Annotated in this window: 385 protein-coding genes, 1 tRNA gene and 10 pseudogenes (2 of these 396 only partly in view); 181 read left to right on the forward strand and 215 right to left on the reverse strand. The window is 71.5% G+C overall.

Annotation, left to right across the window (positions count from 1 at the left end; translation table 11 throughout):
• The 4 genes from D7193_RS11420 to D7193_RS11435 form a co-directional block, all read right to left on the reverse strand.
• Positions 1 to 660: the beginning of a tannase/feruloyl esterase family alpha/beta hydrolase gene (locus D7193_RS11420; RefSeq protein WP_120780337.1), read on the reverse strand. It extends 942 nt beyond the left edge of the window; only the first 660 of its 1,602 coding nucleotides appear in the window; the start codon lies at positions 658 to 660; its stop codon lies off the left edge, out of view.
• Positions 661 to 950: 290 nt separating this feature from the next.
• The gene (locus D7193_RS11425) at positions 951 to 3,674 is read right to left on the reverse strand and encodes a helix-turn-helix transcriptional regulator (RefSeq protein ID WP_241563027.1); all 2,724 of its coding nucleotides are present in this window, start codon (positions 3,672 to 3,674) and stop codon (positions 951 to 953) included.
• Between the two features lie 157 nt (positions 3,675 to 3,831).
• Positions 3,832 to 4,098 carry a hypothetical protein gene (locus D7193_RS34170; RefSeq protein WP_120779488.1) on the reverse strand — a complete coding sequence of 89 codons (267 nt, stop codon included), beginning with the start codon at positions 4,096 to 4,098 and terminating at the stop codon, positions 3,832 to 3,834.
• Between the two features lie 278 nt (positions 4,099 to 4,376).
• Complete coding sequence (locus tag D7193_RS11435) at positions 4,377 to 4,826, reverse strand: SRPBCC family protein (protein ID WP_120779489.1); 450 nt, start codon at positions 4,824 to 4,826, stop codon at positions 4,377 to 4,379.
• 128 nt (positions 4,827 to 4,954) lie between these two features.
• Here D7193_RS11435 and D7193_RS11440 point away from each other — a divergent pair, with 128 nt between their 5' ends.
• Positions 4,955 to 5,395, forward strand: coding sequence for a hypothetical protein (locus tag D7193_RS11440; RefSeq protein ID WP_147434366.1), 441 nt, complete (start codon positions 4,955 to 4,957; stop codon positions 5,393 to 5,395).
• Here D7193_RS11440 and D7193_RS11445 read toward each other — a convergent pair.
• Positions 5,392 to 5,838 (reverse strand): VOC family protein, encoded by a 447-nt coding sequence (locus tag D7193_RS11445; protein WP_120779491.1) that lies wholly within the window; start codon positions 5,836 to 5,838, stop codon positions 5,392 to 5,394. The two genes, D7193_RS11440 and D7193_RS11445, sit on opposite strands and share 4 nt — an antisense overlap.
• Here D7193_RS11445 and D7193_RS11450 point away from each other — a divergent pair.
• Positions 5,837 to 6,760 carry an FAD-dependent oxidoreductase gene (locus D7193_RS11450; protein WP_120779492.1) on the forward strand — a complete coding sequence of 308 codons (924 nt, stop codon included), beginning with the start codon at positions 5,837 to 5,839 and terminating at the stop codon, positions 6,758 to 6,760. The genes D7193_RS11445 and D7193_RS11450 overlap by 2 nt on opposite strands.
• Positions 6,761 to 7,012: 252 nt before the next feature.
• On the opposite strand, the gene D7193_RS11455 is transcribed toward D7193_RS11450, so the two are convergent.
• The gene (locus tag D7193_RS11455; RefSeq protein WP_120779493.1) at positions 7,013 to 7,678 is read right to left on the reverse strand and encodes a 2'-5' RNA ligase family protein; all 666 of its coding nucleotides are present in this window, start codon (positions 7,676 to 7,678) and stop codon (positions 7,013 to 7,015) included.
• On the reverse strand, positions 7,675 to 9,021 hold the full coding sequence (locus tag D7193_RS11460; RefSeq protein ID WP_120779494.1) for a helix-turn-helix domain-containing protein: 1,347 nt from the start codon (positions 9,019 to 9,021) through the stop codon (positions 7,675 to 7,677). Before D7193_RS11460 ends, D7193_RS11455 begins: the two co-directional genes overlap by 4 nt.
• Positions 9,022 to 9,466: 445 nt before the next feature.
• Between D7193_RS11460 and D7193_RS11465 the strand changes: the two genes are divergently transcribed.
• The 4 genes from D7193_RS11465 to D7193_RS11480 are packed head-to-tail and all read left to right on the forward strand — an operon-like array spanning position 9,467 to position 13,249.
• Positions 9,467 to 10,873 (forward strand): APC family permease, encoded by a 1,407-nt coding sequence (locus D7193_RS11465; RefSeq protein WP_120779495.1) that lies wholly within the window; start codon positions 9,467 to 9,469, stop codon positions 10,871 to 10,873.
• Positions 10,870 to 11,883 (forward strand): acetamidase/formamidase family protein, encoded by a 1,014-nt coding sequence (locus D7193_RS11470; protein WP_120779496.1) that lies wholly within the window; start codon positions 10,870 to 10,872, stop codon positions 11,881 to 11,883. Before D7193_RS11465 ends, D7193_RS11470 begins: the two co-directional genes overlap by 4 nt.
• A gap of 9 nt (positions 11,884 to 11,892) precedes the next feature.
• Positions 11,893 to 12,567, forward strand: coding sequence for a GOLPH3/VPS74 family protein (locus tag D7193_RS11475; protein ID WP_120779497.1), 675 nt, complete (start codon positions 11,893 to 11,895; stop codon positions 12,565 to 12,567).
• A 25-nt stretch (positions 12,568 to 12,592) separates the two neighbouring features.
• Positions 12,593 to 13,249: a GNAT family N-acetyltransferase gene (locus D7193_RS11480; protein ID WP_120779498.1), complete on the forward strand. Its 657-nt coding sequence runs from the start codon at positions 12,593 to 12,595 to the stop codon at positions 13,247 to 13,249.
• A gap of 749 nt (positions 13,250 to 13,998) precedes the next feature.
• Here the strand turns inward: D7193_RS11480 and D7193_RS34710 are convergent.
• Positions 13,999 to 14,307 (reverse strand): hypothetical protein, encoded by a 309-nt coding sequence (locus D7193_RS34710; RefSeq protein WP_120779499.1) that lies wholly within the window; start codon positions 14,305 to 14,307, stop codon positions 13,999 to 14,001.
• Entirely contained in the window at positions 14,304 to 14,483 is a 180-nt protein-coding gene (locus tag D7193_RS11495; protein ID WP_120779500.1) for a hypothetical protein, read from the reverse strand. The genes D7193_RS34710 and D7193_RS11495 overlap by 4 nt, the downstream gene beginning before the upstream one ends.
• A gap of 326 nt (positions 14,484 to 14,809) precedes the next feature.
• Here D7193_RS11495 and D7193_RS11505 point away from each other — a divergent pair, with 326 nt between their 5' ends.
• Positions 14,810 to 15,211: a GntR family transcriptional regulator gene (locus tag D7193_RS11505; RefSeq protein WP_120779502.1), complete on the forward strand. Its 402-nt coding sequence runs from the start codon at positions 14,810 to 14,812 to the stop codon at positions 15,209 to 15,211.
• A 148-nt stretch (positions 15,212 to 15,359) separates the two neighbouring features.
• Here the strand turns inward: D7193_RS11505 and D7193_RS11510 are convergent, their stop codons facing one another.
• From D7193_RS11510 to D7193_RS34830, 5 genes are all read right to left on the reverse strand, one after another.
• Complete coding sequence (locus tag D7193_RS11510; RefSeq protein ID WP_147434367.1) at positions 15,360 to 16,226, reverse strand: hypothetical protein; 867 nt, start codon at positions 16,224 to 16,226, stop codon at positions 15,360 to 15,362.
• A 439-nt stretch (positions 16,227 to 16,665) separates the two neighbouring features.
• Complete coding sequence (locus D7193_RS33410; RefSeq protein WP_158674796.1) at positions 16,666 to 16,839, reverse strand: hypothetical protein; 174 nt, start codon at positions 16,837 to 16,839, stop codon at positions 16,666 to 16,668.
• 191 nt (positions 16,840 to 17,030) lie between these two features.
• Positions 17,031 to 18,422, reverse strand: a complete 1,392-nt coding sequence (locus tag D7193_RS11515) for an AlbA family DNA-binding domain-containing protein (RefSeq protein WP_120779504.1) — start codon at positions 18,420 to 18,422, stop codon at positions 17,031 to 17,033.
• Positions 18,423 to 19,086: 664 nt separating this feature from the next.
• On the reverse strand, positions 19,087 to 19,878 hold the full coding sequence (locus D7193_RS11525; RefSeq protein ID WP_120779505.1) for a hypothetical protein: 792 nt from the start codon (positions 19,876 to 19,878) through the stop codon (positions 19,087 to 19,089).
• 505 nt (positions 19,879 to 20,383) lie between these two features.
• A complete protein-coding gene (locus D7193_RS34830) occupies positions 20,384 to 21,316 on the reverse strand; it encodes an HNH endonuclease (protein WP_120779506.1) in 933 nt (310 codons plus the stop codon).
• Between the two features lie 556 nt (positions 21,317 to 21,872).
• Between D7193_RS34830 and D7193_RS11535 the strand changes: the two genes are divergently transcribed.
• Both D7193_RS11535 and D7193_RS33210 read left to right on the forward strand, forming a co-directional pair.
• A complete protein-coding gene (locus D7193_RS11535) occupies positions 21,873 to 22,331 on the forward strand; it encodes a hypothetical protein (protein ID WP_206611886.1) in 459 nt (152 codons plus the stop codon).
• Positions 22,332 to 22,555: 224 nt separating this feature from the next.
• Positions 22,556 to 24,007, forward strand: a complete 1,452-nt coding sequence (locus D7193_RS33210; protein ID WP_147434368.1) for a hypothetical protein — start codon at positions 22,556 to 22,558, stop codon at positions 24,005 to 24,007.
• Positions 24,008 to 24,199: 192 nt separating this feature from the next.
• On the opposite strand, the gene D7193_RS33215 is transcribed toward D7193_RS33210, so the two are convergent.
• The 4 genes from D7193_RS33215 to D7193_RS11550 form a co-directional block, all read right to left on the reverse strand.
• Positions 24,200 to 25,468, reverse strand: a complete 1,269-nt coding sequence (locus tag D7193_RS33215; RefSeq protein ID WP_147434369.1) for a HEPN/Toprim-associated domain-containing protein — start codon at positions 25,466 to 25,468, stop codon at positions 24,200 to 24,202.
• 76 nt (positions 25,469 to 25,544) lie between these two features.
• Complete coding sequence (locus tag D7193_RS11545; RefSeq protein ID WP_147434370.1) at positions 25,545 to 26,780, reverse strand: toprim domain-containing protein; 1,236 nt, start codon at positions 26,778 to 26,780, stop codon at positions 25,545 to 25,547.
• Between the two features lie 140 nt (positions 26,781 to 26,920).
• On the reverse strand, positions 26,921 to 27,064 hold the full coding sequence (locus tag D7193_RS33420; protein ID WP_158674798.1) for a hypothetical protein: 144 nt from the start codon (positions 27,062 to 27,064) through the stop codon (positions 26,921 to 26,923).
• 386 nt (positions 27,065 to 27,450) lie between these two features.
• Complete coding sequence (locus D7193_RS11550) at positions 27,451 to 28,395, reverse strand: helix-turn-helix transcriptional regulator (RefSeq protein ID WP_120779509.1); 945 nt, start codon at positions 28,393 to 28,395, stop codon at positions 27,451 to 27,453.
• Between the two features lie 104 nt (positions 28,396 to 28,499).
• On the opposite strand from D7193_RS11550, the gene D7193_RS11555 reads away from it, so the two are divergent.
• The 3 genes from D7193_RS11555 (at position 28,500) to D7193_RS11565 (ending at position 31,259) form a co-directional block, all read left to right on the forward strand.
• On the forward strand, positions 28,500 to 29,333 hold the full coding sequence (locus tag D7193_RS11555) for an NAD(P)H-binding protein (RefSeq protein ID WP_120779510.1): 834 nt from the start codon (positions 28,500 to 28,502) through the stop codon (positions 29,331 to 29,333).
• A gap of 24 nt (positions 29,334 to 29,357) precedes the next feature.
• Positions 29,358 to 29,993 carry a hypothetical protein gene (locus D7193_RS11560; RefSeq protein WP_120779511.1) on the forward strand — a complete coding sequence of 212 codons (636 nt, stop codon included), beginning with the start codon at positions 29,358 to 29,360 and terminating at the stop codon, positions 29,991 to 29,993.
• Between the two features lie 120 nt (positions 29,994 to 30,113).
• Positions 30,114 to 31,259, forward strand: a complete 1,146-nt coding sequence (locus D7193_RS11565) for an epoxide hydrolase family protein (RefSeq protein ID WP_120779512.1) — start codon at positions 30,114 to 30,116, stop codon at positions 31,257 to 31,259.
• Positions 31,260 to 31,660: 401 nt separating this feature from the next.
• Here the strand turns inward: D7193_RS11565 and D7193_RS11570 are convergent.
• Positions 31,661 to 31,750: pseudogene (locus tag D7193_RS11570) on the reverse strand (transposase); the annotation flags it as partial.
• A 201-nt stretch (positions 31,751 to 31,951) separates the two neighbouring features.
• Between D7193_RS11570 and D7193_RS11575 the strand changes: the two are divergent.
• Together D7193_RS11575 and D7193_RS34175 are read left to right on the forward strand one after the other, a co-directional pair.
• Positions 31,952 to 33,124, forward strand: a complete 1,173-nt coding sequence (locus D7193_RS11575) for an MFS transporter (protein ID WP_241562941.1) — start codon at positions 31,952 to 31,954, stop codon at positions 33,122 to 33,124.
• Positions 33,081 to 33,392: pseudogene (locus D7193_RS34175) on the forward strand (hypothetical protein); the annotation flags it as partial. The gene D7193_RS11575 and the pseudogene D7193_RS34175, both read left to right, overlap by 44 nt.
• A 30-nt stretch (positions 33,393 to 33,422) precedes the next feature.
• Here the strand turns inward: D7193_RS34175 and D7193_RS11585 are convergent.
• Complete coding sequence (locus D7193_RS11585) at positions 33,423 to 34,298, reverse strand: TrmH family RNA methyltransferase (RefSeq protein WP_241563034.1); 876 nt, start codon at positions 34,296 to 34,298, stop codon at positions 33,423 to 33,425.
• A 2-nt stretch (positions 34,299 to 34,300) separates the two neighbouring features.
• A complete protein-coding gene (locus D7193_RS11590; RefSeq protein ID WP_120779514.1) occupies positions 34,301 to 35,101 on the reverse strand; it encodes a phytanoyl-CoA dioxygenase family protein in 801 nt (266 codons plus the stop codon).
• A 154-nt stretch (positions 35,102 to 35,255) separates the two neighbouring features.
• Here D7193_RS11590 and D7193_RS11595 point away from each other — a divergent pair, with 154 nt between their 5' ends.
• Entirely contained in the window at positions 35,256 to 35,750 is a 495-nt protein-coding gene (locus D7193_RS11595) for a GyrI-like domain-containing protein (protein ID WP_241562942.1), read from the forward strand.
• 39 nt (positions 35,751 to 35,789) lie between these two features.
• Here the strand turns inward: D7193_RS11595 and D7193_RS11600 are convergent, their stop codons facing one another.
• Positions 35,790 to 35,960 (reverse strand): hypothetical protein, encoded by a 171-nt coding sequence (locus D7193_RS11600; protein ID WP_206611887.1) that lies wholly within the window; start codon positions 35,958 to 35,960, stop codon positions 35,790 to 35,792.
• A gap of 562 nt (positions 35,961 to 36,522) precedes the next feature.
• On the opposite strand from D7193_RS11600, the gene D7193_RS11605 reads away from it, so the two are divergent.
• Positions 36,523 to 37,530 carry a hypothetical protein gene (locus D7193_RS11605; RefSeq protein ID WP_120779516.1) on the forward strand — a complete coding sequence of 336 codons (1,008 nt, stop codon included), beginning with the start codon at positions 36,523 to 36,525 and terminating at the stop codon, positions 37,528 to 37,530.
• Positions 37,531 to 37,662: 132 nt separating this feature from the next.
• Here D7193_RS11605 and D7193_RS11610 read toward each other — a convergent pair whose 3' ends face one another.
• From D7193_RS11610 to D7193_RS33685, 8 genes are all read right to left on the reverse strand, one after another.
• Positions 37,663 to 38,325 carry an FAD-dependent oxidoreductase gene (locus D7193_RS11610; RefSeq protein WP_277749903.1) on the reverse strand — a complete coding sequence of 221 codons (663 nt, stop codon included), beginning with the start codon at positions 38,323 to 38,325 and terminating at the stop codon, positions 37,663 to 37,665.
• A gap of 237 nt (positions 38,326 to 38,562) precedes the next feature.
• Complete coding sequence (locus D7193_RS11615) at positions 38,563 to 39,819, reverse strand: MFS transporter (RefSeq protein ID WP_120779517.1); 1,257 nt, start codon at positions 39,817 to 39,819, stop codon at positions 38,563 to 38,565.
• Positions 39,819 to 41,234 carry an FAD-dependent oxidoreductase gene (locus tag D7193_RS11620; protein ID WP_120779518.1) on the reverse strand — a complete coding sequence of 472 codons (1,416 nt, stop codon included), beginning with the start codon at positions 41,232 to 41,234 and terminating at the stop codon, positions 39,819 to 39,821. The genes D7193_RS11615 and D7193_RS11620 overlap by 1 nt, the downstream gene beginning before the upstream one ends.
• 76 nt (positions 41,235 to 41,310) lie before the next feature.
• Positions 41,311 to 41,808, reverse strand: coding sequence for a GNAT family N-acetyltransferase (locus D7193_RS11625; protein WP_120779519.1), 498 nt, complete (start codon positions 41,806 to 41,808; stop codon positions 41,311 to 41,313).
• Positions 41,808 to 42,137, reverse strand: a complete 330-nt coding sequence (locus D7193_RS11630) for an ArsR/SmtB family transcription factor (protein ID WP_120780343.1) — start codon at positions 42,135 to 42,137, stop codon at positions 41,808 to 41,810. Before D7193_RS11630 ends, D7193_RS11625 begins: the two co-directional genes overlap by 1 nt.
• An 8-nt stretch (positions 42,138 to 42,145) precedes the next feature.
• Positions 42,146 to 43,390, reverse strand: coding sequence for a M28 family metallopeptidase (locus tag D7193_RS11635; protein ID WP_174242610.1), 1,245 nt, complete (start codon positions 43,388 to 43,390; stop codon positions 42,146 to 42,148).
• Entirely contained in the window at positions 43,387 to 43,635 is a 249-nt protein-coding gene (locus D7193_RS11640; protein WP_120779520.1) for a hypothetical protein, read from the reverse strand. Before D7193_RS11640 ends, D7193_RS11635 begins: the two co-directional genes overlap by 4 nt.
• Before the next feature lie 14 nt (positions 43,636 to 43,649).
• Positions 43,650 to 43,799 carry a hypothetical protein gene (locus D7193_RS33685; RefSeq protein WP_174242611.1) on the reverse strand — a complete coding sequence of 50 codons (150 nt, stop codon included), beginning with the start codon at positions 43,797 to 43,799 and terminating at the stop codon, positions 43,650 to 43,652.
• A gap of 92 nt (positions 43,800 to 43,891) precedes the next feature.
• On the opposite strand from D7193_RS33685, the gene D7193_RS11645 reads away from it, so the two are divergent.
• Positions 43,892 to 44,275, forward strand: a complete 384-nt coding sequence (locus tag D7193_RS11645; RefSeq protein ID WP_120779521.1) for an ArsR/SmtB family transcription factor — start codon at positions 43,892 to 43,894, stop codon at positions 44,273 to 44,275.
• A 19-nt stretch (positions 44,276 to 44,294) separates the two neighbouring features.
• Here the strand turns inward: D7193_RS11645 and D7193_RS11650 are convergent, their stop codons facing one another.
• Entirely contained in the window at positions 44,295 to 45,452 is a 1,158-nt protein-coding gene (locus D7193_RS11650; protein WP_120779522.1) for a flavin-containing monooxygenase, read from the reverse strand.
• A 62-nt stretch (positions 45,453 to 45,514) separates the two neighbouring features.
• On the opposite strand from D7193_RS11650, the gene D7193_RS11655 reads away from it, so the two are divergent.
• The 7 genes and pseudogenes from D7193_RS11655 (at position 45,515) to D7193_RS11685 (ending at position 49,526) form a co-directional block, all read left to right on the forward strand.
• On the forward strand, positions 45,515 to 45,847 hold the full coding sequence (locus D7193_RS11655) for an ArsR/SmtB family transcription factor (protein WP_120780345.1): 333 nt from the start codon (positions 45,515 to 45,517) through the stop codon (positions 45,845 to 45,847).
• 89 nt (positions 45,848 to 45,936) lie between these two features.
• Positions 45,937 to 46,623 (forward strand): arsenate reductase/protein-tyrosine-phosphatase family protein, encoded by a 687-nt coding sequence (locus tag D7193_RS11660; protein ID WP_120779523.1) that lies wholly within the window; start codon positions 45,937 to 45,939, stop codon positions 46,621 to 46,623.
• Complete coding sequence (locus D7193_RS34580) at positions 46,620 to 47,276, forward strand: arsenate reductase ArsC (protein WP_120779524.1); 657 nt, start codon at positions 46,620 to 46,622, stop codon at positions 47,274 to 47,276. The genes D7193_RS11660 and D7193_RS34580 overlap by 4 nt, the downstream gene beginning before the upstream one ends.
• 50 nt (positions 47,277 to 47,326) lie before the next feature.
• On the forward strand, positions 47,327 to 48,070 hold the full coding sequence (locus D7193_RS11670) for an aquaporin (protein ID WP_120779525.1): 744 nt from the start codon (positions 47,327 to 47,329) through the stop codon (positions 48,068 to 48,070).
• Between the two features lie 175 nt (positions 48,071 to 48,245).
• Positions 48,246 to 48,653, forward strand: a complete 408-nt coding sequence (locus tag D7193_RS11675) for an arsenate reductase ArsC (protein WP_120779526.1) — start codon at positions 48,246 to 48,248, stop codon at positions 48,651 to 48,653.
• A 68-nt stretch (positions 48,654 to 48,721) separates the two neighbouring features.
• Positions 48,722 to 48,888, forward strand: a pseudogene (locus D7193_RS11680) (FAD-binding protein); the annotation flags it as partial.
• Between the two features lie 335 nt (positions 48,889 to 49,223).
• Complete coding sequence (locus D7193_RS11685; RefSeq protein WP_187356258.1) at positions 49,224 to 49,526, forward strand: hypothetical protein; 303 nt, start codon at positions 49,224 to 49,226, stop codon at positions 49,524 to 49,526.
• Between the two features lie 215 nt (positions 49,527 to 49,741).
• Here D7193_RS11685 and mqo read toward each other — a convergent pair whose 3' ends face one another.
• Positions 49,742 to 51,232 carry a malate dehydrogenase (quinone) gene (gene mqo, locus D7193_RS11690; protein WP_206611888.1) on the reverse strand — a complete coding sequence of 497 codons (1,491 nt, stop codon included), beginning with the start codon at positions 51,230 to 51,232 and terminating at the stop codon, positions 49,742 to 49,744.
• A 437-nt stretch (positions 51,233 to 51,669) separates the two neighbouring features.
• Here mqo and D7193_RS11695 point away from each other — a divergent pair, with 437 nt between their 5' ends.
• Positions 51,670 to 52,569: a hypothetical protein gene (locus D7193_RS11695; protein WP_120779527.1), complete on the forward strand. Its 900-nt coding sequence runs from the start codon at positions 51,670 to 51,672 to the stop codon at positions 52,567 to 52,569.
• A 54-nt stretch (positions 52,570 to 52,623) separates the two neighbouring features.
• Here the strand turns inward: D7193_RS11695 and D7193_RS11700 are convergent, their stop codons facing one another.
• Together D7193_RS11700 and D7193_RS11705 are read right to left on the reverse strand one after the other, a co-directional pair.
• A complete protein-coding gene (locus tag D7193_RS11700; RefSeq protein ID WP_241562943.1) occupies positions 52,624 to 52,887 on the reverse strand; it encodes a hypothetical protein in 264 nt (87 codons plus the stop codon).
• 353 nt (positions 52,888 to 53,240) lie between these two features.
• The gene (locus D7193_RS11705) at positions 53,241 to 53,645 is read right to left on the reverse strand and encodes a nuclear transport factor 2 family protein (RefSeq protein WP_120779528.1); all 405 of its coding nucleotides are present in this window, start codon (positions 53,643 to 53,645) and stop codon (positions 53,241 to 53,243) included.
• On the opposite strand from D7193_RS11705, the gene D7193_RS11710 reads away from it, so the two are divergent.
• The 5 genes from D7193_RS11710 to D7193_RS11730 all read left to right on the forward strand — a co-directional run bounded on the left by D7193_RS11710 (position 53,644) and on the right by D7193_RS11730 (position 61,655).
• Positions 53,644 to 54,249 (forward strand): TetR/AcrR family transcriptional regulator, encoded by a 606-nt coding sequence (locus tag D7193_RS11710; RefSeq protein ID WP_241562944.1) that lies wholly within the window; start codon positions 53,644 to 53,646, stop codon positions 54,247 to 54,249. The genes D7193_RS11705 and D7193_RS11710 overlap by 2 nt on opposite strands.
• 732 nt (positions 54,250 to 54,981) lie before the next feature.
• A complete protein-coding gene (locus tag D7193_RS11715) occupies positions 54,982 to 55,419 on the forward strand; it encodes a hypothetical protein (protein WP_120779529.1) in 438 nt (145 codons plus the stop codon).
• A gap of 241 nt (positions 55,420 to 55,660) precedes the next feature.
• Complete coding sequence (locus tag D7193_RS11720) at positions 55,661 to 56,479, forward strand: hypothetical protein (protein WP_120779530.1); 819 nt, start codon at positions 55,661 to 55,663, stop codon at positions 56,477 to 56,479.
• An 825-nt stretch (positions 56,480 to 57,304) separates the two neighbouring features.
• The gene (locus D7193_RS11725; protein WP_147434371.1) at positions 57,305 to 58,969 is read left to right on the forward strand and encodes an SWIM zinc finger family protein; all 1,665 of its coding nucleotides are present in this window, start codon (positions 57,305 to 57,307) and stop codon (positions 58,967 to 58,969) included.
• The gene (locus D7193_RS11730) at positions 58,962 to 61,655 is read left to right on the forward strand and encodes a DUF6493 family protein (protein WP_158674799.1); all 2,694 of its coding nucleotides are present in this window, start codon (positions 58,962 to 58,964) and stop codon (positions 61,653 to 61,655) included. Before D7193_RS11725 ends, D7193_RS11730 begins: the two co-directional genes overlap by 8 nt.
• A 491-nt stretch (positions 61,656 to 62,146) precedes the next feature.
• Here D7193_RS11730 and D7193_RS11740 read toward each other — a convergent pair whose 3' ends face one another.
• The 4 genes from D7193_RS11740 to D7193_RS11755 all read right to left on the reverse strand — a co-directional run bounded on the left by D7193_RS11740 (position 62,147) and on the right by D7193_RS11755 (position 71,876).
• Positions 62,147 to 62,755 carry a hypothetical protein gene (locus tag D7193_RS11740; protein ID WP_120779534.1) on the reverse strand — a complete coding sequence of 203 codons (609 nt, stop codon included), beginning with the start codon at positions 62,753 to 62,755 and terminating at the stop codon, positions 62,147 to 62,149.
• A gap of 29 nt (positions 62,756 to 62,784) precedes the next feature.
• Positions 62,785 to 66,303, reverse strand: coding sequence for a S8 family peptidase (locus D7193_RS11745; RefSeq protein WP_206611889.1), 3,519 nt, complete (start codon positions 66,301 to 66,303; stop codon positions 62,785 to 62,787).
• A 626-nt stretch (positions 66,304 to 66,929) separates the two neighbouring features.
• Entirely contained in the window at positions 66,930 to 69,857 is a 2,928-nt protein-coding gene (locus D7193_RS11750) for a helix-turn-helix transcriptional regulator (RefSeq protein WP_120779536.1), read from the reverse strand.
• 1,308 nt (positions 69,858 to 71,165) lie between these two features.
• Complete coding sequence (locus D7193_RS11755; protein WP_120779537.1) at positions 71,166 to 71,876, reverse strand: SDR family oxidoreductase; 711 nt, start codon at positions 71,874 to 71,876, stop codon at positions 71,166 to 71,168.
• Positions 71,877 to 71,934: 58 nt separating this feature from the next.
• Here D7193_RS11755 and D7193_RS11760 point away from each other — a divergent pair, with 58 nt between their 5' ends.
• Entirely contained in the window at positions 71,935 to 72,297 is a 363-nt protein-coding gene (locus D7193_RS11760) for a MerR family transcriptional regulator (RefSeq protein WP_120779538.1), read from the forward strand.
• A gap of 260 nt (positions 72,298 to 72,557) precedes the next feature.
• Positions 72,558 to 73,193, forward strand: coding sequence for a hypothetical protein (locus D7193_RS11765; RefSeq protein WP_120779539.1), 636 nt, complete (start codon positions 72,558 to 72,560; stop codon positions 73,191 to 73,193).
• Positions 73,194 to 73,575: 382 nt separating this feature from the next.
• On the opposite strand, the gene D7193_RS11770 is transcribed toward D7193_RS11765, so the two are convergent.
• Positions 73,576 to 74,319 carry a TetR/AcrR family transcriptional regulator gene (locus D7193_RS11770; protein WP_120779540.1) on the reverse strand — a complete coding sequence of 248 codons (744 nt, stop codon included), beginning with the start codon at positions 74,317 to 74,319 and terminating at the stop codon, positions 73,576 to 73,578.
• Positions 74,320 to 74,399: 80 nt separating this feature from the next.
• Here D7193_RS11770 and D7193_RS11775 point away from each other — a divergent pair, with 80 nt between their 5' ends.
• The 7 genes and pseudogenes from D7193_RS11775 to D7193_RS11805 all read left to right on the forward strand — a co-directional run.
• A complete protein-coding gene (locus D7193_RS11775; protein ID WP_206611890.1) occupies positions 74,400 to 75,914 on the forward strand; it encodes an MFS transporter in 1,515 nt (504 codons plus the stop codon).
• Positions 75,907 to 76,509, forward strand: coding sequence for an NADPH-dependent FMN reductase (locus D7193_RS11780; RefSeq protein ID WP_120779541.1), 603 nt, complete (start codon positions 75,907 to 75,909; stop codon positions 76,507 to 76,509). The genes D7193_RS11775 and D7193_RS11780 overlap by 8 nt, the downstream gene beginning before the upstream one ends.
• Positions 76,510 to 76,521: 12 nt before the next feature.
• Positions 76,522 to 77,271 carry an SDR family oxidoreductase gene (locus D7193_RS11785; RefSeq protein WP_120779542.1) on the forward strand — a complete coding sequence of 250 codons (750 nt, stop codon included), beginning with the start codon at positions 76,522 to 76,524 and terminating at the stop codon, positions 77,269 to 77,271.
• Positions 77,272 to 77,668: 397 nt separating this feature from the next.
• Positions 77,669 to 77,983: pseudogene (locus D7193_RS11790) on the forward strand (helix-turn-helix domain-containing protein); the annotation flags it as partial.
• Between the two features lie 336 nt (positions 77,984 to 78,319).
• Entirely contained in the window at positions 78,320 to 78,661 is a 342-nt protein-coding gene (locus tag D7193_RS11795; RefSeq protein ID WP_120779543.1) for a hypothetical protein, read from the forward strand.
• Positions 78,662 to 79,265: 604 nt separating this feature from the next.
• Positions 79,266 to 79,814, forward strand: a complete 549-nt coding sequence (locus tag D7193_RS11800; protein ID WP_147434372.1) for a hypothetical protein — start codon at positions 79,266 to 79,268, stop codon at positions 79,812 to 79,814.
• A gap of 24 nt (positions 79,815 to 79,838) precedes the next feature.
• A pseudogene (locus D7193_RS11805) lies at positions 79,839 to 80,009 on the forward strand (FtsW/RodA/SpoVE family cell cycle protein); the annotation flags it as partial.
• 1 nt (position 80,010) lies between these two features.
• On the opposite strand, the pseudogene D7193_RS34835 reads toward D7193_RS11805, so the two are convergent.
• Together D7193_RS34835 and D7193_RS33425 are read right to left on the reverse strand one after the other, a co-directional pair.
• Positions 80,011 to 80,176, reverse strand: a pseudogene (locus D7193_RS34835) (penicillin-binding transpeptidase domain-containing protein); the annotation flags it as partial.
• A gap of 58 nt (positions 80,177 to 80,234) precedes the next feature.
• Entirely contained in the window at positions 80,235 to 80,381 is a 147-nt protein-coding gene (locus D7193_RS33425) for a hypothetical protein (RefSeq protein ID WP_158674801.1), read from the reverse strand.
• A gap of 262 nt (positions 80,382 to 80,643) precedes the next feature.
• Between D7193_RS33425 and D7193_RS11810 the strand changes: the two genes are divergently transcribed.
• Both D7193_RS11810 and D7193_RS11815 read left to right on the forward strand, forming a co-directional pair.
• The gene (locus D7193_RS11810) at positions 80,644 to 81,909 is read left to right on the forward strand and encodes a DUF11 domain-containing protein (protein WP_120779545.1); all 1,266 of its coding nucleotides are present in this window, start codon (positions 80,644 to 80,646) and stop codon (positions 81,907 to 81,909) included.
• A gap of 520 nt (positions 81,910 to 82,429) precedes the next feature.
• Positions 82,430 to 83,368: an LPXTG cell wall anchor domain-containing protein gene (locus D7193_RS11815; protein WP_120779546.1), complete on the forward strand. Its 939-nt coding sequence runs from the start codon at positions 82,430 to 82,432 to the stop codon at positions 83,366 to 83,368.
• 325 nt (positions 83,369 to 83,693) lie between these two features.
• Here D7193_RS11815 and D7193_RS11820 read toward each other — a convergent pair whose 3' ends face one another.
• From D7193_RS11820 to D7193_RS34840, 6 genes and pseudogenes are all read right to left on the reverse strand, one after another.
• Entirely contained in the window at positions 83,694 to 84,506 is an 813-nt protein-coding gene (locus D7193_RS11820) for a BPL-N domain-containing protein (protein ID WP_120779547.1), read from the reverse strand.
• A 16-nt stretch (positions 84,507 to 84,522) separates the two neighbouring features.
• The gene (locus D7193_RS11825; protein WP_120779548.1) at positions 84,523 to 85,911 is read right to left on the reverse strand and encodes a heparan-alpha-glucosaminide N-acetyltransferase domain-containing protein; all 1,389 of its coding nucleotides are present in this window, start codon (positions 85,909 to 85,911) and stop codon (positions 84,523 to 84,525) included.
• Positions 85,908 to 86,666: a BPL-N domain-containing protein gene (locus tag D7193_RS11830; RefSeq protein ID WP_120780349.1), complete on the reverse strand. Its 759-nt coding sequence runs from the start codon at positions 86,664 to 86,666 to the stop codon at positions 85,908 to 85,910. The genes D7193_RS11825 and D7193_RS11830 overlap by 4 nt, the downstream gene beginning before the upstream one ends.
• Positions 86,666 to 87,475 carry a dimethylarginine dimethylaminohydrolase family protein gene (locus tag D7193_RS11835; protein ID WP_120779549.1) on the reverse strand — a complete coding sequence of 270 codons (810 nt, stop codon included), beginning with the start codon at positions 87,473 to 87,475 and terminating at the stop codon, positions 86,666 to 86,668. Before D7193_RS11835 ends, D7193_RS11830 begins: the two co-directional genes overlap by 1 nt.
• An 83-nt stretch (positions 87,476 to 87,558) precedes the next feature.
• Positions 87,559 to 91,578 (reverse strand): Pls/PosA family non-ribosomal peptide synthetase, encoded by a 4,020-nt coding sequence (locus tag D7193_RS11840; RefSeq protein ID WP_120779550.1) that lies wholly within the window; start codon positions 91,576 to 91,578, stop codon positions 87,559 to 87,561.
• 424 nt (positions 91,579 to 92,002) lie between these two features.
• A pseudogene (locus D7193_RS34840) lies at positions 92,003 to 92,233 on the reverse strand (hypothetical protein); the annotation flags it as partial.
• 471 nt (positions 92,234 to 92,704) lie between these two features.
• Between D7193_RS34840 and D7193_RS11850 the strand changes: the two are divergent.
• On the forward strand, positions 92,705 to 92,932 hold the full coding sequence (locus D7193_RS11850; RefSeq protein ID WP_120779551.1) for a winged helix-turn-helix domain-containing protein: 228 nt from the start codon (positions 92,705 to 92,707) through the stop codon (positions 92,930 to 92,932).
• A 1,016-nt stretch (positions 92,933 to 93,948) separates the two neighbouring features.
• Here D7193_RS11850 and D7193_RS11860 read toward each other — a convergent pair.
• Positions 93,949 to 94,572 (reverse strand): winged helix-turn-helix domain-containing protein, encoded by a 624-nt coding sequence (locus D7193_RS11860; RefSeq protein WP_241562945.1) that lies wholly within the window; start codon positions 94,570 to 94,572, stop codon positions 93,949 to 93,951.
• A 702-nt stretch (positions 94,573 to 95,274) separates the two neighbouring features.
• On the reverse strand, positions 95,275 to 95,424 hold the full coding sequence (locus D7193_RS33430) for a hypothetical protein (RefSeq protein ID WP_158674802.1): 150 nt from the start codon (positions 95,422 to 95,424) through the stop codon (positions 95,275 to 95,277).
• A gap of 477 nt (positions 95,425 to 95,901) precedes the next feature.
• On the opposite strand from D7193_RS33430, the gene D7193_RS11865 reads away from it, so the two are divergent.
• The 3 genes from D7193_RS11865 to D7193_RS33225 all read left to right on the forward strand — a co-directional run bounded on the left by D7193_RS11865 (position 95,902) and on the right by D7193_RS33225 (position 100,909).
• Positions 95,902 to 99,879: a carboxypeptidase regulatory-like domain-containing protein gene (locus D7193_RS11865; RefSeq protein WP_120779553.1), complete on the forward strand. Its 3,978-nt coding sequence runs from the start codon at positions 95,902 to 95,904 to the stop codon at positions 99,877 to 99,879.
• Positions 99,880 to 100,033: 154 nt separating this feature from the next.
• Entirely contained in the window at positions 100,034 to 100,213 is a 180-nt protein-coding gene (locus tag D7193_RS33220) for a hypothetical protein (protein WP_147434373.1), read from the forward strand.
• Positions 100,214 to 100,606: 393 nt separating this feature from the next.
• Positions 100,607 to 100,909 carry a hypothetical protein gene (locus D7193_RS33225; RefSeq protein WP_147434374.1) on the forward strand — a complete coding sequence of 101 codons (303 nt, stop codon included), beginning with the start codon at positions 100,607 to 100,609 and terminating at the stop codon, positions 100,907 to 100,909.
• A gap of 144 nt (positions 100,910 to 101,053) precedes the next feature.
• Here the strand turns inward: D7193_RS33225 and D7193_RS34845 are convergent, their stop codons facing one another.
• Positions 101,054 to 101,386 (reverse strand): peptide-methionine (S)-S-oxide reductase, encoded by a 333-nt coding sequence (locus tag D7193_RS34845; protein WP_479680915.1) that lies wholly within the window; start codon positions 101,384 to 101,386, stop codon positions 101,054 to 101,056.
• On the opposite strand from D7193_RS34845, the gene D7193_RS11875 reads away from it, so the two are divergent.
• Positions 101,282 to 101,512 carry a peptide-methionine (S)-S-oxide reductase gene (locus D7193_RS11875; protein WP_120779554.1) on the forward strand — a complete coding sequence of 77 codons (231 nt, stop codon included), beginning with the start codon at positions 101,282 to 101,284 and terminating at the stop codon, positions 101,510 to 101,512. The two genes, D7193_RS34845 and D7193_RS11875, sit on opposite strands and share 105 nt — an antisense overlap.
• A 55-nt stretch (positions 101,513 to 101,567) precedes the next feature.
• On the opposite strand, the gene msrB is transcribed toward D7193_RS11875, so the two are convergent.
• A complete protein-coding gene (msrB, locus tag D7193_RS11880; RefSeq protein ID WP_241562946.1) occupies positions 101,568 to 102,173 on the reverse strand; it encodes a peptide-methionine (R)-S-oxide reductase MsrB in 606 nt (201 codons plus the stop codon).
• A gap of 525 nt (positions 102,174 to 102,698) precedes the next feature.
• Here msrB and D7193_RS11885 point away from each other — a divergent pair.
• From D7193_RS11885 to D7193_RS11910, 6 genes are all read left to right on the forward strand, one after another.
• Positions 102,699 to 106,463, forward strand: coding sequence for an LGFP repeat-containing protein (locus D7193_RS11885; RefSeq protein ID WP_147434375.1), 3,765 nt, complete (start codon positions 102,699 to 102,701; stop codon positions 106,461 to 106,463).
• Between the two features lie 607 nt (positions 106,464 to 107,070).
• Positions 107,071 to 107,997 carry a cellulose binding domain-containing protein gene (locus D7193_RS34185; RefSeq protein WP_241562947.1) on the forward strand — a complete coding sequence of 309 codons (927 nt, stop codon included), beginning with the start codon at positions 107,071 to 107,073 and terminating at the stop codon, positions 107,995 to 107,997.
• Between the two features lie 466 nt (positions 107,998 to 108,463).
• On the forward strand, positions 108,464 to 109,099 hold the full coding sequence (locus tag D7193_RS11895) for an RNA polymerase sigma factor (protein WP_120779557.1): 636 nt from the start codon (positions 108,464 to 108,466) through the stop codon (positions 109,097 to 109,099).
• A gap of 16 nt (positions 109,100 to 109,115) precedes the next feature.
• On the forward strand, positions 109,116 to 110,357 hold the full coding sequence (locus D7193_RS34190) for a hypothetical protein (protein WP_241562948.1): 1,242 nt from the start codon (positions 109,116 to 109,118) through the stop codon (positions 110,355 to 110,357).
• Positions 110,358 to 110,427: 70 nt separating this feature from the next.
• The gene (locus D7193_RS11905; protein ID WP_158674803.1) at positions 110,428 to 111,663 is read left to right on the forward strand and encodes a HEAT repeat domain-containing protein; all 1,236 of its coding nucleotides are present in this window, start codon (positions 110,428 to 110,430) and stop codon (positions 111,661 to 111,663) included.
• A gap of 367 nt (positions 111,664 to 112,030) precedes the next feature.
• A complete protein-coding gene (locus D7193_RS11910; RefSeq protein ID WP_120779559.1) occupies positions 112,031 to 112,672 on the forward strand; it encodes a hypothetical protein in 642 nt (213 codons plus the stop codon).
• 141 nt (positions 112,673 to 112,813) lie between these two features.
• Here the strand turns inward: D7193_RS11910 and D7193_RS11915 are convergent, their stop codons facing one another.
• Entirely contained in the window at positions 112,814 to 113,533 is a 720-nt protein-coding gene (locus tag D7193_RS11915; RefSeq protein ID WP_120779560.1) for an SDR family NAD(P)-dependent oxidoreductase, read from the reverse strand.
• Between the two features lie 558 nt (positions 113,534 to 114,091).
• Here D7193_RS11915 and D7193_RS11920 point away from each other — a divergent pair.
• The 5 genes from D7193_RS11920 (at position 114,092) to D7193_RS11935 (ending at position 116,016) form a co-directional block, all read left to right on the forward strand.
• Entirely contained in the window at positions 114,092 to 114,457 is a 366-nt protein-coding gene (locus D7193_RS11920) for a pilin (RefSeq protein WP_446686247.1), read from the forward strand.
• A 1-nt stretch (position 114,458) separates the two neighbouring features.
• On the forward strand, positions 114,459 to 115,055 hold the full coding sequence (locus tag D7193_RS33855; RefSeq protein WP_241562949.1) for a hypothetical protein: 597 nt from the start codon (positions 114,459 to 114,461) through the stop codon (positions 115,053 to 115,055).
• The gene (locus D7193_RS33860; RefSeq protein ID WP_241562950.1) at positions 114,992 to 115,264 is read left to right on the forward strand and encodes a DsbA family oxidoreductase; all 273 of its coding nucleotides are present in this window, start codon (positions 114,992 to 114,994) and stop codon (positions 115,262 to 115,264) included. The genes D7193_RS33855 and D7193_RS33860 overlap by 64 nt, the downstream gene beginning before the upstream one ends.
• 148 nt (positions 115,265 to 115,412) lie before the next feature.
• A complete protein-coding gene (locus tag D7193_RS11930) occupies positions 115,413 to 115,718 on the forward strand; it encodes a cysteine hydrolase family protein (protein ID WP_120779561.1) in 306 nt (101 codons plus the stop codon).
• On the forward strand, positions 115,693 to 116,016 hold the full coding sequence (locus D7193_RS11935; RefSeq protein WP_120779562.1) for an isochorismatase family protein: 324 nt from the start codon (positions 115,693 to 115,695) through the stop codon (positions 116,014 to 116,016). The genes D7193_RS11930 and D7193_RS11935 overlap by 26 nt, the downstream gene beginning before the upstream one ends.
• Positions 116,017 to 116,643: 627 nt before the next feature.
• On the opposite strand, the gene D7193_RS11940 is transcribed toward D7193_RS11935, so the two are convergent.
• The 6 genes from D7193_RS11940 to D7193_RS11965 all read right to left on the reverse strand — a co-directional run bounded on the left by D7193_RS11940 (position 116,644) and on the right by D7193_RS11965 (position 124,508).
• Positions 116,644 to 117,060 (reverse strand): ribosomal maturation YjgA family protein, encoded by a 417-nt coding sequence (locus D7193_RS11940; RefSeq protein ID WP_120780352.1) that lies wholly within the window; start codon positions 117,058 to 117,060, stop codon positions 116,644 to 116,646.
• Positions 117,061 to 117,632: 572 nt separating this feature from the next.
• A complete protein-coding gene (locus D7193_RS11945; RefSeq protein WP_120779563.1) occupies positions 117,633 to 118,472 on the reverse strand; it encodes an SMP-30/gluconolactonase/LRE family protein in 840 nt (279 codons plus the stop codon).
• Complete coding sequence (locus D7193_RS11950; RefSeq protein ID WP_120779564.1) at positions 118,463 to 119,185, reverse strand: SDR family NAD(P)-dependent oxidoreductase; 723 nt, start codon at positions 119,183 to 119,185, stop codon at positions 118,463 to 118,465. The genes D7193_RS11945 and D7193_RS11950 overlap by 10 nt, the downstream gene beginning before the upstream one ends.
• The gene (locus D7193_RS11955; RefSeq protein ID WP_120779565.1) at positions 119,182 to 120,078 is read right to left on the reverse strand and encodes a dihydrodipicolinate synthase family protein; all 897 of its coding nucleotides are present in this window, start codon (positions 120,076 to 120,078) and stop codon (positions 119,182 to 119,184) included. Before D7193_RS11955 ends, D7193_RS11950 begins: the two co-directional genes overlap by 4 nt.
• On the reverse strand, positions 120,079 to 121,239 hold the full coding sequence (locus D7193_RS11960; RefSeq protein ID WP_174242612.1) for a mandelate racemase/muconate lactonizing enzyme family protein: 1,161 nt from the start codon (positions 121,237 to 121,239) through the stop codon (positions 120,079 to 120,081).
• Positions 121,239 to 124,508 carry a YyaL domain-containing protein gene (locus tag D7193_RS11965; protein ID WP_206611891.1) on the reverse strand — a complete coding sequence of 1,090 codons (3,270 nt, stop codon included), beginning with the start codon at positions 124,506 to 124,508 and terminating at the stop codon, positions 121,239 to 121,241. Before D7193_RS11965 ends, D7193_RS11960 begins: the two co-directional genes overlap by 1 nt.
• Before the next feature lie 113 nt (positions 124,509 to 124,621).
• Here D7193_RS11965 and D7193_RS11970 point away from each other — a divergent pair, with 113 nt between their 5' ends.
• From D7193_RS11970 to D7193_RS11995, 6 genes are read left to right on the forward strand one after another with little or no spacing between them, the layout of a single operon-like run.
• Complete coding sequence (locus tag D7193_RS11970; RefSeq protein WP_241562951.1) at positions 124,622 to 125,428, forward strand: IclR family transcriptional regulator; 807 nt, start codon at positions 124,622 to 124,624, stop codon at positions 125,426 to 125,428.
• Positions 125,425 to 126,372, forward strand: coding sequence for a carbohydrate ABC transporter permease (locus D7193_RS11975; protein ID WP_120779568.1), 948 nt, complete (start codon positions 125,425 to 125,427; stop codon positions 126,370 to 126,372). The genes D7193_RS11970 and D7193_RS11975 overlap by 4 nt, the downstream gene beginning before the upstream one ends.
• Positions 126,369 to 127,214: a carbohydrate ABC transporter permease gene (locus D7193_RS11980; protein WP_241562952.1), complete on the forward strand. Its 846-nt coding sequence runs from the start codon at positions 126,369 to 126,371 to the stop codon at positions 127,212 to 127,214. Before D7193_RS11975 ends, D7193_RS11980 begins: the two co-directional genes overlap by 4 nt.
• Positions 127,215 to 127,239: 25 nt before the next feature.
• Complete coding sequence (locus D7193_RS11985; protein ID WP_206611892.1) at positions 127,240 to 128,523, forward strand: extracellular solute-binding protein; 1,284 nt, start codon at positions 127,240 to 127,242, stop codon at positions 128,521 to 128,523.
• Positions 128,520 to 129,482: a glycoside hydrolase family 88 protein gene (locus D7193_RS11990; RefSeq protein ID WP_120779569.1), complete on the forward strand. Its 963-nt coding sequence runs from the start codon at positions 128,520 to 128,522 to the stop codon at positions 129,480 to 129,482. Before D7193_RS11985 ends, D7193_RS11990 begins: the two co-directional genes overlap by 4 nt.
• Positions 129,479 to 130,666, forward strand: a complete 1,188-nt coding sequence (locus D7193_RS11995; protein ID WP_120779570.1) for a mandelate racemase/muconate lactonizing enzyme family protein — start codon at positions 129,479 to 129,481, stop codon at positions 130,664 to 130,666. Before D7193_RS11990 ends, D7193_RS11995 begins: the two co-directional genes overlap by 4 nt.
• A gap of 27 nt (positions 130,667 to 130,693) precedes the next feature.
• Here D7193_RS11995 and D7193_RS12000 read toward each other — a convergent pair whose 3' ends face one another.
• From D7193_RS12000 to D7193_RS12015, 4 genes are all read right to left on the reverse strand, one after another.
• Positions 130,694 to 131,515, reverse strand: a complete 822-nt coding sequence (locus D7193_RS12000) for an IclR family transcriptional regulator (RefSeq protein WP_120779571.1) — start codon at positions 131,513 to 131,515, stop codon at positions 130,694 to 130,696.
• A 144-nt stretch (positions 131,516 to 131,659) separates the two neighbouring features.
• Complete coding sequence (locus tag D7193_RS12005; RefSeq protein ID WP_120779572.1) at positions 131,660 to 134,503, reverse strand: hypothetical protein; 2,844 nt, start codon at positions 134,501 to 134,503, stop codon at positions 131,660 to 131,662.
• Between the two features lie 72 nt (positions 134,504 to 134,575).
• The gene (locus D7193_RS12010; RefSeq protein WP_120779573.1) at positions 134,576 to 137,707 is read right to left on the reverse strand and encodes a golvesin C-terminal-like domain-containing protein; all 3,132 of its coding nucleotides are present in this window, start codon (positions 137,705 to 137,707) and stop codon (positions 134,576 to 134,578) included.
• 17 nt (positions 137,708 to 137,724) lie between these two features.
• Positions 137,725 to 140,856 (reverse strand): golvesin C-terminal-like domain-containing protein, encoded by a 3,132-nt coding sequence (locus D7193_RS12015; protein WP_206611893.1) that lies wholly within the window; start codon positions 140,854 to 140,856, stop codon positions 137,725 to 137,727.
• Between the two features lie 988 nt (positions 140,857 to 141,844).
• Here D7193_RS12015 and D7193_RS12020 point away from each other — a divergent pair.
• On the forward strand, positions 141,845 to 142,405 hold the full coding sequence (locus tag D7193_RS12020) for a DUF3592 domain-containing protein (RefSeq protein ID WP_158674804.1): 561 nt from the start codon (positions 141,845 to 141,847) through the stop codon (positions 142,403 to 142,405).
• A 514-nt stretch (positions 142,406 to 142,919) separates the two neighbouring features.
• Here the strand turns inward: D7193_RS12020 and D7193_RS12025 are convergent.
• Both D7193_RS12025 and D7193_RS12030 read right to left on the reverse strand, forming a co-directional pair.
• Positions 142,920 to 144,101 carry a low temperature requirement protein A gene (locus D7193_RS12025; RefSeq protein WP_241562953.1) on the reverse strand — a complete coding sequence of 394 codons (1,182 nt, stop codon included), beginning with the start codon at positions 144,099 to 144,101 and terminating at the stop codon, positions 142,920 to 142,922.
• A gap of 663 nt (positions 144,102 to 144,764) precedes the next feature.
• Complete coding sequence (locus D7193_RS12030) at positions 144,765 to 146,105, reverse strand: low temperature requirement protein A (RefSeq protein WP_147434377.1); 1,341 nt, start codon at positions 146,103 to 146,105, stop codon at positions 144,765 to 144,767.
• A gap of 742 nt (positions 146,106 to 146,847) precedes the next feature.
• On the opposite strand from D7193_RS12030, the gene D7193_RS12035 reads away from it, so the two are divergent.
• The 4 genes from D7193_RS12035 to D7193_RS12055 all read left to right on the forward strand — a co-directional run bounded on the left by D7193_RS12035 (position 146,848) and on the right by D7193_RS12055 (position 153,256).
• Positions 146,848 to 149,730 (forward strand): hypothetical protein, encoded by a 2,883-nt coding sequence (locus D7193_RS12035; RefSeq protein WP_120779577.1) that lies wholly within the window; start codon positions 146,848 to 146,850, stop codon positions 149,728 to 149,730.
• Positions 149,731 to 149,734: 4 nt separating this feature from the next.
• Positions 149,735 to 151,714, forward strand: a complete 1,980-nt coding sequence (locus D7193_RS12040; RefSeq protein WP_120779578.1) for a pre-toxin TG domain-containing protein — start codon at positions 149,735 to 149,737, stop codon at positions 151,712 to 151,714.
• Positions 151,715 to 152,033: 319 nt separating this feature from the next.
• Positions 152,034 to 152,666, forward strand: coding sequence for a hypothetical protein (locus D7193_RS12050; RefSeq protein ID WP_120779580.1), 633 nt, complete (start codon positions 152,034 to 152,036; stop codon positions 152,664 to 152,666).
• A 320-nt stretch (positions 152,667 to 152,986) separates the two neighbouring features.
• Positions 152,987 to 153,256, forward strand: coding sequence for a hypothetical protein (locus D7193_RS12055; RefSeq protein ID WP_120779581.1), 270 nt, complete (start codon positions 152,987 to 152,989; stop codon positions 153,254 to 153,256).
• A 3-nt stretch (positions 153,257 to 153,259) separates the two neighbouring features.
• Here D7193_RS12055 and D7193_RS12060 read toward each other — a convergent pair.
• The 3 genes and pseudogenes from D7193_RS12060 to D7193_RS12070 all read right to left on the reverse strand — a co-directional run.
• Positions 153,260 to 154,038 (reverse strand): annotated as a pseudogene (locus tag D7193_RS12060) (IS630 family transposase); the annotation flags it as partial.
• Between the two features lie 36 nt (positions 154,039 to 154,074).
• Complete coding sequence (locus D7193_RS12065; RefSeq protein ID WP_120779582.1) at positions 154,075 to 154,968, reverse strand: NAD(P)-dependent oxidoreductase; 894 nt, start codon at positions 154,966 to 154,968, stop codon at positions 154,075 to 154,077.
• Positions 154,965 to 155,834, reverse strand: coding sequence for an NAD(P)-dependent oxidoreductase (locus D7193_RS12070; protein WP_120779583.1), 870 nt, complete (start codon positions 155,832 to 155,834; stop codon positions 154,965 to 154,967). The genes D7193_RS12065 and D7193_RS12070 overlap by 4 nt, the downstream gene beginning before the upstream one ends.
• 141 nt (positions 155,835 to 155,975) lie before the next feature.
• Between D7193_RS12070 and D7193_RS12075 the strand changes: the two genes are divergently transcribed.
• Positions 155,976 to 156,335 carry a winged helix-turn-helix transcriptional regulator gene (locus D7193_RS12075; protein ID WP_120780356.1) on the forward strand — a complete coding sequence of 120 codons (360 nt, stop codon included), beginning with the start codon at positions 155,976 to 155,978 and terminating at the stop codon, positions 156,333 to 156,335.
• 22 nt (positions 156,336 to 156,357) lie between these two features.
• Here D7193_RS12075 and D7193_RS12080 read toward each other — a convergent pair whose 3' ends face one another.
• Positions 156,358 to 156,564, reverse strand: coding sequence for an MGH1-like glycoside hydrolase domain-containing protein (locus D7193_RS12080; protein ID WP_241562954.1), 207 nt, complete (start codon positions 156,562 to 156,564; stop codon positions 156,358 to 156,360).
• Between the two features lie 153 nt (positions 156,565 to 156,717).
• Between D7193_RS12080 and D7193_RS12085 the strand changes: the two genes are divergently transcribed.
• On the forward strand, positions 156,718 to 157,272 hold the full coding sequence (locus D7193_RS12085; RefSeq protein ID WP_120779584.1) for a hypothetical protein: 555 nt from the start codon (positions 156,718 to 156,720) through the stop codon (positions 157,270 to 157,272).
• A 97-nt stretch (positions 157,273 to 157,369) separates the two neighbouring features.
• Here the strand turns inward: D7193_RS12085 and D7193_RS33435 are convergent, their stop codons facing one another.
• On the reverse strand, positions 157,370 to 157,540 hold the full coding sequence (locus tag D7193_RS33435; protein ID WP_158674805.1) for a hypothetical protein: 171 nt from the start codon (positions 157,538 to 157,540) through the stop codon (positions 157,370 to 157,372).
• 281 nt (positions 157,541 to 157,821) lie between these two features.
• Here D7193_RS33435 and D7193_RS12090 point away from each other — a divergent pair, with 281 nt between their 5' ends.
• On the forward strand, positions 157,822 to 159,309 hold the full coding sequence (locus D7193_RS12090; RefSeq protein WP_120779585.1) for an alkaline phosphatase family protein: 1,488 nt from the start codon (positions 157,822 to 157,824) through the stop codon (positions 159,307 to 159,309).
• Between the two features lie 2,501 nt (positions 159,310 to 161,810).
• Positions 161,811 to 165,446 carry an Ig-like domain-containing protein gene (locus D7193_RS12100; protein ID WP_241562956.1) on the forward strand — a complete coding sequence of 1,212 codons (3,636 nt, stop codon included), beginning with the start codon at positions 161,811 to 161,813 and terminating at the stop codon, positions 165,444 to 165,446.
• A 113-nt stretch (positions 165,447 to 165,559) separates the two neighbouring features.
• On the opposite strand, the gene D7193_RS12105 is transcribed toward D7193_RS12100, so the two are convergent.
• Positions 165,560 to 165,724 carry a hypothetical protein gene (locus D7193_RS12105; protein ID WP_206611894.1) on the reverse strand — a complete coding sequence of 55 codons (165 nt, stop codon included), beginning with the start codon at positions 165,722 to 165,724 and terminating at the stop codon, positions 165,560 to 165,562.
• A gap of 884 nt (positions 165,725 to 166,608) precedes the next feature.
• Between D7193_RS12105 and D7193_RS12110 the strand changes: the two genes are divergently transcribed.
• Both D7193_RS12110 and D7193_RS12115 read left to right on the forward strand, forming a co-directional pair.
• Complete coding sequence (locus D7193_RS12110) at positions 166,609 to 167,307, forward strand: hypothetical protein (protein ID WP_120779588.1); 699 nt, start codon at positions 166,609 to 166,611, stop codon at positions 167,305 to 167,307.
• Between the two features lie 229 nt (positions 167,308 to 167,536).
• Positions 167,537 to 170,254, forward strand: a complete 2,718-nt coding sequence (locus tag D7193_RS12115; RefSeq protein WP_120779589.1) for an NACHT domain-containing protein — start codon at positions 167,537 to 167,539, stop codon at positions 170,252 to 170,254.
• Between the two features lie 621 nt (positions 170,255 to 170,875).
• Here D7193_RS12115 and D7193_RS12125 read toward each other — a convergent pair.
• Positions 170,876 to 170,959, reverse strand: a tRNA-Leu gene (locus D7193_RS12125).
• A 221-nt stretch (positions 170,960 to 171,180) separates the two neighbouring features.
• Between D7193_RS12125 and D7193_RS34955 the strand changes: the two are divergent.
• From D7193_RS34955 to eda, 8 genes and pseudogenes are all read left to right on the forward strand, one after another.
• Positions 171,181 to 171,657 (forward strand): annotated as a pseudogene (locus tag D7193_RS34955) (tetratricopeptide repeat protein); the annotation flags it as partial.
• A 2,893-nt stretch (positions 171,658 to 174,550) separates the two neighbouring features.
• Positions 174,551 to 177,121, forward strand: coding sequence for a fibronectin type III domain-containing protein (locus tag D7193_RS12135; RefSeq protein WP_377456357.1), 2,571 nt, complete (start codon positions 174,551 to 174,553; stop codon positions 177,119 to 177,121).
• A 28-nt stretch (positions 177,122 to 177,149) separates the two neighbouring features.
• Positions 177,150 to 178,145, forward strand: coding sequence for an AAA family ATPase (locus D7193_RS12140; RefSeq protein WP_120779592.1), 996 nt, complete (start codon positions 177,150 to 177,152; stop codon positions 178,143 to 178,145).
• 14 nt (positions 178,146 to 178,159) lie between these two features.
• Positions 178,160 to 179,419 carry a DUF58 domain-containing protein gene (locus D7193_RS12145; protein WP_120780357.1) on the forward strand — a complete coding sequence of 420 codons (1,260 nt, stop codon included), beginning with the start codon at positions 178,160 to 178,162 and terminating at the stop codon, positions 179,417 to 179,419.
• The gene (locus D7193_RS12150; RefSeq protein ID WP_377456325.1) at positions 179,395 to 181,914 is read left to right on the forward strand and encodes a transglutaminase TgpA family protein; all 2,520 of its coding nucleotides are present in this window, start codon (positions 179,395 to 179,397) and stop codon (positions 181,912 to 181,914) included. Before D7193_RS12145 ends, D7193_RS12150 begins: the two co-directional genes overlap by 25 nt.
• A gap of 30 nt (positions 181,915 to 181,944) precedes the next feature.
• Entirely contained in the window at positions 181,945 to 182,496 is a 552-nt protein-coding gene (locus tag D7193_RS12155; RefSeq protein ID WP_120779593.1) for a YciI family protein, read from the forward strand.
• Between the two features lie 178 nt (positions 182,497 to 182,674).
• On the forward strand, positions 182,675 to 183,142 hold the full coding sequence (locus D7193_RS12160; RefSeq protein WP_120779594.1) for a 2,4'-dihydroxyacetophenone dioxygenase family protein: 468 nt from the start codon (positions 182,675 to 182,677) through the stop codon (positions 183,140 to 183,142).
• 5 nt (positions 183,143 to 183,147) lie between these two features.
• Entirely contained in the window at positions 183,148 to 183,816 is a 669-nt protein-coding gene (eda, locus tag D7193_RS12165) for a bifunctional 4-hydroxy-2-oxoglutarate aldolase/2-dehydro-3-deoxy-phosphogluconate aldolase (protein ID WP_120779595.1), read from the forward strand.
• Positions 183,817 to 183,908: 92 nt separating this feature from the next.
• Here the strand turns inward: eda and D7193_RS12170 are convergent, their stop codons facing one another.
• The 8 genes from D7193_RS12170 to D7193_RS12205 form a co-directional block, all read right to left on the reverse strand.
• Positions 183,909 to 184,271 (reverse strand): hypothetical protein, encoded by a 363-nt coding sequence (locus D7193_RS12170; RefSeq protein WP_120779596.1) that lies wholly within the window; start codon positions 184,269 to 184,271, stop codon positions 183,909 to 183,911.
• Positions 184,243 to 185,040, reverse strand: coding sequence for an ABC transporter ATP-binding protein (locus D7193_RS12175; protein WP_120779597.1), 798 nt, complete (start codon positions 185,038 to 185,040; stop codon positions 184,243 to 184,245). Before D7193_RS12175 ends, D7193_RS12170 begins: the two co-directional genes overlap by 29 nt.
• Complete coding sequence (locus D7193_RS12180; protein ID WP_206611895.1) at positions 185,037 to 185,876, reverse strand: ABC transporter permease; 840 nt, start codon at positions 185,874 to 185,876, stop codon at positions 185,037 to 185,039. The genes D7193_RS12175 and D7193_RS12180 overlap by 4 nt, the downstream gene beginning before the upstream one ends.
• Positions 185,877 to 186,638, reverse strand: coding sequence for an ABC transporter permease (locus tag D7193_RS12185; RefSeq protein ID WP_206611896.1), 762 nt, complete (start codon positions 186,636 to 186,638; stop codon positions 185,877 to 185,879).
• Between the two features lie 77 nt (positions 186,639 to 186,715).
• Positions 186,716 to 187,828: an ABC transporter substrate-binding protein gene (locus D7193_RS12190; RefSeq protein WP_120779599.1), complete on the reverse strand. Its 1,113-nt coding sequence runs from the start codon at positions 187,826 to 187,828 to the stop codon at positions 186,716 to 186,718.
• Positions 187,829 to 187,835: 7 nt separating this feature from the next.
• A complete protein-coding gene (locus D7193_RS12195; protein WP_120779600.1) occupies positions 187,836 to 188,807 on the reverse strand; it encodes a sugar kinase in 972 nt (323 codons plus the stop codon).
• Positions 188,808 to 188,816: 9 nt separating this feature from the next.
• Positions 188,817 to 189,470 carry an RraA family protein gene (locus tag D7193_RS12200; protein WP_206611897.1) on the reverse strand — a complete coding sequence of 218 codons (654 nt, stop codon included), beginning with the start codon at positions 189,468 to 189,470 and terminating at the stop codon, positions 188,817 to 188,819.
• Positions 189,471 to 189,501: 31 nt separating this feature from the next.
• On the reverse strand, positions 189,502 to 190,275 hold the full coding sequence (locus D7193_RS12205) for an SDR family oxidoreductase (RefSeq protein ID WP_277749904.1): 774 nt from the start codon (positions 190,273 to 190,275) through the stop codon (positions 189,502 to 189,504).
• Between the two features lie 754 nt (positions 190,276 to 191,029).
• Between D7193_RS12205 and D7193_RS12210 the strand changes: the two genes are divergently transcribed.
• Positions 191,030 to 192,388 (forward strand): mandelate racemase/muconate lactonizing enzyme family protein, encoded by a 1,359-nt coding sequence (locus D7193_RS12210; RefSeq protein WP_206611898.1) that lies wholly within the window; start codon positions 191,030 to 191,032, stop codon positions 192,386 to 192,388.
• A gap of 130 nt (positions 192,389 to 192,518) precedes the next feature.
• Here the strand turns inward: D7193_RS12210 and D7193_RS12215 are convergent, their stop codons facing one another.
• Together D7193_RS12215 and D7193_RS12220 are read right to left on the reverse strand one after the other, a co-directional pair.
• Positions 192,519 to 194,159, reverse strand: coding sequence for an Hsp60 family chaperonin (locus D7193_RS12215; RefSeq protein ID WP_120779603.1), 1,641 nt, complete (start codon positions 194,157 to 194,159; stop codon positions 192,519 to 192,521).
• Between the two features lie 70 nt (positions 194,160 to 194,229).
• Entirely contained in the window at positions 194,230 to 195,696 is a 1,467-nt protein-coding gene (locus tag D7193_RS12220) for a mannonate dehydratase (RefSeq protein WP_120779604.1), read from the reverse strand.
• Between the two features lie 560 nt (positions 195,697 to 196,256).
• Here D7193_RS12220 and D7193_RS12225 point away from each other — a divergent pair.
• A complete protein-coding gene (locus D7193_RS12225) occupies positions 196,257 to 197,237 on the forward strand; it encodes a LysR family transcriptional regulator (protein ID WP_120779605.1) in 981 nt (326 codons plus the stop codon).
• 21 nt (positions 197,238 to 197,258) lie between these two features.
• On the opposite strand, the gene D7193_RS12230 is transcribed toward D7193_RS12225, so the two are convergent.
• Both D7193_RS12230 and D7193_RS12235 read right to left on the reverse strand, forming a co-directional pair.
• A complete protein-coding gene (locus D7193_RS12230) occupies positions 197,259 to 198,050 on the reverse strand; it encodes an SDR family oxidoreductase (protein ID WP_120779606.1) in 792 nt (263 codons plus the stop codon).
• A 1-nt stretch (position 198,051) separates the two neighbouring features.
• Positions 198,052 to 199,032 (reverse strand): LLM class F420-dependent oxidoreductase, encoded by a 981-nt coding sequence (locus D7193_RS12235; RefSeq protein WP_120779607.1) that lies wholly within the window; start codon positions 199,030 to 199,032, stop codon positions 198,052 to 198,054.
• Positions 199,033 to 199,274: 242 nt separating this feature from the next.
• Between D7193_RS12235 and D7193_RS12240 the strand changes: the two genes are divergently transcribed.
• A complete protein-coding gene (locus D7193_RS12240) occupies positions 199,275 to 200,489 on the forward strand; it encodes a low temperature requirement protein A (RefSeq protein ID WP_120779608.1) in 1,215 nt (404 codons plus the stop codon).
• Positions 200,490 to 200,539: 50 nt separating this feature from the next.
• Positions 200,540 to 201,403, forward strand: a complete 864-nt coding sequence (locus D7193_RS12245; protein WP_120779609.1) for a DUF1028 domain-containing protein — start codon at positions 200,540 to 200,542, stop codon at positions 201,401 to 201,403.
• A gap of 28 nt (positions 201,404 to 201,431) precedes the next feature.
• On the opposite strand, the gene D7193_RS12250 is transcribed toward D7193_RS12245, so the two are convergent.
• On the reverse strand, positions 201,432 to 202,361 hold the full coding sequence (locus D7193_RS12250; RefSeq protein ID WP_120779610.1) for an NADP-dependent oxidoreductase: 930 nt from the start codon (positions 202,359 to 202,361) through the stop codon (positions 201,432 to 201,434).
• A gap of 51 nt (positions 202,362 to 202,412) precedes the next feature.
• Here D7193_RS12250 and D7193_RS12255 point away from each other — a divergent pair, with 51 nt between their 5' ends.
• A complete protein-coding gene (locus D7193_RS12255) occupies positions 202,413 to 203,042 on the forward strand; it encodes a TetR/AcrR family transcriptional regulator (RefSeq protein WP_120779611.1) in 630 nt (209 codons plus the stop codon).
• 21 nt (positions 203,043 to 203,063) lie between these two features.
• Here D7193_RS12255 and D7193_RS12260 read toward each other — a convergent pair whose 3' ends face one another.
• Entirely contained in the window at positions 203,064 to 203,732 is a 669-nt protein-coding gene (locus D7193_RS12260; RefSeq protein WP_241562958.1) for a maleylpyruvate isomerase N-terminal domain-containing protein, read from the reverse strand.
• A 132-nt stretch (positions 203,733 to 203,864) separates the two neighbouring features.
• On the opposite strand from D7193_RS12260, the gene D7193_RS12265 reads away from it, so the two are divergent.
• The gene (locus D7193_RS12265) at positions 203,865 to 204,317 is read left to right on the forward strand and encodes a YbhB/YbcL family Raf kinase inhibitor-like protein (RefSeq protein ID WP_120779613.1); all 453 of its coding nucleotides are present in this window, start codon (positions 203,865 to 203,867) and stop codon (positions 204,315 to 204,317) included.
• A gap of 14 nt (positions 204,318 to 204,331) precedes the next feature.
• Here D7193_RS12265 and D7193_RS12270 read toward each other — a convergent pair whose 3' ends face one another.
• Positions 204,332 to 205,213: a phosphatase PAP2 family protein gene (locus D7193_RS12270; protein ID WP_120779614.1), complete on the reverse strand. Its 882-nt coding sequence runs from the start codon at positions 205,211 to 205,213 to the stop codon at positions 204,332 to 204,334.
• 92 nt (positions 205,214 to 205,305) lie between these two features.
• On the opposite strand from D7193_RS12270, the gene D7193_RS12275 reads away from it, so the two are divergent.
• Positions 205,306 to 206,016 carry a DUF3159 domain-containing protein gene (locus tag D7193_RS12275; protein ID WP_241562959.1) on the forward strand — a complete coding sequence of 237 codons (711 nt, stop codon included), beginning with the start codon at positions 205,306 to 205,308 and terminating at the stop codon, positions 206,014 to 206,016.
• A gap of 259 nt (positions 206,017 to 206,275) precedes the next feature.
• Here D7193_RS12275 and D7193_RS12280 read toward each other — a convergent pair whose 3' ends face one another.
• Positions 206,276 to 209,167: a glycoside hydrolase family 48 protein gene (locus tag D7193_RS12280; protein WP_174242629.1), complete on the reverse strand. Its 2,892-nt coding sequence runs from the start codon at positions 209,165 to 209,167 to the stop codon at positions 206,276 to 206,278.
• Between the two features lie 848 nt (positions 209,168 to 210,015).
• Between D7193_RS12280 and D7193_RS12285 the strand changes: the two genes are divergently transcribed.
• Complete coding sequence (locus D7193_RS12285) at positions 210,016 to 211,359, forward strand: GH1 family beta-glucosidase (protein ID WP_120779616.1); 1,344 nt, start codon at positions 210,016 to 210,018, stop codon at positions 211,357 to 211,359.
• A gap of 121 nt (positions 211,360 to 211,480) precedes the next feature.
• On the opposite strand, the gene D7193_RS12290 is transcribed toward D7193_RS12285, so the two are convergent.
• The 3 genes from D7193_RS12290 to D7193_RS12300 all read right to left on the reverse strand — a co-directional run bounded on the left by D7193_RS12290 (position 211,481) and on the right by D7193_RS12300 (position 215,894).
• On the reverse strand, positions 211,481 to 211,903 hold the full coding sequence (locus D7193_RS12290; protein ID WP_120779617.1) for a roadblock/LC7 domain-containing protein: 423 nt from the start codon (positions 211,901 to 211,903) through the stop codon (positions 211,481 to 211,483).
• On the reverse strand, positions 211,900 to 214,383 hold the full coding sequence (locus D7193_RS12295; RefSeq protein ID WP_241562960.1) for a sensor histidine kinase: 2,484 nt from the start codon (positions 214,381 to 214,383) through the stop codon (positions 211,900 to 211,902). The genes D7193_RS12290 and D7193_RS12295 overlap by 4 nt, the downstream gene beginning before the upstream one ends.
• A gap of 98 nt (positions 214,384 to 214,481) precedes the next feature.
• Positions 214,482 to 215,894 carry a gluconokinase gene (locus tag D7193_RS12300; RefSeq protein WP_120779619.1) on the reverse strand — a complete coding sequence of 471 codons (1,413 nt, stop codon included), beginning with the start codon at positions 215,892 to 215,894 and terminating at the stop codon, positions 214,482 to 214,484.
• 252 nt (positions 215,895 to 216,146) lie between these two features.
• On the opposite strand from D7193_RS12300, the gene D7193_RS12305 reads away from it, so the two are divergent.
• Positions 216,147 to 218,084 (forward strand): chorismate-binding protein, encoded by a 1,938-nt coding sequence (locus D7193_RS12305; RefSeq protein WP_120779620.1) that lies wholly within the window; start codon positions 216,147 to 216,149, stop codon positions 218,082 to 218,084.
• Positions 218,085 to 218,142: 58 nt separating this feature from the next.
• Here the strand turns inward: D7193_RS12305 and wrbA are convergent, their stop codons facing one another.
• Positions 218,143 to 218,760: an NAD(P)H:quinone oxidoreductase gene (wrbA, locus tag D7193_RS12310; protein WP_120779621.1), complete on the reverse strand. Its 618-nt coding sequence runs from the start codon at positions 218,758 to 218,760 to the stop codon at positions 218,143 to 218,145.
• 120 nt (positions 218,761 to 218,880) lie between these two features.
• On the opposite strand from wrbA, the gene D7193_RS12315 reads away from it, so the two are divergent.
• A complete protein-coding gene (locus tag D7193_RS12315) occupies positions 218,881 to 219,369 on the forward strand; it encodes a GNAT family N-acetyltransferase (protein ID WP_120779622.1) in 489 nt (162 codons plus the stop codon).
• A 110-nt stretch (positions 219,370 to 219,479) separates the two neighbouring features.
• Here D7193_RS12315 and D7193_RS12320 read toward each other — a convergent pair whose 3' ends face one another.
• Complete coding sequence (locus D7193_RS12320) at positions 219,480 to 219,866, reverse strand: hypothetical protein (protein ID WP_120779623.1); 387 nt, start codon at positions 219,864 to 219,866, stop codon at positions 219,480 to 219,482.
• A 125-nt stretch (positions 219,867 to 219,991) separates the two neighbouring features.
• On the opposite strand from D7193_RS12320, the gene D7193_RS12325 reads away from it, so the two are divergent.
• Entirely contained in the window at positions 219,992 to 221,092 is a 1,101-nt protein-coding gene (locus D7193_RS12325; RefSeq protein WP_120779624.1) for a winged helix DNA-binding domain-containing protein, read from the forward strand.
• Between the two features lie 69 nt (positions 221,093 to 221,161).
• On the opposite strand, the gene D7193_RS12330 is transcribed toward D7193_RS12325, so the two are convergent.
• From D7193_RS12330 to D7193_RS12345, 4 genes are read right to left on the reverse strand one after another with little or no spacing between them, the layout of a single operon-like run.
• A complete protein-coding gene (locus tag D7193_RS12330; protein ID WP_120779625.1) occupies positions 221,162 to 222,370 on the reverse strand; it encodes an ABC transporter ATP-binding protein in 1,209 nt (402 codons plus the stop codon).
• A 38-nt stretch (positions 222,371 to 222,408) separates the two neighbouring features.
• Entirely contained in the window at positions 222,409 to 223,245 is an 837-nt protein-coding gene (locus D7193_RS12335; RefSeq protein ID WP_120779626.1) for a carbohydrate ABC transporter permease, read from the reverse strand.
• Position 223,246: 1 nt separating this feature from the next.
• A complete protein-coding gene (locus D7193_RS12340) occupies positions 223,247 to 224,239 on the reverse strand; it encodes a carbohydrate ABC transporter permease (RefSeq protein WP_120779627.1) in 993 nt (330 codons plus the stop codon).
• Positions 224,236 to 225,522 (reverse strand): ABC transporter substrate-binding protein, encoded by a 1,287-nt coding sequence (locus tag D7193_RS12345; RefSeq protein ID WP_120779628.1) that lies wholly within the window; start codon positions 225,520 to 225,522, stop codon positions 224,236 to 224,238. The genes D7193_RS12340 and D7193_RS12345 overlap by 4 nt, the downstream gene beginning before the upstream one ends.
• A gap of 370 nt (positions 225,523 to 225,892) precedes the next feature.
• On the opposite strand from D7193_RS12345, the gene D7193_RS12350 reads away from it, so the two are divergent.
• The 3 genes from D7193_RS12350 to D7193_RS12360 all read left to right on the forward strand — a co-directional run bounded on the left by D7193_RS12350 (position 225,893) and on the right by D7193_RS12360 (position 227,538).
• On the forward strand, positions 225,893 to 226,597 hold the full coding sequence (locus D7193_RS12350; RefSeq protein WP_120779629.1) for a VOC family protein: 705 nt from the start codon (positions 225,893 to 225,895) through the stop codon (positions 226,595 to 226,597).
• Between the two features lie 186 nt (positions 226,598 to 226,783).
• Positions 226,784 to 227,215 (forward strand): RusA family crossover junction endodeoxyribonuclease, encoded by a 432-nt coding sequence (locus D7193_RS12355; RefSeq protein ID WP_120779630.1) that lies wholly within the window; start codon positions 226,784 to 226,786, stop codon positions 227,213 to 227,215.
• A 47-nt stretch (positions 227,216 to 227,262) separates the two neighbouring features.
• Positions 227,263 to 227,538: a hypothetical protein gene (locus D7193_RS12360; protein ID WP_120779631.1), complete on the forward strand. Its 276-nt coding sequence runs from the start codon at positions 227,263 to 227,265 to the stop codon at positions 227,536 to 227,538.
• Positions 227,539 to 227,861: 323 nt separating this feature from the next.
• On the opposite strand, the gene D7193_RS12365 is transcribed toward D7193_RS12360, so the two are convergent.
• The 3 genes from D7193_RS12365 to D7193_RS12375 all read right to left on the reverse strand — a co-directional run bounded on the left by D7193_RS12365 (position 227,862) and on the right by D7193_RS12375 (position 232,458).
• The gene (locus D7193_RS12365) at positions 227,862 to 228,614 is read right to left on the reverse strand and encodes a DUF4184 family protein (protein WP_120779632.1); all 753 of its coding nucleotides are present in this window, start codon (positions 228,612 to 228,614) and stop codon (positions 227,862 to 227,864) included.
• A gap of 73 nt (positions 228,615 to 228,687) precedes the next feature.
• Positions 228,688 to 229,398, reverse strand: coding sequence for an HAD family hydrolase (locus tag D7193_RS12370; RefSeq protein ID WP_120779633.1), 711 nt, complete (start codon positions 229,396 to 229,398; stop codon positions 228,688 to 228,690).
• A gap of 351 nt (positions 229,399 to 229,749) precedes the next feature.
• Positions 229,750 to 232,458, reverse strand: coding sequence for an MGH1-like glycoside hydrolase domain-containing protein (locus tag D7193_RS12375; protein ID WP_120779634.1), 2,709 nt, complete (start codon positions 232,456 to 232,458; stop codon positions 229,750 to 229,752).
• Between the two features lie 42 nt (positions 232,459 to 232,500).
• On the opposite strand from D7193_RS12375, the gene D7193_RS12380 reads away from it, so the two are divergent.
• The 18 genes and pseudogenes from D7193_RS12380 to D7193_RS12460 all read left to right on the forward strand — a co-directional run bounded on the left by D7193_RS12380 (position 232,501) and on the right by D7193_RS12460 (position 254,183).
• On the forward strand, positions 232,501 to 234,444 hold the full coding sequence (locus tag D7193_RS12380) for an amylo-alpha-1,6-glucosidase (protein ID WP_120779635.1): 1,944 nt from the start codon (positions 232,501 to 232,503) through the stop codon (positions 234,442 to 234,444).
• 139 nt (positions 234,445 to 234,583) lie between these two features.
• Complete coding sequence (locus D7193_RS12385; protein ID WP_120779636.1) at positions 234,584 to 235,897, forward strand: glycosyltransferase family 4 protein; 1,314 nt, start codon at positions 234,584 to 234,586, stop codon at positions 235,895 to 235,897.
• A 134-nt stretch (positions 235,898 to 236,031) separates the two neighbouring features.
• A pseudogene (locus D7193_RS34200) lies at positions 236,032 to 236,776 on the forward strand (serine/threonine-protein kinase); the annotation flags it as partial.
• A gap of 625 nt (positions 236,777 to 237,401) precedes the next feature.
• Complete coding sequence (locus D7193_RS34205) at positions 237,402 to 237,659, forward strand: hypothetical protein (RefSeq protein ID WP_241562961.1); 258 nt, start codon at positions 237,402 to 237,404, stop codon at positions 237,657 to 237,659.
• A 134-nt stretch (positions 237,660 to 237,793) separates the two neighbouring features.
• Positions 237,794 to 239,389 carry a serine/threonine-protein kinase gene (locus D7193_RS12395; protein ID WP_241563093.1) on the forward strand — a complete coding sequence of 532 codons (1,596 nt, stop codon included), beginning with the start codon at positions 237,794 to 237,796 and terminating at the stop codon, positions 239,387 to 239,389.
• Positions 239,390 to 239,493: 104 nt separating this feature from the next.
• The gene (locus D7193_RS12400; protein WP_120779638.1) at positions 239,494 to 240,303 is read left to right on the forward strand and encodes a metal-dependent hydrolase; all 810 of its coding nucleotides are present in this window, start codon (positions 239,494 to 239,496) and stop codon (positions 240,301 to 240,303) included.
• A gap of 20 nt (positions 240,304 to 240,323) precedes the next feature.
• The gene (locus tag D7193_RS12405; RefSeq protein WP_120779639.1) at positions 240,324 to 241,211 is read left to right on the forward strand and encodes an amidohydrolase family protein; all 888 of its coding nucleotides are present in this window, start codon (positions 240,324 to 240,326) and stop codon (positions 241,209 to 241,211) included.
• Positions 241,212 to 241,478: 267 nt separating this feature from the next.
• Positions 241,479 to 242,546: a LacI family DNA-binding transcriptional regulator gene (locus D7193_RS12410; protein ID WP_241563102.1), complete on the forward strand. Its 1,068-nt coding sequence runs from the start codon at positions 241,479 to 241,481 to the stop codon at positions 242,544 to 242,546.
• Between the two features lie 80 nt (positions 242,547 to 242,626).
• Positions 242,627 to 243,931, forward strand: coding sequence for an ABC transporter substrate-binding protein (locus tag D7193_RS12415; RefSeq protein ID WP_120779641.1), 1,305 nt, complete (start codon positions 242,627 to 242,629; stop codon positions 243,929 to 243,931).
• A gap of 64 nt (positions 243,932 to 243,995) precedes the next feature.
• Positions 243,996 to 244,964 (forward strand): carbohydrate ABC transporter permease, encoded by a 969-nt coding sequence (locus D7193_RS12420; RefSeq protein ID WP_120779642.1) that lies wholly within the window; start codon positions 243,996 to 243,998, stop codon positions 244,962 to 244,964.
• Position 244,965: 1 nt separating this feature from the next.
• The gene (locus tag D7193_RS12425; protein WP_120779643.1) at positions 244,966 to 245,859 is read left to right on the forward strand and encodes a carbohydrate ABC transporter permease; all 894 of its coding nucleotides are present in this window, start codon (positions 244,966 to 244,968) and stop codon (positions 245,857 to 245,859) included.
• Entirely contained in the window at positions 245,856 to 248,087 is a 2,232-nt protein-coding gene (gene yicI / locus D7193_RS12430) for an alpha-xylosidase (protein ID WP_120779644.1), read from the forward strand. The genes D7193_RS12425 and yicI overlap by 4 nt, the downstream gene beginning before the upstream one ends.
• Entirely contained in the window at positions 248,084 to 249,493 is a 1,410-nt protein-coding gene (locus D7193_RS12435; RefSeq protein ID WP_120779645.1) for a GH1 family beta-glucosidase, read from the forward strand. The genes yicI and D7193_RS12435 overlap by 4 nt, the downstream gene beginning before the upstream one ends.
• Positions 249,494 to 249,621: 128 nt before the next feature.
• The gene (locus D7193_RS12440) at positions 249,622 to 250,200 is read left to right on the forward strand and encodes a PadR family transcriptional regulator (RefSeq protein ID WP_120779646.1); all 579 of its coding nucleotides are present in this window, start codon (positions 249,622 to 249,624) and stop codon (positions 250,198 to 250,200) included.
• Positions 250,197 to 250,940 carry an ABC transporter ATP-binding protein gene (locus tag D7193_RS12445; protein WP_206611899.1) on the forward strand — a complete coding sequence of 248 codons (744 nt, stop codon included), beginning with the start codon at positions 250,197 to 250,199 and terminating at the stop codon, positions 250,938 to 250,940. Before D7193_RS12440 ends, D7193_RS12445 begins: the two co-directional genes overlap by 4 nt.
• Before the next feature lies 1 nt (position 250,941).
• Complete coding sequence (locus D7193_RS12450; RefSeq protein WP_120779647.1) at positions 250,942 to 252,720, forward strand: ABC transporter permease; 1,779 nt, start codon at positions 250,942 to 250,944, stop codon at positions 252,718 to 252,720.
• Between the two features lie 105 nt (positions 252,721 to 252,825).
• Positions 252,826 to 253,530: a hypothetical protein gene (locus D7193_RS12455; RefSeq protein ID WP_120779648.1), complete on the forward strand. Its 705-nt coding sequence runs from the start codon at positions 252,826 to 252,828 to the stop codon at positions 253,528 to 253,530.
• 140 nt (positions 253,531 to 253,670) lie between these two features.
• Positions 253,671 to 254,183: an SRPBCC family protein gene (locus D7193_RS12460; RefSeq protein ID WP_206611900.1), complete on the forward strand. Its 513-nt coding sequence runs from the start codon at positions 253,671 to 253,673 to the stop codon at positions 254,181 to 254,183.
• 7 nt (positions 254,184 to 254,190) lie between these two features.
• On the opposite strand, the gene D7193_RS12465 is transcribed toward D7193_RS12460, so the two are convergent.
• Positions 254,191 to 254,685 (reverse strand): hypothetical protein, encoded by a 495-nt coding sequence (locus tag D7193_RS12465; protein WP_120779650.1) that lies wholly within the window; start codon positions 254,683 to 254,685, stop codon positions 254,191 to 254,193.
• Between the two features lie 144 nt (positions 254,686 to 254,829).
• Positions 254,830 to 256,062: an FAD-binding oxidoreductase gene (locus D7193_RS12470; RefSeq protein WP_158674806.1), complete on the reverse strand. Its 1,233-nt coding sequence runs from the start codon at positions 256,060 to 256,062 to the stop codon at positions 254,830 to 254,832.
• Between the two features lie 106 nt (positions 256,063 to 256,168).
• On the opposite strand from D7193_RS12470, the gene D7193_RS12475 reads away from it, so the two are divergent.
• A complete protein-coding gene (locus D7193_RS12475) occupies positions 256,169 to 256,447 on the forward strand; it encodes an STAS domain-containing protein (protein WP_206611901.1) in 279 nt (92 codons plus the stop codon).
• Between the two features lie 17 nt (positions 256,448 to 256,464).
• On the opposite strand, the gene D7193_RS12480 is transcribed toward D7193_RS12475, so the two are convergent.
• Positions 256,465 to 257,442, reverse strand: a complete 978-nt coding sequence (locus tag D7193_RS12480) for a sigma-70 family RNA polymerase sigma factor (RefSeq protein WP_241562962.1) — start codon at positions 257,440 to 257,442, stop codon at positions 256,465 to 256,467.
• Between the two features lie 114 nt (positions 257,443 to 257,556).
• On the opposite strand from D7193_RS12480, the gene D7193_RS12485 reads away from it, so the two are divergent.
• Positions 257,557 to 258,378: an alpha/beta fold hydrolase gene (locus D7193_RS12485; protein WP_120779654.1), complete on the forward strand. Its 822-nt coding sequence runs from the start codon at positions 257,557 to 257,559 to the stop codon at positions 258,376 to 258,378.
• Between the two features lie 140 nt (positions 258,379 to 258,518).
• Here the strand turns inward: D7193_RS12485 and D7193_RS12490 are convergent, their stop codons facing one another.
• The 7 genes from D7193_RS12490 to D7193_RS12520 form a co-directional block, all read right to left on the reverse strand.
• Positions 258,519 to 259,112 (reverse strand): nucleotidyltransferase family protein, encoded by a 594-nt coding sequence (locus D7193_RS12490; RefSeq protein ID WP_120779655.1) that lies wholly within the window; start codon positions 259,110 to 259,112, stop codon positions 258,519 to 258,521.
• A 231-nt stretch (positions 259,113 to 259,343) separates the two neighbouring features.
• Positions 259,344 to 261,056 (reverse strand): bifunctional 3'-5' exonuclease/DNA polymerase, encoded by a 1,713-nt coding sequence (locus tag D7193_RS12495; protein WP_120780363.1) that lies wholly within the window; start codon positions 261,054 to 261,056, stop codon positions 259,344 to 259,346.
• Between the two features lie 106 nt (positions 261,057 to 261,162).
• Positions 261,163 to 262,092 (reverse strand): carbohydrate ABC transporter permease, encoded by a 930-nt coding sequence (locus D7193_RS12500; protein ID WP_120779656.1) that lies wholly within the window; start codon positions 262,090 to 262,092, stop codon positions 261,163 to 261,165.
• Positions 262,093 to 262,105: 13 nt separating this feature from the next.
• Positions 262,106 to 263,017 (reverse strand): carbohydrate ABC transporter permease, encoded by a 912-nt coding sequence (locus D7193_RS12505; RefSeq protein WP_120779657.1) that lies wholly within the window; start codon positions 263,015 to 263,017, stop codon positions 262,106 to 262,108.
• 33 nt (positions 263,018 to 263,050) lie between these two features.
• Complete coding sequence (gene ngcE / locus D7193_RS12510; RefSeq protein ID WP_120779658.1) at positions 263,051 to 264,484, reverse strand: N-acetylglucosamine/diacetylchitobiose ABC transporter substrate-binding protein; 1,434 nt, start codon at positions 264,482 to 264,484, stop codon at positions 263,051 to 263,053.
• 26 nt (positions 264,485 to 264,510) lie between these two features.
• Entirely contained in the window at positions 264,511 to 265,260 is a 750-nt protein-coding gene (locus D7193_RS12515; RefSeq protein WP_120779659.1) for a sugar isomerase domain-containing protein, read from the reverse strand.
• Positions 265,257 to 266,219 carry a MurR/RpiR family transcriptional regulator gene (locus D7193_RS12520; protein WP_120779660.1) on the reverse strand — a complete coding sequence of 321 codons (963 nt, stop codon included), beginning with the start codon at positions 266,217 to 266,219 and terminating at the stop codon, positions 265,257 to 265,259. The genes D7193_RS12515 and D7193_RS12520 overlap by 4 nt, the downstream gene beginning before the upstream one ends.
• Before the next feature lie 189 nt (positions 266,220 to 266,408).
• On the opposite strand from D7193_RS12520, the gene D7193_RS12525 reads away from it, so the two are divergent.
• Positions 266,409 to 267,398 carry an N-acetylglucosamine kinase gene (locus D7193_RS12525; protein WP_120779661.1) on the forward strand — a complete coding sequence of 330 codons (990 nt, stop codon included), beginning with the start codon at positions 266,409 to 266,411 and terminating at the stop codon, positions 267,396 to 267,398.
• A gap of 269 nt (positions 267,399 to 267,667) precedes the next feature.
• On the opposite strand, the gene D7193_RS12530 is transcribed toward D7193_RS12525, so the two are convergent.
• From D7193_RS12530 to D7193_RS12575, 10 genes are all read right to left on the reverse strand, one after another.
• Positions 267,668 to 268,102, reverse strand: a complete 435-nt coding sequence (locus D7193_RS12530) for an SRPBCC family protein (RefSeq protein WP_120779662.1) — start codon at positions 268,100 to 268,102, stop codon at positions 267,668 to 267,670.
• A complete protein-coding gene (locus D7193_RS12535) occupies positions 268,095 to 268,415 on the reverse strand; it encodes an ArsR/SmtB family transcription factor (protein WP_120779663.1) in 321 nt (106 codons plus the stop codon). The genes D7193_RS12530 and D7193_RS12535 overlap by 8 nt, the downstream gene beginning before the upstream one ends.
• The gene (locus D7193_RS12540) at positions 268,408 to 268,782 is read right to left on the reverse strand and encodes a glyoxalase superfamily protein (RefSeq protein WP_120779664.1); all 375 of its coding nucleotides are present in this window, start codon (positions 268,780 to 268,782) and stop codon (positions 268,408 to 268,410) included. The genes D7193_RS12535 and D7193_RS12540 overlap by 8 nt, the downstream gene beginning before the upstream one ends.
• Before the next feature lie 42 nt (positions 268,783 to 268,824).
• Positions 268,825 to 269,733: a carbohydrate ABC transporter permease gene (locus D7193_RS12545; protein ID WP_120779665.1), complete on the reverse strand. Its 909-nt coding sequence runs from the start codon at positions 269,731 to 269,733 to the stop codon at positions 268,825 to 268,827.
• Positions 269,730 to 270,638, reverse strand: a complete 909-nt coding sequence (locus D7193_RS12550; RefSeq protein ID WP_120779666.1) for a carbohydrate ABC transporter permease — start codon at positions 270,636 to 270,638, stop codon at positions 269,730 to 269,732. The genes D7193_RS12545 and D7193_RS12550 overlap by 4 nt, the downstream gene beginning before the upstream one ends.
• A 71-nt stretch (positions 270,639 to 270,709) precedes the next feature.
• Positions 270,710 to 272,125, reverse strand: coding sequence for an N-acetylglucosamine/diacetylchitobiose ABC transporter substrate-binding protein (ngcE, locus tag D7193_RS12555; protein ID WP_120779667.1), 1,416 nt, complete (start codon positions 272,123 to 272,125; stop codon positions 270,710 to 270,712).
• 248 nt (positions 272,126 to 272,373) lie between these two features.
• Positions 272,374 to 273,867, reverse strand: a complete 1,494-nt coding sequence (locus D7193_RS12560) for a CoA-acylating methylmalonate-semialdehyde dehydrogenase (protein WP_120779668.1) — start codon at positions 273,865 to 273,867, stop codon at positions 272,374 to 272,376.
• The gene (locus tag D7193_RS12565) at positions 273,864 to 275,162 is read right to left on the reverse strand and encodes an aspartate aminotransferase family protein (protein WP_120779669.1); all 1,299 of its coding nucleotides are present in this window, start codon (positions 275,160 to 275,162) and stop codon (positions 273,864 to 273,866) included. The genes D7193_RS12560 and D7193_RS12565 overlap by 4 nt, the downstream gene beginning before the upstream one ends.
• 101 nt (positions 275,163 to 275,263) lie before the next feature.
• Entirely contained in the window at positions 275,264 to 276,154 is an 891-nt protein-coding gene (locus D7193_RS12570) for a hypothetical protein (RefSeq protein ID WP_120779670.1), read from the reverse strand.
• A gap of 21 nt (positions 276,155 to 276,175) precedes the next feature.
• Positions 276,176 to 277,045, reverse strand: a complete 870-nt coding sequence (locus D7193_RS12575; protein WP_120779671.1) for a hypothetical protein — start codon at positions 277,043 to 277,045, stop codon at positions 276,176 to 276,178.
• 189 nt (positions 277,046 to 277,234) lie between these two features.
• On the opposite strand from D7193_RS12575, the gene D7193_RS12580 reads away from it, so the two are divergent.
• A complete protein-coding gene (locus D7193_RS12580; RefSeq protein WP_241562963.1) occupies positions 277,235 to 278,278 on the forward strand; it encodes a hypothetical protein in 1,044 nt (347 codons plus the stop codon).
• Positions 278,279 to 278,294: 16 nt separating this feature from the next.
• Here D7193_RS12580 and D7193_RS12585 read toward each other — a convergent pair whose 3' ends face one another.
• The gene (locus D7193_RS12585; RefSeq protein ID WP_120779672.1) at positions 278,295 to 278,660 is read right to left on the reverse strand and encodes a hypothetical protein; all 366 of its coding nucleotides are present in this window, start codon (positions 278,658 to 278,660) and stop codon (positions 278,295 to 278,297) included.
• An 84-nt stretch (positions 278,661 to 278,744) separates the two neighbouring features.
• Complete coding sequence (gene murD / locus D7193_RS12590; protein ID WP_120779673.1) at positions 278,745 to 280,091, reverse strand: UDP-N-acetylmuramoyl-L-alanine--D-glutamate ligase; 1,347 nt, start codon at positions 280,089 to 280,091, stop codon at positions 278,745 to 278,747.
• A 104-nt stretch (positions 280,092 to 280,195) separates the two neighbouring features.
• On the opposite strand from murD, the gene D7193_RS12595 reads away from it, so the two are divergent.
• Positions 280,196 to 281,548 carry a MurL-like N-terminal domain-containing gene (locus D7193_RS12595; protein WP_120779674.1) on the forward strand — a complete coding sequence of 451 codons (1,353 nt, stop codon included), beginning with the start codon at positions 280,196 to 280,198 and terminating at the stop codon, positions 281,546 to 281,548.
• Between the two features lie 142 nt (positions 281,549 to 281,690).
• On the opposite strand, the gene D7193_RS12600 is transcribed toward D7193_RS12595, so the two are convergent.
• Positions 281,691 to 283,571 carry a PucR family transcriptional regulator gene (locus D7193_RS12600; RefSeq protein ID WP_446686230.1) on the reverse strand — a complete coding sequence of 627 codons (1,881 nt, stop codon included), beginning with the start codon at positions 283,569 to 283,571 and terminating at the stop codon, positions 281,691 to 281,693.
• 115 nt (positions 283,572 to 283,686) lie between these two features.
• On the reverse strand, positions 283,687 to 284,496 hold the full coding sequence (locus tag D7193_RS12605; protein WP_120779676.1) for a TrmH family RNA methyltransferase: 810 nt from the start codon (positions 284,494 to 284,496) through the stop codon (positions 283,687 to 283,689).
• Between the two features lie 210 nt (positions 284,497 to 284,706).
• On the opposite strand from D7193_RS12605, the gene D7193_RS12610 reads away from it, so the two are divergent.
• A complete protein-coding gene (locus D7193_RS12610) occupies positions 284,707 to 286,077 on the forward strand; it encodes a glycoside hydrolase family 10 protein (RefSeq protein ID WP_120779677.1) in 1,371 nt (456 codons plus the stop codon).
• Positions 286,078 to 286,652: 575 nt separating this feature from the next.
• On the opposite strand, the gene D7193_RS12620 is transcribed toward D7193_RS12610, so the two are convergent.
• From D7193_RS12620 to D7193_RS12635, 4 genes are all read right to left on the reverse strand, one after another.
• Positions 286,653 to 288,863: a transglycosylase domain-containing protein gene (locus D7193_RS12620; protein WP_120779679.1), complete on the reverse strand. Its 2,211-nt coding sequence runs from the start codon at positions 288,861 to 288,863 to the stop codon at positions 286,653 to 286,655.
• 124 nt (positions 288,864 to 288,987) lie between these two features.
• Positions 288,988 to 289,779 carry a hypothetical protein gene (locus tag D7193_RS12625; protein WP_120779680.1) on the reverse strand — a complete coding sequence of 264 codons (792 nt, stop codon included), beginning with the start codon at positions 289,777 to 289,779 and terminating at the stop codon, positions 288,988 to 288,990.
• 222 nt (positions 289,780 to 290,001) lie between these two features.
• Entirely contained in the window at positions 290,002 to 291,105 is a 1,104-nt protein-coding gene (locus tag D7193_RS12630; protein WP_120780365.1) for an SPFH domain-containing protein, read from the reverse strand.
• A gap of 5 nt (positions 291,106 to 291,110) precedes the next feature.
• Positions 291,111 to 291,584 (reverse strand): NfeD family protein, encoded by a 474-nt coding sequence (locus tag D7193_RS12635; protein ID WP_120779681.1) that lies wholly within the window; start codon positions 291,582 to 291,584, stop codon positions 291,111 to 291,113.
• Between the two features lie 119 nt (positions 291,585 to 291,703).
• On the opposite strand from D7193_RS12635, the gene D7193_RS12640 reads away from it, so the two are divergent.
• Positions 291,704 to 293,011 (forward strand): serine hydrolase domain-containing protein, encoded by a 1,308-nt coding sequence (locus D7193_RS12640; RefSeq protein ID WP_120779682.1) that lies wholly within the window; start codon positions 291,704 to 291,706, stop codon positions 293,009 to 293,011.
• Positions 293,012 to 293,028: 17 nt separating this feature from the next.
• Here the strand turns inward: D7193_RS12640 and D7193_RS12645 are convergent, their stop codons facing one another.
• The gene (locus D7193_RS12645; protein ID WP_120780366.1) at positions 293,029 to 293,841 is read right to left on the reverse strand and encodes a DUF3097 domain-containing protein; all 813 of its coding nucleotides are present in this window, start codon (positions 293,839 to 293,841) and stop codon (positions 293,029 to 293,031) included.
• Positions 293,842 to 294,098: 257 nt separating this feature from the next.
• Between D7193_RS12645 and D7193_RS12650 the strand changes: the two genes are divergently transcribed.
• Complete coding sequence (locus tag D7193_RS12650; RefSeq protein WP_120780367.1) at positions 294,099 to 294,893, forward strand: hypothetical protein; 795 nt, start codon at positions 294,099 to 294,101, stop codon at positions 294,891 to 294,893.
• 45 nt (positions 294,894 to 294,938) lie between these two features.
• Here D7193_RS12650 and D7193_RS12655 read toward each other — a convergent pair whose 3' ends face one another.
• From D7193_RS12655 to fabG, 4 genes are all read right to left on the reverse strand, one after another.
• Positions 294,939 to 295,802 (reverse strand): HAD-IIA family hydrolase, encoded by an 864-nt coding sequence (locus D7193_RS12655; protein ID WP_174242613.1) that lies wholly within the window; start codon positions 295,800 to 295,802, stop codon positions 294,939 to 294,941.
• Complete coding sequence (locus D7193_RS12660) at positions 295,754 to 296,785, reverse strand: ferrochelatase (RefSeq protein ID WP_120779683.1); 1,032 nt, start codon at positions 296,783 to 296,785, stop codon at positions 295,754 to 295,756. Before D7193_RS12660 ends, D7193_RS12655 begins: the two co-directional genes overlap by 49 nt.
• Before the next feature lie 97 nt (positions 296,786 to 296,882).
• Positions 296,883 to 297,650, reverse strand: coding sequence for an enoyl-ACP reductase FabI (gene fabI / locus D7193_RS12665; protein WP_120779684.1), 768 nt, complete (start codon positions 297,648 to 297,650; stop codon positions 296,883 to 296,885).
• Positions 297,651 to 297,680: 30 nt separating this feature from the next.
• Positions 297,681 to 298,385, reverse strand: coding sequence for a beta-ketoacyl-ACP reductase (gene fabG / locus D7193_RS12670; RefSeq protein ID WP_120779685.1), 705 nt, complete (start codon positions 298,383 to 298,385; stop codon positions 297,681 to 297,683).
• A 149-nt stretch (positions 298,386 to 298,534) separates the two neighbouring features.
• Here fabG and D7193_RS12675 point away from each other — a divergent pair, with 149 nt between their 5' ends.
• The 4 genes from D7193_RS12675 to D7193_RS12690 all read left to right on the forward strand — a co-directional run bounded on the left by D7193_RS12675 (position 298,535) and on the right by D7193_RS12690 (position 302,624).
• Complete coding sequence (locus D7193_RS12675; protein WP_120779686.1) at positions 298,535 to 299,761, forward strand: sensor histidine kinase; 1,227 nt, start codon at positions 298,535 to 298,537, stop codon at positions 299,759 to 299,761.
• Entirely contained in the window at positions 299,758 to 300,420 is a 663-nt protein-coding gene (locus D7193_RS12680) for a response regulator (protein WP_120779687.1), read from the forward strand. The genes D7193_RS12675 and D7193_RS12680 overlap by 4 nt, the downstream gene beginning before the upstream one ends.
• 96 nt (positions 300,421 to 300,516) lie before the next feature.
• On the forward strand, positions 300,517 to 301,434 hold the full coding sequence (locus D7193_RS12685; protein WP_120779688.1) for an alpha/beta hydrolase: 918 nt from the start codon (positions 300,517 to 300,519) through the stop codon (positions 301,432 to 301,434).
• Positions 301,431 to 302,624, forward strand: coding sequence for an acyltransferase family protein (locus tag D7193_RS12690; protein WP_120779689.1), 1,194 nt, complete (start codon positions 301,431 to 301,433; stop codon positions 302,622 to 302,624). The genes D7193_RS12685 and D7193_RS12690 overlap by 4 nt, the downstream gene beginning before the upstream one ends.
• A 350-nt stretch (positions 302,625 to 302,974) precedes the next feature.
• On the opposite strand, the gene D7193_RS12695 is transcribed toward D7193_RS12690, so the two are convergent.
• Genes D7193_RS12695 through D7193_RS12705 form a run of 3 tightly spaced genes read right to left on the reverse strand, consistent with a single transcriptional unit; the run spans position 302,975 to position 306,005 of the window.
• Positions 302,975 to 303,925 (reverse strand): VWA domain-containing protein, encoded by a 951-nt coding sequence (locus D7193_RS12695; protein WP_120779690.1) that lies wholly within the window; start codon positions 303,923 to 303,925, stop codon positions 302,975 to 302,977.
• Positions 303,922 to 304,920, reverse strand: coding sequence for a DUF58 domain-containing protein (locus D7193_RS12700; protein ID WP_120779691.1), 999 nt, complete (start codon positions 304,918 to 304,920; stop codon positions 303,922 to 303,924). Before D7193_RS12700 ends, D7193_RS12695 begins: the two co-directional genes overlap by 4 nt.
• Positions 304,899 to 306,005 carry an AAA family ATPase gene (locus D7193_RS12705; RefSeq protein WP_120779692.1) on the reverse strand — a complete coding sequence of 369 codons (1,107 nt, stop codon included), beginning with the start codon at positions 306,003 to 306,005 and terminating at the stop codon, positions 304,899 to 304,901. Before D7193_RS12705 ends, D7193_RS12700 begins: the two co-directional genes overlap by 22 nt.
• A gap of 240 nt (positions 306,006 to 306,245) precedes the next feature.
• Between D7193_RS12705 and D7193_RS12715 the strand changes: the two genes are divergently transcribed.
• Genes D7193_RS12715 through D7193_RS12725 form a run of 3 tightly spaced genes read left to right on the forward strand, consistent with a single transcriptional unit; the run spans position 306,246 to position 308,785 of the window.
• Positions 306,246 to 306,476 (forward strand): hypothetical protein, encoded by a 231-nt coding sequence (locus D7193_RS12715; protein ID WP_120779693.1) that lies wholly within the window; start codon positions 306,246 to 306,248, stop codon positions 306,474 to 306,476.
• Between the two features lie 22 nt (positions 306,477 to 306,498).
• A complete protein-coding gene (locus tag D7193_RS12720; RefSeq protein ID WP_120779694.1) occupies positions 306,499 to 307,107 on the forward strand; it encodes a PH domain-containing protein in 609 nt (202 codons plus the stop codon).
• A gap of 37 nt (positions 307,108 to 307,144) precedes the next feature.
• Complete coding sequence (locus D7193_RS12725) at positions 307,145 to 308,785, forward strand: PH domain-containing protein (protein WP_377456313.1); 1,641 nt, start codon at positions 307,145 to 307,147, stop codon at positions 308,783 to 308,785.
• 128 nt (positions 308,786 to 308,913) lie between these two features.
• On the opposite strand, the gene D7193_RS12730 is transcribed toward D7193_RS12725, so the two are convergent.
• Positions 308,914 to 309,945, reverse strand: a complete 1,032-nt coding sequence (locus D7193_RS12730; RefSeq protein ID WP_120779695.1) for a phosphatase PAP2 family protein — start codon at positions 309,943 to 309,945, stop codon at positions 308,914 to 308,916.
• A 210-nt stretch (positions 309,946 to 310,155) separates the two neighbouring features.
• Here D7193_RS12730 and D7193_RS12735 point away from each other — a divergent pair, with 210 nt between their 5' ends.
• The 3 genes from D7193_RS12735 to D7193_RS12745 are packed head-to-tail and all read left to right on the forward strand — an operon-like array spanning position 310,156 to position 313,048.
• A complete protein-coding gene (locus D7193_RS12735) occupies positions 310,156 to 311,760 on the forward strand; it encodes a Na+/H+ antiporter (protein ID WP_241562964.1) in 1,605 nt (534 codons plus the stop codon).
• 56 nt (positions 311,761 to 311,816) lie between these two features.
• Entirely contained in the window at positions 311,817 to 312,221 is a 405-nt protein-coding gene (locus tag D7193_RS12740) for a thioesterase family protein (protein WP_120779696.1), read from the forward strand.
• Positions 312,218 to 313,048, forward strand: a complete 831-nt coding sequence (locus D7193_RS12745) for an MBL fold metallo-hydrolase (RefSeq protein WP_120779697.1) — start codon at positions 312,218 to 312,220, stop codon at positions 313,046 to 313,048. Before D7193_RS12740 ends, D7193_RS12745 begins: the two co-directional genes overlap by 4 nt.
• 23 nt (positions 313,049 to 313,071) lie before the next feature.
• Here D7193_RS12745 and D7193_RS12750 read toward each other — a convergent pair whose 3' ends face one another.
• Positions 313,072 to 313,518, reverse strand: a complete 447-nt coding sequence (locus tag D7193_RS12750) for a MarR family winged helix-turn-helix transcriptional regulator (protein WP_120780371.1) — start codon at positions 313,516 to 313,518, stop codon at positions 313,072 to 313,074.
• An 81-nt stretch (positions 313,519 to 313,599) separates the two neighbouring features.
• Here D7193_RS12750 and D7193_RS12755 point away from each other — a divergent pair, with 81 nt between their 5' ends.
• On the forward strand, positions 313,600 to 314,844 hold the full coding sequence (locus D7193_RS12755; RefSeq protein ID WP_377456310.1) for a multidrug effflux MFS transporter: 1,245 nt from the start codon (positions 313,600 to 313,602) through the stop codon (positions 314,842 to 314,844).
• 139 nt (positions 314,845 to 314,983) lie between these two features.
• Here the strand turns inward: D7193_RS12755 and D7193_RS12760 are convergent, their stop codons facing one another.
• Complete coding sequence (locus D7193_RS12760; protein ID WP_120779699.1) at positions 314,984 to 315,919, reverse strand: carbohydrate kinase family protein; 936 nt, start codon at positions 315,917 to 315,919, stop codon at positions 314,984 to 314,986.
• 95 nt (positions 315,920 to 316,014) lie between these two features.
• On the opposite strand from D7193_RS12760, the gene D7193_RS12765 reads away from it, so the two are divergent.
• The gene (locus D7193_RS12765; RefSeq protein WP_120779700.1) at positions 316,015 to 316,404 is read left to right on the forward strand and encodes a nuclear transport factor 2 family protein; all 390 of its coding nucleotides are present in this window, start codon (positions 316,015 to 316,017) and stop codon (positions 316,402 to 316,404) included.
• 40 nt (positions 316,405 to 316,444) lie between these two features.
• On the opposite strand, the gene D7193_RS12770 is transcribed toward D7193_RS12765, so the two are convergent.
• Complete coding sequence (locus D7193_RS12770; protein WP_241562965.1) at positions 316,445 to 317,650, reverse strand: XdhC family protein; 1,206 nt, start codon at positions 317,648 to 317,650, stop codon at positions 316,445 to 316,447.
• A gap of 169 nt (positions 317,651 to 317,819) precedes the next feature.
• Between D7193_RS12770 and D7193_RS12775 the strand changes: the two genes are divergently transcribed.
• From D7193_RS12775 to D7193_RS12810, 8 genes are all read left to right on the forward strand, one after another.
• Positions 317,820 to 318,260 carry a (2Fe-2S)-binding protein gene (locus D7193_RS12775; protein WP_241563104.1) on the forward strand — a complete coding sequence of 147 codons (441 nt, stop codon included), beginning with the start codon at positions 317,820 to 317,822 and terminating at the stop codon, positions 318,258 to 318,260.
• Entirely contained in the window at positions 318,247 to 319,242 is a 996-nt protein-coding gene (locus D7193_RS12780) for an FAD binding domain-containing protein (RefSeq protein ID WP_120779702.1), read from the forward strand. Before D7193_RS12775 ends, D7193_RS12780 begins: the two co-directional genes overlap by 14 nt.
• The gene (locus tag D7193_RS12785) at positions 319,239 to 321,476 is read left to right on the forward strand and encodes a xanthine dehydrogenase family protein molybdopterin-binding subunit (RefSeq protein ID WP_120779703.1); all 2,238 of its coding nucleotides are present in this window, start codon (positions 319,239 to 319,241) and stop codon (positions 321,474 to 321,476) included. Before D7193_RS12780 ends, D7193_RS12785 begins: the two co-directional genes overlap by 4 nt.
• 133 nt (positions 321,477 to 321,609) lie before the next feature.
• On the forward strand, positions 321,610 to 322,143 hold the full coding sequence (locus D7193_RS12790) for a ribbon-helix-helix protein, CopG family (RefSeq protein ID WP_120779704.1): 534 nt from the start codon (positions 321,610 to 321,612) through the stop codon (positions 322,141 to 322,143).
• An 80-nt stretch (positions 322,144 to 322,223) separates the two neighbouring features.
• Positions 322,224 to 323,066 (forward strand): DUF4097 family beta strand repeat-containing protein, encoded by an 843-nt coding sequence (locus tag D7193_RS12795; RefSeq protein ID WP_120779705.1) that lies wholly within the window; start codon positions 322,224 to 322,226, stop codon positions 323,064 to 323,066.
• An 18-nt stretch (positions 323,067 to 323,084) separates the two neighbouring features.
• Entirely contained in the window at positions 323,085 to 324,044 is a 960-nt protein-coding gene (locus D7193_RS12800) for an ATP-binding cassette domain-containing protein (RefSeq protein WP_120779706.1), read from the forward strand.
• Positions 324,041 to 324,874 carry an ABC transporter permease gene (locus tag D7193_RS12805; RefSeq protein ID WP_120779707.1) on the forward strand — a complete coding sequence of 278 codons (834 nt, stop codon included), beginning with the start codon at positions 324,041 to 324,043 and terminating at the stop codon, positions 324,872 to 324,874. The genes D7193_RS12800 and D7193_RS12805 overlap by 4 nt, the downstream gene beginning before the upstream one ends.
• 324 nt (positions 324,875 to 325,198) lie before the next feature.
• Positions 325,199 to 326,275 (forward strand): lytic polysaccharide monooxygenase auxiliary activity family 9 protein, encoded by a 1,077-nt coding sequence (locus D7193_RS12810; protein WP_120779708.1) that lies wholly within the window; start codon positions 325,199 to 325,201, stop codon positions 326,273 to 326,275.
• Between the two features lie 141 nt (positions 326,276 to 326,416).
• Here the strand turns inward: D7193_RS12810 and asnB are convergent, their stop codons facing one another.
• Positions 326,417 to 328,378: an asparagine synthase (glutamine-hydrolyzing) gene (gene asnB / locus D7193_RS12815; RefSeq protein WP_120779709.1), complete on the reverse strand. Its 1,962-nt coding sequence runs from the start codon at positions 328,376 to 328,378 to the stop codon at positions 326,417 to 326,419.
• A 134-nt stretch (positions 328,379 to 328,512) separates the two neighbouring features.
• Between asnB and D7193_RS12820 the strand changes: the two genes are divergently transcribed.
• The 3 genes from D7193_RS12820 to D7193_RS12830 all read left to right on the forward strand — a co-directional run bounded on the left by D7193_RS12820 (position 328,513) and on the right by D7193_RS12830 (position 333,981).
• Positions 328,513 to 329,994, forward strand: a complete 1,482-nt coding sequence (locus D7193_RS12820) for an aminopeptidase P family protein (protein ID WP_120779710.1) — start codon at positions 328,513 to 328,515, stop codon at positions 329,992 to 329,994.
• A gap of 294 nt (positions 329,995 to 330,288) precedes the next feature.
• Positions 330,289 to 332,049 carry a right-handed parallel beta-helix repeat-containing protein gene (locus D7193_RS12825; protein WP_120779711.1) on the forward strand — a complete coding sequence of 587 codons (1,761 nt, stop codon included), beginning with the start codon at positions 330,289 to 330,291 and terminating at the stop codon, positions 332,047 to 332,049.
• A 312-nt stretch (positions 332,050 to 332,361) separates the two neighbouring features.
• Positions 332,362 to 333,981, forward strand: a complete 1,620-nt coding sequence (locus D7193_RS12830; RefSeq protein ID WP_120779712.1) for a right-handed parallel beta-helix repeat-containing protein — start codon at positions 332,362 to 332,364, stop codon at positions 333,979 to 333,981.
• A gap of 102 nt (positions 333,982 to 334,083) precedes the next feature.
• Here the strand turns inward: D7193_RS12830 and pulA are convergent, their stop codons facing one another.
• The 5 genes from pulA to D7193_RS12855 all read right to left on the reverse strand — a co-directional run bounded on the left by pulA (position 334,084) and on the right by D7193_RS12855 (position 342,389).
• Positions 334,084 to 339,588: a pullulanase-type alpha-1,6-glucosidase gene (pulA, locus tag D7193_RS12835; RefSeq protein ID WP_120779713.1), complete on the reverse strand. Its 5,505-nt coding sequence runs from the start codon at positions 339,586 to 339,588 to the stop codon at positions 334,084 to 334,086.
• Positions 339,589 to 339,724: 136 nt separating this feature from the next.
• Complete coding sequence (locus D7193_RS12840) at positions 339,725 to 340,372, reverse strand: cellulose binding domain-containing protein (RefSeq protein WP_241562966.1); 648 nt, start codon at positions 340,370 to 340,372, stop codon at positions 339,725 to 339,727.
• A gap of 102 nt (positions 340,373 to 340,474) precedes the next feature.
• A complete protein-coding gene (locus tag D7193_RS12845; RefSeq protein ID WP_120779714.1) occupies positions 340,475 to 341,098 on the reverse strand; it encodes a hypothetical protein in 624 nt (207 codons plus the stop codon).
• Positions 341,099 to 341,284: 186 nt separating this feature from the next.
• On the reverse strand, positions 341,285 to 341,674 hold the full coding sequence (locus D7193_RS12850; RefSeq protein WP_120779715.1) for a hypothetical protein: 390 nt from the start codon (positions 341,672 to 341,674) through the stop codon (positions 341,285 to 341,287).
• Positions 341,675 to 341,711: 37 nt separating this feature from the next.
• Positions 341,712 to 342,389 (reverse strand): hypothetical protein, encoded by a 678-nt coding sequence (locus tag D7193_RS12855; RefSeq protein ID WP_120779716.1) that lies wholly within the window; start codon positions 342,387 to 342,389, stop codon positions 341,712 to 341,714.
• A 19-nt stretch (positions 342,390 to 342,408) separates the two neighbouring features.
• Between D7193_RS12855 and D7193_RS33690 the strand changes: the two genes are divergently transcribed.
• On the forward strand, positions 342,409 to 342,573 hold the full coding sequence (locus D7193_RS33690; protein WP_174242608.1) for a hypothetical protein: 165 nt from the start codon (positions 342,409 to 342,411) through the stop codon (positions 342,571 to 342,573).
• Between the two features lie 7 nt (positions 342,574 to 342,580).
• On the opposite strand, the gene D7193_RS12860 is transcribed toward D7193_RS33690, so the two are convergent.
• Together D7193_RS12860 and D7193_RS12865 are read right to left on the reverse strand one after the other, a co-directional pair.
• Positions 342,581 to 344,251, reverse strand: coding sequence for a right-handed parallel beta-helix repeat-containing protein (locus D7193_RS12860; RefSeq protein WP_120779717.1), 1,671 nt, complete (start codon positions 344,249 to 344,251; stop codon positions 342,581 to 342,583).
• A 223-nt stretch (positions 344,252 to 344,474) separates the two neighbouring features.
• A complete protein-coding gene (locus D7193_RS12865; RefSeq protein WP_120780374.1) occupies positions 344,475 to 344,855 on the reverse strand; it encodes an ArsC/Spx/MgsR family protein in 381 nt (126 codons plus the stop codon).
• Positions 344,856 to 346,173: 1,318 nt separating this feature from the next.
• Here D7193_RS12865 and D7193_RS12870 point away from each other — a divergent pair.
• The gene (locus D7193_RS12870; RefSeq protein ID WP_120779718.1) at positions 346,174 to 346,824 is read left to right on the forward strand and encodes a C39 family peptidase; all 651 of its coding nucleotides are present in this window, start codon (positions 346,174 to 346,176) and stop codon (positions 346,822 to 346,824) included.
• A 113-nt stretch (positions 346,825 to 346,937) separates the two neighbouring features.
• On the opposite strand, the gene D7193_RS12875 is transcribed toward D7193_RS12870, so the two are convergent.
• Together D7193_RS12875 and D7193_RS12880 are read right to left on the reverse strand one after the other, a co-directional pair.
• Positions 346,938 to 347,588: a DedA family protein gene (locus D7193_RS12875; RefSeq protein WP_120779719.1), complete on the reverse strand. Its 651-nt coding sequence runs from the start codon at positions 347,586 to 347,588 to the stop codon at positions 346,938 to 346,940.
• A gap of 162 nt (positions 347,589 to 347,750) precedes the next feature.
• The gene (locus D7193_RS12880) at positions 347,751 to 348,107 is read right to left on the reverse strand and encodes a VOC family protein (protein WP_120779720.1); all 357 of its coding nucleotides are present in this window, start codon (positions 348,105 to 348,107) and stop codon (positions 347,751 to 347,753) included.
• Between the two features lie 158 nt (positions 348,108 to 348,265).
• Here D7193_RS12880 and D7193_RS12885 point away from each other — a divergent pair, with 158 nt between their 5' ends.
• Entirely contained in the window at positions 348,266 to 351,121 is a 2,856-nt protein-coding gene (locus tag D7193_RS12885) for an aconitate hydratase (protein ID WP_120779721.1), read from the forward strand.
• A 102-nt stretch (positions 351,122 to 351,223) separates the two neighbouring features.
• Here D7193_RS12885 and D7193_RS12890 read toward each other — a convergent pair whose 3' ends face one another.
• From D7193_RS12890 to D7193_RS12920, 7 genes are all read right to left on the reverse strand, one after another.
• Positions 351,224 to 351,826 carry a GTP-binding protein gene (locus D7193_RS12890; RefSeq protein WP_120779722.1) on the reverse strand — a complete coding sequence of 201 codons (603 nt, stop codon included), beginning with the start codon at positions 351,824 to 351,826 and terminating at the stop codon, positions 351,224 to 351,226.
• On the reverse strand, positions 351,807 to 352,193 hold the full coding sequence (locus D7193_RS12895) for a DUF742 domain-containing protein (RefSeq protein WP_120779723.1): 387 nt from the start codon (positions 352,191 to 352,193) through the stop codon (positions 351,807 to 351,809). Before D7193_RS12895 ends, D7193_RS12890 begins: the two co-directional genes overlap by 20 nt.
• Before the next feature lie 5 nt (positions 352,194 to 352,198).
• Positions 352,199 to 352,621 (reverse strand): roadblock/LC7 domain-containing protein, encoded by a 423-nt coding sequence (locus D7193_RS12900; protein WP_120683266.1) that lies wholly within the window; start codon positions 352,619 to 352,621, stop codon positions 352,199 to 352,201.
• 91 nt (positions 352,622 to 352,712) lie between these two features.
• Positions 352,713 to 355,295, reverse strand: a complete 2,583-nt coding sequence (locus D7193_RS12905; protein ID WP_120779724.1) for a sensor histidine kinase — start codon at positions 355,293 to 355,295, stop codon at positions 352,713 to 352,715.
• A gap of 142 nt (positions 355,296 to 355,437) precedes the next feature.
• Complete coding sequence (locus D7193_RS12910) at positions 355,438 to 357,066, reverse strand: prenyltransferase/squalene oxidase repeat-containing protein (RefSeq protein WP_120779725.1); 1,629 nt, start codon at positions 357,064 to 357,066, stop codon at positions 355,438 to 355,440.
• Positions 357,063 to 357,947: a terpene synthase family protein gene (locus D7193_RS12915; RefSeq protein ID WP_241562967.1), complete on the reverse strand. Its 885-nt coding sequence runs from the start codon at positions 357,945 to 357,947 to the stop codon at positions 357,063 to 357,065. Before D7193_RS12915 ends, D7193_RS12910 begins: the two co-directional genes overlap by 4 nt.
• A 9-nt stretch (positions 357,948 to 357,956) precedes the next feature.
• Positions 357,957 to 359,273 carry a cytochrome P450 gene (locus tag D7193_RS12920; protein WP_120779727.1) on the reverse strand — a complete coding sequence of 439 codons (1,317 nt, stop codon included), beginning with the start codon at positions 359,271 to 359,273 and terminating at the stop codon, positions 357,957 to 357,959.
• Positions 359,274 to 359,762: 489 nt separating this feature from the next.
• Between D7193_RS12920 and D7193_RS12925 the strand changes: the two genes are divergently transcribed.
• Positions 359,763 to 360,017, forward strand: a complete 255-nt coding sequence (locus D7193_RS12925) for a DUF2630 family protein (protein WP_174242614.1) — start codon at positions 359,763 to 359,765, stop codon at positions 360,015 to 360,017.
• A gap of 43 nt (positions 360,018 to 360,060) precedes the next feature.
• Here the strand turns inward: D7193_RS12925 and D7193_RS12930 are convergent, their stop codons facing one another.
• From D7193_RS12930 to D7193_RS12940, 3 genes are all read right to left on the reverse strand, one after another.
• Positions 360,061 to 360,996: a serine protein kinase RIO gene (locus D7193_RS12930; protein ID WP_120779729.1), complete on the reverse strand. Its 936-nt coding sequence runs from the start codon at positions 360,994 to 360,996 to the stop codon at positions 360,061 to 360,063.
• A gap of 180 nt (positions 360,997 to 361,176) precedes the next feature.
• Positions 361,177 to 361,821 carry an HAD family hydrolase gene (locus D7193_RS12935; RefSeq protein WP_120779730.1) on the reverse strand — a complete coding sequence of 215 codons (645 nt, stop codon included), beginning with the start codon at positions 361,819 to 361,821 and terminating at the stop codon, positions 361,177 to 361,179.
• 55 nt (positions 361,822 to 361,876) lie between these two features.
• Complete coding sequence (locus D7193_RS12940; protein WP_241562968.1) at positions 361,877 to 362,740, reverse strand: carbon-nitrogen hydrolase family protein; 864 nt, start codon at positions 362,738 to 362,740, stop codon at positions 361,877 to 361,879.
• Between the two features lie 99 nt (positions 362,741 to 362,839).
• Here D7193_RS12940 and D7193_RS12945 point away from each other — a divergent pair, with 99 nt between their 5' ends.
• From D7193_RS12945 to mug, 6 genes are all read left to right on the forward strand, one after another.
• Complete coding sequence (locus tag D7193_RS12945; RefSeq protein ID WP_076467611.1) at positions 362,840 to 363,412, forward strand: TetR/AcrR family transcriptional regulator; 573 nt, start codon at positions 362,840 to 362,842, stop codon at positions 363,410 to 363,412.
• Positions 363,413 to 363,551: 139 nt separating this feature from the next.
• Positions 363,552 to 364,445, forward strand: a complete 894-nt coding sequence (locus D7193_RS12950; RefSeq protein WP_120779731.1) for a TIGR04222 domain-containing membrane protein — start codon at positions 363,552 to 363,554, stop codon at positions 364,443 to 364,445.
• Positions 364,442 to 365,269, forward strand: coding sequence for an MbnB/TglH/ChrH family RiPP precursor modification enzyme (locus D7193_RS12955; protein ID WP_120780376.1), 828 nt, complete (start codon positions 364,442 to 364,444; stop codon positions 365,267 to 365,269). Before D7193_RS12950 ends, D7193_RS12955 begins: the two co-directional genes overlap by 4 nt.
• 146 nt (positions 365,270 to 365,415) lie before the next feature.
• Positions 365,416 to 365,892, forward strand: coding sequence for an SCO6045 C-terminal-like domain-containing protein (locus tag D7193_RS12960; protein ID WP_120780377.1), 477 nt, complete (start codon positions 365,416 to 365,418; stop codon positions 365,890 to 365,892).
• Between the two features lie 85 nt (positions 365,893 to 365,977).
• Positions 365,978 to 366,739, forward strand: a complete 762-nt coding sequence (locus tag D7193_RS12965) for an SDR family oxidoreductase (RefSeq protein ID WP_120779732.1) — start codon at positions 365,978 to 365,980, stop codon at positions 366,737 to 366,739.
• Positions 366,736 to 367,413, forward strand: coding sequence for a G/U mismatch-specific DNA glycosylase (gene mug, locus D7193_RS12970; protein ID WP_120779733.1), 678 nt, complete (start codon positions 366,736 to 366,738; stop codon positions 367,411 to 367,413). The genes D7193_RS12965 and mug overlap by 4 nt, the downstream gene beginning before the upstream one ends.
• A gap of 47 nt (positions 367,414 to 367,460) precedes the next feature.
• Here mug and D7193_RS12975 read toward each other — a convergent pair whose 3' ends face one another.
• The 3 genes from D7193_RS12975 to D7193_RS12985 form a co-directional block, all read right to left on the reverse strand.
• Positions 367,461 to 369,449, reverse strand: coding sequence for an ABC transporter ATP-binding protein (locus tag D7193_RS12975; protein ID WP_174242615.1), 1,989 nt, complete (start codon positions 369,447 to 369,449; stop codon positions 367,461 to 367,463).
• A 98-nt stretch (positions 369,450 to 369,547) separates the two neighbouring features.
• A complete protein-coding gene (locus tag D7193_RS12980; RefSeq protein WP_120779734.1) occupies positions 369,548 to 370,315 on the reverse strand; it encodes an enoyl-CoA hydratase/isomerase family protein in 768 nt (255 codons plus the stop codon).
• Between the two features lie 43 nt (positions 370,316 to 370,358).
• The gene (locus D7193_RS12985; RefSeq protein WP_007462679.1) at positions 370,359 to 370,586 is read right to left on the reverse strand and encodes a helix-turn-helix domain-containing protein; all 228 of its coding nucleotides are present in this window, start codon (positions 370,584 to 370,586) and stop codon (positions 370,359 to 370,361) included.
• 199 nt (positions 370,587 to 370,785) lie between these two features.
• Here D7193_RS12985 and D7193_RS12990 point away from each other — a divergent pair, with 199 nt between their 5' ends.
• Positions 370,786 to 371,385 (forward strand): cadmium resistance transporter, encoded by a 600-nt coding sequence (locus D7193_RS12990; protein WP_120779735.1) that lies wholly within the window; start codon positions 370,786 to 370,788, stop codon positions 371,383 to 371,385.
• Between the two features lie 162 nt (positions 371,386 to 371,547).
• Here the strand turns inward: D7193_RS12990 and D7193_RS12995 are convergent, their stop codons facing one another.
• Complete coding sequence (locus D7193_RS12995) at positions 371,548 to 373,152, reverse strand: ABC-F family ATP-binding cassette domain-containing protein (protein ID WP_120779736.1); 1,605 nt, start codon at positions 373,150 to 373,152, stop codon at positions 371,548 to 371,550.
• Between the two features lie 241 nt (positions 373,153 to 373,393).
• Here D7193_RS12995 and ypfJ point away from each other — a divergent pair, with 241 nt between their 5' ends.
• Positions 373,394 to 374,308, forward strand: coding sequence for a KPN_02809 family neutral zinc metallopeptidase (gene ypfJ, locus D7193_RS13000; protein ID WP_120779737.1), 915 nt, complete (start codon positions 373,394 to 373,396; stop codon positions 374,306 to 374,308).
• A 136-nt stretch (positions 374,309 to 374,444) separates the two neighbouring features.
• Here the strand turns inward: ypfJ and D7193_RS13005 are convergent, their stop codons facing one another.
• The 3 genes from D7193_RS13005 to D7193_RS13015 all read right to left on the reverse strand — a co-directional run bounded on the left by D7193_RS13005 (position 374,445) and on the right by D7193_RS13015 (position 379,712).
• Positions 374,445 to 375,101, reverse strand: a complete 657-nt coding sequence (locus tag D7193_RS13005) for an acVLRF1 family peptidyl-tRNA hydrolase (protein ID WP_120779738.1) — start codon at positions 375,099 to 375,101, stop codon at positions 374,445 to 374,447.
• Positions 375,102 to 375,197: 96 nt separating this feature from the next.
• Entirely contained in the window at positions 375,198 to 378,905 is a 3,708-nt protein-coding gene (locus D7193_RS13010; RefSeq protein WP_241562970.1) for a reprolysin-like metallopeptidase, read from the reverse strand.
• A gap of 183 nt (positions 378,906 to 379,088) precedes the next feature.
• Positions 379,089 to 379,712 (reverse strand): LysE family transporter, encoded by a 624-nt coding sequence (locus D7193_RS13015; RefSeq protein ID WP_120779739.1) that lies wholly within the window; start codon positions 379,710 to 379,712, stop codon positions 379,089 to 379,091.
• Between the two features lie 244 nt (positions 379,713 to 379,956).
• Between D7193_RS13015 and D7193_RS13020 the strand changes: the two genes are divergently transcribed.
• Positions 379,957 to 380,688 (forward strand): VOC family protein, encoded by a 732-nt coding sequence (locus D7193_RS13020; RefSeq protein ID WP_120779740.1) that lies wholly within the window; start codon positions 379,957 to 379,959, stop codon positions 380,686 to 380,688.
• Between the two features lie 93 nt (positions 380,689 to 380,781).
• Here the strand turns inward: D7193_RS13020 and D7193_RS13025 are convergent, their stop codons facing one another.
• The 8 genes from D7193_RS13025 to D7193_RS13060 are packed head-to-tail and all read right to left on the reverse strand — an operon-like array spanning position 380,782 to position 387,446.
• Positions 380,782 to 381,153 carry a metal-sulfur cluster assembly factor gene (locus D7193_RS13025; RefSeq protein ID WP_120779741.1) on the reverse strand — a complete coding sequence of 124 codons (372 nt, stop codon included), beginning with the start codon at positions 381,151 to 381,153 and terminating at the stop codon, positions 380,782 to 380,784.
• Complete coding sequence (gene sufU / locus D7193_RS13030) at positions 381,150 to 381,623, reverse strand: Fe-S cluster assembly sulfur transfer protein SufU (protein ID WP_120779742.1); 474 nt, start codon at positions 381,621 to 381,623, stop codon at positions 381,150 to 381,152. Before sufU ends, D7193_RS13025 begins: the two co-directional genes overlap by 4 nt.
• The gene (locus D7193_RS13035) at positions 381,623 to 382,927 is read right to left on the reverse strand and encodes a cysteine desulfurase (RefSeq protein WP_120779743.1); all 1,305 of its coding nucleotides are present in this window, start codon (positions 382,925 to 382,927) and stop codon (positions 381,623 to 381,625) included. Before D7193_RS13035 ends, sufU begins: the two co-directional genes overlap by 1 nt.
• 27 nt (positions 382,928 to 382,954) lie before the next feature.
• On the reverse strand, positions 382,955 to 383,728 hold the full coding sequence (sufC, locus tag D7193_RS13040; RefSeq protein WP_120779744.1) for a Fe-S cluster assembly ATPase SufC: 774 nt from the start codon (positions 383,726 to 383,728) through the stop codon (positions 382,955 to 382,957).
• Positions 383,728 to 384,054, reverse strand: a complete 327-nt coding sequence (locus D7193_RS13045) for a non-heme iron oxygenase ferredoxin subunit (RefSeq protein WP_120779745.1) — start codon at positions 384,052 to 384,054, stop codon at positions 383,728 to 383,730. Before D7193_RS13045 ends, sufC begins: the two co-directional genes overlap by 1 nt.
• Positions 384,054 to 385,196 (reverse strand): Fe-S cluster assembly protein SufD, encoded by a 1,143-nt coding sequence (gene sufD, locus D7193_RS13050; RefSeq protein ID WP_120779746.1) that lies wholly within the window; start codon positions 385,194 to 385,196, stop codon positions 384,054 to 384,056. The genes D7193_RS13045 and sufD overlap by 1 nt, the downstream gene beginning before the upstream one ends.
• Positions 385,197 to 385,251: 55 nt before the next feature.
• Positions 385,252 to 386,682: a Fe-S cluster assembly protein SufB gene (gene sufB, locus D7193_RS13055; protein ID WP_120779747.1), complete on the reverse strand. Its 1,431-nt coding sequence runs from the start codon at positions 386,680 to 386,682 to the stop codon at positions 385,252 to 385,254.
• Positions 386,679 to 387,446 (reverse strand): helix-turn-helix transcriptional regulator, encoded by a 768-nt coding sequence (locus tag D7193_RS13060; RefSeq protein WP_120779748.1) that lies wholly within the window; start codon positions 387,444 to 387,446, stop codon positions 386,679 to 386,681. Before D7193_RS13060 ends, sufB begins: the two co-directional genes overlap by 4 nt.
• Before the next feature lie 98 nt (positions 387,447 to 387,544).
• On the opposite strand from D7193_RS13060, the gene D7193_RS13065 reads away from it, so the two are divergent.
• The gene (locus D7193_RS13065; protein ID WP_174242616.1) at positions 387,545 to 388,510 is read left to right on the forward strand and encodes a COX15/CtaA family protein; all 966 of its coding nucleotides are present in this window, start codon (positions 387,545 to 387,547) and stop codon (positions 388,508 to 388,510) included.
• Positions 388,511 to 388,804: 294 nt separating this feature from the next.
• On the opposite strand, the gene D7193_RS13070 is transcribed toward D7193_RS13065, so the two are convergent.
• The 3 genes from D7193_RS13070 to D7193_RS13080 all read right to left on the reverse strand — a co-directional run bounded on the left by D7193_RS13070 (position 388,805) and on the right by D7193_RS13080 (position 391,391).
• On the reverse strand, positions 388,805 to 389,722 hold the full coding sequence (locus tag D7193_RS13070; RefSeq protein ID WP_120779750.1) for an ATP-grasp domain-containing protein: 918 nt from the start codon (positions 389,720 to 389,722) through the stop codon (positions 388,805 to 388,807).
• An 8-nt stretch (positions 389,723 to 389,730) separates the two neighbouring features.
• The gene (locus D7193_RS13075; protein ID WP_120779751.1) at positions 389,731 to 390,060 is read right to left on the reverse strand and encodes a hypothetical protein; all 330 of its coding nucleotides are present in this window, start codon (positions 390,058 to 390,060) and stop codon (positions 389,731 to 389,733) included.
• Between the two features lie 371 nt (positions 390,061 to 390,431).
• A complete protein-coding gene (locus tag D7193_RS13080; RefSeq protein ID WP_120779752.1) occupies positions 390,432 to 391,391 on the reverse strand; it encodes a heme o synthase in 960 nt (319 codons plus the stop codon).
• A gap of 264 nt (positions 391,392 to 391,655) precedes the next feature.
• Between D7193_RS13080 and tkt the strand changes: the two genes are divergently transcribed.
• From tkt to pgl, 6 genes are all read left to right on the forward strand, one after another.
• Positions 391,656 to 393,791, forward strand: coding sequence for a transketolase (tkt, locus tag D7193_RS13085; protein WP_120779753.1), 2,136 nt, complete (start codon positions 391,656 to 391,658; stop codon positions 393,789 to 393,791).
• 16 nt (positions 393,792 to 393,807) lie between these two features.
• On the forward strand, positions 393,808 to 394,986 hold the full coding sequence (gene tal / locus D7193_RS13090) for a transaldolase (protein ID WP_120780380.1): 1,179 nt from the start codon (positions 393,808 to 393,810) through the stop codon (positions 394,984 to 394,986).
• On the forward strand, positions 394,983 to 396,632 hold the full coding sequence (locus D7193_RS13095) for a glucose-6-phosphate isomerase (protein ID WP_120779754.1): 1,650 nt from the start codon (positions 394,983 to 394,985) through the stop codon (positions 396,630 to 396,632). The genes tal and D7193_RS13095 overlap by 4 nt, the downstream gene beginning before the upstream one ends.
• A gap of 2 nt (positions 396,633 to 396,634) precedes the next feature.
• On the forward strand, positions 396,635 to 398,185 hold the full coding sequence (zwf, locus tag D7193_RS13100; RefSeq protein ID WP_120779755.1) for a glucose-6-phosphate dehydrogenase: 1,551 nt from the start codon (positions 396,635 to 396,637) through the stop codon (positions 398,183 to 398,185).
• Positions 398,182 to 399,198 (forward strand): glucose-6-phosphate dehydrogenase assembly protein OpcA, encoded by a 1,017-nt coding sequence (locus D7193_RS13105; RefSeq protein WP_120779756.1) that lies wholly within the window; start codon positions 398,182 to 398,184, stop codon positions 399,196 to 399,198. Before zwf ends, D7193_RS13105 begins: the two co-directional genes overlap by 4 nt.
• Before the next feature lie 67 nt (positions 399,199 to 399,265).
• Positions 399,266 to 400,036 (forward strand): 6-phosphogluconolactonase, encoded by a 771-nt coding sequence (gene pgl, locus D7193_RS13110; protein WP_120779757.1) that lies wholly within the window; start codon positions 399,266 to 399,268, stop codon positions 400,034 to 400,036.
• A 72-nt stretch (positions 400,037 to 400,108) separates the two neighbouring features.
• Here the strand turns inward: pgl and D7193_RS13115 are convergent, their stop codons facing one another.
• The 8 genes from D7193_RS13115 to rapZ form a co-directional block, all read right to left on the reverse strand.
• Positions 400,109 to 400,450, reverse strand: a complete 342-nt coding sequence (locus D7193_RS13115; RefSeq protein WP_120779758.1) for an RNA polymerase-binding protein RbpA — start codon at positions 400,448 to 400,450, stop codon at positions 400,109 to 400,111.
• A gap of 131 nt (positions 400,451 to 400,581) precedes the next feature.
• The gene (secG, locus tag D7193_RS13120; RefSeq protein ID WP_120780381.1) at positions 400,582 to 400,839 is read right to left on the reverse strand and encodes a preprotein translocase subunit SecG; all 258 of its coding nucleotides are present in this window, start codon (positions 400,837 to 400,839) and stop codon (positions 400,582 to 400,584) included.
• 98 nt (positions 400,840 to 400,937) lie between these two features.
• Positions 400,938 to 401,729 carry a triose-phosphate isomerase gene (tpiA, locus tag D7193_RS13125; protein WP_120779759.1) on the reverse strand — a complete coding sequence of 264 codons (792 nt, stop codon included), beginning with the start codon at positions 401,727 to 401,729 and terminating at the stop codon, positions 400,938 to 400,940.
• Entirely contained in the window at positions 401,729 to 402,928 is a 1,200-nt protein-coding gene (locus D7193_RS13130; protein WP_120779760.1) for a phosphoglycerate kinase, read from the reverse strand. Before D7193_RS13130 ends, tpiA begins: the two co-directional genes overlap by 1 nt.
• A 48-nt stretch (positions 402,929 to 402,976) precedes the next feature.
• Positions 402,977 to 403,981: a type I glyceraldehyde-3-phosphate dehydrogenase gene (gene gap, locus D7193_RS13135; protein ID WP_120779761.1), complete on the reverse strand. Its 1,005-nt coding sequence runs from the start codon at positions 403,979 to 403,981 to the stop codon at positions 402,977 to 402,979.
• Between the two features lie 329 nt (positions 403,982 to 404,310).
• Positions 404,311 to 405,291, reverse strand: a complete 981-nt coding sequence (gene whiA / locus D7193_RS13140; RefSeq protein ID WP_067304387.1) for a DNA-binding protein WhiA — start codon at positions 405,289 to 405,291, stop codon at positions 404,311 to 404,313.
• Between the two features lie 54 nt (positions 405,292 to 405,345).
• Entirely contained in the window at positions 405,346 to 406,455 is a 1,110-nt protein-coding gene (locus D7193_RS13145; RefSeq protein ID WP_120779762.1) for a gluconeogenesis factor YvcK family protein, read from the reverse strand.
• Positions 406,452 to 407,333: an RNase adapter RapZ gene (gene rapZ, locus D7193_RS13150; protein WP_120780382.1), complete on the reverse strand. Its 882-nt coding sequence runs from the start codon at positions 407,331 to 407,333 to the stop codon at positions 406,452 to 406,454. Before rapZ ends, D7193_RS13145 begins: the two co-directional genes overlap by 4 nt.
• Positions 407,334 to 407,545: 212 nt before the next feature.
• Between rapZ and recQ the strand changes: the two genes are divergently transcribed.
• Complete coding sequence (gene recQ, locus D7193_RS13155; RefSeq protein ID WP_120780383.1) at positions 407,546 to 409,384, forward strand: DNA helicase RecQ; 1,839 nt, start codon at positions 407,546 to 407,548, stop codon at positions 409,382 to 409,384.
• Positions 409,385 to 409,563: 179 nt separating this feature from the next.
• On the opposite strand, the gene uvrC is transcribed toward recQ, so the two are convergent.
• The 4 genes from uvrC to rsgA form a co-directional block, all read right to left on the reverse strand.
• Positions 409,564 to 411,540 (reverse strand): excinuclease ABC subunit UvrC, encoded by a 1,977-nt coding sequence (gene uvrC / locus D7193_RS13160; RefSeq protein ID WP_120779763.1) that lies wholly within the window; start codon positions 411,538 to 411,540, stop codon positions 409,564 to 409,566.
• Between the two features lie 184 nt (positions 411,541 to 411,724).
• Complete coding sequence (locus D7193_RS13165) at positions 411,725 to 412,213, reverse strand: Rieske (2Fe-2S) protein (protein ID WP_120779764.1); 489 nt, start codon at positions 412,211 to 412,213, stop codon at positions 411,725 to 411,727.
• Positions 412,214 to 412,490: 277 nt separating this feature from the next.
• A complete protein-coding gene (uvrA, locus tag D7193_RS13170) occupies positions 412,491 to 415,433 on the reverse strand; it encodes an excinuclease ABC subunit UvrA (RefSeq protein ID WP_120779765.1) in 2,943 nt (980 codons plus the stop codon).
• A 270-nt stretch (positions 415,434 to 415,703) separates the two neighbouring features.
• Positions 415,704 to 416,783: a ribosome small subunit-dependent GTPase A gene (rsgA, locus tag D7193_RS13175; RefSeq protein ID WP_120779766.1), complete on the reverse strand. Its 1,080-nt coding sequence runs from the start codon at positions 416,781 to 416,783 to the stop codon at positions 415,704 to 415,706.
• Between the two features lie 174 nt (positions 416,784 to 416,957).
• On the opposite strand from rsgA, the gene D7193_RS13180 reads away from it, so the two are divergent.
• Positions 416,958 to 417,674, forward strand: a complete 717-nt coding sequence (locus tag D7193_RS13180) for a maleylpyruvate isomerase family mycothiol-dependent enzyme (RefSeq protein ID WP_120779767.1) — start codon at positions 416,958 to 416,960, stop codon at positions 417,672 to 417,674.
• Positions 417,675 to 417,681: 7 nt separating this feature from the next.
• Entirely contained in the window at positions 417,682 to 418,335 is a 654-nt protein-coding gene (locus D7193_RS13185) for an MBL fold metallo-hydrolase (protein WP_120779768.1), read from the forward strand.
• Between the two features lie 116 nt (positions 418,336 to 418,451).
• On the opposite strand, the gene D7193_RS13190 is transcribed toward D7193_RS13185, so the two are convergent.
• Both D7193_RS13190 and D7193_RS13195 read right to left on the reverse strand, forming a co-directional pair.
• On the reverse strand, positions 418,452 to 419,069 hold the full coding sequence (locus D7193_RS13190; RefSeq protein ID WP_120779769.1) for a DedA family protein: 618 nt from the start codon (positions 419,067 to 419,069) through the stop codon (positions 418,452 to 418,454).
• A 97-nt stretch (positions 419,070 to 419,166) separates the two neighbouring features.
• Entirely contained in the window at positions 419,167 to 419,859 is a 693-nt protein-coding gene (locus D7193_RS13195) for a class I SAM-dependent methyltransferase (protein ID WP_120779770.1), read from the reverse strand.
• Positions 419,860 to 420,030: 171 nt separating this feature from the next.
• Here D7193_RS13195 and D7193_RS13200 point away from each other — a divergent pair, with 171 nt between their 5' ends.
• Positions 420,031 to 420,234, forward strand: a complete 204-nt coding sequence (locus D7193_RS13200; RefSeq protein WP_076467683.1) for a cold-shock protein — start codon at positions 420,031 to 420,033, stop codon at positions 420,232 to 420,234.
• 47 nt (positions 420,235 to 420,281) lie between these two features.
• Here D7193_RS13200 and D7193_RS13205 read toward each other — a convergent pair whose 3' ends face one another.
• The 5 genes from D7193_RS13205 to D7193_RS13225 all read right to left on the reverse strand — a co-directional run bounded on the left by D7193_RS13205 (position 420,282) and on the right by D7193_RS13225 (position 425,654).
• Entirely contained in the window at positions 420,282 to 421,574 is a 1,293-nt protein-coding gene (locus tag D7193_RS13205) for an MFS transporter (RefSeq protein ID WP_241562971.1), read from the reverse strand.
• Positions 421,575 to 421,603: 29 nt separating this feature from the next.
• Complete coding sequence (locus D7193_RS13210; RefSeq protein WP_120779772.1) at positions 421,604 to 422,179, reverse strand: ArsR/SmtB family transcription factor; 576 nt, start codon at positions 422,177 to 422,179, stop codon at positions 421,604 to 421,606.
• A gap of 108 nt (positions 422,180 to 422,287) precedes the next feature.
• Complete coding sequence (locus tag D7193_RS13215) at positions 422,288 to 423,169, reverse strand: hypothetical protein (protein WP_120779773.1); 882 nt, start codon at positions 423,167 to 423,169, stop codon at positions 422,288 to 422,290.
• 161 nt (positions 423,170 to 423,330) lie between these two features.
• Positions 423,331 to 425,118, reverse strand: coding sequence for a CocE/NonD family hydrolase (locus D7193_RS13220; RefSeq protein WP_120779774.1), 1,788 nt, complete (start codon positions 425,116 to 425,118; stop codon positions 423,331 to 423,333).
• Positions 425,119 to 425,120: 2 nt separating this feature from the next.
• The gene (locus D7193_RS13225; RefSeq protein WP_120780384.1) at positions 425,121 to 425,654 is read right to left on the reverse strand and encodes a MarR family winged helix-turn-helix transcriptional regulator; all 534 of its coding nucleotides are present in this window, start codon (positions 425,652 to 425,654) and stop codon (positions 425,121 to 425,123) included.
• Between the two features lie 138 nt (positions 425,655 to 425,792).
• On the opposite strand from D7193_RS13225, the gene D7193_RS13230 reads away from it, so the two are divergent.
• Positions 425,793 to 427,931: an MMPL family transporter gene (locus D7193_RS13230; RefSeq protein WP_120779775.1), complete on the forward strand. Its 2,139-nt coding sequence runs from the start codon at positions 425,793 to 425,795 to the stop codon at positions 427,929 to 427,931.
• Between the two features lie 86 nt (positions 427,932 to 428,017).
• Here D7193_RS13230 and D7193_RS13235 read toward each other — a convergent pair whose 3' ends face one another.
• Both D7193_RS13235 and D7193_RS13240 read right to left on the reverse strand, forming a co-directional pair.
• A complete protein-coding gene (locus tag D7193_RS13235) occupies positions 428,018 to 428,896 on the reverse strand; it encodes a transglycosylase SLT domain-containing protein (protein ID WP_120779776.1) in 879 nt (292 codons plus the stop codon).
• A gap of 31 nt (positions 428,897 to 428,927) precedes the next feature.
• Positions 428,928 to 430,385, reverse strand: a complete 1,458-nt coding sequence (locus D7193_RS13240) for a DedA family protein (RefSeq protein WP_120779777.1) — start codon at positions 430,383 to 430,385, stop codon at positions 428,928 to 428,930.
• A 136-nt stretch (positions 430,386 to 430,521) separates the two neighbouring features.
• Here D7193_RS13240 and typA point away from each other — a divergent pair, with 136 nt between their 5' ends.
• The gene (gene typA, locus D7193_RS13245; protein ID WP_120779778.1) at positions 430,522 to 432,390 is read left to right on the forward strand and encodes a translational GTPase TypA; all 1,869 of its coding nucleotides are present in this window, start codon (positions 430,522 to 430,524) and stop codon (positions 432,388 to 432,390) included.
• A 210-nt stretch (positions 432,391 to 432,600) separates the two neighbouring features.
• Here typA and D7193_RS13250 read toward each other — a convergent pair whose 3' ends face one another.
• Positions 432,601 to 433,269, reverse strand: coding sequence for a class I SAM-dependent methyltransferase (locus D7193_RS13250; protein WP_120779779.1), 669 nt, complete (start codon positions 433,267 to 433,269; stop codon positions 432,601 to 432,603).
• 71 nt (positions 433,270 to 433,340) lie between these two features.
• On the opposite strand from D7193_RS13250, the gene D7193_RS13255 reads away from it, so the two are divergent.
• Positions 433,341 to 434,195, forward strand: coding sequence for a serine hydrolase (locus tag D7193_RS13255; protein WP_120779780.1), 855 nt, complete (start codon positions 433,341 to 433,343; stop codon positions 434,193 to 434,195).
• A 40-nt stretch (positions 434,196 to 434,235) separates the two neighbouring features.
• Here the strand turns inward: D7193_RS13255 and D7193_RS13260 are convergent, their stop codons facing one another.
• Positions 434,236 to 435,177, reverse strand: a complete 942-nt coding sequence (locus tag D7193_RS13260) for an NAD-dependent epimerase/dehydratase family protein (RefSeq protein WP_120779781.1) — start codon at positions 435,175 to 435,177, stop codon at positions 434,236 to 434,238.
• A gap of 103 nt (positions 435,178 to 435,280) precedes the next feature.
• On the opposite strand from D7193_RS13260, the gene D7193_RS13265 reads away from it, so the two are divergent.
• Complete coding sequence (locus tag D7193_RS13265) at positions 435,281 to 435,988, forward strand: TetR/AcrR family transcriptional regulator (protein ID WP_120779782.1); 708 nt, start codon at positions 435,281 to 435,283, stop codon at positions 435,986 to 435,988.
• 100 nt (positions 435,989 to 436,088) lie between these two features.
• The gene (locus D7193_RS13270; RefSeq protein WP_120779783.1) at positions 436,089 to 436,793 is read left to right on the forward strand and encodes a lysoplasmalogenase; all 705 of its coding nucleotides are present in this window, start codon (positions 436,089 to 436,091) and stop codon (positions 436,791 to 436,793) included.
• On the opposite strand, the gene D7193_RS13275 is transcribed toward D7193_RS13270, so the two are convergent.
• The gene (locus D7193_RS13275) at positions 436,759 to 437,553 is read right to left on the reverse strand and encodes a tyrosine-protein phosphatase (protein ID WP_120779784.1); all 795 of its coding nucleotides are present in this window, start codon (positions 437,551 to 437,553) and stop codon (positions 436,759 to 436,761) included. The two genes, D7193_RS13270 and D7193_RS13275, sit on opposite strands and share 35 nt — an antisense overlap.
• Before the next feature lie 45 nt (positions 437,554 to 437,598).
• Here D7193_RS13275 and D7193_RS13280 point away from each other — a divergent pair, with 45 nt between their 5' ends.
• The gene (locus D7193_RS13280; RefSeq protein ID WP_120779785.1) at positions 437,599 to 438,672 is read left to right on the forward strand and encodes a mandelate racemase/muconate lactonizing enzyme family protein; all 1,074 of its coding nucleotides are present in this window, start codon (positions 437,599 to 437,601) and stop codon (positions 438,670 to 438,672) included.
• Positions 438,673 to 438,755: 83 nt separating this feature from the next.
• On the forward strand, positions 438,756 to 439,682 hold the full coding sequence (locus tag D7193_RS13285; protein ID WP_120779786.1) for a C40 family peptidase: 927 nt from the start codon (positions 438,756 to 438,758) through the stop codon (positions 439,680 to 439,682).
• Between the two features lie 63 nt (positions 439,683 to 439,745).
• On the opposite strand, the gene D7193_RS13290 is transcribed toward D7193_RS13285, so the two are convergent.
• From D7193_RS13290 to pnuC, 3 genes are all read right to left on the reverse strand, one after another.
• Positions 439,746 to 440,744 carry a TerC family protein gene (locus D7193_RS13290; RefSeq protein ID WP_120779787.1) on the reverse strand — a complete coding sequence of 333 codons (999 nt, stop codon included), beginning with the start codon at positions 440,742 to 440,744 and terminating at the stop codon, positions 439,746 to 439,748.
• A 279-nt stretch (positions 440,745 to 441,023) separates the two neighbouring features.
• Entirely contained in the window at positions 441,024 to 442,148 is a 1,125-nt protein-coding gene (locus tag D7193_RS13295; RefSeq protein WP_241562972.1) for an AAA family ATPase, read from the reverse strand.
• The gene (gene pnuC, locus D7193_RS13300; protein ID WP_120779788.1) at positions 442,145 to 442,819 is read right to left on the reverse strand and encodes a nicotinamide riboside transporter PnuC; all 675 of its coding nucleotides are present in this window, start codon (positions 442,817 to 442,819) and stop codon (positions 442,145 to 442,147) included. The genes D7193_RS13295 and pnuC overlap by 4 nt, the downstream gene beginning before the upstream one ends.
• A gap of 96 nt (positions 442,820 to 442,915) precedes the next feature.
• On the opposite strand from pnuC, the gene D7193_RS13305 reads away from it, so the two are divergent.
• Positions 442,916 to 443,209, forward strand: a complete 294-nt coding sequence (locus D7193_RS13305; protein WP_120779789.1) for an antibiotic biosynthesis monooxygenase family protein — start codon at positions 442,916 to 442,918, stop codon at positions 443,207 to 443,209.
• Between the two features lie 213 nt (positions 443,210 to 443,422).
• Here the strand turns inward: D7193_RS13305 and D7193_RS13310 are convergent, their stop codons facing one another.
• The 4 genes from D7193_RS13310 to uvrB all read right to left on the reverse strand — a co-directional run bounded on the left by D7193_RS13310 (position 443,423) and on the right by uvrB (position 448,191).
• Positions 443,423 to 444,280 (reverse strand): helix-turn-helix domain-containing protein, encoded by an 858-nt coding sequence (locus D7193_RS13310; RefSeq protein ID WP_120779790.1) that lies wholly within the window; start codon positions 444,278 to 444,280, stop codon positions 443,423 to 443,425.
• A gap of 336 nt (positions 444,281 to 444,616) precedes the next feature.
• Positions 444,617 to 444,985, reverse strand: a complete 369-nt coding sequence (locus D7193_RS13315) for a VOC family protein (RefSeq protein WP_120779791.1) — start codon at positions 444,983 to 444,985, stop codon at positions 444,617 to 444,619.
• A gap of 79 nt (positions 444,986 to 445,064) precedes the next feature.
• Positions 445,065 to 446,072 carry a helix-turn-helix domain-containing protein gene (locus D7193_RS33440; protein WP_120779792.1) on the reverse strand — a complete coding sequence of 336 codons (1,008 nt, stop codon included), beginning with the start codon at positions 446,070 to 446,072 and terminating at the stop codon, positions 445,065 to 445,067.
• A 7-nt stretch (positions 446,073 to 446,079) separates the two neighbouring features.
• A complete protein-coding gene (gene uvrB, locus D7193_RS13325; RefSeq protein ID WP_120779793.1) occupies positions 446,080 to 448,191 on the reverse strand; it encodes an excinuclease ABC subunit UvrB in 2,112 nt (703 codons plus the stop codon).
• 438 nt (positions 448,192 to 448,629) lie between these two features.
• Between uvrB and D7193_RS13330 the strand changes: the two genes are divergently transcribed.
• Complete coding sequence (locus D7193_RS13330) at positions 448,630 to 450,015, forward strand: hypothetical protein (RefSeq protein WP_187356253.1); 1,386 nt, start codon at positions 448,630 to 448,632, stop codon at positions 450,013 to 450,015.
• Between the two features lie 171 nt (positions 450,016 to 450,186).
• Here the strand turns inward: D7193_RS13330 and coaE are convergent, their stop codons facing one another.
• Together coaE and rpsA are read right to left on the reverse strand one after the other, a co-directional pair.
• Positions 450,187 to 451,368 carry a dephospho-CoA kinase gene (coaE, locus tag D7193_RS13335; protein ID WP_120779794.1) on the reverse strand — a complete coding sequence of 394 codons (1,182 nt, stop codon included), beginning with the start codon at positions 451,366 to 451,368 and terminating at the stop codon, positions 450,187 to 450,189.
• Between the two features lie 931 nt (positions 451,369 to 452,299).
• Positions 452,300 to 453,787, reverse strand: a complete 1,488-nt coding sequence (rpsA, locus tag D7193_RS13340) for a 30S ribosomal protein S1 (RefSeq protein WP_120779795.1) — start codon at positions 453,785 to 453,787, stop codon at positions 452,300 to 452,302.
• A gap of 378 nt (positions 453,788 to 454,165) precedes the next feature.
• Between rpsA and D7193_RS13345 the strand changes: the two genes are divergently transcribed.
• The 3 genes from D7193_RS13345 to D7193_RS13355 all read left to right on the forward strand — a co-directional run bounded on the left by D7193_RS13345 (position 454,166) and on the right by D7193_RS13355 (position 455,701).
• The gene (locus tag D7193_RS13345; RefSeq protein ID WP_120779796.1) at positions 454,166 to 454,969 is read left to right on the forward strand and encodes a class I SAM-dependent methyltransferase; all 804 of its coding nucleotides are present in this window, start codon (positions 454,166 to 454,168) and stop codon (positions 454,967 to 454,969) included.
• Between the two features lie 83 nt (positions 454,970 to 455,052).
• Positions 455,053 to 455,274, forward strand: coding sequence for a hypervirulence associated TUDOR domain-containing protein (locus D7193_RS13350; protein ID WP_120779797.1), 222 nt, complete (start codon positions 455,053 to 455,055; stop codon positions 455,272 to 455,274).
• Complete coding sequence (locus D7193_RS13355) at positions 455,261 to 455,701, forward strand: DUF3140 domain-containing protein (RefSeq protein WP_120779798.1); 441 nt, start codon at positions 455,261 to 455,263, stop codon at positions 455,699 to 455,701. Before D7193_RS13350 ends, D7193_RS13355 begins: the two co-directional genes overlap by 14 nt.
• Positions 455,702 to 455,719: 18 nt before the next feature.
• Here the strand turns inward: D7193_RS13355 and polA are convergent, their stop codons facing one another.
• The 5 genes from polA to D7193_RS13380 form a co-directional block, all read right to left on the reverse strand.
• Positions 455,720 to 458,419 carry a DNA polymerase I gene (gene polA / locus D7193_RS13360; protein ID WP_120779799.1) on the reverse strand — a complete coding sequence of 900 codons (2,700 nt, stop codon included), beginning with the start codon at positions 458,417 to 458,419 and terminating at the stop codon, positions 455,720 to 455,722.
• Between the two features lie 110 nt (positions 458,420 to 458,529).
• Positions 458,530 to 459,243 (reverse strand): ABC transporter ATP-binding protein, encoded by a 714-nt coding sequence (locus tag D7193_RS13365; RefSeq protein ID WP_120779800.1) that lies wholly within the window; start codon positions 459,241 to 459,243, stop codon positions 458,530 to 458,532.
• Entirely contained in the window at positions 459,230 to 460,171 is a 942-nt protein-coding gene (locus D7193_RS13370; protein WP_241562973.1) for an ABC transporter ATP-binding protein, read from the reverse strand. Before D7193_RS13370 ends, D7193_RS13365 begins: the two co-directional genes overlap by 14 nt.
• Positions 460,164 to 461,321: a branched-chain amino acid ABC transporter permease gene (locus D7193_RS13375; RefSeq protein WP_120779801.1), complete on the reverse strand. Its 1,158-nt coding sequence runs from the start codon at positions 461,319 to 461,321 to the stop codon at positions 460,164 to 460,166. Before D7193_RS13375 ends, D7193_RS13370 begins: the two co-directional genes overlap by 8 nt.
• Positions 461,318 to 461,373, reverse strand: the end of a protein-coding gene (locus tag D7193_RS13380; protein ID WP_120779802.1) for a branched-chain amino acid ABC transporter permease. Its footprint extends 928 nt past the window's final position; the window shows 56 of its 984 coding nt (coding positions 929–984); its start codon lies beyond the right edge, outside the window; its stop codon occupies positions 461,318 to 461,320. The genes D7193_RS13375 and D7193_RS13380 overlap by 4 nt, the downstream gene beginning before the upstream one ends.

Here is a 461,373-nt window from a genome sequence, read left to right on the forward strand (position 1 = left end):
CTTGTAACCCTGCCGGCCGCCAGTGGAGCAGCCGTTCCAGTACGAATACGTCACCGGGCTGCCGTAGAACTGCTTGGCAACGTCCTTGCCAATAACGGCCATGTCGTGCAGCGAGCGGGAAGCGAAGTTCTCCAACAGCGGGGAGTTGACCTTGCCGGCCGGGGTGATGGCCCAGCCGCTGACGTCGATCGGGTTCGTGCCGACACCGGCGTCGGTGGCCGCAGCGACGTAGCCGGCCTTCACCGCGGCGACCAGCGGGGAGCCGAAGTCGCCGGCGAGGTAGGCGCTGCCCCCGGTGGCCTGGAACCGCCCGGTCCACCTCTCCGGGTCCCGGGGCAGCGAGACCTTGATGTTGACGTGGTCGTTCGCTCCCGGGTGGGTCACCGTGACCGTGATGTCACACCAGGCCGGCACGTCGGTGAGGGTCTCCTTGATGGGGTGCAGCGGCGGAGCGGCGGGGAACGTGACAGTTCCGCCGGCGTTGGCGACCGCCTTCACCGCCTCCACTGTGGTACCGGAGGGCGCGGAGACGGGAACGGCGGCACAGGTCGTGGCGGCTACCTGGCCGCTGTCGCGGGTGACAGCGTTGGCGGCCATCGGCACCAGCGCCGCTGACAGCGGCACTGCCGCCGCCATCAGCAAGATCAGTCGTTGTTTCATGCCCATCACCCTCGCCTGGGACACACGGGCGCCGCCCCAGGGAAACACCCTGGGGTGAACCCTGGCCGGGGTACGGCGGCGGAAACCTCAAATGCGCCTGGTCACAACCGTGAAGCGCCCAGCACATCGATGGTTCGCCGTCGGCGTTGTCGTCGGAGTCGTCGTGGGTCGTCATCGAGCAGAGCGAGCCCGACCAGGGCTTCGTGGTTGGCCTCGCCGGAGGTCAGCTCCCCCGGGCGGTGAACAACCCAGTGTCCGGCTCGATCGACACCCTGGCGCTGGCCTGGGGGTCACCGGTCGCGCAGCGCGGAGGCCAGCTCGCGGCGCGAGCTGATGCCCAGCTTGGTGAAGACCTTGCGCAAGTGCCATTCGACGGTACGCGGACTGAGGAACAACACAGCGCCGATCTCCGGATTGGTACGCCCCGCCACGGCCAGCCGCGCGACGTGCGCCTCCTGCGAGGTGAGCTCCTCACGTACACCCAGGGTCCGCTTGCGTACCGTCTCGCCAGTGGCGGCGAGCTCTCGCCCGGCGCGCTCGGCGAAGCCTTCGGCACCCATCACGGTGAACGCCTCATGCGCGGCGCGCAGCTGGTCCCGCGCGTCGCCCCGCCGGTTCTCGCGGCGCAGCCACTCGCCGTAGAGCAGGCGAGCGCGCGCCAGTTGCAGGCCGAACCGAGTCGCGGTGAACTGCTCGATCGCCTCTCGGTAGTACTCCTCGACCGGCCCGGCTGGGCCGGCGAGCGCGTCCGCGAGGGCCTGGGCGCCACGCGCCCAGCTCGTGTCGACGACACGCGTCCGGGCGGCGAGGCGGTCACGTGCCTCGGCCGCGACGGTGTGCGCCCCGGCGTGTGCGGCAGCTTCGACCAGCTCCCCGAGCGTCCACTGCAGGACGGCGAGGTCTTCGTATCGGGCAGCCTCGAGGGCTGCCTCCAGCGCGGCCGGGTACTGGCCGAGTCCGTTGAACAGCACCGCTCTGCTGTAGCCGGCGACGGCGAGCAACCACCCCAGGCCACCCGCCTCGGCATTCCTGACCAAAGCGTCGTTGAGTTCCAGCGCCGGCCCCTCACGCCCGCGATGCGCGGCCAGGATGACCGCGACGGCCGGATACGGGGGCGAGCCGGTGGCGTTCCCGAGGGCCTCGGCCTCGTCGAGCAGGTCCGACGCGTCGGCGAAGCGGCCGGCGTAGATCAGCGCGGTGGCGCGGAAGGTCAGCGCAGACGGCAGGAGGGACAGCGCGCCGGTCTCGCGGGCGTAGCCGACGGCCTGTTCGGTCGTGGTGAGAAATGCGACGTCGTCCCACACCTCGTGCACGACCACCCCGCGCAGCCAGGCCAGGTCTGGATCGTTGTCCGCGGTGGCCGCAGCCAGGGCACGGGTGAACAGCGGCACCGCCGCGGCGTGCCCCTCCAGGCTCCACGCCGTCAGACCTTCGAGGAGCAGACCGGCCGGCTCCCCGCCCGCGGGAACTCCGCGGGCGGCCTCGGCCGCCCGGCACAGGTCGGCGCCGCCCAGCCGCCCCGCGTGCACGGCCGCGCCGATCGCCGCCAGGTAGGTCTCCCGGGCTGCGGCGGGATCCAGCACCTCCAGCCGGCGTGCGGCCGCCAGCAGCGGCGGCTGAGCTGCCCGTCCGGCGTTGAGCGCAAACGCGACCTTGGCGCGTAGCCGTTCCACTCCGGCCTGCTGCAGCGGGTCGAGCGGACCGAGTTCGGCGGCGGCCAACAAGTCCGGCACCTCGGCGAGGGCTCCGGCGGCGAACCGGGCCACCGCGGCAGCCAGGATGCGCCCGGCGCGCTTCGCCGAATCGGGGGTGAGTTCTGCTGCGCGCTCGAGGAAGGCTGCGGCGGCCGCCCGGCCGCCGCGGGCCATTGCCCGGTCGGCCGACTGCTCCAGTTCAGCGGCGACCTCTTCGTCCGGTCCCAGCGAGGCGTGCGCCCGATGCCAAGCACGTCGGTCGGGGTCCTGCTGGGGGTCGGTCACCTCGGCGAGCGTCCGGTGCACCACGCGCAGTTCGGTCGGCCCGGCGGAACGCCGGCTGGCCGAGCGGACCAGCGGGTGCCGAAACCGCACCCGGGTCCCAATCTCGATCAGGCCCGCGGCCTCCGCGGGCGCCGCGGCGTCCATCCCGATACCCAGCCGCTCGAGCGCCCGCAACAGCAGCGGCACGTCGCCGACCGGTTCAACGGCGGCGGTGAGCAGTAGCGTGCGGGTATCCGCTGGCAACGCGGCAATGCGCCGCTGGAAGCCCTCCTCGACCCGGCTCACCAGCGGCGTCGCACTCGGCCCGCCGAACCCGAACGCCAGTTCCGCCGGCGTGAAACCACGCGGCAGCTCGAGCAGGGCGAGCGGATTGCCGCGGGTCTCGGCGACGATCCGGTCACGTACGCGGGCATCGACCGGCCCGGGCAGCACAGAGTCCAGCAGCGCCCGCGCGTCCGCGTCCGGCAACCCCTCCACACGCAGCTCCGGCAGCCCATCGAGGATCCGTTCCTCACCCGGGCTGCGCGCGCCGAAGACCAGCGCGACCGACTCGGCATCCAGCCGCCGGGCGACGAAGGTGAGGATCACCTCCGACATCCGGTCCATCCACTGCACGTCGTCCACGACACAGACAAGCGGCCGCTCCGACGCGGCCTCGGCGAACAGCCCGAGCACGGCAAGCCCGGTGACCAGGCCCTCCGGTGGGTTGCCGGGGCTGAGCCCGAAGGCAGTGGCGAGCGCGTCACGCTGCGGCTCAGGCAGCCGGTCGAGATAGCCCAGCAGCGGCGCGCACAGTTGCTGCAGGCCGGAGTATGCGATCTCGGACTCCGCCTCCACCCCCGCCGCCCGAACCACCCGGCCGGTCGGCGCCGCCTCGGTCAGATAGTCCAGCAGGGCCGTCTTGCCGGCACCGGCCTCGCCGCGCAGCACCAGCACTCGGCTCTGCCCCGCGCGGACGTCACGCACCAGCCGGTCGAGCGCCTCCTGCTCCCGTCGCCGCCCCCGCAGCGCAGAAGTCTCAGTGTTGATGGGCACGTCGCCCAAAATTACAGCGCTCCTGACCCCAACGAGTCGACAAGTGTGCCAGATCTCGTGACGTGCCGGAAACTCCGTGCCGGCGTGAATGAGACCATGATCGGCCCTCGCCAACCCGGCCATCATCGCTGCTCAGAGCAGTTAGCAAACCTCCTTTTCAGGTACGAGACGCACCGAACGGGTCCCTCGCACCGCCACCGCGAGGGACCCTTTCCGAGGTCAGACGTCCAGTCCAGCCGCCATGGCCAGATAGGTGGCGTATCGACGCCTCGATACCGAGCGCGTTGAACAGGTAGAGCCAAATCTCACTGCGGGTGGAGAATGCCGGGATGGCGTGCCGCAGCCGGCGGACCGACACCTCGCCGACGATCGCGATGGTGGCTGCCTGCAGGAAGTCGGCGACAACGGTTCCGGTGATGGTCACACCGACCAGCCTGCCGCGAACGGCTCGGGCGAGTCCGTGTACGGCGGCCCGCTGAACGCGCTGGCCTGGCCGGCCGGCGTAGCCGTCACCGAGGGAGACCCCTGCGCGCCGGCAAGGCGGTGCTGTCCGGCTCTCTGGGGCCCGCAGTTCTCGGTCGAGCTCGCACGTACACGTCGAGATCCCTGCACTCGGCGAGGTGGATGCGACGTTCAGCCATTCCTGGAAGAACATGGCGGTCCCGGAACATTGTCTGGGGCCGGCGCATTGTTCGCCTTGGCTCAGGCGACCTTGTTGCGCTGTTCGACCACCTTGACCGTGTTGGCCAGGGCCTTGGCCAGTGCTCCCTTGGCGACGCTGCCGAGGAGCAGCCCGGTGAGCTTGCCCTTGGCGTTCTTGCCCTCGCGCACGACGACGGCATCGATGGTGGTGGTGCCGTCGGGGTTGGGGGTGATGGTGTAGGTGTGGCCGGAGGCGCCGCCCCAGAGGTTGGAGTCAATGGTCTTCATGACGACACGGTGGGGGTCGGACCAGTCGTAGCTCAGGCGTTCCCAGGCGGCGTTGGTGCCTTCGGTGACGTCGGCGTACGTCGGTCCCTGCGAGTGGACTTTCAGCAGGTCGTCGGAGGTGGCGCTGAACAGTTGAGCGCGGCCCGGGCCGAAGTCGGTGAGTGCGGCGAGGAACTGCTCGGGGGTGGCAGTGGTCGTCTCGTGGAGGTGGATGGTAGCCATTGTCGGGCTCCTTGCTCGGTTTTCTCTTGGCTGTCGTCAGACTTCCCGAACCAGGCCGGGTCGAGCCGGTAGAGCACCCTGGTACGAGCCCCAGGGCCGCGAGCCGCTCACGGTTGCGCTGCCCAATGATGATCGCCGCCCTGCACGGCGGGCACACCGGCCGCTACTTCGACGTCGACGGCTACGGGTCAGGCTCGATTCTCGACCTTGCCTCCTCCAGGGGCTACCCCGTGGCGAGCTCCGCCCGGTTAGGGTTCGGCGACAGCTTCGCTCTGCCGCCGGCGGAGAACGCGTTCGCCCGGCACGCCGTGCTGCTCGCCGCCGCGATCGGGCAGGCGCGGCAGGTGGGCACCGACCGTGTCGTCGCAGCTCAAGCCGAAGACGTGGTCTTCTCGGTCGCCCGCTCGATCGGCGGCATGATTTCGATGATCGCTATGTTCCTCGCGACCGCGTACCGCGGTTGCGAGGAACCGGCCCCCGCGGAGATCGCGGCCACCGAACGCGACCCTCAGGAGCGAGGCGTCGGCCGACTGGTCGCCGCTTGTCCGATGACGGCCGCCGGCTACTAGCGGCCGGGCAAACGCACGGTGACCTCCTGGAGCAGCCAGCCGTTGCCGTCCGGGTCGGTGAACGACGCGTAGCTGCCGTAGGACTGCCGCTCCGGCTCCGCGCCGAGCTGGCGACCGCTGGTGTCCAGGCCGCGCAGTCCGTGCCAGAGCTCGCCGACCTTGACGCCGCGACCGAGCAGTTCCTCCCGGGCGGCCTCGATGTCGCTGACGATCAGCATCAGATCCTGCGACGAGCCGGGCGCCGCCGCGGTCAGGCCCACCCCGAACTGGATCGAGGCCGGCGAGCCGGGTGGGGTGAACTGCACGATCCGAAGGTTGTCGTTGATCGGGAAGTCGGCGTCCAGGCGCCAGCCGAGGCTCTCATAGAAGGTTTTCGCCCGGTCAACGTCGGACACGGGCAGGACAGTGACCTCGAAACGGAACTTGATCGAAGAGTCGCTCATGTCCACCACACTGACCGCCCGCGGACGCCGATTGCCCCAGGGTAAAACCCTGGTGTGGTCCCTGGACCGGGACCTGACCGGGACCGACGCGAGGTTACGGCGGCGGTGTGCGGGGAAGGGATCCCGTGCGGCCGGGACCGGCACCCGTGGGCGGACCGGGGTGATACCCAGCGGCGATTGGCGAGCATCCGGACCAGCATTCAGCCATGCGAAATTTGACGTAGTTGTGGTCGGTGCGGGTCCCGGTGGCGAGGTGGCCGCGGGGCGTCTGGCTCAGGCTGGTCTGGACGTGGCGATCGTCGAGGCGGAGAAAGTCGGCGGCGAGTGCTCGTTCTACGCGTGCATTCCCGCCATGGCGATGCTGCGCCCTGGCTCGCTGCTGGCCGAGGTACGCCGGGTGCCCGGCGCCGCCGAGGCGGTGACGGGACCGTTGGACGTTCCGACGGTGCTGGCACGGCGCGATGAACTGACCGGGCACCAGGAAGACGCGGGGCAGGTGCCATGGCTGACCGAGCGCGGGATCACGCTGGTGCGTGGCTGGGGCCGGCTGGCCGGCGAGAAGGGTGTGGCGGTTGGTGACGCGATTCTCGAGGCGCGTCAGGCGGTGATCCTTGCCGGCGGCACCAGGGCCGCGCTGCCGGACATCGACGGTCTGGCCGACGCGCGCCCGTGGACCAACCGCGAGGCGACAACCGCGCCGGCCGCGCCGAAGTCGCTGGTCGTGATCGGCGGCGGGGTCCGCGAGCAGCTCCGCGCGTCGCTCGCCGAGCAGGGGGTGGACATCCGCAAAGGGCAGAGCGCCACTGCTGTCCGCCGCCAGGGCGACTCGGTGATCGTCACGTTGAGCGACCGCAGCACACAATCATGCGATTCGTGGGCCAAACCCCACAGGTTCTTCTGCCCGCGCGGGCCGGTCTTGTAGTCGGCGGGTAACCGTCCATGGGGCGGGCCGCGACGGCGAACGCCCCCGCGTGCGAGGGGCAGAACCTCGCGATTCGGGTTCCGCCCCCGATATTCACGCAGCGGAGCCAGGCTGACCCACCTACCCTTCGCACACGCGCGTATTCCGGGATCCCATCGGCGGGCCGGTCGGTTTAGGCGGGGCCGACGTTGCGACCTCCTCGTCACACGCGCAGCTATCTCAGCGGAGTACCTCGACGTTGACGGGTTGGGCTCATTCGCCCAGCCGCACGGTCGCCACCGTCGCCCATCGATAGGTGCGACCTTCGCGGCGTAGCGCGATCAGCGGCACCTCGCTGATCCTCACCTGCGCCACTGGCAGGTGGCGAAGTTTCGCCAGTTGGGCACGTATCGGCTCCGTGGGCACTGGTGCACCGCTGTAGGCGAGGGTGACGTGTGGGCGGAAATTATCAGCGGGTTCCGGCGCCGAGGCCCACACTGTCGCGATGGCGCTGCGGATCGTGGCGCGAAGGGCTTCGACGCGGTCCCAGGGTCGGACGAGCAGGCCGATTCCCTCGGCGTCCGGATCGACGGGTCCGAGGGACAGTTCGAGCGGTGGCATGCCTGCGCATCGTCGCCGGGCTTCGGCGACGATCGCGTTAATGTCGTCGTCGCTGACCTCGTCAGTGAAGCCGAGTCCCTGCATTGTGAGGTGCAGGCCGTCGAGCGGAACCAGGTCTAGTCCAGGCATCGCTAGCTGGCTTTGTAGTTGTGTCGTGAGATTGTGAAGTTCGGGCTGGTGTTCGAAGGTGAGGTGCCAGGTATAGAACTGGCGGCCGGCTCGCCAGCCAGGGCGCCAGTACCAGTGTTCGGTGAGCTCGGGTAACTCCTGGTAGGCGGCCCAGCGCTGCTGCAAACTGGCAAGTTCCCGGCTAGTCATGACGGGGATGGTAGAACCGATCGTCCCGTGGTGCCGATCTGTGCACGTTCGGCGAGCAGTTCGGCGAGCTGCCGTAGCCGCGGCTGGTGGGCGAACGGCTGGGCGGTGGCGAGGAACCGTCGGGCGCGCTGATGCACTGACTCGTACCGCTGGTCCGCGGTGAGGGCAAGTGCCTCCATGGCAAGGGCGGCGGCCTGTTCGGGTTCGCCAGCGTGCAGCTGGGCGGTGGCCAGATCGAGGCGGCTCAGTGCTTGCGGGCCGGCCAGCCCTGCCTTGTCAAAGGCGGCGATGGCAACGGCAAGGTAGTCAGTTACTTCCGTCTTGTGACCGATGGCCAGGTAGGCGGTTGCTGCGTTGGCCGCTGTTCGGGCATGGCAATACGGGCCGAAGGTGAGGCTCTCGCTGACCTGCGCGTCGGACGGCTGTTCGGCAACGAGCGTGAATGCTCGGTCGACGGCGCTGTCGACGCCGTACCGGTCGCCGAGCCGGGCGAGGGCTCTTGCTTGTCCGTTGATCGTGAGGCGAAGACGATGCGGGCTGTTGCCCGCGCGACGTAGGCCATCCTGGGCGAAGGCCAATGCATCGTGATACTCGCCGGCGTAGAAGGCAACGAGGCTCTGCGTCGCCCGCGCCCAGGCCTGCACGTCTGGCCGTTGCGCGGCATCAGCAAGGTCGAAGGCTTCGGCGGCGTAAGCGTGTGCGACGGCGAACGCGCCAAGGTCCAGCGCAAGCGCGCCGAGGAGTCCGGACAGGTGAGCGGCAGCAACATACAGGCGGGCCCGTTGCGGTGGGTGCTGTCGACCTGCCATGAGTTCGTCGACATAGGCCCGTAGCGGCCGCATTCGAGCCATGAGGACGGCCGGAATTAGACGTTCGTTGTCCGTGATGGCCTGACACACCTCGTGCTCCAGGTATGCCAGGCGCGCGTCGTCATCCGTTGAGGATTTCAGTACCAGTCGGCGCGCGGCGATGGCTTCCTCGCGTTCCCAGAGAGCAGAGCCGCCATCCGAGTCGGGAACGGGAGCTGTGGCCTGGAAGACAACGGCTGGTAGATGGGTCCCGTTCGGTTCTTGTTTCAATGACGAGCGACGCCGCCAGCGCAGCTCGGCGACACGGTCGTATTCGCCGACGAGCAGGCCCCCGGTGTGCAGCACTGCGTCGCAGCGCGACCAGAACGCGCGATCGGGGTACTGGTGGCCGGTTTCGGTATTTGCTACGGAGCTGCGCCCGTACTGAATGAGCCGGGCGAGGCTGTGCTGGGTGTGACCAGCGGCCATGCGCAGTTGGGCGAGCCGACGGCCGAGCGCACGGCGTGCAGTCTCGATCTCGTCGTTTTCGGCCATCGCTGCCAACTCCCGTCCTGTAGACGCTCCCGTGGGCGCAAGCCCCGGCTGCCATCCACGGTAACGGCACATTGGACACGATCACCGTACGCCTTCGTCGTGGTTGTCGATAGAAGCTGTCGGCGGATCCCGACATTTGACCGACATTCACATCACGATGGCCTGGAGGGGCCGCGTGCCCGGGCCGTGTATGACGGGCAAGAGCACCCGCCATCTGTGCAAAATCAGCGGCCTTTCTCGATCTTGGCCACACCATCCAAGGCCTTACACGTGCCGCAGCGAGCGCTCCGTGTCGGCCTGTTGTCACTATCACGCCGGTCTACTTACCGACATCAGGGTCGATCGCATTGAGTGCGGTGGTGCCGGCTGGCGTCGCCCAGACCAATAGCAGCCGGTGTTGTGGCTTCTTTAAGTGCCGAGTATCAGCTTCCCGAGAGGTGTATTTATGTACGACCACGAGCTGTCGCGCTATGGCTACCAGCAGGAGCTGAGCCGGCAGCTGAGATTCCGGGACCTAGTGGCCTATGGGCTGGTGTACATGGTGCCGATCGCGCCGATGGCGATCTTCGGCAGCGTGTACGGGGGCTCGGGCGGGATGGTGGCTCTGGCGTACGTGATCGGTGTGGTGGCGTTGGTGTTCACGGCGTTCTCGTATGCGCAGATGGTGCGGGCGTTTCCCATGAGCGGCAGCGTCTACAACTACGCGGGTCGGGGGATCAGCCCGCCGGTCGGGTTCCTAGCCGGGTGGGTGATCCTGCTCGACTACGTGCTGGTGCCGGGGTTGCTGTATCTGGTGGCGTCGGTGGCGATGCACGCGACCGTGCCGGCGGTGCCGGTGTGGGCGTGGCTGCTCGGGTTCGTCGTGGTCAACACGCTGGTGAACTCGGTCGGGATCCGCATGACCGCGATGGTCACCCGCGTGATGCTGATCGGCGAGCTGCTCGTCCTGGCGGTCTTCCTCGCCGTCGCCGGCTGGGCGCTCGCGTCGGGCAAGGGCCGGTTCAGTTGGGAGGCGTTCTACAACCCGGACACCTTCACCTGGTCGGTGGTGGCGGGAGCGGTGTGCATCGCCGTGCTCAGCTTCCTGGGTTTCGATGGCATCAGCATGCTCGCCGAGGAGGCCAAGGGCGGCTCCCGGCAGATCGGCCGCGCCATGGCCGCCGTGCTGGTCCTGGCGGGGGTGTTGTTCATCGGGCAGACGTGGCTGGCCGCGATGCTCGTCCCAAACCACAACACCCTCCTGGCTGACGGGGATCCGAACGGCACCGCCTTCTATGACGCCGCGCAGGTCGCCGGCGGGGGCTGGTTGGCGACGGTGTGCGCGGTGGCGACGGCGATCGCGTGGGGGCTGCCGAACTCGATGGTCGCCCAGGTCGCCACCAGCCGGTTGCTGTATGCGATGGCCCGGGACCGGCAGCTCCCCCGTTTCTTGGCGAGGGTGTCGGTGCGCCGGAGTGTGCCGGTCAACGCGACCCTGCTGACCGGGGCGGTGTCCCTCGCGCTGGGTCTGTACATGGCGACCCGGGCGGATGGGATCACCGTGTTGTCGTCGCTGATCAACTTCGGGGCGATGGTCGCGTTCCTCGTCCTGCACGTCACGGTGGTGGTGCATCACCTGATCCGCCGCCGTAGTCGGAACTGGTGGGCGCATCTGGTGATGCCCGCGGTCGGGTTCGCGATCCTCGCCTACGTCGTGGTCAACGCCAACATCGCCGCGCAACGAGTCGGTCTGGCCTGGCTCGGGCTCGGCGTCCTGGTCCTCGCCAGCCTGTACGCCGCCGGCCGCCGTCCTACCCTGTCGGGGTTCGCGCCCGCGCAGCCGCAGCGGCGGCGTGACATGGAGCGGGTGTGACCGGCATGGAGAAAATCGTGTACCGGCCGGCGCGGGACGAGTTCGCGTACACCTTCGGTGGGCGGATGCCGGTCGCCCATGTGCGCTCCGGTGAACTGCTGCAGGTGGTCACCGAGGACTGTTTCGGCGGCCTCGTCCGCGGGCCGGCGGACCTGCCGTCGCAGGTGTGCCGCATGCCCTACCTCAACCCCGTCTCGGGGCCGTTCTTCGTCGAAGACGCCGAACCCGGTGACACCCTCGCCGTGCACGTCATCTCGATCGAGCCCCGCCGGGACTGGGGTGTCTCAGCCACGTTCCCGCACTTCGGCGCCCTCACCTCCACCGCGCACACCGCCACCCTGCAACCACCGCTTCAGGAGCGGGTGTGGGTGTACGAGGTCGACAAGACCGCTGGGACCGTCCGCTACCGGGCCACCGCCGGCGACCACAGCGTGGACCTGCCGCTGGAGCCGATGATCGGCACCATCGGCGTCGCGCCGGGCGGGTTCGAGGCCCGCTCCACGATCGTCCCCGACACCCACGGCGGCAACATCGACACCCCGCACCTACGCGCCGGCGCCACCCTCTACCTCGGCGTGAACATGCACGGCGCGATGCTCGCCCTCGGTGACGGGCACGCCCGCCAAGGCGAGGGCGAAGCGTGCGGTGTCGGCGTGGAGATCGCCACCACCACGACCCTCGCCGTCGAGGTCATCAAGGGTGTGCCCACGGTGTGGCCGCGGCTCGAAACCGACCACGCCATCATGTCGATCGGCGCTGCGCGTCCCCTCGAGGACGCCTACCGCATCGCCCACCGCGACCTGGTCGCCTGGACCGCCGCCCTCACCGGCCTCGACGAGCTGGACGCCTACCAGCTCGTCTCCCAAGCCGCTCGGGCGCCGATCGGCAACGTCTGCAACCCCAACTACACGATCGCCGCCGCGGTCGACAAGCAGTTCCTCCCCTCCCCCACCACCCCGTACCGCGGCATCCACGACCGGCTGCGGCAGCTCGCCACCGACCACCGGTAGGAGGCGGACGTGACCTCGATACCCCGGCTGCCCCTGCGCGACGAACTGTTCCTCCTCGGCCACGACGACGACACCGGCCAACCGCACCTGCACCAGCAGGCGCTGGCCGCCGGCCTGGCCGGCGCCGTCCTCATCGACCTGTTCCTCACCGGCCGGATCACCATCACCCCACATGACGGACCGATCGGCGAGCAACGACTCCGCCTGCACCACGACCATCCGGTCGGCGACCTCATCACCGACAGCGCCCTCACGGCGATCCGCACCACCCGCACAGCCCTCACCGTGCGGACGTGGCTACGCGGCTTCTCCACCGACCTGCACGAACGCACCCGGGCAGGGCTCGTCGCCGCCGGAATCCTGCGGCACACCACCCGCCGACGCCTCGGCGGGCTCGTCCGCACCGAGGCCTACCTCCCCGCCGACACGAAATGGCCAGTAGTCGCCCGCGCCCGGGTGCGCTACCTCGCCACCGGCCGCGAAGACCCCGACAACCACACCGCCGCGCTCGCCGGACTCGTCGCAGTACTCGGCCTCACCCCGTACCTCTACCTCGACGACGACACCACCGCACTCACCGCCCACCTGCGGGCCGTCGCCGGGCAGCACTACCCGCCGGTGCGGGCCATCACCACCGCCGTCGACGCCGCCCTCGGCGACCTCGCCACCGCCACCTACCGCTAACCCCGCTACAGGAGACCCACCCGACATGGACGCTGTTCCGCGTATCCGCGCCGCCCACTGGACCGACAAAGAGCCCGTCGCCGCACTCATCGCCGACGCCCTGCACACCCACCCCGTCGCCGCCTGGCTCGTCCCCGAACCGGCACCGCGGCGCCGCATCCTCACCGACGTCCTGGCCATCTGGATCGAGCACGCCATGTTCTTCGGCGACATCTACCTCACCGACGACCACACCGCCGCCGCAGTCGGCTTCCACCGCTACCGGCCCATCCCCCTACCCGCGAACTACGGCATCCGGCTCCCCGACGCCGCCGGCGAACACGCCGGCCGCTTCGTCCTCCTCGACCACCTGATGTCGGCGCAGCAACCGACCGAGCCGCACTACCACCTAGCGTTCCTCGCCGTCGCACCCACCGCCCAGGGCACCGGTCGGGGCACCGCACTGCTCGAGCACCACCGCAGCCGCGTCGACCGCATCGGACTCCCCTCCTACGCCACGCCTGTCAGCGACGCCACCACCCTCTACCGTCGCTACGGCTACACTCCCCGCCGCACCGTCACCCTGCCCGGCGGGCCCACAATCCACCCGATGCGCCGCAACCTCCCACCGGGCAGCGGCACATGGCCGCTCAACGCCTCCAATATCGACAGCCCAGGGCACTCACAAGACCGCGTCATCTGACCTACCACCCGTGCCCTACTCATGATGCTGGAGGTGCCGTAGCCCCATCCACGCTCAGCTCCCGCCAACGGCCGCCCCCACTCGCTAGCAGCCGCTGAATCATCGCCCGCGCCTCCGCCTCGGTCTCGAACTCCCACCGCAGCACCTGACCCGTCTCGGAGTCACCGGCCCGCGCGACGACCCGCCAACGGCTTTCATGCGTCAGCCATACGTCCCGGCGGGTAAGCCGCCCCCACACCCCGTTCCACCAGCGCCCTCTCATTTCGGCCACCACGGCATCGTACGCATGTTCGAAAGAAAGTGATCGAATCGCCGAAGACGGCTTCGGCGGACTTAGGCAGGTGCGGCGAGGGTCCGGATTCTGCAACACCCGGCCGAGTCGTCCGGTTGCGATCAACCCAACGATTCCGCCGCCAATTCACGCAGGCGTCGACTTCACAGCGTCCAAAGTAGCCATCTAGTCTGCTTCGCCCGCGGTCGGTGAACAGCAACGGGTCGCGGCGGAGCCTTCAGCCGCAGCGGGTGGCCCAGGCGGCCCTGAACCCCACACGGTCGGGGTCCGACGCGGGGTCTATCTGCTCCCAGACTGCTCCCGAGGTAACGGGCACCAATAGGAAAGCCCATTACCGACATTCTCGGCAACGGGCTTTCGACCTGCATATATAGGTTGTGGGCGATACTGGGATCGAACCAGTGACCTCTTCGGTGTGAACTCTCGGCGAGCCGGTCGGATCGGGCTTGATGCGAGGTCAAACGGCCTGCTGACGCGCTTCTCGGCTCGGTTCGGCTGGCATGGTTGCTGTACTTCGCTGCTGTACTGCTGGCATGGGCTGGTCGGCCGCCCTGGTCCAGCCGAGGAAGCGGCGGTGCAGCACGCCGGCCGGTGTCCAGGGCATGTCCTCGGTGGCTTGGACGAGGTAGGAGCCGAGGTAGAGGGCCGGCGACACCGGGGCGTCGGCATACTCGGCCCGCAGCTCCCGCTTCCGCGTCGGGCAGGGCCAGGGTAGGTCGCAGCCTCCGCAGCTCCAGATCGGCATGACCGGGCCATGGGTGGTCACCGCACACCCTCCAGGAACCGAGTAGTGATCGTCCGAGCCTGCCGGCTGGTCGCCCAATCCACCTGCCAGCACGGGTACGGCGCCAGCCGCGACCACCACACCCGGCAGCCGACGCACATGCCGTCGATCCCTCGGACGTGCACCGCGAGGATCGCCTGGTCCTGCCCGCTACTCACTGCTCACCCTCCTGCGGCCAGTGGCCACGATTGATCGGAATCCGGTGCCGGGTGCGACACGGCAGCTCGGCACCGCAGCGGCAGACCCGCCGCCACCGCCGCCAGCACCACACCGGCCGATGCCGCCTCGCGAGAGTCATCGCTGCGGCGAGCAGGTATTCCTCGTACGAGACACGCCGCACCGGACCTCCAATCGGGCCTCGTCGACGGCACGGCGGCCGGGCCTTCGCTGGTCATCCGACCGCCGCACCTGCCCAGCCACCGTACATACGTAGGACTGTAGATACAATAACCTGTAGAACTGTTGGACACGTAGCGTCACATTCGTGATCGACCCCAGCGCGGATCGTGCAGTGTTTCGGCAGCTCGCCGACCTACTGCGTGACCGGATCACGTCCGGCGACCTCGCGCCCGGCGCGTCGCTGCCCAGCGAGCTGCGACTGGCTCAGGAGTATGGGCTGAGCCGGACAAGCGTCCGGCAGGCCATCTCCCTCCTCCGGTCGGAAGGGCTCGTGATCGTCCAACCCCCGCGCGGCACCTTCGTCCGTAGCATCGAACCGACCGAGACGGTGACCTTACACAAGGGCGACACCGCCTCAGCCCGGATGCCCACACCTGCCGAGCGCAAGGAGCTGGACATCGGCGAAGGGATCCCCGTCCTGGTGGTCTTCCGCGCCGACGGCTCCCGCGAGGTGTATCCCGCCGACCGCATCCGCGTCGGCCGCTGATCTACGCATTACGAGTCAGCCGCTCGGCGCTGGTCCACCGCCTGGTCCTCCTGCCCAACCGGGTGTCCCGGTCCGTCATCGTCCGCCGACGATCGCTGGTTTGGCTGCTCGGCCCCATCAACCAATCGACCTCCCTGTCTTCACCTGATCACTGCCTCCGGTCGGTCAGAAGCTTGATCAGTCGATCGCCCCGTTCGATAAGTTGATCCACCGCATGCAGCGTGCGTCGGAGTTCACGCAGATTGCCCAGCGCACATTCGGGTGCGCCATGCGCGATCACCGGCCGGGTGTCCATATCCGCGTCACCTGGCTCCGATACGTCTGAGGTCCAGTACGGCGACGTTGGAAACGGCTCCTCGACCTCGTCCAGGCCCTGCAACAGATCGTCGAGATCGTTCATCGCGTCAACCAGCAACCGGGCGGCCGAAGTCAACTCCGGATCATCGACCGCCAGACGCGGGAGCAGGACATTTGCTATCCGACGCTGCAAGGCCCTCCGCTCCGTGTCTAGTCCTGCCGGCCACAGCTGCAACCAGACCCCGAGGACATCACCCAAGGCTTCGTCGCAGCCGTCCGGCAACTCCCATCGAGCGTCCGCGGTGCCGCGTACCTCACCCGGCTGCGCCTCGTCCTGGAGGTGCAGAGCTTCCCAGACACTCTCGGCCCTTGTGATCACAGCTTCTGGATCTAGGACGCCATTGGGGTGATCGTCGAATCGACGCATGCACAGAAGTAGTTCACGGAGATCGGACCACTTCTGGCCGATGGCTTGCGCGAGTTCGGCCGCGACACTGGTCCACCGTTGCTGGCGTCGCCGGGACAACAGCCGGTCGACGACGCCGTACACGACGAAGATCTCCGCTGGTACGAGAGCGGCCCCGGCCACGATGTTGGCAGTCACCGGCATCTGCTCGGCGAAGGTGGGCTTGATCCAGTCGAGCAGACACCCCATGGCGAGGGCCGCCGCAGCGCCCGTCCCGGCCAGCAAGGTCGTCCACGAGGGGCGCCATGACACGCCGACAGGGTACGAGGCCAGCGCCACGCATCGCACCACGCCCGGTACCGACGACTCGCTTACAAGTTCTGGGCGCTCTGTCCGGCCCGGTCCGCGCACGTCTCTGACGTCGGGCGTTGATCCGCCGCGGGCTGGCTTCGGCTCGCGCTGTTCGGCCCCGTTGCTGTCACCGTTGCTGTCGACAGCAGCAGGGCTGACTGCTTCGGTGTGAACGCCGTCGCGGTGCATCGTCTGTTGCCGTCGGCCGTCATTCCATGCCGACCAGCTCGGCCGCCGCACCACCTGCTGCCGTCAGTTGTCGTCCGCACGTGGCACGTTCGATGCCTCGACGCTGCTTTCGGTGCCGGGTTCGGCCAACACTGTCATTGCGGTTGCCACCGAGAAGTAAGAAGCGGCCCGCCGGGCAACTTCTCGGTGGGCCGCTGTGAGCGTCGTGCGGTTAGCGTAGCCGCCTTGCGGGCCCCGACTTGGCCTGCTGCTCCTGCAAGATCCGCTCCATAATCGCATCAATGCCCGGTGCCACCTGGTTCAGGGCCTCGTGCCAGCGCCTGTGCTTGGCTATGCTGAGCACTGCGGCACCACACTGCCCGCACTCGTCCAGTTCATCCGTCATGGGTTCCACGCTAACGGCGGCCTGCGACACTACCCGCCCCCGCTAGTTGCGACGAGCTTGACGAGCTGACCGTGGTGGTCGAGGTCCCCTCGGCCGACGGGATCCGCGAGCCGTTCACGCTGACCGGCGTGGCCGACCTGTTCAAGCAGGCCAAGTAGCCAGCGTCGTGGTTCCCGTGAGGCCTGGGCCGACTAGATCTTCTCGTCGGTCACCTCAATGCCGTACGCCTCGGCCCAGGCCACGATCTCGGAATTCCTGCTGCTGGACCAGTACTGCCGGCGAATCCGGCCGTCGCGCGACAGCTGACCCATCTCGGGTACGCCGAAGGCCTGGCCCAGCTCGTCGAGCAGCAGCGCCGCGGCTTCGATGAGGGCCGGGCCCGGCTGCGCGAGGTCGTCAACGGAGGCCGCGGCTTCCGCTGGAGCGGCCGTGACCTGGTACTGCTCGCCGGTGCGGGACTCCCCCATCCCGTAGAATTTGGTGTGCCCGATGGTGGTCGGCCAGTGCTTCCCGACCGGGAACACCTGGGCCCGGATCAGAGCGGTTCCGCCGGCCGCCGCGCGATCACGTGCGTGACGTCCGAGCTGCCGGAGTCCGGAGACGATCGCCGAGCTGATCGCCTCGTCGGGGAGGACCTGGTACCTCGTCAAGAGGTCCCCCGGCGCAGGCCTTTCTTCGTCACGCCTGCGGTTCAGGTTCGGGACCGCGATCGAGAAGACTCCGGAGCCGTCCGTGTGCAGCTCCATCGAGATGAACCGGGAGTGCGCCTCGTAGTTGCTCGTACCGTCGGCAAGCAGCCGCCGGCGCCCGACACGAGTGCGGTTGATCCCCACGCCCTCGTTGGTCACCGTCGGCCACCCCGTCCTGACCTCCACCTCCCAGGCCCTGAAGGCGTCCTGTGTGAGAGCCATCTCGCCGGGCAGGTCCGGCACCAGTGACACGACGACCCAGGGGTACTCGTCGTCCGTGGACAGCCGGTCGATCGCCTCGCGCTCGATCTGCTCGATCCGCTCGCCCTGGCGCTGCGCGCTGGCGAACCGGTTGCGGTAGGCGGTGGCCACCTCCGGCTCGGAAAGGTACCGAGTCGAGGCGCCGTTGCGCACGGGGAAGCGCATGCCCTTGCCCTCGTTGATCAGCACCGCGTGCGGGGCACTGGGGCTACGGGGCACCACCACGACGATGAAGCCGAGCTGGGCGCCGCCCTGGCCAGTGGTGGCCCCAGGATCGGGCACGGTGATGATGTCGATCGCCGGCATCGGCGCGACGCGCTGCGCGACGATCTGGCGCATCCTGGTCACCTCTGCGTCGGAGATCTCGACGCCCGGTGCCTTCGTCGCGCACGCCTGGTCGTCCTCCTCGACCCCGAGGACGATCACCCCTCCCCCCGTGTTGGCCAGGGCAGCGACGTCGCCGGCGAGGGCCCGCTTGTCCTCGTCCTTTCCGCCGTACAGCGCCTGCTTGAAGTCTAGGTCGAAGGCCTCCTGCGCGCCTGCGGTGACCAGACCGTGGATGTGGCGCGCAGCGAGGGTGTCGAGGGTGGTCCCGAAGAGGGCGTCCAGGCGGCGAGATTGAAAGGCAGCCATGCGAGCTCCTGCCGTGGAGAGAAGTTGGGAACAACGGCTATTCTGCCGAGCCTCCGACGCAGGTGTCGTCAGCTAGTTCGACGACCAGGCGCTGGGTGTTCGGGTAAGCCTGGTAGGGGGCGTCGAGGCTGGCGCCGCCACGTCGGCTCCCTCATCCAAGCCTGCGCCGCCCCCGCCGCCCAGCCGCTACCCGACCCGCCCGCACCCCGGCAGATGTACGAGGCCAGGCTCCGCGCCACCCATCACCAACGCGACCGCCGCACGAGCAAGTAGGAAAGCCCAACCCCAACCAACAAGATCGAACAGTTCACCCTGCACCGGCAATCTTGAGGATGCAAGCACGAGGGCTGGGCGAGTCACACCGGCCACAGCCACCAGAGCGGCGCTCGCCGGGACGTCCTCAACCCGTTCGAAGCCCGACTGCGCATGTGGATGCCCTACCGCTACAGCCGCAACAACCGCGACTGGATCCACGACACCCTCGGCGCCCGCATCCAGCGTCAGACGTTGAAGCGGAACTCAGAGCCAGAACGTCTTCAGCAGCGGGCAGAGGGCTCGACACCTGCTCATGGGCGGTCCCAGCCTGCCACAGCTCGCCACTGGTTGACGACGTTTCACGGCGTCTTGTGCCCCCTCTGTGCCCCGAGGCCTCCGTCGAGGCACACTACGTCCCACTTCGGCGCGAGCGCTCGTCGTACAAACGCCGGCCGGCGTTGGTCATGTCAAGGGCGAGTCGCACGGCAAATGACAGGGTCTCCACGTTTGCTGTTATGCGCATACCCACCAGACCGGCTGGAGCACCCGGAACCTCCTCCCGGCTGACGACATTGAGTGTCGCCCAGAGATCTCCGTGGGCGATCGCGCTGCACATGCGCCACGTGAACTGCACCGGCACACTACCGGCCGGGCTGGTGTCGCCAGCAACCTTGACGATCTCCGCATAGCTCAGTCGTTGAACGGCGGCCTTCGGGTTGACGCTTCGCTGCCGCGCGATCTCGCGGAGTTCTTCCACCCGCTCCTCTTCGGACCTCGGGCCCGGCGCATCGCTGAGCAGCCTACGGGCTGCCTCGCCGCCCCGGATGTCGAGTGCCGCAAGTCGCAGACGCCGAAGGATCCGTTCAGTCCGGTCTTCGGGAGCAAGTAGCCACACTGCCGCGCAGGCGTTCTCCAGGGCCGCACGAGCGAGGGAGTAAGGGGCATACATGTGCATCGTGTGCGCGTCCCTCAGCAGCGCGCGCAAGCAGTTCAGGTGATCAACGGCGTGTGACAGGGCGTGCCAGGCGGCATGGCTTATCCGGTGTGGATGCGTCTCCTTGTCGTCGCGACTCAGCGCGCTGCGCTCCTGTGGGCGATCGTATGGTCCGCTGGGATCCATGCGCTTGAGCCAAGGCTCGATCCGATCGAGGTGACGAAACATCTCCTCGAACAGCAGCCGCTCCGCTTCCTCTGTCGTCACAAAGCACGACGGTAGGGCGACGGAGTCGCATCGGGAAACCCGAATAGCCGGAGCGGCGACACTACGACACAGCGCCAGCTCGCCCGCGTACGACCGGCGGCCCTTCAGGCCTGCGAGGGCTTGGGCCTGGCCCTTGTTGACCCCGATGGCTCCGGCCGCCTCGACCCCTCGCTTGTAAGTTCCGGGCGCGTCGTCCGACGGGGTCCATCCGCGTCTGCGACCTCGGGAGACTGTCCGCGCCCGACCGCCGGCGGCTGCCCTCGTCCGGGATCGTTGCTGTCACCGTAGCTGTCGACAGCCGTTGCCTGACTCCCACACTGCCAGGGGTCTCCCGGATCGCCCTGGCGTGCGCTCGTCGTGACCCGCGGCCAGGAGGGCACCTCCCCGCCAGTCCCTGTAGATTTCTCTCTGCGACTCATCGACCTGGCACGGATCTGGCACGTTGCGCCTCCTGAGTGTCTCGTAGGTCCAAGCCGACCACACCCTGAACTTCCGAGGACAGGAGTCAGGGCTGATGCGCGTCGTTTGCGTTCTTGCGTGAGACGTTGCAGGTGAGATGCGCCAGACGGAGATTCGACCGCTCATCCGTCCCGCCATTCGACACATGGACCACGTGATCGACCGAGCCCGCCCACCGATGCGGCCAGTACAGCGAAGGATCTACTGGCAGCTCACACAACCAACACTTCCAGCCATCCTGACCCCCGAGCTTCTCAACCCAACTCCGCTTATTGACGCTGCCCGCGATGCGACCACTGGGTTTGCAACGCTTGCCGCAGTACTTGCGAACGGCGCTGCCTCCGGGGTCAAACTCCTTGCCACACGTAACGCACGACCGCATGCCGAACTGGTATTGCGGCTGCCGCACTCGCGGCCGGTTTTTCGAGATCAGCGGATCCCCGTACCGCCACCAGCGGTAGTAGTGCCGGGAGCAAAGCCCGCGGCCGTTGGTGACCTCGTCGCACCCCTCGATCGTGCACTTTCGCACCGACTGAGGCGGCTCGAACTCGGCGTCGCCGAAACGTCTCCAGCGCTGGTAATGGGCTCCGCACAGGCCTCGCGAGTGGGCTCCCTCCACGCAGCCGTCGACCGAGCATGTCGCGCGAGGAGGCAGATGAGCCCGACTGCGGGCATAGTGCTTGGCACACAAACCGCGACCATGTACAGGACTCGCGCAACCTTCTGCCGTACATTCGCTGGGCTTGCGAGGAAGTAGAGGGGCACCGCGCCGCTCCGCGTAATAGTGGCGACGGCATAGGTCCTTCGCGAGGCTCTTGTCGCCACAGTCGGCAACGCGACACACGATGGACTGCTCCCGCTTGCCCGGCACCAACGGATCGCCATGTACCTTGTATCGCGAATAGTGCATCTCGCACCATCCGCGTTTCCGTGAGGGCTTGGAGCAACCGTCGATGCTGCAACTTCGACCTACTGTCATCCTGCAGCGCCCCCAAAGACCGTCGTCGCGCCTCCCGCTGGCGTTTAGTGTAAGCGCGGACTATTTCCGTGGGTGCTGCTGGTCGTCGTCGGTCATCCCTGGTCGGCGGTTGACGACCCAGCAGACCCGCCGCTTGTAAGGCGCGTCCGGCGATGGTCGCCGCGTCCACCACCGTTCGGGGCATCCGGGGGCTTCCTCCGATCCGTCCGCTGATGTTCGCCGCTGATCGGCTCGGTTGATGTCACCTGCGGATGTCACGCACGGGCCGAGCCCACACCGCCAGGAACCGGCACATGCCGAGATCACCACCGGCCGACCGGTCCGCTGATGTACGGGGCGGTCCGGCCGGGTAGAGCCTCTTGGCTACTCGCATGGCTACTAGGTCGGCTGCGCCGCAATGCACAGGGACTCGGGACCGCAACACCTTCGAGGGCTTGCGCCGAGTCTCGGCCGCCGGCAAGATTCACACACCGAGACCTAGCCGGAGGACACGGCAACACAGCTCCGACGCAACCCGGGGCTTGCTCGTATGCGTACTTCGGTGCAGCATCCCGACATGCCCGACCCCTTCGGCTACATCGCCGACCTCGCACCTTGGTCCCCGTGGATGCCCTTCGCACAGCCGATCCAGCAAGCACCACGCTTGCCCGGCGTGTACCTTGCGCGCCAGACGGCAAACGGACCGCTGGTCTATGTCGGGATGGCAGGCGAGCGGCGGGGCCGAGGTATTAAGGGCCGCCTCACGGTCTACTACCGGGGCAAGGCGGCCGTCAGTGGACTCGGCGAGGCAGCCCTCGATCGCGCCCTTGCTGACTTGCAGTGGCTACGGCAGCGGGTGGCCGAGGTAGAGGCGGGACAGGCGCGTCGGGCGGCGTCGTGGGCTCAAGAGGCTATCCACCACGCAGACCTCCACATCAGCTGGGCAACGACGGCTGACAGAGAATCCGCCGTCGCTCTCGAACGCCGAGCGCTTGCAACTCTCGTCGACGCCTCTCTCTGGAACCGCGACCGGTGACTCACGACTCACGCAGGCTGCGTGTCGCGGTGATGGCACCGATGGTACGTCCGGCTTTGGTGCTCTATCGCGGCGCGCCAGTGGCACGAGCCGATGCGATGGCTAGACAGCAGCGCCTAAGCTGGGTCGGCACTAGCCCGCGCCGATGTGGCATCGCCCCTAGGACAGCCGGCACGTTGGCGTCTCTACTAGAAAGATCGGGGATCGTAGTGGACGGTGCAGGCATGAAGCCGTTTTTCTTGTTCATCGGCACGACGTTGTCCGAATCGTCCACGAGTCAACTCAAGGCTGCCGGTATTCCATACCGACAGAAGATGCTTGAGTCTGGGCCAGACAACTGGCGAGAGATTATTAGGATTCTCGAGCTACCTAATCTGGCCGGCGTGGTAATGAAGCTGACGAACCCAGTTTATAGGTTGTTGGCAAGACCGGACCGACGGGATCTGGCGGAACAGGTCCTAATGGCCACGGCGCGCGTCCGGCATATCACTTTTGTGCATGAGTCGACGCTCGAAGCGGAGATGCGATCTCGTAACCCCGAGGGAAATGACCAGGAGCCGGAGTCCGCAGAGAGCCCAGAGCCTCCACCTTGGCATGCCTTGGAGCCAGATGACCCATGGCGCTCGGTTGACGACTCGCTGGACGGAGAAAATGGGTCTTTCGCGTACCACCCGGGCCGCTTTACGTTCGAACTTCCACAGCCTGAGACGCTGATATTCGTAGGTGACCTCATCAGGAAGTGCGCCCTGAACCTTGTTCCTTACAAGAGGAACGCTGAACTCTCCGTTATGGCGCGAAGCTTCATCGATCAGGCCGATAAGCACCTCCTCTTTCGCGTCTACATTCCCGAGGGGAGGCTCTGGGCGAATGAATCCGACAAGCTCTTTTCTCTTTTCCGGGACTGGTTAACTCGCGTGAAGCGTCAACGAGTGCGACAGGACGGTTACAGCACAGGCCATGGTCGCGTGTACGAGTTCTACGCAGAGAGTCCGGGAGTCTGGTCGACCCTGGGACAGGAATTCTCTGAGTTCTCAAGTTTTTTGTCCCTCTGTGCTCAGGAACCCGAAGCAGCGACCAGGGCTCTCGAAGCGAGGCATATCGATAGTCGATCTGTCGTGCAAATTGTTGAGCGGTACAGCAAAGAGGCGAGACGGCTCCGAGTCGACATTAAGCACGACTTGGAATCCAAGGTGTTGTCGATACGGCATCAGCTTGAGTCGGAACTATTGGATGCTGGGGTGTCCGAGGAGGATATAGGTAGACTCGCCAACGCCGTCGTGCCTCGATTTGACGGTTTGTCGTCCGCCATCAATTCCGCTCTTGGCGGCGAGTCCACTATGGGTAGACCGGAAGTCGTAAATGTAAATGTCAGCCAGCAAGTCATCGGCACGGTAAATGGCCTTGCCGTGCAGCACTTCCAGGGAACCTCGAAGTTTGGAACCGAGGCCAAGGAAATTCTTGCGCTTATCGAGGCTCATGCGGGGTCCCGCACGGAGGAGTTGGTGTCATCTCTGCATGAGTTGGAAGACGATGACGCCAGAGCCGAGGACAGGCTGACCGCCAAACAGCGGCTGAAGAATTTTCTGTATTATGTTGGTGGTCAAGCAGGGAACCTCGGGACGAGCCTCCTACAGAAGTACCTGGAACTCCGGCTCGGGCTTGGCGGTGGCAGTTGACGTGTCAGCCGACGCCACTTACCGCTTAATCGTATCAATGGTGCAGTCCCAACGTATGGCACAGGCTGGCGTCGATCATGATTTATGCCGAACATTCGGCGCCCTCGGAAACTCGCACGGCTAACCGGCCCGTCCTTAGCATCAAGCCTGACCATATCCCGGGCCTGGCCCCTCGTGGATTGACGAAAGCGTTTAGGAGGCGCTGTGAGCAGCAGCGACCAAGGTATCGGCAACCCGACGAATCCCCTCCCAGCCCGCAACGTCGCTTGGCCGCGCCCTCGCTAGCGCTTCTTCGATGTTCTTCTGAACTATTGCCTTATTCGTCAACTCCCCCTGATAATCCTGTACCTTTGGATTGAATGAACTCCAGCGCACTGGTATCGGGGCCCCGTGGAGATCCTTCAAGCAGTCCCTTCCGAAGTAAAATTCAATCGAGCATGCTCGACCGTTCAAGTCATCAAACCGGCCGCCAGACGGCCCAAGGGTTGGGTATGAGCGAACATATTCGAGGTCAGGCAACCTGCACACTTGGAACCGTGTGGGCAGGCCTAGCCTAATCAGCTCGGTTTCCGCCATACGTCCCGCAGCGTCGTTATCGAGAAGAGCGACGACACGATTCATAACACCAGCGGCAGCGAAGCTTTTCATATTGTGAACGACACGATCCGTTCCGCCGGCCATATTGGTCGAGTCGAAATCTAAGAACCGGAAGTAGCCAGCGACGTCCGGGCGGACGAGCTGTAGCGCGCGTAGGAGAACCCGAGCATCGAATCGGCCTTCTGTTACTACAATTATCGAACCACTGCTGGCAGTTTCCTCTGCAAGCTCCTGCAATGCTGTCGATGTAATCGATTCATTCCGAGTGAAGTAGCCGGCTCCCAGCAGGTCGTGCAGGTCCAGGCGTAGGACCTTGTTTGCGTTCTGCCCGTCGAGCAGAAGCGAGAGCAGCATTCTCTGGTCGTCATACAAATCGAAGAAGATGTCGATTTCTTGGAGAGCTGCCTTCTGTAACCTCGATAGGCCATTTCCGCGGCCGTTCAACTCCTCAACGCACGCGCCCAGGCCAATCCTTAGCGTCTCCTGACACGATGCCTCGAACTTTTCGACTGCCCCGCCTCTCCCGATGCTTACGAGTTTGTCGACGCCGTCATCCCTGCGGAACTCTTCCAAGCTCTCCACAAGTCGCCGCTCGCATTTCGCGACGGTGAAGCCCATCAAATCCAATCTTCTCCGGACAACACCAACCCGCGCTTTATACCCGAAGAATCCCGAGGTGTCAGATGGCGGCTCTACGAGCAGGTCCCGTTCTGATTCACGGTCATCACCCTCAAGCCACGCGGCCCACCTTGAGTGCACGTACTTGTCGGGTTCCTGAAATAGCGTCAGAAGCTTGATCGGGAGCTCGTTCTTGCCTAGCATCATCAAGTCGCCTGATAGGTATAGGCGCCAGCGATCACCCACGACTTACTCCACATGTACGGATCGTTTGCCGTTGCCTCTTGCTAGCGGCAATCAACCGGGGTTGCGAATTAGCAGATCACCTTCTGCCGGCGACTGCGCAAAGCTGCTGTATGACGAAATCCGCAAGGACTGCCAGACTCGTCCAGTCATCAGCCGGCTCCAAGGCGCCCGATCGTGCACGCTTAAGCTTCTTCTCAAATCTTGATTGAATTCCGGCCTTCTCAACGACGGATCCCTGATAGACACCCAGTCGACGATTGTGCCCGGTCCACTCGACTGGAAACAATTCACCGTCATCCTGCATAAGACAATCCATGCCAAGGAAATGCTCAATTGACAGCGCCCGTCCGTTGATATCCACTCGCGCCGGGCCGGTCGGACCGACCGTGGGGTAGGCACGCGCGAATTCCATCGCGGGATAGACCGCATACCCAATATTATTTGGCAACTTGTCCTTGCCGAGAAGATCTACTGCCTCCACCCCGGCTGCATCATTATCGAACAATCCTACAACTGTGTTCGGGATCTCCAACTGCGCAAGGGTCCTCAGTGTGCGACGCAACCCCCCAGCGCCACCTTCCGCCCCTTGCGAGAAGTCAGCTATGGACAGGCAATCCATGTACTCAGGACGCTGGATTTCGAATGCCGCTCTGATTGCTTTGCAATCGAATGAACCTTCAACCAACACGATAGGCTTAGTGTTTTTCCATGCAAGCGCGCTGCGATAGCGGTCGAGAGAGGGCGCGAGCGGAAAATGATCCTCTTGCCACTCGACCTCGCCCGGAGTCAGGTCAAATAGCGCCTGTTGAAGGACGGAGACGTAGACCGGTTCGGACGGTCCAAACATCATCAGAGCGGTCCTGATTACAGTGGACTCACGAGGATAAGCCTCGTACTCGTCGACCCAATAGAGGACGAGATCGCGAGCCAATCGGGCCGACTCACTCGACCAGGCCGGCCACTGAAACCCCTTGCCTGTCTTCAGCACCTTTTTGAGATAGCGCGCAGACTCCTTGGCGGTGTAATTCTCCTCTGGATCATCCCATTCCGTCAGACCGCGGCTTAGGTCACGGACCCACTCCGTCCCGTAGGCAAGGAAGTCGCTGATGAACGACTGCTCCGTGAACCCGAGCATGTCCATTCGTTTCAAAAGAGTCGACCGCGAGAGCGGGATCCTTCTGCGGCTGGTTGGCCAGAGGTTATCTGACTCCCAAGCCTGCGAAAAGATAAGGAGCAGGGTGACGAGATCGGAAACGGGTAGATCGATTGAGGCTTCACGCTCGGCGCTGTGCAAGCTTGCGATCGGACTCACGACAACGCCTCTCCCTAGTACAGGAGCCGAGTATCGCCGAGATTACGCTCAGGCTCAACGGCGTTGCCGTCCCGGCCAGCGGCAGTTCGGCTGTGGCGCTCCCGACCTGCTCCCACGACCCGGCTGTCCACCGGGCGCCCTTACCCGAGGTCGACAGCCGGCGTGCCGCGCAGGTCGGCCGCGGCCTGGGCCAGCGCGGTCCGGGCGGCGAACAGTTCCCGCTGCAACGCCGCCAGCTCGGCGCGGGTGAACCTGCCGGTGTCGGGCTCGCCCTCGGTGGTCACGCCCCCGCGCGGCCGCCAGCGCCGACTCGCCGACGTACCCGGCGTTGACAGTTGTCGGCGCCGGCTGCGCGGCCGCGTCGGCCAGCTCCGTGTACTCGTCGGTGAAACGCACGTCGGTGCGGTGGTCCCGGCCGGGAGACCCGTACCGGCGAGACCGTCCTGTCACCCGCGGGATTGTGCCCGGCCGCCCCGCCTCGCCGAGCGGCGGCCCGGACTGTCCATCCCGACTAGGCCGTGCTCCCGCTCGATGACCCGTACCGCCGCCATGGTGCGCGGGTAGTCCGGGCTGTCGCGCCAGACCTCGCCATAGGCGTTTGCCCGACCCTGGGGTTGCCTCGGTCATGGCGTGTGGTCCGTGGTTGGTGCGGCATCGTTGATCAACCCGGTTAGTCCTCGGAGCTGGCGCGGGTGAGCCGTTGAGCGAGCGCGCGGATGTGGTCCTTGAGTTCGGGTGGGTCGAGGACTTGGAAGTCGATGCCCTTAAGAGCCACGAAGACGGCGATGCTGTCGAGCGAGTCGCCGCCGGCGTAGAAGAGGCAGCTGTCGGCGTCGCGGGGTTCGAGCCGGCCGGCGGTGGGTGAGGTGTGTTCGGCGACGGCGTCGAGTGGTGCGTGGAACAGGATGGTCGCCCGGTGCCGGTATGGGGCGGCGGTGAGCGCGTTGGAGACGTACGCGTGCACGCCCTCGGCGGGTTCGGGCCGGGGTGTGAAGCGCGGGCCGGGCTGGGGGGCGCGGTCGATGCGGTCGACGCGGAAGGTGCGCCAGTCGTCGCGGTCGAGGTCGAAGGCGAGCAGGTACCAGCGCCGGCCGGTGTGGACGAGGCGGTAGGGCTCGGCGCGGCGGGTGTGTTGCTGGTAGCCGAAGCGGATGCCTTCGTGGGCGCGGCAGGCGGCGGCCAACGTGGTGAGGAGCTCGGGGTTCACGGTGGGGCCGGGGCCGGTCAGCGGCAGGATGGCCGACTGCATCGCGCCGACGCGGTGGCGTAGCCGGGACGGCAGGACCTGTTCGAGCTTGGTGAGGGCGCGCAGCGAGGTCTCCTCGATCCCGGTGACTGTGCCGGTGGCGGCGGCGCGCAGACCGACGGCCACGGCGACGGCCTCGTCGTCGTCGAGTAGCAGGGGTGGGAGCGCGGCGCCGACGCCGAGCCGGTAGCCGCCGGTGGTGCCGGTGGCGGACTCGACGGGATAGCCGAGGTCGCGGAGCCGGTCGACGTCACGGCGCACGGTCCGGGTGGTCACGCCGAGGCGCTCGGCCAACTCGGCGCCGGGCCAGTCGCGGCGGGACTGCAACAGCGACAGCAGCCGCAGCAACCGTGCCGAGGTCTCGAGCATTCGCGTCCAATCTCCGCCAACTTGAGGACCGAGCCTGTCCTCAACGATCTCTAGGGTCACTCGTACGGGGCTCACCCCGGTACCGCGAAGCCAAAGGAGAACCCATGATCCTCGTCACCGGCGCCACCGGAAACGTCGGCGGCCACGTCCTCGCCCTGCTGGTCGCCAGCGGCCACGACGTGCGCGCCCTGAGCCGGTCCCCGCAGGCGGCCGCGTGGCCGGCCGAGGTCGGCGTCGTCGCCGGCGACCTGGCCGACCCCGCCGCGCTGGCCGCCGCCCTGGCCGGCGTGGAGTCGGTCTTCCTGTTCGCGGTGCCGGGCAGCGGGCCCGCCTTCGTCGCCGCCGCCCAGCGGGCCGGGATCCGCCGGGTCGTGCTGCTGTCCTCGGGCGCAGTCGACGACGAGGCGGAGGTCCAGGACGGGCCGATCGCCGCCTATCACGCCGAGATCGAGCAGGCGCTGCGCGGCTCCGGCCTGGCGTGGACGTTCCTGCGCCCGGACGTGTTCGCCGCGAACACCCTGATGTGGGCCGGGCAGACGAAGGCCGGCGACGTGATCCGCGGGGCCTACGCCGAGGCGGCGTCCGCGCCGGTGCACGAGGCGGACGTCGCCGCGGTCGCGGTGGCCGCCCTCACCGAGGACGGACACTCCGGCCAGGTCTACCGGCTGACCGGGCCCGAGTCGCTCACGCACGCGGAGCAGGCCGCCATCCTCGGCCGGGCGTTCGGCCGGCCGATCCGCTACGAGGAACTGCCCGCCGAGACGGTACGCCAGATGATGAGCGCCCACGTGCCGGCCCCGATCCTGGACGACATCCTGGCCACCTGGGCCGCCGCCGTTGGCCGTACCGCTGCCACCACCGCCGACGTCGAGAAGCTGACCGGTCGTCCCGCGCGCAGCTACCACGACTGGGCCCTCGACCACGCCGCCGCGTTCTGACCAGTGTTGAGGAGTAGTCGAGCCGTGACCCGCGTCTACCTGGAGAAGGGCCGAACGAAGATCGTCGCTTGCGCGCTGGACTGGCCCGGCTGGGCGCGCATCGGCACCACCGAGGACCGCGCCGTGGCCGCGCTGACCGCCTACGCCGACCGGTACCGGCTCATCACCGCCGATGCCGGGCTGACCTTCGACCCCGGCCCGGTCGAGATCGTCGACACGGTGACCGGCGTCAACACTACCGACTGGGGCGCGCCCGGCGTGCCTGTCGCCGAGGACAGTCGGCCCTACAGCGCCGCGGCGGCGCGCCGTAGCGCCGCGATCCTGCGGGCCGCGTGGCGAGCCCTCGACGAACTCGCCCAGACCGCACCGCCGACCCTGCGTAAGGGTCCTCGCGGCGGCGGACGCGACCGGGACGAGATCGTCACCCACGTCGTCGACAACGATCGCGCGTACGCCCGCAAGATCGGCATCCGGCACCGGCCGTTCACGCCCCAGGACCGCATCGCCCTGACCGCGCTTCGCACCGCGATCCTCGACGTCCTGGGCAACCCGGCCGACGGTGCGCCGCTCACTGGCGGCGGCTGGCCGCCGGCCTACGCCGCCCGCCGCTTCGCCTGGCACACCCTCGACCACGTGTGGGAGATCCAGGACAAGTCTTGAACACGCGCCGCGAACGAGCCTGCCATGCAGCATGGCGGGCTCGTTTCCGTTGTGCGATCACACAACAAGGCGGAAGCGTTGAGGACCGAACCTGTCCGCAGTGTGCGGCAGGCTGGACCCATGACGGCGATCAGCGAGTTCCGTATCGACATTCCCCAGACTGACCTCGACGACCTGCGCGAGCGTCTCACCCGCACCCGGTGGGGCGGGCAGCTGCCGGGCGCGGCGTGGGAGCGCGGCGTGCCAGTCGGCTATCTGCGGGAACTGGCCGAGCACTGGGCCACCACATACGACTGGCGCACCCACGAGGCGGAGCTCAACGTCCACCCGCAGTACGTCACCGACATCGACGGGCAGCAGTTGCACTTCGTCCACGTGAAAGCTGCCGAACCCGGCGCATTGCCGCTGCTGCTGGCACACGGGTGGCCAGGCTCGATCGTGGAGTTCCTCGACGTCATCGGCCCGCTGACCGACCCACGGGCACACGGCGGCGATCCGGCCGACGCGTTCGATGTGGTGATCCCGTCGCTGCCCGGATTCGGGTTCTCCGGACCGCTGTCCGGGCCGGGCTGGGACAGCCGGCGGATCGCGACCGCGTTCGCCGAACTGATGCACCGCCTCGGCTACCAGCGGTACGGCGCGCAGGGCGGCGACTTCGGCGCGTTCGTGGCACCGGACCTCGGCCGGGTCGATCCGCAGCACGTGGTCGGCGTGCACGTCAACGCCGCCACGATGGGCTTCATCCCGTTCGGTGAGCTCAGCGAGGCCGAGCTGGCCGAGCTCACCGACGCGGAACGGGCGCGCGTGGCGCGGATGAAGGCGTTCCTGGGTGAGGGCAACGGGTACTTCCAGATCCAGGCGACCCGTCCGCAGACCCTGGCGTACGCACTGCTCGACTCGCCGGTCGGGCAACTGGCCTGGATCGTCGAAAAGTTCAAGGAATGGACCCACGGCGACCTGCCCGAGGAGTCGGTCGACCGGGACCGGATGCTCACCAACGTCATGCTCTACTGGCTGACCGGCACGGCCGGCTCCGCAGCGAACCTCTACTACGAGAGCATGCACACCCGCAACTGGCCCACACCGAGCGAGGTACCCACCGGCGTCGCCGTGTTCGCCGAAGACATCGCTATCCGCCGGTACGCGGAGCGCGGCAACACCATCGTGCACTGGTCGGAGTTCGACCGAGGCGGACACTTCGCCGCCATGGAGGCACCCGACCTGCTCGCGCAGGACATGCGCACCTTCTTCCGCCGCTTCCGCTGACCCCCGGGGTGCGTGCGGACGCGCCCAACAGCCAACCAGCGAAATCAACGGCAACGCTGGTCAGAACCATCTGGAGTTCAGCCCCAGCGAACGCTACGGGCGGGCCAACGGCCGGCTCGGCGTGACGTCCCGGCCAGGAAGCCTTCCACTGGACGGCAGCACCGTTGCCACTCAGAGAAGGACCGCCTACGAAGAACAAGATCACGGTGCGCTCGGCCCAACATGCCCTGCTCGTCGGTGCCATCTCGGACAGCGCCCACGACGCATCCGAAAAGTAGGTCGGGACTCCGAAGCGTTCGAGCGGACAGGACTGGTGGCCCCATCCTGGCGTACCTGGCAGCAGGTCATGTCCCTGGCATCGGGGCAGGCGCGGGTGCTGGCCGACGAGGCGGATGATCGCCGGCCGGCCGGTTGGGGAAGATCCCGACGAGGTCGGTGCGGCGGCGGATCTCATTGTTCAGCCGTTCCTGCGGGTTGTTCGACCAGATCTGGCGCGTGGGCCGCGTGCGGGCCAACAACAGTGGCGCGCAGCGGGCACAGGCGGTCACGAGGCGGAATCAGTGGCTGCGTCTCGGGCAGTCACTATGTCGTCCCAATCCCGCCAGACCACCGGGGCCGGCTCTTCCTACGGTCGTCGGGTGAATACTCATCCTGCCGACGCAGCCCGGACCCCTCCTCGCATCAGCGGCCTCGTGGTGCTGTTCATGTCGATCGCGGCGGCCCTGGGGACATCGACCATCTATCCGATGCAGCCAGCAATAGCTCAGGTGGCGGACTCGTTAGGCTCGCCGGTCGCTGCTCTCGGGGTCGCGCTCGCCTGCGGACCGACCGGGTACCTGGTCGGCCTCTGCCTGCTCGTCCCGCTCGTTGACCGATACCCGCCTGGGCGGGTCCTCGCAGCCCAGTTCGGGGTTATGGCAGCAGCGCTCGCGGCGAGCGCCGCCGTGGGCGGCGTGCTGGCGCTGGGCGCGGCGATCGGTGTGGTCGGTGCCTGTTCGGCGGTGGGCGCCGGCCTCAGCTCCGTCGCCGGCCGTTTGGCTCCGCCGCATCGGCGCGCGACGGTTCTGGGGTTCGTGACCGCTGGCATCTCCGCTGGAATCCTCGCAGGCCGGATCGTTGGCGGATGGCTCGCGGATGAGATCGGCTGGCGTCAGATGCTCCTGGTCTTCGCCGCCGCCTCGGCGCTCGTCGCTGTGTGGTGCCTGACGGCGCTCCCCGCCGTGCGCGGCACAGCGGCCGGCGACTACCTCTCCAGCTTGCGTTCCCTTCCCAGGCTGTTCGTCCGGCACGCGACACTCCGGGTTGCCGCGCTCCGCGGCGCCCTGTGGTTCTTCGCCTTCTGCGCGGTGTGGGCCGGGCTCGCCGTAGCTCTCTCACAACCCCCGTACACGTACCCGGCCGAGCGGATCGGCCTGTATGCCCTGGCCGGACTTGCGGGCATTCCCGCCACTCAGGTCGCGGGCGCCTGGACAGACCGCGTAGGTGCCCGTCGCGTCATCCTCGCGGGCCTGGTGTCGGCTGGGCTGGCCGCGGCCGTCATGGGCTTCAGCCTCGCGAACACCGTCGTGGCCCTGATCTGCTTGGCCCTCTTCGACGCCGGCCTGTTCGCCGCTCAGGTGGCCAACCAAAGCACGGTCCTCGCCATCGATCCTGCAGCACCGGCACGGTGCAACAGTGCGTACATGTCGGTGTACTTCGTCGGAGGAAGCCTCGGGACCGCCTTCGGCGCTGGCTCAGTCGAATGGTTCGGCTGGCCGGCCACCGCGGTGATTACCCTGGCAGCGATCTCGGTTGCCGGGACGATCACGGCGTTCACGCGTCATGCGTCCACGGGCCTGGTCCCGGTCGGCCAGCAGGCGAGATGACGATGGGCACACCGACCTGAGCCAGGACAATCACCGGTACCTGCTGCCCACAAGACGACAAGCAGCACCGCAGCGTCCACTCGCCTGCGAGTCCGTGAGCCATGGCCGGTTGGCCCGACTGACCGTCGTGGTCACCGCAGCGGTGTGTGCCGTGGTGGCCGGCTACCGCTCGTACGCCGGGATCGCCGAATGGGTCGCCGACGTGCCGGCCACGACGGCTGTCGCTCTGGGCATGACTCCCGACCGGCGCCCATCGGAGGCGATGATCCGTCGACTGCTGCAGGCCATGGACCCGCAGCTACTGTCCACGGCCATCGGTGTCTGGCTCGCCAGCCGGGCCACCGCCACCACCTCGACGACCGGCCAGGCTGCTGCTCCGCTGGCGTGCCGACTCGTAGAGCACTACGGTCGCGGCGGCCGCCGCGTTCAGGGAGCTGGCGGCCCCGGACATCGGGATCCGGACGAGCTGGTCGCAGGACTCCCGCCAGCCGACGCTGAGACCGGTGGTCTCGTTGCCGATCAGGAGCAGCGTGGGCTGCGTGAGGTCGTATTCGGCGGCATCCAGCGCGCCGTGCTCGTCGGCCCCCACGACGCCGATGCCGATGCCGTTGGCGCGAAGGTCAGCGACCCAGGACAGCACGGCCTGGGGTGAGGGCGTCCGGACCACGGGCAGAGCGAACAGCGAGCCGGTGCTCGCCCGCACCACCTTCGGGTCGTACACGTCGGCGGCATGGCCTGTGACGATCACGCCGGACGCGCCGAAGGCGTCCGCGGACCGGATGAGGGTCCCGATGTTGCCGGGGCTGGTGGGCCGGTCGAACACAACGGTGAGCATGGTCGGCCCGGCCGGGATGCGGCGCAGGTCGTCCTCCGGCAGCCCGACCACGGCCAGCAGCTCCGGAACCGCGTCCGCCTTGCCTCCCAGCTCGTGCATCAGTTCACGGGAGACGGCGAACTTCTCGGCCCGGGCCGTGTCCAGGGCCTCACGTGCCCAGCCGGACAGCTGAACGTCGGTGTCGTAGAGCAGCTCCCGGATCTGCCAGCCGTGTTCGATGGCCATGGCGATCGGGCGTACGCCCTGCACGAAGAACTCGCCGCGGCGCTGGCGCTTGGTCCGATTCCGCAGCAGAGCCTCCCACTGCTGGAATCGCGCGTTGCGGCCACTCACCCGCACCTTCACCGCCTTCCTCGCACGTCGGGGCCAGGGGTGTCCTGCCCGAGTCCTCGGCGGATCGCGATTTCCACGGGCGAGTACGCGCCGTCGGCCCGTTCCAGCTCGTACGGCGCGGCCGGCATCAGCGGCGGCTGGGCCATGAAGCGCGGCCGCGTCCCGTGATGCGGTTGCGCCGCGTGCACCAGGAACGGATGGCACAGGAAGACATCGCCCGGGGACCCGGTGGCCAGGGCGAGTGGCCGGTGATCGGACGCCGCCACCAACTCGGGCGCTAGGTCCAGCCCGCTCGCCCCGTCCTCCCCGTACTTCTCCAGCACCTGCGGCACGTCGAGGTGTGAGCCGACGCGGATCCGGGTCGGGGCGTCCTCCTCGCCGACCTCGCTGAACAGGAACAGCATCAGCAGCGCCCGGCCCCGGGAGTACAGATTCGTGAAGTACCAGGTCGCACCCTCCGGCAGGTAGCTGCCCTCGATGTGCCAGCCCGCGTCGTTCGGCTCCTCCCGGTGCGGGAAGCGCAACGGGAACGTGCCCAGCGAGTAGCGCGGCTCCCAGCGTCCCGCGCCGACGAGCATGTCGTACGCGTGATGGAGGAACGGGGAGTTGGGTGCGGCGGCGAACGGCCCCTGCGCCATGCCGGGCACCCAGTGCACGGGCTGCGTCCACGTGGCGGGGTCGTCCGGGTCGCAGCCCGTCTCCCGCCACAGCAGCCGCGCGCAATCCGCGGCCACGCGCGGTGCGACGGCACCCGCCAACTTCACGAAGCCGTCGCGAACGAACCGGGATACCAGGGTCGTGTCATCCATGGCCCCATCCTGCGGCGACACCGATCCCGATCGCCCGACACTTTCCGCGCCGCTTCTGTCGGGTGTGCCGCAACAGCGCTCGGGCACGATACGCAGGCACTGTCGCACCGCAGCACAGCTCAGGTTCCGCCCAACTGTCGAAGGGAGCGAACCCATGGAGACGCGCATCGTCGACCGTCCCGCGTTCCGGCTCGTGGGGCACGCTGCCCGGGTTCCGCTCATCTACCGAGGCGTCAACCCGTACATCCAGCGGCACATCGCCGCGCTGCCGGCGGAGGAGCACCTGCGGTTGAAGGCGCTCGGCGACACCGACCCAAGCGGGCTGCTCGCCGTCTGTGACGACGTCGACGCGGACTACGACGAGGGCAGCGAGCTGACCTACCTGCACGGGGTCGCCGTGTCCCCGCGTACGCCGATCCCGGACGACCTCGACGTCATCGAGGTCCCGGCCGGTCGATGGGTGGTCATCCGGGCGGCGGGTCCGCATCCGCAGACCCTGCAGAAGACCTGGGCCACGGCCGCCGCCGAGTGGTTTCCCTTCCACCCGTGGCGGCTGCGGCCGGGCCCGGAGATCGTCGCGGTGCCCGAGCCGACGAACGACCTCAACGACGCGACCCGTGAACTCTGGCTGCCCGTCGAGCCGGCGTAGCGAATCGGTGAACATTCGGCCGGCACTGCAGGTCACCGGTCAGTCGGCCTCGACCGGTGCCTCGCCGAAGACGGCGAAGCTGACGACCCAGTAGGCAACGTAGAGGCCGAGCAGCACGTCTCCGTGCCAGCGCCGCAGCCGGCCGGTGGAGAGCAAGCATGCTGCGAGGGCGGTCATGCCGACGAGCACCGGCAGGTGCCAGGAGAGCACCTCGTCGTCGACGACGACGCTGCCACCGGCGAGCAGGGCCCCGGCAAAGTCGTCAGGTGATGCCGAGTAGGGCCAGCGGGCGGGTGCTGTCGCGGGCGTGACAGGTAGTGCAACCAGAAGGCGGGGTATCCCACCACGCCATCTGCCGCATACACGGTTGCATCGCACTCGGTGGCGTAATCAAGCGGGGCCATGGTGGTATAGCCGGGGATCGTGAACGCGGACCCGATGGTCAACTCCATGGCCCGCATTCAACACGAGACCAGAACGAGATGATCTCCACGCCGCGTTCCCCGATTTTGCCAACGACTCTGAGCGATGGCTCGTCCGTCAGCGTGGCCGGCCGGCGCGGCCCGCTTTGCGGGCCGCCTTGATCTAATAGAGCGGGAACTCGGCAGCGCAGACGGCCCGAGGGCCTGTCCTCCGTCGACTGACGCGCGACACTCGTCCGCCAACTGGTCTGCGACACCTCCGCGCGCTGGTCGCGGCAGATCCGGATAGCCTGTCGAGGCTTAGCCGACTCCACGGGCCTCGTCATACCCAACCCCTAAGATCATCGGCCATGACTCGCACCACGCCGCCGCGACCGGTTGACATCACGGAACTCTTCCCGGAGTTGAGCGAGCACTCGACAACAGCGACGCGGCTTCATCCCCGGCCCGGTGGGCCGACGAACGCCGAAAGCTCAATCGGCGGCCCCCTGCTCTGGCCGGCCGATGAGGCGTGGCCGGCGTGCAGCGACGGCGATGCTCACCACGTCTTCCAGCTCGAAACACCGGCGACCATCCGCCGTCGCCGGGAGATCTACGCGGCGGCAGAGGCGCGAGCAGCGACAACCGGCGCCAGTTACCACCTGACCGATGATGAGCGGGCGGAGCTGCCGGACTCCGATTTCTCCGAGCCGCACGACCTGGTGAACCAGCCGATCCCGTTGGTCCCCGTGGCGCAGCTCTACCGCCGGGACATTCCCGACTTTGTCGGCCCGGACGCCGCCGACCTGTTGCAGGTGTTGTGGTGCCCGCTGGATCACCCGGAGGAGGGCTATAACCCGCGGGTACGGCTGTATTGGCGGCGTAGCAGCGACGTCACCCAGCCCATGGATGCGGCTCCTGAACCGCCGGTCGTCAGCGACTCCTACCTACCGACGCCCTGCGTGGTACATCCAGAACAGATTCGCGAGTACCAGTACGGTGGGCTGCTGCCCGAGGAACTGGACGCCCAGATCACCGAATGGGAGGAGGATGCCGACGATGATGACGAAACCGAGGACGGGCTCAGCTATCAGTTCGACTTGTCGCTGGCGCCAGGCTGGAAGGTGGGCGGCTTCGCGAACTGGTCGCTGACCGATCCGCATCCGATGGACTGCGCCGAATGTGGCACCGCGATGACGCTGTTGTTTACTGCCGACTCCAGCGAGTGGCACGGAGCGGGCGGCAGTTGGCGGCCGATGGAAGATCCGACGGAGGCTTCGTCCAACCCCGCCGACATTTCGATCGGCCGGGGCTACGCCTTGTACGTCTTTCGTTGCCCGGCTTCCTTTGATCACCCTCCTGCCACCGCCATGCAGTGACTCCCCTGAACATCGGGATCCGGAACGACGCACTACTTTCGGCATGAGCGGACGCCGCCGGACTATGAACCCCGACCCGCGGGTGCTGAGCTTTTGGGCCCGCCGAAGAGGTCACGGCCCAGGAAGCCCTGGTCAAAGGATTGCCGGTGGGATTCGAGTCTCAGCTGCCGGAATACCTACGACGTCGAAGCACAGGCCATTGCCGATGAGCGCCGACTGTTCGCCGCAAAGGTACGGCAGTGAAGGGCTCTGCCCGATTTCCGCACTGCGCGGCACGGGCGGCGGCGGCTTCGTCGGCACCGGAGGCACGGCGACCCCGTCCCGTATCGACGGGTGCTGACGCCCGAAGCCGATCCCGGCGAACCGCCGCACCGCGCTCTGCGCACCGTCGCAACCCACCACGTACCTCGCTGACATCCGCTCAACGTGGCCGTCGCGATCGCGCAGCGTCCCGACGACAGCCTGATCGGTACGGTCCAGGCCGACCAGTTCGACACCGCGTTCGACACTCACCCCGAGCGTGGCAAGGTACTCGCCGAGCAGCCGCTCGGTCTCCGCCTGCGACAGAAACAACAGATACGGGTACGAGGTGTCGCACAGGCCCAGATCGAACAGGCGCACCGGACGCTGCCGCCGTCCCGCGTGAACGATCAGCCGGACCGCTGGGTTGCCTGCCGCCACCATCTTGTCGGCCAAGCCGAATCCGGCGAGGACCTCCAAGGTGCGGGACTGGACCGCGAGCGCTCGCGACTCGTGCACCCGGTCGGTTGCCCGGTCGACCAGCCACACCTTCACGCCGTGCCGGGGCGAGCTGTCCGGCCGTGGTGAGGCCGGTCGGCCCCGCGCCGACCACCAGCACGTCGGTTTCCGAGCCCGCGGCGCCGGTCATCGGCAGCTCCCTGGTTCAGGTTTGGGACGCAGCGCGTGTCGGGGTCAGGGTAGCGCCAGGCGTGTTGTGGCGGGGCGAACCTCAGCTGCCCGGAGCGGGGGCTGCTCGTGATCGAGGTGGGACACTGCAGGCTATTGGGGCGGTCAGCTGGGTTTGCCGTCGTGCTCGTCCCGGCCACTCTTGCTCCCCATAGAGCGCATTCCGATGGCGGCCAGAAGGCATGCGCTGGTGACCGCGGCGAGTAGTAGGTGGTAGCCGCCGTGCGATAGGAGCGTGGCGGCAAGCAGGGGTGCAACGGCTTTGGCGGTGGTGACGGGGGCGGTGAGTCGTCCGGCGATGGTGGCGTAGGCGGTGGTGCCGTAGCGGTCGGCGAGCAGTGCTGGGGTGGCGAGGCTGGCGATGCCGAAGCCGAGTCCGAATCCGGTGACGGTGATGACGGCGCCCACCCGGCTTCCTGAGGTGACGGGCATGGCGAGGACGGCGACGGCCTGGATGGCGAAGACCGTGGCGACGATGGTGGTGAGCGGGAGGCGGCGACGGGCGGTGGTGAGGACGAGTCGTCCGGTGACGGACAGGACGCCGAGGAGGCCGGCGGTGGTGGCGGCGAAGGTAGCGGGGTGGCCGCGGCTGGTGAGGTAGCCGACGAGGTGGACGCCGATGGTGCTGGTGGCGGCGCCGTGGGCGATGAGGGCGGCGGCGAGGATCCAGAATCGGCGGTCGCGCATCGCGGCGCGGGCCGCCGCTTGTCGCTCGGCGTGGACAGGTGGCGCTGCAGGGGTGGATGGTGTGGCGTGCGGCGGTGTGCGGATGGTGAGGGCGTGCAGGGGGATGGTCACCGTGCCGTGGATGGCGGCGAGGGTGAGGAGCGCGTCGCGCCAGCCGAGGTGGGCGACCAGTATGCCGGTGAGGGGCATGAAGATGGTGCTGGCGAATCCGGCGACGACGGTGACTGCGAGCAGGGCGGTGGGGCGCCTGTCGGGGGTGAACCAGGAGACGATGACGGCGAAGGCGGGTTCGTAGAGGACCATGGCGCCGGTGATGCCGATGCCGATCATGACGGCGTAGAGCTGTCCGATGGTGTGGACCTGGGACCAGGCGATCAGGAGCGCGGTGGCGGTGATCGAGCCTCCGGTCATGAGGGTTCGTCCGCCGTGCCGGTCGAGCCACCTGCCGACGGGGATGGCTATCAGCGCGCCGGCGAGGACGCTGGCGGTGAGCGCGCCGGTGACGGCGGTGGTGGAGGCGTCGAGGCTGGCGGCTATGGGGCCGAGGAGGACGGCGAATGCGTAGTAGAGGGTGCCGTAGCCGATAGTGGAGGTGATGGCGAGGGCGGAGACGATGCGCCACCCGTGGCGCCCGCCGACCGTGGGGTCGGCGGGCGCCGTCGTGGTGGTGGTCATCAGCTGGCGCAGCAGCCGCCGGTCTGGCCGCTGGTCGGGGTGTCGAGGCTGATCAGGTTGAGCGGTGCGGCGAGCAGTCCGCCGGAGATTCCGGTTGCCAACCCTTGTCCGGCCGGCTGGGCTGCGGGGGCGGTGCCGCAGCAGCTGTCGGTGCCGGTGGAGTCGGCGGGGTTGCTGTTGCAGACGCCGGTCTCGGGTAGGTCGAGCTGGACGTCACGGGCGGCTTCCCAGTCCCCGGCGAGGGCGGCGACGACGGAGCGGACCTGCTCGTAGCCGGTGGCCATGAGGAACGTCGGGGCGCGTCCGTAGCTCTTCATGCCGACCGCGAAGTAGCCGACCTCCGGGTGGGCGAGTTCGTCGACGCCGTGCGGTGGGACGGTGCCGCAGGAGTGCTCGTTCGGATCGATCAGCGGGGCGAGCGCCCGGGTGGCGCCCATAATCGGGTCGAGGTCCAGGCGCAGCTCGGCGGCGAGGGAGTGGTCGGGGCGGAAGCCGGTGGCGGCGACGATCCGGTCCACGGTGATGGACTCGTCGGTGCCGTCAGCGTGGCGGACGACCACGGCGACGCGGCCGTCGGTCGGGGTGAGGGCGTGCACGGAGAAGCCGGTGAGCAGCCGGATCCGGCCGGCTTCCACGTGCTCGCGCAGCCGGGAGCCGAGCGCGCCACGGGCGGGCAGCGCGTCGGCGTCGCCGCCGCCGTAGGTGCGGGCCGGGGACCCGGAGCGGATCGCCCAGGTCACCTCGGTGTCGGGCTCGACGGCGGCCAGATCGGCCAGGGAGAGCAGCGTGTTCGCGGCGGAGTGGCCGGCGCCGACGACGAGGGTGTGCCGGCCGGCGAAGCGGTCCCGGTCCGCGCCGAGCACGTCGGGCAGGGCGTGCTTCAGGAACGCTGCCGCCTCCTTCTCTCCCCGAGCGGGCAGGCCGGAAGCGCCGAGAACGTTGGGGGTGCCCCAGGTGCCGGAGGCGTCGATGACCGCGCGGGCCAGCAGCTCGTCGCCGTCGGCGAGGCGGATCAGGAACGGGGCCTGCTCGCGGCCGGCGGTGCGCAGCCGGTCCAGGCCGAGGCGGCTGATCGCCTCGACGCGGGCGCCGTAGCGCAGGTGGGGCTTGAGCTGCGGCAGCTCCGCGAGCGGCTGCAGGTAGTCCGCGACCAGGTCCGCGCCGGTGGGCAGGGCGTCCTCGGCCGGGGCGACCCAGCCGGCGCCGTCGAGCAGCCGGCGGGCGGCCGGGTCGACGTTGTACCGCCACGGGGAGAAGACCCGCACGTGCCCCCACTGCCGCACGGCTGCGCCAGCGGTGGCACCGGCCTCTAGGACAAGAAAGGGCAGGCCACGCTCGTGCAGGTGGGCGGCAGCGGCCAGACCCACCGGGCCCGCGCCGATCACCACGACGGGCAACTGGTCCAGGACGCTCATCGGAAAACTCCTCTGTGTTGAAAACTGTCGAATCAAGGAGGTGCAGTCGTGCCAGGCCGAGCGGACCCAGAGGGGCTCAGGTGATGGCGGGGCTGCGGCGCTCGAGCAGGACGACGTCACGCCACCGCCCGTCGTGGCGGCCAACCCGCTCGCGGATGCCGATGATGCGGAAGCCGGCCCGCTCGTGCAGGGTGAGACTGGCGGTGTTCTCCGGGAAGACTCCGGACTGGATGGTCCAGATGCCGGCGGCCTCGGTGGAGGCGATCAGCGCGTCCAGCAACAACCGGGCCACGCCACGCCCTTGGGCGGCGGGGTCGACGTAGACGGAGTGCTCGACCACCCCGGCGTAGACCGCCCTGCTCGACGTCGGTGACACCGCCACCCACCCGAGGACGGTGTCGTCCGCGTCAACGGCCACGAGGCGGTGATCAGGCAGCTTGGCCTCGTCGAATGTGGTCCAGGTCGGTGCGGTGGTCTCGAAGCTGGCGTTGCCGGTGTCGAGGCCGGCCTGGTAGATGGCGAGGACACGATCGGCGTCGTCCGCGTCCATGGGGCGGATGGTGATGTCGGCCATCAGCAGGCTCCCTTCGGGGTGGGGGCTGGGCGGCCCATGACGACGTCAGCGGCGGAGGGGAAGCAGCTGACGCAGGCGTCGTTGATGCGGTAGTGACGGGCGGTGCCGACCGGTTCGACGAGCACGAACCGCACCTCGGTCAGGATCTTCAGATGTTGGGAGACGGTGGACTGAGCCAAACCGATGGCGCTGACGATCTCCCCCACGCTCATCGCCCGGGCGTGCCGGGCGAGGTACTCGACGATCTGCACCCGGGTGGGGTCCGCGAGGGCCCGGAACCAGGAGGCGTAGGTCTGCGCGGTGCCCCGGTCGAGGAGGTCGCCCACCATCACTCCCTCTATCGTTTATCGCCGATTGGCGATGAAAGTGTAGCGGGTGCCGCCGCCGCGAGGTGAGCGGTCGCGACAACGAGACGGGCGATCGCGCCGAGGGTGGCGGGGTCGACCTTGTCGGGGGTGTCAGCGGGGCTGTGGTAGCCGCCCATGCCGGCCCCGATCCCGACTGCGGCGAAACCGGCACCGCCGTAGCGGCGGTTGTCCGATGCCACCGGACCTGCGACCAGGGGGATGCCGGTGTGGCGCCCGGCCTGGTCGAGCAGGGCGAGGAGACGGTGGGCAGGGCCGCCGGCCTCCACCGCGGCCGCCCCCTCCAGGCGGCCGGCGCCGTCGACGTTGATGACCATCGGCGCGGCGCCTGCGGCGCGGAGTTGACTGGCGTGGTGGGCGGAGCCGAGAGCGCCGACTTCCTCCCCGTCGAGCAGTGCCACGGACAGTCCCGCACCGGCCGGCAGCGCGGTGGCGAGAACGCGGGCAGCTTCGAGGACCACGGCGACGCCGGTGGCGTTGTCCGAAGCGCCGGGCAGGCGAAGCCCCGGGTGGTCGCCAACACCGTCGTAGTGCGCGGTCAGCAGGAGGTCGGCGCCAGCGGGGACAGGCTGCCGGAGGCAGGCGTGAATGTTGGCGCCGGTGACGTCGTCGCGGCGCAGCGGCGTCGCCCCAGCCAGCCAACCGTCCCCCGTGGTCGCGGCGGTGAGCACGGCGTGGTGGGTGTCCGAATTGAGGGTCAGCACTGGCAGCGGCCCCGGGTCCGGGCCGGCGAGCATGGTGAACTGCCAGCCCTCGGCGTCAACCGGGCGGCGGACCAGCAACCCGGCGGCGCCGTGGGTGTCGCGGTAGGCGTCGAACAGGCTCATGTCGGCCGGCACGACCAGCCACCGCCCCGTCGGGTCGTCCTTGCCGGCGACGCCGAGGGCGCCGCGTCGGATGTCCGGCGTGTCAGCGGAGGCGGGGTGGATCGCGACCTGCCGTCCAAACACCAACTCCGTGGTGCCGTCCCGATCGCCCCAGGTGATCGTCGGCGCCTCATACACCTGCGGCACGGCGCGGACCGGGAACTCCTCGGTCCGGACGTCCGCGCCGACGGCGGCGAGCTGGTCGACGATCCAGGCGCGGGCCGCCGCCCCGCCCGTCGAGCCGACCCGTCGCCCGGCTAGCGGGTCGCAGGCGAGGGTGGCGACGGTGGCGGTCATCCGGTCGGCGCTGACCTGCTCGAGCTGGTCTGCGAGGTTGCTTGAGCTGGTCATGAGCAGCAGCCCTGTCCGGTGGCGATGGCGTCGGTCTTGGCCTCGGTGCCACAGCAGGAGTCAGCCGCCTGGGCGGCCTGGCGGGTCCCGCAGCACAGGTCACCGCTGGCGGTTTCGCCAGCCGGCGGGAGGATGCCGCCGACGGCCTGGGCGGGGCTGCCGCAGCAGGCGCCGGAGCCGGTGATCTGCAGGGCCGCGGCGGGGTCGCTGGTGAAACCGCCGGCGGTGGAGGTGTTCTCGCTCATGTCGGTTCCTCTCGTCAACGGGGGGCGATCAGCGTGTAGGCAGTGGTGCGGGCGCGGTCGAGACGGCGTTCGGCGCGCTGGGCGGCGGTGGACACCTGGGCACAGGAGTCGCAAAACCGGACACCAGGCAGCGGTGTGCGCGAGCGGCGGGTGAAGCCGAACATGGCGGAGCCCTCCTTTCCTCAAGGACGCCCTGTCTCGACGTCCGTCGAATCAGAGAGTTGCACGTTGATTAGAGAGATGTCAACCTAGAGGCATGTCGAAGCAACACAAGTCGCTCGCCCTCATCGACCTCAACGCCGATGCGCCGTGCTGTCCCCCGCTGGCGCAGAGCCAGGTTCCCGCCGAGACGGCCGCGGTGCTCGCGCCCGCGTTCAAGGCCCTCGGCGACCCGGTGCGGCTGCGGCTGATGTCGATGATCGCCTCCGCCGAGGACGGGGAGGCGTGCGTATGCGACTTGACGCCGGCGTTCAACCTGAGCGGGCCGACGATCTCGCACCACCTGAAGACCTTGCGCGAGGCGGGCCTGGTCGACGCCGAGCGGCGAGGCACGTGGGTCTACTACCGGGCTCGACCGCAAATCCTGCGCCAACTCGCTGCGCTGCTGTCGATCGAGCCGGTGGCCGCGGCCACGGCCTGACCTCGCTCCCCCATCGCCGTCATTCGCCGGCACCATCGGTGGCTCGATCGGCGTGCACCGGCGGCGTCGGACGCTCCGCGCTGGAGGCCGTGGGGCGTGCCTGACGGGACAGACGCGGACGCCGGTCCACGCGTGCGGCGAGGGTTGCCATGACGTGTGCGGCGTCGCGTCCGACGCCGCGCAGGGTGTTCGAGGCGAAGGATCGCTGGAATTCCAGCCCCAGGTAGAGCAGGCCGGGGTGGGTGGTGGAGATGCCGCCCGCCTGTCGGGGTACACCCTGGTCTAGTGCGCCGAGTGGGGCGAGGTAGTCGAGGTTCGGGCGGTAGCCGGTGGCGAAGATGACGGCGTCGACGGCGTCTGTGGTGCCGTCGCTCCAGACGACGCCGTCAGCGGTGAAGCGGGTGAACATCTGCCGCCGGGGAAGCTCACCTGACGTGATGGCGTCGTGGTAGCGGCCGGTGTCCAACACGGCGGCGTGCCGGATGAGCCGGGTGACGACCGGGCGCGGAAGGCGGTCGGCGCCGGTGACGCGCAGCCAGTGGTGCAGGTCCCGGCCGCGGATGCGCTGCGGCAGGAACCGGACCGGTTCGCGGGTCGCCAGCGTCACCCGGGCGTGCTTGGTGAGTTCGTAGGCGACCTGCACAGCGGAGTTGCCGGCCCCCACGACCACGACCCGCTTGCCGTCGCATGGCTCGGGTCGGCGGTATTGGGCGACGTGCCGCAGATCCCCGGCGTACTCGCTCTGCCCTGGAAGGATGGGCAGATACGGGTTGCCGAAGGAGCCGGTAGCGGCGACGACTCCGACGGCGGACAGTTCGTCGCCGGCGTCGGTTTCGACGAGGTATCCGCCGCTGTCGCCGGGGCGCACGGCGACGACTCGGGTGCGGGTGCGGATCTCGACGTCCAGGGCGTCGGCGTAGCGGCGGAGGTAGTCGACCACCTCGTTACGGTGCGGGTAACGGTCCGGGTCGCCGTCGAAGGGCATGCCGGGCAGGGTGCTGTAGCGGGCGGGCGAGAACAGCGTGAGGCTGTCGTAGTAGTCAGGCCAGGAGCCCACTGGTTCGGCGCCGGAGTGCAGGACCACGGGTCGCAGGCCAGCGTCCAGGGCGGCGCGGGCGGCGGCGAGGCCGGACTGCCCGCCGCCAACGATGATCACGGGATTGACTTGATCGTTCACTCCACGATCATATCGTCGTTTCGTTGAATGACAATATGACGGTGGCGAGGAAAGGTGTGACCATGAGCCAGACCGCCGCCGACGAGCCGACCGGGCCACAGAGCGCCACTTCGGGCCTCGCGCCACAGACACAGGAGTTCCTCAAGGCCCTCGGCAGCCCCACCCGGCAGCGGATCATGATGCTGTTTGCCCGCGGCGCCGAAATGTCCGTGGGTGAGGTGGCCGAACGGGTCGGCATCAGCCAGGCCACGGCGTCGCAGCAGTTGACGCTGCTGCGACGCGGCGGCGTCGTGACCTCGCGGCGAGACGGCAAGACGGTGTTCTACCGGGCTGACCGCGACGGCGCCATCGCCGCCCTGACGGATCTGCAGTCCTATCTGGCGACCTGCTGCTGATCAGCCGGCACCAACACCGGCCACGGTGAGATCCGGGGCTTCACGAGGTCGGCTTGACTCGGCAAACTTCCTCAACGATAGTTGACTCAATGAACGCTGAGCCTTCCTCTCTCGACGAGCGAGCCCGCATCCACGCCGCCCTCGGTGACCCGGCACGCCTGGCGATCGTGGACGCGCTCACCTTGGGCGACGCCTCCCCCGGGGAGATCGCACACACGCTCGGCATGCCGACGAACCTGGTCGCCCACCACGTCAAGGTCCTCACCGACGCCGGCCTGGTCATCAAGGGCCGCTCCGAGGGCGACCGGCGTCGCACCTACCTGCGGCTCCGCCCTGAGACGCTGGCCGCTCTCGCCCCCCCGCGGCTGGCCGGCGTGGGCCGGGTGGTGTTCGTGTGTACCCACAACTCGGCCCGCTCCCAGCTGGCCGCCGCGCTGTGGAAGCAGCGCGCCCACGACGACGTCGCCTCCGCCGGCACGAAGCCCGCCACCCGGGTGCACCCCCGCGCGGTGGCCGTGGCCCACCGCCACCACCTCGACCTCGACCCGACCGGCACCGCCCACGTCGCCGATGTCGTCCGTCGCGACGACCTGGTGATCGCCGTCTGTGACAACGCCCATGAGGAACTGACCGGCCCGATCCGCCCCCGCCTGCACTGGTCGGTCCCGGACCCGGTGCGCGTGGACACCGACGAGGCGTTCGAGGCCGCCTACGCCGACCTAGCCGACCGCGTCGACCGGCTCGCCCCCGCCATCCTGCCCGGAGGCCCCCGATGACCGACATCAGCGCCCACCCCCACCAGGAGATCACCTTCGACCAGCAGGTCGCCCTGCGCACCGCCGCGACGCGACTTGCTGAGGAGTTCGACGGCATCTACGACACCGAAACCATCGAGCGGTTCCTGCAGACCAGCTACGACCAGTTCGCCACCGCCGCCAGCATCGCGAACTACCTGCCGCTGCTCGCCGAGCGCTTCGCCCGCCAGCGGCTACGGGCTCTCGCCCGGGTCGAGGACCGCGACGGGCGCCCTGTCGTTCTGTTCCTGTGCACCCACAACGCCGGCCGCTCCCAAGTGGCCTTGGGTTTCTTCACCCACCTGGCCGGCGACCAGGCGATCGCCTGGTCCGGCGGCAGCGAACCCGGCATCGAGATCAACCCCTCCGCGACCGCGGCGATGACCGAACGGGACATCGACATCTCGGAGGAGTTCCCCAAGCCATGGACCGACGAGGTGGTCCGGGCCGCCGACGTCGTGGTCACGATGGGCTGCGGTGACGCGTCCCCCATCTTCCCCGGCACCCGCTACGAGAACTGGATCGTGGACGACCCCGCCGGGCTCGACCTGGCCGACGTGCGGCCGATCCGCGACGAGATCGAGCGCCGCGTCCGTCGCCTGCTCGACGAGCTGAACGTCCCCGCCACCCGATAACCAATCTGCCCGACGATCCGGGACAGCACCACCATGGGAGATAAAGACTGATGACCATCGCACTTCGGCGGCGCCTGCTGACCGAGTTCGTCGGCACCGCCCTGCTGGTCACCGCCGTGGTCGGCTCCGGCATCATGGCCGCCACCCTCTCCCCCGGCGACGTCGGGCTCCAACTGCTGGAGAACTCCACCGCCACGGCGTTCGCCCTCGGCGCCCTGATCCTGATCTTCGGCCCGGTCTCCGGCGCGCACCTCAACCCGGTCGTCTCCGCCGCTGACTGGTTCCTCGGCCGCCGCGCCGGCACCGGTCTCACCGCCCGAGACCTGGGCGGCTACGTCGTGGCGCAGGTGCTGGGTGCGATCGCCGGGTCCGTGCTGGCGAACCTGATGTTCGACCTCGCCGCCGTCGACTTCTCCGGCAAGGACCGCGCCGCCGGGCACCTCTGGCTGGGTGAAGTTGTCGCCACCACCGGCCTGATCCTGCTGATCTTCGCCCTCGCCCGCTCCGGCCGCGCCGCGGTCGCACCCGCCGCCGTCGGCGCCTACATCGGCGCCGCCTACTGGTTCACCTCGTCGACCTCGTTCGCCAACCCGGCCGTCACCATCGGCCGGGCGTTCACCGACACCTTCGCCGGCATCGCCCCCACCTCCGTGCCCGGCTTCGTCGTCGCGCAGCTGGTGGGCCTTGCCATCGGTGTCGGCCTGCTCGCCGCCCTCTACCCCGACGCGGGCGCCGCCGCCGACCAGGTCGTCGTCCCCACCGACGAGGACGCCGCCATCGGCCGCCGCTCATGACAACCCCGCACCCACAAGGTACCGGCGGCGCTCGGCCTGATGCCGCATTCGTCCACCGCCGCCGTGACCCCGGCCGCTACCGGACGCTCGACCGCAACAGCGACCCGGCCCACCTCTTCCCCGACCCCGACGACAAGCCGGTCAACCGGCCCTCGCACCACATGGAAGGCACCCGATGAGCGGCAAGCCCAGAGTCCTGTTCGTCTGCGTCCACAACGCCGGCCGCTCCCAGATGGCCGCCGGCTGGCTGCGCCACCTCGCCGGCGACACCGTCGAAGTCCGCTCCGCCGGCAGCGCCCCCGCCGACCAGATCAACCCCGCCGCCGTCGAGGCCATGCGCGAGGTCGGCATCGACATCACCGACCAGACCCCCAAGCTCCTGGAGTACGAGACCGCGGAGTCCTCCGACGTCATCGTCACCATGGGTTGCGGCGACGCCTGCCCCGTCTTCCCGGGCAAGCGCTACGAAGACTGGAAGCTCGAAGACCCCGCCGGCAAGGGCGTCGACGCCGTCCGCCCGATCCGCGACGAGATCCGTTCCCGCGTGGAGAAGCTGCTCACCGAACTGCGCCCCACCGCCTGACAACGCCCTCGTTGCCGCCCACCGGGTCCCATCCCGGTGGGCGGCTCACCCCTGAGCAGGAGCTCCTCGTGTCCGACCCGCACCGCCTGATCATCATCGGCTCCGGACGCGCCGGATGCACCGCCGCCGTCTATGCCGCCCGCGCCAACCTCACGCCCCTCGTGATCGAGGGCAGCCAGTCCGACGGCGCGCTGATACCACCACCGAGGTGGAGAACTTCGGCCTCGGCGAGGGTGAGCAGTTCTTCGCCGGTGACGTGGTAGAACAGGACGCTGCACCGACTCTGACCTGCGCAAACAAGAAGCCGCAGGCAGGGGTGGGTGCAGTTGTGCGCCCTTCGATGGCGTTCGGCGCAGTTCAAGGCCGTTCTGCGCTACCCGTTGCTCCCAACCTGCTCCCCCGATCCCCAGGCTTGTCACCGGTCTGTCCCGGCCGGATGTGGATGGGTGCTGCCGCAGGTCGTTCGTCATTCCGCCGAAACCGTGGGCGGGATCGGCCGCACGCTGGCGTCGACGCCTGGCCAGTGGCTGGTGGCCTCGGACGCTCCCGATTTGCTTCCACGGTCCTGCGATGGATCGGACGCCCTCACCGATGCAGCGCCCTATCAGCGGCCGCGCCTACTACCGGCGCAAACTCGCCGCCGGCAAGACGCCGATGGAGGCCATGCGGGCGCTCAAGCGACGGCTGTCCGACATCGTCTACAAGCAAATGATCAAAGACGCCACGAAGCCCGGGACGGGCCTGGGAGGACACGTGGGGGCGACTCTCCAATCCAGCGCGGCCGATCGGATCCCCATGATCGACACTTCGGAACAGTCACTTCCCGGACCCGCCGAACCCCAGCCTAGAACACCGCTCCTCGCCGCCTCTTGACACAGAGGGGTGCCAGATGCGGTCATGTCTCGATCTCGAATTGGTCGATGGCCGCACGACGACCGCGGCCCCGCGTACACGTTGCGCCAGTCGGTGAGGTAGCCGGCCATCTCGTCCGGGTCGCTGATCACGCCGGAGGGCCCGACCGCGTGCCGTAGCCGGCCGATGAGGTCGCCGGTCACGAGGCCGCCGTCTCTTCCCGTGGACCGTCGTGCTCACCCCGGCAGCAGCCCGAGCATCCGGCGGGCCCGCGTCACCTCCTCGCCGAGCCGGTCGGGGCCGAGCTGCCGCACCGTCTGCGTCGACGGCGCGAGCCGGTCCAGTTGCGGCGCCCACTCCGGCATGTGCTGCGGAAAGCTCGCCGCGAGCAAGTCGAGCATCGTCGACGCGGCGGTCGAGGCGCCGGGCGAGGCGCCGAGCAGGGCGGCCAGGGAGCCACCCGCGGAGGTGACGATCTCGGTGCCGAATCCGACCGTGCTGCGGCCGGCGGTCTTCTTGAGGACCTGAACTCGCTGCCCTGCGGTCATCAGCGTCCAGTCGTCCCCGCGCGCCGACGGCACGAAGCGGCGTAGCGCGGCCGTTCGGGCATCCGCGGACTGGGTCACCTGCCGGATCAGGTAGCTGACCAGCGAGCGGTTGTCCCGCGCTGCGGCCACCAGGACGGGGAGGTTGCCGGGCCGGACCGATCGAACGAGGTCGGTAAGCCGGCCACGGGTGAGGAAGCGAGGCGAGAAGGCCGCGAACGGTCCGAAGAGCAGCGCCTCCTTTCCGTCCACCACCCGCAGGTCGAGATGCGGGACAGAGATGGGCGGGGCGCCCGGAGCCGCGTGCCCGTACACCTTTCCCCGGTGGGCGGCCACCAGGTCGGGCCGGTCGGCGCGCAGGAACTGCCCGCTGATCGGGAAGGCGCCGTACCGCCGGATCTCCGGGACCCGGGCCGACTGCAGGAGCGGCAGCGTCCCGCCGCCGGCCCCGACGAAGACGTACGGGGCCCGCAGTCGCCGGCGCTGTCCCGTCCTGCGGTCGCGGACCTGCACCACCCAGGTCCGCCCATGCCGGCGCAGGGCTGTGACCTCTTGGCGCGTCCGCACGACGCCGCCGCGCTGCTGCAGGGCTGACAGCAGTTGCCGGGTGAGGGCGCCGAAGTCGACGTCGGTCCCCTGCGCCGAGCGGGTGACCGCCACCGGTTCGTTCCCGTTCCGGCCCTCGAACATCAGCGGCAGCCAGGAGGCGAGGACGTCGGGGTCCTCGCTGAACTCCAGGTCGGAGAAGAGTGGGTGGCCCCGCAGGGCCTCCCACCGGGCGTGCAGGTACGCCACGCCGTCCGCACCGGGTCCGAAGCCGAGGTGCGGGACCGAGTGGATGAACGCCTCGGGCGGCCCGAGCACCCCCCGCTCTACGAGACGGGCCCAGAACACCAGAGATGAGACGAACTGTTCGCCGATCCGCACGGCCCTCGACGCGTCCACCGTGCCGTCTGGCCGCCCCGGGGTGTAGTTGAACTCGCAGAGCCCGGCGTGGCCGGTGCCGGCGTTGTTCCAGGCGTGGGAGCTCTCGAGCCCAGCCTCGTCGAGCCGCTCGACGACGGTGATCCGCCAGTCCGGCTGCACCTCGCTCAGCAGCACGCCCAGGGTGGCGCTCATGATCCCGCCGCCGACGAGGACGACGTCCCAGTCCTCGCTCGGGCCGCTCCTCGACACGATCACACTCCCCACGCTAGGAGCTCACAACGATGTCTGTCCAAGTTTGCTCAGGTTTGGGTCGATATCCTTACGATATCGCGATTAGCCGAGCAGCAATGGCATCGCTCGGGCCAGAACCTGGTTGATCACCTCGGCGCCTTGGAGCCGGGTGAGGGACGACATCCGGCGCGGGGTGGCGCGAGATGATCAGCGACCCGGAGGCCAAGATCGGTCGCCCGCGGCAGATGTACACCGGTTGCGCCGAGCGGGACTACGTCCCCGCCGAGCAGCGCTGACCCCGGTCCGAGGACGAAGGCCGTCGACCCCCGCGAGGGGTCGGCGGCCTTTTCGCGTACGGCGCGAGGTAAACGCCGGCGACTTCGACGTCTGCCGCGCCGGTGGCGAGCATGGGCGGCAGGGGGCGCCGCTATGGCGAACATCGACGTGGACCAGTTCAGAGGGTGCTGTCGGCGGAGAAGACCCGGGCCGACGCCGACGCCGGCCGGCTGCGGGCCGTGAACCGGGCGCTGCGGCGGGTGCGGCCGGGACCGGACCTCGAGGCGCGTCACCGGCGGGCGCTGGAGCGGGCGTTCCGCACCGAGATGCCGGACGCGGCCCGGTACTTCGCCGAGGCTGAGGAGACCTTCCGGCGCGGGGTCCGGGATTGCCGGGCGGCGTTGGACGTGCTCGCCACCGCCCCACCCCCGCTGGCGCCGACCTCCACGCTGCTGGAGACGCCGTTCCTGATCTGGGGGCTGGCCGCCGGCAGCCCAGGCTTCCGGCTGCGGTACGACGGCCACATCGAGGCCGGAAACAGCTGGGCGACCATGGCCAGCTACTTCGACGGCGACGGCGCCTTCCTCACCTATGACGAGGTCGATTTCTACTTCCTGTGGCAGAACGACGGGGGCACCGACGTGGTGGTTGACGTCCAGTCGCTGCTGCGGCTCACCGGCAGCCTGCACGTCTGGGCGGACGCCGGGTTTTTCTGGACGCCGTTCTGGGGCGTGACCACCATGGGAGACAGCACCGGATACGTCCAGGCGCGGCTGGAGCTGTTGCGGTGGTGGGAGCAGTCGCCGACCCGGCCCCTGCCGCAGCCCGACCAGGTCAACGACGTGGAGTCGCTGTCGGTCAGCGGTGGGTGGCAGCTTCTCGGCCGGCACGGGCGGCACGAGAGTGTGCCGGTGTCCGGCGCCGCCCACCTCGCGTACGACACCTTCCGGGTGCCGGCCGGCGCGGTGGCCGTGTTCGAGGTCGGGTGCGGGTCGGGTGGGGCGGGTACGACCGTGGCGGGTTCGCGGACTTCGAGTCCGGCGACTTCCGGGTGGTCTGCCCGCATGTGCAGTTGGAGTTCCTGACCGCCCCACCGGTGGTGAGTCCCTGACGGTGGGGTGGTCGGCGGCGGGTACGGCTCAGCGCAGGCCGGCGGCGGCGAGCAGCTTGCCCTCCGGCAGGGCGGGTAGCGCCCGACCGAGGGTCATCCGCTCTTCGGCCCGCTCGGCGGTGAACGCGGCGTCGCCCGCGATGGCGGCGCCGGACGCGGCGGCGGTGCGGGACGCGATGGCCGACCAGCCGTACTGCTCGTGGACCATGGCGCGGGCCCGGTCCGACAGCAGGGCGTGCACCGCCTCGCTCGGCCCGTCCGGGTCCTGCGGGGCGAGGTTCATCCCGGTCACGCCCGGCTCGACGATCTCGGCCAGCCCGCCTGTGCACGGTAGTAGGAGCCGCCCGGCGTAGCCGTACAACGGAATGCCCTGTCACGGCTGGCCCAGTTTTGCCGGGGAGCCATGTGCGCATGCCGGCTGAGTCAGCACTTCGTGACGCCGCGTAGCGCGCGGATCGCGGCAGAAGTGTGCACTCGATCCAGACCGACGACCGCCAAGCGGGGCAGCGCCTGAACACCGACTACCGCAACGCGGTCGCCAAGCGCTGATCAGCGGTATTCCCCGACGCCGGACACAACGGTGTGCAGCGCAGGGCGACCGGCTGGGCCCGCTCATCGCCCTGACAGCCCGATCTTGATCCAGGCCTACGCCTGACCGGCGGCCTGAGCGATGGCGAGGGTGTGCTGATACTCGCGCCAGTGGGCCAGTTTGCCGTCCCGGGTCCGCAGCACTCCGATGAACGGCGCCGAGGCGGTTACCGCGGTCGTCGTGTGCGTACCGACCAGTTCGTATTCGACCACGATCACCTCGGGGTCAGCGGTCTCGTACACGACCACGTTGCGGCAGTCGTCAAACCGGACCGGGAACACCGCCCGTCCCGCTCGCGTGTACTCAAGGACCCGTTGCTTCCCCTCGATACGCGTAGGGCGGCCGGGTGCGGCGAACGGTGTCTCGATCACCACGTCATCGGCGAGCGAGTCTGCCTCGTAGGTGGGCAGGTTTGCGCGCCACCGGTCGCACATACTGTCGAAAATCTCGCTTGGTGTCATGTCGGCCTCCTGGATAATGAGTCATGACTCGACTTACACGACCGAGAATAATGAGTGGAGACTCACTTTGGTAGAGGGGCCGCCGCTGCGTGCCGACGCGCAGCGCAACCGCGCACGCATCCTGGACGCCGCCGAGGCGGTCTTCGCCGAGTTCGGCACCCGCGCCTCCACCGAGGAGGTGGCCCGGAGGGCCGGCGTTGCCATCGGCACCGTCTTTCGTCACTTCCCTAGCAAGGACGATCTGCTCGCCGCGATCATGAAGCGACTGCTCGCGCAGCTCGTCGAGGAGGCCGGACGGCATGACCTCTTCGCATTCTTCACGCACACGGTGGCGCAGGCCGCAGCGAAGAAGACCGCCGTCGACCTGCTCGCCGGTTCCGGGGTGGACATCCGGCTTCCGGACGCGCTAGCTCACCTGGAGGAGGCGGTGGGCAGGCTGCTGGAACAGGCCCAGGCCGCCGGAGCCGTCGCCGACTCGGTACGGCTACCCGAAGTGATGGCGCTCCTTGCCAGCGTGTGCCAGGGCGCACTGCACGGTGGATGGAACGAGCAGTTGCAAGCCCGCACGCTCGCGGTCATCTTCTCCGGCTTGAAGTGCGACTGACCGCCAGCCCGTGGATCAAGTTCGCCTATGTTAGGCACCGATCGACCGAATCGTCGTCAAGGCGACGCGGTACCGCTGCGGGAGTTCCTTACTACGCGGGTGGTCGAGTCGGCTGTGAGACCTGGACGTCGCCGACGCGCTGGGCCAGCGGCCCTACCTGACCACAGCGGCCGGGCTGCCCGGCGCACCTTCCAGTGCTTGATCGAACATCCGCACATCGGCATGAGCGGACGCCGCCGGACTATGAACCCGACCCGCGAGTGCTGAGCTTTCGGGCCCGCCGAAGAGGTCACGGCCCAGGAAGCCCTGGTCAAAGGATTGCCGGTGGGATTCGAGTCTCAGCTGCCGGAACACCTACCAACTCCGCCATGGCGGATGCAGAGCCGCACGTCGATGCAGGATGATCCCGGTGACTGGCGCCAGCGGGCCCAGGACGACAAGCCGGCATCAGCCAGGCGGGGAGCAGCCAACGCTGACCACTTCGGTGTTCTCTGGGAGGGTCACGTGGACCGGCTCGCCGCATCACCGCAGGTCCGGGCTTGAGCTGGCCCGTCCCGGACGCTCCCGAACTGCTCCCCCACGGATCGGATCACCGCCGCCTCACCCAGCGGGCCCGGATCACAGGATCCGGGTCAGCTCGTACATCTCGGCGAACTGCGGGTCGGGGGCATGTTGTCGACAACCGCAGTAGGGCTTCGGCGTCACGATCTTGAGCGACGAGCGCTCCTGGCCGTGGCCTGGATTGACCGCAGCCTGGTGGTGCCCGACCGGCTCGTCGCCATGCTGTTTCAGTTCTTGGCGCTCGAAGCCATCCTTGGCGACAAGGCTGAGGGCCTGAGGTCATTGGGGCTGGCCTTGCGGCGCACCATGCTCGGTCACCTGGTCGGCGGTGGATGGCCTGCCCCGGAGAACATCTACTACCAGTACGAGAAGGTTCGGTCAGCCGCAGTGCACGGCGCCCCCAGAAGTCACCGACAGCAGGCCGAGCGCTTCGGCCATGACGTGATTCGAACGCTCAACGAGTTCCTAACGTTCGCCGAGACTCACGGATTCACCAAGCGTGCGCAGGTGTTGAGGGCGCCAGCCTCGCACGAGGAAGTGCCGCGGGTGTTGGAACACCTACGGGCCCGCGACACCACCTGGGATGACTTCGAGCCTCGCGCTGGCTAGACCTTCCAAGGGCTCACATGCCCCGCACACGCCAGAGCGTGTTCAGCTCGCCGAGCGGCCAACGCACGACCAGCGGCAGATCCGGTAGCTCGATCTTGGGTGGCAAGATCTCTCGTCGGGGGGCGCCGGCTACCGACATCATCAGGCCATCAACCTCGATGCTGGCCGCCGCGTGCCCCTCATATCGTCACTGACGCTTGCCGGTGCCGCCGTACATCGAGATGAACGGAAGGACGAGAGCATGAACGAGCAGGCGATCCAGGACGCGCTGCGGGTGCACGTGACCATCGACGAACCATCTGTGCGGCTGCGGTCGGACCAAGTAGTGCGAGCCGGGCGACGGTCGCGGGCCATGCACCGGTTGGGCTATGCCGGAGGAGTCGTGGCGCTGGCCGGCGTGGTGGCGGTCGGGGGGCATGTGGCGAGGGACCTTCTTGGCAGCACCGCGAGCCAGCCCGGTTCGCCCACGTGGACCTACGATCCGACGGTCTGCGCGAGCATCCCATCAGCGGCGGCGATCGTCCCGAGCGAGGACGCGCCCGCACCGGCCCAGGCGGGCGGGTCGGATCGACTCGCCAACCGGATGTCGTGCTACCTGCGCACCGCGGTGCCGGCGGCTATGCCCGGCGCCACCTTCGCCGACAATCCCGCCCGCGGCACGCCCTACCTGGTAGCCGGGCCGGGCATGTTCGAGGGCGAGGGGTTTGCGGCCACCGCGCTGATGACCACGGCCGCCGGCACCGGACTGCTGCTGTTCCAGGCCACCCACGAGAACATCAGCACGGATACCTGGACCAGCCGGTGCAACGGGCCTGACGCCAAGGGCGAGTGCCGCACCGGCCCGCACGGCGAACGCATCCAGATCATGGACTTCGGTCCCGACTCCGCCGGGGTCTGGGGCCGCACCGTTATGGTCTACAGTGGACAAACCACGATCCTGGCCGGGGTACATAACGCGCCCGAGTCCGACAACAGCCGGCCCACGATGACGGAACCACCGCTGACCGTGGAGCAGCTCATTACCCTGGCCTGCGACCCCGCGCTCGTTCTCTTCCCATAGCCCGGAATGCTTGCGCTCGCCACCGGTCGCCTGCGTTCCGGCCATCCGCACCCGGTTGCCGCACTCGCCCTACCCGCCGACCGCGCGCCGAGACGCGGGCAACGAGCATCCGATCCACGTATGGCCGCACCGAGTATGCGCGCGGAATTGCCGTCGTCATGCCGGCGGGACCTGCCCTTTGGCCTCCAAGATCAGGCGCGCTCATCTCGGCATGGAGCGGACGTCGCCGGACTATGAACCCGACCCGCGGGTGCTGAGCTTTCGGGCCCGCCGAAGAGGTCTCCAAACAGAAGGCTGGTGGTCGCGACACCGGACTGGCCCGACGGCACGACCTGGAAGAAGCCCTCGGGCACGCGGATCGTAAGTGTCACGGCTCCGCGCATCTGGTCACCGGTGGCATAGCGGCGGCTCGGACCGACGCCGCACTGCCGAAGAGGACGCCCGCGGCGTCCTCCCACACCGTCTGCGGCTGGGGAGTCATCGGCGCAGTATCTATGCTCGCGTCATCCGCGTCGGCGGGGATCTGATCCGACCTACGCATTACGAGATCAAGGTGGCCACCCCGACCACCTGCACGTAACAGGGTCTAGCAGCGGACACGGCTTCCGACATCTCACACCGCTCCCCGCCGTTGGTCGCCCTCTTGCGGACTGGATGCGGACTGCCGGGCCCGGCGCGAGGCACAGCTGCGCGACCCGCCATGCAAGCTACAGAGGCTCACCCGCCAACCGCCGGGTCGACTCCTCGAACCGCAACGAACGCAGACGGTCGAGCTGCCGTTGCTCAGGCAAGACTGCACCGTCTCGCTGCAGGCATCCGGGATGCTTGCCCGGGTGGTGGCGCGGGCCGCAACCCGAATCGGGCGACACGGCGCGTCAACGCCGCCGCCGGTCATCCTGCGGCGGCGGGATCGCGAAGCGGCCGCAGTGGTCCAGCCACGTCACCAACGCGCTCGAGCCCGGACCGGTGGATCGAACCGGAGCGGCGTGGAACCCGACAAAATGTCGTACCGGTTCGGTTAGCTGCCGCGTATGGCTACCACCGATCCATGGTGGACACACCTTGCGGACAGCGCGGCTTGCGCGACGCGTGGCACCATTCCCGGACACGGTGCAGCGGGATCCCAGGAAGGACCAGCCATTGAATGCGAACGCGTCCGTGGTGGACACCAGGATCTACCGGCACGCGTCGGGCGTGGTCGGCGACACGGTGGCCCTTGCCACATCGGCGCCGGACCGGGTTGACGAGCAAACCTTCTTCGCCGGTTTCGTGCGTACGCCTCGGGTGGTGGCTGGCGGGCTGTTGGCGCTGGCCGATATCGCGGCTGCCGACTTCCGGCCGGTGCGTCGCCCGGGCGGTCGCGATCCGGTGGTCACCGGCGACGGCGAACGGTTGCGGCTCGAGGCACTGTCGGCCTGCGGAGGAGTGTACGGGCGCCTGGACCTGGCCGCCGACGAACTGGACGGCGCGCCGGTGAGTCAGGGGGTGGCCAACGTCGATATAAACCCCGAGTTGTACGCCGCGCTGACCCGCGTCGGGGCCGGGGACCCGTTGCGCTTGGCGGTCGGCGCGGACGAACTCGCCGTGTCGACGCTCGACGGGCGCGTCGTCGAAAAGCGGGTGCCCCTGCCGGAACGGTGGCTGCGCGGGCTGGCCGAGGTGTCGGCGCACGCGCTGCCAATGGACCCGCGGTTGGAGCTCCGTTCAGGACGCGCAGTGGCGCTGCTGGCCGAGGTGTCGGCGCGCACCGGTCGCCGGACGCGTTGGTTGATGCCGGCCGCGACCGGGTGGCGCTCCACGAGCCGACCGGATCGCGGCGCGATCTGCGTGGCGGATGGATACCGCCTGTCGGTGCTACGTTCGCTGCTCCCTCTCGCGCGCACCGTCACCCTCTACGCGCCGCCCGTCAGCGGTGCGCCGGCCCAGGTGAGCGGCTGGGTGCTCGACTTCGGCACGGCCCGGTTCACGCTGCTGCTGTCGACCGCCGTGCAGCACGGCTTCGCCGCGGACGGTCAACTGCTGGCCGACCTCGGTGCCGGGTCGGCCGACACCGACGCCGACGCGTTGAGCGCGCTGCTGGTCGCCGACCCGGTCGTCGACCGGTCGTCGGTCGCCGAGCGGATGGGCTGGGACGTTACGCGGGCCACATCCGCCCTCGCCGCGCTCGCTACGGCGGGCCAGGTGGGCTACGACATCGCGGCGGCGTCGTCGTTCCACCGTCCGCTGCCCTACCGGGCCGATCTCGTGGCCGCGCTGCATCCACGGCTGGCGGCGGCGCGGGCGCTGGGGGCAGCGGGCGGGGTGGTGCCGACCGCCGCAGGCGTGGAGATCACCTCCGGCGGTTCGACCTACCTCGTGCACCGACGCGGCGCCGGGTACGCCTGCACCTGCGCGTGGTGGGCCGAGCATCAGGGCTTGCGCGGGCCGTGCAAGCACGTCGTGGCAGCGATGTTCAGCGAGGAGAACCGGGGGGTGACGCGCGGTGAGTGACGTATGGCGCGAGATGTGTGCGCGGATCGACGAGGCCGACGTCGACGCGCTCGGGGAGACGCTCGCGGGTCTGGACGCCGGCGGGCGGGCCGCCCTGCTGCCGGCGCTGGAGGCGCACACGCCGACCCATGCCGAGCCGAAGCCGGTCGTGCTGCCCTCGCGTGAGCCCGAGCCGGAGCCGGAGCCGGAGTTCCCCACGTCGGGCAGCTTCGGTTTCATGATCATGACCGCGCCCGGGCAGGAGATCCCCCGCGACCTCGCCGGGATCCGGGCGCTCATGGCCAGCCAGCGGTCGCAGAAGCAGGAACGCCAGCGGGGTTTCGAGAAGCAGCGACTGGAGTGGCGGGCCAGCCAAGAGGCCAGAGAGCTGAACGAGCGCCGCCACGCAGCCCTCGCCATGGCCGTGCTGGCGTGCACTCCCACCATCGCTGACGCGGTCAGGCGGTTGCACCGGCCGTGGTCCGCGGGCCCGCCTCTGCGGGTGTCACCCGAGATGGTGCCCGGCCTGCTCCGGGTGCGCGGCGCCGATTGGGGTGCCAGCCTGGCCCGGCACCTGCTGCGCCGGTCCGGCTCGCGCATCCGGGGAGCCGCTCACTGGCCGTTCACGGAGGCGCTCATGCGGGCCGTGGGTGCCGGGCCGCCGGACACGCCCGCGGCCGTGGCGCAGTACGTGGCGATGTGGCGTGGCAACTCCTCCCTGGCCGCTCTCCTGGCCGCCGACCCGTGGCTCGACCACGTGGTGCCGTACCTGTTCGACGACGACCGGGTGGCCGCCGCCTTCGTGACCGGCGTCGCCGGCCGGAACTGGCCGCCGGCCCTGCTCGAGCTGGCCGCCACCGGCCGGATCGACCGGCGAACGCTCATCGCGGGATGCCTGCGCCGGTTGCGCGCCGGCGGGCGGAAGGGGCTGCTCCAGCCGTACCTCAATCTGCTCGGGCAGCTGGCACCGACCCTCGACGAGTTGGCCGAGCATCGGCAGGAGCTGATCGGGCTGCTGACCGCGCCGATGTCGACGGTCGCGACCTTCGCGTACACCGCGCTGCGCGACCTGCACCGGGTGTCCGCGCTGCATCCGGCCGCCCTCCTGGAGATCACCCAGAGCATGCTGTCCCGCCAGGAGAAGACGCTGGTGCGGGCACATGTGAAGTGGCTACGGACGCTTCCGCTCGAGCCGGTGCTGGACGGGCTGGTGGTGGGACTGTTCCATCCGGTGCCCGAACTCGCCGAACGCACCCTCGACCTCATCGAGAAGGGGCTGCCGACGCTGGCGGAGGACTCCCGGAAGCGGCTGCGGGCCGAACTGCCGGCGCTCGACGGCACGGTCGCGCACCGGCTGGCCGGGCTGCTCGGCGCCGCGCCGCCCGCTCCCGTTGCCGTTCCCACGCGCGTCGCGGAGCCGCCGGCGGAGATGCCACCACCTCTGGATCTCGGCGCGCTCGCCAGCGAGTTGACGATCCTGTTCCGCAAGGGCAACGAGGACCCCGTCCGGCACGAGCTGCTGCTCGACGGGCTGGTGCGGGCGGCGCGGGGCGACCGCGCCGCCGCCGATCGCATACTGAAGCCGATGATCCCGCAGTGGACCGGACCGTGGCCTTGCGTGGTCGCCGCCGCCACCGGCAGCTACGTGTCGCATGACACGCCGTACCGGGTGGCGGAGCCGCATCCGGTGACGCGCCTTCTGGAACGCCGGCTCACCGAACTCGCCGAACGGCTACTCAAGGAGCCGCCACCGGCGCTCCTGGCCACGCCGGCCACCGTCGCCGGGCACGTCGATCCCGCCCGAGTGCTCGACCTGCTACGTAAGGCCGACCACGACGGCTGGCAGCCGGGCCACGCCGACCTGACGCAGGCCATCCTGCGGCTGCCGCGCGAGGTCGACGAGGTCGTCCAGGCCGGGGCGAGGCGTCTCGTCTCCCCCGCCGGGCGCCGGTTCGCCGCAGCGCTGGCCACCCGAATCGAGCCGCGCACCCGGATGGAGGAGGTCGGCCACCAGCCATACCGGTCCGGCCGGGGGATCGCGATCGTGGACCCGGCCGGCCTGCCGGCCGAGCTCGCCGACCCGCTCGGCGCGGTCCAGCGGATCAACTACCTCCGGTCGACTGCGGGCCTGGCGCTCTGGCCGATGATCACGCCGTCGCACCGGGAGGTCATGGCCGCGCACCTTCAGCCCTTCGTCGCCGCGGCGGTGGAGCGAGGCAACATCGCCAGTGGGATCCTCACCGGTCTCGCGAACGCCGACGGCCCGCCCGGCCCGGCGATGTGGTCGACGATGGCGTACGCGCTCGCCAACCATCGGCGATCCGTCCGGCTGGCGGCCGGAGACGCGCTCATCGCCCTCGCCGACCGGCCGGACTGGGACAGCGCCGGCATCGGGGCGGAGATCGGTGGACTCGCGGCCGCCGGTCGGATCGTGCTGCAGCGGGTCGTCCAGCCGCTGACCGAGGTGCTCAGGGCCGGTGCCCGTGAGGCGGCCTGGCAGGTGACGTCGGTGGCGCTGCCGATGCTGCTGCCCGCCGGAGCGCGGCCGGGCTTGGCCGACCTGGTCACCCTCGCTGCCGACGCCGCACCCGGCGACCGCCAGGTCGACCTGCCGGATTTGGCCGCGCTCGCCACCGATCCCCGCCGCAACCGCCTCACCGAGGCCGCCCGGTGGTTCGCCGCCCGCACCGCCGGCGCCAGCGCCTGATTCGTTCCGCGGGATCCGGGCCAGGCCCCCGCCTCGCCGCCATCGGTCAGATGGATGAGCGAACGCCCGGACCCGGAGCGGCCGGTCATGCCGGGCTGCCGGGGCGTCGGGCCGCAGGCCGCTCGCGGCCAGCGCGGCGGTGAACGCGGAAGGGTGCGCCTCGGCGGCGTCCGCGCGCTCCCGCTCGCGGTCGGTGGCGGTGCGCGCGTCTGTGAGCTGGCGCTGCGGACCGGCGGCACGCGCGTCGGCGTCCCGGGCGCGCTGCTCCAGCTGCCGCGGTTGCTCGCCCAACGCGGTGATCGCCTCCTCCGCCCGGTCCCGCTCGCCGGTCACGGCGGTGAGCCGCGCCGCGCCTCGGCGCCCTGGCGGTGCCGCACGTCGTGGGCCTGGCCCCGTCTCGGGCGACCGCGGTGGCCGCACGGAACGGCCGGGGCGAGGATGTGGACCTCGCCCCGGCCGTGACCATCAGTTCACCGGTGCCGCGGCACCCGTCACCTCAGGCGGTACGCCGTGGGAAGGGTCTGCTTCACGGTGTTGCCCCCGCTGTCGGTCGCGCTGATCCGCAGCCCGACCGCCTCGGCGCCCTGGCTCCGGTGCGGGTGCTTGATCTCCACGGTGAAGGTGTTCTTTCCCGCGGCCTGGGTGGTCGCCGCCTTCCAGGTCTGGCCGCCGTCGAAGCTGGCCTCGACCCGCAACGAGGTCACCGAGGGCGGGGCGGTGAGCCGCTCCTGGTAGTAGCCCACGACCGTGATCCGGTGGGCGACCCCGGCCCGGGCCGTGTTGTCCAGGGCCAGACCGAGGTCGTACTTCAGGAAGATCAGCGGTTCGGGCCGGCAGGCCGCCATGTTGTTGCCGAGCACGTCGCCCATGCACGGCTGCAACTCCGAGGCGTCCCCTTCGGCCGGCTTGTCGGAGGTGTACTCCCACACCGTCTTGACCCCGTTGGTCTCCGCCTCGAACGTGTACCGGGCGGATTCCGCCGGCAGGTCGTAGGCGACGATGTCCCCGCCGACGGAGCAGCCGAGGGCGAACACCGCTGCGGTGACCAGCGCGGCGACCGTACCCTTGCGGCGCCGCGACGACGGCGCGCTCGTGTTCATGGCGTCAGTCTCCTTAGCTGTCTCGACTGTCATCGCCGACCTCCGACGAGATCCGCCGTGGCTCCCGACTTGCCGCCGATGCCCCAGGTGAGGTGTACGAGGCGACGTTCGACCTCGTCGCCGGCCTCGTTGCGCAACGTGAAGCTGCAGGCGGGCGGCTCGCAGGTCGCGGTGCCGAAGTAGTACGTCCCGATGCCCGTGTCGTTGACGAGCCCGATCATCGCCTGCTGGCCGCCGCCGCTGCCGGTCAGGTAGAAGGTCGGGTAGAAGGTGTCACCCTGCCGGCAGCCCGAGCACAGGTACCCGGTCTGCACGGTGAAGCCGGACCTGGTCCGCACCTGCGGCACGGCGCCCGGCACGGTCGGCCCGGTGTTCCAGTGGAGGGTCTTCCGGCCGCTCAGTGCGACGTCCTGCGTCTCGCCGTGGCTCTGGCCGAGGACAGATTCTCCGGCGTAGTCGGCCCAGGCCGTGTGGAACCGGTTGATGGCGTCGCCCTGCCGCTTCACGAAGGTGGTCAGCGTCCGCTGCGTGGCCGTGAGCGGCACGTCAAGGGGCACCGCGGCCGGGCCGGACTTGGGCTGCTGCTGCCAGGTGAAGCTGTAGATCTCTCCGGGCCGGTCGGCGTGGAGCTGGTGGTCGACCCGGTCGAAGTCCCTCGTCCTGGTCCGGTAGGGCAGGTTCGACGGGATCTGACCGGAGGCGCCGAACGAGGCGGCGTAGACCGTAGGTGCGGCGCTGCCACCCAGGAGGATCCGGACGTGCCGGGAGTCGCGCTGGAGCCGCTTGATGAGGCCGTCCGCCGCGTCGTACGACACGCTCACGATCGGCAGCGCGGCGTACGGCTGGACCGCGGGGCAGCTCTGCGGCCCGTCCGTGCACGTGGCGCTCTGGGTGGGGACGACACCCAGCGAGGTGAGGCCCGGTGCGGCGACCAGCACACCGACGGCGCCCGCCGCGGCGGCGGCCGCCACCCGTTCGTCCCGCAGCGTGACGAACTCGCAGCTGGTCGTGCAGATGTCGGTCGGTGTGATCAGCACCAGCTTGCCCCGGGCGTCGACCTTGGCCAGGTCCGCGGCGGACCCGGTGCCCGCGTGGACCACCGGCACGAGCCCGCGGGTCGCCAGTCGGGGCACCGGGACGACGATGTCACGGCTGACGTCCGTCTCGTTCTCCTGCCACGTCTGCGTTCCCGCCGGGATCGAGACGTTCGGGGTGTGGTAGCGGCTGGACAGGCTGAAGGTGGGACCGCCACCAATGACGTTCATGGTGACCACCGGCGTCGCCAGCACGCTGTACGTGTTGTGGCTGAAGGTGCCGGTGCGCACCTTGTCGGTCGGCAGCGCCCACCAGTTCGGCTCGTCGGCGCCGTACGTTGCCGTGAGCTCCCCCGTCATCCCCCACTCGCCGGTCGCGGAGAGCCGCTCGAAGTTGGTCACCCCGTCGTAGGTCTCGGTGGCCACCGGGGCGTGCACCTTCAGCGGCTTGAGCTTGCGCAGGTCCACGGTGACCGTGGTCGCCTTCGTGACGTCCACCTCCGCCACCACCGGTACGGCGGTGTGCCACTCGCCGGCCGCGTCCTGCCACTCGACGACGAACGCGGCCGAATAGGTGCCGCCGAAGAGCGGCGCGGTCATCGTGTCCGCACCATCCATCGTGACCGGGCCATCGTGCAGCAGCACCTTGTCGTCGACCGGCAGGAAGATGGCGTCGCCGTACCGGACGTTGGTGGCGTCCTTCGGGTGGACCACGTTCACCGTCAGGCCGAAGCGCTCGGGCTCGAGGAAGGCGTTGACCCGGGAGGCCGCGCGCAGCGCACCCGCCGAGTCGCGGGCGTTCACCAGGCCGGTGTAGCGGCCGAACACCCCGTCGGTGCCGAGCACGCGGCCGTCGACCGTCACCGTCACCTCGGCCGAGCCCTTGCCGGGCACGGTGACCTCGTCGGCACTGAGGGTGAACAGACCCGCCGGCGCGGGCTGGTCGCCGGCGGAGATCGACGTCGTGAGGTGCAGCGTGATCGCCTCGTCGGTGTGGTTGGTGTAGGTGACCGTCCTCGTCAGCGGCGAGTGCGGGTACGCCAGCCTGCCGAAGCTGAGGGTCCCGCCCGCGATGATCGTCGGGTCGACCGCGGTGGCGACGTTCACCCGGCCGACGCCCTGGGCGTAGATGTCGTGCCCGAGGTCGGTGGCGGTGCCCATGAGCAGCGCCTTGATCTGCTGACCGGTCAGCTCCGGGTGCTGCTGGGCGATGATGGTCGCGGCGCCGGCGACGTGCGGTGTGGCCATCGACGTGCCGCTGGCACTGGTGTAGTACTCGTCCACCGCCGTACCCATCGACGTGCCGGCGGCCCGGGCCGCCACGATGTCGACACCCGGAGCCGCGATGTCCGGCTTGGCGGCGCCGTCCCCGATCCGCGGTCCGCGGCTGGAGAAGTCGGCCATCTGGTCTTCCTTGTCGACCGCCGCCACGGTCAGGGCCTCGTCGGCGGCACCGGGAGCGCCGACCGTCCCGCTCGACGGACCGCTGTTGCCGGCCGCGACCACGAACAGGGTCCCGGTGTCGCGGCTGAGCTGGTTGAGCGCTTCGCTCATCGGGTCGGTCCCGTCGGTGGCCCCACCACCGATGCTCATGTTCACGACCTTGGCCCCGGAGTTGGCGGCCCACTCCATGCCGGCAATGATCGCGTCGAGTTCGCAGGAACCGCCGTCGTTGCAGATCTTGCCGACCCGCAGCTGGGCGCCGGGGGCGACGCCCTTACGCAGCCCGTTCGACGCGGCTCCGGTGCCGAGGATCGTGGCCGCCACGTGGGTGCCGTGTCCGTGCCCGTCCCGGACGCCGTTGGCGTTGCCGCTGAAGTCGACCTCCTCGACGATCTTTCCGGCCACGTCCGGGTGGTTGGGGTCGATGCCCGTGTCCAGGACCGCCACGGTCACACCGGTGCCGTCGTACCCGCGGTCCCAGGCGACGGGCGCACCGATCTGCGGTACGGAGGAGTCCAGGCTGATCCGGGCCAGCTCGTTGAGCCACACCTTCCGGACCCCTTCCAGCGAGCCGGCGGACCGGGCCGCGGCGGCGCCGGGGCTCGTCTTGCCCCGGACGTCCTGCCACCACCGGCCGTCGCCGGCGATGGTCATCGAGCGTCCGCCGATGCTCGGCAGTGCCCGGTCGACGGTCGCCCCGGCGGCCTTCAGCGCTTTGTCGGCCGTGGCCTTCTCGGTGTAGGTGACGAGCACTGGCACCTCGCCGACCGTGCCGGACGCGGCGAGCATCGCTAGCTTGGTCAGGTCGAACAGCCCCCAGTCGAGCAGTCCGCTGCCGAGCAACGACAGGGCGTCGTTGGGCACGACGTGCACGACGCCCCTGCGGGTGATGGTGTGGAACACGACGGACGATCCGTCGGGCCGCGCCGCGCTCTCGGTGTCGCGGACGACCGGCTTACCGTTGGCGTCGATGCCGACGTACACCTTGTCGCCGGTGACCAGCGTCAGCGGGAGGGTCGCGCCGGACGCGGCGACGGCCCGCAGCAGGTCGTCGTTCGCGGTGACGGTCACGGTCTGTCTCGGGGGGACATCGGGAAGTGGCGCCTGCCGGGTCTGCTCGGTCGCGTGTGCCGCCGTGGTCGACATGACCATCGCGAAGATGGTCAAGCCGGCGGTCGTCGCGCCCAAGCGTCGCCCGAAACGCTTACTTGCCGGGCTTCGCCTCATCTCTCGGTCTCCTGCCAGAATTGCGACTACGGATGTGCCGGGTATGGCGTGTGGGCGCGCGTCCTACGAGCGCCCGGAACTCGCGAAGGCTTGTGGCATTCGCGGAACGGAGTGGTTCGGCGGCGCGGTCCGGGGGGTGGGACGGTGCCTCTCGCCACTGGCGGTAACGGTCTGACCATGGACCTCCTCGCTAGACCGGTTCGTACTCGCCGCCAGCATCGGCGCCACCCGCAGCCTCTGCGGTCGGGGCGGGTGTCGAAGTGGAGGGCGCTCCTGCCGGTGCCGATTCGTCCTTCGCACGGGGTGCCGGTTCGGCCGGGTCACCTGCCGGTTCGGACGTCGGCGGCTCTGCGAACAACATGGTGACAAGTGTGAATACGAGCTGGCCCGGGCTCGATTGGTCAGATGCGGGATTTAAAGCGGCGGCCGCTGGCACGCCATTTCTTCGCGTGTGGCGAGGAGGGCGGAATTTATTCGTCGACCGCCGGTGGTTGCCCCTGCTCGCCGACGAGGCCCAGCTCCACCACCCTGATCGCGAGCGCGGTACGGGACGGCACGCGCAGCTTGCGCATGGCCGACTTCAGCTGGCTGGCCACGGTCTGCGTCGACACCACCAGCGCGTCGGCGATCTGCCGGTTCGTCCGGCCGCCGACCAGCAGCCGGGCCACCTCCAGCTCGCGCGGCGAGAGTTGGTTGCCGTAGCTGGGCCGGCCACGGCCCCGCGTCACCCGGGTTTCGCACCCGCGCTCGTGCAGGGACCGGGCCACCCGGTCGGTGTCGTTGTGGGCGCCGAGGTCCGACAACGCCCGCGACACCTCGGACAGCGCCGACCGGCCGACGTCGTGCTGGCCGACGGCGATCAGGCAGCGGGCGTGGCGCTCCCGGGCGAGCAGAGCGTCATACGGGCGCGGCAGTGCCTGCCACGCGGCGGCCGCGCGGGCGAACAGCGCCGCGGCGCGAGCGAACTGGCCGTCGGCTTCGGCCAGGATCGCCCGGCACACCACCAGGGACGCCTGCGGGGCCGGAGCGTCCTTGTCACCCATGGCCCGTTCGAACGCGGTCACGAGGTCGGTCGCACCGTCGAGCTGGCCGGCGGCCACCAGCGCCGCGACGCGTACGGGGGCGACCTCGGTGGCCCGCGGCCAGACCCCACTGCGGACGGCGATCTCGGCCGGCTCGTCGGTGAGGCGGAGCGCCTCGTCGACGTTGCCGTCGTGCAGGTGCAGCTGCGCCAGCGCGGCCGCGGCCTCGACCCGTTGCTGGTCGTCGTGCCCGGCGAGGCGCAGCCGTTCCTCGGCTCGCTCCCGGTCCCCGGCGGCGGCGTGGATCAGGCCCGCCACGAGGGCCGCCTCGGCCCGGTCCTTCAGCCGCACCCCGTCGTCGTCCAACAGCGCGGCGACCCGGTCCGCGAGCCCCGACCAGGCGCCGGTGAACCAGTCCAGATGAGCCTGGGTCGAGGCGACGCTGCCGGCGTGGCCCAGAAGCTCGTGCTTCTCGACGAGCGCCAGGGCCTTCGCCAGCCGCGCCCGGGCCTCGTCGTACCGTCCCCACCGCATCGCCGCCTCGCCGACGTTCGTCTGGCCGATCGCGACGAGCACCGCCTCCCGCGCACTCGCGGGATCCTCCGGGAACTGCCGGGCCTCAACCCACCCGGCCTCCTCACCGAGCATGATCAACGCGAAGGCGCGTTCCAGGAACAGACGCAGGCGTTCGTGCGGCGCGATCGAGGGCGCCACGGCAGGCGCCTCGCGCAGCCAGCGCAGATGCTCCGCGGCCGGTCGGGCGTCCGCGAGGGGTATGGCGAGGAAGATCCGGGCGCGCGCCGCCTCCAGCGAGTCCGGCGCGAGGTGGGCCACCGCCTCCGCTATCTCGATGCGGCCCGCCTCCATGGCTCCCGCCACCATGAGTACCCGGCCGAGCTGGAAGCGGACCAGTGCCGCCTGTTCCGGTGTCAGGACCTGGGCGTGGAGAGCCGTCCGCAACGATTCGATGATCTTCGAGTACGGGTCGAACCCGGGCAGGGACTGAAAGTGGATCTTCGCCACGAGCCGTACCAGCGGCTCGACCGGCAGCGCGACGGCGGTGACCAGGTTGTGCAGGAGCAGCGCCGAGGTGACCACGTCACCGGACTGTGTGGAGAGGTCGGCTGCCCGCTCGGCATACCGGCAGGACGCCTCGGCGTCGCCGGCCTCCCGGAAGTGGCGCGCCAACTGCGCCACCGGCGGCAGGGCCGTGTTCTCCAGGGCCTGGCCGGCGCGCCGATGCATGAGGCGCCGCTCCTGGACCGGGATGGCCTCGTACACCGCTCGGCACGCCAGGGAATGGCGGAACGACCACTGCCCGCGCTCGTCCTCACGCAGCAGGCCGCAACCGACCACGTCGGCGACCTGCGCCATGGCCCGGTCCTCGGGCAGACCGGTCACCGCGGTGAGGATGGCATAGTCGGCCGGTTCGGCGAGCACCGCGGCGGCGTGCAGGACGGTCCGCGTGTCGGGTCGGAGCCGCCCGACCCGCTCCAGCACGGCATCGCGGATCGTGGGCGGCACCTCGATGTGATCCAGCCGGCGACGAGCCCAGCCACCATCCTGGCGGATCAGGTCGGCCCGGGCGTGCAACAAGCGCACCGACTCCTCCAGAGCCAGCGGCACGCCTTCGGTCCGTGCGTGCAGGAAGGACGCGAACTCGGCCGACACGTGCTCCTCGGCGAGCATCGAGGAGACGAAGGTGGCGGTCTCGCCGACCCCTAGCGGCTTCAGGGTCAGCCTGACCAGGTGCGCGTCGGCGGGCAGCCGGGAGGACAGCCGCAGTAGCAGCGAGTCGGGCGGCACCTCCTCCGGCCGGTACGTCAACACCACGCTCACCGGTTGGGGGCGGCGTGAGACAAGGAAGAGCAGGAACTCCAGCGTTGCCTCGTCCGCCCAGTGCACGTCCTCGAGCGCAAGGACCGCCACGTCGAGTCGGCTGAGCAACTCGACGAAGGCGCGGAACAGCCGGTGCCGGGCCGCCGTGGCGTCCTCCAGCGGCTCCGGGGCCGGCGGAAGGTTGGCCGCCCACTCCGGAAACAATGGCCGCAGTGCGCCGCCCAGGCCACTGAGCCGCAGGTCGGAACCGTTGCCCACGCCCTCGCGGACCGCGTCCACCACAGCGCCGAGGGTGTACGGCTCGCGCAACGGCGGGCAGGCCCCGACCAGGGCCCGGCGCTCACCCTCGGACGGGGCTGCCAGGAACTCCCGCAGCAGCCGGGTCTTGCCGATGCCCGCTTCGCCTTCGAGCAGGATCACGACGGGCGGCTGCCCGAGCGCCTCGCCGAGCGCGAGGAGCTCCCGGGTCCGTCCGACGAACCGCGGTACGGAGAGCGCTGGAAGGTGACTGGCATCGATGTTCGCCTGTCTGACCAACGCCTGCCCCTCCCGGTCGATAACCGGTCCGGGCCGATTCTCACCCTACACGCAGGTCAATGTCCATCAATTCTCACGGAATCCGCAGACGGCGGGACAAGGCCGGATGGCGTGCGCGACGGGAGGCGCCACACAACCGTCGACGCCTCGCGCACCTGTATACAATTGACTATTAATTAACTTGTCCATTCGCCAGGGCCGGATGGCCGGTACCCGCATTTGTCTGCATATATCTCCTCTGACAGAGGAAGGCGGATAATTGTCCGCTGGTCACGGCGGCCCTGGCAAGACACAGCGAACGACGGCCCTCGTTGGGATTGACCCCCACCGGGACGCGACCGCTCCCGGCCGTCACGGTGATGGCGACGACTCGACGTCGGCCGTCGATGCTCTCCCTGCCGCGAGGGCGCTACGGTTCCGCGGGATTCCCGGTCGCGGCGAGCAGTCGCCGGGCGACGGTGCGGCACGCCGGTGTGAGTCCGGTCCGCCCGACGATCGTGAAATCGGCGCCGAGAAAGGCGAGGCCGACCATCCGGCAGGCCGACTGGCTCATCGACCTCGGCCCGGCCGCGGCAGGCACGGCGGCCGCGTCCGCTACGAAGGACGGCGGGTGGAATTATGCGCGGCGGTGAAGTCGCCTTGACGCGGCCCTTCGAAGACGCGAACGGGGACAACCGATCGCCTGAATCGGCCGCCCGATCGACGCCGACCAACGTCCTTGGGGACGCCCGCACCCCGACGGAGGCGTCGTGCTAGACGAGCAACCGGTTCCAGCCGTGTGGCCAAGCCCTTTGGTACCTGCGGATGCGACATCCGCGTGTTCTGTGGCGGTTCCGGCTCGCGTCAGAGGCGATGTGTCGGCCCCGGCCTCGGGCGTCCTGGATTGACCTCTGCTGCCACCGGCTTGTGGCCCGTGGATGGCCCGACCCGCCGCCTGATCCGTAGGTCCGGACATGGCCGCAGCGCTGGGGCCGTTCGCGGGTCGGAAAAGCCTGTCGGCGCTGCGGCGACTGGCCATCGGTGAGCGGAGCAGGCTAGGCGTCGGCGTACGGCCGACCGTGTCACATCGACCCCTGAACAGTGTGAATGCGGTTCGGGTTCTGCCACATCTGGTCCACTCCGCTTACCTGGGGTCGACCGCCTAAACCACACGTTGCGGTGCTGGCGCCGGGCGGTCCCCTGACGGGCCGTCGCTGGTCGCGCCTTTCACGCACGCGACCAGCCGTACGGCGATCGTCTACGCCCTCGATGTTATCGGCCATCTCGTCGGGTCTTCTCTGAACATTGCCGCGGATCAGAGGTGTGGTGTCAGCTGAAGAGGGCGCCGGGGATGTCGGCGTAGAAGAGGGCGGGGTCGCGGGACAGGGAGGCCTTGACGTTGGCGGTGGGAGTGTCGGCGATCACCTCGAGTTCGCCCGCTTCCAGGCCGTCTAGGGCCATGGCGACTACCTCGCGGGGTGGGAGTTTGGGGATGTCGTAGGCGGCCATCATGTCGGTGTCGGCGATGGCCAGAGCCAGGGCGGTGACCTGAGTTTTCTGGTCGGTCAGCTCGAGTCTGATGCCGTTGGTGAGGGACCATTCCGCGGCTTTGGAGGCGGCGTAGCCGTTGCTGGCGGGGGCGAAGGTGTACCAGCTCAACGCCGAGATGACGTTGAGGATGGCGCCGCCGGCGAGTTTGGGGGCGAAGGCACGGGTGACGTTGAGGGTGCCCCAGAAGTTGGTGTCGAATTCGCGGCGGATGTTTTCCGTGGAGGGGCCGAGCAGGGGAGCGTTCGTGGAGATGCCGGCGTTGTTGATGAGGACGTCGAGGTCGCCCACCTCGGCTGCCGCGGCTTCGATGGAAGTCGGGTCGGTGATGTCCAGTTGGAGGGGGATGACACCGGGGATGTCGATGCGGTCGGGGCGGCGGGCGGTGGCGTAGACCGTGGCGGCGCCGCGGGCGAGGAGAGCCTCGGCGAACGCCTTGCCGAGGCCGCGGTTGGCGCCGGTGACGAGAGCTTTCGTGTCGTTGATCTGCATGCCGCTACGCTAAAACCTCACGTTGACGTCAGAGGCAAGTATTGCGAGGTGGGTCACTGTGCGGATCGGGGACCTGGCGACCAGGACGCAGGTGAGCGTGCGGGCGCTGCGGTACTACGAGGAGCAGGGGTTGCTGGCCTCGACGCGTAGTCGGAGCGGGCAGCGGCTCTATGGGGACACGGCGATCAACCGGGTGCGGCTGATTCAGCAGTTGTACGGTGCGGGACTGTCCAGCAAGACGATCGCGGAGCTCTTGCCGTGCGTGGACGCCAAGGTGAGCACGCCGGAGTCGCGGGAACGGCTGGCAGCGGAGCGGGACCGGATCAACACGCAGATCGCCGAGCTGATGATCGCGCGGGACAGGCTCAACGACATGATCGACCTGACGTCAAGACCGAACCCGAAGTGCGACTACGTATAGGCGTGGGTCCGCGATCCAGCCCGATGCCCGGACAGCGGATCACCAGCCACCAGGATGTTGCGGTTCGCATGGTGCAAGGTCCGGCCCACAGTGTGCTTGCTGCGCGTTGGCGCGGCGGGGGTCCCACCCGCACCCCATGGCCACTAGCGGCCGCTTCGCGCCGACAGATCAGTTCCCTCACCGTCGGGCAGGCGGAGGCGACCCGCGAATAGGGCAAGGGGACCGCCACGCGACGGCGTCGGCGCTGGGTGACTGACTCCGTGATCATCAACCCCAGCGACCCGCTGGACTGGACCGGACGCCCCTGGGCGAACGCCAACAAGCTGACAACGGTCTATCTATCCGCCCGGCAATGGGGCGGGCCAGGTGCACCCATCGACAGTGATCGCCGGTGGGAGATCGCCCGCCGGCTCCTTCATGACCACACCATCGACCTGGCCGACCGCGTCGCCGGGCTGCTCGTGGTCCTCTACGCCCAGAACGCCGCCGACGTCAGCCGGCTCACCCTCGGCCACGTTCAGGTCACCGACGACAGCGTGCGGATACGACTCGGCGACCGGCCCATCGAGATACCCGAACCGCTCGCCGCGCTGACTCGCGAACTTGTCACCGCCAGAACCTGCTCCCACACCCACGCGGGCAGCCAGACGTGGCTGTTCTCCGGCCGGCTCGCCGGGCGCCCCATCACCGACGGCGCGCTCCGTGATCGCCTGGCGCGGATCGGCATTCGCATCACGGAAGCGCGAACTGCGGCACTGTTCCAGCTCGCCACCGACCTGCCCGCCGCGATCCTGGCACGCGTACTCGGCATCGACATCAAAGGCGCGGTCAGATGGCAACGAGCCTGCGCCGGAGACTGGACCACCTACGCAGCCGACGTCAGCCGCCGACGCTGACCTCGAAAACACCGAGGTCAATGCGATGCCGCTTGGCGCCACACCTCGATCGCGGACAGGACCATCAGCCCGGCCAGCACCGGCACCAAGATTGGGGCTGAGCCTGGCCGGCTCTTTTGGTCACCTGATCATCGTCGCCAGGGTGACGCTCTGTCACGGTCCGAGACCTGGGCCGTCCGTACTGAGCATCCGCATCTTGGCCGACGTGAGGGCGTTGCGAATGGTGGCGGGCAGTGACGGAGTAGCTGCGACTAGCGCGGGGACGGCCGCCGTCCACGGCCGGATTCGCCGGCTTCAGAGGCTGTCGGTGCGGTGACGGTTGCAGCGTCGCCGTTTGGCACTCCGCCGATCCGAACCTTCCCGCACGTCTGGCGCTAGCCTTTCACCGCGTCGTCGTGTTGGACAGGGCGGCGGCAATGCCGTTGAGAACGTGGTCCAGTCCGTACTGGAAGCGCGTGTCAGGCGACATGTGAGAGAGCCGTCCCTCGCGGATGGTGCGGTTGAACATCGGGTACTTCCCGGACTCGACCACGTGCTTGACGTACGGTCCGACGTACTGGCCCATCCAATGTTTGCGGTCCATGCCGGTGTGCCGGGCGTGATCGAGCCAGCCGATCTCGTCGCGGACCGCGCTGGCGACGTAGTCGCCGACCATGCCGCTGAGGCTGGTCATCTCGTCAATGTGTAGGCCAAACCCGTCGAGGGTGCTGAGCGAGAAGTCGTAGACCCGGAGTGAGTTGGGGCCGAGGGTGGGGCGGCGGGCGAGGGTTGCCTGCCAGGGGTGGCGTAGACCGACGGCGCGGGTCTGGTGGGCCAGCAGGGTGAGGTCCTTCCGCCAGTCACCGCTGGGCTGCTCGGGCAGTTCGATCTCGCCGACGACGGCGTCGAGCATGAGGTCGATCAGGTCGTCCCGTTTGGGCACGTAGCGGTAGAGCGACATGGCGCCGGTGCCCAACTCCTGGGCGATCCGGCGCATGGTTGCGGCGTCCAGTCCTTCGCGGTCGGCGATCTCGATGGCGACCCGGGTGATCTGGGCCCGGCTGTACCCGGGCCGGCGGCCTGGGCCGGACCGCTCCACCTTCTCTGGGCGCATCCAGATACTGACCTGTTGCTCGCCGGCGGACATCACACCTCCCTTTCTTGCGTACATCGTACTCGAAACGCTAGCGTGCATTTCGAGTACAACGTACGCGATTGGAGCGGACCGTGAGTCGATCTCTGCACGTGGGTGTGGTCGGGGTGGTCCTCGGCATGATCACGGCCCCGCTCGATGGGATGATGCTGGGGCCCGCGCTGCCGGTGATCGTGGGTGATCTCGGCGGCCTGGAATCCTTCTCCTGGGTCGTGTCGGCCTACCTGGTGGCCATGGCTGCCGCAACCCCGATCTGGGGCAAGCTCGGCGATCTGTACGGGCGCAAGTGGGCGTACCTGGCGGCAATCCTGCTCTTCCTGCTCGGCTCTGGGCTGTCCGGAGCGGCCCAGGACATGGCCCAGCTCATCGCCTTCCGCGCGGTGCAGGGCCTCGGCGGCGGCGGCCTCATGGTCGGCGCCCTCGCACTCATCGCCGAACTGGTGCCGCCCCGCCAGAGCGGCCGGCTCATGGGCGTGTTCGGCGCGATGATGCCCGTCGCCTTCATCGCAGGCCCGCTGCTTGGTGGCCTGTTCGCCGACCACCTGAGCTGGCGGTGGGCCTTCTACGTCAATATCCCGGTCGGCGTCGCCGCCGTGCTGCTCATCGCCGCCGCGGTTCCAGCCGGGCCACGCAGGCTGAAAGCCCGCATCGACGTTCCGGGCGTGCTGCTGCTCACCGCCGCCCTGGTCGCGATGAGCCTGCTGGCGAGTTGGGCCGGCAGCCGGTACGCCTGGCTGTCGGCGCCGATCGTGGCACTCGCCGTCGTGAGCCTCGCGGCCCTGGCGACGTTCGTCGCCGTCGAGCGACGCGCAGCCGAGCCGGTCGTCCCGCTGCGGCTGTACGGCAACCGCAACTTCACACTCGCCCAGATCCTGCGGCTGTTGGCCGGCGCCGGAATGATGGTGTTCGCCACCTTCCTGCCCCAGTACATGCAGCTGGTCAAGGGAGCATCCCCGACCGCCAGCGGCATGTTGATCCTGCCGGCGATGCTCGGAATGGTCGTCGTGCTGATCGGGAGCGGCCAGCTCATCAGCCGCACCGGCCGCTACCGCGCGTACCCGATCCTCGGCGGCGTGCTGCTAGCCGGGGGAATGCTCGTCCTGCTCGCGCTCGGGCCGGGCAACGGTGTGGTCCTTGCGTCCGCGCTGACGCTGTTCGGCGGCGCGGGTGTTGGCCTGCTGATGCAGAGCACGACGATCGCCACCATCAACAGCGCACCGCCGCAGGATATGGGTGCGGCCAGCGGCTCGGTCACGCTCTGGCACACCATGGGCGCCTCGCTGGGCGCCGCCGGGCTCGGCGCCCTCTACACCAACCAGCTGCAGGACACGCTCCGTGACCGCCTCGGCGCCTCGACCGCCGGCCAGATCCTCTCCGGCGGCGAGCTGACCGCCCGCGCCATCCACCAACTCCCAGCCGCCGCCCAGGACGCCGTGCACGCCGCCGTCACCAACGGCATACACGCCATCGGCCTCGCCGGCGCGGCCCTCGGCACTGTCGCGTTCGCACTCGCCTGGCTCATCCGTGAGACACCACTACGGACCGAAGCTTCCACTTCTACACCCGTTCTAGAGGAGACCCATGTCTGACAATCGACTCCGGCTTGCCGTCATCCTCGGCAGCATCCGGGACGGCCGATTCGGCCCGACCGTGGCCAACTGGTTCGTCGGCGAGGCCGAGCACCGCGACGACATCCTCGTCGACCTCATCGACCTGGCCGACGTACCGATCGGATCGGCCGCGCCCACGATGACACCACCGCCGCAGGTGCTGGCCGCACTGCACGAGCTCACCCCGCGCCTGGACACCGCCGACGCGTTCGTCGTGGTCACCCCCGAGTACAACCACAGCTACCCCGCCGGGCTGAAGAACGTCATCGACTGGTACAACACCCAGTTCCACGCCAAACCAGTGGCGTTCGTGTCCTACGGCGGGATCTCCGGCGGCCTACGGGCGGTCGAGCACCTGCGCGCCGTCTTCACCGAACTGCACGCCGTCACCACGCGAGACACGGTCAGCTTCCACAACGTGTGGGAACAGTTCGACGGCGACGGCCACCCCAAGGACCAACAGCGGCCCGCCACCGCCGCCAAGATCCTCCTCGACCAGGTCACCTGGTGGGCACAAGCCCTCAAGAACGCCAGGAACACCGCCCCCTACCAAGCCCTGAGCACAACCCGATGAAAGGCGTACGACATGACGACACTGGCCGGGAAGACAGCGCTGGTCACCGGCGGCAGCCGAGGAATCGGCCGGGCCATCGCCCAGCGCCTCGGACGTGACGGCGCCCACGTCGCCGTGCACTACGGCAGCAACGAAGCCGCGGCAAAGGAAACCGTCTCCGCGATCGAAGCCGCCGGCGGCCAGGCGTTCACCGTTCATGCCCAACTCGGCGTACCCGAAGACGCCGAAACGCTGTGGGCCGCATTCGACGCGCAGGCGGACGGCCTGGACATTCTCGTCAACAACGCGGGGATCCTGGGTGAGCAAGCCGAAATCCAGGATGTCAGCGGAAGCGACTTCGACCACGCGTTTTCGGTCAACACAAGGGCCCCGTTCTTCATCACCCAACACGGCCTGCGACGGCTGCGGGACGGCGGCCGGATCATCAACATCTCCACGATGCTGACCCGCGGCTCCGCCATGCCCAGATCGATCACCTACGCCATGTCCAAGGGAGCCCTCGACGTGCTCACCGCGATGCTCGCCAAGCAGCTCGGCCCGCGCGGCATCACCGTCAACACCGTGGCGCCCGGTGTCATCGACACCGACATGCACCAAGGCCGTCTCGTCGGGGATGCGCTGGCCTGGCTGTCATCCTTGTCACCGATGGACCGGATCGGCACGCCCGAGGACGTCGCCGACACAGTGGCCTTCCTCGCCTCAGGCGACAGTCGTTGGGTGACCGGTCAATGGATCGACACCTCAGGCGGAACCCTGCTGTAGCAGCCGGCCGGGCATACGCGTACTGAACGGGATCATCACCCAGCATGTTTGACCACAACAGACAGGGTCTCAGTGACGCTGAGGCCCTGCCTGTTGTGGTCAGACTGACGGGGCGAACGCGCCTTGATTCTGGCGTCCGGCCATGGCCGCTGACCCCGCGCCCAAGGGCAGTGCGCCGCTGAACTACATGTCACGCGAGCACAGGCTCCATGCGATTCAGGGTCAGGATCCCTGGGCTCGTGACCACACGCGGCTCGCCTTGGCACCTCCACGACTGCGCCGCCTCGACACGCTTCTTCATCGAGCATCGCCAGGCGCCACGAAGGCTGTCGGCGACGCGTGAAGACTGACCCCCAGGCGGCGGGCGAATCTGGACCCCCCTTCCAGTATCGGGAGGGTGTTGAGCGTGGAGGACTGGGCGGAGATCCGTCGTCTGCATCGGTCTGAGGGGATGCCGATCAAGACGATCGCTCGCAAGTTGGGTGTCGGCCGGAACACGGTTCGGCGGGCGTTGGCGTCGGAGGGCCCGCCGCGGTATTCGCGGCCGGCGAAGCCATCGATCGTGGATGCGGCGGAGCCGCAGATCCGGAAGTTGTTGCAGCAGTGGCCGCAGATGCCGGCGACGGTGATCGCGGAGCGGATCGGCTGGACGCGGTCGTTGACGGTGCTCAAGGACCGGGTGCGCCTGTTGCGGCCGTTGTTCACGCCGCCGGTGTTAGCCGCTGGATCGAAGGGCAACTCGACCTCTTCGTCCCGAACGCGGGGACACCCTCTTCATAGTCGCCGCTCCGTGCTGTTCAGTGCCGATCGGCGCTGGGTCATCTAACGTTCCGTGTCGTACGTTCGCGACCGTCGCCGATGCGTTCGCTGCCTCTCTGCTGCACACCGCTTGGATGAGCGGCGGCTTTTGTCCCCTGCCGCTACCACCGTGTCCTTGACGAGAAGCCTGCCGCTACCGCCGCGTCCTTTACGAGAAGCTAGCCTCGCTGGCAATCATCGAGCCGGAGGGTGGCCAGTGACCAAGTCGGGTCCACGTCAGCGTCGGGCGGTGGTGGTCGTGGCGACGGTGGTCGCGGTGGTCGCGGGTGTGGTCGCCATCGCCTGGATCCGTCGCACCGCGCCGCCTTGGCCGACGGTGGCCGGCACCCCGTATGAGATTCCGCTCGGATCGGACGGCTGCCCGGTCATCGCGGAGTGGCGCCAGTTCGTCGACGCACATGGGCCGCTCGTGCCACTCGGCGCCACGGAGGTGCTGCTGTGCACGACACCCACGACGCTGCACAGACCGCGCTCCGGGGTCGCGGACCCGCCGCGTCAGCGAGTGCTGCGTGCCGGGGCGGCCGACTTCGCCGCGCTGATCAACCGACTACCCAACCGCAACCAGGCCTGACGGCAGTGGCAGCGGCGGCACAGCGGCTGGTGGCCGGATGCCGCCCCGGAGCCGTTGGGCGAAGCCTGCCTGTTGAGTGGGTACAGCTACGAGTATTCGTTCGTGCTGCGCTACCCAGATCGGCCACCCATGCCCCTGATCTATACGTGTGGCGGCCGGGCGGGTGGCCTCACTTCAGGAGCTCGGACCCGAATGGATGACACCGAACCGCACCTGGTGGTCGAGTTCCTGAGCCGCTTCCAGCGGTATTGATCGCGGGTCGAGGCGTAGTCGATCAAACCTCAAGGAGCTGTGGTAGCCCGCCGCAACGGTATCTCGTCGGTTCGGGCGCCTGCGACCCGTCGTTCATGACCCCCGTCGGGGGAGCCTGGTCGCGGTTGTCAATCAGTGTCAGCAGGCATCGTCCTGCCTCCTCAGGCACCGGCCGCCAGCCACACCTTCCCGTCCGTCACCGCCGTACGGCAGCCTTTTGCTGACTCACTGCTGACTTCGCCTGACGACGGCTGGCCGATGCCTGCGACGCGATCTGGTAGCCGTTGGCCCCGGTCCAGACCTTCGCAATGGGGGCGCCAATTCAATGCGGTCGCTGCGTAGGGTGGGCATCGTGAACGGCGAGGCTCAGGCTCGGTGGCAAGCACGGTCGGCGAAGATCGGGGCCGGACTCGCCATCATGCTCGTCGTCTGCGTTGTCGATATCTACCTGGTGTGGCCTCACTTGGCGGAGGCTGCCTACTCGGCTCGCTTGTTCATCACCGGCTGCATCACCGCGCCGGACGAGCCGGCGAAGCTGACTGGTGAAGCGGTGTTTCAGCGAGTGCCGACAGGCGCGACGCCGGTTGACGGGCCGAGTGTGCAACAGCCGTGCGCCGATGGTGGCGGCAGTGAGAGCAGCCTCTCGGGTGAGGTGGCCGTCGAGTATCGCAGTGGGCTGTCGCACGAGGAGATCCGAGGCCACTACGAGGCGGTCGCCCGGGACTCGGGGTGGAGGTTTGAAGTCTCCGACAGACGGTTGGTATTCGGCATGAAGACGCTGCGGGATCGTTGCCTATGGTTGAGTGTCTTTCCCGATGACGCTGGCCGGCACGGCTACTACATAATCGAGGTCAGTTTCTGGCCCAAGTACGACGACTACTACTGTCGGCGCGACCAGTAACCGGTTGACCGGAACATTACGAGCGGCACCGGCGGCCTGTTCGGCGCCGGCCCGCGCGGCGGCCAGCCCGGGTTGCTGCCCGAGGTGCAGAACGACTTCATCTTCGCGGGCATCGGCGAGGAGATCGGGCTGTTCGGCCTCTCCGCGCTACTCGTCGTCCACCTGTTGATCGTCGCGCGGGGGTTGCGTGCGGCGTGATCAGGCCGGCAATCCGTGCGGCCTCGGCGCTGCCGCCCGGGCCGGCCTGCTCCAGTTCCACACAGACCGCCGAGACCGGCGTGCCGTTCTTGTCCAGCGCAAAGCCGATGAACCAGCCGTGGTCCGGGCCGGTCCGGTGCTGACTGGGCGGTGCCGGTCTTCCCAGGACGTTGTCACCGCTGCTCTGGTCGCCGGTGAACATGTCCTTGATCCGGCCACCGATCAGCTGGTCGCTGGTGCCCACCAGGAAATCCTGGTCATCCCGGAAGCCGTTAGAGCGCGCATCTTCTTTCCACGGGCGCGCCGCTTCGCCAGCGGCAGGTCCAGGATCGCCTCGCCGCCGACGTCCGCGAGCACCTCGATCAGCACGTAGTGGGCGGGGCACCCGCGCGCCAGAACGAGGAGGCCGCGACCGGCGACAATCGCTCCGCTACAACTGGGCGAAATTCATCCCGCGGCGCACTCCAGCACGGCGTTACGCGACTCGCGCAGCAGGCGGGCCGCCCATCTCGGGTGAAATTGTTGGGACGCGCGTAACGAAGATCATCTGTATCGACGCTGTCCAGGGTGGACAGGATGGGTTCCTGTCCCGGCCGGACGGTCCGGCCGGTTCCTCTGGCGTAAGGATTCCATGTCTCTGCACCAGCAACGACGTCTCAAACTGGTCGGCGCGCTCGCGGCAAGCGCGCTGACCCTCACCACCATCGCGCTGCTGCCCGCCGCCGCCGCGAACGCGGCACCGCCCCTGGCCGACCTCGTGGTCACCGTGAGCGCCAACCCGACCGAGGTCGTCGACAGCGGCGACTGGACCACCATCACGGTCGACGTCCGCAACACCGGCAAGCAGACGAGCGATCACGTCACGCTGACCTTCGCACTGCCCGCCGGCGCCCAGTTCCCCACCGACGGCTACGTCATCCCGGACAGCTGGCAGTGCGATCTCCTGGGAACGGCCACCTGCACGACATCCCCGCTCGCCGCTCGGGCCATGGCCGAACCCCTGAGCGTGCCGCTCAACGTGCCAGTCGGCACCGCCGGTGACCTTCTCACCGTGAGCGCGACCGCCAGCGGCGGAACGGAGTCGTCCCTGACCAACAACACCGGTCAGGCGACCCTCCGCTACATCCCCGCCTTCGTGGACCTCGACTTCATCGCCGAGTCGGCCGACTACCAGATGATCAACGGTGAGGTGCTGGGCCTCTCTAGCCGGATCCAGAACACCGGCAGGTCGAGATCGAGCGACATCACCGTCACCGTTCCCCTCCCGTCCGGCATGGCTCCTTACAGCGCGTCTGGCGATGGCTGGACCTGCGCCTTCGGCGACACGCTCGCCGGCGGCCTGCCCGGATGGAGCTGCACCCACGCCCCTATCTGGGATGGTCAGACCACCGGAAACCTCACGGTCGTCGGCAAGATCTCAGGAGCCCAGCCAGGGGACGTCCTCGACCTGGTCGCCACCGTGTCCAACACCGTGCTGGACACCAACCCTGACAACAACACCTTGCGGGCCAGCGCCACGGTGCTCGAGGCGGCGACCATCCGCGGCACCGTCTGGGTGGACAGCGACCGGGATGGCGCACGAGACGAGGGCGAGCCGGGCGCCGCCACCGGAAGCATCTACCACATCCTGCTCCAGCCGCAGGCAGTCGGACAACCAGGTGCGATCGCCACCATCAACCCTGACGGCACCTACATCGCCCAGGCACGGCCCGGCACCTACCGGGTCCAGTTCGCCATACAGGACCCCTACCTTTACATCAACTCGGCCGACTCCGACCTGGTGTCGTACGACAACAACGCGGGTTACACCAAGTACGGCTACAGCGACTGGGTGACGCTCGCGGGTGGCGAGGAGGCCGTGGTCGACGCCGGCGTGGTCTCCAAGTACCTCTCCTGACACACGTCCAGCAGCGGGCCCGGGCCCCGGGAATGATCGGGGCCCGGGCCAATGACAACGCATGCAGTCGCCGGTTGCTCTGCGGTCCCCGTATCACAATCACTGAGCGCGCGGCGCCATGAGCAGCCTCCATACGGCAAAGCACGACAGGCCCGTTACCCGAATGCTGACCGCTCACATTCAGGCCCGGCCTCGGCGGGCCACGCGCGGGCCCACCCGTCCTACCATGGGCTTTTGGCTGCTCTACCTGGCCCCCCCGTTCGGATCGCCCATGCCCGGGACTTCGCCGCGAGGTCGGCGTGCGGGAGCCGAGCATGGGCCGAACACCCGATCCGCTCTGTCGTCCAGTGCATGTGGCGGACCGCGCGACCGAGGGTCCCGGCCCGAACAGGTGACCGTCGCGGATTGACGACTGATAGTAGTGTCCCTCGTATTGTGCCTGGTCCGGGCGGTCGTTGATCCAGTCGGACTGCCCACCTCCCGCCAGCGAGCGGGAATCGACACTCAGCCAAGGAGCTCTATGCGTACACTCAAGATTGTCGGCGCCGCGGTCGGCGCGTTCGTTCTCTCGTCCCTTGCTCTGGCCGGTCCCGCTCAGGCCGCGCCCGGTGATGCGGTGTGGACGGCCAACGGCGACTCGTCGATCACAAGCAAGCACTCCGTCACCCTGGTCGGCAATAACACGTCGGTCGAGGCCACGAACCTCGGCGTCGACGTCGAGGCCGGCGACGCGGTCAGCTTCTCCATCGCGCTCGCCGACGGGGCGGCGTGCAGCGGCGGCGCGCCCCGTGTCTTCGTGGTCGTGAACGGCATCAACACCAACTCGTGGGACCAGAACATCGCCGCCAGCACGCAGTGCGGCGCGGAAGGCACGATCACGTTCAAGATTCCGGCGGCCGGGACCATCCGGCAGGCCGGCGTAGTGTACGACAACCTGGCCGCCCCCGGCACAGTTGTGGTGTCAGACCTGCGGATCGCGGGCGAGCTGGTCGACTTCCAGGCGGTCGAACCGGGCCCCGGACCGACGAAGACGCCGACCGCCCCGCCGACCAGCCAGCCCGCGGAGCCGCGCGACTGCGAGGCGTACGTCTACACCGGCACCACGCAGAACCTTTGCGCCGACTTCCCCAGCCCTCCCGGACCGGTCAACTGCTCTGACGTGAAGTACCGCGTCACGTTGGTGGACGTGAACAACGACCCGTGGGGCCTAGACGGCAACAGGGGCACACCGGGGATTGGCTGCGAGTCCAACCCCCTCAAGCCGACGACCGGGTCGACCGAGGAGCCGACGGCCGACCCGACCGCGTCTACGTCCGACAGTCCCGCCCCGGGCGCGGGCGGTGGCCTTCCCGTCACGGGTGTCAACGCCACTGCACTCGGCGGTGTCGGTGTGATCGCGGTGCTGGCTGGCGTGGCGCTGGTGGTGGCGCGCCGACGTCGGGTCCGCTTCGACGCCTGACCTTCACCGGAACGCCCCCGCTGCCGTGAGGTGGTGGGGGCGTTCCTGCTTCCGGACGCGGCTACTGGGTCGGTGCGGCCCCCGCGACCGCACCGAGGACGACAGTGCGCGGCCAGATTTGGGCGACGCCCTTCACCGCCCCGGGCATCCAGCGCGGGCAGCGCCGGGTCGCCGATGTCGACGCCGCGGTCCTGCACGTGGGCCTTGACGAGGTCCCAGCGGGTCAGGAGTTCGTCCCAGCCGATCGACTGCCCCGGTGGCAAGCTCGTTCGGTTGATTGGGCCTTGCCGGCCGACCAGCATCGGTGGAGACACCAGTTCAACCTTCACTGTGAGCCGGGCATCGGTCCGTCCGTGGTGTTTTCGATGAGGTCGTGGCCCAGATCGAACCGGATGCCGTCCGGGTTGGTCAGCCCGACGTCCGCGTACCAGGAGCGGTCAGCCTCGGGGTGTGGTCCGACGAGGCCCACTCGCCCGGCGCCGAAGGTGGTGACGACGGCGGCGACGGCCCCGGTGTCGTAGGTCGCGAGCACCGCGCCCGGCCTTCCGGCTCCCAACTCGAATGTCGGGCCGTCCTGGAAGTACATGTGCCGGACCCGGCCACGCCACGTAACCGCGATCACCGTGTCGTCGGTGCTGTCGACGCTCGCCCCGGCGGTGCTGATGTACTGATCCACCTTCCCGTCGATCAGACCGAAGCCAGGGTCGGCGGCGGCGAGGTACGCCCCGAGACAGAAGCCGAGGTAGCGACCGCCGGCGTGGACGAAGCCGCGGATGTCTTCGGCGTGGTCGCGCATTCTCCGCCAGGCCCGGTTGACGTTGCCGCCGCCGGGTTGGGCATAGACCGCCGCTTCGGCCAGCGTGCTGCGCGACAGTTGCCGCTCCTCATCCGGGCCGCAGTACTCGGTGCGGAACCCGGCCGGTGCACTGCGCAGAAGTGCCGCCACCGCCTCGGCGCAGCCGGAGCAGGCGGCTGGACCGCGGTAGACCAGCGCCAGCGGCTTCTTTCTCGAGATTGCTGCGGCCCCGGCCCAGCCGAACGCGGCCAGGCCGCCGGCCGCGCCGATGCCGACCAGGAGACGTCGCCGACTGATCCTGTGCCCGGTGCTGACGAGTACGCCCAACCTGCTCTGCCGCATGTCGCTTCCCTCCTGCTCAGCCGCGATGCCGTCCCGTCGCCGACGCCTCCACCGGGCGTTCGCGGAGGCGGGGAGTCGCTGCCGCGTACATCGACATCCCGATGTGGCCGTGTCGTCGTCGCCCGTTCCACGTAGCCAGGCGACGAGCGCCACGGGAGGTCGCCGTCACGAGCCCTTCGAGGGGGCCACGGCCCGCCGTGGCCCACCACGCGACCGCGAATGTCACGAGGCCCACGACCTGCGCGAGGTATCCGGTCGCCGGCGCGAAGGAGTCGAGTTCCGAGTTGATGAACATGATGTGCGCGGTGTAGAGCGTCAACGTCATGCCGCCCGTCGCTGCCAGGGGTACCAGCAGCACGGCGATCGCCCGCCGCGGAAGACTCCGCGTCACTCGGGCGGCCAGCAGCATGATGGCGATCAGGGCGATCGCGCTCCCGATCGTGCCGAGCAGGTCCAGCGGTGTGCCGGTGTGCGGCCCGTCGACCGCGAGCCACCACCACGTCGAGGTGGGCGTGGTCCCGTCCCCGCCCAACGCGAGGAGTTCGGCCGTCTCCGTCACGTCGAGCCCGCTCCGCGGCTGGGCGAGCGTGATCTGCTGCAGTCCCCCGTACCGGTCGAGCAGGACCGACGACGCCACCGGCGCCGCGACCGCGAGAGCGACTCCGGTGACGAGCATCCCCAGGACGACCCTCGTCCTGCTCAGGGTCAGCCGTCCGATGACCAGACCGGCGCACAGGTATGCCAGCCATGCCACGGCCGGATACTCCCCCGTGAGTGACAGCTCGGTGAGCAGCGCGACCGGGTTGTCGACGAGGTGGGCGAACGCCGCGTTGTCGTAGCTCGGCTCCGGCAGCGGTGGCAGAACGTAACGGAGCACGGGAGCGCCGGCGGCCATAACCACGCCGGTGAGCGCCACCAGCCAGGTCGGCAGGAAGACCAACGGAATCGCCAGCAGGAACATCACCGCGTAGTAGGGCAGGATCACCGACGCCACGGACGCGTCGGTGTAACCCAGCGCCAGTCCGATCGCGCCGATGGCCAGCGCCCGGACGATCAGCGCCGTCACGAGCCCCGAGCTGCCGCTCGGTCGCACCCGTTGCCGCTGGCTCAGGAACGCGAGGGTGACCCCAGCCAGTACCGCGAACGCGGCCGCAGCCCGCCCGGCGAAGGCCGTGAACCACCACGTCGGTCGTCCCGCGGCATCGGATTCGGGCAGTGCGTGCACGGCGATCATGGCCAGTAGTGCGACGCCGCGAGCGGCGTCCACGCCGAGCAGCCGGGATCGTCCGGCTGGCGCGTTGGTCGTCGGGAGGCCGGCCTCGGCCCGCTTGGCTTCGGCGGCGCGCCTGTTCGCGTCGGCAGCTCGATCGAGTTCCTGCCAACTGAGGTTCGCGGTCTGGTTCATGTCCTCATCACGGTGTCAATCAGGTCCCGGCCGCAGTCCGCGCCGAGCCGGTCGGTGGTTGGCAACCCGGCGTCGATGTACCAGTCGTCGGTGGCCTCGGGGTGCGGGCCGACGACGCCGACTCGACCGGCACCGAAGCGGGTGACCATCGCGGCGATCATGCCGTTCGGGTAGGTCGCGAGGATGTCGGCTTCGGCGTCCTGCCGTAGCCAGAAGTACGGGCCGTCCTGGAAGAAGAGCGTGCGTCGCCGGCGGCGCCAGGAGACCCGGACGATGGTGTCGTTCTGCGAGTCGATGGTGGCGCCGACGGAGGCGATGTACTGGTCGGTGTCACCGGGGAGGAGAGCGAAGCCGGGGGTGGCCCCGGCGAGGTAACCGCCCAGGCAGATTCCGAGGTACCTCCCGCCGGTGTGCACGAACTCCCGGATCTCGTGGCGGTGGCTCTTCAGGTGCCGGTAGCCGCGCTTCAGACTGCCGCCGCCGGGTTGGGCGTAGAGCGTGGCTTCCGCCAGCGTCCGACGGTTGAGCGGCAGGTCCTCGTCCGGCCCGACGTACCGCACGTCGAAGCCCCATCGGCTGGACTTGAGGAGCGCCGCCGCGGCCTCCGGGCATCCGGGCAGCGTCGCCGGCCCCCGGTAGACGAGCGCCACCGGTGTCTTCGTCGGCTCCGGCAGGGGCGAGGCGGCCGTCAGGCCACGGCCGGTGAGCGCCCGCCCGCCGGTGGCGAGCAGGCGACCGAAGGGACCCGGAACCATCACCACCCCGACGGAAGTGGGTTGTCGAGGGTCAACGCCGTGCAGCGCACCCCTCCCCCGCCCTTGGCGAGTTCCGTCGTGTCGAGTTCGACGACCCGCAGGCCACGGGTCCGGAGCGCAGCAGCCAGCCGCGAGGCGCCCTTGGTCATGGTCACGGTGACGCCGTCGCTGATCAGGTTCAGCGCGAAGCGGGACGCCTCCTCGACGCTGACCTCGATGAGGTCCATGCCGAGTCCGCGCAGCCGCCGGCGGCTCGGCTCGTCGAGCGCCTCCGGACAGTAGGCGAGTGCACGCCCGGGTTCGACGACCGCGACGGCCAGGTCGAGGTCGTACCACCGGGGGCTCACCGTCTGCAGCGGCACCACCTCGTAGCTCAGCTCCCGCGCGAGGACGGCGTGCATCCGCCGGTCGGTGCGCTGGCCGTAGCCGGCGAGCAGCAGGTCGCCGCAGGCCAACGCGTCGCCCTGACCGCTGAACGCGTACGGCGCGTCCACGACGTCGAAGTCGTGGTTGATGAGCCAGTCCTGGAAGTACGGCATCTCGGCCTTACGCTCCGGTGGCGGTGCACCGAGAACGGCCCGGTCCCCCCGCACCACCGCGGCGTTCGCCGTGAAGACCATGTCCGGGCATTCCGGCGCGGACGGCACGTACTCGATGCGGCGGCCGGCGGCGCGGTGCGCGACGACGATGTTCAGGTGCTCGACCACGGCCGCGGCGTTGTCGGGCTGCACCTCCGTGTGCATGTACGGGTTGATCTCGTAGTCGACTCGGAAGTAGGCGGCGTCGGAGACCAGGAGTGCCTTGTTCATGCGGCGGTTTTTCCTTTCGTAGTTTGGACATGGACGGAATGAGTGGCGGCCAGGTGGTGGCAGCGCAGCCGCGCGCCGCGGCGTCAGGCCGCCTGTTGGACGACGGGATCGCGGGTGAGCACCCCTTGGGCGGGAATGCCGCGCCATCGCGTCCCGGGTGTGAGGTGTTCGCCCTTCATGAGCAGGGAGAGCGAGTCCAGGCTGACGTCCTCGCCGACGACGGCGTCGTAGAGCACGATCGCGCGGGTGCCGATGGTCGCGCCGGCTCCGACCGTGACCACGGACATCTTCATGACGCGGTCTTCGAACAGGTGGGTCTGCAGGGACACCTCAGTGCCCACGGTCGCGTCGTCGCCGATCCGCACCAGGTCGAACTCCGTGAGGTAGGTGGTGCCGATCCAGGTGCGTCTGCCGACGTGGACCCCGAACCAGCGCAGCACCGGCGGCAGGAACGGCGTGCCGACGAGCAGCCCGACGCCGATCGGGACCGCCGCGGCCTCGTAGAGGCCGGTCACGAACTCGGTGCGGCGGACGAAGTCGCTCCAGAGCGGTTCCACGCGCGGTCGGTAGGTACCGATGATGTTGCGCTTCGTCGCGGCGCAGAACAGGATCACCGCGACGCTCGACCCGATGGCGACCAACGGTGAGACCAGTGCCGGTACGAGCAGGTCACGACCGTTGGCGAGCCAGGACAGCGCCAGGAGGTAGAGGTAGAAGCTGGCGCCGAGCACCGACGCGGGCAGGGTGGCGCGGAAGAACTCGATGAACAGCCGGCGGGCCACCACGGCGCGCGGCGGGCGGAAGGTCTGCTCCTCGGAGAACGAGCCGCTGCTCTGGCGTACCGGCAGGTGGATCGCCGGTGAGCCCAGCCAGGAGGTGCCCTCCGGGACCTCCTTGTCGGGCGGTAGCGTGCCGACGCCGAGCAGGCAGCCGTCTCCCAGCACCGTGCCGGCCGGTACGAACGCGGCGTTCCCGACGAACGCCCGGCTGCCGATCGTGGTGGGCAGGAACGCCACCCGGCCGTTGGCGAACGTCGCCGCGCCGAGGCTGGCCATGTCGGCCACGAAGCTCTCCGGCCCCAGGGTGAGCAGGTCGGGGTCCAGGTGCGCGGCGGTCGACACCTCGGCCCCGGGGCCCACCCGGGCACCGAGCAGTCGCAGCCACGGCCCGGTGTAGAGGGTGGCGTAGAGCGAGTTGGTGAACATCAAACTGAACTCGAGAAGCTTGTCAGCGATCCACTTACGCACGCCGAGCATCGAGTGCACGCGGTGATGGACGCCGATGGGCACCCGTGGCAGCACGAGACGCTTGCCGATCGCGACCACCGCGCAGACGGTGAGCACGTAGACGACGCCGGCGGGGATGGTCGCGACGAGCCCGGCCACCAGGCCCAGGGTCAGCAGTACCCACCAGACCAGTGCCACGCTGGGCAGGACCGTCGCGATCGCGGCGAGTTCCAGGCCGATCAGGCCGACCAGCGCGGCGGCGTAGTGGTGCAGGCGCCAGCCGTGGCGCAGCCGGCGGTAGCTGATCATCGCCTCGACGGTGGACGTCAGGCGAGGGGTCGGAGCCGGCGGAGAGCCCGCCCAGCGTGTTCCGGGTGGCACCGTCTCGCCGTGCACCAGGACGGACTGCTCGCCGACCGCAGCGTACGCGCCGACCGAGGCGCCTGGCTCGAGAACCGCGTTCGCGCCGACGAAGGCACCCTCCCCGATGGTGATCGGCCCGACGACGACCCAGCCGTCCTCCACCCGCCACGGGCGCAGCGAGACGCCGTACCCGATGGAGGCGTTCTGACCGATGGAGATCAGCGTCGGTAGGCTGATCGCGCTGGTCGCGATCGTGGTCCGGCGACCGATCCGGGCACCGATCAGCCGCAGGTAGGTCGCCATCAGCGGAGAACCACTGAGCACCGGCAGCGGCCCCACCGCCAGGAGCATGTTCAGCGCCCAGAGCCGGACGTAGGTCAGCCCCCACAGTCGGTATCGACCGGGCCGGATGCCGGCGGCCAGCGGCCGGGCCAGCAGCACCGGCAGCACCCACCTGACATTGAGGTAGGCGAGCAGGATCGCGACCATCAACTCCGCGAGGACCCGGACGGACACGTAGCCGTCGTTGCGGGTGTAGACGTAGGAGACCGGGAGCGTGGCGGCCAGCAGGAGCAGGTAGATCACCGCTCCTTGGCCGAACCCGGCGAACGCGATCCGACGGCTGCTGTGCCGCACCGGGGCCGGACGCGGCGGAGCCGTCGGCCCTGCGACCCGCTCTGTCGCACCGAGGTGAGCAGCCATGCCACGCACGGTCGGGTGGGCGTACAGGTCCCGGACCGCGGGGCTGGCACCGACACCGCGGGCGCGCAGCAGGGACACCACCCGCGCCGCGAGCAGGGAATGTCCGGCGAGGTCGGTGAAGAAGTCCGCCTCGACCGAGAGCGCTGCGGGCTCGATGCCGAACGCCTCGGCCCAGGCCGCCCGTACCTGCTCTTCCAGCTCGCTCTCGGCGGCCACGAGCGGGCCGGTGGTGCGGGTGAGCCGACGGATCGGCGCGGGCAGCCGCTTCCGGTCGACCTTCCCGCTCGGCATCGTCGGCAGCGTGGCGACCACGTCGAGGAAGGAGGGAACCATGTAGGCGGGAAGCCGGGTTTGCAGGTTGAGGCAGAGCCGGTCGATCAACTCCTCCGACCTGTCCTCCGCGCCGTCGTGTGGCACGACGTAGGCGGCCAGTTCGCGAGGAGCGTCCGGGCCGTCGATGACGGGGACGAGCGCCGTGACGGCCTCTGCCACGTCCGCGTCCTCCAGCAGCACGCTCTCGATCTCGCCGAGATCCACCCGGTGACCACGGATCTTGACTTCAGAATCCGCGCGGCCGAGGTACTCAATCTCACCGTCGTCGGTGAGCCGGCCCAGGTCACCGGTGCGGTACAGCCGACTGCCGGGTGGCGCCAACGGGTGCTCGATGAACCGCTCGGCGGTCAGTTCGGGGCGTCCGACGTACCCGCGTGCCACCCCCGGTCCGCCGATGCAGATTTCGCCGACCTCGCCGTCGGCCACTCGCTGGCGCTGCTCGTCGAGCAGCACCACCGAGTAGGTCGGCAGGGGTCGACCGATGGTGACGATCCGCCCCGGAAGCAGTTCAGCCCAGGTCGCGGTGACAGTGGTTTCGGTCGGGCCGTAGGTGTTGAGAATCCGCCGGCCGGGCCGGCTCCACCGTTCGACCAACTGACCCGGGCACGCTTCACCACCGACGAGCAGGTTCCGGATCCGGGGCAGGTCGCGGGGAATCGTGGCCAGCAGGGTGGGGACGCAGTAGAGGACGGTGATGCCGGCCTCGTCCACGAAGTCCGCCAATTCGGCTCCGAGGCGGCGGGAGTCGTTGGGACCGGCCACCAACGTCGCGCCGACCGCCCAGGTCGGCCAGATCTCTTCGATCGCGAAATCGAACGCGATCGTCATGCCCTGGTACACCCGATCGCCGGGGCGCACGTCGTACAGGCCGGGTACCACGTCGAGGAAGTTGCAGATGCTCGACTGCGCCACCTCGACACCCTTGGGCCGGCCACTGGACCCGGAGGTGTAGATCACGTAGGCGCTGGGGTCCGGCACGCCGTCGCAGTTCAGGTCGGGCCGGTCGCTCTGCGCCGCGGCGAGTTCGACGACACTCTTGTCGATGATGAGAGTGGGCTGGTCGCCCACACGGTCGGCGAGCGCCGAAGAGGTCAACACCAGGTCGACGTCCGAGTCCTCGGCGATGTAGGCAACGCGGTCAGCCGGGGATTCGGGGTCGATCGGCACGAACGCCGCGCCAGCCTTTCCCACGCCGAGCAACGCCACGTAGGTGTCGACCGAACGGTGCAGCAGGATGGCCACCCGGGCGCCACCCACGACGCCGAGGACACGCAGGTGGTGGGCCAGACGGTTCGCGCGCTCGTCCAACTCCCGGTAGGTCAGCCGCTCGTCGGCGCACTCGAGCGCTATGGCGGACGGCGTCCGGTCACAGGCCCTTTCGAACACGTGGTGCAGACGTCGGGTCTTCGCGCCCCTCTCATCGGCTGGCTCGGCATGCAGACCGCCACCGGACGAACCGACGGTGACCCGCGCCTGCATCGCCGGAGGATGCTCCGGCCGCACAGGTGATGTGGACGCGACGACGTGCCCGACCTGCTCCACGGAAATGCAAACCCCCTGTGCCGACCCACTCGAAGCACCTGCGCCCGGCGGCCGCCGCGCGGATGTCGGTGCCACCCCGGAAGGCAGCACCGACATCCGGCGAGCGAAGTCACCGCATGGGCGGATGGAAACCCCATCAAAGCCGCAAAGGCCGACAAGGCTTCACGAAGCTAGCAAAGGCGACAGTCCTATATGACACGAAACGCCGAGAAACGGCCGAATTACTGACTGATGCCTCAGTCTGGTGACTGAGGCATCAGTCAGACAGCCAGCGCGGCACCCGTCGGTGCTTGCAGTGCAGATCCCGGCGAAGGGGCATACCTCTGGCGCCGAGGGGAACGGGGGCCGCTCAGATGGGGGGTCAGGTCACGGCGCCGACTTCCGGTCTTGCGCTGAATCCTGCGACTAGTACTGCAACGGCAGTCAGGTGAGTGGGTGGCCGCGTCGTCGGTAGTGGCTGAGGCGGGCTTGGTGCTGGCGTCTCGCACCAGGCCCGCCAGTCCCGGACCTGGTAGTGGTCCAGGCCGGCGTCGGCTTTGGCCTGTTGGAAGCATTCCTCGATCGCCCACCGGCAGCCGGCCACCCAGACCAGGTCCGCCAGCGCCGCCCGGGCGCTACGACGCGGAACCCTAGGCGACGCGGCGGCACGAGGCGAGGGGGTTACCCGCCGCCGCTTGCTGGCGTCGGTCAGGCAGCCACGGTGGCCACCCCGGCTCCAGCGGCGGCCATGCCAGTGGACTTGTCGAGCGGCGATGTGCCGCCTACCTGAAGGCACCCTTCCCGACATCGGAGTGGACAACCGTCTTCGCCAGCGATCCAGAGGGCGCGAAGAACGCCCCTGTGCAGAACATGGCCCAGGAGTGCCAGCCGCAAGGGCTGCTCAGCCAGGTCGTGCAGATCCGCATCCACGGGCGCCGAGAGGTCCGTGCCCCTTGGTGCCAACCCAGGTTCACAAGCCCACCGCTCGCCGCCAACCCAAACGTGCACATAGTTCACTGGGTCAGCCGGAAGTTGAGTGGAGCTAGTGCCCGTGATCTCATCGGGGCGCCAACTCAGGAGTGACATGCCCCGACGAATGACCTACCGCCAAATCGCGGACGACATCGCCGCCCGCATCGCCACCGGCGAGTACCCACCCGAGTCCAAGATTCCTTCCTATAGCGAGCTGTCACAGCTCTACAGCGTTTCCATTGCAACCGTGCAGCGTGCACTTCTGGTGCTGCACGCCAAAGGCGTCGTATATGGAGAGCCTGGTCGGGGCGTCTACGTCAAGAGGCATGACGACTCATGAGGTAAGGCGAAACAGGAGGCGTTGACGTTACGCCGACTACGTGGAGCCGAACCCGTTGGACGCTCGTGGGAGCGCACCAAGTCCGGTAGTACCAGCGCTGGCCTATGGAGTCGTGCAGGTAGGGGGGTTATGCGAATCGTCTTCATGTTGCGCCATGTGCGCGAACCGGCACCTGGCTTGTCCAAGCGCTTAAGACGCCGCTAAGCCCGGCGTCATCGTGGCACGTTCCTCACCCGCGCACTGAAAGCCCCTCTCCGGCCGCTGCCCTGCGGACGGGCGGGCCGCCAGGACGACGCCGCCAGCGGCATTAGCCCAGGATCGGCGCTCGACGCGTCCACGATCGAACCCTTCGCTGTCGCCGAGACGGACGCCGCCCCCTTCGAGGCGGTTATCGCTGCCTTTACCGGATCGCGGACGAGATCTTCGCCGACCGCCTCGACCCGGTTCGCCTGCGTCAGGCCATTATCGAGGGCAGCCCAGAACTGCACGAGCGCGAGCTGCGCACGACGGGCTCGCTGGCGGCGGCGGTCGCCGCCGCCCTGCGTGCCAAGGGCGTCGGCGAGACCACGGCCACGGTGGCCACCGCGTCGGACGTCATGGTTTGCCAGGTGGCGTTTCCGAGGTGGCCGCCGAGCTGCGCGCGGTCACGTCAGCCCCAGAACTACACCCCGATCTCGGTCAGTTCTGAACGATTCAGTACGCGGGGCCGCTGGTGGGCCGTAGAACTCACCCTCCCCGATGGGCAAACCGTGAAGTCGGCAGGCGTCTCATCCGGCGAACTTCTGGCCAGGCAGCGGCCGCGCGGTGCGCCGTCCGTCACCGTCACGTCCGCGCTGACCCCGACCACGCCGGCCGTGTCATTGCCATCACCGAGTGGCGATGCCGCGATAGCGAATTTCCGGACTGGCGCGGCGCGCCGGAAGAGGACGCTTCGTCCCTCGAAGCGACTGGCTGCCCACCCTTGACGGAAACCAGCGCCCGGACCCGCGCGGACCGCCGCGGACCCGGAAGGCGCATCACTTCCAGATCTGGTTTCGGCTCTCTCGCGCTTCTTCGGCGTTCGTTGACAGCACCGCGCCGGGGTCGACAAGACGCAGGCCGACGCCGCGCACCGCCTGGATCCGTAGCGGGCAGTCCAATTCGTCGAGCTTGCGGCGGAGTCGCTTCACCACCGACCACACGTCGCCCCGGCCGCCGAGGTGGTCGTTGCCCCAGACCGCGCGGTGCAGCGACTCGAAGGTGCAGGTGCGGCCGAGTTGTGCCAGCAGAAGGTACCGAAGCAGGTCGTGCTCGAGGGGCGACAGGGGTACCGTGCGCCCGGACCAGGTTGCCACCCGCCTGTCCGAGTCGACCTCCGGGACGACATCAGCCGTTCCTCTGAGGGCTCGCGGAAGCGGCTCAACGACGCGTGGATGGACTGACGGGGCTTCGGCGGGCGGGTCGCTGTCGACAAGTAGCGACAGGAGCTCCTCCTGCGACGAGACCAGCAGCACCGGAGCATGGCCGGTCACCAGCGACGCCAGGCGCACTCTCTCCGCCGTCGAGGAGGCGATCGCGATGATCACGGTCGCGCCGTCGGCTCCCGGTGGACGCTCCATCCGGACGTCCTCGATGGACTTTCCCCCCCGTGCGAGAGTCATTTTTCTCCTTACCTGTGGCCTACTGCGTTCCGCCTGCGTCGCCGGCCCGGTATGGAACAGGAGCAGACGCTGGTAGGACCGGAAGGACCTCCAAAGCCCTCTAGGCGCCGTGTGGGTCACGCCGGCTACCCGAAGGGACCATATGAACTAAGTGAATGGACGATCAAGCACAGCAGGTGAGCAACTTGTCACTAACGGTCGATGGCATTGACAGTTATCGTCAGGGCCATGACGAAGTCGGGCAGAAATTGCCCTTCGGTTCCGGTTGGGGTGTAGGGGCTCATTACGCTGGTGTGGCGTTGACCAGCAGCGATACGGCAGGCCTTCGGAACAGTGACCTCGCCGATCTGATCAGGCGATTCGCCGACGAGGAACCCCTCCTGGCGCTACACCGTCGGGGTCTTAAGAGGCCGATGCCCGTGACCCAGCCGGAGTCGGTGATGCCCATGGCGTGACAGGACCCATCCTGGGTCGGTCGGGAGCAGCGACGTGAGAGCCACGAGGTGGTCGCCTGCCGTCCACAGCACCGCTCGGTCGCCGGGATCGAGAACACTCTCCTTGATCGGCGGCCAGCCGAGCGGCGAACCGTCGAAGGAGTAACTGAAGTCGTAGAGCTTCCTGCCGCCGCCGACTCGGCTGAGGGCGGCGGCGTGCCGGACCTCGCGGTGGTCGACATACGACACGACCCGGCCCGACCGCGGGTCAACCTTGTGTCCGGGCGGCCGGCTTGGGCGCGGCAACTCGGCCCTCGTAGGCCACGATCGGGTCGAGTGCCATCTGCACCACGTAGGTCTCGATCGGCTGTGGGCTGGCACTCGCGGTGCTGGTCCCCGGCACGATGGTGAGTCCCATGGCACTACGCCCAGCGCAACCAGCGCGGTTGTCCGCTGCTGTCAGGTACTGGCGGTTTGGTCGTTCGGACCGCGTGGTCCCGGCGGGCCGCTTCGGAGCATCCGACGACCGGGGTCGATATGCGCTGGCGTGCAGCCTCGTGACTTACTCATCGGTCGCCCCTGTCGGAGTCAGGCCATGTCGGAGAACCCGCCATCTCGCGGGGTTGGGACGAGGACCCGGCAACGCCGCACGGTTATAACGCGCTAACCATCAGTTAGTCGCGAGTTGACCAGCGTGCTCCCGAGTTGCCCATGCCGCCGGGTAGACCCACCTGTGCCGCACCATCCAGGTTGGTCTATAGCCCACGAACGTGGGGTGTCGTGCGCGTCCTGTCTCTGCGGCGCGCTAGTACATGGAGGTTCCGTGCACACACGAACCAGGCATGCGAGACGCGTGTCAGCCGCAACAGCGGCTTTCGCGATTCTCACGACGGTGATGGCGAGCGCAGGACACGCCGCGTTCGCCGCGCCATCGACCACAGCACCGTCAGCCAACTCGGCCGACAAGCTCACCTCGGCCGTCGAGAAGACGCTCACCACGCACGACTCGGCGGACTTCTGGGTGAAGCTGTCGGCGAAGGCCAACCTGGACGCGGCGCCGACCAACGCCGACTGGGGCAAGCGCGGCCAGTACGTCTACGACGCGCTCACCAGCACGGCCAAGACGTCCCAGGCCGACGTGATCCAGCAGCTCGAGGCGAACAACGTCCACTACGAGAGCTTCTGGATCAGCAACCGCATCCTCGTCGAGGACGGCACGCTGGAGCTCGCGAAGCAGCTCGCCGCGCAGTCCGAGGTCAGCCAGATCACCGAGACCACGAAGTTCGACCTCGTCGAACCAGTCGAGCGCGAAAAGGCGCCAGCGAACGCCCCGGCCACGGTCGAGTGGGGCCTCGACTTCATCAACGCCCCTGAGGTCTGGGCCCAGGGCTTCACGGGCGAGGGCATCGTCGTGTCGAGCGTCGACACCGGCGTCCAGTTCGACCACCCGGCACTCGCCGACGGTTACCGCGGTCGGCAGCCCGACGGGACAATCGTCAACGACTACAACGCGTTCGACTCCTCCGGGCGGTGCGGCTCTGGCAATCCGTGCGACGTGAACGGGCACGGCACCCACACCATGGGCACCATGATGGGCGACGACGGCCAGGGCAACCAGATCGGTGTCGCGCCCGACGCGCAGTGGATCGAGGCCAACGGCTGCGACACCTGCTCGGACGCCGACCTGCTCGAGTCCGGTCAGTGGATCACCGCGCCGACCCGCACGGACGGCACCGACCCCGACCCGGCGAAGCGGCCGCACGTCGTCAACAACTCGTGGGGCGCGGTCGCCGCCGGGGCCATCGACGACTGGTACCAGGACATCACCGACGCGTGGGCTGCCGCCGGCATCTTCGGCGCCTGGTCGGCGGGCAACAGCGGTCCCGGTTGCCGAACGACTTCGTCGCCGGGCGCGAACACTACGAACTACTCGGCGGGCGCGGTCGACTCCTCGGGCCGCATCGCGTCCTTCTCCTCGCGCGGTCCCGGTGAGGGCGGCGGAATCAAGCCGAACATCTCGGCTCCGGGCGTGGCCGTTCGCTCCTCGGTCCCCGGTGATGGGTATGCGCTCTACAACGGCACCTCGATGGCCGCCCCGCACCTCGCGGGCGCCGTCGCCGTACTGTGGAGCGCCGCACCGGCACTGATCGGCGACATTCCGGGCACCTGGGAACTGCTGAACCGGACCGCCCACAACGTCGACGACACCTCGTGCGGCGGCACCGCCGAGAACAACAACGTCTACGGCGAGGGCACGCTCGACCTGGCCGCGCTGATCGACGCTGCGCCGATCGGTGACATGGGCACCGTTGCCGGTACCGTCACCGAGACCGACGGCGACCCGATCAGCGGGGCGCGCGTGACGGTCGACGGCGAGCACGACCGTACCGTCACCACCGGCACGGACGGCACGTACTCCGCCCGCGTCGCCGTGGGCGACTACCAGGTCTCGGCCTCGGCGTTCGGCTACCTGCCGTCTGCCCCGACCGGCGCCACGGTCACCGTCGACGCGACCACCACGGTGGACATCGACCTGGAGGCCGCGCCACGCCACACCGTGTCCGGCACCGTCACGGACGTCGCCACGGGCAACCCGTTCGTCGGCACCACGGTGAGCATCTCCGCACCGCTCGACCCGGTCACCACCGACGCCAACGGCGCGTTCGCGTTCGCCGACGTGCCCGAGGGCACCTACACCATCTCGATCGAGGGCGGCACCTGCACGAGCGCGTTCTCGGAGGAGGTCGTCGTCGACGGTGACGAGACGGTCACCGCCGAGATCGCCCGTCGGTACGACGACTTCGGGTACTTCTGCACGGTCGGCAGCGACGGGGCCGCCACGGGCGACACCCGGGTGAACCTGACCGGTGACGACGCGGCGACCACGGTGCCGCTGCCGTTCTCGTTCCCGTACTACGAGGGCGACTACACGACGGCGTACGTGACCACCAACGGCCACGTGAACTTCGCCGGGCTCTCGAGCGTGTACAGCAACACCGCGATCCCGAACAGTGCCGCACCTAACGCCGCGATCTATCCGCTGTGGGACGACCTGTACTTCGACGCCTCGTCGGGTCTCTACACCGCGACCACCCAGGCCGACGGCGTGGACGCGTTCGTCCTCGAGTTCCGGAACGTCACGTTCTACGCCAACCGCGCCGCGCGGACGAACTTCTCCGTGACTCTCCTAGAGAACGGTGAGATCGAGCTCGGCTACGGGGCGAACTCGGGCGGAGCGGCGGCCGGCAGCTCGGCCACGGTGGGTATCGAGAACGAGAACGGCACCATCGCCCATCAGTTCTCCTACAACACCCCGGCGATCAGCGCCGGAATGTCGATCCACTACGACTCCGCGCCACGAGGCACGGTGGCCGGCACGGTGACCGACCGGAACACGGGTACGCCGATCTCCGGCGCGACCGTGGCGGTCTCCTCCGAGGCCCAGAGCCAGACCGTGACCACTGGAGCGGACGGCACGTACTCGACGTCGGTCCTCACCGGTGGCTACTCGGTCAAGATCACGGCGCCGAAGTATGAGGCTGCCACCGGCTCGGTCATGGTTACCGAGGACAGCACCGTGAGGTTCGACGCCGCGCTGGCCGCGGGCATGGTGACCATCGCTTCGGACGGCGACACGCACGCCGAGCTGCCGATGGGCGGCTCGCACACGGAGAAGCTCACGATCACCAACGAGGGCACCGCCCCAGCGTCGGTCGAGCTGGAAGCCCGCAGCGGCGAGTTCGCGCCGCTCGCCACGGGTGCTCTCGCGGCGGTGAAGGGTAAGGCGACCGTCCCGGCGTCGGTGGCCCCGAAGGGGACGCTGTCGGCGGCCGGCTCGTCGATGTCGCGTTCGAACGTCAAGGGCGAGACGGTGACGCCTCAGGCGGCGCCGATCCCGGCCGACGAGATCACCATCACGCACTCCGCGTCGCAGGCGATCATGGCCGGCAACTCGGCGTCGTGCAACAACGGCGCCACCACCCGGAACAACTCGTACCTGCGGACATTCACGCTGGCCGACTTCGGGCTCAACGGCCTGGACGTGTCGAGCGTGTCGTTCGGAGTGGAGGTGAACCAGGGGAGCCAGCCGCTCACGGTCAACCTCTACACGCTCGAGGGCGAGCTGCGCTACGCCAACATGACGCTCATCGGCTCGGCCGACGCCACGGTCCCGGCCGGTAACGGCACTCTGGTGACGGTCCCGGTCGAGGGCGCGGTTCCGTCCGGTGGCACCCTGGTGGTCGAGGTGAGCGTCCCTGCGGATGGCTACTTCTTCATCGGCTCGAACAACGCCGGCCAGACGGCTCCGTCGTACATCGCCTCGGTGGACTGCGGCATTTCCGAACCGGCCGACACGTCGTCGATCGGCTTCCCGGACATGCACATCGTGATGAACGTGACGGGCAGCACGGGCGGCGCTCCGGCGGACTGGGTGTCCTTCGACAACCCGTCCGTCACGCTCGAGCCGGGCGAGTCGGTCACGGTGGAGGCGACCATGTCGGCCGACGTCGACCAGCCGGGCGCGTACTCCGCCGCGATCGGTGCCAGCACCAACACGCCGTATAACGTGGGTGAGGTGCTGGTATCGATGAACGTCACCGCCCCGAAGTCGTGGGGCAAGATCACCGGCACCGTCACCGAGGCCGGCGGCCAGCCGCTCGGTGGGGTCATCGTCCAGGTGAATGGCGGCAAGGGGTACCACACGACGCTGGTCACCGAGGAGGACGGCACGTACGAGTACTGGATCGACTCGAGGGTGAGCCCACTCACGCTGGTCGTCGCGGCCGAGGGCTACGTGCCTGAAACGGCGAAGGTCACACTCAAGGCGGGCCAGACGGTCACGGCGGATTTCTCACTCGACCCGCTCCAGTAGCGCGTACACGGAGCGCGCCGTAGCGCGCGTCCCGTAGCGCGCGTCCTGTGCGACGGCGGCCCGGTCACCATCCAGGTGGCCGGGTCGCCGTCGTGCATCGAACGGACCTGAGCGGCCTGCTCCGCCGGCATCAGGATCAGGGAGACCCGACTCGGTGGCCCCGGTCGACGTGGCAATAACCGTTACGCCGCCCGGGCTTGCCGTCGTCGAGGACGGTTGCCGAACAGCGGTTGGCATCGTCGACCTCGTAGCCGGCGGCTTCCATGACCTGGCGGACGACCGCGGCCCGATCCGCCCGGTGGATGTCGAGGGTTTTGCCGGTCCACGTCCGTGAGGCGAGGACGCGGGAAGCCCGGGGGGCCGCCGCAGACGGTAGCGCCGAGAGTGGTTGAGGTTCGCGGGCCGGCAGCCGGCCGCGCCGCGCCCGAGGAGCACGGCGAGCGCGTATTTCGCCCGGAGCTCGACCCGACCCGGCGACGGTCATGACGTTCATTTCTGAACACTCGGACCGCTTCCCAGTCGCGCTCCTGCTAGGGGTCCTGAACATCGCCGAATCGACCTCCTACGCGTGGAAGAAGCAGGCCGAACAGCCTTGCGACCGCGACCTGGTCGACCTCGGCCTGATCTGCAACATCCACGAGATCTGGGAAGCCTCCGGCTTCACCTACGGCGCCGACCGGCTGCAACCGGCAACTACGCCGCGACGGGATCCGGGTCGGCCGCACGCGTGTCGAGCGGCTCAGGAAACTACAGGGCTGGCAGGGGGCGTTCCTGTGTCGCGGCTGGCGCGGCGGGTCCACGAGCAGGACCCGAGGCGACGCCGCCGCCGGACCTGGTCAACCGCAACTTCACCGCGGCCGGCCCGAACCGGCCCTGTGTCGCCGACGCCACCGGCATCCACCGCGTCGACGGCGTGTTCTGGCTGGCCCCGGAGGCCGACGTGAAGAGCCTGACCGGGACGAGCGCCAAGCCCAAGCGGTCCCGGTCGCCGGTTAAGGACAAGGAGATCTGGCTCGTCTGGTACGCCTGATCCGCGTCCCTCCGCGCCGGCTGCCGGCATCCTGTGGATAACTCTCGACCCCCGTGGATAACGCCCTGACCATGGCGGCGGAGGTGAGGCGCCCCGCCCGCCCGCACAGCTGGTGCCGGACGCCCGGCCCACCCGCAGCACCACCTACCTGGCGTTCGCGCCCAGACGGGGGAGCTTCCAGTCGGGCCGGACGTAGTGGCACGTGTAGCCCTCGGAAAACGGCTCCAGGTAGTCCTGGTGTTCCGGCTCGGCCTCCGAGAAGGGGCCGGCGGGGGTCACCTCGGTGACCACCTTGCCAGGCCAGAGCCGGACGCGTCGACATCGGTGATCGTGTCCTCGACGACCTGCCGCTGCTGGTCGTCGCAGTAGAAGATGGCCGACCGACTCATCCGCAAACGCGACGGCGTGCTCACCACCCGGGTCAGATACAGGGGCGGCGACGTGCCGAACGCGACCTACCTGAACCACGGTACGCACGCGGACGCGACCGAGATCATCTTCGACCCCGGGAAGTTGTCCTACCGGGACCTTCCGGAGTCCTTCTTCCAGGTCCACGACCCGACGACGAAGATTCGTCAGGGCAACGACGTGGGCACCAACTGATCCTGCATGCCCCAGAAGCAGCCACCGGCCAGGATCGCCTTCTCAGTGCGGTGGCTCATCGCTGTCGCTCCCCGTCCGGATGCTCGAACACCCTGCGGTACTCGCCGTAGCCTTCGTGCTCAAGGTCGTCGCGCCGGATGAACCGCAGCGCCGCGGAGTTCATGCAGTAACGCAACCCACCCGTCTCCGCGGGGCCGTCGTCGAACACGTGGCCGAGGTGGCTGTCCGCGTGTGCGGAACGGACCTCGGTGCGGGTGATGCCGAGGCTCGTGTCCGCGATTTCGACCACGTTGTTCGGTTCGATCGGCATCGTGAATGTCGGCCACCCGGTGCCGCTGTCGTATTTGTCGACGGAAGCGAACAGGGGCTCGCCGGACACGATGTCGACGTAAATGCCCGGTTCCTTGTTGTCCCAGTAAGGGTTGTGGAAGGGCGGCTCCGTCGCCGCTTCCTGGGTGACCCGGTACTGCTCCGGCGAGAGCCGCGAAATCGTCTCGGGATCCTTGCGATATTCGTGTGACACCTTGTTCCCCCCGGATCGGTCGTCGGCAAGAAATGCCAGGCCCAACCGGCCTTCACACGCATCGCGAACGGCGTACCCCGCCTGCAGTCGGCTAACCGCAGGCGGGGTACGCGGGCTCGCCGCCTTGGACCCGAGCACGGGGAAGCTCTACTACCGCAGGCAGCGACGCTTGTTCCTCGGGCTGCTCAAGCCCTGCGGGCCGGCTGACTCCATGCCGGTGGTGTTGCTGCCCTCTTCGTACGAGAGCTTGGCTGTCGCCCGCAACCAGCACGCCACTCGCGACCGCGATCAGACCATCGCCGCCGCCCTCCGACCTGTTGATCGAGGAAGCCGTCGAGCCCGGGAGCCCGAAGCTGGCGCCGGCGCCGCCGACGAACATCGTCACCCACCGCGTGGTTGCCGGGCCGCACCCGCGCCGAATCGGACACTGGCCGGTCATGTTCCGCAACCGGCCGCGCCGCGCGACCGAGCGACCTAGCATCGCAAGTGGATGCCGGTGGGCGTATGGACGAGACCCTTCGCGTCCGGAGACACAGGTCGGCGCCTCCGCCGGGTCAGCGATCACCTGTCGAATCCGCACTGCGGCTCGCCTGAGACGTCGAGTTCCGCAACTCGCACGAGAGTTGCTTACAGCGGTCGGAAAGAACACGGGAGGTCGTTTCCATGACCGACTACTGTCCCAGCCGACCTCCGCCGGCCACCCACTTCCCGGTGGGCGGACTTATCGGGGAACGATGGCGTGCGTGGGGTGCGGCCGAGGGCGCATTCGGACACCCCTTGGGCTCAGAGGATGACGTCCCCGGCACGAACGCCCGCCGGCAGCAGTTCGAGCGCGGCGAAATCGCCTGGTCGCCGACGCAGGACATGGTGCTCAGCGTGTTCCGCCTCCGCAATGAGGCACGCTTCGACTGGTCGTGGCCACACGTGACCTACGACTACTTCCGCTACGACATCCGCTACAACGGCGCGGGCCAAGGCCAAGCGAGGGATCAGATTCGGTTTGAGAAACCGGACGTGGACGAGGGCTGTCCGGTGTGGCACCGTCCGAATCCCCATATCTGGGCTCGCCTTCAGGGATTCGGCGAGTACGCTTTTGTTGCCAAAGGCTGCCACGAGGGCGGTCCGTTTGGCCGCGACCGGTGCCCGGAGGGATTCGCGGTGCCGGTGCGGCTGCAGTTCGGCGCTGTCGACAACGAACCGGATCCTCCATTTCAGGTCATCGGTGCGATCATGCAGCGTTGGCACGAACTCGGTGCGTCAGCCGGACCATTGGGCCGCCCCATCGAAGGCGAAATGCCGCTCGGCGACGCCGTTTCGCAGCGGTTCGAGCGGGGCAGCGTTGTGACCTTGCCTCATTACGGCGCGGGAGCTGTCGTAGCGGCCTACCAACGCGGCAGTTCAATCGAGGTGAACTGGGGTGGTGGCGACGCACTGTCCCCCGGCCAGTTCGAGGTCGCCGTGTTTCGCGACAATGAGTTGGAGGGCCGCCACACCGTCGGCGATTCGCCCCTTGACATGCCATGGGCGCGCAACGCCGGAAGCGGATTGTTTCGTCTCGAAGATCCGGCCAAGGAGGGCTCTTACCAGTTCCAAGTAACGTGGATTGGCGCAGCTGGTCCGCCGTCGCCGCGAGTCTTGGTGGATTACCGCTTTGTTAGTCACGACGCTCCACTCGGATCCCCTGCCCGTGACAGCAGCCCTGGTCATGCGTACGCCAGCCACTGGACACGGGTTAGCGACGTCGCCCGCCACTACGCCTACACTCGGCCGCTACGCCCGTCCCCTTTGACGGAGAAGGAAGGTGGTGAAAACGAGTCTGTCCAGTTTATCGCCCACCTGCGAGCCATCGCCGAGGACCCGAATTTCTGTGTCACCGGGGAACTACCGAGCAGGCTGTTGTTTGCGGTAGCGCTACGCCTCCTCACGCCGGGACAGACAGGCACCCATTACGACATGCTCGGCGCGTGCCGTCCGGGCGACTACGACATGGCCATCAAGGGGTACATGACGCTGCTGTACAGGTACCGACACATTCTGAACGACGACGACCGGGATTTTATCCTGACGACCCTCATCGGCGAGGATCTTCAGGGTCCGCATCCCCCGAGCATCGAATGGTACACCGCAAGCTTTATCGACTTTCCTTTGCCGGAGACCGAGAACCACATCCTGATGATCGAAAGCTCCCGCTATCTCGTCAACCAGCTGCGCCACGACAAGAGTCCGGACCCCCGCTTCGACAACTTGGCCAACAGCGCTGATGGTGGACTTACCGGTTGGCTGCTGCGCCATCTCCAACGTCTCGCCCAACATGACTTCCTCGAGTTCAACGCCCGCGCGTATCAGCGCCTCGCGCTACACGCCATCGTGAATCTTTACGAGTTCGCCCGCGACGAGCCTGTCCGCACCGCAGCGCAAATCATCCTCGATTATATCGCCGTCAAGTTCGCTATATCCAGCAATCGTCAACGTCGAGTCGGGCCGTTCCGGCGGGTGCCGCAAAGTTACAACAGTGCGGAGCCGGGTCACAACGAACTCCTGCTGAACGGACATGGTGACCAGGTGGCCGGGTTCGGACTGATGTGGCTGGGTCCCACCGACATCGAAGAGCAGCCCTACACGCTCTTCCCGAGAATGTTCGAAATGCACGCGCTGATCATGGGCCTGTCCACCTACCGCCCACCGACCGCGCTGTACGAACTTGGCACGTCGGCCGGGTACCGGGCAGCGCCGAGCGGAGACCCACGACCGGTCCAGCACAGCTTCTACCATGGCCGGCGGCCGTTGCTCGCCGCATCGTTTGATGTCGCCGATGGGGGCGTCGAGATCTACTACCGGTCACCGTCGTTTCTGATTAGCGCCGGCGGGATGTTTCTTAACAGCGGGTACGGATTCGACGAGCTGATGGGCAGTGAGGCGCAGGTAGCGTACCCGCAGCCGACTACGCTCATGCCAAGCCGAGGTGACTGGTGCGAGGCCAACGGATCGGAGCATCGCCTCACGTTCGGCGACCTGATCCGCTTCGAGCCGGTCCTGTACGACGGCGCGCACGAGGTTGGTCTCGACGTCAATACCGGTGTTCACATGGGCTTCGCGTGCGGACCTAACCTGCGTATTCCGGATATATGGCTGCGGCTAACCCATACGTCACCGGATGGGCCGTGGTTCATCTTGAACCTCGACGCCGACCTGGACGACGTCGGCCGGCTCGGTTTCTACGTGGCGGCGTACCTGGCGCCACCGACCGACTACCCGGTGGTCGGGACAACAGCGGGGGGCGGAGCTCTTTACACGGAGCCGCAGAACCTGGGTCTGCTCTACGCGGTGGAGGCCGCGTCGATGGATTTCGAGGCGTTTCGTTCGAAGACACTGGAGGCCAACCGGCTGCCGGAGAAGTTCGACCTCGACGGTGTGTACGTGTTCCATGCGGGCGACGACAACACGTTCACGTTCACCTTCGGGCAGCAACGTGGGAAGTACGACGCGCGAGTCATCAACATGAGCGGGCATGCCGTCGTTGATGACGAGGACCTCAGTTCACTGCCGCTCGTCGAAGGGCCCTACCTGCACGCGCCCGGTGGCCACGACGGGTTGGTGCTCGTCCGCTATCCACGCTGCGGTGCACCGCTCTGGCTCGACTACCGGGATGCATTGCACCCGCAGCGCATGGACGAAGATGCGTGCGACGGACCTGACGGTCCTCTCGCCGACCGCGCCCAAGCTTTGATTGACGTTGCCACTGATTTGATCAACGCCTCCCGCAATGCCGCCCACGTGGACAACCGTGCCGACGCCGTTCGCTGGGCCATGTTGGCGACGGAGACGCTGCGGGGCGTCCAGCCCCCGCCGTCGATCGCCGCACGCTATCTCGCCCTGTTCGCCGACACACTGCACACACTCGTTGTGCGGTTGTCAGGAGCCGGACGCGGGGCGGAGACACGGGAACCAGGCGCCGAAGCAGTCCCGGTTTACATTGCGGCGGCGGCAGCACCCGGTGCGGCAAGCGAAGACGAGGTACAGCGTGCCGAGCGTGTGATGCTGCAAGCATCCCTTGCTCAGACGTTGTCAATCCGGATGGCGGACAACTGGTTCGCAGCGGAAGCGGTGCTAGCCCAGCAGGCGTGCGTCGATATCTTGAAGGAACTCAGGCCGCCTGCTGAGTCGCTACATGCCTATCTGCACCTGTTCGCTAACGCCTTGCTGACCTTGGTAGCCAGACTCGTCTGCGACGGCAGGCCGGCGGACGCCGCGGGACCAGGACGCCAGGCGGTCGACGCATACCGCCGGGAGGCGGCTCTGCCTGGCGCAGATGCCGCAAACATCGCCGACGTTCTCATGACGCTGGCCCTCTGGCTGACACGGGCCGGCCTGTCCGCGGATGCGCAGCTCGCATCACAGGCGGCGGATGAGATCCGACCTCAAGGATGACACCGACGCAATCAGCCCTCTCGCGCTCCCGCTGCCATGGGTCCCGCGTCCGCCGGGATGACGTCGGACGCCGTTGTCGACAAATCACCGAGGTCCTCGCCGCACGATCCGGTTGGCCCACCTACGTCGTCCGACTACGGCGAGTCCGAACAGGCCGGACTGACCGTTTCGTACGTCGTGATGGAGCTGATCGACGGCGAGTCGCTCAGCGCTCGACTCGGCCGGGACCGGCGACTGCCCTGGCGGGAGGCGGTGACGGTCGGATACAAGGTCGCCTCGGCGCTTGCCACCGCGCCCGCCCGGCAACGTCATGCTCACCGCAGGCGGGGTGAAGGTCGTGGACTTCAGCATCTCCGCGCTGATCGGGGAGAACGAGAAGGGACCCGACAGGTGATCTTCTCGGCGCGCCGCCGTACCCTCGCCCCCGAACGGCTCGACGGCGGGCAGGTCTCTCCCGCTGCTGACGTGTATGCCCTCGGACTGCTGCTCTATCGGATGCTCACCGGCCGGCTGCCCTGGCAGGCAAGCACCACGACCCAGCTTCTGCGCGCCCACCTCCACACGGAACCGGACCCATTACCGCCGGTGTCCGGGCTGCCTGACCAAGGTGGCCGAACTGGTGCACCGTTGCCTGGCGAAGCGCCCCGAGGACCGGCCGGCCAGCGCCGAGGTGGCCCACACCTTGGCCGGAGCGGCCGGCGTTTCCGCCGCCGTGCCCGTCTCGCCGGCTCCCGGCCCGGTTGACCCAGAGTGGTTGGCCAATGCCGGCACCACGATCCTGCCCTTCTCAGCCGATACCGACGCGCTGGCCTACTCCGGCGCACGTACCACGCGGGCGACCACCCGCCGCCGGCGGCTGGAAGCCGCCGGCGTGGCCGCCGGACTGGTCGCCGTGACCGGAGCAATTTGGAGCGCGACATCCCGAAGCCCAGTCGGCGGCGGCGAGCCGTTGCAGGCCCGGATGGGACAGGACCGGCAGGCACCCTGCCAGGTCAACTACGCGCTGCGAAGGGACTCGGGGAAAGACTTCGACGCCGACCTGATACTGACCAACACCGGCGAGCAAGACCTGCGAAACTGGGCGATCAGCTTTGCGTTCCCCGGGGCGCAGACGGTCGTCAGGGCCACACCGGCAGACGTCCGGCAGGAAGGGCAGAGGGTCCTGATCCGACCCGCCGCTACGAGTGCCTCGCTCGCCCCCGGCACGTCCGAGAAGATCACCCTCACTGGGCGTTACATCGAAGCGAACCCACTGCCGTTGGACTTCCAGGTGGCGGACAGCAAATGCGAGGCACGAGTGGCTGGCATCCCCGGCTCGACAGCCCCGAGTACGAAGACGCCCACGACGGCACCAACCAGGACCGCCACCACCACCAGCGGTGCGAAGAGCGACGGCTCGGAGAGCACCCGGGACAGCAGGGACGGTTCCGGCGTCAAGGGAGCACCCGCTCGAGGAGGGGGAGACAAGCAGGAAGCCGACGCAAGCAAAGGGGACGGCAAGGGCAAGGGAGGCGGCAAGGGCAAGAACCGATGAGCTCTGCCCATTCGTTGGCTATCCCAATGGCAACATCCGATTCTACTTCGGGCCCAAGTTGCTTACGGAGATGCCCCAAACCCTCAGATCAGGAGGGCGGAGGTCCGCGCCGTGGTCGCCTGCAAGAAGTCGGGTGCGCCCGGTGCGTTCGAAGACGCCTTCCCTGCCAACGCTGAGGGTTCGGGCCGGTGTTGTCGCCCGGACGCCGAGCGTTACTGTATGTGGTGCCGACGTCAGTGGGGGCGCCGTGCTCGTAGCGTCAGCCAACTTGGGCCGACTCCCGGTGGTGGCAGTCCGCCGATGGCTGTGTGTCCCGTCGTGCCGTCCAGGCCGCCGCACTCTTGGGCACGATCGGGCAGGTGGGGGCTGATGATGCAGGATCAGGTCCAATCAACAGGCCAGATGGGTTCGGGCTGCCTCGGCTGCGGCGTCCGTTGGCCCGCCCCGTCCGGGGAACGGGCTCGGCATGGCTGGTGAGCTGAGCGAGACGGTCGCTGCGGCGCAGGCCGGTGACGAGGACGCCTTCCGCCTTCTCTACCGGACCCTCCAGCCAGGCCTGCTGCGCTACCTGAGCGCCCTGGTCGGTGCCGACGCGGAGGACGTGGCGTCGGAGACCTGGTTGCAGATCTCCCGGGACCTGCCGAAATTCACCGGCGGCGAGTTCCGCGCCTGGACGGTCACCGTCGCCCGCAACCGAGCCATGGACCACCTACGCTGGCAGCGCCGTCGCCCGTCGTTGCCGGTGCCTGTGCAGGCGCTCAACGGGCTGAGCGACGACGACGCCGACACCTCCGAGCGGGCGGCAGAGATCCTCGGGACCGAGGCCGCGCTCGCGCTGATCGCCACGCTCCCGCCCCGGGAAGCCGAGGCCGTCCTGCTGCGGGCCGTCGTCGGCCTGGACGCCAGGACGGCCGGGCGGGTGCTCGGCCGCCGGGCCGGGGCGGTGCGCACCGCCGCGCACCGAGGGCTGCGGCGTCTCGCCACGCTGATCGAGCGCCACAACCTGGGCCAGCCACCAGCCGCGCCCGAGCGCCGCGTGCCGCCGCACCAGCGCGGCGACCAGCGGCGGCAGGCGCCGCAGGCCGAACCAACGGACGGTTGACGTGAGGAGATTCGGATTGAATTTCCGCCGATCCGGGCGACCCGCCGACCGCGACGAGACAGACCAGCTCCTCGACGCGGCCCGCGCCGGCACACCCACCGGGCCAGATGCTGATCCTGCCAACCCGCTCGCCGAACTGCTCGGCGCCGCGGCCGCCCCAACACGTCCGCACGAACTGGCCGGGGAACAGGCCGCCCTGGCGGCCTTCCGGGCCGCCCGTGCCGCGGCCTCGGCGACCTCGACCCGTGCGCCGCGGCGCCGCCGGTTCACCGCAGGCGCGGTGGCCTGGGCCGCGGCAGCGCTTGCCACGGCGACCGCCGGTGCCGCCTTCGCCGCCGTCAACCTTGACCGCCCGCCAGATTTCGTCCCGCCGCCCGGCCCGGAAACCTCCAGCCCCATCAAAGACGGCCCGGACAGCTCCCCCACGGGGGGCAACACCACCAGCAGCCCGGGTAGTTCCCCGACGGCGGCGCCGAGCCCGGGCACCACCGGCCCGACCGCCAGCCCCGAGCAGACCACCCAGCTATCCGAACTCTGCCGCGTGTACCTCGCCGCGAAGCCAGCCCAGCGGGAAGAGGCACTGCAGACTCGACGGTTCGCGCCGCTGGTCGCAGCGGCCGGGGGCGCGGGGAAGGTCAAGGGGTACTGCCAGCGCATCGCCCGGGAAACTGGGCCCAGAGGCGAGAACGAGCCCGGCGCAGGGAACGGGCCTGGCACCGGAAAAGGGTCAGACGCGGGAAAGAAGCCAGAGGCGACGGCCAAGCCGAGCCGACCGGTGAGGGAACAACCGTCCCATCCAGCCGCAGGCGGCCGACCGACCGACGCCGCCGGCAACCCGCCCACCGCAGGCCGCCTGCTCGTCCGACGGGCGGTCGGGCTGGGCATCCTCGACCAGGAGGACGAGCAGCCCTACATCGACATCCGGCTCGGGCGGCGGCCGATCGAACCGGCCGCCGCCCGCCTCGGCATCACCGTCGACGCATTGTGTATGCGGCTGGGACGCATCGACACCCGCCTCGCCGACGCCCTCGCCGCAGGACTGCTGACCGGCGTGACCAGCCAGCAGGCGGCTGACGAGCCCGCCCATCAAGCTGGGCACCGCTTGGCCACCCGCACTGGCCGTGCTTCGGCAAGGGGGGTGACGCCATTCCTGGCCGGGATGGCGACCCTTACGCGGAGTCCCGACGCAACGTGGTCGCCTGGCTCGCTCGTGCGCGGGTGGCCCTCCGTTTCCCTCGGCCCTTTGCGCCGCTGTTGACCAGATGTGGGTCCCCTTCCGCAGATCGTGGGGCGGACGGCGAGCGGCAGAGAGCTATAGCCTGCTGCCGGTGTGGCGACGAAAAAGATCATGGGATGCGGTCGACTGGAGCGCGGTGCAGCACGCGTACGGGCCGGCGGTGGAGGTGCCCGACCTGCTGGGCCGGCTACGCTCCCGCGACCGAGAGGCCCGCCGCAGCGCCTACCAGAGGCTGATGAAGCTCCTCGTGCACCAGGGCTCACGGTACGAAGCGAGCGCGGTCGCCACGCCGTTCCTGGTCGAGATCGTCGCCGATCCGAAGGCGCCGGACCGCTTCGCCGCCTGTCAGGTACTGGCGGCCATCGCGGTAGGGGACGAGAGTTCCTGGCTGATCGACCGCCCCGACGTGGCGAACGCGCGGCGTGAGGTGGAGCGCCAGGGCCACCTCACCCGAGTTCAGTTGGAACGGGAGCAGGCCGAATGGGCGGCAGCGGGAAGCACTGACCACGAGCGTCGGGCCCGAGCGCGTCGCAACGAGTTCTCCGACGTGGAGAGCGACCGCGACGCCGCGCGGTGGCAGATCGCGGCCTACGACGCGGCCCGAGCCGGCGTGCCCGCGTACATCGCCGCCCTGGCGTCTCCTGAGCCCCCGGTGCGGCTGCACGCCGCGCACCTGCTGGCCTGGTTCCCCGAAGAGCGGGAGTCGATCGCGCCGGCCCTGGCCCGCCTGATCGGCTCCGAACCGGAGCCCGTGGTCGCAGCGGTCGCGTGTGTGGCCGCGGGGCTGTGCGGCAGCGTCGACAATTCTGAGCTGGTCAACGCGTTGTCGGCCCGTCGCGGCAGCGACAACCGGGGAGAGCGCTGGTCGGCGGTGCTGGGGCTGGCCCGTCTGGTGTCGCGCCCCGACCGGCCGCTGATCGAAGAGCTGTACGGCTGCCTATCCGGAGCCGTCGGACCGATCCCGTACTGGCCGTTCCTCCACGGCGACATGGCCACGTTCGCCGCGCTCACCGTGCGAGACCTCGACCCGTCGTTCGCCCCGGACCGGGTGCAGATCCTCATCGACCGGCTGAACGCGCCAGCTGACGACACCGATCGCTACCTGCTGATGCGTGCTGCCCTCGACACCGCCTTTCCCAACGGCCCAGTAGCGGACGGCACCGCCTTCACCGAACTGAGCGACGATCAGCGCACCGCCGTCGTCGGGCTGCAACGCAGCGGAATCCTGAACGACGGCATGATGGTCAGCATGCTGCTGGGCGCCTACAACCTGCCCGGTGACGAAACGGCGATGACCCGGTGGTGTGACAGCGGCGCCGATCGTTAGTCCAGCTCCGCCCCCGGGTCGCAGGCCCGGCAATGCTGGAGCTGGCCGTCGTTCGGCGATAGCGTCCACACCGTCGTTGTGGCCGGTGCTGCGCGGCGCTGCTGCTCGCGGCACGACATGAGAGGACGGCGCGGGTGACCTTACCGCGACGCCGTCATGAGCCCAATGCCGAACAGGAGCACGCCGAGGATGGTGGCAGCAATGGTGATGGCGTTCCACCTGGAAAAGGTACGGCGTGCCCAGTCTTCGAAGTCGGATCTCACGGGCCAAGCCAACCATCCCTGTACAACCTCGCTAGGAGGCACGTCCGCGCGGGTCACGGCAGATCCGCATGTCTCCGGCCAGCCGCGAAGAGGTTCCTGGGATCATGGACAGCGTGGCCGGGTTCGGTTTTAAGACATCGTGGCTGGCTGTCCGGGACCGGACCCCTGGGGAGGTCGCCAATGCGCTTGAGCTGCACGACCGGGAGGTCCTCGACTGGAGCACCGGCACCGACCGGGCGTACCGGTATGGCGTGTATGTGGCCGCGCCGGTGCCAGGCTGGACCCTCGCCCACGGCCGGCTGCATGTGCCGGCGGGGTTCGACGCGACGGAGCCACCCTTCCCCGACTGGCTCAGGGAGCTGAGCAGGCACCTGGGCGAGGTGCAGTTTTTCGCCAGCGAGCGGGTCCCGGACTATCACGCCTGGGCCCGGGCCCAGGATGGTGAGCTGTTGCGCGCCTACTGCTTCATCGGAGAGCGAGGCGAGGTGCCGCTGTTCCTCGGTGGTCCGACAGTCGATGAAGTCGAGTTGGGCATCGGCATTCGCGGTACGGAGCCCGGGCGGGAACACTGGTCGGACGATGAGTGGACAGCCTGGTACGCCACGACGCCGTCCGAGTTCGACGTGATGACGATGGCCGGTCGCTGGAGCATCGACCCGAACACGATCGACGATGCCATCGTGACTGCGACCGGCATTTACGGGCTACCGCCGTCAGTCTCCAACACGTCTCCCACGGTCTCCTAGACCACCAGCGGTGGCGCTACGCAACGCCCGGTCGGCGCCAGATCCGCGCACCTGACCTCGGTTCAGACGGTGACAGTCTCAAGGGCGGATCTCTGCAGAGGGCCCTCGACCGGGCTCGGGGCTGCTTCGAGCAGTGAGCGGTCAGGGTGTGGACGCCCGCCGAACCTGCTCGAAGTGGAACTCGCGAATGAAACAGTCTCGTGGTTGGCCAACCGCGAAAAGCACGCAGTCGACGACCGACCGCGCGGTGAGGTCGCTGTTCACATGTCGCGGCCCGTCCTGAACGAAGTCCGGCGGAAACAGCGAAATCACCCGAATCCCTTCTGGCCGGAGCCGGTGCGACAGGATCTCAGCGAGCCCCGCGTGGGCATGCTTGGCGGCGTAGAACGTTGGATGCGCGCCAGAACGTCGGTGCCCTACCTCGCCGCAAGCGGAGATCATGTTGACGATGTCGGGCCGCGACGATGCCCGCAGCAGCGGCAGCAGATGTTTGGTCAACAGCATGGTGCCGGTCCCGCCCGCAGCCATCACGCTTTCGATCTTGTCGTCCGAGACGTCTCCCAGGTCGTCACCTTCGATGTATGGGGCACCGTTGTTGATCAGCACATCGAGGTGCGTCGTCCGGCCGGCCACGGCAGCGGCGAACGCGCGCACCGACTCCGGTACGGCGAGGTCGCAGTGAAATGCATCAGCCCGACCTGGCCCCCGCTGGCTGATCGCATCCGCAACATGCTCGGCCGCAGCCAGGTCGCGGGCCGAGAGGAAGATCTGTGCACCGCGCTCGGCGAAGGCTTCGGCCAGTAGTCGTCCGGTGTCACGTGCGGCACCGGTGATGGCGACGCGCAGGCCGTCAAGATTCATGGCCGAAGTGAAGCATCTGAACTCTAGTTGAGGTCAACAGGAACTTGCCAAGATCGGACATCCGCTCGTCGGCAGATCCGCTTGTCATTGTCGCGACGCCCCGGAGGCCATGTAGGCGGCGGGGATGCCGTTCGGGTGCCGGTCGAGGTTCGCGCGGGTTTGCGGCGTGAGGCATAAGGGCCGCGTTGTGAGCCGCTGTGAGCGGGGACCGTGTTCGCCAGAGCACACATACGCGGGTTCGAGGGTGCGGAATTCTTCCCGTCCCAACCCCCCTGTTGGGTGCTCGGAGGGTTCCGCCCGCCGCCGGGCCCGGACATCGGGCCGCCACGAGCTGGACGCCTCGGGTGCCGCGCAGTGCTTTGTGCGCCGACATCTCATCGAACACCGCAACCCGCGAGGGAGGACGAGCTCCTCCCGAGGCCACTGCGGCTTCCCGCGTCCCCTCCCGTGTGCCCGGCGACGGTCCCTTCGACCACCCGCTAACGCCCCGCCGCCTCGCCTCTGGTGACGGCGGCGGGGCCGGAGGTGACCTACTCATGTCTCGCCCCCCCGGCACGCCTGCGTGCCCTCATTCACCAGCGCACCATTCGCCTGGCCGGTCGTGTCGCCGCCGCGTCGGCACCGGTCGCACTCTCGCTGTCCGTGCCCGCAGCCGCGTACGCCAATACCGGCCTACCGATCTCGGTTGCGGCGAACTCGCTGCCGGTCGTGATCGGCAATCTGCAGACGTGGCCGATGGGCATCCTTGCCGCCCTGGCGACCCTGTTCCTCGTCCTCACCGGCGTCTACTGGGCCACCGCGGGCGGCGACCCGGTGCAGGTCGAGAAGGCCAAGGGCGCGCTGAAGAACGCCCTGGTCGGCTACGGCCTCGCGGTCCTCGCACCGGTGCTGCTGGACATCGTCCAGTCCATCGTCGAGGGTTGACATGGATTGGCTGCTCGAGCAGATCCTCGACTGGCTGACGACGGTGATCCTCGCGACCTTGGACGCACTGATCGGGGTGATCAGCAGCGCGCTGCTGATCACCCCTAACGTCACCGCCCTGCCGCAGGTACAGGCGTTGACCGGCCGTTCGATCCTGGTCGTCGACAGCGTCTTCGTGCTGACGTTCATCGCCGCCGGGATGCTGACCATGACCGCCGGTGGCAGCGAGAAGTCCCGCTACACGATCAAGGACCTCATCCCCCGGCTGATCGTCGGGTTTGTCACCGCCCATTTCTCTCAGCTGTGGTGCGGCATGTTGATCGACCTCGCCAATGCCCTCACCGCCGTGCTCACCATCGATGAGGGCGACAGCTATGGCGCGCTGCGTGCGATCAAGACGCACGTCGCCGCGGGACAGGACAAGACGCGGGGCTGCTGTTCGTGGTCTGCGTCGCGATCATCGCGTTCCTGCTTGCGGCGACGCAGGCCCGCAACCTGTGGACCGCCGACGAGGTTCTCGACTTCGCCGCCGAGGTGGGCCTGGACCGTACGGAGGCAGCCGAGGCACTGCGCAGCCGCCGTTACCGGGCCCGCGTGACGGCCGACCAGCGTGAGGCGCAGCGCCTCGGCGCCCGTGGCGCGCCGTTCCTCGTGTTCGATGGCCGCTTCGCCGTCCCCGGGGCCATCGGTACCGATGACCTGCTGGCGGTGATCACCAAGGCATGGGACGAAAGCCACCCCACGCCGCAGTCGCTGCCGGTCGTCGCTGGCACCGATGGCGTCTGCACCCCGGACGGCTGCGCATAGCCCGAGCCTGGCACCGCCTGACAGCCCTTCCGGAACCCCGCCGGCGACATCCCGCCCGGCATATCTCGCTAGCTTCCCGAGCCAACCGCTCGGGGGAACAAGCGATGGGCCCAAGAGGGTTCGCCATACCGACGTGGGGTTACAAACCATGACAAACCCGAAGGCGCAGGACAGTGCTCTGATCCTGATCGACCACCAGGTCATCTCGATGGGATTCATCAAGACCCAGTCGCCCGAGGTCGCCAAGTTGAACAGCATCACCCTGGTCAAGGCGGCCAAGATCCTCGGCATGCCCAACCTCTGGGCCAGCAGCACCGAGGACGACAACAAGGACTGGTGGATGCCCGGGCTGAAGGAGATCAGCCCGGAGGCCTACGCGAACCGGATCAAGCGCACCGGCATCGGACTCCTGGGACGACCCGGACTTCGTGCGGGCAGTCGAGGCCACCGGTAGCCGGACCCTGATCATGGCCGGCACCACCAACGACGGATGCCTGGTCTACACCGCCCTCAGCACCAAGCAGGCCGGATACGAGGTCTACGCGGTGCTCGACGCTGGAGGGTCGGTGTTCCAGTACTCCGAAGAAATCGCCCGACTGCGCATGATTCAGGCCGGCGTCAACCTGATCACCACCGCCGCGGTCCTCGGCGAACTCGCCAGGGACTGGGCCACTCCGCATGGCGCGCAGATTCGCAAGCTACTGGCTGAGAACCTCACGATCACCATCGGTGGATTCGGGTTGGCGAAGTAGACACAGTGCCCCAGCGGGCCCGACGGCAGGCTGCGCTCGCTCAACTCAGCCCCCCGCCGGGCCCGCGAACGGCCGTCCCAGTGAAGAGAGCGGAACAGGCAGCCCTCCCTGGCGCGCAACGCTGTAACGCACCATCGACGGGCAGCGCCTATCAATGTTGGAAGGCCGGGTGCGAGGCCTCGTAGACGGGCGGGACCGCCCGACCCCCGCGGTTCCGCCCGTTCAAAACCGATCAGCGCACCATGACGCGCGTGGGAGGCAACCCAATCACATGTCCAGGCCGACCCCGCGCACCCCACCGCCACACTGGCCGGGCCGCCACAACGGCACGGCAGCACCGCCGAGCTGGAACTTGCCTACTCAGCCCCTTCCTCACCGACGGCAATCAACAGGCGACTTGTGGCCGTTCGCCATGTTCGGCGGAATCACCTTGCCGATCGCGTGCCTCGCCATAATCGTGGTCGTGTTGGCACGATGACCATCGGCGCCTCGCCCCGGAGCCGCCGTCTGCCGGCGCCGAAGCGGCACCTTCCTCGATTCCCAACAGGTCCTGCTGCCATTGCGACCGCACGCAAGGGTGTCGCGGCCGCAGGACCGGAGCACCGGATCGCCCGGCGCGACCTTAATCTAACGCTGAGCAGGTGTCGGGTTCGTTTGGGAATGTGCGCGGGCATTGAGGAACCAATGCGCGGCGACCAATGGGATGACGCCGACGGGGTACCAGGCAACATCAATGAGGTCGAACTGGGCACCTAGCAGCTGGCGCGCGAGCCAGCTGCGTTGGGAGAGTGCCGCGGGTATGGGGGTGAGCTGTGCAAATTCGATGAACCAGCAGTATGCGATCGCGGCGCCGCTGGCGGCCAGTGGAGAGATCAGCGGCCATATGAAGATCACGATCGTGTAGACGATGGCCGCGGACAAGGCGGCGCCAGCGTACTGTTCGATGGGCCCCTCCATCGTGGCGCGGATTGCGAAGGCCGCGGCTGCAAAGCCGGCTGCCGATACCACCATCAGCAGCCGAGTCCAGCGCACTGCGAGCGACATCGCGCCATCATAAGTGGCAGCGCAGCTAAGGTGGCAGCTGGTCTGCTGAGCTTGGACGGGCTGCAACTGCACCGCTGCCCATTGCAAGGCTCAGCTGCCGCACCCGATCGTTAACGCCGTGACCTGCTCACGCTCCTTCATCAGGCGGGATAGACAGCAGTTGACGTACTTTCAAGCCGTTGAGTACCCGTGTGAAACAGGACGCCGCACCCGCTCTGACCTGTGGTAACGACGAGTCACAGCTAGGGCTCGGTGCAGTTGAGTGCGGTGCGGTGCGGTTGGGTGCCCTTCGAAGTCGTTCAGGGCACGCTACTGCTTTCAGCCTGCTGCCGGATCCGGAGCAAAGCCGCAGGAGAGGGTAGGTGCCGTTGGCTGCAGTTGGCCGCCGTTCTATGCGTGTCAGCGCCGTTCGCACACCCTCCGTTGCTCTCAACCCGCTCCCCCGTCGACGCAAGCTTGGGAGGACAGGCTGACATCCTCCGTCGATGTCTCAACCGGGTGCCGTAGGAATGCGTGTTCTCGACGGGCAGGCCAGATGCGGGAGAGAACCTCGTCGTCGAAGGCAGCGGCCATCAGTGCTGGACGGCGAACCGGGCGGGCGGAAGACCGGCTACGCCGACGTCCGCAGCGAACACCGCTCCGGACACCTCGGCGCCGTCCGACCGGGCGGTGGTGACGAACATCCAGCGGTAGTCAGGACCGCCGAACGACACGTTCGTGACCAGCGGCGCGGGCACGCGTAACGCGCGGTCCGGGACGAGCCCGGGCGTGTAGCGGAACAGCATGCCGGATCCCCACGACGCCACCCAGACTCCGCCGTCGGCGTCGACGGCGATCCCGTCGGGGTGCGCGACCCGGACCGCGGCGGCCCGAGTGCCGCGCCTCTCGTACGCCGTCACCGTGTCGGCGAACGTGTCAGCGTGGTAGAGGATGCGACCGTCCGGGCTGGTGTCGACGCCGTTGGACGCGCCCACGCATCCGGCAAGGACGACATGATTCAGGTCCTGATCCATCACGTACAGGGACGCGCGTTCGGCCCGCGTCCGGTCGATCGACCCGACGTAGAGGTTGCCGTCGCGTCCGCACACCGCGTCGTTCAGCGCCAGGTCGACCGGCCCGGGTAGCGACAGCAATGGTTGAAAGATCCCGTCGGCGGGGTCGAGGGCACCGATGTCCCGCCCGGAGACCCCGAGCCACCCCCCGTCGGCCCGCGGTACAAGGGCGGTGACCGCCCGACCACACGTCACGGCGGAGGCGGCGCCGGTGGCGGGATCGAGGGTCCAGAGCCGGCGGCCGTCGATGTCCACCAGCCGCAGAAGGGCGAGAGCGGCGTCCCAGACCGGGCACTCCCCCAGCTCACAGCGCAGATCGCCCACCACCGACCAGTCGGGGTCCTCGGGCGTCACAGCCATCTCGCCCGTAGATCGGGGCGGAGCCACGCCGCCGGTGAGGCGATGGACAGGCCTCCGTCGACCGGCAGGACGACGCCGGTGATGAAATCCGCCCCTGGGGAGGCGAGGAAGGCCACGGCGGCGGCGACGTCGTCGGGTCGGCCGACTCGCCGCAGTGGATACCCTTCGGTGACCGAGGGCAGGTCAGCCTTGCCGATCATGCCCGGAGCGACAGCGTTGACGCGGACCCCCGCTGGACCGTACTCCAGAGCTAGCTGGCGCACGAGTCCCTCCACGCCGGCTTTCGCGGCCGCGTAGCCGGGCAGGCCGGGCGCGGCGAGGTTCGCGTTGACCGAGCTGACCGCGACGACGGCGCCGCCGCGCGGTAGCAGGGGCAGGGCCGCGCGGACGACGTAGAACGTCGAGCCGAGGGTCACGTCGATGGCCGCCCGCCACTGCACGTCGGTGGTCCGCGTCGCCGCGGCGACCGGCATGACCGCGGCGGCGGGCACCACGACGTCGAGCCGGCCGAGGATGCGGTGGGCCTCGGCGACGGCGCGGGCCGCAGCCTCCGGGTCGGCGCAGTCGGCCACCAGCTCTGCCGCGAAGGCCGGGTCGCTGTGCTGCTCGAGGGAGACGCCCACCACGCGATCGCCGGCTTCGGTGAAGGTGCGGGCGATCGCGGTGCCGATCGGCGAGGAGCCGCCGATGACGAGGATGCCGCGTCCGCTCACCGGGCAAGTCCGAGGTCGGCGAGGATCGCGGCGAGCGAGTCGCGGCTGGCCGGGTCGAGCGGGCGGGCCGGCGACCGTACGGTGGCGTCGGCGATGAGGCCACGCCGCACCAGCACCTCCTTGTGCACCGCCCAGGCGATGCCCTGCTGAAGTCCGAAGAGGATCAGTGGCAGCAGCCGGGCGAACTCGGCTCGGGCGTCGGCGTGCCGGCCGGCTTGCCAGTCGGCGAGCACCGGACCGAGCAGGTCGGGGAACTCGCAGGCGGGCATGGTGCCGATCGCTCCACGGGCGTACTCCTCCAGGCAGAACTGGGCGTTCTGGCCGCCGAGCACGGCGAAGCGGTCGTCGGCGCGGGCGGCGACCACCGCGGCGACCTTGGGCGCGGTCGGCGGCGATTCGACCTTGACGGAGGTGACGCCGTCAAGTTTGCCGAGTTCGGCGATGAGGACGGGCGGCATCGTGACACCGGTGGCGCCGGGCGCGTCCTGGACCATGACCTCGACCCCGGTGGCGGCGGCCACATCGGCGTAGAAGGTGAGCAGCTGATCGGGGGTCGGCTTCACCATGAACGGAGGAAGCACCATCAGTGCGGAGGCCCCACCGGCCACCGCGGCGCCGGCCTGTTCAATCGCGGTCACTGTCGACGTGCCGTTGACCCCGGCGACGACCGGGACCGCGCCGGCGACTACCTCGGTGACGGCTGTGAGGATCTGGGCCCGCTCCTCGGTGGTGAGCGCGAAGCCTTCGCTCGCCATGCCGAAGACGGCGACGCCGGTGACGCCGCTGGCGAGCTGGAACTCGGTCAGCCGACGCAGGCTGGGCAGATCGAGGGCGCCGTCGGACTCGAACGGGGTAGCGAGGATCGGCACGAGACCGTGCACGGTGTGGGGCACTCAGGACTCCTTGGCCAGGGCGCGAACCGCCTCGGCGTCGACGTTGACGCCGAGACCGGGTCCCGCGGGCAGATCGAACGCGGCCGGGTGCACGGGCACCGGCCCGGTGAGGATGCGGGATCCGACCTCGGTGGAGCTCGGCTGGTACTCGAACGCGGCGAGGTCGGCGACTACCGCGGCGACATGCAGGCCGGCCGCCAGGGAGACACCCATGCCGACCGAGTGGTGCGGTGCGACGGGCACATGCCGGGCAGCGCACAGTTCGGCGATCGCCATCGCCTCGGTGATGCCGGTACGGGCCACGTCCGGCTGGGCGATCCGTAACGCCCGGGCATCCAGCCACTGCGCGAACTCGTACCGGTTGCGCAGCGTCTCGCCGACCGCGACCGGCAGCGCGGCACGCGCGGCCAGTTCGGCGTGCCCGGCGATGTCCTCCGGCGCCAGCGGTGCCTCCAGGAACCAGGCACCCCGTTCGGCGAGTCCCTGGGCCAGCGCGACGGCCTCGTCCACCCCGTACGCCCAGTGCCCGTCGACCGCGACCCGCAGGTCGGGGGCGCTGTTCCGCACGGCATCGACGGTCGCGAGGTCGGCGGCGACGCCGTGACCCAGGTGCAGCTTGACTGCGGTGGCTCCGCGGTCCACCCAGTCACGGGCCAGGGCCGCCCGCTCGGGATCGGTGGGCCGGGGCAGTCCGGAGACGTACGTGGGCAGGCGGGTACGGAACGCGCCGCCGAGCAGCTGCGCGACACCGAGCCCGGCCAGCCGGCCGGCGAGGTCCCACAGCGCGATGTCGACGGCGGCGAGGGCATCCGCCTGGTGGCCGACCAGGTGCCCGCGCTCACGCATCAGGTCGCGCAGCCGGTGCCAGGCCGGGCGGGGGGCGGTGGCGTCCATGCCGACCAGTACCGGGGCGATGAGCAGGTCGACGATGGCGGCCGGCACCTCCGGCGCCACCGGGGCGAGGGCCTCCCCCCAGCCGGTGGTGCCGTCCTCGGCCACCACCTCCACCAACAGGGTCTCGTATCGGGAGGAGTAGAGGCTGCGCCATGGTTCGCGCACCTCGTAGCCGCTGCCGATCGCACCGCCGTCCTGCTTCGGCCCCAGGTACGCCTCGTCGGCGCGCACCTTCAGCACGTGGGTGTGCACCGCGCGGACCCGCATCATGCCTCCTTGCCGCAGACCAGCCGTACCGGGCGGGACCGCCGGTCACCGACCTGCACCGTGTACGTGAACCCGGCCGACAGCTCGTCCACCGGCACGGTCCACTCATTGGGGTAGACCGTGCGGTCGAGGTGCTGCCACGTGGCGCCGTCGTCGAGGGACCAGTGCAGGGTCGCGGCGTCGCTGGTGGCCGCCTGCACGTACGCGTGGTAGCGGCTGCCGTCCGGCTTGGGGATCAGAATGCCGCGCACCGGGCCGACCGGGCCGTCGTCGAAGTGATGCGCACCGACGGGCGTGGCGTCCGTGCGGTGCAACGGCACGTCCAGCGGGCCGACGCCGTAGACGATGACGGCGGTGATGCCGTGCCCGGAGATGTTGACGGTGAGCCGTTGGTCGACGACGCTGGCCGGTTCCGCTTCGCCGCGGTCTCGGATCACGGCCGCCCGGTACGGCACCCCCGGGGTCATCGGCACCCGCGCCGCGTCCAGCGTCACGGTCACCGTCGTCGGGGCCGCCGCGGCGTTGGTGAGACTCACGCAGAGCACGTCACCGCCCTCGGCGGCGATCCAGTTGACCTGCTCGGTGTCCAGGCGTACGAGCCCCTTTGGCAGCCAGAGCCAGACGCCGTCCGCACCGTGGAAGCGGCCCGGTCGGTGGCCGTAGATGCGGTAGGCGAACCAGACGTAGTTCTGCTCGAACTCGGCCGGGAAGTGGATTGCGCCGCCGGAGCGGGTCTCGTGCTCGGCGATCAGGTAGTCGATGGCCATGCCGAGCTGGGCCGGCGCGTGGTGGTAGTAGACGGTGGTGTTGCCGAACGGCCCGGTGTAGGGGAAGTCCGGGCGCAGGTGGTGCGCGGTGAACTGTCGGTAGTAGTAGCCGGGGTAGTTCGTGAACCGTCCGACCAGCGCGTTGTGCGCCACGTCCCGCAGCAGGTCGTCGCTGGTGTGAGCGGCGAGCCGGAGCAGGAACGGCGCCCACGCCGGGTTGAGGGTGAACCCGTTGAACCGGTAGGTGTTGATGGCCTCGATGCTCAGTCCGGTCGGCGACACCTGCCAGGCCGGCACCTCCTCGTCGGGCACGTCGGTGACCGGATACGGGTACAGGGCGGCAGGGTCCCACCAGCCGCTGAGCTCGATCTGCCGGTCGACGAACAGGGGCCGCTGCGGCACGGTCACCGTGGCGTCGGGCACCGGTCGGGCGAAGACCATGGTGACGAAACGCTTCGCCTCGGCGTACGCGGCGTCCAGGTAGTGCGCGCGGCCGGTCTCTTCGTACATCTCCAGCAGGTCGACCCAGGCACGGCAGTAGTAGATGGCGAAGTCGTGCGGGTCGGCCTCGCCGTCGTACGGCTGGCCGAGTTCTTCGGCGACGTACCGGTCGGCGGCTTCCTCGGCCTGCTGCCGCCAGGTGGCGTCGCGGGTCATCCGGTACGCGGCCAGCGGTGCGCTCATCGGGCTGCGCTTGAGCCAGTAGTCCTGCGCGTCGAGTGAGGACAGTGCCAGCTCGCGGGCGGCGGTGAGGGCACCCCGGGACAGCGTGTGCAGCGGGGCGAGGGCGGGCGCGCCGAACGGGGTGCCGCACAGCATGTTCTTCGTCGGGTCGCCGTAGACCGTGGCGTCCGCGCGCGGCGTCCAGCCGTACGCGTTGCGCGACAGGTGGAACTCGGCCGTCGGTAGCGCCCTTTCCTCGTACAGCTCGTCGTCGCCGGTCAGCAGATAGGCACCGAGCAGCACCGAGGTGGTGGTGGCACGGACGGCCTGGTCGTTCTCGATGTCGATGAAGCCCTTGGCGCGGCTCCACCAGCCGCTCGGCGAGCCCTGGTAGTCGACCCGGTCGTCGCTGGTCGGGCCGGCCTTCATCAGGTCGATGAGGTGGTGCACGGTGTCGGTGAGTGAGGCGTGGACATTGCGCCGGTATGCGTAGTAGCCGTACTCACCGCGCAGCAGGTCACGGTAGGCGTCGTACAGCTCGGTGCGTGCGGCGTAGAGGCCGACGGTGAACCGGTACGGTTCGCCGGCGCGCAGGTCGGCCCGCCGCCCGTACTGCGGGGCGTAGAGGGTCGGCTGAACTCGCCCGTCGGGGGTGCGCAGGGCCATCCCGAACGGCTGGTCGTCGTCGCCGCGACCCGACTCGTACTCGAACGGCAGCTCGGTAGCGGGGGCGAACAGGCCGGTGGTGACGGGCCCGCGCTGCACCAGGCACATCGGCGCGAACAACTCGTCGCGGCCCACCGAGGCGGGCCCGCCGATCATCCGGGCGTGCCGCAACGGACCGCACAGCACCTCGTCGACGTCGTCCTCGTGGGTGGCGGCGAAGGCCCGGTAGGCGACCACGAACCGGCCGTCGACCCGTGGGGTCAGCGCGATGTCGACCAACGGATGCGGCCCCGCCAACCGCCAGGTGACCGTGAGGGTGAACAGGTCGCCGCCGCCGCGCAGCCGCACCGCGTTCGCGCCGAGCGGTTCGACCGCGTCGAACCGTACGGGGTGCGCGTCGAGGCTGCGTTGGAGATCGCGCCGGCTACCGCCGTCGCCGTGCAGCACCAGCCACCGCTCGCCGAGCGGCTCGCCGGCGGGTTCCCAGCCGCGCTCGCCCCGGATCAGCAGCTGCGCGGCGTACCCCGACCGGTCGTCCCAGCGCACGGCCGCGACGTCCAGGCGGTACGCGGCGCCCTCCACCGCGGTGTACGGCTCGACGACGGCGGCGGCCGGGTCGATGTCGGTGGCCGGACGTCGGTGGGCGGGGGCCGTGCGGGGGCCCAGGTCGACCACCTCGACCGGGCCGAAGCCGGCGACGGTCCCGGCGGCCCCGAACCCGACGCCGCCCCCCTCGATCGGGTCGGGATCGGAGGCCGTCGCCGCGGTGCGTCCGTCGACCGTGACCGTGATCCGGCCGTCCACGACAGTTACCTCGACGGGGAGCCACCGGTCGAAGTCGAAGGCCAGGATGTCGTCGGCGAGCAGCTCGTCGCGCCCGCCGGCGTGGCGCAGCACCGACAGGTACCGCACCCCGGTGCGGACCCGCAGGCGGACCGCGTACCACTGCGCGGCGTCGGCGTTGACCCGCAGCTCCGCGGTGCTGACGTCGGCGCCGTGCCGCGGCTCGGGCAGTCGCACCGCGGTGCGGACCGCGTGGTTGCCGATCATCGCCGCTAGCGGCGCCCCGAGCAGGTGCCGCCCGTCGGGCTGGCCGCGACCGTCGAGTTCCACGTTCGCGTCGAACGGGTCGACAATCCGATCGACGACTGGAAATGCATGATCAGACGCCACGGGAGCGCCTCTGCGCCACGATCCTGCAACTCGTATGCAATCGGCGGTTGACACGATGCAACATGGGGGCCACTCTTGCACAGCAATGGATGGGCGTCCAGAAGGAGATGCCGGTGGCAAGTGATCAGGGCACCAACCAAAGCGTCGAGAAGGCGGCCTCCGTGCTGAACGCCTTCCTCGCCGGCCAGCCCGCGCTGCGGGTCTCCGACGTCGCCCGTCACGCCGGCCTCGGCCAGTCGACCGCGTCCCGCCTACTGGCCACACTCGAGGGCTGCGACCTCGTGCAGCGCGACCAGCTCAGCGGCCTCTACCAGCTCGGCCCCGCGCTCATCACGATGGCGGGCGTCGCCCTCAACAGCCACCCGGTGCACCGCGAGGCCCGCCAGCGGGCGCAGAACCTCGCCGCCGAGCTCGGCCTCGGCGCCAACGTGGCCGTCCGCAGCGGCGCGACGCTGTTCTACCTGTGCAACTTCGAGGGCACCCTCGCCCCGCGGTCGTTCGTCCTCATCGGCCAGCACAACCCGCTGCACGCCACGGGAATCGGGAAATGCCTGCTCATCGGCACCGACCCCGAACAACGCCGGGCCCTCCTGCCCGACCTGCGTGCGTACACCCCGTCCACCATCACCGATCACGCCGCGCTGGACGAGGCCGTCGCACAGGCCGCCCAGCGCCGCTACGCCACCGAGGTCGAGGAACTGGCACTGGGCCGCGCCTGTATCGCGTCTCCGATCCTCGACCACACCGGCACCGTGTGCGCCGCGCTGTCGGTCTCCGGACCGCTCTCCGCGATCGCCCTGGACACCCGGGAGGCCGAGCTGTCCCGCATGGTCATCGAAGCCGCCGACGCCATCAGCACCGGGCTGGGTTACCTCGGCCCCGCCGACCGCGTCCCCCCGCGGATGCAGGCAGTGCGATGAGCACCAAGACCGCCCGTCCCGGGACCACCGGACGCGTGCCGGCGTCCCGACCCGCGGGCGACCGGCCGCCGCGGCGGCTCGGCGACGGCGCGTTCGCCGCGCTGCTGATGCTTCCCGGCCTGGCGATGCTCGCGGCGATCGTCGTGTACCCGCTGGTGGCCTCAATGGTCACCGCGTTCTTCGAGCAGAGCCTGGTGGAACCCGGTCGCAGGTTCGTCGGCCTGCAGAACATCACCGAGTTGCTCGGCGGCGACTTCTGGCGGTTGCTGTGGCAGACCCTGGTCTTCACCGTCGGCGCCACGATCGCACCGTTCCTCGTCGGCCTGGCCCTCGCGCTCGCCCTGAACACCCGCATCCGCGGTCGCGCCGCCCTCCGTGGCCTGCTGCTCATCCCGTGGCTGGTGCCCAGCGTCGTCGTCTCGTTCCTCTGGATGTGGATCTTCAACGCGAACTACGGCCTCGCCAACGGTGCACTGGAGGCGCTCGGCCTGATCGACTCCCCGCAGGCCTGGCTCGCCGGCTCGGGCACCGCGATGACCGCGGTCATCGTCGCTAAGACGTGGGCCAGCTTCCCGTGGATCATGGTGATGCTGCTCGCCGGGCTGCAGACCGTACCGGTCGAGCTGCACGAGGCGGCCGAGACCGACGGCGCGGGCGCGGTGCAGCGGTTCTTCGCCGTCACCCTACCGCACCTGCGCGGCATCATCGGCATCGTCCTGCTGCTGGAACAAATCTGGAACTTCCAGCACTTCGACCTGATCTACGTGATGACCGGCGGCGGCCCCGCCGGCGCCACGGAAACCTTCGCCACCGCGGTCTACGAGACCGCCTTCCAGGGCTTCGACCTCGGCCGGGCCGGCGCACTCGGCCTGCTCTGGATGGTGCTGCTGCTCGTCATGGTCGCGATCTACGTCCGCCGGTCCGAGCGGGAGGGACAGCTGTGAGCAAGCGCTCCGCACGGGAGAGCCGCGGGTCCCGCGCCGCGGCATGGACCGCCGTCGTCATCCTCGGCGGCTTCGGGCTGCTGCCGGTCTACTGGATGCTCGCCACCGCGTTCACCCCGGCCCAGGAGACCTTCCGCTACCCGCCGTCGTTCGTGCCCACCGAGCTCACGCTGGAGAACTTCACGCGCCTCGCCGACGAACCCGATCTGGCCCGTTACCTGGTCAACAGCCTGGTGGTCTCCATCGTCACCGCGGTGCTGAGCGTCATCGTCTCCGCATACATGGGCTACGCCTTCTCCAAGTTCCGCTTCCGCGGCCGACGCAGCCTCATGTACTTCGTGCTGTCCTCGCAGATGTTTCCCCAGGCGCTCCTGCTGGTCACCCTGTACGCCCTGTTCAGCGCCTACCACCTGCTCGACACCTACACCGCGCTGGTGCTGTCGTTCACCACCTTCACGCTGCCGCTCTGCGTCTGGATGCTCAAGGGCTTCTTCGACACCATCCCCGACACCCTCGTCGAAGCCGCCCGCGTCGACGGCGCGTCCCGGCTGCGCACCATCCACTCGGTCATCCTGCCGCTGTCGGCACCCGGCCTCATCGCCGCCGGGCTGTTCGCGTTCGTCCGCGGCTGGAACGACTTCATCTTCGCCCTCACCCTGGCCGGACGCGAGAAGACGACACTGCCACCCGGCCTGGTGAACGCGTTCCTTGGCGAGGCGACCGCGCAGTGGGCCGAGCTCATGGCCGCCTCGCTGCTCGCGTCGCTGCCCGTCGTGGTCGCGTTCATCGCATTGCAACGGTTCCTGGTCGGCGGCATCACCGCCGGCGCCATCAAGGGATAAACCCACCCGTCCCGGAGGTTCAGCAGTGAACAGCAACCTGTCCCGCAGGGACATGCTCCGCCTCGTCGGAGTCGGCGCCGGCGCCCTCGGCCTCGGCGGCCTGGCCGCCTGCGCGCCGAGCGCGGACGGCCCCGAGGAGGACAAGGCCACGTCCGCCACCGACTTCTCGTTCGCGTCCTGGAGCCTGGCCGACAACGCCTCCAAGGCCAAGATCGAGCAACTGATGAGCGGGTACGGCAGCAAGGCGGGCGTCACCGTCAAAGGCCTGCCACTGGCGTACAACAATTACCTCAACCAGCTCACTCTCCAGGTGCGCGGCGGCCAGTTCACCGGCGCCGCGCAGATGGACATCGCCTGGCTCGCCGGCCTCGCCGCGCTCGGCAAGCTCAGGGACCTCGGCGACGTGGCCAAGAACGCCGGCTACACGGAGGCCGCCCTCAGCTCGGGGCAGGTCGAGGGCAAGCAGGTCGGCCTGCCCTGGACCACCGCCGCCATCGGCCTGATCGCCAACCGTGACCTCATGCAGAAGGCCGGCATCACCAGCGCCCCCACCACGATCGCCGACTTCGAGACGGCGCTGCGCGCACTCAAGGGCACGGGCGTCATCCCGTACGCCGCATCCACCAAGGTCGCCCAGCTCAAGGACATCCTCATCTGGATGCAGACCTTCGGCAGCCCGCTGCTGGAGGGAGACAAGGTCACCGTCGGCGACGACGCCAGCATCGAGGCGGTCACCTGGTACAAGAAGCTGTACGACGAGAAGCTCATCGCTCCGGACGTGGAACGGGTGGACGCGCGCACCCTGTTCGCCCAGGGCAAGACCGCCATGTACGACGACGCCATCGTCGGCCGCGACTTCGTCGTCAAGGGCTCCCCGGACAAGTCCATCGCGGACAAGCTCGACCCGATCGCCCGCCCGGTGAAGAACGCCGGCGACAAGCCACGGGCCGTGCAGTGGGGCCACGCCGTCGTCGTGGTCGAGGGCGAGGGCGCCAACACCGCCACCGACTTCGCGAAGTGGCTCACGTCCGACGAGCAGACCGTCCTCGGCTACTTCAAGGACCTGTCGCTGCCGCCCACCACCACCGCGGCGCTCGCCTCCGAGCAGGTGAAGACCGACGCCTTCACCTCGCAGTTCAGCGAGCGGATCACCGCGACCGCCACCCCGAACCCGTTCTGGAAGTACCCCCAGTACGCCCAGATGGAGACCGCCATCTCCGAACACGTCCAGGCCGTGCTGGTCGGCAAGAGCAAGCCGGCGGACGCGATGCGCGAGGCCGGCCAGGCGGTGCAGGCCCTCATCAAGTGACCACCCCGTGCGACACCCGGCTGGTGGCGGCGATCGCGGACGCGACCGCCGCCACCACGCCGCGGATCTGGGGCTTCGGCGTCGGCGGTACCCTCACCGCCCTACTCCGGGCCGGCGAGGCGCTGAACCGCCCCGACCTCACCGAGCGGGTGGTCGACCTCGTCACGCCGTCGTTGGCCGCACCGCCCGACCCGACCGACCACCTCATCGCGGTCGAGGCGCTGCTCGCCCTCACCAACCGCCGGCCCGACCTCGACGTCACGGACGCCTGCCGCCGCTGGCTCACCGCCGTCCGGCACGCCCGACCGGCCCGTCCCGGCGGGCCCCGCCTGCACCGCCCGGACCTGCCGCCCTGGTCGTCGACGGTCTGGGTCGACTGCATGCACACCGACGGGCCCGGCCTCGCCGCGCTGGGCCACCTCGACGAGGCGGTCACGTACGCCACCGAGTACGCCGGTGCGCTGCAACTGCCCCACGGCCTGTTCCAGCACGGCTACGACGCCCGCGACGGACGCGGCAACGGCGTGGCCTGGGGGCGCGGGCAGGCGTGGGCACTGCTCGGCCTCACCGACACGCTGATCCACGCCCCCGACAGCGGGCTCGCCGAACGACTCACCCGCCTGATCGACGCACTCGCCGCGCACGAGCGCGACGGCGAGTGGTCCACAGTGGTGGACGACCCGGACGCCCCGGTGGAAGCCAGTACCTCCGCGTACCTCGCCTGGGTCGTGCCGCACGGGATCGACGCCGGGCTGGTCGACCCCGTCCACCGGGCGATGGCCGACCGCGCCTGGCACGCCACGCTCCGCCGGCTCACCGGCGGAGCGCTGGCCGTCTCCGAGGCGACGCCCGTCGGCGCCGCCCGCGACTACCACCATCGCGCCCTCGGCGTCTTTCCGTGGGGCCAGGCCCCGCTCCTGCACGCCGCTCTCGACCGCACCACCGAGGAGAACGGATGAAGGTCGTCGACGTCCGCAGCTACGCGGTACGCGCCAAGCCGGCCGAGACGTACTGGGGCGCCCGCGCCTGGAGCGCCGACCACGGCAGCGCCCTGGTGGAGTACCCGCCGATGGAGCGCCGCCGCTACGTCTACAGCGACACCATCGACGCGGTGCTGGTGCGGGTCGAGACCTCCGACGGGGTGGTCGGGTGGGGCGAGGCCAAGGCACCCGTCGGCGCCCGCGCCACCGCCGCGATCCTCGACGACCTGATCGCACCGCTCGCCGTCGGATCCCGGCTCGACGAGATCGGCCGCACCTGGGACCGCGTCTACACCGGCATGCGGGTCCGCGGCCACGACAGCGGCTTCTGGCTGGAGGCCCTTGCCGGCCTCGACATCGCCCTGTGGGACGCGTTCGCCCGCACCCTCGGCCAGCCCCTGCACGCCATGCTCGGCGGCCGCTACCGCACCAGCCTGCGTCTGTACGCCTCCGGCGTACCCGCCGCACCCGCCGGCTCCGGCGCCGAGGGCCAGCGGAGGGTGCGCCAGGAGGCGGAGCGGCTGCGCGACCTGGGGTACGACGCGGTCAAGGTGGCCATCGGCGCCCGACCGGAGGACGACATCGCCTCCGTGCAGACCGTCCGGGAGGTGTTCGGCGACCAGGCCTCCGTCTACGCCGACGCCGCCGGCCAGTACGAAGTGCCGCAGGCATTGCGGGTCGGCCGCGCCCTCCAGGACGCCGGCGTCGGGTTCTTCGAGATGCCGCTGCCGCCGGAGGACCTCGACGGGTACGCCACCCTCGCCGCGCGCCTGGACATCCCCCTCGCCCTGGACTCCCTTGCCACCCGGCACCGGGCGCTGGAGTTCCTCCGCGCCGGCGCGCTCCGCGTGCTCCAGCCCGACGTGTGCCGGGCCGGCGGCATCACCGAGACGATGCGCATCGCCGCGCTCGCTGACGCGTTCGGCGCGCAGGCCACCCCGCACGTCAGCATCGGCTCGGCCGTGCACTGGTACGCGAGCGTGCACTGCGCCGCCGCGATGCCGAACTTCGCGGTGCTCGAACACTGGATCGGCACCAACCCGCTCACCGCCGTGGCCCCGGACGCGGTCGCGCCGGTCGGGGGCCGATGCGACGTGCCGCGCGGCGCCGGCCTCGGGATCACGGTCGACGAGGACGTCGTACGGGCCCTCTCGGGAGCGTGAGGAGGGGTCCGGCATCTGCCCTCGGGGTCACACCACGACCTCGGCGGCCGCGGCCTGCTGGGGAACGACGTGGGCGGGCCCGACGTACCCGAGATTGATGCTGATGGAGTCGGCGGCCTCGATCACCGCCCGGACGAGTTCGGCCTCGCGGGCGGGCAGGTCGATGGCGGAGAGAGGGCCGGACACCGAAAGGGCCGCCGCCACGGCGCCCGAGCCGTCCCGGATGGCGGAGGCGACGCAGGCGCGGCCGAGGGCGAGTTCCTCGACCTCGGTGGCGTAGCCCCGGGCGAGCGTGCGGTCGAGTTCCTCGTCGAGCTGATCGTGGGTGGTGATGGTGCGGTGGGTGTAGGCGTGCAGGGCCGCCTCGGGCAGCAGCTCGCGCCGCTCGTTCCCGGTCAGCCCGGTCAGGAGCGCCTTGCCGAGCCCGGTGGCGTGGAGCGGGTTGTACTGTCCGGCGAGGACGAACGGGCGGGGCGCCTGCCGGCCTTCGAAGTTGAGCAGGTAGAAGAGCCGCTCGCCGCGGCGGACCGCGACGTTGACGCCGAGGCCGAGTTCAGCGGCGAGATCCTGGGCGGTCTGCCGGGCCTCGCGGTGCACCGGGTGGCTGTTGAGCACCGCCCCGCCGAACGAAACCATGTCCAGCCCCAGCCGGTACAGGCCGCTGACCGGGTCGCGGTCGACGAAGCCCATCCCTTCGAGAGTGGCGAGGAGCCGGGAGGCGGTGGAGAGACCGAGCCCGGTGGCTCTGGCGACGTCGGAGACGCGGAGTTCGGTGCGGCCGGCCGCGAGGGCGCGGAGCACGGTGAGGGCCCGTTCGACGCTCTGGTTACTACCCGGTTCGGCCGCCATGCTGGCCCTCCTTGGAAGCTGCTTGCGACATGTGGCACCTCATTCTTGTGCATGCACGAGCTTGACCATGCCACGGGCCGGAACGGGTGACGGCCCGGATCCGGGACGGTGCCGGACGGACCAGCCGCCCGGCACCTCACCGGGTCAGGCGTCCGGGCCGTCCTGCTCGATCACGTCGGTCCCGCCGCCTCCGACGACCACGTCCCGGTCGGCACCGCCGTGGAGCCGGTCGTCGCCAGGGCCGCCGACGACGACGTCCGGGCCCGGCCCACCGAGCAGGATCCCATCGCCCGGCCCTCCGACCAGCCGGTCCGCCCCCGCACCGCCGCAGAGCACGTCATCGCCGCCGAGGCCGACGATGACGTCATCGCCGCCCCGTCCGGCGATCACGTCGGCCCCGGTCGTGCCCACGAGCCGGTCCGCGTCATCGGTGCCGACGATGGTGGGCTCCCGGCCCGCGCACAGCGGTGCCGCGACGGTCACGGTGGCCGCACGGCTGAAGTAGCCCAGGCCGTAGGAGACCGTCACCGTGTCGCCGAGCCTCGCGCCGAGCGCAGCCAGGTCCAGCTCCGCCGTGTACGTGGTGGCGTTCGCCCCGTCCTGCACGGCGGCCACCCGCTGCGGCGCGCCGTCACCGACCCGCACCTGAAGGTCGGCCCGGTCGAGTGCGGCCGGATCGAGATTCAACGGCGCGGTCAGGCGGACGCTCGCCCGGCTGCCCTCCGGGGCCCGCTGCACCGGCGTGCCGGCAGCGTCGACCACCCGTACCGTCGTGGTGTCGGCGGCCCGCCAGGCCAGCGCCTCGTTCCAGGCCGTGTTGACGGTGACCCACCCCTCGGAGTGGCCGACGTTGCCCGCACCCGGGTTGTACGGGTAGTGCGCGTTCTTGGGGCTACCGTCGAGCACCCCGCGGACGCCCTGAAGACGGCCCGCGCCGCCCTGGAACTCCGAGTACCAGCCGCGTTCCACTCCCTCGAAGCCCCACTGCTCCGTCGGTCCCCGGTACGCGGCGTGCCGCCCGGTCGGATTACGGCCGAAGATGTTGTCCACATGGGCGACGGCGATCTGCCGCAGCCGCGCGGCGAGCGGGTCGTCGCCGAGCACCTGCGCGGCGGCCAGCGCCGGGGCGGCGAAGCCCGCGACGTTGCCCGTCTCGTTCGGGTCGCTGGCCGAACCACCGCCGGTGAAGGGCGGAATGGTCCACCGGTCCGCCGAGTACCTGCGGAAGTCCCACAGGTTCTCCGAGCGATCCGCCACCACCTCGGCCCACCGCCGGATGAAGTCGCGGGTGCCGGCCGGCGCCTGGTCGGGGTGGGTCAGCAGCAACCGCGCGAGGCCGGTGATCAGGTGGTACTCGCCCTGCCGCTGACCCTTGGTCACGCTGGGGTCGGCCACGTCGAGGTTGCCGACCAGCCAGGCGGCCTGGGCCTTCGCGGCGTCCAGGTACCGGCCCGCGTCAGCGCGGCCCTCCCGCTTGGCCACCTCGTACATCATCACGTTCGGCCACACCGAGTGGCCGGGCGGCAACTCCCCCTTGCCGGAACCCACCTGCGTGTAGACCTGCAGCAGATCGGCCGTGTGCGGCGTGGTGTCGTACCAGGCGAAGCGGTCCTTCGCTGGATCGTCCCAGATGGGGAAGAGGTAGTCGCGCGCCCGCTCGTAGACGCTGCGGGGAATGTGGTCGGCCAGGTAGGGGTAGGCGTAGAGGAACGCGGCCAACTGCTCCTTGAGCAGCGTGTGGTTGACCCGCCCACCGAGGTACACCTCGACGGCCCAGTGGATGAGCCGGACGATCTCCGGGGTGTCCGCGGGCAACTGCACCGGCAACCCGACATACCTGGCCTCCGGGTCCTTGATCTGTGCGAACGCGGACGGGTTGGCGAGGTACATGTCGATCAGCGACGGCAGCTCGAAGGACATCTGGTGCGAGTCGCGCCAGCCGACGCCGAGGTAGCAGTTCTGCGGATCGGTGCCACCGTAGCCCATCCTGCTGAAGTCGCCGTAGTAGCAGCGCACGTCGGTCATGAACTGCACCGCGCGGCGGTAGGAGACGCGCTCGATCCAGTCGGCGCCGATCCCGAACGGGACGGACCGGCCGGTCCCGGCTTCGCCCTGCACCTCCACCGTGTACGGTCCGGGCTCCGCCGGATCGAAACCGGTGAAGTCGCCGATCTGGCCTCGGATGCTGCCCTCGTGATGGACCGCGCCGGCCGCGTCGATGACCCGGAACCGGTCGCCGTCGACGGCGCGGGGCGCGGTGAACCGCTTCGCCTGGCCGAGGTTGTAGCCGCTCTGGTTGACCAGAACCGGCTGAGCGGCATCGGGCTCGCCGGGTTCGGTCCAGGAACAGCCCGAGGCGGCGGTGGGATGCCCGGCGGGCACGCCCGCCAGCGCGGTGACCGAGACGGCGGCGAACGACGCCTGGGCGTGGTAGACACCGAGACCGACGGTGCCACCGGAGGCGGGCGCATCCACCACGGCGACCCGTTGGGCGTCGATCTCCACGACCGAGATGTCGTCGGCCCGGCGGATGACCAGTTCGTGCCACTCCCCCTGGCGCAGTGGGGCGGGGCCGCGGCACACCGTCCTCGTCACCGGGCGGGAAACCTGCACCCCGGACCAGCCGGCCAGCTGTGCCGCGACGTTGTTCTGGGTGACCGCGTACGGTTCCCGGAAGTCGGTGAGGATGGAGACGGCGGGTGAGTCGCTGACCGCGTCGACGCGGACCCTGGTGCGCAGCTCGTACGCATCGGGCAGGTCCACCGGCGCGTCCGGCGTGATGTATCGACCCGACGCCTGGGTGCGGGTGTCGATCGAGACGTAGGGGAACTCGGCGGTGGTGGCCGTCCACTCGGTCAGCGATCCGGTCAGGGCCCGCCACCGGCTGAGCCCGTTGGTGAGGTCGTCGGCGAACACCGGTGCCGCCGACGCTTCGGCGGACGGCCCGGCGGCCGCGGCGGACGTCGCTGTCAGGCCAACGGTAGCCACCAGAATCGATGCCAGAGTCGCGCTGGCCCACGCTCGCGCAGGTGTCGTCACCAGGGCCTCCTTGTCAGCATGTCAGGTGATCCGCAGGGTGAAATGCGCCAATCGACGCCCGTCCGCCGCCTTCACCACGACGACGTACGATCCCGCGACGCCGGCCCGGGGTTTCAGCACGGTGTGGACCCGGCTCTGGTCGTCCGTCTCGAACTCCAGTCGCCGTTCGGTGCCGTCCGGTGCCGCCTGCACCACATCGGCGACGAGGCGGCCGGCGGAGGAACCGGCCTGATCCACCAGACCGAACCGTACGGGCACCTCCCGGCCCGTGACGACAGGCCCGGCCGGCCGCACATCGACCGTCCTGAGGCCCCACTCCGGCGAGCGGGCGTCCGAGACGACGTAGTCCCGGCCCGCCTCGACGGAGAATTCGATCGCCCCGGTGACGGGGTCGCGGGTGAAGGCGATGTCAGCGCCCGACGAGTCCCGCACGACGATGTCCTCGGCGGACCACGAGGTGTTCTTCGCGGTGATCCGGCTTCGGGTCTTTCCGTCGCTGCTCGTGTAGGTGAGGGTGGCGCCGGGAGTGGCGACGGGGTAGACGCTGGCCCGCACGTCGCCGGCGGCGACGGCGTCACCCGGATCGCGCGCTCCCGGGTCGTGGACGAGGATGCCGGTGCCGCCGACGAAAGCGGGGATCTTGCCGAACGGCTGCTGGTAGGCGGTGAGGGTGGTGGGGCCGGTGAACTGCTCGCCGGTCTCGATGTCCATCCACTCCCCGGCCGGGAGGTAGACGTCACGGGACATCGCCGTGTCGGTGTCGCCGCCGTACAGCGGTGCGACCAGCAGGGACGGGCCGAGCATCCACTCGTACTGGCGCTTGGCCGCGGACGCCAGGTCGCGGACCTTGGGGTCGTCGGGGAAGGCCACCGGAAGAGGCGTCGCCGTCGAGGGGAAGCCCGTCTCGTACGAGGTGACCGCCGCCGAGTAGATGTAGGGCTGATACTCGGCGTGCCACTGGGCGGCCTTCCGGGTCGCCGCCACGAGCGCGGGATCGTTCATCCGCCACGGCTCGTTGCCGAAGGACATCGCCGGCGACATGGCGGCCAGCATCGCGTTCCGGGTCAGGTACCGCTGCTTGGACGAGTTGGTCTCCAGATCACCGATGATCCGGCCGCCGACGATGTCCGGGTAGAAGTTGGGCTGACCGCTGGCCGCGTACGCCAGCCCGTTCACGACCGTACGATCGCGGTCCCCCGGCCCGTGGTTGTAGTCGGTGTCGTTGATTCGCAGGATGGAGCCCGCCACCGAGAAGGCGCTGTTGCGCACCATCGTGAGCTTGCCGTCGTCGTCGAGGCCCTCGTTGATCGGGTTGACCAGCGCGTTGTTGACGTACCGGTTCGCGGTGCCGTCGAACATATGGTCTTCCTTGTACCCGTCCGCTCCCCACTCCCGGCTGCGGGCAACGAACCACCGGACCGCCTCCTCGTTGTCCGGATCGATCAGGTACATCGCGGTGTTGGGAAACGACACCGGCCGGAACACCCGTGGCTTGCCGTCCGCGTCCTTGATGAAGTAGCCCCGTTCGATGCCCACGGCGGTGCCGTCACCGTCCAGAGCGGGGTCGTACGTGCCGCCGTCGGCGGGCAGCGCCCGGAAGGACTGCCGGGCTCCGAGCAGCAGCTTGATCCCGTTGTCGTGCAGGAACTTCTTGTATCCGTCGGGATCCGGGTACTTCGCGCCCCACAGGCCGAAGCTCGAGGTCGTACCCTGGGCGCTCCCCGAGCCGTACGGCCAGAATCCGGAGCCGGTCACCACCCAGCTGAGGGGGAACCCCTTGTCCAGGTACGTCGTCACCGAGTCGGTGATGGTCTGCTGGTTGGTGTTGTAGCCGAGCGCGCCGTACGACTCGTAGCCGACGCCGAAGAGCGTGTAGTCGGGCTTCGCGTCGACGTAGCCCGCGCTACGCCGCACCTCGGCGTACCGCCGGTAGATCGTCGCCACGTCCCCGAAGAAGTAGTGCAGCCCGGACATCTGCGGGCCGTTGACGCCGAGCAGGGTCGCGGCGTTGTCGACCTGCACGGCCAGACTCTCGTTGGAGAGCACGACCTGGGCGAGCTTCCGGCCGGGGAAGACCGTGAACGTCGAGACGAACCGTTGGTTCGTCGTGCCGGCGCTGTTCTGGGCGTAGTAGTCGAGGTTGCGGATGCCGTAGGCGTTCAGGTCGGTCCGGAAGCCACCCAGGTCACCGAGCCCGTACGCGGGGTTCATGCCGCCGGCGACCTGGGCTCGCACGCTGCCGGTGTCCGAGTCGGCGGCGGCGACCCGCAGGTTCACGGAGTGATCCGCCGGCACCACGGCGACGTCCGCCTTCCGACCGTTGGAGAAGGCCACGGAGAACCGCACGCTCGACGCGTCCGCCGCGGTGAGCGTCGCCGCGACGGCGTCGCACGGTGCACCCTCCGGGGCTGCCAGTTGCAACCCGGCCGTCGGGTGGGGCGCCGCGGCGGGTGCGCCGTCCACCTCGAGTCCGTAGCGGAAGCCTCGACGATCGATCGACATGGCCCAGCCGTCGCCGGCGAGCGACACCACGGTGCCGTGCTGCGACAGGCGGTAGGCGGGGAAGCTCTGCTCCGGCGCATCGACGACCGGTGCCACCGTGTCGTCCGTACCGCACTCGGCGACCGGCGGTTCGTCGTCGCCGGTCACCAGCAAGCGCACCGCGTTGGCGCGGGTGATCACGTTGAGGGCAGGGGTGGTCACCGCCGGACCCGCGGTGGCGGTGACTGTCAGGGTGAAGGTCTGCCCCTTGTCCAGGTAGGTGGAGCCGATCTGGCGCCAGGCATTCCCGCCGACCGCCTGGTTGACCACGGTCGGCGTGTCCGGCCCTCCGGTCCAGGCGTACTCCGCCTTGGCGTTGTCGACGCTCGCGGTGTAGTACACGGCAAGGTCGTAGGTGGCGGAAGCGGGTGCCACGACGGTCCAGGTGGCCGTGGAACCGGGGGTCCGGCTGTACCGGGACGGAGAGCCGTCGTAGCCGGGGTCCCGGGCGTTCGCCCAGGTCCCGGTCTCGGCGTAGGCGCCGGGAGTCGAGGGGGTGACGACCAGCGCCTCGGCGGCCGCCGCCGGCGAGGACGGGACAGTGACTGCGAGCGGCACCAGGAGCGCCGTGATCATCGCGAGCAGGACGCGGTGTGGGGGACGAGCGAGCATCTCCTCTTACTCCATCCTCAGGCGGCCGGTCGTCCGGCGGGAGTGAAGCGGACCGCGTCGGCGCGGGTGGTCCCCGAGCCGGACGTCAGGGTGACCGAGGTGATCCCCTCCCCCAGCTGATACGTGCCGATCGAGTGCCAGGTGCCGCCGGTGGCGCACTGGTCGACGGGGACGCCGGTGCCGGCGACGGTGTATGTCGTGCGGGAACTGCAGGTGGTGTGCTTCGGGGACCAGACGTCCACCTGGTAGGCCCCCGCCGGAAGGTCGGCGCGCCAGGTCACGGTCAGGCCGGCGGTCGACGTGTAGCGGGTGCCGGAGCCGTCAAAGCCCTTCAAGCTGCTCGACAGCCATCGCCCCTCCTCGCTGTAGGCGGGATTCCCGGCGTCGCAGGTCGGCGGAGTGCCTTCGTTGGTCACGACGACCGTCGCCGCGCCGTCACCACCGCCGGTCGACGGGGCGACCACATGTGGCGCGGACGTCGGCCCGCTGCCCGCGCTGTTCACCGCCGCCACCCGGTACGTGCCCGCGACGCCTTCGCTGCCCAGCACCAGGCGCGTGCCGGTCGAGGAGCCGACGATCCGCTCCGGGGTGAGCGCGCACTCCTGCTTCAGCGACGCGGTCACGACGTAGGACCGGGCGTTTCCGGTGGCGTCCCAGGTCAGCGTGGTGACGCCGTCGACCGTACGGTGCCCGACGCCGGTGACCTGCTCGGGAGCGGTCGTGTCCAGCCCGACGGTGTGCTCGGCGACCCCACCGCCGGCGAGGCGGTAGGTGTGTCCCGCGGTCACGGGGAACCGCAACGCACCGGTCACCTGGTCGACCTGGTAGGCGACCGTCTCCCCGCTGATGCCGTCCACGACGGTGAGGGAGTCGGTGTCCCAGCCCGTGTTGGCGTTCTCGATGGTGATCGCGTCCGGCCCCCGCCCGGCTGTGTAGCGGGAGCCGGTCGACACCGGGTACACCTCGGCGGTCAGCGCGCCGGCCCGCCTGGTCACCAGAACACCCTTGCCGCCGGCGAAGGCGGGGATCCGGTCGGTGCCGATCGCGTAGTTCCGCAAGGTCGTCGGCCCGTGGAACACCGCCCCGGTCTCGACGTCGATCCACTTTCCCGCCGGCAGGTACACGTCCCGTGCCTGCGCCGTCTCGAAGTCCGCGCCGAAGACCGGCGTGGCGAGAAGGGATTCGCCGAACATCCACTCGTACTGGCGGGTGGTGTCGTTCGCGAGCCCGTAGGTGTCCGGATCATCGGGGTACGCCAGCGGCAGCGGGGTCACCGCGGTGGGGAACCCGCTCTCGTACCCGTCCAGCACCGCGTCGTAGATGTACGGTCGCAGCGCCTCGTGCCACAGCGCCATCTCCTTCACCGCTGCCGCATAGTCGCTGCGGCCCAGCTCCCAAGGGCCCTTGCCGAACGCCATCACCGGCAACATGGCGCTGAACTGCGCGTTACGGACGAAGTACTGCTGGTACGCCGGGTCCTGCAACGACGGTCCGGGGGTGCCACCCACGTAGTCGCCGTACAGGTTGCCGGCGCCGGACGCCGCGTAGTTGAGCAGGTTGACGGGCATCCGGTCCGGGTCCTCGTGGTACACCTCGCCGGTGCCGTAGATGGTGTCGTTGATCCGGATGATGTCGCCCGGCACCGAGTACGCGGTGTTGCGCACCATCACCAGGTCACCGGCGTCGTGCATGGCGGACTGCACCGCGTTCCAGTTGGCGTCGCGGTGGAGGTTCGGGTCGTAGAGCATGGTGTCCTCCTTCCACCCGTCCACGCCCCACTCGCGCAGCCGCTCAATGAACCAGCGCACCGCCTCCGGGTTGGATCCGTCGAGCACGTAACTGGCGCCGGAGGGAAACTGCGCCCGAGTCACGACGCGCGGCGTGCCGTCGCCGTTGCGAAGCAGGTAACCCCGCTCCAGCGCCTCCGGCAGGAACGGTCCGTCGTACCGGAGGTTGTAGTTGCCTCCGTCGGCAGGCAGGGCCTTGAAGTTGTTGCGCGCCCCCAGCAGCAGCTTGATGTCGTTGTCGGCGAAGAGTTGCTTCAACGCGTCCGGATCCGGATATCGCGGGTTAGGCAGGCCGTCCGCACGCCCGTCCTCGACGGCGTCGTCCCACATCCCGAAGCTGTTCGTGGTGCCTTCAACCTTGTTGCCCCGGGGGCCGGGCCAGAAGCCGGAGCCGACCACCCCCCAACTGAGCGGATAGCCGTGCGCGAGGAAGTCCTGCACGGTCTCCACGACCGAAGACTGATAGGTGTCCCAGCCGAGTGCGCCGTACGCTTCCCAGCCGAGTCCGAAGAACGACTCGTCCGGCCGCATGTCCACATACCCGTGCCGGTTGCGGACCTGCTTGTAGTCGGCATACACCTGCCGCAGGTCACGGCCAACGAAGTAGTACAGGCTGTCGACCTTGTCCACGCCGGCAGCGCCGAGCCGGTTCTCGGTCCCGGTGAGGCCGACCCGCTTCTGCCCGTCCTCAAACCACACCTGAGCGAACCGCTGCTTGGGGAACACGGTGAAGTTGCTGACGAAGCGCTTGCAGCTGCCCTCGTTCGTGAGATCGTCGAGCACCAGCCCCGTCAGCTCGGTACCCGGCCTGACCGCCACGTTTCCGCTGCACGGCGTGCCCTGCTCGGGTTGGCCGTCGGCGAACGACCCGTAGTCGCCGAGCCCGTACGCCGGGGCCACCGCACCGGTACGGAAATCGATCGTGCTGCTGGACCCAGGCAGGTTCGGTACCAGGATCCGCGCAAAGCTGTCGGATGGCAGCACGTGCACGTTGACATGGGAACCGTCCGCCATCGTCACGTCCAGCACAGCCGTGCCGGACGCCGGACCGGAGACGAGCCGGGTGGCCTCGGCGTCGGTGAAGTCTTCCGTGCCGGCGTACCTGATCCGCAGGCCGGAGTCCGCATGATCGGGTACGACCGTGGCACCGGAGGAACTGTCGAACGAGTACCGGAAGCCGTCCTTGATGATCCGCATCCGATAGGTGTCGCCCGCAATCACGATGCTGTCACCGATGTCCACCACTCGCTGCTGCGGCGACCCGCCACCGGTCCGCCCAGCGGCGGGGACCGCCCCGACCAGGCCGGAACCGACGGTGACCGCGGCGACGAGCAGGACCGACAGTGCGGGGCGCTTCAGCATGGTGGCTCCTAGCTGGAGAGCATCACGATGCGGCGAGGCGAGTTCACGCCGAACGCTGTGCGATGCGTGCTGCGGCTGCGGTAGGGCCACTATAGGTGGCCCTACCGGCATATGCGGATACAGCTTCCGGCACGGGGGGCTTTTGCGGCATCTTCTCGGTAGAGGCCTTGCTCAATACGGGACAGTATCCCGCCTGCTGCAAGCGGTCAACCGGCTTGGCCGTGTCTCGAAGTCGAGTGCGGCGTGTCGGTGATCGATGACTGGCCGGTCTCCAGTCGAGGGTTCATCGACCAGGAAGAACCTGAATACCGAAGACCTTGTGGCCGCCATAGGGTGACGAGGGGGTACGACCTGACCGACATGCAGTGGACGGTGCTGGCGCCGCTGGTGCCTGCGGTAAGCGGCTGGGTCGACCGTCGCAATGGAGCAAGCGGCAGCCTGCCGTGCGCGGGCTCCCGTCGGCGCGCAGCCAGCGCAGGAAGTCAGTCGGCCAGGCCGGATCGTTCACGGCCGGGCCGCGGACGAGGACGCAGAACCGCTCGACAGGGCAAGGGGTTCGGTCGATCTGCTGTCCTACCTGGAGCCACGCCCTCATCGATCTGCGGCCTCCACCCGTCAGCCTGACCTGCAACATCAGGTTGGAAAGGCTCATTCCTGGCACCAGGCGGACAGTTCGCCGCGTTCGGCTTCGAACGGGACCGCGTCATCGCATTCTTGCTGGCACGCCACCACCACACTGCTGCGGCGGACCTATTTCTACGGGGCTGGGATGCTGCTACTCCCAGCTCAGGCGCTCTGGCCCTGGGCGGGCCGCTGGAGTGGTCGCTGAGCGAACCTGTCCACCGCTCGTCGACGCGCTGCTGACCAGCCTGCCCACCGGTCGGCGACGAGATTCGGGTCACTTGAGATCGCCTGGCCGAACCGCTGTCGTCGGCGTTCCGTTCGTGTGATGACAACGCTGGGGACATTGAGGCGAAGGACGGCTGACATGGCCAACCGAATCATGCGGATTCTCACCGGTAGAGGGGTGCGTGCCGCCGCCGGCGCCACGCTGGTCGCCGACGGGCTGGTCGGTATCGACGTACCCGGCGGACGTAAGCGGGCCGGCATCTTCGGATCCCTCGTGATGCTGGCCGTCGGCATCGTGTTCATTTGGGTCGGCTGGTGGTGGCATGGCCAGCATCAGCCGTACGACGGCGGAACGTCAACGACCGCCACCGTAGCCAGGGTCACGACCTCTCGCGACAGCGATGGTCGGACGATGTACTCACGGGTTTTGACGTTCACCACCTCCGATGGCCGGCCGGTGGAGTTCACCGAGTCGGAACGGAGCACCAGGCGGCCGGCGATCGGTTCCTCCGCCACGGTGTCGTACCTGCCACAGGATCCCGAATCGGCGCGGATCATTCCGGAGACAGACTGGCTCCCGTACGGGGTCATCGCCATGGGCGCGCTGGCGGCGCTGATCGGGGTGGTGATCTTCCTCGTACGCCTGGTTAGCATCGTCGCCGGCATCTACCTGCTCACCGCGGGCCGGCGCCGCCAATGACGGCTCGACCATGGTGTACGGGCTACCGCCTTGCCGGCTCGCGGGTGCGGGGAGAGGGCGGGGCAAGCTCGCCGACCGGGTGGATGCAGATGGTCCCGCGCGTCCGGCTCAAGGTCGAGCGCTCGGCGTAGCCCCGTCGAGGACGTCCGCCACAGCATACTCGCCGGTGGCGGGCACCCGCCGGTCTGCACGTCGATCAGTGCCGCCGTGAACTCGTCAGCACCGTGCTGATGTTCTTGATCGACAAAGTGAGTTCTTGTTGACCAGCACGATCTCAATGCCGGGTCGCCGTCGGGTAGGCAGAGCCGATCACGGGATGGCCCCTGTAGCGGGCCTTGGTGGTGGTCCCGCTGTTGCGATCACCGACTGAACGGATGCGCCATCCGCCGCCGTCGGGGATGTTGCCCAGCTTACGGTCTGACTGCTCGCTTCCAAGTTCCGCGACCTCGGGCGACTGTCCGCGCGAGGCCCCGGCCGCTGTCGTCGTCCGGGCCTGTTGCTGTCAGCACTGCTGTCAGCGTTGCTGTCGGGTTGACCCGGACGGCGAGGGTGCCTCATCTGGGTGCTTCCGCTCGCGTATCTTGTCCCACGCCGCGACCCCGGCCAGGACGATGGCTGCGGCACTAGTGGCGATCAGCGGCGGCAGGCGGACCATCACCGGCGCCAAAGCGGCCAGCGCGAGAAGTCCGATGATCCGGGAGGCGGACACCCGGGCGAACACCTCGTAATCGAGGCGGGACCGCCCCGCCAGGAAGAGCGCGGGCCCACCCAGGATGACCGCGGGCCACAGCGGATCCTCGTGTCCGACCGGATGGTGGATGACCAGTGCTTGGCCGACGCCGGTGGCAAGGATGCCGGTCACGATGACCAGGTGGGTGTGGAACGCAGACCGACCGAGGCGGGCTGGGCTGGGGACGGCCTCGACGGCGGCGGGCAACACCGTCCCAGCGCGGTGGAAGTAGATTCGCCACATCAGCATCGTGGTGGCGAACGACACGACGCTCGGCGCCACCCGATCGGGGGTGAACTCGCCGGCGAACGTCAGTCCCGTGAGCAGGATCGTCTCGCCAAGCGTGATGACGATGAACTGCTGATAACGCTCGGCGAGGCGCTCGCCGGCAAGCCGCCAGTCGTCGATACGGGAGCGGCCAACTCCCGGAACGGGCCAGCCGAATTGAAGTCCCGTGTAGTCCAGCGCCAACGCCAGCGTCCACAGGACCCCGCGCGCGGGACTCTGCGGGAAGAAAACCGCACCGGTGATCCAGGGTATGGCGGATACCGCTGCCCAGCAGAGTATCCGCGCGCAGCGGTGCCGTTCAAGGTCGTACCGGCCGAGCAGGAGGATGAGGGGCTTGCCAAGTTGGACGGCGACGTAGGTGACCGCGAAGACCACGCCCCGATCGCCGAACGCAAAGGGCAACGTAACCGCCATGATCATGCTGCCGAACATGACCAAGACGAGCGAGAGCCGGATCGCCGGTTTTCGCGGATCGTAGGAGCTGGTCAGGACCGCCGCGCGGACCCAGGAATACCAGAAGGCCAGCAGCAACAACGCCGTCTGACCGAGTTCTGGCAGAACGACCCGCCGATCTGTGGTGACGTCCACGATCAGCCGCTCCGAGATCCGGGTGAGCGCGAAGACATAAACCAGGTCGAGAAGGAGCTCCCCCTCGCGGCCACGGAGCAGACCACGCATGCCGCCGACGGTCATCTTCCGCCCCGTTTCCGTCCGCCTCGCGCCACTATTGACGCAGTCGTACCACGCCGGTCAGGGCCTCCGACGCGGATAGGCGGAACCCTAGGCGGCTGACTAATCCGCTGCTATACCACTCGGCGGGCCCCCGCCCGGCGCGCATGCCGCGCACAGCCAAGATCGACGACCCAGGTCACGCGAGTGAGGACTAGGCCTCAACCACCCAGTGGCTACCTATGGTCGATTAGGCGGTCCCGGGCAGGCGGAGGACCGAACAAGCAACCAACAGTGGCGGCAGTAGTGGCATGGCTTCTGGGCTGGCCGGTCGACGGAAGACTGAGGCCGGTGGAAGTCACGCGACGCAGCCCGTCAGCGGTGGTCAAAAGGCCACGGACGGGCTGCTACGGCGGAGCGAGCGATGTCGCGGTGCCCACGGTCGAACACGTCTACGTCCTCGCTAACAGGCTCGATGACACCCAGGTCTACCCGCACCTGCCGCCCATGCCTAAGGCGACGCGCGCCCCGCCGGACCGCCATCCACCCCAAGTTCAGAACCGGTGCGGGGTATTGATCCGCGACGCATTAACGCACTGATGCGCGGCGACTCCGGCTAGAACAAATCTTGGCCCAATTGCCGGTCTCGGGAGGTTCGGCAGGCGTGCGTAGTCATCTCGCCGCGGCGGTTGGCTGCCAGCTGGTCCGTTCATAGTAGACAAGGGCGATCAGGATGATGGCGACTAGAGCGAGGGCAGCGAGGGCGGGAAGGTGTCGGGCGACGGGCAGCATCGCGAGGATAGTGCCGGCCGCGAGTATCGGGGCCGGTGGGCTGTGCCGGACGGTGAGTCGAAGGAACAGTGCCCGACCAATGAGGAAGAGGGCAGGGCCGCCGAACAGAGCTGCGGCCGAGGTCCAGTCCAGCGGGGCCCCAACGGGCTGCTGGGGTGGGTGGTGGGCGATGTGGGTGAGGACCCCCTCGATGCCGGCGGCCAGGTAGATGATTCCGGCGATGAGCAAAAAGTGAGCCACGCTGTAGGCGACGCTGCTGATGCGAGTCCGGTCCAAAACGGGGATTCGCGCCAGGGCTTGTCCGGCAGGTGCGGCGGCGTTTTCGAAGTACAGCCACCACAGGGTCAGCGCCGTGGTCAGGGCGAGCAGCGCAGCGATCAGGACTGGCCAACGGCTGACCGCCGATCCGGCGCCGACGCCCACCGAGATCAGCGACTCACCCAGCGCAATGATTGTTATCAGGCCGTGCCGCTCGGCGAAATGACTGGGGCTGGGCAAGGGAGCGCGTGCGGCGAACACCGCGATGAGTAGGCCGCCGATGCAGTCGATGAGGAACGCCGCAGCCCACAACAGCGTCTGCGCGGCGCCGCCGAACACCGCGCCGAACAACAGCAGAATCAAGCCCACCGCGACCGGGATGACCCGCAAGCGCAGCGAAGCGCGTAGCCGCGCGTTACCGGCCGATATGTGCCAGACGAGAGCCAGATACACCGTCCGGACAACGACGTAGACGAGGGCCAGAGTCATGGGCGCGGCCAGTGACTGGCTGCCGTCCCGCCATGCCTGGGGGAGGACGAGAGCGGCGATGAACATTGCGGCCATCACAGCAGAGTTTCCGGCGCGGACCAGGCCCACGTCGGCACGGACCTGGTTGGCCAACCAAGCGTAGTTAGTGAACGGCCACCACAGCAGCAGTAGGAGCACAAGGCTGTGCGCCAGCGCGAGTGGCGTCGGCGTCTGTGCCGTGAACGTCGCCACCCGGATGAAGGCGAACACGAACACCAGGTCGAAAAACACCTCGAACGGCGTGGTCCGATGGGTTTCCTCGGTCGGCACCGGCGGCCCGGCGCGGAACTTGTGCCTCATAAGCCCATTTTGTCCGCCCAGAAGCGCAAGACGGCCTGCGGTCGGGTCCGCTGCCAGCAGCACCCGGTCGCCCGCCGTCAATCCACACCACTGGCGGACCACCGCTGGCAACCGCACCTGGCTCTCTTTGGTCACTCGAAACACCCCGCGAAATCGGGGTCGACGATGATCAGACCGCCGCTTCCCTGATGCCCAGCCTGAGGCCAGGAGCCCAGCCGAGAGCGGCCATCTCCGCCCGCTCAGCGACACGGCCATGCACATCAAGAGTCGCCAGCCCACACACCGCGCTGCCGTCACGAGGAGGAGCAAGCCGCGCCAGCGGCAGGGGCGGTCGCTTCATCGCGGCACGCGAGTCACCGCAGATCTTGAGCCTGCCTGACCGAACCACCGCCGGGATCACCGAATCGATCGGCCGGTCAGTCATGACCCCACCTCGCGCAACGACGAGGCCGCCACCAACGGCGGTAACAGAGAATGAAATCAGGCGGTCAAGCATCCTTGACCGCCTGTACGTCCAACGTCGCCGGTTGCTACGCGGGAGTGTCCGAGGGGCCACACGAACCATTGCCCCACCGCCGATGACCATCGGCAAGACTCTGAGACTCACGCAAGCGTAACCTCTTCAGGCTCGCCGAAGAAGGTCACCGAGCAGGTAGCCCTGTCCAGCGGGTTACCGGTGGGATTCGAATCCGGATGTGCTCCGCCTGCGCATGCAGGCTAGGGTGCACACTGTCCGGCTTCTCGGTGACCACCGGCCTCGGATCGGCCACCGACCCGTGCCGTCGACGCCGCTCGCGACCTCGCCTGTTGTCGGCTCGGCGAGGCCGCTTTCCGACAGACACTGTGCGTACGCCTCGCGAGGTTCTACAACGGACCCATGCCAGACAGTCAGACGGTCGATGCCTTCAAGTTCGTCGCCGTACGACCACCGCAACTGATCGGCCAACGTGAGGCGGCCCTCGGCCTGATCACCGACCAGCGCAGAGCCCTCGGCGGCGGCTCGCTCGCCAGCAACGACGATGGCGAGTTCTCGCGGCACCCTGACCCGCGGCTGGCCGCGCTGGCCGAAGCGGCCCGCGCACTGGCCGACCGCTTCGGCGCGCAGCCCGCTGGCGACCCGCTGGGCGACGCGGACGCGGAGCTGCGCGACGTGCTCGCCCTGGCCGACCGCGACGCCGGCGAGCTGGCCGGGACGGCCTGGGACGCCCTGTACCGGGCGTATCGTCAGGGGCCGACGGCCGGACCCGACCTGGAGACGCCAACAGCCGCGCTGCGGGCACTGCACTTCGCCGCACTGTGGCGCGCCGACGCGGCGACCACCGCCGCCGACGCGGTGACCGCGCTCGCCGCCACCCCGGTCGTGCCCGCGGAGCTCGCGGTCGTCGACGCGCCCGAGACCGAACGCTGGCGCGGCTCGGCCTCGGTGGCAGGGCACGTCGAGGTGTCCGACGGACCGGTCCGCGCGCTGCTGCGGGAGGTCGCGGCGACCCGCACGCTGCTGGACGCCGTACGGGCGAACGCCACGCCGATCCGCGAGCGGGTGCTGTCGGAGGAGCCGACCCAGCACGGCGACGTGTTCCGCAACCGGATCACGCTGGGGCGGGTGGTGAGCATGGCCCGGGTATTCGATGCCAACCTGCCCGAGGAGGCGCGGAGCGTCGCGGCCCGTCTACGGATCGGGGAGGCCACCGCGGTGCCGACGGCGACCGCGACCGCGCAGACCTACCTGACCACGCTGCTGCGGAGGGTGGACGCTCTGCGTGACGACCCGGCGCTGCGGCGCGAGTTCCGGGCGCTGTCGGGTTCGCTCGATCTGAACGACGTCGGCACCATCGTGCCGGGCCTGGACCTCCCTCCGATCTTCCATGCCGACCCCGACCCGGGCACCAGCCCCGACGTGGACGTCAGCGGCCGGATCCGGCCACTGGGCGTCGGCGACCTGAAGGTGGTCAAGCAGACCCTGCTCGGGTACGCCCCGGGAGAGGTCGCGCACGTCGAAAACGTGCTCAAGGGCGAGCACCGGGAGCGGGTGCACCGCACCCTGGACCGGGTCGAGACCACCTACTTCGAGTCGTCGGAGGAGGTGAACGAGACCGAGCGCGACCAGCAGTCCACCGATCGGTTCGAGCTGAAGAAGGAGGCGGACCGGACCGTCAAGGAGGACATGAGCGTGCAGGCCGGGGTCACGGTGACCGCCGCGTTCGGGCCGGTCGTCACCACCGCGCACGGCGACTTCGCCTACGCGACGTCCAAGCAGGAGTCGACGAAGAGCAGCTCGAACTTCGCGCGCGATGTGGTCGACCGCTCCGTCACGAAGATTCAGAAGAAGGTGAAGACCGAGCGCACCACCAGAACCTTCCACGAGGTCGAGGAGACCAACACCCACGGCGTCGACAACGCCCAAGGCGCCGCACACATCACCGGCGTCTACCGCTGGCTGGACAAGCGCTACCGGGCACAGGTCTACAACTACGGCCGGCGGCTGATGCTGGAGTTCATCGTGCCGCAGCCGGCGGCCTACTGGCTCGCCTCGCAGCTGCGGCCGAAGACCGTCGTGGGCGCCGAGCCGCCGATACCGTTCGTCAATGCCAAGAACAAGCCGCTGACCGCCGCCGACCTCGACGAGTCGAACTACCAGATGTTCGCCAGCCGCTACAACGCCCAGGGGATCACCACGCCGCCGCCGGAATGGACGTACGCAGCGACGTCGTTCGAGCAGAGTGGCGTCGACAACGGCAAGACCGTGTCGAAGATGCTCAAGGACCTGGTCGTGCCGAACGGCTACACGATGATCTACTACATCGCCAACGTGTCGCTGATCTACGTGGTCGGCGGGCCCCGGTTCTCGATCCAAATCGGTGACGACGCCGCCGAGCTCGTCACCAGCACCGCGGTCAAGCAGGGCGGAGTGCACACCCTGGGGTGGGCGCAGTCCCCGGAGACCTTCGACAACCCGACAGGGCCCATGGCGGTCAGCTGCATCGGGTATGACATCAACGCGTACTCGGTCAACGTCGGCATCAACTGCTACCGGGACGACGCGTACCTGCAGGACTGGCAGAACAAGACCTTCGAGAAGATCAGCACGGCCTACCTGGCCATGAAGACGGCGTACGACCAGAAGGTAGCCCAGGCCGGCGCGCAGGAGGGGGCCGTGGTGATCCAGGGCCGAAACCCGGCCACCAATCGGGAGATCGAGCGCACCGAGCTGAAGAAGCTGTGTGTCACCATGATGACTGGCAGCCACCTCAGCGACTACAACGCGATGACGGACCCGGCGGACGCCCCGGCGAAGCTGCCCGAGGTCGACGTGCACGAGGCGATGGCGGAGGGCCCGGTCATCCAGTTCTTCGAACAGGCCTTCGACTGGCCGCAGATGACCTACCTGTTCTATCCGTACTTCTGGGGCCGCAAGACGAAGTGGACCGAGGCCAGCAACCGCTCCGACATCGACCCGTTGTTCGCCCAGTTCAAGCAGGCGGGCGCGGCCAGGGTGGTGGTCCCGGTGTCGCCCGCGTACAACCTGGCGGTCGCGTACTTCCTGGCTCGCAGGAGCCCCCGGCTGGCCGACCGGGTCTGGCTCGGCGGCGAGCCGCCGACCATCGACGACCCGCTGTACAAGTCGATTGCCGACGAGGTGCGGGCGCAGACCGACGACCTGGCCGGCGCGCTGCCCGAGGGCAGCCCGTGGGAGTTCACCGTACCGACCACGCTGGTGTGGTTGCAGGAAGGCCCCGAACTGCCCGTCTACCCAGCCTGACTCGATGGCCATCGACCTGGGCCCCTACCGGCGAATGCTGACCTCGGCTCGCGCCGACTTCGAGGCCGGCATGACCGGCGGCAGGGCCAGCGCCTTCGAGTTGGCCGTGCTGCGCGGCGGGGTCGCCGTCATGGCCGAGGATCTCGCCCGGCGGCCTGACTCCCTTGCCGCGTACGAGCATCGCAAGGAGGGCGGCCTCTCCGGCCCGGAGCTGTGGAAGGTCACGGCACGGCGGCAGGCTGCAGCCCCGCTGCGCCGCCGTGAGCTGGCCCCGGAGGCCTTCACCGCCAAGAACAACGACTACCTGGCGCTGATGCGGATGCTGCGCGAACGCGCCACGATGCCCACGCACCTGGTCGTCGATCGCACCCGCAAGCGCGTACTGCTGGTACAGGAGCACGACCGGGCGCCGGCGATGCCAGGATCTCCGGTGCCTCCCACGCCTACTGTGCCCGACGCCCTCGACGACATCGCTGCGACCCTGGCCGCATGGGTGGCGGCACACCAGGGCGACGACGACTTTCTCACCCTGCCCGCGGCCGAGGGCATGAACCGGATGCTGGCACAGCGCCAGGACCTGCTGGTCACGCTGCGGATAGCCCAGCAGCGGCCCACCGACACCAATTCGTTCCCGCTGCCCGCCGAACACCGTCCGGCAGTGCTGGAGGTCGTCGAGTTCGGCGTCGCCTGCATCCCGGTCGTCGGCACCGCGGTAGCGATTTTCGAGGCGACCTTCGGGTACGACATCTTCGGCTACGAGCTGACCGAGGTCGACCGGTGCATCATCGCCGCGGGCGTCCTGCTGCCGTTCGCCTCGCGGTTCGTCAAGGGCGGCCGGGCGCTCTACACCGCGGCGCGGATGGAGCGGCTGTACGGGCGCGGCGCCGCACGGTGGAGCCTCGCCCTGGCTGCGGGTGAGAAGGTGAGCGAGGACATCACCGGGCGCCTCGCCATCTCCGAGGCCAGGGCCCTGATCGCGGCCGGAAAGAAGGTCGATTCCGCACTGGCGCTGAGGGCCGTCACCGCGCTGGAGAGGATGGGCGCCAAGCGGGGCAGCCCGCGGGGCATGTCCATCGCCACGTACGTCGCCGACTCGCTGAAAAAGCTTGTCAGTGGCACGGCACTGCTCAGCGAGCTGGACCATCTGGCGCTGATGCGGGTCATCGAGAAGGGCCCGAACATCAACCTGATGAAGGGCCAGCTGCTGGAGGAGTTCCTGGAGGCGCGGATCGCGGCGTGGCTGCGTGATCCCGCCGGGATGCGTGCCCTCGGCATCCACATCCCCGCGCCCCAGACGCTGGAGTTCATCCCCGGCCACATGATCCGCGACGCGTCGGGACGCCAGCTCACCGACGGCATCCTGGCCCACCGGCAGAACGGCGAGCTGATCATCGTCGCCATCTTCGAGGCCAAGGCGGGCAAGCACGCCGCGCGGGAGTTGAAGATCGCCTCCAGCAGCATCAGTTCTCTGTCGCAGGCCGAGCGCGCCGAGCTGCGCGCGTACGCCCGTGACGTGCTGCGCGCCCGCAACAACCGGGCCCGGCTGCGCGGCGAGAAGTTCCCCACCAGTGCCGAAGAGGTCGACGCGGCCCTGGACAGGATCGAGCGCGAGGTCGTGCTGAGCGAGGAGGGCGGGCAGGTCCGCCGCGACATCGAGCGGCTCGCGGCCAATCAGGACGGTACCGCGACGGTGATCCAGGTCGGTGAGGAGTTCCTGCCGGTGCGGGTCTCCCCGAAGCACACGAAGGTCTTCGGCGTACTGCCCAGGGATGTGCCGGTGGGAAACATGCAGGAGCAGCTCACGGGACTGGGCTACAACTTCGAGGTGCTCGGAATGAACGTGACGCAGAAGGAGCTGGTCGACCTGTCCAGCAGCCTGCGCATCCACGTGCCGCCGGAGCACCTGCTGGGCCCGGCTCCCCTGCTCCCCCGCGGCGTGCCCGGCCAGGCCGTTCCGGTGCCCGCCACCGGCCAGCCGAAGTAGCCGCGACAGCACCCGCGCTCGCCCGCTGCGCCTCGCGACTACTGCCCGTGGATGGCCCGGCGCTGGTCCCACGATGGGTGGTTATGTTCTCGGGGTCGTTGCTCACAACCAGAATCAAAGGCAGTCGCGCTGACCGCCTCCCGCGAGATCGAATATGAGTGTGAGCAGATTCGCGGAGATTGTTGATGCGCCAGAGGGCGGTTGGCGTCGCGGTCGCCGCCGCGGTGTAGGCGGTGGCGGTCGGTCCGTCCGGAGCTGCCAGGGATGGAGAGGCGACACCGTAGACGTACCACAGCTCGTACCCGAGCTACGATCAGCCGTGGCGGATCTCAACCCTGACCCGGACGTAGTCGTAGCGCTGGACGCCGCCTTTCCACGGCATCTCCGCGCAGAGGTACAGGGCGCGTTGGGCGTGCTGCCGCCAGCGAAATACCCGCCGGCGTGGCCCTTTCACGTGCTCGTAGCCGGCGAGCCTGTGGCGATCCCCTACCGCGTCTACCCGGACGAGCCGTCACCGGACGCGCAAGCAGCACTGTCGCCAATCCAGCGTGCGATCGTCGACTGCCTGTACACCCGGCACCACGACGGCCGGGTGCGGCAGAACCATCTGGAACGGGTCGTCGGCCTTACCGAGCCCTGGGTGGCGCCATTTGTGGTGCAGCTGATCGGCGAGTACGTGGACGAGATCCTGCTCGCCATTCAACGTGATCTCGCCCCACCGTTGACTACCCCTGACAGCTCGGCAGGCAGAGTCTACGGGCGATTCGCCGCCGAGAATCCGGCCTTCCTAGCGATCACAGGCCAGCGAGTGGCGAGTTACTGGAGTTGCTACTACCGGCAGCGCTACCCGGCGCTAACCGACTACCCCGGTCACGCCCTCATCGCGGCTTTGCGGATCGCGGCCCGCAGGTGCAGTACAGCAGTCAATGGAGTCTCACCCAGGTCCGGATAACGATGTGTCATGCAGGTCCCGAGACTGGACAGCCGCCGCGCTTCCCGGCGGGAAGCACCTACGACAACGCGTGGCGGATCTGTCGGACGAGACAGACATGGCGCTGCGGCCCGCGTCGGCGTCAGACCTCGCCGCCCCACACTGGAGGCGCTGCTCTTGGTCGCCGGCCCCGACGGAACACGGCATCAAGGGTGGACACCGAACCGGACAGGCGCGATGGGCGACGGACCATCGACGACCTCGTTGCCATCCTTCGGGCGGCGATCTAGTGCCTTGACCACGAACGTTCACGGGGTCGAGCGGACGGTAACCTCGGCGCGGTGACGGAGGACGACTTCATGATCAGGCTGAGCCGGGACGAAGTGTTGGTGCTCTCAGACTGGCTTCACCGGATGATGGGCACTGCCGATTTCGACGAGTTGGTCGATCGCGACCGCGCAGTTTGGTCCCCGCTGTATCGCATCTCCGGGACGCTGGAGACCTCGCTGGCGGAGGTGTTCAGGCCGGACTACCCCGTCCGGCTGCAGGAGGCGAGGAACCGGCTACTGGATGCGCTTGGCGAGGTGGGGCGGCCAACCGGCGACGTGTGACGCTCAGGCAGCACGCGTAGTCGGCTGCCGCCAGCCTCGTTGGCGTTCGCTGCGAATGCGGGCGCGCTCGCGGCGTTGGGCGGCCAGGACGTCGGGATGACGTGCGTTGGCGTTTCGCCAGCGCAGGTAGGCCTGCAGTTTACGGGTCAGGACGGTGTGGTTCGGGTGGTCGGAGCCGGCGATCACGAAGGTCGGCAGCGGGCCGAACTGCGCTTCGATGGGGTTCGCCCAGGACGCATACGTCGGGGTGAAGCACAGTTCGACCTTGTAATGAGCGGCCCACGCCCGGATCTTGAGGCCCTTGTGCGCGGAGAGGTTGTCGAGGATGACGTAGATCGGCGCTCCGTCCGGACGCACAGCTCGGATCGATTTGAGCGCGGCCAGGGTGTTCGCGGCGCTCTTGCGACGCCTGACGACGCCCCAGAGTTGGTCGTCCCGACGCTGTAGCAGCCGTGGATTTGCTGGACGCCGTGCAGCTTGTGGTAGTTCGCTGGCAGCCGCTGCGGATGCCCGGACGGCGCCCACCCGGCACCGGCCTGCGGACCGATGACCAGTGGCCCGAACTCGTCGAAGGCGAACACCCGCTGCGGGAAATGCGCGGTGACGTACTCGGTGTGCGCGCCAGCTTGGCATTCCCGGTCGGGGTCGGTGGACTCCTTACACGTCTTCGTCCGCTGAAAGGTGATCTTGTGCTGGTGCAGGATCTGCCGCAGACGTTCCCGCCCGATCCGAACTCGGCGGGTGGCATGGGCGGTGAGGTAGTCGGCGAGCTTGCGCACGCTGGGGGCCCGCGTCCACCCGGTGCACCGCGCCAGGGATCAGCCGCGCGCCCTGATCACCTCGTAGAGCGCCGTCCAGTTCCTGGTGCCGTACCCGGCGGCGATCGCCCGGTCGTAGTGGGACTTGACCGCCTCCGGCAGCCGTAGGTCCACATTCGCCTTCGCGCTGGTGCGGACGATGTGGTCCGCGGTGGCTCCCATCATGAGGGCGGTGCTGAGGTGGCCGGGATGGTCACCGGTCTCCAACTGGCGCGCCAGCTCCGCTCCGTCGCCGATCATCGCCGGGATGTCGGTGAGGGTGCCGAGCGCACCCGGCAGGAAGTCGGCCGCCGGCACACCTGCCGCGGTGACGAGTGCCGTCGCGTGCAGGAGGCTCGACAGCGCGGTGAGGAACACGTCGAGGTGGGCCTGGTAGAACAGTTGCGCCAGGCCCGGATCCTCCCCCAGGTACCTCGGCTCTCCGATCGCTCTGAGCACCGGTTCGTGCGGCGCGAAGGCGTCGCCGGGTCCGCTGTAGAACACGTACGCCCCTGGCTGCCCGACCGCGGGGGCCGGCACCATCACGCCACCGGTGACGAAGCCCGCGCCGTGCCGCGCCGCCCACGCGGCCGCCTCCCGGGACGCGTCGGGTGTGTCGGAGCTCAGGTTCACCAGGACCCGGCCGGCGAGGACACCGCGAAGCCGGTCGTCGTCGGCCACCGGGCCGAGGATGTCGTACATCGCCCGGTAGTCGGTGAGGCTGAGGATGGTCAGGCCGCCGGCGGCGAGGGCGTCGGCGGGGGTCGCCGCCGGCGTGGCCCCGGCGGTGACGAGTTCCTCCGCGCGACCGGGCGTCCGGTTCCACACGGTCACGGGGTGCCCGGCCCCGATCAGGGCGGTGGCCATGGCCCGACCCATCGGGCCCAGGCCGATCACGGTGACGGCCGGCTTCATCGGGTCCTCCTGATCTCCTCGAAGATGCGGGCGGTGCCGTGCTCGCCGTGCCCGGCGGCGATCTGGCGTACGACGAGGTCGTGCACCGGCGCGAGCACCGCCGGGTCGACGCCCTGCTCGGCGGTCGCCCGCAGCAGCGTGGCCAGGGCGGTCTCGGTGAACCGCAAACTCTGCTGGCCCTCGCCGGTGTAGTCCTCGGCGTCGACCGTCGCGGCGAAGCCGGCCAGCTGACCGGCCATCGCGGCGAGGAACGGCGCCTGCCGCGTCACGAACTCGGTCGCCGGCACGCCCGCCGCGTGGACCATCGCCGCGCCGTGCAGGAAGCCGGCGAACATGGTGTACATGCCGGCGAGCATCGCCATGTCCTGCAGGGACGCCATGCCCGCGTCCGCCCCGACGAAGCTGCTGTCACCCCACACGTCACGCAGCGCCCGGTGCTCGTCGAAGGCCGCGCCCGATCCGCTGTAGAGGATCGCGGCGCCCGGAGCGCCGATCATCTCCGGGACGGCCATGATCGCGCCGTCGAGGTAGGTGACGCCGTGCGCGGCCGCCCAGGCGGCGAGCGACCGCGACTCGGCGGGCGTCGTGGTGGTCAGGTTGATTACGGTACGCCCGGACAGTTCGGCGGTGACCGGGTCGAGCACGCCGCGCACCGACTCGTGGTCGAACAGGCAGACGACGATCACCGGGGCCGCGGTGACCGCGTCCGCCACGGTCGGGGCGACGGTGGCCCCGCGCGCGCCGAGCGCCTGTGCCCGGTGCGGGGTGCGGTTCCAGACGACGGCCGGTCGGCCGGCGTCGAGGGCCGCCGCGGCGAGCGCGCTGCCCATCGCGCCGAGTCCCAGGAAGGTGGTGCTGGTGGTCATCCGATTGGTTCCTCGCTCTGCTGGTGATGTGACGGGCGCGCCACCCACCATGGTTCGCGAGTACATTCCTTTGGACAAGTACTCACTAAATTGTTCAATACTTACCTTTTGGTAAGTGAGGTAGGACGACGGGAGGGTGTGGTGACGACCCGGAGCAGACGCGGCCCCTACATCTGCGGCATCGACGCCGCGATGGACGTGGTGTCCGGAAAGTGGAAGTCGCTGATCCTGTGGGAGCTGGACACCCACGGCACCCGCCGGTTCGGGGAGCTGCGGCGTGCCCTCACCGGCGTCAGCGAGAAGATGCTCATCCAGCATCTGCGTGAGATGGAGGAGGACGGGCTGATCCACCGGGAGGTGCACCGGGAGGTCCCGCCCAGGGTGGATTACTCACTGACCGAGCACGGTCGGTCCCTCAACGAGGCCCTCCGCCCGCTCGGCGAGTGGGGGCAGCGGCGCCGCGAACGCCTCGGCGTCGAGGACGCCCTCGCGTCCGCCTGACGCCGCCGCGGCGCGCCGGCGCTCACCTCGCGGGCGCCGGCGCGCGTTCGTCGGCCAGCAGGTCGAGCAGGAGCGCGGCGGTCCAGCCGAACGCGGGTGACCGGAGCCCGGCCCCGGTGTCCGGGTGGAAGTACTCGTGGCAGCCGGCGGTGGCCACCAGCTCCACCATCGCCTGGCCCAGCCCCGCCGCGAGGTCCGCCCGGCCGTGTGTGAGCAGGCCCCGGCGCACCAGCCAGTTACAGTCATGGCCTGGCGGCTACCGGGGCATACCGCACCAATCCCCCCGGCGGGGGAAGAGGGTGGCTCGGTGGAGGGATTCGCTCGCATCGGCGCGCGCTGATGCTGGACCACATCAGCCGACGGGATGGTCAGAAGGAGCGACATGTTCAGGTCAGGTTTGCGTGCGATGGCGTTGGCGACGGTTGCGGCAGCGGGGGTGGCGGCGTCGCCCTCCGTCGCGCAGGCCCAGCAATCCGAGGCGATGAGCGTCGTTGCCGGGTGGTCGGTCGTCGCCGGGTTGGGACACTTCGTGTACGACGAGCCCGGCGTGGAGGGGCACCGGATCTGGTTCGGCGTCCAGGCGGTGACGGCCGCCGACGGGTCGACGCGCGGCCATTTCTTGTACCGGCACGAGTTGCCGGACGGCACGCTGGTTGGGCAGGGACGAGCCGACGTGACGTGTCTGAAGGTCACCGGGAACGTCGCGGTGTTCACCGCGATCGTCCCTGAGGGCCAAGGCAACGTGAAGAACCATGGCTACTACGTGAAGATCATCGACGGTGGCAGCGAGCCGGACCAGATCGTTGACGCTCAGGCGCAGAACGGGACGGAACGGCCGCCCACCCGCTGCCTCGACCCCGAGACGGACCTCCCCCCGGGATCCCCCCAGCGACCCCGGTACCCGGTTCTCATTGGCGGATACGCCGTCCATGGCTGAGTAGAGCCGAGCTGGCACCGACGTTTCCGACGCACGTCACCAGGCGGCCGAAACACGATGTGGCGTTGGTTCACGCTGCCCGCACGTGTCTCGGTTGTCACTTGGTGTCGCGGACCTGCACCACCCGCTCGTCCGTCACCCCGGCGAGGCGGGCCAGTTCCGCCGGCCCCATGCTCGCCGACAGGTCCCGGATCGCCTCGTCCCGCGCCCGGACCAGCGCCGACCGGCGGGCGGCCAGCTCCCGCGCCTCCGCCGCGAGCCGGGCCACCAGGTCCGGGTCCGCCTCCGACTTGGGCGCCTCTCACACGGGTTCCTGACTGGTCGACACCGGGGGCAGACGCGGCACTGATGATCGGGGCTGACGACAAGACACCGTGCAAGTGAGAGCACCTCAACGATCTGCCGCACCAGCCTCCACGGAACTCTGTACCGAGTCCGACAGTTCGCCGCCTTCCTCGGCCCGTAGGTGCTGGTTAGGGTCCCGTTCACGTCTCTCCGAGATGATCAACGAGTCCGCAGTTGGCCCGGAGAGCAGAGGACTCCACCCCTATGCCAGACAAGGACCAGAGCCCATCCCGATTCACCCGTCGACGACTTCTCGGGAGCGGGGCTGCAGCCGCCCTCGGTGCCGCGTCGTTGGCGCTGCCGCCGAACGTGCAGAAGGCGCTTGCCACGCCGCCGAGGACCTCCGGTCGTCTCAGCGACATCAAGCATGTCGTGATGTTGATGCAGGAGAACCGCAGCTTCGACCACTACTTCGGCACGATGTCGGGCGTCTGCGGCTTCGACGACCCGAATGCGCTGATCTTGGGGAACGGCCGTTCCGTCTTCCACCAGCCCTGGGATGGTCACCCAGACGGTTACGTGCTGCCGTTCCACCTTGACACCAAGAAGCTCGCCGGCCACGCGCTGCCTTCTACCGACCACGGCTGGCAGGGCCAGCACGAGGCGTGGAACGGCGGCAAGATGGACAACTGGATCCCGGCGCACATTCCGCACGACGGTGAGAACGCTCCGTTCACCATGGGCTACCTGACCCGTGAGGACATCCCGTTCCACTACGCACTGGCCGAGTCCTTCACCATCCTGGACCACTACCACTGCTCGGTGATTGGCCCGACCGGCCCGAACCGGCACATGTGGATGTCGGGCACGATCGATGTCGACGGTCTGGCCGGCGGCCCCTCACTGACCACCAGTGGTCCGGCCAACCAGTTCTCCTGGAAGACCTACCCGAAGCGACTCAGCGAAGCCGGCGTGAGCTGGAAGATCTACCGCCAGCCCGGCAGCCTCACCGGATCGGCCGCGATCAGCAAGTTCACCGACTTCGCCCAAGCCCAGCCCGGCGACGGCTTCTACGAGAACGGCGTGGCGACCCAGCCCCTGGGTCAGTTCGAGTACGACTGCCTGAACGACTCGCTACCGACGGTCAGCTGGATCCTGCCGCCGTCCGGATACGACGAGCACCCCTCCACCCCGGGCTCGGCCGCGGCCGGTGCGCAGTTCATCGCGGGCAAGATCGACGCCATCGCGTCGAACCCCGAGGTGTGGGCCAAGACCGTCTTCATCCTGTCCTACGACGAGAACGACGGCCTCTTCGACCACGTCGTGCCGCCGACCCCGCCGGCCGGCACGCCGGACGAGTTCGTCTTCAAGACCTCCAACGTCGGTGAGCAGGGCCGGGGATGGCCCAACGGTCTCGGTTTCCGCGTGCCGTGCATCATCGTGTCGCCGTGGACCGCGGGCGGATACGTCTGCTCCGAGGTCTCCGACCACACCTCTCAGTTGCAGTTCCTGGAGCACATCACCGGGGTCAAGGAGACCAACATCAGCGCGTGGCGCCGGGAAACCTGTGGTGACCTGACCGCGGCGTTCCGGTTCAACAACGGGCGGGCCGAGGCCCCGACGATGCCGGACACCGTGGGCGACTACAACTTCACCCAGTACGCGATCAAGAACCTGCCGATGCCGGAAGGGCCACCGGCGAAGCAGCAGATGCCCAGGCAGGAAAAGGGCAACCGGCCTCACGTCGGCTGACACCTACCGAGGCTCTTCGAAGGCCCGGCCGGGAAGCACTTCCCGGCCGGGCCTTCGCCCCTCTACGCGGGCACCCGGTACACCAGTCATCCAGACGACCTCGACTTGCCCGGCGCTACCTTCGCGGTGGGAGTGCCGATCGTGGAACGACTCCGCCTCGTCGCCGACACGCTCAAGCGCCAAGGAAACGTCGGAGACCGGTAGAACCCCACTGCTTACGTACTCCGATCCTGGGGCGGATCGCTGACTCCACGAACCCGGGGAACAGCAAGGCCGCGCCAAGATCCGGACGGTCGCAGTGCTACCGCCGATCTCAAGTGACCTGAGGCCAAGGCCTCGATGAGCTCGGGCATTGTCCGTCCTGCGTCACCCAGCCGGCGATTACGGCCGACACAAGCCCAGCCCACTCTCCACGCGCTGACACGCGAGCCTCTCCGCGAGCAGCCGAGTGCGTTCCCGGCTCGTAGGCTGGCGCCGGTCGCGCTGGTGGGAGGTGCCGATGATCGCCGGGCATGTCGTTTTCATTCACGGTTTCTGGTCGTCGTCGTCGACATGGGACCAGCTCGCTAGGGCGCTCGAGGCAGACCTGCAGCTCACAGACCTAAGCTGGCACCGCTACGGGTACGAATCGCCGAAGCTCTCCCTCCCACTCCTGCCCTCCCGTATCCCCGATTATGACGACATGCCCAGGCACTGCGTCCGTACCTCGCCGCCACCGCACCCAAGGGTGACCTGGCGTTCATAACTCACAGCCAGGGTGGCCTTATCCTGCAGCGTTACCTGTCCTGGATGCTGAACGAGGGATGTGGGCGGGACCTGCCCCGATCCGCTCCATCGTAGTGCTCGCCTGCCCGCACGAAGGCAGCGACTACCTCCGGTCATTTCGGGCCATGGCGAGCTTTGGTTCCATCCGCAGGCGAAGGCGTTCCGGCAGTTCGACGCCGCCGTCGCCGCCGCCCGGCGCACCGTACTTGGCCAGGTCATTCATGCCAGCGCTGTGAACGACAGGGAGTGCGTGATCCCGCTTCACGTGTACGCATGCCGAACTGACAACGTCGTGAAGCGAGTACCTGCCCAGAATCCCTTCCCTAATGCCGCCGTCCTCCCCCGGCGACCACCCCTCGATCCTCGACTCAGACCTCCCCGGCAACATCACCGCGTCCACCATCCGCAATCACCTGATCGACGACTTCTCCGCTGCCCCTCCCCCGTCCTCAACCCCCGGCGTAGGTACAGCTTCCCCAACCACAATCACGGACGGCGGACGCATCCGGCGCGGAGGACTGGATGGCGGTGCTCGACAGACTTGAACACTCCGGTCTTCCACAGGACGCCGCACCGACTCTGACCTGCGCAGACAAGAAGCCGCAGGCAGGGGTGGGTACAGTCGCGCATCGTTGGATGCCTTTCGACGCAGTTGAAGGCCGTTCAGTGCACCCTGTTGCTCCCAACCTGCTCCCCCACCCCTGGCTCGTGACCGGGCTGCTGCGGCCAGGCTGAGATCGACCTGTCCTGCAGGTCGTTCGTTGACGGGTCGTGGCCGCTGGCCCGAGCGGCCTTGGCCTTGGCTGACACCGGCGCCCGGCCAGCGACCGTTAGGCTCAGGCGCTCCCGACCTGCTCCCACGGCCCGGCTGTAAGCCGGGCGCGCACACGGATACCTCAGCGACGGCATGAGCGGATATCAAGATCGGTTGAGGACTACAGTTCCAGTAGTCCGCACCGCACGCGGGCTGGGCCTGTAGGTCTGATGGACGCCGGGTGCGACTCGCGTATCGGTCCCGATAGCGGTGGTCAAAGAAGTTGTAGGGGACGGGGAAGCCCCGGCGGGTGGGTGGAATGCTGATCCCGGGCAGGTGTACGAGCGCTGGCCTGCCGGGTGGAGCGCGATGCAGTCCTGTGACCGCCATGGGTGTGGGACTCAGCCGATGGCGCCTTCGATCTTGTCGGTCAGGTCGAGGATGTCAGGGACGGCGTCCAACACAGTGACCTCGACCAAGGCTCCATCTCGGCCGTACCGGCGGCGGTGACCAGGTCTTGGCGAATTGGCCGAGCTTTCTGCGCTTCGGCCCGTGCGGAGTAATCGCCGTTCGCCTCAGATGAGGAGTTGGCGGCGTTAACACGGATCTGCTCCCTCCTGCATCCCCACTACCGCCCGAAACCCTCACGTATAGGCATATCCGAACGCCAGACGCCTATCCCGTTGCCCTCCATGAAACACGGGTTCATTAATGTCTCTGATTGTTAAATCCCTCATCTCCGTTGGAGGAGAACGTTGTGAGACTGTGGACACAAAGGAGCGCCCGGGCGCTCCTCCCGGCGATTGTCTCGCTAGCAGCGTCGCTAGCGTTGACCTCGCCGGCAACGGCGGCGCCGAGCAAGGCTGCAACGCCCGCAGCACCAACCGCGGCCGCGACGCCCGCGAAGACTTCGGCGGACCTGCCTGACCCGACGGCCCGCGGGCCGTTCGGGCATCAGGTCATCCAGGAGGCCAAGTTCGGTTTGGCCACGCTCCAGGAGCCGAACTCTTCCGGAGCCGCTCCGACGGCGGGGACGGCGCAGGCGCCGGAGCAGGTCGAGATTCGCGGTCAGCTCTACATGCCGGACTGGGCCCTGCGTACCGAGCCGTCGCCACTGATCATCCTCGTGCACGGCAACCACGGCTCGTGTGACGCCGGCCAGGACACCGCGCGCCTCACCTGTGCGCAGTTCAAGCACAACGAGAGCGGCTACGCGTACCTTGCGGAGAACCTCGCCACGTGGGGATACACGACGTTCTCCGTGTCGCAGGACCAGCTGATGATGCGGCAGGACAACAGCAAGGGCAAGGGCATGCACAACCGACGCATGCTCATGGCCGCCACCCTCGACGCGATCAGCGCGGCGAGCAAGGCCGGCGGTCTACCGGTCGACACGCACACGACCATCGGCACGACGCTCTCCGGTCACCTCGACATGACCCGCATCGGCTTGATGGGGCACTCGCGCGGTGGTGACGCGGTCTCGAACTTCCTCGACTACAACCGCATCCGCACCGACGGCCCGCGCTATCCGATCCGCGGGGTCATCTCGCTCGCGACGACGGACTACGAGCGCAGGGCCCCGTACGGAATGCCCTACATGACGATCTTGCCGATGTGCGACGGTGATGTCTCGAATCTGCAGGGCACACGCCTCTTCGAGCGCAGCCAGTACATCAACCCGGGCGACCCCTTCCCGCGGATCCAGGTCGAGCATTTGGGCGGGATCCACAACTGGTACAACACCGTCTGGTACGCCGACGGCAGCGCGGACGGCCAGGCCAACAACGACGCGGCGTGCGGCAACTCGGCACCGTTCGCGACAAACAACATCCACCCGCACAACCTGCGGCTCAGCGGTGCCGCGAGCTACACCGACCCGAACCTGAACTACTCGATCGACAACTCGGACCCGCTCAACCCGGCCGTGAACACGAAGATCTCGGGTGACGCGGCACACATGGGTGACCAGGAGAAACTCGGACTGGCGACCATGGCCGCCTTCCTCCGGCGCTACATCGGCGGTGAGGGTGCTTTCCAGCCATACATGACCGGCGAGCTCGCGAACACCTCCACGGGGCTGCAGGTCCCGCCGACGGCCTGCCCGACGAGTCCGCCCGGCATGGCCATCCCCTGTAACGAGCGGGTCAACACGTCCTACTTCGGCGCGCCGCAAGAGCGGGTGGACGTGATCCGCCCCGAGGTGGAAAACCCGCTCACGCTCAACGCTCTCGGCGGCTCCCTGACCGGCAGTGGGTTCGCCGACCCGTGGGCGCAGGCGGCTGGTGTCACGCCGAAGCCGGCGCCGACCGCCGGCGGTTTCGACTGGTGCAACCCGGAGCCCCGGGACTTCGCGCCGTCGCAACTCGGCAAGAGCGGGCTGCCGACCGCCGCCAAGCCCTGCCCACTGCCCGCGGCGACCGCGCTCGGTGGGCAGAACGGCACCCGCGAGAACAGCCCGATCAACCATTCCTACGGTCGCCAGCTCACTCTCGCATGGGAGCAGAGCTCGACTGCCACCCTCACGGCGCAGATCCCGGCCGCGTCGAAGAACATGCACGGCCTTGAGGCTCTGGCTCTGAGTGCTGCCGTCAACTTCTTCGACACCCGCAACCCGGGTGCCGACAACCGTGGCGACAACACCAGGGACACGACGGTGAACGGCACCCCGGCGAATCCGGTCTGGCCGAACGAGTTGCCGACGTCGTACGACCCGACCGCGACGACCCAGAACTTCGTGATCGCGCTGAGGGACCTGGCCGGCCACGAGGGCACCGTCGACGCCGGGGACCCGCGCTGGGGCAACGCCCTGCACATGTCGACCGGCACGAACACGCCGAACACGCACATCGTCCTCGACCAGATCCGCGTTCCGCTCAGCGAGTTCGCGGGACAGGGCGTGGACATCGGCTCCCTGTCGAAGCTCGAGTTCCGCTTCGGTGTGGGTGACCTGCCGAAGTCTGGCTCGATCGAGCTGGCCGACGTGCGCTTCCAGGAGAACAAGGCGGGCGACAAGATCCTGTCCGACGGCAACGAGGCCAACGGCGCCGGTTACGGCCCGCCGGCCCTGGGTGGTCCGGACCCAGCGACCTACCTAAACGCATACGACAACACTCCGGGCAACGTCAAGCTCAACGACGTGGTCGCGAACCCGCAGGGGAACACGACCTGGACCGTCGACGACGACAAGAAGCAGTGCCCGAACGCCCAGTTCACCTCGATCCAGACCGCCGTCGACTTCGCGGTGCCGTGGGACACGATCGTGGTGTGTGCGGGTGTCTACCAGGAGTCGTCGACTCCGGTGAACCACACATCCAACCCCGTTCAGACGGGCGCGAAGAACGGCTTGACGATCAACAAGCCCTTGAAGATCAAGGGTGCGGGCGCGGACAAGGTGACCATTGAGCCGGACCAGTCGCTCGGGGCCCTGGCGGGCGATCAGCCGTACCTGCGTGACGGGGGCGGCAACGTGATCACGGTCTCCAGGCAGTCTCTCGGCTCCACCGACACCAACGAGATGTTCGTGGACATCTCGGGCGTGACAGTGACCTCGGGCAACGTCTGGGCCGAGGCGGGCATCGCCTTCTTCGGCGCCGCCGGACGGATCGCGGACAGCGTCATTGGTCCGATGAAGGCCGCGGCCAACGCCCAGGAACTGGCCGAGCACCCGCACGGCTGGGGCATCGTCAAGACCGGCGTGATCCAGGGTGCGGGCGCCGGCACGGTCGAGAGCGAGCTCACCGTCACGGACAGTGTGGTCACCGGCTACCAATCGGGCGGCATCCTGTTCGACGGGGCCCGGGGCAGGGACGGCAGCCCGGACAACACCGTTCGGGCCGGCATCCGCAACCACGGCTACGTGACCGACACAGTCGTCAAGGGCACGCCGAACAGCGTGTACCCGCAGGCCGGCGTCGAGTACACCAGCGGTGTGACCGGCTTCGTGAACAACAGCCGGATCATCGGGAACTACTACACTCCCGCGCCGTCGCAGTCGTACGGCATCCTGCTGGCCGACGCCGGTACCGATACGGCCGGAGCGCTCACTGCCTCCAGCAACATCATCAGCGGGAACGGGTTCGCGGTGTACAACGCCAACGCTGACAACAGCGCGGTGCGCGACGGTGCCGCATTCGCCGTATCGGACAGCTACCTCGGCACCGGCAACCCGGTCCCGGGAGGTCCGGCGGACCCGAGCACCGGAGTCGAGGCTATCTCCGGCCCCGACAGCACGGGCGCGGCCACGGTCACCATCGCCGGGCTTCGCTCGTCGCCGCCGCGGACGGTACCGACCGGCGTGGGCCGCATCGTCGACTCCGCGCCGACCGCCGAACTGATCGACCCGGGGCGCGGGACGGTGTTCCAGGTCGGATCGACGGTGCATCCGCTGGTGCGGGGCACCGACGACTTCGCCGTGCAGTCGGCGACGTTGATGGTCAACGGCACCCCGGTCGCCACCACCACCACGGCGCCGTACGAGTTCAGCTGGACACCGAGTGCGGCAGATGCCGGCAAGCAGGTCAAGTTGCGAGCGCTCGTTGTCGACTCGTCAGGAAACACCAGGCGCTCCAGCCCCGTGAACTACAAGGTGGGCCCGTGGCCTGGGCACGGTCAGTGAGGTAGGGGTGATCCCGGCATTTCATTGACTGACCGGAAGAGCCCTCGCAAGGGGCCCTTCCGGTCCCAGGCTTTTGTGGTGCCGGCGTCGTGGACCGACGACCCTCGAGTCGATCAGGATCTCGCCAACTCCATCGCCGCCTTCTCGATCGCGGCTTCGGAGAGCAGCACACGTCGGGCCGCGTCGCCGAGGGGGATGAAGAAGTCCTCGCTCGTCACCCGCGCGATCATGCCGTCGAATCCCCGGCCCACTAGCGCGGTGATGACGCCCTCAGACACGCCGCCCGACCGAGATTGTGTCCGAGGGCGACACGAACGGCTGCCCCACCGCCGATGACAATCGGCAAGACCTTGAGGCTCAGGCAAGTGTAGCGGCCTTGGTGACCTCTTTCGGGACCGCCGAAGAGGCCACCAAGCAGACGGCCTTACGACCAGGCCGTTATCGTTTCAGCTGACCACCCGAGGGCTTCGGCCTGATCGCCGGGCGCTGGCCGTTTTCCCTCCCGCGCCAGCTGACGGCCTCGCTCCACGCCGTCGCGCATACCCGGCTCGGAGTCGACAACCCGACGCACCACGTCGTCGATGAGGTCCGCACGGCCGCGGCTGGCCAACCACTCGATGATCGAGCTCCCGCCTAAACCTCAGCGTGATGCACGCACCGGCCACCATGAGATCTGGCCGAGCAGTTTCCTCCAGCCACGGCAGCACACTGGCCTGTAGGGTGTCGCTCACAGCGGCCAGCTTGCCGACACGGCCGGCCGGATCCAGAAGATCAATCACCCCGTCTTCGTAGGACCCGTAGCGGTAGCCGCTGGCCCGTCCCAGTGGATGGCCTGGCCCGAACTCCTCGCCCGAGTCGCCGACAACTACCACGCCGCCCGACGGTACGACGACGATCAGCCCTACGACGGCCTGCACCAGGTGATCGGCGATCGCGAGATCGACCCCAGCCTCCCACCCATCGGTTACCGGGTCCTCACCGAAGACGACGGCAACGGCGCCACCGCCTGGCAACCACCCGTGATCCGGCTAACCGAATGGCCTCCGGCCACCCTCGACTTCACCCGGTACCGCGGCGACGTAAACCGCCTGCTGGCCGACATCACCACCGAGCCCACCGTCGCCACATCCCTGTTCGTCCACGACAGCGACCAACCCAGTGGATGGTGCTGGAGAGCTACATCAAGAGAATCGACCCGGCCGGCCACAAGAGCTGGCGGGGCCCGCAGGAAGCCTCCATGGTCGACACCCTGCTCGTCGCCGCCGCCGACGCGAGAAAATTCGTGACTGCGCTCGCTGGCAAAGACCACAATTTCGTTCATGATTTGCTCGACACCGACGGCCATGTCGACTGCTGCTACCTCGCCGACGTCGGCCGCACCGGACCGCGCTGCTACCACCGCCACGACCGGTTCCAACCGATCGAGGCCGCTGGCTGGCAAACCGTTCACCATGGACGCACCGTCGAGGCATACGCCTGGGAAGGCAACATCCGAGACTGCTCGATCGGCGAGACCGCAACAGCCCTACTGCCCTCCACCCTGATCCAGCAGCAGGCCGACCTGACCTTCGACATGCGCGGACCCATCTGGCTCGACCCCACCGGGACGCCCGTCTTCGCCTACCACCAGCAGGACGGAAACGACAGCAAGGGCATGCCGGTCCGTGCCTCCTACCTGAGCGAATTCCTCGCCCAGCACCAGCTCGAACTCATCGTGCTGCACTGGTTCGAACGCATGAACCTCACCGGCGACTACGAAGGTCCGTTCCCCTCCATCACCGCCAACGTCGCCGCCCGCCTGACCCCCGACCTGACCATCCATGCGGGCAAGATCCGCCGGGAGGAACGCGACCTCGGCTGACTTTGAGCGTGCGGAGACCCTCATCCAAGCCATCCCCGCCGCCGTGAGGCCCGGCGCTGACCCCGGCCTGCCGCCGCTCTGCGGTATTCATTTCCTGATATCAGGGGATTCGGGCCGATTCGACACTTGCCTGATTCGTTACGCTGCATCTCAGCCCCCGCACTGATCATTGGCGCGCCTGACGTCCACGGTCAGTGCAATAGCGCTTGACCCCGTGAGGTGTGGCCCGTTGAGGGAGACGTTCGACAGACTGTTGCACCTTTCGGTGGAGCAGGCCGGTCTTCTGGTTGCAGTGCTTGGTCTAGTCGGGACACTCGTCACCACGCTTAAGCTCAGTGCCCGGATGCGTCGCCTAGCTGGCCTCGGAATTCGCACATTTGCATATAGGGCCGGAATACCATCCCGAAAGTACGGGCGATGGTTTGTTCGTAAGTACGCGAGCATCGAGAATGTCTACCTCGATCGAGTAGAGGCGCTTGACCTGGCGGCCACGTACGTTCCACTTACTGTTACATCGGATAGTAATCCATCCGACGCTGAACTGCTCGGCACAGACGTAATGGGCGCAAATCGCGGCAGAAAGATCATCGTCCTAGGAGATCCGGGGTCGGGAAAATCGACGTTGTTGCGCGCGTACGGTGCAGGAATCACGAAGAGAGCCTGGGGAGCGATCCTTTTAGGAGGGGATTGGCGTCCAACAAAAGGAGAGGTGCCCTTCCTTATACCCCTGCGCAAGCTACGCGCGGAATCCGGAGCTAATGCGGTCGAACAGTATTTGCTTAAGCTCTTGATAGATGCCGGCATTACTCGCAGGCCGGAATGGTGCTTGCGGCGTCTTCTCAAAGATGGACGCTGCCTCGTTCTGCTAGACGGCTTGGACGAGGTAGCCGAGGCTAGATATCACTCAGTCCTTCAGGCCGTCGGGGATTTTTGTGAGGGTGAGAATACGGAGCTTCCCACAGGGCTGGCAAGGGTCGTGCTGACATGTAGGCGCCAGAACTTTCTCAAGATTCGCGACGACTGGATGCCGTGGTTCAGCGACGAGTTTTACATGCTCGCGCCATTTCGCGACTCGGACGTGCAGCGGTATGTTGCGAAACGGAAAAGTGCTTTTCATTCCCCGAAGTCACCCAAGACATTTCTGGCAGATCTCAAGGCATCAGGCAATTTCGACCTGCACCGCAGCCCGTTGATCCTTGCGATGTCGGTCGGGCTGTATGTGCGGGACCCTGCGTTTATCATTCCATCATCTATTCCCGTCTTATACGACGCGATGATCTCTGAGATGCTGCGACGCCGATCGGCTGACAGTTCACCTGTAAGCCAGTCTCTCAAGTTCGACGCGATGGACAAGAGGAGACTACTCCGCGACATCGCGCTAAAGTCAGCGGAGTTGAGTAATCATTTCGAGTCGTTCTCCCGTAGAGATCTGATCACCCACGCCGAATTCCTTTCGCCTGAACTCACTTCAGTGGGGCGAGATCAGGTTGATGAATTCGTAGAAGAGATTGTGACAAGAGCAGGACTCGTCTTCGACGCATCCGATGATGGTCTTCTTTCATTTACTCATAGATCAATACATGAGTTCCTTGCCGCGGAGGCGATTTCGCGCATGGAGGACGGTGGTATCAACTTTATTTCCGAACGGGCCAGCCACGATGCATGGCGCCAATCCTTGATGTTCGTGGTGGCAAGTGCTCCACAGGCGGACGAATTGCTGATTCGGATCGCCAGTGTTAGTCCGGAGCTGGCCGGTCATGCACTGGCTAGTGCCCGCGTGAGTAAAGAGGTAGCTGCTGGAGTGCTTGCAACTCTCGGTGATCGAGCGAGGCAGCAAGGCCAAGTGAAGATAATCGTGCCTGCCATACTCGCTGCCACTCGATCGCCCGAACCGGCGATCAGCGATACCGCCGTGCAGTTGGTCAGGGAGATTTTGCTGTCCAATGCCGAAGACGAACAGACCGATGGGCAAGTTGATCAGGAAAAGAGACTTCGAGCTCTGTTTGGTGGCGATACCTTCGGCGCTCTGCAAGTGCTGGATGACGTGGCGAACAGCAATTCGCCCCAAGTGGCAGCGCTTTCCGGGGAACTGGCGGGCCTGGTTCCCAACAACGCGAGACTCGTAGCCCCTCTCTGGCGCTCGCTCAATACGCCCGGGATAGAGAATGAACCGGCATGTAAGGCTATTATCTCAAACTTGCTGACTCTGGCAATGAAGCCTGACTGCTTCGTTGAGCTCCAAAGTCAGGAGACGTTGGGAGAGAGGGAGTTTAGCGGCCGAACTCTTAGCGAGGTGTATCCATTTAAGCGAGCAGTTCCTCTATCGTCGAACTTCGTAAAGTTGCTTGCCTTGGCGGATGAACTCTCGGTGGAACCGTTAGGGCCGAAACCCTGTCCGTTCTTCGAGGCTAAGAGATTGGATCCGAAGGCGTTCAAGAACCTTGAGCGAGACAACAGATACACCGTTAAGGTTCCCATCCACGTTACCCAGTGGTTCCTTACGACGTTGGCAATTGTCGGCACGCTGGGAGCGGCCACGTGGGCCACCTATTTGCTGTTCGTTGATTTTGGTCGTCTGACAAGACCATATGGGATGAACAACGCTGTTCTCGTCTTGTTAAGCATGGCTGCGCCATACATGGCGCACCGCTTCATCCGCATTGAGCGGCTACCCGCACCCGGCTCGATGCAGTACGAGCTCGGATGCTTTTCGGTAGTGTTTGCGCCGCTTCCACCGATTGCCATCTCAGTCGCCCTCCTCCCGATAGCTGCATCTTCGGTTGTTTTGTTCCTAATTGCCGCTTCTGTGGCCAACTTTGTATTTTTCTTCCTTCCGTTAGCGCGTGTTGCACCACTGACGCACGTGTTCTACATCCCAGCCCTCAACCCTTATCGGCATGTGTATTCAGATCCTGGATGCCGCCACTGGGTTACGAAGCCGCAATAGGCCGAACCGGACAGCGTGCCTATGCGACCGGAGGTGGCTTAGAGATCGATTCTCTTTGAATGCGGTGCGTCGCTTGTAGGCGGCCGCGGCGCACGGTAGATCGGCGGGCTGTGCGAGAGGGAGATCGTCGACGGGTTGTGGGAGCCGCTCGACCCGTTGATTCCGGCTCGTACCCGCCGGTTGCGCTACCCCAGGCGATTGGCTCGTGACGACCCGGTAGCGTTGGCGGGGTTCTTGTCAGTGCTGCGGACCGGGATCCCGTGGCAGCAGCTATCGACCTCGGCGTTCGGGGTGTGGGATCGACGTGCTGGCGGCGGCCTGCTCGCTGGCAAGAGCAGGGCGTGTGGCAGCGTCTGCACGGGGTGCTGGTGGCCGAACTCCGCTCCCGCCGAGCCCTGGACCTGGACCTGGACCTGGACCTGGACCTACGCCGTGGTCGACGCCTCGCGCCTGCGCTCAATGGGGGGACCACGTCGGGCCCAGCCCGGTCGATCGCGGCCGGCCGGCAGCAAACACCTGATCACCTATACGAGCGGCGGGCCCCTTGCGGTGATCAGATTCACGTAGTCAAGGACGCTTGACCACCAGTACGTCGGAGACGGCACGGGTGCCGCCAGTTTGTGTCCGAGGGGGGACTTGAACCCCCACGCCCTATACGGGCACTAGCACCTCAAGCTAGCGCGTCTGCCATTCCGCCACCCGGACCTGCTCGTCCAGCCTACCGCGCCAGCCCCGGTGTTCTCGACACCGAGGACCGGCCCCGGCGGGCCGCACGGGGAGTTACTGTACACGGCCCCGGTGGATCATGCACATCGCCTTCCCCCGCGCCGCCGGACGCGACATCCGCCCTGCTCCCGCCCCGGGTAGGGGCGGTGCACGGCGGCGCCGGGTAGCGTCCGGAGCCGATCTACCGGCAGCATGACCACGTGTCCCATCCCTCCCCCCTGGCCGCCGTACAGCACCGGGCCCTCGCCCTGCGCGGCGCGGGCGACCTGACCGCCGCCCGTCAGCTGCTGACCGAGGCCGTCGGATCCGCCCGCCCACCGTATGGGCCGGACCACCCGGACGTGCTCAACACCGCGCACCTGCTGGCCCGGCTGCATCGGGAGGCCGACGACCCGCTCGCGGCCCGCCGGGTGCTGGAGGAGGCGTACGCGGTCGGGGAACGCCGCTGGGGCGACGGCGACCCGTTGATGCTGGCGCTCAGCTTCGAGCTGGCCGGGGTCGCCGAGGAGCTGGGCAACAGGCACGAGGCCCGCCGCAACTACAACCGCGTCGCCACCGCCGGGCCGGCGGTGCTCGGGGACGACCACCCGGCGGTACGCACCGCCCGCCGCTACCTCGGCGTCCCGTCCACCGACACGGCACCGGCCGCGCCACCTCCGGCGGCGTTGACCCCGGGGAGCGCGATGGCCGCCCTGTCGGGGCCGACCATGGCGTTCGCCACGCTGTCGCCGGTCCGGCGGCCGTCCCCACCGCCACCCGACGTGCCGCCACCCGACGTGCCGCCACTCGACGTGCCGCCAGCCGGCGGCCCACCGGCCGCGCCGGGCGCCGTGCCTCCTCCTCCGGTGACGCACCCCGCCCCGCCCGCGGCGCCCGAGTACGCGCCACCGCCGCTCGCGCCCGGCGGATACGCGCCGCCACCGACCCCGCCTGGCGGTGGTGGCGGGATGCCGCCGTCGCCCTGGGCGCCGGTGCCCGGCCACGTTCCGGCCGCAGCGGCCTCGGCGCCCCCGCAGTCCGGCGGCCTGCCGACGTCGCCGCCCCCGGTGCCCTCGCCGCCCGTCAGCGCCGCGCCCCCGTCGCCGCACCCCGGCAGCATGGCGCCCCCGCTGCCGCACCCCGTCAGCGCCGCGCCGGCACCGCTGCCGCACCCGGGCGGCGCTACCCCGGCACCGTCGACCGCCGGGGTCGGGACGCCGCCCGCACCCGTAGCGCCCCCGCCCGTGCCGCCCTCGGCGTGGGCGCCGCAAGCCGCGACCAGCGGACCGGTACCCGCGCAGGGCGGGCACGGTCGGCTCGTGCCGCCAGCCGACGAGACAGCCCCACTGGTGCCACCGCGCGAGCCGTCGCACCCCGGTCACGGAAACACCGCACCGCTCGCTCCGGCGTCGGCGCCTCCGGCTGGCCCGGGCATGGCCGCGCCTGCGTCCGCGTGGGCACCGCCGCCACCGCCCGCATCCGCGCCCGCCTTCGCCACCGCCTCGCCCACCCAGGCCGCGCCCGCAGCACCCGCGCCCGCGCCGGCCGCCGCGCCCGCCCCGCCCCCATCACCCGCGCTCGTGTCAGCGCCCGTCGCGCCTGCCCGTCCGCCGGCGGCACCGGCCGTACCCGCACCTCCCCCGCCGCCGCGAATGCCCCCGGCACCGCCCGTCGCCCCACCCTCGGCCGCACCGGGAGCGGGTGGGAGCGGCCCGGCGCACGAGCAGGCTTCCTCCGCGCCCGGCTGGGACAAGCCGACGATCCAGGTCCGGCAGATCGAGCCGCTGCTGGCCGAGGAGCTCGAGCGGGCCAGGACCGGCCAGCGCGACGATGAGCCGGAGCAGCAGGCGGCGCCGGGCCAGCCGGACGGCGTCGTGAACGTGCCGCCCGCTCAGCCGCGCCCGTCGGCCCTCGGCCAACAGGCCGGCGCGCCGCCCGAGCCGGCGACGCCGTCGGGCCAGCAGCCGCCCGGCACGTGGCCGAGCCCGATGCAGGCAGCCACGCCGACGCCGGTCAGCGCACCGCCGTCGGAGGTCACGGGTCACCCGCAGCCCGTGAGCGCACCGCCGGGCTACCCGTTGCCGGTGAGCGCACCGCCCGGGCACCCGTCGCCGGTGAGCGCGCCGCCCGGCTACGCGTCGCCGGTCAGCGCGCCTCCGGTGAGCGGGCCCGTCAGTGCGCCGCCGGTCAGCGGTCCGCCGGGCTATCCCTACCCGGTCAGCGGGCCCCCGGGTTACCCGGTGAGCGCCCCGCCCGGCTACGCGCACCCGGTCAGCAGCCCGCCGGTGAGTGCCCCGCCGGCACCGCCCTGGGGGTTGACCGCGCCGCCATGGAGCGCCACCGCCCCACCCCAGCCGCTGCCCACCGTCGCCGAGCACGACGAGGAGGGACCGGCGGGGGCGGACCTGCCCGACCCGGTGTCGCCGGCGCCGCTGCCCGACCCCGACCCGGAGCCGCGGCCCGACGTCGTGCCGCTGGGGGACCCGGCGCCTCCGGCGGTCGACCCGATCGCGGCGCCGCTCGCGCACTCGCCGGCCGTCGTGCCACAGGCGCACGCCGAGGCGCCGGGCCACAGCCCGAGCCCCGCGGATGCCCGCTCGGTCACACCGGACACCTACCCGGGCACGCCGGGCGGGGATCCGGGCACGGTGGTCGCCTACCCGGCCACGCCGGGCACCTACCGGGGCGACCCACCGGCCGAGGCGTCCATCCCCGGGTCGCCGACCGCCCCGGACGCCGACACGTATCCGAACGCACCCGAGGCCCAGCCGGGCACATACCCGAACGCACCCGGGGGCCAGCCGGGCACGTACCCGGGCGCGTACCCGCCCGGGCCGCAGGTCTACCCGGGGGCCGGCGGGTACCCCGTCGAGCCGTACCGACCGGAGGGCGTCGCGGCGCACCCGGCGACGCCGCCGCCGTACCTGTTGCCGGACGAGCCGGAGCCGCGCGGCCGCAACCGGGCGGCGCTGGCCGTCGCGGTGACGGCCGTGGTGGTCGCGGTCGGCGCGGTGGCCGGGGTCGGCGTGCTGGTGCTGGGCCGCGACGGCACGCCGCCGGCGAGCGCGCCCTCGCCGCGCGCGGCGGCGCCGACGGCCAGCGGGCCACCGCCGGGTGACCTGCGGCTGCGGGACGACTCGACCTCGATCAGGTTGACCTGGACGGACCCGTCCGGCGGGAGGGTGCCGTTCATGGTCGCCGGTGGTCGGGCCGGCCAGCCGTTGGGCGTGATGGCCACGGTGGACCCGGGAACGGAGAGCTACACCGTCAACGGGTTGAGTTCCCGGGTGGACTACTGCTTCACGGTGCTCGCGGTCTGGTCGACGGACACGTTCGCCACGTCGGGCCAGGCCTGCACCGAACGTGAGGGACGCACTCCATCCAGCTGACCTGCGCACACGCTCGGTGTCCACAGCCGGACGGTGCGGGTTCCCGCCATCGTGACGCGGCCCATATGATGGCACGCGGCTCAGGGGAGGGGTCGCCGGTAGGGGACGCCACCTGGCACGACGACACGGGAGGCAGCCGGTTGTGGCCACCATCGACGAAGCCGTGAACACCGAGCCGGGCACCTCCCGTCGCCGCTCGCGAATGCGGGGCGGGTTGGTCACCGTCGGGACGGTGGCCGCGCTGCTCGCCGCGATGGGCCTGACCGTGCTCGGGCTCGGCGCCGCCGACAACGCGGTGGCCAACTACGACGCGAGTTCGTGGTTGTGGAGCGCGGCCCGCAGCGAGCTGGCCCGGGTCAACGGGGTCACCGCGCGCGTCGACACGCGCACCGAGGTGCCGGCGGCGCGGCAGCATCCGATGCAGGTCACCCAGACCGACCGGATGCTGATCCTGCGCGACCTGAACACGGGTCAGGTCAGTTCGCTTGACCTGGCCACGCTGCAGATCACCGCGACGACCCGCACCACGCCCGGGTTGGGCGTCAACGTGGCGTTGCACGAGGACGCGGCGTTCGTGGTCGACGCGGTGCAGGGCGTCGTGCGGCAGCTCGACCCGCGGTCACTGTCGCCGGTCGGCGAGCCGGTCCGCTACCCGCCCGGCATCACGGGCGGGTCGTTCGACGGTGAGGGTCGACTCTGGATCGCGGTGCCGAGCCAGGGCACGGTCTCGGCGATCACCGCGGCGGCGTTGCCCGCCACGCCGGCGTCGCCGGGCGCGGGCGGCGGGCTCAGCCCGAAGCAGATCGAGACGTACGACGTGGCCGAGCCCGCGCACGAGCTGGTGGTCTCCACCCTGGACGACGGTGTCGCGGTGCTCGACCGCACCGCGGGCGCGCTGGTGACAGTGCAGCGCGGCACGGTGCGGCCCACGAAGCTGTCGATGACCGCGCCGGGCTCGCTGCCGGCGCGGACCAGCGGGCCGAAGGTGCCGGTCACGGTGCCCGGCGAGCGGAAGGTGCACGTGGTCGCCGAGAGCGGCGGCGAGGCGGGCAGCTTCACCGTGCCGGGCGACGGTGACCGGCTCACCCCGGCGGTGGCGTGGGCCGACCGGTTCTACTGCGCCGACGAGGCGACCGGCACCGTCTACTCGTTCGACGCCAACGGCACGCTGGTCGACACGATCAAGGGCAGGGCGACCGGGCCGCTCGAGCTGGAGGTCCGGGAGAACCACCTGTTCATCAACGCGCCCGACGCGGCGACGGCCCGGGTGGTGGACGACAAACACCAGGTCCGTGAGGTCGACAAGTACGCCAACGATGTGCTCGGCGGTGACCCGCCGCCGGCTCCCCCGCCGCCGCCCCCGCCGAAGAAGCCGAAGGTCGGCAAGCCGGGCGCGCCGCGCGGCGTCACCGCCGCGGCCGGCAACGCGCTGGCCCGGGTGAGCTGGCGCGCAGCGCCGGCCAACGGAGCCGCGATCATGCGGTACGTGGTGGAGGGCGCGGGCCAGCGACACGAGGTCGGTGCCAACCAGCGGTCCGTGGAGATCAAGGGCCTGACCAACGGTGAGACGTACCGGTTCTCGGTGCACGCGGTCAACGCCAAGGGCGCGGGGCCGTCGCGGAGCAGCAACCCGGTCACGCCGACCGCCGCCGTGCCCGATCCGCCGGCCAGCGTCACCGCGCAGGAGCGGCCGGACGGCACCGTCCTCGTACGGTGGCCGGCCGCGAACGGGCAGGGCAATACCATCGCCCGGTACGCGGTGACCGCCTCCTCGGCGGGCGCGAACGCCCCGGTGGGCGAGTCGACGAAGACCGAGCTCGTGGTGCCCGCTGGTGAGCTGGAGTACGGCAACCAGTACGCGTTCACCGTGGTGTCGGTCAACGACAAGGGCGCCGCGTCGGCGGCCTCGCCGGTGAGCAACACGGTGGTGCCGTACGCGGTGCCGGGGCGTCCGGCGCAGCTGCGGGCGAGCACGGTGGCCGACCAGCCGGGCACGGTCGCGGTGCAGTGGGCGCCGGCCGAGGCCAACGGCCGCCCGGTGACGAAGTACCTGGTGGACGTGGGCGGGCGCACCAGCGAGGTGACCGACACGCGGGCCACGGTGAACGGGCTGGGCAACGGTCAGAACGTGACCGTCAAGGTCAAGGCGGTCAACGAGGCCGGGCCGGGCGCGGAGGCCACCGCCACGGCGCGTACGGTCGCCGAGCCGCGGATCACGGTGACCGGCTCGTCGGCGACGGCGACCGGGGCCACGGTGACGTTCACGGTGGACGCCGGCGGCGGGCAGGCGTCCTGCACGTTGAGCACGCCGGGCGAGCCAGCGAAGGCCGGCGCCTGTTCCAGCATCACGATGAGCGGGTTGACGCCGGGTACGGCGTACACGTTCACGGTGACGGCGTCCAACGCCGCCGGCAAGGGCACGGCCACCCGCGCGCAGAGCACCGACGCCCTGTACGGGATCGCGACCTGCAACAACGGGGCCTCCGGGGAGGAGGCCACGTACTGCGACAGGGACGTGTCCGGCCGCAACGGCAACGAGATCTTCTCGGTGGCCCGGCAGGACAACAACAGGCAGGTGGGCTGGGCGGAGCCCGGCATGCGGCTGAAGGCGTACTGCAAGAAGCAGGGCGAAGAGGTCTACGCGTACATCTACAACAACGACAAGCGCAGCACCTGGTGGGTGCAGGTCGAGTACAGCGGGAAGAACTACATCCCCTGGGCCTGGCTGAACCTGGAGGGCGGCGACAACATCAACGTCCTGCCCACCTGCTGATTCACCCCAGGCAAGGAGCACCACGCACGTGAACACCCACGAGCCGCTCACCCAGCCGGAGGTGCAGGGCTTCGCCGCCCTCGCCGCCCGGCTGGCCGAGAACGTCAACTCGGTCGTGCTGGGCAAACCGCAGGTGGTCCGGCTGGCGCTCACCGCCCTGTTCGCCCAGGGGCACGTCCTGTTGGAGGACGTGCCCGGGGTGGGCAAGACCACCCTGGCGCGGGCGATCGCCGCGACCGTGAAGGGTCAGTGGCGGCGGATCCAGTTCACACCGGACCTGCTGCCCTCCGACGTGTCCGGCGTGACCATCTTCAACCAGGCCACCCGGGGTTTCGAGTTTCACCCGGGTCCGGTCTTCGCCAACATCGTCATCGCCGACGAGATCAACCGGGCGTCGCCGAAGACCCAGTCGGCGCTGTTGGAGGTGATGGAGGAACGCACCGTCACGGTGGACGGCGTCCGCCATCCGGTGCCGCAGCCGTTCCTCGTGGTGGCCACGCAGAACCCGGTGGAGATGGACGGCACCTACCGGCTGCCCGAGGCCCAGCTCGACCGGTTCCTCGTGAAGCTCTCCGTCGGCTACCCCGACGAGGCGGTCGAGGTGGAGGTGCTGCGCGGGGCCACGATCCGCTCCCCGGAGGCGCTGACCGCGATCACCGACACCGCCACGGTCGGCGAGATGGTGAAGATGGCCCGCCGGGTGCACATCGCCGAGCCGCTCTACGCGTACGCGGTGCGGCTCGCGGCCGCCACCCGCACCCACCCGCAGGTACGGGTCGGGGTCAGCCCCCGTGGCGTGATCGCGCTGACCCGCGCCGCGTGCGCGTACGCGCTCATCGACGGCCGGGGCTGGATCATGCCGGAGGACCTGAAGACCCTCGCCGAGCCGGTCTTCGCGCACCGGCTGCTGCTCACCCCGGACGCGCAGGTGCGCGGCGTGACCGCCGCCGAGGTGCTGCGCCAGGCCATCGCCTCGGTGCCGGTGCCGCTCCCCTCGGGCCAGCCGGCCCCGGTGCAGGGGTGACCGGCCGCACCGGCATGGGAGTCACCGCCCGCGGGGTCGGGCTGCTCGTCGCCGCCGTGGTGCTGCTGGGCGCGGGCTTCCGCTTCGCGTACCCCGAGTTGGCGCTGCTCGGCGCGGCCGCCGGCACCGCGGTCGGCTACGCCGCCGTGGTCGCGGCCTGGCGGCCTCGGCTGACGGTCACCCGGCACGCCGACCCGGACCGGGTGGCACGCGGCGAGCCGGCCAGCATGACCCTGACCGTGCGCAACACGGGGCGGCTGCGGGCCGCGAGCCTGCTCGCCGAGGACCGCTGCGGCGACGACACCGTCGCCGTCCCGCTGCTGCGGCTGCGCCCCGGCCGCGACACCACCGTGACGTACGAGGTGCCCACCCGGCGCCGCGGCGTGGTCCGGGTCGGGCCGCTGCGGGTGACCCGTCGGGACCCGCTGGGCCTGGTGGCGTTGTCCCGCCCGTACGGCGGGACGACGCCGGTCTGGGTGCACCCGCGCATCCACCCCCTCGCCGCCGTGCCGACGGGCGCGGGGCGCAGCCTCGACGGCCGGGTCGACGCGGTGCCGCACGGGTCGATCACCTTCGACTCGCTGCGCGAGTACGTGGTGGGCGACGAGCTGCGCCGGGTGCACTGGCGCACCAGCGCCCGGGTGGGCGAGCTGATGGTGCGGGAGAACGTGGACACCAGCCTGCCCCGGATCGTGGTGCTGCTGGACAACCGCGCCACCGCCCACCCGGAGCGCCGCGGCGGGACGGCCGCGTCGTTCGAGGCGGCGTGCGAGGCGGCCGCGTCGATCGTCACGGCGGCCGTCCGCGCCGACCTGCCCGTGGTCCTGCTGCTGGTCGTACCGGACCTCGCACCCGAGGCCGGATCCGAGGAGGCCGGCGCCGCGGCGACCACGCGCGGCTGGGCGGGGCTGCGCGCCCGGCTGCGTCGGGACGCGCACCGACCGGGCGACGCCGCTCCGCGGGCCGACTCCCCCGGCGGCCCGCTGGACCGGCTCGCCGCGGCCGACCTCGTCGACGGCGACGACGCGCTGCAGGCCACGGCGGCCCGCGTGCGACGCGACCGGCTCGGCGACACGCTGGTCTTCCTCACCGGCCCGGGCGGCCGGGGCGACCTCGGGCACGTCGGCGCGCTGCGCGGCGCGTACCCCTCGGTGGTGGTCGGCGTGTTCGGCGCGACTGAGCCGACACCACCCGGCGCGGCCGGTCTGGTGGTCATCGACGCGGCCGACGGGGCACAGTTCGCGGCGGAGTGGGACGGGGTCAGGCGGTGGTGACCATGCGGGACGGACGGCCGCCGGCCGGCGCGGACGCGGCCGGCCCGGTGGACGGCACCGGCCCGAGCGCCGGCGCCGTGACACACGACGGGCCCGCGCCCGGCGGCGGACGCCGTCGGCTCGGGTCCCTGCTGCGAGCGGTGCCGGTGCCGCTGGCGCTGGTCACGATGCTGGCGCTGGCCGGCGTCGAACTCGGCCGGGTGTACGCCGGGTCGCTGCTGCCCCGGCTCGTCGCCGGTGCCGCACTGGGCTCGGTGCTGGTCAGCCTGGCCGCCCGGCGGCTGCCGTCCTGGCTGGTCGCGCCCGTGTCGGTGGTGGCCATGGCGGCCTGGACCGGCTGGTCGCTGAGGCTGGCCGCCACCCACGCCGGCCTGCCCGGCAGCCTCGCCGAGGTGACGGCCGACGCCGCGCGCAACGGCATCCCCCGGTTGCTCACCGCGATGATCCCGGTCGAGCCCACGCCGGACACCGTGCTGGTGCCGCTGGTGGCCGCCTGGCTCGCCGGGCTGACCGGCGCGGAGGTGGCGTTGCGGGCCGGCCGGGTGCTCGCCGGCTACCTGCCTCCCGTGCTGCTGTACGCGGGCGCGCTCTACGTGGTCGGCCCGAACGCCGCGCCCGCGCTCTGGCCGACGGTCGTCTTCGTGGCGGTCGCCGCGTTGGGGCTGGCGGTGTCCGCGCGCACCGGCCCGGCCACGGGTGATCCGACCGCCGGTCTCGCGCCCGGGGTGCGGGCGGCCGTCCGGGTCCGGCTCGCCGCGGGCGCGGCGTTCGGGCTGGTGGTGGTGGTCGGTCTCGTCGCCGCGCTCGGCCCGATGGTGGCCGGGCAGGTCGACGGGCGGCCCGTGGACCCACGCCGGTACGTCGAGCCGCCGCAGGTGGAGACGCTGGACGAGAACCCGCTGATCCGGATCTCCGGCTGGGCGCTGCACCCGGAGCAGAAGCTGCTGGATGTGCGCACCGATCGCCCGGCCGGCGCCCCGGCGCCGGCTGCCGCCCCCTCCCCCGTGAGCGGCGACGAGCCGCCGGACGGCACCGGGACCGGTGAGACCGTCGCCCCGCTCCGGATCCGGCTCGCGGTGCTCAGCGACTACGACGGGGTCACCTGGCGGGTCGGCGCCACCTACCGCAACGCGGGGCGGATCCTGCCCGCCGCCACCCCGGCGCCCGGCAGCACCGTCAAGACGGTGCGGCAGGACATCACGGTCGCCGAGCTGACCGGTCGGCTCCTACCCGCCGTGGCGACCCCCCGCGAGGTCAGCGGCGCCCGGGTGGCGTACGACCCGGCCACGGGGACGCTCATCCGGCCGGAGGGCCTCACCCCCGGCCTGCGCTACACGGTGACCTCGGATGAGGAACACCCGGACTCGAACCTGCTCGCCACCGCGAACGTGCCGGCGGGCGAGACGGTGGCGCGGGTGCTGCGCGTGGCCGACGGGGCGCCCGAGCCGATGGTCCGGCTCGCCGGCCAGCTCGCCGAGGAGAACGGCGCGCCGTACGCCCGCGCGGCGGCCATCGAGCAGTTCCTCTCCGAGCACTACCGTCTCGTGTCGGACGCGCCGAGCGGGCACGCGTACCCGAACCTGGGCTTCTTCCTGTTCGGCCCCCGCAACGGCGGTGGGCAGCGCGGCACCTCCGAGCAGTTCGCGGCGGCGTTCGCGGTGCTCGGGCGGCTCACCGGCCTGCCGACCCGGGTCGTGGTCGGGCTCGAGTCCACCGGGGACGGCGCGATCCGGGCCGGTGACGCGTACGCCTGGCCGGAGGTGCTCTTCGACGGTCTGGGCTGGGTGCCGTTCGACCCGTTGCCCCGCCCGGACCAGGAGCCCCGGCCCGTGGAGGAGGACTTCCGGCCCGCGCCGGACAACCCGCCGCCGTCGGAGGCGCCGGAGCCGACGCTGGAGCCGACCGCGTCACCCGAACCGAGCGCCGCCGCGGCGGGCCCGGCCGACGCCGGGGGCGTACCGACCCCGGTGCTGGTGGGCGGCGGCACCGGCGGTCTGCTGGTGCTGGTCGGGGCGGTGCTGCTCACGTTGCTGGCGATGCGCCGCTCCCTGACCCGCGGCCGGGTCGAGCGGGGCGACCCCGCGCACCGCATCGCGGGCGCCTGGCGGGAGGTGACCGACGCGCTGCGCCTGGCCGGTCAACCGGTCGGGCCCGACCTGGCGGCCACCGAGGTGGCCCAGCGTGCCCGTCACGCCGTCGCCCCGCCCGGCGGGGCCGTCGACGCGGTCGCCCCGGCCGGCGGGGTCATCCACGCCGTCGGGGCGCCGTTCGCGGATCACGTGGCGGCTACCACCCGCACGCCGGCCGACGGCGTGGACGAGCTGGCCGACCTGCTCAACCAGGTGGGTTTCGCCCCCGGCACCGTCACGCCCGACCAGGCCGCCCGGGCCGCCGGTGCCGCGCAGACGTACGTCGACGCGCTGCGCGCCACGCGCCCCCGCTGGCGCCGGTGGCTCTGGTCGATCCACCCGGGCCCCCTCCGGTGGCGCCGCTGACCCCGTCGGCGGATGCGCGACACTGATGGCATGGATTTCCTCTGCTATCACCGCGACCGGCCCGGTTCCATGGCTCTGCGCAGGGATCTGCTGGAGGAACACTGGTCCTACATGGACCGGTACGCGGCGCGGATGATCGCCCGCGGCCCCACCTTCGCCAGCGACGGCGACACCCCCACCGGCAGTCTGCACATCGTCGACCTGCCGGATCCGGCGGCCGCCCGCGCGTTCGCCTTCGACGAACCCAACTACCAGGCCGGCGTGTACCGGGACGTGCTGCTGCGCCGGTGGCGCAACATGCTGGGGCGCACGATGTGGGAGTTTCCCGGCGGCCGCACCGGCGGCAACCGGTACCTGGTGCTCGGCTTCGGCTCCGGGCAGGCCGCCGACCTCGCGTCGCCGCCCGACCGGGACGACCTGATCGCGTACGGGCCGCTCCTGTCCGACGACGGCACCAGCTGGCTGGGCACGGCGGTGCTGCTCAGGGCGCCCGACCCGGGCAGCGCGCGGGCCGTCCTCAGCGCCGACCGGTACGCCGACATCGAGGTCCACACCTGGCAGTTCGGCGGGCGGCCCTCGTAGGCCGACACCGTTCGGCACACCGCAGCCGCCAGCCGATGGCCGCGGTGCCGCCGCCGGTACACGGGGCCGTATTCGTCTTCCGCATGGCGTCATCCGAGCTTGGTTCTTCACCGCGCCCGCCCGTCCGCCATAGGGTTTTTGTGCCGTGGCACGGCGGATCAGTGAGGAGCATCGACGCATGGAGCACCCGCACCCGATGAAGGATTTCCTCGTCCGGGCCGCTGACCTGCCGTGGGTTCCGCAGGGTTCCTCCAACGTGTGGTTCAAGCCGCTGCGTATCTCGCCGGCCACGGGCAGCTGGGTCAACCTTCTGAAGGTGGCGAAGAGCGGGGTGGTCAACCGGCACCGGCATCTCGCGGAGGTCGAGGGGTGGGTCGTCCAGGGCCACTGGCACTACCTCGAACACGACTGGCAGGCCGAGCCCGGGGCGTACGTCTACGAGCCGCCCGGCGACGTGCACACCCTCGTGGCCGACGTGGACGACCCGGACCACCCCATGCTGACGCTGTTCTCGATCCACGGTCCGATCGAGTACATGGACGAGACCGGTGAGGTCGCCTACGTCGAGACCGCGGAGACCAAGCTGCGCCGCTATCACGACTACTGTCGTGAGCAGGGCATCGCCCCGCACGAGATCGTCTTTTGAGCGTCATGACCACGGACCGAGCACGATCCCCGCAGAACGCCCGGGACCTGGTATCGATCTCGCCGGTGATTCCCGTCGTCGTGGTGGCGGAGACGACCGACCCCGTCTCGCTGGCCACGGCGCTGCTGCGCGGGGGCGTCGGCATCATGGAGGTCACCCTCCGGACCGGCGCGGCGCTGGACGCCATCCGGCGGATCGCTCACGAGGTGCCCGGCATGGTCGTCGGAGCCGGCACGGTCACAACCGGTCAGGAGGCCGAGCAGGCGCGCGCGGCCGGAGCGGGGTTCCTGGTGAGCCCGGGCACGACCCCGGATCTGGTACGCGCGGCACGCGACACGGGCCTGCCCTACCTGCCGGCCGTCAGCACCGTCAGCGAAATGCTGGGGCTGCGGGAACTGGGTCTGGACACCATGAAGTTCTTTCCCGCGGCGGCGAGCGGCGGGCCCGCCTTCCTCTCGGCGGTCGCCGGGCCGCTGCCGCAGCTGATGTTCTGCCCGACCGGCGGGGTCTCACCGGCGACCGCGGCCGACTGGCTCCGTCTGCCCAACGTCGGGTGCGTCGGGGGGACCTGGCTCACCCCGGCCGACGCCCTGGCGGCCGGGGACTGGACCCGGGTCGAGGAACTGGCCCGCGCGACCGCCCGGCTCCGGGACACCACCGCATCGTCCTCCTGACCGCGCCGCCCGCTGTATCCGCGGGTGGCGCGCGGTGGCTCGACCCGGGCGCACCTCTCCCCCGCCGGCACGGCCGGCGCGCCCGGCGCCCGTCACGGGCGCCGGTTCGGCGAGCTGGCCGGATCGATGCGCTCGATCCAGTACTCCCGGGCGAGCGCGTCGACGCCCGCCGGCGAGACCGACCGCAGGTGCACGGTGTTGTCACTGGTGCCGGCGACCCGCCCGTGCTTCTGCAACTCCAGGATGTGGTACCGCTCCGGGGCGAAGTCCAGCACCACGTCGACGCTGAACCGGCCGCGCTGGTCGGGGTGGTCGCCGACGCCCGGAGCGACCTTGCCGACCGCCTGGACGCTCAGCCACACCTGCCAGGCGAGGACGAGAAGGACCACCACGCCGATCCGGCGAAGCGCCGGCATCCGGACGACACTAGTCAGGATCGATCGCAGGGTGGACATCCTCGGCACCTCCCGTGAGCAGTTCGGTGATCCGGTTGGAGAGGTGGCGGAACTCGGGCAACTGCGTCGTCTCCCGCCAGGTCCTCGGCCGGGGCAGGTCGACCGTGACGATCTCCCGGACGATGCTCGGCCGCGTCGACAGGACGATCACCCGGTCGGAGAGGAACACCGCCTCGTCGATGTCGTGCGTCACGAAGAAGACCGTCGGTCGCCGCAACTCGAACACCCGGGTCAGGTCTTCCTGCAGCTTGCGGCGTGTCTGGGCGTCGATGCTCGCGAACGGCTCGTCCATCAGCATGACGTCCGGCTCGTTGGCGAGCACCCGGGCGACGCCCAGACGCTGCTGCATACCGCCGGACAGCTCGTGCGGGTACTTGTGCTCGAACCCGGCGAGGCCGACGAGTTCGAGGTACTCCCGGGCGGTCGCTTCGCGCTGCTTGGGCGGGACCCGCTTCATCCGGAGCCCGAAGGCGGCGTTGCCGAGCACGGTCTTCCACGGGAAGAGGGCGTGGCTCTGGAAGACGACGCCCCGGTCGGGCCCCGGGCCGTCGACGACACGCCCGCCGACCTTGACGGTCCCCCCGGTCTGCTTCACGAAGCCGGCGATGATGTTGAGTACGGTCGTCTTCCCGCAGCCGCTCGGGCCGAGGATGGAGACGAACTCTCCCCGGTCGACGGTGAAGGAGACGTCACCGATGGCGGTGATCTCCTCGCCGGTGTAGGCGTCGACGTAGTCCTTGCTCAGACCACTGATCTCAAGCGCGGTCACTTTCCTGCCTCCGCCTGTCGAACCAATCCCCATCGCTCGACGGTGGCCCTCTCGAACGGTGCGAGGACGAGCGCGTCCGTCGCGTACCACAGGACGCCGAGCACGATCATGCCGAGGAAGACCTCGGCGACGTCACCGACCCGTCGGGCGTCGAACATCATGAACCCCACCCCGCTGGTCCCCACGATGATCTCCGCGGCGACCAGGGCCCGCCAGCCGTAGCCGAGGCCCGTCCGGATGCCGCTGGCCAGGGACGGCAGGGCTCCCGGGACGATCACCTCGAGGAAGACGCGCAGCCGGCCGGCGCCGAGGCTACGCGCGGCCCGGATCAGTTCGCGGGGTACCTGTTCCACCCCCGCGACGATGCCGAGGACCAGGGGAAACACGATGGTGTAGACGATCACGAAGGTGACCGCGGTGAGGCTGAAGCCGAACCAGACGATGACGATCGGCAGCCAGGCGATGTCCGCGATCGCCTGGAAGAAGAGCAGCAACGGCCAGGTCAACCGACGCGCCCAGAACGACATCGCGATGGCGAAGCCGAGCGGCAGGCCGATGAGCAGCCCGAAGCCGACCCCGTACATCAGCCGGGTGAGCGAGTCGGAGAGGTAGCCGGGCAGCACACCCTTGCGCATCAGCTCGGCGAACTCGCCGACCACGGTGTCCGGCCCGACGAAGAACGCGCCGGGGAAGACGTCGAGCTCGGCCAGCAGCCACCACAGGAGTACGACCGGTACGAACGGGCCGAGGGTCCGTACGACGGGATTGACGAGAATCCGGCGCGGCATCGCGACGGTGCGCTTCGGTCGGGCCGAGGCCCGGGTCGTGACGGCCACCTACGAGCTCACCGCCTTCATGCCCCACCGCTCCACCGTGCGGCGCTCCAACGGCGCGAGCAGCAGTCGGTCCATCGTCAGCCAGAGCACACCGATGATCACCATCGCGGTGATGACGACGTCGGTGGAGAACTCGGTCTGCGCCAGGAACAGGGCGTACCCCAGACCGGCGCTGCTCGCGATGATCTCGGCGGCGACCAGGCCGCGCCAGCCGTAGCCGAGACCGATCCGCAGGCCGGTCACGATGCTGGGCAGCGCGCCCGGCACGAGGACCTCGAAGAACATGCGGATGCGGCCGGTGCCCATCGACCGCGCGGCGCGGAGCAGTTCGATCGGGATCTGCTGGACGCCGAGCATGGCGTTGTAGGTGAGCGCGAAGAACATCGCGTTCCACACGATGAAGATGACCGCCGAGTCGCTGTAGCCGAGCCACAGCGTCGCGATCGGGATCCAGGCGATGCCCGCGAGCGCGACGGAGAACCGCAACAGCGGCGCGAAGAACGCCGCCAGCGTGGGGCTCACGCCGAGTGCCACGCCGAACGGCAGTGCGGTCACCACCGCGATGGCGGTGCCGACGCCGACCCGGCGCAGGCTCGCTCCGAGGTGCCGGAACAGGTCGCCGCTCACCCACATCTCACGCAGCGCCGCGAGCACGTCGGTCACCTGCGGGAAGACCCGCATGGGGGTGTTGGTGACGGCGACCACGACGGCCCAGACGACGACGAGCAGGACGAACGGCAGGAGGAACCAGAACGCCGACACGAGCCGGCCTCTGGGGCCACGGCCCGCGCCGCGCGCTGTCACGCGGCGCGTGCCCTGGCCACGAGTCTCGGTGAGGGTCACGGACATGCCTTCATCGCTGCGTCACGGGAGAACTGGTACCCGTCGCTGATCGCCGCGGCCTGCGGCACGGCGGGCAGGTCCTCGAAGAGCTCGGGCCTGGACTGCATCACCTGGAGGATCGGTCCCGGCTCGAAGTACTTGTTGACGTCGAAATCGGCCTCGACCACGTCCTGCTCGGCCAGCAGCCGGCTGATGGTGTCCAGGGCGAGGTAGTTGCACTGGCTGAACCGGCCGTCGAGTTGTTCGACGTTGTACTGCATGGCCCGGTCCGCCACCTCGGGCTTGGTGCCGGGCAGCCACCGGGCGGCGGACTCCGCAGCGTCGGCCGCGTTCTTGCGCATCCACTGGTCCACCCCGGCCCGGGCGGTCAGGAACTTGGTGACGACCTCGGGATTCTGCTCGACGAAGCTGCGGGTCGCGACGATGTAGCCGATGAACGGGATGTACCCGCCGCCGCGCAGCACCTCCTTGGCGCCGCTCACCTGGTCGGTGATGACGATCGGCCAGGGGTCCCAGACGATGGCCACGTCGATGCCGTTGGTCTGCAGCGCCACGGCCATGTCCGGTGGCGCGGTGTTGACGATCCGCACATCGGTCGCGGCCAGGTTGGCCTTCTGCAGAAGGCCGAGCAGGTAGAGATGGTTGATCGAGCCGACCGAGACCCCGATCCGCTTGCCCTTCAGGGTGGCCAGGTTGGTGCCGTCGATGCCGGCCTTGTCGGTCGCGACCACCGCCATCGTCCGGTCGATGCTGCGCTGGGTGGACGAGCCGGTGTAGTTGCCGAGCAGGACCAGGTCGATCCCCTTCTGGGCAGCGGAGATGATCGGCGTACCGGCCTGCACGAAGTCGACGCTGCCCGACTGCAACGCGTTCAGGGCGTCCACTCCGGTGGGGAACGGCTGGGCCAGCTCCACGTCCAGACCCTGCTCCTCGAACTGTCCCGTCTCCAGGGCGACGGGCAGCCCGATCTGGTCGATCGCGGAGACGTACCCGGCCCGCACCTTGACGATCCCGCCCTGGCCGTCGCCAACCGGGTCGTCGTCGACGGTGGAACCCCCGCCGCATGCGGCCAGGAGCGTCATGACCGCCACCGCCGCCGCAGTGATCATCGAACGCCTAAGATATGACAACAGAATCGCCTCCCGCTAGTTGTCGGCCGCCGTCGTCTTCGTGCAGAGCGGCCAGAATTGCGTCGCGACGAGGAATCGGGTTCACCGCTCCGTGCCCTTGCGTCGTGAGTGCTCCCGCGATCGCGGCGTACCGTGCGGCCTCGACCGGGGAGTCCCCGTCGACGAGGCGGGCCAGGAAGGCGCCGTCGAACGCGTCGCCGGCGCCGGTGCTGTCCACGGGCACGACGGGGTGCGGTGCGATCTCGCTGATCTGGTCCTTGTGCCAGAGCAGCGCGCCCTGCTCGCCCATCTTCAGCACCACGATCCGGGGGCCGAGGGCCACGAACCACCTGAGGATGTCGTTCGGCGTCGTGCGCTCGCTCAGCAGCCGGCCCTCCTCGATGTTCGGCAGCGCCACATCGCACAGTTGCACACTGCGGGTGATGACCGCCCGGGCCCGTTCCAGCGGCCACAGCGTAGGTCGGTAGTTCGGGTCGTAGCTGACCAGCGTCGACCGCTCGCGGGCGGCGTGCATCGCGTGGAAGGCGGCGTCACACGCCGACGTGCTGATCGCCTGGGTGATCCCGGAGACGTGCAGGGCCGCCGCCGCCTCGATGGCCGAAAGCGGAACGTCCTGCGGGCTGAGACGGCTCGACGGCGAACCGGCCCGGTAGTACGTGAAGGAACTGCTGCGGCTGTCGCGGGAGATGAAGTAGATGCCCGTTCGCCCGCCCCGCTCCCGCACGACGTGGGTCGTGTCGACTCCCTCGCGCTCCCACAGGCGCAGCAGCGCGCCGCCGAACCCGTCGTCGCCGATGCGGGTGATGTACCCCGCGCTCGCACCCGACCGGCTTGCCGCGACGATGGCGTTGGACGTGTCGCCGCCGAAGCCGACCGAGAACTGCTCGGCCGCGTCGAGGGGCCGGTCCTGCACGGAGCTGAACTCGAGCAGCGGTTCACCGAGGGCGAGTACGTGCATGGCTGCCTCTCACACCCGGTTGTGCTTCGCGATGCCGGTGAGCAGGGAGCCCGTTTCGTGGATCATCCTGGTCTGCTCCCGCTCGCGCGCCTCGATGACTTGCGCGGCCTCCAGCACCTCGGCCATCCGGGCGACCGGGACGCAGACCACGCCATCGCTGTCGGCGATGATCAAATCACCGGGAGAGATCGTCACGCCACCCATGTCGACCGGCTCGTTCAACGACACCGTCCGGTAGCGCCCGACCGTGGTCGCCGGAACACTGCCCCTCGCGTAGATCGGCAGGTTCGGGTAGTCGCGCCGGATCTCCTCCACGTCCCGCACGCACGCGTCGAGGACCGCGCCGCCGATGCCCCGCACCGAGGCGCCGGCCGCCATGAGCCCGCCCCACACCGCGACGTCGGCCCCGCCGGCCGCGATGCAGATCACGCTGCCCGGTTCCGACTCCTCGATCGCGCGCAGGGCGTACGTCGGCGGCTCCGCAGTTTCCGACGGCTCCTCCAGCACGGTGACGGCCGGGCCGACGAGCTTGCCGGGCAGGATCGGCCGGATGCCGCCGGTCAGGTATCCGCGGACCCCGAACTGCTCGACGGCATCCGCGACGGACGCGGTGGCCAGGGCCCGGTAGGCGTCGATCATCTCCTGAGGCGGCACGACAAGCACGTGGTTGTCCTTTCGTTGCGATCGTTGGTGGTCAACGGCAGAGCCAACCGCCGTCGACGACGAGGATGTGGCCGTGGACGTAGGCGGCCGCGTCGGAGGCCAGGAAGACGGCCGCGCCCACGAGGTCGTCCGGGGTGGCCCAGCGGCCGGCGGGGATCCGGGCGGTGATCTCGGCCCGGCGCCGCAGGTCACCACGCAGGTCGGCGGTCACCGCCGTCTCGACGTAGCCCGGGGCGATGGCGTTGACGTTGATCCCACGGCCGGCCCACTCGTTGGCCAGCGCCTTGGTGAGCCCGCCGATCGCGTGCTTGCTCGCCGCGTAGGACGGGACGAACATCCCGCCCTGGAAACTGAGCACCGACGCGATGTTGATGATCTTCCCGCCGCCGCGTTGGAGCATCCGGGCGCCGGCGGTACGGGCGAAGTGGAACGCGGCGTGCGCGTTCACCTCCATCACCTCGTACCAGTCGCCGTCGCTGAACGTCTCGGCCGGCGCCCGGCGGATCACGCCCGCGTTGTTGACGAGAATGTCGATGTCGTGGGAATCGAACAGCGACTCGATGAACGCGGGCCGGCCGGCGGTGTCCAACAAATCGAACTGGACCGCCGACGCCCGGGCGCCGATCGCCTGCGCCTGTTCGGTCACCTCTGAAAGGTCGTCGCGCTCGGACAACAGAACCAGATCCGCGCCGACAGCCGCGAAGCCCAGGGCAATAGCACGGCCGATGCCGGTGCCGGCGCCGGTGACAAGGGCACGCCGGCCGTCGAGGCGGAACATCGGCGGCGCCTTCTCCGTCACGGGCACGACGTCCCCTCACCTCTCGCCGGGCTGGTGCCACCATTGGTGGTGCGGACGAGACTAGGCGAGTTGTTGCGGGCCGTTAACAACGGAAATCAAATGGGCGTATCCACATAACGGATGTCGGGGGCGGGACGCGGTGACCCGCACCGGGGCGCACCGGACGACAACCTCCGTCGGCGGCGGCGACCCGGTCGGGTGCGGGGCAAGGTGCCGGGCAGCTGTCGCCGGCCGGGCACACCAGCGCCGGTCACGGCGAGGACCGGGGTGCGTACGACGGCTGTGCGGCGTTCGGCGGGATTGTCCCCTCAGGCCAAGACGGCCGCAACCGCTGGCATAGGCGCTTGTCGACAGCCGCGGTCAGCGCGAATTCGGTATCCGAATGATCGCATCCGTAACTCGCACTTAACCGGCAGTGACGAATGCCTATAGCATCTGGCCCCACGAACAACCGATCATCCCGCGGCCGGTCAGCAAGGTTTTGTCTCGACCATTTCCGGCGCGCCGGGAACTCGGTGGGGCGCGGCCTGTCCATCGCTCGGCCAAGCAATACCGAGCCGACGCGACGCCAGAAGGGAGCGAGGCCAAAAGCGTAGCGCATTGACGACCTCGGGTTCGCCCGGAAGCTGTCGCACGTCCCGTCGGCCCTGCCGTTTCGGGCCCGTTTTCTGATCCTGTTACCCGATCCCTGAGAGCGCACAGAGAGGGCAAGAACCTCATGACGGCAAATTCGAACCTCGGACGACGGGGGTTCCTGGGCATGGCCGCAGCCGGCGCGGGCGGGCTGAGCCTGGCGGGGCTCGTCTCGTCTCCGATGGAGGACCAGGTCGCGTACGCCACGCAGAACGTGTCGAAGACCTCCAGCCCGTCGGACCTCAAGATCACCGACCTGCGCACCGTCACGTTGCGCGGCGTGCCGTTCCGCAGCACGATCGTCCGCATCGACACCAACCAGGGGTTGTACGGCCTGGGTGAGGTGCGCGACGACGGCGACCGGCGGTACGCGCTGCTGCTGAAGAGCCGGCTGGTGGGCCAGAACCCGCTCAACGTCGAGAAGCTGTTCAAGATGCTCAAGCAGTTCGGCGGGCACGGCCGCCAGGGCGGCGGCGTGTCGGCCGTGGAGATGGCCCTGTGGGACATCGCCGGCAAGGCCTACGGGGTGCCTGTCTACCAGCTGCTCGGCGGAAAGTACCGCGACCGGGTCCGGGCCTACGCCGACGCCGCGGTGTCGAACAACCCGAAGACCTACGCCCAGCGCATGAAGGACCGGGTCAAGGAGGGCTACACCTTCCTGAAGATGGACCTTGGCATCGAGATGATCCAGGACGTCAAGGGAGCCTTCAACGGCAGGAACCTGTGGCCGGGAGACCTCGCGCAGTACAACTTCACGCCCGGCGGGTACGGCGCCACCCTGCACCCGTTCACCAGGGTCCAGCTGACCCGTAAGGGCCTGGACGCGATGGCCGACTACGTCGAGGCCGTGCGCGACGCCGTCGGCTACGGCGTCCCGATCGGCCACGACCACATGGGGCACTTCGGCATCAACGACCAGATCAAGCTGGCCCAACGCCTCGAGGAGTACGCGCCGGCGTACATGGAGGACGTCGTGGCGTGGATGTACACCAAGCAGTTCAAGCAGTTCCGGGAGGCGACGAACGTACCGGTGATGACCGGCGAGGACATCTACGGGCTCGAGGCGTTCAAGGAGCTCATCGACGCCGAGGCCGTCGACATCGTCCACCCGGACCCGGCCACCGCCGGCGGCATCCTCGAGACCAAGAAGATCGGCGACTACGCCGAGGAACACGGCGTCCCGATGTTCCTGCACTACGCCGGGTCGCCGGTGGGGGCGATGGCCGCCGTGCACATCGCGGCGGCGACCCAGAACTTCGTCGCGCTGGAGAACCACTCGTTCGAGGTCGAAGGCTGGGACAACATCATCAACGGCCCGGCCAAGCCGCTCGTGAAGGACGGCTTCTACACCGTGCCGCAGGGGCCCGGCCTGGGTGTCGAGCTGAACGAGCAGGAGGTCAAGCGCCGGATGGATCCCGCCGAGGGGTACTTCAACCCGACGCCGGAGTGGGACAAGGCCAACTCGCACGACCGCATCTGGAGCTGACACGCGAGCGGCCGCCGCACCCCGAACGCCGCGGCGGCGGACCACGTACCGAGAAGGGGGCCGACCCGTGCGGGTCGGCCCCCTTCCGCGCCGCCGCCCACCCGTGGGACCCGACCGGCCCCGCGCGTGGTCAGTGCTCGTGGCCGTGGTGGTGGCCGTCCTCACCGTGGCGGTGCCCCACGTAGAAGTCGACCCTCCGGCTGCTCGCCGTGCCGGTCACCACCGCCTCGGTGGTGAGAAGCGCCTCCGTCACCGACGCCGCGGTGCGCAGCGCGCGACGCGTCACCGACACCGGGTCGGCGATGCCCTCGCCCAGCAGGTCGCGGTAGTCGCCGCTGCGCGCGTCGTATCCGATCTGCTCGGGCAGCGTGGCGACGTGGGCGGCGACATGCGGCCCGTCCGCGCCGGCGTTGGTCGCGATCCACCGCAGCGGTTCGGCGAGCGCCTCGCGGACCGCGTACACCCCCGCCCGCTCGTCGCCCCGGGCCGGCACGCCGTCCAGGGCGGCCCCGGCCTTCACCAGCGCGGCCCCGCCACCGGCGACCACACCGTCGCGGGCTGCCGCCCGGCCGGCGGACAGCGCGCGCTCCACCCGCTGCATCCGCGCCCGCCGCTCGACCTCGATGTGGCCACCGACCCGAAGCAGACACACCCCGCCCGCCAACCGGGCGATCCGCATGCGCAGCCGGTCCCTCTCCCAGTCGGAGGTAGCCGCGGCGAGACGGGTCCGGATCTGCCGGATGCGCTGGTGCACCGCCGCCTCGCCGCCCGCGCCGCCGATGATGGTGGTGTCGTCGCGGGTGACGACGACGCGGCGGGCCCTGCCGAGCACCTCCAGTCCGACCCGCCCCAGCCGCAGGCCGGCCTCCGGGGTGACCATCTCGGCACCGGTGAGGGCCGCTAGGTCGCGCAGGGTCTCGGTGCGGGCGCCGCCGAGTTCCGGTGCCTTGACGGCGACACTGCGGAACGAGTCCTCCACGTTGTTCAACAGCAGGGTCGCCAGGGCGTCGTCGACGACATCGTCGGCGATGACGAACAGCGGCCGTCCGGTCGCCACCACCCGTTCCAGCAGCGGCAGGAACTCGGCGAGGGCGTCGATCCGCCCGGGGTGCAGCAGAACGTACGGGTCGTCGAGGACGGCCACCATGCGCTGTGGATCGGTGGCCATGTACGGGCTCACGTAGCCGGCGGGTAGTCGGAGCCCGTCGAGCAGCTCCATCTCCGTACCGGCCGACTCGGACTCCTCGACCGTGACCACACCGTCCGGACCGGCCTTGTCCAGCGCGGCGGCGACCAACTCCCCCAACTCCCGGTCCCGGGCGGCGTAGGTGGCGACCCCGGCGAGGTCGGCCACACCGGTGACGGGCCGGGCCCGGGCCCGCAGATGCGCGTCGACCGCGTCGACGGCCCTCTCGATGCCGCGCTTGAGCGCGACCGGAGAGGCTCCCGCGGCGATCGCCCGCAGTCCGTGCCGCGTCATCGCCTGGCAGAGCACGATAGCGGTGGTCGCGCCGTCGCCGACGTGGCTCCTGGTGGTGTCGCCGGCTTCCCGCGCCAGTCGCAGGCCCAGGTTCGCGTACGGATCGTCCAGACTCAGGCCCGCGGCGACGGTGTCGCCGTCGGCGGTGACGCTCGGCGGACCACCGCCGGGGTGGCCCAGCACGACGGTCCGGCCGTGGGGACCGAGAGTCACCCGGACGGCGTCGGCCAGCGCGTCGACGCCTCGCTGCAGACGGCGCCGGGCCGACTCGTCGAACAGGATCTCGGGCATGGACGCGTTCCTTCCGGTGGAACCGGGGAGCGGGAGCCGACGCACCGGCCGCCTTCCGCCCCACGGCTGCTCAGGTGGGAAGTTGTGCCTTGAGATACGCGGCCATCGACGTCAGCGAGGCCCGGGCCTCCGCGTCCTCGACGTCCTCGGCCACATCAGCGAACCGGTCGATGGCGGCCTCGCTCTGCTCGGCCAACCGGTCGGCTGCCGTCAGGTTGGCCTGCATCCTGGTTCGGTCGGCGAGCTTGACCGCACCGGCCGCGTAGAAGCGGTTGACCAGCGCCTCGGCGTCGTCGAGCACCGGCTTGCGACCGCGCTCCATGATCAGCGCGGCCTGGAGCATGGCTCGCGCGTACCCGGTGTCGTAGAGCTCACCGCCGTGTCCGCCGCCGCCGACCCCGGCGTACTGGCCGACGATCGAGCCGTTCTCGCGGTCGAAGTCCAGTGCGCGGGGGTGCTCGGCGAGGACGCCGCGGTCGTAGCCCTGCCGGACCAGCTCCCGCATGAACGCGAACATGTCCGTCTCGCCGTTGTCGGGGAACACCTCCGCGTACCGCTCACGCGGCTTGTCCACGGTCACATTGCGGTAGTGGATGTGGTTCACCCGGTCCTTGGCGCCGACGTAGCGCAGGAACTCGACGGCGTCGTGGCCGACCTCGGGCGTCACTCCCGCGTGCACGGTCAGGCCGTTGGACGGGCTGTCGTACGTGTCGATGAGCCGCTTCCAGTCCGCGACGGACGCGAGCACCTGCGGGTTGCCGCGGCTGATCACCGCGGGCGGGTCGTTGGGGTGTACGGCCAGCCGCACCCCGGCCGCCTCGGCCACGGGGACAACCCGGTCGAGGAAGTACTTGTAGTTGTCCCAGATCTGCTCGTAGGTCAGCAGCGGCGTACCGGGGCGCGGCGGCAGGTCCTTCACCGCGACCCCGTCGACCTCCCGATGGTAGTCGAAGGCCGTGTAGCCGGCGCCGAGCCGATCCTCGTCGTCGATCAGCTCGTAGTAGCCCTCGGTGAGCCGGTGGACGTAGAAGTTGTACTCGACCACGCGGATGCCGGCCTGCCCGGCCGCGATCAGCGACTGCTTGACGTACTCGATCTGCTGGTCCCGGCCCTCCTGACCGCGCACGATGCTGTCCGTGATGTTGATCAGGTACGCCGTGATGTGCAGACCGGCCGCCTCGAGCCGCTGCCGGTCGGCGAGGAGGGTGGCCGCGGTCCAGGGCAGCCGCGGCGGATCGGTGATCAGGGCACCGGTCACTCCCGCCTGCCGCCAGCGGCGTACGGTCGCCTGACTCGGGTTGCGGGAGAACCACTGGCACAGCCGGGGCGTGTTCGCGCTCTCCTTCACCTGCTCGGGCCACTTCAGGTAGGGATAGGCCAGGCTGCCCGGCGCGGTGGGGGCGGATTCGCCCGGTACGGCGGCTGACTCGCCGGCGGCGGCCGCGGGGGTGCCGGCGGCCGCGACGGTCACACCGGCGGCCGAGACCGCCGCCAGCGATGCGCCTTGCTTGAGGACGTCCCGACGGGATTGCGCCATGATGCGTACCTCTCGTTCGTCGGTACATGTCGATGGGTGACGGTGTCTTCAAACGCGGTCACGGTCGCTGCTGCCGTGTCCGGCCGACATTCGCGTCGGGCACCGGATTGGACGACGATTTGGCCGCCAATGGCCGCGGAAATCCCCAGCGGCGCCCGGGCCGCGGCGCCGCTTTCGATGTGTCCGAATTGACAGGAACAGGTCGCTGGGTGAACTCCGTTTCCCTCTACCCGACCGTGATGATCGTGCTCTCCACGTGCGGGGACGCCGCCCGGCGCGCGGCCCGGAATTCCTGCCGCCCCCTTCCCGAAGAGGTCGACGGACACAGTCGACAAAGCGGGACCGCCGATGACCGCGAGCGATCAAATCCCGTAACAAGGCAGTAACGATGGATCCGTGTTCGTAGGGGCAGACGCTAGCCTCGACCGTCGCCGGTTGTTAAGAACGAGTTACGAATGACGGCATCCGCATCTTTGATTACTCGTCACCGATGCCCGTCCCTGCCGTGACATCACGCACGGGTGAATCGGCGGCGTGCCTGGCCTGCAAGGGGGTTCTGGGTGCTCAGGACGGATACTCGGCTGGAGTGGTTCGTCTCGTTCCTCGGGGTGGTGGACACGGGAAGCTTCGTGGCCGCGGCGGAAGCGACCCACCGTTCCCAGCCCCGGGTGAGCATGCACGTGGCGGCGCTGGAGCGCGAGGTGGGGCTGCCCCTGTTCGACCGCCGCAAGCGGCCGGTGGAGCTGACCGAGGCCGGCGCCGTGCTCGCGGTCCACGCCAGGGCGGTGCTGCGGGAACTGGAGGCCGCCGAGGCGGCGATGGCGCCGTGGCGAGGTGGGGCGCGGGGGGTCGTCACGCTGGGGTGCTACCCGAGTGCGAGCGCGGCCTTCATCCCGACGCTGCTCCGCGACGTCTCCCGGACCATCCCGGACGTCCGGGTGGTGCTCGTCGAGCGAGCGACGCTGGAACTGGACCACGCACTGACGACCGGTGAGGTGGACATCTGCCTGCGCCCCATGTCGCCCCCGCCGGCCGCGCCCTCGGTCGTCGGCCATCCACTGTGGGGAGAGCCGCTGGTGGTGCTGCACCCGACGGCGCACCCGCTCGCCGAGCTTCCCGACCCGTTGACCGTCGCCGCCGTGGCCGCGCACCCGCTGATCTCCATCGGACGCCTCGACGACGCGCAGTCGTCGGAGTTCGAGGTCTACCGGCTCTTCCGCAAGCACAACTTCGAGCTCGAACCCGTGCAGGCGACCAACCAGCCGCAGACGCTCGTCGAGATGATCCGTGCGGGGCTCGGTGTCGGCGTGACCAATTGGCTCGCCGTGCACATCGCCGACACCGCCGGGGTACAGGTACGCCGGATCGAGGGCAACTGCGGCCGGCGGGTCGCCGCCTACCGCGACATGTCCCGCCCCATGAACCCGGCCGCCCGCAGCCTGCTCGAGCGCATCATCCACGCACCCCGCCCACCCGGCACGCGGCCACCCGAGGCGGTCACGGACACCACCGACCCACGCGCCGCCGCCCCGGACGACTGACCGCCGCCGCGCCGCGGCCGTTCAGGTCGTCAGCCGGCGGACGAGTTTGCGCAGGCCGGCCTGCCAGCCGTCGGGATCCTCGGCGCGGCGGCGGGCGTACGTGGCGACCTCCGGGTGCGGGAGGATGAGGAAACGTTCCTCGGCCAGCCCGGCCACCACGGCGTCGACTACCTGATCCGGGGTGAGCACCGCACCGGACGCGGCGATCACCTTCGCGCCGAGGTGACCGTCGGCCAGCCCGCCGGCGAGCATCGGGGTGTCCACCCCCTGCGGGCAGAGCGCGCTCACGCGGATGCCCCGGTCCCGGTAGGTCACCGACAGCCACTCGGCGAAGCCGACCGCACCGTGCTTGGTGGCCGTGTACGCCGCGTCGCCGACCGCCGTGAGCACGCCCGCGGCCGAGCAGGTGTGCAGCAGGTGGCCGCCGCCGCGGGCGAGCATCCCCGGCAGCACGGCGCGGGCGGAGTAGACGTGCGCGAGCACGTTCACCCGCCAGGACCGGTCCCACGCCGCGTCGTCGACCTCGATGCCGCCGCCGGTGGTCACGCCCGCGTTGGCGCAGAACAGGTCGATCCGGCCGAACTGCCGTTCGGTGTCGGCGACCAGGGACCGTACCTGCTCCTCGTCGGTGACGTCGACGGCCGCCGGATGCGCCACCGGCCCGATGGCCTCGGCCACGGAGCGGGCCCCGTCGCCGTCCAGATCGGTCACGACGACGGCGGCCGCGCCCTCGGCGGTGAACCGGCGCGCCATCGCCGCCCCGATGCCGCCGGCTCCGCCGGTGATCACCACGACCCGGTCGGTGAGGTTCACGTCAGCGCCCCTCTCCGGCGTGCGGGCCCAGTCGGGCGATGAGGTCGGCCAGCGCCTCCGCGCCGCCGGCGGTCAGCTCGGGTGTGGGCAGCAGCGCGAGCACGGGCACGTCGACCCCGGCGTCGGCGTAGCGGCGTACCTGCTCCCGGACCCGCTCGGGCGAGCCGTGCAGCACCAGCGCGTCGACGACCTCGTCGGGTACGGCCGCGAGCGCGCCGCGCCGGTCGCCGTCCGCCCACGCCTTCCACATCGGCCCCAGCACCTCGTCGCGGCCGAGCCAGCGGTGGAACGCGGCGTACGCCGGGACGGTGAGGTAGCTGGTGATCAGCCGGCGGCCGAGCGTACGGGCGTACGTGGCGTCCTCGGTGGGGCAGACGAAGATCCGGGCGACGACCTCGAAGCCGGGCCGGCGTTCGCCCACCTCGGCCAGGGCACGGGGCACGTCGCCGGCGGCGAGCCAGTTGAGGATGACGCCGTCGGCCTCCGCGCCGGCGAGCCGGAGCATGCCCGGGCGCAGCGCGGCGAGCACGATCGCCGGCGGCACCGCGGGAGGGCGTTCCAGGCTGAACCGGCGTACGGCGAAGGTGTCGAAGGTCTGGTCCACCGTCTCCCCGGCGAGCGCGGCACGCAGGAAGCGCAGCATGTCGCGGGTCCGCCGGAACGGCTCGGTGAACGGCACCGCGTTCCAGTCGCCGACCACGACGGGCGAGGAGGCGCCGATGCCAAGGGCGAACCGGCCCGGTGCGGTCTCGGCCAGTGCGGCCGCGCTCATGGCGAGCAGGCCCGGCCCGCGCGTGAAGACCGGCACCACGGCGGTGCCGAGCCGCAGCCCGGGCTGCCAGATGGCGGCGAGCGCCAGCGGGGTGAACGCGTCGGCCCCGGCGACCTCGGAGGACCAGACGTCGGTGAACCCGGCCTGGTCCAGGGCTCCGTAGACCGCGGCGTGGTCGGCGAGCGGGACGCCGCTCAACGGCACCGTCATGCCCCATCGGTTCGTCACCCGTCGATACTGCCCGGTAACCTCGGGCGAGAGCAAGATCCTTCGCGGGCGAACAGGCGTCGGCGACGTTCCTGAGACGGCAGTCCGGTGAGGTGTGGTCCAGCCGCCGGCCTCGGGCGCGGGCGACCGCAGCGGGGCCACCGGTTCCCCCGTTGCCGGCCGGTAGCACGACCCCCGGTGTTACGAATGCCAGATGAGCTCGGCAGACGCCGGAGGGCGGTGACGTGGCCCCCGGCGGGAAGGGCCGCCTGGAGCCGACCACGGAGGCCATCGGGCGGGCCACGTTCCTGGAGCTCTTCTTCGACCTGGTCTACGTCTTCGCGCTGACCCGCATCACGGCCCGCGCGTTCGAGGACCTGGCTCTGGAGGAGGGGACCGTACACGGATGGAGCGCGGTCACCGGCAGCGCAAAGACCCTGCTGCTGCTCCTCGCGCTGTGGGCGGTGTGGCAGGGCACGGCCTGGACCACCAGCCGGTACGACCCGCGTCACGGCTGGCTGCAGAGCATCGTCATCACCGCGCTCGTGGCCAGCATGGTGATGGGAGTGGCCACCCCCCGGGCGTTCACCACCGCCGGGCTCATGTTCGCCGCGGCGTACGTCATCGCGCAGGTGTCCCGGCCACTGATCCTGCTCATCGCGCTCGGCCCGCACCTCTTCCGGCGGCTCAAGGTGCGCATGGCGATCATCTTCGCGGCCACCGGGGTGCTGTGGATCGTCGGCGCGCTGCTGCCCACCGACCCGCGGGTGGTGCTCTGGACGGCCGCGCTGCTCGCCGAGTACCTCGCCGCCCGCTTCGGCTGGCCGGTGCCGGGGCTCGGGCGGTCGACCATCTCCCGCTGGGACATCGCCGGGGAGCACCTGGCCGACCGGTACCAGCAGTTCTTCCTCGTCGCGCTCGGCGAGACGATCCTGGTGGCCGGGTTCGCGTACAGCAAGGGGCCGTACGCGACGGCCCACGCCGTCGCGTTCGGGCTGGCGCTGGCGACCACGATCGTGCTCTGGCGGATCTACATCCAGCGGGCCGGGCAGATCCTCGCCGAGGCGGTGAAGAAGGCGCGGCACCCGGCGACCATCGGCCGGTCCGCCGCCGACACCCACCTCGTGATGGTGATCGGTCTCGCCGCCGTGGCGATCGGCTACGAGCTGGTCATCGACCACCCTCTCGAACCTCCCCCGCCGGCCTGGGTGGCGATGGTGATCGGCGGGCCGGTGCTCTTCCTAGCCGGCCGGTCCCGTTTCGAGTACGAGGTGTTCGGCCGGGTCTCCCCCTCCCGCTGGATCGCCGTGCTCGTGCTGCTGGCGGTCACCCCGCTCCTCGTGCACGTCGCGGCCCTGGCCGCCGCGGCGGCCGCCGTCGTGGTGCTCGTCGCGGTCGCGGTCGCCGATGCCCGCCGGGCGCGCGGCCACCCACCGGAGGCGGCCGCGCCGCCGTTCTGACCATCGACGTACGACGATGGATTGCCGCCGCCGCACGCTAGTCTCTGCGGGTGACCTTCTCGATCGTCGCCCGCTCCGATGACGGCCGCCTGCACGGCGTCGCCGTGGCCAGCAAGTTCCTCGCCGCCGCCGCGGTGGTGCCGGCCGCGGAGGCCGACGTCGGCGCGCTCGCCACTCAGGCCAGCGCCAACCTCGCGTACCGGCCGCAGGGGCTCACCATGCTGCGCACCGGGGTCGGCGCCGCCGACGTCGTGGCCGGCCTGGTCGCCGCGGACGCCGAGCGACACCACCGCCAGCTCGGCGTGGTGGCCGCCACCGGTCCCGGCGCCACCTTCACCGGCGAGAAGTGCCACGACTGGGCCGGTGGCCTGGCCGGGGACGGCTGGGCCGCGCAGGGCAACATCCTGGCGGGCCCGCAGGTGGTCGACGCCATGCGCGACGCCTGGCTGGGCGGGTCGGCCCTGACGTTCCCGGAGCGGCTGCTCGCCGCGCTGCGGGCCGGTGACGAGGCCGGTGGGGACCGGCGCGGGCGGCAGAGCGCCGGGCTGCTCGTGGTGCAGCGCGGCGGCGGGTACGGCGGCGGCAGCGACGTCGTGGTCGACCTGCGCGTCGACGACCACCCCGACCCGGTTACCGAGCTGGACCGGCTGCTCGCCGTGCACACGCTGCTGTTCAGCAAGCCCGACCCGGCCACGCTGCTCGACCTCACAGGCGCCGTCGCCGCCGAGGTCGGCACGCTGCTCGCCGCGCTCGGCCACCCGGTGGGCCCGACCGGCCCCGACGAGGCCCTCGCCTCCTGGGCCGGGATGGAGAACCTGGAGGAGCGCCTGGTGCCGGGACGGATTGACCCGGTGGTGCTGGACCACCTCCGCCGCGCCGTCCCCCACGTCCCCGCCCCGCGCTCCGCCCCGTAACCCCGCCCCCTCACGGGGGTTGGGAGGGTCAGGGCTTCAGCACGATCTTGCCGCGGGCGTGGCGGGACTCGCTCAACTCGTGCGCGGCGGCGGCCTCCTCGAGGCCGAACACGGCAGCGACCGGCACGCTGAAGCGGCCCTGCTCGGCGAGCGCGCCGGCGGCGGCGATCCCGTCGAGGGCCGGTGCGTCCGCACCGGGACCCGAGCCACGGGACAGGTGCACGCCGTGTGCGGGGGCGTCGATGTCAGCGATGCTCACCACCCGGTCCGGACCCGCCACCAGGCCGATCAGGTCGGGCAGCGAGCCGGAGCCGGCGCAGTCGAGCACGACATCCACCCCGCCGGGGACCAGCGCGTCGACCCGCTCGGCCAGCCCGGGCCCGTACGTGGTCGGGACCGCTCCGAGCGAGGCGACGAACGCGTGGTTGCGGGCGCTGGCCGTGCCGATGACGGTGGCGCCGCGGGCCACCGCGAGTTGGATCGCGGTCGTGCCGACCCCGCCGGCCGCGCCCTCGATCAGCAGCGTGGCGCCGTCCCCCACACGCAGCAGGTCGAGCACGCGGGTCGCCGTCTCGATGTTCCCGGCCGCGCCGCCGGCCTGCTCCCAGCTCAGGGCGGCCGGTTTCGGCGCCCAGGCGGCCAGGACGGCGTACTCGGCGTTCGCCCCGCCCATCTCGGCGAAGTCGGTGATCCCGAAGACCTCGTCGCCCACCCGGACCCCGGTCACCCCGTCACCGATCTGGTCCACCACGCCCGCGGCGTCGACGCCGGGCACGTGCGGCAGGCGCAACGGGATCCAGTCCCGGAATCGGCCGGCGCGGACGTACGTGTCGGCCGGGTTGACACCGGACGCCCGGACCGCCACCCGGACCTGACCCGGCCCGGCGTGCGGTCGCGGGACCTCGGCGACCGCGAGCATGCTGGCCGGACCGTACGCGGAGAATTGCACAGCTCTCATGCCCGCGGACGGTAATTCGGCGCCCCCGCCCGCCTCGTTAAAGTGAGAGCGGTGACCGACCGTTTGCCTCACGCCCTCCGCTCCGACGCCCTGGACAACCGCGAGCGCATTCTCGCCGCGGCCCGCGCGGTGTTCGCCGCCGAAGGTCTGCACGTGCCGATGCGGGAGATCGCCCGGCGCGCCGGGGTCGGGCCCGCCACCCTGTACCGCCGCTTCCCGACCAAGGAGATGCTGGTCACGGAGGCCTTCGCGGAGCAGATGCACGCGTGCCACGTCATCGTCGACGACGGGCTCGCCGACCCGGATCCCTGGCGCGGCTTCTGCTCCGTCATCGAGAAGATGTGTGAACTGCACGCACGCGACCGAGGCTTCACCGCGGCATTCGTGTCGGCCTTTCCCCACGCGATCGATTTCGACTCGCGCCGCGAATACGCGCTCACGTCGATCGCCGAACTGGCCCGCCGGGCCAAGGACGCCGGACGCCTACGTGCCGATGTCGTCCTGGACGACGTACTCCTCGTACTCATGGCCAACAGCGGCATCCGCGCCAGCTCACCGGCCGCCCAGGTCGCCGCCTCCCGCCGCTTCGCCGCGCTCGCGATCCAGGCGTTCCAGGCCTCCCCGGACGCCGCGCCGCTCCCGCCGCTGGCACGGTCGGCGCCCGCGGCCTCGACACCATGACCGCAGCGACCGAGAGCCGGATCAGGCGCTGAAGGACAGCCAGCGGAACCCGGCGGCGTCGATCACGGCTCGCTCGTCGTCGGTCAGGTCGGCTCGGCCGGTGGCCGCGCGGATCAGCGTGAGCCGGTCCCAACCCAGTTCCGGCGGCACCGGGCGCCCACCGGTGAGCAGGTCGGCGATCACCCGCGCCGCGCCGGGGGTCAGCCACGGCTCCCGGTCCAGCGCCGCGGCCAGGTCCAGGCCGTGCACGCCGACCTCCACCACCCGGGTACGCAGGAACTCGGTCAGGCTCATTGCGTCGCCGTGACGGGTGCGGACCACCCGACCCGCGGGCGCGGCGGCCACCGCCGCATCGGCCGCCCGCCAGGCCCGGTCGAAGTCCGCCACCAGCGCCGGGCCGTCGAGGGCACGCGCCTCCCGGCGGCCGCTGTCGATGCGGGCGGCATCGACCTCGGGGGTGAACTTCGGTGCGCCGAAGTACCCGGCGGCGTCGACCTCCGCGCGGGCGGGGGCGGGCGCGGCCAGCATGTCGACGAGCCGGCCGGCGCCGGAGCGTACGTGGGCCAGCAACTCACGGACGGTCCACGGGTCGCAGTCGGTCGGCCGGTCCAGGTCCGCCTCGGAGAGCCCGCGCAGCACCTCCCCCAGCCGTGCGCACTCGTCCCGGAATGCCGCCCGTACCGTGTCCACCGCTACCTCCCCGTCCGACCGCCGCCCGTACCCTCTCACGACCCGAAACGGCGAGCCGCGCGGCGTCGCGCCGTTTCGGCGGCGGCCCGGCGGGTACGCGCGACCGGTCGCGACTGAGGGGAGGCGCCACCAATGGCCGGGATCATGATGCGCAGCACCGCGTTCAACGACCACGACACGCTGCCGGCTCGCTTCTCGCGCGAGGGCGGCAACATCTCGCCACCGCTGGAGTGGACCGAGGTGCCCGACTCGGCCACCGAGCTGCTCCTCCTGGTCGAGGATCCGGACGCCGGACGCGCGCCGTTCCTGCACTGGCTGGTCACCGGCATCCGTCCCTTCCCGGGCGGCGTCGCGGAGGGCACTGTCCCGAAGGGCGCCCAGGAGTGGCCCAACGGCTTCGGCGAGATGGGCTGGGGTGGCCCGCAACCGCCGCGCGGCGACGACCCGCACCGGTACTTCTTCCGGCTGTACGCCCTGAACCGTCCGCTGGAGCTGCCCGATGCGCCGCAGGCGACCGACGTGCACCAGGCGGTGGCCGGCCACGAGTTCGCCAGCGGCACGATGGTGGGCCTGTACTCCCGCTGACGCGGCCGGGTCGCTCAGCCCTGGTGGCGGGGCACCAGCCTGTGCACCACGGCGAGCACCAGCGCCATGACCACCGCCATCGTCCCGGCGATGCCGGCGGCGCTGCCCGCGTACCCGGCGAAGAGGGCCCGGCGGCCCAGCCCCTCCGGTGCGACGCCGCGCAGGTCCACGAGCCAGGCGAGGGCCAGCCCGCACGCGCCCAGGGCGAGCACGCCGCCGACGCCGAGCACGGCGGTCGCCACCCGGTGCGCGTCGGCGGAGGAGAATGTCGCCCGTTCCCGCTGGGTGAGCAGCAGCACCAGCCCGGCCACCGCGGCCCAGACGCCCACCACGAGGAAGGCGGCAACCGCATCGCTGGGCCGGTGCCAGCCGGCGGACAGGGTGGCCACCCCGGCGACCGCCGCGTAGCCGGCGCCGACGAACGCCCCGAACGCCCGGACCTTCGCGGGCAGGACTAGCACCAGCGCCACCGCCACCGAGGCGGCCACGGCGGTGTGCCCGCTGGGCAGGCTGTTGCCGGCGTAGACGCGCTCGAGGTCGATGCCCAGGTCCGGGCGGGACAGGCCGTACTTGAGCAGCTGGGTGCTCACGTTGGCTCCGGCGATGAGCAGGGTGGCGGTGATCGCGAGCGCGATCCGGCCGCGCATCAGCGCGATGAACCCGATCACGGCGGTGGCCGCCAGCAGGGACACCACCGACATGGCGTTGAGGATGCGGTCGACCGGGCCGTCGATGCGGTCCTGCCCGATCCGGTTGCCGGTCAGCGCGACGGTGTCGACCCACTGGCCGAGTTCGGTGTGCAGCGCCACCCGCCAGACCAGGACGAACGCGGCCACCTGAAGAAGGGCGAACAGGACGAGCCAGAGCGCCGTCCATGCCCTCGCCGTCTCGCGCACGCGCCAACGTTAGCGAGCGGTCCGGTGCCGCGCGCGGGTGGCCCGCTGCCGTCGTCCGCCGGTTACGTTGGGACCGACGTGAGGAGGTGACGGTGACCGGCACACCGCAGCAGGAGCCGCCCGCTGGCCGGCCGGAGTCGCTCGCCGATCTGCTGGGCGGCCGGCGGGGCGCGGTCGACGCGACCCTGCCGCCGGTGGCGTTCGCCGTCGGGTGGCTGCTCGGCGGGGAGTCGCTGTGGGCCGGTGTGGCCGCGGCCGTCGTGACGGGCGCCGCGGTGGCGCTCTGGCGGCTGCGTCGCGGCGACCGGCCCCGCTCGGTGCTCGTCGGGCTGTTGGCGGTCTGCGTGGCGGCACTGATCGCGCTACGCACCGGCCGGGCCGCCGACTTCTTCCTGCTCCAGCTGCTCTCGAACGCGGCGAGCGCGCTGGCCTGGGCGGTGAGCATCGTCCTGCGGTGGCCGCTGCTGGGGGTGGTGGTCGGCGTCGCGCTGGGCCAGCGCGGCCGGTGGCGCCGGGATCCCGCGCTGCTGCGGGCGTACGGGCGGGGCAGCTGGGTGTGGACGGCGACGTACGTGCTGCGGGTGGCGGTGTTCGTGCCGCTCTACCTCGGCGGGCAGGTGGTCGCGTTGGTCGTCGCCCGCGTCGCGCTGACCTGGCCGCTGGTGGCCGCGGCGCTCGCCGTGAGCTGGGTGGTGGTGCGCCGGTCGCTGCCGGCCGGGCATCCCGGGTTGCGGCACCCGGTCATCCCGGCGGCGCAGGACGGCCCGACCGATGTGGCGGGTCGGCCGACGACGAGGGCGTGATCCACACCGGATCGCCGAGGCGGCGGAACCAGGCGCCGGGTAGAGAAAAGGAGAGGCCGCCACGGGGGGAGCGGCCTCTCCGGTGACGTACGTTACTCCGTCGCCGTCCGGCGCGTGATCCCGTGGCGGCCACTTTTTTCCGTCGTTTTCGCGCCCGGCGTCGATCCGGGTGGTGGGGTGGGCCGACCGATCCGCTGCGCCGGCCGGATGGCCGGCCCACCCCGGCCTGGCCGTGGGGTGCCAGGCCGTCAACCGGGCGTCAGCCGTTCGGGAACAGCGTCCCGTAGTCGGCGTACGCCATGGCGACGTCGGCCTGCGCCCAGAACCGGTGGTAGCGGAACTCGGGCTCCGGTCCGCCGTCGAGGTACGCCTTGACCTTCGGCCAGTCCGGGTCGTTCTTGTAGAAGGAGCGGATGTCCACGAAGCTCTTGCCCGCGGCGATGGCGTCGCCGTTGGGCATGGTGCCCGTCCAGCCCGGCGGGACGTAGAGACCCTGCCCGGTGGACGCGTCGTAGACGTCGTCGAAGCGCCGGTAGTCGCCCCGCTTCTCGACGGTGGAGACGCCCTTCGTGTCGGTCGCCGCGTACAGGGCGTCGAGCAGGCCCTTGGCGGTGGTCTTCGCCGCGGCGTTGCCGGACTTCGCCGCGTACGCGATCAGGGTCCGGGCGTAGGCGGCGGCGACGCCGACGTCCTGGCCGGTGCTGGTGACCTCGACGTGCAGGCCGGTGTTCGGCTGCGGGTTGGTCGGGTTCCAGGTGGCCGGCTGGCCGGTCCAGCGCAGGTCCGACGGGATCGACCAGGTGGCGCCCACCGTGGTGTTGGCGATGGCCCAGGGCACCCACTTGTCGAGCAGCGCCTTGGCCTTCGCGTTGCCGGTCTGCAGGTACAGCTCGGCGATCCGCTGCATCGACCAGGCCTGCATCCCGAACCACTGGTTGGACGGCGGGTCGTTGTAGACCGGGTCGACGTCGTAGTACATGCCGTAGAAGGTGGACGTGCCGGCCGGCGGCTGGCCGTAGTGGCCACCCCAGCTGTTGGTGGCGCCGCCCGCGATGCCGCCCTCGGCGGACTGCAACCAGGTGTAGAACTCCAGCTGCCGTTCGAGGCTCGTGGTCCAGTCGGCGACCGCGGTCGGCGAGGCCGGCTTCAGCTCGGGGGTGTTGGTCAGCGCCCAGGCCGCGAACGGGTTCTGGTAGCCGAAGTGGTTGTGGCTGGAGCCGATCCGCCAGGACCAGTTCTGGCCGGGGTCGTAGGCGCCACCCCAGGCGTAGTACCAGGAGAGCAGGTAGTGCGCGGAGTCCTTCCCGGTGCCGGCCGGGCAGGTGCTGGCCCCGACGCAGTTGCCGATCTTCTTGAAGTACTTGTCGAACATCGCGTACCGCAGGTAGTCGCCCATCTTGGCGGCCTTGGCCACGGTGGCCGCGACGTCGGCCTGACGGCCCTGCGCCTTGGCCCAGGTCAGCGCCCAGTACGCGGCCTGCACGGCCCGGGCGTCGGCGTCCGGGGCGTTGGTGTACTTCCACTGGCGGGCCGGCGCGTTGGACTCGGAGATGAACAGGTCGAGGTAGCCGTACCGGCCGCCGTGGGCAAAGGTGTCGCAGGACGGTTGGGGCACGGTCTCCCAGACCGACTCCTGCGTGCCGCGCTGGAAGGTGTTGATGTACGCCGGGCGGGTGGTGCCGTCGCCGCAGCGGCCGAAGCCGTAGGTGTTGTCCACGTCGAGCAGCCAGTGCATGCCGTAGATGTCACCGGTGCCGTAGGTGGACTGGAGTTCGCCGCGCAGCGGGTCCTGCCCGACCGGCACGGACGCCTCCAGCGCCGAGGGGTACTGGCTGGGCAGGTCGTGCTCGGCGGCGTACTGGGGTGTGCCCGCCGCACCGGCGGTGGGCTGGTCCGCGTGGGTCGGGATGATGTACTTCTCCATGATCGTCCAGGCGTTGTTGAACGGCGCCCAGTTCTCGGTCACCCGCCCGTACTGGGCCTCCAGCCAGAGCCAGAAGCTGAACGCCTCGGACGTGGTCTCGTGCCCGTGGTCGGGCGCCTCGACGATCAGCGTCTCCACGGAGTGGTACGGCACGCCCTCGGGGCTGAAGTACCCCGAGTTCTTGATCTTTCCGTACTGGTCGAGGAACCGCTTCACGTAGGTGTTGTCGCCGCCGGGGCTGTCGTTGTCGACCTCGGTCGCGGTGATCGCCAGCGGGGCGTACCCGGCGGCGGAGGCGGTGATCGTGGCGGTGCCGCCGGCGGTGTCGGCGTCCTCGGCGGCGGCGACGGTCACGGCGACACCCGTGTCCCAGTTGGTCGGGGTCAGCGTGACGGAGGTCGGCGAGACGGTGATGTCGCTGTCGCCGGTCCGCGTGAGCGTCACCGGCACCGGAGCGGTGGGGGCCGCGCTGAGCCTGAGGGTGAGCGGTGCGGTGCCGCCCTCGGTGACGTTCACCGCGGAGGGGCTGGCGACCAGCGTCGGGCCGGTGGCCGGGGTGACCGTGAAGGAGCGCTCGGCGGTGGCCGTGAGGTTGGCGTTGTCGTACGCCCTGGCCTGCACGGTGTAGGAGCCGGCCGGCAGGTCTTCGAGGGTGTAGGCGTACGGGGCGGTCGTGTCGGTGTTGACCAGCAGGCCGTTGCGGTAGAACTCGACCTTGGCGATGCTGCCGTCGGGGTCGCTGGCGGTGGCGGTGAGCGGCACGTCCGCGGGCGCCTCGAACGGCCCGGCCGGCACGGTCAGCGCGACCGTCGGGGGTTGCTGGGCCACGCCGCCACAGGTGACGCCGTTGACCGAGAACGAGGTCGGTTTGGCGTTGCTGCCGGTGTACGAGCCGTTGAAGCCGATGGTCGTGCTCGCCCCGGTGCCGAGGTTGCCGTTCCATGCCTCGTTGGTGGCGGTGACCTGGTTGCCGGTCTGGCTCCACCGCGCCGACCAGCCCTGGGTGACGCGCTGGTCGCCGGGGAAGGCGAACCGCAGCGTCCACCCGGTGACCGGGTCACCGAGGTTGCGGATGGTCACGTTGGCGGTGAAGCCGGTGTTCCAGTCGTTGGTCGCGTAGACCACGTCGCACGCGGGCGCGGCCTGGGCGGCGCTCGCGGGCACGGTGGCCCCGGCGACGGCCAGCGCCGTGGCGACGGTCAGCGCCAGCCGGCGGCGTAGTGCCAGTCTTCTCATCTGGGGGTGTCTCCTCGGGCAGGCCGGGGGTCGGCCCCCGGCGGGGCACCGCGCCGCGGGGATGCTGGCGTGCGGATCTCACGGCGCCCTGGGAAGGTGGTCGGTCGCCCCGTGCCCGGCCGGGGTGGCGGGGTGTGGCCCGCGCGGGACGCCTCGTCCCGCCGGCTGCGGCGGATGGCCGGTCCGGACCTGCCGGACGCCCTTCGGCGGCCCCGCGCTTCCCGCTCCTGTCGCGTTGGATCGACAGTCTGTCATGGAAGCGCTCCCACAACAAGTGGGGCATGCGCCTGTTTCGATCTCGTTCCGGGTCTTTTGCAAACCCGTGACGGGGGTTACAGTCGCATCGTCGGTGGGAGCGCTTCCATCGACAGCGGTGCAACAAGGAGATCGCCGAAACCGTCCCAGTGACGGGCTCGGACACCAACCGAGGGCCGACGGCGGGCCAGCCCGGACACCGCCGTCAGCCGTCGTCCCGCCAACCGGAGGGAGGTGGATCCGCAAGCCACTCGCGTGGCCCGGCTCCCGCGCGACACGCACGGCAGGACGCCAATTCCGCCCGTGCGTGTGCAGCAACGGTGGGGACGGGGGTTGCCCTCCCCCGTCCCCACACTAAACCTCCGTACACGATGGGAAAAGAGGCCGACGGGACAGGCGGACGCCGCCCGACCGGCCTCGCTCGCTGTCCGGACCCGCGCGCCGCACCCCTCCCGACCCTGGGTCGTCGAGGCAGCGCCCTTCGCGCCCCGAATCCGTCGACGGAAACGAAGTCGATCGTCTGCCGTATGCTGGGAGCGCTCCCGACCCCCCGGGCCGGTAGCCCGTAGCCACGAGGAGAACCGATGTCGATGCCCACCCCGCAGCGCCCTCCGCTGCGCTTCCCACCCGGCTTCGGCTGGGGCGCGGCCACCTCGGCCTACCAGATCGAAGGGGCGGCCAAGGAGGACGGCCGGGGCGAGTCGGTCTGGGACACCTTCAGCCGGACCCCGGGACGCACCCGCAACGGCGACACCGGCGACGTGGCCACCGACCACTACCACCGCTACAACGAGGACCTCGACCTCATGCGCGACCTCGGGTTGCGCAGCTACCGCTTCTCCATCGCCTGGCCGCGCATCCAGGCCGACGGCACCGGCGCGCCCAACCAGCGCGGCCTCGACTTCTACCGCCGCCTCATCGACGGCCTGCACGAGCGGGGCATCGCCCCCATGGCCACCCTGTTCCACTGGGACCTGCCCCAGGCGCTGCAGGACGCCGGCGGGTGGGAATCGCGCGACACGGCCCACCGGTTCGCCGACTACGCCGACATCGTCTTCCGCGCCCTGGGCGACCGGGTCCCGGTCTGGCTCACCATCAACGAGCCCAAGACGGTGGTGCAGAACGGCTACCTCTCCGGGCACCACGCACCCGGCCGGCAGGACCCCGACGCCGCCTACCTGGTCGCCCACCACCTGCACCTCGCCCACGGGCTCGCCGTACGGGCGCTGCGGGCCACCGGCGGCCCCGGGCGGATCGGCCCGGCGTTCAACCTGCACCCCTGCTACCCGGCCGACGACTCCCCGGAGGCCGCGGCGGCCACCCGCCTCTACGACGGCTACGAGAACCGCCTCTACCTCGACCCCGTCTTCACGGGCCACTACCCGCAGGACGTGCTCGCCGACCTCGGCCCGGACAGCCGCCTGGCGCGCGGCATCGCCGACGGGGACCTGGAGGTCATCTCCTCCCCCGTCGACCTGCTCGCCGTGCAGTACTACACCCCGATCTACGTGACCGCCGGCGGCGGCACGGTGGGGCGCTGGCCGACCTCGCAGGCGCCCTGGCAGCAGATCTACCCCGAGGGCATGTACGACGTCCTGACCCGCGTCACCCGCGACTACGGGCCGGTGCCGATCACCGTCACCGAGAACGGTCTGCCCACGCCCGACACCCTCGGCGCCGACGGCAGCGTGGACGACCCCGGCCGGATCGCGTTCCTGCGCGACCACCTGGCCGCCGCGCACCGCGCGCTCACCGCGGGGGTGCCGCTGGAGAGCTTCCACGCGTGGTCGCTGCTCGACAACTTCGAGTGGGACGAGGGCTACGACCAGCGCTGGGGCCTCGTGTACGTGGACTACGCCACCCAGCGCCGGATTCCCAAGACCAGCGCCCACTGGTACCGCCGGGTCATCGCCGACAACGCCCTGTGACCCGGGCGGCCGGGTACCCGCCCGGCCGCCCGGCGGGAGCGCCGTCCGCGCCCGCCGCATCGCCGCCCGGGCCCGGCGCATCGCCGCCCGGGCGCGCCCGCGGCATCGCCGCCCGGGCCGCTCAGCGCGGAAGCGCCTGCTGCAACTCGGCGCGCAACGCCGGGGTGAGCATCTCCCCCGCCTGCTTGGCCAGCCGGGCCATCTCGTAGCCCACCACACCGATGTCGGCGTCCGACGCGGCCAGGGTGGCCAGGATCGACCCGTCGCGCACCTGCATGACCAGGAAGTAGCCGCGCCCCATCTCGACCACGGTCTGCTTCACCACGTCACCGTCGAACATCTGCGCGGCACCGGACGTGATGCTCATCAGACCGGACGTCACGGCCGCCAGCTTGTCCGCGTGGTCGCGGGGCAGGTGGTCGGAGACCGCCACCAGCAGCCCGTCCGAGGAGACCACCGCGGCGTGCGCCACGCCGGGCACCCGCTCGGCGAACCCGCTGACCAGCCAGCTCAGGTCCCGCGCCTCCTGACTCAACATCGTCACTGTCGTCGTCCTCCTTCGCTGTGCCAGCCGGCCGGCGGCACGGGTAGCTCGGCGGTGTCCTCGGCCTCGGCCCGCCGTACGCCGCTGTAAAGACGGGAGAGCATGCCGCCAACCGCCTCCGGGTCCGGCTCGTACGCGCCCGGCGAGGGCGCCGAGCGGGTCACCGCGGCGAGTTGGGCCATCGGCACCCGCAAGGGCAGCCCGCGCGCGTTCGTGCCGCCGGTCACCGGGGCGGCCGGCGGTGTGACCGGGCCCCGCGGGGCCGGCACCGAGGGCCCCTGCCGCGACCACCAGCCCCCACCGGTCACCGGGCCGGCGACCGGAGCGAGCACGTCCTCGGCGCGGACCGGCACCGACCGCGCCTGCCGGGGCACGAGGACCGGGGGCCGGCCACCGGCGACCGGCTGGTCCGCCGGCGTGGCCGCCGCGATCCCCGCGGTGAGCATCCGCGCCGGCACCGGCGGCTCCAGCGGCTCGGCCGGGGCCGGCGCGAGCAACGTGCCCGGAAGGTGCAGCACCGCCACCAACCCGTCGCGGCCACCGTCGAGCCGCACCCGGACGCCGAGGCGCGCGGCCAGGTGGCTCACCACGAACAGACCCATCCGCTCGACGGTCGCCACGTCGGCGGCCGGCGGCGTGGCGAGGACGGCATTCGCCTGGGCCAACGCGGTCGGGCTCATGCCCAGCCCCTGGTCGGCGATCTCCACCACCGCGTCCGCCCCGTCGGCGCGGGTGCTCACCGACACCACGGTGTCGGGCCGGGAGAAGGCCGTGGCGTTCTCCAGCAGCTCGGCGAGCAGGTGCACCAGCTCGCCCACGGCGTGCCCCACGACGTGCAGGTCGGTCACCGAGTCGTGGCGGACCCGCCGGTACTGCTCGATCTCGGCGGCGGCGGCGAGCAGCACCGTGCCCAACGCGACGGGACGCTGCCACCGTCGGGTGGACTCGGTGCCGGCGAGCACGAGCAGGCTCTCGTCGTTGCGCCGCATGCGCGCGGCCAGGTGGTCCAGCTTGAACAGGTTCTCCAGCTGGTCGGGGTCGTTCTCCTCGCGTTCCAGCTCGTCCAGCAGCTCCAGCTGCCGCTCCACCAGCACCTGGCTGCGGCGGGCGAGGTTCACGAACATGGCGTTGACGTTGCGACGCATGAGCGCCTGCTCCACGGCCACGCTGACCGCGCTGCGGTGCACGGCCACGAACGCCTCGGCGAGCTCACCGATCTCGTCGAGCGAGCGGACCACCGCCGGTGCGACCTCCATCGGGGGCACCCCACCCGTGACAGTACGCAGCCGGTCCAGGGCGTCGGGCAGCTCCACCTGCGCGATGCGCAGCGCCTGGCCCCGCAGCAACCGGATCGACCGGGCGACCGACCGTCCCACGAGGACGGAGATGAGCACGGCGACCAGCAGCACCGCGACGATCCCGCCGGCCACCAACAGCGTGGCGCGCAGCTGGTCGGACGCCGCCCCGTCGGCCTGCCGGATCCCGTCGCCCAGCACCCCCGCCTCGGTCTGCCGCAGCAGCTCCTGCCGCTGCTCGCTGGCGTCCCACCACCCGGCCGCCGGCAGCACCGCGGGAGCCGACCCGTTGGCGGGCAGGCTCTGCTCCTCCAGCCGGGCGGCGGCCACGAACGCCGGATCCGCCGACATCCGGTCGTACCGGCGGATCTCCTCGTCGGAGGCGGTCGCCCGGAACGCGCCGAGCGCGGCGAGCTGCTGGGCCCGCAGGTCGGCGAGGGCCACCTGGTCCTCCGGGCCGTAACTGCCGGCGCGGGCGGCCGCGTAGAGCTGGCCCCGGATGCGGGAGGCCAGCTCCTTGACCCGGGCCATCTGCACGTAGCGCAGGACGGCGTCGCTGAGCGCCGGACGGTCCTGACCCGGGGTGGGCTCGGCCAGCAGGTTGAGCAGGGCGTCGACCGCGCGGTGGTAGTTGCTGAGGATGGTGTCGCTGCTCAGCACGGCCGGCGGCACCGTGGGTCTGATGTAGATGATCCGGTCGTACGCCTCCAGCACCTCGGCGTACGCGACCCGCCAGGACACGTCCGCGTCGGCCAGCGGCCGGGCCGCCCGGCGCAGGTCCGCCACGGCCGCGTCGGTGGCGTCCTGCAACGGCTCCAACGCCCGGATCGCGGCGTCCCGCTCGGCGGCGCCCGCCGAGCGGCGCAGCGCGGCCAGTTCGCCGGCCGAGCGGTCGCGCTCCTGCTGGATGCGGTCCACCGCCGCAGTGATCTCCCGGCCGATGCCGACCTGCTCGGCGAAGCCGCTCAGGACGGTGGTCTGCCCGACCAGCACACGGGTCTGCACGCCGGCCAGGACCAGGAAGGCGACCGACGGGACGACCAGCACCGTGGCCAGCTTGGTCCGCATGCGCCAGTCGCGCAGCCGCAGCGGCGAACGCCGGCGGTGCGGTACCACCCGGACATCGAAGCGGCGCCGGCGATGGCTGGAGACGGCGCTGCGTGCCGTGTCCGCACCCACGCCCACGCTGCCTCCTGTAAACCCCTCGCGTCCACCGCGCCGGGGAGCGGAGTCCATCCAACCAGGCACGCGAGCCGTGTCAACGGCCCGAGGGCCGCGGGGGGTCAGGAAGGATACTGAGGGTGCGGCTTACCTGTCGTGGTCGGTGAGACCAGCTCATCCGTCCGGCCGATGTCGGCCAACTCGACGGCCGCCTCGAACCGTCCAAGCGCGACCAGCGCCGCACCCGTTGCGCCGATCTCGGGGTTGCGCTGGTGCGACACCTCCCGGGGCGCCAGTGCCGTGGCGAACGCCTGCCGCCACCACACCGACGCGGCCACGGCTCCCCCACCCAGCACCACGGCCACCTGCCGGTCGACGGTGGACTCCAGCACATCCAGATCCTCGGCGACCATCTCGCACAGGCCCTGCATCAGCCCGGCCAGGATGTCCACCGCGGTGGTGCCGAAGCTCAGACCGCCCAGCCGCCCGGAGCCGGCTGGGGCCAGACCGGGTGGGCGGTCACCGCCGAAGCGGGGGTCCGCGGGACGGCCCCCACCGGCGGGTACGAGCGCCAGCGCCGCGTCCAGCTCGGCGCCGATCGGCAGCCGGAGTTCCCGGTTGGCCCAGGCGAACAGGTTGCCCCCGGAGGAGTACGCGGCGCCGGTCACCACGTGCTCGTGGTCGACCCGGTAGCGCCAGAGCCGCTCGGGCAGGCGGGGCAGCTCCTGACCGGCGGGTACCCGCTGCATCAGCCGTACGGCGGCGGAGGTGCCGACGGTCACCGCGGCCCGGGTCGGGTCGACGCACCCCGAGCCCACGTTCGACGCGCCGCCGTCGCCCACCGGCGCGGACCAGGGGACGCCCGCCAGCCCGGGCCAGCGCTTGGCGTGCACCGCCCGCAGCCGCCCGTGCCACCGCAGCGGGGCGAGGGCCGGCAGGTCCTCGGCGCGGACGCCCGCCAGCGCGAGCGCCTCCTCGTCCCAGGCGAGCGTCCGCAGGTCCAGCAGGCCGGTCCCGGACGCTTGCGAGATCGACATCGGCGCCTCGTCGAGAAGCTCGCCCAGCACGTACTCGACCAGACCGATGAACCGGGCCACCGGAGAACCGGTGCGCTCGCGCAGCCAGGGCAGCCGTACCGACCAGTAGCCGCGGTGCCACCAGGTGCCGGTGCGCTGGTGGTAGGCGTCCGCGTCGGCGGGCCCGACGGCCGACGCCGGCGGCACCGGCCGGGTGTCCAGCCAGGTGATCGCCGGACCGAGCGGCTCACCGGAGGCCGACAGCGGCAGCACCGAGTGCCACTGGCCGGACATCGCGACCAGACTCACGTCACGCAGGTGCCCGGCCTCGGCGAGTTCGTCCAGGCACTCCACCAGGCAGGCCAGGTACGCCGGCCCGTCCAGCGTGCCGGTGCCGTCGTCGCCGATGGCCAGGCTCACCTTGCGCCGCGCCAGGGCACCCGGCACCGGCTGGGTGTCCTCGTCCAGCACCAGCCCCCGCACCGAGGAGGTGCCCAGGTCCATCGCGAGAATGTTCATCGCCGGTCAAGTTACCCGCTGCGCGTGCGGACCGAGCGTTCCTCGGCCGGCGGCCTGTGTCGTACGGCTTCCGCCGGCGCCTACGGCCGCGTAGGGTGGGCGCATGCTCGCGCACCTGACCTGCTGGTGGCCCGCCGACCCGGCGGCCACCCTCCGCGCGTAGCTTCCCACGCGGCCGCCTCGTCGAGGCGGTCGCCGGTTCTCCCGGCCCCGGGCCGCCCCACCGGCGGCACCCGGCCCCAGGAGAACCCGATGACCCACCTGCACGACCTGCTCACCGCCGCCTCGGCCGGCGCCGACCCCGGCCCGTTCGCGCTGGTCCGCCGCGCCGACGCGGACGAGCTGGAGCTCTTCACCGGCCCGGTCCGCACGGTCGACCGGCTCGCCGACGTCCCGCTGCCCGACGGCGTCGGGCCGCGGACGCTCGCCGTGGTGCCCTACCGGCAGATCACCGAGCGCGGCTTCGCCTGCGTCGACGACGGCGTACCGCTGGAGTGCCTGCTGGTGACCGGGCACGAGCGGATCGGCCTCGCCGAGGCCCTGGCCGCGCTGCCGGACGCGCCGGTACGCACCGCCGGCGCGGGGTTCGACATCTCCGACGAGGAGTACGCGGAGACGGTGGCGCGGGTGCTCGCCGAGGAGATCGGCCACGGCGAGGGCGCCAACTTCGTCATCCACCGGGCGCTGACCGCCACCGTGCAGGGCCCGCCCGTGCTGGCCGCGCTCGCCGCGCTGCGCCGGCTCCTGCTGCGGGAGCGGGGGGCGTACTGGACCTTCGTGGTGCACACGGGCACCCGGGTGCTGGTCGGCGCCAGCCCCGAACGGCACGTCAGCGTGGACGACGGCCTGGTCATGATGAACCCGATCAGCGGCACGTTCCGGCACCCCGGCGCGGCGGCGGACCGCGCCGCGTTGCTGCGCTTCCTCGCCGACCCGAAGGAGGTCGAGGAGCTGTACATGGTGCTCGACGAGGAGCTGAAGATGATGGCGACCGTAGCCGAGCACGGCGGGCAGGTGGTCGGCCCGTACCTGAAGGAGATGTCCCACCTGGCGCACACCGAGTACCTGTTGGCCGGGCGGGGCTCGCGGGACGTCCGGGAGGTCCTGCGGGAGACGATGTTCGCGCCCACGGTGACCGGCAGCCCGATGGAGAACGCCTGCCGGGTGATCGCCCGGCACGAGCGCGCCGGCCGGCGCTACTACGCGGGCGTGCTGGCCCTGTTGGGTCACGACGAGGCCGGCCGGCAGACCCTGGACGCGCCGATCCTGATCCGCACCGCGGAGATCTCCCCCGCCGGCGCGCTGCGGGTGCCGGTCGGCGCCACCCTCGTCCGGCACTCCACCCCGGCCGGCGAGGTCGCCGAGACCCACGCCAAGGCCGCCGGCGTGCTCGCCGCGCTCGGCCTCGGCCCGCAGGCCTCCGGCGCCGGCCCGGAGCCGGCGCCCCGCCTGGCCGACGACCCGGAGGTACGCGCCGCGCTCGCCGCCCGCAACACGCCGCTGGCCCGGTTCTGGCTGGACCAGCGGGCACCGGACGCACCCGGGCTGCCGGGCCTGGCCGGACGCACCGCGCTGATCGTCGACGGTGAGGACACCTTCACCGGCATGCTGGCCCACCAGCTACGGGCACTCGGCCTCGCCGTGACGGTGCGGCCGTGGCACGCCCCCGGCCCGCTCGACGGGCACGACCTGGTGGTGGTCGGCCCCGGCCCGGGCGACCCGGGCAGCGCGACCGACCCGAAGATGGCGGCGCTGCGCGGGCTGCTCACCGGGCTGCTGGCCGCCGGCCGCCCGACCCTCGCGGTCTGCCTCGGCCACCAGCTGCTGGCCGGGCTGCTCGGCCTGTCGCTGCACCGCCGTGACGCGCCCTACCAGGGGCTCCAGCAGGACGTGGACCTCTTCGGCGTACGCCGCCGGGTGGGCTTCTACGCCACGTTCACGGCCCGGTGCCAGACCGACGAGCTGGCGTCCGCGTACGGCCCGGTGGAGCTGGCCCGCGACCCGGCCGACGGCGCGGTGCACGCGCTGCGCGGACCGGGATTCGCCGGGGTGCAGTTCCACCCGGAGTCGGTGCTCAGCCGCGACGGCGTGGCCGTCCTGGCCGACCTGCTGCCGCGGCTGCTGACGCCCGGCGGCGGGCGGGAGCCGGTCCGGTCGGCCGGCGCCGGGCACCCGGCGGGGCGCGAGTAGGGCCGGGTCAGGGAGACCGGTGGTCGGACGGCGCTCACCCGCCGTCCGGCCGCCGGCCTCAGCCGGCCAGCCCCTTCTTCACCGCGGTGCCGATCTCCAGCGCGCGGCGGGCGGTCAGCGCGGTGGCGGTCAGCGCGATGTCGTCCGGTGCGACCTCCCCGTTGTTGCTCGTGTGCGAGGCGCCGTACGGGTTTCCCGCGATGAACTGGCTGGTGTCGGTGTAGCCGGGCGTGACCACGATTCCGCCCCAGTGGTAGAAGATGTTGAACAGCGACAGCAGTGTCGCCTCCTGTCCGCCGTGACGGGTCCCGGTCGTACAGAACGCGGAGAAGACCTTGTTGACGAGGCCGCCCTGCGACCAGAGCGGCCCGGTGGTGTCGATGAACTGCTTGAGCTGGGCGGCCATCACGCCGTACCGGGTCGGCGTCCCGAAGATGACCACGTCGGCCCAGGACAGGTCGTCGAGCTGCGCCTCGGGAACGTCCTGCGTCTCCAGGCGGTGCGCCTCCCAGCCGGAGTTCGAGCGGATCGCCTCGTCCGGCGCCAGCTCGCGCACTTTGCGCAGGCGTACGTCACCGCCCGCGTCACCGGCGGCCTCGCAGGCGGCCTGCGCCATCTGGTAGGTGGTACCCGTGGCGCTGTAGTAGATCACCGCCACCTTGGTCCGGTCAGCCATCGCAGAGTCCCCTTCCGCATCCGAATCAGCTCCGGCGACTACCCGACGCATGCCACGACAAACGCCCCGGCCGGTCACCCCGGTGACGGGCGGCACGGGCCGGACGGCGATGCTGGGGCCATGCTGATCCGACCCGCCACCGCCGCTGACTGGCCGGGGATCTGGCCGTTCCTGCGGGAGATCGTCGCCGCCGGCGAGACGTACACCTGGCCGCGGGACGTCGACGAGGAGACCGCCCGCGCGCTCTGGCTCGTGCCGCCGCCCGGCCGTACGGTCGTGGCCGTCGCGCCGGACGGCACGGTGCTCGGTTCGGCGAAGCTGACGCCCAACCAGCTCGGCCCAGGCGGGCACGTCGCCAACGCCAGCTTCATGGTGGCGCCGGCGGCCGGAGGCCGTGGCGTCGGGCGGGCGCTCGGCGCGCACGTGCTCGACCTGGCCCGGGCCGACGGCTACCGGGCCATGCAGTTCAACGCGGTGGTGGCGACGAACACCCGGGCCGTGGCGCTCTGGCGCTCACTCGGCTTCGAGGTGGTCGGCCGTGTCCCCGACGGCTTCCACCATCCCGTTCACGGCTACGTCGACCTGCTGGTGATGTACCGCCGGCTCTGACCGAGGGACATGGTGGTCGCGCCCGCCGGAGCCCGGCGTGACGCGACCACGGGTGCGGCGGGCGCGTGGGGCCGCCGTGCGGCGACTCCACCCGCCCGTCGCCGCCCAGGTCAGCTGGCCCGGTTGCGCAGGTCGTCCACCTGCTCCTGCAGCCGGTTCGCGGCGCCCTCGTTGTTGAGGAACGTGGCGACGCCCGCGATGAAGACCAGCCCGAGTATCAGCGCGATGATGCTGAGTGTCAGACCACCGATGGTCACGCCCCGCCCGGTCACGTTCGGCCGGCGGGCCATCCGAAGTCCGAAGATCCCGACGATGATGCCGATGATGCCCAGGATGATCCCGGCCCAGGCGAGAATGGCCGTCAGGGTGCACACCAGGGCGGCAACCCCGAATACCAGGGAAAAGGTCGCGGCGGCGCTGGTCTTGGCCGGAGTGCCCCGGTCCGCTCGGGACCGGGCCGGCGCGCCGCCCCGCATCGGTTCGCTGGACGCAGTCATGACTCTCCCTTCCGCACGCGCGACGCGCGCACCTGCCGCGGCTTCCCCGCTCCTGCTGCCGTTATGCCTTCGCCTCCGTGTCGGAGGGTGGGCCTAGGCTCGCGGCGACCGGGTGAGGAGGTCCGATGCCCGTACGGCTGACCGCGAGCGAGGCGCTCGCCCTGCGCATGACGAGCCTGCTGCTGCGCCCGCACCCCACCATCCGCCCCGGCACCGTCGCCGACGTGGTCGAGTGGTTCGGGGCGATGCAGGCGCAGGATCTGGCCAGCGGGCTCTGGTCGCTCGGCGCCCGACTGCCCGCGCTCACCCAGGTCGACGTGCAGGCCGCGCTGGAGCGGCGCGAGGCACTGCGCACCTGGCCCATGCGGGGCACCGTGCACCTCGTCCCGTCCCGCGACGCGCGGTGGATGCTCGAGCTCACCGGTGTGCGCTCGCTGGCCGGCGCGGCGACGCGGCGCGCGGCGCTCGGATTCGACGCGGTCACGGCGGACCGCGCCGCCGAGGTGCTCGGCACGGCACTGGCCGGCGGCGGGCGGCTCACCCGGGCGCAGTGCCTGGCCACCCTGAACGCGGCCGGCATCGCCACCGACGGCCAGCGCGGCTACCACCTGCTGTGGTACGCGAGCGTACGCGGCGTGACCTGCCTCGCCCCGAACGTCGGCACCGAGCAGACCTTCGCGCTGCTCGACGAGTGGGCGCCCGAGCCGCACCAACTCGAACGCGACGAGGCGCTCGCGACGCTGACCCGCCGCTACGTCCGCTCCCACGGCCCGGTGACCGCCCGCGAGTTCGCCGGCTGGACGGGGCTCACCCTCACCGACGCGCGCCGGGGGTTCGCGGCGGCCGGCGACACGCTCGCCGCCGTCGAGGTCGACGGTGAGGAGATGCTCGTCGACGCGGCCCTGCTGGACGCCCCCCGCGGCCCGGTCGACGACCTGGTCGTCCTGCCCGGCTTCGACGAGTACCTGCTGGGCTACAAGGACCGGTCGTTGATGCTCGACCCGGCCCACCGCGACGCGATCATCCCCGGCAACAACGGCATCTTCCAACCCACCGTCGTCTCCGGTGGGCGGGTGGTGGGCACCTGGAAGCGGGCCGTCGGCCGGGGCCGGGTGACCATCACCGTACGGCCGCTGGCCGCCCTGGACCGGCCCCGCGCGGAGCACGCCCTCGCGCGCTACGCGGCGTTCCTCGGCCTGCCGCCGACGGTGGCCTGGCCCGACTGACGCCGCCCGGCGCGCGCGCGACGAGGACCGGCCGGGCACACCGCCCGCCGGCCCTCGTCGCGTACGCCGTCAGTCGGCCAGCGCGCCCGCTGCCCGGCCCTCGTGCAGGGTGAGGTTGCGGCCGTTGGACGGGTCGAAGAGGTGGATCTTCTCCAGGTTGAACCAGACCCGGCGGGTCTCCCCCTCGGCCACCGGCGACTCGGCCGACAGGCGGGTGACCAGGCTGGCCCCCGCGCCGGTGAAGTCGGCCGCGCCCGCGTCGGCGGCCAGCTCCTCCAACTCGGCGGCGCTGGCCCGCTCCCCCTCGACGGTGAAGTAGACGTACTTGTCCGACCCCATCGACTCGACGATCTCCACCGGCGCCTCGAACTCCAGCCCCCGGCGACGGGTCTCGTCGTCGATCAGCGCGGCATCCTCGAAGTGCTCCGGCCGGACGCCGAGGATCAGCTCGCGCGGCGCGTCGGCACCGTCGAGCTGCCGCCGCACCCGGTCCCCGATCGGCACGTCACCGAGCGCGGTACGCAGGCGACCGTCCTCCACGGCGGCGTGCAGGAAGTTCATCGACGGCGAGCCGATGAAGCCGGCCACGAAGAGGTTGCGAGGGTGGTCGTACAGCTCCTGCGGCGGGCCGACCTGCTGGACCTCACCGCCGCGCATGATCACCACGCGGTCGCCGAGGGTCATGGCCTCGGTCTGGTCGTGAGTGACGTACACCGTGGTGGTGCCGAGCTGCTTCTGCAGCCGCGACACCACGGTGCGCATCTGCACCCGCAGCTTGGCGTCCAGGTTGGACAGCGGCTCGTCCATGAGGAACGCCTTGGGCTGGCGGACGATCGCCCGGCCCATGGCCACGCGCTGCCGCTGCCCGCCGGAGAGGTTCGACGGCTTGCGGTCCAGCAGCGCGGTCAGCTCCAGCACCTTCGCCGCGTCCTCGACCTTGGCGTTGATCGTCTCCCGGTCCAGCTTCTGCAGCCGCAGCGGGAACGCCATGTTCTCGCGCACCGTCATGTTCGGGTAGAGCGCGTACGACTGGAAGACCATCGCGATGTCACGGTCGCGGGGCGCCTTGTCGTTGACCCGCTGGCCGCCGATGCGCAGCTCACCGGAGCTGATGTCCTCCAGGCCGGCGATCATGTTGAGGGTGGTGGACTTCCCGCAGCCGGACGGGCCGACCAGGATCACGAACTCGCCATCGGCGATCTCCAGGTCCACGTCGCGCACCGCGACCGTCCCGTCCGGGAACCGCTTGCTCACCTTGTCGAGCACGATGTCAGCCACTGTTACCACCTGAACCCTTGGCTACGCACGTTTACCACCTATCCCTTGACTGCGCCGGAGGTCAGGCCGGACACGATGCGGCGCTGGAAGAAGAGGACGAAGAGGATGATCGGAACGGTGATCACCACGGCGGCGGCGCAGATCGCCCCGGTGGGGTCCTCGAACTGCGACGCGCCCGTGAAGAACGACAGCGCCGCCGGCACCGTGCGGGACCGCTCGGTGGAGGTCAGCGAGATCGCGAAGAGGAAGTCGTTCCAGCAGAAGATGAAGACCAGGATCGCCGTGGTGAACAGCCCGGGCGCGGCCAGCGGCGCGATCACCCGCCGGAACGCCTGCCCCTGGGTCGCACCGTCCATCTTCGCCGCCTTCTCCAGGTCCCACGGGATCTGCTTGAAGAACGCCGACAGCGTGTAGATCGCCAGCGGCAGCGCGAACGTGATGTACGGCAGGATCAGCCCCGGCCAGGTGTCGAACAGGCCGAGCTGCCGCTCGATCTCGAACAGCGGAGACACGAGCGAGACCTGCGGGAACATGGCGATCAGCAGGGAGACCCCGACCAGCAGCCGCTTGCCCGGGAAGTCCAGCCGCGAGATCGCGTACGCGGCCATGGCGCCGAGCACCACGGCGACCGCCGTGGCGATCAGCGCGATGCCGATCGAGTTCACCAGAGCGCGCACGAACTGGTCGGTGTCGAAGATCGTCCGGTAGTTCTCCAGCGTCCACTCCCGCGGGATGAACTTCCCGTCGGTCAGCGTGGCCGGCGTCTTGAACGACAGCGAGGCGATCCACAACACCGGGATCAGCGCGAAGACGACCACGATGACGTCCAGCAGACCCCACCGCAGCTTCGCCCGCGTGGTGGTTTCGGTAGCCATCTCAACGCCTCTCGTCGTCCGAGCTGCCCGGGGCAGCGGTGCCGAAGAGCTTCACGAAGACGAACGCGACGATCGCCACGGCGATGAAGATCAGCACGGACATCGTCGACCCGATGCCGAGGTTCAGACCCCGGATCAGGTTGTTGTAGGTGAGCATCGACACCGACGACGTCTCGTTGGCGCCCGCCGTGAGGATGAAGATGTTGTCGAACACCCGGAACGCGTCCAGCGTGCGGAACAGCAACGCGACCAGGATGGCCGGCTTCATCACCGGCAGCATCACCTTCGTGAACCGCTGCCAGGCGGTCGCACCGTCGGTCGAGGCCGCCTTGAGCAGGTCCTCCGGCACGAGCGCCAACCCGGCCATCAGCAGCAGCGCCATGAACGGCGTCGTCTTCCAGATCTCCGCCAGCATGATGATCGCCAGCGAGCTGGCCCGCTCCGTGAGCGGCGCGCCCTCGCCGAACAGGTTCGCGAGGTAGCCGGTGCCCGGCGTCCACGCGTACCGCCAGGAGAAGGCCGCGACCACTGTGACGATGCCGTACGGGATCAGCGCCGCGGTCCGCACGATGCCTCGGCCGACCAGCGTCCGGTGCATGACCAGGGCGAGACCCATGCCGAGGACCAGTTCGACCGCGACGGTGACCACCGTGATCAACGCGGTCACGCCGAACGCCGTCCACCAGAACTCGTTGGTGAGCACCGTGGCGTAGTTCTCCAGGCCGATGAACTCGCGCTGGTCCGGGAAACGCAGGTCGAAACGCTGCAACGACAGCCAGACCGAGTAGATGATCGGGTAGGCCGTCACCGCGAGCATGACCAGCGCGGCGGGCGCGCACAGCAGCCAACCGAGCCGCCGCTCGGCCTTCTTGTTCTCGCTGAGCGGCGCCCGGCCCCGGCGGGCCCGCTGGGTGGGCACCGCCGCGTGGCGGCCGGCGGAGCGTTCCGCGTTGGCGGCGACGTCCGCGCCGGTGGGGGTGGCGTTGACGCTCACGGCAACACTCCCTTCGACTCGAGGGCGTCGGCGATGGCCTTACGCAGCTCGTCGCCGGTCTGCTGGGGCCCGATCGCCGACGGCGGCGAGAGCACCGCCGACATCACGGTGGAGATGCTCTGGTAGGCCGGGGTCAGCGGACGCACCGCCGGATCCTTCAGCTCCTCGAGGATGGTCTCCTTCATGGGGTACGCCTCGGCCATCTCCGGGTCGTCGTAGACCTTCTCGATGGTCGGCGGCACACCGTCGTTGATCGCGGAGAACTTCTGGTTCTCCTCGTTGCGCAGGCACTTGGCCACCTCGAACGAGAGGTCGGGGTGCTTCGAGTACCGGCTCACCGCCAGGTCGACGCCGCCGATGGTGACCCGGCTCGGGGTGCCCTCGTCGATGCCCGGCACCCGCGCCCAGCCCACCTGCTGGGCCAGGTCCGGGTTGGCCTCCTGCATCGCGGGGTAGACGAACGGCCAGTTGACCTGGAACGCGCCGCTGCCGGACTGGAACTCCAGCCGCACCGGGTCCTCGGTCGCGTTGCTGAACGACGGCGACGTCACGCCCGACGTGGCGAAGCGCTGCAACTGCTCCAGCGCCCGCACCGCGCCCTCGTCCATGACGGCCTTGCTGCCGTCCTCGCTGAGGATCCGGCCGCCGGCGCTCTCGGCGAGGGTGTTGTAGAGGACGACGAGGCCCTCGTACTGGGCGCCCATCGTGAGCACCTGGTGGGGCTTGCCCTGCCGCTTCAAGTCCTGCGCCATCGAGATCATCTCGTCCCAGGTCTTCGGCGGCTGCGGCACCAGGTCCTTGCGGTACCAGAGCAGCTGGACGTTGGTGTTCTTCGGCGCCGCGTACAGCTTGCCCTGGTAGCGGGCGGTCTCCAGCGGCCCGGCGAGCGTGCCCTGCTCCACCTCGGCCCGGTCCTGCCCGGTCCACTCCAGGATCCAGTCGGCGCTTGCGAACTCCTGCGTCCAGGTGACGTCGAGACCGAGCACGTCCATGCCGCTGTCCTCCGCGGCGAGCCGGCGCACCATCTGCACCCGCTGGTCGTCGGCCTGCCGGGGCAGCACCCGGTAGACGATCTTGTAGCGACCGCCGGCCTGCGTGTTGCAGGCGTCCACCACCTTCTGCAGGTTCTGCTCCGGCGGGTAGTACAGGTTGATCGTCGGCGTGCCGCTGTCCCCACCGGAACCGCAGCCCGCCAACGGCGCCGCCAGCGCCACCGCGGCGGCAGCCGCCACCACGCGCACCCGTGGTCGGCGTCGACGTCCGGCCTCGTCAGGGTCGTTCATCACCCCTCCCCTCTGATCGGCCACGTGCCGGGAGGTCACCGTGCCCCGGCGCACGGCGAGACGACCGCGAACCGTGCTCAGCGAGTGACGGATCCCGGACGTTTCGTGGCCCCAACACTGCCCGACCTGGGAAGTCGCGAAACATCGCGCGATCGCCGGCCACGGCTGTGGCGGGGATCACCCGGCGCCCGCCGGGCATGATTGCGCTCGATCCAGGAAGTAGTGGCCTCCGGGCGCGGGTGACCCCACTACTTTCACGAAATTGCACGATCTTGCCCGGTCACACGCGGACGACGCCCTGACCGGGCGGGGTCGTGGCGCCGCGGAACGCGCTTGCCAGCCTGCCGTGCCGGGTGGGCATGATGGCCGGATGATCGCGCGCTTCAAGGACCTCTGTCTCGACACCACGGACGCCCCGCGGCTGGGCGGCTTCTGGGCCGGCATCCTCGACGCGGAGCTGGTCGACACCGGCGACGGTGACGCCCGGATCGACCCACCGTCCGGGCGGTCGAAGGCCGAGGCGATCTGGGTCAACACGGTGCCCGAGCCGCGCAGCGTCAAGACGCGCGTACATCTGGACCTGCGCCTGCCCGAGGGTGACCCGGCGGGCCTGCTCGCGGCCGGGGCCCGGCTGGTGCGCGAGCCGGACGCGGAGATCGGCTGGTGGGTGCTGGCCGACCCGGAGGGCAACCTGTTCTGCGCGTTCCCGCCCCGCGAGGGCACCCGGCCGGGGCCGTTCGCCCTGGTCGTGGACAGCGCCGACCCGGTCGCGCAGGCGACGTGGTGGTCCGGGGTGGTCGGCGGCCGGGTGGAGACGAGCGACGAGGGGCACGCGTCGGTGGTTGGCGCGGCAGGCTTCCCGTGGGACCGCTGGCTGTTCGACCCCGTCCCGGAGCGCAAGACGGTCAAGAACCGGCTGCACTGGGACGTCGACCTGACCGGCCCGGAACCCACCGCGCTGATCGCGGCCGGCGCCACCCTGCTGCGCCAGCCGGACGCCGACATCAGCTGGTGGATCCTGGCCGACCCGGAGGGCAACGAGTTCTGCGCCTTCGCGCCACGTCCCACCCAGTGAGCGGCGGAGCTACCCCACGCAGGCCGCGTGCACTAGCGTCTTCCTAGCTCCGCTGCCAGCGCGTACGCCGCCGACGTCGATACGCCTCCGGCCGACCCCACCCCGCCCGATCGGTTGGTTCTCGCGGGAACTCCCGCCGCCGACCCCCCGGTTGGGCAGGATCGTCCGCAACGAGGAGGTGCCGTCGTGCAGGACACCCGCGCTCTCGCCCTGACGTTCGAGGTGAGCGGCCTGCCACCGGTCAAGACCGAGGCGCTGTCCATCTTCGCCGCCGGGCACCGGCAGGCGACGAGGGTCCGCGCCCTGCTCGAAGCGGCCTGCGCGGCGGCCCAGCGTACCGGCTGGACCCCGCTCGCCGGGCCGGTCGAGGTGGATCTCGTGCTGCGCTGCCCGCCGGGGCACCGCACGTCCGACGCGAGCACCCTGCTCGGCGGGGTGTGCGCGGTACTCCAGGACAAGAAGCGGGTGACCAGCATCGGCCTGGCCCATCTCGGTGTCCTCGTGGACGTCGCGCTCTACGACGACGACCGGCAGATCCGCCGGCTGTCGTACGCCGAGGAGCCGGCCGAGGACTTCTCGTACCAGGTGCGGGTGGCCGCCGTACCGAACGTGGTTTGACCGACGACCGCGGTGGGGTACCGCGGACGCCGACGAAGGGAGCGCCGATGTCGGAGCCACATGTCACGCTCGACCCACGCGGGCTCGATCCCGTGCAGCATAAGCTGCGCGGCCCGCTTGAGGATCAGCTGACCTCGGCGCTCCGGGCGGCCACCGAACGGGTCCGTGCCGACTACGCGGGCGAACCCGTCGAGCAGGTCTGCCAGCGGCTGCTCGACGAGACCCGCTCAGGGCTGCATCCCGACATCGCGGCCGGCTTCAACCCCGACATGGACGAGTTCTGCCGGGTGGCTGTGGCGATCGTGCGCGGCACGGTGGTGTGACCGGGCCTCCGGACGGGTCAGGACCGGGTCCGCAACTCCCCGGTCCTGACCCAACCGTCCGGCGTGGTAGCGGACATCGCCCTGGCACGCCGTGGGCGTGGCACGCCGCCCACGGCGGATCTGCCACGACGAGCCGGCCCGCCTGCACTCAGCTCCACGTGCCCACTACCGGACCGTACGCTCGGGCTCACCCCGAAGAGCCGTGAGCGCGGGCTCAGGTTAGGCGCGTTTCGGCAGGCCGGACAAGGCGTGCGTGGCCTGCCGGAAGCGTGATTGATCTCAACATCGAAAAGCGGCATGTCGGCGTAACGACGCCGTCGCCGTCAGCGCTGTTCCCAGTCGAGACCCGCGCTCGCGCGGCGCGGCTCGGCGGTTGCGGCGAGCGCGCCGAGCAGCACCGCCAGGGCCACCACGTGCAGTAACCGTACCCCGGTCGCGCCGGTCAACCGCGCCGCCGGCAGGAACGGCAGCAGTGCCGCTCCGGCCACGACGGTCAGCCCCGCGACGCGCCGGAAGACCGCCGGCCGGACGGGCGGCGCGGGCTCGTCCACGACCCGGGCGCGGCGCGCGAGGCGCCGCATCAGGTCGACCGCGACCACCCCGCCGACCACCGTGCTGGTCAGATCGGAGACCGTCCACCAGTGCAGGCCGGTGCTCGCGTACCAGTCGATGCCGAGCGCCCGCAGCCAGCCGTCGGTGTGGGTGGCCCGGTCCCAGGCCACATGGCTGGCGGCGCCGAGCAGCGCCGAGCCGGCGGTGATCCACCAGCGGTGCGGCCCGGCCCGGGAGATTGCGTGCGCCGGCCAGCGGAACCGACCGAGACCCGGCAGGTAGGGGATGACGAGGCCCGCGCACCGCCGCACCAGCCAGGCGTAGCCGAGTGCCACCGGCAGGCACCACCAGAGCAGGCCGGCGACGGTGTGCGTGCCGGTGATCTGGAAGCGGGTGCCCGTGGTCAGGTACGCCACGTCGGGGGCCACCGCGCCGCTGGCGAGCGCGACGCCGTCGAACCAGCGGGGCCGCCACAGGGCGAGTGGCAGCACCGCGGCCAGGTGCGACGGGAACGTCAGCGGCATGCCGGCGCCCCGATCGGCTTCCCGCCGGGCCGCAGCGCGGCGGGCGCGGACGGCCGGAGGCCCACGGTGGACGTCAGAAGTGCCGCAGCAGGTCGGGGAAGGCGGCCAGGCGCAGGACGCCGTGGTCGGTCGGGTCCAGTTCCTCGTCCTCGAGCACCCAGGTGTTCTGGTTCGGGATGAAGACGGCCTGCATGCCGGCAGCCCGGGCGGGCAGGATGTCCGACCGTGGCGAGTTGCCGATCATCCAGGCGGCGGCCGGGTCGAAGCCGTGTTCGCGGGCGAGCCAGCGGTAGGTGTCCGCGTCCTTCTCGGGCACGATGTGCGCCGCCCGGAAGTGGTGCAGCAGCCCGGACGCGTCGAGCTTGCGCTGCTGCTCCTCCCTCTCCCCCTTGGTGAGCAGCAACAGCTCGTGGCGGCCGGCCAGCTCGTCGAGCGCCTCGGCCACGCCGGGCATGAGTTCGATGCGGTGCTCGACCAGCGCCACGGCCAGCCGGTCGATCTCGGAACGCTCGGCGTCCGTGGCGGGCCGCTCGCGCAGTCGTTCCAGGCACTCCCCCAGGCTACGCAGGAAGACCTTGCTGCCGTACCCGTGCACCACCGCGTTCGCTCGCTCGATGTCGTCGAGGATCGCCCTGATCTCGCCGCGGTCGAGGGTGGGATGGTCGAGCCACGACAGGAAGTCGTCGATCACCCGCTCGAAGACGACGTTGTTCTCCCAGAGCGTGTCGTCCGCGTCGAAGATCAGCACCTGCGCCTGCCGGCGGCCCTCCCCGTCCCACGTCATCGGCGTCCCGTCCCTTCACCACGGCTGCTCCCGTCCCGGGCCGGGACTCTAGGGCACCGCGCCCCGACCGGCCCACCGACTTTCCCGGCCGCGGTCCGTCAAGGGCCGCTGGAACAGCCTCGGCCACCGCCCGGTCGGCCCGCTCGGCCAGTCGGCGTGGGCTCACCGCCGCCCACCCCTCAGCCTCGGCGAGCCGGCGGGCGACCGTGACGACTAGGTCACGTTCGCTCTGGTCAGCATCCGCGTCGCGAGGTTCGGACACCCGGCTCATGCTAGGTTCCCGTGACGCCACGCGGCCGATCCGTGACGGATTGTCGACTGTCGACCGCTGGCGGCGAGGGCCGGCCGCCGTCAGCGGCGCAGCGTGAGGATCAGGTCCGCGACCAGGGCCGTCCAGCCCGTCTGGTGCCAGGCGCCGAGCCCGGCGCCGTTGTCACCGTGGAAGTACTCGGGGAAGCAGAGCAGGTCCCGCCAGTCCGGGTGGGTCTGGAAGAGCTGGGCCGCACCGTAGATCGGTCGCCGCCCCCAGCCGTCGCGGGTGAACAGCGCGATCAGCCGAGCCGACAGGTCGTCGGCGATCTCCGTGAGGGTCCGCTTCACTCCCGAGCGGGTCGGGTACTCGATCTGGAGGTCGTCGCCGAAGAACGCGGCGTAGTCCCGCAGGGCGCTGATCAGCAGGAAGTTCGTGGGCATCCAGATTGGACCGCGCCAGTTCGAGTTGCCGCCGAACAGGCCGCTCGTGGACTCGGCGGGCTCGTAGCCCACGCAGAACTCCTGGCCACCGAGCGTGACCGTGAACGGCTTGTCCAGGTGCGCCCGGGAGAGCGTGCGCAGGCCGTACTCGGAGAGGAACTCGTCGGGGTCCAGCATCCGGGCCAGCAACCGGACCATCTGGTCCGGGCCGACCATGGACAGCAGCCGCTGCTGCCGGCCGTCCGGGCCCAGCCGCCGCGCGCCGACCACCTGGGCGTACTCCGGCCGCTGGGCGAGCAGCCAACGCAGCCGCGCGCCCAGCTCCGGCAGCCGGTGCAGCGTACGGGCGGACAGTCGGGTCACCGCGGCCAGCGGCAGCAGCCCGACGACCGAGCGGACCCTCAAGGGCACCTGCGTGCCGTCGGCCAGCCGCAGCACGTCGTAGAAGAAGGCGTCCTCGTCGTCCCAGAGCCCCTGCTCGTACGCCGCGGCCGCGATGTAGGCGAAGTGTTCGAAGAACTTCGTGGCGGTGTCGACCCAGGTGCGGTCGTGCTCGGCCAGCACCACGGCGATGTCGAGCAGGTTGAGCGCGTACATCGCCATCCAGCCGGTGCCGTCGGACTGCTCGAGAACGCCCGCGACGGGCAGCGCCGCGGAACGGTCGAACGGCCCGACGTTGTCCAGCCCGAGGAAGCCGCCCTCGAAGACGTTGTTGCCGCCGGTGTCCTTGCGGTTGACCCACCAGGTGAAGTTCAGCAGCAGCTTGTGCATCACCCGGGCCAGGAACTCGTGGTCCCGGCGGCCGTCGATCTCGAACACCTTCAACGCCGCCCAGGCGTGCACCGGCGGGTTGACGTCCCCGAACGCCCACTCGTACGCCGGGATCTGCCCGTTGGGGTGCAGGTACCACTCGCGGAGCAGGAGCAGCAGCTGGGCCTTGGCGAAGCCGGGGTCGACGCGGGCGATGCTGACGCAGTGGAAGGCCAGGTCCCAGGCCGCGTACCAGGGGTACTCCCACGGGTCGGGCATGGAGATCACGTCGAAGCTGGTCATGTGCCACCAGTGGCTGTTGCGCCCGTGGCGGCGTCCGGCCGGAGGGGGCGTCGAGGCCGGGTCGCCCTCGAGCCACTGCTTGACGTCGAAGTGATAGAACTGCTTGCCCCACATGAGCCCGGCGATCGCCTGCCGCGCGACCAGCGCCTCGTCCGCCGTGGCGGACGGCGGGATCAGTCCCGCGAAGAAGCGGTTCGCCTCGGCCCGCCGTGCCCAGACCACCGCGTCGAAGCCGGCCCCCAGGTCCGCGGGCGGCGGTGGGCCGCCGGCCGGGGGTGGAGCGGTACGGGTCAGCCGCAGCCGGATCTGCCGCTGCCCACCGGCCGGCACGTCGAGCACGTAGTGCAGGGCCCCCTTCGTGCCCTCCCGGGCGGGGTTGACCGTCGCCGCGCCGTTGACCACGTGGTCGTTGATGCCGTCCTTCGGATACGGGGAACGGCCGGGCAGGCCCCACAGGCGCTCGGCATTGCTGTCGTTGTCGCAGAGCAGCGGCGTGGGCTTTCCCTCGCCCTCCAGCAGCAGCTGCCCGAGCACCCGGTGCTCGCCGACCAGCCGCGACCCCTCACCCACGAGCCGGGGCACCCGGTCGCCGCCGGGCAGCCCCCACGCCCACGTGTTACGGAACCACAGGGTGGGCAGCACGTGCAGGGTCGCGGCCCGGTCCCCCCGATTGGCCACGGTGATCACGATGCACAGGTCCGTGGGGGACGCTTTCGCGTAGTCGACGGTCACCGCCCAGTACCGGTCGTCGTCGAAGATGCCCGTGTCGACCAGCTCGTACTCGGTGTCGTCCCGGCCGCGCAGCGCGTTGACCGCCACCAGTTCGTCGTACGGGAACGCCGCCTGCGGGTAGTGGTAGCGCCAGCGCATCCACGAGTGCGTGGGCGTGGAGTCCTCGTACCACCAGTACTCCTTGACGTCCTCGCCGTGGTTGCCGCCGTCGCCGCCGAGCCCGAACATCCGCTCCTTGAGGATCGGGTCGCGGCCGTTCCACAGCGCGAGCGCGAAGCAGAACGTCTGCCGGTCGTCGCACACGCCGGCCATCCCGTCCTCGTTCCACCGGTACGCTCGGGACCGCGCGTGGTCGTGCGGGAAGTAGTCCCAGGCCGTACCGTGCTCGCTGTAGTCCTCCCGTACCGTCCCCCATGCCCGTTCGGCCAGATAGGGGCCCCATGCGCGCCAGTCCTGCTCCCCGGCGTCGGCCTGGGCGAGCCGGATCCGCTCGGCGTCGGGGGCCGGCGCGTCGGAGGACGAACGGTCAGTGATCACCTGCACATCTTCGACGCCGGACGGGAACTTGACCACACGGACCATTCTCGCCGTGGCGTTCGGCACGCCGCTCCGGGTGGAGGAAACGTGATCGATATTCGCTTCGGCCCGCAGGTCTGCACCGAGTTGACCAGCGGGGCGACCCGGGAGTGGCTGGTGACCGACGGCGTCGGCGGGTACGCCATGGGCACGGTCAGTGGCCTGCGCACCCGCCGCTACCACGGGCTGCTGGTCGTGGCGGGCGACCGGCCGGCGGTGCGACGCGTGGGGCTGGTGAGCCTCGACCCTGCGGTGCTGCTCCCCTCCGGCGCGCGGGTACGCCTGGGCGCGCACGAGTGGGCCTCCGGCGCGGTGGATCCGCGCGGATTCGAGCTGCTGGAGCAGTTCGCGCTCGTCGACGGCGTACCGCGGTGGCGGTGGCGGATCGGCGACGTGGTGATCGAGCGGGAGCTGGCCATGCTGCCGGGCCGCGCGTGCGTGGCCGTCGTGCACCGGCTGGTCTCCGGCGGCCCGGTACGGCTCGACCTCGCCGCGGCCTGCACCTGGCGCGACGCGCACGGCGAGCGGCGGGCCGACGGCCCGGCGCCCCGGGTCGATCCGGTGGCCGGCGGCGCCGTGGTGGACGGCGCGTTCCGCCTCGCCGGCCCGGGCTGGGTGCCCGAGGGCGAGTGGTGGCTCGGCGTGCACCACCGGGAGGAGGCGGCGCGCGGGCTGAACGCGCGGGAGGACCTGTGGTACGCGGGCCGGTTCTCCGGCGCGCTGGACCGGCCGGGCGACACCGTCTCGGTGCTGGCCTGGGCCGCCCCGCTGGACGTCGAGCCGATGCCGGCGACCGAGGTGGTCGAGGTCGCCCGCCGGCGCAACCGGCAGGTGGTGGCACAGGCCGAGCCCGCCGACGACGTCGACGCGACGCTCGCCCTTGCCGCCGACGCGTTCGTGGTGCGCACCGACGAGTCGCCCGCCGACGTGGTGGCCGGCTACCCCTGGTTCGGCACCTGGTCACGCGACACGATGATCTCCTACGAGGGGCTCCTGCTCAGCACCGGACGCGCGGACCTCGGCCGGGAGCTGCTGCGCGCGTACGCGGCGACGCTGTCGGAGGGGATGCTCGCGAACACCGCCGACACCGGCCGGGTGGAGTACAACACGGTCGACGCGACGCTGTGGTTCCTGCACACGGTGAGCCGGCACGTGGCCGTCACGGGCGACACCGACCTCGCGGCGGAACTGCTGCCGGCGCTGCAGCAGGTGGTCGACGCGCACCGGGCCGGCACCCGGTACGGCATCGGCGTCGACCCGGCCGACGGGCTGCTCACCCAGGGGGCCCCGGACACGGCGCTGACCTGGATGGACGCGCGGGTCTACGGGGTGCCGGTCACGGCGCGCACCGGCAAGCCGGTGGAGGTCAACGCGCTCTGGATCAACGGGCTGGCCGGGCTCGCCGAGCTGACCGACGTGACCGGTGGGGACGCCACCGACCTGCGGCGGCTGCACGCCCGGGCCGCCGCCTCGTTCCGGGAGCGCTACCCCGCGCCCGGCGGCTGGCTGCACGACGTGGTCGACGCGCCCGCACCGGCGTACCCGCTCGGCGGGGCCCCGCACCACGACGACGACTCGCTGCGGCCGAACCAGCTGCTCGCCTGGTCCCTGCCGCACGCCCCGCTGGAGCCGGACGAGCCGACCCTGCGCCGGATCGCCGGCGCGCTGCTCACCCCGCTCGGCCCGCGCAGCCTCGCGCCGGACGCGCCCGAGTTCGTGGGCCGGCACCGTGGCGGGCCGGCCGAGCGGGACGGCGCCTACCACCAGGGCACCGTGTGGCCGTGGTTGTTCGGCCCGTACGTGGACGCCTGCCGCCGGGCGAAGCTCCCCGTCGACGACCTGTTCGTCGGCATCGAGGCCCACCTGACCGAGTACGGGCTGGGCTCGGTGAGCGAGACGGCCGACGGCCTGCCGCCGCACGCGGCCACCGGCTGCCCGTTCCAGGCGTGGTCGGTGGCGGAACTTCTCCGGGTGCGCCGTTCGGGTCGATAGCGCTTTACACCACCGCAACGAGTGCGTCTCCGCTGGTTAGCCCGCCGACGGCAGGATGGGTGCCGATCCCAGTCGCGACGGCGGGCACCGGAAGCGGTGTCGGCCGGCGCGTGCCCGGAGACAACTCGAAGGGGGCCGCATGTCCGCTGACGCCGACGTGATCGACATCCACCCCGCCCGGCACCAGAGGGTGCTCATGCTGTCGTGGGAGTATCCGCCGGTGCTCGTCGGCGGCCTGGGCCGGCACGTACACGCCCTCTCCGTCGCCCTGGCCGCCGCCGGCCACCACGTCACCGTCGTCACCCGCCACGCCGACGGCGCCCCGCTGGAGGAGTACGCCGACGGCGTCCGCATCATCCGCGCCGCCGAAGACCCCGTCACCTTCCCCCTGGCCACCACCAGCCTGCTCGCCTGGACCATGGCCTTCAACCACACCCTCACCCGCGCCGCCCTCCGCGCCACCGAAGCCGCCGACTACGACGTCATCCACGCCCACGACTGGCTCGTCGCCCACACCGCCGCCACCCTCGCCGAGCACCTCCACCTGCCGCTGGTCACCACCATCCACGCCACCGAGGCCGGCCGGCACCAGGGCTGGCTACCCGAGGAGATGAACCGCACCATCCACGGCGTCGAACACTGGCTCAGCACCTCCTCTACCCGCGTGATCACCTGCTCGGGGTACATGCGCGACCAGGTCGTCACCCTCTTCGACGTGCCGCCGGGGCAGATCGACGTGGTGCCCAACGGGGTCGACGACCGGGCCTGGCGCGCCCGCCCCCGCGCGGTCGCCTCGGCCCGGGCCCGGTTCGCCGCGGACGGCCCGCTGGTCGGGTACGCCGGCCGGCTGGTCTACGAGAAGGGCGTCCAGCATCTGGTGCACGCCGTGCCGTACCTGCGGCAGCGCCACCCCGGGCTGCGGGTGGTGATCGCCGGCGACGGACCCTACCGGCACGAACTGGAGGAGGAGACCCGCCGGCTCGCGCTCGACGCGACCGTCCGGTTCACCGGCTTCCTCGACACCACCCAGCTGCCCGCGATGCTGGGGGCGACCGACGCCACCGTGGTGCCCAGCCTCTACGAGCCGTTCGGCATGGTCGCGCTCGAGGCGGCGGCCGCCGGCGCGCCGCTCGCCGTGGCCGACACCGGCGGGCTCGCCGAGATCGTCGAGCCGGGCGTGACCGGGGTGACCTTCCCGCACAGCGACCCCGACGCCCTCGCCGGGGCGGTCGACCAGCTCCTCGGCGACGAGGTGTTCGCGCGGCGCGTGGCCCGCCGGGCCCGCAGCATGGTCGGCGAGCGCTACGGCTGGGCCACGATCGCGGCCCGCACCGCGACCAGCTACGCGGCGGCCCGCCGGGAGCACGGACCGTTGCAGGCGCATCGGGCCGCCGCGCGACCGCTCCCCACCATCCCCGACGGAAACCTGTTGGCGGCCCACACGGCCTGCTGAGCGAGGCGTACGACCGATAGGTCCTCCCCGATCCGCTGGCTACCGTGTACGTCGGACAGCGGGTGAGGAGAGGTGTGCGGCAGGTGCTGATCGCCGGTCGGTACCGGCTGCTCGACCTCGTCGGCCGCGGGGGCATGGGCCGGGTGTGGCGCGCCCGCGACGAGGTGCTGCACCGCGACGTGGCGGTCAAGCAGGTCGTGCCGCCGGCGTGGCTGGCCGACGACGAGCGGGCCGAGCTGCGGTCGCGCACCCTGCGCGAGGCCCGCACGGCCGCCCGACTCAGCCACCCCGCCGTGGTCCGCCTCTACGACGTGGTCGAGGTCGACGGCGAGCCGTGGATCGTCATGGAGTACGTCCCGTCCCGCACGTTGCAGGACGTGCTGGACGCCGAGGGGCCGCTCCTTCCGGAGCGGGCGGCCCGCGTCGGGCTGGCCCTGCTGGCCGCCCTGCGCGCCGCCCACGACGCGGGGGTGCTGCACCGCGACGTCAAGCCGCAGAACGTGCTCGTGGCCCACGACGGGCGGGTGATGCTCACCGACTTCGGGTTGGCCGTCTTCGACGGCGGTGAGGGCGTCATGACGCGTCCCGGCCTGGTGCTCGGCTCGCCGCAGTACGTCGCGCCGGAGCGCGCCGCCGAGGGGCTGTCCACCGCCGAGGCCGACCTGTGGTCGCTCGGCGCCACCCTGCACGCGGCGGTCGAGGGACGCTCCCCGTACGCCCGCGGCACCGCGATGGCCACCCTCACCGCGCTGGCCACCGCGCCACCGGATCCGGCGCCCCACGCCGGCCCGCTGGCACCGGTGCTGGCCGGACTGCTGCGGCGCGACCCGGCGCGGCGGCTCGGGCACGACGAGGCCGAGCGGCTGCTCGGCGCCGCCGCCGCCCCGACGGCGCCCGCCACCCCGGTCGACGGAACCGACGCGGCCGCCTCCATCCCACCTGTGCTCCCGGACGCCTCCTCCGCTGACGATACGGACGCGGAGGACCCGCCGCCGGGACCGGCCCGCGACGGGCCGACCCGCGTGCGGGCGCTGCGGCGGGCCGCGCTCGTGCTCGCGGCGCTCGTGCTGGCCGCCGCGGCCGGGGTGGGCACCGCGCTGGCCGTCACCGGCGACGACGAGCACCGCGACCCGCCGTCCGCCGAGCGGCGCACACCCCGCCCACCCGCGCACCCGTCCTGGGACCCTTACGAAGGGCGGCCCGCGCCGCCACCCGGCGGGCACGATCCGCCGCCGGGAGAGCCCTGGCTGCCGCCGCCGTTCCCGTGCGTGCGCCCCCACGCCGAAGGCGGGCCGCCCGCGGGCAGCCCGGCGGCCGGGGAGACGTTCCGCCCGCCCACGGGGTGGATCTGGCACGTCGACACCAGCGGTTTCCGGGTGGCCGTACCGCCGGGGTGGCGGTACTCCCACGACGGCGACGTGGCCTGCTTCCAGGACCCGACGACCGGGCGGACGCTCAGCGTCACCGGCCCCAAACCGGTGAACCGGTCCTGCGCCTGCGCGCCGTGCGGGACCGCGCCGCCGAGGCGGGCGCGCTGCCCGGCTACCGGGAATGGCGCCTGGGCCGTGCAGAGGGCGGCACGGTGTGGGAGTGCGGCTGGGAGGCGCCGTACGGCGCGTTGCTGCGCGCCGCCCAAGTGGTGCCCGACACGCCGCCGGGCGGCGACCGGTGGATGCTTGGCTGGATCACCGACGACGGGGACTGGGCGGGCGCCGCGGCGGACTGGTCGACGGTCCGGGCAAGCTTCCGCCCGCCACGCTGACCGTCCACGCCGGATGAGAAATCCGAGCTTGGTGGCTATGGTGTTACCGGGGGTGACCGAGGGGGAACGCGAGCGTGCACCAGCTGCTGATCGCGGGCCGGTACCGGCTGGTCGACCTGGTCGGCACCGGCGGGATGGGCCGGGTCTGGTTGGCGCGCGACGAGATGCTGCACCGGGACGTCGCGGTCAAGGAAGTCGTGCCGCCGGCGTGGCTCGGCGAGCCCGAACGCGACGAACTGCGCCGGCGGTCGCTGCGCGAGGCGCGTACGGCCGCCCGCCTCAACCACCCCAACGTGGTCCGCCTCTACGACGTGGTGCACGACCGGGACAGCCCGTGGATCGTGATGGAGTACGTGGAGTCCCGCTCGGTGCAGCAGATCATCGCCACCGACGGTCCGTTGGGCCCGGCGCGGACGGCCCGGATCGGGCTGGCCGTGCTCGCCGCATTGCGCGCCGCACACGCCGCCGGGGTGCTGCACCGCGACGTCAAGCCGCACAACGTGCTCGTGGGCGCCGACGGCCGGGTGGTGCTCACCGACTTCGGGTTGGCCACGTTCACCGGCGGCGACGCCGGGATGACCGGGCCCGGCATGATCCTCGGCTCGCCGCACTTCGTGGCACCGGAACGTGCCCGCGACGGCGTGTCGGACCCGCGTACCGACCTCTGGTCGCTCGGCGCCACGCTCTACGCGGCCGTGGAGGGTCAGCCACCGTACGCCCGCGACAGTGCGATGGCGACGCTCACCGCGCTGGCGACCGAGCCGCCGAACCCGATGCGCCGGGCCGGGCCGCTGCGCCCGGCGCTCACCGGCCTGCTGCAACGCGACCCCTGGCGGCGGCTGACGGCCGTCGAGGCCGAGCCGCTGCTGCGCGCCGCGGCGGCCGGGGCCGACGGCTCCCCGATGCCCGACCCGCCGGCGGCCGCGAAAGGCGGCGGTACCCGGCGGGCGGCGACGGCGGAACGGGACGGCGCCCCAGCCGGACCGGACGACCCGCGGCCGGCCGCCGGGCGACGACCGGTCTCCCGTGGACCCGCCGGCGCACGACGGGCGACGGGTGGCGGGCGACGCCGCCTCACGGCGCTCGTCGGCACCACCACCGCCCTCGTCCTGGTGGCCACCGTGGGGGTCGCCGCCGCGCTGGCCGCCCGGAACAAGCCTCCGCCACCGTCCGGCTCGGGCGGGGGCGCGGCCCCCACCCGGCCCGTCGCCTTCGCCTGCGCCGCCGCACCACCACCGGTCGCCACCCCGGTGGCGTCGGTGCCGCCACCGCGCGGCGCCCGGTTCAGCCTGGTCGACGGCTGGACCTGGTACACCGATCCGACGGGGTTCCGCATCGCGGCGCCCGTCGCGTGGCTGCTCTGGACGGAGGACGCCGTCACCTGCTTCCGCGAGCCCGGCGGTACGCGGGTGCTCAGTGTCGAGTCGAGCGCGTCCCGCCCCGACCCGGTGGCCTGGTGGCGCACCGAGGAGCGGCGGCTCACCGGCGACGGCGCCCTGCCCGGCTACCACCGGGTGGACATCTCCCCCATGGACATCTTCCGCGGCGGCGCGGTCTGGGAGTGCGCGTGGGTCAACGGCGCGGGCGAGCGGGTGCACACGGCCCGGCTGCTCACGAACACCTCGGCCGAGCGCGCGTTCACCGTCTCATGGTTGACAAAAGAGTTCGACTGGCAGGTCAACGCGACATACTTCGCGATGATCCGGCAGAGTTTCACCCCCGCGCCCTGACACCTTCCAAAGTGGACCGTCCGGGCGATTGCCCGGTCGTGCCCGGCTCTGACTAAAGTGATCTCGCTCGTGCGCTCAAGATCCCTGGGGAAGGTGAGCCGAACATGATGGGACCCTCGCACGCGCTCTCGGGCGCGGCGGTGTGGTTGGCCGGGTCCTGGGCGCTGGACCAGTTCGCCGACTACCACCAGTCACCGCTGGCGCTCGCCGTCGGCACCGCCGTCTGCGCCGGCGGCGCCCTCTTCCCCGACCTCGACCTCTCCGGCAAGGTGACCCGCAACCAGGGTGGCGCCACGGTGGCCCGCACCTTCGGCGTGGTCAGCCTGTTCTTCGCCGAGGTGATGGAGAAGATCTCCCTCGGCGTCTACTACGCCACCAAGCTGAGCCGCGACCCGAAGCGCAACAACGGCCACCGCACGCTCACCCACACGATCCCGTTCACCCTGCTGGTCGGGTGGGGCACCACCGCGCTGTGCGCCGCGTACGGCAAGTGGGCGGTCATCGGCATCCTCTTCTTCATGATCGGTCTCGCCGTGCGCGGCCTGTTCGACGAGTGGGCGGAGCGGGCCGGCTGGGTGATCGTCACGCTGGTGTCGGCCGCGGCCGCCTGGTTCACCTGGGCCAACCTGCCCGGCGGCCGGGGCTATCCGCTGATCGGCACGGCCGTGGGGGTGGGCTGCTTCGTGCACATCCTCGGCGACATGATCACGCGGGCCGGCGTGCCCATCCTCTGGCCGATCCCGATCAAGCGTCGGATGTGGACGATGATCGGGCTGCCGAACCGCATCGCGTTGCGTACCGGCAGCAAGGCCGAGACCGTCGTGCTGCGGGCCGCGATGACCGTCGTCGCGCTGCTCGCGGCGGCAGGGCTGGTGGCGCGGCCGGTGCTGAACCGCTTCGACATCGAGATTTGACCCATCCGACCGTCACGGCCATGCCGGACGCGGACGACGAGGTCCCGGCGTTCTGGCGTGGTCTCGGGCTGCCCGGGCTCGCCGACGTGCACGTGCACTTCCTCCCGCCCCGGCTGCTGCGCCGCGTGTGGGCGTACTTCGACGCGGCCGGGCCGCTGGTGGGCACCGAGTGGCCCATCCGGTACCGGTGGAGCGACGCCGAGCGGGTGGCGCACCTGCGGCGGCTCGGGGTACGCGCGTTCAGCGCGCTGGCGTACCCGCACCGGCCGGGGATGGCCGCCGACCTGAACCGCTGGACGCTCGACTTCGCCCGTGCCACGCCGGGCTGCCTGCCCTCGGCCACGTTCTACCCGGAGCCGGGCGCGGCGGGCTACGTCGCCGAGGCGCTGGACGCGGGCGCCCGGGTGTTCAAGGTGCACGTCCAGGTCGGTGGGTTCACGCCGACCGACCCGGCGCTGGACGCGGTCTGGGGGCTGCTCGCCGACGCGGGCACGCCGGTGGTGGTGCACGCCGGGCACGCACCCGTGGGCACCGCGTACACCGGGCCGGATCCGTTCGCCGACCTGCTGGCCCGCCACCCGGGACTGACCGCGGTGGTGGCCCACCTCGGTGCGCCCGACTACCGGGCCTTCCTCGACCTGGCCGCCACCTACGAGCGGGTCCGGTTGGACACCACCATGGCGTTCACCTCGTTCTTCGACCGGTTCGTCCCGTTCCCGGCCGACGAGCTGCCCCGGCTGCGCGAGTTGGGACTGGCCGGCAAGGTGCTGCTCGGCAGCGACTTCCCGAACATCCCCTACCCGTACGCCGAGCAGCTGGCCGGCCTCGCCCGTCTTGGCCTGGGTGACGACTGGCTGCGGGCGGTGTGCTGGGGCAACGCCGCCGCCCTGTTCGACCTGGAGGGCTGACCGGCGCGGGGCACCCGCCGGCGCGCGCCGCCACCGTGGGCACGCCGGCGAGATCGCGCTCGATCACGGAAGTAGTGGTCTCCCCACCGTCGGGAGGCCACTACTTCCGTGTTGCAGCGCGATCATGAGGCGGAATTCTCCGCGACACCGACTATTGACGACCTCGTAACACGTGTCCTACGGTTCGTCGAAACGGTTAGTCGAAACGCTTCGACAACCCCTCGGGAGCGATCCCACGCCGGCCGAAGGAGGTGGCGCGTGGCCACCATGCACGACGTCGCCCGCCTCGCCCGGGTCTCGGTCAGCACCGTGTCGTACGTGCTCACCGGCACCCGCCCGATCTCCCAGGCGACCCGCGACAAGGTGCTCGCCGCCATGGCCGAACTCGACTACCAGCCCAACGCCATGGCCCGCGGCCTCGCGAGCCGGCGCAGCCGGATCGTCGGCCTGCTCATGCCGATGGACGAGCGCGGGCTGGGCGCCACCGAGACGGCGTTCGTCACCGGGGCGGCCGCCGCGGCCAGCGCCGCCGGCTACCACCTCGTGCTGTCCCCGGTCGGCGTCGGCGACCTCGACGACCTGCGCCGGCTGGCCAGCCAGCGGATGCTCGACGGCGCGGTCCTCATGGAGGTGCAGGTGGAGGACGGCCGGGTGGCCGCCCTCCAGGAGGCCGGCGTCCCCCTCGTGCTCATCGGCCGCACCGGTGACACGACCGGCCTGGCGTACGTGGACATCGACTTCGAGCAGACCGTGCGGCAGGCCGTCGAGCATCTCGTGGGGCTGGGGCACCGGCGGATCGTCTACGTGAACCACTCGGCCGCCACCATCGCCGCTGGTTACGGGCCGGCCGTCCGCACCCGGGACGCGTTCGTCGCGGCGATGAGCGGCCACGGGCTGGAGCCGGTGATGATCCCGGCCGAGGACAGCGCGGCCGGCGGGCGGGCCGCCCTGACCGCGGCCCTCGATCAGGCCCCGGACCTGACGGCCGTGCTCGCGATGAACGAGAACGCCATCTTCGGCATCCTCGGCGAGCTGGCCGTGCGCGGGCTCGCCGTGCCGCACGACGTCTCGGTGGTCTCGATGGTCACCTCACCGCAGGTGGCCGAGCTGGCCACCCCCGCCCTGACCGCGATGACGTCCCCCGGCTCGGCGCTCGGCCGGATGGCGGTCGAGGCGCTGCTGCGGAGGCTGGAGGACGGCGGCGACGACGACCACCAGCGCCTGCTGCCGTGCGCGCTGGAGATCCGGGGATCGACCGGCCCGGCCCCACGGCCGACCGCCGCCGCCGGCGGCGGTGACACCGTCCCGACACGTTCCGGCCCGCCGGGCACCTGACGCACGACGGCCCGCCGCCGCGCTGCCACGCGACGACGGGCCAGGTAAGTACCAGCTCGATACTCACCAGGAGGATAGCAATGGGGCGAATCCGCAACCTGGTCGCCGCGGTGGCGGTGGCCGCCATCGCGACGACGACGGTGGCCGCCTGCGGCGGCGACGACGGCGGCGACGGAAGCGACGCCAAGACCCTCAAGCTGTGGCACTACGAGAGCGCGAACAGCGCCATGGGGGTCGCCTGGGACCGGGCGATCCAGATCTTCAAGGACGAGCACCCGGGCGTCGAGGTGCAGTTCGAGCGCAAGGCGTTCGAGCAGATCCAGCAGAACGCCGGAATGATCATCAACTCGTCCGAGGGCCCGGACGTGATGGAGTACAACAAGGGCAACGCGACCGCCGGCCTGCTCTCCTCCCAGGGGCTGCTCACCGACCTCACCGACGAGGCCGGGAAGCGTGGCTGGGCCGACAAGCTGAGCCCCAGCCTCCAGACGACCGCCCGCTACAGCGACAAGGGCGTGATGGGCTCGGGCAACTGGTACGGCGTGCCGAACTACGGCGAGTACGTCATGGTCTATTACAACAAGGACCTGTTCGACAAGTACGGCGTGAAGGTGCCGACGACGCTCGACGAGATGACCGCCGCGATGGACACCTTCGTCGGCAAGGGCGTCACCCCGCTGGCCGAGGCCGGCGCCGAGTACCCGGCCGGGCAGCTGTTCTACCAGCTGGCGCTGTCCAAGGCCGACCGGGCCTTCGTCGACGACTACCAGCTCTACAAGAACCCCGTGGACTTCCACGCCGACCCGCTGAAGTACGGCGCGGACACCTTCGCCGACTGGGTGCGCAAGGGCTACGTGGCCAAGGACTCCGCGAGCCTGAAGGCCGAGGACATGGGCACCGCCTTCATCTCCGGCAAGGCGCCGATGATCGTCTCCGGCAGCTGGTGGTACGGCCGCTTCAAGAGCGAGATCAAGTTCAACTGGGACTCGTTCCTGTTCCCCGGCAACAAGCTCCAGGCCGGCTCGTCGGGCAACCTCTGGGTGGTCCCGGCCAACAGCAAGGCCAAGAGCCTCGCGTACGACTTCATCGACATCACGCTGCGTCCGGAGATCCAGGACCTCATCGGCAACAACGGCGGCGTCCCCGTGGCCGGCGACCCGTCGAAGATCAGTGACCCGAAGGACCGGAAGCTGATCGAGAACTTCAACACCGTGAGCCAGCAGGACGGCCTCGCCTTCTACCCGGACTGGCCGGTGCCCGGCTACTACGACGTGCTGGTCGCCGGATTCCAGGGTCTGATCAACGGCTCCAAGTCGCCCGACCAGGTGCTCGACACGATCGCCAAGCCGTACGCGGACGGCGTCAAGGAGATCACCGGCAAGTGACACGGCCACGGGTGGGCGCGCCCGGCCCCGGCCGGCGTGCCCACCCCGCCGGGAAGGATCTCCCATGGCTCTCTCCGAGACCGTGGCCGGCCCGAAGCGGCCCGCCACACGACCCCAGCCGACGGCGAGCCGCCGGAAGCGCCGCGGCGGCGCCGGCTACTGGATCTACCTGCTGCCCGGCGCGGTGCTGTTCCTCCTCGTCATCGGCGCACCGCTCGTCGGCACCATCTACTTCTCGCTGACCAAGTGGTCCGGCATCGGCGACCCCACCTTCATCGGGCTGGACAACTACCGCAACCTGCTCCAGGACGAGGTCTTCTGGACCTCGTTCCGGAACACCCTCGCGATGATCGTCGCCATGGTGGTGGTGCCGACCGTGGTCGGGCTGGTGCTCGCCGCCGTGCTGTTCGACGTCATCGGGCGGAAGTTCCGGCCGCGTACGGCCGCCGCGCTGCGCGCCGCCTTCTACCTGCCGCAGGTGCTGCCGGTCGTGGTGGCGGGCATCGTCTGGGGCTGGATCCTGCGGCCCGACGGCGCGTTCAACGGCCTGCTCGACGCCGTCGGCCTCGGCGCGCTGCGCCACGACTGGCTCGGCGACCCGCACACCGCCCTGCCCAGCGTGATGGCGGTGATGATCTGGGTGCAGATCGGCTACCCGGTCGTCGTCTTCATGGCCGCGTTGCAGCGCGTCGACCCGGAGCTGTACGAGGCGGCCGAGGTCGACGGGGCGGGCTGGCTCCACCGGTTCCGGGCCATCACCCTCGCGCAGATCCGGCCGGAGACCTTCGTGGTGGCCCTGACCTGCACCATCGCCGCGTTGAAGGTGTTCGGCCCGGTGTTCGCCCTGACCCGGGGCGGGCCGGAGAACGCGACCAACGTGCCGTCGTACTTCGCGTACTACACGTTCTTCAAGAAGCTCCAGGTCGGCTACGGCTCCGCCATCTCCACCGTGCTCACCCTGATCATCGTCGCGGTGGCCGTGGTGTTCATCTGGGTGCAGTACCGCAGCGAGCGCCAGGACCGGGGGGTCTGACATGGCCGTCACGCTCACGCCGGCCGACCGCGCGGTCACCCCGCGCCCGCCACGCCCGGCCCGCGACCGGCACCACCGCGGCGCAAGCCGCTGGATCGTGCTCACCCTGGTCACCCTCGGTGCGCTCGCCATGCTGGTGCCGTTCGCGTTCATGCTGCTCAACGCGTTCAAGTCACCCGGTGACTACTCGACCGGCGGGCCGCTGAGCTGGCCGTCGGAGTTCTACACCAAGGGCCTGCGGACGTACTGGACCGAGGTCGACTTCCCGGTGAAGCTCTGGAACTCGGCCCTCATCGCCGGCTCGGTGGCGGTGCTCGGCGTCGTCGTGTCGCTGCTCAACGCGTACGCCCTGGGCATCGGCAGGGTCCGCGGCCGGCTCTGGATCGTCGGGCTGTTCCTGCTGGCCAACATGCTGCCGCAGGAGTCGCTGATCTACCCGCTGTACTACGTGGCCAAGGAGATCGGCCTCTACAACACCCGCCTCTCGGTGATCATCATCTTCACCGTCATCCAGAGCGCGTTCGGCACCTACCTGCTCGCCTCGGTCATGAGCACCTTCCCCCGCTCGCTGCTGGAGGCGGCGGCGCTGGACGGCGCGGGCAGGTGGACGGTGCTGTGGCGGGTGGTCTTCCCCAACCTGCGGCCGACCCTCGCGGTGCTGCTCATCTTCTTCTTCATCTGGACCTGGAACGAGTTCCTGATCCCGCTGGTCATGCTCATCGACAACAGCACGCAGACCATCCCGGTCGCGCTGGCGTCGCTGCAGGGCGACCGGCTCATGGACGCCCCGACCACCAACGCGGGCTCCCTGATCAGCCTCGTCCCGGCGGTCCTCTTCTTCCTCATCTTCCAGCGCACCCTCGCGCGCGGCATCACGGCAGGAGCCGAGAAGTGAAGTTCACCGACGGGTACTGGCAACTGCGACCCGGGATCACGGTGCTGCGCCCCGGCACGGTGGAGTCGGTCGAGCCCGACGAGCGCGGCTTCACCGTCTTCGCCCCCGCCGGGCGGATCGCCGGACGCGGCGACACCCTTAACCGACCCGTGGTCACCGTGCGGTTCTTCTCCCCCGCCCCCGGCGTCATCGGCGTGAGCATCGCCCACCACCTCGGCGACCCGCCGAAGCAGCCACGGTTCGCGCTGGCCGACCGCGACGACCACCCGGTCACGGTGGACGTCACCGGGCTCAGCGCCTCGCTGACCACCGGCGAGCTGACCGCCCGGGTCGCCCTGGTCGACGGCTGGCGGGTCGAGTTCCTGCACGGCGATCGGCTGCTCACGTCGTCCACCGCGCGCAGCATCGGCATCGTCACCGACGCCGAGGGCCGCGCGTACGTGCACGAGCGGCTGGGCCTCGACGTCGGCGAGACGGTCTACGGGCTCGGTGAGCGGTTCGGGGCGTTCGTCAAGAACGGCCAGACCGTGGACATCTGGAACGCCGACGGCGGCACCGCCAGCGAGCAGGCGTACAAGAACGTGCCGTTCTACCTCAGCAACCGCGGCTACGGGGTGTTCGTCGACCACCCCGAGCACGTCTCCTTCGAGATCGGCTCGGAGGTGGTGTCGCAGACCCAGTTCAGCGTCCAGGGTCAGACGCTGACCTACTACCTCGTGGACGGCCCGACCCCGAAGGACGTGCTGCGCCGCTACACCGCGCTGACCGGCCGCCCGGCACGCGTGCCGGCCTGGTCGTACGGGCTGTGGCTGTCGACGTCGTTCACCACGTCGTACGACGAGAAGACGGTGAACGAGTTCATCGACGGCATGGCCGAGCGGGACCTGCCGCTGTCGGTGTTCCACTTCGACTGCTTCTGGATGCGGCAGTTCCACTGGGTCGACTTCGTCTGGGACCCGGAGACGTTCCCGGACCCGGAGGGCATGCTGCGCCGCCTGCACGAACGGGGACTGAAGGTGTGCGTCTGGATCAACCCGTACATCGCGCAGCGGTCGTACCTGTTCGAGGAGGGCCGCCGGGCGGGTTACCTGGTCCGCCGCCCCGACGGGTCCGTGTGGCAGTGGGACAAGTGGCAGGCCGGCATGGCCCTGGTCGACTTCACCAACCCCGACGCGGTCGCCTGGTACACCGGCAAACTCAAGGTCCTGCTCGACATGGGCGTCGACTCCTTCAAGACCGACTTCGGCGAGCGCATCCCCACCGACGTGGTGTGGCACGACGGCTCGGACCCGCAGCGCATGCACAACTACTACTCGTACCTCTACAACCGGGCCGTCTTCGCGCTGCTGGAGGCCGAGCGCGGCGAGGGCGAGGCGGTCGTGTTCGCCCGGTCGGCCACCGCGGGCGGGCAGCAGTTCCCGGTGCACTGGGGCGGCGACTGCGAGTCGACGTTCCCCGCGATGGCCGAGTCGCTGCGCGGCGGCCTGTCCCTCGCCGCGTCCGGCTTCGGCTACTGGAGCCACGACATCGGCGGCTTCGAGGGCACCCCCGACCCGGCGGTGTTCAAGCGGTGGATCGCCTTCGGCCTGCTCTCCTCGCACTCCCGCCTGCACGGATCCGGTTCCTACCGGGTGCCGTGGGCCTTCGACGACGAGGCCGTCGACGTGCTGCGGCACTTCACCCGGCTCAAGATGAGTCTCATGCCCTACCTCGCGGCGGTCGCCGAGGAGGCGCACCGCGACGGTGTGCCGGTGATGCGTCCCATGGTGCTGGAGTTCCCCGACGACCCGGCGGCGGCGTACCTGGACCGGCAGTACATGCTCGGCCCGGACGTGCTGGTGGCGCCGGTGATGAGCGCCGACGGCGAGGTGACCTTCTACGTGCCGGCCGGCACCTGGACCCACCTGGTCACCGGCGAGCAGCTCACCGGGCCGGCCTGGGTCACCGAGAAGCACGAGTTCGACAGCCTCCCCGTGCTGGCCCGACCGGGCGCGGTGATCCCGTTCGGCGGGCGCACCGACCGGCCCGACTACGAGTGGGCCGACGGCGTCCGGCTGCGGCTGTTCGCGCCCGCCGAGGGTCAGCGGGCCCGGGTGCGGGTGCCCTCCCCGGGCGACGGGCCCGGCGCCGAGTTCGAGGTTCACGTCGAGGACGGGACGGCCCGCGCCGAGCTGGTGGCGGGGTCGTCGGCGGCATACCACTGCGAGATCCAGGGGGTACGGCAGTGACGGACCACGTCTTTCCGGAGAGCTTCGTCTGGGGCTCGGCCACGGCCGCGTACCAGATCGAGGGCGCGGCCACCGAGGACGGCCGAGGCCCGTCCATCTGGGACACCTACAGCCACACCCCCGGCCGCACCCTCAACGGCGACACCGGTGACGTGGCCGCCGACCATTACCACCGCTGGCCGGAGGACCTGGGGCACATCGCCGACCTGGGCCTCGGGGCGTACCGGTTCTCCATCTCCTGGCCGCGGGTGCAGCCGGGCGGCGCCGGCCCGTTCAACCGGGCCGGCCTCGACTTCTACTCTCGGCTCGTGGACGGGCTGCTGGAGCGCGGCGTACGTCCGGTGGCCACGATGTACCACTGGGACCTGCCGCAGGAGCGCGAGGACGCCGGCGGCTGGGCGTCGCGGGACACCGCGCTGCGCTTCGAGGAGTACGCGGCCGGCATCGTCGGGGCGCTGGGCGACCGGGTGCACACGTGGACCACGCTGAACGAGCCGTGGTGCTCGGCGTACCTGGGTTACGCCTCGGGCGTGCACGCGCCGGGGCGTACCGAACCGGCTGCCGCGCTGGCCGCGGTGCACCACCTCAACCTCGCGCACGGCCTGGCCGGCCGCGTGGTCCGGGAGCTGGCGCCGGCCGCCGAGCTGTCGGTCACGCTGAACCTGCACGTCGTCCGCCCGGCGTCGGACTCGGCGGCGGACCACGACGCGGTACGCCGCATCGACGCGCTGGCCAACCGCGCGTTCCTCGGCCCGATGCTGGACGGCGCGTACCCCGCCGACCTGCTGGCCGACACCGCCGCCGTGACCGACTGGTCCTTCGTGCGCGACGGCGACGAGAAGCTGATCGCGGTGCCGCTGGACGTGCTCGGCGTGAACTACTACTCCAGCACGCTGGTGCGGGCGTGGGACGGGGTGTCGCCCCGGTCCGACGCCGACGGTCACGGAAAGTCCACGGCCACGCCCTGGGTGGCCGCCGACGACGTCGACTTCCTGCCGCAGCCCGGGCCGTACACCGCGATGGGTTGGAACATCGACCCGGCGGCGTTCACCGAGCTGCTGCTGCGCCTGCACCACGACCACCCCGGCCAGCCACTGATGATCACCGAGAACGGCGCGGCGTTCGACGACGTGGTGTCTGCCGACGGCACGATCCAGGACGACCGCCGCATCGACTACCTGCGCCGGCACATCGCCGCGGTGGCCGAGGCCCGGGCGCAGGGCGCCGACGTGCGCGGCTACTTCGTCTGGTCGCTGCTCGACAACTTCGAGTGGGGCTACGGCTACGACCGCCGCTTCGGGATCATCCGCGTCGACTACGACACCCAGGTACGCACCTGGAAGCAGAGCGCCCACTGGTACAAGCAGCTCGCCGCCACCGGCCGCCTGGAGCAGCCGACGAGCTGACAGCCGAGGTCCCGTTCCGCCAGCTCCGGGAACGAGTCGCAGGAAGCCGGTCGAGTCGTCGGCCGGCTTTCTGTTTGACAGCGCCATAGCTAGCCGTTATCTATTAACGGTCGACGGAGGTGTGCCGGGTGCAGGACGTGGTGCTGGCCATGCTGGCGAAGGAGCCGGCGCACGGCTACGAGCTGCGGAGCCGGATGCGGGGCGCGCTCGGCCCGCTCGGCGACGCGATGAACGCCGGGCAGATCTACGTGACGCTGGCCCGGCTGGCGAAGGCGGGGCTGGTGACCTCGCAGCACGCCGAGGGACTGCCGGACCGGCCCGACCGCCGGGTATACGCCCTGACGCCGGCCGGGCAGCAGCGGGTCGCCGCCTGGCTGGCCGACGTGAGCTGGCCGAAGCCGGATCTCACGGAGTTCCATCTCAAGCTGGTCGCCGCCGCGGCCGCCCGGCTGGCCGATCCGGTGACGCTGATCGACGCGCATCGGCGTGAGGTGCTGCGCCGGCTGCGGGACAGCCAGCGGGCCGCCCTGGAACGGTCGGTGGATCCGGTCGTCGGGTTGTTGGTGGAGGGGGTCGTGCTGCGGCTGCGGGCCGACCTGGAGTGGCTGGAGGCGTGCGAACGCATGTGGACCGAACGAGACCGGGCCGACAACGGCAGCGCGCCGCGCACCGAGGATCGCGGCGGCCTGCCGGGTGGTGCCGCGTGACCGGACCGGCGCTGCTCCAGGCGCGCCGGGTGGCCAGGTGGTACGGCCGGGGAAGCGCGCTGGTGCGCGCGGTCGACGAGATCGACCTGGAGGTGCCCGCCGGGCAGACACTGGCGATCATGGGTCCCAGCGGCTGCGGCAAGTCGACCCTGTTGCACCTGCTCGGCGGGCTGCAACGTCCCACCGACGGCGAGATCTGGCTGGCCGAGCACCGGATCGACACGATGAGCGAACGCGCCCTGGCCCGGCTGCGGCGGCGTCACATCGGCTTCGTCTTCCAGTCGTTCCACCTCATGGACGAACTCACCGCCGTGGAGAACGTCGAACTGGCCGCGCTGCTCGCTGGGCAGTCTCCCCGCCGGGCCCGGCAACGCGCCCTGCACCTGCTCGACCGCGTCGGGCTCGCCGACCGCGCCAAGCACCTGCCGTCGGCCCTGTCCGGCGGCCAGCGCCAGCGCGTCGCCATCGCCCGCGCGCTGAGTAACGAACCGCTGATCGTGCTCGCCGACGAGCCCACCGGAAACCTGGACAGCGCCGCCACCCTGGAGGTGCTGCGGCTGTTCGAGGACCTGCGTACGGCGGGCCAGACCCTCGTGGTGGTCACCCACGACGCGCGCATCGCCGCGATCGCCGACCGGATGATCTCCATGCGGGACGGCTCGTTCGCCGACGACAGCCGGTTCACCACCAGCGCCGCCACCGGCGCGGGCACCGGCACGGTCTACGGCGGCTGGCGCTGAGATGGGCGGACGACTGCTGCTCGTGTGCCGGCTGCTGGTGCGCGACCTCCGCCGGCGGCGCATCGAGACCGTGCTGCTGCTGATCGCGATCAGCGCCGCGACCGGCACGCTGACCCTCGGCCTCGCCCTCGACAACGCGCTCGACGGGCCGTACGAGCGGACCCGCGCCGCCACCGCGGGCCCCGACGTCGTGGCGATGCCGGGAACGACCGGCCCGGACGCCCTGGCCGCCCTCGCGCCGCTGCCCACCGCGCCCGGCGTCACCGCGCACAGCGGCCCGTACCCGATCGCCTTCCTGATGCTGACCGCCCACGGCAAGACCGTGCAGGCGGTCGTCCAGGGTCGGGACGACTCCCCGGCGGCGCTCGACCGGCCCGCGGTGACCACCGGCGCCTGGGTACGCCCCGGCGGCGTGGTCATCGAGCCCACCTTCGCCAACGCGCTCGGCGTCCGCACCGGCGACACCGTCGACATCAACGGCCACCGGCTGCGGGTGGTCGGTACCGCGGTCACCGCCGCCCGAGCCGTCTACCCGAACGCCGACTGGCGCTACGACTTCGGCAGCCCCCTGGTCCAGCTGGCCGGCCTGGTCTGGGTCGACCGCAGCGAGATCGCCGCGCTCGCCGGCACCCGGCCGCTGTCGTACACGCTGAACCTGAGACTCGCCGACCCGAAGGCCAGCACCTCCTTCCGCCACCTGAGCAGGGGCGGCATCGAATACACCAGCTGGAAGCAGATCGCCGAGGCGGACGGCAGGCTCGTCAAGAAGGCGCACCTGGCCCTGCAGGTCGGCAGTTGGCTGCTCACCGCCCTGGCGATGGCCAGCGTCGCCACCATCGTCGCCGGCCGCGTCGTCGACCAACGCCGCCGGGTGGGACTGTTCAAGGCCGTCGGCGCCGGACCAGCCATGATCGCCGCCGTCCACCTCGCCGAGTACCTCGTCATCGGGCTCGCCGCCGCCGGCATCGGCCTGACCGCCGGCTGGCTCGCCGCCCCCGCGCTGACCAACCCCGGCGCCGGGCTCCTCGGCTCCGTCGGCGTCCACCCGCCCGCGCTCCGCACCGTGGTCACCGCCACGGCCCTCGCCCTCGCCATCGCCGCCGCGGCGACCGTGGCGCCCGTGCTGCGCGCCGCCACCACCGACACCGTCCACGCGCTGGCCGACGCCGCGACACCACCCCGCCGCCGCCGGTGGCGCGTCTGGCTGTCCCGCCGGCTACCCGCCGCCCTGCTGATCGGCGTACGCGTCAACGCCCGCCGCCCTCGCCGCGCCCGCCTCGTCATGGTGAACACCCTGATCACCACGACCGCGCTCGCCGCCCTGCTCATGGGCCTCGCGCAGGACCGGCGGGTCAAGCTCGGCGAGTCGGAGCTGGCCAACCCGCAGGACACGCGGACCCTCCAGGCCATGCTCGTCGTCATCGTCGTCGTGTGCGTCCTCGCGCTCATCAACGCCATCGTGAGCACCTGGACCGCGGTCCTCGACGCCCGCCACCCCCTGGCCGTCGCCCGCACACTCGGCGCCACGCCCGCCCAGGTGACCGGGGGCATGGCGGTGGCCCAGCTCCTCCCCGCGACACCCGGCGTCGCCCTGGGCGTCCCGGCCGGCATCGGGCTGTACCTGATGGTCACGCCGGGCCAGCCCCAGTACGCACCCGCCTCCTGGATGCTCGCCTTGGCGGTCACGGTCCTGTCCGCCGTCGCCGCGCTCACCGCCGTCCCCACCCTGGCCGCCACCCGGCGCCCCGTGGCGGACACCCTCCGGTCCACACCGGCCTGATCGGCCGCCGGCGGCCCGCGGTGGTGGTACGGCGGGAGGCGCGTGCCTGTTGCCGTACCGGCCTACGGTGTGAGTCCCGGGGTTCGAGACTCCAGGCAGGCCGGCATGCAGATCATCGAGCACAGCATCATCGGCACCCGATCCGCGATCGTGCGCCTCCGGCGCCCCGGCAGCCACCTGCAGATCGTGCTCTTTCCCATGCTGCACGTGGCGAGCCCGCAGTTCTACACGGCCGTGGCCGAGCGGCTCCGGCAGTGCGACGTGCTGGTCGTCGAGGGCGTCAGCGGACGCTCGGTGCTCGGGTGGGCGATCACCGTCACCTACCGGGTCATGCCGGCCAACAAGCGTTCGGGCCTCGTGGCCGACACGATCGCCTACCGCTCGCTCGGCGTGGAACTGATCAATCCGGACGTCACCACAGCCGAGTTCGCGCGGGGCTGGCGGAGCATGCCGCTGCGGCACCGGGCACTGATGTGGTGTGCCATCCCGGTCGTGGCCGTGGTGCAGTTCTTCGGTGGCACGAGGCGGTTGCTCTCGCCCGAGGTGGAGCTGAACGACCTGCCGAGCGCCCGGGACGAGATGTACGCGGACAGCGAGTTCGCCGAGCACTTCGCGCGGACGTTCGGCGGCGAGCGCGACGAGCGGGTGCTCGCCGCGCTGGCCGAGCTGATCCGTACGCGGTCCGCGGAGCGGATCGACGTGGCGGTCGTCTACGGCGCCGGTCACGTGCCGGCGATCGTCCGGGGACTGGCGGACCGGCACGGGTACCGCCCGCGGACCGCCGAATGGATCACCGTGCTGGAGGCGTGACGAGAACTGCCACATGATCCTCACAAACCCGTTGGTGGCACCGGTGCGGGTTCCGCCCACACCAGCGATGAGTTCCGCCTCGCTGGGTGGTCTGCACGTCGAGGCCGTCCCCTCATCTGCCCGGGGAGGCCCGACAGGAGATGACGAGGAGCGTGCACACCGTGGTCCAGGAGAACGTGAGCGCCACCCTGACCGTCGCCGTACCCGCCGCGAGGGTGTTCGCGGTGCTGGCCGATCCCACGACTCATTCCGCGATCGACGGCACCGGTTGGGTCCAGGAGGCTGTCGACCGGGCACCGCTGACCGAGGTGGGGCAGGTCTTCCGGATGGACATGTACCACGCCAACCATCCGGACGGCGACTACCGGGTGGCCAACCAGGTCCAGGTGCTCGACCCGCCGCGCGCCATCGGCTGGCTCACGGGAGAGGAGAAGGACGACGGGCGCCTCGAGTTCGGCGGCTGGCTGTGGCGTTACGACCTCGCACCGCTCGGGCCGTCCGCGACCGGGGTCACGCTCACCTACGACTGGTCGGCGGTGCCGCCGTTCATCCGGGAGCACATCCAGTTCCCGCCGTTCGGGCCCGAGCATCTCACCAACTCGCTGCGCCACCTGGCCGAGCTCGTCGCGGCGACGGAGGTCTCCGGCAGGTGACGCCGCCCTAGGAGGACGCGCCCGCGGACGCCTTCTCGCCGACGGGCGTGGCCCGCGGGCGGCGGAACCGCTGGGCGACGGTCCGGGTTGCCCGGGCCGTCGCCGCGTGCGCCGCCAGCGGCGGGACCACGGCGAGCGCGGCCACCAGGCCGGCGAGGAGGGCTCCGGCCGCGGGGACGTCGGTGGCCAGGGCGACCACCACCGCGCAGAGCGCGGCGAGCAGCATCGCGCCGCCGCCGCCGACGAGCGCGCCCAGGAAACGTCCCTGGCGCCGCGCCATCAGGTCGCCGAGCAGCGCCGCGGGCAGCACCAGCAGCGGCACCACGATCACGCCCGCCAGCGCGGCCAGCGGCACGACGAGCGGTCCGGCGAGCGGCCCGCCCGGATCGGAGTCCGTCACCAGCGCGTAGCCGAGCAGGACCAGGTAACCCAGCAGCCCTTCGAGCGTGAACACCAGCCACGCGACAGCGGCACCGACGGCGTGCCAGACAATCGTTCCCACATCGACCCCCGTGCCCGACGCGTCCGCCGCGTCGGCCGACCGACGCTATCGCAATCCGCCGGCACGGTGGGACACGGTGATCGCCGCCACCGTGTGCCGGCCGCCACCGTCGGGCACCTGGCCTGCGGCGTCCCCCGGGGAATGTCAGGCGGAGACCGCGGTCACGGCGGGCGGGACGGCGAGGCCGGCGCCGAAGACGTTCGCCGGGTCGTACGTCGCCTTGATCCGGCGCAGCGCCGCCCAGTTCTCCGCCGTGAACGCCGACGCGGTCCGTGTCGGGTCGGGGAGGAAGTTGAGGAAGCTGCTGCCGAGGCCACAGCGGGACAGCGCCGCCGCGGTGGCCGGCGACGGGACCGTGTCGAGGACGATCGACAGCGGCGCGTCGCGGTGGGCCGCGGCGCCCTGGTCGCGGGCGATGCGACCACCCCAGTGGCGGATCTCGACAGTGGCGTCGGGTTCGGCCACCAGCGCCGCGACGAGATCGTCGTCGAGCGTGCGGACCTGGTCGAAGGTACGGGCGAAGGTGCCGCCCATGGCGGCCCGCGCGTAGTCGACGACGCGCATGTCGTCGGCGACGGCGGGACCGGCGACCGTCCACAGCGGCTCCAGCAGCGCGCGGCCCCGGTCGGCGTCGCCGGCGTACATGGCCTTCACCACGAGCGAGCCGTCCCGGGTGAGCAGCAGCGCGGTGCTGAGCGAGTCCGGTATCCGCTCGATCCACCGGCGGTAGAAGGCGATCGTCTCGGCGGCGCGTTCCCGGGCGAAGGTGACCGCGCCCGCGTAGACGCGGGTCACCGGGTAGAGCCGGAACTCCAGTGCCGTGACCACGCCGAAGGACCCTCCGCCGCCCCGCAGCGCCCAGAACAGGTCGGGGTCCCGGTCGGCGCTGACCGTCGTCAGCTCACCGTCGGCGGTCACCACCTGGGCGCGCAGCACACTGTCGGCGGCGAGCCCGTGCCGGCGGGCCAGCCAGCCCAGGCCACCACCGAGCGTGTAGCCGACCACGCCGACGTCCGGTGAGGATCCGGACAGCGCCGCGAGGCCGAACGGTGCGGCCGCGGCCAGCAGTTCGCCCCACCGCGCGCCGGGACCCACGCGGGCCACCCGCCGGTCCGGGTCCACGAGGACCGAGGCCATGTCCCCGGTACGCAGCAGCAGCGCGCCGTCGTGCGGGACGTGGGTGCCGTGGCCGGTGGCCTGGACGGCGAATGGCAGGCCGTGCTGGCGGGCGGCCAGCACCGCCCGGCGTACGTCGGCCGTGCCGGCGGCCCGGACCACGACGGCGGGGCGGGGGTCGAGCGCCGGGTTGAGGGCCTTGCGGTGGTCGTCGTAGCCCTCGTCTCCGGGCAGGAGGACGGGGCCGTCGGTACGCAGCATCTGTCGGATCGTCATGCCGGTCAGACCGGCGGACCGCGCGGAAGTCATCGCTCGGGATGCGATGAGTTTCCCCGCCCCGGGCGGTCCTACGAGGGTGGTGGCCCCTGTGATCTCCTTCCCGGTCGGCCCGACGGTGGTCCGCGCGGACATCCCCGCCCTGTGCGCGGACCTCGCGGGGCTGCTGCGCGGCCGTGGTCCCGGCGTCGTGACCTGCGACGTCGGTGGCGTCGTCCGGCCCGACGTGGTGACGGTGGAGGCGCTGGCCCGGCTGGGGCTGACCGCGCGACGGCACGGCTGGCGGCTCGTGGTCAGCGGTGGTGACCCCGGGCTGTGGCGACTGGTCGCCCTGCTCGGGCTGACCGGCGTGCTAGGCCGCGTTCCCTAGCCCTTGGGCAAGCGGCCCTAGGCGAGTCGGGCCGGCAGCCCGAACAGCGGGAACAGGCGCTCGGTGTCGAGGAAGTTGGTGATCCCCGAGATGCGTCCGGCTGACAGCTCCAGCACGATGAGCGCCCAGGGGTCGTGGCCCTCGCCGCTGAGGCTGGGCCGGTACTGCCCGAACGCCGGCATGCCGTTGGCCACGACCGGCACCAGACGGGACCCGCGGCAGCCGCTGCCGGTGCCGGACATCCACGCGCTGATGTCCGCGTGGCCGCGCAACCACAGCGGCAGCGGCGGCATCGACAGCGTCACGTCCTCGTGCAGCAGCGTCGTGAGCGCCTCCAGGTCGTACGCCTCGAAGGCGCTCACGTAGCGCGCGAGCAGCGCCTTCTGCTCGTCGTCCATCGGCTTGTGCACGTCGGCGGTGGTGTCGACGGACGCGAGCGTGGCTCGGGCCCGCTGCAGGGCGCTGTTGACGCTCGGCACCGAGGTGTCGAGCAGGTCGGCGACCTCCTGGGCCGACCAGGCCAGCACCTCGCGCAGGATCAGCACGGCGCGCTGCCGTGGCGGCAGGTGCTGCAGCGCGGCGACGAACGCCAGCCGGACCGATTCCCGCCCGGCGACCACGTCGGCCGGGTCGCTGGTCTCGGGCAGCACCCGGCTGTCCGGTGCCGGGCCCACCCAGATCTCGTCGGGACGCGGCTCTCCGGGTGCGGTGGCGTGGCCAGACCCGGCCGGGCCGAGATCCATGGGCAGGACGCGCCGCTGGGCGCTGGTGAGCATGGTGAGGCACACGTTCGTCGCGATCCGGTACAGCCAGGACCGCAGCGCCGACCGGCCCTCGAACCGGTCGAAGCCCCGCCAGGCCCGGACGAACGTGTCCTGCACGGCGTCCTCGGCCTCGAACACCGACCCGAGCATCCGGTAGCAGTAGCCGGTCAGCTCCGACCGGTAGGCCTCGAGCTGCGCCTCGATGGGTGTGCTGGTCGCCACGTCGCTCACGCCGACCAAGGTAGTCGAGCGGGCGGACAAATTTCGGCGACGACAGCGATGAGTTTGCGGAATCGGGTTGGTCAGTACCGGTGTCAACACGGACGACGACATGAGGAGCAGATCATGACCGCCACCGAAATCGCCACCGGCTCGGGCCAGTACGCCGACGTCAACGGCATCAACCTGTACTACGAGACGCACGGCACCGGCCGCCCGCTGGTCCTGCTGCACGGCGGTCTCTGCTCGGGCGAGATGTTCGCGCCGATCCTTCCCACCCTGGCCGACCACCACCAGGTCATCCTCGTGGACCTCCAGGGGCACGGGCGCACGGCCGACGTCGACCGGCCGCTGGACCTCACGCTGATGGCCGACGACATCGCCGCCCTCATCGACCACCTCGGGCTGCAGAAGCCGGACCTGGTCGGCTACTCCCTCGGCGGCGGGGTCGCCCTCCAGGTGGCCGTCCGGCACCCGCAGAAGGTGGGCCGCCTGGTCACGGCGTCGGCCCACGTCCGCCGCAACGCCATCTACCCGGAGATGCTCCAGCAGCAGGGCCAGGTCGGGGCCGCGGCCGCGGAGTTCATGAAGGAAACCCCGATGTACGAGCTGTACCAGCGGGTGGCGCCGCGCCCCGAGGACTTCCCTCGGCTGCTGGACAAGATCGGTGCGGCGATGGCGAAGGACTTCGACTACACCGAGGAGGTCCGCGGCCTGCAGGTGCCGACCCTGGTCGTCGCCGCCGACGCCGACATGGCGCCGCCCAGCCACTACGTCGAGGTCTTCAAGCTGCTCGACGGCGGTCTGCGCGACGGCGGCTGGGCGGGCGAGAGCCGGCCGAAGGGTGGCCACGCGCTGGCCATCCTGCCCGGGCTCACGCACTACGACATCGGGGAGTCGCCGCTCTTCGCCGCGGTCACGCTCGCCTTCCTCGACAAGCAGGACTGAGGCGAGGCGACCGTTCCGCCCGGCGCCGGTCGGCCGGGTTCCACGTCGCCGATGTGACGGGCTCGGGGCCGCCACATCGGCGACGGGGTGTCGATCGCCCGCCGGCCCGGCCGGGCCGGCGGGCGATGCGGCTCCGGGGCTCAGACGCCGACGCGCTGGGGCGGGACGGTCAGCCCGTAGAGCGCCATCAGCTCCGGCGAGTCGATCCGGCTGCCGTCGGCCACCCGGTCGCATGCGATGTCGACGATCTGGTCCTTGTGCGCCAGCAGGTAGGGCCGCGCGCCGACGTCGGCGCTGGCCAGGGTGGCGATGCCGGACCAGTGCCGGCGGCCGAAGAGCATCGGGTAGCCGCGCAGGCCGTCGTACGTGGCGCAGACCAGCGCGTCTGGGTACGGCAGGGCGGCGACCCGGCGTACGGCGGCGGCGGTCAGCCCGGGCATGTCCACCGGGACCACGACCACCGCCTCGATTGCGTCGTCGTCGAGGGCCGCCAGCCCGGCGCGGATGGACGAGCCCACGCCGGTCCCCCACGCCCGGTTGACCACGACCGTGGCCCGGGTCAGGTCGGCGGTTTCCCGCACCTGGTCGGCGGCGGCGCCGAGCACCACCACGATCCGCGCGCAGCCCGCCTCGGTCATCGTGTCGATCATCCGATTGACCAGGGGCTTCTCCCCCTGGTGCAGCAGCGCCTCGGGGCCACCGATCCGGCGGCCTCCGCCCGCGGCGATGATCATTGCTGCGATCCGGTTCAGCTGTGCCCCCTCCACCGTGGCACGGGCCAGCGTGCGGCCCGTACCGACCTACGGAGACTGCAACGAGCAGGCCGAGCGGTGGTGGCGGGGCGAAAAGGAGAAATAGCGCAACCGTTATACATCGGGCGAGCGGGCCTTCGGCTGAGCCGCCGATCAGGCAAGACGACCACGGCCGGGAGGCGACGCGACACCCGGCGACGCGCGCGGAGACACTCAGTCGGCGTCGGCGTAACAATCGACGACGGAGAGGTCCAACGGGAAACGGACCGGGGTGTCGCCGAACAGCAACGCCGACGCCCGGTCGCCCGACCGCGTCACCGCCGCGGCCACCGCCTCGGCCCGGTCGGCGGGCGCGTGCACGATCACCTCATCGTGCTGGAAGAACACCAGCTCGGCACCGGTGCCGGCCAGCTCGCCGCGCAACGTCGCCAGCAGCGTGGACGCCCACTCGGCGGCGGTGGCCTGGATGACGAAGTTGCGGGTGAACCGGCCACGCGAGCGGGCCGCGCGCGCACGCGGACTCTGCGTATCGGCCGCGACCACCGGGGCGGGCGCGCCGTCGCCCGGGTCGGCGAAACCCACCGAACCGGGCGGGCAGGTGCGGCCCAGCCAGGACCGCACCAGGCCACCGGCCTCACCGGTGCGGGCGGCCGCCTCGACGTAGCCGAAAGCCGTCGGGTAGCTGCGCTTGAGCACCGCGAGCGCGGGCACCGCGGCCCCACCGGTCTGGCCGTACATCGCGCCGAGCAGGGCCACCTTGGCGCGGGCCCGGTCGCCGCCGAACGCGTCCTGCGCCAGGGCGGCGTACAGGTCGCCGGCGCCACCCGCCGCGGCGAGCCGGGCGTCGCCGGAGACCGCGGCGAGCACCCGGGGCTCCAACTGGCCGGCGTCGGCGACCACGAACCGCCAGCCCGGGTCGGCCACCACGGCCCGCCGGATCACCTTGGGGATCTGCAACGCGCCGCCGCCGCGGGTCGCCCACCGGCCGGAGACCACCCCGCCGGGGACGTACTCCGGCTGGAAGCGGCCGTCACGCACCCACTGCTCGCGCCAGGCCCAGCCGTGGGCCGTCCAGATCCGGTAGAGCTCCTTGTATTCCAGGACCAGGGGCACCGCCGGGTGGTCGACGCCGCGCAGCACCCAGGCGCGCGTGTTGGGCAGCTCCACCCCGTCGCGGGCGAACGCGCGCAGCAGCTCGGCCGGGGAGTCGGCGTGCAGCTGGCGCACGCCGAACACCTCCGCGATCCGCGCGGCCAGCTCGGCGAGCCGGCGCGGCGGCCCGCCGACCGGGGACGGCTCACCCAGCAGCTCGGCGAGGAGCGCGTCGTGCACGTCGGCCCGCCACGGCAGCCCGGCGGCACCCATCTCCACGGCGATCAGCGCGCCGGCCGACTCGGCGGCCACCAGCAGCCGGAACCGGCCGGGGTGGGTGGTGCCGGCGATCCGGGTGAGCTGGTCGGCGTACACCCGGACCAGGGCGTCGATGCCCGGGCCCGGCGGCCCGGACGGCGTGTCGAACAGCGCGTCCTGGCCGAGGCCGGGCGGCTCGGCCGGACGCGGCAGCGGATCGGCCGGCACCGGCGCGCCGGTCAGCCGGGCCCAGGCGGCGGCCAGCGAGCGCGGCTCGCCCCAGCGGCCGGCGTGGCCGAGCAGCAGCGCCTCGGTCAGCTCGACGTCGTGGCACCGCTCGACGCGAACCCCGGCGCGCAGCAGGCCGGGGTAGATCGCGGCACCGGACGCCCACACCCAGCGCGGGTGCTCGGCGCGCTCGCGGGCGGCCACGGCGGCGGCCAGGTCGGCCACCGGCTCGGGCGGGCCCGTGGGACGGCCGGCGGCGTCGAGCGGGCGCAGCACACCGCCGCCGCCACCCTCGGCCGCCACCACCGCCACCAGCACGAACGCGATTCTGCCTCGCCCGTACGACAGTGCGACCACGGCACCGGGGGAAACGCCGAGAGGGCGGTCATCCCCCGTGGATGGCCACCCTCTCGGGATCCGCCGGCACGACCGGGCGTGCCGGCCGCAGCGGAGGCTACTTCACGGCGCCGGAGGTGAGGCCGGACTGGATCTGCCGCTGGAAGACCGCGTACACGATGATCATCGGCAGGATGGAGAGGGTCAGCGCCGCGAACAGCGCCGCCCAGTCGGCCTCGTACCCGGCCGAGGTGGAGATGCTCGCGATGCCCTGGGTGAGGACCCACTTGGCGTCGGCGCCCTGGCCCTGCATCAGCGCCACCGGCAGCAGGTACTGGTTCCACTGCCCGATGATGTTGAAGATCGCGATGCTGACCAGCCCGGGCCGGGCCATCGGCACCATGATCTGGAAGAACAGCCGGGTGTGCGACGCGCCGTCGATCATGGCGGCCTCGGCCACCGACTGCGGCAGCGTCTTGAAGAACGCGGCCAGGAAGAACACGGTGAACGGCAGCGAGTACGCGATGTAGACCAGGATCAGGCCGGTGTAGGTGTTGAGCAGCCCCAGGTTGTTGACCACCAGGAAGAGCGGCACCAGGGCGAGGAACACGGGGAACGCCAGCCCGGAGACGAACAGGTAGTAGATGACCCGGTTGCCCGGGAACGGATACCGGGCCAGCACGTACGCGGCCATCGCGCCGAAGAGCATGGTGCCGGCGGTGCTCAGCGACACCACGAAGACGCTGTTGAGGAAGTACCGCCCGACGTGCGCCTCGCTCCAGGCCCGGGCGTAGCTGCCGAAACCGAACTCCTTGGGCAGCGCGAACGGGTTGCCGAGGAAGATCTCGGTGTTGCTCTTGAACGAGGCCAGGATGGTCCAGAGCAGCGGCGCGATCACCAGGATCGCCCACACCGCCAGGGCGATGTGCCCGAGACTGCTGAGCAGGCCCACCTCCCGGCGCCGCCCGAGGGTCGAGCCGGCTTTCGCGCCGGCCTTGCCCGCCCCGGCCGGGGCGGCGGGGGCGCTCGGTGCGATTTCTGTGGTCATCTCGGACCCCGCCTTACAGCTCGATCGTGTCACGCCGGCTGACGCGCAGGGTGAGCGCCGCGAACGTGATCGTCAGGAAGAACAGCGCCACGCCCATCGCCGAGGCGTAGCCGAACTGGGAGTAGCTGAACGCGTTGCGGTAGATCTCCATACCGAGCACGGTGGTCGCGCCGTCCGGACCGCCCTGGTCGACGGAGAGCACCTGCACGATGGCGAACGCGTCGAACGCCGCGATGCCGAGGTACACCCAGGCCACCTGGAGCGTGTCCCAGAGCAGCGGCAGCGTGATGCGGAAGAACATGGCCGACCGGCCGGCGCCGTCGATGGTGGCCGCCTCGTAGATGTCCCGCGGCACGCTCGCCATGCCGGCCGAGAACAGCACCACGTAGAAGCCCACCGCCTGCCAGACCAGCACCCCGACGATCGACCAAAGCGCGACCCTCGGATTGGCCATGAACAGCACCGGGTCGGCCCCGAACAGACCCAGCGCCCCGTTGAGCAGGCCGCTGTCGTCCGGGGCGTACACCCGGCTGAAGATCACGCCGACGATGACGACGGCCAGGACCTGGGGGAAGAAGAACACCACCCGGTAGAACTTCGACCCCCGGACCCCGGTCATGACGCCGCCCCGGCTCCCCCCGCCCACGTTGAGCATGAAGGCGAAGAAGAGCGCGATGGCGATGGTGAGCAGCGGCATGGCCAGCAGCAGGACCACGTGGTGCCGGATGGCCTTCCAGAAGATGTCGTCGGACAGCAGCCGCTCGAAGTTCTCCAGACCAACGAACTTCGGGTTGGCGCTCACACCCCGCCAGTTGGTGGTGGCGAGATAGAACGCCTGGGCGTACGGCCCGATGACGAAGGTCACGTAGATCGCGACCGGGATCGCCAGGAAGCCGACGATGAACGGGTACCTGCCATGCCGCATGGTTGTCGTCTCCGCTCGTGTCCTACCGGCGACTCAGCGCTTGAACTTCTCGATCGAGGAGTCCTTCTTCACCGCGTCGGCGGCCTTCTGCATGCGCTCGCAGAACTTGTCGGCGGTGCCACCGTTGAACATCAGCTCGTTGGTGGCGGCCCGGCACTCGTCGTCCAGCTTCTTGTACCAGGTGTCGAAGCGGTAGGCGAAGTAGTCGCTGCCGGCCGCGGAGAGCATCTGGTTGCCGCTGGTGAGACCGGGCGAGATCTCCAGGCCGTCGACCGCGCCCTTGACCACGGTGAGCACCTTGGTGAGCTCGGTGAAGCCCTTGGCGCCCTCCTTGGACAGCATGTGCCGCAGGTACTCCATGCCGCCGCGCGCGTTCTTGCCCTTCGAGGCGACGAAGTACATCTCACCGGCCGCCGCGTAGATGCCGGTCTGCGGCACCTTGTCCGACGTGGTCACGCTCGGCACCGGCATGACGGCGTACTTGAAGGTGGGCGGGGTGTCCTTGGCCTGCTCGTTCTCCAGCCAGGAGCCGCTGGGGTAGAACGCCACCTTGCCCTGGTTCTGCTGGAGCTGGACCTCGGTGTGCTTGAGACCCAGGTGCGCCTTGTTGCCGTACTTGGCGCCGATCTCGGCCCAGGCCGCCGCGGCCTGCTTGACCGGCTCGGCCAGCCAGGCGCCGTCCTCCAGGTTGTCGATGTTCTTCAGCACGTCCGGCCCGCCGATCTTGGCGGCGCTGGTCAGGATGACCAGGTACTGGTAGTACGACGCGTTCGCCCCGGCGTACGAGTAGGGCGTGATGCCGGCCGCCTTGATCTTGTCGCAGAGCGCGGTGAACTCGGCCCAGGTCTTCGGTGCCGTCCAGCCGTTCTTCTGGAACAGCGCCGCGTCGTACCAGAGGCCGTAGATGGTGAAGGCGTAGTTGAGCACGTACGGCTTGCCGTTGAAGGTGCCCTGCTCGATGGTGCCCGGGATGAGCGTGTCCTTGACCTTCGTGTTCGGGTCCTGCAGCGACGGCGCGTCGAACAGCTCGGTGAGGTCCTGCACCTGGCCGGCCTGCACCAGGGCGCCCTGGTCCATCAGCTTCGAGCCGGCGTTGTTCACCATGTCCGGCGGGGTGTTGCTGGTGAACCGGGGCTGCAGGACGGTGGCGACCTCCTCCGTCTGGGAGAACTTCACCTCCGCGTTCGGGAACTTCTTCTTGTACGACGGGATGTGCACGTCGGTGGCGTACTTGGTGCCCAGGCCACCGTTGAAGATGACCACCTCCAGCGGCGCGTCCTCCTTGACGCCCAGCGGGTTGTCGGCGGACTTCTCGCCGGCGGCCTGCTCGGTCGGCTCGTCGTCGCCACCGGCGACACAGCCGGTCAGCAGGGCGGCGGCCGGCGTCACCAGCAGGCCCGCCGTGGCGGCCCGGCGCAGCACGGTCCGGCGGCTCAGCTCGGCGGGGTTCTCGGGGGTAACGGACATCGTCGTCTCTCCTTGTGGAATTCGGGTCAGGCGGTCCGCCGGAGGCGCCCGGCGTACCGCGACTCGAGGGCGAGGTTGTGCTCGTCCCCGCCGGGGACGTTGGCGGAGAGGTAGATAGGGGGTACCTCCCCCGCCTGGTGGAACCGTCGTACGACCTCCGCGGTCAGGAGCTGCGCCAGGAGCGCGGTGGTGACCGAGGAGACCGCACAGACCGCGCCGCCGCCATCGAGCGGCAGCAGTGCGTCGCCGTACGGCGCGCCGTTGTCCAGCACGACGTCGGCGAGGTCGGCGAGCCGCCGGCCGGACGGGTGCCGAGGGGCGACCCGCGCGGTGTGCTCGACCGAGGTGACCGCGATCAACGGATGACCGCGCCCGGTGACCAGCGCCGCCAGCTCGACGACCGAGCCGTTGATGCCGGACTGGGACGCCACCACGAAAACGTCCCGCGGCTGCGGCGCCGCGAGCGCGTAGATCTGGTGGGCGATGGAGGGATCGCGTTCCAGCTTCGGGTCGGCGAGCACGTCGCGCGGCGCGTCGCCGTGCAGCACGAGATCGTGGACCGAGAGCCGGTTGGTGGGGACCAGCCCGCCGGCCCGCGCCACCAGTTCCGCGGCGAACGCCTCCGAGTGGCCGGCGCCGAACGCCTGGAGCACCCCACCGGCACGCAGGCTGGTGGCGATGAGGTCGGCGGCCCGGGTCAACCCGTCGGCCTGGGTGTCGACGAGCCGGTCGAGCAGCGGCCGGACGGCGTCGGCGTACGTCTGCGCGCTGATCACGAGGCGGCTCCCTTCGCGGCCTTGTGCCCGTCGACGGCCTGGGCGGTGCGCCGGAAGGCCGCGTGGGCCCGGTCGTGGGTCCGCTGCGCCACGGCGATGTAGAGCAGGTCGAGCACGACCAGCTGCGGGTGGCGAGCGCTGAGGGCGTCCGGCCGGAACGTCGTGGCCTGACTGGCGGTGACCAGCACGATGTCGGCCAGCTCGGCGAGCGGGGAGCGGGGGAACCCGGTGAGCGCCACGGTGGTGGCGCCGCGGCTGCCCGCCTCGGCGAGCATCTCGATGGTCTCCCGGGTCTGCCCGGTGTGGGAGATGCCGAGCGCCACGTCGCCGGGGCGCAGCAGCGCGGCGCTGGCCAGCCCCTCGTGCACGTCGTTCCAGGCCCACGCCGCGACGCCGATGCGGTGCAGGCTGAACTGCATCTCCTCGCCCACCAGGGCGCTGCCGCTGGCGCCGAAGATGTTCACCCGCGACGCGCCGGCGATCGCCACCGCGGCCCGCTCGACCTCGGCGAGGTCGAGCAGCGCGGCCGTGTCGTGCATGGCCCGCGTGTCGGCGGCCATGATCTGGTCGAGCACCCGGGCGAGGGGGTCGCCGGGCTGGATCTCGCGTCCGATATCGACGGTCCAGCCGGCCGAGCGGGCCCGCCCGGTCTCCGCGGCGATGCCGAGCCGGAGGTCCGCGTAGCCCTCGAAACCCATGGCCCGGCAGAAACGGGTCACCGTGGCCGGCGAGGTGCCGCTACGCTCAGCGAGTTCGACGATTGTCGAGCGGGCGGCGCTCTCCGGGTCGCTCAGCACGTGCTCGGCGACCCGGCGCAGCGCTCCGGTCAGCTCGCCGAGGCCGCTGCGGACCCGGGCGAGCACACCGTCGGAGGCCGAGCCGAGCGCGCCCCGTCGGTCGAATCCGTCGGCGTCGACCACCGCGGTCCCCGCGGAGGTGTCCACCTCGTGATCAACCATGGGACGCCTTTCCGAAAAGACTGTTAACTGTTAGTGGTAAAAGTTCTTACTGAACCCCCCTTCCTGTCAACCGGCGTGAGCGAAGTTTTCAAACTGTTACCTGGGGCACACCGTCCGCCCGGCACCCGGCCCTTGCCCCACCCCGCCGTTACGACCAGCATGAATGTCACTTGATCAAGGGGGTCGCGGATGGCCGGCACCGTCGTGGTGGGTCTCGACATCGGGGGTACGTCCACCAGGGCCGCCGCCCTGACACTGGACGGCGAACGGCTGGGCACGGGCCGGGCCGGCGGCGGCAACCCCACGAGCCACGGCGCCGACCGGGCCGCCACCGAACTGCTGACCGCCCTCCGCGGCGCGCTCACCGGCCTCGACCCGACACGCGTACGCGCCGGCGCCATCGGGCTCGCCGGCGCCGGACGCCTCCTCGCCGACCCCGCCGGGCGCGACGCCTTCGACCGGGCCTGGCACGACGCCGGGCTGCGCTGCCCGTACACCGTGCACGGCGACGCCCTCGTCGCGTACGCCTCCGGCACTCCCGCGCCGGAGGGCACCGTACTCATCGCCGGCACCGGAGCCATCGCCGCCGAGGTGCGCGACCTGCGGCTGGACCGCGTCGCCGACGGACACGGCTGGCTGCTCGGCGACGCCGGCTCCGGCTTCTGGCTCGGCCGGGAGGCGGTCCGCCGGCTCCTCGCCGACCTCGACTCTGGCCGCGCCCCAGGAACACTGGGCCGGCAGGTGCTCACCGACCTGCTCGGTACGCCCGACGTCGCGCCCCGCCCCCGGAACACCGTCGACACGGTGATCCAGGCCGTCACCCGGCGGCCCCCGGTCGACCTGGCCCGGCTGGCCCCACGGGTGGTCGACGCGGCGGTGGCCGGCGAGCCCGCCGCCAGCGCCCTGATCGCCGAGGCCGCCGGTCACCTCACCGAAAGCGTGAGCCGCATCCGGCCGGCCGGCGCGACCGGTCCGCTCGTCCTCGGCGGCGGGCTGCTCACGGGCGACACCCCGCTCGCCGCCGCGGTACGCGCCGAGGCGTCCCGCCGCTGGCCCGACGCCCCGCTACGCTCCGCCGGTGACGGCGCGGCCGCCGCAGCCTGGCTCGCCGCCCGCGAGCTGCCCGAGGTGGACGACCCGACCGCGCTGCACACCCGGCTCGTCCCGCCGTCCGCCTGACCCGACGCCCCCACGCCAGCGGCGCGGGCGCGGGCGCCGGACGCGCGGGCTTGCCGCGCCGCGCGCGCAAGATCGCGCTCGATCCAGGATGTAGTCCCCTCCGCCCCCACCCGACCCCACTACTTCCACGATCGAGCGCGATCTCCCCCGCGCACCCCGCGCCCCCGGCCCTCCTCGGTGATCAAGAGGTTTGCGTCAGGATCGGGCCCGACGGTGACGCAGACCTCTTGATCACGGGGCGAGACACCCCCCGGGGGAGTGCGGGTGGGTCAGGGGGTTGGGCTGGTCAGGGTTTCGGTCAGGCGGCGCAGGACGTGGGAGCGCCAACCGCCGCCGAGCAGGTCCCGCGTCCGCTGCTGCACCGGGTCGTCGGGGTCGAAGCCGGCGTGGTCCAGGAACAGCCGGGTGCCCTTTCCCTCGGCGACCAGGGTCCAGGTGACCACCGTGTCCAACCGCCCACCCCGCCAGGCCCAGCGCAGCAGGCGCGGCGGGTCGAGGTCGAGCACCTCGCAGTGCACCGTGCCATCGAACTCCTGACCGGGCCGCGGGTCGGTACGGAACGTGAACCGGTGCCCGACCACGGGCGCGAAGTCGTTCGGCATGAGCCACCGGCCGAGCAGATCAGAATCGGTCAGCGCGCGCCACACCGTGGTGGGCGGATGGGGCAGGTACTGGTCCACCGACACGGTGCTCGGGTCACTCATCGGGCAGATCCTCCAGCACGTCGCGCAGGGCGGTGAGGCGAGCGCGCCAGAACCGCTCGTACGGGTCGAGCCAGTCAGCGACCTCGCGCAGCGGCTCGGGCCGCAGCGAGTAGAGCCGCTGCCGTCCCGCGGGGCGCTCGACCACGAGGCCGGCGTCCTTGAGCACCCGCAGATGCTCGGACAGGCTGGGCCGGCGCATCGCGAAGTGGTCGGCGAGCCGCTGCACGGGCTGCTCCCCCTCGTCGAGCAGCAGCCGCAGCACGGCTCGCCGGGTCGGGTTGGCCAGCGCCCCGAAGACGTCGGGCTCAGACACGGGTGGACTGGAGGACGATGCCGTTGCCGTCGGGGTCGTCGAAGGTGACGTACCGGCCCCAGGGGGCGTCCTGGATGCCGTCGTTGGCGAAGGTCACGCCGCGCTCGCGCAGCCGGACCACGTCGCCGTCGAGGTCGTCGGTCTCGAGCACGAGGCCCTTGAGCGAGCCGGGCGCCATGGTCGGGAACCAGGTGACCAGGGTCAGGGCCGTGGCGGAGCCCTTCGGGGCCACCTGGACCCAGCGCCCGCCGGGCCCCATCGGGTTGTCGAAGACGAGGTCGAAGCCGAGGACGTCGACGTAGAAGTCGCGCGCCCGGTCCTGGTCGCTCACGGGTACGGACACGAGCTTCACATGGGTGATGGTCATGCGGCCAGAATAGGTAGGAGATTTCCTACCAGTCAACCCGCCTCACTTGAGCTGACCTGCGGTGAGACCGGACTGGACCTGGCGCTGGAAGAGCACGTACACGGCGAGGACCGGGAGCGTGGCGATGGTCAGGCCGGCGAACAGGCCGCTGTAGTCGCCCTGGTAGCCCTGGCTGACCGCGAGGGCCGTGAGCCCCTGCGCCAGCACCCACTTCGAGTCGTCACCCTGCATGAGCACCTGGGGCAGGATGAACTGGTTCCACTGGCTCAGGAAGTTGAAGATCGCGACGCTGATCAGTCCCGGTCGCGCCATGGGCAGCATCACCCGGAAGAAGAGCCGGAAGTGGCCGCACCCGTCCATGAGCGCGGCCTCCGCGACGGTGGTCGGCAGCGTCCGGAAGAACGCGGTCAGGAAGAACACGGTGAACGGCAGCGAGTACGCGGCGTACACCAGGATCAGCCCCGTCCAGGTGCCGAACAGGCCGGCGTTGCGCACCACGAAGAACAGCGGCACGAGGGCGAGGAAGGCGGGGAACATCATGCCGCCGACGAACAGGTAGTAGAAGAACTGGCGGCCCCGGAACTCGTACCGGGCGAAGACGTACGCGGCGGTCGCGCCCATCAGCATCGTGAGGGTGAGCGAGCCGGCCACCACGATCGCGCTGTTCAGGAAGTACCGGCCGATGTGCGCCTCGGTCCACGCCCGCGCCCAGTTCTCGAACCGCAGCGCGCCGGGCAGCCCCCACGGGTCGGAGAGGATCTCCGCGTCGCTCTTGAACGAGCTGAGGAGCATCCACAGCAGCGGCAGCACGGTGAGCGCGCCCCAGAGGAGCAGGAAGCCGTGCGAGAACACGTTGGCCACGCCGATCTCGCGGCGCAACGCCCGATCCCGGGGTGCCCGCCGCTCCCCCGCCGCGGCGTCCTCGGACGCCGGCCTGTCGAGAATGGTCACGAGTACTCGATCCGATCACGTCGGGCGGTGCGCAGGGCCAGCACCGCCACCGACAGGGTCAGGAAGAACAGCACCACGCCGATGGCCGAGGCGTAGCCGAACTTGCTCTCGCTACCGAACGCGGTCTCGTACATGCGCAGGCCGATGACGTCGGAGGAGAAGTTGGGACCGCCGTTGGTCATCTGCTGGATCAGGATGAACCCGTCGAGCGCCGCGATCGCGAGGTAGATCCAGGCGACCTGCACGGTGTCCCAGAGCAGCGGGATGGTGATCCGGCGCAGTGTCGTCCACCGCGACGCGCCGTCGAGCAGCACGGCCTCGTAGATGTCCCGGGGGATGGCCGACATGGCCGCGCCGAAGAGCACCACGTAGAAGCCCACGTTGCTCCAGACCATGACCGCCAGTACGCACCAGAACGCCGTGCGGGGATCGCCGAGCCAGGTGGGCGCGGGCAGGCCGACGGCGCGCAGGGCGCCGTTGAGCAGGCCGCTGTTGGGGTGGTAGACCTCCTTCCACAGCAGGGCGATGATGACCACCGAGAGCACCTGCGGGAAGAAGTAGACCATCCGGTAGACGGCCGTGCCGCGTACGCCGGTCACCCCGGCCCGGCCCTTGCGGCCGCCCATGCTGAGCATGGTGGAGAAGAACAGGCCCAGCGTGATGGTCAGTACGGGCACCACGGCGAGCAGCACCGCGTTGTTCTTCAGCGCGTTCCACACCCGACCGTCGTGCAGCAGCGCCGTGAAGTTGGCCAGTCCCACCGGGTCCGCCTCGGCCGAGTAGCCGAGCCAACTGGTGGTGGAGATCTGGAACGTCTGCAGGTACGGCGACACGACGAAGACGACGTAGAGCAGCACCGGCGGCACGAGGAACGTGACGATCAGCGGGTACTTGCCATGTCTCACGAGAAGGTCCTACTCCCGGAAGGCGGTGGGCCGGCGCGGACGGGGGCGTCCCGCCCGCGCCGGCCCGGACGTCACGCGGTCCGCTTGTACTTCTTGATCGAGCTGTCCTGGGCGATCGAGTCGGCGCCCTTCTGGCACTGGTCGAGGAAGTCCGCCGGGCTGGTGCGCCCGCTGAAGAACTCGCCGCACGCCGCGTCGACCAGCTCGCGCTCCAACTTGCGGTAGTAGTTGTTGTAGACCCAGTTGAAGCCGTTGCTGCCCGAGGCGTCCAGCGCCTTGACGACGGTGTCGAGACCGAACGGCAGCTCGACGCCCTCGGTGGACCCGGCCACGACGGTCAGGCTGGAGACCTTGCGGGTGAAGTCCTGCGCGCCCTTCTTCGACAGCATCACCCGGAAGTACTCCAGGCCGCCGGCGAGGTTCTTGGCCTTGGCCGGCACCATGAACGGCTCGCCGGCGGTGCCCCGGAGCGCCTCGAACGGCAGCTTGTCGCCGCTGCCGAGGCTCGGCGTCGGCTGGATCGTCATGTTGAACCCCTCGGGCGTCACCTTCTTCTGCTCGTTCTCCAGCCAGGAGCCGCAGGAGATGAAGGCGGCCTTGCCCTGGCACCAGGCGGTCTGTGACTGCACGTGGTCCAGGCCGGGCGAGCCGTCCAGGATGTACTTGTCCTTGACGATCTGGTACCACGCGTCCGCGGCGGTCTTCATGGCGTCGGACTTCCAGGCGTTGGGCTCCAGGTTGTCGATGGCCGTGGCGACGGAGGGCCCGCCGAACTTGATGGCGGTGGCGATCAGCGGCCAGCTCATGTAGCGGGGGTGCTTGCCGGCATACGTCCACGGCGCGATCCCGGCGGCCTTAATCTGCTTGCACAGCGCGATGTGCTCGTCCCAGGTCTTGGCGTACTGCCACCCGCGCTCGCCGAAGAGCTTCGTGGAGTGCCAGATGCCGTACGCCGTGTAGGTGTAGTTGAGCACCAGGAAGTTGCCGTCGTACGACCCGACCTCGACGGCACCGGGCAGCAGCGTGTCGCGGACGGTCTTGCCGGGGACGTCGAGGCTCGGCGCGTCGAGCAGCTCCCGAAGGTCGGCGATGGCGTTCTGAGAGACCAGGCCGTTGAAGTCGATCTGGCCGGCGCCGGAGTTGTTGACCACGTCGGGCGGGGTGCCGTCGACGAAGCGCGGCTGCAGGGTCTTGTTGATCTCCTGGGTGGCCGAGTGCTTGATCTCCGCCTTGGGGTACTTCTCCTTGTACATGGCCTCGTGGGCCTTGGCGTAGTCCTCGCCGAACCCGCCGTTGAAGATCACCACCTCGAGCGGGGCGTCCTCCTTCACCCCGAGCGGGTTCTGCTCACTCTTCGTGCCCTTGTAGGTCTCGCCTTTGTCGTCGTCGCCACCGCCGCCGGTGGCGCAGCCGGCGAGCAGACCGGCGGCGGGAGTGGCCAGCAGGCCGGCGGCGGCGGTGCGCCGCAGGATGTCACGCCTGTTCATGCTCTCTCCTCGGTTCGGGCCGGGCGACCGCCGGTGGGTGGGGGTGACGGTCGCCGTACGAGGCGCAGGGGGGACTGTTGATTGTCTTCAGTTAACGCAGAGTTGCTGAAGAATTTCTACGGCAGCGGGGCGCGGACTTCAAGACCTGGGGACCGAACCGTTATCCACCACCGTTCATCCGTTGGAAAAGCGGACGCGCCGGGCACCGGTCAGGTTCACCTGACCGACGCCCGGCGCGCCGAGACGTTTCAGCTCTGGGTGGGGAAGCCCAGGTTCACCCCGCCGTGCCGCGGGTCCAGCCACCGGCTCGTGACCACCTTGCCCCGTGTGAAGAAGCGGACGCCGTCCTCACCGTGGGCGTGCAGGTCGCCGAAGAGCGACGACTTCCAGCCGCCGAACGAGTGGTACGCCATCGGCACCGGGATCGGCACGTTGATCCCCACCATGCCGACCTCCACCTCGTGCTGGTACCGGCGGGCCGCTCCGCCGTCGTTGGTGAAGATCGCCGTGCCGTTGCCGTACGGGTTGGCGTTGACCAGGTCCAGCGCGTCGTCGTACGAGCCGACCCGCAGGACACTCAGCACCGGGCCGAAGATCTCGTCAGTGTAGATCGACATCTCCGGGCTCACGTGGTCGAACAGGGTCGGCCCGAGCCAGAAGCCGCCCGGGTCGCCGTCCGGCGCGACGTCCCGGCCGTCCACGACCGCCACCGCGCCGGCCGCCACCCCGGCCCCCACGTAGGAGCGCACCCGCTCCGCGTGCGCGGCCGTCACCAGCGGACCCATGTCACAGCCACGCCGGCCATCCCCGGTGCGCAGCCCGGCCATCCGTTCGGCGATCTTCGCGACCAGCGCGTCGCCGACCGGCTCCACGGCGACGAGCGCCGAGATCGCCATGCACCGCTCCCCCGCCGAGCCGAAGCCGGCGTTCACCGCGGCGTCGGCCGCCAGGTCGAGGTCCGCGTCGGGGAGCACCACCATGTGGTTCTTGGCCCCACCCAGGGCCTGCACCCGCTTACCCGCGGCCGTGCCGCGCTCGTACACGTACCGCGCGATCGGCGTGGAGCCCACGAAGGACACCGCCCGCACCTCGGGGTGGTCGAGCAGGGCGTCCACCGCCTCCTTGTCGCCGTTGACGACGTTCAGCACACCGTCGGGCAGGCCCGCTTCGGCGAACCACTCGGCCAGCAGCAGCGCCGCGCTCGGGTCCTTCTCGCTCGGCTTGAGCACCACCGCGTTGCCGCAGGCCACGGCGACCGGCACGAACCACAGTGGCACCATCACCGGGAAGTTGAACGGCGAGATCACCGCGACCACGCCGACCGGCTGGCGCAGGGTGTACGAGTCGACCTCGGTGGAGACGTTCTCGCTGAAGGCGCCGCGCAGCGCCGAGGGGATGCCGCAGGCGTACTCGATCACCTCGAGCCCGCGCTGCACCTCGCCGGCGGCGTCGGCCAGCACCTTGCCGTGCTCGGCGGTGATCACCTCGGCCAGCCGGTCGCGCCGGGCGTGCACCAGCTCGCGGAACGCGAAGAGCACCGCGCTGCGCTTGGCGAGGGAGGCGTCCCGCCAGGCCCGCGCGGCGCGCGACGCGGCCTCCACCGCCACCGCGACGTCCGCGGCCGAGGCCAGCGCCACCTCCCCGGTACGCCGACCGGTGGCCGGGTCGAACACGTCACCGCGCCGGTCGGACGCGCCGGCGAACCGCTTGCCCTCGACGAAGTGCGGGATGAGCGCGCTCATGCCGGCACCTCCGCCGCGGCGCGGATCGCGTCGACCAGGATCGCCAGGCCCTCTCGGGCCTCGTCCTCGGTCAGCGTGAGCGGCGGGCCCATCCGCAGGACGTTGCCGTGCAGGCCGCCCTTGCCGACCAGCAGCCCGCCGGCCTTGCACGCCTCGAACGCCCGCACCGCGCACGCCGGGTCGGGTTCGGTGCTGCCCGGGTGGACGAACTCGACGGCGAGCATGAGCCCCTTCCCGCGTACCTCGGCGACGCAGTCGAGACCGCCCACGGCGGCGCGCAGGCCGTCGGCGAGGATCGCGCCGGTGCGGGCCGCGTTGGCCTGGAGGTCGTGGTCGAGCAGGTAGTCCAGCACCGCGTTGCCGGCGGCGGTGGACACCGGGTTCCCGCCGAAGGTGGAGAAGCTGATGGCCGGGACGGACTCCAGCACCTCGGCCCGACCGACCACGCCGGCCAGCGCGAAGCCGTTGCCGATGCCCTTCGCGAACGTGAGCAGGTCCGGGGTGACGCCGTGCGCCTGGTAGCCCCAGAAGTGCTCCCCGGTGCGCCCCCAGCCGGTCTGCACCTCGTCGGCGATGAACAGGATGCCGGTCTCGTCGAGCACCTTCTTCCACGCGGCGAAGAGGCCGTCGGGCGGGTGCACGAAGCCGCCGACGCCCTGGATCGGCTCGGCGATCAGCGCGGCCACGTCGCCGGCGGTCTGGGTGGCGAGCACCTCGCGCAGGTCCTCCACGGCCGCGTCGACCTGCTCGTCGGGGCCGAGCCGGGCGAGCAGCCCGCGCAGCCGCTCCCCGGAGTGCAGCCAGGCCACCTGGAGCGGGTTGAGCGGGCTGGCCGACCAGCCGCGGTTGCCGGTGACGCCCATCGCCGCGTACGACCGGCCGTGGTAGCTGTTGCGCACGGCGAGGATCTGGTGCGAGCGGCGGTGGTTGGTGGCGACCAGCAGCGCCGCCTCGTTGGCCTCGGTGCCCGAGTTGGTGAAGAAGACCCGGGCGTCCGGGATGCCGGAGAGCCGGGCGATCTTCTCGGCCAGCTCGACCTGCTGCCGGATCAGGTAGAGCGTCGAGCTGTGCACCACCCCGGTCCGCAGTTGCCGCTCCACGGCCTCGCGGACCTCCGGGATGTCGTACCCCAGCATGGTGGTGAGCACCCCGCCGAAGAAGTCCAGGTACGTGCGGCCCCGGTCGTCGGTGACGCGGCGGCCGGAGCCGGAGACCAGCTCGATCGGTTCGTCGTAGTAGAGCGGCATCCAGGACGGGAGCACGGCCCGGTGCCGGGCCAACAGATCGGTGGTCATCGTCGCCCCTTCGATTCGCGGTTACCGCACGCTTTCACCACCGCCGCAGCGGGGACAAGAGTCAGCGTGTAGCGCGAGCATCCGCCCGGCCTGACAGAACGTCAACGGCCCGCGCCACGATTTCCGTCGCCGACAGGCACTGCGGGCGCGTTTCCAGCCGCCACAGTCGCTTCGGACCGGTGTTTTCCGCGCCAGTACGCCGGCAGGTGCACCGCCGCAGCGACCAGCGCGAAGGCGGCCCAGCCGGCGGCAAGAGCCACGGCCGGCGGCTGGCCCCACGCCACGTGCACGCCGCAGAGGAACGCCACCAGGGCCAGGCTGTTGCGCGCGAAGTGCCGGCAGAACGCCGGCAGCTCCCGGCGCACCTCGACGGCCACCAGCACACCCGCGTACGGGAAGGTGACCACGAGCCCGCGCAGCAGCTGCCCGAGCAGTCCCGTGAGCACCGCCCCGCCGAGGATCAGCAGCAGCTTCGCGGCCGCCGGCGGCCGGGACCGCACGGCGGCGACCCGCGGCCGCGGGTCGGACCCGTCCGCCGGAACGGGCCGGTTCGGCGGGGTGGACTCGTCCGCCGGTGCGGGCTGTTCCTTCGGGGTGGGCGCCTCGGGCGGGGCAGCGTTCGGGCCCGGGCGGCGGCGCAGCACGAGCATGGCGACCACCCAGAGCCCGACGGTGGCGGCCAGCGCCGGCCCGAACGGCACGGTGAACGGGCGCAGCGCGGCCGCCAGCGCCACGTACCCGCCGACGCCCACCAGGTCGGCCACGAGGATCGGCCAGCGCCAGCGGTGGTGTGCCAGCGCCACCAGACCGAAGAACACGTTGAGCCCGACCACCCCGACGAGCTGGGCGCCGTCCACCGGGTACCCGGTGGCCAGCAGCGCCGCCGTCATGGGCAGCGGCAGGCTGGAGACGAACGCGCGCAGCCGCAGGGGACGGATCAGGCTCACCGTCCAGACCACCGCCGTCACCAGCAGTACGCCCTGGACGGTCACGCCGGTCGCCTCCGCCCGCGATCAGTCGCGGAAGGTGGCGAGGGCGGCGCACGCCTGGAACGTCTCGGCGACCCGGGCCAGGTCGCCGGGGTCGACCGAGAAGCGGTTCTCGGTGATCTCGCCGTGCGCGCTCATCCCCGCCGTCCAACATGCCGACCCGTCCCAGCGCACCAGGTTGACGTGCAGGTCGGCGTGGACCGCGCCAGCCCGGAGCAGCCCCACCCGCACGCCGGCCCGGCGCTGCGCCTCGATCAGCTCGGTCAGCTCGTCGGACAGGTCGGCGTAGAGGAAGATCCGGGTGACCCGTACGCCCCGCTCCAGCGCCGCGAGGTTCGCCGCCCAGTACTGCCGGCCGACGTCGCCGCGCCACCAGCTGAGCTCACCGCTGACCCGGGGCATGACGTTGGTCAGCGCGTCCAGCTCGCGTACGCAGTCCCCGGTGGCAGCGATGAGGTCCCGGCAGTCGGGCCCCGGTCGGATGATGCGGCCCTGCCGAAGCTGCTCGATGTCCTGCTGGAACCGCTCGAACCGGCGCCGCGCCTCCTCGGCCACCCGGGTGCCCGGATGCCGTTCGACGGCCTCCCGCGCACCGGTCACCACCTCCGGGACGGCCTGCACCAGCCACGCCGGCCCGTCCAGCAGCGTCCGCAGGTGGAACCGACGCTCGGCGCGGGCCAGCGAGTCGACCAGCAGCGAGATCGTGATGCCCATCAGGCCGGCCAGCACGGACTCCACGCCGCTGGCGGCACCGGTGAGGTCGAGCGCCAGGGACAGCGAGACCGACACCGCGATGCCGATCAGCGCGACCGGATCGGTGTGCGCGAACAGCCGGGCGTACCCCAGCGCGGAAGCGGACCGGCCGACACGCGGTCGGCGGAGCAGTAGTGCCATCGACGACCTCCGTGGTGCCGGCTGCCGCCAGCGTACGACCCGCCGGCCAGGCCACGGCGGCGACGGGTCGGACCGCGGCGGCGACGGGTCGGGTCACACCGCACGCCCCGCCCGCCAGGTCGTACCCGCGGTGGGCCGGACCGCGGCGTACGGCCCGGCGTGGCGGCCACCGGCCGGTACGATCCGACCGTGCCCGAGCGTCCCGCCCCGCCCTCGCGCGGGACGACGATCCCAGCCCGGTCCACGATGGTCGCCGAGCCCGTGCCGTTGCCGCTCGCGGGCGGGTCGTTCGCCACCGACGCAAACACCATCGTCGACGGCATCGCCAGATGGATCGACTCGGCCCCCCTGCGCGGCCTCGTGGACCGGTTCGGCGGCCCGTGGCCCGACGGGAACCTCGCGGCCGTGCTGGGCGGGCTCGACGACTTCTCGGGGCGGTACTGGGACTTCCGGGGTGGCCGGGAGCGGCCCGAAGCCCGCGAACCCGACCTCGACCCGGTCACCACCGCGTCGGTACGGGCCGCGGCCGACGCGCTCGGCCTCGTCCGGGCGGTGCCGCCGGCCCGCGCCCGGTACGCCCACCTGCTGGTCCTCGGCGGGCTGGCGCACGCCTGCCTGCGCCGGGTGGCGTACGCGGCGCACCTGCTGCGACGGGGCGTCCGGGTGGCCGGCGAGGTGGCGGTGCTGGGCAGCTTCCGGCCGCTGTCCGAGGCGGAACGGCGCACGCTGGCCGCGGCCGGGGTGACCGGCGGCGACACCGAGGTGGACGCGCTCGACGCGGCCGTGCGGCTCGCGTTCGGCGTGAGCCGACCCGCGGAGCAGGACGGCCTCGACGCGGGCCACCCGCACCACTCGTGGTCGTCACGGACGTACCGGCCGGCCGGCACCCCGCCGGTGCGGGTGCTCGCCGCGCCGTCCAGCGAACCCGAACGGCGCCGCGCGCACACGGCCGACACCCAGCGGTTCTGGGCCGGGCACGCCCGGCTCGCCTCCGGCGACGAGGTCCTGCTCGTCACCGCCCCGATCTACGTGCCCTTCCAGCACTGCGACGCGCTGCGGACCCTGGCCCTGCCGTACGGCTGCGGGATCGACACCGTGGGCGCCGACCCGGCCGTGCCCGACCTGGCGCGGCTGCCCGAGCCGACCCTCACGCCGGGGCGCTACCTCCAGGAGATCCGGTCCGCGATCCGCGCGATGCGCGCCCTGTACGCCGCGTCGACGGCGGACGCCTGAGCCGCGCCCGCCCGGCTCAGCGGAACCGGGCCCGGGCGATCGCCCGCGACGCCTCCGCCGGCTCGTCCACCTCGAGCACCAGCCGGTCGTACGCCTGGCCGTCCAACTCCACCAGCAGCACCGGATCGCCCCGGTGCACGCACCAGAACGAGCGACCGTTGGGCCGGGACACGTACGTGCCGACCTGGAGAGCGCCCGGCCAGTACGCGCCGGGCAGCCGCCACCCGCTGGCGCGTGCGGACGCCTCCGCCCGGGACACCGGACGCACCCCGGTCACGGCGGCCGTCGGCACCGTCACGCCGGCCGACAGGGCCCAGAGCCGGTCCAGGCCGGTCAGCCGTACGACGAGCCGTTCGGGAGTGACGTCGAGCTGGACGGGCATGACTCCAGTCTCCCGCACCGGCACCGGCGCTCAGCCGGCGGTCCGGCCGCCGCGGGTGCCCAGCGGCGCCCCGGCCGCGCGTGCTCAGCCGGCGGTCTCGGCGACGGCCTGCGCGAACACCTCGGAGCGGTGCTCCCAGTTGCGGAACCGGCCGTAGCTCGGCGCGGCCGGCGACAGGAGCACCACCCCGCCGGCCGGGGTGACCTCGCGGGCCAGCCGGACGGCGTCGACCAACTCGTCGACCACCTCGGTACGCACCTTCGGCAGCCCGGCGAGCGCCTCGATGATCCGCCGTCCGCTGTCCGGGATACCGATGACGGTGATCTCCCGCTCGGCCAGGTGGTCGCGCAGCGGGGTGTAGTCCAGCCCCCGGTCGGTGCCGCCCACGATGACGGTCAGCGGCCGCCCCTCGTACGCGTCGATGGCGTGCATGGCGGCGTACGGGCTGGTGGCGAGCGTGTCGTCGACGAACGTGAGCCCGGACGGGTCGGCGATCTCGGTGAGCCGGTGGGCCAGCCCCTGGAAACCGGCCACCGCGACGGCGAGCGTGTCCCGTCGGGCCACCACGTCGACGTCGAGCGCGTCGAGCACGGCCAGCGCCACGCACAGGTTGCCCTCGTTGTGCCGGCCGACGAGCGGCAGCACGGCGCGCGGGAACAGCGGCTGGTCACCGAGGTGGAACCAGGGCGCGCCGTCCGGGCCGGAGGCCACGTGCACGCTGTCCGGCAGGCCGGCACGCACCGCCGCCCGGTCGCCCAGTTCGAGGGCCAACCGCGGGTCGTGGCCGTTGACCACGACGGTGCGCGGCCCGTACGCCAGCAGGTTCAGCTTGTCCCGGTAGTACTGCGCCTCGCCGCCGTGCGCGTCGAGGTGCTCCGGGAAGAGCGCGGTGACCACGGCGACGCGGGGCGAGTCGGTCAGGTCGCTGCACTGGTAGCTGGAGAGTTCGAGCACGTACAGCTCGGCCTCGGGCAGGTCCAGCAGCGGCACCCCGATGTTGCCGCCGAAGACGTTGGGCCGGTCCACCGCGTTCAGCAGGTGGCTGACGAGGCTCGACGTGGTGCTCTTGCCCTTGCTGCCGGTGACCCCCACCGTACGGTCGGCGTGGTCGGCCATCCAGAGCGCGGTGCCCTGGGTGACGGTGACCCCCCGGCGACGCAGCTCCACCAGCCACGGGTGCGTCTGCGGCACCCCGGGGGAACGGACGACCACGTCGGCGGCGGCCAGCCGGTCGAAACCCTCCTCGCCGGTGACCAGCGGCGCCGCCTCCGCGAGCGGCCCGTCCCAGGGCAGCGAGAGGAAGTTCGCGCTGTCGTCGACGGCGACCAGCCCGGCCGGGCCGTGCGCGGCGATGGCTGTCACAGCCGCCCGGCCCTCCCGACCGGTCCCCCAGACGGCGACGTTACGTCCGCGCAGGTCAGACAGGCGCACAGGTGATCTCCTCCGGGGCGGGACGGCGGTCGGCGGGCCGCGGGTGCGGCGGTCGGTCCGGCACAGCCGGACACGGCCGGACGAACCAGGGCCTAGTATGGCGTGTGCGCTACGAGCAGCTGCGGCGGATGGACGCCTTCACCTTCCCGTCCTACTCGATCGACGTCTCCACCGGCGAGGCGTTGTTCGACTACGCCCTGACCGGCCCCGCCGGGGAACAGCGGTTCACCGAGGTGGTCACGTTCCCGGTGCCTGAGGAGTCGCCGTCCGACGAGGAGGTCGCCGCCCTCGGCCGCGTCCTCGAACTGCTGCACGTCGTGGCCGGGGTCAGCTACTACAAGGCTGCCGCACCCGGCCGGCTGGTGCTGCCGGCGCCGCTCGGGCCGGCCGCCGCCGAGCTGGTCACCGCGATCTACACGAAGGGTCTCGGGGAGTACGCGTACCGCAACCAGCTCCCCCACGTACTCCAGCTCACGCCGGAGCTGCCGGACGGCTCGGTGAAGCCGCCCGCGCCGCTGGACAACTCCGACCGCCGGCCGCTCTCGGCCGTGGGCGGCGGCAAGGACTCGATCGTCACGCTGGAGGCCCTGCGCCGGGCCGGCTTCGACCCGGTGCCGTTCTCGGTCAACCCGAACCACGTGATCGTCTCCGTGAACGAGGCGTCCGGGCTCACGCCGCTGGCCGCCCGCCGCCGCATCGACCCGGTGCTGTTCGACCTGAACGCCGCGGGCGCCCGCAACGGGCACATCCCGGTCACCGCGATCAACTCCCTGATCGCCGTGGCCACCTCCGTACTGCACGGGCTCGGGCCGGTGGTGATGTCCAACGAGCGCTCCGCGTCCGACCCGAACCTGATCTGGGACGGTCACGAGATCAACCACCAGTGGTCCAAGGGCGTCGAGGCGGAGGGTCTGCTGCGCGCCGCCCTCACCGAGCACGCCGGGCTCGCCGAGCCGTACTTCTCCCTGCTGCGGCCGCTGTCGGAGCTGCACATCGCCCGGCTCTTCGCCGGGATCGACCGCTACGACGACGTCGTGACCAGCTGCAACGCCGCGTTCAAGCTGCGCGATCCGAGTGAACGCTGGTGCCGCGACTGCCCGAAGTGCCGGTTCGTCTTCCTGGCCCTGGCGCCGTTCATGTCCCGGGAGCGGATCACCCACATCTTCGGCGGCGATCTGCTCGCCGACGAGAGCCAGATCCCCGGCTACCGCGAACTGCTCGGCGTGGACGGGCACAAGCCGTTCGAGTGCGTCGGCGAGGTCGAGGAGTCGGTGGTGGCGCTCAGCCTGCTCGCCGAGCAGGAGCAGTGGCGCGACGCGCCGGTCGTGCGCGCCCTCGTGGACGCCGTGCCCGAGACGGCCTGGTCGACCGTGGCGACCTCCGACGTGTTCACTCCCGGCGGCGGCCCGAACCACGTACCCCCCGCGTACGCCAAGGTCCTGACAACCCTGACCTGACGGCCCGCTCCTCCCGCGGCGCTCTCCCCCGGGCCGACCCTCCGGCGTGATCATGAAGTTATTGCCTCCGGCACCGGCGTGTCGGGGCAACAACTTCATGATCACCGGGCGGGGGCCCGGGGCCGGGCGGCGCGGGGACCGGTTACGGGGTGCGGATCGCGTCTAGCGCCAGCAGGGCCACGTGCAGGGAGAGGCAGGCGTCCACGGCGTCCAGGTCGGCGTCGAGGATCCGGCCGATGCGGGCCAGCCGCTCGTAGAAGGCCGGCCGGGACAGGTGCGCCGCGGCGGCCGCCGCCGACTTGTTCCGGCCCTGTTCGAGGTACGCCCGCAGCGTGTCGAGCAACTGCTCCCGGGGGTGCTGCGCGTCGTACGCGAGCAGCGCGCCGAGTTCCCGTTCGACGAAGGTCTGCACCCGCGGCTCGTCGCGCAGCAGGTGCAGCAGACCGGCGAGCCCGACGTGCGGCAGCCGGAAGATCAGCAGGTCGCGCCGGTCGCGCCGGGCGGCGTCGGCGATCTGCCGGGCCTCGACGAGCGAACGGCGGGCCTCGCGCAGGCCGCTCACGCCCGAACCGGCCGCGATGATCACCGTTCCCGGCCGGCCGGCGCCCTGGGCCCGTCCGGCCTGCCGCGGTACGGAATCGTGTCGAGGCGGCGCGGGCAGGCGCGTCCCCGGGTCCGGCCGGCTCCCGTCGGCCCGGGCCGGTGCGTCGGGCCGGGACGTCGTGGGCGCGTCGAGACACGCGCGCCGCAGCGCGGTGGCGAACGCGGTGAGCGCCCGGTCCTCGGCGGCGGCGTCGGGCAGGGCCAGCAGCACACCGACCACGTGGTCGTCGACCGCGCTGGTCAACGCGACGAGCTTCGTCTCGCGCAGCGCCTGCCCGACCGCCTCGGCGAGGTCGCGCAACCGCGCGGGGCCGGTCGCCGGGCCCGACTCGCCCAGGTCGGCGGCCGGGCCGTTCTCGGCCGGGTCGTCGGCGCGGAAACGCACCATGACGCCGACCAGGTGCCGCCGGTCCAGCGTCACGCCGAGCGCCTTGGCCCGCAGTGCCACCTCGTCCACGGGCAGGGAGTGGTCGAGCAGCGCGGTGAGCAGGGTGCGGTGGATCTGCCGTTCCAGCCCCTCCGCGTCGCGGCGGATCAGCCGGCCCAACGCCAGGGTGGAGGCCGCCCGCTCGACCAGGATGGTCAGCCGGGTCGGCGGGACGCCCGGCGACGCGGGCGCCGGTTCGCCGGCCACCGGTCCGGGGTCGCCGTCCGGGCTGGCGGGCACTGGTCGAGGCCGCGCCGTGGCCAGCTCGCCGCCACCTGGCCAGCGCAGTAGCAACCGTCCCCAGTCCTGTCCGCGGGCGCCGACGGCGGTCACGAGCCAGCCGCTGTCCGCGTCGTACGCGGTGCGCCCCGCCGGTCGGATCCGCCGCGAGTGCTGCTCCCAGCCGTCGAGCAGGATTTCGGCGCTCTCCCCCGCCGGGTCGTACGCGAGCACCTGCCGGGACAGGTTTTCCAGCACCACGGGGCAGCCGGACAGTTCCGCGGCCTGCCGCACGACCTCGCCCGGCCCGGCGCCCTCCACGGACAGCTCGGTGAACCGCTGGTGGATCTCCTCGGTGGCCCGCAGCTCGGTGAGCTGGGCGTCCACGATCAGCGCGTGCACCGCCTCGGTGATCCGGACGAACGGGGTGGCCCGGCGCAGCTCGACGAGGGGCAGCCCGCGCCGTTCGGCGGCGGCGGCCATCACCCGGGGCACACCGCTGACGTACCGGCGGCCCAGCTCGACCACGAGGCCGGAAACACCCACGTCGGCCAGGTCGCCGATGAACGCCCGCAGCCCCGCGTCGTCGGCGGGCAACCCGATGCCGGTGGTGAGCACCAGTTCACCACCGCCGAGCAGGGACGCGATGTCCGGCACCTCGGCCACGTGCACCCACCGGACCGGCCGGTCGAGCCCGGCGTCACCGGCGACCAGGCGCGGGGCGCCGTGGCGGACCGGGTCCAGGGCGAGAACCTCACGGACGGTAGGGAACACGGGCGACACGCTACCCTGCGTGACCTCTGGCGCTCGACATTGCCGCTCCCACCGGAGCCGCCGTCTCTGGTCGACGTACCTCTGACCGGTGTCCTGGTGAGGGCGGGCGCCGCCCTCACCAGGGGTCGTCGCGGCCCAGTTCCCAGCAGGCCACGGCGGTGGCGGCGGCCACGTTGAGTGAGTCCACGCCGCGGCGCATCGGGATGACCACCCGTACGTCGGAGGCGTCCATGGCGGCGCGGGTCAACCCGGCCCCCTCCGCCCCGAGCAGCAGGGCGGCCCGCGCCCGCTGCGCCGCGTCCAGCCGCTGGATCGGGACCGCGTCGGGCGCCGGGGTCATGGCGAGCACGGTGAAGCCGGCCGCGCGGACCTCGGCCAGCCCGCCGGGCCAGGGTTCCAGCCGGGCGTACGGCACGGCGAAGACCTCACCCATGCTGACCCGGACGCTGCGCCGGTAGAGCGGGTCGGCGCAGGACGGCGAGAGCAGCACCGCGTCCACGCCGAGCGCGGCCACGGCGCGGAAGATCGCACCGAGGTTCGTGTGGTTGTTGACGTCCTCGAGGATCACGATCCGGCGCGCGGTGGCGAGCACCTCGGCCGCCGAGGGCAGCGGCCGGCGCCGGAATGACGCCAGCACGCCCCGGTGTACGTGGAAGCCGGTGGCCCGTTGCAGCACCTCCTGGCTCGCGGCGTAGACCGGCGCGTCGCCGGTGTCCAGGTCGGCGAGCTGGTCGACCCGCTTGGCGTCGACAAGGTACGAGCGCGCCGGGTAGCCGGCGCGCAGCGCCCGGCGCAGCACCAGCTCCCCTTCGGCGATGAACAGGCCGTGCGGGGGCTCCCAGCGGGTGCGCAGCTCGACGTCGGTGAGCGCGCGGTAGTCGGCGATCCGCTCGTCGTCGGGGTCGGTGATCTGGTGGACGTGCACCGCACGATTCTGCCGGACGGCCGTCCGGGGGTCGGTTGAGCCTTCCGGACCGCCCGGCTAACATCGACGTGCGCGGATGAGCTTTGGGTGATGGGCCGGGTTACGCGAACAGCGGGCATCCGGTGCTGCCTGCGCGGCCGGGCCAGGTGCGATGGGCGGCGCCGGGTCGAGGTCGCAGCCAGTCATCTCCCACGCTCGAAAGGCACTCCCATGAGCAACCCTCCGGTCCGGCAGGACCGACCGGCCCGCGCGCGGACGGGCCGGCGCCTCGCGCTGGTCCTCACCGCGACGGGCGTCCTCGTCGCGGGCGCGACGATCGCGCTGGCGCCCAGCGCCAGCGCCGGCACCACCCTCGCGGCGTCCGCCGCCGAACGCGGCCGCTACTTCGGCACCGCGGTGGCGGCCAACAAGCTCTCCGACGCCACGTACGTGGGCATCCTCAACCGCGAGTTCGACATGGTCACGCCGGAGAACGAGATGAAGTGGGACGCGACGGAGCCGTCGCAGAACACCTTCACCTTCGGCAACGCCGACCGCATCGTCGCCAGCGCCCAGGCCAACGGCCAGCGGGTCCGCGGCCACGCGCTGGCCTGGCACTCGCAGCAACCCGGGTGGGTGCAGAACCTGTCCGGCAGCGCGCTGCGGTCGGCGATGGTCAACCACATCACCCGCGTGGCCAGTTACTACCGGGGCAAGATCTACGCCTGGGACGTGGTGAACGAGGCGTTCGCCGACGGTGGCAGCGGCGGGCGGCGGGACTCGAACCTCCAGCGCACGGGCAACGACTGGATCGAGGTCGCCTTCCGTACGGCGCGGGCCGCCGACCCGGGCGCGAAGCTCTGCTACAACGACTACAACACCGACGGCCAGAACGCGAAGAGCAACGCGGTGTACGCGATGGTCAGCGACTTCAAGGCCCGCGGAGTCCCGATCGACTGCGTGGGCTTCCAGTCGCACTTCAACGCCCAGAGCCCGGTACCGGCCGACTACCAGGCCAACCTCCAGCGCTTCGCCGACCTCGGCGTGGACGTGCAGATCACCGAACTGGACATCGAGGGTTCCGGCACCGCGCAGGCCGACAACTACGCCCGGGTGGTGCGCGCCTGCCTCGCCGTGTCCCGCTGCACCGGCATCACCGTGTGGGGCATCCGGGACAGCGACTCGTGGCGGGCCAGCGGCACGCCGCTGCTGTTCGACGCGGCCGGCAACAAGAAGCCGGCGTACACCGCCACGCTGAACGCCCTCAACGGCGGCAGCACGCCGCCGACCACCACGCCGCCGCCGGCGGGCGGCGGCTGCTCGGCTGCGGTGACCGTCAACGCCTGGAACGGCGGTTTCGTGGCAACCGTACGGGTCACCGCGGGCGCGGGCGGCACCGACGGCTGGGCGGTGGGGCTCACGTTGCCCGCCGGCGCGGCACTGGTGAACACCTGGAACGCCACGCCCAGCGGTCCGAGCGGCGCGGTCCAGTTCCGCAACGTCGCCTACAACGGCCGGCTGACCGCCGGGCAGACCACCGAGTTCGGCTTCCAGGCCAACGGCTCCGCCGGCACCCTGACCCCGAGCTGCACCGCGAGCTGACCACGACGGCGCCGGTGCGTGCGGTCCCCCGCCGCACCGGCGCCCCGCGGCGGCTAACCGCCACCGCTGGCAGTGCACCGCTGGCGCACCGCTACCGCTGGTAGTGCACCGGCACCAACCGGCCGTCGAGGGCGGCCCCCGGACCCCGGCCCGCGGACACCACGCGGCACCCTGTCGAGCTGCCCCAGATCTGGGGCACGCGATACCGAGCCGCCGGCGCGTCACCTAACGGGTCGCCCGCGAACAGCCGGGCACGATCGAGGCGCGCCCGGAGCGCGACGCTGTCGATCCGGTCCAGCACGGCCGCCGTCGGGCAAGGGCCCGATCAACGGCCGTCGGCAAGAGCCGTCGGCAACGGGTGCAGCGCGGTCTTCGCAGTGCGACGGCCGCAGTCTCAGATCTGGGGCAGCTCGACAGGGCGCACACGTACCAAGTGGCTGCCCGTCGCGTCCGACGGGCCGTCCGACGCGCGTCGCCGCCGCGCCTTCCCGCCGGCGACGACCGCATCCCGCGTCCTGTCGGCACGCGCCGGCCGACACCCCGCGTGGGTGCCGGCCAGGCGTGGGCTCCCGGCGTCAGCCGCGGCGGTCGAACCAGCGCTCCAGGAGCGACCGGTCGTCGGAGGGCCGGCGGTCGTCCGAGGACCGGCCGTCCTGCCGCGCCTGGGGCCGCTCCACCGGCCGACGCGGGTCGCCCGCCAGCTCGCGGCTGGGGGCCGTGAAGCCCTTCTCCGGCGTGCCGTCGACCGCGGTCGCGATCACCCGGGCCACGGCGTCGATCACCTTGGCCTGCACCGCGGACCCCACCGAGTCGGTCGGGTCGTCGGGGTTCGCGGCGATGCCGGCGACGGCGACCTGCGGGGTGTACCCCACGAACGTCTCGGTCGCGTTCTCCTCGGAGCTACCGGTCTTGCCGGCCACCGGACGCCCGTCGAGGATCTGCGTCACCGAGGTCGCCGTGCCGCCGTTGCACTGCCCGTACGCGGACTGCTGACCCACCGGGCAGCGCGCCGCGTCCGTGGCGGCCCGGGCCACGTCGGTGTCGAGGACCCGCTTGCAGGAGGGGTCGGTGACGGGGACGCTCTCGCCCTTCGCGTTCTTCACCGAGACCACCGGCAGCGGCGTGCAGTACATGCCCTCGGAGGCCACGGTGGCGTACGCGTTGGCGAGGTCGAGTGGGGTGGTGGCCGCGACGCCGAGGGTGAACGAGCCCCAGTTTGCCGCGTCGTTGCGGGCGAACTCGGCGTCCGCGTCGGCCCGGAACGTGATGCCGAGCCGCTGCGCCATCTCGACCACCTTGTCCTGGCCGACCTGCTCGGCCAGCCAGACGAAGTACGTGTTGACGGAGCGGCCGAAGCCGTCCCACATCATCCGGTAGCCGTCCATCCACTCCGGGTTGGCGTTCGCGGGGCACCAGTGACCGTCGCAGGTGCCCTCGCCCTCGGCGGGGTAGCGGGTCGGCAGCTTGGCCGGGGCGTCGAAGCCCGTGGACAGCGTCCGGCCCGACTCCAGCGCGGCGAGCATGGTGAACAGCTTGAAGGTCGACCCGGCCTGGTAGCCGTCGACACCGCCGCCACCGGAGATCAGCGGGTTGACGGTGTTCGGGTAGTTCTCCTGCCCGCTCGGGTTGGCGGCGAGGCTGTAGTGCCGGTTCACCGCCATCGCCAGCACCCGTCCGGTGCCCGGCTCGACCGCGGCGATCGGCAGCGCGCGCTTGTTGCCGTACCCGTACACCTCGGTGGCCTGCTTCTGCGCGGTGGCCTGGACCTGCGGGTCCAGCGAGGTGACCACGGTGTAGCCGCCGCGGCGCAGCGCCTGCTCCCGCTCCTCGACGGTCGAGCCGAACGCCGGCTGGGTCAGCCACCAGCGGCGCAGGTAGTCGCAGAAGTAGCCCCAGTCGTCGTGCCCCTGGGCGACCGCCGTGCAGCCGTTGGGCTGCGCGGTCGGGTGCAGGTCCAGCTTCTCGGCCTTGGCCTGGGCGGCCTGCGCGGCCGTGATCGCCCCGGTGTCGACCATCGAGTCGAGCACGTACGCCCGCCGGGCCAGCGCCGCGTGCTTGTCGCCGTCGATGGGGCTGTACGCCTCCGGCGACTGCACGAGCCCGGCGAGCAGGGCCGACTCGGCGAGGGTCAGCTGGGACGGCTCCTTGCCGAAGTACCGCTGGCTGGCCGCCGCCACGCCGTACGCCCCGGAGCCGAAGTAGGCGATGTTCAGGTACCGGTTGAGGATCTCGTCCTTGCTGAGGGAGTTCTCCAGTTGGGTCGCGTACCGGATCTCCTGGAGCTTGCGGCCCACGGTCTGGTCGGTGGCCGCCTGCCGCTCCTCGGCGGTGCGGCTCGGGTCGGTCTTGAGCACGTTGCGGACGTACTGCATGGTCAGCGTGGATCCGCCCTGCTCCGTGCCGCCGCCCTTGACGTTCGCCACCAGCGCCCGGACCAGGCCGCGCAGATCCGCCCCGCCGTGGGAGTAGAACCGCCGGTCCTCGGCCGCGACGATCGCCTGCCGCATCACCGGGGCGATCTCCGCGAGGGGGACGTCCGTCCGGTTCACGTCGTAGAACGTGGTGATGAGCGTCTTACCGTCGTTGGCGTAGAGGTAGGAACGCTGCGGGGTCACCGGGGTGCGCAGGACGTCCGGCAGCGCGTCGTACGCCCCGAACGCCGACCGGGTGGCGATGCCGAGGAGCAGGTTGCCGGGCAGCGCGGCCACCGCGAGGACGAGACCGGCGAGCAGGCCGGCGAGCAGCACGGTGAACACCCGCGCGAGCGGCGAACGGAGAGGGGCCATGGTCCCCAGGATTGCCACGAAAGCCACCAACCGACCAGCCCGCGCGCCGGTTTGTCAGCAACTTCACCGCCCCCGACCAGGAACTTCCCACCTCCGCGCCCGCGCGGGCCCGCCGCGATCGTGGTCAGGGGCCGCCGGGGGTCGCCGGCGGCGGGGCGGCCGTGGCCACGCTCGCCGAGGCGGCGTCCCGGACGATGTCCCGGGGTACGAGCCGGCCCGAGCGGTAGCCGATCCCGATCCCCGCGATCAGCACGAAGATCGCGCCGAAGGTCTGGAGCGAGCCCACCAACGCCCCGCCCAGGCCGAGCAGCGGCGCGGCGATCATCAGCATCACCCCGTCGCCCATGCTGAACGTCCCGGACCGGGCCACCGACCAGCCGGTGAGGAACCAGCCGATGCTGTAGCAGGTGGCGCCCACGAGGACCAGCGTCCGGGCGGACGTGCCGAAGACCGGCGTCTGCTCCTCGAACCCGGCGAAGGGCAGCATGAGCACGGTGCCGGCGATGCTCACCAGCAGGCCGGCGGCGGCGACCCGGCGGCTACGCGTCGCGGCCAGCAGCCCGGTGAGGGCCAGCAGGGCGAGCAGGCCCAGCCAGACGGCGGCCACCCAGCCGACCAGGTAGAGCGGCCGGCCGTCGGCGGGGTACGGGTCGTTACCCACCCCGCCGTCACTGGCCATGGCCACCACGCCGTAGAGCACGGCGTACGCGGGGAGCAGCCACACGACCGCGCGGGCGAACCGGCGTACCGACCAGGCCCAGCTGGCGTTCGTCGCCGGGCCGGGAGCGCTCGGCTCACCGACGAACGGCAGCACCCCGAATCCGCCGCCGGTACGCCGGCTGCCGAGCGGGCCCGTCGGGTCGTGCGCGCCGGGAACCGGGGCCGAGGACCACAACCGCTTCGCCGGATCCTTCATGCGTCACCTCGCTCCTGCACGAGCGGTGCGGGACGCGCCGGGGCGCCCCTGCCTGGTCACCACCCGTCCTCGGACCGATGGTGGCAGGCACCGGAGCGCCCCATGAGACATATTCGTATTTCCGTCCGCGATCCGGACGGGCGGTCCGCCGGGACCCGGACGGCCCGGCGGTGCCCTGCCGGCGCGTACACCGACCGGTCACCGCCGGGCGTGCGCGTCGGGTCAGCCGCGCTCGCGCTGGTCGGCCGGGTCGTTGACCAGGCTCGTCGGGGACACCGGCTCCGGCGCGGGAAGCCCCTTCGGGGTGCCGCCGGTGGCCTGCGCCTCGGCGACGCGTACCTCGTCGTGGATCTCCTGGGCGGCGCTGGCGGCCGCCTGCGCGGCCTCGGCGGCCTCCCGCTCCACCTCGCCGGCGCCCTTGCTGGCCTCCGGCGACGGCGCGTCGCCGACCATGCCGGCCAGCCCGCCCAGCGCGCCGCCCATGCCCTCCAGCGCCTTGGTCAGCTCGGCCGGCACGATCCACACCTTGTTGGCGGTGCCGTTCGCGATCTGCGGCAGGGCCTGGAGGTACTGGTAGGCGAGCACCTTCTGGCTCGGGTTGGCCTGGTGGATCGCGTCGAAGACGGTACGGATCGCCTTCGCCTGACCCTCGGCCTGGAGGATCCGGGCCTGCCGGTCACCGTCGGCGCGGAGCACGGCCGCCTGCTTCTCACCCTCGGCGGTGAGGATCTGCGACTGCTTGAGACCCTCGGCGTTCAGGATCGCGGCCCGGCGGTCACGCTCGGCGCGCATCTGCTTCTCCATGGAGTCGCGGATGCTCGGCGGCGGCTCGATCGCCTTGATCTCGACCCGGGTGACCTTGATGCCCCACCGGCCGGTCGTCTCGTCCAGCACGCCGGACAGGTGCCGGTTGATCTCCTCCCGGCTGGTCAGCGCCCGCTCCAGGTCCAGCGAGCCGATGACGTTACGCAGCGTCGTGACGGTCAGCTGCTCGATGGCCTGGAGGAAGTTCGAGATCTCGTACGTGGCCCGGACCGAGTCGACGACCTTGAAGTAGAGCACCGTGTCGATCGAGACGACCAGGTTGTCGGACGTGATCACGGGCTGCGGCGGGAAGCTGACCACCTGCTCGCGCATGTCGACCTTGGTGCGTACCGCGTCGATGAACGGCACCAGCAGGTTGAGGCCCGGGTTGAGGGTGCGCTTGTACTTTCCCAGCCGCTCCACCACGTCCTGGCGCTGCTGCGGCACGATCCGCACCGCCTTGGCCAGCGTCACCACGGCGATCAACGCCACGGCGATCACCAGCACCGTTATCGCTGTCATCCCGTTCACCCTCCCGCTTCCGGCAGCTCGCCGGCGGACGAAACGTCGTCCTGCCACACCAGGGCCGTTGCGCCCCTGACCTTTATCACCCGCACCCGCTGACCGGTCTCGAACGACTGCGTCACGTCGTACGGCCGGGCGGTCCACAACTCACCGTCGATCTTGACAAGGCCGTGCTCGGCGTCGACCCGCTCCAGCACCAGCGCGCTGGCGCCTTCGAGGGCCTCGACCCCGAACGGCTGCTCGCCGCTCTCCAACGCGGGACGCCGGTGCCGCCGGATGACCGGCCGCACCACCGCCACGGTCAGTGCCGAGACCGCCGCGAACACCAGCGCCTGCACGGCGGGCGGCGCACCGAGCCCCGCCGCCCCGGCGGCCGCGAAAGCGCCGGCCGCGAACATGATCAGGAACAGCGTCGTCGTAAAGATCTCGGCGACCGCCAGCAGCACACCCAACACGATCCACAGCACGGCGTCCACCCCACGATCGTGACACGCGAATGCACGCGCGGCTGCCCCGCGAAGATCAGTAAAGTCGGCGGCACCGCCTCCGGGCACCGCGGGGGCGGGCGCCGCACCGGCCGGATCGAGGAGAGCCCGTGTACCTGCTGCCCGACACCGCCCGACAGGTCGATTTCCTGGTCTCACAGGCACAGGCGCGAGGACGTACGCCGTCGCTGGTGATGGGCGTGGTCCGCGACGGTGATCTGGCACACGTGGCCGTCGCGGGCGGGCACCCCCGAGCCGACGGCGACCTCCAGTACCGGATCGGCTCGATCAGCAAGACGATGACCGCCACGCTGGTGATGCAGGAGCGCGACGCCGGCCGGCTGGCCCTCGACGACCGGCTCGAGGAGCACCTGCCCGGCACCGGGATCGGCGACCTCACCCTGCGGCAGCTCCTCGGGCACGCCAGCGGCCTGCAACGCGAGCCCGACGGCGACTGGTGGGAGCGGGCCGAGGGCGTGGACCTGGCGACGCTGCTCTCCCGGGTCGACGCCGGCAAGATCGCGTACCCGCCGCACCGGTCGTACCACTACTCCAACCTGGCGTACGGCCTGCTCGGCGGGGTGTTGGAGCGGATCACCGGCACGCCGTGGGCGCAGCTGCTGCGGGAGCGGATCCTCGATCCGCTGGGCATGGACCGCACCACGTACCAGGCCACCGAGCCCTTCGCCCGCGGCTACGTGGTGCACCCGTGGCACGGCACGCTGCGCGAGGAGCCGCGTACCGACACGGGCGCGATGGCCCCCGCCGGCCAGCTCTGGTCGACGGTCACGGACCTGGCCCGCTGGGCGGCGTTCCTGGCCGGCCCGGCGCCCGCCGTGCTCGCGCCCGACACCCTGACCGAGATGTGCGCACCGGTCGTGATCAGCGATCTCGACTCGTGGACCGGCGGGCACGGCCTCGGGCTGGAGCTGTACCGCGACGGCGACCGGGTGTACGTCGGGCACGGCGGCTCGATGCCCGGGTACGTAGCCGCCCTCGCCGTGCACCGCCCGAGCCGCACCGCCGTGGTCGGCTACGCCAACGCGTACGGCTTCGCCATCGGGAGCCTGGGGCGGCGGATCCTCACCGCCGTCCTCGACGCCGAACCGCCGCTCGCGCGGCCCTGGGTCCCGACCGCCGCGACCCCGCCCGGCGAGGTGACCGAGTTGAGCGGCCGCTGGTGGTGGATGGGCGTACCCCTCGACGTCACCTGGGACGCGACCGCCGGAGAGCTGGTGCTCCTCATGCGGGGCGAGCGGGAGAGCCGGTTCGTGCCCGAGGGCCCGGACCGCTGGCGGGGCCGCACCGGCCCGGAGAACGGCGAGATCCTCGCGGCACAACGCGACGAGTCAGGCGCCGTCACGGCACTGGACATGGCCACGTTCCTGTTCACCCGAACACCCGACCAGGAGCCCTGACCCGCGCCCGCAGGGCCTCAGGCGGGTTCGGTCACGAAGTCGATCAGGCGTTCCATCGCGTTGATGAGCGGCGTCTCCACGTCGGCGAAGGAATTCACGCGGGACAGGATGTGCCGCCACATGTCGGCCGGCTCGGCCACGCCCAGCGCCGCGCAGACCCCCTCCTTCCACGGCCGCCCCGGCGGCACCACCGGCCACGCGGCGATGCCGAGCGCCGCCGGCTTGACCGCCTGCCACACGTCGACGTACGGGTGGCCGGTCACCAGCACGTGCGGCGAGGTCACGGTCGCGACGATCCGGCTCTCCTTCGAGCCGGGCACCAGGTGGTCCACGAGCACACCGAGCCGCCGGCCCGGCCCGGGCGCGAACGCGCGCACCTCGGCCTCCAGGGCGTCGATGCCGTCCAACGGCTCGACCACCACGCCCTCGATCCGCAGGTCGTCACCCCAGATCCGCTCGACCAGCGCGGCGTCGTGCACGCCCTCCACCCAGATGCGGCTCGCCTTGGCGACCTGGGCGCGTACCCCGTCCAATGCGATCGAACCGGAGGCCGTCCGGCGGCGGGGAGCCGGCGCGGGGCCGCGCACCGGGCGGCGCAGCGTCACCGGCTGACCGTCGAGCAGGAACGCGGCGGGCAGCAGCGGGAAGTTGCGCCGCCGGCCGTGCCGGTCCTCCAGCACCACCGCGCCGGACTCGAAACCCACCACGGCGCCGCAGAACCCGGAATCGGCGTCCTCGACCACGAGGTCGGGCTCGGCGTCCACCTCCGGCACGACCCTGCGCCGCCGCCAGTCCCCCGCCAACACGTCGCTCTCGTACCGCCGCGCCATGTGGATCACGCTAACGGGCCGCTCCGCCCGCGACACGCCGCCACGCCGCCGGCTCCCGTGACGTCCACCGGCCCGGGCGTACGGCGATCATGCGCCGAACCGGCCGGGATTTTCCGCCTTTGTGAGCCCTCGCCCAGGCATGATCGACGAGAACCGCCGGGCGGGCACGGAGGGGGCGAAGCGGGCAGTCCGGGCCAGGCGACGCCGCCGCGCCGGCAGCCGAGACACAGCCGGTGGTGACCACGTACCCTTTCGGCATGTCCACCCCCGCAGCGGGCGCGGCGACGCTGGCGCCCCGCCGGTCGAGCCGGTTCGTTGCCTGGGTACGCGCGTGGCGCGCCGGGCTGGTGCCGTTTGACGAGGTCGCCGACGCCATCGCCGGCGACGAGGAGCACCTGGTCGCCGACGCGCCCGGCACCTGGACCGACGTGCCGCTCGGCGAGGCGCTGCCCACCCTCGCCAAGCTCTCGCCCGACGAGATCCGCCTGGTGCTGCCGGCGCCCGGCGACCCCCGGGGGCTGCCCGGCCCGGGCGACTTCGCGGGCGCCGCGCTGCTCGCGGGCGAGGCGGTGGTGGCCGGTGGCCTGGGGCTGATCCCGCAGGTGCGCACGCACACGTCGGGCTCCGGGGACATCTTCGAGACGGTGCTCTGGCGGGTCTACCCGCTGCCGGCCGACGCGCCCGCGGCGTCGCTCTCCCTGCCCGGCGCCGCCGAGGCCGAGGCCGAACTGGCCGCGGCGCTCGCCGAGACGACCGCCGCGCTGACCCGCCTCGACGTCGCCCAGTGGCGGCCCGAACTGGCCGGCGCGCTGGAGGCCCTGCGCCGGCCGGACGGCGCCACCGACCTGCCGCCAGGCTTCGACCCGCGCGCCCGCAGGCTCTTCGCCCGGGCCGCCGTACTCGACCGGGTGCTCGCCCTGGCCGGGCACGCCGCACCGGGCGGCGCCATCAACAACTACGAGGCGCAGCAGCGCGACGCCGCCCTGCGGCCGCTGACCACCGCCTGCCGGCAGGCCCTGGTCGCCGCCTGCAACGCGCCCCTGCGGCCCTGAGGAGGAGCCAGAGACCGGCCGCGGCGCCGCCGCTGACCGGCCCGGTCAGATCTCGTCGATCAGGTCGGCGACCGACTCGACGATCCGCGACGGCCGGTACGGGTAGCGCTCCGCCTCGGCGCGGGTACTGATGCCCGTCATCACGAGGATCGTCTCCAGGCCCGCCTCCAGGCCGCAGAGGATGTCGGTGTCCATCCGGTCGCCGATCATCGCCGTGCTCTCCGAGTGCGCGTTGATCGTGTTCAGGGCGGACCGCATCATCATCGGGTTGGGCTTGCCCACGAAGTACGGCTCGATGCCGGTCGCCTTCGAGATCATCGCGGCCACCGAGCCGGCAGCCGGCAGCGCGCCCTCGACCGACGGACCGGTCACGTCGGGGTTGGTGCAGATGAACCGCGCCCCGTCGTTGATCAGACGGATCGCCTTGGTGATCGCCTCGAAGCTGTAGGTGCGGGTCTCCCCCAGCACCACGTAGTCCGGCGCGAAGTCGGTCAGCACGTAGCCGACCGCGTGCAGGGCGGTGGTGAGCCCGGCCTCCCCGATGACGTACGCGGTGCCGCCCGGCCGCTGGTCGCCGAGGAACTGGGCGGTGGCCAGCGCCGACGACCAGATCGCCTCCTCCGGCACGTCCAGCCCCATCCGGCTGAGCCGGGCCTGCAGGTCCCGGGGCGTGTAGATCGAGTTGTTGGTGAGCACCAGGAACGGCTTGCCGGAGGCGCGCAGCCGCTTGACGAACTCCGGCGCGCCGGGCACGGGCTGGCCCTCGTGGACCAGCACACCGTCCATGTCGGTGAGCCAGCTCTCCACGGGCTTACGGTCCAGCATCTCTGCTCCCATGAGGGTGTCGGGGCGGGTCGGTGTCACGGGCGGCGGGGCGGCACGCAGCACACCGCCGGGCAGGTGTCCCACAGCGGCAGCTCGCCGAGGCGGCGGCGCAGCCGCGCCCCGTCCGGGTCGGTCCGCTCGGTGACGAGTTCGCGGACCATCGCCACGAAGCGCGGGTCGACGCCGGGCGTGGCGGCCCGTACGAAGTCCAGGCCGAGCTGCCCGGCCGTCTGCCGCGCCTCGGTGTCCAGGTCCCAGACCACCTCGAGGTGGTCCGAGACGAACCCGATGGGGCTGACCACCACGCTGGTGGTGGCGCCCGCCTTGGCGAGCGCCGTCAGGTGGTCGTTGACGTCCGGCTCCAGCCACGGCACCTGCGGCGGGCCGGAGCGGCTCTGCCACACCAGGTCGTACGGGAGGTCGGGCGCGGCGGCCGCGGCCACCAGCCGGGCGGTCTCGTGGAGCTGCGCCTCGTACCGGCCGCCGTGCGGGCCGGCGCTCGCGGCCATCGAGACGGGCACCGAGTGGGCGGTGAAGACGATCCGGGTGGTGTCCCGCTTCGCCGGGTCGAGCTGGTCGAGTGCCGCCTTCACGGCGTCGACGTGCGGCTCGACGAAGCCCGGGTGGTCCCAGAACTGGCGCAGCTTCTCGATCACCGGCGCGTCGGCGCCCACGGCCGCCCGGGCCGCGGCGATGTCCTCCTGGTACTGCCGGCAGGACGAGTAGCCGCCGTACGCGCTGGTGACGAACGCGAGCGCCCGCGTCACCCCGTCGTCGCGCATCTGCGTGACGGTGTCGGCGAGCATCGGATGCCAGTTGCGGTTGCCCCAGTAGACCGGCAGGTCCAGGCCGTTGGCGGCGAAGTCGGCGCGGATCGCGGCCAGCAGCTCCCGGTTCTGCTGGTTGATCGGGGAGACGCCGCCGAAGTGCTGGTAGTGCTCGGCGACCTCGGCCAGCCGCTCCGGCGGCACGCCCCGACCCCGGGTGACGTTCTGCAGGAACGGCACCACGTCCTCGGGCCGCTCCGGGCCACCGAAGCTCACCAGCACCAACGCGTCGTACGCCATGGTCCCATTCTTCCCCGCGTCCCCGGAGGCCCCGGCGACGCCCCCGCCCGACACCACCTACCGGTGTCCCCGCCGGCGGCGGGGACACCGGAGACGGTCAGGCGCCGAGGGCGTGGTAGCCGCCGTCGACGTGCACGATCTCGCCCGTCGTCGCCGGGAACCAGTCGGACAGCAGCGCGAGGCACGCCCGGGCGGCCGGCTCCTGGTCGGTGAGGCTCCAGCCCAGCGGCGCGCGCTCGGTCCAGGCGTCCTCGAACTGCTCGAAGCCGGGGATGGACTTCGCGGCCATGGTGCGCAGCGGGCCGGCCGAGACCAGGTTGCTGCGGATGCCCTGCTTGCCGAGGTGCAGGGCGAGGTACCGGGAGGCGGACTCCAGGCCGGCCTTGGCGACGCCCATCCAGTCGTAGACGGGCCACGCCTTGGTGGCGTCGAACGTGAGACCGACCACGGCGCTGCCGGCGGACATGAGCGGCAGCGCCGCCACGGCCAGCGACTTGTACGAGTACGTGGAGACCTGCAGCGCGGTGGCGACGTCCTCCCACGGGGCGTCGAGGAAGCCACCGCCGAGGCAGCTCTGCGGCGCGAACCCGATCGAGTGGACCACGCCGTCCAGGCCGTCCACGTGCTCGCGCACCTTGTCGGCCAGCCCCGCGAGGTGCTCCGGGTTCGTGACGTCGAGTTCGATCACCGGGGCCGGCTCGGGCAGCCGCTTGGCGATCCGCTCCACCAGGGAGAGGCGCCCGTAGCCGGTCAGCACGACCTGCGCCCCGTTCTCCTGGGCGAGCTTCGCCACCGAGAAGGCGATCGAGGCGTCGGTGATGACGCCGGTGACCAGCAGCCGCTTACCGGCCAGCAGTCCGGACATGCCGGGTTCCTCCGTCCTGTGTGGTGATCGTCAGTGGCCCATGCCCAGGCCGCCGTCGACCGGGATGACGGCGCCCGAGACGTAGCCGGCGCCGTCACCGGCCAGCCAGGTGACGACCGCGGCGACCTCGTCCGGGTGGGCCATCCGGCCGGCCGGGATCGACTTGCGGATCTCGGCCTTGCGCTCCTCGGACAGCACGGCGGTCATGTCCGTGTCGATGAAGCCGGGCGCCACGACGTTCGCGGTGATGTTGCGGCTGCCCAGCTCCCGGGTGATCGAGCGGGCCACGCCGACCAGGCCGGCCTTGCTGGCGGCGTAGTTGACCTGACCGGCGCCGCCGGAGAGGCCGACCACCGACGAGATGAAGATCATGCGGCCCCAGCGGGCCCGCAGCATCTTGGTGGACGCGCGCTTGGCGCAGCGGAACGCACCGGTGAGGTTGGTGTCGAGGACGCGGCTGAACTGCTCCTCGGACATCCGCATCAGCAGCGTGTCGTCGGTCATGCCGGCGTTGGCCACCAGCACCTCGACCGGCCCCAGCTCCGCCTCGATCGCCGTGAAGCCGGCGTCCACCGACTCGGCGTCGGTCACGTCGCAGCGCACACCGAAGAACCCCTCGGGCGCCTCGCCGCTGCGGTAGGTCACCGCCACGCGGTCGCCCTGCTTGGCGAAGGCCTGCGCGATGGCCAGGCCGATCCCCCGGTTACCTCCGGTAACCAGCACTGTTCGAGACACCGTGGTTCCTCCAAAGATCGCTGCGGCATGGAGACTAGGCGCTACCGCACGGTAATCACTAACCAGCCCCACGTCATACCGGGGTACGACCCGCGGGATCACCCCGGGGACGCACGACCCGCGCGGCGCGCCGAACTACCCTGCGGGGGATGGATCCCACTCCCCTCCGCGTCGCCGGCGCGGCCCTGCGCCGCTTGTGGGCCGGCCCGGACTACCCGGCGGTCCGGCTCCCGCGGCGACGCTGGCCCCGGTTGGCCGCGGTCGCCTCGACGGTCGGGTTGTTGGCGCTGGTGGGGCTCACCCTGATCACCGCGCAGTTCCTGCTCGACTCGCGGAAACTGCCCACCGCCACCGCCTGGCTGATCGCGTTCCTCACCGTCGCGCCCCTGCCGCTCCTGCTGGCCCGGCCGCTCTGGGCCTGGCGGATCATGTTCGTCGGGCAGTTGTTCGGCACGTTCAACCGGCGGCCGACGGACGACTGGCCGTGGAGCCCCACCCAGATCCTGATCATCCTCGGCGTGCTGGTCGTCGTGGCCTCCCGTGTCGACCGGGCCGTGCTGGCCTGGATCGGGCTGTTCAGCCTGCTCCCCGTCTGGATCTTCGTGGCGCCGCGCAACCAGGTCGGGATCTGCCTGCTGTTCGTGGTGCTGCTCATCCTCGGCGACCTGATCCGGCGCAACGTGTCGACGCGCCGGGCGCTGGCCGAGCAGGCCGAGCGCAGCGAGCTGGAGCAGGCCCGGCGCGCCGTCCTGGAGGAGCGCACCCGCATCGCCCGGGAGATGCACGACGTAGTGGCCCACCACATGTCGATGATCGCCGTGCAGGCGGAGACCGCCCCGTACCGGCTCGGCGAGGTGCCCGACCCGGCGCGGGACGAGTTCGCCGCCATCGCCGGCTCGGCACGGGCCGCGCTGACCGACATGCGCCGGCTGCTCGGCGTGCTGCGCAGCGACTCCGAGCAGGCCCGCACCGACCCGCAGCCCGACCTCGCGGACCTGCCGGCCCTGGTGGCGTCCGCGCAGCGCGCGGGCATGGCGGTGACGCTCGACGCCGACGTGCCCACCGACCTTCCGGCGCCGGTGGGCCTGGCCGCGTACCGGATCGTGCAGGAGGGGCTGGCCAACGCGGCCCGCCACGCCGCCGGGGCCGCGGTGCGCGTCACGGTCCGCGCCGACGCCGGCGAGCTGGCCGTACGCGTCGTCAACGACGGCACCGGCGCCCCGGGCCCGGACGGACGTGGCGGCGGGCACGGGTTGACGGGCATGCGGGAACGCGCCGTCGCCCTCGGTGGCACCCTCACCGCCGGAGTGACCGACGACGGCGGCTACGCGGTGCACGCGCGGCTGCCCTGTGACGGAGAGGACATCACCTCGTGATCCGTGTCCTGATCGCCGACGACCAGGCGATGGTGCGACAGGGCTTCGGCGCGCTGCTGGCCGCCCAACCGGACCTGCTCGTGGTCGGCGACGCCGCCGACGGCGCCCAGGCGGTCGCCGCCGCCCGCCAGCTCGATCCGGACGTGGTGCTCATGGACGTCCGGATGCCCGTGCTGGACGGGCTGGCCGCGACCCGGAAGCTGCTCGGCGACCGGCCCGCGCAACGGCCCCGCGTACTCATCCTCACCACCTTCGACCTGGACGACTACGTCTACGAGGCGCTGCGCGCCGGGGCGAGCGGCTTCCTGCTCAAGGACGCACCGGCGGCCGACCTGGTGCACGCGGTACGCGTGGTCGCGGCCGGCGACGCGCTGCTCGCCCCGGCGGTCACCCGCCGCCTGATCGCCGAGTTCGCGGCGCGCCCCGAGCGGCGCCGGCCCCGCCCCACCGAACTGGCCGCGTTGACCGCGCGGGAGACCGACGTGCTGCGGCTCATCGCCCGCGGCCGCTCCAACCAGGAGATCGCCGCCGACCTGGTGGTCGCCGAGCAGACCGTGAAGACGCACGTCGGCCGGATTCTCGCGAAGCTGCACCTGCGCGACCGGGCGCAGGCCGTCGTGCTGGCGTACGAGACGGGTCTGGTCGCCGCCGGCGAGTAGCACCCCGGTAGGGCCCCACGGTGGGCTCCCCGGCGTGACGCGCCTACGGCGGCCCGCGCCGCACTCTCCCTCCGAAGAACCGGAAGGGAGAACGCGATGCACTGGAGAGGCCCCACCCGCGTTGCCGTGGCCGCCCTGCTCGGCACGGGTCTGGTCCTGCCCGGCCGGCCGGAGCCGGTGGCCGCGGCGGGGTTCGTCGAGGCGTACCCGGTCACGGCGGCGGCGATGCGCGCGGCCGGTCCCCCGTACGCCGGCTGGGCGGCCCAGGGCCGCCGGTTCCTGCTGTTCGACCCGCGGGGCGACGGGCGCGCCGTCGAGGTCCGCGGCGACCTGGCCACGGCGGAGCGGATCGTCGTGCTGGTCCCCGGCGTGGGCAGTACCCTGCGGGACTTCGACCGGGGGCTGGGCGGGGTGCCCCGGCGCGCGCCGGCCGTGCAGGCGGACGAGCTGTACCGGGCGGCGCGCGCGACGGACCCGGGCGCGCGGGTGGCCGTGCTGGCCTGGCTCGGCTACGACCCGCCCGACGGGGTGCTCGCCGCCGCCGCGACCGCGGACGCTCGCCGGGGCGCCGCCGCGCTCCGCGACCTGCTCCACGGCCTGGCCGCACACCGTCCGTCGGCCACCCTGACGCTCGTCGGGCACAGCTACGGCGCGGTGGTCGTCGGGATGGCGGCGGCCGGCGCACCGGCCCAGGTCACCGACGTGGTGAGCCTCGGCGGCGTCGGTTCCGGCGTGGACCGGGCCGCGTCGCTCGGCCCGGCACGGCGGGTGTGGGCGGCCGAGGCGCCGGACGACTGGATCCGCCGCGTCCCGGCGGTCCGGCTGCCCGGTCTCGGGCACGGCCGGCGTCCGGCCGATCCGGCCTTCGGCGCCCGCCGCCTGCCGGTGACCGGCGTGCACGGGCATGACGGCTACCTCGTGCCGGGCAGCGCCACGCTCGCCGCGGTGGCGTCGATCGCGCTCACCGGCGCCACCGGCACGCCGGCCACCGAGCCGACGGGGGTGGCCCGGTGACGCGGGACCGGGCGTGCGACGCGCTGCGCGCGTACGCCGTCGCCGGGGTGGTGCTCGGGCACTGGCTGGTGACCGGGCTGGTGCTCGGCTCCGACGGGTCGCTGCACCAGGCCAGCCCCCTGGTCGCGATGCCCGGCCTCGCACCGGTCACCTGGGTGCTGCAGACCCTCGGCCTGTTCTTCTTCACGGCCGGCTACGCCTCCGCCCGCTCCGCCGCCCGGCACCCCGGCGGGACGGGGAGCTGGCTCGCCCGCCGCCTGCTCCGCCTCGTGCTGCCCACCGTGGCGATGCTCGGCACCGGCGCCGCCGTCCTGCTGGTGGCGACCGTGGCCGGCACGCCGGACGACACGCTCGCCGTCGCGCTCACCCTCGCGGTGAGTCCACTGTGGTTCCTGCTGCCGTTCGCCGCACTGGTCGCGCTGACCGGCCCGCTGCGCGCCGCCGTACGCCGCTTCGGCCCGTGGTTTTGCGCGGCGCCGGCCGTCGCCGCGGTGGCCGGGTCGGACCTTGCCGCCCGGCTGTTCCCGGACGTCGGCGCTCTGCTGCCGGTCACCCTGCTCGCCGCCTGGGCGGTGCCCTACCTGCTCGGTCTCGCGCACGCCGACGGGCGGCTCACCGGCCGTCGGCCCGCCGCCGCGCTCGCGGCCGGCGGCGCCGTCGTGCTCGCGGCGCTCCTCGCGGCCGGCTACCCGGCCAGCGCCGTCGGCGTGCCCGGAGCCGGGATCTCCAACCTGCATCCGCCGTCGCTGGTCGCGGTCGCGCTGGCGGCCGGCCAGATCGGGCTGGGCCTGCTGGCCCGTCCGGCGCTGCTGCGGCTCGCCGACCGGCCGCTGCCGGGCCGGGCGGTGGCGACGGTCAACCGGAACGCGATGCGGATCTACCTCTGGCACCAACCCGTGCTGGTCGGGGTCACCGTGCTGGCCGCCCGGACCGCCGGGGCGCTCCCGGGACTGCACACCGCCCCGGACGGGCCCGGCTGGCTGCTGGCCCGCGGCTGCTGGCTGCCGTTTCTCGTCCTGGTGCTGGCGGTGCTCGTCCACCGCGGCGTGGGCGGCGCCACCGGCCGCGCGGCCACACCCGTGCGGGTGTACGATGTTGGGCGTTCCGAGCCCCGCCGACTCCAGGAGGTGATCGCTGTGCGAGATAGCGATCCTTCCAGTCGTGGCCGGGCCGATCGTCAGCTCCGCTGAGCCACGGCTGCAGCAGGTGAGCTGACCCAGCTCCGCTCCCGCGCCTACCCGCCCCCGGCCATCGGTCGGGGTCGCGGCGTGTGCCGCCCGCGGCCCGGGAGCCGCCCGGTCACGACTTCGTGTGTGCGTCCTGATCCGCCCCACGGCCCGTCCTGCCCGGGCCGTCCAGCCGCCACTCGGAGCTGTCCATGAGCCGCTACGTCGCCCCGCTGGGGTTCACCCTCGCCGCCTTCTGGGTGGCCTTCCTGTTCGTCCTCGCCGGTCGCTGACCGGCGCCCGTCACCGACCCGCCGCGCTCGCGGCCGACCGAGGCGCACCCGCCGTCGGCCGGCCGCGAGGGCGGCCGGCCGTCACAGCATCCGGGACGACCACAGCAGGCTGAGCGCGCCCGCGCAGAGCGCGAGCAGCAGCGCCACGCCGGCGTACCACTGGGTCACCTCGCGCGGTTCCGTCCGGAACCCGATCGAGCTGCCCATGTCCTGGTAGACCTGCTTCAGCTCGTTCACCGAGGCCGCCTCGTAGAAGTACCCCTCCGTGGTCTCGGCCAGCTCGGCGAGGGCCAGCCGGTCCACCGGCACCCGCTGCAACTGCCCGCCGATGTCGACCTGACCGACATCGGTGCCGAACGCGATGGTGGACACCGGCACGTTGGCCGCCTGCGCCGCCGCGGCGGCCTCCTCCACCGAACGGCCCGACGTCCGGTAGCCGTCGGAGAGCAGCACGATCCGGGCGGGCGGGATGCCGGACGCGCCGTCGGCGGGCACCGACCGGATCGCCTCAAGGCAGGTGAACACGGCCTCCCCCGTGGCCGTCGCCTCGGCCAGCACCAGCCCGTCGATCGCGCTGGTCACCGCGTCCCGGTCCTTCGTGGGCGGCACCAGCACGTTCGCCGACTTGGCGAACGACACCAGGCCCAGGTTGTACGTCTCCGGCAGCTCACCCACGAACTGCTTGGCCGCCTCCTGCGCGGCCTCCAGCCGGTTCGGCGCCACGTCATCGGCCTGCATGGACAGCGACACGTCGATGGCGAGCATGATGGTGGCCCGTTCCAGCGGCTCCTTGGTGTCCATTGCCGGGCGGGCCAGCGCGGTGGCCAGCACCAGCAGGCAGAGCAGGAACGCGGTCGCCGGCGCGTGCCGACGCCAGCCGAGCCCCTTCGGCGCCACGGTGCGCAGCAGGTCCACGTTGGTGAACCGCATCGCGTACGCCCGGCGGTGCAACTGCCGCCAGACGTAGAGCGCGGCGAGGGCGAGCACCGGCAGCACGGCCAGCAGCCACCACGGTTGCAGAAAACGGATCATCGCGTCGTCCCCCGGGTGCGGGCGTGCCGCTGCGCGGCCACGAAACGCACCATGTCCAGCAGCCAGTCTCGATCGGTACGCAGGCGCAGGTGGGCGGCGCCGGCCGCACGCAGCGCGGTGGAGATCTCCGCCCGCTGGGCGGCGGCCGCCTCGGCGTAGCGGCGGCGCAGCCGCGGGTCGGCGGTCTGCACCTCGTGCAGCTCCCCGGTCTCCGGGTCGACCACCGGAAGCACACCCACGTCGGGCAGCTCCAGCTCACGCGGGTCGACCACCTCGACGGCCACCACGTCGTGGCGTACCCGCAGTTTGCGCAGCGGCCGGGACCACTGCGCGGGCGGGGCGAGGAAGTCGGAGATGACCACCGCCACCCCGCGCCGCCGCGGCGGCCGGTTCAGCATGTCGACGAGCGCCCCCAGGTCGCTGCGGCCCGGCCGGACCTCGGTGCCGGCGATCGCGCGGAGCAGGCCCTGCGCCTCCCGGCGGCCGTTGCGGGCGGGCAGCCGGGTCAGCCCGCCGGGCCCGGCGGGCGGGGCGGCGACGCGGCGGCGGCCCGACGGCGGGGTGGTCGCGCTGCCGGTGCCGATCACCGCGCCGACCCGGTTCCCGCCGCGGACGGTCAGGTGGGTGATCGCCGCCGCTGCCGCGATCACCACCTCACGCTTGAGCCAGCGGCCCGTGCCGAAGTCAAGGCTCGCGGAGAGGTCCACCGCCAGCCACGTCTCCAGCTCCCGGTCCGCGATCGTCCGCCGCACGTGGGGCATCGTGGTCCGCGCCGTCACCGGCCAGTCCATCCGGCGGACGTCGTCGCCGGGCCGGTACTCGCGGGACTCCCCCGCCTCGCTGCCCGGCCCGGGCAGCAGCCCGGCGTAGTCGCCCTGGAGCAGGCCGTCCAGCTTGCGGGTCACCAGCAGCTGGAGGCGCGACAGCACGGCCTCCGAGCGGTCGGCGGGCGCGGGACGAGGGGTGGCCGAGGTCACGGACGCGGCCCGGGCCACGCGGCGCCCGGCGGCGGGCCGACCGGCGGCGGCGTCGCCTGTTGCCGGGGCGCGACCGAAGGCAGCGGGATGGTGGACATCACGCGGTGCACGATGTGGTCGGCCGGCACGTCGTCGGCGAGCGCGTCGTAGCTGAGCACCAGCCGGTGACGCAGGATGTCCGGGGCGATGTCCTGCACGTCCTGCGGCAGCGCGTAGTCGCGGCCCCGCAGCAGCGCCAGCGCGCGGGTGGCCCGGACGAGGCCGAGCGAGGCACGCGGGCTCGCGCCGTACTGGATCAGCTGCGCGACATCCGGCATGCCGTGCTCGGCCGGGGCGCGGGTGGCGAGCACCAGCCGGACCGCGTAGTCGACCAGGGCGTTGTGCACGAACACCTGGTCCGCCTTGCGCTGCAGCGCGATCAGGTCGGCCGTGGCGAAGACCGGCGAGGGCTCGGGCGCCGCCACGCCCATCCGGTAGACGATCTCGCGTTCCTCGGCGTCGGTGGGATAGCCGACGACGATCTTCATGAGGAAGCGGTCCCGCTGCGCCTCCGGCAGCGGATAGACGCCCTCCTGCTCGATCGGGTTCTGCGTGGCCATCACGAGGAACGGGTCCGGTACCCGGTGGGTCTCGCCGCCGATGGACACCTGCCGCTCGCTCATGACCTCCAGCAGCGCCGACTGCACCTTCGCGGGCGCCCGGTTGATCTCGTCGGCCAGGAGGAAGTTCACGAAGACCGGGCCGAGCTCGACGTCGAACTTCTCGCTGGACTGCCGGTAGATGCGGGTGCCCATGATGTCGGCGGGCACCAGGTCCGGTGTGAACTGGACCCGGGCGAACGAGCCGCCGACGACCTTCGCGAGGGTCTCGACGGCGAGGGTCTTGGCCACCCCGGGCACACCCTCGAGCAGGCAGTGACCGCGGGCGAGGAGCGCGACGACCATCCGCTCCACCATCCGGTCCTGCCCGACGATCACCCGCTTGATCTCGAACAGCGCCCGTTCCAGCAGGGTCGCGTCCTCGGCGGGGGTGGTCACCGCTGCGGGCGTCTGCGGTGCCGCCCCGTTCGGTGTCGGGGCGTCGGGCGTGGTCGGCTGGGCCACCGGTCCTCCACAGCATGATCGGTTGTCGCGGCGTGGTGCGTATCAAGACTCGCATGCCCGGCTGAGAACCGAGGTGGGGTGAAGCCGATTTTCGCCACGCCGTCCGTGCCGACCGAATCCCCACACTCGGGGTGGACAGGAACGGGCCCGGCGCGTGTACGATTCACCCGTCGCCGGGCGGCTCCCCCCGTGGCCGCCCGGCGCTCATCCTTTCCGTCCCGCCGCCCTAGACTGGCCGGGATGAGCACCCCCTCTCCCGCCGACGAGCCGCTGATCTGCTCGGCCAAGGGGTGCCGCGCGCCCGCAGTGTGGGCGCTGCAGTGGAACAATCCCCGGCTGCACGACCCCGACCGGCGCAAGACCTGGCTGGCCTGCGCGGCACACCGGCAGACCCTCGGCGACTTTCTCGACGCCCGCGGCTTCCTCCGTGCGGTCGCGCCGCTGCCCGGATCGCCTACGCTCGAAGCGTGAGCGCCCAGAACGGATCCCCCCGGTGAGCGGAACCGACTTCGGCGGGCCACCAGCGGGTCCGCCCCCGCCGCCCGGGCCGCCCCCGCCGGTGCCCGGGCCTCCCCCAGCGTCCCCACCCCGACCCGTCCCCGCGCCGCCGTCCGCCGGCCCGCTGGAGCCCTGGCCGGCGACGGTGCGGTGGCAGCCCATCTCCCGGGACCTGATCTGGGTCGAGCTGCTCCGGCTCGGCGCGGGGGTCGCGTTCGTCGTCGTGGGCGTGGCGATCGGCTGGGCGCTCAGCGGGCACTGGCTGTTCGGTCTCGGCCTCGCCGTCGTCCTGCTGCTGACCGCCCTCCGCGCCATCTCGATCGTCCGGGCGGTCCGCGCCTGGGGGTACGCCGAGCGCGAGGACGACCTGCTGGTGCGCCACGGGCTGCTGGTCCGGCGGCTGTCCATCGTCCCGTACGCCCGGATGCAGTTCGTCGACGTCAGCGCCGGGCCGCTGGAGCGCGCGTTCGACCTCGCCACCGTCCAGTTGCACACCGCCGCGGCCGCCAGCGACGCCCGGGTGCCGGGGCTGCGCCCGGCCGAAGCGTCGCGGTTGCGCGACCGGCTCACCGCCCTCGGCGAGGACCGGGCGGAGGGGCTGTGACCGCGCGATCCGGCCGGGCGACCGCGGAGCCGGTCCGATGACCGGCCCGGGGCCGCAGGGCCCGTATCCCGGTCCGGGGCCGCATCCCGGTACGGGGCCGCATCCCGGCGTGCCTCCGTATCCCGGTCCCTGGCCGTATCCGGGACCGGGCCCGCACCCGGGTTCCGGGCCGCACCCGGGTTCCGGGCCATATCCGCCGGCGGCGCCCCACGGCGGGCCGCCCTGGGCTCCCGGGCCGTACCCGTCCGCGCCCCAGCCCGGCGCGCCGTGGCCGCCCGGGCCGTACCCGCCGCCGGGTCCGTACGCCCGACCGGGTCCGCACCCGGGCGGGGAGCCGGAGGAGCCCCGGCAGCGACTGCACCCGCTGAGCCCGGCGCTGCACGGCGCGAAGTCTCTGGTCGTGGTGATCGCCGGGCTCTCCTGGTCGACCCTGTCCCGGGTGGGCTTCGGCTGGTTCGCCGCGATGGTGGTCGTCCTGGCCCTCGGCGCGACCGTGCTCTCGGTCATCAGCTGGTACAACACGGGCTACCACGTGGTCGGCCGGGAACTGCGCGTGTACGAGGGTCTGCTCTGGCGGCGGACCCGCGCCATCCCGCTGGAACGCCTGCAGGCCGTCGAGGTGGTCCGGCCGCTGCTCGCCCAACTCACCGGCCTCGCCGAGCTGCGGCTGGAGGTGGTGGGCGGCGGCAAGACCGAGGCGCCACTCGCGTACCTCAGCGTCGCCGACGCCGCCGCCCTGCGGGCGCGGCTGCTCGCGCTCGCCGGCCGGGCCGGGCAGCCGGGCGGCGCGGTGGCGCCCGCGGGTGCGGCCGGAGGCCCGGAGGCGGTCCCGACAGGCCAGGAGGCCGCGCGGACGGCGATGCCCGCCGGCCGGCCCCTGCACGCGGTGCGCAACGAGGATCTGCTGGTCAGCCAGCTGCTCACCCCGCAGGCGTTCCTGCTGCCCTTCGGTGTGGCGTTCGTGGTGGTTCAGTTCCTGTCGGAGGACTCCTGGTCGTTCATCGCGGTCGCGAGCACGCTCACCGCGATGGCCGGTGTGGTGCTCCAGCCGGTACGCCGGGTCCTCGACGACTGGAACTTCCGGCTCGCCCGCGACGAGAGCACGCTACGGGTACGCAACGGGCTGCTGGAGACCCGGGCACAGACCGTCCCGCTGCACCGGGTGCAGACCGTGCGTGCCACCTGGCCGCTGCTGTGGCGGATGAAGGGCTGGCTCCGGCTCCGGCTGGAGGTGGCCGGCTACTCGGTCGGCGAGAGCGACGAGCGCAACCGCCCGGACCGGCTGCTTCCGGTCGGCGACCTGCCCACCGCCGAGATGATCGTGGGCGAGGTGCTGCCGGGGGTCGCCCTGGCCGCGTTGCCGCTCACCCCGCCGCCGCCACGGGCGCGCTGGCTGCACCCGCTGGGCCGGGGCGCGCTGGGCGCCGGGTTGCACGAGCGGGTCGTCGCCGTCCGGTCCGGGTTGCTGACCCGGCAGCTCACCGTCGTGCCGTACGCCCGGATCCAGAGCGTCCGGGTGGTGCAGGGGCCGGTGCAGCGGCGACTCGGGCTGGCCACCGTGCACGTCGACACGGCCGGTGGTGCGGGCGCGGCGGCCGAGGACCGCGATCTCGCCGAGGCGTGGGCGCTGGCCGCCGAGCTGACGGCGCGAACGCACACGGCCCGCCGCACTGCCTGAAGCGGCCCCTCCCGCTGGCGCGTGCCCCTCCCGCCTGTCGATCATGCACTTGTGGTGGGCGATCGGCGGCGGTATGCACCTTTCGTCCACCACCACAACTGCATGATCGCCGAGAGCGAGGCGCGGGGTCAGCGGGTTGCGGGGACGGGGGGTGGGTCGGCGGTTGGGGTTGCGTCGGCGGGCGGGGCTGGCTCGTCGCTCCGTGGGCGGCGGGACCGCCGGGCGGCCCACCAGCGCTCGGCGAGGCCGACCACGAGGAACGTCAGCCCGACGTACGCCCAGCCGACGAGCACGTCGATCACGTAGTGCTCGCCGGAGTAGACGAGGGTGAAGGTCATCGCCAGCGGGTACGCGAGCAGCAGCGGCCACCAGCGCCGGCGCGTCGCCGTCAGGAAGAACAGCACCACGAACAGCGCCCAGGCGGTGTGCAGCGACGGCATCGCGGCGACCGGGTTCGAGGCGATCTGGCCGGCGTTGAGCAGGTTGCCGGCACCGTGCATCCCGAACTCCTTCCACCCCCGGGTCGAGATGCGCGCCACCTCCTCGATGAGCCCGTTCTGCGCGGCCCACCAGGGCGGTGCCGCCGGGTAGACGAAGTACGTCACCAGGCCGGCGGCGCAGAGGAAACCCCACCGCCGCATGTACGCGCCCCAGCGGGCCCGGTTGCGCAGCCAGAGCACCGCGGCGGCGGTGAGCGCGACGACGAAGTGCGAGAAGTAGACCCAGCTGACCAGCACGTCCCACCACTGCACCTGCGGCCGGTAGAGGTGCTGTTGCAGCCACACGGTCGGGACCTGCCCGCCGGTCGCCCAGCCGAACATGAACCGGTCGGCGGCGACCAGCTCGTACGCGTGCGGCACCGCGCCGTTGTCGGCGAACCCGCGGGACAGGTTGTACACGGCGAAGAGCACCACCACCGGCACCCAGTCGCGGGCGAAGCGCAGGTGGCTGCGCCACGGCCGGGACGAGTTCCACGCGATGGTGGCCGCCCAGATCCAGATGAACGCGTACGCGGGGTCGGTGGGCAGCCCGATGGCCAGCCAGCCGACCACGAAGGCGACGCCCCAGATTCCCATGGCGACGAGGCGGCGACGCCCGCCGTCGGGCGACGCGGGCGGGTCGGTCCGGGCAGGGGGCTGGGGGTCAGTCGCGACGGCCATCGCGGTCAAGGTTAGCGGCGGGTCGGGCATCGACCACCGCCGACCACCGGCCCGGCGGGTCGGGCATCGACGGCCGCCGACCACCGGCTCCGCGGGGCCGGGACCCGCCCCCGACCGCCCGCCCAGGGGGTCGTGGTCGCCGGGCCGGCCGTGGCGGCGATGACCGGATCACGGGGTACGCCCGACGTTAGGCTCAGCCGACGGTGCGGTGTGCGGAGGAGGCGGATCCTGCTCGGTCTCGAACTCGTCGTGGTCGTCGGCCTGGCCCTGCTCGTGTCCAGCGTCCTCGCGCGTCGCCTCCGGGTCGCCCCGCCGGTGCTCCTGCTCGGCTGCGGCGTGCTGCTGGGGTTCGCCCCCGCGCTGCGCGACGTGCACCTGCCGCCCGAGATCGTCCTGCTGCTCTTCCTGCCGGCGCTGCTGTTCTGGGAGAGCCTGACCACCTCGCTCCGCGAGATCCGCAGCAACCTCCGGGTCATCGTCCTGCTCAGCACGCTGCTGGTGATCGGCACGGCGGGTGCGGTGGCGGCGGTCGCGCACGCGCTGGGCCTGCCCTGGGGGCCGGCGTGGGTGCTCGGCGCGGCCGTGGCGCCGACCGACGCGACCGCGGTGGGTGTGCTGGCCCGCGCCCTGCCGCGCCGCACGGTCACCGTGTTGCGCGCGGAGAGCCTGGTCAACGACGGCACGGCCCTGGTCATCTACGGCCTGGCCGTCGGCATCACCGTGGGCGAGGAGCAGCTCACGACGCCGCACGTGTCGTGGCTGTTCGTGCTCGCGTACGGCGGTGGGGCGCTCGTCGGGCTGGCGACCGGGTGGCTGCTGCTCCAGGTCCGCCGGTGGGTCCACGACCCGCTCCAGGACAACCTGGTGTCCCTGCTGGCACCGTTCACCGCGTTCCTGGTCGCCGAGAGGATCCACGCCTCGGGCGTGCTCGCCGTCGTGGTGACCGGGCTGTGGCTGAGCCAGGCCGGCCCCCGCGAGGTGCGCGCGGAGACCCGCCAGCAGGGGACGGCGTTCTGGACGCTGTCCACGTTCGTGCTCAACGGCGCGCTGTTCGTCCTCATCGGGGTGGAGGTCCAGTCGGCCGTCCGGGGCCTGAGCAGCGTCGGCGTCGCCCGGGGGCTGGTGGCGGTCGGCGTCGTCGCGGCGACCGTGATCGGCGTACGGTTCGCGTGGCACTTCACCACGCCGTACGTGATCCGCCTGGTGGACCGGCGGCCCCGGCAGCGACTGCGCCGGGTCGGTGCCCGCGCCCGGGTGGTGAGCGGGATCGCCGGGTTCCGGGGCGCGGTGTCGCTCGCCGCAGCGCTCGCGGTGCCGCAGACGCTACGGTCCGGGGCGCCGTTTCCCGACCGGGACACGATCGTGTTCGTCACCGCCGGGGTCATCGTGGTGACGCTCGTGGTGCAGGGGTTGCTGCTGCCGGTGGTGGTGCGGTGGGCCCGGCTGCCCCGCGACACGGGGGCCGAGGACGAGCTCCACCTGGCCGAGAGGGTCGCCACCGAGGAGGCGCTCGACGCGCTGCCGCGCGTCGCCGCCGGGCTGGGCACCGACCCCGACGTCGTCGACCGGCTGAGCCGGGAGTACCGCAAGCGCCTGCGGGTGCTGCGCGCCAGCCGCGGCGAGAGCGAGGACGCGACGGCGCTGCGGTACGACCAGCAGTACACCGCGCTGCGGCTGGCCGTGCTCGCCCACAAGCGCGCCGCCGTGGTCCGGCTGCGCGACGAGCGCCACATCGACGACAGCGTGCTGCGGCAGGTGCAGTACCGGCTGGACCTGGAGGAGGTACGCCTGTCCCGGCCCGAGGTGCCGGAGTGACCCGTCCGGGCGTGACGGGCGTGGCCAGCCGGCGCGACGGCCCCTAGGCTGTCGCCATGCAGGAGCGGCCGGAGCCCACGTTCGCGCCGGGGCTGAGCGCCCGGGTGGAGTTGACCGTCACCGACGCCGACACCGCGCAGGCGGTCGGCTCGGGCGACGTGCCCGTGCTGGGTACGCCGCGCGTCCTCGCGCTGGCCGAGGCGGCGACGGTCGCGGCGACCGCCACCGTCATGCCGGCCGGCATGACGACCGTGGGCCTGCGGGTCGAGCTGGACCACCGGGCCCCGACCCCGGTCGGCCGGACGGTCCGGGCCCAGGCCCGGCTCGCCACGGTCGACGGGCGGCGGCTGCTGTTCGAGGTGCGTGTCACCGACGGCGAGGACACGGTCGCCGACGGGCGGGTCGAGCGGGTGCTCGTCGACCGCCAGCGCTTCGTGGAACGCGCCTCCCGCGGCGCATGACCGGCAGGTTCGTCGAGGTCGTCGACCGGGTCCACGTCCTGACCGAGCCGGTGCTCGACGTGAACGTGACGCTGGTCGTCGGCGACGGCGCGGCGCTCGTGGTCGACACGCTGTCCACCGCCGCGCAGGCCGCCGACCTGGCCGCAGCGATCCGGTCGATCACCACGGCGCCGTGCACGGTGGTGAACACCCACCACCACTTCGACCACTGCTTCGGCAACGCCGTCCTCGCGGCCGACCCGCCCCGCCCGGTGTACGCGCACGAGCGCGCCGCGGCGGCGCTGCGCGACCCTGACCGGTTGCGCCGGGAGGCGTACGCCGAGGTGCTCGCCGGGTGGCCGGAGCTGGCGCCCGCGGTGGCCGGCACGGCGCTGCTGGCGCCCACGCACCCCGTCGGCACGGAGGCGCGGCTCGACGTCGGCGGACGCCGCGTGCTGCTACGCCATCCCGGTCCGGGGCACACCGACGGCGACCTGGTGGTGCACGTGCCCGACGCGGACGTGCTGGTCGCCGGGGACCTGGTCGAGCAGAGCGGGCCGCCCGCCTTCGAGGACGCGTACCCGCTGCGGTGGCCGGAGGCGCTCACCGACGTGCTCCGGCTCACGACGCCCGCCACCGTGGTGATCCCCGGGCACGGCACGCCGGTCGACGTGGCGTTCGTGCGGGAGCAGCGGCGGCAGCTCGCCGAGCTGGCGGGCCGGATCCGCGCCGGACACAGCGACGGCGTGCCTCCCGAACGGATCGCCGCGGACGCGCCGTTCGGCCCACGGGCCGCCCTCGTCGCCGTCCACCGCGGCTACGCCGAGCTCGGGCCCGCCACGGCCTGACCTCCGCCGCCCGCGTCCTTCGATCAGGAGGGTGCGCGGAGCAGCGCGGCAAGCCGGTCCAGGTGCGGGACGACGTCCTCCACCGCGGCCCGGGCGTCCGGGTCGAGCTGGGACAGCGCCTCGGTGAGCAGCGCCGTGCGGTGCCGGTCGTAGTCGGCCATCCGGTTTCGCGCCGCCGGGGTCACCCGCAGCCGCGCCACCCGGCCGTCCACCGGATCACGCTCGCGCTCGATGAGCCCGGCCGTCACGAGGTCCCGTACCAGGGTGCTGACGGTGTTGGGTGCGGTCCGCAGCCGCCCGGCCGCCTCCTTGACGCTCACGCCCGGATGCGCGCCGACCAGGAGCATCAGCTCAACCTGGGCGTCGGGCAGCGCCGAGCGGTTGGTCCGCTGGTTCGTCGCCCGCCGCAGCAACCGGTGCAGGTCGCTGAGCACCGCACCGAGCCGCGCCGTCGCCTCGCCGTGCGGCATGACCTCACCCACTTCGCCGTGCAATACCTCTGACTACAGAGCTAAAGTACCCCGAGTTCGTTGTCGTGGGGAGACGCTACGTTGGCACAGACCGCCCAGACCACCATGCCCTCGGCGGTGTCCGGCCGCCCACCGGCCGCCGAGCGCGGCCGCACCGGCCCGGGCCTGCTGGCGCTGCTCGGCCTGTTGACGGCGTTCGGGCCGCTCTCGCTGGACATGTACCTGCCGGCGTTCCCCGAGATGACCCGCGACCTCGGCGCCGACCAGGCCCAGATCCAGCTCTCGCTCACGACCTGCCTCATCGGGATGGCCCTCGGCCAGCTGGTCACCGGCCCGCTGAGCGACCGGTGGGGCCGGCGCCGCCCGGTGCTGGCCGGCGTGGCCGCGTACGCTCTGCTGTCGCTGCTCTGTGCGGTCGCGCCGAACGCCCCCGCGCTGGCCGCGGCGCGCTTCGCCCAGGGTTTCGCCGGCGGGATGGGCGTGGTGGTGGCACGGGCCGTCGTCCGTGACCTGTACTCGGGTCGGGCCGCCGCGAAGTACTTCTCCCGGCTCACCCTGGTCTTCGGCATCGCGCCGGTGGCCGCGCCCAGCATCGGCAGCCTGGTGCTGCGGTTCGGCTCGTGGCGCCTGGTCTTCGTGACGCTCGCGGCGATCGGCCTGCTGCTCGCCCTCGCGGCGGCCTGGCGGCTGCCCGAGACGCTGCCCGCGGAGCGCCGCAGCGACGGTGGCCTGGGCGCCACCGTGCGGACGATGCGGTCGCTGGCCGCCGACCGGGTCTACCTCGGCTACGCCCTGACGCAGGCCCTCGCGTTCGCCGGCCTGTTCGCCTACATCTCCGGCTCGTCGTTCGTCTTCCAGGACGTCTTCGGGGTCTCCGACGGCACGTTCAGCCTGATCTTCGGTCTCAACGCGCTGGCCCTGGTCGCCGCCGGGCAGGTCAACGCACGCCTGCTCGACCGGTCCGGCCCCCGGACGCTGCTCGCCCGCACCCTGGTGGTCAGCGTCGTGGCCGCCGCCGGGTTGCTCGGCGGCGCGCTGGCCGGCAGCCCGTGGGTCGTGGTGGCGAGCCTCATCGTCTTCGTCGGCTCGCTGGGCATGGTGACGCCCAACAGCACCGCCCTCGGACTGGACCGGCACCCCCGCCACGCCGGCACGGCCGCCGCGCTGATGGGCACGATCCAGTCGGTGGTCGGCGCGCTCGCGGCACCACTGGTCGGCCTCGGCGGCGAGGGCAGCGCGGTCCCCATGGCCGCCGTGATCGCCGGAGCGGTCGCGCTGGCCCTCACCGCCGTCCTGACCCTCACCAGGTCCGCGCGGGCCCACTGACCGGTGGCTGGCGGGCCGGCCGGGCCAGCCGGCGGCCGGGCCGGGCGCGCCAGCCGGCGGACAGGTCGGGCGACGCGGGCAGGCCGGCGGACAGGTCGGCCTGCGGGCACGTCGGCGGCCGCCGACCAACTGGCCGAGTTCAGCCGGCGAAGCGGGCCAGGACCTCGGCGCGGGTCGGCATGGCGGTGGCCCCGCCCGGTGACTCGCAGACCAGGCCGGCGACGCGCAGCGCGAACGTGACCCGCTCGACCCAGCCCGCCGGCTCGCCCGGCTCGCCCGCGACGAGCAGGTCGGCGATGAGCGCGGCCATCACGGAGTCCCCGGCGCCCGTGGTGTCCACCGGGTTGACCCGGGGCGCCGGCACCCGTACGGGATCGGCGTCGGCGGCGGCGAGCAGCGCGCCGTCCGCGCCGAGGGTCACCACCACCGTCGCGGCGCCGAGCTCACGCAGGTAGGCGGCGACGCCCTCGGCCGGCTCGCCGGGGTAGAGCAGGGCGGCGTCGGCCTCGCTCAGCTTCACCACGTGGGCGCCGGCGGCGAACTCGGCCACCACCTCACGCAGCTCCGCGAGCGCGGTCGGGCCGTCCAGCAGCCGCGGGCGCACGTTCGGGTCGAACACCCGCAGGCCGCCGGCGAGCGCCCAGGCCCGGCGGGCCGCGGCGAGCACCACGGGCCGGAGCAGCACGACCGACCCGCAGTAGAGCACGTCGGCACCCGCGACGAGGTCGGCGTCGAGGTCGTCGGCGCTCAGCAGCCCGTACGAGGGCGGCTCCCCGTAGAAGCGGAAGTCGGGTTCGGCGCCGGCGAAGCTCACCACGGCCAGCGCCGTCGCCGCCGGCACGGTGACCGCCCCGTCGAGCCCGACGCCCGCGGCGCCCAGGAAGTCGCGGATCCGGGCGGCCAGCACGTCGTCACCGAGGGACCCCACGAACTGGGACTCTCCACCGAGCCGGGCCACCCCCACGGCCACGTTGAGGGGCCCGCCGCCGATCGCCTGCCGGTAGACCGGCGCGCCGTCGTGCTCGGTCTCCAGCAGGTCCACCAGTGCCTCGCCGAGCACCACCGCGTATCCCATCCCGGTCCCTTCCTCGCGGCGTCACGGGCCCCGGCGGCCCGCGCGCCCGTCGCGCCCTGGGGAATCTGTCGCACCAGGCTGGCACAGTACGCGCCATGACGACTGTCGAAGACACGGTATTGGCGTACTGGGACGCCTGCGAGGCGCGGGACTGGGAACGCTTCGCCACGCTGCTCGCCGACGACATGGTCTACCACCTGCCGCAGACCCGGGAACGGATCCGTGGCCGCGCGGCCTTCCTCCGGTTCAACCAGGAATACCCCGGCGACTGGCACCTCGCGGTCACGCGGGTGACCGGCGACGGCCGGCAGGCGGCCAGCTGGGTCACCAGCACCCTCGACGGGGTCGAGCAGCCGGCCGTGAGCTTCTTCGACCTCGACGAGGCCGGCCGCATCAAAGTGGTCACCGAGTTCTGGCCGGAGCCGTACGAGCCGCCCGCCGGCCGGGAGCACCTGGTCGAGCGGTACGACCCGGCGCCGCGCTGACCCGCCGCACGGTCGCCCCCGGCATCCCGCTCGACGTGCCCTATCCGGGTCGGTGGATCGGGCCGGGCAGGTCGGCCAGCGGCCGGCCGCTGCCGCCCCACCGCCCCGCGACGATCTGCGCGGCGACGCTCACGGCGGTCTCCTCGGGCGTGCGCCCGCCCAGGTCCAGTCCGATCGGTGAGGCGAGCCGGGCGAGCTGCTCCGCGGTCACCCCCGCCTCGCGCAGCCTCTTGCGCCGCTCGTCGTGCGTGCGCCGCGACCCCATGGCGCCCACGTACGCCACCGGGTGGCGCAGCGCCAACTCCAGCACCGGCACGTCGAAGCGCGGGTCGTGGGTCAGCACGCAGATCACCGTCCGCCCGTCGACCCGGCCCGCGTCCAGCTCCGCGCGCAGGTACCGGTGCGGCCAGTCCACCACCACCTCGTCCGCGTCGGGGAACCGTCGGGCCGTCGCGAACACCGGGCGGGCGTCGCAGACCGTCACCCGGTAGCCGAGGAACGCGCCGATGCGGGCGACCGCGGCCGCGAAGTCGATGGCGCCGAAGACGATCATCCGGGGTGGTGTGGCGTACGCCGCGACGAACAGGCTCACGCCGCTACCGCGGCGCTGCCCGTCGTAGCCGTACCGGAGCACGCCGCTGCGGCCGGCGGCGAGCAGGCCCAGCGCGTCGGCGGCGGCCGCCGCGTCCAGCCGCTCGCTGCCGAGCGACCCGACCACCCGGTCCCCGGTCAGCACCAGCCGCCGGCCGAGACGCTGCGCCGGGTCGACGGGGTCGACGCCCGGGGGGTCGCCGGCATCGGCCGCGACGCAGGTGACCAGCGCCGCCGGCTTGCCGGCCCGGCGCGCCGAGGCGACCTCGTCGAGCGTGGGAAACCCGGCGGCGTCGACCCGCTCGACGAACACGTCCAGGACGCCACCGCAGGTCAGTCCGACGGCGTACGCGTCGTCGTCGCTCACCCCGTAGCGGGTCAGCTCGGGCGTGCCGGTGTCGAGCACCCTCCGCGCCCGCTCGTAGAGGTCGGCCTCGACGCAGCCGCCGGAGACGCTGCCGGTGACGGTGCCGTCGCCCGCGACGAGCATCGCCGCACCGGGCGGCTGGGGCGCCGAGCGCCAGGTGGCCACGACGGTGGCGAGGGCGACCGACTCCCCCGACCGCCAGCGTCGGTGCAGCTCGTCGAAGACGTCGTGCACGTGGGCCACCCCCGTCCCGGCCCACCCCCACCCGGCCGGTGCAAGTAGGACCATTTTCATAAATGGTGCTGATCCGGAATATATGGTCGGGGCGAACACGAGGGGGTGCGAGTTGGCGAAGTCGTACCAGGCGACCAGGACGGCACCGTCGCCGGACAGCGCGGTGGTGCGTGGCCCCGGCGAGGTGGAGGTCCGCCTGCGCGTGAACGGGCAGGATCGGACGATGATGATCGAGCCCAGGGTCAGCCTGCTCGACGCCCTCCGGGACCGTCTCGAACTGACCGGCACGAAGAAGGGCTGCAACCAGGGCGCCTGCGGGGCGTGCACGGTCTGGGTCGACCGGCGGCGGGTGCTGGCCTGCCTGACCCTCGCGATCAGCTGCGAGAGCCGCGAGATCACCACCGTCGAGGCACTGTCCGAGGGGGACACGCTGCACCCCATGCAGCAGGCCTTCCTGGACTGCGACGCCTTCCAGTGCGGCTACTGCACCCCCGGCCAGCTCATGTCGGCCGTGGCGCTGCTCGACGAGGGCCACGCCGGCGACGACGACGAGATCCGCGAGTGGATGAGCGGCAACATCTGCCGCTGCGCCGCGTATCCCCACATCCGGGCGGCGATCCGCCGGGTCCGCGACGAACAGGGGGGCGGCCGTGCGTCCCATTAGCTACTCCCGGGTGTCCGACGTCGCGACGGCGATCGGCACGGTCACCGCCGACCCGGACAGCGCCTTCCTCGCCGGCGGCACCACCCAGGTCGACCTGCTGCGCATCTACGTCGAGCAGCCCCGCCGTCTCGTCGACATCAACGACCTGCCGTTGAACCGGGTCGAGGAGCTGCCCGACGGCGGGTTGCGGATCGGCGGGCTGGCCCGGATGAGCGACGTGGCCGAGGACCCGGCGGTGCTGCGCCGCTACCCGGTGGTGTCCGAGGCGCTGCTGCTCGGCGCGTCCCCGCAGCTGCGACACATGGCCACCGTCGCCGGCAACCTCATGCAACGCGTACGGTGCAGCTACTTCCGTGACACCGAGGCGTCCTGCAACAAGCGCGCCCCCGGCACGGGGTGCGCCGCCATGGAGGGGGTCAACCGCGGGCACGCGGTGCTCGGCACCAGCGACTGCTGCATCGCCACCCACCCGTCCGACCTCGGAGTGGCGCTCCAGGCGCTGGACGCCGTGGTGCAGACCGAGGGGCCGGCCGGCCCGCGCAGCATCCCCATCGACGACTTCTACCTGCTCCCCGGAACCACCCCGGAGCGGGAGCACCCCCTGGACCACGGCGAGCTGGTGACCGGCATCGACCTGCCTCCGCTGCCGGTGGCGGCCACCTCCCGGTACACGAAGATCCGCGACCGCGAGTCGTACGAGTTCGCGCTCGCCGCGGTCGCGGTGGCCATGTCGGTGGTCGGCGGCCGGATCGCGGAGATCCGGCTCGCCCTCGGCGGGGTGGCCACCAAGCCGTGGCGGGCCCGCGCGGCCGAGCGGGAACTCGACGGCGCGCCGGCCACGGTCGAGTCGTTCACCCGCGCCGCCGAGGCGGAGATGGCGGGGGCCGTGTCACACGGGATGAACGCCTTCAAGATCGAGCTTGGCAAGCGGACGATCGTCCGCGCCCTGGAGGAGATGGCACAGCGGGAGGGGACGGCATGAGCCCGGCGATCGGCGCCACCCTGAACCGGGTGGACGGCCGCTTCAAGGTACGCGGCGAGTCACGCTACTCGGCCGAGGTTTCGGTGCCCAACCTCACGCACGCGGTGGTGGTGAACGCGAAGATCGCGAGCGGCCGGATCACCTCGATCGACACCACCGAGGCCGAACGCGCCGAGGGTGTGCTGGCCGTGTTCACCCACCGCAACCTGAACCGGGTCGCCACCGTTCCTCGGCTGCTCCCGTCGCTGGCCGGGCTCGCGGCGCCGGGCCAGACCTTCTTCCCGATGCAGGACGAGACGATCCACTACGGCGGGCAACCGGTCGCCATCGTGGTCGCCGACACCATCGAGCGCGCCGACCACGCCGGCACGCTGATCCGGATCGAGTACGAGACCAGGCCCCCGATCACGCTGGTCGACCAGGCGCGCGAGCAGGCGTACGTGCCGGAACGGATCTTCGGCGGCCTGCTGCCCGGGCACGGGTCGCGGGGTGACGTGGCGAAGGCGCTCGCCGAGGCGGAGGTGTGCGTGGACGCCACCTTCCGGTTCGCGCCCAACCACCACAACCCGATCGAGCCCGGTGCCAGCACGGCCGTCTGGGACGACGTCGACCGGCTCACGGTCTACGACTCGACGCAGGGCCCGAGTGCCGTCCAGTTCACGCTCGCCGAACTGCTCGGCCTGCCGCCGATCTCCATCCGGGTGGTGAGCCACGCCGTCGGCGGCAGCTTCGGGTCCAAGGCCATGGTCTGGCACCACCCGGCCCTGGCGGCGCTGGCCGCCCGGCAGGTGGGCCGGCCGGTCCGGCTGGTGCTCACCCGGGAGCAGATGTTCACCTCCTGCGGGCACCGCGAGGAGCAGGAGCAGCGGATCACCATCGGCGCGGGCGCCGACGGGCGGATCACCGCGCTGCGCCACCACAAGCTCTCCCTCACCTCGCCGTTCGACGACTGGGCGGAGCCGTCGTTGCAGAGCGCGGCGGTGGCGTACGTCAACCCGAACTACGAGGGCATCTACCACCTTGTCCGGGGCAACACCATCACACCCACCTTCATGCGCGCGCCGGGCGAGGCGAGCGGCATGTTCGCGCTCGAGTGCGCGATGGACGAGCTGGCCGAGCGCATCGGGATCGACCCGCTCGAGCTGCGGATGCGCAACTACTCCGACACCGACCCGGAGAGCGGGAAGCCCTGGTCCAGCAGCGGCCTGCGGGAGTGCTTCCAGCGGGCGGCCGAGCTGTTCGGCTGGCACGACCGGGACCCGCGCCCCGGGTCACGACGTGAGGGCCAGTGGCTGATCGGCAGCGGCCTGGCCAGCGCGCTCTACCCGGTGACCCAGCCGGTGAACCCGCAGCGCGCCCGCGCCCGGCTCTACAACGACGGCACGGCGGTGATCGAGGCCGGCGTCTCGGAGTTCGGCACCGGCGTCTTCACCGCGATGACCCAGGTGGCCGCCGACGCGCTGGGCCTGCCACCGGAGCGGGTGCGGTTCGTGGGTGGCAGCAGCGACCTGCCGAACATCACCGCCGCGGTGGGCTCGGCCGGCACCAGCGCCGTCGGTTCCGCCGTGCACCTGGCGGCGTGCGAGCTGCGCGACCAGCTGATCCGGCGGGCGGTGGGCGACGACCATTCGCCGCTGCACGGTTCCGACCCGTCCCGGGTCGAGGTGCGCGACGGCAAGATGGTGCTCCGCGACCGGCCCGACGTCGGCGAGACGTACGCCGACCTCATGCACCGCACCATGACGCCGGACGTGGAGGTGCTCGGCACCTGGAACCCGCCGCCGCAGGACGCCGGGTACGGCGTGCACACCTTCGGCGCGCAGATGGCCGAGGTGGCGGTGGACGCGGACCTCGGGGTGGTGCGGGTGCGCCGGATGGTCGGTGTCTTCGCGCCCGGGCGGGTGCTCAACCGCAAGACCGCGCACAGCCAGCTCATGGGCGGGATGCTCTGGGGGCTGGGCCAGGCGCTGCTGGAGGCCACCCGGATGGACCCGCGGATGGGCCGCTGGGCCAACGCCAGCCTCGCCGACTACCTGGTGCCGGTGAACGCGGACGCGCCGGACGTCGTGGTGGACACCGTCGAGATGCCCGACGAGAAGGTCAATCCCATCGGGATCAAGGGCGTCGGCGAGATCGGCGTGGTGGGCGCGGCCGCGGCCATCGCGAACGCCGTGCACCACGCCACCGGCCGCCGGCAGTACGAACTGCCGATCACGCTGGAGAAGCTGCTCTAGCCGGCGCTGCCGCTCCGTTTCCGGACCGTCCACGGGCCCTGCCCTGCTCTTTTCCTGCCCGCGGCACCGCATGGTGCCACACCTGGCACCATCCTGGCTTGCTTGTGTGCCACTCGTGTGCCATATTGGCACCATGGACTTGACGTCATATGTGAGCAACCTCGGACGCGAGTTCGCCACCGTTGCCGAAGCGGGCGGCGAGGAGGCGCGCGCGCTGGTCGAGCGCCTGACCGGGCCACTCGAGTCGGCGATCCGGATGACGCTGCTGGACGCGCTGTCGGCCGCCGCCGACGAGATCACCCGGGACCTGGCTCCGGGATCGGTGGAGCTGCGACTGCGCGGCCGTGACCCGAACTTCGTCGTGACCCCGCCACCCGCCGAGCCCTCCGGGCTCGCGGCAGAGGACGCGGCGGCGACGGTCGACATCGCGCCGGACAGCGATCTGCTGATCGCCGAGGAGGGCCCCGCCGCACGCATCAACGTCCGCATGCCCGAGCAGCTCAAGGCCGCGATCGAGGAGGCCGCGGCCCGGGAGGGGCGCTCGGTCAACGCCTGGCTGGTCCGGGCGGCCGCCGCCGGACTGCAACGCACCGAGCGCGGCCAGCGGCCGGAGCCACGCGGCGGCGCGAAACGCGGCCAGCAGCACTTCACCGGCTGGGTGCGCTGACCGCACCGCACACCCTCGTCACCCCACGTCCCCGACCTGCGGGGACGACCCACCCACCCACCCACGAAGCGGGGACAACCATGCCTAATTTCGAGACGCCCGAACCGATCTCCGTCACCCTCGACCTCGGCCTCGGCGACGTGCGGATCAGCGCCAGCGACCGGACCGACACCGTCGTCGAGGTCCGCCCGAGCGACGCCGCCGACGAATCCGACGTGAAGGCCGCCCAGCAGGTCCGCGTCGACTACGCCAACGGCGTACTCCGGATCACCGGGCCGAAGGCGCCCGTCTTCTACTCCCGCAAGACCCGGTCCGTCGACGTGTCCGTCGAGCTGCCCAGCGGTTCCCGCGTCGCCGTCGAGATGCAGGCCGGTGACATCCGCTGCGCCGGCCGGCTCGGGGAGTGCAGGCTCAAGACCTCCGCCGGCAACGTCCGGGCCGAGCGGACCGGCCGACTGCGGGTGGACACCGCGGCCGGTCACGTCACCGTCGACGGCGTCACCGGCAACGCCGAGGTCCACACCGGCTCCGGCACGGTCCGGATCGGCGAGGTCGAGGGCACCGCCGTGGTCAAGAACTCCAACGGCAGCACCACGATCGACGCGGTCGACGGCGACGCGCGGGTGCGCGCGGCCAACGGCGACATCCACGTGGAGCGGGCCGGCGCCGGCGTCGACGCGAAGACCTCCAACGGCGGCATCCGCCTCGGCGAAGTGGTCCGCGGCACGGTCACCCTCGACACCGCCATGGGCGACCTGGACGTCGGCATCGCCGAGGGGACCGCCGCCTGGATCGAGGTCAACACCAAGTTCGGCAAGGTACGCAACCTGCTGGAGAACACGACCCGGCCCGACGAGACCGCCCAGACCGTCGAGGTGCGGGGCCGCACCTCGTACGGCGACATCACCATCCACCGCGCCTGAGCCCGTAGAGAGGCAACCATGACCAGCACGCACTCCCGTCCGGCGATCGCCGTGACCGGGCTACGGAAATCGTTCGGCGACCACGTCGTACTCGACGGTCTCGACCTGCACGTGCCGCAGGGGACGGTGTTCTCGCTGCTCGGCGCGAACGGCGCCGGGAAGACCACCACGGTCAGGATCCTGTCCACCCTGCTCGGTGCCGACGGCGGTGACGTGACAGTCGCCGGGCACGACCTGGCCCGCGAGCCGGACGCGGTCCGCGCGGCGATCGGCGTCACCGGTCAGTTCTCCGCGGTGGACAAGCTGCTCACCGGCGAGGAGAACCTGCGGCTGATGGCGGATCTCCACCACCTCGGCCGCGGCGAGGGCCGGCGGCGCGTCGCCCGACTGCTCGACCAGTTCGACCTGACCAGAGCGGCCGGGAAGCCGGCATCGACCTACTCGGGAGGCATGCTGCGCCGGCTCGACCTGGCGATGACCCTGGTCGGCAGTCCACAAGTGATCTTCCTCGACGAGCCGACCACCGGACTGGACCCGCGCAGCCGCCGGGACATGTGGCAGATCGTCCGGGACCTGGTGGCCGCCGGCGTCACCATCTTCCTCACCACGCAGTACCTGGAGGAGGCCGACGAGCTGGCCGACCGGATCGGCGTCCTCGACCACGGCCGGCTGGTCGCCGAGGGGACCGCGGAGGAACTGAAGCGGCGCATCCCCGGTGGACACGTCCGCCTGCGGTTCGCCGACCACCACGGGCTCGACGCGGCCCTGCGCATCCTGGGCCAGGCCTCGCCCGACACCGACGCGCTCGCCCTGCGGGTGCCCAGCGACGGCAGCCTGCGCTCGCTGAAGACCCTGATCGGCCAGCTCGACGACCGGGCCATCGAGGTCGACGAACTGTCCGTGCACACCCCCGACCTCGACGACGTCTTCCTCGCCCTCACCGGCGACTCCCGCAACGAGAAGGTGACCGCGCCATGACCGCCCCCGTCCTCACCGCTCCCGCCCCGGCGAGCCTCCGTTTTCACCCGCTCCGCGACTCGGCGACGATGCTGCGTCGCAACCTCAAGCGCATGCTGCGGTACCCGTCGATGACCGTGATGCTCGTCGGGATGCCCGTCGTCTTCCTGCTGCTGTTCGTCTACGTCCTCGGCGGCACGCTGGGCGCCGGGCTCGGCGCGTCGGTGCCCGGCGCCGCGGGCGGCGGTCGCGCCGCGTACGCCAACTACGTGGCGCCCGCGATCATCCTGATGACCGTGGCGGCGACCGTCCAGGGAACCGCGATCTCGATCGCCATGGACATGACCGAGGGCATCATCACCCGGTTCCGTACGATGCACATCGCCCGCGTCTCGGTGCTCACCGGACACGTCCTGGGGAGCATGATCCAGGCGATGATCAGCCTGGCGGTCGTCATCGGCGTGGCGCTGCTGGTCGGCTTCCGGCCCACCGCCGGGCTGGGTGGATGGCTGGCCACGGCCGGTTTCCTGGTGGCGGTGAGCTTCGCGCTCGTGTGGTTGGCGGTGGCACTCGGCCAGGTGAGCAAGAGCGTCGAGACCGCCAGCAACCTGCCCATGCCGCTCATCCTGCTGCCCTTCCTCGGCAGCGGTTTCGTCCCCACCGACTCGATGCCGGCCGGGCTGCGCTGGTTCGCCGAGTACCAGCCCTTCACGCCGATCATCGAGACCCTGCGCGGCCTGCTGATGGACGAGCCCCTCGGGAACAACGCGTGGATCGCGCTCGCCTGGTGCGCCGTCATCGCGCTCGGCGGGTACCTCTGGTCCAAGCGACTGTTCAACCGCGAGTCCTGAACCTGCCGGCACCGATCCCGGCGACGCCGTCCCGCCTCGGCGGGGCGGCGTCGCCGTCGACGGGCCACCTGACACATCGAGAAACGGCTATTGCGTACGACACTGGACGCGTGGTGGGATGGCGCATGCCGGGCGGTGCGTGGGCTGCCGCGCCGCCGGCTGCCGGGTTTCACCTCACGCGAGGGCGCCGGTCCGCGAGGCGGACCGAGGGCGGTGCCCCTGTGGGCGCCGCGACCGTCGCATCCGCTCGTCATCGGCGGGGCGGTCGGGCCTCCCGTCCACCGGGCTGGCCCGCAGGGCGCGTCCCGCGAGTCAGGAGATCCCGTGAAACGATCCCGTACGGCCGCGTTGCTCACCGCGGCCGCGACCCTCGTGGTGGCGGCCGTCGCCCTGGTCGGCGGCCCGGATCCGGCCGCCGCGCACGGCGCCGCCATGACCCCGGGCAGCCGGACGTTCCTCTGCTGGAAGGACGGCCTCAGCCCCACCGGCGAGATCCGGCCCAACAACCCCGCCTGCGCCGCCGCGGTCGCGCAGAGCGGCGCCAACTCGCTCTACAACTGGTTCAGCGTGCTCCGCTCGGACGCCGGGGGCCGGACCGTCGGCTTCATCCCGGACGGGCAACTCTGCAGCGGCGGCAACACCGGCTACCGCGGCTACGACCTGGCCCGCACCGACTGGCCGCTGACCCACCTGACCGCCGGAGCGCGGATGGAGTTCCGGTACAGCAACTGGGCCCACCACCCGGGCACCTTCTACTTCTACGTGACGAAGGACAGCTGGAGCCCGACTCGGCCGCTGGCCTGGAGCGACCTGGAGGAGCAGCCGTTCCTCACGGTGACCAACCCCCCGCAGCGGGGCGCGGTCGGCACGAACGAGGGGCACTACTACTTCAGCGGCAACCTCCCGAGCGGGAAGAGCGGCCGGCACATCATCTACTCCCGGTGGGTCCGCTCGGACAGCCAGGAGAACTTCTTCGGCTGCTCGGACGTCACCTTCGACGGCGGCAACGGTGAGGTGACCGGCGTCGGTCCGGGTGGCACGCTGCCGCCGGACCCGACCACTCCCCCGCCGGACCCGACGACCCCGCCGCCGCACACCGGCGACTGCATGGCCGTCTACCGCGTGGTCAACGCGTGGCAGGGCGGCTTCCAGGGAGAGGTCACGATCATGAACCACACGACGTCGACCTGGTCGGGGTGGTCGGCCACCTGGGCCTGGCCGAGCGGCCAGTCGATCAGTCAGGTCTGGAACGCGACCCACACCAACTCCGGGACGTCGGTGACGGCCACCAACGTCTCCTGGAACGGCACGGTCGCACCGGAGGGGACCACCACCTTCGGCTTCCTGGCGACGAGCACCGGCGAGAACACCGCACCGACGGTCACCTGCGCCGGCCGCTAACCCCCACCCCCACCCCGGCCCCCGCGGGGGCCGGGGCCAGGTGATCAAGAGGTTTGCGTCATCCGGAGGCGATCCGGTGACGCAAACCTCTCGATCAACGCGGCTCCCGCGCCCGCGCGGGCGGGACGGCGGGCGGGGCGGTCAGCGGACCATGGAGCCCACTACCGGCTTGGTGAGCAGGGCGGACTGGTTGCGCTGGATGCCCGGGTCGAGCGTCTTGGCCACGAAGATGGCGTGCCAGATGCAGAAGATCAGGACGGTCCACACCTTGCGGGAGTGGTCCGCCTCCTCGCGCTTGTGCTCATCGAGCAGCCGCAGCGCGTACGACAGGTCGAGCAGGTCGCCCGCGCCCGAGGTGCTGAGCACGTGCCGCGCCCACTCGTACATCTCGCCGCGCAGCCACACCCGCGTCGGGGTCGGGAAGCCCAGCTTCCTGCGGTTGACGATGGCCGGCGGCACCACACCCTGCAACGCCTGACGCATGGCGTACTTGGTGGCGTCGGAGCGCGGGGGGAGCTTCAGGTCGACCGGGATCTTCGCCGCGACGTCGAAGACCTCGCGGTCGAGGAAGGGCACCCGCACCTCCAGCGAGTGGGCCATCGAGATGCGGTCGGCCTTGACCAGGATGTCGCCGCGCAGCCAGGTGTAGAGGTCGACGTACTGCATCTTGGTGACGTCGTCCAGTTCCGTGCACTCGGCGTAGATCGGGGCGGTGACGTCGGTGTAGCGCACCGAGGGGTCGTACCGGCGCAGCAGGTGCTGCTTCTCCTCCTCGGTGAACATCCGGGCGTTGCCGTAGTAGCGCTGCTCGATGGGCGTGGTGCCGCGCTCCAGGAAGCTCTTGCCCTTCACGCCCTGTGGGATGGCCTTCGAGACCGCCCGCAGCCCCTTCTGCACGCCGCCCGGCAGGCCGTTCACCGAGCTGAGGGACAGCGGCTCCCGGTAGATGGTGTAGCCGCCGAAGAACTCGTCCGCGCCCTCGCCGGAGAGCACCACGGTGACGTGCTCGGCGGCCTTCTTCGCCACGAAGTAGAGCGGCACCAGCGCCGGGTCGGCGACCGGGTCGTCCAGATGCCAGACGATCTTGGGCAGCGCCTCCATCATATCCTGCGGCCCGATCTTCGTCGGGATCGTGGTCACGTCGAGGTGCCGCGCCGACTCCTGCGCGACGTCGATCTCCGAGTACCCGGGCACGTCGTAGCCGACCGTGAAGGTGAGGATGTTCGGGTTGAACTCGCGCGCCAGGGCCACCACGGCGGTCGAGTCGATGCCGCTGGACAGGAACGAGCCGACCGGCACGTCCGAGCGCATGTGCATCCGGACGCTCTCCCGCAGCGTCTCCCGGATCTCGTGGAACAGCTTCTGCTCGTCGTCGACCGGGGCGGGCCGGAACACCGGCCGGTACCACCGGCGCACCTCGATCCGGCCGCCCGGCGTCCAGGTGAGGTACTCCCCCGAGCCGATCCGGCTGATCCCCTTGTGCAGGGTGCCGGGCTCCGGGACGTACTGGAGCGTGAGGTAGTGGCTGAGGTTGGCCGTGTCGATGCCGGCGTCGCCCTGGTAGTTCGAGTGCGCGAAGGGCAGCAGCGCCTTCTTCTCCGAGGCCAGGTAGAGCCCGTCGGCGGTCTCCAGGTAGTGCAGCGGCTTGATGCCGAAGTAGTCGCGGGCGCCGAACGCCCGCCGCTCCTGCCGGTCCCAGATCACGAAGGCGAACATGCCCCGCAGCCGGGCGAGCACCTGCTCACCCCAGTAGTGGTAGCCGGCCACGATGACCTCGCCGTCGCCGGCCGTGGCGAACCGGGCGCCGTAGTCCCGCACCAGCTCGTCGCGCAGCTCGATGTAGTTGTAGATCTCGCCGTTGAAGGTGAGCAGGTAACGGCCGTCGGCGTAGGGCAGCGGCTCGTGGCTGGACGCCACATCGATGATCGCCAGGCGCTTGTGGGCGAACACGCCGTCCGCGTACCGGCCGGACGCGTCACCCACCACCTCGACCCCGGTCTCGTCGGGCCCACGGTGGTGCAGGCATTCCAACGCGCCGGCGATGTGGTCGCGGTGCGCGGCGGCGTCACCGCGCGCGCTGAAGAAGGCCAGGAGTCCGCACATGGTCGTCATCTTTTCACGGGCGGGGAACGGCCGTCGCGGCCGTCCGGCGATCCGGACCGGCCGCCGGCCGGTGCCACCGCTTCCCTCCCGCGAGGTACCGTCGGCACCAGCAACGACGCGAAAGGGGACGGCGCATGACCGAGGAGCGCACCGACGGCAAGGCGACGGACGGCACCGAATCGCATGATCCGGACTTCCCGGAGGCGTTCCTGTCGTTCATGCGGCAGGGCTGGCGGGACACCGAACTCCCGGTCGGCCCCCGCCCCGAGGTCCCCAACTACGCCAAGCGCCGAGCCGCGCTCTCCGCGGCCTTCCCCGGCGAGACGCTGGTGATCCCCACCGGCAACGAGAAGGTACGCGCCAACGACACGGCCCACCCGTTCCGGCCGGGCAGCGACTTCGCGTACCTGACCGGTGACATGGAACCCGACAGCGTGCTGGTGCTGCGGCCCAACGGCTCCGGGCACGACGCCACGTTGTACATGCGTCCCCGCTCGTCCCGGCAGACCGACGAGTTCTTCCGCAGCCGCCACGGCGAGCTGTGGGTCGGCCGGCGGCACACGCTGGCCGAGAAGTCGACCGAGCTGGGCCTGCCGACCGCCGACCTCACCGAGCTGGACGCGACGCTGGCCGACCTCGCGCCGGGGCGTACCCGGGTGCTGCGCGGTTTCGACCGGCAGGTGGACGCGGCCGTGCGCCCGTACGACGGCCCGCGCGCCGAGGGCCAGCCCGCCCGGGACCGGGAGCTGGCGATCGCGATCTCGGAACTCAAGCTGGTCAAGGACGAGTGGGAGATCGCCCAGCTCCAGGACGCGATCGACGCGACCGTACGCGGCTTCGAGGACGTGGCCCGCGTGCTCCCGGCCGACCGTCCCGTGTCGGAGCGGCTGCTGGAGGGCGTCTTCGGGCTGCGCGCCCGGCACGACGGCAACGACGTCGGCTACAGCTCGATCGTCGGCGCCGGCGAGCACGCCACGATCCTGCACTGGGTGCACAACCACGGCGCCACCCGGCCGGGCGAGCTGCTGCTCATGGACATGGGCGTGGAGAACCGCAACCTCTACACCGCGGACGTCACCCGGGTGGTGCCGATCAACGGCCGGTTCACGCCGCTGCAGCGGCAGGTCTACGACATCGTGTACGCCTCACAGCAGGCCGGCATCGACTTCATCAAGCCCGGGGTCAAGTTCCGCGACGTCCACCTCACCTGCATGCGGGTGCTCGCCGAGGGTCTGGCCGATCTGGGCCTGCTGCCGGTGAGCGTGGACGAGGCCATGGACGAGAAGTCGACCGTCTACCGGCGCTGGACCCTGCACGGCTTCGGGCACATGCTCGGCATCGACGTGCACGACTGCGCGAACGCGCGCAAGGAGAAGTACCGCGAGGGCACCCTGGGCGAGGGCTACGTGCTCACCGTCGAGCCGGGGCTCTACTTCCAGCCGGAGGACGAGCTCGTCCCCGAGGAGCTGCGCGGCATCGGCGTGCGCATCGAGGACGACGTGCTGGTCACCGCGACCGGCGCGGCGAACCTCTCGGCGGGCCTGCCGCGCACCGCCGACGAGGTGGAGACGTGGCTGGCCGCGCAGCGCGAGGCCGGGCCGCGCCTGCCGGGCTGATTCCGCGTACGACCGCACGCGGCGGGCCCCGTCGCCGGTCCTGACGTCCCAGACGTCGGGCCGGCGCCGGGGCCCGCCGCGTTTGTGCTGCTCATGGCTTTTCTGCCACCGGTCGCCGAGATGCGCCCGTCGGTGCCCGATCCAGGGTGAATGCGGGCTTTTTTCGGATACGTCCTCGTCGCGAGGATCCTTCTCATACGGTGGCCATCAGAGGCTGCAACCGATTTGTAGCTGGTCGCGCCGTCTTCCGTCGGTGCGACCCGTTCTGGTAGCACGAAAGGGCGGAAGGCTCTGATGTCCAATGACGTGAAGACCCCCGACGGTGGGCCCGCCCCGGCGCCCCCACCGAGATCGGGACGACGCAAACTCTGGATGGCGGCCGGCATCGCCGGCCTGACCGGCGTGGTCGGCCTGGCCGCTCTCGGGGGCCTGGCCGCCCGGAACGACAAGTCCGGCGGCCCGGACCGGCTCACCGACGCGCAGTCCTCGACCCCGAAGCAGAACGTCAGCGACGCCGGCAAGGCGGACGCGGGCGGCGAGGAGAGCGGCAAGGGCGAGGACGACTGGGCCGGCGGCGACTGGAGCGGCCAGGACGACCGCGGTGGCCAGGGCAAGGACCGCAAGCACGACGAGCGGGGGAAGGAGGTGCCCTGCAACACGGACAAGCTCATCCAGGCGATCGTCTTCGCCAACGACAACCACGGCGCGACCCTGGAACTTGCCCGCAACTGCACCTACAACCTCACCCGCACCGACGAGTACGGCAACGGCCTGCCGGTGATCACCGAGGACGTCACCCTCAAGGGCGACAACACCAAGATCGTCCGGGACGCCACCGCCGAGCACTTCCGGATCCTCAACGTCGGACCCGGCGGGCACCTGACCCTGAAGGGCCTGACCATCAAGGGCGGCCAGACCACCCGCGCCCGGGCAATGGTGGACCCGGCCACGGTGTGGTCGCGCTACTCGACCTCCGTCGAGGCGACCGCCGCCGCCAAGGCGGGCACGCTCGCCGACGTGGAGGCCGAGGCGGTGAAGGCGAGGGCCGCCAAGGCCGCCGCCAGCGCCGCCAAGCCGGCGACCGAGGCCGCCAAGCCCGCCGCCAAGCCCGCCACCGGCGCGGCGAAGCCGGCGGCCACCGCCCAGTCGGCCGCGGCCCCGGGCGCGGGCACCCTGGTGGAGAGGCCGGAGTTCAACGACGGCGCCGGCATCCTGGTGCAGCCGGGCGGCGCCGCCGACATCGAGAAGAGCGAGATCCTGCAGAACCAGTCCGGCGGCAACGGCGGCGGGCTGGCCAACTTCGGGCACACCCGGATCAGCAAGAGCACCGTCGCGGAGAACACCGCCTTCTTCTTCGGCGGCGGCCTCTTCAACGCCGGTGTCCTCCAGGTGGACGAGTCGACGGTCCGGAACAACGAGGCCGGTATCGGCGGTGGCGGTGTCGCCAACGGGGCGCCCGGCATCCTCAGCGACGACGTCGACGGCGGCTCGGTCTGGCTCTACAAGACCGAGGTCACCGGCAACAAGACCATCGGCTTCGGCGGCGGCATCCTCGACGTCGAGGGCGACACCAAGCTGGAGTACGCGAAGGTCACCGACAACATCGCGGTGCTCGCCGGCGGCGGTATCGCGACGGCGGACAGCCAGCTCACGCTCAAGCACACCACGGTCGCCAAGAACAGCACGGTGGGCGTCGGCGGTGGCCTGGCGATCGCGTTCGACAGCGTGGCCACCATCGAGGACAGCAGCGTCAAGGACAACGTCGCCGGGTTCTTCGGCGCCGGCCTGTTCGTCGAGGACAGCACCGTGACGCTGCGCAGGAGCGAGGTCGTCGGCAACCGGGCCGTCGGGCCGATCAGCTTCGGCGGCGGCATCTTCACCATCTTCGGCGCCCGGGTCACCCTGACCGAGACGAAGGTGGCCGGCAACATCGCCACCTTCCCGCCCGGAGGCATCTTCAACTCGCCCAGCAGTGACGTGGAGCTGGACAACAAGTCGGCGGTCACCGGCAACCGTCCCACCAACTGCGTCAACGTTCCCGGCTGCTTCGCCTGACGGCGTGCACCGGTTCACATAGAGGAAGGCCCCTCCGCGCCGTTTCGGCGGCGCGGAGGGGCTCTTCCGTTTGCACCGGCTCTGGGCGGGACCCTGCCGCCCCGGGCGGTCTCGGCGTTCCGCGCCCCGGCGTGCCCTCCCGCTCCGGTCGCCCCCATGCTGTACCGAATGCGGGGTTCTTTCGGATATCGCCGCGAGGCGAAGAACATTCTCATACGTTGTTGTTCGGGAGCTACAACCGATTTGTAGCAGGGGACGCACGCCTGAGGCGCCGCGACCCTGTCTGGTACGAGGAGAGGGCAGAGAGCTCCGATGTCCAATCACCTAACCAACAACGAAGCCGCGGAGCCGGCTGCGGGGGCCAAGCGCCGCCGCAAGATCTGGCTCGCCAGCGGCGTCGCCGGGCTCACCGGCGTGGTCAGCCTTGCCGCGGTCGGCGTCGCCACCGGTGCCGGCGCGGCCGGCGTGGACGGCCTGCGCTGGGCCACCGCCCAGGTCAGCAGCGACGGCGACCAGGGCCGGGGCGACGAGGGCCGCGACCGGCACGGCAAGGACGACAAGGACAAGGACAAGGACAAGGACCGCAAGCACGACGAGCGGGGGAAGGAGGTGCCCTGCAACACGGACAAGCTCATCCAGGCGATCGTCTTCGCCAACGACAACCACGGCGCGACCCTGGAACTTGCCCGCAACTGCACCTACAACCTCACCCGCACCGACGAGTACGGCAACGGCCTGCCGGTGATCACCGAGGACGTCACCCTCAAGGGCGACAACACCAAGATCGTCCGGGACGCCACCGCCGAGCACTTCCGGATCCTCAACGTCGGACCCGGCGGGCACCTGACCCTGAAGGGCCTGACCATCAAGGGCGGCCAGACCACCAACTACCTGACCGCGCCGGAGCCGGCCGCCGTCTGGTCGGCGTACTCCAGCGCCAGCGACCTGTCGGCCGCCGCGCAGAAGAGCGGGAAGGTCGTGGCCACCCCGCAGCGGACCGCGCTCAAGGCCGTACCGAAGGCCACGCCGAAGGCCGGCGTCGGCACTCTGGTCGAGCGGCCGGACTACGACGACGGCGCCGGCATCCTGGTGCAGCCGGGCGGCACCGCCGACATCGAGAAGAGCGAGATCCTGCAGAACCAGTCCGGCGGCAACGGTGGTGGCGTGGCCAACTTCGGCACCACGAGCATCCGGCAGAGCACGGTGGCCGAGAACACCGCCTTCTTCTTCGGCGGTGGCATCTTCAACGCCGGCCTGTTGAGGGTCAGCGAGGCCAACATCAAGAACAACGAGGCGGGCATCGGTGGCGCCGGCATCTCCAACGGCGCCGCGCGGATCTTCACCGACGACGTCGACGGCGGCACCGTCTGGGTCGAGAAGACGGAGATCAGCGGGAACAAGACGCTCGGCTTCGGCGGCGGCATCCTCGACATCGAGGGCGACACGACCGTGAAGCACTCGAAGATCACCGACAACACGGCGCTGGTCGCGGGCGGCGGCATCGCCACGGCCGAGACCTCGCTGAACCTGGTCGACGTCAAGGTCGAGAAGAACAGCACCCTGCTCGCCGGCGGTGGCCTCGCCATCGCGTTCGACAGCGTGGCCACCATCGAGGACAGCAGCATCAAGGACAACGTCTCCGCGTTCATCGGTGGCGGGCTGTTCGTCGAGGACAGCACCGTGACGCTGCGCAAGAGCGAGGTCGTCGGCAACCGGGCGGTCGGCCCGTTCGGCACCGGCGGCGGCATCTTCAACTTCTTCGGTGACGTCCGGCTGGACAAGTCGAAGGTGGCGCACAACAGCTCCACCAACGCTCCGGGCGGTGTCTGGACGAACAACGGCTTCCAGGTGGACAACAAGTCGGCCATCACGGCCAACCGTCCGACCAACTGCCTCGGCAGCCCGGACGTCCCGCAGAACTGCTTCGGCTGACACCCTCGGGTGACCGTGCGGCCGCCACCGGCGGCACCACGGGTCGAGACAGGGACCGGCCCCCTCCCGCACCAGCGGGAGGGGGCCGGTCCGCGTCGTGCCTCAGCGCGCCTGCACGAAGACCGCCACGCTGCGGGGCGGTACCGTGAACGTGCCGGTCGTCCGGTCGAACGACGCGGTCCGCAGCGCCGGGTCCGCCGAGGTGCGCAGCACCGGGTGCAGGGACACGTCCGCGCCCCGCAGCCCCGGCAACCGCTGGCTCGCCGTGTCCGGCGTGCCGTTGAAGACCACCGTCACCGACGCCCACCGCGGGTCGAGGCCCCGACCGTCCAGCGTCATGGTGAGCACGCCGGGCGTCTCCGCCGGGCCGGAGAGCGGGAACGCGACTCGCTGCTGCACCTGTTCGGCGCTGGCCAGCCCGAAGACCGGCGACGACGCCCGGATCTTCAGCAGCTCGCCGTAGCGGGCGTCGGTGGTGTCGATGGCCGCGCAGTCGGGCATCAGGGCCGGGTCGGCCAGCAGCGGACGGGCGTACGGCCACTTGGCCTGGTTGTCCGCGGCCGGCGGCAGGCCGGCGCCGAAGCCGTTGCCCCGGGCGCAGTCCCAGCGGATCTGGTTGAACCAGTCCCCCGAGTTGTACGAGTTGCGGTCCAGCGACTTCGAACGCAGCCGCTCGGTGCCGGCGGTCACGAAGCCGGTGCCCTGGCCCAGCACCACCGTGCCCAGCGCGAGCACCTGCATCCGCGACCGGTCCGCCGCCGAGGTGCCCTGCGGCAGCTTGTACGCCAGCGCGTCGTACAGGATCTCGTTGTCGTGCGCGTCGACGTACGTGACGGCCTCCCCCGGCGCGGCCGTGTACCCGGCCGGCGAGCCGTTGTAGTCCACTTGCGCCCCGGTCACCCGCGCGCCCGTCGAGTCGGTGAACCGGTAGTCGCGCAGGTTGCCGGTGAGGCCGACCTTGATGAGGTCGTGCTGGTGCAGCAGCCGGGCCCGCTGTTCGGCCGCCGTGCCGTTCACCGGGTCGCCGTTGGGGTCGGTGAGGAGACCGGACGCGAAGCCCTGGACCCTCGGGTTCTCGTCGAACGGGCCACCGCCGCGCACCGCGTCGCGGAGCCGGTCGTTGAAGGTGCCCACGCCCGTGCCCGCCATGTTGGCCTGGGTGGCCTGGACGAACCGGGCGTCGTTGGCCACCTCGCCGAAGTTCCAGCCCTCCCCGTAGAGCAGGATCGAGCGGCCGTCCACACCGTGGCGGGCCGGGGTGAGCCTGTCGAGCGCCGCGCGCACGGCCAGGATGTTCGCCTTCGGGTGGTGCCCCATCAGGTCGAACCGGAAGCCGTCCACCTTGTACGCCTTCGCCCAGGTGACCACGGAGTCCACCACGAGCTTGCCCATCATGGCGTGCTCGGGAGCCGTGTTGGCGCAGCAGGTGGACGTGGCCACCGTGCCGTCGTCCAGCAGCCGGTGGTAGTAGCCCGGCACGATCTGGTCGAGCACCGACTTCGGGTCCGTGCCGGCGGCCGACGTGTGGTTGTAGACCACGTCCATGACCACCCGCAGGCCGGCGCCGTTGATGCCGGCGACCATCCGGCGGAACTCGGCGGTCCGCGCCGCGCCGGCCGGGTCGACGGCGTACCCGCCCTCCGGCACCGTGTAGTGCAGCGGGTCGTACCCCCAGTTGTAGCCGTCGGTCTCGGCCACCGCCGCGACGCACGCCTGCTGCCGGTCGGAGTCCGGCGGGAGCGCGGCCAGGTCGCAGTCGGGCTGCCGCTGGTCGGCGCGACGCTCGGGAATGGTGGCGAAGTCGAACGCGGGCAGCAGGTGCAGGTGGGTGACCCCGGCGTCGCCGAGCGCCCGCAGATGTGTCATCCCGGCGGTGGACGGGTCGGTGAAGGCGAGGAACGTTCCGCGGCGTCGCTCCGGCACGGTGTCGTCGGCCACCGAGAAGTCCCGCACCGACAGTTCGGAGACCTGCGCCCGGCTCGGCGGCACCGGGGCCGGCTTGCGCAGCGCCGACCAGCCGGGCGGGGCGAGCGCCGGGTCGGCGAGGTCCACCAGCTGGCTGTGGGTGGAGTCCGGCGCCAGCGCCACCGAGTAGGGGTCGGTCACCGAGGCGGTGACCATCCGCTGCGCCGCCGGTTGCCAGGCCTGCACCTGGTAGCGGTAGTACTTCCCCGTCCACGACCGGTCGCCGCGCACCGACCAGACGCCGGTGCGGTCGTCCCGGCGCATCGGGACGGTCCGCGGCCCGGCCGACGGCGAGTCGAACAGCTGCAACGACACCGTCCGCGCCGTCGGCGCCCACACCGACAGCGTGGGCGTCCGGCCGGCGAAGGTCGGCCCGAGGCGCGCGTCGGTGGCGCGGGCGTACACGTCGTCGAGCACTCCGGGGATCTGCACGCCGGTGGCGGCCAGCAGGGTGCCGTCGGCGTCCCGCTCGGTCACCAGCAGCTGCCCGCGCAGCGCGGCCGGCACCCGGGCCAGGTCGCCGCGGGACAGGGTGAAGGCCCGGTACGCCCACAGGTGGGGGAAGGCCGTGCGCTGCGCCTCCGTCAACCCGTTGCGCTGCGCGGTCAGCGGCAGCGTGGCGTACGTCCCGGCCAGCTCGCCGTCCACGACCGTCACCCCGCCGGCGGGGGCGGTCACCAGGGCGTACCGCCGGCCGTCGGTGGGCCCGGTCTGCCAGGCGACGGTGGACCGGTCGATCCAGTGCGCCCGCTGCCTGGTGATGTCGAGGTCCCCTCCGCCGGTGCTGGCGGTCGGCGGGAGCAGCCGGCCCGGCGTGCCGGCCAGCAGCCACACCTCCCGCCCGGCGCTCGCGAGGTCGAGCCGCTGGTCGTCGGGGAGGTCCTTCTCGTCTCCCCGGTGGACGATGTAGCTGAGCCCGGTCGCGCCGGCCGCGAGCGGCACCCGGAACACCGCGCCGAACGCGTCGACGCGCGCCGGTTCCAGCGGGTCGGACCACTCGGTCGGGTTGGCCGCGCCGTCCCAGACGTGCAGGCCCCAGCCGTCGTAGTTGCCGTCGGCCCGCCGGTAGTGGATCACGGCGGTGCCCTCGTCGACCGGCGGGTCGGGTTCGCCCGTGGCCGCCTGGCGGGTCGGGTAGACCGTCGGGTCGCCCTGCTTGAGCCAGACCTCCCCGGTCTGCGTCACGTCGATGGTCCGGTCGTCGCCGACGTCCTTGTTGCCCGCCTTGTCGACCACCAGGAAGCCGACGGACGCCGCGCCCGGCTTGAGCTTCACCCAGGCGAATCGTCCGTAGGAGTCCTCCCCGACGAACGGCTGACCGTCGGGCCACTGCGTGACGTAGGCCGGGTCGATGTCGCCCCAGGCGTACAGGCTCCAGTCGTCGTACCCCCCGGCCGGACGCTGGTAGTGCACGACCGCCCAGTCGCGGGATGCGGCCGGCGGCGGGGTGCCCACCGTGGCGGTGGACCGGGCGGTGGCGGTGCGCCCGCGCCCGTCGCGGACGACCGCCTTGTACTCGACCCTCGTCCCGCCCGCTAGGCCGGTGAGGTCGTGGTGCACCGTGTATGGGGCCCGGTGCGCGCTGCCCAGCAGTGTCCAGGACCCGCCCGCCACCCCCGCGGCGACCGTGACCGTGGCCAGGGGGTCGCCGGTGACCTGGGCGGTGACCGCGGCCCGGGTGGCGACCGGCTCCTGCGGTGACGGCGCGGTGATCGTGATCGAGGGCGCACGGTCCGGGCGCGCGATCGGCGTACCGGCGCGGTGCACCACGGCGGACAGCGGCGGCACCGTCAGCGTCAGCCGGCCGTCGGCGCCCGCGGTGGCGGTGCCGGACGCGCCGTGGATGCCGGTGAAGGTCGCGCCGGCCGACCACGTGTCCACGGTGACAGTCTGCGCGGTGTCCGCGTTGTTCACCGCCACCACGTACTCGGTGCGCTCGCTCGGCAGGACCCGGGAGAAGGCGAAGACGCCGGGCCCGTCGGCCGCGTACCGGGTGACCTGGACGCCGTCGCGCAGCGCCGGGTGGGCGCGGCGCAGCGCGGCCAGGTCGGCGATCGTGCGGTAGAGCGGGTGGGCGCGGTCGTACTGGTCGACGCCGTGGGTGCGGTCGGTGCCGAGCAGGTCGTCGTCGAGGTAGTCGGGGACCGCCGAGGCGAACATGTCCTGCCGGGCGTCCTTGTCCCCGCCCGGGCCGGTGAAGCCCTGTTCGTCGCCGGAGTAGACGACCGGCTGGCCGCGGGTGAGGAACATCAGCTGGTGGGCGAGCTGGTCCCGGCGCAGGTGGGTGGCCGGGTCGGTGCCGCCGCCGGCGATGAACGAGCCGATCCGGCCCATGTCGTGGTTGCCGAGGAAGGTGGTGAGCCGGTTGGCGTCGGTGTCGCGGGCGGCGTAGAGGTCGTCGCGGGCGTACACGTCCGCGAGCGCCTTCGCGGAGCCCGCGCCGGCGGTGTAGCCGCGCGCCGCCTCCTGGAACGGGAAGTCGAGGGTGGCCGGCAGCCCGCCGCGCCGCACGTACGTCGAGGTGACCTCGGGATCGGCGCTGTAGACCTCGCCGAACATGAAGAAGTCCTTCTTGCCGGCGCGGTCGGCGGCCCGCTCGATGCCCTGGCTGAACTGGGGCCAGAAGTCGAGGTTGCTGTGCTTCACCGTGTCCAGGCGGAACCCGTCGACCCCGGTCCCGGTGACCCAGTCGGCGTAGATCTTCGTCATGCCCCGCACCACCTCCGGACGCTCCGTCCAGAGGTCGTCGAGGCCGTAGAAGTCGCCGTACTCGCTGTTCTCGCCGGCGAAGGTGGAGTCGCCCCGGTTGTGGTACATGGTCGGGTCGTTGAGCCACGCCGGGACCTTGGCCGTCGCGTCGGCCGGGGTCGGGAACGTCGGGGTGTACGGGAAGGACTTCCCGTTCACGTCGGGGAAGTCCCGGGTGCCGTCGGCGTAGTTCCGGTCCTCGAAGGCGCGCCCCTGCGCGTCCCGGTAGGGCGAGGTCGCCTTGTCCACATAGGTGTACCGGTCCTCGGCGTACCGGATGACGTCGGCGGTGTGGTTGACGATCACGTCGAGGTAGATCTTGATGCCGCGCTGGTGCGCCAGGCGGACCAGCCTCGCCAGGTCCTCCTTGCTGCCGAAGTGCGGGTCGACCTGGGTGAAGTCGGTGATCCAGTAGCCGTGGTAGCCGGCGGAGACGTCGGCCCCGCTGCCCTGCACCGGCCGGTTCTTGAACACGGGCGCGAGCCAGATGGCCGTGGTGCCGAGCCCCTGGATGTAGTCGAGCCGGTCCGTGACCCCCTTGAGGTCGCCACCGTGGTAGAAGCCCTTGTCCTGCGGGTCGTACCCGGTGCGGAGCCGGTCGCCGGCGAGGCCGCCGCGGTCGTTGCGCGGGTCGCCGTTGGCGAACCGGTCGGGCAGGACGAAGTAGAACTGCTCGGCCCGGGCCGCGTCGTCGCCGGCGGCGAGCAGGGCCTCGGCGGAGGGTTCGGTGCGCCACTGGGCGGCACCGCCGGCGGCCGGCGCGGCCGCGCCGGCCGCCTCCGCCGTGGACGTCCCGCCGAGCCGGTGCACGGCGACCGGCGTGCCGACCAGCGTGAGGGCGAGCAGGGTGACGAGAGCGAGCAGGGACGTGCGCGATGTCGGCGGGGGTTCCATCGACGGCCTTCCTCTGGTCGTTGATTGGCCCGCACGCTAGCCCTTGCCGAAACGTTCTGCAATACCTTGCAAACAACGTCGCAACACGACAGTGGATTGCGTAAGGTTCGACCGTCGGTGGTGCCCCCGCCGGTCGTCAGAGCCCGGAGCAGTCCGTGCCGTTGACGGTGCACGTGGTCGGGCTCGTGCTGGCCCGCTCCACATGGAACTGCAGCAGCACCGAGGCACCGGGCGCCAGGGCCTCGCCGCCGGTGTAGGTGTAGCCGCCGTCCGCCTGCCGCAGCGTCCCCTGCCGGTCGTTCGCCACCCAGGCGGTGACCAGCCGGCCGCCGGAGAACACCAGCCGGACCTCCCAGTCCTGCCGGCTCCGGGACGTGTTGCTGACCTTCACCTCACCGATGAAGCCGCCCGAGAACGCGTTCTCGGCGCGGTAGCGACCGGTCACCGCCGGTGCCGCCGGCGGCGGCGCGGACACCTGCGGGCTCGCCGCGACCGGAGGCGCGGCGGCCGGCTGCGCGGAACCGGACGGGCTCAGGGCGGACGGCGTCGTCGGACGCACCGACAGGCTCGGCGTGGGCGGCGTCGTCGACGCGGACGCCGCCACGGTCGGCCGCGCCGTCGCGCTCGCGGTGGCGGTCGCCGAGGCGGCCGACGGCCAGCGCGGCGTGGGCAGCGGCGCCCCGGCATTCGCCTGGCGCGGCGCCTCCGACCCCGAGCTGCGGCCACGGTACGTGCCCAGCGCGACGACCAGCAGCACCACCATGACGACCACACCGGCGAACACCACGATCCACGGTGAGGACGCGATGGCCCTCCCGAGCGATCGCGGTTCGTCACTCGTGCCGGACAATGTCCCTCCCTCGACAGCCGTGGGGAGCGTAACGGGTCACCCGGCGGCGCAGTCGTTGCCGTTCACCGTGCACTCGACGAGCCGGCCGTCGCCGTCGTTGCGGCTGAACCGCAGCTCCAGCGTGACGCTCTCGCCGTCCGGCAGCGGATTCGTGCCGCGCAGCAGGTACCGCCCGTCGCCGCGGTAGTCCACCCGCACCCGGCCGTCACCGGACACGTCGACGTCCCGGATCCGGCCGTCGAGGCGCAGCCGGACCGTCCACTCCTCGGCGCGGCCGCTGTCGTTGTGCACCTGGACCTCCGCCACGACGCCGTACCGATCGGCGTCGCGCACCCGGTACGTGGCGGTCAGCGCACCGGCGGCGAACAGGCCCGGCTTCTCCGACGGCGCCGCCGGAGGCGGGCCCGACGAGCGCGGCGCCGCGGGCGACGGCCGTGTAGACATGCGGGACGGTCGTGCCGGGGCGGCCGTCGACCGGGTCGGCTCCGGAGTGGGCGAGGCGCTGGCCGACGTGGACGGGCCGACCGGGGCGATCGGCAGGTCCAGCGGCGGTACCGAGGCGGCGACCGGCTCCGGTTCGCGGACCCGGAAGGACAGCGACGCGACGAGCAGGAGGGTCGCCAACGTCGCCACACCGAGCAGGACGACGATCCACGGCACCGAAGCCAGCATCCTGGGCGCGGTCCCCGGGTCCGGTGGTCCGGCAGGCCGCACAGGCATGAGTCCCCTCTCGTTCGAGCCGATGCGCCAGAGTAGTCAGCGCGGGCCACGGCGGGAACGGCGGCGTCGGCGAACCGACCGACCAGACGGTGCGCCGCGGAAAACGGCTGGCGGGCGGCACTCCGGTCAGCCGGTGCGCACGACGGTACAGATGACCGGACCGGTGTCGGTGCTGCGCAGCAGGTACCGGTAGCGCTCGCCGGGCACCCGCGCCCCACGGCTGTCGAGGAACTCCCACTCCACGGCCACCTCGGTGAGCAGCGCGGACACCGGCTGCACGTCCTCGATGAGCGCGTGCGCGGCGACCAGCTCGCGTTCGTGGTAGTCCGGCGCGGCGCCGACGAAGGAGAGCGCCACCGCGGCCAGCGAGCTGAACGAGAAGCTGTAGGTGTCGGTGACCACCAGGCCGGGCAGGGCGTAGCAGCCGGTGAGGGACGGCACGTCGCCGGCGGTCAGCGCCACGCCGTACCGGTCGAAGAAGTCGGTCAGCGCGTCAAGGTCGGTGGAGGCTCTCACGGCCGAAGCAATTGCCGCTGGCCACGCCGGCCAAACCTCAGCGCGCCGGTACGCGTACCTCGATCTCGGAGCCGAGGCGGGCGCCGCCGGCCAGGTCGAGGTCGTCGCCGCTCCAGAATCGGCCCGGGTCGTACCAGTTCGGACGCCGGCCGGGAGCCAGCAGGCCCATCGCCTCGTACGTCACCGCCACAACCTCGGCGCAGTACGCCGTCTCCAGCGTCCGGTCCGGAACCGCCACGGGCCGCGCCCCGCCCGCACCGCGCCGCGGCCCGCGCCCGCCCGGCCGGGGCAGCTGCGGCACCCTCCCGCGCACCCAGCGCCAGGCGAGCTGGGCGGTCGACGGGAACGGCGTCCCGTCCAGACGGGCGATGGTGCGCAGCACCGCGTTCTCCATCTCGCCGTCCGCCGGCGGGTCGAGCTGGCGCAACCACGCCCGCTGCCCGTAGCGGTTCGCCCACACGCGCACCGCGTCCGCCAGGTCGTGCAGCTGCACGCCGCGCTGGTGGCTCCCCGACCACAGGTCGGGCAGCGCGCGGCCCAGCTCCGCGTGCCACATCAGCGGCGGCATGTCGTCCAGCACCACGGCCATGCCCACGTGGTTGACCGGGCTGTTGGTGGTGAGCTGGATCGCGCGGTCCGGCACGCTGCGGCCGCGGAACACCCATACGTCCCCGGTACGGGTCAGCTCCACCGCCTCGTCCAGGCTGATGCTCATAGGCGTCTACCCTAGGCCGATGCGGCTACGGATGCGGTGGTGGAAGGTGCTCGGGCTGGCCGGCCTCGCCGGGGTGGCGGCCACGGGTGTGGTGATCGCCCGCGCCGAACGGCGGCGCCGGGCGTACACACCGGAGGAGATCCGGGAGCGGCTGCGCGCGCGGCACGCCGAGGCGAACGACTGATCGCGCGTCAGTCGTCGTCGTACTCGTTGCGGTCCCAGCGCCCCCCGATCGGCGGGGTGTCCAGCCGGAGCGGCCCGGCCGCGTTGCCGGCGAAGTCGTTGTCCTGGACCCGGCACGCCACGCAACTGCCCTGCTCCGTGATCCAGAGCCCGTACGTCTGACTCTGCTCGTCACGGTGGTCCCAGACCCGGTTCCCGCGGACCGTGGCCGAGTCGAACGCGGCGTTGACGGTGATGCCGGCCCGGGTTGGCGGCGGCTCCGGCAACGCGTACGCCGAGCCCGGCAACGGGGTGTCCTCGTTCCAGGCGGTGTAGGAGTCCGGCCGGATCTCGGCGAGGAACAGTTCGGTGTCGGTGTTGCCCGCCACGACCGCCGTACGGGAACCCACCCGCAGCACCTTGCCGCGGTGGCCGTCGGCGGGCCAGTGCGCCGTACGGTCCGACATGGCCCGCGGGCCGTACCGCACCGAATCACCGCCCCCGGTCACGGCCGGGGCGCAGCGCTGCCCGTTGTTGCGGATCCGGTTGTTGACCACGATGGCGTCGGTCATCGGCCGGTCGACCCGGATCCCGTCGAGACCGTTGTCCCAGATCTCGTTGCTGTCGACGACCATGTCCACGGCCGCGCCCTGGTAGCCCCGGCCCAGATCGTGCTCGTGGTAGCCGTACGCCCCGTTGCCGCTGATCCGGTTGCCCCGGACGGTGTATGGACCCGGCGTGTTGCCCATGCTGACGCCGTCGCCGACGTTACGGTCGACGACGCAGTCGGTCAGCAGACCGCCGCGACCGGCGATCCCCGCGGTGCCGTTCGCCGACACGTCGAAGCCGGCCTCCAGGTTGCCGGTCAGGGTGCAGGCCGACACGATGAGCCCGTCGGCGCCCCAGTCGGAGATGCCGAAACGGTTGGCCTGGCTGTGGCAGCCGATGATGCGGAAGCCTCGGGGCGGCGTCCAGTAGTCCTTCTGCAACTCCAGGAAGATCCCGTTCGTTCCGTTGGCGACCGTCGTGCAGTTGGCGATGGTGAGCCGTTCCACCTCGCCCCAGCCGCCGATGCCGACGCCGATGCCCGCGCCGCCGATCTCCTCACCGTTGTCCAGCCGGCCACAGCCGACCACCACGCACCCGTCGATCAGGCTGTCCTGGAGGAAGTCGCAGCCCAGCCCCGTCGCTCCCGTGTGGTGGATGTACAGGTTCCGGAACACGCCGCGGACGACGTACTGGAGGCCCAGCCCCTTGGCGAGGTAGCTGTACTCGGCCATCGCCACGCCCGAACCGTCGATCTCGAAATCGGCGAACGTGCAGTCCGCGATGTGCCGGTCCCGGTCCGCGCCGTGCTGCACCGTGGTCCAGAATGCGAGCGGCGTCGGGTCCGCCCGGTTTCCCGCGTTGCTCAACGTGAAGCGGGTGGCCGCCGGTCCCGCCCCGACGAGCGACACCCCGCTGCGCCACACCGTGCCGGCGTCCCGGATGGAGTAGATGCCCGGCGGGCAGTAGATGACCCGGGGCCGGCCGTCCGCGGCGTACCCGTCACCGAGCCGGTCCACCAGGGCGGCGAGCGCCGGCTGGTCGTTGGTCAAGCCGTCGCCCTGCAACCCGTGGTCGCGGGCGTCGCAGTACAGCGGCGCACCGGCGACCGGCGTGGGCCGCTGCGCGACGGTGGGCAGGCCGTGCTGCGACACCGGGCGCTCCTTCCACGGTCGGTTCGCTGAGCCGCCGCGCGCTTTCCCGCTCCCCGTGCGAGAAAACGCCGCACCGCGCGAGCCCCGCGACCCGGCCCGACCCGCCGCGGTCGCCGACCGGCCCCGCCCGGCCTGGTCAGGCGCGAGGCCGCCGCCCGGCCGCGACTTCCCGGCCGTCGACCCGCCCGGCCGCCGACGCGGGCGGCGCCGACCCGGCCGCTCGTCAGGCGCCGGCGCCGCCGGTCGCCCGATCGACAGCGGCGTCCAGCGCTTGCGGCGTACGGCCGACCACTGCCGTGCCGTCGTCGAGGAGGAGGATCGGCCGCTGGATCAACTCGGGGTGGGCGGCCATGGCCTCGATCCACCGCGACTCGTTCGCGTCGTCCCGCGGCCAGTCGGTCAGCCCCAGCTCACCCGCCACCGGCTCCTGCGTCCGGCACACCTCCCACGGCCGCGCGCCGAGCCGGCGCAGCACGTCGGTCAACTCCTCGACGCTTGGCGGCTGCTCCAGGTAGGCCCGCAGCCGGACGGGCACCCGCGCCTCATCGAGGGTCGCGCGGGCCGTGGCGCATTTCGAGCAGGCCGGGTTATTCCACATCTCCATGCCGGCCATCGTGGCAAACCCGTCGACAACGCGGGACGACCGACTCATCCATGATCGACTCCGCTTCCAGGAAGTCGCGGTGTCCCGCCCGTCCCGACAGCGCGACTTCAGGAAAGTCGAGTCGATCAAGCGCGAGGAGGCACCCTCGGCGCGGCCCGGCACAGACCGGACCCATCAGCAGCGCCCGCCCCACGGGCACCCCATCGCCGACACCGGCCGAACCGACGGCACACCCGGGCGACGCCCCTCGCTCGTCGATGCCGAACACCCCTTGATCGACTCCATTTCGCCGAGGTGACGCGGTCGGGCGCCAATGCCGCAACGCAGCGCAAACCGTGATCGACTCCGTTTCGCCGATACGGCGGGGTCCCCGCGCGCCGGATACCGCCACATCGGCGATCTGGTGTCGATCACGCCCCGCCGAACGGTTGATCGACTCCGGTTCCAGGAAGTCGCGGTGTCCCACCCGTCCCAACAGCGCGACTTCCAGAAACCCGAGTCGATCAGGCGAGACAGAACAACGGGCGGCCGGAGTGCCCAGGCCGGCCCCAACACCGGCCGCCAGCACCAGCGTGTCCCCAAGGGTCCGTCCAAGGCATACCCGAATGTCCGTCCAAGGCGCACCCGGACCGGGCAAACCGGACGCCCTCCCACCCCGGCCCCCCACTCCGGTCGATCATGCAATTGTGGTGGCCGCTTAGACCCGGAATGTCACTTTTGCGAGGCACCACAACTGCATGATCGACAGGGTGGGTGGGGGCCGCGAGGTGTGGAGCGGACGGGCGCCCGGTTCGGTCGGACCCGGCCGGGCCCGGATGTCTGGTTTCGGGTCGGATGTGCCGTGGCTGGGGTCACCTGGGTGGCGGAATCGCGGCCGGGTCCGGGTCGTTGAACATGGTCGTGCCGGGCGGAGCAGCGAGCTCCCGCCGCGGCCACCCCCGGAGCCAACCGCTCCGTCTGCGGAACACCTAGCCGGTCCGGTTGGTTGACTCCCCCGGCCACCGAGGGCCCCGATCGGAACACCCGGCCGGCCCCGTTGGTTGAGTCCCCGGGCCACACCGAGGGCGGCGCCGGCGGAATGCCGAGCCCCACCCGTCGGTTGAACCCCGGAACGCGGGCCACAGCCCGGCGGAATGCCGGACCTGACCCGTCGGTTGAACCGGAACGCCGGCCACCCCCCGGCGGAATGCCGGACCGGCCCGCATCGTTACACCCCGGAGCGCCCGAGCAGGCCAGGCCGCCGGGCACACCGAATCCCCTTGTCTTCACCGTGCGGCGCAGTCGCACGTTCACACCCCCGACCAGAGGAGTACCCATCATGCGTACCGATCTGATCCGTAAGACCGCACTGACCACCGCCGGCATCGCCGCCACCGGTATCGGCATCGCCGCTCCGGCGATCGCCGCCCACGCCGACGCCAAGCCGGCCGCGCAGGCCGAGCGCAAGGGCGGCGGCCACGGTGAGCGGGAGCTCAACGTGCGCTACGAGGCCCAGCCGAACTTCTTCTACTGCGGCCCCGCGGCGACCCGTAACGCTCTCTCGGTCCAGGGCAAGGACATCAACGTCGACGCCATGGCCAAGGAGATGGGCACCACCGAGGCCGGCACCAACTCGATCAACGACATCACCCCGGTACTGAACAAGGAGACCGGTAAGAACGTGTACCGGAGCGTCGAGATCAGCACCAACAAGGCCGACGACAAGCAGACTGACAAGCTGCAGGCGGACATCGTACGTACGGTCGACGACGGCCGCGCCGTGGTCGCCAACATCGCCGGCACCGCCACCGACACCGATGGCAACACCCACTCCTTCGAGGGCGGGCACTACATCAGCGTCATCGGTTACCGGGACGGCGGGAAGGTCGTGACGATCGCCGACTCGGCCGACCCGAACATGGCGTCCTACCGGATGAGCGTGGACAACCTCGCCGACTGGATCGCCACCCGCGGCTACTCCGCCAACTGACGCAGGAGCAGCCACCGGCACCACGAAGGGCCGGCCCCCACCCGGGGGCCGGCCCTTCGGCATGACCGGGGCCGGCCCCCTACCGTGGGGGTCGGCCCTTCGTCGTCCTCACATCAGGTACGGCTGTCGGCGGGGACGGCCTCGTCGCGGTCCGGCTCGTGGTGCAGCCGGTGGGCGCGCCGCCGCAGCCACCAGGTGGTGCCGACCCCGGCGAGCACGGCCACGGCGAGCCCGGCCCAGGAGAGGTCCTTGAGCCAGTGCTCGGCGACCCGGCCGAGGTGGTAGAGCAGGTACGTGGTGGTGAAGGCCCAGACCAGCCCGCCGGCCGCGTTGGCGATCAGGAACCGGCGGTACGGCACGTGCAGGGCGCCCGCCAGCGGGCCGGCGAGGATCCGCAGCAGTGCCACGAAGCGGCCGAAGAAGACGGCCCAGACCCCGTGCCGGGCGAAGCTCAGTTCGGCGCGGGCGAGCTGCGCGGGGCCGAGGTGCCGGGGGAAGCGGCGGCCCAGCCGGGCGAGCAGCGGCCGCCCGCCGCGACGGCCGATCGCGTAGCCGATGGAGTCGCCGACGATGGCGCCGAACGCGGCGGCGAGCGCCACCCACTCCGGTTCGACGGCGCCCGCGGCGGCCAGCAGCGCCGCGCTGACGAGCGTGATCTCGCCGGGCAGCGGCACGCCCATGCTCTCGACGCCGATGATGCCGGCGACGATCAGGTAGACCGCCATCGGCGGCAGCGCCACGAGCCAGTGTTGTACGTCCAGCACGCCCAGCCTCCCCGGTCCGGCCTCGAACCCTACCCGCGGTCGGTACGGGCCGGCGGGCCTGCGGCGCCCGTCGACGGCCGGCCCGGGAGCGACGGACAGCCCGGGACCGGCGGCCGGCCCGGAGCAGCGGCGGCCGGCCCGGGGCAGCGGCGGCCGGCCCGGTCAGCGGGCCGGGGCGAGGAACTCCAGCCGGTTGCCGTGCGCGTCCTCCGTGTGGAAGCGGCGCATGCCGGGCAGCTCGTCGTCACCCCAGGTCACCGGGAGGCCGGCGGCGGTGAGGCGCGCCGCGAGGTCGTCCAGGTCGGGCCGTACGAGGGCGGGGTGCGCCTTGCGGGCGGGCCGGAAGTCGTCCTCGACGCCGAGGTGCAGTTCGGCGCCGTACCCGGTGAACCAGCACCCGCCGCGAGCCGCGAGCGCGGGCGGTTTGGGTTTCTCGGTCATGCCGAGCAGGTCGACGTAGAACGCCCGGGACGCGTCCTCGGAGTCGCGTGGGCAGGCGAGTTGCACGTGATGGATCATGGAACACCCTCCTCGTTCCGCACGATGGCACGAGGTTGCGTTCATAGCAAGACGGACGTACGGTTTTGTTGAGTGCGGGACGCGGGTAAGTGTTGCCTAACCTCGGCGGCACCCGGCCCGGTGCGACAGACTGCTCAGGACTACTCACGGTCGCTGGTGTGAAGGAGTACGACGTGGCGAGCCTCGACACCTTCGGTGCGAAGACCCAGCTACGCGTCGGAGACGCGAGCTACGAGATTTTCAAGATCGACAAGGTGGACGGCCACGACCGGCTGCCGTACAGCTTGAAGATCCTGCTGGAGAACCTGCTGCGGACCGAGGACGGCGCGAACATCACCGCCGACCACATCCGCCAGCTCGGCGCGTGGGACCCCACCGCCGATCCGAGCGTGGAGATCCAGTTCACCCCGGCGCGGGTGCTGATGCAGGACTTCACCGGCGTGCCCTGCGTGGTCGACCTGGCCACCATGCGCGAGGCGGTCCGTGACCTGGGCGGCGACGCCACGAAGGTCAACCCGCTCGCCCCCGCCGAGCTGGTCATCGACCACTCGGTGATCGCCGACCTGTTCGGCCGCGAGGACGCGTTCGCGCGCAACGTCGAGCTGGAGTACCAGCGCAACAAGGAGCGCTACCAGTTCCTGCGCTGGGGCCAGACCGCGTTCAACGAGTTCAAGGTCGTCCCGCCCGGCACCGGCATCGTGCACCAGGTCAACATCGAGTACCTGGCCCGTACGGTCATGGAGCGCGGCGGCCAGGCCTACCCCGACACGGTGGTCGGCACCGACTCGCACACCACGATGGTCAACGGCCTCGGCGTGGTGGGCTGGGGCGTCGGCGGCATCGAGGCGGAGGCCGCCATGCTCGGCCAGCCCGTCAGCATGCTGATCCCGCGCGTCGTCGGCTTCAAGCTCTCCGGCGAGATGCCGGCCGGCACCACCGCGACCGACCTGGTGCTCACCATCACCGAGATGCTGCGCAAGCACGGCGTCGTGGGCAAGTTCGTCGAGTTCTACGGCCCGGGCGTGAGTGCGGTGCCGCTGGCCAACCGGGCCACCATCGGCAACATGTCGCCCGAGTACGGCTCCACCGTGGCGATCTTCCCGATCGACGGCGAGACCATCCGCTACCTCCAGCTGACCGGCCGCGACGAGCAGCAGGTCGCCCTCGTCGAGGCGTACGCCAAGGAGCAGGGCCTCTGGCACGACCCGGACGCCGAGCCGGACTACTCCGAGCGCCTCGAACTGGACCTCGGCACCATCGAGCCGTCCCTCGCAGGGCCGAAGCGTCCGCAGGACCGGGTGCCGCTGGGCAGCGCCAAGACGCTGTTCCGCTCGGCGCTGAAGGACTACGTGGCCGCCGACGAGACCGGTGGCGACCAGGGCCGCAAGCCCGGCGTGCCGCAGCAGGAGAAGCCGTTCGGGGTGGTGGGCCACGCCGACGAGGCCAGCGCCGAGTCCTTCCCGGCCAGCGACTCGCCGGCCAACGGCGTCACCGACCCGGCCGACGAGCCGCGCGACCTGGAGACCGCGGCGGTCGGCGCCGGCGGGCGGGCCACCAACCCGATCCGGGTCACCGGCGCGGACGGCACCGAGTTCGAGCTGGACCACGGGGCCGTCGTGATCGCCGCGATCACGTCCTGCACGAACACCTCGAACCCGCAGGTCATGATCGGTGCCGCGCTGCTGGCCCGCAACGCCGTGGAGCGGGGCCTGTCCCGCAAGCCGTGGGTGAAGACCACCCTGGCCCCCGGCTCCAAGGTCGTCATGGACTACTACGAGCGTGCCGGCCTCACCCCGTACCTAGAGAAGCTCGGCTTCCACCTGGTCGGCTACGGCTGCACCACCTGCATCGGCAACTCCGGGCCGCTGCCGGAGGAGATCTCGGCGGCGGTGAACGAGGCCGACCTCTCGGTCGTCTCGGTCCTGTCCGGCAACCGCAACTTCGAGGGCCGGATCAACCCGGACGTCAAGATGAACTACCTGGCGTCCCCGCCGCTGGTGGTCGCGTACGCGCTCGCCGGCACCATGGACATCGACCTGGCCAACGAGCCGATCGGCGAGGACAGCCAGGGCGACCCGGTCTTCCTGCGCGACATCTGGCCGAGCAGCGCGGAGATCCAGGACGTCATCGCCTCCGCGATCGGCGCCACCGGCTTCAGCTCCGCGTACGCGGACGTCTTCGCCGGTGACGAGCGTTGGCAGTCGCTGCCCACCCCGACCGGTGACACGTTCGCCTGGGACGGCGACTCGACCTACGTGCGCAAGCCCCCGTACTTCGAGGGCATGGAGCGGGAGCCGAAGGCGGTCACCGACATCACCGGCGCGCGGGTGCTCGCGAAGCTGGGCGACTCGGTGACCACCGACCACATCTCCCCCGCCGGCTCGATCAAGCCGGACTCCCCGGCCGGCACGTACCTCGCGGAGCACGGCGTGCCGCGCCACGAGTTCAACTCGTACGGCTCCCGCCGGGGCAACCACGAGGTGATGATCCGGGGCACGTTCGCCAACATCCGGCTGCGCAACCAGCTGGTCCCCGGTGTCGAGGGCGGCTTCACGGTCAACCACCTGACCGGCGAGCAGAGCTCGATCTACGACGCCTCGGTCGCCTACCAGGAGGCCGGCGTCCCGCTGGTCGTGCTGGCCGGCAAGGAGTACGGCTCGGGCTCGTCGCGTGACTGGGCGGCCAAGGGCACCATGCTGCTCGGCGTGAAGGCCGTCATCGCCGAGTCGTACGAGCGGATCCACCGCTCGAACCTGATCGGCATGGGCGTGCTGCCGTTGCAGTTCCCGGCCGACGAGACCGCCGAGTCGCTGGGCCTGACCGGCACCGAGACGTTCTCGATCACCGGGGTGACCGCGCTGAACGACGGCGAGACGCCGCGTACGGTCAAGGTCACCACCGACAAGGGCATCGAGTTCGACGCGGTGGTCCGGATCGACACCCCGGGTGAGGCGGACTACTACCGGCACGGCGGCATCCTGCAGTTCGTACTGCGCCGGATGATCGCCAGCTGACACACCACGGACGAGGGCCCCTTCCCGCTGCTGCGGGGAGGGGCCCTCGTCCGTGTGCGGCCACCCGGCCGCCGCGTGCAGGGCGGCGGTCGCCGGGCGGCGTCAGTCCATCGCCCGCCGGGCGTCGCGGGTCTTCATGGCGTGCTCCAGGAGGGTGATGAGCACCTCCTTGCTCGACTCCCGCCTGCGGGCGTCGCACAGCAGCACCGGCACTCCCGGGTCCAGGTTCAGTGCCGCCTGCACCTCGTCGAGCCGGTACTGCTTGGCGCCCTCGAAGCAGTTCACCGCCACCACGAACGGCGTGCCGCGCCCCTCGAAGTAGTCGATCGAGGGGAAGCAGTCGGCCAGCCGGCGGGTGTCGGCGAGCACCACCGCGCCGATCGCGCCGAGCGCCAGTTCGTCCCAGACGAACCAGAACCGGTCCTGCCCGGGGGTGCCGAAGAGGTAGAGCACCAGGTCGTCGCTGATGGTGATCCGGCCGAAGTCCATGGCGACCGTGGTGGTGCTCTTGCCCTCCACCCCGGACAGGTCGTCGATGCCGACGCCGGACTCGGTCAGCACCTCCTCGGTGCGCAGCGGGCGCGTCTCGCTGACCGCGCCGACCATGGTGGTCTTGCCCACGCCGAACCCGCCCGCGACCAGAATCTTGATCGCGGTGGGCAGTGGGGTCGCTCCCGCTGGCCGCTCAGAGGGCCCGTAGTCCATTGATAACCGCCTCGAAAACACTGTTGTCGGGAAGGCCGGCCGAGGTGCGCGGCTCGCGGACCTGGACCAGGTTGCGGGCCACCAGATCACCCAGCAGGACGCGGATGGTGCCCACCGGCAGGTCCAGGTGGGCGGCGATCTCCGCGACGGACTGCATGCGCTGGCAGAGCCCGACGATCGCCACGTGCTCGGGCCCGAGGCCGATTTCCGCGCCCACGTCCGCGCGGGTGGCCGTGACGAGCGAGATCAGGTCGAACGTGCCGGTGACCGGGCGGGCCCGACCGCGCGTGACCGCGTACGGACGCACCACCGGCCCGGCATGGTCGTCCACCCACTGGTGCTCCGCGGGCTCCCCCTGGACCGTCATGGCGCCTACTTCTCGCCGGTCGACTGCTCGGCAGTGCGGGTAGGCGAGGCCACGTGCTTGCCGACCCGGGTGACGAGCATCGCCATCTCGTAGGCGATCAGCCCGACGTCGGCGTCCTCGGTCGCGAGGACCGCGAGGCAGGCGTTGCGCCCGGCGGCTGTGACGAAGAGGAACGAGGACTGCATCTCGATGATGGTCTGCTGCACCTGGCCACCACCGAATCGCTTGCCCGCGCCGCGGGCCAGGCTCTGGATCCCGGCCGCCATCGCGGCCAGGTGCTCACCGTCGTCCCGGCTGAGCCCCTGCGAGGAGGCCATCAACAGGCCGTCCGTCGAGAGCGCGACCGCGTGCTCGGCCTGCTTCACCCGGCCGACCAGGTCATCCAGCAACCACGTCAGGTCGGCACCCGATGCCGTCTTCTGGGCCACTCGTCGTCCTCTTCTCCACCGGCGGATGTCGCCGCGTTCGTCTGGGCTGACCGTTCCGTCGCGAGCGGGATTCCCGCACCGCAGGCACGGATCAGGTCGCGTGTTGCTCGTCGGCGTCCGGGCCCGACCCGGGATCCGAACTCTCGCCGCCGCCCAGCAGGCGGGCGGCGTCCGTCCGGCCCCGGCGCGTGCCGGTCTGGTACGAGCTCATCATCCGGCGCACCTGCTCGGGCGGCCGCACCGTGTCCTCGTTCTCGTCAGCGGCGCCCGCGGCGGGATCGTCACGCAACTCGGGCACGATGTTCGCCTGCCGGACCCGGACCGGCAGACCCGAGTCGGTGCTCGCCGCCTGGGTCCGCGCCGGCAGCGGGCCGCCCTCGGCTCCGGGTCCGCTGCCCGGCCCCGCCGCGGCCGGACCGTCGGCGCCGGAGCGGCGGACGGCCATCGGCAGGCCGGTGGGGATGGTGGGCCCGTCCAACGCCGCCTGCTGCTCGCCGGGGCGGCGTACGCGGGTGGGCAGCCCGTCGGCGGGCGGCTCCGTCCGGTTTCGGGTGGGCAGTGCGCTCTCCTCCTCACCGTCGGTGTCGGCCTGCGCGACGACCGGCGCCTCCGGTGCGTCGGCCGCGGGCGGCTCGACCAGCGCCACCGGGGTCGCCGGCAGCGCCGGCGGTGGCTGCGGGGCCGGTACGGCCGGCGCGGGCGCGGCGGTGGGCGCCGGGGTGCCGGCGGGCACCGCGGCGGGAGTTCCCGCGGCCCGGGTGGACGCCGGGATGCCGCCGGAGGTCTCCGGGTCGTCCGCGTCGGTGACCAGGTCGAGCGGGATGAGCACGACCGCGGTCGTGCCGCCGTAGGCCGATTCCTTGAGCTGCACCTTGACGCCGTGCCGCTCGGTCAGCCGGCTGACCACGTAGAGGCCGAGCCGGGAGGCGTTGGCGAGGTTCAGCTCGGACTGGTCCACGATCCGGTGGTTCGCCGCGGCCAGGTCCTCCGGGGTCATCCCGAGACCCCGGTCCTCGATCTCGATGGCGAACCCGTTGGCGACCATCTGCCCCCGCACCTCGACCGTGGTGTTCGGCGGGGAGAAGGACAGGCCGTTCTCGATGAGCTCGGCGAGCAGGTGGATGACGTCACCGACCGCCCGGCCGGCGAGCGACACGCGCCCGATCGGCAGGACGTTGACGCGGGTGTAGTCCTCGACCTCGGCGACCGCGCCCCGGATCACGTCCACCATGGGCACGTTGCGACGCCAGGCCCGGCCGGGCGTCGAGCCGGAGAGCACGATCAGGTTCTCCGCGTTGCGCCGCATCCGGGTGGCGAGGTGGTCGACCCGGAACAGGTCCTCCAGCTCCTCGGCGTCCTGCTCGCGCCGCTCCATCGCGTCCAGCAGCGTGAGCTGGCGGTGCACCAGCGCCTGCGTACGCCGGGCCAGGCTGAGGAAGACCTCGCGGACGTTGCGGCGCAGGTCCGCCTGCTCGACGGCCGTCCGGATGGCCGTCTCCTGCACCACGTTGAAGGCCTTGCCGACCTGGCCGATCTCGTCGTCGCCGAACTCCAGCGGCGGCGCCTCCTTGGCCACGTCGACCTCCTCGCCGTGGCCGAGCCGCTCCACGACGTTGGGCAGGCGCTCGTTGGCGAGCCGGAACGCGGCCTCGCGCAGCCGTTCCAGCTGACGCAGCAGGGCACGCGCCGTGGTGATCGACACGATGATGGAGGCGATGACGGCGAGCAGACCCAGACCCGCGGCGAGCACCAGCCGGACGACCACCATGATGCCGATCGGCATCGCGCGGGACACGACGTCGGTGCCGCCGGCGATGATGACGTCGCGCAGGCTCTGCATGGCCGGCGTCGCGCTGTCGTTCCACTCACCCGTCTGCACGGGCGGCCGGCCCGGTACGTTGCGCGCCCGTACGACCTCGTCCTCCAGCGCACGGAACCGCTGGAACGACTCCCCCGCGAGTGCCTGCTGGTAGCGCTCGCGGTCGCTGCCGGCCATGTCGACGGCCGCCTGCTCGGCGATGAACCGCTGCGCGCCGACCAGCTGGGCGAACTGGGCCTGTTCGGCCACGGTCAACCGGCCGGCGGCGAGCGCCCCGGTGAGCAGGGCGTCCTCCTGGGACACCAGTTCCCGGGCGCGGTTGAGGCTGATCAGGGCCGCGGTCTCCCGCGCGATCTGGGGGTCGTCCAGACCACCGAGCGCGTCGAAGACCCGGAAGATCGTGTCGATGACGCCGACGTACGCGGACATGGTGGTCGTGCGATCGATGTTCCGGGCGTCCACACCGGACCGGGTCTCGTTCAACCGGTCCAGGTCGCCCACCAGCTCGTCGATCCGCGCCTCGAGCTGCTCGCTCGCCGGCACCTGGGTGCGCCAGTCCCGCACCGAGTCACGGAAGTCGTTCGCGTACTCGTCGGTGCGGCGCCGCTCGGCCTTGAGCTCCTCGAGCTGCGCCGGGTCCGGGCCGCCCAGGTAGGCCAGCGACAGCCGGCGCTCCTTCTGCAGCTGCACGAGCAGCGGATCGCTCGGCTCGAAGACCCGCGAGTTCAGCGTCTGAACGCCGAGCAGGTTGAACCCGTCCCGGACGGTGACCCACGCCGCGAAGGCCCAGAGTGCGACCAGCGACACGAGCAGGGCAATGACTTTGGTACGGAGATTCGTACTGCGGGAACCCATCACACCGTCCTGGCCGGATATCTGGTCATGTGCCCGAGCATGGGTATCGGCGCACTTATCGACTCCGGCGCACGCTAGCAGTGTCGGGATGTTCACTCAAGCGGTCCTGATCATGGCCTTGCGGGCTAGGGTCGCCCGGCCGTCACGCGTCCCTCCCGCCGTCGCGCACGAGCCGGCGCGCCGCGTGCACCGTGGCCTGCACGATCAGCGCCGGTCGATACAGGTCCTTGTCGTGCCATAGCTCGGGGCCGTCGTCCGCGGCGTCCGCCGTGGACAGCCACGCCGCGCCGCGGCCGATCGCCGCCGCGAGCGGCGAGCCCGGCCGGTGTCCCGCGGCGACGAGGGTCTGCACGGCGTACGCGGTCTCCTCGGCGCTGCCGGCCCACCGCCCCCACGATCCGTCCGGGCGCTGCGTGTCGGCGACCCACCGCGCCGCCCGCTCGACCGCGTGCCGCGCGTGCCCGGTGCGGCCGTGGTCGGCCAGCGCCAGGGCGGCGCAGCAGGTGGCGTAGTACGGCGAGGCGTGCCAGCGGTCCGTCCAGGAGCCGTCGGTCTCCTGCCGGTCGAGCAGCCAGCCGGTCAACCGGCGCACCGCGGAGTCCACCCAGGCCGCGGCCGGGCCGCCGTACGGCAGCAGGTGCCCGAGGGCGTCGAGCACGTGCGCGTTCGTGGTGACCGAGGCGCCGTCCTCCCCGGGCCAGGTGCAGAAGTGCTCCCCCGTGTCGTACGGCCGCAGCACCGTCGGGTCCACGGGCTGACCGAGCCGGGCGAGCGCGTAGAGGGTGGCCGAGGTCGTGTCCGCGTCCGCCGGCAGGCCGGGACCGGTGGGCGCGCCGGCGGGGCCGAGGGCGTCACGCAGGTCGTCGGTCAGCACGGCGGGCACCCGCACGGGCACCCCGGCCCGGGACAGCGTGCCCAGCACCCAGGAGCGTTCGAAGACGGCGATCGGGCTGGCGCAGGGCACCGGTCCGCCGTACTGCCGGACCAGGTCCTCCAGGTAGCCCCGCCCCGGCTCGTCCGGGTCGGGTGCGGCGCCGAGCCAGGCGGCCGTCGCGGCGGGTGAGGCGCCCACGGTGCCCGGGCCGACCGGGCCGAACCCGGCGGCACGCCGGGCCGGTGGGCCGAGCACCTCGAGGGCGTGCGCGAGCTTCTCCGGCAGCGGACGGCCGGCGGCGTGCAGCAGCCGTACCCCGTCCAGCCGGGCGCGGTCCATCCCGGACGGCAGTGGCAGCGGCTGGGCGCCGCGCCAGCGGGCGGGCACGTCGACCGGCCGGTCCCGCAGCGCGTCGAGGTGCGCGGCGACCAACTCGGTCAGGGCCGGGACGATGAGGTCGGTCGCCGGAAGGTCGGGCGGCGGCGGGGCGGCCGGGCCGGTGAGCCGGTCGTACAGCGCGGTGAGTCCGTCGTGGACGGCGCGGGCGATCCGCTCCCGTCCGACGCCGCCGTGGTCGCCCCGGTCGAGGACGGCCAGGAGCGCCTCGGTGGCGCTGAGCGTGGGCACCAGGGCGTACCCCTCCGGGCCTCCCCACGCGCCGTCCCGGCGCTGCCGGTCCACCAGCCAGGCGATCCGCTCCTCGTGCCGGGCCAGCCACGGCGCCAGGCTGACCAGCCGCCCGGTCTCGTACACCGACGGGGAGGAGCGTCCGGCCGGCTCGGCGAGCATCCCGGCGACCAGCTCGGTGGCGGGGTCCTGCTCCACCAGCGCGGCGCTCGCGGCACCGCTGCGCGCGGCCTCCGACACTCCGGTCGCCGCTCCCGGGCTTCCGCTCATCGGGCACCCCAGAAGTCCGTCGAACCGTAGAAGCCGCTCGTGTAGCCGAGCTGGCGACCCAGGTACCTGGCCTCGCGCGGATACCGCCCGGCCAGGTCCGCGAGCGTGCCGCGGCACTCGTCGGTGAGCGCCGCCGCCCGTCGCGCGACCTCCGCCGGGTCACCGACCAGTGTGATCGCGTTCAGGTCGCCCCACTCGCGGTCCCGCTCGTGGGTGGCCAGGTCGTTGACCAGCCGCAGCACCCGCTGCACCTGGTCGCTGGCCGCGATCAGCTCCGGCAGCCGCCGGTGGATGTCGGCGTCGCCGGTGCGGATCCAGTGCGCGACGTTGACCACGGTGCACGCGAGGTTGTCGGCGTTGTCGAGGTACTCGGCGTAGCTCGGTGGCCGGCCGGTGGCCGTGGCCTCCCGCCAGTCCCACTCCCGGGCCATCGCGGCGAGGGTCCGGGCGACCGCGTCCCGCCACACGGCCCAGGCCTGCGCGTAGCCCGGCGCACCCGCCAGTTCGTCGCGCAGCTCGGCCAGGAACCGCCCCAGGGGGTCCCCGGCCGCCGGGTCGGCACCGTCGACCACCGCGAGCGTGTCCGCGGTGATCCGGTCGACCTCCTCGCGCGACTTCGCGAGGTAGTCGACCTGCCAGTCCACGGCGAAGCCCCAGAGCACCGCCCGGTTGGCGAACCGCAGTTCCTCCGGAGCGCACCAGGGGGAGCTGAAGGCCATGGCCATGGCGATGCTGGCGTACAGGGCCGGGTCGAAGGGCCGGGCGGAGAACAGCTCGGGGTGCCCGGCCGCCAGCCGCTGCAGGTCGCGCTGGCCCTTCGCGGCGAGCGCGCAGATCCGGCCCTGCTCGGCGGCGAGGGTCAGCTCGTCGTCGGGTCGCACGTCCACCCCTCAGGCCGCGCCGGCGGCGCTGGTCAGGGTCAGCTCCACCCGGGTACGCGGTCGCAGCGCGGCGGCCAGCCGCAGGCCGGGTACGCCGGAGCGGCGCAGCCGGAACCGGTAGCGAGTCAGCATCGTGGCGAGGATCAGCTGTGCCTCCAGGTAGAAGAGGTACATGCCGAGGCACTGGTGCGGGCCGCCGCCGAACGGGAAGTGGGCGTAGCGGTGCCGCCCGCGGATGCGTTCCGGGGTGAACCGGTCCGGGTCGAACTCGTCCGGCCGGTCCCAGAACGCCGCCATCCGCTGCGTGATCAGCGGGCTCGCGACCATCGTCGCGCCCGCCTCGATGGGAACGCCGTCGATGACGTCGTCGGCGACCGCGCGGCGCGGGATGATCCAGCCGATCGGGTAGAGCCGCAGCAGTTCGTCCAGCACCATCCGCGTGTAGGGCAGCCGGTTGAGGTGCTCCCGCCGGACGGGTCCGTCGCCCACGACCTGCGCGATCTCGTCGTACAGCCGCTCGGCGACGTCGGGGCGCTCGTCCAGGTGCGGCCAGAGCCAGGTGAGCACGTTGATGGTCGTCTCGGTGGTGGCCGCGAACATGGCCACCGTGTCGTTGCGGACCTGCTGCTCGCTGAGCTGCCGCCCGTCCTCGGTACGCGCCTGCCACAGCGTGGAGATGACGTCGTCGCCCTCGTCGGCGGTGGCCTTGGACGCGCGGACGATCGGCAGCAGGACGTCGTCGACGGTCTTCTTGGCACGGCGGAACGGCCGGTCGCCCGGCATGGGCAGCGACAGCGGCGCGAACGGCACCACGATGCGCGGGATCACGGCGGTGGCGATGACGTCCTGCGCGTCGACCACCCGCATGGCGTCCGGCACGGAGATCTTGTCGCCGAACAGCACCTTCATGATGGCCCTGCACACGATGCGGGTCTGCTCGACTCCGATGTCGACGGTCCGCCCGTGGCGGGACGGTTCGTCGAGTTCGTCGACGGCCTGCCGGATGGCCTCGGCCATCCCGTCCACCAGCGCCTCGACCCGCTTGGCGGTGAACATCGGCTGGAGCATCTTCCGGCTGGCCGACCAGATCTGCCCCTCGCCGAGGATGCCCTCGCCGAAGAGCCGCTTCACCGGCCGCCAGAACAGCCCGTCGCCGGCCCGTTCGTAGTTGTCCGCACGTTCGCGCAACACGTGCTGCACGTGCCGCGGGTGGGTCACCAGGTACGGGCGGAACGAGCCGAGGTTGAGGCGGACGAGTTCGCCACCGGTGCGGTTGCCGACGGCGATGAGTGCGCGGGCCGGGTCGCGAAGCAGGCTCGGCACCATCTGGCGCAGCGGAACGATCCGCGCTCGTCGGGTGCCGGGCCGCCCGATGTGTGGCGATTGCACCTGCGCCGAACCCCCTTTGGCAACTGTCCGTCGTGGATCGACTCTTCCGAGTCAGGACTCAGCCGAGCATGCCATTGCCGCGTCAAGTTTCTCTAGTCGCGTACCGAGAAATTTTCATCGCCGCCAGTCGCGCCGCAGGTAAAGCCACCGGGCGGTAATGCGGATCGCAGGAGATCCCGCACACACCGCCCCGCCGGGCGACTCCGCGGCGTAACGAACGCCACCGGCGCGCGGCCGGCCGCGGGGTCCGGCCCGCCGCCGGTAGCCCGGGCTCACCGTCCTCGCGGCGGGCGCGGCGGAGCCGGCGGGACCGGCGGGCCGACGTCCCGGCCGGGATGATCATGGCCGGGCCAACCTACCGCAGGGTGGCCGGGACCGGGATCGGTGGGGGAATCCGCGCGGCTGCGGGGACCCTGTGCCAGGCTCATGGTCATGGACGACAAGACCATCCTGAACCGTATCTCCGAGCTGGTCGACGAGGAGCACCGGTTGCGCTCCGCCGCGCAGGCCAACGAGAAGGGCACCGACGACGAGGCCCGCGACCGCCTGCGCGAGCTGGAGGAATCCCTCGACCAGTGCTGGGACCTGCTGCGCCGCCGGCGGGCCGCCCGGTCGACGCACGGCGACCCGGACGCGCAGGGCGTACGCCCGAAGCCGGAGGTCGAGCGCTACCTGCAGTGAAGCCGACGGGTGGGCCGGGCCACGCGGCCCGGCCCACCCGGCTTCAGCGGAGCCCCGCCTCCCGCAGCAGGTCCTCGGTCAGGGCGGTCGGATCGGCCTCGTCCGACGGCAACCCCCGCGCCGCGAACCACGTGCTGACCACCCGGACGTCCCGCGCCAGGAACTCCGGACCCTGCGGGTTGCCCACCACGTCGACCACCTGGGGAAGGTCGATCATGACAAGCCGGTCCCGGTGCACCAGCAGGTTGTACGGCGACAGGTCGCCGTGGGCGTACCCGGCCCGGGCCAGCACCACCAGCGCGTCGACCAGCTGACGCCAGAGGTCACGCAGGCCGACCGGATCGGGCCGGAGCTGGGCCAGCCGCGGCGCGGCCTGCGCCCCGTCGGCGTCACCCAGGAACTCCAGCATCAGCTCGGTGCCCCGCAGCTGCACCGGGTACGGCACCGCGATCGTGCCGTGCGTGGCGCCGATCTCCCAGAGCCGGCCCAGCGCAGCGAACTCGGCCGCCGCCCACTGCCCGGCGATCAGCTGCCGGCCGAAGGCCGTCCGGCCGGCCATCGCCCGGTTCTCCCGGGAGCGACGCATCCGCCGCCCCTCCAGGTAGCCGGCGTCCCGGTGGAACAGCCGGTGCTCGGGGTCCCGGTATCGCTTGGCCGCCAGCAGGCAGGCCCGGTCGGTGCCCGGCACCGCCCGGCGGACCAGGTGGACGTCCGCCTCCTTGCCGGTCTTCAGCACCCCGAGGTCGGTGTCCTTGGCGGCCAGCTCGGTGACCAGCCAGTCCGGGTACGGCTGCGGACCGTGCACGGCGTCGTCCCAGGACGACCAGTGCTCGCCCGTCTCCGGGTCGGGCTCGGCGTCCGAGTCGGCGAGGGCCGGCTCCGGGTGCCGGCCGCGCTTCAGGAAGTGTGGTTCGTCGTCGTCGAAGCGGCGCTTGCCGCGGGCCCGGCGCCCCTGCGCCGGGAAGTCGTGTTCGCGCACTGCGGTGGTGATCCCTTGATCGAGGCTGGTGGAGGCAGGTGGAAGTGACCTGCGAAGACGGCCATGACCGACCCCCTCTCCTCGACCGGGCCCACGCCCGGGTGCACGATGCGCGGACCATGCTCACCGGCGGGTCCACCGCCGGTCAACCGAATTAACCGCGCCGGAACCGGGCCACGCTCAGCGCGCCAGCACGGTCGCGACCGCAGCGATCAGGCCGTCCGCCGTACGCGTCGGCGCGAAGCGCCCGTCCGCCCACTTACGCCCCCGGTGCAGCCACACGCTGGGCAGGCCGACCGCCGCGGCGCCGCCGATGTCCGCCTCCGGGCCGTCGCCGACCACCCAGGCGCCCCGCAGCGGCATCCGGACACGCTGCGCGGCGAGCGCGAAGATCCGCGGGTTGGGCTTGCTCACCCCCGCCTCCTCGGAGATGACCCAGTCGGCGACGTACCGGTCCAGCCCCGTCTTGCGGATCTTGGCTTCCTCCTGCCGCACCGTCCCGTTGGTGACCACCACCGGCACCCAGCCGGCCTGGTCGGCGATGCGCAGCGCGCACGCGATCAGCGGGTCGAGCCGGGTGTACGCCACCACCCCGTCGTGCAGCTCCTCGACCAGGTCGATCGAGGGGATCCGCAGCGCGTACCGGTCCCGGATCGCGTCCGCGACGTCCCAGCGGTCGGTCAGCCCGTCGGCGTCGATGGAGAGCAGCCAGTCGATGTCGGCCGGAGGCGCGCCGATGCCGTCCAGGAAGCGCTGCCCCCAGCTGCGGAACGGCCCGGCCCGGTCGAGCAGGGTGTTGTCCAGGTCCAGGAGGAGCAGTGGCACTCGGGCACCCTACGGGAATGAGCGCACCTCCCGACAGGTCCGTTACGTGAACTCCTCAGCCGACGAGCGAGAGCCGCGCCGGACCGAGGTCGCGCAGCCGGTCGGCGAGCATCGAGTGCGCCGCCCGTGTGGCCGCCAGCTGCGCCGGGTCGAGCGTCGCGACCAGCACGTCCTCACCGGCGTCCGCGCCGCGGGCCAGCGGGCGGCCCTCCGGGTCGTAGACGGCCGCGCCGCCGTTGAACCGCCACGGCTCGGCGCCGCCCACGGAATTGGCGAACACCACGTACATGGTGTTGTCGAGTGCCCGGGCCGCGTAGTAGAGGTCCCGGCGGTGCTCGGAGCCGGCCAGGTAGCCGCTCGGGCAGAGGTAGCCGTGCGCGCCGTCGGCCGCCGCGGCCCGGCCGTGCTCGGGGAAGCAGCCGTCGTAGCAGATGCCCAGACCCAACCGCCAGCCGTCGACGAGCAGGGTCGCGCCCCGGTCACCCGCGTCGAACAGCTCCCGCTCGCCGCCCCAGAGCTGCTGCTTGTCGTAGCCCACCCGGACGGCGCCGCCCCGGTCGACCACGAGCGACGAGATGGTCCGGCGGTTGTCCGGGTGCCGCACGGCGGCGCCGACCACGACGGTCACCCCACCGCTCACCGCGGCGGCGCGCAGCGGCTCCAGGCGGGGGTCGTCCACCGTCCGGTCCTCCGCGGTCACCACGTCGGTGCCGGCCGGGTCGGCCCGCAGCGCCGGCGGGTGGTACGCGGGGAGGAACAGCTCCGGCAGGACGGCGACCCGGGCCCCGCGCTCGGCGGCCCGGGCGACCAGGCGGGCGGCGGTCGCGGCGTTGCCGGCGACATCGCCGGGCACGGGCTCGGCCTGGACGGCGGCGACGGTCAGCGGGGCGGGCGGCAGGGCGGCGGGGGGTGGCGTCACGGGGGGATGGTAGACCGGCGCGAGGGGCGGGAGTACCACCCGAATCCCAAGCCGTACGTACGGTTTGCAGGACGCGGCGTCACCTGGGACGATCGTCGCGTGCCCAGAGTAAGCCAGGACCAGCTCGACGCGCGGCGCCAGGAGATCCTCGCCGCGTCCCGGGCGTGTTTCGCCCGGCACGGCTACGAGGGCGCCACCGTGCGGCGCCTCGAGGAGGCCACCGGACTCTCCCGGGGAGCCATCTTCCACCACTTCCGCGACAAGGACTCGCTCTTCCTCGCCGTCGCCGAGGACGACGCCGCCGCCATGGTCGAGACCGTGGCCCGCAACGGTCTGGTGCAGGTGATGCGGGATCTGCTCGCCGGCGCGATGTCCCCGGACACCACCGGCTGGCTCGGCACCCAACTGGAGGTGTCCCGCCGGCTGCGCACCGACCCGGCGTTCGCGCGGCGGTGGGCGGAGCGGTCCGCGGCGATCGCCGAAGCCACCCGCGAGCGGTTGGCGCGGCAGCGCGACGCCGGCGTGCTCCGCGAGGACGTCCCCATCGACGTGCTGGCCCAGTTCCTGGAACTCGCCTACGACGGCCTCGTGCTGCACCTGGCGATGGGGCGGCCCGCCGGCGACCTCGGGCCGGTGCTCGACCTCGTCGAGGAGGCGGTCCGCCGCCGCTGAGCGGGCGGCCCGCGGGCTTCCGCCGGTCGGCGGTCTGCGTGAGTCCGAGCCGTCGTCCCCGCGGGCTCGGCGGGCTCGTGGCGATGGCGGGGTTGCTCCACAATGGGGCCGCCGACCCCTTCGGTGACAGGAGCAGCCGATGACCGTCCTCGCCGCCCCGGGCGACACCTGGGGCATCTCGGGCCCGACCTTCCTCCGCTTCTACCTCGCCGCGGCCGCCCTGGTGGTGGCGCTGGCCGTGGTGCACCGGATCCGGCTGTTCGCCGGCACCGACGACGGGAGCGCGCAACCGCTCGGCCCGCAGCAGGTCGCCTACCTCAACGGCGACGCACCGCTCGCGGTGCACGCCGCGGTCGGCGGGCTGCGCTCCAGCGGCGCCATCGGTGTCGGGCGGGACCGCCGGTTGACGGTCACCGGGCAGTTGCCGGCCGGGGTGACGCCGCTCGACCAGGCGGTGTACCACGCGGCCGGCCGGCACGCGCGGGTCCGCGAGCTGCGCGAGGACCAGTGGGTGGCCAACGCCCTGCGCCAGCTCGGCGAGGGCCTGGAGCAGCGGGGCCTGCTCCTGTCCACCGAGCAGCGGGCGGCCGCGCGGCGCGGCGCGATGGCACTGATCGCCCTGCTGATCCTCGGCGGGGTACGCGCGTTCGTGGGGCTCTCCAACAGCCGCCCCACCGGCTACCTGATGCTCGCCCTGGTGGCGCTCTTCGTGGCCCTGCTGTTCCTGGGCCGGGTGCCGCGCCTGACCCGGACCGGGCGGCGGGCCCTGCGGGACCTGCGTCGCCAGAACGTCCACCTCGCGCCGTCGTCCGCCCCCGCGTACGCGACGTACGGTGCGGCGGGAGCGGCGATGGGAGTGGCCCTGTTCGGCACCGCGTCGCTGTGGGCGCTCGACCCCGGTTTCGCCGAGCAGGCCGAGATCCAGCGGCAGGCCCTCTCCGGCGGCGGGTGGCCGTCCGGTTCGAGCGGCGGCTCCTGCGGCGGCGGCAGCTCCTGCGGAGGCGGCTGCGGCGGGGGCGGGTGCGGCGGATGACCGGCCCGACCGGCCTGACCGGCGTCGGCATCGGCTGGCGCGCCGAGATCGCCGGGTTCGTCGCCGACCTGCCCGGGCTGCGGTTCGTGGAGGTCGTCGCGGAGTCGTTGGCCCCGACCGGCCCCCTGCCGGCCGGGCTCGCCGAGCTGCGCGAGCGGGGCGTGACGGTCGTACCCCACGGGGTGCGTCTCTCCCTCGGCGGCGGCGAACCGGTCGACGAAGCCCGGGTCGCCCACCTCGCCGCGGTCGCCGACGCGGTGGCCGCGCCGCTGGTCAGCGAGCACATCGCCTTCGTCCGGGCCGGCGGCCTGGAGGCCGGGCACCTGCTGCCGCTGCCGCGCACCCGCGCCGCCGTCGACGCCGTCTGCGCCAACGTGGCGCGGGCGCAGGCGCGGTTGCCCGTGCCGATCGCGCTGGAGCCGATCGCCGCGCTCTTCGACTGGCCGGACGACGAGCTGGACGAGGCGGCCTTCCTCACCGAGATCCTCGACCGGACGGGCGCGCTGCTGCTGCTCGACATCGCCAACGTGTACGCCAACGCCCGCAACCGCGGCGCCGACCCGCTCGCCCTGCTCGACCGGCTGCCGCTGGAGCGGGTCGCCTACGTGCACGTGGCCGGCGGCTCCGAACACGGAGGCTTCTACCACGACACGCACACCGACCCGGTGCCGCGCGAGGTGCTGGAGCTGGTCGGCGAACTGTGCGCCCGGCGGCGACCGCCGGCGTTGCTGCTCGAACGCGACGGTGCCTACCCGCCGGCCGCGACCCTGCGCGCCGAACTCGACGCCCTCGCGGCCGCCTCGGGCTTCCCGGTGGTCACGTGACCGGCGTGGCCGGGCACGGCGACCGGGCCGCGCCGGAGCAGTCCGGCCCGGGGACGAGTCCGGAGCGCGCCGGCCCGGGGACGCCGCCGGAGCAGGCCCGCCCGGGGACGCCGCCGGGGCGGGCCGGCCGGGCCGCGCCGGAGCGGGTGGACGCGGCGGCCGCACCGGACCGGGCCGGCGACCTGGCCGCCCGGCAGGCGGAGCTGGTCGCCGCGCTGGTCGCCGACGGGCCGCTCCCGGCCGGCTTCCAGCCCGCGCCGCTGGCCGCGGCCCGGGCGGCCCTGCTGCGCAAGCGCGCCGGGGACGTGGCCCGGCACTGGCCCCTGCTCGCCGCCGGTTTCGGCGCCGACTGGCCGGCCACCTTCGCCGGCTGGGCGGCGGGCCGACCGACCGGCGGGTCGCTGCGCGACGGCTGGGACCTGGCCCGGGTCCTGCGTGACCGGGGCACGCTGCCGCCGCTGGGCGCCGAGGAACTGGCCGTCCGGGAGGCCGGTGCCCGCTACGACGGGCAGAACCCGCCGCGCCCGCGCCGGCTGCCGGCGGTCGGTCGCGCAGGCGGGGCCGTCGCGGTCCAGCTCGCCGGGCGCGTACGCCTGTTCCGGCCGGCCCGCCGGCCGGACTAGCGGGGCCGGCGGGCCTAGCGGGGCCGGCGGGCCTAGCGGGCCGGCGGGTGGCCGACGCCGAAGCGGGTACGGCAGGATCGGCCGCATGGATCTCGGACTCACCGATCGGGTGTACGTACTGACCGGCGCCTCGCGCGGGCTCGGCTACGCGACCGCCGAATGCCTCGTCGCCGACGGGGCGCGGGTGGTGCTCTCCGCCCGGGACGCGGACGCCGTCGCCGCCGCGGTGGCCCGTCTCGGCGGCCCGGAGCGGGCGGTCGCGGTGAACGCCGACCTGTCCGACCCGGCGACGCCGCAGCGCCTCGTCGACACGGCCCGGGAGCACTTCGGCCGGCTCGACGGCGCCCTCGTCTCGGTCGGCGGCCCGCCGCGGGGCAGCGCCGCGTCGGCCACCGACGAGCAGTGGCGGACCTCCTTCGAGACGATCTTCCTGGGTACGGTGCGTGCGGTCCGCACGGTCGCCGCCGCCCTCACCGACGGGGGCGCCATCGGCCTGGTGCTGTCCACGTCAGCGCGCAGCCCCGTGCCCGGGCTCGGCATCTCCAACGGGCTGCGGCCCGGTCTGGCCGGTGTCGCCAAGGACGTGGCCGACGAGTACGGCCCCCGGGGCGTACGCGTCGTCGGCCTGCTGCCCGGGCGGATCCTCACCGACCGCAACCGGGAACTCCTGGCCGCCGCCGGTGACCCGGGCCTGGCCCTCACCGAGATCGAGGCCGGCATCCCGCTGCGCCGCATCGGCGACCCCGCCGAGTTCGGCCGGGTCGCCGCATTCGTCCTCTCCCCCGCCGCCAGCTATCTGACGGGGGTCACCATCCCCGTCGACGGCGGCGCGCTGCGCGCGCTGTGAGCACCGAACCGCCCGGCGGACGCCGGCCCGGCCGCTCCCGCCCCGGCTCACCGGCGCCCGGCCACGGGCGCCCCGCGTCCGGTCCCGGCGACCGGCGCGGTCCAGCGCCCGGGCCCGCCGGGCGGTACCCGCGGCCGACTCGGGACGAGTTGGCGGCCGCCGCCGACCGAATCCTCCCCGACCTCATCGCGCCCGGACTGGACGTGCTCTTCGTGGGCATCAACCCGGGTCTGTGGTCGGCCGCCACCGGCTGGCACTTCGCGCGCCCGGGCAACCGCTTCTGGCCGGCCCTGTACCGGGGCGGCTTCACCCCCCGACTCATGCACCCCAGCGAGCAGGACGAGCTGCCCGGCTACGGGATCGGCATCACCAACATGGTGGCCCGGGCCAGCGCCCGCGCCGACGAGCTGACCCCGGCGGAACTGGTCGCCGGCGCGGAGGCCCTGCGGTTGAAGGTGGCGCGCTACCGGCCGCGCTGGGTGGCGGTGGTGGGGGTGACCGCGTACCGGATCGGCTTCGGGCGGCCGAAGGCCACCTTCGGCGCACAGCCCGAACGGCTGGCCGGCGCACGGCTGTGGGTGCTGCCGAACCCGAGCGGCCTGAACGCGCACTTCACCCCGGAGAGCCTGGGCGCCGCGTTCGCCGAGCTGCGCCAGGCGTCGACGGAACTCTGAGCCCGCCCCGGCGGCGGTCGGGGGCTGCCTCCCGCCGCCGGCTGCGGTCAGTTCGCGGCGGCCGGGGGCAGCGCCTCGTCGGCCACGTACGTGCCGAGCGGCATGACCACAGGTTCCGGGCCGGTCGCGTCGACGTACGGGGTGGGCGAGTCGGCCACGGCGAACTGGGTCCGGTAGAGCTCGGCGTAGAGCCCGCCGACGGCGACCAGTTCCTCGTGCCGCCCCCGCTCGACGATCCGCCCGCCGTCGATGACCAGGATCTGGTCGGCGTCGCGGACCGTGGAGAGCCGGTGGGCGATGACGAGCGCCGTCCGCCCGGCGAGCGCCACCGACAGGGCGCGCTGCACCGCGGCCTCGCTCTCCGAGTCGAGGTGGGCCGTCGCCTCGTCGAGGATGACGATCGAGGGCGCCTTCAGGAGCAGCCGGGCGATGGCGATGCGTTGCTTCTCGCCGCCGGAGAAGCGGTAGCCCCGCTCGCCGACGGTCGTGTCCAGCCCGTCGGGCAGGGACCGGACCAGGTCGGCCACCTGCGCGCCGGCCAGCGCCGCCCACAGCTCGTCGTCGGTGGCGTCCGGCTTGGCGTAGCGCAGGTTCTCCCGGATCGTCTCGTGGAACAGGTGTGAATCCTGCGTGACCACGCCGATCTCGTCGCGCAGCGAGTCGAGCGTCGCGTCGCGGACGTCGAGCCCGCCCACCAGCACCTGGCCGTCGGTCACGTCGTAGACCCGCGGGATCAGCATGGACAGCGTCGACTTGCCGGCGCCGGACGGCCCCACCAGGGCGACCATCTGCCCCGGCTCGACGCTGAACGAGACACCGCGCAGCACCGGATCGGTGATCGTACGGTCGAGGGTGGCGACCTCCTCCAGGGAGGCGAGGGAGATCTCCGCGGCGCTGGGGTAGCGGAACCGCACGTCGCGGAACTCGACCCGGCCGTTGCCGCGGGGCACCGGCACCGCGTCCGGCTTCTCCTCGATGGCCGGGCGCAGGTCGAGCACCTCGAAGACGCGGTCGAAGGAGACCAGGGCGCTCATCACGTCGACCCGGACGTTGGAGAGCGCGGTCAGCGGCCCGTACAGGCGGGTGAGCAGCAGCGCGAGCGTCACGACGGTGCCGGCGCTGACGTTGCCGCTCACCGCGAGCCAGCCGCCGAGGCCGTAGGTGAGCGCCTGGGCCAGCGAGGCGACCAGCAGCATCGCCACGAAGAACGTACGCGAGTACATGGCGGACTGGATGCCGATGTCCCGGACCCGCTCGGCGCGGCCGGCGAAGCGCTGGGCCTCGGTCTCGGGCTTCCCGAAGAGCTTCACCAGCAGCGCGCCCGCCACACCGAACCGCTCGGTCATCGTGGCGTTCATCTTCGCGTCGAGGTTGTACGCCTCGCGGGTGATGTCGGCCAGCCGCCGGCCGACCCGCCGGGCAGGAATGATGAAGATCGGCAGCAGCACCAGCGACAGCGCGGTGATCTGCCAGGACAGCGTGAACATCACGGCGGCGGTGAGCACCAGCTGGATGACGTTGCTGACCACGCCGGAGAGGGTCGAGGTGAAGGCCCGCTGGGCGCCGAGCACGTCGTTGTTGAGCCGGCTCACGAGGGCGCCGGTCTGCGTCCGGGTGAAGAACTGCAACGGCATCCGCTGCACGTGGTCGTAGACCCGCGTGCGCAGGTCGAGGATGATGCCCTCGCCGATCCGGGCCGAATACCACCGCTGGGCGAGGGAGAGCAGCGCGTCGGCGATCGCGAGGCCCGCGATGACGAACGCCAGCCGGACCACCAGCGAGCCGGCCTCGGCGCCGCCCCGGTTGATCGCGTTGATGACGTCACCGGCCAGCACCGGCGTCGCCACTCCGATGATCGCCGCCAGCACGACGGTGACCAGGAACACGACGATGTCGCGCCGGTAGGGTCGGGCGAACGCGACGATGCGTCTGGCCACGCCACGCTTGAGCCGGTGGCTGGACACCTCGTCCTCGTGGCGCATCGACCGGAGCATGCTCCAGCCGGCGACGCCGCCCATCGGGTTGGACACGCTCACCTCCGGGATCGCCGGGTCGACCACATCGTCAGGTCAATTCTCCCGACGAGTGTGACAACCTCCGTCGTAACCCGGATCTTCCCGAACGCTCCTTACTGTTACTCACCCCGCCCGGCCAGGTCGCGCAGCCGGCGGGTCTGCGCCTCACGCTCGGCGCGCTGCTGCTCGGCGTGGGAGCGGCCGGCGGCACCGGCGAGCAGCGCCTTGATCTCCACCACGGCGTCGCGGTTGTTGGCGAGCAGGCCGGCGGTCAGGTCGCGCACCGCCCCGTCCAGCTCGCCCGGGGGCACGACGAGCGTGGCCAGGCCGATCCGGTCGGCCTCGGCGGCGTCCATGCGACGACCCGTTACGCAGATCTCCAGCGCCCGCGCGTAGCCGACGAGCTCGACCAGGCGCTTGGTGCCGGCGAGGTCGGGCACCAGCCCGAGGGTCACCTCGGCCATGGCGAGCTTGGCGTCCTGCGCGAGCACGCGCAGATCGCAGGCGAGCGCCAGTTGGAAGCCGGCCCCGATGGCGTGCCCCTGCACGGCCGCGACGGAGATGATGTCCGGGCGGTGCAGCCAGGTGAACGCCGTCTGGAGCTCGGCGATGCGGTCCGCGCACTCCTGCTCAGGCAGGGTGGCCAGCTCGGCGAAGGATCCCGGCCCGGAGGCGCCGGCCACCGACAGGTCGAGGCCGGCGGAGAACGCGCGCCCCTCCCCGCGGACGACCACCACGCGCACGTCGCCGGGCAGGTCCCGTGCGAAGTCGCTCATCGCGCGCCACATGGCCGGGGTCTGGGCGTTGAGCACGTCGGGCCGGCACAACGTCACCGTCGCGACCGGCCCGTCGCATTCCAGTCGTACTCCGGTCGCCTCGACGGTCACCGGGCGGCCCGAGGGGTGGCGCGGACGAACGTTTCGGGGCTGGTCACGCCTTCTTGCGACGCCGGGCGCCGCCGCGCTGGCGCAGCTGCACCCCGGACTCGGTGAGCACCCGGTGGATGAACCCGTAGGAACGGCCGGTCGAGGCCGCGAGCGCGCGGATGCTCTCCCCCGAGGTGTACCGCTTTACCAGGTCCTTGGCGAGCGTCTGACGCTCGGCTCCGACGATCCGGCGACCCTTCTCAGTGCTGGTGGCTGTGCCGGTGGCTGCCATGCTGTGTCCTCACGTCCCAGACTGTGCGGTTCGGATACGGTCCCACCTATTAGACCGCCTCGAACGATCATGCGCCAGATATCAACTATTCGCCAACCGACACGCTATGCAATGTCAGCTTCCCGATAGGGTGACGTCGGCGACGGGTCCCGGCGGCCGGCGGATGATCGGTTCCGGGTCGGGGCCGTAGTCTCGCGGGGTGATCGACACCCTCGGCACGGCGGCCGGCGCCGCCGTGGTGTTCGCGGCCACCGACATCGACGACATCGTCATCCTGACGCTGTTCTTCGTGGCCGCCCGCACCACCGGCCGGCCCCGACACTGGCAGATCGTCAGCGGCCAGTACCTGGGGATCGGCGTGCTCGCGCTGGCCAGCGCCGTGGTGGCGGCCGGGCTGCTGGTGGTCCCCGATCCGTGGACCGGCCTGCTCGGTCTGCTGCCGATCGCGCTCGGGATCCGCGCCCTGCTCCACCGGGACGACGACGAGGCGCCGGCCGTGGTGAGCGGCGTGCTCGGGGTCGCCGGGGTGACAATCGCGAACGGCGCCGACAACGTGGCCGTGTACGTGCCCGTGTTCCGCGCGCTGGGTCCCGCCGACAGCGCCGTGTTCCTGCTGGTGTTCGTGGTGCTCATCGCGCTGTGGTGTGCCTTGGGCGCCTGGCTGGGCGGGCACCCGCGCGTGGTGCGGCTGGTGGAACGCGCCGGACACTGGCTGGTCCCGGCCATCTTCGTCGCGATCGGGGTGGTCATCCTGGCCACGTCCGGCGTCCTGCCCCACCTGCTAGACCTGGCCCGCTGACCCGCCGCCCGCGCTCCCGCCCCGCTGAGCCCCGCCCCGCCCCTCCCGACCCCGGTGATCATGAGGTTATTGCCCTCCGCGCCGGCGTGTCGGGGCAATAACTTCATGATCACCGGGCCCATGGGGGGGCCGGGCCGGGGGCGGAACGGGTCGGCGGGTGGGTTACGCGAGTTCGACCAGTTCGAGCAGGTCGTCGCTCCAGGCGTCCTCGTCGCCGTCGGGGAGCAGGATGGCGCGGTCGGGCTTGAGCGCCGTGACCGCCCCCGGGTCGTGGGTCACGAGCACGATCGCGCCCGGGTAGCGGGCGATCGCGTCGAGGACCTGCTCGCGGCTGACCGGATCGAGGTTGTTGGTGGGCTCGTCGAGCAGCAGCACGTTGGCACCGGAGCAGACCAGCGTGGCCAGGGCGAGCCGGGTCTTCTCGCCGCCGGAGAGCACCCCGGCCGGCTTGTCCACGTCCTCGCCGGAGAAGAGGAAGGCACCGAGGATCTTGCGCAGGTCGGTGTCGGTCTGGTCCGGCGCGGCGCTGCGCATGTGCTCCAGGATCGTCCGGTCCACCTCGAGCGTCTCGTGCTCCTGGGCGTAGTAGCCCAGCCGCAGGCCGTGCCCCGGGTTGACCTGGCCGGTGTCCGGCTCGAGCAGGCCGCCGAGGATGCGCAGCAGGGTGGTCTTGCCGGCGCCGTTGAGCCCGAGGATGGCCACCCGGGAGCCCCGGTCGACCGCCACGTCGACGTCGGTGAAGATCTCCAACGAGCCGTACGACTTGGAGAGGCCGCTCGCGGTGAGCGGGGTCTTGCCGCACGGCGCCGGGGTCGGGAAGCGGACCTTGGCGACCTTGTCGGCGACCCGTACCTCCTCGAGGCCGGAGAGCAGGCGCTCGGCCCGGCGGGCCATGTTCTGCGCGGCCACGGTCTTGGTGGCCTTGGCGCGCATCTTGTCGGCCTGGGCCATCAGCGCGCCAGCCTTCTTCTCGGCGTTGGCCCGCTCCCGGCGGCGGCGCCGCTCGTCGGTCTCGCGCGCCTCCAGGTACGCCTTCCACCCGAGGTTGTAGACGTCGACCACGGAGCGAGTGGCGTCGAGGAACCAGACCTTGTTGACCACGGCCTCGAGCAGCGACGCGTCGTGGCTGATCACGATGAGGCCGCCCTTGTGGTTGGCCAGGAAGCCGCGCAGCCAGGTGATCGAGTCCGCGTCGAGGTGGTTGGTCGGCTCGTCGAGCAGGAGGATCCCGCCGCCGTTCTCGCCGGCGTCCCGGAACAGGATCCGGGCCAGCTCGACGCGGCGGCGCTGACCGCCGGAGAGGGTGCCGATCGTCTGGGCGAGCGCCCGGTCGGGCAGGCCGAGGTTCGCGCAGATGCGCGCCGCCTCCGCCTCGGCGGCGTACCCGCCCAGGGAGGCGAACTGGTCCTCCAGCGCGCCGTAGCGGCGGACCAGCCGCTCGTCGGCGTCCTCGGCCAGCTTGGCCTCGATCTCCTTCATCTGGGCCATGAGCACGTCGAGCCCGCGGGCGGAGAGCACCCGGTCACGGCCGGTGACCTCCAGGTCGCCGGTACGCGGGTCCTGCGGCAGGTAGCCGATGTTGCTGCGCCGCTCGATCTGCCCCGCGTACGGCTGGCCCTCCCCCGCGAGGACCTTCAGGGTCGTGGTCTTGCCCGCGCCGTTGCGCCCGACCAATCCGATCCGGTCACCCGGCTGCACCCGCAGCGTGGTGTCGGACAGCAGGATCCGGGCGCCGGCGCGCAACTCCAGGCCGGTGGCAGTGATCATCTCGTGGGGCTCGCTCTCGGGGTCCGGAAGGCTGACTCAGGGCACGCGAAAGCGCCGGCGGGCGACGGGCCCGTCGGCGCGGGGCGGTTCAGCCTTCGCAGCGCAGCACGGGATCAAGTGTAGCGGCCGGCCGCCGGAGGCCCACCCGGATTACCCGTCAAGATCATCGGGTACGAAACCACCCAGCCGGACCCGTTCCGGCACCCACACCACGAGAGTCCGCGTCGCGATCGAGGTCAACATGGAGCTGAACGATCGAGCTGAGCTGGACACCTCCCAGGTCAACGACCTGGGACGGAGCGGCGGTTCCGGCCGGGGCATGGGCATCCCCATCCCCCTGCCGACCGGGCGGGGCGGGCTGGTGAGCCTCGTCATCGCGGTCCTCGTCGCCCTCGTCGGCGGCGGGATCGGGCTCAACGCCGCCACCAACGACGACGGCGCCGGCGGCGGTGAGGACCTGGGGCAGACGTGCTCCCGGGACAACCCGGACCGGTTCGAGAACGTCAAGTGCCGCAACCTGCTGTACGTCAACAGCATCCAGGACTACTGGGAGCAGGAGTATCCGGAGCTCTCCGGGCGGCAGTACGAGCCCACCGACACGAACTACTTCTCGCAGGCGGTCAGCACCGGCTGCGGGTCGGCCGACTCGGGCGTCGGGCCGTTCTACTGCCCGGCCGACAAGCAGGTCTACATCGACCTCAGCTTCTACGACGAGTTGGCGTCGAGGTTCGGGGCCGACGGCGAGTTCGCGGCGCCGTACGTCCTCGCGCACGAGTACGGGCACCACATCCAGAACCTGCTGGGCACCAACGAGCGGGCCGGCCAGGGCCAGCAGACCGGCCCGGAATCCGCCTCGGTCCGTCTCGAACTGCAGGCCGACTGCTACGCCGGGGCCTGGGCCAAGCACGCGACGGAGAGCCGGGACGCGTCCGGCCAGGAGGCCCTGTTCACCTCCATCACCGACAGCGACATCAAGGAGGCGGTGCAGACCGCCGAAGCGATCGGTGACGACACCATCCAGAGCCGCTCCGGCGGCGGGATCAACCCCGACCAGTTCACCCACGGCACCTCGGAGCAGCGGCAGCGCTGGTTCCGGCAGGGCTACGACGGGGGCGACCCGCGGGCCTGCGACACGTTCGGCGCCAGCCGGCTCTGAGACGGGACGTCTCCGGGCACCGGGAGCGCCCCGACGGTCAGCGGTCGACCGTCGGGGCGCTCCCACATGATGCCGCAGGATGTTCCTCTTCTTGGACTCGCACCACATCCGCACGGCGATGGCCGCTTGGATGTGGTCAGGGCGCCGGTGCGGGATCGCGTACGAGGACGTGCACGGCGCGGGCGGCCGAGACGGCTCCGGCCAGGACCGCGTGCCGGGGCTCGGGCACGTCGAGCAGCCGCTCGGCGCGCAGCGCCGCCAGCGGGGCGAGCCGACGGTCGGCCAGCACCGTGTCGACCGCCCGCCGGTCGCCCCCGCAGACCAGCGCGGCCAGCGTCGCCACCTCGGGCACCAACAGCCGTACGGCCAGGTCGGCGGCGTCGCCCAGCGCCGCCTTGGTCTGGTTGTCACGCCGCCGGGCGAAGCGTTGCTGCGACCAGCCGCCGGCCGCCGTGCGCCCCTGCACGTAGCGGGTGTCCACCTTCGACACCACGAGGTCGTCGCCCTCGGCGATACCGACGGCCACGGCGCCCTTGCGCGCGAGCAGCAGCCCGATCCGCCGCGGCGCGGTCACCGCGGCCACGAAGTCGGTCAGGCCCTCGGCGGGCGGGGCGGCCGGCGGCGAGTGCAGCTGGGCGGTCGCGCCGTCCGGGGCGGTGAGCAGCAGCCCGTACGGCTCGGTGGTCACGCTCGGCGGGCCGTGCCGGTCGGAGAAGCCCGCCACCCACCGGGCGACGCGGGCCGGGTCCACCTCGACCCACCGGCCGCCCCCGGCAGCGGGTCGGCTGTTCATGAGACGACCGTACGGCACGGTCGTCGGGACGGTGCGCCGGGGAAACGGAACGCGGGAGGACACGCCCGGCGGGTGTCCTCCCGCGTCACCCGATGCTCAGTGCACGGTGAGGTTGCCGTCCGTCAGCCGCCGCTCCGCAGTGCCGGCCCCCGTCCAGTCGGACGAGAAGAGCAGCTGCCCGCCCCGCCAGAGCGTGACACCGACGGCGTCGTGGCGGCCGGGGCTGCCCCGGTCGGTCACAGTCACCGACAGCGTCAGGCCGGTGGCGACGAGCCGGCCGGTGTTGTCGTACAGGCTGGCCCGGTAGCGCACCTGGGCGACGTCGTCGGCCCGGCTCAGGCCGAGACTGTCGACCGCCGCCGCACGGATCGTGTAGGTGCGACCGCCCGAGCGGAACTCGACGCTCGCCGAACCGGTCGGACCGCCACCGGCCCGCGCCGGCTTGGCGGCCAGGTCGACCGACACCGGCGATCCGGGCGTGGCCGGGTAGAGACCGCCGGACCGGCCCGCGGTCAGCTCGCCGTCACCGGTGAGGAACGCCCCGTCCGGCGACGCCACGGTCACCCGGGCGCTCGTGGCGCCCGCGTAGCGACCGCCGATCGTGGCCGTCACGGTGTGCCCGCCCGTCGCGAGAGTGGCCTCGCAGGCCGCGGACGCGCTGGTGGTAGCCGTGCCGGTCAGCTCCACCACACCGGTGCAGAGCGGCACGCCGTTCTCGGCGAAGGTGACCGTGGCACCGCGGATGTCCCCCGCCGTGCTGTCGGTCGCGCCGGGCAGCACCGAACCGTCCCGGAGCACGACCCGCAGCAAGGCGCTGCCGCTGGTACGGCCGGGCACCGTGGTCACCAGGGTGTCGCCGGCCCAGGTCGCCGCGGCGTCCTCGGCGGTCACGCGGATCGTGAACGACGTGCTCGCGACGAGCCCCGTGCCGTCGGAGACCGTCACGCTGACCGGGTAGTCGCCCGGAGCCGCCGCGGTGGTGCCCGCGACGACCCAGCTGCGCGTACCCGGCAGGGTGTCGGCGTCGGAGGTCGCCGACACCGCCAGGGACAGGCCCGCGGGCAGACCCGAGGCGGAGGCGGTCAACGCGTCTCCGGCGGTGTCGCCGTCGGTGGCCGTCACCGTGACCGTCGGCGCGAGCGCGTCACTGTACTGGACGGCCGCGCCGCCCGCCGGGGCGTCGTTCGACACCTGCGGCACGGCCCGGATCGTGAGGTCGGCGTCGTTGAGGTCGAAGAAGACGTTGCCGACCGCCTCGATCCTGATCCGCGCCTGCCCGGTCGCCACGTTGGGCAGGGCCACCACTGCGCTGCCCGTGTTGGGCACCGCCTCGGCCAGCACGTACGGGAAGGTCGCCCCGCCGTCGGCGGAGAGCGAGATCCGCACCTGGTCGGCGTTCACGGGCGCCGCGTTGGTGCCCGCGACGTCCCAGGTCACCGTCTGCGTGGAGCCGCCATCGAGGACGCCCGCAGAGCCTTGCGAGGTGACCAGGAACGGCCCGGCGTCCGGTGCCAGCACGACCGCGACGTCGGCGCTGCCGACGCCTCCCCCGCCGAGTCGCCCGTCGCGGGCCGTCAGCTTGAAGTGCAGGGTCCGGTCGTTGGCGAGGCCCACCCAGTCGGCGGTGGGCAGGAACTCCGAGTAGCAGTCGACCAGCTCCGCCGGGACGTTCGAGGCGCTGCCGGTGGGCGGCGGGGCCGGAGCGGCCGGGCAGGCGCCCGTCTTCGCGTTCGTGTTGCCGGCCGCGACCTGCGCCAGGTCCGGGAAGACCCGGGTCGGGTTCGTGGTGACCGCGTTCAACCCCGGCGAGTGGTACTTCAGGGTGTCCTCCGGCGACACGTACGCGGCCTCGCCGAACACCCGGAACAGCGGGCCGTTGGTCTTGGTGTTGTTCACCAGCGCCGTGCCGGCGGCGGCACCCCGGTCGTTCTGCTCCCACAGGTAGGTCACCGTGTCGCCGTCGGCGTCGGTGGCGCTGCCGGTCAGCGCGAAGGGCGTACGGACCGGGATGGTGACGGTGTCCGGCACGGTGACCACCGGGGCGTGGTTGCCGGTCTCCTCCACCCGGAAGCCGCCGTTGTCGATGGCGCCACCCTTGGCCGTCTCGCCGACGAACCCGCTGGCACCGGAGACGTTGCCGAGCGCGAGCTGGCCGACGTTGGTCGCCGCCAGGGTGCCGCCGAAGGTGACCTGGAACCCGCTGTCGTTCAGGGTGCCGCTGCCGCCGAAGGCGGCCACTGTGACGGTCGCGCCGGCCGGCCAGCCCGCGATCGACTCGATGGCCGCCTTGATGCCGGCCGTGCTGTAGGTGGCGCCGCGCACGACCGGGGCCGACTCGGCGCCGGCGTAGGTGATCGTGAACGAGTCGGCGTCGGTGTCGAAGTCCCGCAGCGAGACCGTCTGCACCTCGTTGATGGCGGGGCGGGTCGAGGTGACGTAGTTGGTGATCTCGGTGTAGCTGCGGTGCGACCAGTACGGGTCGCTGTGCGGCTGGAGGTTGTCCTGCTGGCAGATGCCGGCGTACGCCATGATGGACGACCCACTGCCCGGCTCGTACGAGTTGGCGGCGCTGCGGTTGCCGCCCGAGCAGTTGTACTGCGTGCCGTTGAAGGTGTGGTTGCCCGCGAACTGGTGGCCCATCTCGTGCGCCACGTAGTCCACCGCGTAGAAGTCACCGACGGGTGTCGGCAGGCCGGTACAGCCCTGCGCCTTGCCGTTGCCGCCGATCACGCCGAGGCTCGCGACACCCCCGCCGTTGACGCCGAGCCCGATGTGGCCCACGTCGTAGTTGCTGGCACCCACGAGCTGGCCGAGGACGATCCGGTTCCGGCTCAGCGTGCCGCTGCCGCAGGAGCTGAGCTGTGCCGGCGTGAAGCAGGCGGCCGCGCCGCACGGGCCGTTGGGCTCCGTGGCCAGCGCCGGGGTGTTCAGGTTCGTCTTGTCGGTGTCGTTGATGAGCACGAGCCGGATGGCCGTCTCGTCCTCGTAGATCTGGGTCACCCGGTTCATGAGCGTGACCTTGGCCGCGGTCACGTTCTCCGCCCCGAAGAAGGTGGCGTAGGACGGGTCGGTCACCAGCGCGACCCGGTACGTGCGCAGCAGCACCTGCGGGCCGACCGGCGCCTCGGTGGGGGCCGCGCCGACCTCGTCCTCCAGCGCCTCGGCCGCCGCCGTGACGTCCTCCCGCTCGATCAGGGCGCCGTGCGGGTTCGCCAGGTCCCGGGCGAAGTAGCTCGCGTACAGGCTCTGGTCGAGGTGGTAGTACGGGTCGATGTACCAGGCACCGGCGGCGGAGCGGACCGAGGCGTGGAAGCCCAGCGGGGTGAGGTCCGCCCGGATCGTGGCCGTCGGGTCGTCCAGGCCCCGGCCCGCGTACGTCGTGATCTCCGGGTGGGCCGCGGCCAGGCCCGCCTCCATCACCGGCGACTCCAGCAGGTCGAAGCGCTGGAAGGTGCCGTCCGGCGCGGGCAGCGACACCACCTGGCTCGTGGCCCGCGCCGCGCGGTCGCGCTCGCCCGGCACCCGGTCGAGGGTGCTCTTCAGCGCGCCACGGTCGAGGGTGTACGCGCTCAGCCGCTCGGCGTTCACCACGGCCTTCCGGCCGGCCTTGGTGGGCGCCGGCTCGCCGGCCACCTTCTGCCACGGGCCGGTCGGGGGTGGCGCCGCGTTCGCCGGCCCGGGCGCCGCCAGCACAGGCAGTGTCGCGGCCGCGAGCGCGGCGACGAGCAGGGTGGCTCTCCGTCGGCGAACCGGAGGGCGGGCGGGTGACCCGTCCCGCGGTTGACGTACCAGGGTGATCCTCAAGTCGTCCCCCTGTCGGTGAGGAGTGGTGGACTCCGCGATCCCGGATCGACGGGCCGTCCGCGGATGCCATAGATGATCGTCACCCTAGGCGCGCGGGAGGCTCCGGACATCAGCCGGACAGGCGAGACGGGGGCCGACCCGCCACAGTGGTGCGAGGCGTCCGCCCTGGACGGTCGCCACCGGTCAGCCCAGCAGCGTCACGACGGCGAGCGTCGCGATGATCGCGCTGGAGGCGAGCGCGGTGAGCAGCCGCCCGCGCGGGCCGGCGAGCGCCCGGCCGACCAGGGTGCCGCCGCCGGCGATGAGCAGCTGCCAGCTCGCCGAGGCCACGAACGCGCCGAGCACGAACGACGTCGCGGCCCACGGGTCCGGATCGGCGGCGTCACCGCGGCCCAGCACCAGCGCCGCGAAATACACGACGGTCGCCGGGTTCAGCAGCGTCAACGCCAGCACACCGCTGAACGCCCGCGCAGGGCTCTCCAGGCCCCGGCCGCCACGGCTCGCGCCGCCTCCGGGCCGGGGACGCAACGCACGCCAGGCGGTGTGCGCGGCGAGCGCGAGCAGGACCACGGCCGCCGCGGCCCGCAACGGACCGGCGGCCGGCGCGATCACCGCCGCCAGAGCGGCGCCGCCGAGCGCGGCGACCGCCGCGTAGAGGCCGTCGGCGGTGGCCACCCCGAGCGCCGCGGCGGCCCCGACCCGGAAGGAGGTCCGGGCGCTCAGCCCCAGGATCAGCACGGCGATCGCACCCACGGGAACGGCGACGCCGTAGCCGGCGACCAGGCCGGCGAGGAACGCTCCCGTCATGACGGTCGGCGGCGGGTCGAGGCGCGGCCGGGGGCCGACCGCTGTCGGCGCGCGGCGGTGGCCGCGGCGACAGGGGCAGGCTTCATCCGGTACGTCTCGAACACGCGGCCATCCTCCGCCGTGGGTCACCACCACCGCGACCGGTTTTTCCACGCAGGGCGCGTGAGGATTCGGCCTGTGCGCGGCGGAGCGGGTCACTGACAGAATGGCCGGACCGTCGACCCGGACCGGGAGTGGTGCCGCGATGACCGAGGAGCGTGTCCAGGCCAACGAGACCACGGTGCCGCTGCTGCCCTGCACGTCGGCGGACGAGACGCTCGCGTTCTGGCGGGCGCTCGGTTTCACGGTGACCTGGGAGCAGACGAAGCCGTACGTGTACCTGGCCTTCCGGTGGAGCGGATTCGAGCTGCACTACGGCGGTGCGCCGGAGGGGATGGAGCCGGCCGCCAACACGGGTGGTTGCCTGGTGATGGTCGACGCGGTCGCGCCGTACCACGAGGCGTTCACCGACGCGATGCGCCAGGCGTACGGCAAGGTGCTCGCCCGGGGGCTGCCGCGGATAACCCGCTACCGGCCGGGCGCCTCGCGGTTCAGCATCGTCGACCCGTCCGGCAACACGCTCATCTTCATCCGCCGTGACGAACCGGCGGAGCTGGAGTACGGCGGCGCGAAGAGCCTGTCGGGGCTCGCGAGGGTTCTGGACAACGCGCGGATCCTGCGGGAGTTCAAGAGCGACGACCGGGCTGCCTTCCGGGCGCTCAACTCCGGGCTACGGCGGCACGGGGACGCCGCACCGGCCGTCGACCAGGCGGTGGCCCTCGCCGGCCTGATCGAGCTGTCGGTGGCGCTGGACGACCAGGAGCGCGTGCCGGAGTGGGGTGCGCGCCTCCAGGCGCTCCGGTTGACCGCGCCGGAACGCGAGCGGGTGGTGGCCGCCGTCGCCGACCCGGCCCTGCTCCGCCCGTGGCTCCCCTGACGAGCCCCGTCCCGACCGGCCCCCGAAGAAGCCCCCGGACGCGCCGAGCGCGGCGCCCGGGTGGGCGCCGCGCTCGATGCGGAAGTGGATCCGTCAGACGTTGAAGCCGAGGGAGCGGAGCTGGTCGCGGCCCTCGTCGGTGATCTTGTCGGGGCCCCACGGCGGGAGCCACACCCAGTTGATCCGGACGTCGTTGACCAGGCCACCGCCCGGGCCGGTGGTCAGCGCCTGGCGCGCCTGGTCCTCGATGACGTCGGTCAGCGGGCACGCCGCCGAGGTGAGCGTCATGTCCAGGGTAACCACGTTCTCGTCGTCGACGTGCACGCCGTACACCAGGCCGAGGTCGACCACGTTGATGCCCAGCTCCGGGTCGACGACGTCCTTCATGGCCTCTTCGATGTCGGCGATGCCGGCCTTGCCGCCGCCGGTCGCCGGCGTCGCGGCAGTAGTGGTTTCGTCGCTCATGCCTTCACCTCCGGGCTCACGCCCACCCCGGCGCGTGCCGCGGCGTCCTTGAACGCCATCCACGGCAGCAGCGCGCACTTCACCCGGGCGGGGTAGCGGGCCACACCCGCGAACGCCACCCCGTCACCGAGCACGTCCTCATCCGGCGTGACCTGCCCACGCCCGGACATCAACTCGACGAACGCCTCGTGCACCACGAACGCTTCCCCCGCGCCTCGGCCACTCAGCAGCTCGTGCAGCACGCTCGCCGACGCCTGGCTGATCGAGCAGCCCATGCCGTCGTACGAGATGTCGGTGAGCACGCTGCCGTCCGTCGCCACCCGCACGGTGACCTCGTCCCCGCAGGTGGGGTTCACGTGGTGCGCCTCGGCGGTGTGCGCCGCCGGGTCGTCGGCGTCGCGCAGCCCGCGCCCGTGCGGGTGCTTGTAGTGGTCCAGGATGATCTCCTGGTAAAGAGACTCAAGCTGCATCAGCCGAACACCTTCCGCACCTGCTCCAGCCCCGCCACCAGAGCGTCGATCTCCTCGGTGGTGGTGTAGAGGTAGAACGAGGCCCGCGTCGTCGCCGGCACACCGAACCGGGTGCACACCGGGCGGGCGCAGTGGTGGCCCACCCGCACCTGCACGCCCAGCGAGTCGAGCACCTGGCCCACATCGTGGGGGTGCACGTCGCCGAGGGCGAACGAGATGGTGCCGCCCCGGCCCACCGGCACCGTCGGCCCGAAGATCCGCAGGCCGGGCACCGTGGCGAGGGCGTCCAGCGCGTACGCCGTCAGCTCCTTCTCGTGCCACTGGATAGCCTTCATCCCGATGCCGGACAGGTAGTCCACGGCGGCGCCGAGCGCCACGGCCTCGGCGATCGGCGGGGTGCCCGCCTCGAACCGGGCCGGCGGCGGGGCGTACGTGGAGCCCGCCATCTGCACCGTCTCGATCATCGAACCGCCGCCGAACACCGGCGGCATGGCCGCCAGCAGCTCGGCCCGCCCCCACAGCACACCGATGCCGGTGGGGCCGCACATCTTGTGGCCGGTGAAGACGATGAAGTCCGCGTCGTAGTCGACCACGTCCATCGGCAGGTGCGGCACCGACTGTGAGCAGTCGAGCAGCAGTAGCGCACCGACCTGACGCACCCGCTCGGTGATCCGCGCGGTGGCGTTGACGGTGCCGAGGATGTTCGACATGTGCACCAGCGAGACGATCTTCGTCCGCTCCGTGACCAGGTCCTCCAGGCCGGACTCGTCGAGCCGCCCCGAGTCGGTGACCGGGAACCAGCGCAGGGTCGCGCCGGTGCGCTCGCACAGCAGCTGCCACGGGACGATGTTCGAGTGGTGCTCCATCTCGGAGATCACCACCTCGTCACCGGGGCCGAGGCGGAACCGCGGGTCGGCGTCGGGGCGCAGCGAGGCGTTCGAGAACGCGTACGCCACGATGTTGATCGCCTCGGTGGAGTTCTTCGTGAACACCACCTCGTCCGGGCTCGGCGCGTTGATGAACGCGGCGATCTTCGCCCGGGCGCCCTCGTACGCCTCGGTGGCCTCGGTGCCCAGGGTGTGCACCGACCGGGACACGTTCGCGTTGTGCCGCGCGTAGTGCTCGGCGAGCACGTCGAGCACCTGGCGCGGCTTGTGGGAGGTGTTGGCGCTGTCGAGGTAGACCAGCGGATGCCCGTTGATCTCCCGGTCCAGGATCGGGAAGTCGGCGCGCACCGCCGCCACGTCGTAGCGCGGCACGTCGTCGTACTGCGGCATCCCGGACGGGATCGCGATGGAAGTCATGTCGACCGCCCCACCAATCTCCGAGGATCAGGCCCGGGCCGCGCCGGCTCCGGCGACGTACCGCTCGTAGCCCTCTTCCTCGAGCTTCTCGGCCAGCTCCGGGCCGCCCTGCTCGACGATCCGGCCGGCCACGAACACGTGCACGAAGTCCGGCTTGATGTAGCGCAGGATCCGGGTGTAGTGGGTGATCAGCAGCAGGCCGGTGTCGCCGGTGTCGCGGACCCGGTTGACTCCCTCGCTGACCACGCGCAGCGCGTCGACGTCCAGGCCGGAGTCGGTCTCGTCGAGGATGGCCATCTTCGGCTTGAGCAGCTCCAGCTGCACGATCTCGTGCCGCTTCTTCTCGCCGCCGGAGAAGCCCTCGTTGACGTTGCGCTGGGCGAACGCCGGGTCCATCTGCAGCCGCTCCATGGCGCCGCGCAGGTCGCCGCCCCACGTCCGCAGCTTCGGGGCCTCGCCGTCGATGGCGGTCTTGGCGGTACGCAGGAAGTTGGCCACCGACACGCCGGGGACCTCGACCGGGTACTGCATCGCCAGGAAGAGACCGGCGCGGGCCCGCTCGTCGACGGACATGGCCAGCACGTCCTCGCCGTCGAGGGTCACCGTGCCGCCGGTGATCTCGTACTTCGGGTGGCCGGCGATCGAGTACGCCAGGGTCGACTTGCCGGAGCCGTTCGGGCCCATGATGGCGTGGGTCTCACCGGAGCGGACGGTCAGGTCGACACCGGCCAGGATCGGCTTGAGCTCACCCTCGGGCAGCTTGACCGACACCTTCAGGTCGCGGATCTCCAGGGTGCTCATTATCGGGTCACTCCATTGCTCGGCGTCAGGCTGACGAAGATGTCGCCGTCGCGGACTTCGACGGGGTAGACGGGTACGGGTTCGGTGGCGGGCAGCCCGGTGGGCTCGCCGGTGCGCAGGTCGAAGCGGGAACCGTGCAGCCAGCACTCCAGCGTGCAGCCGTCCACCTCACCCTCGGAGAGGGCGACCGCGGCGTGCGAGCACTCGTCGTACACGGCGTAGAACCTGTCGTCCTCGGCGTGCACCACGGCGAGCTGGGTACCGTCGACATCCGCGCTGATGGCGGTGCCCTTCGGGATGTCCTCCGTGGAGCAGATGCGGATCATCAGGCCCCCGCCTTGGCGAGCCGGTCCTCGATGGCCGCGCCGAGCCGGTCCCGCAGCTCCTCGACCGGGATCTTGTTGATCAGCTCGGCGAAGAAGCCGCGCACCACGAGACGGCGGGCCTCGGCCTCCGGGATGCCCCGGGCCATCAGGTAGAACAGCTGCTCGTCGTCGAAGCGGCCGGTCGCGCTGGCGTGGCCGGCGCCGGCGATCTCGCCGGTCTCGATCTCCAGGTTGGGTACGGAGTCGGCCCGCGCGCCATCGGTGAGCAGCAGGTTCCGGTTGATCTCGTACGTGTCGGTGCCGGTCGCCTCGGCGCGGATCAGCACATCACCCACCCAGACGGTGTGCGCGCTCTCCCCCTGCAGGGCACCCCGGTAGCCCACGTAGCTGCGGCAGTCCGGCACCGAGTGGTCGACGAGCTGCCGGTGCTCCAGGTGCTGGCCCGAGTCGGCGAAGTAGACGCCGTACAGCTCGGCCTCGCCACCGCGGTCGGTGTACTCGACCGAGGTGTACTGCCGGACCAGGTCGCCGCCGAGGCTCACCTGGACGTGCACCACCTTGGCGTCACGGCCCAGCTTCACCTTGAGGTGCTGCGCCTGCACCGCGTCGTCGGCCCAGTCGGCCACGGTGACCAGCGTGAGCTTCGCGCCGTCGGCCACGGTCACCTCGACGTTGTCGGCCAGCGTGGCCGAGCCGACGTGCTCCAGCACGAGGGTCACCTCGGCGAACCGACCCACCTCGACGACGCTGTGCCCGAAGGCCAGCCCGTCGGCGCCGCCGCCGACCACCCGTACGGTCACCGGCTCGGCGACCACCGCCTCCCGCGCCACCTGGACCAGCAGCGCCTGCTCGGCCCCGCCGTAGGCCAGGGCGCTGACCCGGTCGAACGGGGTGAGCACACTGCCCACCCGCGGGTCGTCCCTGCCGACCCGGGTCACGGTGACGCCCTCCGGCAGGTCACCGTGCTCGTGCCGGACCGTGCCGGTCGCGGTCTGCGCCCCGCCGGTCAGGCCGCGCAGGCGCTTGAGCGGGGTGAACCGCCACTCCTCCTCCAGGCCGGTGAGGGCCGGGAAGTCGGCGACGTCGTACGAGCGGAGCGCCTGCGACTTGGTGCTCGGCGGCGCGGAAGCCTGGGTAGTCATCTCTTCCTTGGTCTGTTCTGGCGACGACGGTGTCTGGTGCGAGGCGCGGGCGGCGTCAGCCGACCGCGCCCTCCATCTGGAGCTCGATCAGGCGGTTGAGCTCCAGGGCGTACTCCATGGGGAGTTCCTTGGCGATCGGCTCGATGAAGCCGCGCACGATCATCGCCATCGCCTCGTCCTCGGACAGGCCCCGGCTCATCAGGTAGAAGAGCTGGTCCTCGCTGACCTTGGAGACGGTCGCCTCGTGCCCCATCGCCACGTCGTCCTCGCGGATGTCGACGTAGGGGTAGGTGTCCGAGCGGGAGATGGTGTCGACCAGCAGCGCGTCGCACTTGACGGTGCTCTTGCTGTGGTGCGAGCCCTCCATCACCTGCACGAGACCCCGGTACGAGGTGCGGCCGCCGCCCCGGGCGATCGACTTAGACACGATGGTCGAGGAGGTGTGCGGCGCGCCGTGCACCATCTTGGCGCCGGCGTCCTGGTGCTGGCCCTCGCCGGCCATCGCCACCGAGAGCACCTCACCCTTGGCGTGCTCGCCGAGCATGTAGACCGCCGGGTACTTCATGGTGACCTTGGAGCCGATGTTGCCGTCGATCCACTCCATGGTCGCGCCCTCCTGGCAGACGGCGCGCTTGGTCACCAGGTTGTAGACGTTGTTCGACCAGTTCTGGATGGTCGTGTAGCGGCACCGCGCGTTCTTCTTCACGATGATCTCGACGACCGCGCTGTGCAGCGAGTCGGAGGAGTAGATGGGCGCGGTGCAGCCCTCGACGTAGTGCACGTACGCGCCCTCGTCGACGATGATCAGCGTCCGCTCGAACTGGCCCATGTTCTCCGTGTTGATCCGGAAGTAGGCCTGCAGCGGGATCTCCACGTGCACGCCCTTCGGCACGTAGATGAACGAGCCACCGGACCAGACGGAGGTGTTCAGCGCGGCGAACTTGTTGTCGCCCACCGGGATGACGGTGCCGAAGTACTCCTTGAACAGGTCCTCGTGCTCGCGCAGCGCGGTGTCCGTGTCGAGGAAGATGACGCCCTGCTCCTCGAGGTCCTCACGGATCTTGTGGTAGACGACCTCGGACTCGTACTGCGCCGCGACACCGGCGATCAGCCGCTGCTTCTCCGCCTCGGGGATGCCCAGCTTGTCGTAGGTGTTCTTGATGTCCTCGGGCAGGTCCTCCCAGCTGGCGGCCTGCTTCTCGGTGGACCGGACGAAGTACTTGATGTTGTCGAAGTCGATCCCGGTGAGGTCGGCGCCCCAGGCCGGCATCGGCTTACGGTCGAACAGCCGCAGGCCCTTCAGGCGCAGGTCGAGCATCCAGGCCGGCTCGTTCTTCTTCGCCGAGATGTCCCGCACCACCGCCTCGTTGAGGCCGCGCTGGGCGGAGGCCCCGGCGACGTCCGGGTCGGCCCAGCCGTACTCGTAGCGGCCCAGGGCGGCGAGCTGCTCCTCCTGGGTCAGGGGCTGGACGATCTGCTCGGTCATCTATCTGTCCTCACAGTGGTGACGGTCTTTCCGGACTGGGCACGCCCCGGCTGGGCCGGAATGTGCGTGGTGCACACCCCGTCGCCGTGCGCGATGGTGGCCAGGCGCTGCACGTGGGTGCCGACCAGGCGGGAGATCACCTCGGTCTCGGCCTCGCACAGCTGGGGAAACTCGGCGGCCACGTGCGCCACCGGGCAGTGGTGCTGGCAGAGCTGGCCACCGGAGGCGATCGTGGACGCGTTGGCAGCGTAGCCCTCGGCGGTCAATGCGCCGGCGAGCGCCTCCGCCCGCGCGAGCGGGTCGTCGCCGGCGTCCTCCATGGCCGACCGGCAGCGGGCCTCCAGGGCGGAGACCTGCTCGGCGGCGAACGCCTCGACCGCCTCGGATCCCCCGTTGCGGGCGATCCAGCGCAGCGCGGCGGTGGCCATGTTGTCGTAGTGGTGGGTGCCGCAGCGGACCCGGCCGGCGTCGGTCAGCACGAACACCTTGGCCGGGCGGCCCCGGCCCCGGTGGCCGCGTACCGTCTGCTCCCGGGCGACCACGTCACCGTCGGCGAGCATCGCGTCGAGGTGCCGGCGGATCGCGGCCGGGCTCAGGCCGAGCGCCGAACCGAGCTGCGCGGCGGTGGTGGCCCCCTGTTCCAGCAGCAGCTGGGTCACCCGCTCGCGGGTGGGCAGGTCGGCCCCGACGACGTCAGACGCCGGCTGACCGGCGACCGGAACGGTCGCCGGCCGGTGCCCGGAGACGCCCGCCGCCTTTTTCACAACGCCAACGTTACGTAAATGGCCGAAGGGCCGCAAACTCATGCCCCGGTGATCCCCGACACCGGGGACAGGAGTCACCCGTTCGGGTCACCACTACGGTGCGTAGGATTCGCTCCGTGAAGCGATCCGTCCGGTTCCCGGTCTCCGCCGCGCTGCTGCGCCGGCTCGCGCTCGCCTCGATCATCGCGAACGTCGGGATCGTGGTCACCGGCGGGGCCGTCCGGCTGACCGCCTCGGGCCTCGGTTGCCCGACCTGGCCCCGGTGCACCGACGAGTCGTACGTCGCCACGGGCGAGATGGGCGTGCACGGCGTCATCGAGTTCGGCAACCGGATGCTCACCTTCGCGGTGGGCATCATCGCGTTCGCCACGGTCCTCGCGGTGCTGGCGCACCGGCCACGTCGGCGCGGGCTGCTGCCGCTCGCCGTGGCGGTCTTCTTCGGCATCCCCGCTCAGGCGGTGGTCGGCGGGATCACCGTGCTGACCAACCTGAACCCGTGGGTGGTCGGGCTGCACTTCCTCGCCTCGATGGCCGTGATCGCCGCCGCGTACGCCCTGTGGCGCCGCACCGCGGAGCCGGACGCGCCGGCGGTGAGCGTCGTGCCGGCGCCGCTGCGGGCGCTCACCGGGCTCACCACGGCGGTCACGGTCGCCGTCCTCGTGGTGGGCACCTGGGTCACCGGCAGCGGCCCGCACGCCGGCGACCAGGGCGCGGCCCGTAACGGCCTGGACCCGGAGTCGATCTCCCAGGTGCACGCGGACGGCGTCTTCCTCCTGCTCGGCCTCTCGCTGGCGCTGATCTTCGCCTTCCGCGCCGTGGGCGCGACCGGGCCTGCCCGGGCCGCGCTGCTGCTGGTCGCCGTGGAACTGGGCCAGGGTGTGGTGGGTTTCGTGCAGTACTTCACCCACCTGCCCGGCGTACTCGTGGGCGCGCACATGCTGGGTTCCTGCCTGGTCCTGCTGGCGGCCCTGCACGTCCAGTGGTCGACCCGCGAACGCCGGCTGGCCACACCCCCGACGGCGCCCGCCACGCCGGCGCGCGACGCCGTCCCCGCAACCGCCTGACCCTCTCGCACCGCCCGGCCCCGCGGCGCACTCCCGCGCCGCCGGATGATCCATGCGCGTCCGGCGTCCTGTGACGCCCGGCGTCCGGCGCCCGGCGCCCGGCGGCGTGATCGTGCTGGATCCTGGATGTAGTGGTCTACGGCGGCCCGTGAGTCCACTACATCCAGGATGTTGCGTGATCTTGGGCTGCTTCCCCGGGTGATCAAGAGGTTTGCGTCGGCCGGGGGCCGGATCCTGACGCAAACCTCTTGATCACCGTGGCGGGAAGCCGGCGGGAGCCGGCGGGGTGCCGGGTCAGGGGTGGCGGGACAGGTGCGTCACGATCGCCTCGGCGAGGCGGTCGGGCGCGCCCTCGGAGTGGGCCAGGAAGAGCGACGGCTCGGTGAGTTCCACCTCGACGAGGACCGGCCGGCCGTCCGCGCCCGGGATCAGGTCGACCCGGGCGTACAGGAGCCGTTCCGACCCGCCCGGCACGGCGGCCAGCGTCTTCTCGGCCACCGCCAACTGCTCCTCGGTGGCGGTGCGGGGTGTGATCTCCTCGATCCGGTAGAGCCCGTCGACGCCGAGGTCCGGCCCCGTCAGCAGCGGGCCCTTGCGGATCGCGTGGCTGAACGCCAGCCCGTCCGGGCCGGCGAGGAACAGCAGCGCGGTCTCCCCCGCCGTGTCGACCGCCTCCAGGTACGGCTGGATCATCGTGAGCCGGCCGGCGTCCGACAGCCGCCGTACGTGCGCCGCCGCGAGCTCCCGGTGTTCCGGGTCGGCCAGGTCGTAGCGGCCGGTGTCCTTGCTGCCCGCGCTGACCGCCGGCTTGATCACGTACTCGCCGCCGGCGGGCGGCTCCCAGCGCTCCCCGGGCACGACCCAGGACGTCGGTACGGTCGGGACACCCGCGGCCGACAGGTCGTCGAGGTACCGCTTGTCGGTGTTCCACCGCACCACGTCGGCGGGGTTGGCCAGGGCCGGCACGCGCTGCGCCCAGGCCACGAACTCCTCGCGGCGCAGCATGTAGTCCCATGGTGAGCGGAGCACCGCGAGGTCGTACGCCGCCCAGTCGGCGGCCGGGTCGTCCCAGACGACGGGTTCGGCCGTGACGCCACGCGCGGCCAGCGGGGCGAGCACGAGCCGGTCGTCCGGTTCGAGGTCGGCGAGTTCGGTGCAGGTGACGAGAGCGACCCGGGGTTTCCCCCGGGCCGGCTGGTGGTGGTTGGTCAACGTATCTCTCAACGGGCCATCGTGCGCCGGGCCATCGACCGCCAGAGGTCGTTGCTGGGGCGCATCTGGTCCATCAGTTCCCGCTCCCAGGCGTTCTCGACGGTGACCCCCGCCTTGGCGCAGGCCTCCCGCGCGACGACGGTGTCGTCCGCGAACTGGTCACCCCACGCCCCGTCCTCACCCACGAGGACGATGCGCGCGCCGCGCTTGCCGACGTACTCGATGACCGCCTTCGCACCGCCGTGCCCGGCGGCAAACGACCGGAGCCCCGCCACCAGGCCGGAGGGGGCCTGGTCGGTGTGTTCGGCCGTCAGCGTCGTATCGGAACCATCTGCCATGACGCGAAGCCTAAGCAGACTTCCACCCGGGTGGGCGAGAACCGTGAAGCTTTTGTGATGCCTGTTACCTGGAGGTTTAAGGAAGAGCACAGGTGACTTGCCCAGTTTTATCCAGACTTACCGGGCGAAAGGCTGGCCGCAAATGCCACGCCGACTCCGCAGGTTGAGCCGGTCCGACTCATGACGACAGGTAGCCGGATGCAACGCTAAAGACGGACAACTCATCCATGATGATGATTTATCGGCGCAGAACCCCGCGCCGGCCGACGCGGGACGCCGGACCATCCGGCCCGAACGTCGCGCCGTCCGGCCCCAACCGCTCCGGGCCGCTCCCCCTGCCCCCGGCGGCGGGTCCGCCGCCGGAGCGGCCGTCAGAGCAGCGCGTCCAGCGCGACCGCAGCGAAGACGATCGTGAGGTACGTGGTCGACCAGTGGAACAGCCGCATCGGCTTGACCGCCTGGCCGCGCGACACGCGGCGGGTGAGCCGGTGCGCCTCGACCACGAGCATGGCGCCCACCACCGCCGTGGGAAGCCCGTAGATCACGCTCATGCCGAGCGGCCAGACCGCGAGGGACGTCAGCACGGTCAGCCAGGTGAAGATCAGGATCTCGGCGTTGACCCGGCGGGCGGACGCGACCACCGGCAGCATCGGGATGCCGGCGCGGGCGTAGTCGTCCTTGTACTTCATGGCGAGCGGGTAGAAGTGCGGCATCTGCCAGAAGAAGACGACCGCGAACAGCGCCCAGGCCGCCGGCGCCAGCGAGCCGGTCACCGCGGCCCAGCCGATCAGCACCGGCGCGGCCCCGCAGGCGCCGCCCCAGAACGTGTTCGCCGGCGTGGTCCGCTTGAGCCAGAGCGTGTAGACCAGGTCGTAGTACGCGATCGCGGCCAGGGTGAGCCCGGCGGCCAGCAGGTTGGTGAACGCGGCCATCAGGGCCACCGAGATCACCGCCAGCACCAGCCCGAAGACCAGGGCGCTGCGCGGCGACACGGTGTGCGCGGGCAGCGGCCGGCGCTTCGTCCGCCGCATCACCTGGTCGATGTCGCGGTCGATGTAGCAGTTGAGCACGCTGGCCGCGCCGGCCGCGAGCGAACCGCCGACCAGCACCACGGCGACCAACCAGAGCGACGGCAGCCCGTCGGCGGCGAGCATCATCGCCGGCACGGTCGTCACCAGCAGCAGCTCGACGATCCGCGGCTTGGTCAGCGCCACGTACGCCCGGACGACCGCCCGGACGTCCCGCCGCTGCGCGACCGAGCCCTCCGCCGCCGTCCGCGCGGGCTGCTGCCCCGCGGAGTCGCTCACGGGGCGCTCGGTGATCATGCTCACGGATTGCCACCTTCCGGCGTCGGCTCGGGAGATCAGGGTCGGCCGGACCCGCATCGGGCCACACACCGCCCCACACACTACGCGCTGTCGTTTTGGCTGCCCGGCCGACCCGGCAACGGTGCGGGCCGTCACATCTCGCGAGCTACCGCGACAACCTCGCCCGGAGTACGAAGGAGCATGCAGTGATCCCCGGGCGGACGTTTAGGACGGCTCGATAGGGTCATCAGTGAGGGTTCCGCCCATCTGCCGAGGAGCACAACCAACGTGGCTGCCAAACAACCCGAGTCCCCACTCAACTGGTCCGACCTCGACCGCCGGGCCGTCGACACCGTCCGCGTGCTGGCCATGGACGCCGTGGAAAAATCCGGCAACGGGCACCCGGGCACCGCGATGAGCCTCGCGCCCGCGGCGTACCTGCTCTTCAACCGGGTGATGCGGCACAACCCGGCCGACCCGAACTGGCCCGGTCGGGACCGGTTCGTGCTCTCCGCCGGCCACTCGAGCCTGACCCTCTACATCCAGCTCTTCCTCTCCGGCTACCCGCTCGAACTCGACGACCTGAAGTCGCTGCGGCAGTGGGGCTCGCTCACCCCGGGCCACCCGGAGCACGGCCACACCCCGGGCGTCGAGACGACCACCGGCCCGCTCGGCCAGGGCCTGGGCAACGCGGTCGGCATGGCGATGGCCGCCCGGCGCGAGCGGGGCCTGTTCGACCCGGAGGCCGAGGGCGGCGCCTCCGCCTTCGACCACAACATCTGGTGCATCGCCTCGGACGGTGACATCGAGGAGGGCATCAGCCACGAGGCCAGCGCGATCGCGGGCCACCAGCAGCTGGGCAACCTCACCGTCATCTACGACGACAACGAGATCTCGATCGAGGACGACACCCGCATCGCCAAGAGCGAGGACGTGGCGGCCCGCTACGAGGCGTACGGGTGGCACGTGCAGACGGTCGACTGGCGCCGCGGCGACGCCGACCAGGGCGACTACCACGAGGACGTCGAGGCGCTCTACCAGGCGCTGCTCGCGGCCCGGGCGGAGACCGGCCGTCCCTCGTTCATCGCGCTGCGCACCATCATCGGCTGGCCCGCGCCCAACAAGCAGAACACCGGCAAGATCCACGGCTCGGCGCTCGGCGCCGACGAGGTCGCGGCCACCAAGCAGATCCTCGGTTTCGACCCGGCGCAGAGCTTCGCCGTCGACGACGAGGTCCTCGCGCACGCCCGCCAGGTGCTGGGCCGCGGCGAGGAGGCCCAGCGGGAGTGGACCCGGGTCTTCGACGCCTGGGCGCAGGCCAACCCGGAGCGCAAGGCGCTCTACGACCGGCTGGCCGGCCGGATCCTGCCGGAGGGCTGGGCGGACGCGCTGCCGGAGTTCCCGGCCGACGCGAAGGGCATCGCCACCCGCGCCGCCTCCGGGAAGGTGCTCGAGGCGCTCGCCCCCGTCCTCCCCGAGCTCTGGGGCGGCTCCGCCGACCTGGCGGAGAGCAACAACACCACCATGAAGGGCGAGCCGTCGTTCATCCCGGCCACCCACGCCACCAAGGACTTCCCCGGCCACGAGTACGGCCGCACGCTGCACTTCGGCATCCGTGAGCACGCCATGGGCGCGATCCTCAACGGCATCACCCTGCACGGCGGCACCCGCCCGTACGGCGGCACGTTCCTGGTCTTCAGCGACTACATGCGCCCCTCGGTGCGCCTCGCCGCGCTCATGAAGCTGCCGGTGGTCTACGTCTGGACGCACGACTCGATCGGCCTGGGCGAGGACGGCCCCACCCACCAGCCGGTGGAGCACCTGACCGCGCTGCGGGCCATCCCCGGCCTGGACGTGGTGCGGCCCGCCGACGCCAACGAGACCGTGTGGGCCTGGCGGATGGCCCTGGAGCACACCGACCGGCCCACCGCGTTGGCGCTGAGCCGTCAGGCGCTGCCGACGCTGGACCGCGCCACCCTCGGCGGTGCCGAGGGCGTGGCCCGCGGGGGGTACGTGCTGGCCGAGGCGTCCAACGGCAAGCCGCAGGTGATCATCGTCGGCACCGGCTCCGAGGTGCAGCTCTGCCTCACCGCGCGCGAGCGGCTGGAGGCCGAGGGCACCCCCACCCGGGTCGTCTCGATGCCCTGCCAGGAGTGGTTCGCCGAGCAGGACGAGGCCTACCGGGAGTCGGTCCTGCCGCGCGGGGTAAAGGCACGGGTGAGCGTGGAGGCGGGGATCGCCATGTCCTGGCGCGCCATCGTCGGCGACTGCGGCGAGAGCGTGAGCCTGGAGCACTACGGGGCGAGCGCGCCACATTCGGTGCTCTTCGAGCAGTTCGGGTTCACCCCCGACCGGATCGTGGCCGCGGCGCACGCGGCGTTGACCCGGGTGGGCGACATCACCGGTTACACGACCGGTAACTGAGGGGAGCGTGGACGGCATGACGGACAGGCTGGGCGAGCTCAGCGCCGCTGGGGTGGCGATCTGGCTCGACGATCTTTCCCGTACGCGGCTGAGCTCGGGAGGGCTCGACCAGCTCCGCCGCGAGAAGCACCTGGTCGGGGTGACCTCGAACCCGACCATCTTCGCGAAGGCGCTGAGCGACGCGGACGAGTACAACTGGCAGCTGCGGGACCTCGCCATCCGTGGCGTGGACGTCGAGGAGGCGGTCCGCATGCTCACCACGTACGACGTGCGCTGGGCGTGCGACGTGATGCGCCCGGCGTACGACGCGAGCGGCGGTGTGGACGGCCGCGTCTCCATCGAGGTGGACCCGCGACTGGCCCACGAGACGGACAAGACCGTCGCCGAGGCCGGCGCGCTGTGGTGGCTGATCGACCGGCCCAACCTCTTCATCAAGATCCCGGCCACCGAGGCCGGCCTGCCGGCCATCACCGCGACCCTGGCACAGGGCATCAGCGTCAACGTGACGCTGATCTTCGGCCTGGACCGCTACTCGCAGGTGATGGACGCGTTCCTCGCCGGGCTGGAGCAGGCGAAGGCGAACGGGCACGACCTGTCCAAGATCGGGTCGGTGGCCTCCTTCTTCGTCTCCCGCGTCGACACGGAGGTCGACAAGCGCCTGGAGAAGCTCGGCTCCGACGAGGCCAAGGCGCTGCGCGGCAAGGCCGCCGTCGCCAACGCGCAGCTCGCGTACGAGCGGTACGGCAAGGTGTTCTCCTCCGACCGGTGGCAGGCACTCGCCGACGCCGGCGCCCACCCGCAGCGGCCGCTGTGGGCCTCGACCTCGACGAAGAACCCGGACTACCGGGACGTCATCTACGTCGAGCAGCTGATCGCGCCCGGCACGGTCAACACCATGCCGGAGTCCGTGATCCACGCCTACGCCGACCACGGCGAGACGCGTCCGGACACCATCACCGGCTCGTACGACGCGGCCCGCAAGGTCTTCACCGACCTGGAGGCCGTACGCGTGGACATGACCGACGTCATCGCCGTGCTGGAGCGCGAGGGCGTCGAGAAGTTCGAGGCGAGCTGGCTGGAGCTGCTCGACGGCGTCCGCAAGTCGCTGGAGTCGGCGGCGCAGGGCGCGGGCACCCCGGGCCGCGCCGCGCAGGGCAACGCGAAGGCGGCCGCGAAGGCGGGAGGCAACGCGTGAGCGACCTGTTGGCGACGCCCGCCGAGTCGGCCGCGGGCCTGACCGTCTACGGGGCGGACGCGGTCGACAAGTCCGCGCCCGCCTCGACGCGGGAGGCGCTGGTCCGCAACGGCACCCCGCGCCGGCTGGCCGAGAAGGACCCGAGCCTGTGGGGTCCCGAGGCCGAGGCCGAGGCGAAGATCCGCCTCGGCTGGGTGGACACCCACCGGCGCAGCCGCGACCTGCTCGCCCAGCTCGCCGAGCTGAAGGCGGAGCTGGGCGACCTCGACCACGTCGTGCTCGCCGGCATGGGCGGCTCGTCGCTGGCCCCGGAGGTCATCACCCGGACACTCGGCCGGCCGCTCACCGTGCTCGACACGACCGACCCGGGCCAGGTGCGCGCCGCGCTGGGCGACCGACTGGAGCGCACCGTGGTCGTGGTGGCCAGCAAGTCGGGCTCGACGGTGGAGACCGACAGCCACCGCCGGGCGTACTGGCAGGCGTTCCTGGACGCCGGGATGACGGAGGCGGAGGCCGGCCGGCACTTCGTCATCGTCACCGACCCGGGTTCGCCCCTGGAGCAGACCGCCGCCGAGATGGGCGCGTTCACGGTGCTCGCCGACCCGAACGTGGGCGGCCGCTACTCGGCGCTCACCGCGTTCGGGCTGGTCCCGTCGGCGCTCGCGGGTGTCGACGTGAGCGAACTGATCGACCAGGCCGACGAACTCGCGGCCGCGCTCGCCGGCGACAGCGACAACCCGGCCCTGGCGCTGGGCGCCGCCCTCGGCGCCGCGGCCACCGACGGCCGGGACAAGGTCGCGCTGGTCTCCGACGGCACCGGCATCGACGGGCTCGGCGACTGGGCCGAGCAGCTGATCGCCGAGTCCACCGGCAAGGCCGGCGTGGGCATCCTCCCGGTGGTCGTGGAATCGCCGCAGAGCCCGGGCGCCACGGGCCCGGACGTGCTGACCGTGAGTTACGGCGGCTCCCTGGCCGCCGGCGACGCTCCCGGTGGCGGCGGCAACCCGGACGTGGCGGTGAACGGCCCGCTCGGCGCGCAGTTCCTGGCCTGGGAGTACGCCACCGCGGTGGCCGGGGTGGTGCTCGGCATCGACCCGTTCAACCAGCCGAACGTCACCGAGTCCAAGGACAACACCAACAAGATCCTGGCCTCGGGCCTGCCGGCGGAGACGCCGTCGTTCACCGAGGGCGCGATCGAGGTCTACGCACCGGCGGGCGCGCCGGGCGACCTGGCCGGTGTGCTGCGCTGGCTGCTCGACGGGCTCGGCGACGACGGCTACCTCGCGGTGATGGCATACCTCGACCGGTTCGCCGACGCCGACGTGGCCCGGTTGCGGCCGGTGCTCGCCGAGGCGGCCGGCCGTCCGGTGACCTTCGGCTGGGGCCCCCGGTTCCTGCACTCCACCGGCCAGTACCACAAGGGCGGCCCGCAGGTCGGCAGCTATCTGCAACTGACCGGCGCGGTCACCGATGATCTGCCGGTGCCCGGCAAGCCGTACACCTTCGGGGAGCTTCAGGCGGCGCAGGCCGCCGGCGACCGGCAGGCGCTCGCCGGGCGGAACCGTCCGGTGCTGCGGCTGCACCTGACCGACCGGTCCGCGGGCGTGGCCCAGCTGCTCGATGCGGCCGGTGAGCTGCGGGCGTGAGGATGGAAGACGTGGAACAAGCGGAGCGAAGAGGCGGTGCGAACCCGCTGCGCGACCCGCAGGACCGCCGGCTGCCCCGGATTCCGGAGCCGTGCGCGCTGGTGATCTTCGGGGTCACCGGCGACCTGGCCCGGAAGAAGCTGCTGCCGGCGGTCTACGACCTGGCCAACCGGGGGCTGCTGCCCCCGAGCTTTATGGTGCTCGGCTTCGCGCGCCGCGACTGGGGTGACGGCGACTTCGAGACCCTCGCCTGCGAGGCGGCCCGCAAGCACGCCCGCACCCCGTGGCGGGACGAGGTGTGGGCCCGCCTGGCCGGCAACATCAAGTTCGTCGGCGGGTCGTTCGACGACGACGCCGCGTTCGACCAGCTGGCGGCCACGCTCGACGAGCTGCGCGACTCGCACGGCATCCCGGGCAACGCCGCCTTCTACTTCTCCATCCCCCCGGCCGCGTTTCCCGTGGTGCTCAAGCAGCTCGCCCGCACCGGAATGGCCGACAACGCCAAGTCCGGCGGCTGGCGGCGGGTGGTGGTCGAGAAGCCGTTCGGGCACGACCTGCCGTCGGCCAAGGCGCTCAACGACCTGGTCGACGACGTCTTCACCCGCAAGGACGTCTTCCGCATCGACCACTACCTGGGCAAGGAGACGGTCCAGAACATCCTCGCGCTCCGGTTCGCCAACAACCTGTTCGAGCCGCTGTGGAACTCCAAGTACGTCGACTCGGTGCAGATCACGATGGCCGAGGACGTCGGCATCGGCACCCGCGCCGGCTTCTACGACTCGGCCGGCGCGGCCCGGGACGTGTTCCAGAACCACCTCCTCCAGCTGCTCGCCCTGGTGGCCATGGAGGAACCCACGAGCTTCGACCCGGACGAGATCCGCACCGAGAAGCTGAAGGTGCTCAAGGCGATCACCCTGCCGAAGGACGTCACCGAGGGCACCGTGCGGGGCCAGTACCTTCCCGGCTGGGTCGGCGGCGAGCGGGCCGTCGGCTACCTGGACGAGGAGGGCGTGCCGGCGGACTCCACCACGGAGACGTACGTGGCGGTGCGGCTGGGCATCCAGAACCGGCGGTGGGCCGAGGTGCCGTTCTACATCCGGGCCGGCAAGCGGCTGCCCCGGCGGGTCACCGAGGTCGCCATCATGTTCAAGAAGGCGCCGCACCTGCCGTTCAACACCACGGACGTCGAGTCGCTGGGCAACAACCAGCTCGTCATCCGGGTCCAGCCCGACGAGGGCGTGGTGCTCAAGTTCGGTTCCAAGGTGCCCGGCACCGCCATGGAGGTCCGCGACATCGCCATGGACTTCCAGTACGGCGAGGCGTTCACCGAGTCCAGCCCCGAGGCGTACGAGCGGCTGGTGCTGGACGTGCTGATCGGCGACCGGACGCTCTTCCCGGACGCGGCCGAGGTCGAGCAGAGCTGGCAGGTCGTCGACCCCCTGGAGCAGGCCTGGGCCGGCACCCGGCCGGAGGCGTACCGGGCCGGCGAATGGGGCCCCCGGGCCGCCGACGAGATGCTGGCCCGCGAGGGCCGGGCTTGGAGAAGAGCATGATCGGCCTGTGGGACACCACCGGCAACGAGGTGGTCAAGGCGCTCGCCGCCGAGCGGCGCAGCGCGGGCGGCGTGGCCAGCGGGATGGCGCTCACCCTGATCGTGGTGGTGGACGAGAAGCGGGTACGCGAGGCGGAGGCGGCGGCGACCATCGCCGCCGCCGCCCACCCGTGCCGACTGCTCGTCGTGGTCCGCACCGACATCGAACGCGACCGCAACCGCCTGGACGCGGAGATCGTGGTGGGTGGCCGGCTGGGCCCCTGCGAGGCCGTGGTCATGCGGATGTACGGCCGGCTGGCGCTGCACGCCGAGTCCGTGGTGATGCCCCTGCTCGTCCCGGACGTGCCGGTCGTTACCTGGTGGCACGGCGAGCCGCCCGCGGAGATCGCCACCGACTTCCTCGGTGTCGTCGCCGACCGCCGGATCACCGACACGGCGCAGGCCGCGGACCCGATCGCGGCGCTGCGTCAGCGGGCGCACGACTACGCCCCCGGGGACACCGACCTGGCCTGGACCCGGATCACCCCGTGGCGCACCTTGGTCGCCGGGGCGTTCGACACCACCGAGGCCAAGGTCACCGAGGCCAGCGTGGTGGCGCCGGCGCACGACCCGACGGCCGCGCTCATGTGCGGTTGGCTGGCCAGCCGGCTCGGTATCAGCCCCCGCTGGAAGCACTCCGACCAGTTCCCGCGGATGCGGGAGGTGCAGCTGCACTGCGCCAACGGCGACGAGCTCACGCTGACCCGGGAGGACAGCGTGGCCACGTTCCGGCGTACCGGCCAGGAGGATCGCCAGCTGCCGCTGGTCCGCCGGCCGCTCGGCGACGAGCTGGCCGAGGAGCTGCGCCGGCTCGACGCCGACCAGGTGTACGCGGAGGCGCTGGGCACCATCGCGGGCGTGACCGGCCTGGAGCAGCGCCCCGCCACCCGGGTGCACGTCTGGAAGGACCCGGCGACCGCGGACCGCGCCGAGGCGGGCGTCACCGCCCACGCCGGCACCAGCGACCGGCGCTGACGCCCCGCCCAGGGGAACGACAACCGCGGCCCGCCGAGCGGGCCGCGACGAACGAAAAAGGCACAGGATGAGTGAGGCGAGTGTCGCCGTCCACGCCGACGCCGACCTGCTGGCGCAGGCGGTGGCGGCACGCTTGGTGGTCAAGCTGCTCGACGCGCAGGCCGAACGGGGCCAGGCGTCGGTGGTGCTGACCGGAGGCCGCATCGCCGCGGCCGTCTACCGGGCCGTGGCGGCACTGCCCGCGCGGGACGCGGTCGACTGGTCCCGCGTCGACGTCTGGTGGGGCGACGAGCGGTTCCTGCCGGAGGGCGACCCGGACCGCAACGAGACCCAGGCCCGGGCGGCGCTGCTGGACGTGGTGCCGCTGGACCCGACCCGGGTGCACCCGATGCCGGCCGCCGGCGGCCCGGGCGGCGCCGACCCGGAGGAGGCCGCGTCCCGGTACGCCGCCGAACTGGCCGCCGCGGCCCGGCCCGGCACCGCGGCGCTGCCCCACTTCGACGTGCTCATGCTGGGCGTCGGGGAGGACGGGCACGTCGCGTCCGTCTTCCCCGAGCACCCGGTGCACTACGAGAGCCGGCCGGTGAGCGCGGTGCGGGGCAGCCCGAAGCCGCCGCCGCTGCGCACCACGCTCACGCTGCCGGCGATCAACACCGCCGAGGAGGTCTGGCTGGTGGCCAGCGGCGCCGACAAGGCGCGGGCGGTGGGCATGGCGCTGGCCGGCGCCGGCCCCGTGCAGCTGCCCGCCGCCGGGGTGCGCGGCGTGAGCCGTACCCTCTGGTTGCTCGACCGGCCGGCGGCGGCCGACGTGCCGGCCCGGCTGCGCAGCCTGCGCTGACGCCCCCGCCGGCCGCGCAGCGGCGGGCCCGGGGGCGCGAGGCCGCACCGGCGGGCCGAGCCGCCCGACCGGTCAGCGGCCGCGACGGCGGCGCAGCTCGGCCAGGGCCTCGGCGAGGATCGCCGCGCCCTCCTCGTCGGTGCGCCGCTCCTTCACGTACGCCAGATGGCTCTTGTAGGGCTCCGAGCGGGCCCGGCCCGGCGGGTTCTGCGCGTCCCGGCCCGCCGGGTGGCCGCAGCGCGGGCAGTCCCAGAGGGCGGGCGCCGCGGCCTCCGCGGCGATGAGGATCTCCACGCGGTGGCCGTTGCGGCACCAGTAGGTGACGGCCTGCCGGGGCGCCGGTTCGTAGCGTTCGGGCGGTCGTTCGGGCGCGGACCCGACCCGGGACCCGCGGATCACGTTGCCATGTGGCACGGCTGCTCGCTCCTGTCGTCGGAGGGGACCGCCGCGGGATGGGGCGGCGGGCGACGCGGTGCGGAAAAAGACCTGCGCGCGGCCCGTCGGGTGACGGACCGCGCGCAGATTGTACGACTCGAACCGGCCGCTCAGGTGCCGCTGAGCTGGAGACGGAGCCAGAGGCCGATCCCCACGATGCAGGCGAACCAGATGATGCCCACGAGGACGGTGTAGCGGTCGAGGTTCTTCTCCGCCACCGACGAGCCGGCCAGGCTGGAACTCACCCCGCCGCCGAACATGCTGGAGAGCCCACCGCCCTTACCTCGGTGCAGCAGGATCAGCATGGTGAGCAGGATGCTCGTGATGATCAGCAACACGATCAACGTGTATGCGAACCAGATCGGCAGCATGGCTGGGGTCAGTCCTCTCGTAGCGATCCTCGCCCGGGCAGGTCGGGCACGGCGGCACCGACCGGCGGACGGGCGGAGTCAAGGATAGCGAGCGATCAGCGGGCGATGTGCTCCGGGAACCGGCAGATCTGCGCGAATTCCTCGGCGTCCAGGCTGGCGCCGCCCACCAGGCCGCCGTCCACGTCCGTCTGGGACATGATCGCGGCGATGTTGGAGGCCTTGACCGAGCCGCCGTAGAGGATCCGGATCTGGTCCGCCGTGTCCTGGCCGTAGATCTCGACCAGCCGCTGGCGGACCGCCCGGCACACCTCCTGGGCGTCGTCCGGCGTCGCGGTCTTGCCGGTGCCGATCGCCCAGATCGGCTCGTACGCCACGACGATCTTGGTGGCCTGCTCGGCGGTGATCCCGCTGAGGGCGGCGACGAGCTGGTCCGCGCAGTGCGCCACGTGCCGGCCGTCCTCGCGCACGTCCAGCCCCTCACCCACGCACAGGATCGGGGTGAGCCCGTGAGTCAGCGCCGCCTTCACCTTCGCGTTGACGACCCCGTCGTCCTCGTGGTGGTAGGCCCGCCGCTCCGAGTGCCCGACCACCACGTAGGTGCAGCCCAGCTTGGCGAGCATCGGCCCGGAGATGTCGCCGGTGTACGCGCCCGAGGCGTGCGGGGAGAGGTCCTGCGCGCCGTAGCCGATCAGCAGCTTGTCGCCCTCCACCACGGTCTGCACGCTGCGCAGGTCGGTGAAGGGCGGTAGCACCACCGTCTCGACGTCGGTGAGCTGCTTCTCGGTGAGGCTGGCCGCCAGCTTCTGCACCAGGAGGTTGGCCTCGAGGTGGTTGAGGTTCATCTTCCAGTTGCCGGCCATCAGCGGCCGGCGGGTGACCTTCGCCATCACTTCTCCAGGGCCGCGATGCCGGGGAGGGTCTTGCCCTCCAGGTACTCCAGCGACGCGCCGCCACCGGTGGAGATGTGCCCGAAGGCGGACTCGTCGAGCCCGAGCGCCCGCACGGCCGCGGCCGAGTCACCGCCGCCGACGACGGTGAACGCGCCGGAGGAGGCGATCGCCTCGGCGACCCCGCGGGTGCCGTGGGCGAAGGGCGCCATCTCGAACACGCCCATCGGGCCGTTCCAGAAGATGGTGCGCGCCCCCTTGAGGGCGGCCGCGAACCCGGCGACCGTCTCCGGGCCGATGTCCAACCCCACCCGCTTGGTCGGGATGCCGTCGGCGCGGACCGTGTCGTGCGCCGCGTCCGGCGCGAAGGCGTCGGCGGCCACCACGTCCACCGGAAGCAGGATCTTGCCCTCGGAGCGCTCGAGGAGGTTGCGGCAGGTCTCCACCATCTCCTCCTCCAGCAGCGAGCTGCCCACCTCGTGGCCCTGCGCCTTGAGGAAGGTGAAGCACATCCCGCCGCCGATGAGCAGCCGGTCGACCTTCGGCAGCAGCGCCTCGATCACCGCGAGCTTGTCGGAGACCTTGGACCCGCCGAGCACCACCACGTACGGCCGCTCGGGGTCACCGGTGAGCGTGGAGAGGACCTCCACCTCGCGCAGCACCAGCCGGCCCGCGACGTGCGGCAGCCGCGCCGGCACGTCGTAGACGCTGGCGTGCTTGCGGTGCACGGCGCCGAACGCGTCGTCGACGTACGCCTCGCCGAACGCGGCCAGCTGGTCGGCGAACGCGCCCCGCTCGGCGTCGTCCTTGCTGGTCTCGCCGGCGTTGAACCGCAGGTTCTCCAGCAGCGCGACCTCGCCGTCGGCGAGCGCGTCCACCGTGGAACGGGCCGAGTCGCCGACCGTGTCGGTGGCGAAGTGCACCGGCGCGCCGAGCAGCTCACCCAGCCGGTCGGCGACCGGCCGGAGGCTGAACTGCGGGTCCGGCGTGCCCTTCGGCCGGCCCAGGTGCGAGCAGACGACCACCTTCGCGCCGCCCTGGACGAGCGCGCTGAGGGTCGGCAGGACGGCGCGGATCCGGCCGTCGTCAGTGATCGCGCCATTCTGCTTGTCGAGCGGGACGTTCAGGTCGGCGCGCACCAGCACGCGCCGACCCGACACCCCCTCGGCGAGCAGGTCGTCGAGGTTGCGGATGCTCACCGCGCTAGCCCTCCGTTCGTGACTGCGGGGCTCGCAGGCTCATCGCACTCACAGGGACGAACCCACCAGCTTGACGAGGTCGACCAGGCGGTTCGAGTAGCCCCACTCGTTGTCGTACCAGCCGACGACCTTCACCTGGTTGCCGATGACCTTGGTGAGCGGCGCGTCGAAGATGCAGGACGCCGGGTCGGTGACGATGTCCGTCGACACGATCGCGTCCTCGTTGTAGGTGAGGATGCCCCGCAGCGGGCCCTCCGCGGCGGCCTTGAGCGCGGCGTTGACCTCGTCGACGCTGGTCTCCCGGCCGACCGTCACCGTGAGGTCGGTGACCGAGCCGGTCGGGATCGGCACGCGCAGCGCGTAGCCGTCCAGCTTGCCCTTGAGGTCCGGCAGGACCAGGCCGATGGCCTTCGCGGCACCGGTCGAGGTCGGGACGATGTTGAGGGCGGCGGCCCGGGCGCGGCGCAGGTCCTTGTGCGGCGCGTCCTGCAGGTTCTGGTCCTGCGTGTACGCGTGGATGGTGGTCATCAGGCCCTGCTGGATACCGAACGTGTCGTGCAGCACCTTCGCCATCGGGGCGAGGCAGTTGGTGGTGCAGGACGCGTTCGAGATGATCGTGTGCTTGGCCGGGTCGTACTGGTCCTGGTTGACGCCCATGACCACCGTGACGTCCTCGTTCTTGGCGGGCGCCGAGATGATGACCTTCTTGGCGCCGCCGTCGATGTGCGCCTTCGCCTTGGTGGCGTCGGTGAAGAAACCGGTGGACTCGATGACCACGTCGGCGCCGACCTCACCCCACGGCAGCTGCGCCGGGTCCTTCTCGGCGTACGCCTTGATGGTCTTGCCGCCCACGGTGATCTCGTCGGCGGTGGCCTTGACCTCGTGCGGAAGGCGGCCAAGGATGCTGTCGTACTTGACAAGGTGGGCGAGCGTCGCGTTGTCGGTCAGGTCGTTCACCGCCACGACCTCGACGTCAGCACCGGACGCCAGCACTGCCCGGAAGAAGTTGCGGCCGATCCGACCGAAGCCGTTGATGCCAACCCGGATGGTCACAGGTCCCATCTCCTCGCGTTCTGGTCCGCCGGCCGGAGACCGTGACGCCGGCGGAGGTGTGTGCGCCGACCGTTCGAGCCGGCCGTTGACAGTTCTCTTCGGCCACCCCGCCGCGGTCTGAGAAGACCTGACCGCCCGAGGCGGTGCGCGCGGCGAAGAGCACCGGTGCCGGCCCCCTTGCCGTACGCTGCGACCTTATCCGAGCGCGTGGCAGGGCGCTGCGCCGGGTGGCGACCGGCTCGCGTTCCCGGCCGGCCACCCGTCCGGGGCGCGGCGGGGCGAGGACGCGCCCTCCGGCTGGCTCGCCCGCGCTGACCGCCACCGTCCTATCAGACCACGAGCATGTCGGGCGTGACGGCCGCTTCCGTATCCGGGATACCCAGGTCACGGGCCCGCTTGTCGGCCAGCGCCAGCAGCCGGCGGATCCGCCCGGCGATGGCGTCCTTGGTCAGCGGCGGGTCGGCGAGCGCGCCCAACTCCTCCAGGGAGGCCTGGCGGTGCTCCAGCCGCAGCTGGCCGGCCGAGGTGAGGTGGTTCGGGGCGTCGTCGGCGAGGATCTCCAGCGCCCGGGTGACGCGGGCCGCGGCGGCCACCGCGGCGCGCGCCGACCGGCGCAGGTTCGCGTCGTCGAAGTTCGCCAGCCGGTTCGCCGTGGCCCGCACCTCGCGGCGGACCCGGCGCTCCTCCCACGCCAGCACGCTGGAGTGGGCCCCGATACGGGTGAGCAGCGCGGCGATCGCGTCGCCGTCCTTGACCACCACCCGGTCCACGCCGCGCACCTCGCGGTTCTTCGCGGTGATGCCAATGCGGCGGGCGGCGCCGACCAGCGCCAGCGCCGACTCGGGGCCGGGGCAGGTGATCTCCAGCGCGCTGGACCGGCCCGGCTCGGTGAGCGAGCCGTGGGCCATGAACGCGCCCCGCCAGGCGGAGACGGCGCAGCAGACGTTCGCGGCGACCACGTGCGGCGGCAGGCCGCGCACCGGCCGGCCCCGCACGTCGAGCAGGCCGGTCTGCCGGGCGAGCGCCTCGCCGTCCTTGACCACCCGCACGATGAAGTGGCTGCCCTTGCGCAGCCCGCCCGAGGCGAGCACGTGGATCTCGCTGGGGTAGCCGTAGACCTCGGCGATCTCCCGCCGGAGCCTGCGGGCCACCGCCCCGGTGTCGAGTTCGGCCTCGACCACCACGCGGCCGGACACGATGTGCAGGCCGCCGGCGAAGCGCAGCAGCGCCGCCATCTCCGCCCGCCGGCAGCAGGGCTTGGGCACGTCGACCCGACTCAGCTCGTCCTTGACCGCAGCCGTCATCGCCATTGTGCGTCCCCTCACGGACCGGTTCCGGCGTGTCGCCGGAGATTACGTACGTGTCTAACGATCGGCGCCCAGGACAGGCACCAGTGCGGCGCCCAGGGCGGCTGGATCATGGCGGGGAGCGCCGTCGGGGACGGCGACGGGGGCGAGGACCAGCCGGGCACCCAGCGATTCTGCCGCACGTTCGACCGGTTCGGGGTCACCCACCGCCTTCGCGTCTGCCAGGACGTGATCGACTTTCAGCTCCGGCAGGTACCAGCGCAACGCGGCCAGGTGGTCGGCCACGGAGAGGCGCTGGGTCTCCTTCTCCGCGGCGAGGTTCAGCGTGACCAGCCGCCGGGCCGGGCTCGACACGATCGCGTCGGCGAGCTGTGGCACCAGCAGGTGCGGCAGGACGCTCGTGTACCAGCTGCCCGGGCCGAAGATCAGCCAGTCGGCGGCGCCGATCGCCTCGACGGCCTCCGGGCACGCCTCCGGCGCGGCGGGCGTCAACCGCAGCGACTCGACGCGGCCGGTGGTGACCGCCACCTGGTGCTGGCCGGAGATCGTCCGCACCTCGTCGGGCCGGTCGGGGTCGGCGCCGCGGACCTGCGCCTCGATCCCCACCGGCTGGCAGGACATGGGCAGCACCCGACCCACCGCGCCGAGCATCGCGCCGGCGTGTTCGAGAGCGGCCACCGGGTCGCCGAGCAGTTCCATCAGGCCGCAGAGCACGAGGTTGCCGACGGCGTGGCCGGCCAGGCCGTCGCCGGTCGGCGCGGGCGAGTCGGCGCCGGCCGGGGGGTCCGCGCCGGCCGGGTCGGTCGCCGCGTCCCGGGCGGACGGGCCCACTGCGGCTTTCGGGCCGGCCGTGACTTTCGGGGCGGCCCCTGCTTTCAGGCCGGCCGCGGCTTTCGGGGCGGACACCTCGGCGAAGCGGTGCTGGAAGAGCCCGGCGCTGCGCCGCGTGGCGGGGTGGTCGCCGGCCAGCGCGACCAGCGCCTGCCGCAGGTCACCCGGGGGCAGGCCGCCCCGCTCGGCGCGCAGGCGGCCGCTGGAGCCACCGTCGTCGCCGACCGTCACCACGGCCGTGATGTCCAGGTCCAGCTCCGGGGCGCACCGGCGCAGCGCCCGCAGCGAGGCGGAGAGCCCGTGGCCGCCGCCGAAGGCCACCACCCGCGTCGTCATTCCCGCCCCAGGTCGCGGTGCTGGGCGTTGGCGGCGAGCCCGGACTGGCGCAGCCGGGCGGCCAACTCCTCGGCGATCGCCACGCTGCGGTGCTTGCCGCCGGTGCAGCCGACGGCCACGGTCAGGTAGCGCTTGCCCTCCCGCTCGAAACCGACGGTGGTGGCGTTGACCAGGTCGGCGTACGAGGCCACGAAGGCGTCCGCCCCCTCCTGGCCGAGCACGTACGCGCTCACCGCCTCCTCCCGGCCGGTGTGCTCACGCAGTTCCGGCACCCAGTACGGGTTCGGCAGGAAACGGGCGTCCAACACGAAGTCGGCATCCGGCGGCAGGCCGTACTTGAAGCCGAAGGACAGCACGGTGACGCGCAGCCGGCGGGCGTCCTCGCCGCCGAACAGCTCCTCGATGCGGCGGCGGAGCTGGTTCACGTTCAGGTGGCTGGTGTCGATGATCACGTCGGCCTGGTCGCGGGCCTCCTCCAGCAGGCCACGCTCGACCGCGATGCCGTCGGCGAGCCGCCCGTCGCCCTGCAACGGGTGGGAACGCCGGACGCTCTCGAACCGGCGGATCAGCACCTCGTCGTCGGCGTCGACGAAAACCACCCGGGGCGAGAATCCCCGGTCCTTGAGGGCCCGGATCGCACCGGCCAGATCCGTGGAGAAGGCACGGGACCGCACGTCGAGCACCATCGCGGTCCGGCGGGCCGCCCCGCCGGCCTTGAAGGCCAGCTCCGCCATGTCGAGCATGAGCGCCTGCGGTAGGTTGTCGACCACGTAGTAGCCGACGTTCTCCAACGCCCGGGCCACCGTGCTGCGCCCGCCGCCGGAGAGCCCGGTGACCACCACGAGGGTGGTGTCCGACTCCGCCGGGGCCCCGGCCAGCGTCTCCGCCGAGGTGTCGTGCCGTCCCTCGGCTGTGCGCGCCTCGCTCACCCACTACCCCCAAGCCGTGACCCGCGGCCGATTTCCCGGCCGCCAACGGTCAAACAGCGACTCTATCCCGGGTATGCCCGCCTCGGCCGGCATGCCCCAGGGGCACCACCCGCACCGTGTATCACGCGGTCGTGGTCGGTGCCGGCTCGTACACTTCCCGGATGGCCTCCCCCACCGAGCTGCGCACCTCCGAGGCCCTGGAGGTGCTGCGCCGGGTCTTCGGTTACGACACCTTCCGCGGCTTCCAGCAGGACGTCGTCGACCACGTGGTGGCCGGCGGCGACGCCCTGGTGCTGATGCCGACCGGCGGCGGCAAGTCACTCTGCTACCAGATCCCGGCGCTGGTACGCCCCGGCGTGGCCGTCGTCGTCTCCCCGCTGATCGCGCTCATGCAGGACCAGGTCGACGCGCTGACCGCGGTCGGCGTCCGCGCCGGCTTCCTCAACTCGACGCTCGACCTGGACGCCCGCCGCCGCGTCGAGGCGGCCTTCCTGGCCGGTGAGCTGGACCTGCTCTACCTCGCGCCGGAGGCGCTCGGCGCCCGGGGCACCGTCCAGCTGCTCGACCGGGGCAAGATCGCGCTGTTCGCGATCGACGAGGCGCACTGCGTGTCCCAGTGGGGGCACGACTTCCGGCCGGACTACCTGGCCCTGTCGATGCTGCACGAGCGGTGGCCGGACGTGCCGCGCATCGCGCTGACCGCCACCGCGACGAGCGCCACCCGCGCCGAGATCGCCACCCGGCTCGACCTGACCGGCGCCCGGCACTTCGTGGCCAGTTTCGACCGGCCCAACATCCAGTACCGGATCGTCCCCAAGCGGGAGCCCCGCAAGCAGCTGCTGAGCCTGCTGCGCGACGAGCACCCGGGCGACGCCGGCATCGTTTACTGCCTCTCCCGCGCCTCGGTGGAGAAGACCGCCGAGTTCCTCACCGCCAACGGCGTCGCCGCGCTGCCGTACCACGCGGGCCTCGACGCGGCCACGCGCGCGGCCAACCAGCAGCGTTTCCTACGCGAGGACGGGCTCGTGATGGTCGCCACGATCGCGTTCGGCATGGGCATCGACAAGCCGGACGTGCGCTTCGTCGCCCACCTCGACCTGCCCAAGTCGGTGGAGGGCTACTACCAGGAGACCGGCCGCGCCGGGCGGGACGGCCTGCCGTCCACGGCCTGGCTGGCGTACGGGCTCCAGGACGTCGTCCAGCAGCGGAAGCTGATCGAGACCTCCGACGGCGACGCGGCGCACCGCCGGGGGCTGGCCCGGCACCTGGACGCCATGCTGGCGCTCTGCGAGACGGTCCGCTGCCGCCGGGCCCAGCTGCTGGAGTACTTCGGCGAGCCGGCCACCGGCCCCTGCGGCCACTGCGACACCTGCCTGGAGCCGCCGGAGTCGTGGGACGGCACGATCGCCGCCCAGAAGCTGCTCTCCACCGTGTACCGGCTCGACCGCGAACGCAACCAGCGCTTCGGGGCCGGGCACTGCATCGACATCCTGCTCGGGCGGCGCACCGAGAAGGTGACCCAGTTCGGCCACGACTCGCTGACCGTCTTCGGCGTCGGCGAGGACCTGCGGGAGGCCGAGTGGCGCGGGGTGGTCCGGCAACTGCTCGCCGAGGGGCTGCTCGCGGTCGAGGGCGACTACGGGACCCTGGTGCTCACCGACACCAGCGCCGAGGTGCTGGGCCGCCGGCGCACCGTGATGATGCGGCGCGAGCCCGAGCGGCCCGCGTCCACCCGCTCCGGCCGGTCCCGCGCCGCCACGGCGGTCGCCGACCTGCCGCCCGCCGCGGCCCCGGTGTTCGAACGGCTCCGCGCCTGGCGCGCCGCGGCCGCGAAGGAGCAGGGCGTGCCGGCGTACGTCATCTTCCACGACGCGACGCTGCGCCAGATCGCCACCGACGCGCCCACCTCACTGGCCGAGCTGTCCCGGGTCAGCGGGGTGGGCGAGAACAAGCTCGCGAAGTACGGCGAGCAGATCCTGGCCGTCCTCGCCGCCGAGTAGCGCGGCGATCCCGGTCCGGGCGGGCCTCGGCGCCGCCGGGTGGGCCTCGGCGCCGCCGGGTGGGCCTCGGCGCCGCCGGGTGGGCCTCGGCGCCGCCGGGTGGGGCTCGGCGCCGCCGGGCGGTGCCGAGTGGCGCCGGTGCCGGGTGGACGCCGAGGCCGGGTGGCGCCGGGGCCGGGTCAGTCGGCGGACGGGATCTTCCGCTCGCCGTCGAGGGCGGCGAGGATCGCCTCGGCCGTGCGCCGGCCGACCCCCGGCACCTCGGTGATCTCCTCGACGGTCGCCGCGGACAGCCGCTTCAGCGAGCCGAAGTGGCGCAGCAGCGCCTTGCGCCGCACCTCCCCCAGCCCGGGCACCGTGTCCAGCGCCGACTGGGTCATCCGCTTCGAGCGGCGCTGCCGGTGGAACGTGATCGCGAACCGGTGTGCCTCGTCGCGTACGCGTTGCAGCAGGTAGAGGCCCTCGGAGTTGCGGGGCAGGATGACGGGGAACTCGTCGTCGGGCAGCCACACCTCCTCCAGTCGCTTGGCCAGCCCGCACAACGCCACGTCGTCGATGCCCAGCTCGGCGAGCGCCTGGGCGGCCGCCGCGACCTGCGGGGGACCGCCGTCGACCACCACCAGCTGCGGCGGGTACGCGAACTTGCGCGGCCGCCCCGTGGTCGGGTCGACCAGCGCGCCGATCCGCGGCTCGTCGTCGGCCTGCCCGGCCGGGGCCTCCGGGTCGTCGGCCGACTCGACGCCCGCCTCGCCGGTTTCGGCGCGCGCGTCGAGGTAGCGGGCGAACCGGCGGCGCAGCACCTCGGACATCGCGGAGAGGTCGTCGGTGGCGCCCCGGATGATGAACCGCCGGTACTCGCTCTTGCGCGGCAGCCCGTCCTCGAAGACGACCATGCTGGCCACCACGTCGGTGCCCTGGATCTGGGAGATGTCGAAGCACTCGATGCGCAGCGGCGACGTACGCATGCCGAGCGCGTCGCTGATCTCGTCGAGCGCCTTGCCGCGGGTGGTGAGGTCGCCGGCGCGGCGCAGCTTGTGCCGGGCCAGGGCGTCCTTCGCGTTGCGCTCGACCGTCTCCATGAGGGCCCGCTTGTCGCCGCGCTGCGGCACCCGCAGGGTCACCCGGCTGCCCCGGTGACTGGACAGCCAGTCGGCCAGCGCGTCGGCGTCGGCCGGCAGCTCCGGGACCAGCAGCTCCCGGGGGACGTCGGCCTCGCCGTGCTCGCCCCCGTAGACCTGCGTGCAGAAGTGGTGCACGAGGTCGCCGACGCTCAGCTCCTCGTTCTTCTCCACCACCCAGCCGCGCTGGCCGCGGACCCGGCCGTCACGGACGTGGAACACCTGCACGGCCGCCTCGAGCGGGTCGTCGGCGAACGCCACCACGTCGGCGTCGGTGCCGTCGCCGAGCACCACGGTCTGCTTCTCCATGGCCCGGCGCAGCGCCGCGATGTCGTCGCGCAGCCGCGCGGCCCGCTCGAACTCCAGCTGCTCGCTGGCCTCGGTCATCTCCCGTTCGAGCTTGCGGACCATCGTGTCGGTGCGACCGGCCATGAAGTCGCAGAACTGCTCGACGATCTCGCGGTGCTCCTCGGCGGAGACGGTGCCGACGCACGGCGCCGAGCACTTGCCGATGTAGCCGAGCAGGCAGGGGCGGCCCACCTGGCCGGCGCGCTTGAAGACGCCGCCGGAGCAGGTGCGGGCCGGGAAGACCCGCAACAGCAGGTCGAGCGTCTCGCGGATGGCCCAGGCGTGCGAGTACGGCCCGAAGTAGCGCACCCCCTTGCGCTTGGCGCCGCGCATGACCTGCAGCCGCGGGTACTCCTCGTCGAGGGTCACGGCCAGGTAGGGGTAGGACTTGTCGTCGCGGTAGCGGACGTTGAACCGCGGGTCGTACTGCTTGATCCAGGTGAACTCCTGCTGGAGCGCCTCGACCTCGGTGCCCACCGTGATCCAGTCGACGGACTCGGCGGTGGTCACCATCTGCCGGGTGCGCTCGTGCAGGTTCCAGATGTCACCGAAGTAGGAGTTGAGTCGGCTGCGCAGGTTCTTCGCCTTGCCGACGTAGATCACCCGGCCGGTGCCGTCCCGGAAGCGGTAGACCCCCGGCGACTCCGGGATGGTGCCGGGCGCGGGACGGTAGGTCGAGGGGTCTGCCACGGCTGCAAGCCTAGTCCGCGCCACCGACGATCTCGGCCGCGCGCCGGGCCGTCCGACCCCGTCGATCATGCACATGTGGTGGCCCACAAACAGTCACAGAAGCGGGCGCACCGGGCACCACAACTGCATGATCGACGGGGTGGGGTGGGGGTGGGGTGGGGTGGGTGGGGCGGGACAGGGTGGGTCAGGCGAACGAGATCTGGTCTCCGACGACCTTGACGTCCTTGCGGCCCAGCGGGCGCGTGGCGGGGCCGGCCTTGACCGAGCCGTCCTCGATCGAGAAGCGGCTGCCGTGGCAGGTGCAGTTGATCGTTCCGCCGTCGACGTTCGAGACCGGGCAGCCCTGGTGCGTACAGATCGGGTCGAACCCCTTGAACTGGCCGGCCGTGGGCTGGGTGATCACCACGCCCTCGGCCGCGAGGACCTTGCCGCCGCCGAGCGGGATGTCGGTGGTGGTCGCCAGGGACTGCGAGCCCTGCCGGTTGCCGCCGCCGGCGTCACCGGTGCTGGGCACCGCGGGCCCACCGCTGGTGGGCTGCCCGGTCGTACCGTTGCCCGAGCCGTCCCCGCCGCAGGCGGTCAGGACGACGGCCGCTCCGACCGCGCCGGCGCCGGCGAGCAGGACCCGCCGCGTCTGCGTACCCGGACCGGTCCGCACCTGATCGTCACTCATACCTCGCCCTTCCGTTTCGGCTGCCGCGGCCCGCCCTGGCGCGTGGCCCACACTGCTTACACACGCCCCACTGTGCCCGACGGTTCATCCGGATCATGCCGGAACCCGGGTACGGCGCCCGGAGTTGGCCCGGCCTGGCGTGACCGGCTCGACAGCCCTGGAGCGACCGTGGTCGACACCGGATCGCCGACGTGGCGGCATCCGGCGCACCCGGACACCGCCACGTCGGCGACCTGGAGTCAGCGCCGCCGCGACGCCCGTCCCGCGCGTGGGCGGCTCAGCGTGCCCCGGCGGGGACCTTCCGCGTGGACCGGGCCTTCGACCCGTTGGCCTTGGCCGCCCGCGACGTGGCCGCCGCGGCGCCCTTCGCCTCGCCGTCGAGCTTGAGCACGTGGCGCAGGAACTGCCCCGTGTGGCTCTCGGGCACCTCGGCGACCTCCTCGGGAGTGCCGGTGGCGAGCACGGTGCCGCCCCGGTGGCCGCCCTCGGGGCCCATGTCGATGAGCCAGTCCGCCGTCTTGATCACGTCGAGGTTGTGCTCGATGGTGATCACCGTGTTGCCCTTGTCGACCAGCCCTTCGAGCACCATGAGCAGCTTGCGGATGTCCTCGAAGTGCAGACCCGTGGTCGGCTCGTCGAGCACGTAGACCGTCCGGCCGGTGGACCGCTTCTGCAGCTCGGACGCGAGCTTGACCCGCTGCGCCTCGCCACCGGAGAGCGTCGGCGCCGGCTGGCCGAGGCGGACGTAGCCCAGGCCCACGTCGACGAGGGTCTTGAGGTGCCGGTGGATGGCGGGGATCGCGGAGAAGAACTCCGCCGCCTCCTCGATCGGCATGTCGAGCACCTCGGCCACGGTCCTGCCCTTGTAGTGCACCTCCAGGGTCTCCCGGTTGTAGCGGGCGCCCTTGCAGACCTCGCACGGGACGTACACGTCGGGGAGGAAGTTCATCTCGATCTTGATGGTGCCGTCGCCGGAGCACGCCTCGCAGCGCCCACCCTTGACATTGAAGGAGAACCGCCCGGGCCCGTAGCCGCGCACCTTCGCCTCGGTGGTCTCGGCGAACAGCTTGCGAATGTGGTCCCAGACGCCCGTGTAGGTGGCCGGGTTCGACCGGGGCGTACGCCCGATGGGCGACTGGTCGACGCCCACCACCTTGTCGACGTGCTCCAGACCGGTGACCCGGGTGTGCCGGCCCGGCACCAGCCGGGCGCCGTTGATCTGGTTGGCGAGCACGGCGTGCAGGATGTCGTTGACCAGGGTCGACTTTCCCGAGCCGCTGACGCCGGTGACGGCGATGAGCTGCCCGAGCGGGAAGCTCACGGTCAGGTTGCGCAGGTTGTGCTCCCGCGCCCCGTGCACCACCAGCTCCCGGCCGGGGGTCTGCGGGCGACGCGTCTGCGGCGTCGGGATCGACTTGCGCCCCGACAGGTACGCGCCGGTGACCGACTCCGGGTTCTCCAGCAGCGCCGGCACCGAGCCGCTGTGCACGATCTTGCCGCCGTGCTCACCGGCGCCCGGGCCGATGTCGACGATCCAGTCCGCCGTGCGGATCGTGTCCTCGTCGTGCTCGACGACGATCAGGGTGTTGCCCAGGCCACGCAGCCGGACCAGCGTCTCGATGAGCCGGTGGTTGTCGCGCTGGTGCAGCCCGATCGACGGCTCGTCGAGCACGTAGAGCACGCCGACCAGGCCGGACCCGATCTGCGTCGCCAGCCGGATGCGCTGCGCCTCGCCGCCGGAGAGGGTGCCCGCCGGCCGGTCCAGCGACAGGTAGTCGAGGCCGACGTCGAGCAGGAACCGCAGCCGGGCGTTGATCTCCTTGAGGACCCGCTCGGCGATCATCTTCTGCCGGTCGGTGAGCTCGATGCCGGCGAGCAGGTCGGCGCACTCCCCCACCGACAGGTTGCAGACCTCGGCGATGCTCTTGCCGGCGATGGTGACCGCGAGCACCTCGGGCTTGAGCCGGGTGCCGCCGCACGCCGCGCACGGCACGTCGCGCATGTAGCCCTCGTACTTCTCGCGCGACCACTCCGACTCGGTGTCGGTGTGCCGGCGCTCGATCCACTGCACCACGCCCTCGAAGCCGGTGTAGTAGGACCGCTCGCGGCCGTACTTGTTGCGGTAGCGCACGTGCACCTGGTCGTCGGAACCGTGCAGGATCGTCTTCTGCGCCCGCGACGGCAGCGCCCGCCACGGCGTGTCCAGGTCGAAGTGCTCGGCGTCGCCGAGCGCCTCGAGCAGCCGGAGGAAGTACTCCAGCGTGTGCCCGCTCGCCCAGGGCTGGATCGCGCCCTCGCGCAGGGTGCGCTCCGGGTCGGGGACGACCAGCTCGGGGTCGACCTCCTTCTTCGTGCCCAGGCCGGTGCACTCGGGGCACGCGCCGTACGGGGCGTTGAAGGAGAACACCCGGGGTTCCAGGTCCTCGATGGCGAGGGGGTGGTCGTTGGGGCAGGCCAGGTGCTCGGAGTAGCGGCGCTCCCGGTCGGGGTCGTCCTCGGCCAGGTCGACGAAGTCGAGCAGCACCAGCCCGCCGGAGAGGCCGAGCGCCGCCTCGACCGAGTCGGTCAGCCGCTGCTTGGCGCTGGGCTTGACGCTGAGCCGGTCGATCACGACCTCGATGGTGTGCTTCTCCTGCTTCTTGAGCTTCGGCGGCTCGGTGAGCGGGTGCACCACGCCGTCGACGCGGGCCCGGGCGTAGCCCTTGGCCTGGAGCTCGGCGAAGAGATCGACGTACTCGCCCTTGCGACCGCGCACCACGGGGGCGAGCACCATGAACCGGGTGCCCTCGGCCATGGCCAGCACCCGGTCGACGATCTGCTGGGGGCTCTGCTTGGAGATCCGCTCGCCGCAGACCGGGCAGTGGGGCTCGCCGACCCGGGCGAAGAGCAGACGGAGGTAGTCGTAGACCTCGGTGATGGTGCCGACGGTGGAACGCGGGTTGCGCGAGGTCGACTTCTGGTCGATCGAGACGGCGGGACTCAACCCCTCGATGAAGTCGACGTCGGGCTTGTCCATCTGCCCGAGGAACTGCCGGGCGTACGACGACAGCGACTCGACGTAGCGGCGCTGGCCCTCGGCGAAGATCGTGTCGAAGGCCAGGCTCGACTTGCCGGACCCGGACAGCCCGGTGAACACGATGAGGGCGTCCCGGGGCAGGTCGAGGCTGACGTCACGCAGGTTGTGCTCGCGCGCGCCACGGATGATCAATCGGTCGGCCACGGTCCGTGTACTCCCGGGTAAGAAGGTGAGGCGGTTCTGTCCGCTCGACGGCGAGGGTGAGCGGTTGTGCGGGCGCAGGAATGACGCCTCGGCAACTCTAGCCCTGAGGTACGACAATTCTCCGCGCCCGCACATTCCCCCAGCTCAGGCCGGTCGGGCGGGGCGTCAGAGCCCACCCGACCGGGCGCCCTGGCCGGCTGTGAGAACCCGCCCGGCGACGCGCCCGGGGCGGCTGTCAGAACCCGCCCGGCGATGTGCCCGGGGCGGCTGTCAGAACCCGCCCGGCGAGGGCGGCCGGGCCGGCCGGTTGGCCCGCCGGCGCGCCCCGCGCCACCCGCCGCGACGCTCGGCCGCGAGCCGGGCCTCCCGCCGCCGGCTCTCGAAGGCCACCTCCCGCTGCAACCGGCGCCAGCTCTCCCAGCGCCGGGTGCTCAGGTCACCGCTCTCCAGCGCCTCCCGCACCGCGCAGGCCGGCTCGCCGTCGTGCGCGCAGTCCGCGTACCGGCAGCCGGTCGCCAGGTCGGCGATGTCGGCGAAGGCCCGGTCCAGGCCCGCCGAGCCGTCCAGCAGGCCAACCGCACGGACCCCCGGGGTGTCCAGCACCGCGCCGCCGCCGGGCACCGGCACCAGGGAGCGCCACGTGGTGGTGTGGCGGCCCTTGCCGTCCACGCGACGGATCGCCTGTGTGGGCATCACCACCGCGCCGGCCAGCGCGTTGACGAGGCTCGACTTGCCCGCGCCGGACGGGCCGAGCAGGCCGAGGGTCCGCCCGGGTGCGACCTGCGCCCGCAGCGGGTCGAGGCCGGCGCCGCGTTCGGCGCTGACCGGCAGCACCGGCACGCCCGGCGCGACCGCCGCGAGCTGGCGGGCGATCGCCTCCGGGTCGGCGGCCAGGTCGGCCTTGGTGAGGACGACCAGCGGTTGGGCGCCGGACTCGTGGACGAGGGAGAGCAGCCGCTCGATGCGGCCGGTGTCCGGTTCCGGGTGGACGGGTTCGACGACCGCGGCGGCGTCGAGGTTGGCGGCGAGCACCTGCCCGCTGGCGTCCTTGCCGGCGGTCCGGCGCACCAGCGCGGTACGGCGCGGCAGCACCGCCTCGACGGTGTGCCGCCCGTCCGGCCAGGTGGCGACCAGCACCCAGTCGCCCGCACAGGGCAGGGTGGTGAGGTCGCGGGCGGCGGCGGCGAGCACCGTGCCGCCCAGGCTGGCGCGGACCGGTCCGTCCGCGCAGAGCACGGTGCAGACCCCCCGGTCGACCCGGGCCACCCGGCCCGGGCGGTGGTCGGTACGCCGTCGTACGTGGGCCGCCCACCCGGCGTCCCAGCCGAGGGCGGTCAGGTCGATCTTCATGGTTTCCTCATCGGTGTCGCAGGGTTTGGCGGAACACGCGTGCCACGACCGGCATGAGCCCCACCTCCTCCCGACGTCCCGGTGCCGCGTTGCCGCCGACGGTAGGGCGTGCGGCGACGCGCCGGAAGCGATTTCCCCGGCGACTGCGGCCCGCGGGACCGCTAGGGTCGGAGGGTGACCACGGATCCGCTGCTGCTGACCGGCGAGGTGGACGCCGCGACGTCGCGGCTGCTGCGCGCCGCGGCCACCTTCGACGAGGCGGACCTGGCCGCCGGGTCGCTGCTGCCCGGCTGGACCCGCGGTCACGTCCTGGCCCACCTGGCGCGCAACGCCGACGGCTTCGTCAACCTGCTCACCGCCGCCCGCACCGGCGAGCCGCGGCCGATGTACGACTCGCCGGCCGGCCGCGTGGCGGCGATCGAGGCCGGCGCCGACCGGCCCGCCGCCGCGCACCTGGACGACCTGCGCCGCTCGGCTGACCGGTTCGCCGACGCCGCGGCCGCCATGCCGGCCGAGGCGTGGACAGTAACGGTCGAGACGCCGGGCGGTCCCCGGGTCGCCGCGGAGCTGGTCTGGTGCCGGCTGCGCGAGGTGGAGGTGCACCACCTGGACCTGGCCGCCGGGCACCGGCCGGCCGACTGGCCGGAGACGTTCGCCCACCGGCTGCTGCACGAGGTCGCCACCGACCTGGTCGACCGACCCGGGGTGCCCTCGATGGTGCTCCGTTTCGACGGCAGCCGGCACGAGCTTCTGATCGGCGAGCGCGGGGGCGCGCCGGTCGTCGCCGGTCCCGCTCCCGACCTCGCCGCCTGGCTGATCGGCCGTGGCGGCGCCGACCGGCTGACCGTCACTCCCGACGGCCCCCTGCCGAACCCACCCGAATGGATGTAGAGACCAGATGACCTACAGCGGTGACGTGTCCCCCGGCGGCCCCCCGGCGGTGCGTGAGCTCGACCGGCTCACGATCAGCAAGCTGTCGGTGGGCCCGATGGACAACAACGCGTACCTGCTGACCTGCCGCGGCACCGGCGAGCAGGTGCTGATCGACGCCGCCAACGAGGCGCCCCGCCTGCTGGAGCTGGTCGGCGGCGGCGGCCTCACGGCCGTGGTCACCACGCACCGGCACATGGACCACTGGGTGGCGCTGGAGGAGGTCGTGGCCAAGACCGGCGCGCGGGCGCTCGTGCACGCCGACGACGCGTCCGGCCTGCCGATCGAGGCGGAGACCGTGGCCGACGGCGACACGATCCCGGTCGGCGACTGCGCCCTGGAGGTCATCCATCTGCGCGGGCACACGCCCGGCTCGATCGCCCTGCTCTACCGGGACCCGGCCGGCACGCCGCACCTGTTCACCGGCGACAGTCTGTTTCCCGGTGGTGTGGGGAACACCGAGAAGGACCCGGAGCGGTTCGCGGCGCTGATCGGCGACGTGGAGGCCAAGCTGTTCGACCGGCTGCCCGACGAGACCTGGTTCTACCCGGGCCACGGGAAGGACAGCACGATCGGCGCGGAGCGGCCGGCGCTGCCGCAGTGGCGGGCCCGGGGCTGGTGACCGCCCTCCCCCTGTCGATCAAGAGCTTTGCGTCAGGACCCGACCCGGTGCTGACGCAAACCTCTTGATCACTGCGGCGGGGCACAGGGGGCGCGGGGGCCGGGGGCCGGGTGGGTTCAGGTGGTGGGGTTGGTCAGGGCGCGTAGCCGGCGGCGGGTGCCGAGCAGGACGACGCCGGCGAGCAGCAGCCCGACCGCCATGGTGACCAGCATCGGGCTCGACTCGCCGGGCAGCAGGCCGGCGAGCGACCGGGACGCGGTGCCGAGGACCAGGTAGAGCCCGGCCCAGCCGGCAGCCCCGAGGGCGGCGCAGCCGAGGAACCGCCGGTAGGACATGTGCAGTCCGCCGGCGGCCAGCGGCAGCAGCGCGTTGAACACGGGCAGGAACGGCGCCACGAGCACCATCCGCCCGCCGCCGCGGCGCAGGATGCCCTCGGCCGCCGCCCACCGGGCCTCACCGATCCAGCCGCCGACACGGCTGTGGCGGAGCCGGTCGCCGTAGCGGCGGCCCGCGAGGAAGCTCAGCGACCAGCCGGCCAGGCAGCCGACCACCACGGAGGTGAAGGTGGCCAGCCCGGTCGCGGGCCGGCCCACCCCCACCGCGGCGAGGATGGCCACGTCGCCGGGGACCAGCACCCCCAGCAGCGGTACGGCGTCGAAGAGCATCACCACCCCGAGCACCCCCATCAGCAGCGTGGTGGGGAGCTCTCCGACCTGGGCCAGCCAATCCGCCATGACCCGTACGCTATGGCGGCGTGTCACCTGGCACATCCGGCCGGATCCCCCACTGTGTCCCTGATCATCGTCTCGGGGTCGCCCCTGAGTCGGCGGCTCAGGACGGGCGCAGCACCTGCACCCGGCGTACCGGCGAGTCGACCGCCGGTTCGGTGGTCGGCACGGGGTAGCTGGCCACTGTGGCCAGCCGGTCCGGTGGCAGGTGGCCCCGGTCAGGGTCGCCCACCAGCACCTCCGCGCCGCCGGCCGCGGCCCGGGCGAGGAAGGGCAGCATCCGGTCGGCCAGCGCCCGGTCGTACAGCACATCGCCGGCGAGCAGCAGATCGGTCCCGTCGGTGGCGCGGTCCAGGAGGTCACCCCCGGTCACCGCGACCCGGACGCGGTTGGCCCGGGCGTTGATCGTGACCGCGGCGACGGCGTACGGGTCGATGTCGTTGGCGGTCACGTGGGCGGCCCCGGCGAGCGCGGCGGCGATCGCCACGAGGCCGGAGCCGGCGGCGAGGTCCAGGACCCGGCGCCCGGCGACCAGGTGGGGGTGGTCGAGCAGGTGGCGGGCCAGGGCCTGCCCGCCGGCCCAGACCGAGGCCCAGTACGGCGGCGGCAGGCGGTGGCCGGCGTTGGCCTCCATCCGGGCCCACCACAGGATCGGGTCCTCGGCCAGGTGCAGCCGGACCTCGGGCACGAACGGGGTGGGCGCGAGCCGCAGGCCGTCCGGCCCGTGGCCGGCGGCGATCTCGCGTTCCAGCTCCGTCAGCGCGGCGGCCGCGGCATCTCTCACCGGCGCTAGCATGCCGCAGCGGGGGTGTGGCGGTGCCCATTTCGCCAGGTCCCGGAAAGGTTCACCCGGGTGCCTCCGGCACTTCGCCCGGCGGATGTCGGTTTGGACCGTTACTGTCGGGGAGGTACAGGGCGACGATCGGCCGGCGGCCGGTGGTCGCCCGCTGTGAACAGGGAGAGACGCATGGCAACCGGCACGGTTAAGTGGTTCAACTCGGAAAAGGGCTTCGGCTTCATCGAGCAGGACGGCGGGGGCCCGGACGTGTTCGTCCACTACTCGGCCATTCAGAGCAGCGGCTACCGGGAGCTGAGCGAGGGGCAGAAGGTCGAGTTCGAGGTGACCCAGGGCCAGAAGGGCCCGCAGGCGGACAACGTACGCCCCATGTGAGGTCCCACCGGTGCGGCGGCCGGAGAGCCCGGCCGCCGCACCGTTACTCACCGCGCCGGCCCGCTTGCGGCGACCGCCGGCGTGGTGGTGTCGCGCGTGGACGCCGGGGGTGCGGAGGGCAGGTCCCGGTGCCGGCGCAGCGGGCCCGCGAACAGGATCAGCGGTGTGACCGCCAGCCAGGCGGTCATCGCCAGCACCGCCGTCCGGACCCCGAACACGGTGCCCAGCGCGCCGGCCAGCAGGGCGGCCAGCGGGATGGTGCCGTAGTTGAGCAGCTGCATGCTCACGGTGACGCGGCCCAGCAGGTGGTGCGGTGTGTAGGTCTGCCGGAAGCTGCCCTTGAGCACGTTGTTGACGGCCACGCCGAGGCTGATCAGCAGCCCGCCGAGGGCCGGCCAGAGCAGGGCGGCGCCGGGGCCGGCGAGCGGGATCAGCAGCGCGGGCGGCCCGCTGAGCACCGCGCAGCCCAGCATGGCCCGCGCGGTGCCGAGGCGGCGGCCCGCGAGGCTGGCCAGCAGCGCGCCCACCACGCCTCCGGCGCTCATCGCCGCGACGAGCAGGCCGACCACACCCGGGGCGAGCCGGACGTCACGGACCAGGAAGACGACGAGCACCGCCTGGTAGCCGATCAGCCCGATGTTGCTCGCGGCGCCGAAGACCGTCAGCACCCTCAGGTACGGGTCACGGGCGACGAACCGTACGCCGTCGGCGATCTCGCGGCGCAGTGACCGCGACCGGCCGGCGCGCGCCGGCCGGGGTTCGGCCGTCCGGATCCGCGCCAGGCAGGCGGCCGACACCAGGAAGCTCACGGCGTCCAGCAGCAGCGCGGCCACCGCGCCGACGGCCTGGGCGATCAGGCCGGCGAGGCCCGGACCGACCACGTAGCTCGCGGTCTGCGTGGCCTGCAGCTTCGCGTTGCCCTCCGGCACCTGTGCGGGACGCAGCAGAACGGGCAGGTAGACCTGGTCGGCGGTCTCGAAGAAGACCCGGGCGAGCCCGGCGCCGAGCGCGACGAGCAGCAGTTGCGCGACGGTGAGCGCCCCGAACAGCGTGGCGACCGGCACGCTGAGGAACAGCAGCGCCGACACCAGGTCGCAGATGATCATCACGGGCCGGCGGGGCAGCCGGTCCACCCAGGCGCCGGCCGGCAGGCCGACCAGCAGCCACGGCAGCCAGGCCGCGGCGGTCAGCACCGCCACCTGCACGGTGCTCGCGTCGAGCACGGCCACCGCCACCAGGGGCAGCGCCACCGCGGTGACGTTGCTGCCGACGCTGCTGACCGTCTGGGCCGCCCACAGCAGCCGGAAGTCGCGGTGGCGGAGCAGCCCGCCACGCCGCACGGGGGGTGCCCCGGACCGGGTGAGCGCGGTCACGGCTGGGCCGGGACGCCGTAGGCGAACAGGAAGACGGGGTGGCGCTCCCGCCCGTCGTCGGGGACCTCCCGGTCGGCCCAGCGGGCCAGCAGGTCGGTCACCTCACGTCCGAGTTCGGCGAGTTCCTCCGGTGTGAGGTGCAACCACCGGTCGGTCGAGAACGGCCCGTCGCCCCACGCCGCGTGCGCCGTCTCGTCCGCCGCGTGCCAGGCGCGGGCGATCTGCACGTGCCGGTCGAGGTTGAGCGAGGTGGCGGCGTCGGCCACCGCGCGGGCCGCCGGGTCGGCGTCGAAGTCGGCGTTGGACCAGCGTACGGCGCGGCTGACCAGGCGCCACCACCGCTCGCGGCGGTCGCGGGCCCGTTCCGGCGCCTCGGTGACCAGCTCGGCGGCGGCGAGGACCTTGAGGTGGTGGCTCACGTTGGCCGGCGCCTGGCCGGTGCGCTCGGCGAGCAGGCCGACCGTGGCGGGACCGTGCACCTTGAGCACGTCCATCAGCCGCCGGCGCAGCGGGTGGGACAGAGCGGCCAGCACCCGGGAGTCGGTCACCTGGCGTACGTCGTGGTTCTCCATGCCACCAGCGTGACATCAGCAAGAGCTGTTGTGCAACAGCTATTGCGTAATAACTCTTGCCGTACGGGTGGGCGGGCCGCCCCCGGGCCGGGGCGGCCCGCCCACGACTCAGGCCGCCAACCGGCGGGCGAGTTCCTCCGCGACCTGCTCGGCCAGCTCCGGGGGGATCGCCTCGGCGATCTTCTCGGGGGTGAGCCCGGCCAGCACGCCCTGGACGATCGCCGACTCGTCGGTGAAGTCCCGGCCGGCCAGCGCCGTGAGCGCCGCCTGCAGCGCGGCCAGCTGCGCGGTGACCGTCTTGAGCGTCGGGTAGTTGGGCGGCTTGATCCCGGTCTGGTCCTCGCCCACGGACATCCGTGTGTAGATCTGGCCGATCGGGTTGCGGCCGTCGAGAACTGTCAGGTTCTTGTGGATGGTGGCGAGCCAGTTGTGTTCCTCTTGCGTCATGTCCGGTCCCTCCAGAAGTCCGATGGCGGTCAGGTAGCGGCGGAACAGGGATCTCTGGTCCCGGCCCGCCTTGATGGCGTCCCGGAAGAAGCTGAAATGCGTGTGCCAGAGGTGCGAGTTGTCCCCGCTGGATCTCTTTCCGAGCCGGTCCCACCGGCGGACCACGCGCCCGTCCGGGCTGTAGATGATTTCGCGGATGTCCCGCGTGTCCGCGGCGTTCGCGGCGCACTGCCCCACACACCAGGTGGAGAAGCTGCGGAGGTCGTGGGCCTGGCCGCGGACGGTGACTCGGAACTGGCCGACGTCGAGGGCGGCGGCGTCCAGCGTCAGCCCGGCCCGGTCGCGCGGTGACTCGACCACCGAGTAGTCGTTGGTCACCACCCGGTCCGAGCCGCAGTGGTAACCACCTCGGTGCGCCGGGTCGCCGACGATGCCGACCTCGGCGGGTTCGAGGTCCGCGTCGCGGACCGTGTTCTTGTCGACGTTCAGGTGCTCGAGAAGCAGGCTGCGTACGGCCATGAGGTTCGCCGGAGCCCGGGTCATGGGTCCCCCTCTCCCGGTTGGACGAGGGCCGGGCACGGCGTTACACCGCGTACGCGGGGCGAGCTCGACGCGCGGGCCCGGCCAACTGGTGCACGGCGCCGGGCGTTGCCCCAACCATAGCCCGCTCTCCGGGCAAACGCCCAGGTCAGAGCGCCTCACATTCACATTCGACGGTCGGGGCGTCCACTGTGTGCTATCGGCAGGTGCACTCCGGAGGGGTGTTCCGGGTCGTGCAGGATCTCCCGGAAACCGGCACGCAGCGTGACGGCACTGCCGAGGGGCTCGCCGGTGCCGGGGTTGCGCGCGTACCGGGGGTGGGCACCGCCGGAGACCTGCACCCGCAGCCGGTGGCCGGCGGCGAACCGGTGCGCGGTGGGCCACAGGGGCACCGGCACGCGGACCACTCCGTCCGGCCCGGTCGGGAAGCGGTCGGGGGTGATCCGGACCAGCCCGTCGCAGACGTTCCAGGACCGCCCGCGACGGTCCACGTCACACAGCCGTACGAAAATGTCCAGGTAGGACAGCTCGCTGCGGACGTACACCTCGGCGCGCACCGGCCCGATCACCTCCACCGGCCGGGCCAGCGGGGCGCTCGACCAGGTCAGCACGTCCGGCCGGGCCTCGACGCGGCGGTTGTCCACCGGCCCGGCCCGCTGGGCGACCAGCAGCGGGCCGCCGAGGGACGGGGTGGGGTCCGCCGGGTCGTACCGGAACACGTCCGGCGGTGACGGCACGGGCGGCCGTGCCGCGAGCACGCCGCCCGGGTGCAGGTGCCAGGGCACCGCCGTCGCGGGTGGGGGCCAGTCCGGCAGGTCACGCCAGCCGCCACCGGCGCCGCCGACGTACACCCGCACCGGCGCGGCGTGCGACGGCCCGGGTTCCGGCGGCGCCGCGGCCGGCGACGCCGAAGCCGGCGCGGCGGTCGGCGACGCGGAGGTCGGCGCGGCGGCCCCCGGCGTGGAAGCCGGCGTGGCGGCCGGCGGAGTGGAAGCGGGCGCGGAGGTCGGCAGGCCGGCGAGGTGGCGGTCCAGCCAGGCCACGCCCTCGCGCAGCGCTGCCACGACGAGCCCGGGACTGCCGTGGGTCCACGGCCCGATCACCAGACGTGGACGGCGGCCGGCGGCGCGCAGGACGGCGTAGTCGTCGAGCTGGGCGGGGAGGAAGATGTCGTGCCAGCCGGTGACCATGGCCACCGGCGCGCGGGCCCGCGTCACCGCCTCGGCGAACACCCGGGCCCGCCAGTAGTCGGCCTGCGGCGTGTGGTGTCGCAGCCACTCCTGAAAGAACGGGACGGTCACGCCGGTGGCGATCCTGTCGGCCTCGGCCAGCGGCAGGTGGGCCAGCGCCGCGGCGAGGCGGGGCTGGCCGCGCTTGAGTTCCCACTGGCGGGCCAGCCAGGGCACGGTCTGCGCCTGGAGCAGTTCCACCCAGGTGAGCACCGTGTCGAGGGCGAAGGACTCCCCCGAGTACGTGGAGTCGCGGGTGGCCGACGCGGTGGCCACGGCGACCATCGCGCGCAACTCGTCGCCCGCGTCCGCGGCGAGCGCCCACTGCACGAAGCCCTGGTAGCTGGCCCCGAACGTGCCGAGGCCGCCGGAGTACCACGGCTGGCGGCGCAGCCAGTCGAGGGTGTCGAGGCCGTCGTCGCGTTCGTGCACGAGCGGGGCGAAGAGCCCGCCCGAGCCGTCCGTGCCCCGGCAGGCCTGGATGACGACGTGGTAGCCCCGCTCGGCCAGGAGCCGGCCGAGCAGCCGCATCGGCCCGCCCCGCCCGTACGGGGTGCGGATGAGCACCGTCGGCACGCTGGGCAGGTCGGGGGCGTAGTGGTCGGTGCGCAGGGTGACGCCGTCACGGACCCGGACGGGAAGGCCCCGGGTGACGGCGACCCGAACGGTGCGGGCCGCGGGCAGCCGCAGCGCCGCCGCGGCGAGTCGGGTGACCGGCCACACGGTCAGGCGTCGCCGGTCGGCTCGGGCGTCCCGACGCGGTGGGGTTCACCACGGGCGGCGCGCACCTCGTCGCGGTGCGCCCGCATGGACCGCACCATCTCGGCCATGAACCGGTGCACCACGGCCAGCTCGTCGTCGGTGAACCGGTCCATCACCTGGTCGGTGCGCCGGCCCAGCGGCCCGAAGAAGCTCTGCGCCAGGGAGGCTCCCCGGTCGGCGTAGTGCAGCAGGATCTTGCGCCGGTCGACGGTGTCCCGGTCCCGCCGGATGTGGCCGGCGCGTTCGAGCCGGTCGACCAGCGCGGTCACCGAGCCGGAGGAGAGGTTGAGCGCCTCACCGAGGCGGCCGGGGGTGGTCGGGTCGCCGATCAGCTCGGCTTCCATCACCGCGATCAGCGCCTGCAGGTCGGTGGCGTTGAGCCCGTGCAGGTTGGCGAACGCCTGGCCGATGTGCTGCGCCTCGGTGGAGTAACGCCGCAGGTCGTTGGTGATGTCCGCGACCATCCGCCCTCGCGGGTCGTCCCGCCGCCGGTACATGCTCTGCGCCGTCACCGCGTACCGCCACCCCCCTGCCCCGTCGTCCCGGTTGCAGCATAGAACCCATCCGAATAATCTCGGTTGTCAAGATACTCAGTTGCCAAGATTCATTCCTCGATGATCATGTGAGGATCTCCGATGTCGCTGTTCACCCGCGTCGCCCGGGGCCGGCTCGCCGCCTGGCTCACCGTGGTCGCCGCGCTCGTCGTCGGCGCGGTGGTGTTCGGGCTACCGAAGCCGGACAACCCTGAGCCCGTCTCCGCCACCGGCCTGTCGGTGACGTGGCAGTCGACGCAGGTGGAACGCCTCCAGGAGCAGTTGCCGTCCAAGGACGCGCAGCCCGCCCTCGTGGTGGTGAGCCGCGCCGACCGGGCCCCGCTCAGCGGCACCGACCGCGGCGCGCTCGACGACGCCGCCGCCGCACTGGGGCCGCTAGCCGTCGGTGGGCGGGTCTCCCCCGCCCAGGTCTCCCCCGACGGCACCGTCGCGCTGGTCGCGGTGCCGCTGTCCAGCGCGGGCGGGCCGCAGAGCGTGGTCGACAAGGTGGAGCAGGTCCGGGAAGCGGTCGGCGGCCTGCCCGCCGAGCTGACCGTCGAGGTCACCGGCGGGCCCGCCTTCACCGCCGACCTGGGCAAGGTATTCCAGGGCGCCGACACCACCCTGCTGCTGGTCACCGCGGCCGTCGTGGCGGTGCTGCTGCTGGTCACCTACCGCAGCCCCTTCCTGTGGCTCGTACCGCTGCTGGTGGTGGGCGCCGCCGAACAGTTCACTCTGCGCGTGGTGGAGTCCCTGGTGCCCGCGCTCGGCATCTACCTGCCCAGCGGTCAGGTCACCGGCATCGCCAGCGTGCTGGTCTTCGGCGCCGCGACCGACTACGCGCTGCTGCTCATCGCGCGCTACCGGGAGGAGCTGCGCCGCGAGGAGAACCGGTTCACCGCCATGCGCGCCGCCCTGCGCCGCACCGCCGAGCCGATCCTGGCCAGCGGCGGCACCGTCGTCCTCGGTGTGCTCACGCTGCTGTTGTCGGAGCAGGAGACCAACCGGGCCCTGGCCCTGGCCTGCGCCACCGGGGTGGTGTTCGCCATGCTCTCCGCCCTCTTCGTCCTCCCGGCCGCCCTGGTGCTGTTCGGCCGGGGCCTGTTCTGGCCGTTCGTCCCCCGGGTCGGCGCCGCCGCCCGGGAGGGCCGGCTCTGGGGTCGCCTCGGCGCGCTGGTCGTCCGCCGGCCGCTGCCGGTCGCCGCGCTGGCCACCCTGCTCCTCGCCGGCCTGGCCCTCGGCGGGCTGGGCATCCGCACCGGCCTGTCGGAGACCGAACAGTTCCGGGAGCGACCCGAGGCGGTCGCCGGCGCGGAGACGCTGGCCCGCGCCTTCCCGGCCGGCAGCACCCAGCCGGTCGCGGTGCTCACCAACCCGCAGGCGGCCCCCAGGGTCCTCGCCGCCGCCGAGGCCGTCGACGGGGTCGCCTCGGCCCGTCCCGGCGCGGCCGGGGACCGCGTCGCGCAGGTCGACGTGGTCCTCACCGCCGAGCCGGGCACCGCCGCCTCGGACCGCGCCGTGGTGGCGCTGCGCGAGTCGGTCGCCGCCGTGCCGGATTCCGCGCCGCCCACCGTCTCCGGCGCGGACGCCCCCGACGGCGCGCTGGTCGGCGGCTCGGTCGCCGCCACCTACGACTCGAACGAGGCCAACACGCGGGACCTCCAGCTGATCCTGCCGATCATCCTGCTGCTGGTGGGCGCGGTCCTGGTGCTGCTGCTGCGCGGGCTGCTGGCGCCTCTGCTGCTGGTGCTGACCGTGATCGCCTCGTTCTTCGCCAGCCTCGGCGCGGCGTGGCTGCTCTTCGACCACGTGCTGGACTTCCCGGCGCTGGACAGCGGGGTGCTGCTGCTCGCCTTCGTGTTCCTGGTGGCGCTCGGCGTGGACTACAACATCTTCCTGGTCAGCCGGGCCCGGGAGGACGCCCGCCGCACCGGCACCCGCGATGGCATGCTGTCCGCGCTGCGCGTCACCGGTGGTGTCATCACCAGCGCCGGCGTGCTGCTGGCCGCGGTCTTCGCGGTCCTCGGCGTGCTACCGCTGATCACGCTCACCCAGATCGGGATCATCGTCTGCATCGGCGTACTGCTGGACACGCTGCTGGTCCGCACGGTGCTCGTGCCGGCGCTGGCGTTCCTGCTGGGCGACCGCTTCTGGTGGCCCGGACGGATCAGCGGCCACCCCGACGCGCCCGCCGCCGGGGCGCCCGGCGCGGCGGCCGAGCCGGTCGCCGCACGGGACTGATCGAATCGGCCGGGGGTCGGCCAGGTGCCGGCCCCCGGTCGCGTCGCGGGGACCGACCGCGACGTTCCCGTGCCGGAGCGGATCGATCAGAAGTTCAGGCACTCGCACTCGGTCATGAGCGCGCGCACGTTACGCACGTACTGCGGATTGGGGATGGCCAACGGCTCCCCCTCCTGGGCGACCGCGCCGTGGCCGTAGTTGTACGCCGAGATCACCGCGTTCAGCAGACAGGAGTTCAGCTCGCTGGTGCACAGCGACGCGTCCAGCGAGTAGTCGGAGTCGAAGTACATGTCGCCGATGTACTTGGTGAGCCACGCCAGGTAGGTGCCGCCCAGGTACGCGTTGTCGCTGTAGTCGTCGATGTCGTAGCTCTGCTCGAACCGCTGGTTCATCCAGTCCGCCGTCGCCGGCATGACCTGCATGAGCCCGATCCCGCCGTCGCAGGCCACGATGTTCGACTGCCACCCGCTCTCCTGCCAGGCGGTCGCCTTCATGAGGCTCAGCGGGATGCTGATGTCCGGTGCCGACACCGGCCAGTACGTCCGCTGCGCGGCGTCGGTCAGGGCGGCCTTGACCTGCGCCCGGGTGGCCTGGCTGCCCTCGTAGCTCGGCTTGCAACCGGTGGGCGCGGGCTTCGGCGGCGGAGGCGGCACCTGGGTCTCGGTCGGCGGCTTCGGCACCGGCCGCGGCCCGGCCGTGCGCTTCGGCTTGGGGCTCGGCTTGGCCGACGGCGACGCGCTGCGCGACGGGGTCGGCGCGAGGCCCATGCCCTCCGAGGCGGCGGGGGTGGCCGGCGCGTCCAGTTCGACCGGCGCGGCGCTCGCCTCCCCGGACACCTCGACCGGCCCGGCCAGCGGGACGGCCGCGTCCTGGGGTCGCGTGCCCTGCCCGGCGCAGCCGCCCAGGGCCACCAGCAGCAGCCCGGCGAGCACTGCGGCGCCCATCCGCCCCGTCCGTCGGCGCATCCCGGTCCCCTCCCGTCGACGTCGCCGCACCCTAACAGGGCTCCACCGGCCTCCGTTGCCCCTCGGGCCGCTCCGGCGCCGGGTCGGCGGGCCCGTCCGCCGCCGGCTCGTCGGGCCGGTCGGGGGCCGGCTCGGGCCGCCCGCGCCCGCCGACGGCCCGGGTCCGGGTGGCCCAGGCCACCATGAACACCGCCGTCCAGAGCACCCCCAGCAGGATCCCCGCGACCGTGCCGCTGGCCGTGCTGAGCCCCAGGTAGAGGCGGGCACCCGCGAGGTAGACGACCGCGGCCGCCGCGCCGGTCCAGGCCGCCACCGCCACGGGCCAGCGCGCCCCCCGCGACAGCAGCCAGGCCAGCGTGCACAGGCTCGCCGTCACGACCGCGTTCGGGGTGGGAAAGAGCACGTCCTCGGGACCGTTGCCGGCCGACCCGGCCAGGTCGGCGGCCACGGCCAGCACCACCAACGGGACGAACGCCCCCACCGTGCCGACGAGGCCGAGCAGGTCGGCCCGCCACGGCCGGCTGCGCCACGCCAGCACCGCGGCCACCACGGCGACCAGGCCGATCAGCACCGGCCCGCGCAGCGCCGACACCGACGCGTGCACCGCGCCGACCGCGTCGGGCGTACGCCGGGCGGCGAACCAGTCGGCGATGGCGCCGTCCACCAGGGCGAGCCCGCTGTGCCGGACCACGAGCCCCAGCAGCTCGGCGAACGCGAAGCCGGCGACGAAGAGCAGCGCGAGCCCGGTCACGAGGTTGAGCAGCAGCGTCCAGCCGGGCCCGATGCGCATGGTGAGCAGGAAGAAGAGCACCCCGTAGCGGCCGGCCAGCCAGCGCACCGGCGGCAGCGCGGTGGCCCGGGACAGCAGCGCCCGCACCGGGTCGGGGTTGCGTCCCAGCCAACGACCGATCAGCACCACCGCCACCAGGGCCACCAGCAGCACCAGCACGGCTCCGGTGGCCTGGCCCAGCATGTGCGAGACCGTCTCGTACGACTCGCCGGCCAGGTAGCCGACGAGCACCGACCCGCCGACCCACGTCGCCACCCCGGCGAGGTTCCACGGCGCGAACCGGCGGTACGGCATCCCGGCGGCGCCGGCCAGCCGCGGCACCAGCGTGCGGGCGAAGGCGATCCAGCGGGCCGTGAAGACCCCCCGGCCGCCGAGCCGGTTGAGCAGCCGGTCGGCCCGCTGCCAGCGCTCCGGGCCGACCCGGTGGCCCAGGCCGCTGGCCCGCAGGCGTGGCCCGTACCGGCGGCCCGCCCGGAAGGCGAGTGTGTCTCCGGTCACCGCGGCGGCGATCATCACGACCAGGGTCGGGCCGAGCCGCAGGGTGCCCGCGTACGCTAGGAAACCGACCAGCAGCAGGGTCGCCTCGCCCGGCACCAGGAGGCCGAAGATCACGGCGGTCTCGCCCGCGACGATCAGCGCGGCGACCAGGTAGATCAGCAGGGACGGCAAACCCTGCAGAACGGTCAGCAGGTCGTGCACGCGGCCCCCATGAACACGAGGGTCAGCATGCCAGCCGCCGCAGCGGCTGGGACAGGAGTTTCACGAGAGATCCGGGCCATTCGGGGGATGACCCCGAGGCGGAACCGGCAACCGCAGACAGGAGAGTATGGAGGGTATGCAGCTTCGCACCGACCTCCGCAACGTCGCCATCATCGCCCACGTCGACCACGGCAAGACGACCCTGGTCGACGCCATGTTGCGGCAGGCCGGCGCGTTCGGCGCCCGGGCCGAGGTGACCGACCGGGTGATGGACTCCATGGACCTGGAGCGGGAAAAGGGCATCACGATCCTGGCCAAGAACACCGGCGTGCACTACATGCCGGCCGACGGCTCCGACCCGGTGACCATCAACATCATCGACACCCCCGGCCACGCCGACTTCGGCGGCGAGGTCGAGCGTGGCCTGACCATGGTCGACGGGGTGGTCCTGCTGGTGGACGCCAGCGAGGGCCCGCTGCCGCAGACCCGGTTCGTGCTGCGCAAGGCGCTCCAGGCCCGCCTGCCGATCATCCTGGTGATCAACAAGGTGGACCGTCCGGACGCCCGGATCAAGGAGGTCGTGGACGACACCTACGAACTCTTCCTCGACCTGGACGCCGACGAGGAGCAGATCGACTTCCCGATCGTCTACGCCTGCGCTCGCGACGGCATCGCCTCGCTCACCCAGCCCGCCGACGGCGCCGTCCCCGACGACAGCCACAACCTCGAACCCCTGTTCCGCACCCTGCTGGACACCATCCCGGCGCCCGCGTACGAGGAGGACGCGCCGCTGCAGGCGCACGTCACCAACCTCGACGCCTCGCCGTTCCTGGGCCGGCTGGCCCTGTGCCGCGTACGCCAGGGCACCATCACCAAGGGCCAGACCGTGGCCTGGTGCCGCACCGACGGCAGCACCCAGCGGGTCCGCATCTCCGAGCTGCTGATGACCGAGGGCCTGGAGCGCAAGCCGGCGGACTCGGCGGGCCCGGGCGACATCATCGCGGTCGCCGGCATCCCCGAGATCATGATCGGCGAGACGCTCGCGGACGCGGAGACCCCGGTCCCCCTGCCGCTGATCACGGTCGACGAGCCGGCCATCTCGATGACCATCGGCACCAACACCTCCCCGCTCGTCGGGCGGGTCAAGGGCGCCAAGGTCACCGCCCGCATGGTCAAGGACCGGCTCGACAAGGAGCTCATCGGCAACGTGTCGCTGCGGGTGCTGCCCACCGAGCGTCCCGACGCGTGGGAGGTGCAGGGCCGCGGCGAGCTGGCCCTGGCGATCCTGGTCGAGCAGATGCGCCGGGAGTCCTACGAGCTGACCGTCGGCAAGCCGCAGGTGGTCACCCGCGAGATCGACGGGAAGACCTGCGAGCCGGTCGAGCGGCTGACCATCGACGCCCCCGAGGAGTACCTGGGCGCCATCACGCAGCTGCTGGCCACCCGCAAGGGCCGCATGGAGCAGCTGGTCAACCACGGCACCGGCTGGATCCGGATGGAGTGGCTGGTCCCGGCGCGCGGCCTCATCGGCTTCCGCACCGAGTTCCTCACCGAGACCCGCGGCACGGGCATCCTGCACCACGTCTTCGAGTCGTACGAGCCGTGGTTCGGTGAGCTGCGTACCCGCAACAACGGGTCGCTGGTCGCCGACCGGTCCGGCTCGGTGACCGCGTTCGCCATGACGAACCTCCAGGAGCGCGGCCAGCTCTTCGTCGAGCCGGGCACCGAGGTGTACGAGGGCATGATCGTCGGGGAGAACTCCCGCTCCGACGACATGGACGTCAACATCACCAAGGAGAAGAAGCTCACCAACATGCGGTCGTCGACCGCGGACGAGACCGAGAAGCTGATCCCGCCGCGCAAGCTGTCGCTGGAGCAGGCCCTCGAGTTCTGCCGCGAGGACGAGTGCGTCGAGGTGACCCCGGCCGCGGTGCGCATCCGCAAGGTGGTGCTGGACCAGACCCAGCGCGGCCGGATGGCCGCCCGCCGCAAGCACGCCGGCTGACCTTCCCCACCCCGGCCCACGGAGCCCGGCCCGCCGCTCGGCAGGCCGGGCTCCCGCGTACCCACCCACCCCCGGCCCCGGCCGCGGCCCCCAGCCACCGGCCTGTTGATCATGAAGTTATTGCCCGTCACCTCGGCGTGTCGCAGCAATAACTTCATGATCAACCGAGGCAGGGCAAGGTGGGCGGAGGCCCGGGGTGGGGGCGCAGGGTCAGGCGCGGGGTTTGGTGGCCTGGAGGGCCAGGAGGTCGGGGATCGGAGTCGAGCCGGACTCCTGCAACCGGGTGAGGGTCAGCCCCGCCGCGGTCACCGCGTTCAGCAGGTCGGCGAGGGGCACGTGCCAGGCGCCGACCCGCGCCCGCACCCCGTGCACCGACCAGGCACGGAAGCTGCGCTCACGTTCGGCGTACCCGCCGTCGATCACGATCCGCGCCGGGTCCGACCGGTCCGCGAACGGCCCGATGAAACAGGGGTGCACGCCGACGTGGACGAACCGGCCGCCCGGGGCCAGGGCCCGGGCGGCCTCCGCGATCACCGCCGGGTAGTCGGGCAAATCGGTGTGCCCGAGTACGCAGGTCACGGCGGGCACGCCCGCGTCGACGACCGGCAGCCGGGTCGCGTCGGCCCGCGCCACGGGCAGCCGCGTGCGCGCGTGCCGCAGCTGCCCGGCCGACAGGTCCACGCCCACCGGGGCCCACCCGAGCCGGCGCAACTCGGCGGCGTGCGCCCCGGTGCCGCAGCACAGGTCGAGGCACCGGCCCGAACCGGGGCCGAGCAGGTCGGCGAGTTGGGCGCGGACACGCGCCATGTAGTCGCCGGCCGTGTCGGAGGCGAACTGTTCGTACCAGTCGGCGATCGCGTCGTACGCGGCGGTCGTCATTCCCGCACGCTAGACCCCGAGCGCCCGGGCCGCAGCCCCGCCGCCCACCATGATCCGCTACGGTCACCGGCATGACGTGGGACGACCTCGACGCGCACCTCGACTCGGTGCCCGGCACCGTCTCCGCGTACGTGGGTCGGCCCGGCGCCGCACCCGTGTGGACGCGGCAGGCGGACGCCACCCACTACGCGGCCAGCACCATGAAGGTCGCCGTCCTCGTCGCCCTGCACCGGGCCGCCGAGGCGGGCGCCCTCGACCTGGACGCCCCGGTGCCGGTGGTCAACGCGTTCGACTCGGCGCAGCCCGGCGCGCCCCGGTTCACCTGCGCCCAGCACTACGACAACGACGACGAGGTGTGGGCTCGGGTCGGCGGCACCGCTCCCCTGCGTTGGCTGGCCCGGCGGATGATCGTCCGCTCCAGCAACCTCGCCACGAACCTGGTGATCGGTCACGTCGGCCTGCCCGCGGTGGCCGACGTGTGGGCGCTCGCGGGCGCCCGGCACAGCGTCACCGGTCGGGGCATCGAGGACTTCGCGGCGCGCGACGCCGGCATCACCAACCTGGTCACCGCCGCCGACCTGGCCGCCCTGCTCGGCGCCCTCGCCACCGGCGCCACCCGGCCCGGGCCGCTCGCCTCCCCGGCGGCGTGCGCCGCCATGCTGGACGTGCTCGCCGACCAGGAGCACCGCGAGGACCTGGCCGCCGGCCTGCCGCCGGGCACCCGCATCGCGCACAAGAACGGCTGGGTACGGGGCGTCCGGCACGGCGCCGGCGTCGTGTTCCCCGACGACGCTCCCCCGTACGCGGTGGTCGTCTGCACCACCGGCGACGAGGGTGACGGCGGAAGCGACGACGCCGACGACGACGCCTGCCGCCTGATCGCCGACATCTCCGCCCGGGTCTGGGCCGCCCGCCACGACCTGTAGTGGACAGCCACCGGCCCGGCCCGCGCGCCTGCCGTACGGCTCAGCCGCGCGCGGCCAGGGCGGCGCGGAACCAGTCGACGGTGGCCGCCACCGCCTCCGGCAGGGGCGTCGGCCGGACGCCGAACCGCGTCTCGAACGCGCTCGAGTCCATCACCTGCGGCTCCTCGTACTGGTAGAACAGCTCCGCGTACTCGCGCATGAACGTCTCGTCGAACGGTCCCCACGGCCGCGGCGCGTCGAGCACGTCCACCGTGAACGTTCGCCCGGTCGCCCGCTCGATGAGCTGGTGCACCTCGCGGGTGGTGCGGGCCGGCGCCGTGGGCAGGTGCCAGACCCGGCCGGCCGCGTCGGGCTCCGCGCCGAGCCGGGCCAGGCCGGCGGCCACGTCGGGCAGGTAGCTGTAGCTGTGCGGCTGGTCGATGTCGCCCAGCGCGAGCACGGGCCCGCCGGCGAGCGCGGCCGGGAAGACCGTGCCCCCGAGGCTGGAGTTGAACACCCGCGGGCCGAAGAAGTCCGCCGAGCGGCCCAGCACCACCGGCAGCCGTCCGTCGCGGTGCGCGGCGAGGTAGGCGGCGTCGAGGTCGGCGCGCATCCGCCCCTTGCGGCTGACGGCCCGCCACGGCGTCCGCTCCGTCATCACCGCGCCGCCGGTCGGGCCGTACGGGTACAGGGTGTCCAGCACGACCAGCCGGGCCCCGGCCGCGGCGGCGCCGTCGAGGACCGCCTCCTGCATGCGCGGCATGACCTCCACCTGCCGCTCGTACGCCACGTTCGCGCAGTGGTAGACCACCGCGGCGCCGGCCACCGCCGTCGCGGCCTGCGCGTGGTCGGTCAGGTCGGCGGCCACGGCCTCCGCGCCCGCGACGGCCGCGCCGCCGCCCCGGCTCACGATGCGGACGGGGTGGCCGAGGCCGAGCAGGTGCGCGGCCAGCGTGGTGCCGGCGGGGCCGGCGCCGAGGACGACGTGCAGGGACTGGCTCATGACGACTCCTTGGTTAGGGATACTCGCGTTAGTTATAGACTCTAACCGGAGTTAGGATCTGCGTCCAGTGCCGCGCGTCACGCGGCAGACCGGGAGGTGAGCCGTGACGGCGAGCAGAGCCGGCGGTCCCCGCGAGCGCTACCGCGCCCAGGTACGCGCCGAGATCAAGGAAGCCGCGCTGGAACAGGTCGCCTCCGGCGGCGCGGGAGCGGTGGCGCTCAACGGCATCGCGAAACGCCTCGGCGTGTCCGGCCCCGCGCTCTACAAGTACTACTGCAGCCGCGACGAACTGCTCACCGAGCTGATCCTCGATGCGTACGCCGACCTGGCGGCCGCCGTGACCGCCGCCGCCGACGCCACCGCCGGCGCACCCGCCCGTGCCCGACTGCACGCCCTCGCCGCCGCCTACCGCGATTGGGCCCGGGCCCACCCGCAGAGCTACCTGCTGCTCGCCGGGCCACCCAGCCCCACCTACCAGGCGCCACCGGAGACCGTCGACAGCGCCCGCGCGGTGCTCGGCCCGTTCCTGTCCGTCCTCGCGCAGCTCCGCCCCGGCCCCGGCGCCGCGGCCCTGCGCGCGCAGCTCGCCGGGTGGGCGCAGACCACCCCGGCCGTCGCCGAGTGGGTGCACACCTTCGCCCCCGACGGCGACCCGGGCGACATGCTGACCGGCGCGGTGACCATCTGGGCCCGCCTGCACGGCATCGTCGCGCTGGAGACGGTCGGCCTCTACACCGGGATGGGCTTCGACCCGGCCGCGCTGCTCGACGCCGAGGTCGACGCCCTCGCCGACGGCTACGGCCTGCCCTGACCGTCCACCGCCACGGCCGTCGACACTGACGCTTCGGCCGGGCCCCGACGACCGCCCACACGGCTACGCTGCGCCTACCCCCGCACCCGGAGCCGCCCCCATGCCCCGCAGCCGCCTCCTCATGGCCGCCTTCGCCACGCTGGCCGCCGCCAACCTGGTCGCCAACGCGACCGGCGACCGCCCGGCCGAACTGCTCACCAAACCGCTGCTCATGCCGCTGCTCGCCGCCTACCTGTGGCGGGCCGCCACCGAACGCGGCCACCGTCCCCAGCGGCTCGTCCTGGCCGCGCTCGCCTTCTCCACCGGCGGCGACGTGGCCCTGCTCGGCACCGGCACCGGCTGGTTCCTCACCGGCATGGCGCTGTTCCTCGGCGCGCACCTGTGCTACATCACGGCGTTCACCCGGCGCGGCGCCGCCAGCGCGCTGCGCCGCCCGCCGCTGGTCGCCGTGCCGCTCGGGTACGCCGTGCTGACCGTGGCCGCGCTCGCCTGGATGTGGCCGGGACTCACCGACGCCGGGCTCGCCGCACCGGTCGCCGGGTACGCGCTCGCGCTCGCCACCATGGCCGCCACCGCCAGCGCCCACGGCTGGCGGGTCGGCCTCGGCGGCGCGCTCTTCCTCGCCTCCGACCTGCTCATCGCCACCGGGGTGGCCGGCGTCCTCGACCCGCCCGGCACCCCGGTGCTCGTGATGGCCACCTACGCGGCCGGACAGGCGCTCATCGTCGTCGGCCGGGCCGCCGGAGACACCGCCGCCAGCCCAACGGCCGTCACTCCAGCAGCTGCTCCCGCAGGGCCGCGATGACGTCGTCGGTCAACCCCAGACCGTCGCGCAGGTACGCCTCGAACGAGCCGTGCACCCGGCGCACCTCGTCGTAGCCCGCGTCCAGGTACTCCGGGCGGACCTCCAGCACCGGCAGCACCGCCTCGACGTCCAGCTCCGGCTGCCGCCGGCGCATCGCCTCGACGATCACCGCGCGGAGGCTCGCGGTCAGCTGGTTGTTCCGCAGGTACTCGGCCCGCACGGACGCCTCGTCCACGCCGAGCGCGGTCAGCAGGATCACCGTGAGCCAACCGGTACGGTCCTTTCCGGCCGAGCAGTGGTACACCAGCGGCAGGTTCTCCGCGCGCGCCGCCAGCCGCACCGCCCCGGCGAACCCCGACCGCGCCGACTCCCCCGTCACGAACCAGCGGTAGATCGCCGCCATGGCAGCCGGCGTGCCCTGCCGCGCCAGCTCCGCGTACGCGCCCAGGTCGTGCCCCAGCAGCACCGCCGACACGTACGTGAAGACCGGATGCTCCGGGTCGTGCACCGGCAGGTGCACCAGCCGCGGGTCCCCCACCAGCCGATCCGGCGGCGCGACACCGATCTCGGAATGGTCCCGCAGGTCGACCACGCACGCCGGGGCGAGCTTGCCCAGCACCGGCAGGTCCTCGTCGGTCAACCGCCCCAGCGCCGGCGTGCGGATCAGCCGCCCGGGACGCACCCGCCGCCCGTCCGCGCCGACCAACCCGCCCAGGTCACGCGCGTTCGGTGCCCCAACCAGCTCCCAGTCACCACTCATACCGGCCAACCCCCTCGCCCGCGATCTGCGTATAGGGTGCCGCACATGACGATCGCCGCGGTACGCACCCACCGGCTCACCGCCCCCTTACACACCCCGTTCGTCACCGCGCTGCGCCGGACCACCACCGTGGACACCCTGGTCGTGGAGGTGGTCGACAGCGACGGCCGGTCCGGCTTCGGCGAGGCGCCGCAGGTGTGGCAGGTGACCGGCGCGTCGATCGACGGGTCCGAGGCGTGCGTCCGCCAACTGCTCGGTCCACTGCTCACCGGCCGGGACCCGGACGAGCTGGTGGCCCGCTGCGCCGAGGTGCAGCGCGCCGTCGTCGGCAACGAGGCCGCCAAGGCCGCCGTCGACGTCGCCCTGCACGACCTCGCCGCGCGACGGCTCGGCATCCCGCTCGTGCGGCTGCTCGGCGGCACCGCGCTGACCGTCCCCACCGACGTGACGCTCGCCGCCGGCGAGGCGGCGGACCTGTCCGAGGCCGCCGGGAAGCGCCGGGCCGAGGGGTTCGAGGTGCTCAAGCTGAAGGTCGGCACGGACGCCGCCGGCGACCTGGACCGGGTCCGGGCCGTCCGCGACGCGGTGGGCCCCGGAGTCCGGATCCGCCTCGACGCGAACCAGGGCTGGACCCCCCGGGAGGCGGTACGGGTGATCCGCGGCGTCGAGGACGCAGGCCTCGACGTGGAACTCGTCGAGCAGCCGGTCGCCCGGTGGGACCTCGACGGCCTGGCCTGGGTCAGCGACCGGGTCGACGTGCCGATCCTCGCTGACGAGGCCGTGTTCGGTGTACGGGACCTCGTCGAGGTGATCCGCCGAAGGGCGGCCGACATGGTCAACGTCAAGCTCGCCAAGTGCGGCGGCCTGCACCCCGCGCGTACGCTGCTCGACCTGGCCTCCGCCCACGGCCTCGGCACCGCCGTCGGCTCCATGATGGAGAGCGAGGTGGGCATCGGGGCGGCCGCCAGCCTGGTCGCCGCGTACGGCACCACCGCGGTGTCCGACCTCGACGCCGCCTGGTGGCTGGCCGCCTCACCCGTGCGGGGCGGGATCCGCTACCAGGGCGCGACCGTCGTGCTGCCGGACGCCCCGGGGCTCGGCATCACCACCGTGGGCTGAAGCAAAGATTCACACCGGCGGTTGATGGTTGTTGGTTTCTTTCATAGGGTCGCGGAAGCGGACGGTACGAGCGGGAGGCAAACGTGGAGCTGCAACCGGGCCGCGAGGCCGTCGTCCAGGCCGCGGTCGCGACCCTCTGGACCTCCCCCGAGGCGGTACGACCGATCGACCGCCCCGCCCTCGCCAGCCACAGCGACATCCGCGCCTGGATCTCCGGGATGGACAGCGACCAGCAGGTCGGCGACTGCGTCCTGAGCCAGCTGCTGCTCGGTGAACGGGTCCTCGTCACCGAACTGCGCCCGGACGGCTGGGCCCGCGTGGTCGCCGTCGAACAGCCCGCCGCCAAACTCGACCCGCGCGGCTACCCCGGCTGGCTGCCGATCGACCAGCTCCTCCCGGCCGACGCGGCCCGCCCCGCCGCCGACGGCACCCACCTCATGGTGGACGCCACGGTCAGCGCGCTGCACGCCACCCCCGACGGCCCGGTGGTGCTGCCCGGGGTCATCCTCGGCACCCGGCTCCACACCGCGGGCCCCGCCCGCGACGGCTGGCGACCGGTGCACGCCCCCGGGCACGCCGACCCGCTCTGGCTGCCGGAGGCGCACCTCGCGCGGCTGCCGGACGCACCACCCTCGGCCGCCGAGGTGCTCGCCGTCGCCCAGCGGCTGCGCGACGTGGGCTACGTGTGGGGCGGGGTGTCCGCGTACGGCATCGACTGCTCGGGGCTGGTGCACCTGGCCTGGCGGCGGTTCGGGGTGCAGCTGCCCCGCGACGCCGACGACCAGGCCGCCGCCACCACGCCCCTGCCGCTGGGCGCCGAACGCCCCGGCGACCTCTACTTCTTCGCCCGCCCCGGCCGCAAGATCCACCACATCGGGATCGTCACCGCCGAGCCGCGCGACGACGGCGCCCGACGGATGCTGCACGCCTGCTACCGGCAGCGCCGGGTGATCGAGGAGCCGCTACCGGCCGAGCGGACCGCCACCCTGGTCGGCGTCCACCGGGTCTGACCACCCCGTACGCGTCGAGGGGCGCCGCCCACACCGGGCGGTGCCCCTCGTCCGTGCGTACGCTCAGCCGCGCGCCTCGGCCAGCGCCCGGCGCCGGTCCCGGGCCGACTTCACGAGGCTCGCCGCCGTGGCCACCAGGAGCGTGCCGAGGATCACCAGCAGGGACAGCCAGATCGGGATGTGCGGCGCCCAGGCCACGTGCTCGCCGCCGTTGATGAACGGCAGGTTGTTGTCGGCGAGCGCCTCCAGCACCAGCTTGACGCCGATGAACCCGAGCACCACGGCGAGCCCGTAGCTGAGGTAGATCAGCCGGTCCAGGAGGCCGCCGAGCAGGAAGTAGAGCTGCCGCAGACCCATCAGCGCGAAGACGTTCGCGGTGAACACCAGGTACGCCTGCTGGGTGATGCCGAAGATCGCCGGGATCGAGTCCAGCGCGAAGATCAGGTCGGTGGTGCCGATCGCGATCATCACGATCAGCAGCGGGGTGAACATGCGCCGGCCACCCTCGTGCGTGACGAACCGCGCCCCGTCGTACGTCCGGGAGACCGGCAGCGCCTTGCGGCTCCACCGGATCAGGACGTTCTCGGAGAACTCGTCCTCGTCCGGCTCGCCCTGCCGGGCCAGGTTGATCGCCGTGTAGATGAGGAACGCGCCGAAGATGTAGAACACCCAGGAGAACTGGGAGATCAGTGCCGCGCCGGCCGCGATGAAACCGCCCCGCATGACCAGCGCCAGCACTATCCCGATGAGCAGCACCTTCTGCTGGTACTGCCGCGGCACCGCGAACCGGGACATGATGATCACGAAGACGAACAGATTGTCCACCGAGAGGCTGTACTCGGTCAGCCAGCCGGTGTAGAACTGGCCGGCCGCACTCGCCCCGGAGAACAACCACAGGCCCGCGCCGAAGAGCAGCGCCAGACCCACGTAGAAGCCGACCCAGAGGCTCGACTCGCGCACGCTCGGCTCGTGCGGACGGCGGCCGATGATGAGCAGGTCGACAAGCAGGACCGCGATCAGTGCGACGAGAGTTCCCGCCCAGATCAGCCCGGACACGTCCAACGTTCATTCCTCCGGCAGACACGCGGCGTCCGGCACACCGTACGCCCCGACGGAGCGCGGCGTGCCGGTGATGCTCGCTGTGGTGACTGTCGGAGGTCTCTTCCGTCACCACAGGAGCGTGGTGACCGACGGGGCCGGGTCGCGCCACCCTGGGGTGGTCGACCGTGCTGACGACTCCGTCACGGGGGAATACTCCCCTCCTCGATCACCATTGTGGCGCACCGACTCGCGTGATCGCGAATCGGGCGGCGTTGGCCGCCGCCACGTCGGCTCCCCAGCTCACACCGCGTAAGGCGTCCTAGGAGGCTGGGTTGTGGTCGGTGCGACGAGCGGATCGGCCAACCGCCACCCCTCGGCGAGCAGCGCCTCGCAGGCCGCCGCCGCCCGTGCCAGCCGCTGCGGATGCGGGCCGGTCAGCTCCACCACGGGCACCCCGCAGCCGGCCAGTTCGGCCCGGAACCGGTCGGTCATCCAGCCCCGCAGGTGCGCGCCGTCCCGCAGGCCGTCGTCCGTGAACGGCACGTCCCGGTGGTCGGTGAGCAGGTACAGCGCGGGACGGCGCGCGGCCGCGCGTACCTCCGGCGACGTCGAGCCGAGGTACCGCTCCTCCCACACGGCCGTGGCCCGGGTGTCGGTGTCGCAGATCAGCAGCGGACCGGAACTCCGCGCCGCGTCGTCCTCGGCCGCCTGCTGCCGGCGGACCACCTCGCGGAAGTCGTCCCGGTCCCAGGTCACGTCGAAGACGGTGGCCCCCGGACGCGCCTCGCGCAGCCGGGCCAGCTTCCGGGCGGTCAACTCCCGGCCGTACTCCGGCACCCACGCCGTACGGAAGTGGGCCGCGAGGGCCTCCGCCATCGTCGTCGTGCCGGTCGACTCGGCGCCGAGCACCACCACCCGTTTCACGAACCACGCCCGAACCGGCGCGGCGAGCCACCGCCAGTGCGCGACCGGGTCCGCCCGCACCGCGGTGCCGGAGACCGGCACGGCACGCCGGTCCGGATCCACCGCCACCGGTACGGCGTCGAAGCGCCGGGCCAGTTCGGCGCCGTACGCCTCGGAGGAGAAGACGGCGTCCACCGGCCGAGGGCCGACGGCCTCGCGGAAGACGGCGCAGTGCGCGTCCCAGGCCAGCGGGTCGGTGTAGTCCACCGGGTGGTCGTCGTAGCGGCCCACGAACCGCACCCGCGGCGTGTCGGCGTGCACCTCGCGCAGCCAGTCGAGACGCGCGGCGAGCGGGATCGACTCCCGCCGCGACGGGGCCACCACCACCGTGACCGCCGCGCACCGGGCCGCCGCGGCCGCGATCAGCGCGTGGTGGCCCGCGTGCGGCGGATAGAACTTGCCGACCACCATGCCGTGCCGGAACTCCGGCTCGGCAGGGCGAGCGGCCGGCGCGGCGGTCATCCGCCCACCGGGCCGGTCGCGGGCACGGTCACCGGGCCACCGGCACCGGTGGTGGACGGCCGGTCGGCCCGGCGCAGGTCCGCCCGCCAGGCGCGCAGCCCGACCACGCACAGGACGAGGAACACCACGTACAGGGCGGCGGTCAGGTAGAGACCCTTGTACGCGTACAGCGGGATGTAGATCAGGTCGGCGGTGATCCACAGCCACCAGCTCTCCACACGCTTGCGTGTCTGGCCGTAGGTGGCGAGCAGCGACAGCGCCGTGGTCAGCGCGTCCGGCAGCGGCACCGTGGAGTCCGTGGCCCGGTCCAGCAGCATCCAGACCCCGCCGGTGAGCGCCGCCCCGGCGACGGCCAGGCCCAGCCACTCCCGCCGTCCCGTCCGGGCCACCGTGAGCCGGGTCCGCCGCTCGCCCCCGAAGAGCCAGTGCCACCACCCGTACAGCCCCAGTCCCACGTAGACGATCTGGAGCCCGGCGTCGGCGTACAGGCCGGCGGTCCAGAACAGCAGCATGAGCAGCAGCACGTTGGCGATGCCGACCGGCCAGTTCGCGATCCGCTGCCGCGCCACCAGCCATACGTTGACGACGCCGGTCGCGAAGCCGAGCAGTTCCGCCCACGTGGTGCCGGTGCCGGCCACGATCACCGCCGTGCCGGTGAGCCAGTCGATCATTGCCCCTCCTTGTCCGCGCGCCCACCCTAGGGCCAGGACCGGCGCGACGACAGACCCCGCGACACGCCGCGCGGGCGGCGTGGGAGGCTTCCGGGCATGGTGCTTGAAGTTGCGCTGATCGACGTCCTGCCCGGCCACGAGGACGCGTTCGCCGCCGCGTACGCCCAGGGGCATCCCGTGCTGGCCGGCACGCCCGGCTGTCGCTCGGTGCGGATGACCCGCGGCGTCGAATCCCCGTCGCGCTTCGTGCTGCTCGTCGAGTGGGACTCCGTCGAGGCGCACAACGAGAACTTCCGCGGCACCGAACGGTTCGACCGGTGGCGCGCCCTCATCGGGCCGCACTTCGCGAACCCGCCGCTGGTCGAGCACTTCCTCGACGTCCCGGCCTGACCGGCGCCCGCGCCCGCGCGGACGGGCGACCGTGTCCGCCGTGGACGGTGCGCGCTCGCGCTGTCGTACCCCTGTTCTATCGTGCGGTCGCACGCGAGGGGCCACCGGTCCCGACGGGCTCGGGGGCGCCGGGCCCGGTGGCCCGCGCGTCGTGACCTGCCGGCGGCCGGGCCCGGTGGCGCGCGCGTCGTGACCTGCCGGCGGCCGGCCTGGTCAGCCGTCGATGCCGCGGGCCAGCACGGTCACCGTCTCCTCCGCCGACAGCGCCGCGCCCAGCAGCGCCTCGGTGAGCCGCTCGTACCGGTCCACGTCCGCGGCCGTGGCCAGGCGCACGTCGGTGGTCACCGCCTCCAACATCACCGTCCGGGGGTCGGCCGGGTCGGGGAAGGCATAGCAGGAGTACGGCGTCAGCGGGTGCGGCCCACCCGGCGCCGCGCCCCTGGGCAGCAGCCGGAGCGTGACGTTCGGCAGCCCGGTCAGCGCCACCAGGTGACGCACCTGCTCCCGCCACACCTCCGTGGGTATCCCGCCCGGGTCACAGGCGGCCTCGGTGAGCAGCGCCGTGTACCGGGGCGGGTTGGCACGCCGCAGCACCTCCTGGCGGACGGCCCGGGCACGCACCTCCGCGTCCACATCGACCTCCGGGTCGAGAGCGGCGCCTGCGGTGATCCGCAGCCGCGCGTACGCCGGGGTCTGCAGCAGCCCGGGCACGACGGCCGGTTGGTACTCGACGATGCGCGCGGCGCCGGCCTCCAGCTCGGCGTACGTGCGCTGGCGCTCCCCGATCTCGCCCAACGCCTTCCACCAGCCCCGGCTGGTGGCCGCGTCACGCGCGATGACGATGAGCTGGTCCCGCAGCGGCGCGGGCACCTGGTAGACGTCCAGCAGGTCGAGCACGTCGGCCAGGTCGGGACGACTCTGGCCCAGCTCGATGCGGGACAGTTTCGACGTGGAGGCCCACCCCAGCCGGTCACAGACCTGCTCCAGGGTCAACGCCTCACGCCGGCGCAGCTGGCGCAGCTCGGCGCCGAGTCGCACGCGGCGAATGACAGGACTCGTTGGCAACGGCATTCCCGCCTCCCCATCGAGGGAGAGTACGCAGGACCGTCACACACTGCAATACCTCGCTCGCGCACCGCAATGACTCGCCCCCCACTCCCCGCCGATCTTGCACTTTCCGCCCCGGCAAAAGCTACGAACCAGGACATACCAGGGACAGAAACTGCAAGATCGCGGGGCGGGGGGCGGGGGGCTCGAACAGCGCAACTCATGGTCGCCTCCACCCCCCGTCGATCTTGCACTTCCGGCCCCGGCGAAAGCCACGAACCAGGACATATCAAGGGCCGAAACTGCAAGATCGCGGGGCCGGGTGGGCGGAGGCGCGCGTGGGGGCGCGCGGGGCGCGGGTCAGGGGCGGTAGGTGCCGAAGGTCCAGACGTTGCCGGCCAGGTCGCGCGCCGCGTAGTCCCGGGAGCCGTAGTCGGTGTCGAACGGCTCCCGGACGATCTCGGCGCCGGCCGCGCGGGCCCGGTCGCAGTGCGCGTCGACGTCGTCGAGTGCCACGTACACCGCCCAGTCGTCCTCGGCCGGCCGGGGCCGCGGATCGGCCCGAGCACCGATCATGATCATGCCGGTGTCCAGGACGAGTTCGGCGTGCGCCACCGAACCGTCCGGCGCCTCGTGCACGGCGTGGATCTGGAAGCCGAAGGCCGCGCCGAGCCAGTCGATGGCGGCGCGCGGGTCGGGGTAGCGGAAGACGGGATACACGGTTCGCATACGCCGAGTCTGCGGCCCGGTGCGCCAGCGGGGATTGGACGAATGTGACCTCCACGGGCCGGCTCCCGCCGCCGCGACCTCAGCGGCCGGCGGTGGCGGCCGTACGGGCGGCCAGCAGCGCGGCGGGGGTGTCGCCCGCGAACTCGCGGAAGTCCCGGATCAGGTGCGACTGGTCGTAGTAGCCGCAGCGCGCCGCCAGCTGCGCCCAGCCGTCCGCCAGCTCGCCGGCGCCGCCTAGCGCGCCGCCAGCGCCACCGCCCGGCTGTCCGGCGCCACCGCCCGGCTTGGCGCTTTCACCCGACGCTCCAGCGCCCCCGGCCGGCGCGTCGGCGCCGTCGCCCGGCGCTTCGGTGCCCCCGCCTGGTGCGTCGTCGTCTGGGATCGGCGGCGCGGAACACGCGGGACCGGTCAGGGCGGCGTAGGCGCGCTGGAAGCGCAGCAGGCGGGCCGTGGTCTTCGGTGACAGGCCGACCTCCCGCCGGAACCGGACGGCCAGGTGCCGCCGGCTCCAGCCCAGTTCGCCGGCGAGCCACCCGATGCTGGTCAGGCCGCCGCTCGCGGTGAGCCGCCGCCAGGCCCAGGCAACCCGCGGGTCCACCGGCTCCGAACCGGCCAGCCGGGCGGCGAGCGCCGCGTCGAGCAGCGCGAACCGCTCCGGCCAGCCCGGCGCGGCGGCCAGCCGGCACCGGAGCCGGTCGAGCCACCCGCCGGGCAGCGCGGTCACGTCCACGGCCCGGTTGGCCAGCTCGTCCATAGGCAGGCCGAAGATCCGGCGGGCGGCCAGCGGCGCCAGCAACAGCTCGACGCCCTCGCCGACGCCCACCGTCCGGGTGCGGCACCAACCGTCGAAGGTGCCCGCCACGAAGGAGTCCACCCCGTACGCGCTCGGCCCGCCGCTGCGCGGATCCTCCACGTCCAGCGGGGCACCCCACCCGAGGATGAGCACCACGAAGGCGCCGGCCACCTCCCGGCGTACCAGGGGCAGGTCGGCGCGCTCCCGGTAGCCGACGTAGCGGGCGACGTACGGGCGCAGCCGGGGCGAGGGCAGCCCGAGGACCACCCCGTCGACCGGCCCGCCCGCCGTCACCGTCGGGTCACTTCACGCCCGCGGCATCCATGCCGCGCAGCTCCTTCTTGAGGTCGGCGACCTCGTCGCGGATCCGGGCGGCCAGCTCGAACTGCAGCTCCCGTGCGGCGGCGAGCATCTGGTCGTTGAGCTCCTGGATGAGCTGGGCCAGGTCGGCCCGCGCCATGCCCTCCCGCGACGGGGTGGCGGTGGCGGCCCGGCCCCGGCTGCGGGTCTCCTTGACCGGCGCCTTACCGCGGGACAGCTGCCGCACGGCGCCGCCGACCCGCGTGTTCTGCTCGGTGTCCTCCGCCTCGCGGTAGATGTCGTCGAGGATGTCGTGGATCTTCTTGCGCAGCGGCTCGGGGCTGATCCCGTGCGCCTCGTTGTGGGCGATCTGCTTGGCCCGGCGCCGGTTGGTCTCCTCGATCGCGTCCGCCATCGACGGCGTGATCTTGTCGGCGTACATGTGCACCTGGCCCGACACGTTACGGGCCGCCCGGCCGATGGTCTGGATGAGCGACCGGCCGCTGCGCAGGAAGCCCTCCTTGTCGGCGTCGAGGATCGCCACGAGCGACACCTCGGGCAGGTCGAGACCCTCCCGGAGCAGGTTGATGCCGACCAGCACGTCGTAGTCGCCCTTGCGCAGCTCGCGCAGCAGCTCCACCCGGCGCAGCGTGTCGACCTCCGAGTGCAGGTAGCGCACCCGGATGCCGTTTTCGAGCAGGTAGTCCGACAGGTCCTCGGCCATCTTCTTCGTTAGGGTGGTGACCAGCACCCGCTCGTCGCGCTCCGTACGCAGCTTGATCTCGTGCATGAGGTCGTCGATCTGGCCCTTGGTGGGCTTCACGATCACCTCGGGGTCGATCAGGCCCGTCGGGCGGATCACCTGCTCGACGAACTCGCCCTGCGCCTGCTCCAGCTCCCACGGCCCCGGGGTCGCGGAGAGGAACACCATCTGGCCGACCCGCTCCAGGAACTCGTCGAAGCGCAGCGGCCGGTTGTCGGCGGCGCTGGGCAGCCGGAAGCCGTGGTCGATGAGCATCCGCTTGCGGGAGGCGTCGCCCTCGTACATGCCGCCGATCTGCGGGATCGTCACGTGCGACTCGTCGACCACCGTGAGGAAGTCGTCGGGGAAGTAGTCGAGCAGGCAGTGCGGCGGGCTGCCGGGCAGCCGGCCGTCGATGTGCATCGAGTAGTTCTCGATGCCGGAGCAAAAGCCGACCTGCCGCATCATCTCGATGTCGTAGGTGGTGCGCATCCGCAGCCGCTGGGCCTCCAGCAGCTTGCCCTGCCGCTCCAGCTCGGCGAGCCGCTCGCCCAGCTCGGTCTCGATGTCGCGGATCGCCCGCTCCATCCGCTCCGGGCCCGCCGCGTAGTGGGTCGCCGGGAAGATCAGCAGGTGGTCGACCTCGCGGACCACGTCACCGGTCAGCGGGTTCAGGTAGTAGAGCTTCTCCACCTCGTCGCCGAAGAGCTCGATCCGGACGGCCAGCTCCTCGTACGCCGGAATGATCTCCAGCGTGTCACCGCGGACCCGGAACGTGCCCCGGTTGAAGGCCATGTCGTTGCGGGTGTACTGGATGTCGACGAGACGGCGCAGCAGCTGGTCGCGGTCGAGCTCCTGCCCGACGGCCACCCGGACCGCCCGGTCGAGGTACTCCTCCGGCGTGCCCAGGCCGTAGATCGCCGACACCGTGGCCACCACGATCACGTCGCGGCGGGTGAGCAGCGACATGGTCGCCGAGTGCCGCAGCCGCTCGACCTCCTCGTTGATCGAGGAGTCCTTCTCGATGTAGGTGTCGGTCTGCGGGATGTAGGCCTCGGGCTGGTAGTAGTCGTAGTAGGAGACGAAGTATTCGACGGCGTTGTGCGGCAGCAGCTCGCTGAACTCCTTGGCCAGCTGCGCGCAGAGCGTCTTGTTGGGCGCCAGCACCAGCGTCGGCCGCTGCAACCGCTCGATCAACCACGCGGTGGTGGCACTCTTGCCCGTGCCGGTGGCACCGAGCAGCACCGTGTTGCGGTCACCACGCCGGACCCGCCGCTCCAGGTCGTCGATCGCCGCCGGCTGGTCGCCGGCGGGCTGGAACTCGCTGACGACCTGGAAGCGGCCGTCGAGCCGAGGAATGTCGAGCGCCATGACCTCAACGGTACGCCGGAGGTCCGACAGGTTCGGCCCGCACGAGGGCCCCTGATCGGCTTCGATATTCCCATTGTGTGGCACATGCCACCCCGCTAGGCTCTCCGTGTAGGCCGCTCGCGGCGGCCGACCGGGCCCGGTGGCCGCCGTTCATCTCGGCCGGCCGCCCCCGGCACGAGGGTCGCAGCACCCGGCATGCCCGGCGTGCGCACCGAGGTGGTCGCGCCCAAGGCGCAGACCGGCCGCCGCGAGCGCCCCACACGTCACCCAGCCACGTCCCGGGCCGTTCAACAACGTGTGGACACCTCGCCTGCACGGGCAGCCAGCCCCGACCCCGCGTCCGCGTCCCCTAGTGCCCCGACGGGCCCGGGCCGGCCGCCCAGCCTGCCGGCGCCCGGTGTCGGCGGCCCCGACGACACGGGGCTCCTGCCGAAGGTCATGGCCCGCCGCCGGCGGCGGCTGCTGGCGGTGCTCGGCGCCGTCGCGGTCCTCTCCGCCGTGGGGCTGGTCCTCGCGCTGCTCAGCTGGCAACCCGACCGGTCCGAGCCGGCCCGGTCGCTGACGACCGCAGAGGCCGAACGGCTGGCCGCGGTACGGGTCACCAACTACCGCGACCTGCGCACCGGAGTGCACGTGACGACGGGCACCGGATCGGCCCGCACCGAGCTGGTGGGCTGGGTCGACTGGTCGCGCCCGCTGCTCTACCTGGACGTCGGGGGCCCCGGCGCGGGCGCCGAGCGGGGTCTGCTCCAGGCCACCCCCGCGCTGCTGGTGATCCGCCCCGACCCGACGGCCGTACCGACCGCCGCGCCGCCTCCGCTGGTGCCACCCGCCGACCGCTGGCGCCTGCACGAACTGCCCGCCGGCAGCGCCCTGGCGCCCGTCCTCGACCTGCTCTTCGATCTCGCCGCGGACAAACCGGACCCGGCGGCGGCGCTGCCCGCCGCCGGAGCCCGCTGGGTCGCCCAGGAAACCGTTCCGGCCGGGCCGGTCGACGTCCTCCAGGGGCCCCTTCCCGGGCAGGTCGGCGTGGCGTCGACCGGCGACCCGGACACCCGGCCGCGGTACTGGGTCGACCAGGACGCGCGGCTGCACCGGCTGACCGCCCAGCTTCCCGGCGCCGGCCCGGTCACGGTCACGCTGAACCGCACCGACCGGCCCACCCTGCGCCCGGTCGACGCCCTGGGCGGCCGTCCCGGCCTGCCCCGGGCCCTCACCACGGCCGAGCAGGACCGGCTGGACCGCCTGCCCCAACGGCTGAGGGCCCGCACCGGCGCCACCGCCACTCTCACCGCCCCGACAGGCCGGAACACAAACCTGCGCGGCGCGGGCTGGATCAACTGGACCGCGCGCACCGCCTACCTGGCCGTGGCCGACCTCGGCGTACCGCAACGCCGTACCCTCCTGCGCCGCGACGCCACCGGGACGACCCGGGCCGACGTGCCGGCCACCGGCGACCCCGAGCGACCCGACCGCCCCCCGCTGCCGCCACCAGCCGACGCGACCTGGCGCACCGAACGGGCCGGGACCGACGACCTGACCACGCTGATCGACGTGGCCCTCGCCGCCGGCCGCACCGCACCCCGCGGAACGGCCGTCCGCCTGCGCGAGGACACCCTCGCCGACCGGGCGGTGGACGTCGTCGAGCTGCGCACCACCCGCAGCCTGCAGCGCTACTGGATCGACCGGGACGGGCTGCTCCGCCGCGTCGAGCTGCGCACCGGCCCGGGCGCCTGGGCGCAACTGGACCTCACGCCCGGCACCGTACCGGCGCTGCCCGCGCCGAAACGGTCCACCAGCCGGGCGGCCGGCGCCTCCCGCTGAGCGCCCGGCCGGGGTCCGACCCGGGCCCGGGCGGCACGGCCTGTTGCGGTCGGGCCGGGGCTCAGCCCCGCCCCCGGCATGCTCCACGCCGGGGTCCGGCCCCGGCTTGCTCCACGCCGGGGCCGGCACGGCCTGGCTCGCGCCGGGCTCGGCTGCCGCCACGGGCCTGCCTCAGGGGCGCCAGCCGGTCTGCGCGGCCCACTCCTCGGCGCGCAGGTGCTCCTCGTCGAACCACGGGTCCTTCGCCGTGGTGTACGTGACGCTGTCCGAGGCGGAGGCGGCCAGCTCCCGTTTGAGCAGCAGGTAGGCGGCCCGCTGGCCCGGGTCGGCGCGCAGGTGGTCGCGCATCAGCAGCGCGTACCGCCAGCCCGGCGAGTCGGCCGCACGGACGTGCAGGTTGACGGGGCGGCCCGGGTCGGCGCTGCCGTGCAGCCGTTTCGCCCACCGCATGCTGCCGGCCGGGCGCGGGTTGTCCCACCACTCCCCCGGTATCCGCGGGAACCCGGCGTCGGCCAGCCGCTGCGCCAGCGGGCCGTCCGCCTCGTCCAGGCTGGGCACGGTGAGCTGGATGTCGATGACGTCCTTCGCGGCCAGCCCGGGAACCGCGGTGGACCCGATGTGGTCGATCCGCGGGTCGGCCGGCGCGAGCGCGTGCCGGATCCGGGCGGCCAGCCGTGCGTACTGCTGCGGCCAGCTCGGGTCCGGCTCGGTCAGCTCGACCCGCTGCGGCCAGACCACCCGCCGCTCGCGGACGTTGCGCTCGTAGGGCAGCAGCCGGTCGTACCAGAGCGCGTCGACCGCCGCGTGCAGCTCGGCGAGGCTGCCGTCGTTGGTCAGCAGCACGTCGGCCGCCGCGCGGCGGCGGGCGTCGTCGGCCTGCGCGGCGATCCGCCGCTCGGCCTCCGCCCGGTCCATGCCCCGGTCGCGGGCCAGCCGCTCCAACCGGACCGGCACGGCCGTCTCCACGACGACCACCAGGTGGTACGTGGCCGCGAGCCCCGCCTCCACCAGCAGCGGCACGTCGTTGACGACGATCGCGTCGGGCGCCGCCGCGGCGGCCAGCTCGGCGGTGCGCGCCCGTACCCGGGGGTGGGTGATCGCCTCCAGCCGCCGCCGGGCCGCTTCGTCGGTGAAGACGATGGCGCCCAGCGCCGCCCGGTCGAGGCTGCCGTCGGCCGCCAGCACACGCGGAGAGAACGCCTCGATGATCTCCGCGAGCCCGGGTGTGCCCGGCGCGACGACCTCCCGGGCGACCCGGTCCGCGTCGATGAGCACCGCGCCCCGCTCGGCGAGCCGTGCCGCCACGGCGCTCTTGCCGGACCCGATCCCGCCCGTCAAACCCACCATCAACACGGGCCCAGTCAACCGGACGGCGTCCACCGCACCAAAACGGACCCCCGTGTCGCGCTGGCGGGCGGGCGGTGCGCCCCCCGGCCGGGGCGACCGACTCGGCTTCCGCTTGCCCCGACCCGCTCGATGCGCCCGAACCCGTCCGGATTCGGCTCAAGCGCGCCGCGTCCCGCTCCACCCTCCGGCGAGCGCCGGTGATCGACTCCGCTTCCATGAACTCGCGGTATCCGCCCCGGTCGGACAGCCCGACTTCCAGGAACCCGAGTCGATCACCAATCAGCCGGGCAGGACGAGCGCCAGACGCGCGAGCTTCAACCAGCGGGCGTGATCGACTCCACATCGCCGATCCGGCGAGGTCGGCGGGCCGTCGTTACCGCGATCTCGGCGATCCGGCGTGGATCATGCGCCGCCCGGACCGCCCCGCACAAGGCACCCGCCCGAACCCACCCGGAACCCGCTCAGGCGCCCCGGGTCTCACCCCACCCTCCGGCGAGCGCTGGTGATCGACTCGGCTTCCTTGAACTCGCGGTATCCGCCCCGCCCGAACAGCCCGACTTCCAGGAACCCGAGTCGATCACCAATCCGCCCCGGGCAACACGAGCGCCAGACGGGCTTGCCTTGCCCCCCACGGCTTGATCGACTCCAGATCGCCGATCTGGCGGGGTCGACAGGCCGTCGTTACCGCGATATCGGCGATCCGGTGTGGATCATGCGCCGCCCGGCCCGCCCCGACCCGCACGATGCGCCCGCCCGAACCCGCGCCGGAACTCGCTCAGCCGCCCCGGGACCCACCTCACCCGGCGAGCGCTGGTGATCGACCGATATCGGCGATCTGGGAAGGACCACGCTCCCTGGCCCGCCCCCAGGTACGGCGAAGGCCCCGCCCTCGGCGATCCGGAGATCGCGGAGGACGGGGCCTGTCGTCGTCAGCGGGTCACTTGCCGCCGGCGAGCTTCTCCCGCAGAGCGGCGAGCGCCTCGTCGGTGGCGAGGGTGCCCGCGGGCTCCTCGGCCTGCCGGCTCGGGGCCGCGCTGGTGGTGGTGGCGCCACCGGTGACGGGCGGAGCCGGGTTGGCAGCGGCCTCGGCCTCGGCGGCGCGGGAGGTCTGCACCTGCTTCTGGTGCGCCTCCCAGCGCTGGCGCGCCTCGGCGTACTGCTGCTCCCAGGTCTCGCGCTGCTTCTCGTACCCCTCGAGCCACTCGCCCGTCTCCGGGTCGAAGCCCTCCGGGTAGATGTAGTTGCCCTCGGCGTCGTAGGTCGCGGCCATGCCGTAGAGGGTCGGGTCGAAGTGCTCCTCGCCCTCGACGAAGCCCTCGTTGGCCTGCTTGAGCGACAGCGAGATCCGGCGCCGCTCGAGGTCGATGTCGATGACCTTGACCATGACCTCGGAGCCGACCTGGACGACCTGCTCCGGGATCTCCACGTGGCGCTCGGCCAGCTCGGAGATGTGGACCAGGCCCTCGATGCCGTCGTCGACCCGGACGAACGCACCGAACGGCACCAGCTTGGTGACCTTGCCCGGCACGATCTGCTGGATCGCGTGGGTGCGGGCGAACTGACGCCACGGGTCCTCCTGCGTCGCCTTCAGCGACAGCGAGACCCGCTCGCGGTCCAGGTCGACGTCCAGGACCTCGACCTCGACCTCCTGGCCCACCTCGACGACCTCGGACGGGTGGTCGATGTGCTTCCAGGACAGCTCGGAGACGTGCACCAGACCGTCCACGCCGCCGAGGTCGACGAACGCGCCGAAGTTGACGATCGAGGACACGACGCCCTTGCGGACCTGCCCCTTCTGGAGCTTGTTGAGGAACTCGGTGCGCACCTCGGACTGGGTCTGCTCCAGCCACGCCCGGCGGGACAGGACCACGTTGTTGCGGTTCTTGTCCAGCTCGATGATCTTGGCCTCGAGCTCCCGCCCGACGTACGGCTGCAGGTCACGCACACGCCGCATCTCGACCAGGGAGGCGGGCAGGAAGCCGCGCAGCCCGATGTCGAGGATGAGGCCACCCTTGACCACCTCGATGACCGAACCGCGGACGACGCCGTCCTCGTCCTTGATCTTCTCGATCGTGCCCCAGGCCCGCTCGTACTGCGCCCGCTTCTTGGAGAGGATCAGGCGACCCTCCTTGTCCTCCTTCTGGAGGACGAGGGCCTCGATGTGGTCACCAACCGACACGACCTCGGCCGGATCCACGTCGTGCTTGATCGACAGCTCCCGAGAGGGGATGACGCCCTCGGTCTTGTAGCCGATGTCGAGCAGGACCTCGTCCCGATCGACCTTGACGACGGTGCCTTCGACAATGTCGCCGTCGTTGAAGTACTTGATGGTCTCGTCGATCGCGGCGAGGAAAGCTTCCTCGGAGCCGAGGTCGTCGACGGTGACCTTGGTGGCGCTCGAGGGAGCCTCGATGCTGCTCGTCATGTGGGCGGTTGCTCCGGTCGGATGGGATGTCACAGCAGGCGTGGTGTCGCGGTGACCCGGTCGCGCAGCGGACCCGTCGCTTGGCACACCGAACGATTGCCAGATGTCATGATGTGGCGCCGTCAGTGGCTTCGTCGACCGCGCACCTGCTCCCTGCCGAGGCACACGATCCGCGAGCGCATCGTCTAGCCTACCTTGCGCATTACCACAGCGTGCAAGCCCTCCCGCCTGCTCATCGCCTCGTGACCTGCGAAAGCCGAGAAATCACCCGGAATCCGTCCCGCCTGTCTCGTCCGTCACACGCGCCCCACCCGTACCGCAGGGCGACGCGCCGGGGTCCGCGCGCCGCGGCGGCCGGCGAGGCCCTAGCGTGAGCGGGTGGACGACGACAGCCGTGTGACCCGCCGCCGGGTCGCCGACGCCGAGGCCCGGGTGGCCAGCCGCCGCTGGTGGGACGCCGACGCCGACGACTACCAGGCCGAACACGGCGCCTTCCTGGGCGACGTCGACTTCGTCTGGTGCCCGGAGGGGGTCCGCGAGGCCGACGTCCACCTCCTCGGCGACCTGGCCGGCGCCCGGATCCTGGAGGTCGGCTGCGGCGCCGCGGCCGCCGCCCGGTGGCTGGCCACGCAGGGCGCCCACCCGGTCGCCATGGACCTCTCCGCCGGCATGTTGCGCCACGCCGCGCAGGCCGCCGACCGCAGCGGCGTACGCGTGCCGCTCGTGCAGGCCGACGCGCTCGCCCTGCCCTTCGCCGACGCGGCGTTCGACACCGCCTGCACGGCGTTCGGCGCGATCCCGTTCGTCGACGACTCGGCCGCGCTGATGCGCGAGGTGTTCCGGGTGCTGCGACCCGGCGCCCGCTGGGTCTTCTCGGTCACGCACCCGATGCGGTGGATCTTCCTCGACGACCCCGGCGAGGGAGGCCTGCGGGCGGTGCACTCGTACTTCGACCGCCGCCCGTACGTGGAGCAGGACGACGCCGGCGTGGCCACCTACGTCGAGCAGCACCGCACCCTGGGCGACCGGATCCGGGAACTGGTCGCCGCCGGGTTCCGCCTCGTCGACCTCGTGGAGCCGGAATGGCCGGAGGGACACGAGGGGATCTGGGGGCAGTGGAGCCCCCTGCGGGGCCGCCTCTTCCCCGGCACGGCGATCTTCGTGGCCGAGAAACCCGCGTGACGGCCGGCGTCGGACCACCGATCGCCGAGGTCGCCTCCTGACCGGCGTCGTTTCCGCCGGCCGGCCCCGGGTACCCCGACGGCATGGCCGAGAAGAGGGAGTTCCGCAAGGGTGACCACGTCTCCTGGGCCAGTCACAGCGGCCGGGCGTACGGCGTGGTCAAGGAGAAACTGACCGAACGCACGCACGTACGCGGGCACGCCGTGAACGCGTCGGAGGACGAGCCGCAGTACCGGATCCGCAACGACGACTCCGGCCGGGACGTCGCCCACCGACCGGAGGTGCTGCGCCGTGAGCAGCGGTGACGACGGCCGCGACACCTACCGGGAGTTCACCGAGGCCGTGAACATGAAGCCCCGCGAGCTGTCGGCGTGGCTGGAGACCGACGAGTCCAAGCACGTGGGCTGGCGCCGGAAGGGCAGCCGGGGCGGCGAGTCGGTGGGGCACGAGTCCGGTCGGAAGATCATCGACCTGCTGCGCCGCAAGCGCGCCGACCTCTCCCAGGCCGACTTCCGGCACATGCGCAAGGTCGTCGGCTACGTCCGCCGACACATGGCCCAACGCCCCTCCGGTGACGTGCGCGACACCAAGTGGCGCTGGTCGCTCATGAACTGGGGGCACGACCCGCTCAAGGCACCGCTGCCGCCGCCGGGCGGCCCGTCCCGGCGCGCCCTGCAACGCCGCGGCGCCCCACCGAAGTCCCGCGGCGGCCCGGAGCGCCCGAACCGGTGACATCGGCGGCGCCGGCCGTCAGTGGTCGGCGCTGTTCCAGTCCCGCCCCTCGCCGACGGACACCTCCAGCGGCACCGACAGCGGGTACGCGCTGCCCATCTCCCGGCGCACCAACTCCTCGAGCACCTGCCGCTCGCCCGGCGCGACCTCGAACACCAGCTCGTCGTGCACCTGCAACAGCATCCGCGAGCCGAGCCCGGCCTCCTTCACCGCCGCGTCGACCCGCAGCATGGCGACCTTGATGATGTCCGCCGCGGAACCCTGGATCGGGGCGTTCAGCGCCATCCGCTCGGCGATCTCCCGCCGCTGCCGGTTGTCGCTCACCAGGTCCGGCAGGTAGCGGCGGCGGCCCAGGATCGTCGAGGTGTAGCCGTCGTGCCGGGCCCGGGCCACCACCTCGCGCAGATAGTCGCGGACGCCGCCGAAGCCGGAGAAGTAGTCCTCCATGAGGCCCCGGGCCTCCTCGGTGCCGATCCCCAGCTGCTGGGACAGGCCGAACGCGCTCAACCCGTACGCCAGGCCGTAGTTCATCGCCTTGATCTTGCGGCGCTGGTCGGGCGTGACCTCGGCCAGCGGCACGCCGAACACCGACGAGGCGGTCGCCGCGTGGAAGTCGGCGCCGGAGTTGAACGCCTCGATCAGCGCGTCGTCCGACGAGAGGTGCGCCATGATGCGCATCTCGATCTGGCTGTAGTCGGCGGTGAGCAGGCACTCGTAGCCCTCACCCACCACGAACGCGCGGCGGATCCGCCGCCCCTCCTCGGTGCGGATCGGGATGTTCTGCAGGTTCGGCTCGGTGGAGGAGAGCCGGCCGGTGGCCGCCACCGTCTGGTTGAAGGTGGTGTGGATGCGCCCGTCGTCGGAGACCGACTTGAGCAGACCGTCGACCGTGGACTTCAACTTGGCCACGTCCCGGTGCCGCAGCAGGTGGGCCAGCACCGGGTGCGGGTTCTGCGCGTAGAGCCACTGCAACGCGTCGGCGTCGGTGGTGTAGCCGGTCTTGATCTTCTTGGTCTTGGGCAGGCCCAGCTCGCCGAAGAGGATTTCCTGCAACTGCTTCGGTGAGCCGAGGTTGAACTCCCGCCCGACCGCCTCGTACGCGCCCTGCGCGGCGGCCTTCACCTCGGCCGCGAAGTGCGCCTCCAACTCGGAGAGGTAGTGCGTGTCAGCGGCGATGCCGGTGCTCTCCATCCCCGCGAGCACCCGCATGAGCGGCAGCTCCACCCCGCTCATCAGCCGGGCGGACTGCTCGCCGTCGCGGGAGAGCTCGGCGTCGATCGCGTCGGCGAGGTCGAGCGTGGCCCGCGCCTGGAGCATGAGGTTCTGCTCGACCTCCCCGTCGGCGCCCAGCCCCTCCAGGGTCAGCTGGCCCGTGTCGGGGGCGTCGACGCGCAACTCCCGGTGCAGGTAGCGCAGGGCGAGGTCGGTCAGGTCGTAGGAACGCTGGTCGGGGCGGGCCAGGTACGCGGCGATCTGGGTGTCGCGGCTGATCCCCTCGAGCGACCACCCGTGCGCCGCGAACGCGAGCACCGCCGGCTTGCTGTCGTGCAGCACCTTCGGGCGCTCCCCGTCGGCGAGCCAACCGGCCAGGGCCGCCTCGTCGGCCGCGTCGAGCCGGCTCGGATCGAACCACACGGCGGCGCCGCCCGCGGTGGCCAGCGCCACGCCCAGCACGGAGGCGGTGTGCCGGCGGTTCGGGCCGGTGTCGAGCTTGACCGCCACCCCGACGGGTGTGCCGGCCGGGGCGTGCGTGTCGAGCCAGCCGGTCAGCGCGCCGGGCTCGGTGAGCACCTGGCCGGCCAGGTCGAAGCCCGCCTCCGCCTCCGGTTCCACCGCCTCCAGGTACTGGTAGAGCCGGTCGCGCAGGATGCGGAACTCCAGGGTGTCGAAGACCTGGTGCACGGCCTCCCGGTCCCAGCCCGGCCACCGCGCGTCCTCCGGACGCAGCGGCAGCTCCAGGTCGGAGACCAGGCAGTTGATCTCGTAGTTGCGGATCACATCGGCGAGACGCTCCCGCAGGCTGTCGCCGGCCTTGCCCTTGATCTCGTCGGCCCGGGCGACGACCCCGTCGACCCCGCCGTAGCTGGTGATCCACTTCGCGGCGGTCTTCGGGCCTACGCCGGGGACGCCGGGCAGGTTGTCGCTCGTCTCGCCCACCAGGGCGGCCAGGTCGCGGTAGCGCTGCGGCGGCACACCGTACTTCGCCTCGACCGCGGCCGGATCCATCCGGGCCAGGTCGGAGACGCCCTTGCGCGGATAGAGCACGGTGATGTGGTCGTCGACCAGCTGGTAGGCGTCCCGGTCACCGGTCGTGATCAGCACCGACATGCCCTGGTCGCGGGCCTGGCAGGCGAGGGTGGCGATGACGTCGTCGGCCTCGTAGCCCTCCTTCTCCACCACGGGGATCCGCAGCGCCGCGAGGACCTCCTTCACGAGGCTGACCTGACCCTTGAAATCCGTCGGCGTCTCGCTGCGGCCCGCCTTGTACTCCGCGTACTTCTCGGTGCGGAACGACCGCCGGGACACGTCGAAGGCGACGACGATGTGGGTCGGCTGCTCGTCGCGCAGCACGTTGATCAGCATCGAGGTGAAGCCGTAGACCGCGTTGGTCGGCTGGCCCGTCGTGGTGGAGAAGTTTTCCACCGGCAGGGCGAAGAACGCCCGGTATGCCAGGGAGTGTCCGTCGACGAGGAGCAGGCGCGGCGTCGTAGCTGTCACGTGGCGACTCTAGCCCGTACCACCGACATCGCCGCCCTCCGCCACCGCCCGAGAAACGACGGACGGCCGCCTCCGGGAAAGGTCCCGGGGCGGCCGTCCGCGGTACGGCGTCAGGCCACGCCGAGGTACGCCTCCTTGACCGCCGGGTCGTGCAGGAGCTCCTCACCGGAGCCCTCCTTCACGATCCGCCCGGTCTCCAGCACGTACCCCCGGTGCGCCCGGGAGAGCGCCTGCTGGGCGTTCTGCTCCACCAGCAGGATCGTGGTGCCCTGCTGGTTGATCTCCGTGATGATGTCGAAGATCTGCCGGATCACCAGCGGGGCCAGCCCCATCGACGGCTCGTCCAGCAGCAGGAGCTTGGGGCGGCTCATCAGCGCCCGACCGACCGCGAGCATCTGCTGCTCGCCGCCGGACAGGGTGCCTCCGGCCTGCTTGCGCCGCTCGGCGAGCCGGGGGAACAGCGTGAGCACCCGGTCCAGGTCGGCGGCGATGCCGGCGGAGTCCCGCCGGGTGTACGCCCCCATGTCCAGGTTCTCCATCACCGTCATGCCCGGGAAGATCTGCCGCCCCTCGGGCGACTGGCACAGACCCCGAACGACCCGCAGGTCCGCCCGCAGCTTGCTGATGTCCTCACCGTTGAAGGTGATCTTCCCGCCGGAGAGCGACCGGGTGCCGGAGATGGCCCGCATGGTGGTGGTCTTGCCGGCGCCGTTCGCGCCGATCAGGGCCACCACCTCGCCCTCGTTGACGGTGAGGCTGATGCCGTGCAGCGCCTCGATCCGGCCGTAGGCAACGGTGACGTTCTCGAGCTCAAGCAGCGTCATCGACGGACTCCCCCAGGTACGCGGCGATCACCTTCGGGTTGCGACTCACGTCGGCGGGCGCCCCCTCGGCGATCTTCCGGCCGAACTCCAGCACCACGATCCGGTCGGTGACACCCATGACCAGCCGCATGTCGTGCTCGATGAGCAGCACGGTCAGGCCCATGTCACGGATCTTGCGGATCAGGGTGAGCAGCTCCTCCTTCTCCGCCGGGTTGAAGCCGGCGGCCGGCTCGTCCAGGCAGATCAGCTTCGGCTCGGTGGCCAGCGCCCGGGCGATCTCGAGGCGGCGCTGGTAGCCGTACGGCAGGTTGCGCGCCTCGTCGTTGGCCCGGTCGGCGATCCCCACGAAGCGCAGCAGCGCCAGGGCCTTCGCCTCGGCAGCCCGCTCCTCGAGGATGTGCCGCGACAGGCCGAACGTCTTGGCGAACGACCGCCGCACCTGCTGCCACGTCCGGACGATGCCGGACTCGGCCGTGACCTGAGGCAGCTCCTCCGGCTTCGGCCGCACCCGGTAGAGCCGGAACAGCGCACCCGGCACGCTGGTCTTGTGCCGCGAGTCAGTCCCGACCATGACGTTCTCCAGCGCCGTCATCTCGGGGAAGAGACGGATGTTCTGGAACGTCCGGGAAATGCCGAGCTGGCTGATCTGGTGCGGCTTGCGGCCGGTCACCTTCTGGCCCCGGAACCGGACCGCCCCGGACGTCGGCCGGTACACCCCGGTCATCACGTTGAAGCAGGTCGTCTTCCCGGCGCCGTTCGGCCCGATCAGTCCGAGGATCTCGCCCTCGTGGATCTGGAAGTTGACCCCGTCGAGGGCGACCACACCGCCGAAGCGGAGCGTCACGTCGTCAATCTCGAGCAACAGCGGCCGCGGTCCCGGCTGGGCCGGGATCTTCGGCGCCGACGTGCTGGTGGTCTCGTCAGACATGAGCGGGCACCTCCTCTGCCTCCGCCGCACGGTCCTTCAGCTCCCGCGCCCGCCGCCGGCTGGGGATCAGGCCCTGCGGACGCAGGATCATCACCAGCACCATGGCCAGACCGAAGACCAGCCACCGGTAGTCGGCGAAGTCGCGGAACCGCTCCGGCAGGTACGCCAACAGCACCGCGCCGAGCGAGACGCCGATCATGTTGCCGGAGCCGCCGACCACGACCATGGCGACGAAGAGAATGGAGAGGTTCGCGTTGAACTGGGTCGGGTCGATGAACGCGTTGCGGCTACCGAACAGGAAGCCCGACAGGCCGCCGAGCGCCGCACCGATGGCGAACGCCCAGAGCTTGAACTTGAACGGGTACACACCCATCACGGCGGCGGCGTCCTCGTCCTCGCGGACCGCCAGCCATGCCCGGCCCACCCGGCTGTGCTCCAGCCGGCGAACCAGGAACACCATGATCAGCACGAAGGTGATCGCCAGCCAGTACCAGGGCTTCGCGTCGATCAGGCCGAAGACCTTGTTGTCCGCCGACGGCGCACCCTCCGGGCCGGGGATGGCCGAGATGCCCACCGGGCCGTTGGTCAGCCCGGTGGCGTTGCGGGCCACGATCCGGATGATCTCGCCGAAGCCCAGCGTCACGATGGCCAGGTAGTCGCCGCGCAGCCGCAGCGTCGGCCAGCCCAGCAGCACGCCGGAGATCATCGTCAGCACGATCGCGATGAACAGGCAGATCGCCCAGGTCACCGCCCACGTCGGCGGCAGGTCGAACTCCTGCTGGATCCACTTGACCACCGGCGAGTTCACCGAGCCGAACAGCGCCACGCTGTAGGCGCCGATCGCGAAGAATCCGATGTAGCCGAGGTCCAGCAGGCCGGCGAGACCGACCACCACGTTCAGGCCGATCGCGACCAGCACGTAGATGGCGCAGACGAAGAGCACGCCCGCCCAGTTGTTACCGCCCTCGATCGAGTCGGTACGCAACCAGGTCAGACCCGGAATGCCGAGCAGGGGCAGGTAGTACAGGATCGCCAGGAAGGCGACCAGCCCGATGCCCTGCTGCCACCTCGGCAGCGCCCGCCAGCGGTCGCCGACCGCGGTCAGCATGCCCACCCGACGGCGGTCGGCGGAGCGAATCTTGTCGATCATGCGCGGGCCCTCCCGAGCGACTCGCCCAACAGACCGGTCGGCCGGAACATCA

It is taken from the genome of Micromonospora costi (assembly GCF_003626655.1).
In the GTDB taxonomy this organism is placed as follows: Bacteria; Actinomycetota; Actinomycetes; order Mycobacteriales; family Micromonosporaceae; genus Micromonospora; species Micromonospora costi.

Coding starts and splice junctions, on each gene's coding strand:
- D7193_RS11435 (WP_120779489.1), bottom strand. CDS start 4,826: ATGGCTACCATCCACCTCCACGAGACGACCACTGCCACCCCCGAGCAG.
- D7193_RS11440 (WP_147434366.1), top strand. CDS start 4,955: ATGATCGCCGCCCTGCACGGCGGGCACACCGGCCGCTACTTCGACGTC.
- D7193_RS11450 (WP_120779492.1), top strand. CDS start 5,837: ATGTCCACCACACTGACCGCCCGCGGACGCCGATTGCCCCAGGGTAAA.
- D7193_RS11445 (WP_120779491.1), bottom strand. CDS start 5,838: ATGAGCGACTCTTCGATCAAGTTCCGTTTCGAGGTCACTGTCCTGCCC.
- D7193_RS11455 (WP_120779493.1), bottom strand. CDS start 7,678: ATGACTAGCCGGGAACTTGCCAGTTTGCAGCAGCGCTGGGCCGCCTAC.
- D7193_RS11460 (WP_120779494.1), bottom strand. CDS start 9,021: ATGGCCGAAAACGACGAGATCGAGACTGCACGCCGTGCGCTCGGCCGT.
- D7193_RS11465 (WP_120779495.1), top strand. CDS start 9,467: ATGTACGACCACGAGCTGTCGCGCTATGGCTACCAGCAGGAGCTGAGC.
- D7193_RS11480 (WP_120779498.1), top strand. CDS start 12,593: ATGGACGCTGTTCCGCGTATCCGCGCCGCCCACTGGACCGACAAAGAG.
- D7193_RS33410 (WP_158674796.1), bottom strand. CDS start 16,839: ATGACGGATGAACTGGACGAGTGCGGGCAGTGTGGTGCCGCAGTGCTC.
- D7193_RS11515 (WP_120779504.1), bottom strand. CDS start 18,422: ATGGCTGCCTTTCAATCTCGCCGCCTGGACGCCCTCTTCGGGACCACC.
- D7193_RS34830 (WP_120779506.1), bottom strand. CDS start 21,316: ATGACAGTAGGTCGAAGTTGCAGCATCGACGGTTGCTCCAAGCCCTCA.
- D7193_RS11535 (WP_206611886.1), top strand. CDS start 21,873: ATGCCCGACCCCTTCGGCTACATCGCCGACCTCGCACCTTGGTCCCCG.
- D7193_RS33210 (WP_147434368.1), top strand. CDS start 22,556: ATGAAGCCGTTTTTCTTGTTCATCGGCACGACGTTGTCCGAATCGTCC.
- D7193_RS11550 (WP_120779509.1), bottom strand. CDS start 28,395: ATGCTCGAGACCTCGGCACGGTTGCTGCGGCTGCTGTCGCTGTTGCAG.
- D7193_RS11555 (WP_120779510.1), top strand. CDS start 28,500: ATGATCCTCGTCACCGGCGCCACCGGAAACGTCGGCGGCCACGTCCTC.
- D7193_RS11565 (WP_120779512.1), top strand. CDS start 30,114: ATGACGGCGATCAGCGAGTTCCGTATCGACATTCCCCAGACTGACCTC.
- D7193_RS11590 (WP_120779514.1), bottom strand. CDS start 35,101: ATGGATGACACGACCCTGGTATCCCGGTTCGTTCGCGACGGCTTCGTG.
- D7193_RS11595 (WP_241562942.1), top strand. CDS start 35,256: ATGGAGACGCGCATCGTCGACCGTCCCGCGTTCCGGCTCGTGGGGCAC.
- D7193_RS11605 (WP_120779516.1), top strand. CDS start 36,523: ATGACTCGCACCACGCCGCCGCGACCGGTTGACATCACGGAACTCTTC.
- D7193_RS11615 (WP_120779517.1), bottom strand. CDS start 39,819: ATGACCACCACCACGACGGCGCCCGCCGACCCCACGGTCGGCGGGCGC.
- D7193_RS11620 (WP_120779518.1), bottom strand. CDS start 41,234: ATGAGCGTCCTGGACCAGTTGCCCGTCGTGGTGATCGGCGCGGGCCCG.
- D7193_RS11625 (WP_120779519.1), bottom strand. CDS start 41,808: ATGGCCGACATCACCATCCGCCCCATGGACGCGGACGACGCCGATCGT.
- D7193_RS11630 (WP_120780343.1), bottom strand. CDS start 42,137: ATGGTGGGCGACCTCCTCGACCGGGGCACCGCGCAGACCTACGCCTCC.
- D7193_RS11635 (WP_174242610.1), bottom strand. CDS start 43,390: ATGACCAGCTCAAGCAACCTCGCAGACCAGCTCGAGCAGGTCAGCGCC.
- D7193_RS11640 (WP_120779520.1), bottom strand. CDS start 43,635: ATGAGCGAGAACACCTCCACCGCCGGCGGTTTCACCAGCGACCCCGCC.
- D7193_RS33685 (WP_174242611.1), bottom strand. CDS start 43,799: ATGTTCGGCTTCACCCGCCGCTCGCGCACACCGCTGCCTGGTGTCCGG.
- D7193_RS11645 (WP_120779521.1), top strand. CDS start 43,892: ATGTCGAAGCAACACAAGTCGCTCGCCCTCATCGACCTCAACGCCGAT.
- D7193_RS11655 (WP_120780345.1), top strand. CDS start 45,515: ATGAGCCAGACCGCCGCCGACGAGCCGACCGGGCCACAGAGCGCCACT.
- D7193_RS11660 (WP_120779523.1), top strand. CDS start 45,937: ATGAACGCTGAGCCTTCCTCTCTCGACGAGCGAGCCCGCATCCACGCC.
- D7193_RS34580 (WP_120779524.1), top strand. CDS start 46,620: ATGACCGACATCAGCGCCCACCCCCACCAGGAGATCACCTTCGACCAG.
- D7193_RS11670 (WP_120779525.1), top strand. CDS start 47,327: ATGACCATCGCACTTCGGCGGCGCCTGCTGACCGAGTTCGTCGGCACC.
- D7193_RS11675 (WP_120779526.1), top strand. CDS start 48,246: ATGAGCGGCAAGCCCAGAGTCCTGTTCGTCTGCGTCCACAACGCCGGC.
- D7193_RS11685 (WP_187356258.1), top strand. CDS start 49,224: ATGGATCGGACGCCCTCACCGATGCAGCGCCCTATCAGCGGCCGCGCC.
- D7193_RS11710 (WP_241562944.1), top strand. CDS start 53,644: ATGTCGGCCTCCTGGATAATGAGTCATGACTCGACTTACACGACCGAG.
- D7193_RS11705 (WP_120779528.1), bottom strand. CDS start 53,645: ATGACACCAAGCGAGATTTTCGACAGTATGTGCGACCGGTGGCGCGCA.
- D7193_RS11720 (WP_120779530.1), top strand. CDS start 55,661: ATGAACGAGCAGGCGATCCAGGACGCGCTGCGGGTGCACGTGACCATC.
- D7193_RS11740 (WP_120779534.1), bottom strand. CDS start 62,755: ATGAACACGAGCGCGCCGTCGTCGCGGCGCCGCAAGGGTACGGTCGCC.
- D7193_RS11755 (WP_120779537.1), bottom strand. CDS start 71,876: ATGCAGATCAACGACACGAAAGCTCTCGTCACCGGCGCCAACCGCGGC.
- D7193_RS11770 (WP_120779540.1), bottom strand. CDS start 74,319: ATGTCCGCCGGCGAGCAACAGGTCAGTATCTGGATGCGCCCAGAGAAG.
- D7193_RS11780 (WP_120779541.1), top strand. CDS start 75,907: ATGTCTGACAATCGACTCCGGCTTGCCGTCATCCTCGGCAGCATCCGG.
- D7193_RS11785 (WP_120779542.1), top strand. CDS start 76,522: ATGACGACACTGGCCGGGAAGACAGCGCTGGTCACCGGCGGCAGCCGA.
- D7193_RS11810 (WP_120779545.1), top strand. CDS start 80,644: ATGTCTCTGCACCAGCAACGACGTCTCAAACTGGTCGGCGCGCTCGCG.
- D7193_RS11815 (WP_120779546.1), top strand. CDS start 82,430: ATGCGTACACTCAAGATTGTCGGCGCCGCGGTCGGCGCGTTCGTTCTC.
- D7193_RS11820 (WP_120779547.1), bottom strand. CDS start 84,506: ATGCGGCAGAGCAGGTTGGGCGTACTCGTCAGCACCGGGCACAGGATC.
- D7193_RS11825 (WP_120779548.1), bottom strand. CDS start 85,911: ATGAACCAGACCGCGAACCTCAGTTGGCAGGAACTCGATCGAGCTGCC.
- D7193_RS11830 (WP_120780349.1), bottom strand. CDS start 86,666: ATGGTTCCGGGTCCCTTCGGTCGCCTGCTCGCCACCGGCGGGCGGGCG.
- D7193_RS11835 (WP_120779549.1), bottom strand. CDS start 87,475: ATGAACAAGGCACTCCTGGTCTCCGACGCCGCCTACTTCCGAGTCGAC.
- D7193_RS11840 (WP_120779550.1), bottom strand. CDS start 91,578: ATGCAGGCGCGGGTCACCGTCGGTTCGTCCGGTGGCGGTCTGCATGCC.
- D7193_RS11850 (WP_120779551.1), top strand. CDS start 92,705: ATGCCCCGACGAATGACCTACCGCCAAATCGCGGACGACATCGCCGCC.
- D7193_RS11860 (WP_241562945.1), bottom strand. CDS start 94,572: ATGACTCTCGCACGGGGGGGAAAGTCCATCGAGGACGTCCGGATGGAG.
- D7193_RS33430 (WP_158674802.1), bottom strand. CDS start 95,424: ATGGGACTCACCATCGTGCCGGGGACCAGCACCGCGAGTGCCAGCCCA.
- D7193_RS11865 (WP_120779553.1), top strand. CDS start 95,902: ATGGCGAGCGCAGGACACGCCGCGTTCGCCGCGCCATCGACCACAGCA.
- D7193_RS11875 (WP_120779554.1), top strand. CDS start 101,282: ATGGCCGACCGACTCATCCGCAAACGCGACGGCGTGCTCACCACCCGG.
- D7193_RS11885 (WP_147434375.1), top strand. CDS start 102,699: ATGACCGACTACTGTCCCAGCCGACCTCCGCCGGCCACCCACTTCCCG.
- D7193_RS11895 (WP_120779557.1), top strand. CDS start 108,464: ATGGCTGGTGAGCTGAGCGAGACGGTCGCTGCGGCGCAGGCCGGTGAC.
- D7193_RS11910 (WP_120779559.1), top strand. CDS start 112,031: ATGGACAGCGTGGCCGGGTTCGGTTTTAAGACATCGTGGCTGGCTGTC.
- D7193_RS11915 (WP_120779560.1), bottom strand. CDS start 113,533: ATGAATCTTGACGGCCTGCGCGTCGCCATCACCGGTGCCGCACGTGAC.
- D7193_RS33855 (WP_241562949.1), top strand. CDS start 114,459: ATGGATTGGCTGCTCGAGCAGATCCTCGACTGGCTGACGACGGTGATC.
- D7193_RS11930 (WP_120779561.1), top strand. CDS start 115,413: ATGACAAACCCGAAGGCGCAGGACAGTGCTCTGATCCTGATCGACCAC.
- D7193_RS11940 (WP_120780352.1), bottom strand. CDS start 117,060: ATGTCGCTCGCAGTGCGCTGGACTCGGCTGCTGATGGTGGTATCGGCA.
- D7193_RS11945 (WP_120779563.1), bottom strand. CDS start 118,472: ATGGCTGTGACGCCCGAGGACCCCGACTGGTCGGTGGTGGGCGATCTG.
- D7193_RS11960 (WP_174242612.1), bottom strand. CDS start 121,239: ATGCGGGTCCGCGCGGTGCACACCCACGTGCTGAAGGTGCGCGCCGAC.
- D7193_RS11975 (WP_120779568.1), top strand. CDS start 125,425: ATGAGCACCAAGACCGCCCGTCCCGGGACCACCGGACGCGTGCCGGCG.
- D7193_RS11995 (WP_120779570.1), top strand. CDS start 129,479: ATGAAGGTCGTCGACGTCCGCAGCTACGCGGTACGCGCCAAGCCGGCC.
- D7193_RS12000 (WP_120779571.1), bottom strand. CDS start 131,515: ATGGCGGCCGAACCGGGTAGTAACCAGAGCGTCGAACGGGCCCTCACC.
- D7193_RS12010 (WP_120779573.1), bottom strand. CDS start 137,707: ATGCTCGCTCGTCCCCCACACCGCGTCCTGCTCGCGATGATCACGGCG.
- D7193_RS12015 (WP_206611893.1), bottom strand. CDS start 140,856: ATGCTGAAGCGCCCCGCACTGTCGGTCCTGCTCGTCGCCGCGGTCACC.
- D7193_RS12020 (WP_158674804.1), top strand. CDS start 141,845: ATGGCCAACCGAATCATGCGGATTCTCACCGGTAGAGGGGTGCGTGCC.
- D7193_RS12025 (WP_241562953.1), bottom strand. CDS start 144,101: ATGCGTGGTCTGCTCCGTGGCCGCGAGGGGGAGCTCCTTCTCGACCTG.
- D7193_RS12035 (WP_120779577.1), top strand. CDS start 146,848: ATGCCAGACAGTCAGACGGTCGATGCCTTCAAGTTCGTCGCCGTACGA.
- D7193_RS12040 (WP_120779578.1), top strand. CDS start 149,735: ATGGCCATCGACCTGGGCCCCTACCGGCGAATGCTGACCTCGGCTCGC.
- D7193_RS12065 (WP_120779582.1), bottom strand. CDS start 154,968: ATGAAGCCGGCCGTCACCGTGATCGGCCTGGGCCCGATGGGTCGGGCC.
- D7193_RS12070 (WP_120779583.1), bottom strand. CDS start 155,834: ATGACCACCAGCACCACCTTCCTGGGACTCGGCGCGATGGGCAGCGCG.
- D7193_RS12085 (WP_120779584.1), top strand. CDS start 156,718: ATGTTCAGGTCAGGTTTGCGTGCGATGGCGTTGGCGACGGTTGCGGCA.
- D7193_RS12090 (WP_120779585.1), top strand. CDS start 157,822: ATGCCAGACAAGGACCAGAGCCCATCCCGATTCACCCGTCGACGACTT.
- D7193_RS12110 (WP_120779588.1), top strand. CDS start 166,609: ATGGTGCTGGAGAGCTACATCAAGAGAATCGACCCGGCCGGCCACAAG.
- D7193_RS12135 (WP_377456357.1), top strand. CDS start 174,551: ATGCGGGGCGGGTTGGTCACCGTCGGGACGGTGGCCGCGCTGCTCGCC.
- D7193_RS12145 (WP_120780357.1), top strand. CDS start 178,160: ATGGGAGTCACCGCCCGCGGGGTCGGGCTGCTCGTCGCCGCCGTGGTG.
- D7193_RS12155 (WP_120779593.1), top strand. CDS start 181,945: ATGGATTTCCTCTGCTATCACCGCGACCGGCCCGGTTCCATGGCTCTG.
- D7193_RS12160 (WP_120779594.1), top strand. CDS start 182,675: ATGGAGCACCCGCACCCGATGAAGGATTTCCTCGTCCGGGCCGCTGAC.
- eda (WP_120779595.1), top strand. CDS start 183,148: ATGACCACGGACCGAGCACGATCCCCGCAGAACGCCCGGGACCTGGTA.
- D7193_RS12170 (WP_120779596.1), bottom strand. CDS start 184,271: ATGTCCACCCTGCGATCGATCCTGACTAGTGTCGTCCGGATGCCGGCG.
- D7193_RS12190 (WP_120779599.1), bottom strand. CDS start 187,828: ATGATCACTGCGGCGGCGGTGGCGGTCATGACGCTCCTGGCCGCATGC.
- D7193_RS12195 (WP_120779600.1), bottom strand. CDS start 188,807: ATGCACGTACTCGCCCTCGGTGAACCGCTGCTCGAGTTCAGCTCCGTG.
- D7193_RS12210 (WP_206611898.1), top strand. CDS start 191,030: ATGGCCGCAGCCGGCGCGGGCGGGCTGAGCCTGGCGGGGCTCGTCTCG.
- D7193_RS12215 (WP_120779603.1), bottom strand. CDS start 194,159: ATGCCCGAGATCCTGTTCGACGAGTCGGCCCGGCGCCGTCTGCAGCGA.
- D7193_RS12220 (WP_120779604.1), bottom strand. CDS start 195,696: ATGGCGCAATCCCGTCGGGACGTCCTCAAGCAAGGCGCATCGCTGGCG.
- D7193_RS12235 (WP_120779607.1), bottom strand. CDS start 199,032: ATGACGGTGCCGTTGAGCGGCGTCCCGCTCGCCGACCACGCCGCGGTC.
- D7193_RS12250 (WP_120779610.1), bottom strand. CDS start 202,361: ATGAGAGCTGTGCAATTCTCCGCGTACGGTCCGGCCAGCATGCTCGCG.
- D7193_RS12265 (WP_120779613.1), top strand. CDS start 203,865: ATGGCCGGGATCATGATGCGCAGCACCGCGTTCAACGACCACGACACG.
- D7193_RS12285 (WP_120779616.1), top strand. CDS start 210,016: ATGTCGATGCCCACCCCGCAGCGCCCTCCGCTGCGCTTCCCACCCGGC.
- D7193_RS12300 (WP_120779619.1), bottom strand. CDS start 215,894: ATGAACATTCTCGCGATGGACCTGGGCACCTCCTCGGTGCGGGGGCTG.
- D7193_RS12305 (WP_120779620.1), top strand. CDS start 216,147: ATGACCCACCTGCACGACCTGCTCACCGCCGCCTCGGCCGGCGCCGAC.
- wrbA (WP_120779621.1), bottom strand. CDS start 218,760: ATGGCTGACCGGACCAAGGTGGCGGTGATCTACTACAGCGCCACGGGT.
- D7193_RS12315 (WP_120779622.1), top strand. CDS start 218,881: ATGCTGATCCGACCCGCCACCGCCGCTGACTGGCCGGGGATCTGGCCG.
- D7193_RS12320 (WP_120779623.1), bottom strand. CDS start 219,866: ATGACTGCGTCCAGCGAACCGATGCGGGGCGGCGCGCCGGCCCGGTCC.
- D7193_RS12325 (WP_120779624.1), top strand. CDS start 219,992: ATGCCCGTACGGCTGACCGCGAGCGAGGCGCTCGCCCTGCGCATGACG.
- D7193_RS12335 (WP_120779626.1), bottom strand. CDS start 223,245: ATGGCTACCGAAACCACCACGCGGGCGAAGCTGCGGTGGGGTCTGCTG.
- D7193_RS12345 (WP_120779628.1), bottom strand. CDS start 225,522: ATGAACGACCCTGACGAGGCCGGACGTCGACGCCGACCACGGGTGCGC.
- D7193_RS12350 (WP_120779629.1), top strand. CDS start 225,893: ATGATCGCGCGCTTCAAGGACCTCTGTCTCGACACCACGGACGCCCCG.
- D7193_RS12360 (WP_120779631.1), top strand. CDS start 227,263: ATGTCGGAGCCACATGTCACGCTCGACCCACGCGGGCTCGATCCCGTG.
- D7193_RS12365 (WP_120779632.1), bottom strand. CDS start 228,614: ATGCCGCTGACGTTCCCGTCGCACCTGGCCGCGGTGCTGCCACTCGCC.
- D7193_RS12370 (WP_120779633.1), bottom strand. CDS start 229,398: ATGACGTGGGACGGGGAGGGCCGCCGGCAGGCGCAGGTGCTGATCTTC.
- D7193_RS12375 (WP_120779634.1), bottom strand. CDS start 232,458: ATGGTCCGTGTGGTCAAGTTCCCGTCCGGCGTCGAAGATGTGCAGGTG.
- D7193_RS12385 (WP_120779636.1), top strand. CDS start 234,584: ATGTCCGCTGACGCCGACGTGATCGACATCCACCCCGCCCGGCACCAG.
- D7193_RS12395 (WP_241563093.1), top strand. CDS start 237,794: ATGGGCCGGGTCTGGTTGGCGCGCGACGAGATGCTGCACCGGGACGTC.
- D7193_RS12400 (WP_120779638.1), top strand. CDS start 239,494: ATGATGGGACCCTCGCACGCGCTCTCGGGCGCGGCGGTGTGGTTGGCC.
- D7193_RS12405 (WP_120779639.1), top strand. CDS start 240,324: ATGCCGGACGCGGACGACGAGGTCCCGGCGTTCTGGCGTGGTCTCGGG.
- D7193_RS12410 (WP_241563102.1), top strand. CDS start 241,479: ATGCACGACGTCGCCCGCCTCGCCCGGGTCTCGGTCAGCACCGTGTCG.
- D7193_RS12415 (WP_120779641.1), top strand. CDS start 242,627: ATGGGGCGAATCCGCAACCTGGTCGCCGCGGTGGCGGTGGCCGCCATC.
- D7193_RS12420 (WP_120779642.1), top strand. CDS start 243,996: ATGGCTCTCTCCGAGACCGTGGCCGGCCCGAAGCGGCCCGCCACACGA.
- D7193_RS12425 (WP_120779643.1), top strand. CDS start 244,966: ATGGCCGTCACGCTCACGCCGGCCGACCGCGCGGTCACCCCGCGCCCG.
- D7193_RS12450 (WP_120779647.1), top strand. CDS start 250,942: ATGGGCGGACGACTGCTGCTCGTGTGCCGGCTGCTGGTGCGCGACCTC.
- D7193_RS12455 (WP_120779648.1), top strand. CDS start 252,826: ATGCAGATCATCGAGCACAGCATCATCGGCACCCGATCCGCGATCGTG.
- D7193_RS12460 (WP_206611900.1), top strand. CDS start 253,671: ATGACGAGGAGCGTGCACACCGTGGTCCAGGAGAACGTGAGCGCCACC.
- D7193_RS12470 (WP_158674806.1), bottom strand. CDS start 256,062: ATGCTGCGTACCGACGGCCCCGTCCTCCTGCCCGGAGACGAGGGCTAC.
- D7193_RS12485 (WP_120779654.1), top strand. CDS start 257,557: ATGACCGCCACCGAAATCGCCACCGGCTCGGGCCAGTACGCCGACGTC.
- D7193_RS12490 (WP_120779655.1), bottom strand. CDS start 259,112: ATGATCATCGCCGCGGGCGGAGGCCGCCGGATCGGTGGCCCCGAGGCG.
- D7193_RS12500 (WP_120779656.1), bottom strand. CDS start 262,092: ATGACCACAGAAATCGCACCGAGCGCCCCCGCCGCCCCGGCCGGGGCG.
- D7193_RS12505 (WP_120779657.1), bottom strand. CDS start 263,017: ATGCGGCATGGCAGGTACCCGTTCATCGTCGGCTTCCTGGCGATCCCG.
- ngcE (WP_120779658.1), bottom strand. CDS start 264,484: ATGTCCGTTACCCCCGAGAACCCCGCCGAGCTGAGCCGCCGGACCGTG.
- D7193_RS12520 (WP_120779660.1), bottom strand. CDS start 266,219: ATGGTTGATCACGAGGTGGACACCTCCGCGGGGACCGCGGTGGTCGAC.
- D7193_RS12525 (WP_120779661.1), top strand. CDS start 266,409: ATGGCCGGCACCGTCGTGGTGGGTCTCGACATCGGGGGTACGTCCACC.
- D7193_RS12530 (WP_120779662.1), bottom strand. CDS start 268,102: ATGAGTGACCCGAGCACCGTGTCGGTGGACCAGTACCTGCCCCATCCG.
- D7193_RS12540 (WP_120779664.1), bottom strand. CDS start 268,782: ATGACCATCACCCATGTGAAGCTCGTGTCCGTACCCGTGAGCGACCAG.
- ngcE (WP_120779667.1), bottom strand. CDS start 272,125: ATGAACAGGCGTGACATCCTGCGGCGCACCGCCGCCGCCGGCCTGCTG.
- D7193_RS12560 (WP_120779668.1), bottom strand. CDS start 273,867: ATGAGCGCGCTCATCCCGCACTTCGTCGAGGGCAAGCGGTTCGCCGGC.
- D7193_RS12565 (WP_120779669.1), bottom strand. CDS start 275,162: ATGACCACCGATCTGTTGGCCCGGCACCGGGCCGTGCTCCCGTCCTGG.
- D7193_RS12575 (WP_120779671.1), bottom strand. CDS start 277,045: ATGGCACTACTGCTCCGCCGACCGCGTGTCGGCCGGTCCGCTTCCGCG.
- D7193_RS12585 (WP_120779672.1), bottom strand. CDS start 278,660: ATGCCCGTCCAGCTCGACGTCACTCCCGAACGGCTCGTCGTACGGCTG.
- D7193_RS12610 (WP_120779677.1), top strand. CDS start 284,707: ATGAGCAACCCTCCGGTCCGGCAGGACCGACCGGCCCGCGCGCGGACG.
- D7193_RS12620 (WP_120779679.1), bottom strand. CDS start 288,863: ATGGCCCCTCTCCGTTCGCCGCTCGCGCGGGTGTTCACCGTGCTGCTC.
- D7193_RS12625 (WP_120779680.1), bottom strand. CDS start 289,779: ATGAAGGATCCGGCGAAGCGGTTGTGGTCCTCGGCCCCGGTTCCCGGC.
- D7193_RS12630 (WP_120780365.1), bottom strand. CDS start 291,105: ATGACAGCGATAACGGTGCTGGTGATCGCCGTGGCGTTGATCGCCGTG.
- D7193_RS12645 (WP_120780366.1), bottom strand. CDS start 293,841: ATGGCGCGGCGGTACGAGAGCGACGTGTTGGCGGGGGACTGGCGGCGG.
- D7193_RS12650 (WP_120780367.1), top strand. CDS start 294,099: ATGTCCACCCCCGCAGCGGGCGCGGCGACGCTGGCGCCCCGCCGGTCG.
- D7193_RS12660 (WP_120779683.1), bottom strand. CDS start 296,785: ATGGCGTACGACGCGTTGGTGCTGGTGAGCTTCGGTGGCCCGGAGCGG.
- fabI (WP_120779684.1), bottom strand. CDS start 297,650: ATGTCCGGACTGCTGGCCGGTAAGCGGCTGCTGGTCACCGGCGTCATC.
- D7193_RS12675 (WP_120779686.1), top strand. CDS start 298,535: ATGGATCCCACTCCCCTCCGCGTCGCCGGCGCGGCCCTGCGCCGCTTG.
- D7193_RS12685 (WP_120779688.1), top strand. CDS start 300,517: ATGCACTGGAGAGGCCCCACCCGCGTTGCCGTGGCCGCCCTGCTCGGC.
- D7193_RS12695 (WP_120779690.1), bottom strand. CDS start 303,925: ATGATCCGTTTTCTGCAACCGTGGTGGCTGCTGGCCGTGCTGCCGGTG.
- D7193_RS12715 (WP_120779693.1), top strand. CDS start 306,246: ATGAGCACCCCCTCTCCCGCCGACGAGCCGCTGATCTGCTCGGCCAAG.
- D7193_RS12725 (WP_377456313.1), top strand. CDS start 307,145: ATGACCGGCCCGGGGCCGCAGGGCCCGTATCCCGGTCCGGGGCCGCAT.
- D7193_RS12730 (WP_120779695.1), bottom strand. CDS start 309,945: ATGGCCGTCGCGACTGACCCCCAGCCCCCTGCCCGGACCGACCCGCCC.
- D7193_RS12740 (WP_120779696.1), top strand. CDS start 311,817: ATGCAGGAGCGGCCGGAGCCCACGTTCGCGCCGGGGCTGAGCGCCCGG.
- D7193_RS12745 (WP_120779697.1), top strand. CDS start 312,218: ATGACCGGCAGGTTCGTCGAGGTCGTCGACCGGGTCCACGTCCTGACC.
- D7193_RS12750 (WP_120780371.1), bottom strand. CDS start 313,518: ATGCCGCACGGCGAGGCGACGGCGCGGCTCGGTGCGGTGCTCAGCGAC.
- D7193_RS12760 (WP_120779699.1), bottom strand. CDS start 315,919: ATGGGATACGCGGTGGTGCTCGGCGAGGCACTGGTGGACCTGCTGGAG.
- D7193_RS12765 (WP_120779700.1), top strand. CDS start 316,015: ATGACGACTGTCGAAGACACGGTATTGGCGTACTGGGACGCCTGCGAG.
- D7193_RS12770 (WP_241562965.1), bottom strand. CDS start 317,650: ATGGTCCTACTTGCACCGGCCGGGTGGGGGTGGGCCGGGACGGGGGTG.
- D7193_RS12775 (WP_241563104.1), top strand. CDS start 317,820: ATGATGATCGAGCCCAGGGTCAGCCTGCTCGACGCCCTCCGGGACCGT.
- D7193_RS12785 (WP_120779703.1), top strand. CDS start 319,239: ATGAGCCCGGCGATCGGCGCCACCCTGAACCGGGTGGACGGCCGCTTC.
- D7193_RS12790 (WP_120779704.1), top strand. CDS start 321,610: ATGGACTTGACGTCATATGTGAGCAACCTCGGACGCGAGTTCGCCACC.
- D7193_RS12795 (WP_120779705.1), top strand. CDS start 322,224: ATGCCTAATTTCGAGACGCCCGAACCGATCTCCGTCACCCTCGACCTC.
- D7193_RS12800 (WP_120779706.1), top strand. CDS start 323,085: ATGACCAGCACGCACTCCCGTCCGGCGATCGCCGTGACCGGGCTACGG.
- D7193_RS12805 (WP_120779707.1), top strand. CDS start 324,041: ATGACCGCCCCCGTCCTCACCGCTCCCGCCCCGGCGAGCCTCCGTTTT.
- asnB (WP_120779709.1), bottom strand. CDS start 328,378: ATGTGCGGACTCCTGGCCTTCTTCAGCGCGCGCGGTGACGCCGCCGCG.
- D7193_RS12820 (WP_120779710.1), top strand. CDS start 328,513: ATGACCGAGGAGCGCACCGACGGCAAGGCGACGGACGGCACCGAATCG.
- D7193_RS12825 (WP_120779711.1), top strand. CDS start 330,289: ATGTCCAATGACGTGAAGACCCCCGACGGTGGGCCCGCCCCGGCGCCC.
- D7193_RS12830 (WP_120779712.1), top strand. CDS start 332,362: ATGTCCAATCACCTAACCAACAACGAAGCCGCGGAGCCGGCTGCGGGG.
- pulA (WP_120779713.1), bottom strand. CDS start 339,588: ATGGAACCCCCGCCGACATCGCGCACGTCCCTGCTCGCTCTCGTCACC.
- D7193_RS12855 (WP_120779716.1), bottom strand. CDS start 342,389: ATGAGCATCAGCCTGGACGAGGCGGTGGAGCTGACCCGTACCGGGGAC.
- D7193_RS33690 (WP_174242608.1), top strand. CDS start 342,409: ATGCGGCTACGGATGCGGTGGTGGAAGGTGCTCGGGCTGGCCGGCCTC.
- D7193_RS12865 (WP_120780374.1), bottom strand. CDS start 344,855: ATGGAGATGTGGAATAACCCGGCCTGCTCGAAATGCGCCACGGCCCGC.
- D7193_RS12870 (WP_120779718.1), top strand. CDS start 346,174: ATGCGTACCGATCTGATCCGTAAGACCGCACTGACCACCGCCGGCATC.
- D7193_RS12880 (WP_120779720.1), bottom strand. CDS start 348,107: ATGATCCATCACGTGCAACTCGCCTGCCCACGCGACTCCGAGGACGCG.
- D7193_RS12890 (WP_120779722.1), bottom strand. CDS start 351,826: ATGGACTACGGGCCCTCTGAGCGGCCAGCGGGAGCGACCCCACTGCCC.
- D7193_RS12895 (WP_120779723.1), bottom strand. CDS start 352,193: ATGACGGTCCAGGGGGAGCCCGCGGAGCACCAGTGGGTGGACGACCAT.
- D7193_RS12905 (WP_120779724.1), bottom strand. CDS start 355,295: ATGGGTTCCCGCAGTACGAATCTCCGTACCAAAGTCATTGCCCTGCTC.
- D7193_RS12910 (WP_120779725.1), bottom strand. CDS start 357,066: ATGAGCGGAAGCCCGGGAGCGGCGACCGGAGTGTCGGAGGCCGCGCGC.
- D7193_RS12920 (WP_120779727.1), bottom strand. CDS start 359,273: ATGGTGCCGAGCCTGCTTCGCGACCCGGCCCGCGCACTCATCGCCGTC.
- D7193_RS12925 (WP_174242614.1), top strand. CDS start 359,763: ATGGTCATGGACGACAAGACCATCCTGAACCGTATCTCCGAGCTGGTC.
- D7193_RS12950 (WP_120779731.1), top strand. CDS start 363,552: ATGACCGTCCTCGCCGCCCCGGGCGACACCTGGGGCATCTCGGGCCCG.
- D7193_RS12955 (WP_120780376.1), top strand. CDS start 364,442: ATGACCGGCCCGACCGGCCTGACCGGCGTCGGCATCGGCTGGCGCGCC.
- D7193_RS12965 (WP_120779732.1), top strand. CDS start 365,978: ATGGATCTCGGACTCACCGATCGGGTGTACGTACTGACCGGCGCCTCG.
- D7193_RS12985 (WP_007462679.1), bottom strand. CDS start 370,586: ATGGCAGCCACCGGCACAGCCACCAGCACTGAGAAGGGTCGCCGGATC.
- D7193_RS12995 (WP_120779736.1), bottom strand. CDS start 373,152: ATGATCACTGCCACCGGCCTGGAGTTGCGCGCCGGCGCCCGGATCCTG.
- ypfJ (WP_120779737.1), top strand. CDS start 373,394: ATGGAGCTGAACGATCGAGCTGAGCTGGACACCTCCCAGGTCAACGAC.
- D7193_RS13005 (WP_120779738.1), bottom strand. CDS start 375,101: ATGAACAGCCGACCCGCTGCCGGGGGCGGCCGGTGGGTCGAGGTGGAC.
- D7193_RS13015 (WP_120779739.1), bottom strand. CDS start 379,712: ATGACGGGAGCGTTCCTCGCCGGCCTGGTCGCCGGCTACGGCGTCGCC.
- D7193_RS13020 (WP_120779740.1), top strand. CDS start 379,957: ATGACCGAGGAGCGTGTCCAGGCCAACGAGACCACGGTGCCGCTGCTG.
- D7193_RS13025 (WP_120779741.1), bottom strand. CDS start 381,153: ATGAGCGACGAAACCACTACTGCCGCGACGCCGGCGACCGGCGGCGGC.
- sufU (WP_120779742.1), bottom strand. CDS start 381,623: ATGCAGCTTGAGTCTCTTTACCAGGAGATCATCCTGGACCACTACAAG.
- D7193_RS13035 (WP_120779743.1), bottom strand. CDS start 382,927: ATGACTTCCATCGCGATCCCGTCCGGGATGCCGCAGTACGACGACGTG.
- sufC (WP_120779744.1), bottom strand. CDS start 383,728: ATGAGCACCCTGGAGATCCGCGACCTGAAGGTGTCGGTCAAGCTGCCC.
- D7193_RS13045 (WP_120779745.1), bottom strand. CDS start 384,054: ATGATCCGCATCTGCTCCACGGAGGACATCCCGAAGGGCACCGCCATC.
- sufD (WP_120779746.1), bottom strand. CDS start 385,196: ATGACTACCCAGGCTTCCGCGCCGCCGAGCACCAAGTCGCAGGCGCTC.
- sufB (WP_120779747.1), bottom strand. CDS start 386,682: ATGACCGAGCAGATCGTCCAGCCCCTGACCCAGGAGGAGCAGCTCGCC.
- D7193_RS13075 (WP_120779751.1), bottom strand. CDS start 390,060: ATGGCAGATGGTTCCGATACGACGCTGACGGCCGAACACACCGACCAG.
- tal (WP_120780380.1), top strand. CDS start 393,808: ATGACGGACAGGCTGGGCGAGCTCAGCGCCGCTGGGGTGGCGATCTGG.
- zwf (WP_120779755.1), top strand. CDS start 396,635: ATGGAAGACGTGGAACAAGCGGAGCGAAGAGGCGGTGCGAACCCGCTG.
- D7193_RS13105 (WP_120779756.1), top strand. CDS start 398,182: ATGATCGGCCTGTGGGACACCACCGGCAACGAGGTGGTCAAGGCGCTC.
- pgl (WP_120779757.1), top strand. CDS start 399,266: ATGAGTGAGGCGAGTGTCGCCGTCCACGCCGACGCCGACCTGCTGGCG.
- tpiA (WP_120779759.1), bottom strand. CDS start 401,729: ATGGCGAAGGTCACCCGCCGGCCGCTGATGGCCGGCAACTGGAAGATG.
- whiA (WP_067304387.1), bottom strand. CDS start 405,291: ATGGCGATGACGGCTGCGGTCAAGGACGAGCTGAGTCGGGTCGACGTG.
- D7193_RS13145 (WP_120779762.1), bottom strand. CDS start 406,455: ATGACGACGCGGGTGGTGGCCTTCGGCGGCGGCCACGGGCTCTCCGCC.
- recQ (WP_120780383.1), top strand. CDS start 407,546: ATGGCCTCCCCCACCGAGCTGCGCACCTCCGAGGCCCTGGAGGTGCTG.
- D7193_RS13165 (WP_120779764.1), bottom strand. CDS start 412,213: ATGAGTGACGATCAGGTGCGGACCGGTCCGGGTACGCAGACGCGGCGG.
- rsgA (WP_120779766.1), bottom strand. CDS start 416,783: ATGAAGATCGACCTGACCGCCCTCGGCTGGGACGCCGGGTGGGCGGCC.
- D7193_RS13185 (WP_120779768.1), top strand. CDS start 417,682: ATGACCTACAGCGGTGACGTGTCCCCCGGCGGCCCCCCGGCGGTGCGT.
- D7193_RS13190 (WP_120779769.1), bottom strand. CDS start 419,069: ATGGCGGATTGGCTGGCCCAGGTCGGAGAGCTCCCCACCACGCTGCTG.
- D7193_RS13195 (WP_120779770.1), bottom strand. CDS start 419,859: ATGCTAGCGCCGGTGAGAGATGCCGCGGCCGCCGCGCTGACGGAGCTG.
- D7193_RS13200 (WP_076467683.1), top strand. CDS start 420,031: ATGGCAACCGGCACGGTTAAGTGGTTCAACTCGGAAAAGGGCTTCGGC.
- D7193_RS13210 (WP_120779772.1), bottom strand. CDS start 422,179: ATGGAGAACCACGACGTACGCCAGGTGACCGACTCCCGGGTGCTGGCC.
- D7193_RS13215 (WP_120779773.1), bottom strand. CDS start 423,169: ATGACCCGGGCTCCGGCGAACCTCATGGCCGTACGCAGCCTGCTTCTC.
- D7193_RS13225 (WP_120780384.1), bottom strand. CDS start 425,654: ATGTACCGGCGGCGGGACGACCCGCGAGGGCGGATGGTCGCGGACATC.
- D7193_RS13230 (WP_120779775.1), top strand. CDS start 425,793: ATGTCGCTGTTCACCCGCGTCGCCCGGGGCCGGCTCGCCGCCTGGCTC.
- D7193_RS13235 (WP_120779776.1), bottom strand. CDS start 428,896: ATGCGCCGACGGACGGGGCGGATGGGCGCCGCAGTGCTCGCCGGGCTG.
- typA (WP_120779778.1), top strand. CDS start 430,522: ATGCAGCTTCGCACCGACCTCCGCAACGTCGCCATCATCGCCCACGTC.
- D7193_RS13250 (WP_120779779.1), bottom strand. CDS start 433,269: ATGACGACCGCCGCGTACGACGCGATCGCCGACTGGTACGAACAGTTC.
- D7193_RS13255 (WP_120779780.1), top strand. CDS start 433,341: ATGACGTGGGACGACCTCGACGCGCACCTCGACTCGGTGCCCGGCACC.
- D7193_RS13260 (WP_120779781.1), bottom strand. CDS start 435,177: ATGAGCCAGTCCCTGCACGTCGTCCTCGGCGCCGGCCCCGCCGGCACC.
- D7193_RS13270 (WP_120779783.1), top strand. CDS start 436,089: ATGCCCCGCAGCCGCCTCCTCATGGCCGCCTTCGCCACGCTGGCCGCC.
- D7193_RS13275 (WP_120779784.1), bottom strand. CDS start 437,553: ATGAGTGGTGACTGGGAGCTGGTTGGGGCACCGAACGCGCGTGACCTG.
- D7193_RS13280 (WP_120779785.1), top strand. CDS start 437,599: ATGACGATCGCCGCGGTACGCACCCACCGGCTCACCGCCCCCTTACAC.
- D7193_RS13295 (WP_241562972.1), bottom strand. CDS start 442,148: ATGACCGCCGCGCCGGCCGCTCGCCCTGCCGAGCCGGAGTTCCGGCAC.
- pnuC (WP_120779788.1), bottom strand. CDS start 442,819: ATGATCGACTGGCTCACCGGCACGGCGGTGATCGTGGCCGGCACCGGC.
- D7193_RS13305 (WP_120779789.1), top strand. CDS start 442,916: ATGGTGCTTGAAGTTGCGCTGATCGACGTCCTGCCCGGCCACGAGGAC.
- D7193_RS13310 (WP_120779790.1), bottom strand. CDS start 444,280: ATGCCGTTGCCAACGAGTCCTGTCATTCGCCGCGTGCGACTCGGCGCC.
- D7193_RS13315 (WP_120779791.1), bottom strand. CDS start 444,985: ATGCGAACCGTGTATCCCGTCTTCCGCTACCCCGACCCGCGCGCCGCC.
- uvrB (WP_120779793.1), bottom strand. CDS start 448,191: ATGGCGCTCGACATTCCTCGGCTCGACGGCCGCTTCCAGGTCGTCAGC.
- D7193_RS13330 (WP_187356253.1), top strand. CDS start 448,630: ATGGCCCGCCGCCGGCGGCGGCTGCTGGCGGTGCTCGGCGCCGTCGCG.
- rpsA (WP_120779795.1), bottom strand. CDS start 453,787: ATGACGAGCAGCATCGAGGCTCCCTCGAGCGCCACCAAGGTCACCGTC.
- D7193_RS13350 (WP_120779797.1), top strand. CDS start 455,053: ATGGCCGAGAAGAGGGAGTTCCGCAAGGGTGACCACGTCTCCTGGGCC.
- D7193_RS13365 (WP_120779800.1), bottom strand. CDS start 459,243: ATGACGCTGCTTGAGCTCGAGAACGTCACCGTTGCCTACGGCCGGATC.
- D7193_RS13370 (WP_241562973.1), bottom strand. CDS start 460,171: ATGTCTGACGAGACCACCAGCACGTCGGCGCCGAAGATCCCGGCCCAG.
- D7193_RS13375 (WP_120779801.1), bottom strand. CDS start 461,321: ATGATCGACAAGATTCGCTCCGCCGACCGCCGTCGGGTGGGCATGCTG.